This is a genomic window from Allopontixanthobacter sediminis (assembly GCF_009828115.1).
GTDB lineage: Bacteria > Pseudomonadota > Alphaproteobacteria > Sphingomonadales > Sphingomonadaceae > Allopontixanthobacter > Allopontixanthobacter sediminis.
The window spans coordinates 242732-607801 of sequence record NZ_WTYL01000003.1 but is presented as its reverse complement, the minus strand read 5'-3'; the positions used below and the strand labels follow the sequence as shown (position 1 = coordinate 607801).

353 protein-coding genes and 5 tRNA genes (1 of these 358 running past the window's edge) are annotated in these 365070 nt (G+C 60.6%); 176 read left to right on the top strand and 182 right to left on the bottom strand.

Annotated elements, in window-relative coordinates; all coding sequences use genetic code 11:
- A partial coding sequence (locus GRI65_RS13725; protein WP_160757099.1) for a hypothetical protein occupies positions 1-216 on the bottom strand: 216 nt, incomplete at its 3' end.
- 183 nt (positions 217-399) lie between these two features.
- Between GRI65_RS13725 and aroQ the strand changes: the two genes are divergently transcribed.
- The 3 genes from aroQ (at position 400) to accC (ending at position 2779) form a co-directional block, all read left to right on the top strand.
- The gene (aroQ, locus tag GRI65_RS13720) at positions 400-834 is read left to right on the top strand and encodes a type II 3-dehydroquinate dehydratase (protein WP_160757098.1); all 435 of its coding nucleotides are present in this window, start codon (positions 400-402) and stop codon (positions 832-834) included.
- A gap of 141 nt (positions 835-975) precedes the next feature.
- On the top strand, positions 976-1419 hold the full coding sequence (gene accB, locus GRI65_RS13715) for an acetyl-CoA carboxylase biotin carboxyl carrier protein (protein WP_160757097.1): 444 nt from the start codon (positions 976-978) through the stop codon (positions 1417-1419).
- Between the two features lie 10 nt (positions 1420-1429).
- A complete protein-coding gene (gene accC / locus GRI65_RS13710; RefSeq protein ID WP_160757096.1) occupies positions 1430-2779 on the top strand; it encodes an acetyl-CoA carboxylase biotin carboxylase subunit in 1350 nt (449 codons plus the stop codon).
- Between the two features lie 15 nt (positions 2780-2794).
- Here the strand turns inward: accC and GRI65_RS13705 are convergent, their stop codons facing one another.
- The 3 genes from GRI65_RS13705 to GRI65_RS13695 form a co-directional block, all read right to left on the bottom strand.
- On the bottom strand, positions 2795-3187 hold the full coding sequence (locus tag GRI65_RS13705) for a hypothetical protein (RefSeq protein ID WP_160757095.1): 393 nt from the start codon (positions 3185-3187) through the stop codon (positions 2795-2797).
- Positions 3188-3257: 70 nt separating this feature from the next.
- Complete coding sequence (locus GRI65_RS13700; protein WP_160757094.1) at positions 3258-4028, bottom strand: alpha/beta fold hydrolase; 771 nt, start codon at positions 4026-4028, stop codon at positions 3258-3260.
- Between the two features lie 60 nt (positions 4029-4088).
- Positions 4089-4553 (bottom strand): Lrp/AsnC family transcriptional regulator, encoded by a 465-nt coding sequence (locus GRI65_RS13695; protein ID WP_160757093.1) that lies wholly within the window; start codon positions 4551-4553, stop codon positions 4089-4091.
- A 172-nt stretch (positions 4554-4725) separates the two neighbouring features.
- Here GRI65_RS13695 and GRI65_RS13690 point away from each other — a divergent pair, with 172 nt between their 5' ends.
- The 4 genes from GRI65_RS13690 (at position 4726) to GRI65_RS13675 (ending at position 7907) form a co-directional block, all read left to right on the top strand.
- The gene (locus GRI65_RS13690; protein WP_160757092.1) at positions 4726-6558 is read left to right on the top strand and encodes a sensor histidine kinase; all 1833 of its coding nucleotides are present in this window, start codon (positions 4726-4728) and stop codon (positions 6556-6558) included.
- Positions 6559-6620: 62 nt separating this feature from the next.
- Positions 6621-7619, top strand: a complete 999-nt coding sequence (locus tag GRI65_RS13685) for a polysaccharide deacetylase family protein (RefSeq protein WP_160757091.1) — start codon at positions 6621-6623, stop codon at positions 7617-7619.
- A gap of 95 nt (positions 7620-7714) precedes the next feature.
- A tRNA-Ile gene (locus tag GRI65_RS13680) sits at positions 7715-7788 on the top strand.
- Between the two features lie 42 nt (positions 7789-7830).
- Positions 7831-7907 (top strand) — tRNA-Pro (locus GRI65_RS13675).
- Positions 7908-7979: 72 nt separating this feature from the next.
- Here GRI65_RS13675 and GRI65_RS13670 read toward each other — a convergent pair.
- The 3 genes from GRI65_RS13670 to GRI65_RS13660 all read right to left on the bottom strand — a co-directional run bounded on the left by GRI65_RS13670 (position 7980) and on the right by GRI65_RS13660 (position 10825).
- Entirely contained in the window at positions 7980-8783 is an 804-nt protein-coding gene (locus tag GRI65_RS13670) for an ion transporter (protein ID WP_160757090.1), read from the bottom strand.
- A gap of 198 nt (positions 8784-8981) precedes the next feature.
- Positions 8982-9338: a response regulator gene (locus tag GRI65_RS13665; protein ID WP_160757089.1), complete on the bottom strand. Its 357-nt coding sequence runs from the start codon at positions 9336-9338 to the stop codon at positions 8982-8984.
- Positions 9335-10825 (bottom strand): sensor histidine kinase, encoded by a 1491-nt coding sequence (locus GRI65_RS13660; protein WP_160757088.1) that lies wholly within the window; start codon positions 10823-10825, stop codon positions 9335-9337. Before GRI65_RS13660 ends, GRI65_RS13665 begins: the two co-directional genes overlap by 4 nt.
- A gap of 286 nt (positions 10826-11111) precedes the next feature.
- Between GRI65_RS13660 and GRI65_RS13655 the strand changes: the two genes are divergently transcribed.
- Entirely contained in the window at positions 11112-11741 is a 630-nt protein-coding gene (locus tag GRI65_RS13655) for an exopolysaccharide biosynthesis protein (RefSeq protein ID WP_202391322.1), read from the top strand.
- An 18-nt stretch (positions 11742-11759) separates the two neighbouring features.
- On the opposite strand, the gene fumC is transcribed toward GRI65_RS13655, so the two are convergent.
- From fumC to GRI65_RS13640, 3 genes are all read right to left on the bottom strand, one after another.
- On the bottom strand, positions 11760-13151 hold the full coding sequence (gene fumC / locus GRI65_RS13650; RefSeq protein WP_160757087.1) for a class II fumarate hydratase: 1392 nt from the start codon (positions 13149-13151) through the stop codon (positions 11760-11762).
- 70 nt (positions 13152-13221) lie between these two features.
- Positions 13222-14061 carry a copper resistance protein B gene (locus GRI65_RS13645; protein ID WP_160757086.1) on the bottom strand — a complete coding sequence of 280 codons (840 nt, stop codon included), beginning with the start codon at positions 14059-14061 and terminating at the stop codon, positions 13222-13224.
- Positions 14061-15872, bottom strand: a complete 1812-nt coding sequence (locus GRI65_RS13640) for a copper resistance system multicopper oxidase (protein WP_232844147.1) — start codon at positions 15870-15872, stop codon at positions 14061-14063. The genes GRI65_RS13645 and GRI65_RS13640 overlap by 1 nt, the downstream gene beginning before the upstream one ends.
- 50 nt (positions 15873-15922) lie before the next feature.
- Here GRI65_RS13640 and GRI65_RS13635 point away from each other — a divergent pair, with 50 nt between their 5' ends.
- Positions 15923-16198, top strand: coding sequence for a metal-sensitive transcriptional regulator (locus tag GRI65_RS13635; RefSeq protein WP_160757084.1), 276 nt, complete (start codon positions 15923-15925; stop codon positions 16196-16198).
- 3 nt (positions 16199-16201) lie between these two features.
- Here the strand turns inward: GRI65_RS13635 and GRI65_RS13630 are convergent, their stop codons facing one another.
- Entirely contained in the window at positions 16202-17578 is a 1377-nt protein-coding gene (locus GRI65_RS13630) for a M20/M25/M40 family metallo-hydrolase (protein WP_160757164.1), read from the bottom strand.
- A gap of 116 nt (positions 17579-17694) precedes the next feature.
- Here GRI65_RS13630 and ettA point away from each other — a divergent pair, with 116 nt between their 5' ends.
- From ettA to GRI65_RS13615, 3 genes are all read left to right on the top strand, one after another.
- Entirely contained in the window at positions 17695-19368 is a 1674-nt protein-coding gene (gene ettA, locus GRI65_RS13625) for an energy-dependent translational throttle protein EttA (RefSeq protein WP_160757083.1), read from the top strand.
- 91 nt (positions 19369-19459) lie between these two features.
- Positions 19460-19747: a hypothetical protein gene (locus GRI65_RS13620; protein WP_202391346.1), complete on the top strand. Its 288-nt coding sequence runs from the start codon at positions 19460-19462 to the stop codon at positions 19745-19747.
- 119 nt (positions 19748-19866) lie between these two features.
- Complete coding sequence (locus GRI65_RS13615) at positions 19867-20304, top strand: response regulator (RefSeq protein ID WP_160757082.1); 438 nt, start codon at positions 19867-19869, stop codon at positions 20302-20304.
- Positions 20305-20313: 9 nt separating this feature from the next.
- Here GRI65_RS13615 and GRI65_RS13610 read toward each other — a convergent pair whose 3' ends face one another.
- A complete protein-coding gene (locus tag GRI65_RS13610) occupies positions 20314-20898 on the bottom strand; it encodes a PNPOx family protein (RefSeq protein ID WP_202391321.1) in 585 nt (194 codons plus the stop codon).
- A 191-nt stretch (positions 20899-21089) separates the two neighbouring features.
- Between GRI65_RS13610 and GRI65_RS13605 the strand changes: the two genes are divergently transcribed.
- Complete coding sequence (locus GRI65_RS13605; protein ID WP_232844146.1) at positions 21090-22073, top strand: RcnB family protein; 984 nt, start codon at positions 21090-21092, stop codon at positions 22071-22073.
- Positions 22074-22138: 65 nt separating this feature from the next.
- On the opposite strand, the gene GRI65_RS13600 is transcribed toward GRI65_RS13605, so the two are convergent.
- A complete protein-coding gene (locus GRI65_RS13600) occupies positions 22139-22693 on the bottom strand; it encodes a cytochrome b (protein WP_160757081.1) in 555 nt (184 codons plus the stop codon).
- 102 nt (positions 22694-22795) lie between these two features.
- Between GRI65_RS13600 and GRI65_RS13595 the strand changes: the two genes are divergently transcribed.
- Complete coding sequence (locus GRI65_RS13595) at positions 22796-23464, top strand: 2OG-Fe(II) oxygenase (RefSeq protein ID WP_160757080.1); 669 nt, start codon at positions 22796-22798, stop codon at positions 23462-23464.
- A gap of 15 nt (positions 23465-23479) precedes the next feature.
- Here GRI65_RS13595 and GRI65_RS13590 read toward each other — a convergent pair whose 3' ends face one another.
- Both GRI65_RS13590 and GRI65_RS13585 read right to left on the bottom strand, forming a co-directional pair.
- A complete protein-coding gene (locus tag GRI65_RS13590) occupies positions 23480-25108 on the bottom strand; it encodes a lysine--tRNA ligase (RefSeq protein WP_160757079.1) in 1629 nt (542 codons plus the stop codon).
- Positions 25109-25154: 46 nt separating this feature from the next.
- Positions 25155-26234, bottom strand: coding sequence for a GGDEF domain-containing protein (locus GRI65_RS13585; RefSeq protein WP_160757078.1), 1080 nt, complete (start codon positions 26232-26234; stop codon positions 25155-25157).
- Between the two features lie 131 nt (positions 26235-26365).
- Here GRI65_RS13585 and GRI65_RS13580 point away from each other — a divergent pair, with 131 nt between their 5' ends.
- Together GRI65_RS13580 and GRI65_RS13575 are read left to right on the top strand one after the other, a co-directional pair.
- Positions 26366-29098, top strand: coding sequence for an ATP-dependent DNA helicase (locus GRI65_RS13580; protein ID WP_160757077.1), 2733 nt, complete (start codon positions 26366-26368; stop codon positions 29096-29098).
- A 17-nt stretch (positions 29099-29115) separates the two neighbouring features.
- Entirely contained in the window at positions 29116-29643 is a 528-nt protein-coding gene (locus tag GRI65_RS13575) for a SixA phosphatase family protein (protein WP_160757076.1), read from the top strand.
- A gap of 7 nt (positions 29644-29650) precedes the next feature.
- Here the strand turns inward: GRI65_RS13575 and soxR are convergent, their stop codons facing one another.
- A complete protein-coding gene (gene soxR / locus GRI65_RS13570; RefSeq protein ID WP_160757075.1) occupies positions 29651-30112 on the bottom strand; it encodes a redox-sensitive transcriptional activator SoxR in 462 nt (153 codons plus the stop codon).
- 147 nt (positions 30113-30259) lie between these two features.
- Here soxR and GRI65_RS13565 point away from each other — a divergent pair, with 147 nt between their 5' ends.
- The gene (locus GRI65_RS13565; protein WP_160757074.1) at positions 30260-30634 is read left to right on the top strand and encodes a VOC family protein; all 375 of its coding nucleotides are present in this window, start codon (positions 30260-30262) and stop codon (positions 30632-30634) included.
- Positions 30635-30638: 4 nt separating this feature from the next.
- Here the strand turns inward: GRI65_RS13565 and GRI65_RS13560 are convergent, their stop codons facing one another.
- Both GRI65_RS13560 and ubiA read right to left on the bottom strand, forming a co-directional pair.
- The gene (locus GRI65_RS13560) at positions 30639-31271 is read right to left on the bottom strand and encodes an SOS response-associated peptidase (protein ID WP_160757073.1); all 633 of its coding nucleotides are present in this window, start codon (positions 31269-31271) and stop codon (positions 30639-30641) included.
- Positions 31271-32173, bottom strand: coding sequence for a 4-hydroxybenzoate octaprenyltransferase (ubiA, locus tag GRI65_RS13555; protein WP_160757072.1), 903 nt, complete (start codon positions 32171-32173; stop codon positions 31271-31273). Before ubiA ends, GRI65_RS13560 begins: the two co-directional genes overlap by 1 nt.
- A 38-nt stretch (positions 32174-32211) precedes the next feature.
- Between ubiA and GRI65_RS13550 the strand changes: the two genes are divergently transcribed.
- Together GRI65_RS13550 and GRI65_RS13545 are read left to right on the top strand one after the other, a co-directional pair.
- Complete coding sequence (locus GRI65_RS13550) at positions 32212-32970, top strand: 16S rRNA (uracil(1498)-N(3))-methyltransferase (protein WP_160757071.1); 759 nt, start codon at positions 32212-32214, stop codon at positions 32968-32970.
- A gap of 69 nt (positions 32971-33039) precedes the next feature.
- A complete protein-coding gene (locus tag GRI65_RS13545) occupies positions 33040-34410 on the top strand; it encodes a glutamate--cysteine ligase (protein WP_160757070.1) in 1371 nt (456 codons plus the stop codon).
- Between the two features lie 6 nt (positions 34411-34416).
- Here GRI65_RS13545 and GRI65_RS13540 read toward each other — a convergent pair whose 3' ends face one another.
- The 5 genes from GRI65_RS13540 to GRI65_RS13520 all read right to left on the bottom strand — a co-directional run bounded on the left by GRI65_RS13540 (position 34417) and on the right by GRI65_RS13520 (position 40362).
- Complete coding sequence (locus GRI65_RS13540) at positions 34417-35739, bottom strand: methyltransferase family protein (protein ID WP_160757161.1); 1323 nt, start codon at positions 35737-35739, stop codon at positions 34417-34419.
- Positions 35740-35880: 141 nt separating this feature from the next.
- Positions 35881-37230, bottom strand: coding sequence for an outer membrane protein assembly factor BamB family protein (locus GRI65_RS13535; RefSeq protein WP_160757069.1), 1350 nt, complete (start codon positions 37228-37230; stop codon positions 35881-35883).
- Positions 37231-37290: 60 nt separating this feature from the next.
- Positions 37291-38091 (bottom strand): tetratricopeptide repeat protein, encoded by an 801-nt coding sequence (locus GRI65_RS13530; RefSeq protein ID WP_232844145.1) that lies wholly within the window; start codon positions 38089-38091, stop codon positions 37291-37293.
- 152 nt (positions 38092-38243) lie between these two features.
- Positions 38244-39212: a glycosyltransferase family 4 protein gene (locus GRI65_RS13525; protein ID WP_332872658.1), complete on the bottom strand. Its 969-nt coding sequence runs from the start codon at positions 39210-39212 to the stop codon at positions 38244-38246.
- A 268-nt stretch (positions 39213-39480) separates the two neighbouring features.
- Positions 39481-40362, bottom strand: a complete 882-nt coding sequence (locus GRI65_RS13520; protein WP_160757067.1) for an alpha/beta fold hydrolase — start codon at positions 40360-40362, stop codon at positions 39481-39483.
- A 106-nt stretch (positions 40363-40468) separates the two neighbouring features.
- On the opposite strand from GRI65_RS13520, the gene GRI65_RS13515 reads away from it, so the two are divergent.
- Both GRI65_RS13515 and astD read left to right on the top strand, forming a co-directional pair.
- The gene (locus tag GRI65_RS13515) at positions 40469-41890 is read left to right on the top strand and encodes a protein adenylyltransferase SelO family protein (RefSeq protein WP_160757066.1); all 1422 of its coding nucleotides are present in this window, start codon (positions 40469-40471) and stop codon (positions 41888-41890) included.
- 131 nt (positions 41891-42021) lie between these two features.
- Positions 42022-43434 (top strand): succinylglutamate-semialdehyde dehydrogenase, encoded by a 1413-nt coding sequence (astD, locus tag GRI65_RS13510; RefSeq protein ID WP_160757065.1) that lies wholly within the window; start codon positions 42022-42024, stop codon positions 43432-43434.
- A gap of 16 nt (positions 43435-43450) precedes the next feature.
- Here the strand turns inward: astD and GRI65_RS13505 are convergent, their stop codons facing one another.
- The gene (locus GRI65_RS13505) at positions 43451-44170 is read right to left on the bottom strand and encodes a hypothetical protein (RefSeq protein ID WP_160757064.1); all 720 of its coding nucleotides are present in this window, start codon (positions 44168-44170) and stop codon (positions 43451-43453) included.
- Between the two features lie 209 nt (positions 44171-44379).
- Positions 44380-44868 (bottom strand): glycine zipper 2TM domain-containing protein, encoded by a 489-nt coding sequence (locus GRI65_RS13500; protein WP_160757063.1) that lies wholly within the window; start codon positions 44866-44868, stop codon positions 44380-44382.
- A gap of 225 nt (positions 44869-45093) precedes the next feature.
- On the opposite strand from GRI65_RS13500, the gene rarD reads away from it, so the two are divergent.
- Positions 45094-46005: an EamA family transporter RarD gene (gene rarD, locus GRI65_RS13495; protein ID WP_160757062.1), complete on the top strand. Its 912-nt coding sequence runs from the start codon at positions 45094-45096 to the stop codon at positions 46003-46005.
- On the opposite strand, the gene pyrC is transcribed toward rarD, so the two are convergent.
- Positions 46006-47049 carry a dihydroorotase gene (gene pyrC / locus GRI65_RS13490; RefSeq protein ID WP_160757061.1) on the bottom strand — a complete coding sequence of 348 codons (1044 nt, stop codon included), beginning with the start codon at positions 47047-47049 and terminating at the stop codon, positions 46006-46008. It lies immediately after the preceding gene.
- 58 nt (positions 47050-47107) lie between these two features.
- On the bottom strand, positions 47108-47995 hold the full coding sequence (locus tag GRI65_RS13485; RefSeq protein ID WP_160757060.1) for a DMT family transporter: 888 nt from the start codon (positions 47993-47995) through the stop codon (positions 47108-47110).
- 76 nt (positions 47996-48071) lie between these two features.
- Here GRI65_RS13485 and ygfZ point away from each other — a divergent pair, with 76 nt between their 5' ends.
- Positions 48072-48833, top strand: a complete 762-nt coding sequence (gene ygfZ, locus GRI65_RS13480; protein WP_160757059.1) for a CAF17-like 4Fe-4S cluster assembly/insertion protein YgfZ — start codon at positions 48072-48074, stop codon at positions 48831-48833.
- Position 48834: 1 nt separating this feature from the next.
- Here ygfZ and GRI65_RS13475 read toward each other — a convergent pair whose 3' ends face one another.
- Complete coding sequence (locus GRI65_RS13475) at positions 48835-49437, bottom strand: TetR/AcrR family transcriptional regulator (RefSeq protein ID WP_160757058.1); 603 nt, start codon at positions 49435-49437, stop codon at positions 48835-48837.
- A 153-nt stretch (positions 49438-49590) separates the two neighbouring features.
- Between GRI65_RS13475 and GRI65_RS13470 the strand changes: the two genes are divergently transcribed.
- A complete protein-coding gene (locus GRI65_RS13470; RefSeq protein WP_160757057.1) occupies positions 49591-50466 on the top strand; it encodes a metal-dependent hydrolase in 876 nt (291 codons plus the stop codon).
- 15 nt (positions 50467-50481) lie between these two features.
- On the opposite strand, the gene GRI65_RS13465 is transcribed toward GRI65_RS13470, so the two are convergent.
- From GRI65_RS13465 to rplU, 3 genes are all read right to left on the bottom strand, one after another.
- Positions 50482-51018, bottom strand: coding sequence for a GNAT family N-acetyltransferase (locus GRI65_RS13465; protein WP_160757056.1), 537 nt, complete (start codon positions 51016-51018; stop codon positions 50482-50484).
- A 248-nt stretch (positions 51019-51266) separates the two neighbouring features.
- Positions 51267-51536, bottom strand: coding sequence for a 50S ribosomal protein L27 (gene rpmA, locus GRI65_RS13460; protein WP_160757055.1), 270 nt, complete (start codon positions 51534-51536; stop codon positions 51267-51269).
- Positions 51537-51562: 26 nt separating this feature from the next.
- A complete protein-coding gene (rplU, locus tag GRI65_RS13455) occupies positions 51563-52102 on the bottom strand; it encodes a 50S ribosomal protein L21 (protein WP_160757054.1) in 540 nt (179 codons plus the stop codon).
- Positions 52103-52339: 237 nt separating this feature from the next.
- Here rplU and GRI65_RS13450 point away from each other — a divergent pair, with 237 nt between their 5' ends.
- On the top strand, positions 52340-52867 hold the full coding sequence (locus GRI65_RS13450; RefSeq protein ID WP_160757053.1) for a hypothetical protein: 528 nt from the start codon (positions 52340-52342) through the stop codon (positions 52865-52867).
- 33 nt (positions 52868-52900) lie between these two features.
- On the opposite strand, the gene GRI65_RS13445 is transcribed toward GRI65_RS13450, so the two are convergent.
- The 16 genes from GRI65_RS13445 to coxB all read right to left on the bottom strand — a co-directional run bounded on the left by GRI65_RS13445 (position 52901) and on the right by coxB (position 64706).
- Positions 52901-53338, bottom strand: a complete 438-nt coding sequence (locus GRI65_RS13445; protein WP_160757052.1) for a hypothetical protein — start codon at positions 53336-53338, stop codon at positions 52901-52903.
- A gap of 81 nt (positions 53339-53419) precedes the next feature.
- Complete coding sequence (locus GRI65_RS13440) at positions 53420-53878, bottom strand: molybdenum cofactor biosynthesis protein MoaE (protein WP_160757051.1); 459 nt, start codon at positions 53876-53878, stop codon at positions 53420-53422.
- Between the two features lie 8 nt (positions 53879-53886).
- Positions 53887-54129, bottom strand: a complete 243-nt coding sequence (locus tag GRI65_RS13435) for a MoaD/ThiS family protein (RefSeq protein WP_160757050.1) — start codon at positions 54127-54129, stop codon at positions 53887-53889.
- A 1-nt stretch (position 54130) separates the two neighbouring features.
- Positions 54131-55159, bottom strand: a complete 1029-nt coding sequence (moaA, locus tag GRI65_RS13430; protein WP_160757049.1) for a GTP 3',8-cyclase MoaA — start codon at positions 55157-55159, stop codon at positions 54131-54133.
- 4 nt (positions 55160-55163) lie between these two features.
- A complete protein-coding gene (locus GRI65_RS13425) occupies positions 55164-55502 on the bottom strand; it encodes a Rossmann fold domain-containing protein (protein ID WP_160757048.1) in 339 nt (112 codons plus the stop codon).
- 4 nt (positions 55503-55506) lie between these two features.
- Complete coding sequence (locus tag GRI65_RS13420) at positions 55507-55878, bottom strand: dihydroneopterin aldolase (RefSeq protein ID WP_160757047.1); 372 nt, start codon at positions 55876-55878, stop codon at positions 55507-55509.
- 9 nt (positions 55879-55887) lie between these two features.
- On the bottom strand, positions 55888-56778 hold the full coding sequence (locus GRI65_RS13415; protein ID WP_160757046.1) for a class I SAM-dependent methyltransferase: 891 nt from the start codon (positions 56776-56778) through the stop codon (positions 55888-55890).
- Positions 56778-58178, bottom strand: coding sequence for a threonine synthase (thrC, locus tag GRI65_RS13410; protein WP_160757045.1), 1401 nt, complete (start codon positions 58176-58178; stop codon positions 56778-56780). Before thrC ends, GRI65_RS13415 begins: the two co-directional genes overlap by 1 nt.
- Before the next feature lie 83 nt (positions 58179-58261).
- Positions 58262-58831: an SURF1 family protein gene (locus tag GRI65_RS13405; protein WP_202391320.1), complete on the bottom strand. Its 570-nt coding sequence runs from the start codon at positions 58829-58831 to the stop codon at positions 58262-58264.
- Positions 58828-59214 (bottom strand): DUF983 domain-containing protein, encoded by a 387-nt coding sequence (locus GRI65_RS13400; protein ID WP_160757044.1) that lies wholly within the window; start codon positions 59212-59214, stop codon positions 58828-58830. Before GRI65_RS13400 ends, GRI65_RS13405 begins: the two co-directional genes overlap by 4 nt.
- The gene (locus GRI65_RS13395) at positions 59214-60035 is read right to left on the bottom strand and encodes a cytochrome c oxidase subunit 3 (protein ID WP_160757043.1); all 822 of its coding nucleotides are present in this window, start codon (positions 60033-60035) and stop codon (positions 59214-59216) included. The genes GRI65_RS13400 and GRI65_RS13395 overlap by 1 nt, the downstream gene beginning before the upstream one ends.
- A 103-nt stretch (positions 60036-60138) precedes the next feature.
- Positions 60139-60711: a cytochrome c oxidase assembly protein gene (locus tag GRI65_RS13390; protein ID WP_160757158.1), complete on the bottom strand. Its 573-nt coding sequence runs from the start codon at positions 60709-60711 to the stop codon at positions 60139-60141.
- A gap of 2 nt (positions 60712-60713) precedes the next feature.
- Positions 60714-60839: a hypothetical protein gene (locus GRI65_RS15415; protein ID WP_269816329.1), complete on the bottom strand. Its 126-nt coding sequence runs from the start codon at positions 60837-60839 to the stop codon at positions 60714-60716.
- Entirely contained in the window at positions 60836-61762 is a 927-nt protein-coding gene (locus GRI65_RS13385; protein ID WP_160757042.1) for a heme o synthase, read from the bottom strand. The genes GRI65_RS15415 and GRI65_RS13385 overlap by 4 nt, the downstream gene beginning before the upstream one ends.
- A gap of 132 nt (positions 61763-61894) precedes the next feature.
- Positions 61895-63601: a cytochrome c oxidase subunit I gene (gene ctaD / locus GRI65_RS13380; protein WP_160757041.1), complete on the bottom strand. Its 1707-nt coding sequence runs from the start codon at positions 63599-63601 to the stop codon at positions 61895-61897.
- A gap of 49 nt (positions 63602-63650) precedes the next feature.
- Positions 63651-64706, bottom strand: a complete 1056-nt coding sequence (coxB, locus tag GRI65_RS13375; protein WP_232844141.1) for a cytochrome c oxidase subunit II — start codon at positions 64704-64706, stop codon at positions 63651-63653.
- A 193-nt stretch (positions 64707-64899) separates the two neighbouring features.
- Here coxB and pyrE point away from each other — a divergent pair, with 193 nt between their 5' ends.
- Genes pyrE through ruvX form a run of 7 tightly spaced genes read left to right on the top strand, consistent with a single transcriptional unit; the run spans position 64900 to position 70250 of the window.
- Complete coding sequence (pyrE, locus tag GRI65_RS13370) at positions 64900-65478, top strand: orotate phosphoribosyltransferase (protein ID WP_160757040.1); 579 nt, start codon at positions 64900-64902, stop codon at positions 65476-65478.
- A complete protein-coding gene (locus GRI65_RS13365; protein WP_160757039.1) occupies positions 65478-66206 on the top strand; it encodes a pyridoxine 5'-phosphate synthase in 729 nt (242 codons plus the stop codon). Before pyrE ends, GRI65_RS13365 begins: the two co-directional genes overlap by 1 nt.
- Before the next feature lie 10 nt (positions 66207-66216).
- The gene (acpS, locus tag GRI65_RS13360; protein ID WP_160757156.1) at positions 66217-66618 is read left to right on the top strand and encodes a holo-ACP synthase; all 402 of its coding nucleotides are present in this window, start codon (positions 66217-66219) and stop codon (positions 66616-66618) included.
- Positions 66619-66631: 13 nt separating this feature from the next.
- Positions 66632-67552, top strand: a complete 921-nt coding sequence (lepB, locus tag GRI65_RS13355) for a signal peptidase I (RefSeq protein WP_160757038.1) — start codon at positions 66632-66634, stop codon at positions 67550-67552.
- A complete protein-coding gene (locus GRI65_RS13350) occupies positions 67545-68657 on the top strand; it encodes an AI-2E family transporter (protein ID WP_160757037.1) in 1113 nt (370 codons plus the stop codon). The genes lepB and GRI65_RS13350 overlap by 8 nt, the downstream gene beginning before the upstream one ends.
- Entirely contained in the window at positions 68647-69783 is a 1137-nt protein-coding gene (locus GRI65_RS13345) for a DUF3089 domain-containing protein (protein ID WP_160757036.1), read from the top strand. The genes GRI65_RS13350 and GRI65_RS13345 overlap by 11 nt, the downstream gene beginning before the upstream one ends.
- Positions 69765-70250 carry a Holliday junction resolvase RuvX gene (gene ruvX, locus GRI65_RS13340; RefSeq protein WP_160757035.1) on the top strand — a complete coding sequence of 162 codons (486 nt, stop codon included), beginning with the start codon at positions 69765-69767 and terminating at the stop codon, positions 70248-70250. Before GRI65_RS13345 ends, ruvX begins: the two co-directional genes overlap by 19 nt.
- Here the strand turns inward: ruvX and GRI65_RS13335 are convergent.
- The 3 genes from GRI65_RS13335 to GRI65_RS15155 all read right to left on the bottom strand — a co-directional run bounded on the left by GRI65_RS13335 (position 70247) and on the right by GRI65_RS15155 (position 72269).
- Positions 70247-70906 (bottom strand): helix-turn-helix transcriptional regulator, encoded by a 660-nt coding sequence (locus GRI65_RS13335; protein ID WP_232844140.1) that lies wholly within the window; start codon positions 70904-70906, stop codon positions 70247-70249. The genes ruvX and GRI65_RS13335 overlap by 4 nt on opposite strands.
- Before the next feature lie 220 nt (positions 70907-71126).
- The gene (locus tag GRI65_RS13330; protein ID WP_160757034.1) at positions 71127-72095 is read right to left on the bottom strand and encodes a hypothetical protein; all 969 of its coding nucleotides are present in this window, start codon (positions 72093-72095) and stop codon (positions 71127-71129) included.
- A 12-nt stretch (positions 72096-72107) separates the two neighbouring features.
- The gene (locus tag GRI65_RS15155) at positions 72108-72269 is read right to left on the bottom strand and encodes a hypothetical protein (RefSeq protein ID WP_202391319.1); all 162 of its coding nucleotides are present in this window, start codon (positions 72267-72269) and stop codon (positions 72108-72110) included.
- Between the two features lie 117 nt (positions 72270-72386).
- On the opposite strand from GRI65_RS15155, the gene GRI65_RS13325 reads away from it, so the two are divergent.
- The gene (locus tag GRI65_RS13325; protein WP_160757033.1) at positions 72387-72866 is read left to right on the top strand and encodes a PaaI family thioesterase; all 480 of its coding nucleotides are present in this window, start codon (positions 72387-72389) and stop codon (positions 72864-72866) included.
- Complete coding sequence (locus tag GRI65_RS13320) at positions 72859-73296, top strand: PaaI family thioesterase (protein ID WP_160757032.1); 438 nt, start codon at positions 72859-72861, stop codon at positions 73294-73296. Before GRI65_RS13325 ends, GRI65_RS13320 begins: the two co-directional genes overlap by 8 nt.
- Here the strand turns inward: GRI65_RS13320 and cobS are convergent.
- Positions 73293-74282, bottom strand: a complete 990-nt coding sequence (gene cobS, locus GRI65_RS13315; protein WP_160757031.1) for a cobaltochelatase subunit CobS — start codon at positions 74280-74282, stop codon at positions 73293-73295. The genes GRI65_RS13320 and cobS overlap by 4 nt on opposite strands.
- 105 nt (positions 74283-74387) lie before the next feature.
- Here cobS and GRI65_RS13310 point away from each other — a divergent pair, with 105 nt between their 5' ends.
- Entirely contained in the window at positions 74388-75230 is an 843-nt protein-coding gene (locus tag GRI65_RS13310; RefSeq protein ID WP_160757030.1) for an oxygenase MpaB family protein, read from the top strand.
- Between the two features lie 9 nt (positions 75231-75239).
- On the opposite strand, the gene GRI65_RS13305 is transcribed toward GRI65_RS13310, so the two are convergent.
- On the bottom strand, positions 75240-75941 hold the full coding sequence (locus GRI65_RS13305; RefSeq protein WP_160757029.1) for a winged helix-turn-helix transcriptional regulator: 702 nt from the start codon (positions 75939-75941) through the stop codon (positions 75240-75242).
- A gap of 76 nt (positions 75942-76017) precedes the next feature.
- Here GRI65_RS13305 and GRI65_RS13300 point away from each other — a divergent pair, with 76 nt between their 5' ends.
- The 5 genes from GRI65_RS13300 to GRI65_RS13280 are packed head-to-tail and all read left to right on the top strand — an operon-like array spanning position 76018 to position 78820.
- Entirely contained in the window at positions 76018-76383 is a 366-nt protein-coding gene (locus GRI65_RS13300; RefSeq protein ID WP_160757028.1) for a DUF1428 domain-containing protein, read from the top strand.
- Positions 76384-76406: 23 nt separating this feature from the next.
- On the top strand, positions 76407-77198 hold the full coding sequence (locus tag GRI65_RS13295; protein WP_160757027.1) for a VOC family protein: 792 nt from the start codon (positions 76407-76409) through the stop codon (positions 77196-77198).
- Entirely contained in the window at positions 77195-77671 is a 477-nt protein-coding gene (locus GRI65_RS13290) for a VOC family protein (protein ID WP_202391318.1), read from the top strand. The genes GRI65_RS13295 and GRI65_RS13290 overlap by 4 nt, the downstream gene beginning before the upstream one ends.
- Before the next feature lie 40 nt (positions 77672-77711).
- Complete coding sequence (locus GRI65_RS13285; protein ID WP_160757026.1) at positions 77712-78341, top strand: glutathione S-transferase family protein; 630 nt, start codon at positions 77712-77714, stop codon at positions 78339-78341.
- 26 nt (positions 78342-78367) lie between these two features.
- Positions 78368-78820, top strand: coding sequence for an SRPBCC domain-containing protein (locus tag GRI65_RS13280; RefSeq protein ID WP_160757025.1), 453 nt, complete (start codon positions 78368-78370; stop codon positions 78818-78820).
- A 1-nt stretch (position 78821) separates the two neighbouring features.
- On the opposite strand, the gene GRI65_RS13275 is transcribed toward GRI65_RS13280, so the two are convergent.
- Positions 78822-79427, bottom strand: a complete 606-nt coding sequence (locus GRI65_RS13275; RefSeq protein ID WP_160757024.1) for a J domain-containing protein — start codon at positions 79425-79427, stop codon at positions 78822-78824.
- A gap of 56 nt (positions 79428-79483) precedes the next feature.
- Here GRI65_RS13275 and GRI65_RS13270 point away from each other — a divergent pair, with 56 nt between their 5' ends.
- From GRI65_RS13270 to GRI65_RS13250, 5 genes are read left to right on the top strand one after another with little or no spacing between them, the layout of a single operon-like run.
- Positions 79484-79750, top strand: coding sequence for a BolA family protein (locus GRI65_RS13270; RefSeq protein WP_160757023.1), 267 nt, complete (start codon positions 79484-79486; stop codon positions 79748-79750).
- A gap of 45 nt (positions 79751-79795) precedes the next feature.
- Positions 79796-80635 carry a helix-turn-helix domain-containing protein gene (locus GRI65_RS13265; RefSeq protein ID WP_160757022.1) on the top strand — a complete coding sequence of 280 codons (840 nt, stop codon included), beginning with the start codon at positions 79796-79798 and terminating at the stop codon, positions 80633-80635.
- 43 nt (positions 80636-80678) lie between these two features.
- Positions 80679-81554 carry a pirin family protein gene (locus GRI65_RS13260; RefSeq protein ID WP_202391317.1) on the top strand — a complete coding sequence of 292 codons (876 nt, stop codon included), beginning with the start codon at positions 80679-80681 and terminating at the stop codon, positions 81552-81554.
- A complete protein-coding gene (locus GRI65_RS13255; protein ID WP_160757021.1) occupies positions 81551-82366 on the top strand; it encodes an SDR family NAD(P)-dependent oxidoreductase in 816 nt (271 codons plus the stop codon). The genes GRI65_RS13260 and GRI65_RS13255 overlap by 4 nt, the downstream gene beginning before the upstream one ends.
- Complete coding sequence (locus GRI65_RS13250; RefSeq protein ID WP_160757020.1) at positions 82363-83277, top strand: alpha/beta fold hydrolase; 915 nt, start codon at positions 82363-82365, stop codon at positions 83275-83277. The genes GRI65_RS13255 and GRI65_RS13250 overlap by 4 nt, the downstream gene beginning before the upstream one ends.
- On the opposite strand, the gene GRI65_RS13245 is transcribed toward GRI65_RS13250, so the two are convergent.
- Positions 83274-84335 (bottom strand): DUF2332 domain-containing protein, encoded by a 1062-nt coding sequence (locus tag GRI65_RS13245; RefSeq protein WP_232844139.1) that lies wholly within the window; start codon positions 84333-84335, stop codon positions 83274-83276. The genes GRI65_RS13250 and GRI65_RS13245 overlap by 4 nt on opposite strands.
- A gap of 61 nt (positions 84336-84396) precedes the next feature.
- On the opposite strand from GRI65_RS13245, the gene hisG reads away from it, so the two are divergent.
- The 8 genes from hisG (at position 84397) to GRI65_RS13205 (ending at position 93101) form a co-directional block, all read left to right on the top strand.
- The gene (gene hisG, locus GRI65_RS13240; protein WP_160757019.1) at positions 84397-85068 is read left to right on the top strand and encodes an ATP phosphoribosyltransferase; all 672 of its coding nucleotides are present in this window, start codon (positions 84397-84399) and stop codon (positions 85066-85068) included.
- 5 nt (positions 85069-85073) lie between these two features.
- Positions 85074-86357, top strand: coding sequence for a histidinol dehydrogenase (hisD, locus tag GRI65_RS13235; RefSeq protein ID WP_160757152.1), 1284 nt, complete (start codon positions 85074-85076; stop codon positions 86355-86357).
- Positions 86354-86815 carry a transcription antitermination factor NusB gene (gene nusB, locus GRI65_RS13230; RefSeq protein WP_160757018.1) on the top strand — a complete coding sequence of 154 codons (462 nt, stop codon included), beginning with the start codon at positions 86354-86356 and terminating at the stop codon, positions 86813-86815. The genes hisD and nusB overlap by 4 nt, the downstream gene beginning before the upstream one ends.
- Positions 86812-87705 carry a thiamine-phosphate kinase gene (gene thiL / locus GRI65_RS13225; RefSeq protein ID WP_408609052.1) on the top strand — a complete coding sequence of 298 codons (894 nt, stop codon included), beginning with the start codon at positions 86812-86814 and terminating at the stop codon, positions 87703-87705. The genes nusB and thiL overlap by 4 nt, the downstream gene beginning before the upstream one ends.
- A gap of 136 nt (positions 87706-87841) precedes the next feature.
- Positions 87842-89950, top strand: coding sequence for a sodium-translocating pyrophosphatase (locus GRI65_RS13220; RefSeq protein ID WP_160757017.1), 2109 nt, complete (start codon positions 87842-87844; stop codon positions 89948-89950).
- Between the two features lie 171 nt (positions 89951-90121).
- Positions 90122-91291, top strand: coding sequence for a GNAT family N-acetyltransferase (locus GRI65_RS13215; RefSeq protein ID WP_202391316.1), 1170 nt, complete (start codon positions 90122-90124; stop codon positions 91289-91291).
- 2 nt (positions 91292-91293) lie between these two features.
- Positions 91294-92151 carry a cupin domain-containing protein gene (locus GRI65_RS13210; RefSeq protein WP_160757016.1) on the top strand — a complete coding sequence of 286 codons (858 nt, stop codon included), beginning with the start codon at positions 91294-91296 and terminating at the stop codon, positions 92149-92151.
- Positions 92152-92195: 44 nt separating this feature from the next.
- Positions 92196-93101: an acyl-CoA thioesterase gene (locus tag GRI65_RS13205; protein ID WP_160757015.1), complete on the top strand. Its 906-nt coding sequence runs from the start codon at positions 92196-92198 to the stop codon at positions 93099-93101.
- Positions 93102-93313: 212 nt separating this feature from the next.
- On the opposite strand, the gene GRI65_RS13200 is transcribed toward GRI65_RS13205, so the two are convergent.
- Entirely contained in the window at positions 93314-95605 is a 2292-nt protein-coding gene (locus tag GRI65_RS13200) for an EAL domain-containing protein (protein ID WP_160757014.1), read from the bottom strand.
- A gap of 137 nt (positions 95606-95742) precedes the next feature.
- Positions 95743-97686, bottom strand: a complete 1944-nt coding sequence (uvrC, locus tag GRI65_RS13195) for an excinuclease ABC subunit UvrC (protein ID WP_160757013.1) — start codon at positions 97684-97686, stop codon at positions 95743-95745.
- A gap of 138 nt (positions 97687-97824) precedes the next feature.
- On the opposite strand from uvrC, the gene GRI65_RS13190 reads away from it, so the two are divergent.
- Complete coding sequence (locus GRI65_RS13190; protein WP_160757012.1) at positions 97825-99411, top strand: WS/DGAT/MGAT family O-acyltransferase; 1587 nt, start codon at positions 97825-97827, stop codon at positions 99409-99411.
- Positions 99408-100208: a lipase family alpha/beta hydrolase gene (locus GRI65_RS13185; protein ID WP_160757011.1), complete on the top strand. Its 801-nt coding sequence runs from the start codon at positions 99408-99410 to the stop codon at positions 100206-100208. The genes GRI65_RS13190 and GRI65_RS13185 overlap by 4 nt, the downstream gene beginning before the upstream one ends.
- 20 nt (positions 100209-100228) lie before the next feature.
- Here GRI65_RS13185 and GRI65_RS13180 read toward each other — a convergent pair whose 3' ends face one another.
- On the bottom strand, positions 100229-102709 hold the full coding sequence (locus tag GRI65_RS13180; RefSeq protein WP_160757010.1) for a TonB-dependent receptor: 2481 nt from the start codon (positions 102707-102709) through the stop codon (positions 100229-100231).
- Positions 102710-102926: 217 nt separating this feature from the next.
- Here GRI65_RS13180 and infA point away from each other — a divergent pair, with 217 nt between their 5' ends.
- The 13 genes from infA (at position 102927) to purQ (ending at position 117637) form a co-directional block, all read left to right on the top strand.
- Positions 102927-103172 (top strand): translation initiation factor IF-1, encoded by a 246-nt coding sequence (infA, locus tag GRI65_RS13175; protein ID WP_047806247.1) that lies wholly within the window; start codon positions 102927-102929, stop codon positions 103170-103172.
- Positions 103173-103184: 12 nt separating this feature from the next.
- Positions 103185-103772 carry a Maf family protein gene (locus tag GRI65_RS13170; RefSeq protein WP_232844138.1) on the top strand — a complete coding sequence of 196 codons (588 nt, stop codon included), beginning with the start codon at positions 103185-103187 and terminating at the stop codon, positions 103770-103772.
- 9 nt (positions 103773-103781) lie between these two features.
- A complete protein-coding gene (locus GRI65_RS13165) occupies positions 103782-104750 on the top strand; it encodes a ribonuclease E/G (protein WP_332872657.1) in 969 nt (322 codons plus the stop codon).
- Positions 104747-104929, top strand: a complete 183-nt coding sequence (gene yacG, locus GRI65_RS13160) for a DNA gyrase inhibitor YacG (RefSeq protein WP_160757009.1) — start codon at positions 104747-104749, stop codon at positions 104927-104929. Before GRI65_RS13165 ends, yacG begins: the two co-directional genes overlap by 4 nt.
- A 124-nt stretch (positions 104930-105053) precedes the next feature.
- Positions 105054-105128 (top strand) — tRNA-Phe (locus tag GRI65_RS13155).
- A 102-nt stretch (positions 105129-105230) separates the two neighbouring features.
- A complete protein-coding gene (locus GRI65_RS13150; RefSeq protein ID WP_160757008.1) occupies positions 105231-106550 on the top strand; it encodes a cation:proton antiporter in 1320 nt (439 codons plus the stop codon).
- A gap of 141 nt (positions 106551-106691) precedes the next feature.
- A complete protein-coding gene (gene purC, locus GRI65_RS13145) occupies positions 106692-107492 on the top strand; it encodes a phosphoribosylaminoimidazolesuccinocarboxamide synthase (RefSeq protein WP_160757007.1) in 801 nt (266 codons plus the stop codon).
- 80 nt (positions 107493-107572) lie between these two features.
- On the top strand, positions 107573-109621 hold the full coding sequence (locus tag GRI65_RS13140) for a DUF3857 domain-containing transglutaminase family protein (RefSeq protein WP_232844137.1): 2049 nt from the start codon (positions 107573-107575) through the stop codon (positions 109619-109621).
- A 40-nt stretch (positions 109622-109661) separates the two neighbouring features.
- Positions 109662-112553: a M16 family metallopeptidase gene (locus tag GRI65_RS13135; protein ID WP_160757006.1), complete on the top strand. Its 2892-nt coding sequence runs from the start codon at positions 109662-109664 to the stop codon at positions 112551-112553.
- 111 nt (positions 112554-112664) lie between these two features.
- Positions 112665-115511 (top strand): TonB-dependent receptor, encoded by a 2847-nt coding sequence (locus GRI65_RS13130; RefSeq protein WP_160757005.1) that lies wholly within the window; start codon positions 112665-112667, stop codon positions 115509-115511.
- The gene (locus GRI65_RS13125) at positions 115511-116545 is read left to right on the top strand and encodes a phytase (RefSeq protein WP_160757004.1); all 1035 of its coding nucleotides are present in this window, start codon (positions 115511-115513) and stop codon (positions 116543-116545) included. The genes GRI65_RS13130 and GRI65_RS13125 overlap by 1 nt, the downstream gene beginning before the upstream one ends.
- Positions 116546-116708: 163 nt before the next feature.
- Complete coding sequence (gene purS / locus GRI65_RS13120) at positions 116709-116957, top strand: phosphoribosylformylglycinamidine synthase subunit PurS (protein ID WP_160757003.1); 249 nt, start codon at positions 116709-116711, stop codon at positions 116955-116957.
- On the top strand, positions 116957-117637 hold the full coding sequence (gene purQ / locus GRI65_RS13115) for a phosphoribosylformylglycinamidine synthase subunit PurQ (protein ID WP_160757002.1): 681 nt from the start codon (positions 116957-116959) through the stop codon (positions 117635-117637). Before purS ends, purQ begins: the two co-directional genes overlap by 1 nt.
- Here the strand turns inward: purQ and GRI65_RS13110 are convergent.
- The 5 genes from GRI65_RS13110 to GRI65_RS13090 all read right to left on the bottom strand — a co-directional run bounded on the left by GRI65_RS13110 (position 117596) and on the right by GRI65_RS13090 (position 127589).
- A complete protein-coding gene (locus tag GRI65_RS13110; RefSeq protein ID WP_160757001.1) occupies positions 117596-119893 on the bottom strand; it encodes a putative bifunctional diguanylate cyclase/phosphodiesterase in 2298 nt (765 codons plus the stop codon). The two genes, purQ and GRI65_RS13110, sit on opposite strands and share 42 nt — an antisense overlap.
- 465 nt (positions 119894-120358) lie before the next feature.
- Entirely contained in the window at positions 120359-122086 is a 1728-nt protein-coding gene (locus tag GRI65_RS13105; protein ID WP_232844136.1) for a DUF885 domain-containing protein, read from the bottom strand.
- A gap of 341 nt (positions 122087-122427) precedes the next feature.
- Positions 122428-124584: a TonB-dependent receptor gene (locus tag GRI65_RS13100; RefSeq protein WP_160756999.1), complete on the bottom strand. Its 2157-nt coding sequence runs from the start codon at positions 124582-124584 to the stop codon at positions 122428-122430.
- Positions 124585-124706: 122 nt separating this feature from the next.
- Positions 124707-125390: a Fe2+-dependent dioxygenase gene (locus tag GRI65_RS13095; protein ID WP_160756998.1), complete on the bottom strand. Its 684-nt coding sequence runs from the start codon at positions 125388-125390 to the stop codon at positions 124707-124709.
- A gap of 237 nt (positions 125391-125627) precedes the next feature.
- Entirely contained in the window at positions 125628-127589 is a 1962-nt protein-coding gene (locus GRI65_RS13090; protein WP_160756997.1) for a tetratricopeptide repeat protein, read from the bottom strand.
- 610 nt (positions 127590-128199) lie between these two features.
- Here GRI65_RS13090 and GRI65_RS13085 point away from each other — a divergent pair.
- Positions 128200-129513, top strand: a complete 1314-nt coding sequence (locus GRI65_RS13085) for a diguanylate cyclase domain-containing protein (protein WP_160756996.1) — start codon at positions 128200-128202, stop codon at positions 129511-129513.
- Between the two features lie 729 nt (positions 129514-130242).
- Here the strand turns inward: GRI65_RS13085 and GRI65_RS13080 are convergent.
- Positions 130243-132654 (bottom strand): hybrid sensor histidine kinase/response regulator, encoded by a 2412-nt coding sequence (locus GRI65_RS13080; protein ID WP_232844135.1) that lies wholly within the window; start codon positions 132652-132654, stop codon positions 130243-130245.
- A 637-nt stretch (positions 132655-133291) separates the two neighbouring features.
- Between GRI65_RS13080 and GRI65_RS13075 the strand changes: the two genes are divergently transcribed.
- Positions 133292-133726, top strand: a complete 435-nt coding sequence (locus tag GRI65_RS13075; RefSeq protein WP_160756995.1) for a hypothetical protein — start codon at positions 133292-133294, stop codon at positions 133724-133726.
- 293 nt (positions 133727-134019) lie between these two features.
- On the opposite strand, the gene GRI65_RS13070 is transcribed toward GRI65_RS13075, so the two are convergent.
- The 3 genes from GRI65_RS13070 to GRI65_RS13060 all read right to left on the bottom strand — a co-directional run bounded on the left by GRI65_RS13070 (position 134020) and on the right by GRI65_RS13060 (position 135721).
- Positions 134020-134376 (bottom strand): response regulator, encoded by a 357-nt coding sequence (locus tag GRI65_RS13070; RefSeq protein WP_160756994.1) that lies wholly within the window; start codon positions 134374-134376, stop codon positions 134020-134022.
- 221 nt (positions 134377-134597) lie between these two features.
- The gene (locus GRI65_RS13065; RefSeq protein WP_160756993.1) at positions 134598-135413 is read right to left on the bottom strand and encodes a Crp/Fnr family transcriptional regulator; all 816 of its coding nucleotides are present in this window, start codon (positions 135411-135413) and stop codon (positions 134598-134600) included.
- Between the two features lie 65 nt (positions 135414-135478).
- On the bottom strand, positions 135479-135721 hold the full coding sequence (locus GRI65_RS13060) for a DUF6894 family protein (protein WP_160756992.1): 243 nt from the start codon (positions 135719-135721) through the stop codon (positions 135479-135481).
- 267 nt (positions 135722-135988) lie between these two features.
- On the opposite strand from GRI65_RS13060, the gene GRI65_RS13055 reads away from it, so the two are divergent.
- Entirely contained in the window at positions 135989-137569 is a 1581-nt protein-coding gene (locus GRI65_RS13055; RefSeq protein WP_160756991.1) for an FAD/NAD(P)-binding protein, read from the top strand.
- Between the two features lie 217 nt (positions 137570-137786).
- Positions 137787-138341, top strand: a complete 555-nt coding sequence (locus GRI65_RS15410; RefSeq protein WP_160756990.1) for a DUF421 domain-containing protein — start codon at positions 137787-137789, stop codon at positions 138339-138341.
- Positions 138342-138517: 176 nt separating this feature from the next.
- Here GRI65_RS15410 and GRI65_RS13045 read toward each other — a convergent pair whose 3' ends face one another.
- The 8 genes from GRI65_RS13045 to GRI65_RS13010 form a co-directional block, all read right to left on the bottom strand.
- Positions 138518-138913, bottom strand: a complete 396-nt coding sequence (locus GRI65_RS13045) for a response regulator (RefSeq protein WP_160756989.1) — start codon at positions 138911-138913, stop codon at positions 138518-138520.
- Between the two features lie 45 nt (positions 138914-138958).
- Positions 138959-139909: a sensor histidine kinase gene (locus tag GRI65_RS13040; RefSeq protein WP_160756988.1), complete on the bottom strand. Its 951-nt coding sequence runs from the start codon at positions 139907-139909 to the stop codon at positions 138959-138961.
- A gap of 147 nt (positions 139910-140056) precedes the next feature.
- Entirely contained in the window at positions 140057-140479 is a 423-nt protein-coding gene (locus tag GRI65_RS13035) for a hypothetical protein (RefSeq protein ID WP_160756987.1), read from the bottom strand.
- A 1031-nt stretch (positions 140480-141510) separates the two neighbouring features.
- Positions 141511-142989, bottom strand: coding sequence for a DUF4403 family protein (locus tag GRI65_RS13030; RefSeq protein WP_332872654.1), 1479 nt, complete (start codon positions 142987-142989; stop codon positions 141511-141513).
- A gap of 594 nt (positions 142990-143583) precedes the next feature.
- Entirely contained in the window at positions 143584-144981 is a 1398-nt protein-coding gene (locus tag GRI65_RS13025; protein ID WP_160756986.1) for an efflux transporter outer membrane subunit, read from the bottom strand.
- Positions 144982-144986: 5 nt separating this feature from the next.
- Positions 144987-146102 carry an HlyD family secretion protein gene (locus tag GRI65_RS13020; protein ID WP_160756985.1) on the bottom strand — a complete coding sequence of 372 codons (1116 nt, stop codon included), beginning with the start codon at positions 146100-146102 and terminating at the stop codon, positions 144987-144989.
- Complete coding sequence (locus GRI65_RS13015; RefSeq protein ID WP_160756984.1) at positions 146099-147784, bottom strand: MFS transporter; 1686 nt, start codon at positions 147782-147784, stop codon at positions 146099-146101. Before GRI65_RS13015 ends, GRI65_RS13020 begins: the two co-directional genes overlap by 4 nt.
- On the bottom strand, positions 147781-148410 hold the full coding sequence (locus tag GRI65_RS13010; protein ID WP_160756983.1) for a TetR/AcrR family transcriptional regulator: 630 nt from the start codon (positions 148408-148410) through the stop codon (positions 147781-147783). The genes GRI65_RS13015 and GRI65_RS13010 overlap by 4 nt, the downstream gene beginning before the upstream one ends.
- Positions 148411-148659: 249 nt before the next feature.
- On the opposite strand from GRI65_RS13010, the gene GRI65_RS13005 reads away from it, so the two are divergent.
- The 3 genes from GRI65_RS13005 (at position 148660) to GRI65_RS12995 (ending at position 151730) form a co-directional block, all read left to right on the top strand.
- A complete protein-coding gene (locus tag GRI65_RS13005) occupies positions 148660-149346 on the top strand; it encodes a type 1 glutamine amidotransferase domain-containing protein (protein WP_160756982.1) in 687 nt (228 codons plus the stop codon).
- A 342-nt stretch (positions 149347-149688) separates the two neighbouring features.
- On the top strand, positions 149689-151065 hold the full coding sequence (locus tag GRI65_RS13000; protein ID WP_160756981.1) for an NAD-dependent succinate-semialdehyde dehydrogenase: 1377 nt from the start codon (positions 149689-149691) through the stop codon (positions 151063-151065).
- A gap of 68 nt (positions 151066-151133) precedes the next feature.
- The gene (locus tag GRI65_RS12995; RefSeq protein ID WP_160756980.1) at positions 151134-151730 is read left to right on the top strand and encodes an SDR family oxidoreductase; all 597 of its coding nucleotides are present in this window, start codon (positions 151134-151136) and stop codon (positions 151728-151730) included.
- Between the two features lie 34 nt (positions 151731-151764).
- Here GRI65_RS12995 and GRI65_RS12990 read toward each other — a convergent pair whose 3' ends face one another.
- The 3 genes from GRI65_RS12990 to GRI65_RS15405 are packed head-to-tail and all read right to left on the bottom strand — an operon-like array spanning position 151765 to position 153175.
- Complete coding sequence (locus tag GRI65_RS12990; protein WP_160756979.1) at positions 151765-152304, bottom strand: hypothetical protein; 540 nt, start codon at positions 152302-152304, stop codon at positions 151765-151767.
- The gene (locus GRI65_RS12985) at positions 152304-152837 is read right to left on the bottom strand and encodes a hypothetical protein (protein ID WP_160756978.1); all 534 of its coding nucleotides are present in this window, start codon (positions 152835-152837) and stop codon (positions 152304-152306) included. The genes GRI65_RS12990 and GRI65_RS12985 overlap by 1 nt, the downstream gene beginning before the upstream one ends.
- A gap of 29 nt (positions 152838-152866) precedes the next feature.
- Positions 152867-153175: a PadR family transcriptional regulator gene (locus tag GRI65_RS15405; protein WP_160756977.1), complete on the bottom strand. Its 309-nt coding sequence runs from the start codon at positions 153173-153175 to the stop codon at positions 152867-152869.
- 400 nt (positions 153176-153575) lie between these two features.
- Between GRI65_RS15405 and GRI65_RS12975 the strand changes: the two genes are divergently transcribed.
- From GRI65_RS12975 to GRI65_RS12965, 3 genes are all read left to right on the top strand, one after another.
- Positions 153576-153821 carry a DUF6894 family protein gene (locus GRI65_RS12975; RefSeq protein WP_160756976.1) on the top strand — a complete coding sequence of 82 codons (246 nt, stop codon included), beginning with the start codon at positions 153576-153578 and terminating at the stop codon, positions 153819-153821.
- Positions 153822-154185: 364 nt separating this feature from the next.
- Positions 154186-155073 (top strand): hypothetical protein, encoded by an 888-nt coding sequence (locus GRI65_RS12970; RefSeq protein ID WP_160756975.1) that lies wholly within the window; start codon positions 154186-154188, stop codon positions 155071-155073.
- 769 nt (positions 155074-155842) lie between these two features.
- Entirely contained in the window at positions 155843-156406 is a 564-nt protein-coding gene (locus GRI65_RS12965; protein ID WP_160756974.1) for a DUF1993 domain-containing protein, read from the top strand.
- 424 nt (positions 156407-156830) lie between these two features.
- Here the strand turns inward: GRI65_RS12965 and GRI65_RS12960 are convergent, their stop codons facing one another.
- Positions 156831-159791: an EAL domain-containing protein gene (locus GRI65_RS12960; protein ID WP_160756973.1), complete on the bottom strand. Its 2961-nt coding sequence runs from the start codon at positions 159789-159791 to the stop codon at positions 156831-156833.
- A 514-nt stretch (positions 159792-160305) separates the two neighbouring features.
- On the opposite strand from GRI65_RS12960, the gene GRI65_RS12955 reads away from it, so the two are divergent.
- Both GRI65_RS12955 and GRI65_RS12950 read left to right on the top strand, forming a co-directional pair.
- Positions 160306-161136, top strand: a complete 831-nt coding sequence (locus GRI65_RS12955; protein ID WP_160756972.1) for a hypothetical protein — start codon at positions 160306-160308, stop codon at positions 161134-161136.
- A 355-nt stretch (positions 161137-161491) separates the two neighbouring features.
- Positions 161492-161788: a hypothetical protein gene (locus GRI65_RS12950; protein ID WP_160756971.1), complete on the top strand. Its 297-nt coding sequence runs from the start codon at positions 161492-161494 to the stop codon at positions 161786-161788.
- 245 nt (positions 161789-162033) lie between these two features.
- Here the strand turns inward: GRI65_RS12950 and GRI65_RS12945 are convergent, their stop codons facing one another.
- The 3 genes from GRI65_RS12945 to GRI65_RS12935 all read right to left on the bottom strand — a co-directional run bounded on the left by GRI65_RS12945 (position 162034) and on the right by GRI65_RS12935 (position 166667).
- Positions 162034-162912, bottom strand: a complete 879-nt coding sequence (locus GRI65_RS12945) for an ROK family protein (protein ID WP_202391314.1) — start codon at positions 162910-162912, stop codon at positions 162034-162036.
- 2 nt (positions 162913-162914) lie between these two features.
- Positions 162915-164060, bottom strand: a complete 1146-nt coding sequence (locus tag GRI65_RS12940) for a glycoside hydrolase family 68 protein (RefSeq protein ID WP_232844134.1) — start codon at positions 164058-164060, stop codon at positions 162915-162917.
- Positions 164061-164213: 153 nt separating this feature from the next.
- Positions 164214-166667 (bottom strand): TonB-dependent receptor, encoded by a 2454-nt coding sequence (locus tag GRI65_RS12935; protein WP_160756970.1) that lies wholly within the window; start codon positions 166665-166667, stop codon positions 164214-164216.
- Between the two features lie 171 nt (positions 166668-166838).
- Between GRI65_RS12935 and GRI65_RS12930 the strand changes: the two genes are divergently transcribed.
- A complete protein-coding gene (locus tag GRI65_RS12930) occupies positions 166839-168173 on the top strand; it encodes an MFS transporter (protein ID WP_160756969.1) in 1335 nt (444 codons plus the stop codon).
- 9 nt (positions 168174-168182) lie between these two features.
- Positions 168183-169220 (top strand): LacI family DNA-binding transcriptional regulator, encoded by a 1038-nt coding sequence (locus GRI65_RS12925; protein ID WP_160756968.1) that lies wholly within the window; start codon positions 168183-168185, stop codon positions 169218-169220.
- A 279-nt stretch (positions 169221-169499) separates the two neighbouring features.
- Here the strand turns inward: GRI65_RS12925 and GRI65_RS12920 are convergent, their stop codons facing one another.
- The gene (locus GRI65_RS12920; protein ID WP_160756967.1) at positions 169500-170525 is read right to left on the bottom strand and encodes an IS110 family RNA-guided transposase; all 1026 of its coding nucleotides are present in this window, start codon (positions 170523-170525) and stop codon (positions 169500-169502) included.
- Positions 170526-170936: 411 nt separating this feature from the next.
- On the opposite strand from GRI65_RS12920, the gene GRI65_RS12915 reads away from it, so the two are divergent.
- Positions 170937-171308, top strand: a complete 372-nt coding sequence (locus tag GRI65_RS12915) for a VOC family protein (protein ID WP_160756966.1) — start codon at positions 170937-170939, stop codon at positions 171306-171308.
- A 367-nt stretch (positions 171309-171675) separates the two neighbouring features.
- Here the strand turns inward: GRI65_RS12915 and GRI65_RS12910 are convergent, their stop codons facing one another.
- Positions 171676-171876, bottom strand: coding sequence for a hypothetical protein (locus tag GRI65_RS12910; RefSeq protein ID WP_160756965.1), 201 nt, complete (start codon positions 171874-171876; stop codon positions 171676-171678).
- Positions 171877-171943: 67 nt separating this feature from the next.
- Here GRI65_RS12910 and GRI65_RS12905 point away from each other — a divergent pair, with 67 nt between their 5' ends.
- A complete protein-coding gene (locus GRI65_RS12905) occupies positions 171944-172489 on the top strand; it encodes a DUF4287 domain-containing protein (protein ID WP_160756964.1) in 546 nt (181 codons plus the stop codon).
- A gap of 826 nt (positions 172490-173315) precedes the next feature.
- Here GRI65_RS12905 and GRI65_RS12900 read toward each other — a convergent pair.
- The 9 genes from GRI65_RS12900 to GRI65_RS12860 all read right to left on the bottom strand — a co-directional run bounded on the left by GRI65_RS12900 (position 173316) and on the right by GRI65_RS12860 (position 184194).
- A complete protein-coding gene (locus GRI65_RS12900) occupies positions 173316-173483 on the bottom strand; it encodes a hypothetical protein (RefSeq protein ID WP_160756963.1) in 168 nt (55 codons plus the stop codon).
- Positions 173484-173567: 84 nt separating this feature from the next.
- A complete protein-coding gene (locus tag GRI65_RS12895) occupies positions 173568-174359 on the bottom strand; it encodes a Rieske (2Fe-2S) protein (protein ID WP_160756962.1) in 792 nt (263 codons plus the stop codon).
- A gap of 255 nt (positions 174360-174614) precedes the next feature.
- Complete coding sequence (locus GRI65_RS12890) at positions 174615-176291, bottom strand: flavin-containing monooxygenase (RefSeq protein ID WP_202391313.1); 1677 nt, start codon at positions 176289-176291, stop codon at positions 174615-174617.
- Between the two features lie 282 nt (positions 176292-176573).
- A complete protein-coding gene (locus tag GRI65_RS12885; RefSeq protein WP_232844133.1) occupies positions 176574-177749 on the bottom strand; it encodes a CaiB/BaiF CoA transferase family protein in 1176 nt (391 codons plus the stop codon).
- A gap of 156 nt (positions 177750-177905) precedes the next feature.
- Positions 177906-178613 (bottom strand): TetR/AcrR family transcriptional regulator, encoded by a 708-nt coding sequence (locus GRI65_RS12880; protein ID WP_160756961.1) that lies wholly within the window; start codon positions 178611-178613, stop codon positions 177906-177908.
- Positions 178610-180223 carry a long-chain-fatty-acid--CoA ligase gene (locus tag GRI65_RS12875; protein WP_202391312.1) on the bottom strand — a complete coding sequence of 538 codons (1614 nt, stop codon included), beginning with the start codon at positions 180221-180223 and terminating at the stop codon, positions 178610-178612. The genes GRI65_RS12880 and GRI65_RS12875 overlap by 4 nt, the downstream gene beginning before the upstream one ends.
- A gap of 11 nt (positions 180224-180234) precedes the next feature.
- Positions 180235-181257, bottom strand: a complete 1023-nt coding sequence (locus GRI65_RS12870; protein WP_160756959.1) for a phosphotransferase family protein — start codon at positions 181255-181257, stop codon at positions 180235-180237.
- Positions 181254-181973, bottom strand: a complete 720-nt coding sequence (locus GRI65_RS12865; protein WP_160756958.1) for an SDR family NAD(P)-dependent oxidoreductase — start codon at positions 181971-181973, stop codon at positions 181254-181256. Before GRI65_RS12865 ends, GRI65_RS12870 begins: the two co-directional genes overlap by 4 nt.
- A 4-nt stretch (positions 181974-181977) precedes the next feature.
- Positions 181978-184194, bottom strand: coding sequence for a TonB-dependent receptor (locus GRI65_RS12860; protein WP_160756957.1), 2217 nt, complete (start codon positions 184192-184194; stop codon positions 181978-181980).
- A 309-nt stretch (positions 184195-184503) separates the two neighbouring features.
- Here GRI65_RS12860 and GRI65_RS12855 point away from each other — a divergent pair, with 309 nt between their 5' ends.
- Genes GRI65_RS12855 through GRI65_RS12830 form a run of 6 tightly spaced genes read left to right on the top strand, consistent with a single transcriptional unit; the run spans position 184504 to position 190040 of the window.
- Positions 184504-185256 (top strand): glucose 1-dehydrogenase, encoded by a 753-nt coding sequence (locus GRI65_RS12855; RefSeq protein ID WP_160756956.1) that lies wholly within the window; start codon positions 184504-184506, stop codon positions 185254-185256.
- Positions 185257-185296: 40 nt separating this feature from the next.
- Positions 185297-186589, top strand: coding sequence for an acyl-CoA dehydrogenase family protein (locus tag GRI65_RS12850; RefSeq protein WP_160756955.1), 1293 nt, complete (start codon positions 185297-185299; stop codon positions 186587-186589).
- Positions 186590-186610: 21 nt separating this feature from the next.
- Complete coding sequence (locus tag GRI65_RS12845) at positions 186611-187072, top strand: nuclear transport factor 2 family protein (protein WP_202391311.1); 462 nt, start codon at positions 186611-186613, stop codon at positions 187070-187072.
- Between the two features lie 10 nt (positions 187073-187082).
- Positions 187083-187889 (top strand): alpha/beta fold hydrolase, encoded by an 807-nt coding sequence (locus GRI65_RS12840; RefSeq protein ID WP_160756954.1) that lies wholly within the window; start codon positions 187083-187085, stop codon positions 187887-187889.
- Positions 187886-189031, top strand: coding sequence for an oxidoreductase (locus GRI65_RS12835; RefSeq protein WP_160756953.1), 1146 nt, complete (start codon positions 187886-187888; stop codon positions 189029-189031). The genes GRI65_RS12840 and GRI65_RS12835 overlap by 4 nt, the downstream gene beginning before the upstream one ends.
- On the top strand, positions 189018-190040 hold the full coding sequence (locus GRI65_RS12830; RefSeq protein WP_160756952.1) for a phosphotransferase family protein: 1023 nt from the start codon (positions 189018-189020) through the stop codon (positions 190038-190040). Before GRI65_RS12835 ends, GRI65_RS12830 begins: the two co-directional genes overlap by 14 nt.
- 309 nt (positions 190041-190349) lie before the next feature.
- On the opposite strand, the gene GRI65_RS12825 is transcribed toward GRI65_RS12830, so the two are convergent.
- The 3 genes from GRI65_RS12825 to GRI65_RS12815 all read right to left on the bottom strand — a co-directional run bounded on the left by GRI65_RS12825 (position 190350) and on the right by GRI65_RS12815 (position 193652).
- Complete coding sequence (locus GRI65_RS12825) at positions 190350-190505, bottom strand: hypothetical protein (RefSeq protein WP_202391310.1); 156 nt, start codon at positions 190503-190505, stop codon at positions 190350-190352.
- A gap of 175 nt (positions 190506-190680) precedes the next feature.
- Positions 190681-192006: a sigma-54-dependent transcriptional regulator gene (locus GRI65_RS12820; protein ID WP_160756951.1), complete on the bottom strand. Its 1326-nt coding sequence runs from the start codon at positions 192004-192006 to the stop codon at positions 190681-190683.
- The gene (locus GRI65_RS12815) at positions 192003-193652 is read right to left on the bottom strand and encodes an ATP-binding protein (protein ID WP_160756950.1); all 1650 of its coding nucleotides are present in this window, start codon (positions 193650-193652) and stop codon (positions 192003-192005) included. Before GRI65_RS12815 ends, GRI65_RS12820 begins: the two co-directional genes overlap by 4 nt.
- 240 nt (positions 193653-193892) lie before the next feature.
- On the opposite strand from GRI65_RS12815, the gene GRI65_RS12810 reads away from it, so the two are divergent.
- From GRI65_RS12810 to GRI65_RS12795, 4 genes are all read left to right on the top strand, one after another.
- The gene (locus tag GRI65_RS12810) at positions 193893-195278 is read left to right on the top strand and encodes a dicarboxylate/amino acid:cation symporter (RefSeq protein ID WP_160756949.1); all 1386 of its coding nucleotides are present in this window, start codon (positions 193893-193895) and stop codon (positions 195276-195278) included.
- Complete coding sequence (locus tag GRI65_RS12805) at positions 195275-196222, top strand: alpha/beta hydrolase (protein ID WP_160756948.1); 948 nt, start codon at positions 195275-195277, stop codon at positions 196220-196222. Before GRI65_RS12810 ends, GRI65_RS12805 begins: the two co-directional genes overlap by 4 nt.
- A gap of 17 nt (positions 196223-196239) precedes the next feature.
- The gene (locus GRI65_RS12800; RefSeq protein WP_160756947.1) at positions 196240-199293 is read left to right on the top strand and encodes a TonB-dependent receptor domain-containing protein; all 3054 of its coding nucleotides are present in this window, start codon (positions 196240-196242) and stop codon (positions 199291-199293) included.
- A gap of 127 nt (positions 199294-199420) precedes the next feature.
- On the top strand, positions 199421-200461 hold the full coding sequence (locus GRI65_RS12795) for a M14 family metallopeptidase (protein WP_160756946.1): 1041 nt from the start codon (positions 199421-199423) through the stop codon (positions 200459-200461).
- A 59-nt stretch (positions 200462-200520) separates the two neighbouring features.
- On the opposite strand, the gene GRI65_RS12790 is transcribed toward GRI65_RS12795, so the two are convergent.
- The 3 genes from GRI65_RS12790 to GRI65_RS12780 form a co-directional block, all read right to left on the bottom strand.
- Complete coding sequence (locus GRI65_RS12790) at positions 200521-200946, bottom strand: DUF1810 domain-containing protein (RefSeq protein ID WP_160756945.1); 426 nt, start codon at positions 200944-200946, stop codon at positions 200521-200523.
- A gap of 378 nt (positions 200947-201324) precedes the next feature.
- Positions 201325-201684 (bottom strand): EthD domain-containing protein, encoded by a 360-nt coding sequence (locus tag GRI65_RS12785; RefSeq protein ID WP_160756944.1) that lies wholly within the window; start codon positions 201682-201684, stop codon positions 201325-201327.
- Positions 201685-201716: 32 nt separating this feature from the next.
- Positions 201717-202550, bottom strand: coding sequence for an antibiotic biosynthesis monooxygenase (locus tag GRI65_RS12780; RefSeq protein ID WP_202391309.1), 834 nt, complete (start codon positions 202548-202550; stop codon positions 201717-201719).
- A 130-nt stretch (positions 202551-202680) separates the two neighbouring features.
- Here GRI65_RS12780 and GRI65_RS12775 point away from each other — a divergent pair, with 130 nt between their 5' ends.
- The 4 genes from GRI65_RS12775 to GRI65_RS12760 all read left to right on the top strand — a co-directional run bounded on the left by GRI65_RS12775 (position 202681) and on the right by GRI65_RS12760 (position 208054).
- Complete coding sequence (locus tag GRI65_RS12775) at positions 202681-203412, top strand: IclR family transcriptional regulator (RefSeq protein WP_160756943.1); 732 nt, start codon at positions 202681-202683, stop codon at positions 203410-203412.
- Positions 203413-203739: 327 nt separating this feature from the next.
- Positions 203740-204747 carry a sensor histidine kinase gene (locus GRI65_RS12770; RefSeq protein WP_160756942.1) on the top strand — a complete coding sequence of 336 codons (1008 nt, stop codon included), beginning with the start codon at positions 203740-203742 and terminating at the stop codon, positions 204745-204747.
- A 53-nt stretch (positions 204748-204800) separates the two neighbouring features.
- A complete protein-coding gene (locus GRI65_RS12765; RefSeq protein WP_160756941.1) occupies positions 204801-205169 on the top strand; it encodes a response regulator in 369 nt (122 codons plus the stop codon).
- Positions 205170-206929: 1760 nt separating this feature from the next.
- Positions 206930-208054 carry a hypothetical protein gene (locus GRI65_RS12760; RefSeq protein ID WP_160756940.1) on the top strand — a complete coding sequence of 375 codons (1125 nt, stop codon included), beginning with the start codon at positions 206930-206932 and terminating at the stop codon, positions 208052-208054.
- Between the two features lie 106 nt (positions 208055-208160).
- Here the strand turns inward: GRI65_RS12760 and GRI65_RS12755 are convergent, their stop codons facing one another.
- Positions 208161-208631, bottom strand: coding sequence for a hypothetical protein (locus GRI65_RS12755; RefSeq protein WP_160756939.1), 471 nt, complete (start codon positions 208629-208631; stop codon positions 208161-208163).
- A 436-nt stretch (positions 208632-209067) separates the two neighbouring features.
- Between GRI65_RS12755 and GRI65_RS12750 the strand changes: the two genes are divergently transcribed.
- The 3 genes from GRI65_RS12750 to GRI65_RS12740 all read left to right on the top strand — a co-directional run bounded on the left by GRI65_RS12750 (position 209068) and on the right by GRI65_RS12740 (position 210473).
- The gene (locus tag GRI65_RS12750) at positions 209068-209544 is read left to right on the top strand and encodes a hypothetical protein (RefSeq protein ID WP_160756938.1); all 477 of its coding nucleotides are present in this window, start codon (positions 209068-209070) and stop codon (positions 209542-209544) included.
- A gap of 123 nt (positions 209545-209667) precedes the next feature.
- Positions 209668-209904: a hypothetical protein gene (locus tag GRI65_RS12745; RefSeq protein ID WP_160756937.1), complete on the top strand. Its 237-nt coding sequence runs from the start codon at positions 209668-209670 to the stop codon at positions 209902-209904.
- A gap of 170 nt (positions 209905-210074) precedes the next feature.
- Complete coding sequence (locus tag GRI65_RS12740) at positions 210075-210473, top strand: VOC family protein (protein WP_160756936.1); 399 nt, start codon at positions 210075-210077, stop codon at positions 210471-210473.
- A gap of 300 nt (positions 210474-210773) precedes the next feature.
- Here the strand turns inward: GRI65_RS12740 and GRI65_RS12735 are convergent, their stop codons facing one another.
- Positions 210774-212981: a putative bifunctional diguanylate cyclase/phosphodiesterase gene (locus GRI65_RS12735; protein ID WP_269816331.1), complete on the bottom strand. Its 2208-nt coding sequence runs from the start codon at positions 212979-212981 to the stop codon at positions 210774-210776.
- Between the two features lie 101 nt (positions 212982-213082).
- Positions 213083-213694, bottom strand: a complete 612-nt coding sequence (locus GRI65_RS12730) for a cupredoxin domain-containing protein (RefSeq protein WP_160756934.1) — start codon at positions 213692-213694, stop codon at positions 213083-213085.
- A 99-nt stretch (positions 213695-213793) separates the two neighbouring features.
- Here GRI65_RS12730 and GRI65_RS12725 point away from each other — a divergent pair, with 99 nt between their 5' ends.
- Together GRI65_RS12725 and GRI65_RS12720 are read left to right on the top strand one after the other, a co-directional pair.
- On the top strand, positions 213794-214672 hold the full coding sequence (locus GRI65_RS12725) for a DUF3034 family protein (protein WP_160756933.1): 879 nt from the start codon (positions 213794-213796) through the stop codon (positions 214670-214672).
- Between the two features lie 38 nt (positions 214673-214710).
- Positions 214711-215211 carry a group I truncated hemoglobin gene (locus GRI65_RS12720; protein ID WP_232844130.1) on the top strand — a complete coding sequence of 167 codons (501 nt, stop codon included), beginning with the start codon at positions 214711-214713 and terminating at the stop codon, positions 215209-215211.
- A 321-nt stretch (positions 215212-215532) separates the two neighbouring features.
- Here the strand turns inward: GRI65_RS12720 and lov are convergent, their stop codons facing one another.
- On the bottom strand, positions 215533-216552 hold the full coding sequence (lov, locus tag GRI65_RS12715; protein WP_160756931.1) for a blue-light-activated histidine kinase: 1020 nt from the start codon (positions 216550-216552) through the stop codon (positions 215533-215535).
- A 193-nt stretch (positions 216553-216745) separates the two neighbouring features.
- Here lov and GRI65_RS12710 point away from each other — a divergent pair, with 193 nt between their 5' ends.
- Together GRI65_RS12710 and GRI65_RS12705 are read left to right on the top strand one after the other, a co-directional pair.
- Complete coding sequence (locus GRI65_RS12710) at positions 216746-217186, top strand: hypothetical protein (protein WP_160756930.1); 441 nt, start codon at positions 216746-216748, stop codon at positions 217184-217186.
- Complete coding sequence (locus tag GRI65_RS12705) at positions 217179-217388, top strand: helix-turn-helix transcriptional regulator (protein WP_160756929.1); 210 nt, start codon at positions 217179-217181, stop codon at positions 217386-217388. The genes GRI65_RS12710 and GRI65_RS12705 overlap by 8 nt, the downstream gene beginning before the upstream one ends.
- Here the strand turns inward: GRI65_RS12705 and GRI65_RS12700 are convergent.
- A complete protein-coding gene (locus GRI65_RS12700; RefSeq protein WP_160756928.1) occupies positions 217376-217675 on the bottom strand; it encodes a hypothetical protein in 300 nt (99 codons plus the stop codon). The genes GRI65_RS12705 and GRI65_RS12700 overlap by 13 nt on opposite strands.
- 61 nt (positions 217676-217736) lie before the next feature.
- On the opposite strand from GRI65_RS12700, the gene GRI65_RS12695 reads away from it, so the two are divergent.
- The 5 genes from GRI65_RS12695 to GRI65_RS12675 all read left to right on the top strand — a co-directional run bounded on the left by GRI65_RS12695 (position 217737) and on the right by GRI65_RS12675 (position 223898).
- Positions 217737-218570: a MerR family transcriptional regulator gene (locus GRI65_RS12695; protein WP_160756927.1), complete on the top strand. Its 834-nt coding sequence runs from the start codon at positions 217737-217739 to the stop codon at positions 218568-218570.
- Positions 218571-218621: 51 nt separating this feature from the next.
- Complete coding sequence (locus GRI65_RS12690; protein ID WP_160756926.1) at positions 218622-219575, top strand: alpha/beta hydrolase family protein; 954 nt, start codon at positions 218622-218624, stop codon at positions 219573-219575.
- On the top strand, positions 219572-219910 hold the full coding sequence (locus GRI65_RS12685; protein WP_202391308.1) for a DMT family transporter: 339 nt from the start codon (positions 219572-219574) through the stop codon (positions 219908-219910). The genes GRI65_RS12690 and GRI65_RS12685 overlap by 4 nt, the downstream gene beginning before the upstream one ends.
- Before the next feature lie 1028 nt (positions 219911-220938).
- Positions 220939-221202 carry a hypothetical protein gene (locus GRI65_RS12680; protein ID WP_160756925.1) on the top strand — a complete coding sequence of 88 codons (264 nt, stop codon included), beginning with the start codon at positions 220939-220941 and terminating at the stop codon, positions 221200-221202.
- Between the two features lie 713 nt (positions 221203-221915).
- Positions 221916-223898, top strand: coding sequence for a S46 family peptidase (locus GRI65_RS12675; RefSeq protein ID WP_232844129.1), 1983 nt, complete (start codon positions 221916-221918; stop codon positions 223896-223898).
- Between the two features lie 688 nt (positions 223899-224586).
- Here GRI65_RS12675 and glmS read toward each other — a convergent pair.
- Positions 224587-226410: a glutamine--fructose-6-phosphate transaminase (isomerizing) gene (gene glmS / locus GRI65_RS12670; RefSeq protein ID WP_160757137.1), complete on the bottom strand. Its 1824-nt coding sequence runs from the start codon at positions 226408-226410 to the stop codon at positions 224587-224589.
- 105 nt (positions 226411-226515) lie between these two features.
- Positions 226516-227403 carry a DMT family transporter gene (locus GRI65_RS12665; protein ID WP_160756923.1) on the bottom strand — a complete coding sequence of 296 codons (888 nt, stop codon included), beginning with the start codon at positions 227401-227403 and terminating at the stop codon, positions 226516-226518.
- Between the two features lie 230 nt (positions 227404-227633).
- Between GRI65_RS12665 and GRI65_RS12660 the strand changes: the two genes are divergently transcribed.
- The 4 genes from GRI65_RS12660 to GRI65_RS12645 all read left to right on the top strand — a co-directional run bounded on the left by GRI65_RS12660 (position 227634) and on the right by GRI65_RS12645 (position 233069).
- Positions 227634-228644 carry a glycosyltransferase family 2 protein gene (locus GRI65_RS12660; RefSeq protein WP_332872653.1) on the top strand — a complete coding sequence of 337 codons (1011 nt, stop codon included), beginning with the start codon at positions 227634-227636 and terminating at the stop codon, positions 228642-228644.
- Positions 228641-230299 carry an ArnT family glycosyltransferase gene (locus GRI65_RS12655; RefSeq protein ID WP_160756921.1) on the top strand — a complete coding sequence of 553 codons (1659 nt, stop codon included), beginning with the start codon at positions 228641-228643 and terminating at the stop codon, positions 230297-230299. Before GRI65_RS12660 ends, GRI65_RS12655 begins: the two co-directional genes overlap by 4 nt.
- A 56-nt stretch (positions 230300-230355) precedes the next feature.
- Positions 230356-231423 carry a glycosyltransferase family 4 protein gene (locus GRI65_RS12650; RefSeq protein WP_160756920.1) on the top strand — a complete coding sequence of 356 codons (1068 nt, stop codon included), beginning with the start codon at positions 230356-230358 and terminating at the stop codon, positions 231421-231423.
- 113 nt (positions 231424-231536) lie between these two features.
- On the top strand, positions 231537-233069 hold the full coding sequence (locus GRI65_RS12645) for a CpaF family protein (protein WP_160756919.1): 1533 nt from the start codon (positions 231537-231539) through the stop codon (positions 233067-233069).
- 22 nt (positions 233070-233091) lie between these two features.
- Here GRI65_RS12645 and GRI65_RS12640 read toward each other — a convergent pair whose 3' ends face one another.
- On the bottom strand, positions 233092-233322 hold the full coding sequence (locus GRI65_RS12640; RefSeq protein ID WP_160756918.1) for a hypothetical protein: 231 nt from the start codon (positions 233320-233322) through the stop codon (positions 233092-233094).
- 98 nt (positions 233323-233420) lie between these two features.
- On the opposite strand from GRI65_RS12640, the gene GRI65_RS12635 reads away from it, so the two are divergent.
- Together GRI65_RS12635 and GRI65_RS12630 are read left to right on the top strand one after the other, a co-directional pair.
- On the top strand, positions 233421-234341 hold the full coding sequence (locus tag GRI65_RS12635; RefSeq protein ID WP_160756917.1) for a DMT family transporter: 921 nt from the start codon (positions 233421-233423) through the stop codon (positions 234339-234341).
- Positions 234342-234412: 71 nt separating this feature from the next.
- On the top strand, positions 234413-234541 hold the full coding sequence (locus GRI65_RS12630) for an entericidin A/B family lipoprotein (protein ID WP_160756916.1): 129 nt from the start codon (positions 234413-234415) through the stop codon (positions 234539-234541).
- Between the two features lie 89 nt (positions 234542-234630).
- Here GRI65_RS12630 and GRI65_RS12625 read toward each other — a convergent pair whose 3' ends face one another.
- The 7 genes from GRI65_RS12625 to GRI65_RS12595 form a co-directional block, all read right to left on the bottom strand.
- Positions 234631-235083 (bottom strand): ABA4-like family protein, encoded by a 453-nt coding sequence (locus tag GRI65_RS12625; RefSeq protein ID WP_160756915.1) that lies wholly within the window; start codon positions 235081-235083, stop codon positions 234631-234633.
- A gap of 31 nt (positions 235084-235114) precedes the next feature.
- A complete protein-coding gene (locus tag GRI65_RS12620; RefSeq protein ID WP_160756914.1) occupies positions 235115-235831 on the bottom strand; it encodes an NAD(P)H-binding protein in 717 nt (238 codons plus the stop codon).
- Positions 235824-236984, bottom strand: coding sequence for a deoxyguanosinetriphosphate triphosphohydrolase (locus tag GRI65_RS12615; protein WP_160756913.1), 1161 nt, complete (start codon positions 236982-236984; stop codon positions 235824-235826). The genes GRI65_RS12620 and GRI65_RS12615 overlap by 8 nt, the downstream gene beginning before the upstream one ends.
- Positions 236985-237056: 72 nt before the next feature.
- Positions 237057-237752: an aspartate/glutamate racemase family protein gene (locus tag GRI65_RS12610; RefSeq protein WP_160756912.1), complete on the bottom strand. Its 696-nt coding sequence runs from the start codon at positions 237750-237752 to the stop codon at positions 237057-237059.
- A gap of 108 nt (positions 237753-237860) precedes the next feature.
- On the bottom strand, positions 237861-238826 hold the full coding sequence (locus GRI65_RS12605; protein WP_160756911.1) for an alpha/beta fold hydrolase: 966 nt from the start codon (positions 238824-238826) through the stop codon (positions 237861-237863).
- The gene (locus GRI65_RS12600) at positions 238823-239842 is read right to left on the bottom strand and encodes an SO2930 family diheme c-type cytochrome (protein WP_160756910.1); all 1020 of its coding nucleotides are present in this window, start codon (positions 239840-239842) and stop codon (positions 238823-238825) included. The genes GRI65_RS12605 and GRI65_RS12600 overlap by 4 nt, the downstream gene beginning before the upstream one ends.
- Positions 239839-241053 carry a parallel beta-helix domain-containing protein gene (locus GRI65_RS12595; protein WP_160756909.1) on the bottom strand — a complete coding sequence of 405 codons (1215 nt, stop codon included), beginning with the start codon at positions 241051-241053 and terminating at the stop codon, positions 239839-239841. Before GRI65_RS12595 ends, GRI65_RS12600 begins: the two co-directional genes overlap by 4 nt.
- Before the next feature lie 97 nt (positions 241054-241150).
- Here GRI65_RS12595 and GRI65_RS12590 point away from each other — a divergent pair, with 97 nt between their 5' ends.
- On the top strand, positions 241151-241567 hold the full coding sequence (locus GRI65_RS12590) for a DUF2147 domain-containing protein (protein ID WP_160756908.1): 417 nt from the start codon (positions 241151-241153) through the stop codon (positions 241565-241567).
- Between the two features lie 11 nt (positions 241568-241578).
- On the opposite strand, the gene GRI65_RS12585 is transcribed toward GRI65_RS12590, so the two are convergent.
- From GRI65_RS12585 to GRI65_RS15330, 5 genes are read right to left on the bottom strand one after another with little or no spacing between them, the layout of a single operon-like run.
- The gene (locus tag GRI65_RS12585; RefSeq protein ID WP_160756907.1) at positions 241579-241917 is read right to left on the bottom strand and encodes a hypothetical protein; all 339 of its coding nucleotides are present in this window, start codon (positions 241915-241917) and stop codon (positions 241579-241581) included.
- 4 nt (positions 241918-241921) lie between these two features.
- The gene (locus tag GRI65_RS12580) at positions 241922-243376 is read right to left on the bottom strand and encodes an NAD(P)(+) transhydrogenase (Re/Si-specific) subunit beta (RefSeq protein ID WP_160756906.1); all 1455 of its coding nucleotides are present in this window, start codon (positions 243374-243376) and stop codon (positions 241922-241924) included.
- Positions 243376-243660 (bottom strand): NAD(P) transhydrogenase subunit alpha, encoded by a 285-nt coding sequence (locus GRI65_RS12575; protein WP_160756905.1) that lies wholly within the window; start codon positions 243658-243660, stop codon positions 243376-243378. Before GRI65_RS12575 ends, GRI65_RS12580 begins: the two co-directional genes overlap by 1 nt.
- A 2-nt stretch (positions 243661-243662) precedes the next feature.
- Entirely contained in the window at positions 243663-244793 is a 1131-nt protein-coding gene (locus tag GRI65_RS12570) for an NAD(P) transhydrogenase subunit alpha (RefSeq protein WP_160757136.1), read from the bottom strand.
- A gap of 11 nt (positions 244794-244804) precedes the next feature.
- Entirely contained in the window at positions 244805-244930 is a 126-nt protein-coding gene (locus GRI65_RS15330) for an aa3-type cytochrome c oxidase subunit IV (RefSeq protein ID WP_232844127.1), read from the bottom strand.
- Between the two features lie 215 nt (positions 244931-245145).
- Here GRI65_RS15330 and GRI65_RS12565 point away from each other — a divergent pair, with 215 nt between their 5' ends.
- Both GRI65_RS12565 and GRI65_RS12560 read left to right on the top strand, forming a co-directional pair.
- Positions 245146-246564 (top strand): sigma-54-dependent transcriptional regulator, encoded by a 1419-nt coding sequence (locus GRI65_RS12565; protein ID WP_160756904.1) that lies wholly within the window; start codon positions 245146-245148, stop codon positions 246562-246564.
- A gap of 4 nt (positions 246565-246568) precedes the next feature.
- Positions 246569-247813, top strand: coding sequence for a carboxylate--amine ligase (locus tag GRI65_RS12560; RefSeq protein WP_160756903.1), 1245 nt, complete (start codon positions 246569-246571; stop codon positions 247811-247813).
- Here the strand turns inward: GRI65_RS12560 and GRI65_RS12555 are convergent.
- Positions 247734-248294 (bottom strand): arsenate reductase/protein-tyrosine-phosphatase family protein, encoded by a 561-nt coding sequence (locus tag GRI65_RS12555; RefSeq protein WP_160756902.1) that lies wholly within the window; start codon positions 248292-248294, stop codon positions 247734-247736. The two genes, GRI65_RS12560 and GRI65_RS12555, sit on opposite strands and share 80 nt — an antisense overlap.
- Entirely contained in the window at positions 248291-249238 is a 948-nt protein-coding gene (locus GRI65_RS12550) for a polysaccharide deacetylase family protein (RefSeq protein WP_160756901.1), read from the bottom strand. The genes GRI65_RS12555 and GRI65_RS12550 overlap by 4 nt, the downstream gene beginning before the upstream one ends.
- An 86-nt stretch (positions 249239-249324) precedes the next feature.
- Here GRI65_RS12550 and GRI65_RS12545 point away from each other — a divergent pair, with 86 nt between their 5' ends.
- Positions 249325-250095 (top strand): SDR family NAD(P)-dependent oxidoreductase, encoded by a 771-nt coding sequence (locus tag GRI65_RS12545; protein ID WP_160756900.1) that lies wholly within the window; start codon positions 249325-249327, stop codon positions 250093-250095.
- 130 nt (positions 250096-250225) lie between these two features.
- Positions 250226-250639: a hypothetical protein gene (locus GRI65_RS12540; RefSeq protein WP_160756899.1), complete on the top strand. Its 414-nt coding sequence runs from the start codon at positions 250226-250228 to the stop codon at positions 250637-250639.
- A 7-nt stretch (positions 250640-250646) separates the two neighbouring features.
- Here the strand turns inward: GRI65_RS12540 and folP are convergent, their stop codons facing one another.
- The 5 genes from folP to GRI65_RS12515 form a co-directional block, all read right to left on the bottom strand.
- Complete coding sequence (gene folP / locus GRI65_RS12535; RefSeq protein WP_160756898.1) at positions 250647-251759, bottom strand: dihydropteroate synthase; 1113 nt, start codon at positions 251757-251759, stop codon at positions 250647-250649.
- A 25-nt stretch (positions 251760-251784) separates the two neighbouring features.
- Entirely contained in the window at positions 251785-252948 is a 1164-nt protein-coding gene (locus GRI65_RS12530; protein WP_160756897.1) for a site-specific DNA-methyltransferase, read from the bottom strand.
- 208 nt (positions 252949-253156) lie between these two features.
- Positions 253157-254101, bottom strand: a complete 945-nt coding sequence (locus GRI65_RS12525) for a calcium/sodium antiporter (RefSeq protein WP_160756896.1) — start codon at positions 254099-254101, stop codon at positions 253157-253159.
- Entirely contained in the window at positions 254098-255273 is a 1176-nt protein-coding gene (gene nhaA, locus GRI65_RS12520; protein WP_160756895.1) for a Na+/H+ antiporter NhaA, read from the bottom strand. The genes GRI65_RS12525 and nhaA overlap by 4 nt, the downstream gene beginning before the upstream one ends.
- A 174-nt stretch (positions 255274-255447) precedes the next feature.
- Positions 255448-255630, bottom strand: a complete 183-nt coding sequence (locus GRI65_RS12515) for a hypothetical protein (protein WP_160756894.1) — start codon at positions 255628-255630, stop codon at positions 255448-255450.
- Between the two features lie 157 nt (positions 255631-255787).
- On the opposite strand from GRI65_RS12515, the gene GRI65_RS12510 reads away from it, so the two are divergent.
- Complete coding sequence (locus GRI65_RS12510) at positions 255788-256669, top strand: hydrogen peroxide-inducible genes activator (RefSeq protein WP_232844126.1); 882 nt, start codon at positions 255788-255790, stop codon at positions 256667-256669.
- On the opposite strand, the gene GRI65_RS12505 is transcribed toward GRI65_RS12510, so the two are convergent.
- A complete protein-coding gene (locus tag GRI65_RS12505) occupies positions 256670-257308 on the bottom strand; it encodes a ribonuclease HII (RefSeq protein WP_232844125.1) in 639 nt (212 codons plus the stop codon).
- Between GRI65_RS12505 and GRI65_RS12500 the strand changes: the two genes are divergently transcribed.
- From GRI65_RS12500 to GRI65_RS12470, 7 genes are all read left to right on the top strand, one after another.
- Positions 257298-258443: a PQQ-dependent sugar dehydrogenase gene (locus GRI65_RS12500; protein WP_160756892.1), complete on the top strand. Its 1146-nt coding sequence runs from the start codon at positions 257298-257300 to the stop codon at positions 258441-258443. The genes GRI65_RS12505 and GRI65_RS12500 overlap by 11 nt on opposite strands.
- Positions 258444-258539: 96 nt before the next feature.
- Positions 258540-259052, top strand: a complete 513-nt coding sequence (locus GRI65_RS12495) for a GNAT family N-acetyltransferase (protein WP_160756891.1) — start codon at positions 258540-258542, stop codon at positions 259050-259052.
- Positions 259053-259107: 55 nt separating this feature from the next.
- A complete protein-coding gene (locus GRI65_RS12490; RefSeq protein ID WP_160756890.1) occupies positions 259108-259656 on the top strand; it encodes a DUF1285 domain-containing protein in 549 nt (182 codons plus the stop codon).
- Complete coding sequence (locus tag GRI65_RS12485; RefSeq protein ID WP_160756889.1) at positions 259653-260258, top strand: CoA pyrophosphatase; 606 nt, start codon at positions 259653-259655, stop codon at positions 260256-260258. Before GRI65_RS12490 ends, GRI65_RS12485 begins: the two co-directional genes overlap by 4 nt.
- Positions 260251-261429 carry a CCA tRNA nucleotidyltransferase gene (locus GRI65_RS12480; RefSeq protein ID WP_160756888.1) on the top strand — a complete coding sequence of 393 codons (1179 nt, stop codon included), beginning with the start codon at positions 260251-260253 and terminating at the stop codon, positions 261427-261429. The genes GRI65_RS12485 and GRI65_RS12480 overlap by 8 nt, the downstream gene beginning before the upstream one ends.
- A gap of 258 nt (positions 261430-261687) precedes the next feature.
- Positions 261688-263193, top strand: coding sequence for a DEAD/DEAH box helicase (locus GRI65_RS12475; RefSeq protein WP_160756887.1), 1506 nt, complete (start codon positions 261688-261690; stop codon positions 263191-263193).
- A 295-nt stretch (positions 263194-263488) separates the two neighbouring features.
- Positions 263489-264010, top strand: a complete 522-nt coding sequence (locus GRI65_RS12470; protein WP_160756886.1) for a hypothetical protein — start codon at positions 263489-263491, stop codon at positions 264008-264010.
- Between the two features lie 83 nt (positions 264011-264093).
- Here GRI65_RS12470 and parC read toward each other — a convergent pair whose 3' ends face one another.
- Entirely contained in the window at positions 264094-266388 is a 2295-nt protein-coding gene (gene parC / locus GRI65_RS12465) for a DNA topoisomerase IV subunit A (protein ID WP_160756885.1), read from the bottom strand.
- A gap of 97 nt (positions 266389-266485) precedes the next feature.
- On the opposite strand from parC, the gene GRI65_RS12460 reads away from it, so the two are divergent.
- Both GRI65_RS12460 and GRI65_RS12455 read left to right on the top strand, forming a co-directional pair.
- Entirely contained in the window at positions 266486-267028 is a 543-nt protein-coding gene (locus GRI65_RS12460; protein WP_160756884.1) for a type 1 glutamine amidotransferase domain-containing protein, read from the top strand.
- A gap of 260 nt (positions 267029-267288) precedes the next feature.
- On the top strand, positions 267289-268092 hold the full coding sequence (locus tag GRI65_RS12455; protein WP_160756883.1) for a DUF4349 domain-containing protein: 804 nt from the start codon (positions 267289-267291) through the stop codon (positions 268090-268092).
- Positions 268093-268111: 19 nt separating this feature from the next.
- Here GRI65_RS12455 and GRI65_RS12450 read toward each other — a convergent pair whose 3' ends face one another.
- The 3 genes from GRI65_RS12450 to GRI65_RS12440 are packed head-to-tail and all read right to left on the bottom strand — an operon-like array spanning position 268112 to position 270545.
- Positions 268112-268444: a 2Fe-2S iron-sulfur cluster-binding protein gene (locus GRI65_RS12450; RefSeq protein WP_160756882.1), complete on the bottom strand. Its 333-nt coding sequence runs from the start codon at positions 268442-268444 to the stop codon at positions 268112-268114.
- Between the two features lie 8 nt (positions 268445-268452).
- The gene (locus tag GRI65_RS12445) at positions 268453-269550 is read right to left on the bottom strand and encodes a cysteine desulfurase family protein (protein ID WP_160756881.1); all 1098 of its coding nucleotides are present in this window, start codon (positions 269548-269550) and stop codon (positions 268453-268455) included.
- On the bottom strand, positions 269547-270545 hold the full coding sequence (locus tag GRI65_RS12440; protein WP_232844124.1) for a cysteine desulfurase family protein: 999 nt from the start codon (positions 270543-270545) through the stop codon (positions 269547-269549). The genes GRI65_RS12445 and GRI65_RS12440 overlap by 4 nt, the downstream gene beginning before the upstream one ends.
- A gap of 203 nt (positions 270546-270748) precedes the next feature.
- On the opposite strand from GRI65_RS12440, the gene GRI65_RS12435 reads away from it, so the two are divergent.
- Both GRI65_RS12435 and GRI65_RS12430 read left to right on the top strand, forming a co-directional pair.
- Positions 270749-271405, top strand: a complete 657-nt coding sequence (locus GRI65_RS12435) for an alpha/beta hydrolase (protein WP_160756880.1) — start codon at positions 270749-270751, stop codon at positions 271403-271405.
- Between the two features lie 194 nt (positions 271406-271599).
- Entirely contained in the window at positions 271600-272283 is a 684-nt protein-coding gene (locus tag GRI65_RS12430; protein ID WP_160756879.1) for a TonB family protein, read from the top strand.
- A 3-nt stretch (positions 272284-272286) separates the two neighbouring features.
- On the opposite strand, the gene GRI65_RS12425 is transcribed toward GRI65_RS12430, so the two are convergent.
- Entirely contained in the window at positions 272287-272490 is a 204-nt protein-coding gene (locus tag GRI65_RS12425) for a hypothetical protein (RefSeq protein WP_160756878.1), read from the bottom strand.
- A 100-nt stretch (positions 272491-272590) separates the two neighbouring features.
- Between GRI65_RS12425 and GRI65_RS12420 the strand changes: the two genes are divergently transcribed.
- Entirely contained in the window at positions 272591-274438 is a 1848-nt protein-coding gene (locus GRI65_RS12420; RefSeq protein ID WP_160756877.1) for a DUF885 domain-containing protein, read from the top strand.
- A gap of 48 nt (positions 274439-274486) precedes the next feature.
- Here GRI65_RS12420 and GRI65_RS12415 read toward each other — a convergent pair whose 3' ends face one another.
- Both GRI65_RS12415 and GRI65_RS12410 read right to left on the bottom strand, forming a co-directional pair.
- Entirely contained in the window at positions 274487-274846 is a 360-nt protein-coding gene (locus GRI65_RS12415) for a hypothetical protein (RefSeq protein ID WP_160756876.1), read from the bottom strand.
- Between the two features lie 126 nt (positions 274847-274972).
- A complete protein-coding gene (locus GRI65_RS12410; RefSeq protein ID WP_160756875.1) occupies positions 274973-276580 on the bottom strand; it encodes a phosphoenolpyruvate carboxykinase in 1608 nt (535 codons plus the stop codon).
- A gap of 237 nt (positions 276581-276817) precedes the next feature.
- Between GRI65_RS12410 and GRI65_RS12405 the strand changes: the two genes are divergently transcribed.
- From GRI65_RS12405 to GRI65_RS12375, 7 genes are all read left to right on the top strand, one after another.
- Positions 276818-277603 carry a response regulator transcription factor gene (locus GRI65_RS12405; protein ID WP_160756874.1) on the top strand — a complete coding sequence of 262 codons (786 nt, stop codon included), beginning with the start codon at positions 276818-276820 and terminating at the stop codon, positions 277601-277603.
- The gene (locus tag GRI65_RS12400) at positions 277596-279221 is read left to right on the top strand and encodes a stimulus-sensing domain-containing protein (RefSeq protein WP_160756873.1); all 1626 of its coding nucleotides are present in this window, start codon (positions 277596-277598) and stop codon (positions 279219-279221) included. Before GRI65_RS12405 ends, GRI65_RS12400 begins: the two co-directional genes overlap by 8 nt.
- Complete coding sequence (locus GRI65_RS12395; RefSeq protein WP_160756872.1) at positions 279221-279667, top strand: HPr kinase/phosphorylase; 447 nt, start codon at positions 279221-279223, stop codon at positions 279665-279667. Before GRI65_RS12400 ends, GRI65_RS12395 begins: the two co-directional genes overlap by 1 nt.
- 86 nt (positions 279668-279753) lie before the next feature.
- Positions 279754-280680, top strand: coding sequence for an RNase adapter RapZ (gene rapZ, locus GRI65_RS12390; protein ID WP_160756871.1), 927 nt, complete (start codon positions 279754-279756; stop codon positions 280678-280680).
- Positions 280681-280755: 75 nt separating this feature from the next.
- Positions 280756-281193, top strand: coding sequence for a PTS sugar transporter subunit IIA (locus GRI65_RS12385; RefSeq protein ID WP_160756870.1), 438 nt, complete (start codon positions 280756-280758; stop codon positions 281191-281193).
- Entirely contained in the window at positions 281190-281468 is a 279-nt protein-coding gene (locus tag GRI65_RS12380; protein WP_160756869.1) for an HPr family phosphocarrier protein, read from the top strand. The genes GRI65_RS12385 and GRI65_RS12380 overlap by 4 nt, the downstream gene beginning before the upstream one ends.
- Positions 281468-282280, top strand: coding sequence for a TrmH family RNA methyltransferase (locus GRI65_RS12375; RefSeq protein ID WP_160756868.1), 813 nt, complete (start codon positions 281468-281470; stop codon positions 282278-282280). Before GRI65_RS12380 ends, GRI65_RS12375 begins: the two co-directional genes overlap by 1 nt.
- Positions 282281-282292: 12 nt before the next feature.
- On the opposite strand, the gene GRI65_RS12370 is transcribed toward GRI65_RS12375, so the two are convergent.
- Together GRI65_RS12370 and GRI65_RS12365 are read right to left on the bottom strand one after the other, a co-directional pair.
- The gene (locus GRI65_RS12370; RefSeq protein WP_160756867.1) at positions 282293-283006 is read right to left on the bottom strand and encodes a hypothetical protein; all 714 of its coding nucleotides are present in this window, start codon (positions 283004-283006) and stop codon (positions 282293-282295) included.
- Between the two features lie 31 nt (positions 283007-283037).
- Complete coding sequence (locus tag GRI65_RS12365) at positions 283038-284426, bottom strand: DNA recombination protein RmuC (protein WP_160757133.1); 1389 nt, start codon at positions 284424-284426, stop codon at positions 283038-283040.
- Positions 284427-284551: 125 nt separating this feature from the next.
- Here GRI65_RS12365 and GRI65_RS12360 point away from each other — a divergent pair, with 125 nt between their 5' ends.
- Complete coding sequence (locus GRI65_RS12360) at positions 284552-284950, top strand: four-helix bundle copper-binding protein (RefSeq protein ID WP_160756866.1); 399 nt, start codon at positions 284552-284554, stop codon at positions 284948-284950.
- A gap of 44 nt (positions 284951-284994) precedes the next feature.
- Here GRI65_RS12360 and def read toward each other — a convergent pair whose 3' ends face one another.
- Both def and recR read right to left on the bottom strand, forming a co-directional pair.
- The gene (def, locus tag GRI65_RS12355) at positions 284995-285564 is read right to left on the bottom strand and encodes a peptide deformylase (RefSeq protein ID WP_160756865.1); all 570 of its coding nucleotides are present in this window, start codon (positions 285562-285564) and stop codon (positions 284995-284997) included.
- Between the two features lie 46 nt (positions 285565-285610).
- A complete protein-coding gene (gene recR / locus GRI65_RS12350; RefSeq protein ID WP_160756864.1) occupies positions 285611-286207 on the bottom strand; it encodes a recombination mediator RecR in 597 nt (198 codons plus the stop codon).
- A gap of 53 nt (positions 286208-286260) precedes the next feature.
- Here recR and fmt point away from each other — a divergent pair, with 53 nt between their 5' ends.
- The 3 genes from fmt to GRI65_RS12335 are packed head-to-tail and all read left to right on the top strand — an operon-like array spanning position 286261 to position 289054.
- Positions 286261-287166 carry a methionyl-tRNA formyltransferase gene (gene fmt, locus GRI65_RS12345; RefSeq protein ID WP_160756863.1) on the top strand — a complete coding sequence of 302 codons (906 nt, stop codon included), beginning with the start codon at positions 286261-286263 and terminating at the stop codon, positions 287164-287166.
- Positions 287163-287948 carry a tRNA pseudouridine(38-40) synthase TruA gene (truA, locus tag GRI65_RS12340; RefSeq protein WP_160756862.1) on the top strand — a complete coding sequence of 262 codons (786 nt, stop codon included), beginning with the start codon at positions 287163-287165 and terminating at the stop codon, positions 287946-287948. The genes fmt and truA overlap by 4 nt, the downstream gene beginning before the upstream one ends.
- The gene (locus GRI65_RS12335; protein WP_160756861.1) at positions 287948-289054 is read left to right on the top strand and encodes a zinc-binding dehydrogenase; all 1107 of its coding nucleotides are present in this window, start codon (positions 287948-287950) and stop codon (positions 289052-289054) included. The genes truA and GRI65_RS12335 overlap by 1 nt, the downstream gene beginning before the upstream one ends.
- Here GRI65_RS12335 and GRI65_RS12330 read toward each other — a convergent pair.
- Entirely contained in the window at positions 289051-290031 is a 981-nt protein-coding gene (locus tag GRI65_RS12330) for an asparaginase (RefSeq protein ID WP_160756860.1), read from the bottom strand. The genes GRI65_RS12335 and GRI65_RS12330 overlap by 4 nt on opposite strands.
- Positions 290032-290124: 93 nt before the next feature.
- Between GRI65_RS12330 and GRI65_RS12325 the strand changes: the two genes are divergently transcribed.
- Positions 290125-290200, top strand: a tRNA-Val gene (locus tag GRI65_RS12325).
- 4 nt (positions 290201-290204) lie between these two features.
- Here GRI65_RS12325 and GRI65_RS12320 read toward each other — a convergent pair.
- Complete coding sequence (locus tag GRI65_RS12320) at positions 290205-290780, bottom strand: TlpA family protein disulfide reductase (RefSeq protein ID WP_332872652.1); 576 nt, start codon at positions 290778-290780, stop codon at positions 290205-290207.
- A 16-nt stretch (positions 290781-290796) separates the two neighbouring features.
- Between GRI65_RS12320 and argH the strand changes: the two genes are divergently transcribed.
- From argH to GRI65_RS12300, 4 genes are read left to right on the top strand one after another with little or no spacing between them, the layout of a single operon-like run.
- Entirely contained in the window at positions 290797-292185 is a 1389-nt protein-coding gene (gene argH, locus GRI65_RS12315; protein WP_160756858.1) for an argininosuccinate lyase, read from the top strand.
- The gene (gene lptM, locus GRI65_RS12310) at positions 292182-292421 is read left to right on the top strand and encodes an LPS translocon maturation chaperone LptM (protein ID WP_160756857.1); all 240 of its coding nucleotides are present in this window, start codon (positions 292182-292184) and stop codon (positions 292419-292421) included. Before argH ends, lptM begins: the two co-directional genes overlap by 4 nt.
- A gap of 13 nt (positions 292422-292434) precedes the next feature.
- Complete coding sequence (gene lysA / locus GRI65_RS12305) at positions 292435-293697, top strand: diaminopimelate decarboxylase (RefSeq protein WP_160756856.1); 1263 nt, start codon at positions 292435-292437, stop codon at positions 293695-293697.
- Between the two features lie 7 nt (positions 293698-293704).
- Positions 293705-294478 (top strand): precorrin-2 dehydrogenase/sirohydrochlorin ferrochelatase family protein, encoded by a 774-nt coding sequence (locus tag GRI65_RS12300; RefSeq protein WP_332872651.1) that lies wholly within the window; start codon positions 293705-293707, stop codon positions 294476-294478.
- Here GRI65_RS12300 and GRI65_RS12295 read toward each other — a convergent pair.
- Genes GRI65_RS12295 through GRI65_RS12285 form a run of 3 tightly spaced genes read right to left on the bottom strand, consistent with a single transcriptional unit; the run spans position 294459 to position 297406 of the window.
- Positions 294459-295532 (bottom strand): winged helix DNA-binding protein, encoded by a 1074-nt coding sequence (locus GRI65_RS12295; protein ID WP_160756855.1) that lies wholly within the window; start codon positions 295530-295532, stop codon positions 294459-294461. The two genes, GRI65_RS12300 and GRI65_RS12295, sit on opposite strands and share 20 nt — an antisense overlap.
- 52 nt (positions 295533-295584) lie before the next feature.
- Positions 295585-296085, bottom strand: coding sequence for a L,D-transpeptidase family protein (locus GRI65_RS12290; protein WP_160756854.1), 501 nt, complete (start codon positions 296083-296085; stop codon positions 295585-295587).
- 31 nt (positions 296086-296116) lie between these two features.
- Positions 296117-297406, bottom strand: coding sequence for an adenylosuccinate synthase (locus tag GRI65_RS12285; protein ID WP_160756853.1), 1290 nt, complete (start codon positions 297404-297406; stop codon positions 296117-296119).
- Between the two features lie 336 nt (positions 297407-297742).
- Here GRI65_RS12285 and GRI65_RS12280 point away from each other — a divergent pair, with 336 nt between their 5' ends.
- Together GRI65_RS12280 and GRI65_RS12275 are read left to right on the top strand one after the other, a co-directional pair.
- Positions 297743-298591, top strand: a complete 849-nt coding sequence (locus GRI65_RS12280) for an outer membrane protein (RefSeq protein ID WP_160756852.1) — start codon at positions 297743-297745, stop codon at positions 298589-298591.
- Between the two features lie 181 nt (positions 298592-298772).
- On the top strand, positions 298773-299813 hold the full coding sequence (locus GRI65_RS12275; protein ID WP_232844123.1) for an alpha/beta hydrolase: 1041 nt from the start codon (positions 298773-298775) through the stop codon (positions 299811-299813).
- Here GRI65_RS12275 and GRI65_RS12270 read toward each other — a convergent pair.
- From GRI65_RS12270 to GRI65_RS12260, 3 genes are all read right to left on the bottom strand, one after another.
- Complete coding sequence (locus GRI65_RS12270; RefSeq protein ID WP_160756851.1) at positions 299807-300928, bottom strand: ATP phosphoribosyltransferase regulatory subunit; 1122 nt, start codon at positions 300926-300928, stop codon at positions 299807-299809. The two genes, GRI65_RS12275 and GRI65_RS12270, sit on opposite strands and share 7 nt — an antisense overlap.
- A gap of 25 nt (positions 300929-300953) precedes the next feature.
- Positions 300954-302537, bottom strand: a complete 1584-nt coding sequence (gene serA / locus GRI65_RS12265; RefSeq protein WP_160756850.1) for a phosphoglycerate dehydrogenase — start codon at positions 302535-302537, stop codon at positions 300954-300956.
- Between the two features lie 101 nt (positions 302538-302638).
- Positions 302639-303763 carry a phosphoserine transaminase gene (locus tag GRI65_RS12260; protein ID WP_160756849.1) on the bottom strand — a complete coding sequence of 375 codons (1125 nt, stop codon included), beginning with the start codon at positions 303761-303763 and terminating at the stop codon, positions 302639-302641.
- A 197-nt stretch (positions 303764-303960) separates the two neighbouring features.
- Here GRI65_RS12260 and GRI65_RS12255 point away from each other — a divergent pair, with 197 nt between their 5' ends.
- Positions 303961-305169 (top strand): glycosyltransferase family 4 protein, encoded by a 1209-nt coding sequence (locus GRI65_RS12255; protein ID WP_160756848.1) that lies wholly within the window; start codon positions 303961-303963, stop codon positions 305167-305169.
- On the opposite strand, the gene GRI65_RS12250 is transcribed toward GRI65_RS12255, so the two are convergent.
- Positions 305114-305545 carry a hypothetical protein gene (locus tag GRI65_RS12250; RefSeq protein WP_160756847.1) on the bottom strand — a complete coding sequence of 144 codons (432 nt, stop codon included), beginning with the start codon at positions 305543-305545 and terminating at the stop codon, positions 305114-305116. The genes GRI65_RS12255 and GRI65_RS12250 overlap by 56 nt on opposite strands.
- Before the next feature lie 79 nt (positions 305546-305624).
- Entirely contained in the window at positions 305625-306188 is a 564-nt protein-coding gene (locus GRI65_RS12245; protein WP_160756846.1) for a PadR family transcriptional regulator, read from the bottom strand.
- Positions 306189-306337: 149 nt separating this feature from the next.
- Here GRI65_RS12245 and GRI65_RS12240 point away from each other — a divergent pair, with 149 nt between their 5' ends.
- From GRI65_RS12240 to GRI65_RS12230, 3 genes are all read left to right on the top strand, one after another.
- Positions 306338-307660 carry a replication-associated recombination protein A gene (locus tag GRI65_RS12240; protein ID WP_160756845.1) on the top strand — a complete coding sequence of 441 codons (1323 nt, stop codon included), beginning with the start codon at positions 306338-306340 and terminating at the stop codon, positions 307658-307660.
- Complete coding sequence (locus GRI65_RS12235) at positions 307657-308544, top strand: hypothetical protein (RefSeq protein ID WP_160756844.1); 888 nt, start codon at positions 307657-307659, stop codon at positions 308542-308544. The genes GRI65_RS12240 and GRI65_RS12235 overlap by 4 nt, the downstream gene beginning before the upstream one ends.
- A gap of 49 nt (positions 308545-308593) precedes the next feature.
- A tRNA-Thr gene (locus GRI65_RS12230) sits at positions 308594-308669 on the top strand.
- 16 nt (positions 308670-308685) lie between these two features.
- Here the strand turns inward: GRI65_RS12230 and queF are convergent.
- Positions 308686-309144: a preQ(1) synthase gene (gene queF, locus GRI65_RS12225; RefSeq protein WP_160756843.1), complete on the bottom strand. Its 459-nt coding sequence runs from the start codon at positions 309142-309144 to the stop codon at positions 308686-308688.
- Positions 309145-309231: 87 nt separating this feature from the next.
- Here queF and GRI65_RS12220 point away from each other — a divergent pair, with 87 nt between their 5' ends.
- The 9 genes from GRI65_RS12220 to GRI65_RS12180 all read left to right on the top strand — a co-directional run bounded on the left by GRI65_RS12220 (position 309232) and on the right by GRI65_RS12180 (position 317767).
- Positions 309232-310524, top strand: a complete 1293-nt coding sequence (locus tag GRI65_RS12220) for a hypothetical protein (RefSeq protein ID WP_160756842.1) — start codon at positions 309232-309234, stop codon at positions 310522-310524.
- 54 nt (positions 310525-310578) lie between these two features.
- Positions 310579-311451 (top strand): sulfurtransferase, encoded by an 873-nt coding sequence (locus tag GRI65_RS12215; protein ID WP_160756841.1) that lies wholly within the window; start codon positions 310579-310581, stop codon positions 311449-311451.
- A complete protein-coding gene (metC, locus tag GRI65_RS12210) occupies positions 311448-312668 on the top strand; it encodes a cystathionine beta-lyase (RefSeq protein ID WP_232844173.1) in 1221 nt (406 codons plus the stop codon). Before GRI65_RS12215 ends, metC begins: the two co-directional genes overlap by 4 nt.
- The gene (locus GRI65_RS12205; protein WP_160756839.1) at positions 312665-313759 is read left to right on the top strand and encodes a mechanosensitive ion channel family protein; all 1095 of its coding nucleotides are present in this window, start codon (positions 312665-312667) and stop codon (positions 313757-313759) included. The genes metC and GRI65_RS12205 overlap by 4 nt, the downstream gene beginning before the upstream one ends.
- A gap of 96 nt (positions 313760-313855) precedes the next feature.
- Positions 313856-314614, top strand: a complete 759-nt coding sequence (gene cobA / locus GRI65_RS12200; protein ID WP_160756838.1) for a uroporphyrinogen-III C-methyltransferase — start codon at positions 313856-313858, stop codon at positions 314612-314614.
- A complete protein-coding gene (locus GRI65_RS12195) occupies positions 314611-314907 on the top strand; it encodes a DUF2849 domain-containing protein (RefSeq protein WP_160756837.1) in 297 nt (98 codons plus the stop codon). Before cobA ends, GRI65_RS12195 begins: the two co-directional genes overlap by 4 nt.
- Positions 314907-316541: a nitrite/sulfite reductase gene (locus GRI65_RS12190; protein ID WP_160756836.1), complete on the top strand. Its 1635-nt coding sequence runs from the start codon at positions 314907-314909 to the stop codon at positions 316539-316541. The genes GRI65_RS12195 and GRI65_RS12190 overlap by 1 nt, the downstream gene beginning before the upstream one ends.
- Entirely contained in the window at positions 316534-316971 is a 438-nt protein-coding gene (locus GRI65_RS12185) for a DUF934 domain-containing protein (RefSeq protein WP_160756835.1), read from the top strand. Before GRI65_RS12190 ends, GRI65_RS12185 begins: the two co-directional genes overlap by 8 nt.
- Complete coding sequence (locus GRI65_RS12180) at positions 316964-317767, top strand: phosphoadenylyl-sulfate reductase (protein WP_160756834.1); 804 nt, start codon at positions 316964-316966, stop codon at positions 317765-317767. Before GRI65_RS12185 ends, GRI65_RS12180 begins: the two co-directional genes overlap by 8 nt.
- Before the next feature lie 16 nt (positions 317768-317783).
- Here GRI65_RS12180 and GRI65_RS12175 read toward each other — a convergent pair whose 3' ends face one another.
- The 28 genes from GRI65_RS12175 to GRI65_RS12040 form a co-directional block, all read right to left on the bottom strand.
- Entirely contained in the window at positions 317784-318695 is a 912-nt protein-coding gene (locus tag GRI65_RS12175; RefSeq protein ID WP_332872650.1) for an NAD-dependent epimerase/dehydratase family protein, read from the bottom strand.
- The gene (gene proB, locus GRI65_RS12170) at positions 318692-319825 is read right to left on the bottom strand and encodes a glutamate 5-kinase (protein WP_160756832.1); all 1134 of its coding nucleotides are present in this window, start codon (positions 319823-319825) and stop codon (positions 318692-318694) included. Before proB ends, GRI65_RS12175 begins: the two co-directional genes overlap by 4 nt.
- Before the next feature lie 56 nt (positions 319826-319881).
- Complete coding sequence (gene obgE, locus GRI65_RS12165) at positions 319882-320937, bottom strand: GTPase ObgE (RefSeq protein ID WP_160756831.1); 1056 nt, start codon at positions 320935-320937, stop codon at positions 319882-319884.
- 85 nt (positions 320938-321022) lie between these two features.
- A complete protein-coding gene (locus tag GRI65_RS12160; RefSeq protein WP_160756830.1) occupies positions 321023-321883 on the bottom strand; it encodes a hypothetical protein in 861 nt (286 codons plus the stop codon).
- 401 nt (positions 321884-322284) lie between these two features.
- Positions 322285-323058 carry a Bax inhibitor-1/YccA family protein gene (locus GRI65_RS12155; protein ID WP_160756829.1) on the bottom strand — a complete coding sequence of 258 codons (774 nt, stop codon included), beginning with the start codon at positions 323056-323058 and terminating at the stop codon, positions 322285-322287.
- 134 nt (positions 323059-323192) lie between these two features.
- A complete protein-coding gene (locus GRI65_RS12150) occupies positions 323193-323999 on the bottom strand; it encodes a pyrroline-5-carboxylate reductase family protein (protein ID WP_160756828.1) in 807 nt (268 codons plus the stop codon).
- Between the two features lie 47 nt (positions 324000-324046).
- A complete protein-coding gene (locus GRI65_RS12145) occupies positions 324047-324553 on the bottom strand; it encodes a type III secretion system chaperone family protein (protein ID WP_160756827.1) in 507 nt (168 codons plus the stop codon).
- A gap of 173 nt (positions 324554-324726) precedes the next feature.
- Positions 324727-326409 (bottom strand): SPOR domain-containing protein, encoded by a 1683-nt coding sequence (locus tag GRI65_RS12140; RefSeq protein WP_332872649.1) that lies wholly within the window; start codon positions 326407-326409, stop codon positions 324727-324729.
- A 220-nt stretch (positions 326410-326629) separates the two neighbouring features.
- Positions 326630-328258 (bottom strand): cell division protein FtsZ, encoded by a 1629-nt coding sequence (gene ftsZ / locus GRI65_RS12135; protein ID WP_160756826.1) that lies wholly within the window; start codon positions 328256-328258, stop codon positions 326630-326632.
- A 134-nt stretch (positions 328259-328392) separates the two neighbouring features.
- Entirely contained in the window at positions 328393-329673 is a 1281-nt protein-coding gene (gene ftsA, locus GRI65_RS12130) for a cell division protein FtsA (protein ID WP_160756825.1), read from the bottom strand.
- Positions 329673-330578, bottom strand: a complete 906-nt coding sequence (locus tag GRI65_RS12125; RefSeq protein ID WP_160756824.1) for a cell division protein FtsQ/DivIB — start codon at positions 330576-330578, stop codon at positions 329673-329675. Before GRI65_RS12125 ends, ftsA begins: the two co-directional genes overlap by 1 nt.
- Positions 330565-331563: a D-alanine--D-alanine ligase gene (locus tag GRI65_RS12120; protein WP_160756823.1), complete on the bottom strand. Its 999-nt coding sequence runs from the start codon at positions 331561-331563 to the stop codon at positions 330565-330567. The genes GRI65_RS12125 and GRI65_RS12120 overlap by 14 nt, the downstream gene beginning before the upstream one ends.
- The gene (gene murB / locus GRI65_RS12115) at positions 331560-332537 is read right to left on the bottom strand and encodes a UDP-N-acetylmuramate dehydrogenase (protein WP_408609051.1); all 978 of its coding nucleotides are present in this window, start codon (positions 332535-332537) and stop codon (positions 331560-331562) included. The genes GRI65_RS12120 and murB overlap by 4 nt, the downstream gene beginning before the upstream one ends.
- Complete coding sequence (gene murC / locus GRI65_RS12110) at positions 332534-333979, bottom strand: UDP-N-acetylmuramate--L-alanine ligase (RefSeq protein WP_160756822.1); 1446 nt, start codon at positions 333977-333979, stop codon at positions 332534-332536. Before murC ends, murB begins: the two co-directional genes overlap by 4 nt.
- Positions 333976-335172, bottom strand: a complete 1197-nt coding sequence (gene murG / locus GRI65_RS12105; RefSeq protein ID WP_160756821.1) for an undecaprenyldiphospho-muramoylpentapeptide beta-N-acetylglucosaminyltransferase — start codon at positions 335170-335172, stop codon at positions 333976-333978. Before murG ends, murC begins: the two co-directional genes overlap by 4 nt.
- Positions 335169-336428, bottom strand: a complete 1260-nt coding sequence (locus GRI65_RS12100) for an FtsW/RodA/SpoVE family cell cycle protein (protein ID WP_332872660.1) — start codon at positions 336426-336428, stop codon at positions 335169-335171. Before GRI65_RS12100 ends, murG begins: the two co-directional genes overlap by 4 nt.
- A gap of 17 nt (positions 336429-336445) precedes the next feature.
- Positions 336446-337783: a UDP-N-acetylmuramoyl-L-alanine--D-glutamate ligase gene (murD, locus tag GRI65_RS12095; protein WP_160756820.1), complete on the bottom strand. Its 1338-nt coding sequence runs from the start codon at positions 337781-337783 to the stop codon at positions 336446-336448.
- A 7-nt stretch (positions 337784-337790) separates the two neighbouring features.
- Complete coding sequence (mraY, locus tag GRI65_RS12090; RefSeq protein ID WP_160756819.1) at positions 337791-338861, bottom strand: phospho-N-acetylmuramoyl-pentapeptide-transferase; 1071 nt, start codon at positions 338859-338861, stop codon at positions 337791-337793.
- Positions 338862-340331: a UDP-N-acetylmuramoyl-tripeptide--D-alanyl-D-alanine ligase gene (locus GRI65_RS12085; protein ID WP_408609050.1), complete on the bottom strand. Its 1470-nt coding sequence runs from the start codon at positions 340329-340331 to the stop codon at positions 338862-338864. It abuts the gene before it with no gap.
- Complete coding sequence (locus tag GRI65_RS12080; protein WP_160756818.1) at positions 340328-341821, bottom strand: UDP-N-acetylmuramoyl-L-alanyl-D-glutamate--2,6-diaminopimelate ligase; 1494 nt, start codon at positions 341819-341821, stop codon at positions 340328-340330. Before GRI65_RS12080 ends, GRI65_RS12085 begins: the two co-directional genes overlap by 4 nt.
- 10 nt (positions 341822-341831) lie before the next feature.
- Positions 341832-343556 carry a peptidoglycan D,D-transpeptidase FtsI family protein gene (locus GRI65_RS12075; RefSeq protein ID WP_160756817.1) on the bottom strand — a complete coding sequence of 575 codons (1725 nt, stop codon included), beginning with the start codon at positions 343554-343556 and terminating at the stop codon, positions 341832-341834.
- The gene (locus GRI65_RS12070; RefSeq protein ID WP_160756816.1) at positions 343553-344068 is read right to left on the bottom strand and encodes a hypothetical protein; all 516 of its coding nucleotides are present in this window, start codon (positions 344066-344068) and stop codon (positions 343553-343555) included. Before GRI65_RS12070 ends, GRI65_RS12075 begins: the two co-directional genes overlap by 4 nt.
- Complete coding sequence (gene rsmH / locus GRI65_RS12065) at positions 344065-345015, bottom strand: 16S rRNA (cytosine(1402)-N(4))-methyltransferase RsmH (protein WP_160756815.1); 951 nt, start codon at positions 345013-345015, stop codon at positions 344065-344067. Before rsmH ends, GRI65_RS12070 begins: the two co-directional genes overlap by 4 nt.
- Positions 345012-345512, bottom strand: a complete 501-nt coding sequence (locus GRI65_RS12060; RefSeq protein ID WP_332872648.1) for a division/cell wall cluster transcriptional repressor MraZ — start codon at positions 345510-345512, stop codon at positions 345012-345014. Before GRI65_RS12060 ends, rsmH begins: the two co-directional genes overlap by 4 nt.
- A 365-nt stretch (positions 345513-345877) precedes the next feature.
- A complete protein-coding gene (locus GRI65_RS12055; RefSeq protein WP_160756814.1) occupies positions 345878-346684 on the bottom strand; it encodes an ABC transporter in 807 nt (268 codons plus the stop codon).
- On the bottom strand, positions 346668-347033 hold the full coding sequence (locus GRI65_RS12050) for a hypothetical protein (protein WP_232844122.1): 366 nt from the start codon (positions 347031-347033) through the stop codon (positions 346668-346670). Before GRI65_RS12050 ends, GRI65_RS12055 begins: the two co-directional genes overlap by 17 nt.
- Positions 347034-347065: 32 nt before the next feature.
- Positions 347066-348076 (bottom strand): cysteine synthase A, encoded by a 1011-nt coding sequence (locus GRI65_RS12045; protein WP_160756813.1) that lies wholly within the window; start codon positions 348074-348076, stop codon positions 347066-347068.
- Positions 348077-348137: 61 nt separating this feature from the next.
- Positions 348138-348455: a 2Fe-2S iron-sulfur cluster-binding protein gene (locus GRI65_RS12040; RefSeq protein WP_160756812.1), complete on the bottom strand. Its 318-nt coding sequence runs from the start codon at positions 348453-348455 to the stop codon at positions 348138-348140.
- A gap of 146 nt (positions 348456-348601) precedes the next feature.
- Here GRI65_RS12040 and GRI65_RS12035 point away from each other — a divergent pair, with 146 nt between their 5' ends.
- From GRI65_RS12035 to GRI65_RS12025, 3 genes are all read left to right on the top strand, one after another.
- Complete coding sequence (locus GRI65_RS12035) at positions 348602-349219, top strand: DNA-3-methyladenine glycosylase family protein (protein ID WP_160756811.1); 618 nt, start codon at positions 348602-348604, stop codon at positions 349217-349219.
- A 76-nt stretch (positions 349220-349295) separates the two neighbouring features.
- Complete coding sequence (locus GRI65_RS12030; RefSeq protein WP_160756810.1) at positions 349296-351371, top strand: alpha/beta fold hydrolase; 2076 nt, start codon at positions 349296-349298, stop codon at positions 351369-351371.
- Positions 351372-351531: 160 nt separating this feature from the next.
- On the top strand, positions 351532-352341 hold the full coding sequence (locus tag GRI65_RS12025) for an SDR family oxidoreductase (RefSeq protein WP_160756809.1): 810 nt from the start codon (positions 351532-351534) through the stop codon (positions 352339-352341).
- 6 nt (positions 352342-352347) lie between these two features.
- Here the strand turns inward: GRI65_RS12025 and GRI65_RS12020 are convergent, their stop codons facing one another.
- Positions 352348-352638 carry a 4a-hydroxytetrahydrobiopterin dehydratase gene (locus tag GRI65_RS12020; RefSeq protein WP_160756808.1) on the bottom strand — a complete coding sequence of 97 codons (291 nt, stop codon included), beginning with the start codon at positions 352636-352638 and terminating at the stop codon, positions 352348-352350.
- 65 nt (positions 352639-352703) lie between these two features.
- Here GRI65_RS12020 and ccmA point away from each other — a divergent pair, with 65 nt between their 5' ends.
- Both ccmA and GRI65_RS12010 read left to right on the top strand, forming a co-directional pair.
- Positions 352704-353294, top strand: a complete 591-nt coding sequence (gene ccmA / locus GRI65_RS12015; RefSeq protein WP_160756807.1) for a heme ABC exporter ATP-binding protein CcmA — start codon at positions 352704-352706, stop codon at positions 353292-353294.
- Positions 353291-353944 (top strand): heme exporter protein CcmB, encoded by a 654-nt coding sequence (locus tag GRI65_RS12010; RefSeq protein WP_160756806.1) that lies wholly within the window; start codon positions 353291-353293, stop codon positions 353942-353944. Before ccmA ends, GRI65_RS12010 begins: the two co-directional genes overlap by 4 nt.
- A 4-nt stretch (positions 353945-353948) precedes the next feature.
- On the opposite strand, the gene map is transcribed toward GRI65_RS12010, so the two are convergent.
- Together map and GRI65_RS12000 are read right to left on the bottom strand one after the other, a co-directional pair.
- On the bottom strand, positions 353949-354776 hold the full coding sequence (gene map, locus GRI65_RS12005; protein WP_160756805.1) for a type I methionyl aminopeptidase: 828 nt from the start codon (positions 354774-354776) through the stop codon (positions 353949-353951).
- A 39-nt stretch (positions 354777-354815) separates the two neighbouring features.
- Positions 354816-355622, bottom strand: a complete 807-nt coding sequence (locus GRI65_RS12000) for a DUF4163 domain-containing protein (protein ID WP_160756804.1) — start codon at positions 355620-355622, stop codon at positions 354816-354818.
- 48 nt (positions 355623-355670) lie between these two features.
- On the opposite strand from GRI65_RS12000, the gene GRI65_RS11995 reads away from it, so the two are divergent.
- The 5 genes from GRI65_RS11995 to glnA all read left to right on the top strand — a co-directional run bounded on the left by GRI65_RS11995 (position 355671) and on the right by glnA (position 360644).
- A complete protein-coding gene (locus GRI65_RS11995) occupies positions 355671-357089 on the top strand; it encodes a leucyl aminopeptidase family protein (RefSeq protein ID WP_160756803.1) in 1419 nt (472 codons plus the stop codon).
- Between the two features lie 79 nt (positions 357090-357168).
- Complete coding sequence (locus GRI65_RS11990) at positions 357169-357540, top strand: hypothetical protein (RefSeq protein WP_232844121.1); 372 nt, start codon at positions 357169-357171, stop codon at positions 357538-357540.
- Positions 357537-358478, top strand: coding sequence for an N-acetyl-gamma-glutamyl-phosphate reductase (argC, locus tag GRI65_RS11985; protein WP_160756802.1), 942 nt, complete (start codon positions 357537-357539; stop codon positions 358476-358478). Before GRI65_RS11990 ends, argC begins: the two co-directional genes overlap by 4 nt.
- A 296-nt stretch (positions 358479-358774) precedes the next feature.
- Positions 358775-359113 carry a P-II family nitrogen regulator gene (locus GRI65_RS11980; protein ID WP_160756801.1) on the top strand — a complete coding sequence of 113 codons (339 nt, stop codon included), beginning with the start codon at positions 358775-358777 and terminating at the stop codon, positions 359111-359113.
- 121 nt (positions 359114-359234) lie between these two features.
- Positions 359235-360644: a type I glutamate--ammonia ligase gene (gene glnA / locus GRI65_RS11975; protein WP_160756800.1), complete on the top strand. Its 1410-nt coding sequence runs from the start codon at positions 359235-359237 to the stop codon at positions 360642-360644.
- A gap of 235 nt (positions 360645-360879) precedes the next feature.
- Here glnA and GRI65_RS11970 read toward each other — a convergent pair whose 3' ends face one another.
- Together GRI65_RS11970 and GRI65_RS11965 are read right to left on the bottom strand one after the other, a co-directional pair.
- On the bottom strand, positions 360880-361539 hold the full coding sequence (locus GRI65_RS11970; RefSeq protein WP_160756799.1) for an MFS transporter: 660 nt from the start codon (positions 361537-361539) through the stop codon (positions 360880-360882).
- Between the two features lie 2 nt (positions 361540-361541).
- Positions 361542-361751 (bottom strand): helix-turn-helix transcriptional regulator, encoded by a 210-nt coding sequence (locus GRI65_RS11965; RefSeq protein ID WP_160756798.1) that lies wholly within the window; start codon positions 361749-361751, stop codon positions 361542-361544.
- Positions 361752-361915: 164 nt separating this feature from the next.
- Between GRI65_RS11965 and GRI65_RS11960 the strand changes: the two genes are divergently transcribed.
- Positions 361916-362521: a lysozyme gene (locus GRI65_RS11960; protein ID WP_160756797.1), complete on the top strand. Its 606-nt coding sequence runs from the start codon at positions 361916-361918 to the stop codon at positions 362519-362521.
- 13 nt (positions 362522-362534) lie between these two features.
- Here GRI65_RS11960 and GRI65_RS11955 read toward each other — a convergent pair whose 3' ends face one another.
- Positions 362535-365070, bottom strand: the 3' portion of a protein-coding gene (locus GRI65_RS11955) for a translocation/assembly module TamB domain-containing protein (protein WP_160756796.1). It continues 1712 nt past the right edge of the window; 2536 of the gene's 4248 nt are visible here — the last part of the coding sequence; its start codon lies beyond the right edge, outside the window; it ends in the stop codon at positions 362535-362537.

Sequence of the window (365070 nt, the reverse complement as noted above, 5' to 3'; positions counted from 1 at the left end):
CAGACCAGCTACGCCCGGGCACACCCCCACTTCGTACCGCGCCAGGTTACCATTAGTCGCGTTGGCTATTGCGCGAACGGATTGCGTCGCATCGGGCAGCGTCGCGCGCGTTCCCTCGACGGTTATTTCCGGTATCTTTTCCTGGCCATGAAGCACAGCGGGAATGGATGACGCAGCAGCGACGAGGACGATTTTCGTCAGGATGTCCTTCGCCATTTGCGACCGTTCCCTCGAAGCATTGCGAAAAGCATCATATCAAGGAAAAGATTTCTTTACAAACAATAGCCTGGCGCACGGGGCCTTCCGATGCACCAGCGCCCGGTCAACTCGCCAAGCTCACGTACCTGCGCCAAGATTTCGGCGCTATGCCCCGCCCGCTTTGCGCGCTATTCGGGGCGTATGACTGATACCATCTACGTCCTCAACGGTCCCAACCTCAATTTGCTCGGCATGCGGGAGCCGGAGATATACGGCTCCGACACGCTCGATGATATTGCCGGGATGCTGGAGGACCGCGCGCGAGAACTGGGCGTGGAGGTGGACGTCCGCCAGACCAACCATGAGGGGCACCTGGTCGACTGGCTGCACGAAGCGCAGGCGGAAGGCGCGAAGGCGGTCCTGCTCAACGCCGGGGCCTACACCCACACCTCGATCGCGCTGCTCGATGCGATACGCGCGGTGCGCACCCCGGTGATCGAAGTGCACTTGTCCGACCCCAAGACCCGCGAGCCGTTCCGGCATCTTTCCTATGTCGGAATGGCGGCGGTGCAGACCGTCGAGGGATTGGGCGCGCGCAGCTATATCGTGGCGCTGGAAGCGGCCGCGAAATTGTAACATCAGGGGCGGTTCCGGCGGTCCAAACTTCGCCGCAGCCCCTTGCCAGTGGCGCGCCAGCATCGCATAGGCAGGCGCTTAAATCCTAACAAGAGGCATTTCATGGCCGAAAACAAAGCTGCCGCAGGTCGCAATGCTGGCATGAACATTGATACCGATCTGGTCCGCGAACTCGCCGACATGCTTGGCGAAACCGGGTTGACCGAAATTGAAGTGGAAGATGGCGAGCGCAAGATCCGCGTCGCCCGCGGTGTGCTGGCCGCGCCGATGATGTCCGCCGCGCCGGTAACCGCCGCGCCCGCTGGCGGCACGCCTGCTGCTCCGGCACCGGTCGAGACTGCTCCGGATCATGCGGGCGCGCTCAAATCCCCGATGGTCGGCACCGTCTATCTCGCCGCCGATCCCAGCGCGCCCAACTTCGTGAAGGCTGGCGACAAGGTTGCCGTCGGCGATACCCTGCTGATCGTGGAAGCGATGAAGGTGATGAACCCGATCACTTCCGACCGCGAGGGAACGGTGGTGGAAGTGCTGGTCGACAACGCGCAGCCGGTCGAATTCGACCAGCCGCTGGTTCTGATCGCGTAAGGCGAACACCATGGGAATCAGCCGGATATTAATCGCCAACCGCGGCGAAATCGCCTTGCGCATCCACCGTGCCGCGCATGAAATGGGCATCGAGACGGTCGCGGTGCATTCCACCGCCGACGCCGACGCCATGCATGTGCGGCTGGCCGACCATGCGGTATGCATCGGCCCGCCGCCCGCCAGCGAGAGCTATCTCAACATGGCGGCGATCATCTCCGCCGCCGAAATTTCCCACGCCGATGCGATCCACCCCGGCTACGGCTTCATGTCGGAAAACGCGAAATTCGCCGAGATCGTCGAAGCGCACGACATCAAGTGGATCGGCCCCAAGCCGGAACATATCCGCACGATGGGTGACAAGGTCGAGGCCAAGCGGACCGCGGGCGCGCTCGGCATTCCGCTGGTCCCCGGCTCTGACGGCGCGATCGAAGACGTTGCGGAAGCGGCGAAGATCGCGGAAGAAATCGGCTATCCGGTGATTATCAAGGCAGCCTCGGGCGGCGGCGGCCGCGGCATGAAGGTGTGCACCGGCCCGCACGAGCTTGAGACACTGATGAAGCAGGCGGGCAGCGAGGCGAAGGCCGCGTTCGGCGACGCCACCGTCTATCTCGAGAAATACCTCGGCAACCCGCGGCATATCGAATTCCAGGTGTTCGGCGACGGCGGAGGCAACGCGATCCATCTGGGCGAGCGCGACTGTTCGCTCCAGCGCCGCCATCAGAAAGTCCTCGAGGAAGCGCCCTCCCCGGTCATTTCCAAAGAGGACCGCAACCGGATGGGCGAAACCTGTTCGAAGGCGATGGCGGGAATGGGTTACCGCGGCGCGGGCACGATCGAGTTCCTGTGGGAAAACGGCGAGTTCTATTTCATCGAAATGAACACCCGCCTGCAAGTCGAACATCCGGTAACCGAAATGATTACCGGCGTTGACCTGGTGCGCGAACAGATTCGCATCGCCGACGGCAAGCCCCTGTCGATCAGGCAGGAAGACATCGAGTTCAAGGGCCACGCCATCGAATGCCGGATCAACGCGGAAGACCCGTTCACCTTCGCACCGTCACCCGGCCTGGTCACCGCCTATCACGCGGCGGGCGGGATGCATGTGCGGGTCGATAGCGGGCTGTACGCGGGCTATAAGATTCCCCCCTACTACGACAGCATGATCGCCAAGCTTATCGTCTATGGCCGCAATCGCGAAGGCTGCATCATGCGCCTGCGCCGGGCACTGGAGGAAATGGTCGTCGACGGGGTCAAGACGTCGATCCCGCTGCATCAGGAATTGCTGCGGCAGGACGACGTGCTGAACGGCGATTACAGCATCAAATGGCTGGAAGAATGGCTGGAGACGCGGGAGGGTTAACCCCCCGCCGAAGGTTCACTGGATCGGCGGGGTGAAATCCTCGCTGCGCAGCGTGATGATATACGCCGCCAGCACATCGCCGTCTTCCTCGGCCACTTCGAAGTTCATGGTCTCGGGATAATTGTGCGAATCGCGCAGATATTCCGACAGCGTCTCCCGCGTCAGCCCTGCGGAATTGGCAATCATCGCGAAGGTCGGCGACATCGGGTTGGGCGAAATCTCGCCCGCCTTGATCGCATGACACCCGGAACACAGCGCTTCCGACAGCACGAACCCCGCCTTGGCCTGGCCGGTGAGAACTGTTGGCGCCGGCGTAACCGCCGCAGCCGGTGCTGGCGGCCCCGATGACACCGACTGGCAAGCGGCGAGCGAGAATGCGGCGAACGCGATGGCTGATATGCGGTGCATGATCACATAGTGCAGCGTTTCGCGGGTGACGGCAATCGCGCAGTGCAATTACGGGCCAGGCCGATCCCTATCAGCAGGTCCGAAAAAACTCCCCAAGTGACGAATAATGCGATCGCCCCTCCAAAATCTGCAAGCTGTCGCAACACGGCAGGCGTTCTGCCAAATCCACCGCCATTGCCACCGGCGACCAGTTATCGTCACTGCCGTGGATTAGCGAGACGGGGGCCATCACGCGGTCGAGTTCGAACTGCCAGTCTTGGGTATACAGCGATATTTCCCGGCGATAGGCGGGCAATCCGACACCCAGACCTTGCCGCAATATCCTTGCCATTCGTGCCTTGAACTCGGGGTCCCTGGCCAACTCCGCGTCCGCGCCCTGAGCCGCCGCGAACAGCGCCGAGTATAGGTGGCCGGGAAAAAGCCTCGCCATGAGGCCCTGCCCGCGGCCCAAAAGGCCAAACAGCAGTGGGCTAGCGCGCGCAATTCTAAATACCGGCGCACCTGCCATCGAACCGAGGTAGTTGCCAAGATCGAGCGGCGCGGCAGCCGAGACGAGATCGATGTGTTGGACCTGTACGCCCAGAAATGGCGCAGTCCGCAAAGCGGCGGCCGCGCCGAGCGAGAAGCCGATGAAACGCAGCGGCGTACTGGGGAAAAATCTTCGAATGTCTGCAGCGATCTGTTCGAAGTGTTCGGTGGCCGAACCCGCAGAGTGCGTGTTCGCACGTTCGGCGACATGGAATCCGGCGCATCGGGCCGCTGCCTCGCGTCCGAAAAGCTCGGTTTCTGCACCACTTCCGGGAAGTCCGTGGAAATAGATAATCTGCTCTGCGCCGGTCATGCGGGGCGAGCGGCAAGCTTTTTCAAGATAGGGATAACCACGACCGGGCCGCCCAATCCATTATCCGAGCGGCACACCCGGTTCGTGTTTCGCGGTGCGGATGGTCAGCGATGTCTTCACGCTGGCCACGTTAGGTGCCGGCGTAAGTTTGCTGGTCAGGAATTCCTGGAAACTCTGCAAGTCGCGGCTGACGATCTTGAGAATGAAGTCGATCTCGCCGTTGAGCATGTGGCACTCGCGCACTTCGGGCAACTGCGCCATGTGTTCCTCGAATTCGCGGAGCGCGCTTTCGGCCTGGCTTTTCAAACTGACCATCGCGAACACGGTGATCGCAAACCCCAGTTGCGAGGCATCGAGGTCGGCATGGTACCCACGAATGACACCTTCTTCTTCCAGCGCGCGGACCCGGCGGAGGCATGGCGGCGCAGTCAGACCGACGCGGTGCGCCAATTCGACATTGGTCACGCGCCCCTCGTTCTGCAATTCGGCAAGCAACTTGCGATCGATTTGGTCAAGATTGGCCAAGGCTTGCTCCCCCTATAGCGCGACAGACGAATAATGCCGCGATCCGGTAATGAAAGCCACGTTATGTTCGGCGTGTGGCTAACTTTATTGTTCCTGCCAGCAATTGTCCCGCTTTGCAACGCACTCGCCACAGCCATGTTCGTACGCTTCGAAACTGATAGGGAAACAATAGTTGTCGATTGCGCGCACCCGGGTCTGGCGAAAGCCGCCCGCGCCGGTCAACACGCGTTTCGTTCTGGCCGACCACCCATCCGGAGACACCATGCTGTTCGACGACCGCCTTGCCACCGTGCTGCGCCACCGCGCGACGGGCGAGCGCGCCGCGCGGACGCAGTTCAGGCAGTTGCTCGATCTTCTCGGCAGCCGGTCCTCCGCAAGCACCTCCGAAGAGCCGCAGCGCCGCCGCGAACAGCAATTGCTCGCCTCGGCATGGCTGCGGCTGGGCGCGCTGGGTGAAATGTTGCCAACCAACGCTCGTGCCGCAATGATCCGCGATCCCGGCCTGCGGTTCCGCAATCCCGAATTGGCGTTGCACCTGGCGGAAGACGAACCCGAAGTGGCGGTGGCCGCCCTCGCCCGCGCCGAGTTGTCGGACGAGGATTGGCAGGAGCTGATCCCGCGGCTGCCGGTCCGCGCGCGCGGCTTCCTTCGTCTGCGCCGCGATATGCCCCCGAGTACCGCACGGCTGCTGGAACGTCTGGGAATCCACGACCGCGGCCTACCCCTGCCGGGCGAACCGGCTGCGCAGGCCGGCAAGAATGTCGCCGAACCGGTCTTCAGCCCCGGTCTGCCCGCCAACGATTTCAAGGATGAAATCGCCGGAGTCTCCGCCGCGGGGGCCAAGGACAGCGAAATCGGCGAACTGGTCAAGCGGATCGAAGCGTTCCGCGCCGCTCGCCAGAACGGCCGCGCCCTTGAACAATCCCCGGGCGGGTCCTCCGAAAATTCTAGGGACCAGGCTATGGGTGACCTGGGGCGCGACCTGCCCCGCCTGTCCGGTTTTGCCTTCACCAGTGATGCCGAAGGACGGATCGACTGGGCCGAAGCTTCCGTCGCTCCAGCGATGGTCGGCAAACGTCTCGGCGACGAGGGGATCACCCCGATTGCCTTTGCCCGGCATCAGCCCCTGCGCGATTATGCCATTATCCTGGAAGGCGCCCCGCTGATCGCCGGACGGTGGATTGTCGACGCGGCGCCGCGCTTCACAGTCCCGGGCGGGCGGTTCTACGGTTATGCCGGAAAATTCCGGCGGCCCGCCATCGTCAAATCGGAAACGCCTGCCGGCTCTGGTGCGGGCAAGGATAGCGAGGCGGACCGGCTGCGCCAATTGCTGCACGAACTGCGCACGCCGGTGAACGCGATCCAGGGCTTTTCGGAGATAATCCAGCAGCAATTGTTCGGCCCTACTCCGCACGAATACCGCGCGCTGGCTGCATCGATTGCCGGCGACAGCGCCCGTATCCTGGCCGGGTTCGAGGAACTGGACCGGCTCGCCCGGCTGGAAACCGGTGAGCTCGAACTCGAGGAAGGCAGCGCCGACCTGCGCGCCATCGTTCATCGCACCTGTGCCCAGTTGCAGGACGTCCTGCGGCCGCGGACCTCGAGTTTCGACCTCGCCGCGGACAGCCGCCCATGCCGGATCGCCATGTCCGAAGGCGAATGCGAAGCGCTCGGCTGGCGGCTGCTGGCGACGCTCGCCAGCGCCATCGGGGCGGGCGAGCTGGTCCACGTCACCCTCGACCGTGACGGGCTCATGGCAAAACTGTCATGCGAACTGCCCGTCAGCCTCGGCGAATCGGACGATATCTTTGCCGCCAGCACGCGGCCCAGCAGCGGTTCGCTCAGTGCGGGGGTGTTCGGCGCCGGGTTCGCCCTTAGGCTGGTTCGCGCCGAGGCCCGCGCGGCGGGCGGCGACCTAGTGAGAGCGGACAACTGGATCACGCTCCGGCTACCGCTAAGCAGCCGGGCAGCGGACAATTCGGCAGACACGGCGGAAACTGCCTGACACCCTCGCAATAGCGGCCCGGGGCATGTATAAGGCCGCTATTATGAGGGGGCATTACGAACTTGCAGCGGTCAGTTTCCGATCCCCCAAGGCCTGAAGGTATCGCCCGCTTTCGTGCGGGTTGGGGACAGCGCAGCCTGCTGACCGTCGATACCGAAGAGGAATTCGACTGGGACGCGCCCTTTTCGCCCAGCGAACACAGTTTGGACCACATCGGGCGGCTCGCGAAATTCCAGCAGTTCTGCGAAGGCATCGGTGTCTCGCCGGTCTACCTGATCGACTGGCCGGTCGCCGCATCGCCCCTGGCGGCGGAGATCCTCGGCGATGCAGTGAAATCCGGCAAGGCCGAGATCGGCATCCAGCTTCATCCCTGGGTCAATCCCCCGCACGAGGAAGAGGTGAACGCCTACAACAGTTATGCCGGGAACCTGCCGCTTGCACTCGAGCGCGAAAAATTCATGCGCCTCAAGGACAAGATCGAGGAAAACTTCCATGTCGAACCGATGATCTATCGCGCGGGCCGCTACGGTCTCGGGCCCAATAGCGTGGCGATGCTGCGCGAGGCCGGGATCGCGATCGACTCCTCCGTGCGGACTAAATTCGACTACCGCCCGGGCCACGGGCCGGATTACCGCGCGACACCGCTCGTGCCCTACTGGCTGGACGAACCGCAAGGCGTGCTCGAACTGCCCCTCACTTCCGTCTTCTGGGGTATCATGCGTAGGCAGGGCGACCTGCTCCAGCCGCTGGTCGACCGCTACCCCCATCTTGGCGGCATCCTGTCCAAGCTCTCCCTGCTGGAGCGAATTTCCCTGACTCCTGAAGGAATTTCGGTAGAGGAGGCGCTGCGCGGTATCGACATCGCTCTGGATGACGGCTTGCCCATACTGGTGTTGTCCTTCCACAGCCCGTCGCTGGTTCCGGGAAACACGCCTTATGTCCGCACGGAGGAGGATCTCGACCGGTTCTACGACTGGTGGAGGACGATTTACAGCTATCTCGATAAACGCGGTACGGCGCCCACCAGCGTGGCCGAAATCATCAGATCGGTGGAAATCTGACACCTTTTTTCGGTTTGCGTCCATTAAGCGGTATCTTGGTGCTTGCCACCTGCCCCAAGCCAAGCTAGGCGCGGCACCGCTGAACGAGATCCTGAGGGCCTGTAGCTCAGTTGGTTAGAGCTGGCCGCTCATAACGGCTAGGTCGGGGGTTCGAGTCCCTCCGGGCCCACCGGATGCCAACTCAGGAAGGATTTCGTACTCGAAAAAGTGTCGGGGAGTGGCGCAGCCTGGTAGCGCATCTGTTTTGGGAACAGAGGGTCGCAGGTTCGAATCCTGTCTCCCCGACCACTTTGAGTTTTAATTCTTCGCTTCAGCGATTTAAGCCAGGGATCAAGCTGTTTCGGACCGGGCTCGGCCCAGTCAGTCGTTCTTGTCCGCCGCCTTGCGAAGCGCTCTCACATTTTCTCCCAAAGTCCGTAGCTCCTGGAGTATTTCCTCGCGTTCGTTGTGCGCTTCTTCGTCCGTTGCTTCGGACATGGCGTTCACGATGACACCGATGAAAAGGTTGAGCACGATGAAGCTGGTGACCAGGATGAATGGCACGAAGAACGCCCAGGCATAGGGATATTCCTCCATCACCGGACGGACAATCCCCATTGACCAGCTTTCCAGCGTCATGATCTGGAACAACGAGTATAGCGAGGCTCCGAAACTGCCGAACCATTCAGGAAAAGCTTCGCCAAACATGCTCGTCGCCATGACCGCGCTGATATAAAACAGCAGTGCCAGCATCACGATCACCGTTCCGATGCTGGGGATCGCGCTGAACAGCCCCACGATGACCCTGCGCATGCTTGGCACGACCGAGACGAGCCGGAGCGCCCGCAATATGCGCAGTGCGCGCAAGACGGAGAATTGCTGCCCGGCGGGTACCAGCGCGACGCCGACGATGAGGAAATCGAAAACATTCCATCCGTTGCGAAAGAACCGCAGGCGATAGGCAAACAACTTGATCGCGATCTCGATTACGAAGATCGCGATGGCGGCGCGGTCGAGCGCGTGGATGATACTGCCAAACCGCGCCATGATTTCGGGCGAGGTTTCGAGGCCCAAACCGATGGCGTTGACCACGATTACCGCGGTGATCACCTGTTCGAACCGCCGGCTTTCGACAAGCAACTGGCAGCGTTGGCGCAGCGTCGAAGGTCTAGGGAGAGTGCTCATATCGGGCGGTATATAGACGTTGGTGATCGGGGGAACAGGTATCGCCGCAATCTTCCAAAGTAATGCCGAATGCAGGTGATCGACTTTCGGCGTCCTGGAGCCCTCCGCCTCGGCCGCCCCTGGACCCGAAGTCAGCCCCCACACGCGATGCCAGCGGCGCCACACCGGTCACCGTCAGTTGCTCCAGTTGAGATCAGCTTAAAGGATCTGGTGCAACAGCGCTTCGAGCTGTGCGCGGCTGTAGGGCTTTTCCAGAACTATCGCTGCCGAGAGGTCGCAATCGAAGTGGTCGGGCGCGTATCCCGTGGCGAAGGCGTAAGGCACGTTCAGCGAGGCAAGCTTTGCGGCGACTGAATAACTCCGTTCGCCGTTCAAATTGATGTCCAATATCGCAGCGTCCGGGGTTTCGCTCTCGATCAAGGCCAGGGCGCGGTCAAGCGAATGCGCTGGGCCAACCACATGACAGCCAAGATCGAGCAGCATGTCTTCCGCCGCCATTGCAACAATCGGCTCGTCTTCGACGATCAGGATGCGTTTTCCGCGTAGATCGGTCATTCTTCCCTTGGCCCGAATGGCGCATCGACCGAGCAGACCACGCCCGAGGGTTTGAACTCGATCTTCACTTCACCGTCAAGCTCGGCGGCCAAGCCGCGTTCGATCATGCGGGTTCCAAAACCGCGCCGTGCGGGTAGTTCGACCGCAGGCCCTCCATTCTCGGTCCAGAGAAATCCGAGGCGGGGTTCGCCGCCCTTGTCCGACACCTGCCAACTGATCGTTACGGTGCCGGTGTCGTTGGAGAGCGCGCCGTATTTCGCTGCATTCGTCGCAAGTTCATGCAGGGCCAGAGCCAGCGTAATGGCCGTCTTGGGCGAGATTTCCAGTTGCGGTCCGTCCATCAAAATTCGTCCGGTACCTTCACTGAACGGCTCCAGAGATGCCGAGACCACCTCGCGGATTGACACATCCGCCCAGTTCCCCCGCGTCAACAGCGTGTGCGTGGCCGCGAGTGCCCCCAACCGCTGCTCGAACGCCTGACGCGCGGCTGGCGTCGCGGCATCACCTTTCAGGGTTTGCATCGCGATCCCCTGGACGATCGCCAGCATGTTCTTCACGCGGTGATTGAGTTCGTCGATCAGCAGACGCTGATGGTCTTCCGCGCGCTTTCGCTCGGTGACGTCATAACCTTCGACAAATATCCCGGAAACATCTCCGCGCGCGTCGGTGACGGGCTGGTAGACGAAATCGAGGAAACGTTCGCCCGAAGTCCCACCCGGTCCTTGCGTCAAGGTGATCGGCATTCCGCGCGCGTTGAACGGCTCACCAGTCTCGTACACTGCGTCCAGCGCGTCGAAGAAGCCCTGGTCCTCGACCTCGGGCAGTACGCTCCGGACGGGTTTTCCCAGATATTCCCGCCGACCGATAAGATCGACATAGGCTGCATTCGCCAGTTCGAACACATGCTCGGGACCCCGCAGCATTGCCATGAAGCCCGGCGCCTGTTCGAACATCATCATCAGACGGTTGCGCTGGTCGGCAATTTCCTGCTCCGCAGTAACCTTCTTGGTCGTTTCCGTACACGTGCAGAACATCCCGGCGATGTCCCCCGTCTCGCTGTGGACCGGTGAGTAGGAAAAGGTGAAATGCGTCTGCTCGTCATAGCCATGCCGGTTCATGGTGAGCGGCAGGTCTTCCAGCCAGCTGGCCTCACCGGCTAGCGCGCGTTCGATCAGCGGAAGGATCTCTTCCCAGATTTCACCCCAGATTTCCTTGAACGGCCGGCCCATGGCCTGCGGATGTTTTGCGCCGAGGATTGGGGAATACGCATCGTTGTAGATGAAAGTAAGGTCTTCGCCCCAAGCGACGAACATGGGGAATTTCGAATTGAGCATCAGCCGCACCACGGCGAGCAACGAGTGCGGCCATTGTTCGATAGGACCGAGAGGGGTCGCGGACCAATCCAGGGACTGAACGACAGGTCCGACCTCGCTGTCGGGCGGGAATGGCATCTCGCCCGTGTGGGCGTCAGCGCCGGAATCTTGCATTCGGCTGTGGTCCTAACTTGCAGGGAAACATCAACATTCGCGGCCAGTGTAATAGATCAATTCGCGATGGGATAGATGTTGGCGAACAATACGGTGGGTTTCAATCCTCCGTAAAGCAGAGAATGACCCGAGGGTCCCGCCGCTCATGGATCTTGCCTGCAATTCCGGCGGCAACTTCGATTGGTAACGGGAACAACAAGCCTGTTAAGAAGTAATTCCAACAGGTTTGCGCACTAAAGCGCGGTACCTTCTCAACCCCGAACACGGCGCAAAAAGGAGAAACCTGTTGGCGAACACCGGTCCTGCCGTGCCAATAAAATCGGTCTGCGATATCCTCGACGAACTGCGCGATCTGGCCGGTACCGAGGACCGGGTCACCATCGGCGACGTGCTGGATGCGATCGGCGATCGCTCGTACGGACCCGCCCTGATGCTTCCCGCGCTGATCGAGATCAGCCCCATCGGCGGCATTCCCGGCGTCCCCACCTTCCTGGCGCTCATCATCGCCATCACGGCTGTTCAATTGCTGATCGGCAAGGAACATTTGTGGATGCCGCAATTCATCCAGCGGCGCTCGGTATCCGCTAAGAAGCTGCGCGCCGCAGCGGACAAGTCCAACGGCCTCGCGCACCGCCTCGACAAATGGTTTCACGGACGGCTCCCGGCGTTCGTTACCGGTGTGTGGCAGCGTATCGCCGCAGGTACCGTGATCCTTCTCTGCCTGCTGGTCCCGCCGCTCGAATTCATTCCTTTCGCGAGCACGGTACCGATGCTGGTGATCATGGGGATCGGCCTGGCCATCCTGGTACGGGACGGCCTGCTCATGTTGATCGCGATCAGTGCAGGAGCGGTGACCGTAGTCGCCGGCCTCGGGATAGCCGGATCCACCGACCTATTCGGCTCACAGGCAGAATAATCCAGCGCCTGGACCGGATTACTGCGGTCCGAGCATATCTTCGGGGCGAACTATGCGGTCGTAATCTTCCCCGCTGACCCAGCCGCTGGCGGTAGCAGCCTCGCGGAGGGATGTGCCGCCTTCGTGCGCATCCTTGGCGATCCTCGCGGCCTTGTCGTAGCCGATAGTCGGCGCGAGCGCAGTGACCAGCATCAGCGAATTTTCGACGCCCCGGGCGATGTTGTCCCGGCGCGGTTCAAGCCCCTCCAGCAGATTTCGGGTAAAGCTGTCGCAGCCATCGGATAGCAGCCGAACCGACTGGAGCAGGTTGTAAGCCACCACCGGCCGGTAGACGTTCAGTTCGAACTGCCCCTGGCTGCCCGCAAACATGATCGCGGCGTTGTTACCGAACACCTGCGCGCATATTTGCGTCAGGGCCTCGACCTGGGTCGGGTTGACCTTGCCGGGCATGATCGAACTTCCCGGCTCGTTCGCAGGCAGCGAAAGCTCCCCCAGACCGGAGCGGGGGCCTGACCCGAGTAGCCGTATATCGCTGGCTATCTTGTTGAGACCGACGGCAAGCGAGGCGAGCGATCCATGCGCAAATACCAACGCATCCTGCGCCGCCAGCGCCTCGAATTTGTTCGGCGCGGTGACGAACGGCAACCCGGTCACCCGCGCGATTTCTTCGGCCATGAAACTGCCGAAATCGGCATGGGTATTCAGCCCGGTCCCTACCGCCGTGCCGCCCTGTGCAAGTTCCAGCAGGCCCGGCAGGCTCCAGCGGATACGCGCGATGCCCGCTTCCAACTGGCGTGCGTAACCCGAAACCTCCTGCCCCAACGTCAAGGGTGTCGCGTCCTGCGCATGGGTGCGCCCGATCTTGACGATGTCCTTCCAGTCCCGCGCCTTGGCCGCCAAAGCAGCGTGCATCGTTTCCAGCGTAGGCAGCAATTTGTCCGAGATCATCCGGACCGCTGCGATGTGTATCGCGGTCGGGATGGTGTCGTTTGACGATTGCCCCATGTTGACATGGTCGTTGGGGTGCACCGGAGATTTCGCGCCCAATTCTCCGCCAAGCGCCAGGTTCGCCGCGTTCGCGATCACTTCGTTGGCGTTCATGTTGGACTGGGTGCCGGACCCGGTCTGCCACACCACCAGCGGAAATTCAGCGTCGAGTTCACCGGACGCGACCCGGTCCGCTGCCGTTCCGATCGCGTCGGCGAGTTTGCGATCCAGCAAACCGAGACGAAGATTTGTCACCGCCGCGGCATGTTTGATCAGGCCAAGCGCATGGACGATCTCGCTCGGCATACGCTCGGTTCCGATGCGGAAATTCTCAATCGACCGCTGGGTTTGCGCACCCCACAGCCGGTCCTTGGGGACGCGAATTTCGCCCAGCGAGTCGGTTTCGATCCTGTAGTCAGTCATGGTTCCGGTCATAGCCCTCTCAACGGCTGCAAAAAGGATTAGTTTCGTCCGACCTCCGCGGTCAGCGCTCCTAGAACCAAGCTTTGATTCCGATCAGGAAGGCCGCCCCGTCGGGATCCTCGCCGTCCATTCGCGCGAAATCTGCCGTTTGGCCGGTTTTGGCTTCGTATTCGATGCCCACATAAGGCGCGATCTGGCGGGTAATTTCATACCGCAGTCTTAGGCCTATTTCGGTCTTGGACAGCCCAGCTCCAATTTCCTGCTCCGGTATATCCTGCGCGGAAAGTTCCATTTCGGCCCGCGGCTGGAGGATCAGGCGCTGGGTGATCTTCTGGTCGTATTCCGCTTCGATCCGCGCGGTCAGATCACCCCGTTCGGACAGGAACAGCGCCGCATCGACTTCGAACATATAGGGCACGAGGCCCTGCACGCCGAGCACGCCATAGGCCGTGCCGTACGGCTCGAAATCATACCGCGCGCCGGCCTGAAGATCGAAGAACGGGCCGATCGCGTGGCTCCACAGCGCCTGCACTTCGGCGGATTCCACGGGGCCCGAAAAGTTGCCCTCGCCTTCGGTCTTGAGCCACAGCTTGTCGAGGTCACCGCCGTACCAGCCCTGCGCATCCCAAAGGTATATCTGGTCACCACGGGTAAAGCGGGCCTCCAGCCGGTCGATGATGACTACGCTGGTGACCATGCCACCGTTCTCGGACTTCAACGCCGCGCGGGAAGCGGCCATTTCGTCCGCTCCCCAGATTGCATCCGCCGCATGGCGCGGTCCCTCAATGGCCTGCGGCGGCGGCTCTGCCTCGCCGGACTGCGGAGCAACGTTTTCGTGATGCTGGTGCTGGGCCATAACCGGCGCAGCAGCCAGCATGGCTGGAAGTATCGATATCAGTGGATACTTCATCACGCATCCCCGCCGAGCGGGCGAACGGTGACGACCTGGAACATGCCGGAATGCATGTGATACAGCAGGTGGCAGTGAAAGGCCCAGTCGCCCGGTTCGTCCGCGGTAAGATCGAAGGTGGCGGTGCTGCCCGGCTGGACGATCACGGTGTGCTTGCGCGGCTGCTCGCCGTGTCCCGCCCCGTTCACCAGCTCGAAGAAATGGCCGTGCAGATGGATGGGATGCGCCATCATCGTGTCGTTCACCAGCTTGACGCGCACCCGTTCGTTATACGCGAAGCGGATCGGATCATCGGCCACGGCGGAAAATTTCTTCCCGTCGAACGACCACATGTAGCGCTCCATGTTGCCGGTCAGGTGTATCTGCATTTGCCGGGTAGGGGATTTTACGCCGTGATCGGCCTTCCTTGCTCGCAGGTCGGTATAGCGCAGCGTGCGGTGATCGACCTTATCGAGGCCGAGTCCCGGATAATCCATCCGGTCGACCGGCATTGGCGCGATCATGTCGACCCCGGCGCCGACTTCCACATCAGGCGGCAGATTGGAGGGGTCGCGCATCGAATGGTTCATGCCGCCGCCGGAGTGATCCATTCCAGGCATCGGCTTGGCTGCCGGCGCCGGCGGCATGGCATGTCCCATCGCCGCATGGTCGACGGCGCCGGGCGTGCTGGCAGTGTGGTCCATGCCTGCCATATCGGCCATCCCCATGTCGGCCATGGTTAGCGTCACCGGCTCGCGCAGGGCAGGGAATTGTGCCCTTGCCCCGGCCTCGGAAGTTAGCGTTGCCGCGCCCATGCCCGACCGATCCATTGCTTCGGCGACCAGCGCATGCGCACCGGCCGGCGGGGTCACGATCACATCGTAGGTTTCGGCCGTGCCGATCTGCAGTTCATCCACCTCGACATCGTGCACGTCCTGTCCATCTGCCTGGATGACCGTCATCGGCACCCCCGGGATGCGAACATTGAAGAAGGTCATCGCACTGCCGTTGATGATCCGCAGCCGCACCCGTTCGCCCGGCGTGAAAAGATATTCGAGGTTGTCCGCCGGGCCGTGACCGTTGACCAGATAGGTGTAGGTCGCCCCGGTGACATCGCTGATATCGCGCGGGTTCATCCGCATGCCGCCCCACATGCGCCGCATCGCGCCAGGCATATCGCCGTGGGTCGCCGTCTGCATCTGGTAATTGAAGTAGCCCTCGGACACCTTGAGCTTGCGCATGATAGAATGCGGGTGAAGAGACGAAAATTCGCTCAGCAGCACCACATAGTCGCGGCCATAACGTGGGTCCGGCTCCGCCGCGTCGATCACCAGCGGACCGTAGTGGCCCATCTGTTCCTGCAGGCCCGAATGGCTATGCCACCAGTAGGTGCCGTTCTGCCGGATCGGAAATTCATACAGGAACGTCTTGCCCGGCCTGATCCCAGGAAAACTGACGCCAGGCACGCCGTCGAACTGGAATGGCAGCAACAGGCCGTGCCAGTGGATCGAGCTGTCCTCATCGAGGGTGTTGGTGACGTGAAGCCGCACATTCTGGCCTTCACGCAGCCGTACCAGCGGGCCGGGGACGGTGCCATTGACCGTTACCGCGTGACCGCTGCGCCCGCCGGTGGTGAAATGCGAATTTCCGATCGACAGGCGGATATCCTCGCCCGAAAGGGTGCCGAAGCCCCTGCCGGCGTGCGTCAGGCTTTTGCCCTTCGCCCATGCAGGCATCGGAAACTGCGCCGCTCCGATCAATGCGGCGCTGCCGGTCAGGAACTTGCGGCGCGGGATCAGGGGAAGATTTGAACCACGGGTTGCACTTTTCATGGAAAGACTCATAATACCCCCTTGGGGTATTGCAAGACTAAGGAACGCCGTTGCCGACTGCAGATTCAAAAACCAAGACCAACCGCCTTCGCCGGATCGAAGGGCAGGTGCGCGGCGTCGCCCAGATGATCGACGATGGTCGCTATTGCATCGACGTCCTGACCCAGATCCAGGCGATCAAGTCGGCGCTGGCAAAGGTGGAAAGCGAGGTCCTGAAGGACCATGCCGCCAGCTGCGTCGCCGCCGCAATTGCATCCGGCGACGAAGCGGAACAGCGCACCAAGTTCAACGAATTGATTGAATTGCTGGAACGCCAGCGCCGCTAACGCTTATTCGGCAGCCCCGGCTGTGCCCAGGATCGGTCCAGCTTCGTTGGCAAGCACCTGGACTACCGCGGTCCACACCGCGACATTCTGGCGCAATTGCACCGGATCGACCTTGTCGAGCGTATCGTCGGGCGTGTGGTGCAGGTCGAAATAGCGCGTCCCATCCTGCTGCAAATCGATGATCGCGCCCTTCTGGTCACGGGAGATGTCGATGTCCGCGCCGCCGGTTGCCACCTGGGCCGATGGCGCCACCCCGAACCGCGCAACTGCCGCTGCGAGTTTGGCTGCAAGCGCGGGATTGCTTTGTCCGAAGTTGGTCTGGATCTGCCAGATCCGGTCCGCCCCGAAATCGCTTTCGAGCCCGATCCCGATTGGCTCATCGCGATGGGCCGCGCTATAGGCCTTGCTGCCCCACAGCCCGGTTTCCTCCGCCCCGGCAAACAGGACCCGGATCGTGCGCAGCGGCTGCCCCGCTGCCGAAGCATGCCGCGCTGCCGCAGCCACGATGCCGCAGCCTGCCCCGTCATCGAAAGCACCCGTGCCGTTCCACCAGCTGTCGAGGTGGCACGCAAGCAGGACCGGCGGCAGCGATGGATCGCGGCCGACGATTTCGCCCACCACGTTGCCGCTGGTCGTGGTACCCAGATCGCGCGGAGTAAGCACCAGTTTCATGGTGATCGGCCGACCATCGGCGCGCTCGAACATCCGTTCCAGATTGGCCGCATCGGGCAGCGAAAGCGCGCCCGCCGGGATCATATCATCGACAACCTTCGTGCCGCCGGCGTGCGGGTTGCGGTGGTAATCGGTTCCGACCGACTTGATGACCGTAGCAATTGCGCCCTTCTCTGCCGCGATGCTGGCACCGACCCAGCGTGCGGGTCCGGCAAAGCCGTATTGTGAACCGTCCTGGGTCGGGGTCATCGAATGGCTGATATAGGCGATCTTGCCGTTCAGGCTGCCAGCGGGTGCGGCCTGCAATTCCGCCACGGTGCGGAACATCGCCACTTCTGCGGTAATGCCCATGCCGCCCGTCGAGGCGCTCCCGCCGAGGGGAGCAATGACGAATGGCTGCGGAAACGGACTTAAAATATGAGCGCTCGGGTTTTCGCCCGGGACCCAGGTTTCCATCTCGAACGGTTCATCGGCGACATTGGCAAAACCGTTCGCCTTCAGCCATGCCACCGCCCAGTCGCGCCCGCGCTTTTCAGCTTCCGTACCGGCCTGCCGGGGACCGACTTCGGTGGTAATACCCTCGACGAAATCCCACGCAAGGGTGTCTTTTTCAAGCGCAATGTCGGCGTGATCGGACGACTGCGCCATTACGGCTGGAGCGGAAACGGAGAGCGAAAGTGCGGCCAGCGCAGAGATGGTTTTGTGCATGGCGCTTCCGGTATCGCGGCCCGCATCCCAAGTCCAGCTTGCCCCGCGCGGCATCACACCCTATTTGGCCCCCAACTCCGCAAAATCATCAGCCGACACGATCCGAAGGACCTCCGATGGCCGCCCAGTACGCATTCGTCATGAAGAACATGACCAAGACTTTCCCCGGCGCGAAAAAGCCGGTGCTGGAGAATATCAATCTCCAGTTCTACCAAGGCGCGAAGATCGGGATCGTCGGCCCCAACGGCGCCGGTAAGTCCACCCTGATCAAGATCATGGCCGGTCTCGACACCGATTTCACCGGTGAGGCATGGCCAGGCGAGAACATCACTGTCGGCTATCTCGAGCAGGAACCGCAGCTCGACGAAAGCAAGACCGTGCTTGAAAACGTCAAGGACGGCGCGCGCGAAACCGCCGATCTGGTCGAGCGTTTCAACGCGATTTCGGCGGAGATGGCCGAGCCCGATGCCGATTTCGACAAGCTCGGCGACGAGATGGCCGAACTTCAGACCAGGATCGATGCGGTGGACGGGTGGACGCTCGACAACCAGCTCGAGATCGCGATGGAAGCTCTGCGCTGCCCGCCATCGGACGCGCCGGTGAACAATTTGTCCGGCGGTGAAAAGCGCCGCGTGGCGCTGACCCGGCTGCTGATCCAGAAGCCCGGCATCCTGCTGCTCGACGAACCGACCAACCACCTTGATGCCGAAAGCGTTGAATGGCTGGAAAACCATCTCAAGGAATATGCCGGCGCGGTGCTGATGATCACCCATGACCGCTACTTCCTCGACAACGTCGTCGAATGGATTCTCGAGCTCGATCGCGGGTCCTATTACCCCTACGAGGGCAATTACTCGACGTATCTCGAGAAGAAGGCCAAGCGAATGGCGCAGGAAGACCGCGAGGATTCCGGCCGGCAGAAGGCGTTGTCCGAAGAACTGGAATGGATCCGCCAGACCCCCAAGGGACGGCAGACCAAATCGAAGGCCCGGCTGCGCAAGTTCGAGGAACTGCAGGACGCACAGGGTGATCGCAAGCCCGGCAAGGCGCAGATCGTCATTCAGGTTCCCGAACGGCTTGGCAGCAAGGTTATCGAGGCGAAGAACCTGACCAAGGCGTATGGCGACAAGCTGCTGTTCGAAGACCTGTCCTTCATGCTGCCCCCGGGCGGTATCGTCGGCATTATCGGGCCGAACGGCGCGGGTAAATCGACCCTGTTCCGGATCATCACCGGCCAGGAACAACCCGACAGCGGCGAGATCGCTATCGGGGAGACCGTCCATCTCGGATATGTCGACCAGAGCCGTGACGATCTCGACCCGAAGAAGAACGTCTGGGAAGAAGTCTCCGACGGGCTTGATTACATGAAGGTCAACGGCCACGACATGAGCACGCGGGCCTATGTCGGCGCGTTCAACTTCAAGGGTGCCGACCAGCAGAAAATCGTCGGCAAGCTGTCCGGCGGTGAGCGCAACCGCGTCCACATGGCCAAGATGCTGAAAGACGGCGGCAACGTGTTGCTGCTCGACGAACCGACCAACGATCTCGACGTGGAAACCCTTCGCGCTCTGGAAGACGCGGTGGAAAATTTCGCCGGCTGTGCGGTGGTAATCTCGCATGACCGCTTCTTCCTCGATCGGCTCGCGACACACATCCTGGCGTTCGAAGGCGATAGCCATGTGGAATGGTTCGAAGGCAATTTCGAAGCCTACGAAGAAGACAAGCGGCGCAGGCTGGGTGACGCGGCGGACCGCCCGACCCGGCTGGCTTACAAGAAGCTGACTCGATAACGGGAAGCCGGCCCAATCAGGGCCGGCTCCATTCGTAATTCATAAAGCATTTTCCCCTATCCCGGTCACTGCAAGCAAGGGATGCAGCGCAGTGATCGAAATCGAAATTCAGAACGAGACCCATCAGTCTCATGAGCGAATCAAGATGGCGGTCATGCCCCGGATCGGCGAAGGCCTGAGACTGCAGGAGCCGGATGGCTTCTGGGCGTCCTACGACATCCTCGACCTGTGGTACCAGAAGGCCGATTACGGCGACATCTGGGTGCCCTATCTCCACGTCCGGATGACTCCCGCCGAAGATGAAATCGCTCCGCAGGAGGAATTCCAGCAGGAACGCCGGTCCATGAACGGGGGAGTGCTACCATTCGCAATCTCATAAAACGGATCGACGCTCCGGCAGCCGCCAACCAGGACCGGTCGCCTGATGAAGTCACGGCACGCGCCGTGGAGGAAGTTCCGGCAAAGGCTGCCCAGCCTGCGGCAGCACCCGCCCGACCCATGGCCACCGGGCGCCGCGTTCCTCGTCCTGATGACACGTCTTCACGCGCGTCACCTGTGGCTGCGGCCAAGGCACCCTATTGCCTGCTGGTCGACGATTCGCGGATGATCCGCAAAGTCGCACGGCGGATCGTTTCCGACATCGGCTATCATGTGGACGAAGCGGAAAATGGCCAGGAAGCGCTCAAGAAGTGCAAGATCGCCATGCCCGACCTGATCATTCTCGATTGGGACATGCCGGTCATGACCGGACTGGAATTTCTCGCCGCCCTGAGGGAGGAGCCCACGGTGAAGCGGCCCAAGGTGGTGTTCTGCACCGCCAAATCGGACACGTTCGATATCCACAAGGGCATCGATCACGGCGCCGATGAATATGTCACCAAGCCGTTCGACGAAGCGAGCCTGATGGCCAAGCTGACGAAGATCGGCGCGGCCTGAAACCAGCGTTCAGGGTACCAGCCAGCGGCTCTCGACATTTCCATCCGAAAATTCGAACCGCGCACGGCGGTGGCCCGCATTGGCCAGATACAGCCAGTCAATCGCATGGATCCGGACCGTGAACACGGCAAAGTTTTTCCGTGCAGGGGCAAGCTGGGCCTCGGACGGGACAATCCCCTCGACCCAATCGGGCAAGCCGGACCTGGCTTCTTCGGTAGACGCACCCGGTGGCAGTTCGGATAGATAGCAGCGCCTCGCGAACGGAGTGCTGTCGGTCCATGCGGCATCCGCTTCCGTGCCATCCTGGTCGACCACGGCGATGCCCCGCGTCCGTATCTGCACCTTCGCTTCGGGGTTGTAGAACAGGACGGAAATAGCCGGGCCCTCGCGGATCGCCGACACTTTGGCACTGCGCGCATCGGTGTGGAACCGCATTGACATCGCATCGCGGTCGAAACCGCGCAGTACCATCACCCGCAGGTCACCGTCCGAGGTTCCCACCGCCGGCGTGTGCATCGGGGAACGGCGGTTTACGGCACCATCGTGCAGGTGATCGCGAATTTCCTTCAGGATCGGTTCAAGCTGGTCTGGCATAAGCGCTTAAGATACGCACGGCCCCGGCAAGTCAATGAGCGATTCAATGATGTTCGCGTTCATATAAACGCCTACGAAGCTGAACGGGAGGATTCGTCATTGTTCAGTTTGATGTCAGCTAAGATGAACTAAAACCTCTCTTGTAATGCCGCCAATGCTCGCAGGCCGCGGTCCGAAACAGGAGAATCGACATGACATTGAAGCGCCTCATGATGACCAGTGGTCTGTCGGCTCTCGCCGCCGCGCTGGCTCTGACCTCGCTGCCGAGCGCGGCTGCGGCCCAAGGCCGGGAACGCGCCGAGCAACGCGAAAATCGCGGCTCGGCAGCGCGTCAGAACCGGGCGGCCCGCAGCGAAGTTCGCCGCGAGGCCCGCAACGAAGTGCAGCGCGAAGCGCGCGCCCAAAGCAGGCGTCAGGCGGAGCCTGCACAGCAGCAGCAGAGGACCGTGAACCGCGAAGTCAGCCGGACGGTTGAACGTGATCGCCGCGGTGATCGCGGGAACCGCCCGACAGTCGCCAACGGCCAGGTTAACAACCGCGGCGGCGAAGCTATCCGGCGCCAGCGCGAACAAGCCGCCGTGGTGGGCGCAGAGCGTGCCCGCCAGGTGGAGCGCAACCAGAGCCGTGACCTGCGGACTTCCAACGACCGCAACCGCAGCTACGCCGACCGCAATCGCAACGGCAGCTACGCCGGCCGTGACCGCGATAACTCCCGCAATGATCGCGGGGACTATCGGAACGATCGCCGGGATTACCGCGGGGATCGCCGGGATTACCGTGATGATCGCCGCGATTACCGGAACGACCGGAGAGATTACCGTGATGATCGGCGCGACTATCGGAATGACCGCCGCGATTACCGCAACTGGGATCGCAACAGCTGGCGCAAGAACCAGCGGTACAACTGGCACAATTACCGTGCCAGCAACCGGAACATCTACCGTCTCGGCACCTATTATGCGCCGTACCGGAACTATCGCTACAGCCGGTTGAACATCGGCATCCAGCTCGGTTCGGTATTTTTCGGCAGCCGCTATTGGATCAACGATCCGTGGCAGTACCGCTTGCCGGAGGTGTACGGTCCGTACCGCTGGGTCCGCTATTATGACGACGTCCTGCTGGTGAATACCTACACCGGCGAAGTGGTCGACGTGATCTACGACTTCTTCTGGTAAACATTTACCAGGAACAAAGCCCCCCGCTGGCACTGCCGGCGGGGGGCTTTTCTATGTCCGCCTGATCAGCCCTTGACCTTGCCGAACGGCAGCATCTTGAACAGGGTTCCGTCCTTGTCCCAGAACGTGTGCTTGAGCGCGCCGAGGATATGCAGGGCGATCAGATAGATCAGGATTTCCCCGCCAGTCTTGTGAAATCCGATGATGGTCTTGCCCATTTCGGATGAACTTCCCACCGGCAATGCGGGAGCGGTGAACAGCCCCCAGATATCGACGCCTCGGTCGAAATACGACCCGGCGAGCCAGCCGCCCAGCGGCAGGCCGATCAACAGGACATAAAAAAGGATGTGGGTGGTCCTCGCGAGCACCCTTTGCCACTGCGGGACGGCGGTGGATATCGGCGGGATCGGGTGCGTCAGCCGCCACGCCAGCCGCCCGAGTGTCAGCGCCAGGATCGTGATGCCGAGCGCCTTGTGGTGGCCCATCCAATACGCCTCATCGACCTTTGAAGCGTGCTCTGCAGCTTCGACGAGCCGCCAGTTGGTGATCACCGCGGCGGCGATGACCCAATGGAAAATCATCGCTCCGGTCGAGTATTTGCTGCGTGCAGTTACGGTCATCGCAAGGCCTTTCCCTGTAGATGCCTGCAAGTGCTAGCAACATAATGCCGAACGGCAAGCATCGCCTTGCGGAGAGCGGGCGGGATGCTAGAAACCATTGCCATGACAAAAACCGATATCACTCCGGACAAGGACGCGCTCAAGCGGGTGGGTGATATCGTCCGCAAACGGCTGGGGGCCGACCCCAAAGCCTACCGGATTCCAACCGAACAAGCGGAAATGTTCGCTATCGGAAAATTCCTGAGCAGCGCGGAATGCACCCGGCTGATGCGGATGATCGATGTCGTCGCGCAGCCCAGCAAACTGTTCGACCAGGATTATTCCAACGGCGTTCGTACGTCATATTCGGGCAATTTCGACGGCCGCGATCCGTTCGTGCAAGGCATCTCTCGCCGGATCGATGACCTGCTCGGTATGAAGCCCGAATGGGGTGAGACCATACAAGGGCAGCGATATCTACCCGGCCAGGAATTCAAGCCGCACAACGACTGGTTCTATACCGACCAAGATTACTGGAAGCAGGAACGCAAGCGCGGCGGGCAACGCAGCTGGACCGCGATGGCGTTCCTAAATCCGGTCGACAAAGGCGGCGAGACTCACTTCACCGAGATCGGCATCAACATTGCGCCGCAGCCGGGCGTGCTGCTGGTGTGGAACAACGCCCTGCCCGATGGCCGGCCCAACCCCGACACCATGCACGCCGGCACGCCGGTGATCGAGGGCATCAAATATGTGATCACCAAGTGGTACCGCACCCGGCAATGGAAATAGCCGGACCGGCGGAGGTCAGGCCTTGGCCAGCGCTTCGGCGATCAGCTTGCGGGTGTTATCAATTCCGTAAAGCACGATGAAACTGCCCATCCGCGGCCCTTGGGATGACCCGAGCAGGGTTTCGTACAGCGCCCGGAACCAGTCGCGCAGGTTCTCGAACCCGTACGCCTCGTCCTTGCCGATCTCGTAAACCCGGGTCTGGAGGTCTTCCGCGGAAATACCGTCCGACAATTCGGCAAGCTCCGCATCGAGCGCCGCCAGCGCCGCGGCCTCCGTATTGGACGGCGCGCGTTTCGCCAACGTAGGCGCCACGAAATCGCGGTTGTAGGCCAAGGCACTTGTGACCAGCACGTCCAGCTCGGGATGTGCAGCCGGATCGGCGTTCGCGACATAATTGCCGAGGTAGGACCAGACCTGTTCGCGCGTCGCGTCCGCGCCCAGAACCCCGACCAGGTTGAGCAGCAGGCCGTAGGTTACCGGCAAACTGTCACCCGCACCGGGAGCCGACGCCCCTTCCCCGCCGCCATTGGCGCGGGCCAGGTGCCAGACGGGATTGCCCATCTGCTTGTCCAGCGGCTGTTCCGCCAGCCGTTCGCGGAACTGCCAATATTCATCGACCGCACGCGGGACAACGCCGACATGCAGCTGCTTGGCGCTCTTCGGGTTCGGGAAAATATAAAAGCCGAGCGATTCCTCGCTGCCGTAGCGCAGCCATTCCTCGATCGTCAGGCCGTTGCCCTTCGACTTGGAGATTTTCTCGCCATTCTCGTCGAGGAACAATTCATAGATCAGGCCCTCCGGCTTGCGTCCGCCGAGCACAGCTGCGATCTTGCCCGACTGGACGCCGCTGTCGGTCAGATCCTTGCCGTACATTTCGTAATCGACACCCAGCGCGACCCAGCGCATGGCCCAATCGACTTTCCATTGCAGCTTGGCCTGCCCGCCCAAGGCGGTCTGTTCGACCATTTCTCCGGTGACATCCTCGAACCGGATCGTGCCCGCATCGGCATCGACGATTTCCACCGGCACCTGGAGCACCGCGCCGCTGGTCGGCGAGACCGGCAAAATCGGTGAATAGGTGGCCGCACGTTCCGCCCGCAAGGTCGGCAGCATGATGTCGAGGATCGCCGCGTTGCGCCGCAGGACGCTTTTCAACGCTTCATCGAATTCGCCGGAATTGTAGCTGTCTGACGACGACACGAATTCATATTCGAACCCGAACTGGTCGAGAAATTCGCGCAGCTTCGCGTTGTTGTGCGCGGCAAAGCTGTCGAATTCGCCGAAGGGGTCGGGAATCCGGCTGAGCGGCTTGCCCAGATGCTCCGTCAGCATCGCCGGGTTGGGCACGTTGTCCGGTACCTTGCGCAACCCGTCCATATCGTCACTGAAGGCGATTAGCCGCGTCGGCGCGCCGCCGGTGAGGGTTTCATACGCGCGGCGAACCAGCGTAGTGCGCAGCACTTCCTGGAACGTGCCGATATGCGGGAGGCCGGAAGGCCCATAGCCAGTTTCGAACACCATCGGCGCACCGTCCGGCTTCCCGTCGGGATAGCGTTTGACCAGCCGCATCGCCTCCTGAAAAGGCCACGCCTTGGATTCGCGTGCAGTGTTGATCACTTCGGTGCTGTCGACGGGTTGGTTCATGGTGCTGGGCTTTTGCCCATGGGCCGCCGTTTCGCAAGCGCGAAGATCACATCCCGGCGGCAACGATCCGGTTACGGCCTTCGCGTTTGGCGCGGTAAAGTGCTTCGTCCGCTTCCCTCAGCAACTGCCCCGGATCCATCCCCGGCCGCACGAGGGTGAGCCCGCCGGATATCGTGACCTGCCCGATCAGCGCGCCCGTCGCGCGGTTTCGCAGTTCACGGCACGCCAGCGCCTCGCGCGCTTCGTCGAACAATTGGAAGGCCGCGGGCAAGGTCCGGTCCATGAACAGGATCGCGAATTCCTCGCCGCCGTGCCGCGCAACGAAGCACTGGTCCCCGGTCACGCGGGAAAGGTTCTGCGCCACCGCGCGGATGACCCGGTCGCCCGTTTCATGACCATGGGTATCGTTGACCAGCTTGAAATGGTCGATATCGCAAAAGCCGACACACAAGGGCTGACCGCTCGCCGCCGAGCGAGCTATCTCGCTGACAAAGTGGAGATCGAACGCCCGGCGGTTGGACAGACCTGTCAAATGATCCTGATCCGCTGACCGACGGGTACGATCCAGTTCGCGCCGCAATTCCTTCGACTGACGCTCGCTACGCGCCATCTGCTGTTCGATGGCCTTGGTGTGGTCGATGATCGTGCGCACCAGTTTGACGATTTCCTGCGGTGCCCCGGTGTCCGTTCCCTGTGCCGCCAGCGCTGAGCCGTGTTTGGCCAAGACACTGCTGTAGTCTCTCGATGCGGTTCGGGCGGCATGGGTGGAGTGGCTGAATTCCTCGATGTTCCGTTCCAGTTGGTTCATCACTTCGGTAAGCAATCCGATCCCCGTCTGCCGCGAATTTTCTGCCCTCGCTTCCCGCAGCCAATCGCTGGTAATCCGCCCGCCCGCGTGAACCCGTTGCTCGATTTCGCGCGCCAGCCGCGGGTCCGCGCCAGTAACGCAGTCATGCGCGGCTGTCAGAGTGAAGGCGTCTATTTCCAACGCGTGCTCCGCTTGGAAAGTGGCAATGTCGCCCAGCAGCCGGGGGATATTTGTTGCCCGCCAATATTCTCTCGGGCGCCGGAACAGGCCAAACAGGGAATTGCTTGCGGGTTTAAGGTCGGGGTCGTGCATGGTCATGACCATTCGAACGACAGGGATTTCTAAACTTTAAGAAGAACGGACAAATTAACCATCGATCGCCCGCAGATGCCTGCCTCCGGACGATATTCAACTTGATCGCCGTTCCGCTTGTGTTCTAACGCTGGCCAGTGCCGCAGCCCCTCCCCCTACCCGCACTCCATGCCAGCCACGCCGGGACTTGGCTGCGGGACGCAAATGGCAACACCCGCGGCGTGTCCAAGGGCGAAGCGATCATGGCGGCAGCCGATACGCCATTGCTGATGCTGAATGCTCCGCTGGTTGCAAGCCGGCTCGGCTACCCTGACTTGTCCGGCCTCGACCTGCTGGAACTGTTCGCCTTCATCCACCCCGCGCGGTTTGTCGTACCCACCCCCAAGGGAATTGCCCACGCGCTTGCGCTGGAAGAACCCCGAAGCGACGACGAGATCCCGGCGCTGTTGCAACTTGCCGCCGGGGCATTGCTGGATACATGCGAGCGCGAGGACTGGGCTGAACGTGACGGTGCCTGGTCATCCCTGCAATCGCTGGCGCGGATGCGGTGGCCGTGGGCGCAGATTTGCAGCCCGCACATCAGGCGTCCCGAAGTTGCGGAAAAATGGCTATTCGCCAAACTGCCCGAATGGGACGAAGCGCCCGAACGTCCGCAACCGGGCCAGATCACCCTGTCCGAAGACGCGATCGAAGCGCAGCTCGAACATCTGACCGGAAACTCTGCCGAACGCCGCGACGGTCAGCGGATGTACGCCCGCGAAGTTGGCAAGATTTTCGCCCCGAGGGCGCAGCGCAGCTTGCCGCATCTTCTGTTGGCGCAAGCCGGCACCGGCATCGGCAAGACGCTGGGTTACCTCGCCCCCGCATCCCTGTGGGCGAGCGCGGCGCAAGGCACGGTGTGGGTGTCGACCTTCACCAAGAACCTGCAGCGCCAACTGCGGTCCGAAAGCCGCCGGGGATGGCCCGAACAGCGGGCAGACGGCACCCAGCCCGTCGTGGTGCGCAAAGGACGTGAGAACTATCTGTGCCTGCTCAATCTGGAGGACGCGCTGCAAGGCGGTTTTGCCGGCCGCGCTGCGATCCTTGCGCAGCTGGTGGCGCGGTGGGCCGGATATTCGCGCGACGGTGACCTGATCGGCGGCGATCTGCCCGGCTGGCTGGGGACGCTGTTCGCGCGGCGCGGGATTGCCGCGCTCACCGACCAGCGCGGGGAATGTGTCTACGCCGGATGCCCGCATTACCGCAAATGCTTCATCGAGCGGTCCGCACGGGCCAGCGCGCAGGCCGACCTGGTAATCGCCAACCACGCGTTGGTGATGATCAACGCCGCGAGAGGCCGCGACCATGCCCAGCGCCCGACGCGGATTATATTCGATGAAGGGCATCACGTGTTCGACGCCGCCGATTCGACCTTTGCGGCGGAATTGTCCGGACAGGAAGCTATCGAACTGCGCCGCTGGATCATCGGGCCGGAACGAACCGCCCGGGGCCGCAGGCGCGGGCTTGCGGCGCGGCTGGCGGATGTCGCCAGCTACGACGAGGCGGGCGGCAAAGCGGTGGAGGATGCGATCCGCGCCGCGCAGGCACTGCCGTCCGACGGGTGGCTGCAGCGCCTGAACGATGGCGAACCCTATGGCCCGATGGAGACGCTGTTCGCCGCCGTGCGCGCGGCGACCTATGCGCGCGACGAGAGCGGCGGTCAGGAAGGCGGCTACGGCATTGAAACCGAAGCGGCGGGGCTGGACGGCAATTTCGTACAGCTTGCGGGACAGGCCCAGGCCGCGCTGGCGGCAATCCGGCATCCCCTGGTGACCTTGGGCGGAAGGCTCGAAGCGGTGGTGGAGAACGCGCCCGACTGGCTCGACGCGCAAGGCCGGGCGCGATTGGAAGGGGCGCGCCATTCGCTTGGCTGGCGGGTCGACCTGCTCGGTGCATGGGAAGCGCTGCTCGACCGGCTGGGCGGCCCGGCAGACCCGGAATTCGTCGACTGGCTGGCGGTCGAAAGATCCGAAGCGCGCGAATTCGACGTTGCCATCCATCGCCGCTGGCTCGACCCGATGAAGCCGTTTGCGCGCACCGTGCTCGAACCGGCACACGGGGTCATGCTGACATCCGCGACCCTGCGCGACGGAGAGGAATGGGAAGCGGCGATTGCCCGGTCCGGCGCGCCGCATATCGATATCCAGCCGCACCTAGCGAGCGCAGCCAGCCCGTTCGACTATGCCAACCAGGCCGAAGTGCTGATCGTGACCGACATCAAGCGCGGCGATATCCCGGCGCTGGCCGGCGCCTATGCCCGGCTGATAGAGGCTGCGGGCGGCGGTGTGCTCGGGCTGTTCACCGCGATCCGCCGGATGCGCGCGGTCCATGGCCGGATCGCCGACCGCCTCGCACGCGGCGGATTGCCGCTGTATGCCCAGCACGTCGATCCGATCGACACCGGTACGCTCGTGGATATCTTTCGCGACGATCCCCGCGCGACGCTGCTCGGCACCGACGCGCTGCGGGACGGGGTGGATGTCCCCGGGGACAGCCTGCGCTGCGTGGTGATGGAACAAGTGCCATGGCCGCGCCCGACGATCCTCCACCGCGCCCGCCGCGCCGCGAATGGCGGGAGCGCCTATGATGACCGGCTGATCCGGGCCAAGCTGGCGCAGGCGTTCGGACGGCTGATCCGCAGCAAGGACGACCGCGGCCACTTCGTGGTCCTGTCGTCCGCGTTTCCCAGCCGGCTGCTCGGTGCCTTCCCGCCCGGCACGCCTGTCACACGCCTGACACTGGACGAGGCTTTACAACGGGTCGGCAACAGTGTTTGCCAGACACCGGCTCCCCAGAATGATCGTCAGCCCGATCCGCACCAAACCGAATGAAGGCAGAAAATCCGGACATGAAAACCCTCGGTCTCCTGCGCCATGCCAAATCCGATTGGGATGATCTGGCAAAGCGCGATTTCGACCGTGGGTTGAATGACCGGGGCCGCAAGGGCGCGTCGCTGATCGGCGCGCATATCGCGCGGCACGGAACCACCTTTGATGTGCTGCTGGCCAGCCCGGCAGAGCGGGTCCGCCAGACCTTGACCGCAGCCCTGCCGGACATGGAACCGCAATTCGACCAGAGGCTGTATCTGGCGGGGACCGACACGCTGTTCGAAGTGATTCGCGAAAAGGGCGGTGACGCCGACGCGGTGCTGGTCGCAGGCCATAATCCGGGCCTGCAGGAACTGCTGTTTGCGCTGGTCCCGCCATCCGGCGAAGACGCGCTGTTCGACGACGCCGCGCATAAATATCCCACGGCGGCCTTTGCCGTGTTCCAGCTCGACATAGACGACTGGGCGGACTTGGCAGAAGATTGCGGAAAGCTGCTGCATTTCAAGCGCCCGCGCGATCTCGATCCCGCTCTCGGTCCCGAATCCTGAACTGACTTTACCTGCGTCCCGACAGGACAAAGCGGGGTCCCGGACCGGACTTTGCCGCGACATCCTGATCGTTGTAAAGCCGGCATCGCGACAAGCTGAGGCAACCGCAACCGATACACCCATCGAGCTTGTCGCGGGTGCGGGTGAGCTGCGCGATCTTGTGGTCGAGCTGCTTGCGGATTGACGCGCTGATCGCCCGCCAATCCTTCGCCGTCGGTGTCCTTCCTTGGGGAAGTTTTGCCAACTCGTCCTCGATCTCCGACAACGCCAGACCCAATTGCTGGGCGATGAGGATGAAACTCAGGCGCCGGATATCCGAACGCAGGAATCGGCGCTGGTTGCCGCCTGTACGCATCGGCTGGACCAGCCCGCGCCCTTCGTAAAAGCGGATCGCCGAAACCGATAGGCCGGTACGCCGCGCGAGATCCCCGATTGGCAGGAAATCGTCCTTGCTAAGTGTTCGCGCCATGGCTTGGCTGGCTCCTGATTTTATTCCTTGACCTAAACTTAGCTTGAGGTTGCACGATAGGCAAACGCAACGATTCGCTCACCCGGAAGATCATCGAACTCTGGGCAGGCGGACGTCGCTTTGAAACCGGAATATGGAGTATTTGCAATGAGCGTAGCCAAGCTAGAACATGTCAATCTGACCGTCACCGACCCCGCGCGCCTCGCCGCGTTGCTGACCGATCTGTGCGGCTGGCACATCCGCTGGCAGGGCCCCGCGATGAACAATGGCCATACAATCCACATCGGCAGCGACACCGGATATCTCGCGCTGTATTCAAGCGACCGCGCTTCCGGCAGCTATGCGAAGGGCCAACCGCTCAACCATGTCGGTTTGCAGGTCGACGATCTGGACGCTGCGGAGCAAACCGTGATCCAGGCGGGCCTCGAACCGTTCAGTCACTCGGCCTACGATCCCGGCCCGAACAGCTTCTACTTCTTCGACTGGGACGGAATCGAATTCGAGGTGGTGAGTTACGCCTGATCCGTCACAACAGGCTGCCCTGCGCAGCTGTCGGACTGCCCGCGAACCACGGTTGGCTCGTCCTGTCGATCGACAGCTCCCCCGACCATGGACGGCACAGGCCGAGCGCGGCCTCGGTCTCACCCGCCAGCCAAGCGGCATGATCGTCCTGATGGAGTACCACCGGCATCCGGCTGTGAACCTCCGCAGCCGGACCGGGCGCGTCCGTCATCACCATCGAATAGACGTCGCCCCATTCCGCACTGGTCCGCCAAACACCCGCCGCGGCGAACAATTCCGCCCCGGGCACCGACAACCACGTTCGGGTCATCGCGCCCTTGGGGCCCTGCGCTTCCGCCCAGCCGGTGAGCGGTATGAGGCAGCGCCGCGCCGCGAAACTCGGCCTCCAGAACCCGCTGTTCAACTTGTCCGTCCGCGCGTTGTTGACCGGCCTAGGTTTCAACAGTTGGCCCTTCGCCCCGCGCATCTGCAGCGGAAAACCCCAAATCATCTGGCGCAAGATACCGCTTTCGGCCACCAATCCGGGATAGCCGGGGTAAATCTCCGCCGCCAGGTTCGCTCCTGCCGCATTGCTGCGGACGCCAAACATCTGGGCGACCTCGTCCACAGTCTTCGTCATGCGGTAAAGATTGCACATCAGGCGTTTCCAACCACGAAACACGCTGCCGCCATCAGCAGTCCGGCAAACCGGTTGGAACGGAACCGCGCGAGGGGATTCTCCGGTGCCCCCGGGTCCAGGGTGACCACTTGCCAGGCGAGGTGGGCCGCAACCGGCACCAAGGTGAGCAGGGCCAGCAGATCCGGCCGGAGCAGCCAGAAGCCGAGCGCCCACAAAGCCATCGCAGCGCCGTAAAATAGAGTCACCCCCAGCTTGACCCGGTCGCCCAGCCGAAGGGCGCTCGAGCGGATGCCGACCAGTGCGTCGTCCTCGCGGTCCTGCAGCGCGTAGATCGTATCGTAACCGATAACCCACATGACGCTCCCGGCGTAGATCGCGGCGAGCGCATCCCAATTGTCGCTCCGCAATGCGGTCCAGCCAACCAGCAGCCCCCACGTGAACACCATTCCCAGCCACGCCTGCGGCCACCACGTGATCCGCTTCATGAAGGGATAAGCTGCGACCAGCGCGAGGCTGCCAAGCGCGACCAGCTGGGCCTGCCAGCGCAATTGCAGCAACACCGCCAGCCCGACGAGGCTGAGCGCGGCGAGCCACACCCACGCTGTCCGCCGTGAAATCCGACCGCTCGCGACCGGGCGTGCCGCGGTCCGGGCAACCTTCCGGTCCAGATCCGCATCGACAATGTCGTTATAGACGCAGCCCGCACCGCGCATCGCAATGCTGCCGAGCAGCAACCAGCCCACCAGCACCAGTTGCCAGCCCGTGCCTGACAGCCAGACACCCCATACGCAGGGCCAGAACAGCAGCCACCACCCGATCGGCCGGTCGAACCGCGCCAGCTGGGCGAGGTCGCGCGGCACTTGCGGCAGCTGCGCGATCAGGCCGCGGTGCTGGGTGTCGGGGACGATTCCTTCGTTCATGCTTGCGTCCTACCGAGCGGCGCGCGTAGTGGGAAGCCATGCCCGCGGCCCCAAACCCGAAAACCCCGGAATGGCCCCCACGCAGCGCCCCGCGACTGTTCGTCCCCGGTCCGCTCGAAGCAGGCGCGAGTATCGCCCTGTCCGGCAATCAGGCCCACTACTTGTCACGAGTGATGCGGGCGAAAGACGGCGACATCGTGATCCTGTGCGACGATATCACCGGCGAATGGGCAGCCTCGGTCATGTCGGCGGCGAAGCGCGAAATTGTGCTGCAGGTAACGCAGCACCTGCGCCCGCGCGAAGACGTGGCCGACTTCTGGCTCTGCCCCGCCCTGCTCAAGAAAGACCGGTTCGACCTGGTGCTGGAGAAAGCGACCGAACTTGGCGCAGCGAAAATCCAGCCGGTGATCATGCGGCGCTGCGTAGCGGACAAGCTCAATCTCGACCGGGCCCGGGTGATCGTGACCGAGGCCGCCGAACAATGCGCCCGCACCGCGCTACCCGAAATTGCCGAACCGGTAAGGCTCGAGGCGATGCTGGCCCAGTGGCCGGCAAACCGTACGCTGTTCTTCGCCGACGAGGACGGGGGAGAGCCGGCCGCTGCAGCTTTTTCCGCTGCGGGCGTTCCGGCCGCCCTGCTGATCGGGCCCGAGGGCGGGTTCGACCCGCTGGAAAGAGAGCTTCTTCGCGGCAGCGCGCAAGTGAAACCGATTACCCTTGGCCCGCGAATACTCCGTGGCGAAACCGCCGCCATCGCGGCGACAGCGTTATGGATGGGGGCAGCCGGTGACTGGTAAAGTGGGAGCGATGATGAAACGAATTAATATTGCTGGCGCCTGCCTATCCAGTTGCCTAACGAAACTGGCATGAGCACACGCACCGCAGACGGGCCGGAAGAACCCATTATCGAGCACCGCGACCAGCTGGTGGCGCCCATGCAATTGGGCGAGAAGCCGGAAAGCGCATGGCGGATCGGCACCGAGCACGAAAAGCTGGTCTATTGCCGCAAGGACTTCCACGCACCATCCTATGACGAAGCTGGCGGCATCCGCGACCTGCTGCTGGCACTGCGGGAATTCGGCTGGGAGCCGGTTGAAGAAGGCGGCAAGGTCATCGCGATGAGCGGGGCGGATGGGACCGTCAGTCTCGAACCCGCCGGACAGCTTGAATTATCCGGCGCGCCATTGGAAAACCTCCATGAGACTTGCGCCGAAACCGGGCGTCATCTCGAGCAGGTTAAGGCGATCGGCGAACGCTGCGGGGTCGGCTTCCTCGGCCTTGGCATGTGGCCGGACAAGACTCGCGAAGAACTGCCGATCATGCCCAAGGGCCGGTACGACATCATGCTGCGGCACATGCCCCGGGTGGGAAATCTCGGACTCGACATGATGCTGCGGACCTGCACCATCCAGGTCAATCTCGACTATTCCTCCGAAGCCGACATGGCGAAAAAATTCCGTACCGGGCTTGCGCTGCAACCGCTCGCAACTGCGCTGTTTGCCAATTCGCCGTTTACCGAGGGCAAACCCAACGGTTTCCTGAGCTATCGCAGCCATATCTGGTCGGACACCGATCCGCACCGGACCGGAATGCTGCCGTTCGTGTTCGAGGACGGGTTCGGCTACGAACGCTACGTCGACTACATGCTCGATGTGCCGATGTATTTCGTTTACCGGGACGGCAAATATCTCGACGCTTCGGGCCTTAGTTTCCGTGATTTCCTGCGCGGCGAACTTTCGATCCTGCCCGGCGAGAAGCCCCGCCAGAGCGATTGGTGGGACCATCTGTCGACCGCCTTCCCCGAAGTGCGCCTCAAGAGCTTCCTCGAAATGCGCGGTGCCGATGGCGGGCCGTGGTCGCGGATCTGCGCCCTGCCCGCGCTGTGGGTGGGCCTGCTCTATGACCAGAACGCTCTCGATGCCGCCTGGGACCTGGTCAAGGACTGGACCATGGAGGAACGCGAGAGCCTTCGAAACACGGTTCCCCGGCTGGCATTGGACACACCCGTCCCCGGCGGCGGTACGCTGCGCGATATCGGGCGGGAAGCGCTCAAGATCTGCCGCGGCGGCCTGATTGCGCGCGCGCGCCACAACACCAGCGGCGACAACGAGACCGGCTTTCTCGAAACGCTGGACGAGATCATCGCCAGCGGCAAGGTTCCGGCGCAGCGCCTGCTAGACCAGTACAACGGCGAGTGGAACGGCGACATCACGCAGGTCTACAAGCAGAGCTTCTGAGCCGGATTACTCTGCTGGGTGCACCGCGAAGCCGCGTGGCCGTAGACGGCGACTAATTGCGGTTAGCGGCCTCGTCAGCAGGCCATGGTGCTGCATCCAGGCATGGTATTGCCGGTATTTCGCATCTTCGGCGAGCAGATGCGCTTCTTCGGTTTTCGCGCGCCAGTAATAGATCGCGCTGACGCAGCCGAGGAAAAACGTGTTGCGGATCATGTCCACGGCCGATCCGCTGCTGACCAGGAACGGCAGTACCGACAGCCACCAGAACAGGTTTTTCGACACATAGGCCGGATGGCGGGTAAAGCGGTAGGGGCCGTTGGTGAGAACCCCGCGGTAAGTCAGGTTCGAAAATCTCAGGCCGAACGCCAGCGTTGCCCAGGCATAAATCGCGGTCAGAATTACCAGCGCCGCGCCCCACAACCACATCAGCGGCGCGTTCCCTGCCAACCAGTGGGTCCAGCCCGGCGTATTCACCTCGTAAGCGAATATCCCCCCGCCGCCCATGAAGGCGAACACGAATGGCGGATAACAGATGAGCGCCGCCAGCCAGCCGGCCAGCAACGGATTGCCGCTGCGGATCTGCGCATCGAGCGGGCGCATGGTCACGAGGTAGCCGACGGTACCGATCTGCACATCCGCGACGAACATCAACGCAATCAGGAAGAACGCCAGCCGGACCGGATCTACCGTAATGTCGGTGAAGTCGGCGTTCACCACCTCGGCAAAACCGCCCGGCAGGATGGAGATCATGAACGCGCCGAAGAACGCCTTGATGATCCACGCCCGCCAATGCTTCCCGACCTCGCCAACCTCCCAATCCTCTCGTCCGCTCAGCATTGCACCGAAATGCCATGCGTGGTCGCGCGGATCGACGAGCACGCGGTCGATCCACAGGACATAGGGGGCCGACAGCAGGACCAGCGGGATCGCCGCAGCGCCAATCACTTCCATCGCGAACAGATACTGCCCCTGCCAATACCAACGCGCGAGGCAGTAGAGCCCGCCGATAATCGCCCATGTCGCCCACAAACCAGCGAGTTTGACGATCGAGACACCAACGACAGACGCAACCGTACGCGGCCGCGTCCAGTCTATCCCGGTCGATGCGCGGCGGTGGACCTTGTCGACGATCAGCGACCACGCGATCATCGGGCCGGCGCTGAACAGCAACGCTGCGAGCGCGGCGTGCGGTCCGTCGAGCCTGGCCCGCGGACCGGGCAGGTCCAGGAACAGCGATATCTCTGCGAAATTCCGGCAGATCAGGATCCACGCCAGCAATCCGAGCGCGCCGACCAGCCCGACCGCCGCAGACACGTCGCTCGCCGGCAATGCGTCAGGCGCGGCTGCTGACGGCCTGGTCACGTCTGGCGTGAGGAAGGATGGCGCGATATTCACGCCCGATCCGATATCCGAAAAGGGTTAAGAGCCGGGTAAGGCCGCGTTCCGGACTGCCCTCAAATGGGCTGTCAATCAGCGATAGGCGTGGATCACGCCGTCATCGTCGAGGATGTACAGCGTGTTGTTCGCCACGATCGGCGCGACCGACACCGCGGCCTTCAGTTCCCGGTACAGCGATGCCGATCCCTCGGCGACGCTCACGCGGTAAATCTGGCCTTCCGTGCTGGCGACCCACAGGTAGTTTCCGGCCAGTACCGGTCCGGTCCAGAAAATCGGATCGGTTTTCTTCTTCTCGTTGCCGAACTGCGGCAATTGCGAAATCCACCGGACCTTGCCGGTGGTCCGCGCGATTGCGAGAAGCCGCGCGTCGTCGGTCAGGGTGAAAATCCACTCTCCGGCAATCGCCGGGGTGGAAATACCCGCGAGATTGAGTTCCCAGATACGCTGGCCGGTCACCAGTTCGTAAGCCGCCATGCGGCCGCCCTGGCCCAGCGCATAAACACGGCCCTGGTCGATGATCGGGTCGGCGTCGATATCCGTCAGCGCGCCCACTTCGGTCGAAATCGAAGTCCGCGACAGGGCGTCGGTCCATAGCGAGCGGCCGTTTTCATAACGGTATGCGGACAATTCACCGGAACTGTATCCCGCGATGACGGTGCCTTGGCCTGCGGCGGGCGATGCGACGCCAAAGACGCCGGCCTGCGCGCTGGATCCGGATTCCTGCCACTGGTTCGAACCATCTGCGGCGGAAAGGGAAATGATCTGGTTGTCCTGCGTCATCACGAAAACCGTGTTGAACGCGACCGTGGGCGATCCGCGGAGCGGGCCGGCCGGTTTGACCCGCCAGATTTCCGCGCCGGTCTGCGCGTCGAGAGCGGCGACTTCGCCGACTCCGTTGGTGGCGTAAACGCGGCCGCCGTCATAGGTGGCGCCTCCGCCGAACACCGCGCTCTGCAAATTGTTCTCGACCTTCATCTGATAGGTCCACCGCCGGGCGCCAGTGGCCGCGTCGAAGGCGCTGACGACACCGTCCGTACCGACTGCGACCATGATCCCGCCGCCAATGACCGGGGCGGAGGCAAGTCGGCGGCGATTGGTCGAACCCGCGATGCTGACCGTCCATGCCTGCTCGGGATTTTCCGCCAGCGCGACATGACCGTTCGACTTCGCAGCGTTGCCGCCGCCTTGCGACCAGTCGGTGTTCACCGTCGCAGGGGGCAGCACTACCGCTACGCCCGCCAGCGCGGGATCAACCACCGCGCCGCTTTCGATGCGGGAGAGAACCGGCATTCTTTCGCCCACCGTCGGGGTGGCTTTCTTGTCGCCGCCGCCGAAGAGGCCACCGCTGCACGCAGACAGCCCCGCAGCCAAGGACAAGACCATTGCCGCACGGGTTATTCGGGTAAAGTGATTGCCGGTCATCGGGTCAATTTTCCTCAGATTTCAAGCACGCCGATAAACTCAGGCGCGGGAATTAGCGTCTTACTGTGCGCCGGGAGCAGCGGCCTCTTGCGGCGAGCCAAGCTGTTCAAGCACCTTGTCGACATCTTCGATCGCATCCACCCCGTAAAGCCCCGCCATCTGGCGAGACCGCGAGCGAAGGCCCTCGGGAACAGTTTCATCCTTGGCGATCGAAGCGAACAACGCGCCCGCCTCTTTCTGCTTGCCCTGCTCGAGATAGGCCATTGCGACCAGTTCGCCCGCGCTGCCGAAGAAGGGGTTGCCCGGGACCGCCAGCGGTTTGAGGCGCGCGATTATATCCGCGGGCTTCATGGTGTCATACGATGTAGCAACACTGCGAATGGTCGCGATATCGCGCAGGGCCGGAGGAGCATCTTCATCGGCCGCGACCGCAGCGAACAATTCAGCCGCCTGCCGGGCGTTCCCCTGCTGCAGGGCCACACCGGCCTTGAGCAACCGCGCAGTTGCTTCCGCGCCGGGGTTTGAATCGGCAATCAGCGGGTCCAGCGCAGCCGAGCCGGAATCGAGGTTTCCTGCCTCGATCTGGTCCAACGCTGCCACCAGAGCTTCTGAATCGCGCTCCATTCCGGCTTCCTGCTGGCTTTGCCAATACAAATACCCCCCGAACGCGGCCAGGCAGAGAACGATCGCCGCAATCAGTTGCTTGCCGTAATTGGCCGCGAAATTGCTCATCTGGTCCTGCCGGACCGCTTCATCAACTTCGCGCAGCAGCACGTCTTCGGCGGCAGCTTCGCGCTTGGCCCTCTTTTCTTCTGGCGTAGCGAGTGGATTCTTGCTGTTGTTTTTCGGTATCAGGGCCAATTGTCTGGTCTCACCGCCGCGAACGGCTCTTCCGGAATGGTACAAAATCTGCGCCTCGGGTCTTTAACCGATGGCAGCAATGATGCAATTGAAGTTTGCCTAACTGTCCCCCACCGCGTGAATGGAGGGTTAAGCGGCATGGCCCCAGACTTTCAGCCGAGGGTGCTGCGGCCCATGGCGGACGAGTAGAGGCGCCGGTATGCCTCGATCATCTTCTTTTCGTCGAAGTCGGTGCGCGCCTTCGCACGGTTAGACGCTCCGATCTCGGTGCGGAGCCGTTCATGGGACGCGAGTTCCGATAACGATCCCGACAGGCTCGCCTCGTCGCCCGCGCCGGTGATGTAGGGATTGTTCAGATCCGAAACCATCTGCACGATATCGCCCACTGCCGGGGCGACGACCGGCACGCCCGCCGCCATCGCCTCGATCACCGAGATCGGGAATTGTTCGCTGTCGGAGGAAAGGGCGAAGATATCGAACAGACCCACGTAATTCGCCGGCTCCGGAACGAAGCCGGGCAGATGTACCCGGTGGCCGATATCCAGTCGGTCGGCTTCGGCCCGGATCGCCTCTTCTTCTGGCCCTTCGCCGACGATCACCAGGTGCCATTCCTCCGGCAACACCGCAAACGCCCTGACCAGTCGCGGCAGGTTCTTGATCTTGCGCAGGCCCGCCATGGTACCGACCCAGAATTCCCCCTTGCGCTTGATCACCCCGCGCAGGGCGTCGGGCCGCGGCTTCCGGGCGAAATCGCTGGTCGGGATCCCGTTGCCGATGTGTTTGACCCGGCCCATCGGCTGCGCCCACTGAACCAGCGCGATTTCCTCCAGTTTCTCCGACGGCACAACCAGTCCGGACGCTCGGCCAAGAGCAATCCTGCGGTACCAGTTCCGCCTCTTTTTCAAACGCTTGAATTCGTCTTCGTTGAAACCATCTTCATGGTGGATCAGCGGCGGAAGATCCATCGCCTGCCCGAACAACGTGTGCGCCATTACCGCATCGATTGCGCCCCAATTGTACGTCAGGACCAAATCGTAGCCCCGCATCGCGCGAGCCATTTTCTGCAGACGGCCAAGGGTCGGGCGGCCAATAAGCGATGGAAAGTTCTGTGGATAGGCCACTGGAATAGAACGAGAAATGAGCTGTGTTGCTTCCATCCGATCGGGGACGGCAGAGACGATGGAATGACCCACACCGGGTCCCCATGCGTTTATCAGCCGGACGCTGCGAAGCTCCTTGCCGCCTGCCGCGAAAGTCGAGTGGAGGTGCAGGATGTGCGGTCGCGAGTCAGGCGGCGAAGGTTTTCCCTTCGCCGCAGGCCGTGCCGCTGACTTCCTGCCCGACGCAGGTCGGGGGCGCACCTTGCCGCTACGTTTCATTCGCCCGCTCTCAGCCGATTCTTGCCAGCAACCGGTCGATCGCCGCACGTGCAGCGGGTTCCTCCAGTGTCGGGGCATGGCCGACGTCCGGCACCGTGACCATCTCCGCCGCAGGATTGCGACGCTGCATTTCCGCGAGGGTGTCTGGCGTCAGCAGGTCGGACAATTCTCCGCGCAGGACCAACAGCGGCACGTTCCGCAGCGCATCGTAGGCTGGCCATAGATCGGGCGGTGCGGCGCCGTCGTCCTGCTGGAAAGGTTCGGCGATGTTCATGTCGTAATCGAGGCCGATACGTCCGTTGGGCTGCAGCACCATTCCGCGCTTGGCCATTTCCAGCCATTGTTCGATGCCGAATTTCGGATGCGCTGCGCCGTGCACTTCCTGCAGGGCGCGGGCGGCGTGCATCCAGCTGGGATAGCTGCGCCCCTGCCCGACATATTGGCGAATCCGCTCGATTCCCGCACGGTCGATATCCGGGCCGATATCGTTGAGCACTGCGCCGGCCAGCCGGCTCTGGTCTTTCGCCGCCAGCAGCATGGTCATCAGCCCGCCCAGCGAAGTCCCCACTGCGACAAATCGTGTGATCTCCTCCTGCGCCAGCAGCGCTTCCACATCCGCGACGTAAGTCAGCGGGTTGTAGGTCATGTAATCCTTGGCGTATTCGCTTTCCCCGCGGCCGCGCATTTCCGGCACGATCAGCCGCCACTCGCCTGCCAGCCGCTGCGCCATCGGCGCGAAATCGCGGGCGTTGCGGGTTAGCCCGTGCATGCACAGCAGCGGAGGCCGGTCGGCACGCCCGGCGCCGGGGTCGGCGGGATAGTCGCGAAAATGCAGGGTCAGGCCATCGGGGCTTTCCCAAGTGCGGTCCGCCCACAGAAGATCTTCAGTCATTGTGTCCATCGGCGCTGGGTCGCTTCCTGTTGTGGCGAACTGAATCAGGTGCGCTTCCAGCACGGCCGGCCTTGCCATGCAGGGTGCGCGCCCCCACTATCCACTGATGCGAGCAGAACCGCAACCCGGCGCCTACCGCCCCGATCCCGCAATTCTCGAACTGGCAGACTGGTTGGGCAGCCCCGTGCCCGGCGCAGATTTCCCCAGCACCGTCCTGCGTTTCCGCAACGACCGGTGGGACCGGGCGATCGGGCTTTCGGACGTGTCGGACGATCAGTGGACCCAGCATTTCGGGCGATTCGCTCCGCTGCCGGACAATCTCCCGCAGCCGCTGGCCCTGAAATATCACGGCCACCAGTTCCGGGTCTACAATCCGGAGATCGGCGACGGGCGCGGCTTCCTGTTCGCGCAGATGCGCGGCGGCGACGGGCGGCTGCTAGACTGCGGGACCAAGGGATCGGGCACCACCCCTTACAGCCGTGCCGGTGACGGGCGTTTGACCCTTAAGGGTGCGGTGCGCGAAATTCTCGCCACCGAGATGCTGGAGGCGCAGGGCGTCAACACTTCAAAGACCCTGTCGGTGATCGAAACCGGCGAAGAACTGTTTCGCGGTGACGAGCCCTCGCCAACCCGCTCGGCCGTGATGGTCCGGCTTAGCCACGGTCATATCCGGATCGGCACCTTCCAGCGGCTCGCGGTGCTCGAAGAACCGGACCACATGGCCGCGCTGGTCGATTACTGCCTCGAACACTATCCCGGGCCGCCCCCACCGGCTGGCGCCCCAGGCCGCGAAGAACCGGCGGTGCAATTGCTGCACCAGGTGGTCGAACGGCTGGCCGACCTGGCGGCAAGCTGGATGGTCGCCGGCTTCGTACACGGGGTCCTCAACACCGATAACATGAACATCAGCGGGGAAAGTTTCGATTACGGACCGTGGCGCTGGTTACCCCGCTGGGACGCCGGGTTTACCGCAGCCTATTTCGACAGCCAGGGCCTGTATGCCTTTGGCCGGCAACCCGAAGCGCTGCACTGGAATTGCGGGCAGTTGGCGATTGCACTGCGCTCAATTGCCGACGCGCCGCCGCTGATTGCCGCGCTGGAACGGTTCGGTCCGCTGTATATGGCCGCCACCGCGCGCCGCTGGATCTGGCGGCTGGGCGTTACCTCGCAAGGTGCGGAGCGCGACGCTGCGCTCGTCGCGGCCTGCGAAGCCGCCATGCGCAACGAAGTTCAGGAGCCGGAGACCTTCTGGCTCCGGCACCGCGGCGGCAGGAATGCATCCGGACCGCTGGCCGAAGCCTTTTCCGGTTACGAACCGCTGGATACCGATGATGTTTACTTGGCCACGGCCAGTACCGAATCCATGCTTATCGAAGAAGTCGAGGGCATCTGGTCGGCGATCGACCAGCGCGACGACTGGGAGCCGCTCAAGGACAAGGTGGCAGCGGTTCGGAGATTAGGCGCTGCGCTTGGCGAACCACCCGCCCCCGCCGGTATTTTGCCAGGAGCCTCGCTCATTCCTTCTTAACGCAATGAATCCACCATCCGCATAGCGGAATTGACCGCAGCGCAGCGGTCGGTAGAAGCCGTGCAGCATAAAGGCCGCCTATTCTAAGAGCGATCCCGACAGGCAGGTCGCAACCGGAGAGTTTCGACACAGTGTCCCAGACCGAAATTATTTCTTACGAGCCTGCCACGGGCGAAGAATTATGGCGCGCACCGGTCGGCAATGTCGATGAGACTGTTGATCGGGCGCGGAGGGCGTGGCCCGCCTGGGCCGCCAAGCCGCTTGCGACACGGATCGAACTGTGCCGCCGCTTCGCCAACGAAGTGCGCAAGGAAGGCGAGAAACTGGCTGACCTGATCGCGCGCGAAACCGGCAAGCCGCTGTGGGAAGCGCGCACCGAAGTCGAAGCGGTGATCAACAAGGTCGATATCTCGGTCACCGCCTATGCCGACCGGACCGGGCAGAAGAAGCTCGATTCCGCGCTCCAGGGCACTGCTGCCGTGCGTCACAAACCGCACGGCGTACTGGTTGTGCTCGGCCCCTATAATTTCCCGGCGCATTTGCCCAACGGCCACATCATCCCAGCACTGATCGCGGGCAACGTGGTCATCTTCAAGCCGAGCGAGAAAACCCCTGCGGTCGGCGAATTGCTGATCCAGTGCTTCCACCGTGCCGGGATGTCGGCCGCCGTGGCGCAGCTGCTAATTGGTGGCCCCGAGGAAGGCAAGGCGCTGGTCGCGCATTCCGGCATCGACGGGGTGCTGTTCACCGGTTCGGCGCAGGCGGGCATCGCTATCAACAAGAAGCTTGCGGCCAACCCCGGCAAGATCGTCGCGCTGGAGATGGGCGGCAACAATCCGATCGTCGTGATCGACACGCCGAAAATCTCAGACGCGGCGATGCTGATCGTGCAGTCCGCCTTCACCAGCGCGGGCCAGCGTTGCACCGCCGCGCGGCGGCTGATCGTAACCGCGAAGATGTACGATCCGATCATCGAGGAAGTGCGCAACCTGACAAAGCGGATCATCGTTGGCCAACCGTTCGCCGATCCCGCGCCGTTCATGGGCCCGGTGATCGACAACGCCGCAGCGGACCAACTGGTCGAGAGCTTCCTCTACCTGCTTTCGCACGGCGGCAAGGCGATCAAGCACCTGACCCGCAAAGACGACGAACTGCCGTTTCTCTCGCCTGCGATTATCGACACGACCGCGATGACCGAGCGCCCCGATGTCGAATTGTTCGGGCCGCTGCTGCAGGTGATCAAGGTCGACGATTTCGACGAAGCCATTGCCGAGGCGAACCGCACCCGCTTCGGGTTGTCGGCATCGCTGATCGGCGGCGGACCGCAGGACTACAACCGGTTCTGGGCGAATATCCGCGCCGGGATCGTAAATTGGAACCGGCCGACCAATGGCGCATCGTCGAGCGCGCCCTTCGGCGGAATCGGCCTGTCCGGCAACCACCGCCCGGCAGCCTATTACGCCGCGGATTACTGCGCTTATCCGGTCGCCAGCAGCGAGATGGACCAGCCTCGCGCCAGCGTCGGCGTGGGTTTCACCAACTAGGCTGCGATCCGCAGCGCTACTTGCCGCTGGTGACCAGGTCCACGTCGGTCAGGCCATTCGCCTGTTTCCGCGCATAGACCACGAATGCTGCCCCGCCCTTGGTTCCGCTGAGGACATTGTCGCCCGCAACCTTCAAATGTTCGGCGGTGTAGCCCTCGTTCGTGGCCCGGCTGTAGTAAAACGACAGGACTTCATCGAGCGTTGCCGGGGTCAGGAAATTGACCACTCGGAGGGAGCACTGCCCCTTGTCGGTACCGGCGGCTTCCTGTGTCGCACCGCGCGGATAGACCGGGAAAGTGACCGGCAGGCGGGCGGCCCACGCGGCGGAATACTCGGCTGCCGCGGTGCAATCCGTGCCGTTTGGCAGCACTGCCGCCCGGCTTGCCGCGGTCAGGACGGCAGTTTCCGGCACGTCGCCTTCAACAACCGTGGCCTTGGGCGGGGCCTTCATGTTCACGCTGCCGCCGACCAGCGCCATCGCATCTTCGCGGGCTCCCTTAATCGCCGCCGGAGTGGTCGCTTCTGCCGGCAAGGAGCCATTTCCTCCGCCGGTCAGGCCCGCGTTCGCCTCGTTCTGGCCCGCGAGATCGGGATCGACCATGATCGGATCGCCAAGTGCCGCCTGCGTCGCTGGATCCATCTCGGCCGCCGTATCTGCATCGTCGGCCCCGTTGCCGCAGCCCGCGAGCAGCATGAACGGTAGGGTGGCTGCCATAAGGGCGGGACGGAACTTCATGGGCATACTCCGGAAACAACTGGCTTTGGACGTTACTTGGCGGATTACGTCCAGAAAGGCCCCGCTTCCAAGATGCTCCGCCCACCATGTCCCGTAACGGGAAGCTTATCGGGACAATCCTTAGCCGACTGTAAACGCAAAAACGCCCCGCCGCATCCGGAGATGCAGCGGGGCGCTTGATGCGTCGAGTTTTGGATCAGCTGTTCGGCTTACCTGCAGCGCGAATTGCTCCGGTCGATCGAGCGACCAAGGATCGCGCCGCCTGCTGCCCCGAGGATTGCCCCGAGCGTCTTGTCTCCGCGGCCGGCAACTTCGTTACCGAGCAGTCCGCCCACCGCGCCGCCGATCAGCAGGCCCGTGGTGCCGTCATCACGCTGGCAACGATACCGTCCGTCACGGTCGCGCCAGATGCGGGTGTCGCGGCGGACCTCGTGACCGTAATTGTCGCCGCGATATCCCTGGTTGCGGTAATCCCGGCTGTCCCGGCGATCATACCGGTCGTGGCCGCGGCCACGGTTGTAACGCCGGTCATAACGATCGCGACCGTTCTCAAAGACGGGGTCGGCATGGACCGATGCCGCGCCGTAGGAAACAGACTGCGGTGCCTGCATCGGCGCAACAGCCATCGCCGGCGCGCTCATCGCGAAAGCGGGAATTGCGAGTGCCAATGCGGCGAATGTCTTGCTCTTGATCGTCATCGTACTCATCCTTTTCTGGTGCTTCGGTTCTTTGGTCCAGCCCTCACCGGGGAGAACAAAAGCGAGTGGGTTATTCGATGTGTTCAGGAATAGGCTGACATTCCTGAACAGTTCGCAACCGGAGATGCAGGAATTAAAAATTGCGACGAAGCGAATGAAATCGGGCGGCAAGCCGATGAAAAGGCAGCCCTTGCCCGGCGCATCGGCCCAAACTAAAGGCGATCGATGGAATTGCCCCAGAACGATGCGCCGCCGTCCGGCCTGCCCGCCGCGCTCGCCGCGTATGTGATCTGGGGGTTCCTTCCGCTTTACCTGATTCTCGTGAAGACCGTACCCGCGCTCGAGTTCGTTGGCTGGCGGATTATCTGGACAGTCCCGATCTGTCTGGTGATCGTCGCACTCCGGCGGCAAGGGGCCGATCTCCGCAAGGCGCTCGGAGACCGGCGCGTCATGCTGACCCTGACCGGCAGCGCCGTACTGATTGGCGGTAACTGGCTGGTTTATGTCTGGGCGGTCAAGTCGGGCCACGTCCTCGCCGCCAGCATGGGCTATTTTATCAATCCCCTGGTCAACGTGCTGCTGGGGACGCTGCTGCTGAAGGAAAAGCTGACGCGCCGCCAATGGACCGCGGTCGCCATCGCCGCCGCCGGCGTGCTGTTACTGCTCGGCGGAGCGTACTCCACCTTGTGGATCAGCTTGTCGCTTGCCCTCAGTTTCGGAACCTACGGCCTCCTGCGTAAACAGGTCGCGGTCGGGTCCCTTCCCGGCCTGACAATCGAATCGGCGATCCTGCTGGTCCCCGCTTTGGGCGTGGCCTATTATTACAGCACCACATCGGCGGGATCGGCTTTCGGCCAGGACGCTACGCTGAGCCTGATCATCATGCTCGGCGGCGTGCTCACCGCAATCCCCCTGCTGCTGTTCGCCATTGCCGCACGGCGGATGGATTATTCAGTGCTCGGCTTTATCCAGTTCATCGCGCCGACGATCGTCTTTTTCCTGGGCCTGTTCGTATTCGGCGAGGACTTACGACTCATCCAGCTTGCCAGCTTCCTGCTGATCTGGACCGCGCTGGCAATCTTTGTCTGGGACCTGATAGCACGGCGGAACCGGGCAAAAATCGCTGCCCTGCCCTGATTATCCAGCGAACCGCCAACGGAGCGTAGCCCCAGCATGGAATGGGACGATCCCTGCACCGTTGGCATCCACCAAGTCCGGAACTACCACTTCCGCGCGTTCCAGCGTCACCGTTCCTTCGTTCAGCGGCAAACCGTAGAAGCGCGGTCCGTTTTCAGATGCGAACGCCTCCAACCGGCCCAGCGCGCCTTCTTCCTCGAACACGGTAGCGTAGCTTTCCAGCGCGAAGGGCGCGTTGAAAATTCCCGCACAGCCGCAGGAACTTTCCTTGGTGCTGACCTCGTGCGGCGCACTGTCGGTGCCGAGAAAGTATTTCGCCGAACCCGAAGTCGCCGCCTCGCGCAGGGCCAGCCGGTGTAACTCGCGTTTGGCCACAGGCAGGCAATAGGCGTGCGGGCGCATCCCGCCGACCAGCATGGCGTTGCGGTTGATTTGAAGGTGCTGAGGGGTGATCGTGGCCGCAACGTTTTCGCCGGTTTGCTCGACGAACTGGACGGCATCGCGGGTGGTAATGTGTTCGAAAACGATCTTCAGAGCGGGCAGGTCGCGCACCAGATTGGCGAGGACGCGGTCGATGAACACCGCCTCCCGGTCGAAGATGTCGACATCGTCATCGGTAACCTCACCGTGGATCAGCAGGGCCATGCCGATGTCCTGCATCTTCTCCAGCGATGGTAGAATCGCGCGGATGTCGCTAACGCCATGTGCGGAATTCGTCGTCGCGTTCGCGGGATAGAGTTTCGCCGCGGTGAACACGCCGCTGGCAAACCCGTTCGCGAGTTCGTCGGGATCGCTGGCATCGGTAAGGTACGCGGTCATCAGCGGAGTGAAATCCATCCCCTGCGGCACCGCCGACAGGATACGCGCCCGGTACGCCTCCGCCGCGGCGACCGTGGTCACCGGGGGCGACAGGTTCGGCATCACGATTGCGCGGGCGAATTGCCGCGCGGTATGTGGCGCGACGCCGCGCATGATGTCGCCATCGCGCAGGTGGACATGCCAATCGTCGGGGCGGCGCAGGGTCAGTGAGGTAGGTTCTGCCATAGGTTGCTCCCTAAGCGGGGAACACGCGACTTGTCACCACTATCCCGAATTCCCGCGATCAGATTCTCGTCCGGACCAGCAGGGGTTTGAACAGCTCGCGGCTTGGCCGGACCAGGATCACGAGCACGCCCGAGGCGGCAATGAGCGCGCCGATCAGCAATTGCGGCCCGACATCGTCACCGGTGATCGCCGCGCCCGCAGCGATGGTGAAAATCGGGGTCATCAAGGTGAGCGGAGCGATCAGGTTGGCGTCGTGATCCCGCAACAGCCGGAAATAAACGGTATGGGCAAAGACCGACACCACCAGCGCCGAGAACGCCAGCCCGGCGGCGAAGCGCCATCCGCCCGCGATAATCGATGTGGCCTGTCCGCCCTCGGTCATGGCGCTTAACGGAAACAGGACAATTGCGGACACCAGCCCGGCCCACGCTTGCAGCCGCAGAGGCGGGAGTTCGATGGTCTTGAGCCATACCGAACCGAGCGCACCGACTATTGCCGATGCGCCCACGAAGATGAGACCGACGCTGCTCGACCAGCCGCTGGGCGAGGCGATTGCCACCGCCACGCCGAGAAACGACAGCGCGATGCCAACCCCGCGCCGCCAGCGGACCTTTTCCTTGAGGATGAGGATCGCGAACACCACGGTGAGCGGCGCGCCGGACAGGCTGACCACTGCGGCGGCGGAGGGCGTCGCATCGCGCAAGCCCGCGAACAGCAACCCGAACGAACCGCCGCTGATCATGAAGGTAACCAGCGCCACCCACGGCCATCTCGGCGGAAGCGGGCGCAGGTATCTGGCAAGGACGGTTACCACTACCAGCGACCGAAGCGCGGCAAACCAGAGCGGCGGGACACCCATGCCGTCTACCACCAGCCGGCTGACCACCACGTTCAGCGCCCACAACATGCAGATGAAGGTCAGGAGTGACAGGCTGCGCGCGGACATGGTGGCGCCATAGCAGCACTTTTCGCCGCGCGGCCAGACCCGTTGCTTTTTCCGGCAGAAGGTCCACCTAAGCGCTATGAATGCAACCCGCCTGTTCGACCGCGCCGTAATCCGGCTGGCCCCAATAGACGGCGGCGAAGATGTCGCGGCGTTTTTGCAGGGCCTCGTCACCAATGATGTTACCGGCCCCCTGCCGGTCTGGACCGGCCTGCTGAGCGCCCAGGGAAAGGCGATGTTCGACTTCCTGGTATGGCCCGGCGACAAGGGCGACTTGCTGCTGGACTGCGAGGCAGCCGCGGCGGATGACCTTGTTAAGCGCCTTTCCCTGTACCGGCTGCGCCGCAAGATCACGATTTCGCGCGACCCTACGCTCGGGATTTACTGGCAGGCCGAAACGGCTGGCGACACTGGGGCGGGCACGGCCCCGGATCCCCGGCTGGCGGAGCTCGGGAGCCGCTCGATCGCTACTGTTTCGGACACGGACGAAGCAGGAGACGCCGCCTGGCGCGCGCATCGTCTAAGCCTCGGAGTTCCTGAAGGACGGGCGGATCTTGGCGATATCCTGTGGCTGGAAACCAACGCCGCGGAACTTCACGGCGTCTCCTTCACCAAGGGATGCTATGTCGGGCAGGAGAACACGGCGCGAATGAACTGGCGGCAGAAGGTCAACCGGCGGTTGATCGTGGTGCCGATGGCGCAGTCCGACGAAAAACGGCGAAAGGCTGCCTATCCCGACCTCGAACTGGCGCTGGATCACCGCCGCGTTGCGGACATACCCGCAGATCTGGCGCCGCCGTGGATGCATCTCCAACCACAGGGCGACGCTGACCCCGAATAGGTTACCCGGCGTGAGTCCCTTCCTCCACGGAAGCGGTCAGCATGCGTTCGGCCCGGTCCCGAACCGCGCTACGGGGCAGGTTCAACGATTTCGCCAGCGCCGCTCCCATCAGTGCGTCACCCAGTGCCAGCAATACCAGCGTCAGCGTTTCCTCATGCACCCGCATCTCGCTGATCCGGCCATGGCTCGCTTCCTCGGGCGCGATCTCATCGACCAGTGCGTGGATCGCCTCGACAATCGGATCGAGCGCGTCTTCGTTGCCGGTCAGCAGCATCCAGCCCGCGAGCGCCCCCGCCCCCTCCTTGTCGAACGCATCGAACGCGAGGTCGACCACTTCGCGCGGTGTTCCGAGCCCAACCCGACTGGCACGCACCGCGTCCTTGATCGTCTCGCACACGGTCCACGCCAGATGTTCCGCCAGCGCCTTCTGCAGACCCGATGCGGAGCCGAAGTGATGCAGCAGGTTCGCGTGTGTCCGCCCGATCCGCCCAGCTACGGCTTTCAGCGTCACTGATTGCGGTCCGCTCTCAATCAACAGCGCGCGCGCGGCCTGCAGCGCGGCGGAGCGGGATTCCTCGGGAGATAAACGTCTGCGGTTTGTCATTCTGGCGTAAAGTCCCCGTGGTTTCGGTAGTGCGCAATCGCTGGGGTAGAACCGACACCGACGTTCGACAAGGGCGATCCCGCGCCAAATCCTTATTGACAACAATGTAAGTAGTGAATATTCAGAGGTTGAATTCAACTACGGAATCCTGCCATGAACGCCCCCACCAGTTTCGATCTCGATCACATTTCCCGGAGCCCTGCAGACCTTGATATCGTGGTCCGCGATCGGCGGTTCGGCCGCGATATGGCGGCGAAGCGGTGGTGGCTGAACGGCGATCCCGTCGCCACCGCCTGGTTCAACGCTCTGTCCGCAACTTTCCCCCGGGGCGAGGCGTTTTTCATCGAATCGGTCAAGGCCCACCGCGACAACGCGTCACCTAAGCTGGCGGCAGAAATCCGCGCTTTCGTGAAGCAGGAAATCAACCACACCCGCGAACACATCGTGTTCAACAAGCTGGCCGAGAGTGCGGGGTACGATATCGCCTTTATCGACCGGCGGGTCGAAGAAATGCTCGCCATGACCAAGGGCCGCCCGCAAATCCTCAACCTCGCGGCGACGATGGCGCTGGAACATTTCACTGCGATGCTGGGACAGGAATTGCTGTCCAATCCCGCGCACCTCGAAGGAGCGGCAGGGGATCTCGGCGATCTGTGGCGCTGGCATTCGGCGGAAGAAGTGGAGCACAAGGGCGTCGCCTATGACACCTGGCTGCACGCCACACGGGATTGGAGCCGGTTCCGCCGGTGGAAGGTCAAATCGCTGTTGATGCTGATCGTGACCAAGCGGTTCATCGGTCACCGCGTCGCGGATATGGCCGAATTGCTGGCGCAAGACGGGCTGACAGGCTTCAAATGGAAATTGAAGATCGCCGCCTATCTGCTGTGGAAGCCCGGCTTCCTGCGCCGTATCGTTCCTCAGTGGTTTGCCTACTTCATGCCGGGCTTTCACCCTTGGAACCATGACGACCGGCCGCTGATCCGCGTTTATGAGAGCGAATTTCCCGATGCAGTCATGCCGGCGGAATAATTCCGCCAGCAATTACTATGCCGCACGTTGCGGCATTCGCGAATCTTCGTCCAGATCACAAAGGTAGACCGCAGCATCGGCATCTTCGCCGCGGGCCACGCAGCGATGCGGTTCTACACGCCCGGTCGGCCGAAAACCCGCCTTGCGCAGCACCTTGCCGGACGCCGGGTTATCGAGGAAATGGCTCGCCACGACCTGGTCGTGGCCGAGCATCCGCGCAATCTCGAGCACGGCCTTTGCCGCTTCGGTGGCGTAGCCCTGACCCCAATAAGGGCGGGCGATCCAATAGCCGAGTTCCGCCTTCCCGCCCTGATCTCCAAGACCGGCGCAGCCGATAACCGCGCCACCGTGCGAAGGCCGGGTCAGCAGGAACGACGGAAAGGCGGGATCGCGCGACAAGGACACAAAGCTGCGCGCATGGTCCCTGGTGTAGGGCCATGGTGCCGTCGCCAGATTACGGGTGATCCCCTCGTCGGCAATTCCCTGCCAGATATCCTGCCAGTCCTCGGGCCATACGGGCCGCAGGAACAGCCTGATGCTGCGATAGAACATGAAACGTCTCTCCTCCCGCCCCGCTCCGACCTAACCGTCCCGTTAGGGTCATTGCGTGACAATCCCATTGCGGCGAAAGCACTTTTCGCCAGTCCGAGACCTGTTTGCGCCCGGACCTCGCACGAGGGAGAAACGATAAAAGGGAGACCGGCCCCCTTGAAACAAGGTGGCCCATTCTCCCTCTTCGGTGCCGGCTAGAACCGGCTGGGCCATCCTGTCGGACGGCCCATGTCAGTGGCTACGTCCGTTTATTCTGCGGCTTCTGCCATCACATCGACCGACACATACTTCCGGCCTTGTTTGCCAGAATGGAATCGCACGCGGCCTTCTGCAGTCGCAAAAAGGGTGTGATCCTTGCCGAGGCCGACATTCGAGCCCGGATAGAACTTCGTCCCGCGCTGGCGCACGAGAATATTGCCGCCGATCACTTCCTGACCGCCGAACTTTTTCACACCAAGGCGGCGACCTGCCGAGTCGCGACCGTTGCGGGATGAACCGCCTGCTTTTTTATGTGCCATCTCGTATTACTCCGAAGTCTTGCGACTTATTTCTTGTCCGCGGCCTTGGCAGCCGGTGCTTTCTTGGCGGCAGGCTTCTTTTCAGCAGCCTTCTTCGCCGGCGCAGCTTTCTTTTCTGCGGCTTTCGTCTCGGCCGGAGCCTTCTCGGCAGCAGCCTTGGCGGGTGCAGCCTTCTTGGCCGGAGCCTTCTTCTCGGGCGCAGCCTTGGTTTCCGCAGCCGGAGCCGCTTCTTCCTTCGGTGCGGCAGTCTTCTTGGCCGGAGCCTTGCTGTCACCAACCGACAGGATGCGCAGCAGCGTCAGTTGCTGGCGATGCCCGGCCTTGCGGCGATAGTTATGACGGCGACGCTTCTTGAAAACGATCACCTTCTCGCTCTTGGCCTGCGCAATGATTTCTGCCGAAACAGCAACCTTCGATGCATCCGCGATCGAATCGCCTTCACCGGCGAGCAGGACATCGCCCAGCGTTACCGTGTCACCGGCTTCTCCGCTGAGTTTTTCAACTGCGATCTTGTCTCCGGCAGCAACCCGGTATTGTTTGCCGCCTGTGCGCACGACTGCGAACATGGTGATTTCACTTTCAATATAAAATGCTGTGCCGGCCCCCACGAGGGAACCGGCGCGACCAAGGAACCGCAGATTGCGGACCCCCGGAAAGATCGGAGCCGTTAAGGGATGATCACCCTCAAGTCAACGCCGAAGTCAGGTTTTGCAGGTCACCCTGCATGTATTCCCACCCAGACAATCACCCCCTGTCATTACTGACGCTGGCATCACGCGGACGCCGGGGGTAAGAACCATACGATGCTATCCATTCCCCCTTACCTCCGCTCGCCCGAAATGGCCATAGGCCTTGCCGCAATTCTGCTGTCCGGCTGTGCGAGCCAAAGTACAGCCTATCCTTCGCTGGCCGTGCGCGATGTCGAGCGGGTCGAGGGTGCGTTTCAGCCGGTCGATATCCCGGTCGAACCAATACCCGAATCGCCCCCGCCCGCCGACCTGGTGGCACGGCTGGCGCAGCTGCAAAGCACCGCGGCCAGCGCACATCGCCGCTTCATGGACGCTGCGCCGGCAACGGCGCGGCTGGTCGATGCGGCGGCGGGAACGGATGTTACCAGCGACCGCTGGGCCAGCGCCCAAGTTGCACTGGCAAGCCTCGAATCGGCGCGTAGCGAGGCAGCGGTGCCGCTCGGCGATCTCGACCTGCTGCACGCAGATGCCTCCATTGCACTCGAACAGCGGCAGGCCATCCAGGATACTCGCAACGCCGTCACAGCACTGATTGCGGAAGAAGATACGGTCCTGTCCGGATTGCGGGCCAGGATGCGCTGACGCACCCGGCCCGCAATGATCCGGCCATTGATGTCAGATCAGGGCGGCGATGGTAACTACTGCCAAGGCCCACAGAACGATGAGAACCGGCAGGATCAACATCTGCACGGTGGCTTCCCCGGCGGACAGGCGGCCCGTCAGCGTCATGATACCGCCCCGGCTGAACTGCCCCGAGGACATGGCGCGCTTCGCGCTGCCGGGGGCCATACGGGTCCATGCCGCGGGAACGCCGAAAAAACCGGCGATAAGGACTCCGATGATCGCCATCGGCAGTATCAGCCCGGGGCTGGAAAAGGATGTCACCAGAATTGCCAGGAATGCGAGGTAGCAGGCGGCAGTGGCAACATAGAGGCCGGTCGGCATCTCGAAACTGCGGTCGACCTGGACCGGCTGCAACGCTTCGACAATCGTGGGGACTGCGACGACATTTGCCTGGTCGGCAATCACTTCGCGGGTAAGATGTCTGGACATAGTCAATACTCCCTTGAGCCGGGAATATCTTTGCGCCCGCCAATCCGGCGACGCTTTGACCCAAGTCAAATCGAACCGATTTTATTCGGGGTGCGGCATTTTCCAGCGCGCCAGATCGGCATGATCCTCTGCACGCGGTTCGATCCAATGCCAGCCGTTAGCGCGCTTCTCGCGTTTCCAGAACCACGCGGCGCTCTTCAGGTGGTCCATCACGAAATCGACAGTGTCGATGGCATCGCGGCGGTGCCGGGCCGCGGCCGATACACAGACGATCGGTTCGCCCGGACGGATCATCCCGATCCGGTGAACCATCAGCAGACCCATCAGGTCGAAGCGGGCGCAGGCACGGTCCGCGAGCGCGTTCATCCCGGGCAGAGTCAGCGGTTCGTAATGAGTCAGTTCCAGCGCTTCGACGCCGCCTTCTGCGCGCACTTCGCCAACGAAGGTGCACACCCCGCCGAGACCGGGATTGGCCTGCGTGAAAGGATCGATCAGGGTGCCGGGAATGAATGGCCGGTCGATCAGGCGGATGTCGCGCATGAGCGTTCTCAGCCCCCGCTCACCGGCGGCAGCAGCGCAACTTCATCACCGTCCATCGCGCACAAGGATATCTTGTCCGCCAGCACTTGTCCCGCGCAGGCGAGTTTGACCGTTTCCGCGGGGAGCCGTTCGGCCACCGCCGCCGGGACCGAGCGCAACAAACCGTCCCAGTCCAGCGGCGCCGGCACGCTGATTTCGCCGGTCCCTGCCAGGTCGGCCAATTGCCCCAGAAATAGCACCCGCACCGGCATGTCAGCCGCCGGTCATCGACATGTGCCGCGGCTGGGCGGGTTCCGCCCCGCGTGCCTCGATCCGGAAATGATGTTTCTCCGGCTTGATCCGCATCGCCTCGTCCAGGGCTGCGTCGAGCCGCACGGCGGGATCGCCGGAACGCAGCGCCGCCCGCAAATCGACCCGCTCCCCGCCGCCGAGGCATGGATACAGCTGGCCGGTCGCGGTCACCCGCAAGCGGTTGCATCCCTCGCAGAAATTGTTTGTGAGGGGCGTGATCAGGCCCAGCCGGCCGCCAGTCTCCCCGATATCGAAATAGCGGGCCGGGCCGCCGGTCCGATGACCGGACGGGGTCAGCGTCCAGCGCGCTTCCAGACTGTCCTTCACCCCGCCAAGCGGCAGGTAATGATCGATCCGGTCGCCATCGACTTCGCCCAGCGGCATGGTTTCGATCAAGGTGACGTCATGACGCTGTCCGTGAGCCCAGGCAATCAGGTCAGGCAACTCGTCCTCGTTCAGTCCTTTGAGCGCGACTGTGTTCAGTTTGACCTGCAGTCCGGCCGACTGCGCCGCCGCGATCCCTTCCAGCACCTGCGACAACTGGTTACGCCGGGTTAGCCGCTCGAACAGGACTGGATCGCGCGTGTCGAGCGAAACATTGATCCGCCTGACCCCTGCAGAAGCGAGAGCCTCGGCGTGGTCCGCCAATCGGGTACCGTTGGTCGTCAGGGTAAGTTCGTCCAGACCGCGACCCAGTTCCTTCCCGAGGGCCTTTACCAGGTCGATCATGTCGCGCCGCACCAGCGGCTCGCCGCCGGTCAGCCGGATCCGGCGAACACCGCGGGCGATGAATGCGAGCGACAGTTGGTGCAATTCCTCCAGCGAAAGCACTTCCGCGCGGGGCAGGAATTTCATCTTCTCCGGCATGCAATAGGTGCAGCGCAGATCGCAGCGGTCAGTCACGGACAGCCGAAGATAGGTAATCCGGCGCTGGAACGTGTCGACCAGCAGGCGGGCATCGGCTGTAATCGGGGCGGAGGTACCATCCATGACGCTAATGTGCCGGATTTCCCGCGCCTTGGCCATCGGTTACCAGCAGTTGGCCGGTCACGCCCGGCGCGCGCTCGAGATATTCCAGCGTCGCGGCGATCGCGCTGGTGTCAGCGCCTGCGAGGACATTGACCCGGCACGGTGCCGCTTCGCGGGCCAGATCGCGGGCCAGCCCCAGCCGCCAGTCGCGGTGATCGTGCGGCGCGGCTGGCATCACTAAAACGAGTGAGGAAATGTTTTCCGCAACTGCCGCCCTGACCTGCGTAAGCCAGACGCGGTGAAATTCCGCCGCTGCGTCGATCGCGCTGCCCGGCAAACCATCAATCCGCAGTACTCTCTGCACCGGATCAGCGCCGGTGCCGCGTGAGGGTTATACCGATCTGCTCGTTCGCCTCGGCAATCGCCAGTTTGACAATCTTGACGGTGACCGCTTCGACCCGCTCGTCCTGTACCATCAGCGTTTCGATTATATGGTCCGCAACCGCCTCGATCAGCTTGAAATGGACGCCCGGGGGCAACCCTTCACTGGCGGCGAATTTGAGGTCCATATAGTTCTTGCTGGCGTCCAGCGGAGTCTCTGGATCGTACCGATCAGCGCATTTAAGCGTCACGGCCATACTGATCCTCAGCGGCTGCGGCTTTCCGGTTTCCTCCGAATAGATGCCGGTCAGGACGTCGTGCTCGAAATCGGCAACTTCCAGGATAAGCGAATCGGCCATGCCAGCCCCCTAGACGGTATTGCGCCAGCGCGCGAAGATTGCGGTCGGGAGCAGGCGCGCCCCCTCCCCTTCTTCCCGAACAGCGAGATCGCCGTGTTCGATTACCCCAGGCAAATCAGCGAACAATTCCGCCAGCAATCCGCCCAGCGCGAGGCTGGACATGCGCACGGCGTAAACCGTCAGGAACAGGAACCGGCTGTCCGCATCGAGCAGTTCGCGGCAATCCCCCACCAGCGGAGCGAGGCAGTCCTCGATGCGCCAGGTTTCGTTCTTCGGTCCGCGCCCGAATTTGGGCGGGTCGAGAATAATTCCGTCATATCGCTTTTCCCGCCGAACCTCGCGCGCGGTGAATTTCGCGGCATCGTCCACCAGCCAGCGGATCGGGCGCTCTTCCATGCCGGCCAGCAGCGCGTTGGCCTGCGCCTGGGCGACCGATTTCTTGGAGGCATCGACATGGGTGACCGGGCCGTGTTGGCTGAGCGCAAGGCTGCCGACACCGGTATATCCGAACAGATTGAGAGTCTGCGCATCGGTCCTGCCGTCCAGTTGCTGCCGCATCCAGTCCCAAACCGGCGCCATGTCGGGAAAGAAGCCGAGATGCCGAAAGGGAGTGCATTGCGCGGTGAAGCCCACTTCGCGCCATTTCAGCGGCCAACCGCCTTCCGGGACGGGGTTATCGTAGAGCCACCGGCCGCCGCCATCCTCGTCCGATCCGGGAACGAATTCCGCTTGAGCTTCCCACTGCGAAAAGCGCGGCTGCCACATCGCCTGCGGTTCGGGCCGGATGAAGCGGTACGGGCCATAGCGTTCAAGCTTGCGCCCGTCCCCGCTGTCGACCAGCCCGTAATCATCCCACGCCGTCCCTTCGAGAATCCGCGGTTGTTCGGCCAGCTCCGCCATCAGGAACCCGGTGTAGCGCGTTCGGCGATGAAGGCGGTGACCGCATCGTAATCGCCCGGTAGTTCGGTGTAGGCTTCCTCGCGCGCGAACAGGTCACCGACGCGGGCCGGCAAATGCGGGCGCTGGCCAGTGGCGCGTTCCACCGCGTCGGGGAACTTCGCCGGATGCGCGGTTGCAAGGGTTACGACGGGAATATCTGCCGAAAGGCCGGAATCGCGCGCTGCGTGGAGGCCAATGGCGGTATGCGGGTCGATAATCTCGCCGCACGCCTCGCTGGCCCAACGCATCGCCCGGGCCATGTCGTTCGCATCGGCACGCGCGCTGGTGAACAGGCCCGCCGCCCCCTCACGCTGGGCGTTGGTCAGCCGCATTGCCTTGTCCGCCTCGAACGTGCCCATCTGCGCCGCCATGGCCGCGCCGTCCCGCCCGCCGCAATCGAACAGTAGCCGCTCGAAATTGGAACTGACCTGGATATCCATGGACGGTGCCGCGGTGGCGGTGACCGTTCCGGCGGAGTAATCGCCCTGCGACAAGGCACGGTGAAGAATGTCGTTGATGTTCGTCGCCACGATCAGTCGCTCGATCGGCAGTCCCATCTTCGCCGCAACATAGCCCGCGAACACGTCCCCGAAATTGCCCGTGGGGACGGAAAACGCAATCTTGCGCCGGGGAGCGCCGAGCTGCAGCGCGGCGGCGAAATAATACACCACTTGCGCCATCAGCCGTGCCCAGTTGATGGAATTCACCGCGCCGATGTGGAGCCGCGAATTCATCGCCGGATCGCGGAATACCCGCTTCACCATCGCCTGCGCGTCGTCGAAGCTGCCTTCGATGGCGATATTGTGGACGTTGGGCGCGCGGACCGTGGTCATCTGGCGGCGCTGGACATCGCTGACCCGGCCTTTGGGGTGGAGCATGAAGATGTCGATCCGCTCCCGCCCGGCGACCGCGTCGATCGCGGCGGACCCGGTATCGCCGCTGGTCGCACCGACGATGGTCAGGTGATCATGGCTGCGAGTGAGGAATTTCTCGAACAGCAGACCGAGCAATTGCAGGGCCACGTCCTTGAACGCGAGTGTCGGGCCGTGGAACAGTTCCAGCAGAAATTGCTGCTCGTCGAATTGGGTTAGCGGAGTTACGGCCGCGTGGGAAAAGCGGCCATAAGCCTGATCACACAAGGCGCCCAGCTCTTCGCCGGTCAGGCTATCGCCCACGAACGGCTGCATGATGCGCGCTGCCAATTTCGCATAAGGCAGTCCGGCCATCGCGGCGATCTCGTCTTTGCTGAACTGCGGCCAGTGCGCCGGCAGATACAGCCCGCCGTCCTGCGCCAGCCCGGCCAGTGTCGCGCCTTCGAAATCAAGAGTCGGCGCAGCGCCGCGGGTCGAGATATAGTCCATAGGGAAAGGCGGTTAGCTGCGCAGCGATGCAAGGGCAAGCGAGAGGCGCTTGGGGCGGCGAAACTTGCGCTGCTGCGCCGCGCTTACGTTTCCGCGCGTCGCTTAACCGCCAGGAAGAACACCACCAGCGCCGTCAGGGCGAAGAAGAACCACTGCCCGGCATAGGCGAGATGGTTGTTGGGAATATCCGCCGGGTCGGGCTTCGCCAGCGGTTCGAGCCCGGCCAGCGGCGGATCAGCCACGATCCGGCCGCCCGGCGCGATGATCCCGGTGACCGTTCCGCCAGTGTATTCCGGTGCTGCCGGATCGCGTGACCAGCCCAGCGCAACTTCTCCGGTCGCCCCGTCCGGCAACACACATTCGGCCTTGTGTGCCCACCCGCTCTGCCCGTTGGCGGAGCTGCCTGATACGGAAAGGATATTCGTCACCCGCGCGCATTCGAAACGGCTACGGCGGTACAGTGCTGCCTGCAGCGAAGCCTTGTCGCGGGGATAGGCGATTTCGCTTACGTCGGACTGGGCGGCGGAATAAATTGCCAGCTGCGCCTCCTTTTCCTGGAGGCGGCCAAGCTGCCAGAAGCCCAACGCAATCATGGTCGCGACCGCAGCGAGGACGATGATCGTGGCGACGACCGGGAGCTCGCGTATTTTCATGGCTTGCGTCCTGCTTCGCCCGCATGATTGCGGTATTCGGCAAACACCAGCGCGGCCTTCGCGGCTCTCAGGCCGAAGATCACCAGCGCCGTAGTGAGCGGCACCCAAAGGAGGACATGCACCCAGACGGGCGGTTCGTAAGACAATTGCAGCCACATCGCGAGGCCGACGATCAATGCACCGATGATCAGGATCAGGAACGCGGCGGGTCCGTCGCCCACGTTGAATTTCGAGAAATCCAGTGAACAGGTGCGGCAATGATCCGCGAATCTGGTCAGCCCGCCAAACAGCGTCCGTCCCCCGCAGCGGGGACACAAACCCAAAAGGGCAGCCTCGCCCATGCGTGGCTGCCCTTCCGGAATTTCAGGATCACCTGAGGTCATTAATGTATTTCAGCGCCCCAACCGCCCCAGACGTAGACGACAATGAACAGGAACAACCACACCACGTCGACGAAGTGCCAGTACCACGCCGCCGCTTCGAAACCAAAATGCTGGCGCGGAGTGAAGTGGCCCTTGTAGCTGCGCACGAGGCAGACGATCAGGAAGATCGTACCGACCAATACGTGGAAGCCGTGAAACCCGGTCGCCATGTAGAATGCGGAACTGTAGGTGTTGCCGCCGAATGCAAACGGCGCGTGGCTGTATTCGTAAGCCTGGATTGCGGAGAACAGGATGCCGAGCAGGATCGTAGCCCACAGGCCCTTCTTCAGCCCGTCACGGTCACCGTGGATCAGCGAGTGGTGCGCCCAGGTTACGGTGGTGCCCGAACACAGCAGGATCAGCGTGTTGAGCAGCGGCAGGTCGAACGGATCCATCACCGCTTCGATTGCCTTGGGCGGCCATTCGCCCGCGATCACTTCGGAAATCGTGCTCGGGAACAGGGAGAAATCGAACCAGCTCCAGAACCAGCCGACGAAGAACATCACTTCGGACGCGATGAACAGGATCATCCCGTAACGAAGATGCAACTGCACCACCGGCGTATGGTGGCCTTCTTCCGCTTCCTTGACGATGTTGGAAAACCAGCTGAAGAAACTGGCGATCAAACCCGCTACCCCGATACCCAGTACCAGATGCGCGTTGGCCATTTCGTGCATGAACAGCACCATGCCGCTCGTGAACGTGAGCGCCGATACGGACAGCGCAAGCGGCCAGATATCCGGCGGCAGAATGTGGTAACTGTGGTTTACTTTGCCAGCCATGAATCTCTTATCCTGTCAGAGCGGTTTCGGTTGCCCATAATAGGCCACGTTTATCAGGTCCAGTGCCGCGCGCGGCTATCTGGCAATTTTGCCCGGCGTGTCCCTATGATGCGGGATCAATCGCCTTATGGAAGGTGTAACTCAACGTGATCTGTTCCACATCCTTGGCATTCTCGTCCGCAAGGATCGCGGGATCGACGAAATAGAGCACCGGCATACGCACTTCTTCGCCGGGCTGCAGCGTCTGTTCGGTAAAGCAGAAGCACTGGATCTTGTTGAAGTACTTGCCCGTCTGTTCCGGTTCGACGTTGAAGGTCGCAGTGCCCGTAATCGGTACGTTGCTGTTGTTGCGGGCTGTGTAGAACGCGATATCGCGGACCCCGATGCGGATGGTATCCGTCGCCAGTTCGGGCTTGAAGGTCCACGGCACATCGCTGGCGATGTTACCGTCGAACCGGATGGAAATCTGCTTGCCCCCGGCGCTGGCCGCCGCGCGCTCGGCAAGGCTGGCTTCCTCTGCGCTGGCCCGCTGCGTGGTGCCGCCAAATCCGGTCACCTGGCAGAACAACTGGTACAGCGGTACCGCCGCATACCCCATGCCGAGCATGGCCAGCGCACCCAGGAATGCAATCAGGCCGACGCGGTTATTCTTGTTGTTGATCGCGCTACTGTTCATCATCAGTCACCCATGCGGACAATCGTAATGGCGTAAAACAACACGGCAAAAAACACCAGCAAGCCACCCAATACCCAGTTGCGGCTTTTCTGCCGGCGGCGGAATTCCGCGAGTTCTTCGGGCGTCATAGCGCAAATCCTTGGTAGGCCGCCACCCGGTCGACGACCAACGCAGCGAACAGGGCGAACAGGTAGAGGATGCTGAAGGCGAACAGCCGCTTTTCCGGCTTCATCGCATCGCCATCTTCGGAAATACGCGTGGCAACCGGGACCGACAGCGCGAGGAACGCGAGCGACAAGGCGATGGAGATGATCCCGTAAATCGCCCCGGTGCCGCCGATAAACCAAGGCGCGGCGGCGATCGGCACCAGCAACACCGAATAAACCATGATCTGGCGGCGGGTCGACGCCTGCCCGCGAACGACCGGCATCATCGGAATACCGACCTTGGCATAATCACTCTTGATGAACAGTGCGAGTGCCCAGAAATGCGGCGGGGTCCACATGAAGATGATCGCAAACAGCAGCACCGGCATCAAGGTGATATCGCCGGTAACCGCGACCCAACCGATCATCGGGGGGAATGCCCCTGCCGCGCCGCCGATGACGATGTTTTGCGGGGTGCGCGGCTTCAGCCACATCGTATAGATGATCGCGTAATAGAGTATCGACACCAGCAGGATCGACGCTGCCAGCCAGCCGATCGCGATACCCATCAGGCAGACCGAGAGGACCGACAGGGCAATTCCGAAATCGCGGGCGTTCGTCGGGTCCATCCGGCCAGCCGGTATCGGGCGCTTCTGGGTCCGCTTCATCCCGGCATCGAGATCACTTTCGAGCCATTGGTTGAGCGCACCCGCCCCGCCAGCGCCAAGCGCAATGCACAGGATAGCGGTAAACCCGAGCACCGGGTTGATCGACCCGGGCGCGGCGAGCAGCCCGCACAGGCCGGTAAAGATCACCAGGCTCATCACGCGCGGCTTGGTCAGCGCGTAGAAATCACGCCAATCGGTGGGCAGCGCCTGTTTCGTGATGGGTGCAGCGGTGGTCATCTGTCTCGAAGCCTCGCGGCTTGCTCCTCGGTTGGTTGGCCCAATTCGTTGGAAAGATGGGGGCGCACCGTATCCGGCACACCCCCACCCCTTTTTTTCTGCTGCCGCCCTGTTTGCGGGGCGGCGAAACCGTCAGGCCGTTACCGGACGGTGATCGTGGTAATCGTGATGGTCCTCGATCACCGGTAGCGTTTCGAACTGGTGATAGGGCGGCGGGCTGGAAAGGGTCCATTCCAGCGTAGTCGCACCCTCGCCCCAAGGATTGTCGCCCGCCTTCTTGCCGGCGATGAACGCATAGGCGAGGTTGACGAAGAATATCCCCATCGATCCGGCCATGATGTAATAGCCGTAGGACGAAATGTTGTTCCAGTAGGCGAACGCTTCCGGATAATCCGGGATCCGGCGCGGCATGCCGTCCATTCCCAGGAAGTGTTGCGGGAAGAAGATGATATTCACCCCGATGAAGAACACCCAGAAGTGCAGATGCGCGAGGAATTCGCTGTGCATCTTGCCGCTCATCTTCGGGAACCAGTAGTAGAAGCCGGCGAACAGGCTGAACACTGCGCCCATCGACAGCACGTAGTGGAAGTGAGCAACCACGTAATAGGTGTCGTGCAGCACATCGTCCACGCCGCCATTGGCAAGGACCACGCCCGTCACACCGCCCACGGTGAACAGGAAGATAAAGCCCATCGACCATACGAGCGGCGACTTGAATTCGATCGAACCGCCCCACATCGTGGCGATCCAGCTGAAGATCTTCACGCCGGTCGGAACTGCGATAACCATGGTCGCAGCGGTGAAATACATCTTCGTATTCACGTCGAGACCGGTGGTGTACATGTGGTGCGCCCAGACTACGAACCCGACCAGGCCGATCGCGACCATGGCGTACGCCATGCCGAGATAGCCGAATACTGGCTTGCGGCTGAAAGTAGCTACGATCTGGCTGATCATGCCGAAGCCCGGCAGGATCATGATGTACACTTCGGGATGGCCGAAGAACCAGAACAGATGCTGGTACAGCACCGGATCGCCGCCGCCGGCGGGATCGAAGAAGGTAGTGCCGAAATTACGGTCGGTCAGCAGCATGGTGATCGCCGCCGCCAGAACCGGAAGCGCCAGCAGCAGCAGGAATGCGGTGACCAGCACCGACCACACGAACAGCGGCATCTTGTGCAGGGTCATCCCCGGCGCGCGCATGTTGAAGATGGTGGTGATGAAGTTGATCGCGCCCATGATCGACGCGGCGCCCGCGAGATGGAGCGAGAAAATTGCGAAATCGACCGCAGGACCGGTGCTGCCGGTGGTTGAAAGCGGTGCGTAAGCGGTCCAGCCGATGCCGGCGCCCATCCCGGTCCCGCCGGGAACGAAGGTCGAGAACATGAGGCTGGTGAAACCGGCAACGGTTAGCCAGAACGAAATGTTGTTCATCCGCGGGAACGCCATGTCCGGCGCGCCGATCATCAGCGGCACGAACCAGTTGCCGAAACCGCCGATCATGGCGGGCATGACCATGAAGAACACCATGATCAGGCCGTGTGCGGTAATCAGCACGTTCCACATGTGCAAATTGGCATCGAAGCTGGCTTCGCCGCCCATCAGGCTGACCCAATAGCCGAGATACTGGATGCCCGGATCCGCCAGTTCCATCCGCATGATGCCGGAAATGAAACCGCCGATGATGCCCGCACAGATCGCAAAGATCAGGTACAGTGTACCGATATCCTTGTGGTTGGTGGACATGAACCAGCGGGCAAAGAACGCCGGCTTGTGATCGGCGTCATGATGGCCGTGATCTTCGGTATGAGCCTGGAACGTGTCGGCGGTGGTAGCCATGGTGTGCCTCTTAACCTTCAAATAATCGTGACGAACGTTATCGTCGTAGTCAGCTTACGGCCGCTTCGGGAGCGGTATCTGCAGGCGCGGCTTCCGCAGGCGCAGCGGCAGCGGGTGCCGCGGTTTCTTCAACCGGATCGCCGGCTACCGTGCCGCCCTGTTCGCGGACCCACGCTTCCCATTCGGCCCGGGGCAAGGCTTCGACCGCAATCGGCATGTAGCCATGGCGTGCGCCGCACAGTTCCGAACATTGACCGTAATAAATGCCGGGTTCCTTGATCGTCAGCAAGCGTTCGTTGAGCCGGCCGGGTACGGCGTCGAGCTTGAACCACAGTGACGGGACGGCGAAGGCGTGAATGACGTCCGCAGCGGTTGTCTGCAAGCGGATCGGGGTGTTCGCCGGCACGACCATGCGGTTGTCGACCGCCAGCATCGCCGGTTCGCCATTGGCAATCGCGTCTTCGTTCGACAGCATGTTCGACACAATCTCGAACCCGCCGTTGTCGGGATAGGTATAGCCCCAGTACCACTGGTATCCGGTCGCCTTGATCGTGACCGCATCGGCAGGCGGCGTTTCATACTGGCGCGCCAGAAGCGTGATCGAGGGAACCGCGATGACCACCAGGATCAGCACGGGGATCACGGTCCACACCACTTCGATGAAGGTGTTGTGCGTGGTCTTCGATGCGACCTTGTTGCGGCGGCGATTGAAGCGGACGACCACCCACAGCAGCAATCCGAGAACGAACAGGCTGATCACGGTGATGACCGGCAGGAGAATCGCATCGTGCATCCACAACGCGAATTCGCCGTCATCGGTGTACTGATTCTGGAAGGTCATACCCCGTTCGACGGGCTGACCCTTGATCATGTCGGTGCCGAGCGGCTGGTAGGCGCCCGCGGCAGGAACCGCATCTGACGTCGCAGCAGCATCAGCAGGCGCGGAATCGATGACCGGTGCCGAGGCCGCCGGAGGCAAGGGTGCCGTAACGTCCGCTGCAGCGTCTTGCGCCATAGCCACCTGCGGCGACATCGCCAAAGCGGCGGCCGCAGCAAGAGTAGTAACCATTGTCAGAGCCCGCTTGGACCAAGTACCGAAATTCATCAATCCGACGCTTTCCGCTAGAATTTCAACCGACTGGAGTAGCCATTCTCGGACCCAGAGGGGACCGGTATGGTGCGCCCTATACGCATGCTTGCCCCCACCCTCAAGCGCTTCTAGGAGAAATTTCCGCAACAGGGGTTGTCGGAAACCGAACGAAGCGCAACTTCGCGCGCAACATGGCAAGACAGAAACTATGACCGAAGAAGACGTTCTCTCTGAATTCCGGGCCAGCGGAGCCCTGTTGGAGGGGCATTTCAAGCTCTCGTCCGGTCGCCACAGCGCCCATTACCTACAATGCGCGCGGGTGCTGATGGACCCCATGCGCGCAGGCCGGCTGGCGAGCGCTATCGTGGCGGCGATGCCCCGCGAACTGCGCGGAGAAATCGAAAAGGTCGTGTCTCCGGCGATGGGCGGCATCATCATCGGCCATGAAATGGGCCGCACTCTAGGCAAAGAGGCGGTGTTCCTCGAACGTCCTGGCGGCACATTCGAACTGCGCCGGGGGTTCGACCTCAAGCAGGGTGAGAAGGTGCTGCTGGTCGAAGACGTGGTCACCACCGGCCTGTCCTCGAAAGAAGCGATGGCCGCGGTCGCCGAAGCGGGCGGAGAAGTTGTCGGACTCGCCGCCCTGGTCGACCGGACCAGTGACGAGGTGCAATTCGACGTACCTTTCTATCCGCTCGTGCAGATTACTTTCCCGACGTATGCGGAAGACGAACTGCCCGCGGAATTGGCGGCAATCCCGGTGACGAAACCGGGGAGCCGCAAATAATGGTGTCCCGCCTGCGTCTCGGGGTCAATATCGATCACGTCGCCACGATCCGCAACGCACGCGGCGGAGACCATCCCGATCCAGTCCGCGCGGCGGAGATCGTCGCAGCCGTGGGCGGCGACGGGATCACCGCCCACCTCCGCGAAGACCGCCGCCATATCCGCGACGACGATCTGCAGCGGATCCAGGCCGCGACCGACTTGCCGCTCAACCTCGAAATGGCCGCGACGGAAGAAATGCTCCGTATTGCACTGCGGCACAAACCCCACGCCGCCTGCATCGTGCCGGAAAACCGCGAGGAGCGCACGACCGAAGGGGGCCTTGATGCCGCGGGTCTGCATAACCGGCTGGCGCCGCTGGTCACGCGGCTGGTAGACGAAGGCATCCGGGTCAGCCTGTTCATCGAAGCCGATCCGCGCCAGCTGGAAGCCGCGATGCGGCTGGGCGCGCAGGTCGTTGAATTCCACACCGGCGAATACGCCAACGCCGAGGGCGCGAAGCGCGAAGCAGAACTGCGCCGGATTTCCGACATGGCCGCACTGGCGGTAAAGAACGGGATCGAACCGCACGCCGGCCACGGGCTCACGTATGACAATGTCCAGCCGATTGCCGCCATTCCGCAACTGGCGGAACTCAACATCGGCCATTATCTCGTTGGCGAGGCAGTGTTCGTCGGGCTGGAAGCGGCCGTGCGCCGGATGCGCGACCTGATGGATGACGCGAGATGAGGACCCCGCGATGATTATCGGACTTGGCAGCGATTTGTGCAGTATCGAGCGGATCCAGGCTGTGCTCGACCGCCACGGCGAGCGGTTCGAGAACCGCAGCTTCACCGAGATCGAGCGTGCCAAGGCTGCAAGGCGCCCGTTCACCCGCGCCGGCACCTACGCCAAGCGGTTCGCCGCGAAGGAAGCTTTTTCCAAGGCAGTCGGCACCGGCTTTTTCCGGGGTGTATATATGAAGGACATCGGGGTGGTGAATGCCCCTTCGGGCGCCCCCACGCTGGCGTTGACCAATGGCGCCGCAAAGCGGCTTGCGGAACTGACGCCCGCGGGCCATGAGGCAGTCATTCATCTGACCCTAACGGACGACCATCCATGGGCACAGGCTTTCGTGATTATCGAAGCGGTTCCCTCTTGAATCCAGGCACCTCATGAACACCGGTAACGAAGCATTGGTAACAGAATTGAAAAACAAAGACGTGCGCAGTGGCAGCCAGGACAGCGAAAAGGTCAACTGGCTGGCCGAATTGCGCGGCCTCGCGCTGATGTTGCTGGCGGTGCTGATGTTTCACACTTTCGTGGCCAAGCCTTTCTACATCCCTTCGCCCAGCATGATGCCGAGCCTGCTGGAAGGGGACCGGTTGGTGGTCAGCAAGTATCCCTACGGCTGGTCGTGGGTATCCGCCTCGTTCCACGTGCTGCCGCGCGGCGAGACGCGGATCTGGCCGGCAACACCGGAATACGGCGATATCGTGGTCCCGGTGCCCCCGCATCACGACGTCGATTACATCAAGCGGGTGGTCGGCCTGCCCGGTGACCGGCTGGCCGTGGTCGATGGACAGATCATCCTGAACGGAGTGCCGGTACCCCAGAAGGTCGAACCGGCAATCCAGATCCCGACCGACCCGAACAACACCTGCGACGAATTCTCGTATCCCGGCATGGCGGTGACGCTGCAATCGGGCAAACAGGTTTGCGAAATGCCGACCTACCGCGAAACGCTGCCTAACGGTGCGACCTATCTGATCATCGATCACCGGAGTCAGGAACTGGATAATTATCCGGAGATCACCATTCCCGAAGGTCATGTCTTCCTGATGGGCGACAACCGCGATCATTCCTCGGACAGCCGTGCCGACGCTGCGCCCCCCGGCGCGCCGGTCCCCACCGGGCTTGGCGGCCCCGTTCCGCTGGAAAATATCGGCGGCCGTGCGGAATTCATCACTTTCTCGCTTGACGGGACCACGAGCTGGAACCCGATAAGCTGGTGGACGTCATTGCGCGGTGACCGCGCGTGGACGACACTTCGCCCGGCAAAGGTGAAGGTCGCAGGGGAACCCGGAAATGACTGATCCAGACAAATCGAGCGGCGCCGATGGAGGTTTGCCTGCCGGGCATATGAGTTCGAGTCCCACGATGATCTCCAACAGCCAGCTGCGATACGAAGCCAAGCGCGCCTTTGTCTGGACCGCTGTGGTCGGATTGGTCGTGCTGGCGGTCTACATCTCGCAGTCCCTGCTCGTCATCTTCGGCGCGATGGTGTTCGCTTCGATGATCGATGGCGGAGCCCGGCTGCTGGGCCGCGCGCTCAAGATCCGCCGGATGTGGCGCGTGGGCATCGTCCTGCTGCTGACGCTGGCATTCTTCTACTGGCTGGCCACCTACGCCGGATCGCAGATATCGCGCGAGGCGGCGCAATTCCCGCAGATCATCGAGGCGCAGGTCAGCCAGGCCATTTCCTGGCTCGAAGGACAGGGCTTCGCGATCGACCAGGGCGACATCCAGAACCTGGCGGGCAACCTGATGAGCGGCGTCGGCACCGTCACCCGGGCAATCGGCGGCATTTTCGGCGGATTCACGACCTTGCTGCTGATCGGCATCATCGGGATCTACTTCGCCATGGAGCCCGACCTGTATGAGCGTGGCGTCGCCTGGATGCTCCCCAACCACAAACGGTCCGACTTCTATATCACCGCTTCCAAGATGGGCGCCGCGATGCGCCGCCTGATGGCCGGACGGCTGGTGGGAATGGTGTTCGAAGGGCTGTTCACCTGGGCGCTGCTGTCGTTCTACGGGGTACCGATGGCCGCGCTGCTCGGGATATTGACCGGCCTGCTGGCTTTCATTCCCAATCTTGGCGCGCTCATTTCCGGGGTACTGATGGTGCTGGTCGGATTTTCGGGCGGGACCGATATGGGGCTTTACACCATCTTCGTCTATTTCCTGGTCCAGACCTTCGACGGCTATGTGATCATCCCGTTGATCGCCAAGAAAACGGTCGACCTCGCTCCGGCGCTGGTGTTGGCGGCGCAGCTGATCATGGGTATCCTGTTCGGAGTTCTCGGCCTGTTTCTGGCCGATCCGATGATGGCCATGATCAAGGTATTCCTGGAACGGCGCTCCGAACAGAACGACCAGCAACTCGATCAAGAGGCGATAGCGACCCATGGCACGTAAATTCCTGTATTTCGTCGCCGGCATCGCCATCCTGGTCATCGCTGGCGGCTTCGTGCTGAGCATCTGGTCGAACGAACTGACCCGGCTGGCGATGGTGCCGCGCGGCGAATTCGTCGAACAGCAGCCGCTCGACCAGAACGCCTATCTCGATCCGGACATGTGGTATTCCCGCCCCGGCATCGGCACCGACGACCCCTCGCGCTGGCAGCCCGCGACCGCGGGGGTCGAGCAGACCCCGCCGCCAAGCAGTGATCCGGAACAGGATTACGCGGTGTTTTTCGTCCACCCGACCAGCTTCATCGACCGGAGCCAGTGGAATGCCCCGCTGGACGACGCGGAATCGCAGCGTATTGCGCGGGTCTACCTGCGCGGCATGGCCAGCCCGTTCAACCAGGCGAGCGAGATATGGGCGCCAAAATACCGTCAGGCCACATTCGGTGCGTTCCTCACCGATTCTCCCGAAGCCCAGGCTGCACTGAAGGCTGCCTATTCCGATGTCCGGCAGGCTTTTGCGGTGTTTACCGCCAGCGTCGATCCGAACACGCCAATTGTGCTGGCCGGCCATAGCCAGGGTGCGCTTCACCTGTTGCAATTGTTGCGGGAAGAAGTTGCCGGGACACAGCTCGCCCCGCGCATCGCCGCGATTTACGCCATTGGCTGGCCGATTTCGGTGGAGCACGACCTTCCCGCGCTCGGCTTCCCGGCTTGCGCGACCTCCGCCCAGCCCGGTTGCATCATGAGCTGGTCCAGCTTTGCCGAACCTGCCGACCCGTCGCAGGTGCTTGAAAGTTACGCCGCATCAACCGGCTTTGACGGAACCCTCCGCGGCGACAGCCCGATCCTGTGCACCAACCCCCTGACCGGCGGTACCGGCGGGGTCGCGGTCGCGACAAAGAACCTCGGAACATTGGTGCCGGACGACACCATGTCGAGCGGCGAACTGGTGCCTGGCGCGGTCCCGGCCCGGTGTTCGAACAACGGGCTGCTGCTGATCGGCGATCCGCCCGAAATGGGCGGCGCAGTTTTGCCGGGCAACAATTACCATGTGTATGACATTCCGCTGTTCTGGGAGAACCTCCACCAGAACGTCGCCGGCAGGGTAGCGGCATGGAATCCGGCGCAGTAATTACCGACAGCGCGCGCGAGTTCAGCGAGGTCCTGCCCGGCGGCGGGGCGCTGCTGGCGATCGATCTCGGCACCAAGACACTCGGGGTGGCGACCTGCGATGCGGGCTGGCAATTCGCCACCGCAGGCAAGACGCTTCCGCGCGGGAAATTCGGGCGGGACCGTGATGCGCTCGCCGCGCTGCTTGCCGAACGCGGCGTAAAGGGCTTGGTGATTGGCCTGCCGCGCAACATGGACGGAAGCGAAGGACCCCGCGCACAGGCAAGCCGAGCCTACGCGCGCAATTTGTCGGAGGCCTTCGAACTCCCGGTGCTGCTGTGGGACGAGCGCTGGTCCACCGCCAGTGCGGAAAGCGCGATGATCGGGCAGGATTTCAGCCGCCGGAAGCGTGCCGAACGGATCGACAGCCACGCGGCAGCCGTGTTCCTGCAGGGTGCGATCGACGCCATGACCAGCAACGCCTTCTAAGGGTTTTCGCGCCGCCGCCGTTTGGCTTCCTCCGCCACCAGCCGATTGCCGGACAGTTCCGCTGTACGCCACAAGGCGTCGCGCCCTTCCCGGTCCAGTAGCAGCGCGCGGGCTTCGAAGCTTGCCCAGCGCATACGGTCGCTCGGGTGACTGCCGCCGAACCGCTCGGCGAGGTCCAGCGCCTCGTCCCCGCCCAGCCCGACCGCCAGCCGCAGGAAGGTCTCGGTCGAGGTCGGATTGAGCACCGCGCTGATCGTATCGCTGGCAGGATCGAAGCGGTACTGGTCATGCCACCCTTGCGCCGCGTCGATCCCCATCACGTTGAGCGAGACCGACATCGATTTCGGCGGCAGCTGGCTGTGCACGTCGAGATGCGCGCGGTAGAACATCAATTTTCCCGGTGACAGGGTGCTGCGTTCGATGAACCGCAAACCCGCATGTTCCCCACTCCAGCCAGAAACTTCCTCGTAATCATATTCGTAATAGTCGCTCACATACCCCGGACCGAAATAGCCCAAGGTCAGGAAATCGAAATTGTGGTCATGCGGCGTGCCATAAACGAAACTGCCGCCGCCGCTGGCACGGAAGGCATGGTCCTGTTCCCCGGGCCAGATGTTCGCGCGCAGGAAATAACCACCAGCGGTACCTGAAAGCATAATCGCCTGAGGGCTGTACGCGCTCTCGTCCGGCGCATCGCGGGCCGGTCGCGCAGGCGCCCCAACATGAGGTCACCGAGGAAATCGCGGTCGTTGCCCAGACGGCGCAGCCATAACGCGGCGTGATCGACGCTCGCATCGTCGCGCGCATCGAAACCTGCGCCGTCCAGCGTGGCGACTACCTCCGCCAGGCTGCAGGTTTCGTCCGAGGAGCAATCGATCACGCGGGGCATAGGGTTTCCTCGAACTCGGCAAGCTGGGGGTGCGCTTCGATCAATTGCGCGCGCAGGCTGCTGGCTCTGTCCGACAGGGTGTCTCCCGCATCACGGGCAATCACGCAAAGCGCGGAAAAACCAGTCGCTGTATCCAGCGCCAAACATTCGCACAGCGCCTGCCAGCGAAGGTGGTCACTACCGCGACGAGCCATGTCGGCCAGTACGGGGGCAGCGTCACGGCGGCCCATCCGGCCAAGCAGCGATACCATCATCTCATGACAGCTATCGCGCTTGTCACCCGCGGCCTGGTGGACCAAAATCCCGTCGTCCAAACGGAATTCGACACTCGGTTTCGGCGCAGTGGCGGTTCTCCCGAGACGCAGGATCACCAGCCGGTCCGCGACGCTTTCGACGCGCTTGGTTTCGAACATTCCCGAAAGCGAAAGGCTATGCCCGGGCCAGAATTTGATCGATGCAGTGCACAATGAAGCTTGTGGCGCATCCCTGTCTCGCCGGATAATCTGCATTGTTCCCGCTCCGGCAATGGCGATTTCGTGCCGCTCGGTGTCCGTAAAGCAGATCGTCTTGGGCGGCGGACCTGCCCCGCATCGTTCGTACATCACCAGAGACAAGACGGCGCCGCGCGACGCGGCAAGCTGGAGAACCGCCATCCCCCCGGAATGTTGGTGGCGGAACGGAACCTGGCCCAGCGGATGCGCCGCCAATTGCGGCAGGACTTCCGCAACCAGCCCTTCGACCAGTGCTAGAGGCCTTTCGCTATTCGCGAAAAGGCTGCGCAGCGCAGGACAATCGCCGAGATGGTCGCCGCGGCCATATCGGACCAGTTCGGCAAATACCGCGGCGTTGTCGCGGGACTCCCGCCAGGCGGATTTGCACCGTTCCAAAGCGGTTTGCGCGATGCGCTGCGAAGCAGGGTTGCTCCGCAGCGCACGCAAGTCGGGATCGATCCGCATTTCTGACGGACCCTAAATCAGCGCCTCGGGCGGCACGGCTTCGTAGAGGAACACCATGAGCATGATGATCCGGTCGTCGGTGGAAACCGTGGCAAGGTCCGAAAGGCTGCCGAAGGCGCCGGTCAGTTGTCCCAGGTCTGGCAGGGCCGACAGGTCGATCGATCGTAATTTCATTGGTTTCTTCCCCATTGTCGCGGACATCATTGTTCCGCCGGGGCCTGCTGCCGGTCGGAAGGCTCCAGGTGAAATTAAAACATTGAAAAGCACCGGGGCAGTCTGCAGTGCGTCCCGATGTCCGTGACCCGCACCCCCGACACCCGCATTGAGGAGCAGAGCTACGGCTTTGATCCGGGCCGCGCTGCGCCTTTGCTGCTGCAGCACGGGCATTCCGGAAGGCTGGGTCTGAAATACCGGGCGCATGGCGATAATTGGGCGGAGCTCGAACTGCCGTGGCGGGAAGATTTGTTGGGAGAAGCGGAGCGCCACGTGCTCGCCTCCGGCCCGATCATCAGCATGATGGACACTGCCTCGAGCCTGTCGATATGGACTGCCCAAGGCCGCTTTACCGCGATCGCGACGCTGGACCTGCGAGTGGATTACCAGCGTCCGGCAAGAGACCGGGCGGCGGTGATTGGCCGCGCGGAATGCTACAAGATCACCCGCTCCGCCGCATTCGTGCGGGGTATCGCGCATGACGGCGATCCGGAGGACCCGGTCGCCCACGTCGCCGGCGTGTTCATGCACATTGCCGGGGATCCCGGTAATGGCTGAGGCGGGTAGAGATGCAGCACTGACACCTTACGCCCACTCGCTCGGGATCGTGGTCCATGGTCACGATGGCGGCAGCCCGGTTCTCGCCTGCAAATTCAACACCAATGTGGAAGGGCGACCGGGAAATCTGCATGGCGGCGCGATCAGCGGCCTTCTCGAAACTGCTGGCTATGCGGTGCTCCGCAGCGAATTGTCCAAGCTGGGCCGCAGCCACCGGCTCAAGCCGATCAACATCACGGTCCAGTTCCTCGCGCCGGGCAAGCCAAAACTCACCTATGCGACGGCGCGGATTACCAAGCTGGGCCGGCGCAACGCGAACATCGCGGTCGAGGCGTGGCAGGACGATCGCAGCCGCCCGATCGCGACCGCGATCATGAATATACTGATGGCACCCGAGGACGTAACCGCCGGGACTTTGGGCTCGACTTAGGCCTTGCCGACAACGCTCTCGGGCAATTCGGTGGCAAACACCCGTTGGTAATATTCCGCTACCAGCATCCGCTCCGCTTCATCGCACTTGTTGAGGAAGCTGAGCCGGAACGCGAAACCGACATCCTTGAAGATCGCCGCATTCTGCGCCCAGGTGATGACCGTACGCGGGCTCATCACCGTCGAAATGTCACCGTTCATGAAGCCCTGGCGGGTCAGGTCGGCGACCTTGACCATGTCCGCGATCACCTTGGGATCGGTCTCGGGGTTCTTCGCCGCGACGATTTTCTGTTCGGTTTCGGCTGGCAGATAGTTCAGCCCGACAACGATGTTCCAGCGGTCCATCTGGCCCTGGTTGATCGCCTGCGTGCCGTGATAGAGCCCGCTGGTATCGCCCAGCCCGACCGTGTTGGCGGTGGCGAACAGGCGGAAATTAGGATCGGGGCGGATGACCCGGTTCTGGTCGAGCAGGGTCAGCTTGCCTTCCGCTTCCAGCACGCGCTGGATCACGAACATCACGTCCGGGCGGCCCGCGTCGTATTCGTCGAACACCAGCGCGACCGGATGCTGCAGCGCCCATGGCAGCAATCCTTCGCGGAATTCGGTCACCTGAAGTCCGTCACGCAGCACGATCGCATCGCGCCCGACCAGGTCGATCCGGCTGATGTGCGCGTCGAGGTTGATCCGGATGCACGGCCATTTAAGGCGCGCTGCAACCTGCTCGATATGCGTCGATTTTCCGGTGCCGTGATAGCCCTGCACCATGACCCGCCGATTGTGCGCAAATCCGGCCAGGATCGCCAGCGTCGTGTCCGGATCGAACACATAGCTTCCATCGAGATCGGGCACCCGCTCATCGCTCTGCGAAAAGGCGGGGACCATCATGTCGACGTCGACCCCGAATACCTCGCGAACGCTGACTTGGGTGTCAGGTGCGGACAGGGCGGTCTTGCTGGATGGGTCGAAGCTTTGTGTCGTATCGGTCATTGCGCGGCTACGCCTAGACGGGAGCGTGACGCCCTGCAAGCCGGGACATTGGTCCGTATAGGGGAAACATTTCATTCGTGTTCGGAGCTCCTATATGACCCGTATATGCTGCTTCCCCGCCCTTCCGAGAAAATCCGCGAGCAGCTGGTTGGCCGCGTCCGCGCGTTGTTCAACGATGTGGAAGGCGGGCAGAAGCCGGTGCCGCCATCGGACAACGCGCTGTTTGAACGCGATTCGCCGATCCGCCTGGTCCATGCCGACATAATCTCGATGATGGTCGGCGGGGTGCGCGGGCTACTGCTGCAGATGCTCCACCCTCATGCCCTGCAGGGTGTGCTCGACCATTCGGATTTCCGTAGCGACATGCATGGTCGGCTACGCCGGACCGCGAGGTTCATCGCGGTGACGACTTTCGGTGAGGCGAGCGAAGCGGAAAAGACCATTGCCCGGGTTAACCGGATCCACCGGCGGGTAACCGGGACCCTGCCGGACGGAACCGCCTATTCCGCCACCAACCCGCAAACCCTTGCGTGGGTCCACTTGGCGGAGGCAACCAGTTTCCTGGAGGGTTATCTACGTTATGTCCGGCCCGCGATGCCCTATGCGGAACAGGACGAATATTTTCGCCAGTTCGCCGTGATCGCCCGCAAGCTGGGTGCCGATCCGGTGCCGGAAACCCGGGCCGAGGCCGAGCGCATGCTGCGCGAAATGCGCCCGCAACTGCACTCCTCGCCCGCCGCGAAGGAAATTGCCCGGCTGGTGCTGAGCCAGCGCCCCGAGGGTACCCCGATTGCAGTACAAAAACTGCTGGGCACGGCGGCGGTCGACCTGCTGCCCCCCTACGCCCGGACTATGCTTGGCTTGCAGGCCCCGGGGTTTGGCGCCCTGCCTGCCCGCGCCGCCACGCAGTCGATGGGTTCCGCCTTGCGCTGGGCGTTCCGGCAGTAAAGCGCCCGCTCAGCCGATCTTCGGGGGAAGCTCGAGTGCATTCGCGAGATGCCGGGCCGCGTCCCTGTCGCCGGAAATCTCCAGCGAACCCTGGCTTTCTAAAAGTTCGAACGGCACATCGCCGTAAAAGGCCGCGGCCAGCGGCGGCGCTGTTTCGGCACGGAATACACAATCCGTTTGGGTGAAGTCGCTGCCACGGGATATCACCAGAGCTCCGCGCTCGAGCAGGCCGGTAAATTTTTCGCCCCCGACCGCAAATCCATAGACCGCGTCACGCTCTCCCGCGCGGACTCTGTCGATCATGGTCCGCATCGACAGCATCAGCGACACCGGCGATAGCGGCATGGTCGGATCATGCAGCGTCGAGCGCGCCGCCCATCGGCCCAGTTCCTGCAGCATCGGCTCCGCCATCGCGCCCCATTGGGTCAGTTCGTACAGCTTGGCCGTCACCGGCGGTGCACTGACCGATTTGCGGATCACTCCCGAAATTTCGAGCGATTCCAGCCGCTCAGTCAGGATTTTCGCGCTGATCCCCGGCAGGCTGCGGCGCAGGTCGGAAAACCGGCGGCCGCCGAACATCAGTTCGCGCACAATCAGCAGGGACCATCTCTCGCCGATTACTTCAAGGGCAAACGCGGTGCCGCACGCATCATCATACCAGCGGCCGTGAACGCGTCGATCGGCCGCATTGGTTTCTTTTTGTAACTTCATAGTTGCCTTTAGTAACCGATTCCGGCATGACTTGGCAAGTCAGGCGCTTCGAGTCGCCCCAACCTGGAGAGTTGAAATGGCTTATGTGGAAGGTTTTCTCATCCCCGTTCCGGCAGAAAAGAAGGACACCTATTTCAAGATGGCGCGCGATGCCTGGCCTATTTTTCGCGACCTCGGGGTCACCCGGCAGGTGGAATGCTGGGGTGACGATCTGATGAAGGGCGAGCACACCGATTTCTACCGCGCCGTCGCTGCGGAGGAGAACGAGAACGTGGTGTTTTCGTGGATGGAATATCCCGACAAGCAGACTCGAGACAAAGCCAATCAGGGGATGATGGAAGACGAGCGCTTCAAGGAACTTGGCGAAATGCCGTTCGACGGGAAGCGCATGATCTTCTCCGGCTTCACCACGGAATTCGACAGCGCGGATCAGCCCGGCTGACGCCAGAACGAGGGAGATGGATCATGGCCAACAGACACGGTGATTTCCTCTGGTACGAACTGATGACCACCGATGCCAGCGCGGCGCAGGATTTCTATGCCGCGCTGCTCGGGTGGAGTTTCGCGGACAGCGGCCAGGCTGAAATGGATTATCGCCTCGCCAGCAGGAACGGGAAGGACGTCGCGGGCTTGATGCAGATCAGCCCCGAAATGGCCACGGGCGGTGCCCGTCCCGGCTGGGTGGGTTACATTGCGGTCGACGATGTCGATGCGAGCGCCGCAGCGATCGAAGCCGCTGGCGGATCGGTTATGATGCCCCCAATGGACATTCCCGATGTCGGCCGCATGGCAATGGTCACCGATCCGCAGGGCGCGCCTTTCTACATCATGAAGGGCGCCGTTGAAGGAGGGGAAAGCACCAGTTTCGCCGCAGACCGTCCAATGGAAGGGCACTGTGCGTGGAACGAGTTGGCGACATCCGATCCGGAAGCCGCGAAGCAGTTCTACGGCGGCCTGTTCGGCTGGGTCAACGATGGCGAAATGGACATGGGCGAGTTCGGAAAATACCAATTCTGGAAGGTCGGTGACGAACGCGGCCACATGCTTGGAGCGGTGATGCCGCTGATGCCCGGAATGCCCGCCCCCGCATGGTCGTTCTATTTTCGGGTGCCGAATATCGACGCGGCAAAAACAAGGGTCGAGGAAAGTGGCGGGCAAATCCTGCAGGAGCCGATCGAAATTCCTGGAGGAGACTTTTCGCTGACGGCGATTGATCCGCAAGGCGCCGCCATCTGTCTCGTCGGGGCGCGATCATGACCGCAAAGAACACGATCTGCGTGTGGTACGACACGCAAGCTGAGGAAGCCGCGCGGTTTTACGCGAGCGTCTTCCCCGACAGTCACGTCCACCACGTTCATCGCTCGCCACTGGACAACCCGGGCAACAAGGCCGGCGATGTCCTGATGGTCGAATTTACCGTTTGCGGCGTGGCTTGCCTGGGTCTCAACGGCGGACCCAAGTTTCCACAGAGCGAGGCGTTTTCGTTCCAGATCGCCACCGACACGCAGGAGGAGACAGACCGTTACTGGAATGCGCTGGTCGGCAATGGCGGGGCAGAAAGCATGTGCGGTTGGTGCAAGGACAGGTGGGGGGTCAATTGGCAGATCACCCCGCGCGTGCTGACGGAGGCCATGGCGCAAGGCGGCGAGGAAGCGAAGCGCGCCTTCGCCGCCATGATGACCATGCAAAAAATCGACATAGCTGCTATCGAAGCCGCTCGTCGCGGCTGACTGGACACCAATCGGCAAAATCGCAATCGGGAGGCCCTGTATGGCTGATTACACCTTCTTCACCAATCCGATGAGCCGCGGACAGATCGCCCGCTGGGCGCTGCACGAAGCGGGGGCGGATTACGAAACCGAACTGGTGGACTGGACCGCCAAGCCGCAGGCGCTGCTGGATGCCAACCCGATGGGCAAGGTCCCGACGCTGATCCACCATCACGGCGGGCATGACCATGTGATCACCGAATGCGCCGCGATCTGCGCTTATCTTGCCGCCATGGCGGCGCCCGATCTCGCCCCTACGCCGGAAGAATGCGCCGATTACTACCGCGGCCTGTTCTTCGGTGCTGGTCCGCTGGAACAGGCGATTGTCGCGCATGCAATGGGCTGGGAGGTTCCCGAAGGAAAGGAAGGCATGGCCGGGTTCGGCACGTACGACCGGACCGTCGACACGTTGGAAAAACTGCTTAGCGGCCGAGACTATGTATGCGGCGAAAGGTTCACGATGGCGGACGTCTATGTCGGCAGCCAGGTTGACTGGGGGCTGCAATTCAAGAGCCTGCCCGAGCGCGACGTCTTCCAGTCCTACGCCGAGCGCCTGCGCAGCCGCGATGCCTACAAGGCGGCCAAGTCGGTCGACATGGCGCTGATCGAACAGGCCCAGGCCGCAGGCTAAGCCTGCTGCATCAGGAGACCCAGACAATGCACGAACTCGCTGTTACCCGAACGATCAACGCGCCAATCGCCCATGTCTGGCAAATCATGACGGAACGGCTGGCGGAATGGTGGTGCCCCAAGCCGTGGACCACGGAAATCGTGCGGCTGGACCGGCGCGCGGGCGGTGTATCCAATATCGTGATGCACGGCCCGAACGGAGAGGAGCACCAGACGCCCGGCCTGATCCTTGCCTGGTCGGAGGGGCACCATTTCGCCTTCACCGACGCGATTGCCCCCGGCCTGATCCCGGCAGAAGCCTTCATGATCGGCATCTGGGCGATCGAAGCCGAAGGGGACCGGACGCGCTACACCGCAGTGGCCCGTCACTGGACCGAAGAAGCCATGCAGCAGCATCTCGAAATGGGCTTTCACGACGGCTGGAGCACGGTCGCGGAACAGCTCCAAAGCCTGTGCGAACAGACTGCCGCCGAAGCGTAGTTCAGGAAAGCGCCCGGCTCTTACGGAGCAACTGATAGGCCTCGACTACCCGGCCAAGCCGCATCTCGTGCCGCCGGTCGCCGCCGTTGCGGTCCGGGTGATAGCGGCGCACCAGTTCCGAATACCGTCGGCGCAGTTTCGGGCGGTCGATGTCGGTGTCGAGACCGAGAACCTGCAACGCCAGAACCTCTTCCGCCGCAAACCGGCTGCCCCCAGGCCTGTTGGACTGCATCCCGGCCTGCCGGGCGGCGCGCGCCTTGATCCCCGCGGCGCGGGCGGAAATTGCCTCCAGCGGGTCCTCGTAATCGGCCCAGCGCGGCATGGCGTCGCCCGTTTCCGCCGCACGGAAAGCGCGCGCGGTGCTGGCCCAACCGGCAACCGGAGATTGCGCGGCGAGAATTTCATCCGCGCTCATTCCGTCGAACCAGTCGTATCCGGAATTGAATTCGCGTACATGATCGAGGCAGAACCAACGGTAATCGCCCGGCCCGTCGAAACTGGAGCCGCGTGGTCCGGGAGCACGGAATTCGCCTGCCTCTTCACAGCCGGGCGCGTCGCACCCGCGCCCTTCGGTTTCGAACCGTCCGTGGAACCTGTTACCGCGCATGGCTCTTTAGGATGGGGTGGGTTAGGGAAATTTCAAATACCAAAAAGGGAAATCGAATGAGCGTGCAGCAGGAAATGACCGAAATCCTCGACCGGGCCTTCGCGCCCACGCGGCTGGACGTGATCAACGACAGCGCCAAGCATTCGGGACATTCCGGTGATGACGGCAGCGGAGAATCGCATTTTACGATTCTGATCGAAAGCGAGGCCTTTGCGGGCCAGTCACGGCTTGAGCGTCAGCGGATGGTCAACAAATCGCTTGGTGACATCCCCGGAAATCGAGTCCATGCTCTGGCAATAAAGGCCACTGCCCCCGGGGAATGAGTGTCTGTATGGGGCGGCAGATGGAACGGGTGGGCCGTCAATTCTATGCTGCTTTCGAGAACGTATCGTCCGTCGCCTTCGCTTTCGCCGTATATCCGGCGTTATTACGTGTTCGAAGCCGACCTGCCGGACGACATGGTGATCGAAGACTTCCTGCTTGCCGAAACCGCCTTCGTTCGCAGTCTCCTCAAGGGCGAATGGCAAGGGGAGATCGCCCCGGGCGAATGGTCATGCCCCAGCAAGACCCTGTTTTTCGGTGCGAACGAAGTCCCCTTCAAGGTGCGCGTCCAAGGCAGTTTTCATGTTGTAGGCTTCGCAATCCGGCCAAGCGGGTGGCACGGCCTGTTCCGAAAGCCGCATCACGAATTCGTCGACCAATTGCTCCCGCTCCAAGACATCTGGGGTGATCTGGCCGGAAAACTGCAGGCCGCCATGGAAAGTGCGGAAACCGACGAGGCCAAGGTTGCCGCGATGGAAGCGATCATCGAAGAGCGGATCGCGTTCCTCGGTACTCCCGCGACCGACCCGGCGATTGCGAAGTTCGAAACGATTGCCCGGACCGACAGCACGATGCGGGTCGACGATGCCGCCGACGATGTCGGACTGTCAGTCCGCCAGTTCGAACGCCGTTGCCGTGCGTCCTTCGGCCTGACGCCCAAGGCCGTACTGCGCCGCAGCCGCTTTCTCGACATGGCCACTGCCATGCGCGGTTTCAGCAGCCCGACCGAGCGCGACCTGGCGGAATTGCGGTACTTCGACCAATCGCATCTCAACCGCGAATTTCGCCGGTTCACCCGCATGACCCCGCGGCAATTCGAACGTTCCGCCTCTCCGTTGCAGACGGCTGGTCTCAAATTGCGCGAGGAAAGCCGGTTCGAGGATTGAGCGAACAGGCCCGAGCGGCCATACGGTCATCAGGAGCATTCTCATGATCACCATTTCCCCCGTCACCCACGATCTCGGCGCCTTCAAGGTCCGGCGCGCACTGCCGTCGCGCCAGCGCACGATGGTCGGCCCGTTCATCTTTGTCGACCAGTTCGGACCGGCGCAGCTCGACCTCGGCAGCGGCATGGATGTCCGCCCTCACCCGCACATCAATCTCGCGACGGTGACATGGCTGTTCGAAGGGGCCATCGATCATCGGGATTCCCTCGGCAGTTTCGCGACGATCCGGCCAGGGCAGGTCAACCTGATGACTGCGGGCCGTGGCATCGTCCATTCGGAACGTAGCCCCCAGGCGGAACGCGACAGCGGACCGAAGCTCTACGGAATGCAGACCTGGCTCGCCCTGCCCGAAGCGCGTGAGGAAATGGACCCCGCGTTCGAAGCGGTGAAGGATTTGCCAGTTGTCGAAGATTGCGGCGCGACCGCGACCGTGATCATGGGCAATCTGTGGGGACAGCGTGCGCCGACCACCGTCTATGCCGAAACGATCTATGCCGAAATCCTGCTCGCCGCCGGTGGATCCTTGCCGATCGACGCCGACGCGGACGAGCGCGCGGTGATGCTGGTGGGCGGGGAAGCGAGCGTGGATGGCCAGCCGCTCGTGCTGTACGAATTGACGGTGCTCGAACCCGGCGTCGGCATGAAACTCGCCAGCCAGAGCGGCGGAAGGGTGATACTGCTTGGCGGAGAAGCGATCGCGACCAAGCGCCATGTCTGGTGGAATTTTGTCAGTTCCAGCCGGGACCGGATCAACCAGGCAAAGCAGGACTGGAACGAGGGCAATTTTCCCAAGGTCCCGGGCGATGAAAAGGAATGGATACCCATTCCCGAAAAGCCGAACACCGTGAGCTATCCATGACCGTCGGCCCGACGGTCTGGATCACCGGGGCCTCGTCAGGCATTGGCCGCGCGCTTGCGCTCGGCTGGGCCAAGGATGGCGCACGGTTGATCCTGTCTGGCCGGGACCGCGAACGGCTTGGCGACGTAGCCAAGGAAGCAGGCGGCGAAACCCTCGTCCTGCCGTTCGAGGTCACTGATCACGAAGCCATGACGTCTGCCGTCGAACGGGCGCTGGAATGGAGCGGCGGAATCGACGTGCTGGTCAACAATGCGGGCATTTCGCAGCGCAGCCTCGCAGTCGAAACCGCGCTGCAAGTGTACCGCGACATCGTCGAAATCGACCTGATGGCGCCGATTGCCCTGACCCAGGCGGTGCTGCCGCATATGGCGGCGCGGGCCAGCAGCAAGCTGGTCTTCATTTCTTCCGTCGCGGGCAAGGTCGGGGTGCCGCTGCGCACCGCCTATTGCGCCGCCAAGCACGGCTTGATCGGTTACGCCGACGCCCTGCGGGCCGAACTCTCGGCAAGCGGAGTGGAGGTCCACGTCGTCGTGCCGGGTTCCGTTGCCACCAATGTGTCGCGCAATGCGTTGGCGGCGACCGGCGCGAAGCGCGGCGTCAGCGACCGGGCAATAGACAACGGCATCCCGCCGGACGAGGCTGCCGCGGAAATCCTCGCCGGGATTGCTGCCGGCCAGCGGGAGATCATCGTCGCGCGCGGCGTGGAACGCGCGATGGGCGAAATGCGCCGGACGCCGGATCAATTGTTCGACCAGATCGCCGATATGGTTGCCAAGGGGTATATCGAGAAAATGGAACCGCAGCCGTCATGAACATCGAACAGAAGCGGGTCACGCTGGCGAACGGCATCGAGCTGGATGTGGCGGATGTCGGTCCAACGAACGGGGACAGCGACGCCCCGGTCCTGATCTTCCTGCACGGTTTTCCCGAAAGCCACCGCACCTGGCGCCATCAGATCGCGCATTTCTCGGACCGCTTCCGCTGTATCGCGCCGGACCAGCGCGGCTATCGCGGTTCTTCCGCGCCGCAGGACGTCGCCAGCTATACGCCCGACAAATTGATCGGCGACGTCTTCCAGATGGCGGATGCGCTCGGCGTGGGAAAATTCACCATCGTCGGCCACGATTGGGGTGGCGCAATTGCCTGGGGAACGGCTCTCGGCGGGCAAATGAACGGACGCGTTACCCGTGCGGTTGTCGCCAACGCTCCCCATCCCGCGATCTTCCAGAAGCTGCTCTATCTCGACCCGGCCCAGCGCGAAGCGAGCCAGTATATTCGAGCCTTCCGCGATCCGGCCAACGATGCTCTCGTGCGCGAACACGGGCTGATCGGCATACTGCTCAAAGCTGTCAGATGGGACCGCCCCTCGACCATGGAACAGGACGAACGCGATGCGCTGCTGCAGGACTGGTCCAACCGTGAAAACGCCATGGCAATGCTCAACTGGTATCGCGGCAGCCCGATCGTGGTCCCACCGATGGATGCGCCGTTCGAATTGCCCGCTGACTACCAGCCGATGACGCTGCCGAACCTGACCATCCCGACACTGGTGATCTGGGCCATGGACGACCTCGCCCTGCCCCCGTCCAACCTTGAGGGACTGGATGAAATCATCGACGACCTGACGTTGGTGCAGGTCCCAGGTTGCGGGCATTTCGTGCCATGGGAAGCGCCCCAACAGTTCAACGCCGCACTGGAAGCGTTTCTGGAGCGGACTGCTTAGTCCGCGAACCATTCGGCCCACGCCCCGTGGGGGTGCCCGCATCCAAGCAACTGCCCGGCCCCGCCGCCAGGCCAGTAGCGAACGCTCAGTTCGTGTCGGAATGTCTCGCGATTGGTTTCGAGCGAAACCCAGGCTAGCGGGCTTGATGCCGTAGCGCCGCGTGCCGCACTGGCCATCGCCTCCTCGATGTGCTGGCGCGTTGCTGGCGGAATATACTGCCAGACGATTGAATGCAGCAGCACCCGGGTGACCCCCTCCTCGGGAGCCTGCGTCAACATCTCGTCCACGAAGGGCCCCGCATCCTGATGCGCGATCAGCGGCGGGCTTTCGGCAGCCAGCGCAGCCGCTACATCGATCCGGGCGAGCCGGTGGCGGGCTTCGGGCCACACATAGCTTTTAAGTTTTAAAGCCATCGCAGGATCGCGAAGGTCGATCGGAGCCTGGTCGCAGCCCCGGATCGAGACAATCTCCACCGCTGCATCAGGGGGCGGCGCGCCGCGCCATTCGGGAACAATCCGCATGGGCGAATTTGGCGGCCCTTCCGTCACGCCGCCAAGGTCGAAATAATACCGGTCCATCATGGTGTTGACCCCGGCGCTTGCACCAAGCTCGAACAGGCTAAATTTCGGCCCCAGCCGCACCGACAGCCACTTCAGCGCCGCCATGAACGCCCACGACCGCCCGGCTTCGTTGGTCTGCGGCGGTCCGTCCAGCCACGGTAACAGGCGGGTGTCGTATTTCCGGACCAGCTCCAGGACTATGGCATCGATCTGGCCCTGATCGTTGAGGAGGCCGGCATAGACCGGTTCCAGCCGCCGATCCTCGCCGGTCAGCACCAGATTATGCAAGCCGCCCGCAAGCCGGAGCGGCAACGCATCCTCAACCACCTTGCCCTGCCAGCCCGCCATTCTTCGCCCGGTGGCGGTATCGCTGTCCAAGACCGCAACCTGCGCCCGGACAATCTTGCCGGTGCCGGGCGCGCCCGCTTCTTCGGCGTGGCGGGCCTGCCATTCGATGCCGCCGGCCACCGTGCCGATATCCATGATAGCGTCCGTCATGCGCAGGTCCTCCAACTAGTTTGCATTGCCCTTTGCCGGTTGTCGCACTATCTGCCGCCCCATGCCGCAAATGCTAACTTTCGCCGTCCCAAAGGGACGTATCCTCGACGAGGCGCTGCCGGTCATGGCGCGCGCCGGAGTGGTGCCCGATGATGCATTTCACGACAAGGCCAACCGCTCCCTGAGTTTCGCCACCACCAGCGACGATATGCGCCTGATCCGCGTCCGCGCCTTCGACGTGGCGACTTTCGTGGCGCACGGCGCGGCCCAGATCGGCATTGTCGGGTCCGACGTGATCGAGGAATTCGAATACGCCGACCTCTACGCACCGGTAGATCTCGACATCGGCCACTGCCGCCTGTCGGTAGCAGAACCGGCGGAACGTGGCACCAGCGCCGACGGAACCAGCCACCTCCGGGTCGCGACAAAATATCCCAACATCACCCGCCGCCATTTCGAGGCGCAGGGAATCCAGGCCGAGTGTGTCAAGCTCAACGGCGCGATGGAGCTCGCCCCCAGCCTTGGCTTGTCCGGCCGGATCGTCGATCTCGTTTCGACCGGGGCAACCCTGAAGCAGAACGGGCTCGTGGAAACCAGCCGGATCATGGAGATTTCCGCGCGGCTTATCGTCAACCGCGCGGCGCTTAAAACCGATGCGCGCGTCGCAGCGCTGGTCGATGCATTTCGCGGGAACGCTCGTAGCGGCAACCAGGGCGGAGCGGCGGCAGCGTGATGAAAATGCTCAGGATCACCGACGAAGGCTTTGAAAAAGCGTTCAAAAAGATCGTCAACGATCGCCGCGAGAGCGACGACAATGTTGCGCAGGACGTCACTCTGATCATCAATGAAGTGCGCCGCCGGGGTGACGCCGCGCTGGCGGAATACACTGCGCGCTTCGACAATCACCGCCTGACCGAAGACGATGACTGGCGAATTTCCGCGGAAACCTGCCGCGCCGCGTTCGAAGGGCTCGACGATGTATTGCGCGATGCCCTGGTCCTCGCCGCCGACCGGATCCGCGCCTATCACGAAGCGCAATTGCCCGAAGACCGCGATTACACCGACAGCATCGGCGTGCGGCTTGGTGCGCGGTGGCTCCCGGTTGATGCGGCGGGTCTGTATGTTCCGGGCGGCCGGGCGGCATACCCGTCCTCGCTGCTGATGAACGCCATTCCGGCCAAGGTCGCCGGCGTTGCCCGGCTGGTCGCGGTGACCCCCACACCCAAGGGCGTTACGAATCCGCTGGTGCTGGCCGCGGCGCATCTGGCCGGGGTCGATGAAGTCTGGCGCGTCGGCGGCGCGCAGGCGGTTGCCGCTCTCGCCTATGGCACGGACCGGATTGCGGCGGTCGACGTGGTGACCGGCCCGGGTAACGCATGGGTGGCGGAGGCCAAGCGCCAGCTCTTCGGCGTCGTCGGTATCGACATGGTCGCCGGACCCTCAGAAATCCTGGTTATTGCCGACAACAAGAACAATCCCGACTGGATCGCTGCCGACCTGCTTAGCCAGGCCGAACACGATCCGGACGCCCAGTCGATCCTGATTACCGACGACGAGAAGTTCGCCTGGCAGGTGGAGGACCGGGTCGACGTGCAATCTTCGATGCTGTCCACCAACAAGACGGCCAGTGCCAGTTGGGAACGCCACGGCGTGATGATCGTGGTCGAAAACCTGGACCAGGCGGCACCGCTCGCCAACCAGCTGGCGGCCGAACATGTCGAGCTGGCCCTTGACGACCCCGACGCCATGTTCGCCAAGATCCGCCATGCGGGCAGCGTATTCCTTGGCCGTCACACGCCGGAGGCGATCGGCGATTACGTCGCTGGGCCCAACCACGTGCTGCCCACTGGTCGCCGGGCGCGTTTCGCCAGCGGCCTGTCCGTGCTCGATTTCATGAAGCGCACCAGCTTCCTGTCTGCCGACGAAGACGCCCTCGCCGCAATCGGCCCTGCGGGAATTGCGCTGGCCAACGCGGAAGGCCTTCCGGCCCATGCCAAATCGATTGAAATGAGATTGAAATGAACAAGCCCGCAACGCCGCCCAAATCGCAGGCCCGATCTGCCGCGCGTCTCGCCGCGGTCCAGGCGCTGTACCAGCAGCAGATGGAAAAAACCGCGCTGGCGCGGCTGCTCAACGAATTCCACCAGCACCGGCTGGGCCAGGAAATCGAGGATGAGCAATACGCCGATGCGGAGGTCGATTTCTTCGACGACGTCGTCAGCGGAGTGGACGCCCGCCGCGAGGAAATCGACGAATTGCTGCAATCGAAACTCGCCGAGGGCTGGAAGATCGACCGGCTGGACAAGACGATGGTCCAGATCCTGCGCTGCGGCGCGTATGAATTGCTCGCCCGCGCCGACGTGTCGAAAAAGGTCGTGATCAGTGAATATATCGATGTTGCGCACGCTTTCTTCGACGAGAAGGAAGCGAAATTCGTCAACGGCGTGCTGGATTCGGTCGGCAAGGCCGTGCGTCCGTGAGCCGGCCCTCCCTTGACGGGGAGGAAGGACTGATCGCCGCCCTGCGCGCATTCGCCACCCATCCGGCGGCGCGCGGCCTGACCGATGATGCAGCGGTGCTGGAAATCGGCACCGAGACCCTCGTCCTGACGCAGGACAGCATGGTCGAGGGAATTCACTATCTCGCGGGACAGGACATGGCCGATGTCGCGTGGAAGCTCGCCGCGACCAACCTGTCGGACCTGGCGGCGAAGGGCGCGAAGCCGTCGGGCGTCCTCTACACCCATATGCTCGGCGCGGACGATGACCGGTTCATCGACGGACTGGCCGAGGTGTTGGCGGAGTATGACGTCCCCCTGCTGGGCGGCGATACCGTAGCTGCGAATGGCCCGCGTTGTTTCAGCCTCACTGCGATCGGTCGGGCCACCTTTACTCCTGTCCCTTCCCGCTCCGGTTCCTGCCCGGGCGAGGCTGTATACCTGACCGGCCCTGTAGGCGCGGCGATGATGGGTTTCGAAGCCCTGCAAGGCGGCACGGACCACGATACTACCGCCTATCGCCGGCCGCGTCCGCTGCTTGCCCAAGGGCGCGCACTCGCTCCGCTGGTCAGCGCGATGATGGATGTGTCCGACGGCGTGCTGCTCGACGCACGCCGACTTGCCGAAGCCAGCGGCGTCACGATCTCCATAGACTCCGCATCGGTTCCCATCGCCGCCCCGGAAGCCCGCCGCGCGGACGCGTTGCGCTGGGGCGATGATTACCAGTTGCTGTTCACCGGCGCGGAGGATACCGCGTGGCCGGTTCCGGTATACAAGATCGGCATGGTCGAAGCCCGCGCGCGGCACGTGCTGCTGGTCGACGGGATGCCCCCGGATCCAGACGACGCCCTCGGTTATCATCACGCTCGCTGACCGTCCGAAACCTTGCCAACAGGGCTGACACCAACGGGGCTTGCGCCCCTTCACCGCGCCCCTATACCTACCCGCCAAGCAGGACCTGAATAAAAGAGGCCGCTTTCTATCTGATCCACTGGGGAAGGATGTTCGTGTGAATCTAGTACTTATTTCAATTGGGCTGGGACTACTTGCCATTATTTATGGCATCGTCACTAGCCGCCAAGTGCTGAGCGCTGACGCCGGCAACGCAAGAATGCAGGAAATCGCCGGGGCCATCCAGGAAGGCGCGCAGGCCTATCTGAAGCGCCAATATACCACGATCGCCATGGTCGGCGTGGTGGTTGCGATCATCGTTTTCATTTTCCTCGGGGCCATCTCCGCCACCGGCTTCGTCGTCGGAGCGGTGCTTTCGGGTGTCGCGGGTTTCATCGGGATGAATATCTCGGTTCGTTCGAACGTGCGCACCGCCGCCGCGGCGCAGCGCGGATTGCAGGCCGGCCTGACCGTGGCGTTCCGCGCCGGGGCGGTTACCGGCATGCTCGTCGCGGGCCTCGCCCTGCTGGCAATCGCGGTCTTCTTCTACGTCATGACCGCGTCCATGGGTCTCGATCTCACCATCCTTGCGGAAAAGCGCGAAGTCATCGACGCACTGGTCGGCCTGGCCTTCGGTGCTTCCCTGATTTCGATTTTCGCGCGTCTCGGCGGCGGGATCTTCACCAAGGCGGCCGATGTCGGCGCCGATCTGGTTGGCAAGGTCGAAGCCGGAATTCCGGAAGACGATCCACGCAACCCTGCCACCATCGCGGATAACGTCGGTGACAATGTCGGCGACTGCGCCGGGATGGCGGCCGACCTGTTCGAAACCTACGTCGTGACCGTTGGCGCCACCATGGTGCTGACGGCGTTGCTGCTGACCAACCTCGGCGAGGAAGGGCTGCTGGCCCTGATGAGCCTGCCATTGCTTGTGGGCGGTGTCTGTATCGTCACCTCGATCATCGGAACGTACATGGTCCGCCTCGGGTCCTCCAACAACATCATGGGCGCGTTGTACAAAGGCTTCATCACCACCGCGGTACTGTCTATCCCGGCGATCTACTGGGCGACCGATTACGCCATCGGCATGGGCACGACCTACACCGTCGACGGCCAGACTTTCAGCGGCATGTCGCTGTTCTGGGCCATGATGGTCGGCCTTGCGGTTACCGGCCTGATTATCTGGATCACCGAATACTACACCGGCACCCAGTTCCGTCCGGTGCGGTCGATCGCGAAATCATCCGAAACCGGCCATGGGACCAACGTCATCCAGGGTCTTGCGATCAGCCTTGAATCGACCGCATTGCCGACGCTGGTGATCGTGGTTGCCATTGTCGTGACGTACCAATTGGCCGGCCTGATGGGCATTGCCTACGGCGCGACAGCAATGCTGGCACTCGCCGGCATGGTCGTGGCGCTGGACGCGTACGGTCCGGTTACCGACAACGCTGGCGGGATCGCCGAAATGGCCGATCTGGACGAAAGCGTGCGGGAAAAGACCGATGCGCTGGATGCCGTGGGCAACACCACCAAGGCCGTGACCAAGGGTTATGCCATCGGTTCGGCAGGTCTGGCAGCCTTGGTGCTGTTCAGCGCCTATACCGCCGATCTCAAGGAGTTTTTCCCGGACCTTGAAGTCAGCTTCAGCCTGGAAAACCCCTATGTGATCGTCGGCCTGCTGCTCGGCGCCTTGCTGCCTTACCTGTTCGGAGCGATGGGCATGACCGCCGTGGGCCGCGCTGCGGGCGACGTGGTCAAGGACGTCCGTGCGCAATTCGCTGCCGACCCGGGCATCATGGCCGGGACATCGCGTCCCGACTATGCCCGCACGGTCGACCTTGTGACCAAGGCCGCGATCAAGGAAATGGTGATCCCGTCGATGCTGCCGGTTCTGGCCCCGATCGTGGTCTATTTCGTGATCACCGCAGTGGCGGGTCAGGCGAACGGTTTTGCCGCCCTTGGGGCATTGCTGCTCGGCGTGATCGTCTCGGGGATCTTCGTGGCGCTGTCCATGACCGCCGGCGGCGGCGCGTGGGACAACGCCAAGAAGTACATCGAAGACGGCAACCACGGCGGCAAAGGTTCCGAAGCGCACAAAGCTGCGGTGACCGGCGATACCGTGGGCGATCCCTACAAGGACACTGCGGGCCCTGCCGTGAACCCGATGATCAAGATCACCAACATCGTGGCGCTGCTGCTGTTGGCGGCTCTCGCGGCGGCTTGATCGCCACCTGAAACGCTAGGCGAGCAATCGCCAGCTCAAGATAGGGCGCGGATGCCTGACGGTGTCCGCGCCCTTTCTTGTGCCGGGTGCCGCTGCATTAATTTTTCATCAGCACCACCCTGTTACGTGCATTGTGCGGCGCAATCTGCCGCGCGAAGCAAGGGTTAACGGTTGGCCAGCCTTCCGCTCCACCACGAAACGGACAAAGATTGCCTGAACACCGCGCGGCTTCTGGGCGTGCGGGACGGCATTACGCTGCTCGACTGGCAAGAGTTTGCCAGTTCCGACGCGATTGCGGAATGGGATGCGCTTGCGTTGACGGCGAGCGAACCCAATCCATTCTTCGAAAGTTGGAACCTGCTGCCCGCTCTGGCCAATCTGGACCGCGGCAGCAACGCTCGGGTCGCAATCTTTCGCTGCGACGGTAAGCTATGCGGGCTGATGCCTGTGGCACGCTCGGCCCGCTACTACGGCTATCCAGTGCCGCACTGGCACAATTGGGTCCACCACAATGCCTTCTGCGGCATTCCCTTGGTGTCTAAGGGGTACGAGTCCGCGTTCTGGACCGCACTGCTGCAGACCCTCGATTCCCGCCCGCGCAACGGCCTGTTCCTGCATCTGACGCAGTTGCCGACCGGCGGCGCCGTTCACACGGCCTTGATCCGTCTGCTCGCAGGGCAGGAGCGACCTGCCGGGGTGGTCCATTCCGAACAACGCGCCATGCTTCAATCGGCCGGGCCCCCGGAAGCGTATTTCGAAGCGTCCCTCAGCGGCAAGAAACGCAAGGAACTGCGCCGCCAGCACAGCCGCTTGTCCGAAGCCGGCGCTGTGAAATTTCGCCGGGACCTGACAGGCGAAGCCATCGATGCATGGTGCGATGATTTCCTCAAGCTCGAACAAGCTGGATGGAAAGGCCGGGGAGGTTCGGCGCTAGCTTCCGATCCCGCAACTGCATCGTACTTCCGCGCAACTCTTCGCGGCGGCGCCACCCGCGGCAGGGCGGAGCGGTTGACCCTTTCACTAAATGACCGCCCGATCGCGATGCTGGTGAACTTCCTCGCGGCGCCCGGCAGCTTTTCCTTCAAGACCGCTTTTGACGAAGATTACTCGCGGTTTTCCCCGGGGGTCCTGCTGCAGCGCGAGAACCTTGCCCTGCTGGGCCGGCCAGACATCGACTGGTGCGACAGCTGCGCGTCCGCCGACCATCCGATGATCGAGCGGATCTGGCGGGAAAAGCGGACGATCCAGCGGATCAACATCGGGATCGGCGGCACGCTGCGCCAATCGCTTTTTCGCCAATTGCTACGTGCCGAAAATGGTTTTGCGGCAGGAGGTCTGTGACCATGGGCGATACGCTAGGCGGGGAAATCTTCAACGAGACGGCGCGATTGCAGTTTGCCGCAACCTATCCGGAAATTCCTCATATCCTGGGCCACAATCTGGCGCATCATCCACTGCTGACGCTGGATGCGCTCGCCGGACTGGCCGCTGAATTGCCCGGCATCTCGATAGAATACAACCGCGGCGACCTGCCCATCGGGGTGGACGGAAAGCCGGGCGCGACCGGACTGTCGATCGAAGACACCATCCGCCGCATAGCCACTAGTAACAGCTGGGCAGTGCTGAAGAACATCGAACAGGTGCCCGCCTATAACGCGCTGCTCCTCGCGCTACTCGGCGAACTGCGCGGAGAAATCGAAGCGCGCACCGGCGCGATGCTTCGTCCCCAGGGGTTCGTGTTCATCTCCAGTCCCAACGCCGTGACCCCGTATCATTTCGACCCGGAACACAACATCCTGCTGCAACTGACCGGCAGCAAGGTCATGACCCAGTTCCCAGCCGGAGACGGCTTCTATGCGCCCGACCAGGTGCACGAGAGCTATCACGCTGGCGGAGCACGCGAACTGGTCTGGCGGGAAGAAATGGCGGACGGTGGGCGGGATTTCGCCCTGACCCCGGGTCAGGCGATTTATGTGCCGGTCATGGCACCGCACTTTGTACGCAACGGTCCGGAAAGCTCCATCTCCCTGTCGATCACATGGCGCAGTGACTGGAGTTTTGCCGAAGCGGAAGCGCGGGGCTTCAACCGTCAGTTGCGGAAACTTGGCATCGCCCCTGCGCCGCCGGGGCGGTGGCCGGCACGTAATTTCGGGAAGTCGGCAGCGTTCAGGATATTGCGAAAACTTTCCGTCACCGGGTAAGCGCAGCGTTGACGAAGTCGCTGCCGGACCGCAATGCGCAGCCCATGAGCGAAACCCCTTCCCCTGAACAATTGGTCGCCAATCTCGTCCGGCTGCTGACTGTCGAGCCCTCCGGCGCGGATAATTATGTCGGCCGTCCCCAGCCCGGCGGTGTTGGCCGCGTGTTCGGCGGGCAAGTGATCGCCCAGGCTCTCCAGGCGGCGCAACTCGCCGCGCCCGAAGGCATGACCGCGCATTCACTGCATGCCTACTTCCTGCGCGGCGGCACTGAAGGCCCCGCGATAGATTACGCCATCGCCCGCGATTTCGATGGCCGGAGTTTCGCCAATCGGCGGGTAGTCGCGAGCCAGTTGGAAGACGGTGCCAGTCGGCCCATACTGAACCTCACCGCCAGCTTTCAGCGGCCCGAGGAGGGGTTGGAGCACCAGGCCTGCACCATGCCGGACGTCACTCAGCCGGAGGATTTGAAGTCCGATATGGACCAACGACAGAAGATGGTCGCGGCAATGCCGAATCTTGATGACGACCATCGAGCCTTGATCCTGCGCCCGCGCCCGATTGAAACGCGCACGGTCGACCGGCTGCATTGGATGAATAGCGAACCCAGGGAACCGCGCGCGCACAGCTGGTTTCGCGCCGCCGCCGCGCTGCCCGACGATCCGGCGATCCACCGCGCGGTGATTGCCTATGCGAGCGATTACACCCTGCTCGGAACCGCAGCGCTGCCCCACGGCCTGAGCTGGATGCGCGGTGAAATGAACGGGGCCAGCCTCGATCATGCGATCTGGTTCCACCGCCCTGCCCGCGCCGACGAATGGCTGCTGTATGTAACCGACAGCCCGTGGAGCGGCGGCGGCCGCGGATTTAACCGGGGAAGTATCCTGACCCGCGAAGGCACTCTCGTCGCCAGCGTCGCGCAAGAAGGCGTGATCCGACGGCGGAAGCGGTGATTGGTTTAGGTAAAATGGCAGCACCGATCATACATCTGCTGCTCGGTCCTGCTGACAGACAAAAAAATGGGTCCCGAATGGAACCCATTTTTTTCTAATAAGCTGACCGACTTAGTTGTCGAAGATCCAATCCCAGATTGAACGAAACATAGTTAATCTCCTGTTGCGAGTGACACAGCAGGATTACGTTAACCTTAATTGTTTGTAAACTATTAACCAAGTTTATGGGAGAACGTTGGCATATCCATTTGTAAATCAAGGGTTTCTTTTAGTTCACTTAGTGATAATGGGCGCGCGATCAGGAAACCTTGGCCAATGTCACAGCCCATTGCCCTCAACAAATCAAATGATTCGCGGTCTTCGATTCCTTCCGCAACTACAAGGACTCCGGCATCTTTAGCTAAACGAATTATATTCGCGACGATTGCTCTTGCCCGCTTCGATGTGGTCATCCTGCTGACAAACTTCCGATCAATTTTTATTTCGTCAAATGGTAGTTCGAGCATTGCATCTAGATTAGCGCTCGCCACGCCGAAATCATCCATCGAAAATCTAACACCGCTTTGTTTGATTACTTCGAAAACGTCGCGAGCAATGGCGAAGTTCTCAATCCGGGCGGTTTCAGTTACCTCTATGGTCAATTTCGAGGGATCCATCGACGTTTGTGAGAGACTCTCGCCAATCATAACCGCCATGCGATCGTCCAAAAACTGAATCGCAGAAGCGTTCACTGAGATCGTCGGTTTGTGTCCATCAATTCCGAGCGAGTTGGCGGCGCGAAGACTCTTTAGCAATATGCGTTTAGTCAGGTCATCCAGGCGGCCAACTCGCTCACACTGCCCAATGAAACGTTCTGGCGAAATCTCGCCCCGTTCTTCATCAACCCACCGCGCGAGTGCCTCCGCACCTACAATCAAGCCGGTCGCAAAAGAGATTTGCGGTTGGAGCTTGATGGATATTCTATCTTCCGACAGCGCACTCTCCAAACGTGCCTGCAAGGAATGATCCCAAGTGTCACTGTCGACTTCAAGATCTGAAATCACAAACACTGGTTGATAAGCTTCACGCGCTTGGTCTGCAGCCGCGATGGCCGAACTCAAGCGGCTGGATACCGATTTCCCGATGCAATTTTCAGCCCCGATCGTCATGGAGACATCGATCGGACGTTCCGCAATCGTGATCGATTGCGAAACTACCGCACGCAACCCGGAGAGGTGTTCATGCAGATCGTCGGTCGACATATTCCTGAGGAAGAATCCAAAATACTTACCGCCGTCGTAGTAGATTGTCTCGCCAGTGTCCCCCAACGAGAGACGAGCGCCGATTTGCCGCAAGTAACGAGCCTGCTCGGTCAACGAAAGCGTAGCAAAAACCGCGTCCAAGCGGGCGACCTTTGCCACCACAATCGCGCAGAAATCGCTGTTCCGATCATCGTCAAGGTCACGTTGCAAGGCAGCAAAATTTGGTAATTTGCTCCTGGCATCACGATAGAGATAGCGTCTTTTGTAGTTCGCGACCCCCCTGAACAGACCATAGAAAATTGCGATCGCTGAAGGTTCCGAGAAGGTTGTCCGCACTCCCAGCCAAGCAGTCAGCATGAAACACGCTATGAGAAAAATGCTCCATACTGCGTAAAAGCGGAACCTAGTCTCTTTGTTAGCAAATAGCATCGATCCGAGTAAAAGGGCGAAACCAAATGTGCTCAGTAGAACGAGCCAATGCGGGTTCTGGCCACTGCCACGCATCAACGTTTCTGCTCCGATGATGTGGATCATCGACGAGGTTGTCTCTCCTACACGGGCCGCCTTGATTTTGCGCTGAGAACTATCTGAAACGCTCAAGAGAACGGTCTTACCCGTGAATCGTTCGTCCAACTTGCCTGCAAGCCCTTCAACCTGATCCAGGTCAAATTTGGGAACCGATGCGATGTTGATCGTATAGTCGGGGCAGATACTGGCATCTTTACCTGACTTCGCAGCAAGCGCGAAGGCAAGTGAACTCAATTGTGTCTCTGGGCCGCTATTCTGCCCCGCCAGAACCCAAACGTAGCCCATAAAGTCGGTTTGGTAGTCGCTGCTGACACGTCTTGCCCCTTCGGCAAAATAGGGGTCGCTTCTTACAATGTCCTGACCCTGACGAGGTATGCTTTGCACCGCTTCCGCCAAGATGACACGTTCGCCAAGTTGCTCCAGAGACGTCCTCAGAGAGAAATCAGCTTTCGGCTCTCCTTGTAACCGAAGTGGCATATCGATGAAAATTCGCTCAACGCCGACCTTGTCAAGATAATCCAGAGACTCAGCAAGCTGTAGGTTATCAGTGCGGCGGATTGCAGACCCTTCTCCCCCCAATTCCACGAGGACGATGTCGCCGCTGGCCTGGTGCGTGAACATCTTCGATTGGAGGGCCCATGCCGCGATATCCAGCGGGCGCAAAATTGTTGTGACGCCAACGAGTATCGCCAAAATTATGGCGATAGCCGCGTGGCGGAACCTTTCCTTGGCCAACAATTTTCGCGCGAAGTGGTAGATGGGTCGCTCCTCTTACAGAGGCAGCCGTACGGCCATATGGTAAACATCCCGTTTACAATTGCCGCCGCCGGTACCGCATCGCCTGCAAAACCGCGGTTAAACCTCGACGACCCCTAGGACCCCGCGTGGTAATAATCGTAGATAGTTTGCGCCACGGCGTCGCTGACACCCGGCGCGCGCTGCAGGTCCTCCAAGGAAGCGGCGCGAACCTTGCTGGCGGTTCCGAAGTGCATCAGCAGCGCCCGCTTGCGGGCCGGACCGATGCCGGGAATCTCGTCCAGTGGTGACGCGGTGATCGCCCGGCTGCGTTTCGCGCGGTGCGCGCCGATGGCGTAGCGGTGAACTTCGTCGCGCCACATCTGCAGCTGGAACAGCACCGGCGAGTTCGTCGGCAAGGTCTTTTCGCGCCCGTCGGGGAAATGGAACACTTCGCGGCCTTCGCGGCCATGGTCGGGGCCCTTGGCGATAGCGATCAGGGGGACATCCTCAATCCCCAGTTCCTCCAGTGTGTCGCGCACCGCGCTCATGTGGCCCTTGCCGCCGTCGATCAGCACAAGGTCCGGCCACATGCCCGCGTCGCGGTCCGGATCTTCCACCTGCACGCGGGAGAAACGGCGCTGCATGACTTCGCGCATCATGCCGAAATCGTCATTCCCTTGCGCGGTCTTAATGTTGAATTTGCGGTACTGGTTCTTGAGGAAGCCTTCCGGACCAGCGACGACCATTCCGCCAACCGCTTTCGACCCCTGGATATGGCTGTTGTCGTAGATTTCGACGCGCTGCGGGACTTCGGGCAATTCGAGGAATTCCGCCAGTTCGCGCAGGGTTTTCGCCTTGGTGCCGCTTTCGGCCAACCGCCGTTCGAGCGCTTCGACAGCGTTGCGCTGCGCTTGTTCCATCAGCCGCCTTCGGTCACCTCGCTGGGGGATCGATATCTCGACCTTGTGTTCCGCAATGGCGGCGAAGGCTTCCTCCATGACCGTCTGGTCGGGCAGTTCGCGATCGACCAGAATGGTGCGAGGCGGCGGGACTTCTTCGTAGAACTGCGCCAGCACATTGGCGAGGACGTGGCCCTCTTCGACCTCCCTGGTGTGGCTGGGAAAGAACGCACGGTGCCCCCAGTTCTGCCCGCCGCGGACGAAGAAGGCCTGGATCCCGACCTGCCCGCCTTTCTCGGCCAGCGCGAAGACATCGGCATCGCCGACGCCGCTGGCGTTGATGGCTTGGCTGCCTTGGATGAAGGTCGCCGCCCGCAGGCGGTCCCGGAGCATGGCGGCGGATTCGAAATCCAGTTTCTCCGCAGCTTCGGCCATCTGGCGCTCGATCTTAGACTGCACGGCGGAGCTCTTTCCGCCGAGGAAATCCTTCGCTTCCTGCACCAGGCCGTCATACGCCGGTTGGTCGATGCGGCCCACACACGGCGCGGAGCAGCGCTTGATCTGGTAAAGCAGGCACGGCCGGTCGCGGCGGCTGAAAAAGCTGTCGGTGCAGGACCTCAGCAGGAACAGCTTCTGCAGCGCGTTGATCGTGGTGTTGACGCTGCCCGCGCTGGCGAACGGGCCGTAATAATTACCCTTCGCGCGCCGCGCACCGCGGTGTTTCATGATCCGCGGAAAGTTGTGATCCATGCGGAGCAGGATGAAGGGAAAGCTTTTGTCGTCGCGCAGCAGCACATTGTAAGGCGGGCGAAACCGCTTGATGAACTGCGCCTCCAGCAGCAGCGCCTCAGCCTCGCTGTTGGTGGTGACGATCTCCATCTTGCGCGTCTGGCTGACCATGCGCTGCAGCCGGCTGGTCAGATTGGCCACCTGAAGGTAGTTGGCGACCCGGTTCCGCAGCGCGCGAGCCTTCCCGACATACAGCACGTCGCCGCGCGCATCGAGCATGCGGTAAACACCGGGTTTGGGCTTGAGCGTCTGGACCGTTTCCCGGATCGCGGCGATCCCCGCCTCGAGGTCCGGCTGGCCGCTACCGCGCACAGTGTAGCTGGCGCGGTCTTCGTTGAAGCGATCGGCACCGGCGGGTGACGGGGGAGTTCCTGCAGGCGTGCGGGTCATGACCGGTGAGATAGGCGCTGGCACGGGTCCATGGAAGGCCCGAGTTGACGCCAATCCCCATTGTGATACCCCGGACCTTGTGACCCTGGTGATAATCGGGGCGCTGCGGGAGATGCCAGTATGCGGCAGCTACAGGGAATGGACGCGTCGTTTGTTGCGCTGGAAACACGCAACTCCCCCATGCACATAGGCAGCCTGCTGATTTACAATCCGAAATCCGCACCGGGCGGCTTTGTCCGCTTCAAGGATGTGCTGAGCTTTTTCGAGAGCCGGATGCAATTGTCCCGCACCATGCGCCAGCGGCTGGTGAAAGTACCGTTCGACCTCGATTACCCATACTGGATCGAGGATCCCGATTTTGACCTCGAATATCACGTCCGTCACGTTGCCCTGCCAAAACCGGGGGACTGGCGGCAATTGTGCATCCAGGCTGCGCGGATATTCGCCCGCCCGCTGGACCTGACCCGGCCGCCTTGGGAATTCACCCTGATCGAAGGGCTGGAAAACATCCCCGGCGTCGATCCGGGCTGCTACGCGATGGTCACCAAGGTCCACCATTCGGCGATCGACGGTATGAGCGGGGTCGACCTGATGGAAGCACTGCACACGCTGGCCGCCGACACCCCGCCGCCGTCCGCGCCTGACACATGGAAGCCCGAGCGAGTGCCGACCGGCGCGGAGCTGCTTGGCAAAAGCTACTTCAACGCCGTTACCAACCCGGTAAAGCAGATGGAAGTCGCGGCCCGGGCCGCACCCGGCCTGGCCAAGGCGATCAAGGGCCTCGCAGCGAAGGATTTCAATGTCAGCGGCGAAATGCTCGCCCCGCGCACCCGTTTCAACAAGGTGATCTCCTCCGCGCGCGTGGTCGAAGGCCGCAGCGTCCCGCTGGCCGATATCAAGGCGATCCGCGCGCTCGCCCCGGGCTGCAAGGTGAACGACGTATTCCTGGCGATCATCGGCGGCGCGATGCGCAAATATCTGCTGGCGAAGGATGATTTGCCCGCCAAGACCCTGACCGCGATGGCGCCGATCTCCGTGCGCTCGGATACGGAAAAGGGCGACATGGGCAACCAGGTAGCCGCCATGATCGCGCCGCTCGGGACGCATCTGGAAGACCCGGCGGAGAGGCTGGCTTTCGTTCATTCACGGACCACCAACAGCAAGGCCATGACCGACGCGATCGGCGCCCGCAACATGACGGAGATGAGCAAAGTCAGCCCGGCCTTGTTCATGGCACTCGGCGCGCAGCTTTATACGCGGCTCGGTCTCGCCAATCGCGTTGGGCCGCCATTCACCACCGTGGTCACCAACGTGCCCGGCCCGCCGGTGCCGATCTATTCCTGCGGCTCCCAGCTGGAAAGCATGATGGGCCTGCTGTGCCTGAATGACGGGCTCGGCCTCGGCCATGTAGTGCAAAGCTATTGCGCGGAAGCCACGATCGCCTTCACCGCCTGCCGCAAGATCATGCCCGATCCGGAATTTTACGCACAATGTATCGAGGAAAGCTTCGAGGAATTGCGCGATGTCGCAGCCGCGTCCGTGGGAACAACGGCGAAGACTGGGAATTCTCCTAACAAGGCGAAATCTTCAGCCCGCAAATCAGCCAAAGCCGTGACCGCGAAAAACGCAAAGGCTCCGGCTGGCAAACCTGCAGCCAGGAAGACCGCAACAAAGAAATCCCCGGCGCCCGAGAAAGCACCGGCAGCCAGAAAGACCAAAGCATGACGCAAGCTGGAACTTCCGACACCGCCCGGACCGCGCGGCCGCCTAGCCGCCTGTTGACGATTGCGGAACCGTCCCGCGCGCTGGTTGAACTGGCCAGCTTCTTCGCCCTCCGCCCCGCGATGAGCCTGTTGCCGCGCGGCGACGGTCACGGGGTGCTGGTGCTGCCCGGCTTCATGGCGTCAGATGGTTCAACCAAGCCGATGCGCAGCCTGCTCACCAGTCTCAATTACGACGTTCAGGGCTGGGATCTCGGCCGCAACGTCCGGGTCGACAACGACCGGGTGGATGCGATGAAAGTGTGTGTCGAGGCCCTGTATGAACGATCGGGCGGCAAGATTTCCATTATCGGCTGGAGCCTGGGCGGAGTATTCGCGCGCGAACTGGCCAAGATGATGCCGGAAAAAGTCCGGCTGGTGATTTCACTTGGCAGCCCGATTTCGGACGACCGCGGCCATACCAACGCCGCGCGCCTGTTCGAATGGCTGAATGGCAAGACGCCGGAACCGGTCCAGCGGGGCATGTTTACCGGACTTCACGAGGCCCCTCCGGTGCCGACCACCTCGATCCTGACCAAGACGGACGGCGTCGTCGGCTGGCGCGGCTCGGTCCAGACCAGGACCGACGAGGCCGCCCAGACGGAAAACATCGAAGTCCATGCCAGCCACTGCGGACTGGGAGTCAATCCGGCCGTGATGCTGGCAATCGCCGACCGGCTTGCCCAGCCCGAAGGCGCGTGGCAGCCCTTCGAAGCCAAGGGACTGGCGCGTGCGGTCTTTCCGCGGAGCAAGCTGCACTAAGCGGGAGGGTATCCCCCGCTTCAGAACATCTTGCGCACGTCGATGCCCACATAGCGGCCAACCGGGTCGATCAGCGCGGGCTGATAGTTCAGCGGCACGTTGCCATCCTCGTCAGTGACCCGCCGTGCGCCGTCGAACACATTATCGGCCCGCAGTGAAACTCGCAGCCCCTTTAGCAGGCCATCCTCTTTCTTGAAGTAGGTGCCCAGATCGGCGAAGAATCGCAGGTCGACCTTGGCAAGGCCGCCAAACTCTAGATCGCTGCTGCCGAGTGCATCACTGCCGTCGATCCGCGTGGGACCAAGGTAACTGCCGGATAGCCGAAGGCCCAGTCCCCCGCGGAACATACCTGCTTCAAACCGCGTATTGTTACGCGATACCGCGCCCCCGCCGCCGATGAGGTCGATAACCGGTACTCCGGGGGCGATCAGGATTTCGTTTCTAAGGTCGAGCGTGAGGTTGAGGCTGACAAAAAAGCGGCCGCGGCCATCATCGCCACCGCCCGGCATTCCAGGAGGTCCGCCGCGACCGCCCCGGCCCCCGCGTCCGCCCCGTCCACCGGCGCCCGGACCACGTTCGCCTTCCGCGCCGCCTACGGGGGCACGTGGCTCGCCGAAGCTGCCGCGTAATGACAGGCCTAGCGCGAGGCGATCGAGAAACGTCTGGCTATAGGTGACGGGCCGGCGGTCCACCGCCAGCAGCGTGCCGTCCACATCGCGCGTGATACGGTCCGGGAAGGCGGCTTCGATTTCGGACGTAAGCGTGGGAAACGCGCTGGACACATCGTCAGACCGGTTCCGGCTGTAACTCGCCTCGACATTGGTATTCTCGATAAAGGGCACCTTCCAGTTGGCGGAGAAAGTCCAGTCCTTCTGCGTTTCCGCAATCAGGAACGGATTTCCGCCCGAGGTGATGGTGGCCAGTACTGTCTCGTTCTGTACGAAATCATAAGTCGAAACGTTGAAGGTCACGACTTCCGGGCTGCCAAGCTGGCTTAGCGACGGCGGACTTTCGCGGTTCACATATGTTGCTGTCAGGTCGAGCTGTTCGAACGGCGCCCAGGTCAGGCTGGCGGTCCAGTCATACAGCGTGCCGAAATCGGAAAGGCGATCGAAACCGCCAGCGAAGTTCAGGCTGACATCACCAACCGCGGCGAGAAAATCGTCGCGCGTGCTGGTGACCGGGATGGATACGTTAACCCCGCCGTTAAGGTTTCCGCGCGTCAGGTCGGTCGCGATATCGGTCCGGCTGTCGGCGCCTTGGATGTCGTTCCAATTATAGCCCAGATCGAAGGTCAGGTTCACCTCTCCCGCCGGGAGGAGCAGCGCCGCGCCCTGCAGCGTGGCCTTGCTGCTGGCACTCTTGGTGTTGGTCGTGACGAGCGCGAAGCCCGGATCGCCGAGCCCCGGCAACGGACCGTCGATGGCCAGGGAACCATCGGCGGCGTCCTGGACCAGACCGGACGTGTCGGGTCGCAAGTCGATCTGGGACGTACTGTTGGTCAAACCCGCATCGGCGGTCGCCGTGAGCTGGAACGCCCCGACCGGCCGGTTGTAGCTGATCGATGCCGACCCGGTGTCGGACGATGTTCTTTGCTCAAGCGGATTATCCGCCCCGAAAGTGCGAAGCGCGACGTTGCCGAGCGGATCGGTCAACACCACGGAATTCAGGCCCGACAGGCTGCGGCTTTCGTTACGTTCGTACGTCCCGTTAAGGCCAAGCGAAGCCCCGCTACCGGCGAAAGACCTGGCGTAGTTTGCCGTCCCCTCGAACGAGAAAGTGTCAGATACCAGGCTACGGAAATCGGCCTGCGCGGGATCACCGGCCACCAGGGAAACGCTCGACGGGGTCTGCTCGACCCCGCGCTCGCCTTCGGTCAGCAGGGACTGGTCGGATACTTCCAGGTTGACGTTGATCCGGGCTCCGTTCGCGATCTGGAGCAGCGTTACTTCCTGCTCGGTGCGCGAAAATCCGCCGCGGTCGGGCTGTTCGTATTCCGCCTCTGCCGTAACCGCGGAATAATTGTCCTTGAGGATGAAGTTGATGACCCGCCGGTCTGGCGAGAAGCCGTATTGCTGGGCGACTTCTTCCGGCAGCACTTCCACCTTGCGGATCGCTTCTGGCGGATAGGACCGGAATTCGCGGAAGCTGCCGACCCGGATTCCGTTGATCAGGAACACCGGCTGGCCGCCGCCCCGCCCGCGTGACGACTGCGTCACGGTTCCGAGGGCCTCTACCAGGTCCGCAATCGAGCTTGCCCCGTAGGCCGAGATATCCGCCTCATCGAGTTCCACGATCGGCGCCTGCGCAGTATCGACCTGCCCGCGCAGCCGGTCCGCCGTGACCACGATCTCATCGATGATCGAGCCATCGTAACCGGGCTCTTCCTCGGGCTGTTCGCCCAAGGGTTGGACACCGCCCTGCCCGTTCTGGGCCAGCACGGGCACGGAAACAGCCAGCGCAGCGCAAGCACAGGAACTCATCAAAAATCGCATGTTCATGCGGGGGGCAATCCTCTGAAGGGGAGCGAATGGCAATCCGCTTTCGAGTAACAATATGTCGCAGGCATTTGCACATGGAATGTGTGCCGGTGATGAACTGGGCGCCGCTGCTTTGCAGGCAGTGGCATCGTCCCCCTACGCACGAGGCTTCCCTTTTATCCCGGCCCCCGCTAAAGGCGCTTCGATATTGCACCTGCTTGATGGAAAATAATTACTTATGGCGAAAGAAGAACTCCTCGAAATGCGCGGCAAGGTAGTGGAATTGCTGCCTAACGCGATGTTCCGGGTGGAGCTCGAAAATGGTCATGAGGTGCTCGGCCACACCGCTGGCAAAATGCGCAAGAACCGCATTCGCGTCCTTGTTGGCGACGAAGTCCTCTGCGAATTGACCCCTTACGATCTTACCAAGGCACGCATAACCTACCGCTTCATGCCTGGTCGGGGTGGCCCCGGACCTCAATAAGGGCGGCGGGGTTTGACCGCGCCTGCAACCAATCCGACCTTGATCCTGGCATCGGCGAGCCCGCGTCGCCGTGAACTGCTTGACCGGCTGGGTATTGCGCCGGATCGCATTGCTCCGGCTGACATCGACGAAACCCCTTACAAATCGGAAGTCCCACGGGATTACGCGCAACGCATGGCGCGCGAAAAAGCTGCGGCTGCCGCATCGGATAGTGCGCATGTGCTGGCCGGAGACACGGTCGTCGCTGTCGGTCGGCGAATCCTGCCCAAGGCCGATAACGAACCGACGGCGCGTGCATGCCTCAAGCTGCTGTCCGGACGCCGCCACCGCGTGTTGTCAGCCGTTGCCTTGCGTTCGCCGGACGGGACCCTGCGTGAACGGCTGTCGGAGACTTCGGTTAAATTCAAGGTGCTGTCGGACGAGGAAATCCGCGACTATCTGGCGGGCGGCGAATGGGACGGCAAAGCCGGTGGTTACGCTATCCAAGGGGCGGCCGAGGGGCTCATAAGCTGGATACAGGGCAGCCATTCAGGCGTCGTCGGCCTGCCCCTGTTCGAAACGCGCGCCTTGCTCAAGGCCAGCGGATTCCGGATACCCTGAGGTGCCGCGGTGAAGTGGTATCTCGAGGAAGGCATCGGCGAACACCGCGCGATTGCAGTCACTGGCGGAAAAATGGTCTCGACGCGGATCCACTGGCCGGGCGAATTGCTGGCCGGCGAGGTCGCCGAGGCGGTGCTGCAGTCACGCGCGTCCGGAAGCAGCCGGGGAACCGCACAATTGCCAGGCGGCGAACAGGTACTGGTGGATCGGTTACCAAAATCCGCGAGTGAGGGGGCGTCGCTCCGCATCGAAATCACCCGGCCCGCCATGGCCGAACGCGGACGGTTGAAGTGCGCGTTGGGGCGGCCCACCGAATTGCCGACAGTTTCTCTATCCCTCGCCAAAAGCCTGGCTTCGGAAGGTAGCGAACCCGAAATCGTGCGCCGCTTTCCGGTGCCGGGTTGGGCGGATGTGATCGCCGAAGCCATCGCGGGTGAAGTAAGCTTCTCCGGCGGATCGGTGATTTTCAGCCCCACCCCCGCGATGGTGACTATCGATATCGACGGGACGCTGCCCCCGCATGAGTTGGCGCTCGCGGCCGTTGGCCCGCTCGCCGAAACGCTGCACTTGTTCGACCTTGGCGGGTCGATAGGAATCGATTTCCCGACCCTCCAGACGAAGCCGCACCGGCGGGAAGTGGACGAGGCACTGGACACCGCGCTCGCCGATTGGCCGCACGAGCGAACCTCGATGAACGGGTTCGGATTCGTCCAGCTGGTCAGCCGCCTGTCGCGCAAATCCCTCCTTCACCGCGCCGCACACTCACGAACTGGCGTCGCCGCGCGTCTCCTGTTGCGGCAGGCGGAACAGGTCCAGGAACCCGGCGCGCTGCTGCTCACCTGCAACCCCGCAGTCAGCGCCCATCTGACATCCGATTGGCAGTCCGAACTCGCCCGACGGACGGGCCGTGAAATCCGGATACGGCCGGAACCAGGCCTTGCACTGGATAGCGGCTTCGCCCAAGCAGTGCCGCTATGAGCACGATTAAAACCTGCCCGATCTGCAAGAAAGCACGGTCGGAAGAATTCTATCCGTTCTGTTCCGACCGTTGCCGCGACCGCGATTTGTCGCAATGGTTCGGCGATGGCTACTCGGTACCAGGCCGCCGCGCCGATCCGGAAGAGATTGCCCGCGAAGGCTGGGAAGACGAGAAATAATCCGGCGGGATCGAAAATTCACCCGATAGAGGTCGCGGTTACCTCTTGCCAACCGCAGTGGGCTTCGCCATAGGCCCCCTCTCCCGCAGCATTCGGCCCGATAATTGGCCCATGCTGGACCAGTGCCCGAGTAGCTCAGGGGTAGAGCACACGATTGAAAATCGTGGTGTCGGTGGTTCAAATCCACCCTCGGGCACCACTTCTCCGGTTTTTTGCCTGCCAATCCGCCGCCGCCGGGTCCTAACTTCCTAATCAAGACAACGTTTGGCAGCCAGCCGCTGCGCCGCTAGACCTCGTCGCCATGCATGAACCCACCTCTGCCGCGCTAGGCGCATTCGAGATCGCCGCCATGCTGGTCGTTGCCTCCGCCTTGTTCGGTTGGGCGAACCATCACTTCATCAAGCTGCCGCATACGATCGGTCTCACGGTCATGGGCGCGATCGCTGCGATCACACTGATGGTGGCCAATGCGTTCATCCCCGGCGTGACGCTGGACAATTGGGTGGCCGACACCCTTGAGCAACTGAATTTCACCGAGACGCTGCTGCAGGGAATGCTCAGTTTCCTGCTGTTTGCGGGTGCGTTGCATGTCGATCTCGAACGGCTCAAGAATGACTGGCTGCCAATCCTCCTGCTGTCCACGGTGGGTGTCGTCATTTCGACGATATTGGTGGGGGCTGCCATGTGGGGCCTCGGCTCGCTGCTGGATTTGGGCATTGCGCCGATCTGGTACTTCGTGTTCGGCGCGCTGATTTCGCCGACCGACCCGGTGTCGGTGCTCGGGGTGCTGAAGGAAGAAAACGTCCCGGCTTCGCTACAATCTGCGGTCGCGGGCGAAAGCCTGTTCAACGACGGGGTCGGCATTGTCGTCTTCACCATCCTGCTCGGCGCGGCGGTTACCGGCACGGACTTCTCGCTGACCGAAGGCGTACGCCTGTTCGCCATCGAGGCGGGCGGCGGTGTCCTCGTCGGCCTGATATTCGGGTGGATCGGCTTCAGGGCGCTGGCCAGCATGGACGAATATACGCTGGAAGTGCTGATCACCCTGGCGATCGTCATGGGCGGCTATGCCCTGTGCACTGCCCTGCATATCTCCGGCCCGCTGGCGATGGCGGTAGCCGGCTTACTCATCGGTAATCACGGCGTCAGCTATGCGATGAGCGATGTCACCCGCGACTATGTGATCAAGTTCTGGGAACTGGTCGACGAGTTGCTGAATTCCGTCCTCTTCCTGCTGATCGGGTTGGAACTGATCGCGCTGGTGCCGGGGGTGCCGCATCTTGTACTCGGCGTAGCGGCGATCGGCATCACGCTGGCAGCCCGCGCGGCTGCCGTGACGGTATCGACCCAAACGATCCACGCTGCCCGGCTGGACACCAAGGGCGCTGGACGGGTCCTGTGGTGGGGCGGCCTGCGCGGCGGCATCTCTATCGCGCTGGTGCTGTCGCTGCCGAGCGGTCCTACGCGCGAGTTGTTGCTGGCAGCAACCTTTGCCGCCGTGCTATTCTCGGTACTGGTCCAGCGCGCGACGCTGGGCCGGCTGATCGATTCGCTGAAGGCAAAGAACGATCCTGCGGTGGAGGGTGAGCCCCACCCACCCAAACCGGACACGGTGCATTGATTGCGTTGCCTGAACTTTGGCTGTAATGCGCTCGATCAGCGCCCCGGCAGAAACGGAGAATCGATCTCCGTCCGCCGGGGCGGCGTGTTTTTCGGCCCCAATTTCGCTTGGTAGCCCAATGTGGTTTTATAGGAAGCGCTCATGACCCGTCGCCGCCAGATTTACGAAGGCAAGGCCAAGATCCTCTACGAGGGTCCCGAACCGGGCACGATTATCCAGTATTTCAAGGACGATGCGACCGCGTTCAACGCGCAGAAGCGCGGCACGATCAACGGCAAGGGCGTGATCAACAATCGCATCAGCGAGTATGTCTTCACCCGTCTCAGCCATATCGGCATCCCGACCCACTTCATTCGCCGTCTCAACATGCGCGAACAACTGGTGCGGCAAGTTGAAATCGTCCCCATCGAAGTGGTCGTGCGCAATGTCGCCGCGGGTTCGATCTGCAAGCGGCTGGGCCTCGAGGAAGGCGAACCGCTGCCGCACACTTTGATCGAATATTGCTACAAGGACGATGCCTTGGGTGATCCACTGATCGCCGAGGAGCACATCGCCTGTTTTGGCTGGGCTTCGAACGAGGAAATGCAGGACATCGCCAGCATGGCGATCCGGGTAAACGATTTCCTGTGCGGAATGTTCGCCGCCATCAACATTCGTCTGGTCGATTTCAAGCTCGAATTCGGCCGTTTGTACGACGGCGATTACAGCCGCGTCATCCTGGCGGACGAGATCAGCCCGGACGGCTGCCGCCTGTGGGACATGACGTCAGGCGAGAAGCTCGACAAGGACCGTTTCCGCCGCGACCTCGGTGGTGAGGAAGAAGCCTATCAGGAAGTCGCACGCCGCTTGGGCCTGTTGCAGAATGACGATGCCAGCCCGGGCGAAGTGTTCGACCTGAACGCGCATCGCGGCCGTTTGCGGAATCCGTTGCCCAAGAAGTGAAAGATTCCCTGCAGCGTACATAACCGCTTGCAAATCGCGGGAAATCTGACGAAGTTCAGAGTACAGCGGGGGAATCCTAAATGCGTTTGAAACTTGCGTTCGCGGCGGCACTTGGCGCCGCCATTCCGTCGGTGGCGGCTGGTCAGGACAGCGAGTTGACGGTTGGTCCGGCACCGCAATGGGCGCAACTGTCCGAAGCGTTGCCGGTGCCTGATGGACAAACGGGGATCATGTTCGTCCGCCGGCAGGACGTCGAGGTCAATCTCGATGCTGATGGCCAGTCTACCTTCATCGCGACCCGCACGAGGATCCTGCAGCCTGCTGCCCTCGAAATCGGCAATATTCTGATTGCCTGGAATCCAGCGGCCGGCTCGCCTGTTGTGCATGCTGTCAAGGTACACCGTGATGGCGCGGAGCGGGATGTCCTGTCGGAATCCAAATTTGAAATATTGCGCCGGGAAGAGCAACTGGAGGCTTCGGTCTTGAGCGGCCAGCTGACCGCGATCCTGCGGGTGCCCGATCTGCGGGTGGGGGACGAGCTGGAGATGGCTTACACGTTGCGAGACCAAGACCCGGTGTTCGGCGCGGAAAGCTTCGGGGTACTGGCACTTGGCGAGGCTCCGCCTCCAGGCCGGATGCATATCGCCTTGAGCTGGTCAGAAGGGCAAGCCCCGCAAATCAAGATTCCGTCCGGGTTGGAGCCGTTTGCCAGCCGCAGCGCCAATCGCCTCGACATTCGTGCCGACAACGCTCCGATCCAGACTGCGCCGAAAGATTCGCCCCCGCGTTATTCCTGGCACAGGGCAGCGCAATTCTCTGATTTCAAGTCCTGGGATGCGATTTCACGCCGTATGGAGACACTTTTTACAACGGCGGCGAAGATCGATAAGGATTCCTCGGTGGTGCAGGAAGCTGCTCGAATAATGGCGGCCCACGGTGATGAACTCGCCCGGGCAAATGCTGCGCTCGACTTGGTGCAGCAACAGGTTCGCTACATCTACGTCGGCCTGGACGGCGGTAATTTTCGTCCGGCAAGTGCCGAGGAAACCTGGCAGCGACGTTACGGGGATTGCAAGGGCAAGACTGTGCTGCTGATGGCCCTCCTGGACGAGATGGGGATTTCGTCCGAGCCGGTCCTGGTGAACAACTCGGCCCTCGACGATGGGTTCGATACCCACCTGCCCAACCCCGGGGTGTTCGACCATGTGCTCGTACGGACCAGGATCGATGGCAAGAGTTACTGGCTGGACGGCACCTTGCCAGACGTTTCCGATGCGCAGAGCGACCCCGTCGTCCCCTACCGCTGGGTCCTTCCCCTGACAAAAGCGGGTGCGCCGCTTGAGAAAATCAACTTCAAGCCATTCGATCTCCCGCAGGAGATGGGCATTTACGAGATCGACGCCACCGCCGGCTTCGAGGAGCCCGCCAGATTGGTCCAGACAAGCGTTGTTCGTGGAATTCAAGCGCTCGGCCAGTATCTGCAGTTTTCTTCGACCACTCCGGAGCAGTTACTGACCGCTTATCGCAATGCCCTGGTGGGCAGTACCCAGTGGAACACCGTGGAATCGGTCGCGTATCGGTTCGACCGCGATACGCAGGCCAGCATTCTGACGATCGCCGGAACGGGAGCCGTGGAATGGGAAGACTACGGATCGGGATCACGAAGTCTATCCCTTCCCGGGGGAGGATTCAGTCCGCCGAACCGGCGCCAGAGATCCGCTGACCAGGATCAAGAGGCGCCGTTCTATGACGAACCGCGTTACAGTTGCTACGCCACTACTCTTCGCCTGCCGGAGGGTACTGACATTCAGAATTGGGGTTTCAATACGACCTTCGACACGATGATGTATGGCACCGTGTACTACCGGATGGTCGAGCGCCGGGACGACATGACCATCCGCATGGTGCGTGGATCCCGCACTGAAACGCCGGAAATTTCAGTTGCTCAGGCCAACCGCGACAACGGACGACTTGCCAAATTCGACAATTCGAAGTCAAATGTGAGCTATGATCCCAACGAGACAATGGCGCCTTGGGGAATGCTTCAAAAGGTACCTGCCACCTATGAATTCGACTGGACCAAGGCCGACGTTCCTTGTTTGCCCAAGGATGTAATCGCGGGAAAATGAGGCCTTACCCACAGCAGCCGATTTGCCCGGAGATACCGCAATGCGGGGTCGTGAACGCTTCGGCGCCTTGCCGGTGGTGACCCGATACTCGCTCCTGCCGCTTCTTTTCCTCGCGTCGCCGCTTTGCGCTCAGGAGCCGGCTCCGCCCGAAAGTCCCACGGCCGCCAAGGTTCAGTCTCCATGGCCGTTTCAGGATAGCGACATCCCGGTCGATCCCGAGTTCCGGTTCGGCCAGTTCGCTAACGGTATGCGCTACATTATTCGCCAGAACGACCGGCCCGAACAGACGGCGCTGGTGCGGATGGTCATCGGATCGGGAAGCCTTGCAGAAACCGATGCCGAGCGAGGTCTTGCGCATTTCCTCGAACACATGGCGTTCAACGGCTCGACCAATGTGCCGGAAGGCGAGATGGTCAAGCTGCTCGAACGCGAAGGGCTCGCCTTCGGGGCGGACACCAACGCCAGCACCGGTTTCGAGGAAACCGTCTACAAACTCGACCTGCCACGCAGCGACCCCGCCTTGCTGGACACTGCGCTGATGCTGATGCGGGAAACCGCAAGCGAGCTGTTGATCGCCCCCGAAGCGGTCGACCGTGAACGCGGGGTGATCCTGTCCGAACGGCGCGACCGGACGAATTTTTCCTTGAAGGATACACTCGACCAGTTCGAATTCACCACGCCGGGCGCGCGCTACGGTGACCGGCTACCGATCGGCGTGCCTGCGGTGCTGGAGACGGCGAGCGCGGATGATCTGCGAAAGTTCTACCGCCGCGAATATGTCCCGGCCAACACGGTGGTACTGGTTGTTGGCGATTTCGACGAAGACCTGATCAAGGCTGCGATCGAAAAGCATTTCTCCTCATGGCAGGCGGCACCGCTTCCGCCCGAACCAGCTGCCGGCCCGGTTGATGTGTCGCGTGCAGGCGTGACGGATATCCATCTTGACCCCGCACTCTCAGAGCGGATTACGGTAACGCGCCTGAGCAGCTGGCAGAACGAACCGGACCTGGTCGCAAATCGCCGCCAGAATCTTCTCCGCTCCATCGGTTACGGGATCGTCAACCGGCGATTGCTGGCGCAGGCGCGGTCGGCGGAGCCGCCATTCCGGGGTGCCGGCTTCGGAACTGGCGACATTTTCGAGGAAGCCCGATCGACAAATCTGGTGATCGACAGCGCTGATGGCGAATGGTCAAAGGGGCTGACAGCCGCGGCTTTCACCCTTCGCCAGGCACTCCATTTTGGCTTCACCAAGGCCGAAGTGGCGGAACAGGTCGCCGGCGCATTGACCGCGCAGGAAAACGCCGCGGCATCCGCTGGAACCCGGACCAATGCGAGTCTCATGGGCACGGCGCTGTCGTTGGTAAGCGATGAACAGATACCCTCCACGCCTGCCAGCGGACTGGAACGGCTTCGGGCATTCCTCCCCTACATCACGCCCGCTGCCGTTCTTGAAGCGGTGCGCCGGGACGCTGCCCCGCTCGATAATCCGCTCATCCGGTTTCGCGGGCGAACGATGCCGGAAGGCGGCTTTGAGGCCCTGCGCCGTACTTGGGACGCCACAGTGGCGGGGTCTGTCGAGCCGTTGGCAGAAGCCGAGCAGGTCCCGTTTGGCTATACCGATTTCGGTCCTCCAGGAGCTATCGTCTCCGATACCGTGGAACCACGTCTGGGCATTCGGCAAATTCGCTTTGAAAACGGCGTCATGCTGAATCTGAAGCGAACAGAATTGCAGGAAGACCGCATCGCGTTCGAGATCAACCTGGATGGCGGATCGCTGCTCAACACTCCGGAAAACCCGCTAGCCACCGCGATGGTCCCCGTCCTGCCGGTGGGAGGCCTGGGCAAGCATTCGCAGGATGAACTGCAATCGATATTGGCGGGTCGCAGCGTGGGTTGGTCGCTGGGAACCGAGACTGACAGCTTTACCGCAAGCGGCACGACCACTGCCCGTGACCTCGCGTTGCAGTTGCAGTTGCTCACGGCCGGGCTGACCGATCCGGGATACCGCCGCGAAGCCGAAATACAATATCGGCGCAACGTCGCGAACTTCTTCAAAAGCAAGGACGCGTCCCCCTCCGGTGCGTTGGGCAACGCGTTGGGCGGGATCATTTCCGACAACGACCCGCGCTTCACCCTGCAGCCCGAGGACGCTTACATGGCGCTCGATTTCGCGAAACTGCGCGATGTCATTGGCGGCAGGCTGGCAAGCGGTGCGCTGGAAGTGGCGCTGGTCGGCGATCTGGAGGAACAGGCCGCAATCGACCTCGTGGCGGCCAGCCTCGGCGCCCTGCCCCGGCGCGAAGCGGAATTCAGGCCCCGAACCGAAGCCCGGCAGCGCGCCTTCACCGCTGACCGGACGCCTCGTATGCTGAGACACAGCGGCGAAGCGGACCAGGCATTACTGCGCCTGACCTGGCCGACGACCGACGACAGCGACCTCGCGCTGGACGCCCGGCTGACGATTCTCGAAAGAGTGGTCCGGCTGGCGCTGCAGGAGGAACTGCGCGAGCGGCTGGGGAAGACCTATTCACCCAGTGCCAACAGCAGCACATCGCGCGATTATTCCGGATACGGCACATTCGCGATTGCGGCATCGGTCGATGTTGCGGATGTCGGCGCGACGCGGGAGGCGATCGCAGCGGCGCTTAAACGTTTGCGTGGCGAAGCTATCGACACTGACATGCTCGATCGGGCGCGGCGACCGCTGCTCGAAACTTACGACAACGCGCTGAAAAGCAACGGCGGGTGGCTGGGGCTGGTGAGCCGCGCCCAGAGTGAAAGCGAACGCATCACCCGGTTCCTCCGCGCCCGCGAAGTCATCGCGGAAGTTACAACGGAGGAAATCCGCCAGACCGCAGACCGATTCCTGCAACCTGGCGCGCTTCTGGAGGTCCTGGTGATCCCCGAACAAGGCGATCAGTCGCAAGAGTGACCGTTCAGCGTCAGTTATTTAACCAGATTCACTGAACCGTCACCGAGCTTTCAAACTGGCGTCACACAGTCAGCCTAGGCGGACCCCGACAACAAGGATCGGGGAATCACCATGAAGCTGACAAAATATCTCGCCGCCGCCGGAATTTCGGCGCTCGCCGCGTCTCTCGCTGCGCCTGCTTTTGCTGGAGAAGTCAGTGGAGTCGTCGTCGATGCCTCCGACACCATCTCGTTGCAGGCCGCCGAGGTTCGACTCGTCGAACTCAACCGGGTTGCAATCGCGGAACGTGACGGCAGCTTCTATTTCCCCGATGTTCCTGCGGGCACTTACACCCTGGTGGCCAATTATGTCGGCGCCAAACCAGTAACCCAGACCGTGACAGTACCGGAAAAGGGCACCGTCCGGAGCAATTTCCTGCTTGGCGGTGCTGGATCGGAAATCCTCGTGCTCGGCCAAAGCGCCAATCAAGCCAGTGCGCTCTCCCGCAAGCGGGCGTCCGATGTTGTCAGCGACGTGCTCACCCGCGACGCGATCGGGCAGTTTCCCGACCAGAACGTCGCCGAATCGCTTCGCCGCTTGCCCGGGGTGAATGTCCTCAACGATCAGGGCGAAGGTCGCTTCGTCTCCGTGCGCGGACTCGATCCCGACCTCAATTCCACCTCGCTCAACGGCGTGCGCCTGCCCGCCCCCGAAAGCGATGTCCGCTCGGTGGCGCTGGATGTCATTTCCAGCGACATCATCGAATCCATCGAGGTCAAGAAATCCCTGACGCCGGATATGGACGCCGACACCATCGGCGCTTCGATCGAAATCAAGACGACCAGCGCATTCGACCGCAAGAAGGACCTGCTGACCGCCAAGATCGAAGGCAGCTATAACGATTATGCCGATGCGCTGACGCCCAAGGCCAGCGTTGATTTCGCCACGCGGGTTACGGACAATTTCGGCATCGCCGGCGGGATTTCCTATTACAACCGCAAGTTCGAGACCGACAACATCGAGGCGGATGGCTGGGAAGACGCCGGCTCAGGCCCGTTTGCGACCGACTTCGAATACCGTGATTATGACGTGGAACGCGAGCGGATCAGTGCGACCCTCGGTTTCGATGCGCGCCTCGGCGAACATAGCGAGCTTTATCTCAAAGGCGTGTGGAGCCAGTTCGATGACCAGGAATACCGCCGCCGACTGATTTTCGACCTCGGTGACTTCGACGGCGGCGCAAGTTCGCAAGACGGCGCCAATGTGACCTTCTCCGATGCCGACGAAGAATTCACCGTGGAACGCGACCTCAAGGACCGGTTCGAACGTCAGCGCATTCGTTCCGTAGTGTTCGGCGGCGAAAGCCGGTTCGACGGCTGGCTTGCCGAGTATGCGATAAGCTACGCGAAATCCACCGAACGGGAGAACGGCTCGCTCGACCCTGTCTCGTTCGAGCGGGATTTCGACGGTGGCGGATTGATCGTTGGGTTCGATTATTCGAACCCGCGCATACCGCGCTATTCGGTGTCTGGTGATACGGCAGACTTCTTCGATCCCGCGGAGTTCGAACTGAACGACGTGGAATTCACCGCGTTGTCGGATTCGCAAGACACGGAATACGCGGCGCAGTTCGATCTGGGCCGCGAAATCGCCATGGATGGCGGGACCTTCACGGTACAGGCCGGCGCAAAGGGCCGGTGGCGCGAAAAGAGCTACAACAAGCAGGTCGAATTCTACGAAACGGACGATTTTCTGCTGTCCGATGTCCTCGGCACGCAGACCTACCGACTGACTGATATTTCGCCGGTCGCCGACAAGACCTCCCCGCGAGATTTCTTCCTGACCAATTTCGGCGACTTCGAATTGCAGGCAGCCGACAGCATTTTCGACAGCGCGGTAGAAGATTACAGCATCCAAGAAGACATCCTGGCTGGATACCTGCTCGGGAAATGGGAATCGACCAGCCTGCGGGTGATCGGCGGCGTGCGGTATGAAAAGACCAGCAACGATATCGTCGGCAATACCGTGACCCTGTTCGAGGAGGACTCTACTCTTCCAAACGGTGATACCGCGGGCGAGGACACGGTCGTCATCTCCCAGTCGTTCTTCACCACGGAGTATGACGACTGGCTGCCGAGCCTGAATATCCGGTGGGAAGCGCAGCCCGACCTGATCGTCCGCGTCGCGGGTTATCGCAGCCTGGTTCGCCCACGCCTCTCCCGCCTGGCGCCGCGATTTGCCGTCGAACAGAACGATGACAACGAGCGTCAGGGCGAGTTCGGCAACCCGGCACTCGACCCGTTCAAGGCGTGGAATTTCGACGCCTCGGCCGAATATTACATGTCCACCAACGGCGCCATTACCGCGGCATTTTTCTACAAGGACATCAAGGATTTCATCATCGATGCAAATATCGATACACCGGGTACCTTTGCCGGGATCGAATTCGATGAAGCGACCATCCCGATCAACGGTCCAAGCGGCGAAATATACGGTTTCGAGTTCGGCTTCGCCCAAACCTTTAGCCACTTGCAGGGTCCACTCCGCGGTCTGATCCTGCAGGCCAACTACACCTACACCAACGCGACCGGTCTGGTTGCCGACGGTGATTTCACGGATGTCGATGCGGTCGATACCTTCCGCGAGATCACTCTGCCGGCTTCGTCCCGCCACACCTTCAATGCGGTGATCGGCTACGATGCAGGCCCGATCGACCTGCGCCTGGCGGGGACCTACCGGGACAAATATCTCGACGAGCTGGGCGACGATGCCGAGACGGACCGCTTCGTGTCCGACCATTTCCAGCTCGATTTCAGCGCCAAGTACCGGATCAACGACATGGCGCAGGTCTATGTCGAAGTAATCAACATCACCGATGCCGAATATTTCGCCTACAATACGCTAGGGGGACAGGAGAATTTGTACCAGTTTGAACGCTACGGCCAGACCGTTAAATTCGGCGCACGGGTGAACTTCTGATGCGGTACACTCGGACACTTACCTCGCTTGTAGCACTCTTCGCTGTGGGCGGCTGCGCCACTGCGCCCCAATGGGGCCTTCCCGCCGTGACCGTAACGGCGTTGGCGGAAACAGAACCGGTCGGAACGGCAGAGGAAGACGCGGCCGACGATCCGGCGATCTGGCACAACGCTGCCGACCCCGCCGCCAGCCTGATCGTGGCCACCGACAAGAAGGCCGGACTGTATGTCTATGGACTGGACGGCAGCACCCGGCATTTCGCGCCCGGCGGCCTGCTCAACAACGTCGATCTGGTCGATCTTGGAACGGCGGGCATCATCGTAGTCGCGAGCGATCGCGGCAATCTCGAACAGGCGGAGCTGAAACTGTACCGGCTCGATCCGGTGTCGGCCAGGCTCATCAGTCTCGGCTCGGTTCCGGGCGGAGAGGGTGAAGCTTACGGCCTGTGCCTGTGGCAGAACGGGGTGGCCCTCCACGCGTTCTCTGTTCTGAAAAGCGGCTTGATCGAGGAATACCGTATCGAACTTGGCAGCGCCCCCAAGTCCGTCCCGGTGCTTAGCCGGCGAGTGCCGAGCCAGCCCGAAGGCTGCGTGGTCGACCCACGCAACGGCGATTTCTATGTCGGCGAAGAAAATGCCGGCATCTGGCGGTTTGCCGCAGGTTCCGCCGCGGGTATCCTGGTAGCTCCGACCGACGGCCAGCAACTGGTCGCAGATGTTGAAGGGCTCGCGCTTGCTCCCGAGGGTGCGGACGGCGGTTGGCTGATTGCATCGAGCCAGGGCGACAACGCTTATGCCCGCTACCGATTGCCCGACATGGAGCCGGCAGGACGCTTCCGTATCGCCGCCGGTGCGTTTGGTTCGACAGAGGAAACCGACGGCATCGAACTGTCGACCAAGCCTTTCGGGCCGAAGTATCCCGGCGGGCTGTTCGTAGCTCAGGACGGGGTCAACGCGCCCTCTGCGCAGAATTTCAAGCTGGTATCGTGGGCGGATATCGAGGCCGCGCTAGCGGGAACGGCGGCGCCGGAATAGCGGGATAAACGGCGGCGATCCGGCCCCCGCAGCCCCCTAAGGACGGCAGCTGATTGAACCGCGAACACGGATAATCCCCACCCGCCACCTTGCCCCAATGGCCTCGCCGCGCCATAGGATGCGGGCGATTCTCCGGTGTCCCGTCAAACCAAAGGTCCGCGCGATGAAAGTCCATATCCACGTTTCCCTCAAGCCGGGCGTACTCGACCCCCAGGGGCGGGCGATCCATCATGCGCTGGAGGGGCTCGGCTTTGACGGGGTCAACGATGTGCGCGCGGGGCGGCTGATCGAACTGGACGTGGCTGACGGCGTTACCGACGATGCGCTCGACGAGATGTGCCGTAAGCTGCTCGCGAACATGGTGATCGAGAACTATCGCATCGAAAGAATGGACCAGAAGGAGACCGCGTGATGGCTTTCCGCGCTGCGGTTATCACCTTTCCCGGCTCCAATTGCGACCGCGACATGGCCGTTGCGGTGGAACAGGCCAGCGGGACCGCGCCGATCCGGGTGTGGCACGGCGACGCGGAATTGCCCGAACGGCTCGACTTCATCGCGCTGCCCGGCGGGTTCTCCTACGGCGACTATCTCCGGTCCGGCGCAATGGCCGCAAGAAGCCCGATCATGCGCGCGGTTATCGCCGCGGCAGAACGCGGAGTGCCGGTGCTGGGCGTGTGCAACGGTTTTCAGGTCCTGACCGAAAGTGGGTTGCTGCCGGGCGCGCTGATGCGGAATGCCGCGCAAAATTTCATTTGCCGCACCGCCGCGCTCAAGGTCGAGAACAACCAGACGTTGTTCACGCGCGGTTATGACGCCGGCCAGACGATCCATATCCCGATCGCCCATCACGACGGAAATTACTTTGCGGACGAGGACACCCTCGACCGGCTGGAGGGCGATGGACGGGTTGCGTTCCGCTACGCCGAACCGTGCAATGGATCACGCCGCGACATTGCCGGAATTCTGAACCGTGCCGGCAATGTGCTCGGGATGATGCCGCATCCGGAACGGGCGATGGAAGCCGAGCAAGGCGGCAGCGACGGCCGCGCGCTATTTGCCAGTATAGTAGAGGCGGCCCTCATCACCGCCTGATCCCGGCTGGATTCGCGCTGACGGATCCAGTTTGCGCTGGCATACGATGCGGGCTTCTTCCGCCGGCATTGGCCTGCCGAAATAATAGCCCTGGATTTTCTTGCAGCCCAGTTGCCGGATCATTTCCGCTTCCTCAGCCGTTTCCACGCCTTCTGCGGTGGTCGACATCTCGAGGCTGTCCGCCATCGCGACAACGGCCCGGATGATTGCCAGGCTCTCCGGATGATGGTTCGCCGCGCCCTGGACGAAGGTTCGGTCGACCTTGATGGTAGAGAACCGCAACTTGCGCAGGTAGCCGAGCGAGGAATAGCCGGTGCCGAAATCGTCAAGCGCCACTGAACAGCCGAGCGCCATGATTTCTTCGAGCGCCTTCCTGGCGAGGTCCGCATCGCGCAGGAAAATGCTCTCGGTGACTTCGATTTCAAGCCGGTTCGCGGTCAGGCCGCTTTTCGCCAGCGAACGCACTACGGTCGAGGCGAATTCCGGTTCGATCAACTGTTCGCCCGAAACGTTAACGGCAATCCTGATGTGGGCCGGCCAGTTCACGGCTTCCAGGCATGCCTGTTCCAGGACCCATTCGCCAATCGGCACGATCAGCCGTGTATCTTCCGCCAGCGGGATGAACTTGGCCGGGCTGACGAAGCCGTGTTCCTTGCTTTGCCACCGGAGCAGCGCTTCGAAGCTGACGATGTTTTCCTTGTAGGCGTCAACCACTGGCTGGAAGTTGAGCAGCAGTTCGCCCCGTTCGATTGCGTGACGCAGCGAAAATTCCAGACGCCGGCGCTCCTCCGCCGAGGCGTGAAGCGAGGGTTCATAGCGATAATGTTCGCCGCCGCCTTCATCCTTCGCCCGGTAGAGGGCGAGGTCGGAATTGCGCATCAGGTCTTCGACCGTGGTACCGTCGGTCGGCCCCACGGCAGACCCGACGCTGGCACCGACATAGAGCGTGTGATGCGCGATCTCATACGGGCGCGAGAGACGTTCGATGACCTTGTTCGCCACCTTGTCGACATAGCCGGGTTCGGACGCATCGCGGATCACGATGGCAAATTCATCGCCCCCCAGGCGTCCTACGCGCTCGTTTTCGCTCACCACTTCCTTCAGCCGCTGGGAAACTTCGGCAAGCAACTGGTCCCCGATGAGGTGGCCGAGCGAATCGTTCACCGCCTTGAACCGGTCGAGATCGATCATCAGGAAAGCGCAGCGGGCGCGCCATTGCTGGGCATAGCGCAGCGCTTCGCCCAGCCCTTCGTTCAGCATCAGGCGGTTCGGCAAACCTGTCAGCGTGTCATAGCGGGCCAAATAGGCGATCTTCTCGCTGGACTCGCGCTGCTCGGTGACGTCGGAGCCCACGCCCCGGAAGCCAATGTGGATACCTTTTTCGTCAAGCATTGGAGTGCCTGATAATTCCCACCAGCGATGCGCGCGATTGACCGATACCTTGACCAACAGGTTGGAGAAGCTTTCCCGGCGTTTAAGCCGTTCGGCGAGGTCGTGAAGGCTGGGATGGAACTGGCCGGTTTCCCAGGTTTCACCGCTCAGCAGTTGGAGGAAAGGCTTGCCGTTGACGTCTTCGTTGGTCTTGCCCAACGCGAACGAGAAGCGAGGCGAGACCGTCCGCACCCGGCGGGCGGTGTCGATCTGCCACAGCCAGTCAGCCTGGTTTTCCTCGAATTCGCGGAGCAGCAAGGAAACAACTTCGTCCTTCTCGACGATAGCCGCTTCGGCAATGCGTGCTTCGAGAAAGGTTCGCGAGGCAACAATGGTGCCCGCGGTCATGACGAACATGAAGATCACGCAAACGGCGACCATCAGGAATTGCCCCGTCAGTGCGAAGCTGAGGATCGCGGCGAGACCGGTGATTATCGTAAACACGATGTTCGCCAACGGGGTCGTCACCACGATCAGGGCCGAACCGGCAATCAGCGCCGAAACGATCGCCCATAAAACGATCAGGTCACCGGGCGGCCCCATCAATCCGAACCACAGGAATGTTACCGTCCACACGAGGCCGATGGCCACGATCGAGATTGCGTGCTTCCGGAATTCGTCCATCGACATAGCCCGGCGATCGGCGTCCGCGAGACTGGCACTTACTTGCGCGTTGAACGCGAGCGCGAGGCCGAGTGTCACGGCCCAGGCGATCAGGCCAACCGGATGGATGACGTCGCGGTAGAGGAGCGTTGCAAGTCCAGCCGCCATCAACTGAGCAATCAGGCGGAGAATATTTCCGTTCACCAGGCGCGGATACTGCATGGACCGCAAACGTGCCCAATCATCGCGCGCCGGGTCCTGCAGACCAAGGACGGCACGGATTGGCAAACCGATCTTTCGATCGTCCTTTGGGGCGACTGGTTGTTGCACAGATAGGCGCCTAACCGACAAAGGTTGCCACCACGTAAAGTAAACACTTCAATCAGCTTTTTTCGTTCATGATTATGCCGACTTAGCCGAGCAAAAAGGTTTTCCCGTTCCGCTGATCAATTTCCGCCCGAACAATCCGCCTCGGTCCAGCTGGTGAAGTGTTTACAAGCCGCATTTACCCAGTCGGCAGGCAAGCCGGTCCTCGAATCGCAGAACCACATTTCGCCACCTGCTGGGGCCCGACTGCGCGTCACGTGCACGAGCGAAAAATCTTTTTCCTAAGGTGCCTAACGATCGCATTTCACACCAAATGCAACCAAGGATGCGGCTCCGAAAGGGAACGGCGGGTCGGGGAAATTACCTATTGCGTTCCGCCGCGATCCAAGCGTCGACGTTTTCCTCGAGGATGGACAATGGAACCGGACCGCTGCTCAGCACAACATCGTGGAATTCGCGAATGTCGAAGCGCGCACCAAGTTCGCTGCGCGCTTTTTCGCGAAGCTCCATGATCTTCAACTTGCCGATCATATAGGCAGTCGCCTGCCCCGGATAGACAACGTACCGCTCGATTGCCTTGCGGATGTCACCCTCCGGATTCGGCGTATTCTGTTTTAGGTAATCGATCGCCCGCTCTCGGCTCCACCGCTTCGAATGAATGCCGGTATCAACCACCAGCCGCGCGGCACGCCACAATTCCATTCCGAGCCTGCCGAAATCCGAATACGGGTCGGTGTAGAACCCCATATCCTTGCCCAGTTCTTCTGCGTAGAGCCCCCAACCTTCAGTGTAGGCGGTCACCCCGCCGAAGCGGCGGAAGGCAGGCATGTCATCGCCGAGCTCGGTCTGGACCGCGCGCTGGAGGTGGTGCCCCGGCAGCCCCTCGTGATAAAACAGAGCCTCCAGCTCGTTGCGGCTCATATCTTCGAGCCGGAATAGGTTTACGTAGTAAGTTCCGGGCCGCGAGCCGTCCGGTGCCGGGCTCTGGTAGAACGCCTTCCCCGCGCTTTGTTCGCGGAACGCCTCGACCGGTTTTACCACCAGCGGTGCCTTGGGAAGAGTGGAAAAATAGCGCGGTAGAACCGGCTCGATCTTGTCCTGAGCCGCCTGCACCGCCGCGAGATAGTCCTCACGCGACTCAAAATAGAACTTGGGATCGGTCCGCGCGTATTCGAAAAATTCTTGCAGCGTGCCGTCAAAGCCGACCTGTTCCATAATCCCGCGCATCTCGCCGTGGATCCGCGTTACTTCGCGCAGCCCGATATCGTGGATCTGGTCGGCAGTGAGGTCGGTGGTGGTATAGTTGGACAGCAACGCATCGTAGTAGGCCCGGCCTTCGGGAAAGCGCCAGATGCCATCGTCCGTACCAGCAATCGCCTGCTGGCGTTTCATTTCGGCAAGCAGCCGCTCGTAGGCTGGCCGCGCGGCATCGTTCCAGGCTGTCTGAGCCCGCGACTGAAGCGCGGTCTTCTCTGCTTGTGCGATGCCGAGTTTGCCGACCTTACCGGCAAAATCTTCGAGCATCGCGTTGTCATTGCCTGCCTTGAGAAGGTTTTCGATGTCCGAGATGACATACGCGTAAACCCACTTGGGCGGCATGACGCCGCGTCCAGCGCGCTCGCGGGATTCGGCGGTGAGCGTTTCTAGAACAGCGCCCAGCCCTTCGATCCGCTCGACATAGTCTTCCGCCTGGCTGGCGTCGGCCACTGAATGAATGTTGATCAGGAACGCTGGCAGGTCGCTCTGCGCGCCGTTCATCTGGTCGAAGATATAGCCATATTCGCGGAATGGGAAAGTTCGCGCGCTGCGTTTTGCCATCGCGTCGAACAGGCGGTAGCTGAGCGCTTCGTCGGCCGGAAGCGAGGCGGGGGAATAGTTCGCCCGCATTGCCGCAGCGGTTGTTTGCAACAGTTCCTGGTCCGCGATCTCGCCAGCGTCGGAGAAGTCGCCCCAATTGCCATAATCCTCGTCGCGAACCCCGCGATAGGCCTTTGACAATGGTGATAACTCTAACTGACGCTGGTCGTATCTTTCAAACAGCGCGTCGATGCCCTGTGTCTGCGGCTCAATCACGGCTTCCGAACTCATGAGGCCGCCGCGCTGTGCAGCACATGCCGAAAGCGCGAGCGTACTGATTGAAATTACGGTTAACCGAACCAAGCGACCCATCGCAAACTGCTCCTTTTGCTGACTTTAGTCGCAGGACCTTGACGCAGACAGGCACGCTTGGCCAGCCGAAAACGGATGGCTTTCGTGGGGAGCTAACATCATTTAGGATCGGTAGAGGCGATCAGCCGGGTGCTGCGGGTCATCTCTCTTGGCAACTACCGGTTCCGCAAATTTCTCCTCTTCCAGACGCTCGTCCGTCGATGCCGCCATGTGTCGATTGATCAAACCGGCTTGCTTTCATCAGTGACTGGCTATCCCCCCTAATACCGGGCGGATAGCGAGAGGATTGCCTGGCGGCCCGTCGCGGGTACGGCGAAGTGTGGATTGCGCAATTTGGAAATGTAGCGTTCGTCGCCAAGGTTCTTCACGTTTAGCTGCACCGCAAGATTCTCATTGAAATCATAGGCGGCGAATGCGTCGACCCGGACGTAGCCATCTGCAGATATCAGGTTCGCGGCATCCGCCGTGCGGCCAGATTGATGATAGACGCCGCCGCCAAGGCTGAAGCGGTCCGTCACCTCCATATTGGCCGTAAGTGACAGATTGTGCTTCGGAGTGTTCGGCAAGGCGTTGCCATCATTCGCTGTTCCATCCTTCAGCTTGCTATCGAGGTACGTGTATCCGCCGAACAGCGACAGGGGGCCGGCGCGTCCGGTTACTCCGACTTCGAAACCCTCGATGGTTGCCGCATTGATGATCTCGATGACGTCGCCAAGGGTATCCGTGCTGATGATGTTGTTCCGGTCCACCCGGAATGCAGACGCCGACAATTGCATTACCCCGTCAAACAGATCGGCCTTCGCCCCGATTTCATAGTTCTCGGTTTCCTGGGGAGAATAGGTATCGTTGGTTACCGCGATGTTGCCCGAACCCGCGCCGACATCGGTGCCGGGAGGGTTCTTAGCATTCGCATAGGAGGCGTAAATGCTCACCGAAGGGACGGGCTTGTAGATCGCGCCCGCTTGCCAGCTTACAAAACTCGTTTCCAAACTTGCGCTGAACGGCCCACCTCGGCCGCTGCCACTGCCCGATGCGCGGTAGTCTGTGTAGCGTACCCCGAGGTTCACGATAAGCTCGGGAATGAGTGTGATCGAATTGAAGATGTAGGCGCTGATATCTTCCGCTTCCGAAAGGTTCGGGGTGGTCGCCTGCGTTACTGATCCGTTCCACGCGTCCGCCGGGTTGGGGGTGAGCAGATCGGTGCAATCAAAGGCAGCAACAGCCCCGGGCGGGCATGTGCGATCGCCAGTGTCGACGATGTAAGTGAGGTTGTAGGTGTCGGCACGGCTGTACTCGGCGCCGATCGACACATTGTGCAGAATCGTCCCGGTCGCGAACTCGCCGGAAACATTGGCGTTGCCAGTCATCGCTTCGGTGTTCGAATTGCGGCTCTTTATTGCCCGCCACACCAGCCCGTCGACAACGTTGCCGGCACTGTCGTCCGGATTGGTCACGATGTAATCCATGTCGGAATCGGAGTACCGCAGCAGCGCTGATGCATTCCAGCCATTACCTAGGTCGTGGTCGAATTTGAAGGTTGTGGTGTCGACGCGCGTCTTCTGGAAATCCCGAGCCAAAAGCCCGTAGAAATGGTCGCGGTCGACGTCCGCTGCGATACGGCGATCGCCATCAAGTTGGCCCCTTGAGGTTAGCGGTACGCCGTAATCTGGCATCTGATCGCCCTCGAAGTGATAGTGCGTCAGGCTGGCAACCGTGTTCGAACCAACACCGAGCGCGATGGAAGGCGAAAGTCCCCACCGGTCATCGAAAACGGCGTCTCGCCCTGGTGTCATGGAATCGTGAAGCAGTCCGACGATACGCACGGCAACGCGGTCGCCTAACTGACGGTTCACATCTGCAGTGACCCGGTAAAGGTCCGATGTTCCGATAGCCGCGGTGGCGGAAGCGGAGTTGCCTTCGCGGGCGGTCTTGCTGACGAGATTGATGCCGCCGGCTGCCGCTCCGCGACCGCCGAGAGCACCGCTGGGCCCCTTGAACACTTCGATCCGTTCTACGGCGAAGACTTCACGCGTCTGCGTTCCGATATCCCTCGCACCATCGACGAACACGTCGCCCGTCGCGTCGACTCCGCGGATCAGGGGGATGTCGCCGGCTGCTGTGCCCCCTTCACCTGCGCCCAAGGTGATACCGGGAACAGTGCGTAACGCTTCTTCGAATGAATAGGACGCCGTCCGCTCCAACGTTTCTTCCGTTACCACGTTGATTGTCCGGGGGGTGTTAAGGATCGGGCCGGTCGCCTGATCGAGGCTCAGTTCGTCGGGCCGATCGCCGGTCACGACAATTGAACCATCAGGGTCGACTCCGGTCTCCGCTGCCGCCGGGGCGGTGGCAATGAAGCCGACACACCCCAGAGCGAGGAATGGCACGGACGTGCGGGAAAATCTGGAAATTGTCATGGCTTGTCGGCCCCTCATTTTTGGTCTCGGGATGGCCTATGAGAGACAAGACTTAGAGAGTCAATGCAAATGCGAACTATTATCATTAACGGGAACTTCTACCGCAATTCTGCGGTTTGCAGTTAGGCGTCACCCCAACGGCGCATGAGATTGTGGTAAAGGTTGGTCAACTCCAGGACCGCCCTGTCGGCTGGCCCCCGCTCCGAACTCAGCAACCTGACGGTTCGGTCCAGACGGTACAGTTGTTCACGTTCACCGTCATCGCGGACCATACTTTGCAACCAGAAGAACGACGCGGTTCTGGCGCCCGAAGTCACGGGGGTAACGCGGTGCACGCTGGAGGCGGGATAGAGGATCAAGTCGCCGGTCGGGAGTTTGACCCGGTGTTCGCCGAACAGGTCCTCGATTATCAGCTCGCCGCCTTCGTAACTGTCCGGATCAGCAAGGAAGAGAGTAGCCGACAGATCGCTGCGGATCCGGAAGTCGGTCCCGTCCAGGCGGCGAATCGAATTGTCGACATGGGCGCCGAACGCCTCCCCTCCTTCATACCGGTTAAACAGGGGCGGGAAGACCTTGAGCGGCAAGGCAGCCGCAATGAATTCCGGCGCGCGTCCGAGCGCATCCAACACGATTGCGCCCGCCGTCTTTTCGACATCACTGCCCTGACGCAACTGACGGTTCTGTTTCGCCAGACGGGATTGATGGCCTGATGTCTCGTTGCCGTCGACCCATTCGCCGGCATCGATCAGCCCGCGAAGCTCTTGCACTTTCGCTTCGTCGAGCACCCGCTCCACACGAACCATCATACATACTGCCCTTCCGCCGACAATTGCCCACTGACGTAATTGCGAATGAATGTCAATTGCATCAAGGTGAGGAAAGTCGGCGCGAGCATGGCGTCCCTTGCCCAGCTGTCTGCTGTTTTGCTTTCCAGAACAGTGTTGCCCCAACCGCTCGCGGTAAAGTTGACAACACTATTCGGCGCGCAGTTGGCCTGGGTGCTGGGCGGGGTTGGGACCGCTGTTGATGAACCGCGCGCTGCTTCAGGCAGGCGGGCCGGACATCAGGTCGGGCCAGCCGTATTTTTCCCACACCGCGACCAGTCCGATGCGCTTGGCGAAGTCCATGAATTCAGGGTGCAGCCGCGTCTGGCGAATGGGCTCTACATCAGCCCACAGCGACATCAGCCCGATCATATTGGGCGGCGTGATCTGCACGCCCAGCGTCTTGAACACCATTTCCGAATATCCCATCCAGATCGCAGGAAGCACGATGGTCGGATCATAAGGATCGAGGAATGTCGCGTGCAGGAAATCAAGCGTTCGGCAATATCTCTCGCGGTCTTCTTTCTGCCCGCTATGAATGCCTCTGGCTGCCATCAACCAATAGGCATCCATGGCCTCGGGCGACATTGGCGTGGTCCCTGCCGGCGCGAAAATGACGGTGTTCATCAACAGGCGCGTTCGCTGATATTGCGCGACCGCCAGAGCGTGATCGCCCTTTGTCCGCGTTGCCAATGCCAAATGTAGCGATGGCTGGCCAAGGTCGCACATCCGCTCTCCCGCAGCGATAGCTTCATCGAGATTACCGAGGTTGATATGGGCCTGGCACAGAACGAGGTAAATGCGGCCATCCACCGGGTCCTGATCAACCGCCGCCTCGATGTAGGGCAGACCCTGCGCGGTTCGTCCGCAATACATCAGGAAGGAACCAAGGCGCATCAGCACCGCCGGGTTCTCCGGCTCCAGTTCATAGGCCTTGAATGCCAGATCGAGCGCGCCCAGCGCATCGTTCCGGGTCCATCGATACAGTCCCAGCATGGCATAGGCATATCCCAGACCGGGGTCGAGCTCGATGGCTTTCGTTGCGCAATCGGCAAGGCGCTTCGCTTCCCCGGGCTTGTCGACGCAGGGAGTTCCGATCGCCTTGTACACATGGGCTTCTGCCAATGCGGCCCAGCATTCGGCAAATTCGGGTTCCAGTTCCAACGCTTGTTGCAGCAGCCTGATGGCAGCATCCAGCAGGCCGTCGCCTAACCAGCGGCTGGTGAGCGCACGGCCCTGCAGATACAACCCGTATGCCGCCTTGTTGCTGGTCATCTGCCGGATCTGCGGTTCGGCAATGTCCAGATCGAGCGCTTTGCCAAGCTCCGTGGTGACCGTTTGCGCCACATGCTTGCGCGAGGCGAACAGATCGTCCTCGGTGCCTTCGTAGGAGTAGCTCCAGGTTTCAAACCCGGTCTGCCCGTCGATCAGGCGCACGTTGATGCTGATGTCCGCATCGAGGCGCTGCACTGATCCCTCGATCAGGAAAGACACGCGCAGCTGGCTGGCTATTTCCGGCAGGGTCAGGTCGCTGTCCCTGAACTTGAACGACGATGTGCGCCCGGCAACCAGCAATTGCGGTACCTGCCCCATCGTGGTGATCAGTTCATCAACGATGCCATCGGCGAGGTACCTTTCTTCATTCTGGCTGTCCTGCGAGGCAAAGGGCAGCACCGCGATCCGCACCTTTCCGCCGTGCAGATCGCTCATGATAACCCGCGACGACGTGGGATGCCGCACCATCCATGCATCCAGCAATCGGCCATGGTCCGCGAGATTGCCCGATGCCTTCAATCGCGCCAGAGCCGCGCTGACCTTCGTTTGCAATTGTTGTTCGGTCGCTTGCCGCCGCTCGCTCAGCCAATTGTCAAAATCATTCCCGAACCGCATCTGGTCGAGGATGGGCTTGCCGCCGATGTCCGCAATCAGAGCGATGGCCGCGGCCCAGTCGCCATCGTCCAAAGCGCTTTCCAGATCGGCAATATCGGACCGCACCAAACCGGCATTAAGGGCGATGCGGCTGCGCGACACGTCGAGCAGATCATATCCCAGCCCATCCAGGGTTTTGCCAAACCCAAGCAGGCATTGCCGCAAACTGGCGCGCGCCTGCGCCTCGAACCGACCGGTCCAAAGGAGTTTGCAGATATGTTCACGATCCAGTGGCTGAGTGGGTTGCAGCACCAGCATGGCAAGCAATGCACGCGCACGGCGATTTGCAATTTCGATTTCTTGCCCGCTATCGGCCCTTAGCTGAAAGCCGCCAAAAAGGTGCGCCTTCAAAGGCATTTGCTGCTCTTTTCCCCCTTCGGCTTTGCATGCAAATCATCGCGTAGGACTGATCGGCATTCGCCGCCTTCACCATCTATATGACGGTTAACCGGAATTTCAAACAGGTGGGTTCGACCAGCTTCAGGGGCGGAGGCCCGCCTCCGAATGCGGGGCGTGCTTTGCAGGCACGCGGTCGCTTCAATTCGGCATCCGCTTAACGGGTTGAGTACACAAGGGGCGGCTACACTGACCTCTGCGCCAGCCTATGGACAGATTGCGGCGCCAGAAGCGACCGCGCGCCGAGCAAAAGCGAAACACCACCGGCCAAATCCGACGGCGTGAGCATCGTCCGGATTGACCCGCAAGCCCCCCTATCGGACGCCAATCTGCCGAAGCCGCCATCCGTTCATCGAAGTAGAGTCCAGTTCATGAATGACCGCTTCGTCGGACAGTCCAGACCCCAAAGCCGCCCTTCGTCCAGCGACCCTGATCTGCCGTCCTACCATGTCAAAAACCATCCGCGATGGCGACAATTTCACCGGTGGTGCGGCAGGTGCAGTTCTTTGAGCATGATCGTCGGCGGCTACCGAACGGTCAAAATTGGATGCAGCCTAAACGTTCCGTAAATGCATCGCATGGTAGCGAAGTGACCCGTGCAATAACCCTCGCAAGGCTGATGCTGCGTCAAACTGAACCGATCGATGTCTACAAGGCCTTAGTCTCGGCTTTGACCGATAACGTGCTGCCCACGGCGTCGATCTGGGCAGTCTTTTCCGTCATTGGTTTTTACGTCTACAACGAGACCGGCACCGCAATTGCCCTCGGCATCACGATCCTCGGCGGCCTTGCTTCAGCATTCAAGCTTCTTTTGATCTTCTATCATCGCCGCGGCATAGACCTTCAATCGCTCTCGCTTACAAACATCAGACGTTTCGAAGTCGGTCACGCAGTAACCACATGGTGCATGGCGGCCCCTATCGGTGCCCTCAGCGCGCTCTTGTTCTCTCTTCCCGCCCTCCACCTGCATGCAGTTGGGACCGCCCTGCTGTTTGGATACTGCGCGGGCGTTGCGACCCGCATATCGGTCCGCCCATTGATCGCGATGGGCGCGGTGACTCTCGCCGCGTTTCCTGCAATTACCTCTGCGTTGATGTTTATCGAGGACGCCCGGCCTTTTATCGGCGCTGTCTTCGCGCTGTTTTTCCTCAGCGCTCTGGAGACGATCTGGCATATCCACGGCAACGCCAGCGGCCTCATCACGATGCGTCTGCAAATGGCAAATCTGGCACGGCTCGATCCCCTGACGTCGCTCCGTAACCGTCTGGGATTGCGCGAAGCTTTTGATGCATTGCCGCGTCACAGGGACGACTTGGTAGCGGTCCACGCGTTCGATCTGGATGGCTTCAAAGCGGTCAACGACAAATTCGGCCACGCGACAGGTGATCGGCTCCTAAAGGCTCTCTCTGAAAGGCTGTATCGGCTTGCCGACCAAAACGATGCTGTTGCCCGCATCGGTGGTGACGAGTTCGTGGTCTTGCAGTCAAGGCTGGACAGTCGGTCCGACCCCGGGGTTCTGGCGAGGAACATTCATCATCAATTGACCAAGCCCTATGACGTAGGGACAGGCCAGCCGATCAGAGTGGGACTCAGCCTTGGTTTCAGTATTGCTCCCGTCAGCACTGCGTCACTGGACGCGCTCCTCAACGAGGCCGATGCGACAAGCTACGAGGTCAAGCGAAACGGCGGCGGTTTCCGATCCCACCCCTATCGTGCAAGCGCTTGCAGCGGCACTTTCAAAGCAAATGCACCGGCTGGCTTGGCGCGCCTGAACAGCTAGAGCAAGGGATACCCATACCCGAGGAACCAGCCAGCCGGTTTCCATAATTCATCTCGTCACCAGAGTTAATCCGACTGGCTTTAGTGGTTTATGCCCGTTTCCCACGGCTGTTCCGCCATCCAGACTCAGTCTTTGCAGTCCTGAAAGCGGTCTTTGGTGGGTACTCAACCAAACCTGAATGGAAGGCAGCTTTCAGGGAGGCGAATTAGCTTGGGAACGGCAGCTATGTCAGCGGAAGCCGTCGCGCTGTTTTTGGCCGCCCGTATCGGCAGCTTATCGCCATTTTCCTCTAAAACTTGCCGTTCCGGATACGACCCAGAAGCGGACTAAGGGTATCTGGGTGAAATGCTTGGAAACCCAAAGGCGGCACGCGCGTCTAGCCTTTCAATGACCCAGTATCGCTACATCGCACGGGGCCGCCGTGGGAAATGGTATCCGACACTTATCGAAGCTCAGTTCCACGCGAATAAAATCGGCGCCGGGTTTCTAGATCCCGCGGGGCAATTTGTTCCCTACCGTGGTGCCGTCTTGGAATTCCGCGATTAGGTCTTCTCGTGCACTAATTGTCTCAAATTCCCCCGGCAGCGGACAGGCAAGCCTGCACAGCGGCTCGACAAAAATCCGTCAAGCCGCTCACGGACTAGCCACAGAGGTCGCAGCTAAGGGCCAATGTGCTTTCTGATCGGGTTAGACTGGTCTGAAGAGTGGGATTGTTCGACGGCTCTGGGTCTAAAGCTTGTCCTTCATGAGGGCTTTCAGATCGTGGTCTGCAAACGGCTTGGTCAAAATCGCGATGCCTTGTGACTGCAGTTCTGCGGGCATCCCCCCGCCGGTGGCCAGAATCACTGTCACGCTTGGATGCTTAGCCCTGACGTCCAAGAGGAACTGAATTGCAGTTCCGTCAGGGAGGCCCAAGTCGGATACAATCGCATCGAACGCATTTGTTTCGAGCAGCTCACGCGCCTCTTTAAGCGTGCTCGCTTCGAAGACTTTGCAACCCATGCGATCGAGAGTGTCGGCGATGTTCATCCGTATCAAGGGTTCATCTTCAATCAAAAGGACGCCGCGCTGCCTGCCCTTCGGTAGTGGACTGCTCGGGACATCAGCATTCGATTCCAACCCATCGTTATGGGCGACATTTTTCGTTGCGCCTTTCAACACCTTTCTGATTTTTCGGCTGAGCTTCTCGGCAGAGTATGGCTTGCTCAGCAGTTCGATATCCTCGTCCAGCTTGCCGGCATGAACGATGGCGTTTTGCGTATACCCGGATGTGAATAAAACCCCGATATTGGGGATGCGCTCTTTCGCGATGCGGGCCAATTCGGGCGACCGAAGTTTGCCCGGCATCACGACATCGGTAAAGAGAAGATCGATACTAATGCCGCATTCTAGGATCGCAAGAGCGCTGTCGGCATTGGCAGCTTCAATGACCTTGTAACCTAAATTCGTGAGAAGCTCGACCACGGTCGATCGAACGTCTGCGTCGTCCTCCACGACGAGGATAACTTCGCTATTGCCCTGTTCGGCAACGCCGCCTCCTTCGGGACGGTTGGCTATCTCCGCTTTGCGCGTGCGCGGCAAGTATATCCTGACGGTAGTTCCCTCGCCCTCCTCGCTGTAGATGGTGATATGGCCGCCTGACTGCTTCACGAAGCCAAACACCATGGACAGGCCGAGACCGGTTCCTTCTCCGGGTGCTTTCGTAGTGAAGAAGGGCTCGAATACCTTCGCCAAATTTTCCTCTGCGATACCGCATCCTGTATCGGTTACGGCCAGCACGACATACTGGCCCGGAGATGCCTCTGGGTGGAGGGCAACATAGTCATCATCCAGCGATCCGTTTCCGGCTTCGACGGTCAGCTTGCCTTCGCCTTTCATCGCATCGCGGGCGTTGATGGCGAGATTGAGAAGGGCGTTTTCGAGTTGTCTCGGATCGACCAGACAGTTCCATAGGCCGGCGGCGATAACCGATTCAATTTCGACCCTCTCCCCCAGGGTGCGGCGGAACATGTCGTCGATATCGCGCAGGACCCGGCCTACGTTTATTGGCTTAGGCTTCAACGGCTGCTGTCGTCCGAATGCGAGCAGCTGAGCCGCGAGCTTCGCGCCGCGTTCCACCCCAGAGATTGCATTGTTTAGGCGGACCGAATTTCGCCCTTCGATCAGCGGTTCTTGCTTGAGCAGCTGCAGATTGCCTCCGATGACTTGAAGCAAGTTGTTGAAATCGTGAGCCACCCCGCCGGTGAGCTGCCCGATGGCCTCCATCTTCTGGGCCTGCACGAGCTGAGCTTCCAATGCCTGGCGTTCGGCGATGGTTTCATCGACGCGCTGCCGCAGCTCAGTGTTGAAGGAATTGAGCGCTTCCCTAGCTCTCAGTTCTTCGTCGATATTGTGAGCTTCGATAACGGTTCCGATGGTGACACCATCGGCGTTTTTCATTGGGGAAGCCGTGAAGCTCACATTGTAGAATGTGCCGTCCTTATGGATGAAAACCTCTTCGCCCTGCGATTGATTATTTTCAGGAAATGCTCGGTCAATGGCGCACTCTTCGATTGGAAACGGTCTCCCATCGGGGTGCGTATGATGAATTACGTCGTGAAGCGGCCGCCCTTGCACCTCTTTGAAGGCGAAGCCGGTGAGCTCTTCGGCTGCCCTGTTCATGAACGAACAGTGTTGGCGATCGTCCAACATGAACACCGCCATGGTGGTATTATTCAGAATGGCATCCAATTGCCGCGAGACATCTTCGAGCTCGCGACCCATCCACTTTTCCTCGGTGATGTCCTGGATGGCGGCATAAAATACTGGCAGATCGCCGGTCGAGATAAGTTGTAGTCGGACGCTCACCTCATAGGTAGACCCACCCTTCCTCTCATGCAGCGTTTCGAAATGAAGCTGCTTCAGCTCGCCCGTGATAAGAGGTTCCACAAACGCTTTGAACTGCTCTTCGCTGTATTCGGGTTTGATATCCCAAGGGTGAAGCTCAGCCAGCTCTTCACTCGAGTATCTGAGGTTCTGTCGGGCTCCCCGATTGACCAGAAGGAAACGGAAATCGTCCCTCCCGAAAATGAAAACCTCGGCCGCAGCTTTTTCGACGATCTCGCCAAGACGTTCGGTAGTCATCTGCATCGAATGTGACATAAAATGCGATCCCCTCATCCCGCGCAGGTTTGGTCATAATCAACGCTTGAGCCGAACGCTAGCAACAGGAATTGGTTTCGCAAGACCGCCGAAAATCATAAAAGCCGCCTCAAAGCTTTCCGCGCCAGTTTTTGCCGTTCAGCAGCGTTCTGCATATCGTAAAAACGGACTGGCAGTTAACGACAACTTAGCTGACGCTCATGCCATCTTCGGACCGGTGGCTTCGCCCGCAGTGGCCACAGGTAGATCTGGGCCAAGGCGTTGACCAAGCAAACATCCCCTTGGTGCTTCGGAAAGGCGAAAGGCCGCAGTCTGGACAACGAAATGCATACAGTGCCAACACGCCTTGGCTGAGCCAAAACGCTAAGCCAACGAACATCCCCGCCGCGCCGAGATTTTGATGCAGCAGTGGCATCCAAACAGGGAAGCTGAAGAATACGAGCAAAATCCAAGCAAAAAAGAGCCAGCATTTTCGATATAACGACATGGCCAAAGTCTGCCATTTTTAAGCTCGGCTGACAACGACTGGGAACCACCCCAGTTTTTGCCGTTGCTGCCGCCTGGATTCAATCCTAAAAGCAGACCGTCAGAAAGCGACCCACTAGCGGCCTTTCACTCGGCGTGCGATGTCGGCCTTATGCTTTTCAAGGATAGACACTCCTATCGTCCAGCGATCATTGGACTTGTTTTTGTCATCGCGGCGTGCGCCGATAGTCCAGAGCCGTTGCAAAGAGTGGTATCTCAAGACGGGGACATCATTCTCTTTGTGACAAAAACCGACCTCGGAAGCTGCTGCAGCAATCGACTAGCGATATCTGCTCAGGTGTTCGGAAAAGATGTTGAAAATCTTGCCGAAATCAAAGGCGGTTCGCAGATTGGCTACAAATGGAGTGACCCGGACACTCTCGAAATTATTGTCTGCAATGCGAACGAAGCATCGTTTCGCTCAGGGTTCACGAACGATGATTACACTCGACGATTTATCGTCGCCGTTCAAAATGAACGCCCGTCAGAGGATGGCAATCGCGTGATTTGCAACAGCTTACTTTTTCAAAGCTTCACATCTTTTTGAACCAAGGTCTGCTCACCACGACGCTTCCGCCATTAAGCACCGACTTTCGCAGTCATAAAAGCTGCCGATCTGGGGGCTCAAGGAAACCTGAACCTATGGCCGGTTTCAGGGAAAAAGAGTGAGCCTGGGTATGACTGCTTTGTGGGCGGATGCGGTCACACTACCTTTAGTCGGACCGGTAGGGTGCTTATCGCGGGATATGAAAAAGATCTGACGTTCCGGACACGTCCCAATAGCCGCCGTACTAGGGATGACAATAAGTACTATCGCCCGGGCGTATAGACATGGAGGATTTAGGACCGCCGGAACGTAGATTCTATGGCGATGAGTGCGCTAGCCAGCTCAGTTGATGTAAACGGCTTCTCAATCACAATGGCCCCAGGCGCTCGCTCGGTAACCTCCCAGCAAGTCGCCGTAATAAATACGACGGGGATCAACTCGTCGCGGCATATCTCTTGGACGGCTGATATTCCGCAGCCTTCGAGCAGCCTGACATCGGAGGTTATCAAATTCGGGCAATGATCCTTTGCAGCAGCCACCGCTTCCGCCTCGGTAGCCGCGTATTCAAAGGTCGTGTAACCATGATCCCGCAGATAATCCTCGATCAGGAGTGCCACCAGGGCTTCGTCTTCGATGATCAGAACGTGCATTTCGCTCTCCGCTGGCGGGAGCTCGCTGTCTCTCAGTCGCCGAGGCCGATTTGTACCGACGATGTAAGCTTAACTTTTGTTAAGGTGGTTGGTTCCGATTATCGCCAACGTTTTGAGGGATTAGCTCAGCCAGGCGGCGAACCGCGGGTACCTTTTGCGCCCCGTCCGCACCGCAATTTCTGGTATGGACCATGCGCTACTGACTCCAACACACCGTTTAATTACCGCCGGGGTCCCTCTGGGTGAAGGTAGGATGGATCGAAACCCGCTTGCGCTACGAGCGACGCGTAGTCTTCAATCACAACCTCGCGACCTTGCGTGCGTATGGTTCCGCTCTGGCGCAGTTGCTGAATGCTGCGGTTGGTGTGCACCGCACTTAATCCTACCGCATCTGCGAGATCGAGTTGGGTGATTGGCAAAACGAACCTCCGGCCGTCGCTCTGCCCTATTCTCTCGAGGCGAGCGTTAATCTCCAGAAGCAGGTGGGCCACGCGCGCCGCCGCTGTGCGTTGTCCTAAATTTAGTGTCCATTCACGGAACACCGACGCGTCGACCAGAGTGTCGAACCAGAACGCGCGACCCCATTCGGAATATTGCGCTGCCAGATCGAGAATATCCTCACAGTTGATCGTCACGATGGTCGTTGGCGTATGGGTCCGCATGCCGCTGTCGGCGACAGTCAGCAGGGTAGCGTGGAGATCAACCATCTCTCCCGGAAAATGGAAGGAGCTGATCTGGCGTCTGCCGTTTCTCAAAGTCTTGTAGCGGCTGACGACCCCTTCGACGATCAGGCAGGACCGCGTCGGACGTTCGCCTTCTTTTATGAAGTCTTGATAGGTTCCATAAATGTGTTGTTCGAGCGGCAACGCTAAAAATGCCTCGCGAGCAGCTGCCGAAAGCGAGCGTGTCTGCTCAATTCTTGTGAGATAAGGAAAAAGTACTGAATTATCGACCGACATAATGCCTCCCCTGCGGGGAGCGCTATCGAGTCTCTCAGCCACCAGTTCGCTGATGCTGCCTGATGATTTGCCAACCATAAACTGACGCAGATTACAATTCAACTTTTATCAATAACTTAAATTAAATCGTTACCCCATTTGGCCTATTCGAGGATCGTTACTGCGTCATCAAAATACACCTTGGTCACTTCGTCAGAATCTTCGCAGCGAATGGAAACGAAGGAGCTTCGGGAAACCGCCTTGCCTTCGTTTATTTCCCCCGAAATTACACTACGCAAGCCTTCGATGGCAGCTTGGGTTGCTGCGAGAAGACTTTCCTCCAGCTGGCCTTCTAGGTCGCGCACGAAACCAGACCCATTGCTCAGATCGAAATAATATCGTGTCATTGTTCGGCAAAACTTTTGGCACCACTTTGTTCCAGATCCGAGCGGTCAAAGTCGCATGTCGCTCATAAGTAGGCAGCTCTCTTCTTATGCAATTCGCGATGTATGCGGACCACGACAGTCCTGACTGTCTGCTCTTAGGGTCGTGACAGCGTTTAGCTGCCCTTCGTTCATCGGAAGAAATAGCGGCCGGATGAGATCAATCAGTGCTAAGGATTTCGCATCCAGTCATCCACCTCATGACCTGACTATCGCCGAAGGAAACAAATCTTGCGCCATATCGCGATAGTGGGCTCCGGACCGACGGGTATTTATCTTCTGAAACATCTTGCTTCTAGTGACGACAAGCTCGGAATTACATTCTTCGAAGCTTCCGAAACGCCGGGCGTGGGAATGCCATACGACCCAGCTCTCAATGCTGACTATATGCTCTGTAACGCTTTCAGCCGCGAGATACCGAAGCTCGATCAGTCTCTGATCAGTTGGCTAAAGGACCGTCCGTCTCGCGAGCTGAGCCACTGGGAGATCTCTGCCCATGATCTCACAGCCAGAGCGTTCTACCCGCGCGTATTGATCGGCGAATATCTAAAGTCGCAGTTTGGCGATCTATGTGAGAAGGCCAGAACAGCGGGGCACAGGGTCAAAGTTCATAGTTCCGCCCGCGTTGCCGATATCATTGTCGGCGATCAGTCTAAACCTACCGTGCACTGGAGAGCCGGAAGCTCGGCTAAAAAGGCACAGTTCGATACGGTTATAATTGCGACAGGCCATTCCTGGCCAAGCTCCCCTGAGATCGACGGTGTGAAATTGGTCCGGCCTTGGCCCTACACCAACGTCACTGACCTGGATGTGGACCAGATCGGCGTACTGGGATCATCGCTATCTGCAATCGACATTGTTCTGGCGATCGGACACACACGAGGACGTTTCGAAGAGGTCGGGGACCACATTAGCTGGCTTCCCAATGATCTGAATGACGCTCTCCGCATCACAATGGTGTCTCACATGGGCATAATGCCCGAAGGAGATTTCTATTACCCCTTCCCTTACGAGCCGCTGAAATGCTTAACTGCTGAAGCGATCAGCGACGAAATTGCGACAGGGTCGGAAGGCCTGTTAGAACGAACCTTCGAGCTCTTGTGCCAAGAACTTGACGAGTCTGCACCTGAGTATCTTGACCAGTTGCCGCAAGCCGCACGAACTTTGGAGGGGTTTGCTCCCGCATACTTTTCACGTCGCCGCGAGCTTGGCGGGTTTCGTGCTGTCAAACGCGATTTGGTTGAAGCCCGGGAGACCTTGCAGCGCAAAGAGACAATCCCGCATCGTTATACTCTTCTTCGGGGCCACGAAGCATTCGACATGGTGCTTCGTGATCTGACGGAGGCAGATTATGCACGGTTCCTTGAACACTTGATGCCGGTTTTCGCTGACTGCTATGCGGCTGTGCCGCACCTGTCACTTGCGCGAATAGCCGCCCTCTATGATGCGGGCGTTCTCGATCTTGTTGCCACTGAGGAGGGCGCTAAATTCTCGCAATCGGATAACGGGGGGATTGAGATGGATACCGAACACGGCATTTCGCATTTCGAAGTTATGATCGATGCCCGCGGTCAATCATCGGCAAGTCTAGCGGACTTGCCATTTTCGGGTCTGGTTAAATCTATGAGCGATCCACAAGCACCTGTGTTGAAGCCATTCGATCTGGATCTCGCCCACGATAACGGTTCTCAGGTTTTCTGCTTGGCTCTTCCACAAATTCTGGAGCGTTATCCATTCTCGCAAGGCTTGGCAGAAAGCTCGACCCACGCCAAATCTGTCTGCAACGAAATTTTCAGGGCCGCCAAGGTTTAGATGGCGCTTCCTCAGTTTGTAACCAGCGACGATCTGATCATAGTTTAACATGTCAGCCGTAAATGGCTGCATTGGATCTCGGCACTCGACAAGGTCTTCCGCGTCGCATGCGTGACAACAGGCTGATAAGCGCTTGCGGCCTCCCTCCATTGCTTTAACCGGGCGCGAATTCGTGAGGAACTGCTCATGCTTTTCCTCGATATGGAGCATACGCGGCGTGTTTGGACTTTCCGAGTTTCCAGAAGCGATTGTTCGAGGGGTACTCCTCGGCGTCATCGCTCTTGTCTGGATCATCGTTCTTGTGCGGCTGGTCGGTTTGCGCTCCTTCTCGAAGATGACATCCTTTGACTTCGTCGTCACCCTGGCTACCGGCTCATTGCTGGCGGCCGCCGCGACGACAACCGACTGGAGCGCGCTGGTCCAGGCCTTGTCTGCAATCGGCGGGTTGCTGGTCGCCCAATTGGTACTTGCCCGATTGCGCCGCCGATCGCGCCGGTTCCAGCTTCTAATAGAAAACGATCCCATCATGCTGATGTATGATGGAAAGATCTTGCAGGAAGCCTTGCGCAGGACGCGCGTTGCAGAAAGCGATATTCTCTACAAGCTAAGAAGCGCTGACATAAAGGACTTCACCGACGTCCGCTGCATGGTGTTGGAGAGCACTGGCGACATCTCCATTCTCTCTGGTGAAACCAGGGTCTCGGAAGAAGTCATGCGTGAGGTCGATTGCCGGGATGGTCCAGCAGAAGAGCAAGTGAAGCGACAGGTTTGAGGCGCTCAGTGGACCTCCATGAGGCAGCGGCGCCTGTCGTTCGATTTGCTTCCCTGTCACAGCCCTTCGTATTGCTTACGACATACGCAATAGCGTTCCGCTACTCGCTCTACGCAAAGAACACAGAGGCAGATGGCTTCGGAATGGCGCAGATGACGAGCACGTGACGATGTCAGTTAGGTTCCGACGCGCGTGGCCGGCGCCAGTAACATCTCGAGTCTCCTCAGTACGTCGTCAATATCATAAGGTTTAGCGATAAACTCGGCGCCGTCAGGAAGGCTCTTGGGCGTTGGTTCCCCATTACCTGAAACGACCAGAATAGCTGCATCGGGATAATGAACACGCGTGACTCGAGCCAAGGCACAACCGTCGACATCTCCGGGCATGTCGATGTCGGTAACAAGGCCCACGATAGTCTGACCTTGTCCCAAGATGTGGATACCGGCATCGCCGGTACCTACCTCAATCACCGTGTATCCTGCATCTTCGAATGTATCCACCATCAGCATTCGGATTAGCGATTCATCCTCAGCCACGAGGATCGATTGTCGGCAAACAGGCAAATCGGACATGTCGGTTCCTTGGGCCGGACCGAAGCCAGACGCTGATATAACGCCTCAACGTGGGGCGATAAGTGTGAATCTAAGTCCGCTGTGACAGTAGTCTGCCTCTACCTTGCCTCGGAACTCGCTTGCAAGATTGCGATCCAGAATTCGCGAGCCGAAGCCGGTACGGGTCGGAGCTTGAACCTCTGGACCGCCGCTTTCGTTCCAGAAGAACCTAAGTTCGCGATCAGTTACTGTCCAACGGACCTCGACTTTTCCGCAGGAATTTGACCATGCACCGTATTTTGTCGCGTTCGTGGCAAGTTCGTGAACGGCCAGCGCCAAGGCCAGTGCTTCCTTCGCAGACAATGGGACTTCAGGCCCAGAGCAGTGCGCACGTTCTTCCGGCGCGTGCGGCTTCAATGCCTTGTCGACTACGTCGTGTATCGAAGCCGATTGCCAGGCGGTTTGAACAAGCAAACCTTGGGCATTGCCTAACGCAACCAAACGTGCGGTGAACGCAGCAAGACTGCTGCGATCAAGAGCCGCAAAGGTTTGCGCCGCAATTGCTGAGACTACTGCAAGGAGGTTCCGAACACGATGGTCAAGTTCTTCGGTGAGCAACTCCCGCCGGGTTTGGGCTTCTTTTGCCTCGGTTATGTCCCGCGAAATCGAAAGAAGGTGGCTTGGGCTCGCTCCGCCTTGACCAAAGATCGGCGTAACCGTTACGTCCCACCAGCGGGGATTGCCGCGCAGGGTGTTTGCCATCCCTGTGAATTTACCGGTCTGGCCCGCTTTTGCAGCCTCAAGGGCACCAAGCGCCAACGGATGATTCTCGCCAGCCCAAAAGGATGTCCAGTCACAGCCTTGCGCGGTGTTGAAATCATCAACTTCCATAACGTTCAGCCCGCCGTTGTTCATGAACAACAACTTGCCCTGTAGTGACAGCACCTTGATACAGTCACTGCTGGCGTTCAACACACTCTCGAGGAACGCCGCCGACTCAATATCGAAATCGACCATTCTGTAGCTATGGGGACTCGCTGTGGGACCTAATTCGCTTGGCGAATCAACCACAAGGGAAGCCAGCAATCTCTGACTTCGCCAGCCTATGTCGCCTAATATTTTGGCACGTGCAGATCATGGCAACAGAACTTTCACAGAAGGCCGTTATCGCAGCGGTATGGTGTGGCCCGCAAGGAATATCGTGTGGCCATCGTCGAATCGTATCCTGCATTCGGATCGCGTTACCGTTAGCCCGGTCGCGGCTGCGAGCTGCATCGGTAGTTCTTCGGGAGGTATGAGCCGGGACGCCTGATAAACTCGAAATCCTGGCACGTCTTGGGACGGTGCGCTTTGTGAAAGGTTGCCGCCGCGCGGAATTCTTAGAAGAGCGTTGGCGGCGAGATTTCCGAGAATCTCTTCGCAGCCAGGGTCATTGCTCATCATTATCGCGACAGGTATTTGATCAAGCAGTTCCCACAGATCAGCGCGGTCAAGACTGACCAGTCCGCCTGTTTTTGCAAGTCCCTCGATAGTTTCACGAAGACCCTCATGCAGATCGGCATGGAGGGTTTGCAGCAACTGGTACAATGTGCACCCTCCCAGTCATCCGGACAAGGCGACAAGACTTATGAATTTCCGCTAAATTTCGCAAGTCCAAATAAACTACCATGTTTCAATGTGCTAAGCGAAAAATGCTCCCAAATGTTTGATCGATTTTGAATGGATTTCGTAGCACTAAGGCTCAATCAAGATCGGCAGTGTAGTAGATCATTTTTAAAGCGCACGTTCTCTAGACAGAATTGCAGCACTAACACTCAGCGAAAAACTTACGCCCACCCTCGTTCACAAAATGAAAGCAGCGAGCAGCACCAACCCTTTATTTCTGCGATCGCCACACCATGCAACTGCCTCTCCGTGAAGGGAAGCAATCTGTAACTGCCAACATTGCAGCGGTTCGGATGGGCGAGCGAATGCAGCCACACTGGCGTCGGTCGTCGATAGAGAAAGGATCGCCGCGCCCGCTACAAATCTGCAGTTCCGGGTACGCCGACATACCGAAACGTCTCCTTTTATGGAGCAGAGTGGGATAGCGGACGTTTAACACGCCAACCTGGCGTGTCTGCTTCGATCCCAAACGGTAGACGTTCCTGATGCATCAAGGCGATCGCAAAGGCAGTCATTCGACTCTCACGAGATGTGAGCATTGAGGCTGCTTGTCATGTTGAACTGAGGGTGGATATCGCGACCCCGTTCGCTGAGGCTCGGCTCAGTTGGCCGCGAGCCTAGTAGACCGCGCACTCCCATCATCGTCGGCGCACCCGCAGGTAGCGGAAGGCCAAGCGGCTGATTGATCGCTCTATATCTTACCAACATAAGTAAGTATTGTCGCGTAATTACAACGGGAATCGCTGGAACCGTGTGTATGTACGACCCGCGACCCGAAGGGCTCTGGGCAGTGATGCAAAGAGCTCCTCGACTTCAGGGGCAGCTCTTCTAGCGAGGGGCTGCCTCTTTTTTGATTGCGAGGTAGCGTTGCCGGTCGTGTCAACGGTGACGTTTAGTCGATTACCCTTGACCGGAGGAGCCAAAGGCATGGCATTTTGGTCCCTCGCTAGAATTTACTGGCGTATTTGCACCCGCGCAGTGCCGCGTATCACCACGGGAAGGTAGAGCCCAGCACCCGTTGCCTTCAGCCTCCCAGTTTGGATGTCAGTAATGTTTGCCGCAATGCTGAGATTGCCATCTTGTCTATGTGCCAATGCTACATCGATTTTGGAGCGGAGAGAGCGAAAATCATTCGCGAAATTCTGCCTCAGTTCATTGGCGATCAGCTCAGATAACCCAGGAGAATTAGCCAATTCCAAGAGAAGGTTGGCGCTTAAGGAGTCGGTGACTCCGCTGACCTGAAGATCGGTAAAACTCACCGCGGCGCTATTTGGTTTGTTGACCGGCGTTGCGGTAAACCACACGGTTCCCCTGGACCGGGTTCCTGCCGCTGTCGTGGCACTAAATTTCAGCCCGACAGCAATCTTGTCTTTGCCTGTGGCATACATGGTCACTTTATCGAATTTCGCCATAACCAGTCCGATACTTGGAAGATCGAACGGTTGCTTTTCGCGTCTGGCTAGTGCGCGTGCCAGTATCGGTTCCAATGTACGATAGTCAGCAATCACAGGAATGTTTAGTCTGAATGTATTGGCGGCGGCGTCACTTTGCACAAGCGGCGGTAGAGGCACGCGTGCGGGGTCAGATGGACGATCACCGACGAAGGTTTCTGTCTTTGCTGTGAGCCTCAATCGAAGGCTTAGCCTGCCATTTTCAATCTCATATCCACTGTAATGGACTTCTTCCGGGGTCACCCGCATCCAAACCGGCGGGTTTTTCTCGTTAAGAATTATTGACGTAAACGCAGAATTCCAAGCTGCCTCTGCCTCGCTTCGCAGCGGCAATTTGGACAGTTCGCTTGCCAAGGACTTTTCGAACTTGGCAACGACTGCTTGTAATTTGGCATCAGCAGCGTTGCTCAAATCGATACGCTGACCAAGAAAATCAAGGTGCGGAGAATCCGTCCAATTATAGTCGATGTCCACTTTGCCGCTGACGGTCCATTGTTGAGAGACATTTAAACGCAATTTAACTCGCACAACGGCTCGCGCCTGGGCTGTTTCCTGCTTTAAAATTCCCCCGATATCCTTGGCGCGGATCGTAGCGGAAACCGGCATCGTCGCAAAAATATCCTTGCCGCGTCCGGTAACGCTGATCTTGCCGCGGGTGACCTCGCCGACAATTCGACATTTAATGTTCGGGGTCTTCAATTTGACGACCAGGACTTTTACCTTCTTCGAAGGGACACAGACCTGCTCGGGTCTGTCAACGGACCAGAGCTGTGTGGGGATTTCCCGCTCGAGATTTTTCGATAGCCTTGTTAAATCAGCACCAACTGGCAGACTTATGGTCGATTGACCTACTTGGCCGACAAACTCTTCGTTGGACCGCGGAGGTGCCTCGTTCGAGATATTGCCACGATCACGAAGGAGCCCAAAGCCGACGAAAATTACAAGCAGCACGGCTGCGGTCGTCAGCGCAACTTTTCTCACATGGCGCCCCTCTCACAAGTTTGAGTGAAACTCTCTCCAGCAATCCAAATGAAAACAGACCGCAATTCCTGCGATAATCTGATGCCGATCAGGGTCAATCGCGAATGCGTAACTGACAAAAATCCTGTCTACATAATTCAGATAGTTATGATGGGATTTACGGCATTGCGGTGGGACGTAATCGATGATTCTGAACTCTACTCGGCGAAGCTCAGTATAAGCTGGACATTTGCTCCGACACGCAATGCTTGCGAGCCATTGGCCGGCTTTCTTAATACTCAGAAATCTCAGGCAAGCCCTGTGACCTTGAAGGCGTAGATCCGGTTTGGTGTGGAGCATCAGACTGATTCATTAAGGCGATAATCTACCTGCAAGCCAACATGACTGTAGGGCCGGTTTCCAATATTGGATCATGAGTTTGTTTGTCGGCTTCTTCGGGGGATGCTGATGGCGGCTTCGCGCCCCGATTTCGGACATTTGAGTCCTCCGCCGATTGCCTGAAGGCGGGCATGGTACGACGAGGTTCTGGTTTTGGCCGCGGGATGCCTGATCTGGAAAGCCTCCCGTTGCGGATTGTAAATCTGCCGGAGAGTATCATTGAGCGCCCTGGTCCGGTACGACGTTTAATTCATTGGGAGCGCCTCCCACTGCTTGGTAGAGACCTACAATTGTTGCCAATTCATCGGCTCTCACCTGAACTAGGGACAACTCCACACCCAGCAAAGCGCGCTGTGCATCGACCTGCTCGATATAGGGCGTGTACCCCGCACGGTAGCGGTTGCGCGCATGGCGAAGCGCATCCGCGACGGCGGCCTTCTGTCCTTCCAGCGCTACCTCCTGCTGCTTCAGATTGGCGAGCACCGCCATACGATCCTCTACTTCGCGGAAAGCGTCGAGGACGGTCGAGCGATAGGCCCAGGCGGCCTGGTCGCGTTGCGCCGTCGCCACGTCGAGTTGGGCCTGAAGTTTCCCGCCCTGGAAGATCGGCGCAAGAATGCTGCCTCCCAACGACCAGATACTGATCGGATCGGCCAGAGGGTCGGACACGGCAAGTCCGGCAGTCGCCCCGAGGTTGATCGAGGGCATGAAATCGGCTCGGGCCACGCGCATTTTCGCGTCGGCTGCGGCGATGCGATATTCCGCAGCCGCAACATCGGGACGGCGCCGAAGCAGCTCGGAAGGCAGGGTCGCCGGGGCAGAGGGACGGCGCAGCCTCTCCAGCGTTCCTCCTCTCTTGATCGCGCCGGGCAGTTCGCCGGTCAGGACCGATAGGGCATTTTCCTGACGCGCAATTTGCGTTTTCAATTGCGGGACAAGCTGCGCGGTGGCTTGATATTCTGCATCTGCCTGCCGCAATTCGAGCTGCGAAGTATAGCCGACTTCGGCCCGGTCGCGCGCGAATTTTCGGGCTTGGCCGCGCGCTTCCAGTGTCGCTTCGAGCACTTCCAGCCGCTTGTCGAGCGCCAGCAGGGTAATGTAGCCGCTTGCGGCCGCCGCGCTCACCGAAAGGCGCGCGGTCTCTTCGTCGGCAGCGCTCGCCGCAAGGCTTGCCTTTGCTGCACTCACGCGCGCGGCGTTCTTGCCGAACAGATCGACTTCGTATGAGGCTCGGAAAGCGGGCTGCGCGGCGACGGTAGTTCGGGCCTGGCCGAAAGGAGAGACCTCGCGCTGAACGCCGCCTTCCACGCCGACGCCCACCGAAGGAAGCAGGTAGCCGCGCGAACCCATCTCTGTCGCACGCGCTTCCTCGACGCGGGCCGCGGCAACCTGCACATCGGGATTATTGAGCCGCGACTGCCCGACGAGATACGATAGCTGTGGGTCGCCAAAGCTGTTCCACCAGTCCCTGTCGACCGTAGCAGTGACCTCAAGGCTGGTGCGCCATTCGGTCGGCGGAGAAGCCGCGGCACCGAGTGGGGCCTCCTGCAGCGCGGGCGCGCAGGCAGAGAGAGCCAATGCGGTTGCGGTTAGCAGAGCGAAAGATTTGCGCATAACCTTCAACGCTCCAAGTGGACAGTCGCGACGACAGACATGCCTGGACCCAGACGTCTGGCCGCTTGCTGTCCCTCATCGAGGACAATGCGCACTGCGATGCGCTGGGGCACCTTGACGAAATTGCCCGCCCCCGTGTCGGGCTTGACCAAGCTGAACTCGCTGCTGGCAGCAGGCGCGATGCTCTGCACGCGACCTTTGAGTTCAACGCCGCCAAGTGCATCGATTTCCAGCGTGGCGGGCTGGCCGACCGCCATTTTCGCGGTCTGCGATTCCTTGAAGTTGGCGACCACCCACAGATCATCAGGCACGACGTACATGAGCTGGGTCCCGGCAGTGACCAGCTGGCCCACGCGCGCGGTAACTTCGCTTAACCGGCCGGAACGCGGGGCGCGTATCTCGGTGCGCGACAATTCGAATTCGGCGAGGCCCTCGGTCGCTGCCGCTCCTTCAACCTGCGCTTCCAGCGCACCACGCCCGACAGTGACTGAACGCAAGTTTTCAACCGCAATGACGCGCTGTGCCTGCGCCTGTCTGACGCCAGCCTCCGCCTGTTGCAGCGCCGCGCGGGCTTGGTCACGTTCGCGCAGCGATACCGAGCCTTCATCGACCAGTTCAGCAATGCGGTTCATGTCCGCCCGCGCCTTCTGCAATCCTGCGCGCGCCGCCGCCACGGCAGCATCCTGCAGTTCGAGTTGTGCCTGAGCCGAACGCAGGCTCTGCGCGCTGTTCGCAAGCGTGGCCCGCTGGGCCGCGGTGTTGGCCGCGCCCTGCTGGACCTTTGCCTGAAAGGGCGCGCTGTCAATGCGAGCGAGCAGATCGCCCTCTTTCACCCGCTGGAAGTCCATCACCGGCACTTCGACCAGGTAGCCGCCGACCTGGGGACTGACGACCGTCGTGCGTCCCCGGACGTAAGCGTTATTGGTCGTCTCGTCCCCGCCTCCGAACGGTGGCAGGCCCCAGGAAAATAGCGCGGCGAGCACGCCGAGGAGGATAACCACAACGGCAACACCGATCCGGCGGCGCGAAGGATTGGGCGACCAACCCGTTTCGTGCTTGGTAGCAGGTGTTTCGTCCGGAACCATCTCGGCTTCTGTTTCAGCTTGGGTCGAATTTGTCATTGCCTAGTCCTTGCGAGCATGGCCTCCATGAAGGCCAGTTCCTTTGCAAGCGGGTTCCGCCCGCGGATCTTGTTGCTGAGCCACGGCACGAAGACAGCGGCGAAGGTTACCACTGACAAGGTGCCGATGAGGAAGAATACGTCGTTAAAAGCGAGCACCGCGGCTTCGCGGCCCACGTCTTGCGAGATGCTAGACGCTGCGGCTTCCCGTTGCAGAGCAGGATCGGACTGGAGCGGCGCGACGCGCTGTGCAGCATTGGTTAGGGCCTGTACGAGCTTCTGGTTGGCGAGTGTCAGCGTGCTCCCGGCATCGATGAGGTGCGTTTTCAGGCGGACAGTGTGGAAAGCAGACAGCAGCGAGATGCCTGCAAGTCCGCCCACCGATTGCGAGAGCGAAAACACGGCGATGAAGCTGATCACATAGCTCTGCCCCGCAGCCAGCGCGCGAAGCATACCTTCCATCATGATCGGCCCCATGGCGAAAACCGCGCCGAAGGCGATGGCGGCCTGAGTCAGGTAAAGATCCTGCGGCCGTGTCATCACCCCGGTCCGTGTGTCCGCGAACGCTGCAATGCCGATGACGAGGATCGCGAAGAGTACTGGACGGGTGAGGTCTTTCGGATCGAGCCGCACGACCGACAGTGCCATTCCGGCCAGGGTCGCCCCGGCGAGAATCCAGAAATAGCCGGTCAGCTGCTCGTTACCATAGCCCAGCGCGGCGAACATACCGCTGGCTCCGAAACCCTGTTCGGCGACAAGTATCCGCACGGTCGCGCCGATCAACGCCAAGGCAAGGATCGAGCGGCTCGAAAGCCAGCTAAGGTCGAGCATCGGGCTCTTGCGGTTGGCCTCGATAAGGAAGCACCCACTCAGTCCGAGGATGGCGACAACGAGCGCGTATCCGAGCCAAGGCGTGTCCCACCATTGGATACGCCCCTGGATCAGAAACGCACAAAGTGCCGCGACACCGATGATGAACAGCGCGATGCTAGGAATGTCGAGCTTCTCGAAGGTCTGCTTGCGAATGCCGGACGGCAGGCGCAGCAGGTAAACTATGCCGAAGCCAATCAGCGAAAGCGCGAACTGGAACTGAAACACATGGGTAATGTCGCCATCCACCATCAGCGCAGGCGAAATTGCACGGGTAAGCGGAAATGCCACCTGCGTGAGGCCCAGAGAAATCACCAGCCCCCCGACCCGCAAGGTCGCTGGAAGGCCCTGCATAAGGTAGTAGATGGCGAGCGCGGACAACCCGCTGGCCGTGATCCCCGCCAGCGCGCGAGCGGCAATTTCCAGGTAATAGCCGGGGCCGATCAACTGCACGAAGTTGGCCGCGACAAGCCCGCCCATGGCCCAGCGCAAGAAAGGTTGGATGCCGAACTCCTGCCGCACGCGGAAGAGCAGCATGCTCATCGTGGCATAGGTGGAGTAAAAAGCCACTGTCAGCCAGCCGGTCTCCACTGGCGTCAGCGCGAATTCGGCCTGCAAAGCTGGCGAGTTGGCGATGAGGAAGCCGTTCTGCGCTCCGCCTACCAGCCCCATGAATACGCCGATCGCCAGGTAGGCCGCACGCCGCGCCGGGGGGTGGTCCGGATTGGCCGGGGAGCCGGGGAGGATCGGCATCTCGTGCGGCTTGAAGCGGTAGCCGTCCACTTTGTCGGTCAGGTGTCCGCGTTCCGTCATAGCGCGAGCGATCCCTCGACCAGCGTGGCTTCGAGCGCCGCAGCGAAGGTCGCGTCGTCCTCGATTCCATCGACGAGCTTGCCAAGGCGTTCTCTCCGGGCGACCGTGCTGGCGGCAGAGTAGATGAAGTTCGCTACCCGGAACTGGAGATGCGCGGGTTCCTCCGAGCGCTCTTGCGCCGCGGCGCGAGCCAGTTCCATGAAGTGGCGGTGAAGCGGTAAGGAAAGCCTTTCGAGCAGCCACTGTGAACGGTCGCTATCGATCGTAATGTCGCGCAACAACAAGCGCGGGACTTCTGGGCGATCGAGGAGATAGGCCAGGAAGGTCCGAGCCGAATGTCCTAAGCGATCATGGGCCGTCCTGGTTTCCATGTCTTCCAAAGCACTCTCTAGCGCCTCGCGCAGGTGTTTGGCCGCTTGCGTGACGATGACCTTCCACAAGCCGAGCTTGCCCGCGAAACGATAGGAAATCAGGGCAACGTCCACTCCAGCGTCACCTGCGATCTCGCGCAGCGATGTCGCTTCGAAGCCCTGCGCGGCAAAGCGTTGCAGCGCGGCGCAGGCGATCGCCGTGCTCGTGTCCGTGTCTGTCTCGGTGGGGCGCCCGCGCCTCCGTCGTTCAGTCATTGCTCGTTCCTTGTGCGGCGCAACATAGGGCCGCGCGAGAGGATATTCAATACTTGTTGAATAAGCGGGCACGGACGGTCGCTATCCCCACGCGGAGCGACCAATAAATCTTTGGATAACCTCGATCCAGGAACGGCTCCGAGGCGCCGGACCAAGTTCCTTGAAACTGAAGTGCCCGCCGCTTGTTGAGATGGCGAAGCGCCGTCAAAGGACGCCGCAATCTTCATCTACGAGAAAAGGACTAGCTGCATGAAAATCCTTATGGTTCTCACCAGCCACGACAAATTGGGAAACACCGGGAAAAAGACCGGCTTCTGGCTCGAAGAATTCGCCGCGCCCTTTTATGTGCTCAAAGACGCAGGCCACGATATCACGCTGGCGAGCCCTGCAGGCGGACAGCCGCCGCTCGATCCGAAGTCCGACGAGATCGACGCGCAGACCGACGCAACCGAGCGATTCAAGCAAGACAAGGACGCGCAGGCACAGCTCGCGATCACCGAGAAGCTTGCCGAAATTGACATCGCAAAGTTCGACGGAGTGTTCTATCCGGGTGGCCACGGTCCCTTGTGGGATTTGACCGAAAGTCCGGAGTCCAAGGCCATCATCGAAGGCGCACTCGCATCGGGCAAGCCCGTTGCGCTCGTGTGCCACGCCCCTGCCGTACTAAAAAACGTGACCAACGCTGACGGAGAGCCCGTGGTGAAGGATCGCACAGTGACCGGCTTCACCAATGAGGAAGAAGATGCAGTCGGCCTGACCGATGTAGTGCCTTTCTTGCTCGAGGACGTGCTGAAGGAACAGGGCGGTAAATTTACGAAGGCAGGCGTCTTCGAGGTCCACGTTGTCGAAGACGGCTTGCTGATCACCGGTCAGAATCCGCCCTCGAGCGAGCAGGCGGCGAAAAAGCTGCTCGAAGCCCTCGCCGACACGGACTAGCGGCGCTCAGCGTTCCCAGTTTAGCCTGGTCGCTCCATCCGGTCGGGCTCGGCAAGTTCTTCCAGCTCCTACGGTCTGATTGTGCTTCTAGGGCACCTTTACACCATACTTAGGCAAATGCGGTCCGTCAGCAACCGGGCCAGATTCCCTCCCAGGTATTGCACTCAATTGGCCCCACCCGGTTTTCTCCTGTTCCGGCACCATCTCGAAAATCCAGGGTGCAAGGAACACTATCAATGCCGTGCCGTTGCATTGAGTGAACCCCTACAGAGATCGTCGAATGACGCTGTGCAGTCGCTGAAGCACTCATCAAGCTGCTTGCGAACCCTTGGAAAGCAACACATGCCCCAGATTACAACAGTCAATCCCGCTACCGATAAGGTCGTCGCTTCATACGAATTGATGGACGCTCCGCAGGCGTTCGAGAAGATCGAAGCAGCGCATGCGGCGTTCCGCGACTGGAAAAGGAAAAGTCACGAAGAACGCGCACCGTACCTGCGCAATGTCGCCAAGTTGGTGCGCGAGCGTTCTGCGGACCTTTCCGCCATCATGACCCGCGAAACTGGCAAGCTTCTTCGCGACGGCGCTGCCGAAGTTGAAATCTGTGCGCGCATTTTCGAATATACCGCAGACAACGGTCCCGATGTGCTGGCCGATGAAGAGCGCAAGCATAGCGGCGGAAAGAAGCGCGGCGTCGTGACGTTTTCACCGATCGGGGTGATTTACAGCATTCAGCCGTGGAATTTCCCGGTCTATCAGCCCGTCCGTGTCCTCGCCGCCAACCTGATGGCCGGTAACTCCGTTATTCTAAAGCACGCCTCGATCTGCACGGGCAGCGGACTGATGTTGCGCGATATCTGCCTGGAAGCCGGTCTGCCGGAAGGGCTGTTCGATGTCGTCATAGTGAACCACGATGTCTCGGACGAAATTATCGCTCACGATCTGATACGCGGCGTCACAATGACCGGTAGTGATGGCGCGGGCCGCCATATCGGTCAGGAAGCGGCGAAGCATCTCAAGAAAAGCGTCTTGGAGCTGGGATCCAACGACGCATACCTAGTGCTCGAGGATGCCGATATCGACCTTGCGGTCAAAACCTGTGTGCAGGGGCGCCTATACAACAATGGTGAAACCTGCGTCTCGGCAAAACGCTTCATTGTTACCGAAGCGGTCTATGACGCCTTTACCGATGAATTCGTCGGACAGATGAAAGCGATCAGGCTGGGCGATCCGACTGCGGAAGAAACCCAGCTTGGCCCGGTTGCCAGCCAGGAACAGTACGACACACTGTCCAGGCAGGTAAAGGAAAGTCTCGAGGGCGGCGCCGACCTGCTTTGCGGAGGCGTTCCTGACGGCGGCGTAGGAAGGTATTTTCCCGCGACCGTGCTGGCAAATTGCACGCCGGGCACGCCGGCATATGAGGACGAACTGTTCGGTCCGGTCGCCTCCGTAATCAGGGCAAAGGATGACGCGGATGCGATGCGCATCGCGAACGACAGCCGCTACGGTCTGGGTGGCGGCATCTTCACGAAGGACGAAAACAAGGCAGTCCGCCTGGCGCGTGATCATTTCGACACCGGCATGGTGCGGATCAACTCCTTCGGAACCGCCGATCCGAATATGCCGTTCGGAGGCGTCAAGAATTCGGGGTTTGGCCGCGAACATGGCGGCCTCGGCATGAAGGAGTTTGTGAACGTGAAGGCAATTTACCTGCCCTAGCGCCAGCGCTTACTGCTGGCGCAAGTACACAGCCTGCCGGCGACATCAATGGAAGTGGACAAACACTTATGAACATTCTTATCGCCGGAGCGACCGGCAAGACCGGAACACGGCTCGTTCGCGAACTAGGCTCGCGTGGACACAACCCGATCGCTTTGGTTCGTGAAGGCTCGGACACCAGTAGCCTGCCATCAGACGTCGAACTTCGCGAAGGCGATTTGACCGATTTACAGGACGGCGTTTGTGAAAACTGTGACATCGTGATTTTTGCGGCCGGTTCCGGCGGCGATACCAGCGCCGAGATGACCGACAAGGTTGATCGCGACGGAGCCAGGCGGCTGATCGATCTCGCCGTGAAAGCGGATGTACAACGCTTTGTAATGCTCAGCAGTGTCGGTGCCGACAATCCGGCCGAAGGCGGAGAAATGGAGCACTACCTGCAGGCCAAACATGACGCTGACATGTATCTCCGAGCATCGGGCCTGAAATACGCGATTGTTCGGCCCGTCGCCCTGACTGACGCGGACGGCAGCCGAGAAATACGGCTGGGTACTGAAGTCGACGAAAAAGGTGAGGCTGCTCGCGGGGATGTGGCATTCATCCTCGCCAACGCGGCCGATAGTGAAAGCTGGATGGACGTGACTGCATTGATGGAGAGCATTTAAACGGCAGGCGTTTGCTGCCCCCCCCATCGATGTTTCAATGAAATTTGGGTGCAAGGCCGGTTTCAATAAGGTGGAGCGAGCCTCGGGACGGCGGCTTTGTCGGCGGATTCAGCCACACTGCCGTCGGTCGTCGATAGACAAAGAAGCGCTGGGCCCGATACAAATCTGCAGGCCCGGGCACGTCGACAAAGCCGTCATACCAAGTGCCAATAAATGCGGACTTTAGCTCGCGACTGTTTCCACTTTCCGTGCTGGCAGCGAGCAGGCGGACAAGCATAGAAACAGTATTCCGCCGATGATGACCTGAGGTTCCGGGAGAACCAGCCAAGCGGCCGCGAAGAAGCAACTCATGGCCAGGTTGATCACAGCCACGAACATTCGGCTGCGCAGCCCCGCCCCAATCCCAACCGTCAAAATTTGCGGCGGCGGCCAAGATAATGGCAAACCCGGAACCGACGAACCAAAGCGCGTCGATCGTCCAGTTGGGATATACAAGAGGCGTAATGGCGATGTGCGCCGCACCCAACAGCCCGGCAGCAATCGCCAAGGCCCGCGCCAAGGTCTGGATACGCATCAACCAAACTCCCGCTGGGCGCCAATCAGTCGGGAAGCGGCAACCGCGACCACCAGCGCCATCATCAGGACCGCGAGATCCTCCAAAATCAGCGCAAAATAAAGATCAGCTATCGGAGTCGGAACGCTACTTAGCCTGATCGATATCGCCATAGCCGCCAGCACGGCGATCAATGGCGTGGCCAAGCTGATTGTCGCACGGTATCCGAACCTGGCCGTGGCGAGAGCGCCAACCACAAATAACAGCGCAGTCGTATAGCCCAAAGCCTCTAGGGCCAACGCATCGGTCACGGACATGCGCCCTGCGAAACGGATGTTCATCGCTGCCCACCCCATCGCTCCTCCGATCAACACGCCGCGTGCAATGCCGTGCACGAAGCGTGGCGAAGCAACGCGCGCTCTGACGGCCGCAAGAACGCAGCCTGCGGCGAAAAGCAAGCGCTCGGCTTCGGGGACGTGATCGAGTTCGGCAGCCATAGCCTCGAACCATGCCTGCCGCTCGGGTGGCGCGATCTTGATGGCAAGCGCGATCAAACCTCGCGTGCGTGATTTCCGCCTCGAAGTCATACTGCAAATCCCTTGGAATGTTGTGGAGTGGGCGCGTCGCCCGGCGCATTGTCTCGGGCAAGCGCCAGTCCGGAAGCGGTCAGGCGATACGCATGACGGGGCGGCCGCCCCTCATGTGGCGAAGGAACCCATCTTGCTTCGAGATTACCCTGATCGCAGAGTCGGATCAGCATAGGATAAAGCGTTCCCGATGCGATGCCGGTCCGCTCCATCAAGTCATAACCATAATGCCAATCGCGCGGCCGTTCGCATAGCGCCGCCAAAGCGGTACGGGTCTGTCTGGAGATGTTGGAGCGTCTAGCCATTCGACTCATCTACATATGTAGAGTTTCGATTGCAAGCATGCTGATCGGGTTTATGCCGCACAACGGGGAAATCGGATCGACGCTAGGGAATTGACGTTGATCCGCCATGCCCCTTTACATGACATTCCAGTCGTCTTTCTGGGATATTCGCAGTCCTAATGGCTGCCGGTTAAGGGCGCACAACCCTGCCTTAACGAACAGCCGGTTTCAGGCGATAACAGCGAGCTTGGGGATAACCGCTTGGTCGGCGAGTCCGGCCTGTCGGCAGCTTATCGCTCTCTTCGGAAAATATCTGCCGTTCTGGACACAACCAAATCGCGGACATTATTCAACGGAAAGCGATTTTGCGACGCGAACGGCGAAGCTTTGGAACGCCCGGGTTTGTTTAGCGTAGAAGGGTATGGAACGCTATTTCTTCAATCTTGCAGGCGCAATCGTTGACCCTGACGACAAGGGGATGGAGTTGCTGAATTTATCCGATGCACGCATTATGGCGGCCCGGCATGCTGGCGAGTATCTGCGAGACCGCCCTGAAGTCGCATGGCTTAGTAATGAGTTTCGGATCGAGGTGACCAACGCTGATGGTCTGGTTCTTTTTACCTTCATTGCGTTTGGTGTTGATGCTCCCGCGGGCCAAGGGACGTGATCACGATCCTTGATCGATAGCAAAATGCTACGACATCCCGCCGGTGAAACTCCCCCCCCCCCCGAAATTCCTGATACCCTTCAATCGTTGCCCAATGTTTTATGATGAACATACGGCCGGTTTCAGGTGAAAAGAGGGAGCTGGGGACGACCACTTCATTAGCGGATGCAGTCATACTGCCCTCAGTTGAGCCGATCGGCAGCTATTCGCTATTTGTGCAACAAATCTGCCTATCCGGAGACGACCCGTTCCCGACGTTCAATGTTGGGCGATAACGATTCAAAAGCTGACGTAGACATCGTTCACCTATTCATGTTTAAGTCGGGAACGGACCACACTCGAGCAACTTGCAATGGAGGTTTGTATGTTGCGAAATGATTGGCATTTGCTCGCGGCGACACCCTTCTTGTTCGCCAACGGCGCGCCTACTTCAACTACCGAAATCGAGGTCGACAACCCAACCGTCACCATCACTATTGATGGACGGCTGACCACGATGGAAGTAGTTCCGGATGGACCAAATAGTCCAATATTGAATGCACGGGTCGCCGATCAGTTAGGCAAAAAGGGCAGTCTCGTTAGTGGGCGACATATGGTCGGTCGCACGGCAGTTTCCGCATCGTCTAACATGGCGCGAATAGACTTTGGTGACGGCAGGAAGGTCAAACAAAGGCTCTTCTGGTTCGATCGCGACTGGACCGAGATTGCTGAAGGTCGAATGGGACCTGCGCTATTGCCCGAAGACATCGTTACCTATCGCTTGGGCGAAAGGCACGTTGGAGAGCGCCTTCTCACGATACCCTTCAGGAAACACGGCCTCGCAGGTTTCCGGTCTGAAACCGTGATAGACGGCGTCACTGTCCCAGTAATCTTCACCTTTGATCGGCCTGAAACGATGGTGACAGCCACAACAGGGGCGCTGCTGGCGACCGCATACGGAGGTCGAATGGTTGGACCTGCACAGGACCTCAAGCTTGAAATGGGTTTCTTCAGGCCAGTTCGACGGATGGAATTTCAAAAGCCTATAGCCGTAGGCGAATTGGCCTTAACTAGTGTGGTCGTCCGAACCACCGAAATGGGTTCTACCGCCAGTATTCCGGACGACAATCAGGACCCTAGTGAGATCGTCGTTTCAGCCGAGAGTAAGCGCAAGGCGTCTCACGGGATTTTCGTCGGAAGGTCCAGTTTCGCCGATTGTTCAAGCCTGACCTTCGACAAGCAGCGCGAAGAGATACGCTTCTCTTGCCTCTAAGCGACACGACCGTTCAGTTGTGATCGCGCCTAGCACGATTCAACGACTTGAGCCTAAAAAGCTGCCTCCTTTATCGTTAGCATTGTGCGTTGCGATGGCGTCAGCTTACAAACCAGTTGTCGCTCAGTCGTTCGATCTGGAGAGTGCGGCAGAGGTAACGAGCCAGCCCGGTATTGTCGTTGATCTGAGAATCGGCAGAACCAACTGTTCGGATGCCAGCGTGGAACCCACCATATCGAACGAGATCATTGTCTGCGCACCGGCAAGCGATCCGGATCGATTTCTGCTACGAAGCCGGGTGGAAGCGCAGAGCGACTATGCCGCGAGGACAATGGATGCTGGCGAGCCAAGGGCGCCAAATCTTGCGCCTCCGCCGTGTGTGCCAACCTGGCTGACATGGTGCCCGAAATTTGGTTCAGCAGTATCGGAGGTGGAGGCGACTGATGTAACAGAACTGCCCGTAGCCCCAGCGGGATCAGATGCGGATCGGATATCACGAGGACTTGCACCTCAAGACTATTGAGCGCTCACCAAGGTCTACAGCATGCCCGCTTTAAAGTAAGCTCCCGTGAAAACCCGCCAGTCGCTTTCCACCACATTTCTGACATTCGACTGTCGATAGCATTTCGCCGAAAGCGGACATGTCAGCTAAGCCAACATTTCGAATAAAAGTTGTCGTTCCGGACACGACGACTTTTCTGTCATTGTCGCCGCTTGGCCATATCGTCAAAAGCAGAAACGTATGTGGCTCCAAAGTTAGGTAATATTGATGGCGATCTCACTCTACGACCTCAGTGTGCCAACCTTTCTCCAGACAGTCAGAGCGATCGGAGCATTCCTTGATCGTACCGCTATGTATTGTGTCGAATTGAGCTATGATGCCAATGACTTCGTCAACGCGCGCCTCTTCGATGATATGGCACCTTTCCATTTCCAGATCGAAGCGGCATGGCATCATTCCGTGTGGGGTGTTGAAGCCCTCAAAACTGGTGCGTTTGCCCCTCCCGCTCTAGTCGGGTCTGTTCCTTTCGCTGATTTACGAGCGATGGTCAGCAAAGCCGAAAAGGCGCTGGAGGCTTTAACTCCTGACGAAGTCAATAGTTGGTCCACCAAAGAACTGAACATCGTGCTGCATCGACCGCGCGACAAGGAGGATGACTGGAGACCATGGGAGCCGCGGGCGATGGCCTTCACCCCTGAAGCGTTCCTCTTATCGTTCTCAATTCCGAATTTTCACTTCCACGCTGTTACCGCTTACGACATCCTGCGCTCACGGGGCGTGCCACTTGGCAAGCGCGATTACGAGGGTTGGCTGCGCATCAAATCTGATTAGGCCCATTTACTGCTGTTCGATCTTGTTTCCCAATAAGCGGACCGTCAGCTTCCCACGACATTCTTGCCATCCAACACCGATCTTCGCAGACCAAAAACAGCCATTCGGGGCGCTCAACGAGACCTGAACGTATGGCGGCTTTTAGGGAAAAAGAACGACCTGGGGACCGGCAGCTATGTCGGCGAATCCGGCAACTCAATTCACGTCAGCGCTAATATTCGGCTCATCGTTCTGTGCGTCGAATATCTGCCGTGCAAAACACGACCTAATGTCGGTGATTTGTTTGCTAATCGAGTGATATTCAAAGAGGGTATCTTTATAGTGTCCTTGCATTCACAAACTCTGGGACGCTGTAAACAAATTGAGCCAATGGCGAGGCTGATCTGGGTTCGGATAGGTTGGCATTCCGGCAGCAAGGTTAGACCTATTCGGCTGCGACAGCCAACGGGTACAAAATCAAATCTTCAATCGGCTCGGGCCGATGAAAAAGGTAGCCCTGCGCGTAATCCACTCCGAGCTCCCTAAGGCGGGAAAGGACCCCGTCGGTCTCCACACACTCCGCCACGATCTTGACACCCATAATCCGTGCCACATCAACGAAGCAGCTCATGGCAGCTGCATCCAGCGGGTCATTCACCAGATTGCGCACGAACTGTCCGTCGACCTTCAAGATATCGATCGACAAGGATTTCAGATATCCGAACGAGGCTGTACCGGATCCGAAATCGTCGAGCGCCATGCGTACGCCAAGCTGGCGCACACGTTCAATGAAGCTCTCCGCGTCGGCGATGTTGGTGATCGCGGCCGTCTCGGTGATTTCGAGGCAGATACGTCGACAAATCGATGCGTCCGCGCCGTTCAGAATGGTAATTGCTTCCTCGTGAAATGACCGATCACCGATGGACTGGCCTGAAAGGTTGATGCAAATTGTTTGGAGTGTAGAGAGGTCTGGTTGAGCCATCAGTAGGTCCATAACCTGTCTGAGCACCATCAAATCGATCCGTGAAGCAAGGTGGAATCGTTCAGCAGCAAGCAGAAACGCGCTGGGCTGGACAACGGTGCCGTCAGCTTCAATCATTCTTAGCAACACCTCTAGGTGGAGATTGTCGTCGCTTTCGTTGATAGGCACAATGCGCTGGGCAAATAAGCGGAATTGTCCTTGTTCGAAGGCATTCTCAAGGCGCGTCGCCCATTGCATTTCGGCTTGCCGCGCTAATAGGCTTTCATCCGCCTCTAACCAGGTGTGCACGCGATTTCGTCCTGCTTCCTTGGCCGCGTAGCATGACAGGTCAGCCGCCTTCATGATAGCGATTGAACTTTCCCAGCTGCGGTCAATGGGTACTAGGCCAATACTGGCGCCAATTCTGAAACGCTTTCCAGCATAATCGAAGCGGAAATTGTTCAAACAGCTACAGATCTGCTGGGCGACCCGTTCCGCGTTTTCTTGTGAGCAGTGATCCAGCAGGAGCCCAAATTCATCCCCGCCGAGACGGGCGATCGTGTCACTAGCGCGAGCCACATTCTTGAGCAGGCCCGCAACCTTTTGCAGGAGTAGATCACCAGCCAAGTGACCACAGGTATCATTCACAATCTTGAACTGATCCAAGTCGATGAACAACAGCGTATGGACGGTGTCATCGGCCAGCGCCTTGCTCAATGTGCGTTGCAAGCGAATCTGGAATTCCGTTCTGTTCAACAATCCGGTGAGGTCATCGTGCTGCGCGCGGTAATTGATTTCCTTGCTCTGGCGGAGTTGCTCGGTGACATCATGAAATACGAGAACTGCGCCCAGCATTTCGCCGGATTCGCTGCGGATGGGCGCAGCTTTGTCTTTAATGTTGAACTCCTGACCCTTGCGCGAAATTAATACTCTGTCATTTGCAACCTTTGTCACTTGACCTTGTAGAAGTGTGAGATTTATCGGATTTTCCGCTAAAAGCCGAGTTTCATCATTGATTACATGAAAGACTTCGCCGATCGGGCGACCCTTCGCATGAACCGACTCCCAACCAACCAAATTTGCTGCCACAGGGTTTAACCAAGTTACAATGCCCTGCGCATCGGTGGTAATCACTGCATCACCAATCGATTGCAGCGTGACGCGCAACAACTCGTGTTGTCCCGCAAGTTCCTCGACCATCAAGCGTTGGGTGGTGATATCCTGAATCGTACCGCGTAGTCCCGTTGTTTTATCCGTCCTGTCACGCGTTACCTCGCCGCGCGCATCGAGCCATCCGGTAGTACCGTCGGGCCTGACAAATTGCAGTTCCAGATTGTATGGGGTGCCATCGTGCAGTGCTTTTTCCACTGCGCCCTGCAGACCTGCCCAACTTTCAGTAGTGTAGAGTTCGGGATGCTGGGCCCAAGAAGGAGCCGCCAAGGCAGGATCGCGACCCATGATGCGGTAGGTTTCCGCCGACCAAGTTGTTGTGTCAGATGGTGCGCACCATTCCCAACTGCCGATACCGCCGAGACGCTGGGCTTCCTGCAACGATGCCTCGATTTTCTTCAGCGCTGAGACGTCGCTTACTTGAACTAGCAATCCGACCACTTCCCCGTCGACGATATGCGGCGCATAGAACGCAAGACTATGGCGATTTTCGCCGGCTGGACCGTGAATGATCCGCTCGAACGTCTGCTCCAGACCCATCAGAGCGCCATCGATATGGGGCTTGTTGAGCGCGAACAATTCCGGACCGAGCAGGTCGCGAATATTTGATCCAGCCAAGCCCGCTGAATCGACGCCAAACCATCTCTCGTAAGCGCGGTTGGCGAAGACACAATTTAGCTCGCGATCCCAATAAGCCATCATCGATGGCGCGTTGTCCACGATCAGACGCAGGCTGGTCTCGCTCGACTTAACACTGGCCATTTCGTGCTTCAGCCTCTGAACAGCCAGCCGACCTTCGAGTGCTTTTACCGCAGCGTCCGCAAGGCAGCACAAGGCTTCGCGCTGAAGGTCGCTGAGTTGCCGCGGATGACGATCGATCACGCATAGCGTCCCAATACAGGCACCATTGCTCAGCAGCAGCGGTGCGCCGGCGTAGAACCGAAGATTGGGAGCGCTGGTGACGAGGGGATTATCCGAAAAACGTGCGTCAACTGTCGCGTCGGGGATTTCCAGCAGTCGACTGCCAAGGATGGCGTGCGCGCAAAAAGATGCTTCCCGAGGCGTCTCGGCTACCCCTGGAAGGCCCATAGACGCCTTAAACCATTGACGTTCTTCGTCGACCAGACTGATCAAAGAAATCGGAACGTCGCAGATCAGCGCCGCAGCTTTGATCAAAGCGTCAAACTCCAGTTCCGCTGCCGTATCCAGAACGTCTAGATCCACCAGGGCCTTAATTCGCGAAATTTCGTTAGCTGGTTTTTGCGCCGCAGGCATGGTGACCTCAATCAGAAAATGAATAACTGCGGCTATGTGTTATTGGTTAATCTGTTGCTGGTGCTCGATCGGTAGTCTTACCTACGCAAAAATGAAATGTGTGTGCAGCGTCACCCAAACCCTCAGACTCGGTGACGGCCCTGCCACAATGAAAAGTTGGAAGCACGGTCAGAAAACGCGAGCCGACCGCTCTAAATTTGGCTCGGGAACCTCCGGCCTGGTCAAGGCGTCATTTAGGCATCTGAACACGCAGAAGGCCGCTAATCAGCTCTCTGCCAGTTGCCTCACTTGCTTGGGCATGAGCTTAGGGCAGGTTTCGACGGATCGATCTGCGCCCCAGAATTATTATTATTTCAGCAGAAGCTGTCGCGATGGCACAGGCCAATTATGTCGGCGGCTTATCTTCACTTCTGAACAAAACCTATCGTTCTGTTGTCGACCCAGTCGCTGCCATTGATTAGCACTTCTCAGAGGCCGTAAGCGGTAATAGAAATTCCTCGGAAGGAAGAGGTAGGTGCTCAAACGCTTTGCTGCTCTGATTTGCCTGATGGCCGCGCCTGTAACGGCACAGTCGTTGCCAAAGCCCACTGATTTCGAGAGTCGGTCGATCGACGACCACTCCCTCGGCACCATCGGTTGGCACCTTGATCAGCAAGAAGTCGAAGATGTCGGCCCATTGATCGTCTGGCTGCCCGGTTCCGGCGGAATGCCATATTTCCAGAGTTATGCCGATGGCTCAGTCGGTTTCTCCTTTCCGCCGGAGCTGCTCGCCTACCGTGATCAGGCGCATTTCCTTCTTGTCGACAAGCCCGGCATTTCCTTCCAGGCAGAAATGGAATTTGATGAGGAACGCCAGCGCCCTGTCGAGCTCGACAAGGAGATTTATCGGGACGGCTTGAGCAAGGACAACCTTGTTGCGCGCGCCGCTCTGGCAATCAAGGCCGCGCAACGGGAACTGGGTGTTAGGGCAACACGCCTTGTCCTAATTGGCGGATCGGAAGGAGCGCAATACGCATTCGCTCTCGCGCGCGAGGTCGACGCCCATCGTGTAGTTGTCTGGGGTGGGATCGCGCTGCCGCAATATTACGACCTGATCATCGACTACCGCTTGCAGGCCGAACACGGCGAGATTTCCCGAAGTGATGCCCAGTCCAAGATTGAAGACCTTTACGCAACCATCAGGTCGATAGAAGCAAACCCTTGGATACGACAAGCCGGTTCCAAGGAGAGGCATATCGTCGATGGTCGAGCTTCGGCCCTTATGCGGCGGTCGACGATATGCTTTTGCTCGATATTCCCCTGCCGCTGGTCCAAGGTGGTGCTGATCACAATGCGCCGGTTCTAAACAGCGATTTCGCTATGATTGCATTTCTGTCGGCCGGAAAGTCTAACCTTACGTATTGGGTTTACCCTGATTTGGATCACTTTTTCCAGAACGTCGATGAGAAACCTCCCTCGGACGAGGTCTCTCAAGCGAAGCAAGTTTGGGGCCGCATTTGGGAATGGGCGACCCGGTAAATACGTCGAAGCCGAGAATGCTGCGGCTATGATCTGCCGTTCCGCTATCCTCAAGGTTTTTAACGTTCCAGCTCCCTGGAGCTGGCTCTAAAAGCAGACCGACAAAAAGCGACCCCGTTGCCGACATTTGTGCTTAGGCTAAGCTGGGCGAGCTATGTCAGGGGGGGACGGAGTAGGAAGAATTGGAAAATGTCGTTCTCTACATTGCTGCACCAGCGGTCGGTATGCTTTTGGATTGGCTGTACTTTGACAGCATGATTCATATCATCCGCGGATCTTTTCCGGTCAAAGAGCAACACCCCTACCGCGACTTCCTCGATGGCAGATTGGTAGGCATCGCGGCGTCATCGCTAGTGATTGCCCATGCGTCAGTTGTCGCTAGCCTCACCGTCGCAATGTTTGGCGCTTCGCTATTCATCAGTTCACACTTCTACATTTACGCAAAAATATACTGGTTGGAGCGACAATCTGGCCGATAAGCAGCCCGCGCTAATGTTCGCTTCCCACTGCGTTTCCGCCATTAAAAATCGATTTTCGCAGTCTTAAAAGCTGCCGGTTTGGGGCGCTCAAGGAAACCTGGTTGTACGGCCGGTTTCGGTTTCGCGATCTCATCTCTTAAACGGCAGCTATGTCGGCGGATGCTGACGGCAGCTTCGCGCCGCAATGTAGGCCATCAAATAAGTCGCAGCTTCACCCGGTTTAACCCACCCCCTAAATGCGGACATTAAGCCGAAGGCGCGAGCAAAAGCGCTCCGGTGATGCCCGCTTGGTCGCCCAAGCCTGGCGCCACGATTTTGTGTTTGGTATTCCCGGGAAAATACGCGGCGCCCAATTCCGATGCTCTATGTTGCACGCGGTCTAGCAAACCAGGCGTCTTCATCACACCACCGCCCATGACGATCACTTCTACCGAAGTCAGAGCAATCAGAGTATGGGCAAGTTGTGCCAGGTAGTCGGCGATGATCTCATGCGCGATGTGATCCGATGGCAGTTCGGATAGCGACGCTCCCCAACGTGCATTGATAGCCGGGCCGCTAGCCAATCCTTCGAGGCAATCGCGGTGGTGAGGGCATATCCCAATGAACTCGAGGTCGAGCGCATGGCGACGAGGCAAAATGTGTCCCATTTCCGGATGCGCGACCCCATGAACCGGTTTGCTGCCGACTATCAGGCCTCCACCAATACCGGTGCCGACCGTAATGTAGGCAAGTGACGAAGCATCCAACCCAGCGCCAAGCTGATGTTCGGCGAGCGCTGCGCCGTTCACATCAGTATCGAAACCAATCGGCACCTTAAATCGCTCGGCGAAGAATCCGGCTATTTCGCATATCGCCCAGCCCGGTTTGGGAGTATTGGTGATGTGCCCCCACATTTGAGAAGTTCTATCGAGGTCGACGGGTCCGAAACTGCCAATGCCCAAGGCACTTATCTGGCCATGACTTTCAAGCCACGCGGCTGCTTCTTCAAGGGTTTTTGCGGGAGACCCGGTGGGGATTTCGTGCCGAGCGATAATTTCGGTTGGCGAGTGACCGACAGCAAGTGCGAACTTGGTTCCACCAGCCTCTATCCCGCCAATCAGGCCCATATTTCCCACAAGTGTCATTCTTACCCGACCAATCGCGATGTCGCGCCAACAAGTTCAAGCCGCACAAATGGAGCGAAGGTGCCACCAAAACGTGCCCTGCGTGTTTCTGCTTCGGGCCGAGTGTTGTCTTCCGGCCCCCAATAATCAACGAAGCTGGTGACGCTGAGATCAGGCAAAACCCACCAGCTATACGCCTGTGTCGGCCTTTCGACCGGATTGGCAATCACAAGTCCATGTCCGTTCAAAAAGGTCCACGGGCCATCGATCGATTCCGCCGTTGCGCCGTAGAGCCCCGTTGGAGCGACGATACCCGGCGCGAACACACCACGCTGGGTGGACCAGAACAGATAGATCCGTCCTCCATGCTCGACGACATGGGGCCGTTCGAGCTCGTTATTTACGCCGGATGCGGTTATTAGCGGAGGGAGCAACCGATACCCATCGCCGTTCGATGTCGCTGCGCCAATGACACCGTCATGCAGGCTGGGCTGCGTGCCCGATGAGCCGGTAAACAGGACGTAATCCTGACCGTCGCTGCTGCGATAATGCGAGGGATCGCGAAACGCTTTGATCTTGCCCGGCTCCCCTTCATTTTCGTTGGCTGGACGATAAAAATGTCCATCGGCTTGAACAAATTCTACCGGTTCTGACCATGCGCCGAACTCTCCGTCTGCCATCAATGGCGCACGGGTCAGGAACAGGCGCTGATAATAAGACAGAGAAGCATCGCCCTTGTGCCCGGTGGCGGTGAAGAACAGGGTAACCTCCCCGTTGTCCAGCCTGGCCGAACCTGACCATTGGCGTGCGGCTGGCGAAGTCGCTTCGGGGAGCGTCAAACCGATATGTGTGAAATCATCGCCCATGCGGTGGAAATGATGGATGCGGGCGAGATGATGGCGTTGCTCGGGGTCGTCCGCTCGCACCACTGCAAGGGCGAACCACAGTTCGCCGCCGCCCCACGGGACCGGATTGCCGGTTGGGTCGGCAAGCGGCCATGCATCCCACACATCAAGGTCGGGCGACATTGGCTTGGCACTACCCGCATCGATGATTGCTGGCTGATCAAATAGGCCACCCGCAAGTTCGGCCACAATCTCCGGCGTCCATGACGTTGCGGAGGGTTTAAGAGCTGCGAGTTTGTTGTCGATTGCAGTCATAAGTCCCATCGTAACATTTTTGATAGGCGCCAGGCACGTCGCGATACAGCGCTTGCGTCGCTATCCTGCTATAATTTCAGAAAGCTGTCTTAGCTAACCGCTCCGGGTTCGGAAGCTGGTCGAGACTGTAGGGTCTATACCAGCTTCCTCTTGTTGGGACGGTTAGAAGTCGAAGCGGATCGATGCTGCGATCGTGCGACCCGCGATGGAGCGTGCACGAACCAGGCCGTTGCCCGGGATCGAGCCTTCTTCAGCCTCAGTGTAGCCAAAGTTGTTGAACAGGTTGGTCGCATTCAGTGCAACTTCCACCCGATCGACCGGACGGATAGCGAGGAAGGCGTTCACTTGGTTGTAGCTCGGCAGTTCCAACTGGTTATTATCCTGCGTGAAGCTGTCGGTGGTACCGATGATGTTGGCACCTGCTTTGAAGAAGCCGTCATCATACTGCGCGGATGCTTGGTAGACGAAGTCTGCCTGACGGCGCGGCGTGTTGCCGATTAGGCCAGTGTTGAGCGAACGGACGATTTCGGAATCGGTCCATGTCACACCCGCAGAAAGCGAGAACGGACCAACCGAATAGGCACCTTCAAGCTCGATGCCCAAGGCCTCGTAGTCGGTATCCGTCAGCAGCAGCGGAGCGATTTCGACGTTGGTCTCGCTTGTTTCGGCATAGAAGCCGGTGGCAAAAAGCGAGAGGCCGTTTGCCTGATATTTCAAGCCCACTTCGAGTTGGTTGACGTCGGCAATCACGCCATCGTCGCCGCCCGGCAAACCGCCATCGACGGTGCTAACAGCTGGCGAGAGCAGGCTGCGGTCAGCTGTGTGACGACCACCCTGACTGTAGCGGGCAAAGACACCCAGATCATCAGTCACAAGGTAGTTCGCACCGATCGACCATGAGAAATAGTTAAAATCATAATTCACCGGAGCAGGGCTACCCAGCGGCAGGACGCTGGTTTGTGCTTCGGCCGGACTGATATTGCCGTCATTGTCGAAATCGAAGCTGGTGACCGGACCATCGCCGGTCACCGTTCCGTTGGCATCGCCATAATCGTAGCGGATGCTGGCATCCAGTGTCAGGCGATCCAATTCGACACTGAGTGAGGCAAACGGTGCATAGGTGCTGTACGCAACGTCGTAGTTACGACGGCAGCAATTGCCAAAGAAATTGGCACCGAAGCCAACAACGCCATTGTCGGTGACCGTGTTCCCGCCCGCATCAACGATGTCGACAAGGACGGCTTGCCCGTCACCCTGAACAGTCTGGACATGCGATGTCCAAAGCCAATTAGTGTCAACGTCCTGACGCGACAGATAGAAGCCCGAAGTGAAGGTTGCCGAACCGCCGCCAAAGTCGAAATCCTTGCTTATGCGGAAATCATTGGTGACGTTGTCGAGGCTGTTCAGGCGAACATTGAAGTTCACAATGTTCGCCAGCAGACCGTTGCCGCCGATAGTAGAGGCGTCTGCCACTGAACCAGCGTTCGGACCGCTGGCAAACACAAGGCTCGAGCCCGCGCCACCGATACCGTCCGCAATGGCCTGAGCCGAGTCCGCGCCCGCTGGGAATGGCGAAACGAAGCTGCCCGAATTGTTGGCGTAACGGAAACGGTTGGTCAGTGTCCAGCCAGAGCCAACATCGATCTCTGCTTCTACACCGAACGCCTGCGATTCAACCGAGAGGCCATCACGGAAATTGTAGGTGGTAGGGTTATTGCCGCCATCAAGGGTCGTGATGGTTGTGATGAACGGGCTGTACAGCGAGTCCGAGCGCGGGTCGAAACCAGCAATGGCCGTGTAGTCTGGATTGCCATCCGTACCGCCAACAGCAACTGGCTGAGGGAGAATGGTAGGAGTGCTGTCATCGAGAAATTTGGCGTGGAAGCGAATGTAACCGCCATCAAATTCCTTCGTAATATTGGCCTTGATCTGGCCGCCATCGTAGCCGTTATATCCGATATCACGCGGGCCTTCGCCGGTGCGGTAAAAGCCACCGACGTGGAAATACAGATCGTCGGCTAGCGGGGCACCATAATCGAAGGCGAGACGATAGGTCTCAAAATCGACACCGATGGTGCCTTGGATTGCGCCGCCTTCACGTTGGCCGGTCTTAGAGATGAAATTGATAACACCGCCGGGGGCGTTGGATGCGAAGGTAGACGCCGAACCACCACGAACCGCTTCGACGCGGGCGATGTTGCGGTCAGCGCGCAGGAAGTTGTCGGCGTTACCGAAGATGATGTCGCCGAACTCGAGAACTGGCAGGCCGTCTTCTTGAAGCTGGATGTAACGGGCGCCGCCAGTTGAAACGGGAATACCGCGAACAGCGATGTTCGCATTGCCTTCACCACCAGAAGCTTCGGCGCGAATACCGGGGATCTGACGGATAAGGTCGGCCGACGATGGCGGAGCAAGATCGGCGATCTGCTCCGCGCCTATGGAGCTGACCGAGACCGAGCTTTCGAGCCGGTTCTGGCCGCGTGCAACTGCAGTGACGATAATCTCGTTACCGGGTTCAACAGCCTCATGAGAGGCGACTTCCTGATCCTGCGCAAAGGCAGGGGTTGAAAAGGCACTTAGCGCGACGCCAAAGGCCAAAGCGTGACGAAACTTCATGACAATCTCTCCTGGATACCTCGCACTATATTGCGCGATTCGCAGTAAGACATAACTCGATTGCAAACGATTGCAACGATAAAGTTGCAAACGATTGCAATTATGCGCAATCTATGTAACGAAAATGCAACAAGGCCGAGAGCATAACGGCAAGTGAGAGGATACTGACCCATGCAAACCGCGGTAAAACCACGGCTTCCGCTGCTGCGAATCATCGAAATGAACATTGGCTTTTTTGGTCTGCAGTTTAGCTTCGGCCTGCAGCAAGCCAATATGGGGCCAATCTACGGCTTCCTCGGCGCCGACGAGGCGACGATGCCGCTCTTGTGGCTAGCTGGTCCAATGACCGGTCTCATCATCCAGCCAATTGTGGGCGCAATGAGCGACCGCACCAACACCCGCTTCGGGCGCCGCACACCTTACTTCCTGATCGGTGCAATCATTTGCACGATTAGCCTTTTCCTGATGCCGTATTCTTCTACGCTATGGATGGCGGCATCGCTATTGTGGATACTTGATGCTGGCAACAACATCACAATGGAGCCCTACCGCGCCTATGTTGCAGACCGCCTCGTGCCCGGCCAACGGTCAGTGGGGTTCCTGACACAGAGCGCATTTACCGGGCTGGCGCAGACTCTGTCCTATCTCGCGCCAACTTTGCTGACCGCTTTTATTGCGCAGGACGTGCTCGACGATAATGGTATCCCGGTAATCGTCCGCATCGCGTTCATCATAGGCGCTATACTTTCGATCTCGACCATTGTCTGGTCGGTATGGCGCGTACCCGAGTTGCCGATGACCGATGATGAAAAGGCCGCTCTGGAACAGAAGCCTTTGACCGTGAAAGACACGTTCGCAGAGATCGTCAAGGCGATCCGCGACATGCCAAAGCCGATGCGCCAACTCGCGCTTGCAATGCTGTGCCAATGGTATGCGATGTTCGCATACTGGCAGTACATTACTTTCGCAGTTGGCCGCTCACTCTACGTTACATCCGATCCATCTACCGCTGCGTTTCGTGAAGCCACGCTGACCACACAGCAGGCGGGTGCGCTGTACAACTTCATCGCCTTTTTGGGTGCCTTGTTGCTCATACCAATCGTGGCGCGGATCGGCGCAAGAATCGCGCACGCAATTTGTTTGTCTGCTTCGGGCACAGCAATGCTGCTCATCCCGGGTGTCGAGACACCGATGGCGTTGTTCGTCCTGATGCTGGGGATTGGCATCGGATGGGCCGGGATGATGGGCAACACATACGTGATGCTGGCAGATTCGATTCCGGCGGACCGCAACGGCATTTACATGGGCATCTTCAATATGTTCATCGTCATCCCAATGCTGTTTCAAACGCTGACTATGCCGCTGATTTACAATCCGGTGCTGGGCGGAGATCCGCGGAATGTATTGATGCTTGGCGGTGCGCTCATGTTTGTTGGTGCCATTGCAACTCTCTTTGTCGACGCAGGACACAGAGTTCCGCGTGAACAAAAGGCGCTAGCAGGCTAAGGCATCGAGATGACAGATACCGACACTCAGATTCCCGATGACTTGCCCCAACGTGTGCGCACGATAACAGATCTTGCAAAGATCGCGGGCGTATCTGCTGGAACTGTTTCCAGGGCGCTGTCGGGCAACAGCCTCGTCAATACGAAGACACGCCAAAAAATTGAAGCCATCGCGCGCGAACACGGTTTTCGCCCAAACCAGATGGCAAGCAAGCTGCGCAGGCAAAAGACAGGCGCCGTCGGCGTTGCGATTCCACTGGGTCATGACGAAAGACAGCAGATTTCTGATGCCTTTTTCATGACACTGCTTGGTCACTTGGCGGACCAGCTGACCGAGAAGGGTTATGACATCATGTTGAGGCGGGTTATCCCCTCACAGGACGAGGATTGGCTCGACCGATTCATCGGTTCAGGCATGATCGATGGCGTCATCGTGGTCGGCCAATCCGACCAGTTCGAACGGATTGAGGACGTTGCAGATGGTTATCTGCCCATGGTCGTGTGGGGCAACCATCAGGAGGGCCAGAGGCACTGCGTCGTCGGCACTGATAACCGGTTGGGCGGAAAGCTTGCAGCTGAAAAGCTGATTGCCTCAGGATGCAAGAGTCTCGCATTTCTGGGCGACACACAGCCAATCGAGTTTGCGGCCCGTTTTGCAGGCGCCAAAGACGTCGCCGAAAAGATGGGCGTGTCTATTCGCGCGCTTCCGACACACTTGTCACGGGATCAAACCGGCGAAGAGATCGCAGAGCATTTGCTCGAGATTGAAGGGAAGATCGACGGTATCTTCGCGGCAACCGACACGATCGCTGTCAGTTGCCTTAAAGAGCTTAGGGACCGCGGCATCGATGTGCCGGCTCAACTCAAGATTGTGGGTTTCGACGATTTGCCAATCTCAAGCCAGACCATCCCTCCGCTAACAACTGTTAGGCAGGATATAGCTGCAGGTGCCAGAGGGCTTGTGGACCTTTTGCTGCGGCGTCTCGCAGGAGAAGATACGGAAAGCCTGGTGCTGCCTCCGCAATTAATTGTGCGAGGCAGCACTTAGAAGAAGACTGTCCGTGTGTAGACGCCCCTTCGGATTCAAGAGGGTGTTGAGAGATTTTTTTGCGCTCAGGTTCAGGTGCTTCCGTGTGTCCGGCCTGTTGACGCAGCCCTATCACACGGCTGCTGGCCTGTATGGAGATCGTGGATCGGGTCCAAACCGCTTTTGCGCGTTTAAGACGCTTGGACATTACACTGGTTATCCCGATCCCGTCTTCTGACCGTCGCGCCATACCTCTCTGCTGACCTTCCCTTGCGTCCCTGACGCCTCAAGCCGTGGCGGTCACGCCGCCGCGGCCGGAGCTCTGTAGGTTCCTCCGTGCGCCATAAGCGCCCAGACGATCCTCGCCATCTTGTTCGCCAACGCGACGGTCACCAGCATTCGTGGCTTGCGCGCGAGCGTACCCACCAGCCAGGCACTGGCCTTTTCGGGATTGCGTGCTGCAACCTTTGTCGCCGAACTGGCACCAAGGATCAGCAACCGACGCAGGCTGCGCTCACCCATCTTGGTCGTGCGCCCGAGCCGCTCCTTGCCGCCGCTGGAGTGCTGCCTGGGCACCAAGCCGAGCCACGCGGCAAAGTCGCGCCCACGACGGAAAGTGCCAGCAGCAGGCGCCAGCGCTACCAGCACAGTCGCGATGACAGGTCCGACACCGGGGATTGTCATCAGCCGTTGAGCCACCGGATCAGCCTTTGCGCGACTGGCGATTTCCCGATCAAGCAGTGCGATCTGCGCCTGAAGCGCCTCAAGGCCTTGTGCGACGATCGCCAGCACTGGTCGAGCTTCGACGGGGATGTCGGATTGCGGATCGGCGATAATTTCAACGAGCTTACCGACGTGCCCAGCACCCTTGCGAACCACGTAACCGAACTCAGTTAGGTGACCGCGGACCGCGTTGATCAGCTGCGTGCGCTGGCGCACGAGCAGATCGCGGGTGCGAAACACAACCGCTGACGCCTGCGCCTGCGCGCTCTTGCCCTGAACGAACCGCATCGTCGGACGCTGTGCCGCCTCACAGATCGCTTCCGCGTCGGCCATGTCGTTCTTCTGCCGTTTGACGAACGGCTTCACATATGCCGTAGGGATAAGCTTCGTATCGTGCCCGACTGCGGCGATCTCGCGCGCCCAGTAATGAGCGCTCGAACAGGCCTCCATCGCGACCACGGATCGCGGCAATGTTGCCATGAACGGCAAAAGCTGATCCCGACGTAGCTTTTTGCGAATGAGAAGCGCACCGCTACAATCCGAACCGTGGATCTGGAAAACCGACTTCGCCAGATCAATACCAACTGTGCTAACTTCAGTCATGGACGCCTCCTGCTCTGGTGATTCAACACCCCCAATATGGCACATCGATGCCGTCAGGGGGCGTCCACCCCAACGCTTTTGACATAGGCCAATACGAAAACTGATGTTCCGCCCTCGGCGCAGTTGCCGTCGCAGGCAAGCGCCTGAACTTAGGGCAGCTTTCAGCGAGCTGATCCGAGGCACGGAACAACGGTTATGTTAGCGGATGCAGTCATAGTGCTAGCGCCCAGGTCTGACGGCAGCTATTCCCCACTATCGAACAACCTGCTGTTCCGGACACGACCCAGTTTTTGTCGTTCCAGCCGTTTGATGATTGCGATAAAAGCAGACCGGCTGGACGCGACACAATTGCCGACAGTCAAGCAATGAATCATCAAATATGGGAAGAGATAAGCAAAGGGAGAATACCAGATGAGACTAGGAGCCTTCTCAATCAGCCTAGCGGTCAAGGACCTTGGCGCTTCCAAAGCCTTCTATGAAAAGCTGGGTTTCGCAAGTTTCCATGGTGAAGAAAGCCAGAACTGGCTCATTATGAAAAACGGTGAAAGCGTAATCGGCCTGTTTCAGGAAATGTTTCCCTCCAATATCATGACCTTCAACCCGGGTTGGGATAGCAATGCCCAGCAGCTCGATGAGTTTGAAGACATCCGAGATATTCAGAAATCACTGAAAGCCAGTGGAGTAGAATTGACCTCTGAGGCTGATGAAACCAACAATGGACCTGCCAGCCTTATGCTGACCGATCCGGATGGAAATACGATCTTAATCGATCAACACGTTTAGGCTTTGGGGTTCGCGTAGTCCGACTCTTAAATAGACCGTGGCGGGCGGGCGTAATTGAGTTGGCTTCTTCCTAGTAGACAGTCCGCTCCCCACGACATTCTTACCATCCAGCACCGATTTGCGCAGTCCTAATAGGTGCCGGTCATGAGCGTTCGACGAAACCTGAACGTACGGCCGGTTTCAGGAGAGAAGAACGAGCTTGGGAACGGCAGCTATGTCGGCGGATGCCGCCCTCCGATGCTTGCCCGACCCTTTGGTCTTTATGCGCAGCCGGAATTTAGCCACACCGCCACAGGAGCAATGAAACTCTTAGAACGTGAAGGTCTTTCGTCCCGACGCGAGGCGCGACAAGGCCGTTGAGATGGATTCAATAGTTCGAGAGAACCGGTTGAACCTTCGCAGCCTGTGCGCGGGCATCGGCACTCTTAAGCGCAGACCGCTTTCCGGCAGTGCGGCGCGCACCACCATTACGGCAGGACTCAACCGCAAGCACCGCGCCTTCGGGTGCCAGCTTTGCCTTGCGCGCATTCACGCCTGCAAGGTAGCCGTTGAGTTCAAGCGTCTTCATGAATTCCTAGATAGCCCTAAATGCGCCGGATTACCAGAGAGCAATATGTCACACGGGAGATCGGATAATGACGAGTTCACCAGAAGACCAATTAGCCACCATGATAGCGAACATTTCTGAAAAGACTGGGAAACCGCTGCCGGAATGGATTGCGATTATTGAAAAGAGTGGTCTGGAAAAACACGGCGCTATTCTCAAGCTACTCAAGGAAGAACACGGTGTAACCCACGGCTTCGCCAACCTGATCGCGGCAAAGGCCCGTGAAACGGGCGAGGAAGTCGATCCGGTCGCCGTTCAATATTCGGGATCTAAAGAGGCGTTGCGTCCCCTATACGAAGACATTGTCAAGTTTGCTCGGACGCTCGGCTCCGATGTCGAAATCGCTCCCAAGAAGACCAGCGTCAGTCTTCGCAGAAAGAAGCAATTTGCTTTGATCACCCCAGCTACCAAGACGCGCATTGACATGGGCGTAGCGCTCAAAGGGGAAGAGCCAACCGAGAGGCTGGAAACCTATAATGCAATGTGCAGTCACAAAGTCCGTCTTGAGACCGTCGCAGATTTCGATGACGAGGCCAAAGATTGGATCAAGGAAGCTTATTCAAGGTCAGGCTAGAAGCGCTAGTCGACTGTCCGCTTTCCACCTCAGTCACGGCGTCAAGGGTACCCAAGGCCACCGCCGAAACCGGACGTTTTTGCCGCGACACCGATGACCGCTTTCGGGCAGCACAATGACTTATCCTGATGACCGAGATTAGGGCGCGAAGCTGACATCGAAGTCGCATTTCGCCCTTTCTATCGTATCGCCGAGCACAGCAACTCAGCCGGTTTTCACTCGGCTCAAAAAACGCGAAAAGTAGCGCTCTCCTGCGATCCGGATGCAGCTGCCTTCTTAATCATGCCTTCCATTCGCCGATCGGTTTCCGTGCGGCCCGTCGATCAACGTGCCTTAACGAATGACGGCCCTTGGTATCAACCTTCGACTGCTCGAAGGACCAAAATTGGGGCGAGATGCTGACGCACCGGCTAAAGTTCTCCCAACCCGATCGCGCTTCTAAAGGAAGCCGCTCGGGTTTTTCAAGGAAACCAACTACCGCCATCTAATGTCGGCTTTCGCTCGATCGAAGAATGATATCGATTGCGAGAGTCGGAGGTGCAAAACAAAAAATGTTGGGCATGCCTCTCAGGCAGCGCAGCCTTACGCGGAGCGCTCAAGATCGTCGAATTTCCGGCTTGATGGAGAGCTCGTTCGAAGCGCGCAAAAAAGGGGGTTGCGGTGATAATTTATCATAACTGATTGTAATTTGAGCAAATTTACGATTTGGAAATGGAACATTTCTATTGGTCCAAGTTCCCAAAGTGACCGTTTCTATTGTATTATGGAATTTTTCTATTGTCCGACTACAACAATGTAGTGGGACAACAAAGACTTGCCGTTTCAGTCACGGATTTGCGCCATTCCTGAAGGTTAAATGGACAAAAGAGTTTGTCCATTTTTCTGCTTTTCCAGTCATCTTGTCCATTGATCGCCTGATTTCATGCATGGTTGTGACATTAGAAACTTTCCATTCTTCGATGATCAACCAGCGTTGAATATCGTTCTTTTTCATTGTGTTACAAATTGCTGGATCTTCTCAAGAGCATAGAATCGGGGGACCCTTCCCTTCACAAGAAGGCTCAATCTAAGGGCGCGCTCAAAATGCCCTTGCAGCAACGACGCATCCGTCGATCAATCGGACTTCTGGCGGCGGCGCCAGCTTCAGCGCTGGTTGGGATTGGCATCTTCCATCGACCACATCAAAGACATAGCCATGCCAAGGGCACCGGATTGAGCCGTCAACAACCGGAGCTTCGTCCAGCGGTCCAAGCCAATGCGGACACACGGCGGAGTGCGCGACGAGGGATCCTTCATGGTCGATCAGTCGGAACATGGCTCCGCCAAATTCAAACGGCATCGGAAGCATGGCGCGCACAGCCTGCTCCGCGCCAAGGTCGAGGGCCGGTGCAGTCCGATCCGGTGTTGTCCGGCGGGCCAATGCGCGCTCACGCGCCTGCATCATGACTTCGTCTTCGTCCCACAGCTTGGCATAAGCCGCACAATAGACCTCGCCCAGCGCTTCAAGGCGGTCCGGCCGTGCTTCCGGGAGATGGAATTCGACCGTGACATCGACGAGGTTCGTGTCGATCGGTTCGAGCGCAACACGTATTTCGGTGCCCTTGGTGCTACCTTCGATTGTTGTTGATACATATCGTCCGGCCACGCGATCAGCGCGCAGCTCGATGCGCTGCGGCGTGCCGCCCCGAGGGGTCAATTCGACCCGCCAGCCCCACGGCCCGGAAGCGAGAAGCTCACACTCGGAGAAGCTGCCATCGTGGAAATGCGCGAGATGCTCCCAGTCCAAAACGTTTTCCCAGATACGTTCGAGCGACGCATTTACGCGCCGGCGATAGGTGCCCGCGAGCGACAATGTTGGAACCTCGATCATTGCCCTGGCTTTCAATCCTGTATCCTCTTCATGCACACCAGGCCTTCATTAGCCGATGGACGCATGCAGGAATACCTTGTGCTCTTTCCAGCGTTCACAAAAGGCCCGGGCACGCTCGTTGATTTCAAGCGTCGGATTCAGGATAAACAGCGGCTTCCAGCTAAAGGCGTTTGCCCGGACAGGGAGGGCTTCAGAGTCCAGTCGTCCAAGGCAATGATGACTCTCAAGGAATTCCGCATCTGCCTTCTGGTATACTCACCTTGCGAGCCTCTCAAACTCAAGTTCAGGAAAGCCCGCGTCGGCTGATTGATCCAGAATGTCGTAGTAGACATTTGCGCCGCCAAAATAGACCAACACACGCGGAGGTTTGTCTTGTCGATTTGCGCCCATCATCCAGGAATTGACCTTGTCCCCCTCGGCCATGAGGGTCTGACCGTGAATGTCTGCAGTCTGTGCGGTCCAAGCTTGCTCCGCTTCCCGACGCGGTTTGAATACGTCGAAACCTTCGCGCTCCATCTTGTCGATACATCGGGTGATCCAGATCACGTTCTGCTCAATTGAAGTGGGCAGGTTGGCAAAAGGCGCTTGAGGGCCCGTGACAACAAACATGTTCGGGAAATCTGCAACGCAAACTCCCATGATGCACTCAGACACTTTTTGCCACTTTTCTCGGAGCGTCTGGCCGCTGCTGCCGCGGATCGGGAAGGCTTCCAACGCACCCGTATAAGCTTCGAACCCGGTTGCCAGTACAATAATGTCGAATTCATAGTGTTTGTTGGTCGTACGGATGCCTGATTCCGTGATTTCAACCAGCGGCTCGCGGTCCTTAATGTCCACCAAGTGCACGTTGTCTCTATTGAAAGCTTCCATGTAACCGTGGTCCAACGGGGGACGCTTGGCAAACAGCGGATAATCTTCCGACCTCGGCGCCAGTAAATCCGCGATTTCGGGATCTTCGACCCGTTCCTTCATCTTCGATATAATGAACTCCGAAGCCAAGCGGTTGGCCTCTGGGTTGACGAGTAGATCATCGAAGGTTTCGAAAACCCAGCGGAAACTGCCAGTCCAGTTTTCTTCGAAGATACGCTGCCTCTCTTCTGGTGGGGTGTCCACGGCGTTTCGGCCTGCAGGGCTGTCGAAGGCCATCCCAAATGCGTGACCACGACACTTCGCTACAATAGCATCGTAGTTTTCTTTAATTTCCTTTGACCACTCCGGTGTCATTGGCTTTTGCATAGCGGGAAGGATGTAGTTCGGCGTGCGCTGAAAAACTGTCACATTGCCGGCGGTCTCAGCTAGGACGGGCACCATTTGCACAGTCGAAGCTCCGGCACCGATGATTCCGATACGTTTTCCAGCGTAATCAAGCTCTTCTTGAGGCCAGCGCGAGGAATGGAAGATAGGGCCCTTGAACCGATCCATACCCTTGATCTCGGGTATCATCGGCTCCGAGATCATGCCCATGCAGCTGATGAAGTACTTACAAGTAAAGGTATCGCCAGCACCGGTGGTCACACGCCAGATCCCCTGGTCGTTAAGGTACTGTGCCTCCACAATCTCTGTGTTCAATTGTATGTGGGGCCACATGTCGCATTTATCGGCGACGAAGCGCATGTAGCTTTGGGTTTCCTGCCGATCTGGATACCGTTTCGACCAAGACCAATCTTGTAATATTTCCTTAGAAAATGTGAGACAGTAGTAATAGCTCTCACTGTCTGTGGCCGCACCCGGATAGCGGTTCCATGTCCATGTGCCGCCGATATCTGATGCTTGGTCAAACACACGCACGGAAAGGCCCGCATCCCGCAGGTAATGGATCAAGGCCAGCCCTGCAAAGCCTGCACCAATACCGATCGCGTCGTAGTCGACATCGATCGACTTGGTCTTTTGCGTTGCCGGAGCCTCGCCCGCGCTAATGTTCATATTGGTCATCAGTCCTACTCTCCTCTCACCTAACGGCGCCTTTTCGGTGCCCGTATTTTTTAGCCAAAAGTCTCAATTTAACATCAATTCAGGGGCGACTAGCTTGCCCTGATCTAGAACCAAATCTGCACACCGCAGCCGCACTTTCTCCTAAACAAATGCCGGACAGCAAGGCGGCAAACGGGCCTTCTTATTTTCCATCACCAGCGAAAACCGGCCATGTAGAATATCAAATAGGCGGCTTAGTGCCGGGTGATGAATCAAAGAAACGGGGAGAATTTTCAGTCATACTCAACCAATTCCGGCCGCGGCTTGCTGCTTGCTAGGCCAGTGGTTGGCGAGCTTTCCAGTTGCGTCGACCCCCGCCTCTCTCAGGATCGCTTCTCGATCAGAGTCTCGCTTCCACATCTTAGGCGTGATTGTCTCGGTTGCTACGAAGCGCGGCGCTGGACGCGGCTGAACATAGCCATCGCCCTCCAAATAACTGTCCCTCGCTCGATTGTGATCATTGGCAAGAGCCTCGTCCATCGTCAGCACCTCGCTGAAGCAACAATCGCGTTCTAGTAATTTTTCAGTCCAGAATTCACGAGGTGCAGAGCTGAATACGTCGGAAAGGCGGGACTTCATCCCGGGCCAATTCGATTGGTCGTACTGATCGGCAAACAACTGGTCGTTACCCAAGTCCAACGCCTCCAGCAGACGCGAGAAGAACTTGTTCTCTATCGCGGCGATTGCAACAAAGGCGCCATCAGCACATGCATAGCAGGCATAGAACGGCGCCCCACCATCTAGGAGGTTCTGACCTCTTGCCGCCTCCCAGGTCCCATTATGCTTAAGCGACCACATGCCTGCCATCAGCGCCGCCGCGCCGTCGACCATACTGCAGTCAATGATCCGTCCTTCGCCGCTCTGTCGGGCCGCGAGCAAAGCCGTAACGAACCCGAAAGCGAGCATCATTCCTCCGCCACCATAATCGCCAATCAAGTTGAGCGGTGGTAATGGTGGCTGTCCTTCAGGCCCAATCGCTGCGAGGCATCCGCTCAGCGATATGTAATTGAGATCATGCCCTGCCTTGTCGGACAGCGGCCCTGCTTGGCCCCAGCCCGTCATGCGGCCATAAACCAACGCCGGATTGCGCTTCATTAGTACGTCGGGCCCGAGCCCAAGGCGTTCAGCAACGCCTGGCCTGAAGCCTTCTATCAAGCCATCGGCAGTTTCGATAAGCCTCGAGACAATCTCGATTGATTCTGGTTGCTTCAGGTCAAGCGTGATCGACCGCCGCGATCGCAGCAGAATATCGCGCCGCTGATCCTGCCCCATCGGATCGCTACCGCCAGGTCTATCAATACGGATGACGTCCGCACCGTGATCGGCGAGCATCATGCCGCAAAATGGTGCCGGACCGATCCCAGCCAATTCTATGACCCTCACCCCTTGAAGCGGGGGGCGCATATGGTCGACTTTCATACAAACCTCTCCCCTACCCGATCAGGTCACCCAAAACCGCCTGGATCTCGACTGATTACGTTATTTGCTAGCGTCTAGCAACTTAATCTGAAAAGGTGCATAGATGGCAGGTTAGATCACTGATAAAAAAGAATTAATAATAGGCCGAGCGCCGGTTCAGTCGCGCTTTCGGAATGTGCTTTCGGTCGATTCGCGATACATTTTGAACTGCATCGCGAGATCCACCTTCTCCGGGGCCACCAACCACTGGTAAATCGTCCCGAAGATAAAACTGTTGAACTGAAATGCGTAGCATTCTGGATCAACGCGGTTATCAATTTCTCCCTTTTCTATGCCCTCGCGAACCCAGAAAGCGACGTCTTTGCGATATATTTGATGATAGTCAGTCAGATGGCTGCGGACTTCGCTGTCAGTACTGATTGATTCGAACCAGAGAATGTACATCGCCTTCATGTATTCGGAGTGGTTAAGCAGAAACCCCTCGACGGCATGCAGGGCCGATAAGCATGCCTGCGCGCCGGTTTGCTGCCCAACTTTGCTGGCCAGTTCCTCGGCCCACTCATTATTGAACCGTACCACCAGCTGTCCAAACAGCGCCTGCTTCGATCCGAAGCGATTACTGGCAAGTCCGCGGCTGTAGCCGGCACGCTCCCCGACGGCCTTCAGCGTCGTCGAATGCGTCCCTTCCTCTATGATGATCTGCATCGCCGCGTCGAACATCCGTTCGTCGGATAAAGCCGTGCGTTCAGCTTGGGTGCGCCGGCCAATCTTGGCTCTACGGGGCTTCTTCGAGCGATCCAACGGCTTGCCGTTGGTTGCCTCTCGTAATGTCACCTTAGCTTTTTCGGGGGAGGAGGATTTCATGAAAAAATGTCTACTCGATGATATTGTATCGTTCCAGACGCTACCTGCTCGCGCAAGGCCAGCTTGTCGACCTTGCCAACACCAGTTAGCGGCAACTTCGTCACCAGAGCCCAGTATTCAGGCACCCAGAACCTAGCTACGCGCGCCGCCAGTTGCCCGCGCAAATGCGCCCAGTCGGGCTCTGTATCAGCCTGTGAGGTTACGATTGCCAGGGGCCGCTCGTCCCATCGCTTGTCGGGCACCGCGACGACTGCCGCGTCATCGATGCCGGGCAAATTGGCTATGTGATTTTCAAGTTCAGCCGAAGGAATCCACTCGCCGCCCGACTTGATGAGATCTTTCAGTCGATCCGTTACTTGGACATAACCTCGCTCATCGATGGTTCCAGCGTCGCCTGTGTCTAGCCAGCCGTCGTCGGTCAGGACATCACCCACACCGTAATATCCACGGGCGATCCAGGGGCCCCGCAGCTGCAACCGCCCTACCGCAACACCGTCTTCAAGTAAGCGATCACCTTCCTGATCTACTATCCGCACCTGAACCCCGGCAACAGGGCGCCCGCTTTTGGCTTGCAGTTGATGCGCCTCGGCTCCAGCCGTATCGGAAGGAGGATGAGACAGGACACAAAGTGGGCTTGTTTCAGTCATCCCCCAGCCTTGTATTAGTGGAACCCCCCAACGTTCTTCCACCTCGACTATAAGATGTTCGGCCACCGAAGATCCGCCGCATACGATGGTGCGGAACGAAGACATGTTGATCGGTGAGTGGGCGTCCGCGCGAAGGAGTTCGTTTAAGATAGTTGGAACGGTTGCTGTGAACGTCGGTTCAGTCGCGGCAATCATCCGTTGGATAGCTGGCGCCTGCAAGTGCGGGCCAGGAAGCACGAAATCGGATCCTGCGAGCCAGCCAGAAAATGGCAGCCCCCATGCGTTGGCATGAAACATAGGCGGCAGCAGCATGATCCTGTCGCGGTCGCTAAGGCTAAAGGCATTGGAGGCCATCGAGGCTAGGCTATGTAGATATATCGTTCGATGCGAATAGACTACGCCCTTGGGATTGCCGGTAGTCCCGGACGTATAGCAGCACGCAGCAGCGGCATCTTCGCGCTGCGTGGGAAACTCAAAAATTGGTTCTTGGCCAGCAATAAAATCCTCATAATTGGACCATGGCTTGGTCAATTCACAGAGTCCGTCACTCGATCCGGTCACGATAATCTGTTTGAGATGTTCGAGGCCATTTACCACTTCGACGATTTGGGACAGCAAAGTTCCATCCGCGATAAGCACCGCATCTTCTGCATCGGCGAGAATGAAGGCGAGCTGCTCGGCATGGAGGCGTAGGTTAAGTGTGTGAAGGACCGCACCCATTGAGGGTACCGCGAGATATGCTTCGAAATGCGCGAAATCGTTCCAGCTAAGCGTAGCTACCCTCGTGTTTGCGCTCACACCACTTGCCTTCAGTGCGGCAGCCAACTTGCGCGCACGACGAGCTGTTTCAGCGTAGCTCCGCCATTCAACATTTTCCCCGTCGAAAAGCCCTATCTGGCTACGGGCATGAATTCGCTCACCATGAGCGAGGATTGCTCCAGTGTTTAACTGAACATCCATCATGGTTGCTTCCATCAGGCAGTTACCCCCGTACGGGTCAGTAAGTCTGCTGCCGAAAGCAATGCGGGAACGTCCTGCTCCAGGCCGCGCTCATAGGCACCATCGACCTGCCCCTTGCGGTATAGAACAAAAGCCCCTTCGACGATCGCGGCGAGCCGCCATAAGGCGAAGACCTGGTAATACTGGAGTTGCGCTATGCTAAGTTCAGTCGTCTGCGCCCACTGCGCGGCCAATTCTGAACCAGAAACCACGCCTCCACGGTTCGATATTCGTTGCACGAAACGAAAGCCCAGGGGGCCATCTTCATCGCGGTTCCACAGCGCAGTGACGAGGCCGAGATCTACCATGGGGTCCGCCAAGGTTGCCATCTCCCAGTCCAGGATAGCATTCACCTTCAGAGCGGTCTCATCCATCAGCGTATTGTCGAGATGATAATCGCAATGAACGATACGGATTGCTTGCGGATCGGGACAGTTCGTCAATAGCCACGCAGCAATCTTGTCGATCTGCGGCAAGACCCTGACTTGGTCCTTCCTTCGCACATCGCGCCAGCGCGTGACCTGCCTTCTCACAAAACTGCGCGCCTTGTCTGGGTCGCCAAGGCCAAGTCCTTCAGGATCGATCACATGAATGCTGGCCAAAGCAGCAATCAGTGCCGCTCCAATTGAGCTACGAGTTTCGATGGAGTCTTGATAACTGACGGGCAGATCTTCGGTGATCGAGACTCCATGCACGAAGCCGGTCAAAGAGAATGGAACGCCTAGTACGGCGGAATCTCCGCACCAGGCTATAGGGTTTGCCACTGGAGCCTTGCCGCCCAGGGCTTCAAGAAATCGGTACTCGCGTTCTATCCCTGCCCCGGCAAGCGCCGATACCGTATCCGCTGGCGGATGACGCAGCACCATTTGCCCTTGAGCAGTATCAACCAGCCTGGTGACGTTGGCATTACCGCCAGTTAGGGTCTGACCAATTACGGCCTCATCAATGCCTGCCTGCTCCTGTGCCCAACGCGCGAACCGACTAGCAGTGTCGCTCAAAGCCCGCACATCAACCCTCCGTCGGTGGCAACGGTGGAGCCGGTCATGTATGTCGATTGCGCTACCCACCACACGACTTCAGCGATCTCTTCTGGTGTACCCTGACGGCCGAGTGGAATCTTTTGATCCATCTGTTCGCGCGCTTTGGCGGAAATCTCGGCGGTCATTTCGGTCGAAACGAAGCCCGGTATGACGAGATTTACACGGATTGCCCGCCTAGCCAGCTCAACCGCCAGCACTTGCGTCATTCCCGCAAGCCCCATTTTGCTAGAACCATAAGCGACATCGCCCGCAAAGCCCCTGAAGCCTACAACCGCACCGATATTGACGATTGCCCCGCCGCCCTCACCGAAGTGTGGTAACAGCGCTCGCACTGTATTGAGCGGACCGCTCAAATTGGTCCTCAACACTGCATCAAAATCTTCGAGATTGATGCGATCAACCAACCCACCGCGATGCAGGCCAGCATTGTTTACGAGCACATCAATCCCGCCCCAGGCCTTACCTACCTGCGCGGCGACGTCGCCCATCGATTGGTGATTGGTGACATCGCCGCGAAGAGAAAGGGCCCGAGGGCCATGCTCGTCGCAAGCTGATTCTGTGCGCGCAAGCATGGCGACCCGACATCCACGTGCCAACGCAGCCTCGGCAATTGCCTTGCCGATACCCCGGGATGCCCCAGTTACCAGCCAGCGTTGACTCTTTTCTTCAGCCATAGCGTTAGAACTTCTGGGTGACGACGACACCGTAAGTGCGGGGTGGACGCGCCGCACCATAGCTCCACAAACCCTGCACGTCGTAGCCAATTGTCCAACCGTCCTCGTTCGCGAGATTACGGCCGAATACGCTGATCTGAGTGTTGTTAATCTGGTAGTTCAGCGATCCGTTGATCAGGTATTGTCCATCATTGCGCAGCGACGGGTTGTTGAGGAATGAAATTTCATGAGCGCCGATGTAATGCACGTCGCCCGAGACCCAGAACTCACCAGGCCCAACAGCGATCTCGTAGGTTGCGCCGAGCGTCCAGTTCCATTCGGGAGCCCTGCGCAGTGCCAGACCCGAGTTGTCGTCGAGAATCCCGTCGTTATTCGTATCGGCGATAAATTCCTTGTACTTCGCATCGAGGTAACCAAGGTTGGCGTTAAACGTGAGGCTGTCCATCGGCCGCGCAGTCAGATCGATCTCGATACCTTTTAGTTCGGCGCTGGACGCGTTGATCGTGCGGTTTTCGCGGCCGGTACCAGTCGGTGCCGGCACATCGACATCTTCCTGCTTATCCTTGTATTTCATCAAGAAGGCCGAAGCATTTAGGCGCACCCTGCGATCCGCAAATTCGGACTTGAAGCCCAGTTCGAAGTTGTCGACGGTCTCCGGCTCGTAAGGCGTTTTCGCGGTGTTTTCAGTAGTAGGTCGGCCCGTGAAGCCACCAGAACGATAGCCGCGCGAATAGAGACCATAGATCATCACGTCTTCGGTAACATCAAACGACAGACTGGCCCTAGGCGTGAACTTCGACCAATCAGCTTCCTCAGGATTGTCTAGGTTGTCGTTCGGCCCGAAGCCGTAGTCGTTGACCCCGCTGGTCTTCTTGTCGTGGGTATAGCGTCCGCCAAGAGTGAGAGTCAGACGGTCACTGATTTTATAGTCGCCCTCGAAAAAAGCCGCGTAGGACTTGGTAGTCTGACGCACTGTTTGCGGAATTGCCAGAATAGTACCGGGGATCGCAAAGCCAATGTAACTTACGAGGTCTATCGTGTAGGCGCTGTCCCAATAGTAACCGCCGACAACAAAGGTCAGCGGCCCGTTACCGCCTTTTGATAGCCGCAGCTCATGAGTATCCTGATGATATACCGCGGGACGGTCCGTATCGTATAGCGTTAACGGGGTTCCATCGAAGTCCTGGGTAATACCTTCGTCTGTTTCCATCCGACCATAGATGTAGTTAACCTCCAAATCGCTGCCGAGATCGTAAGTCGCGCGCGCAATGCCGAGATTCATGTCGAAGAAGGCATTTTTATTGAGGGGCCCGTTGGACACCGACACGTACCGGTCCCCTGACTGCGGGGTCGTTAAATCGACCCGGCACTGCCCGTAAACCGCGCAAAAGAGATCCGATGGCTTAGCCAGATTGTGCAGTTGGGGTGGGTCCTGACGCGTGTTCTGATCATCAAAGCTGAAGCTTAATTCGAGGTTGGGAGTGGGGTTCAGCAGCAATTGGACACCCAGCGCGGTAAACTCGCTGCGCTGTCCATCTTGGTTGTAGAACTCATTGAAGATGTACCCATCGGATTGGCGATAGGCGCCCGTAAACTTCACTGCGGCCCATTCCGTGAGCGGAAAACTAACCAGCCCCTCAGCTTCCACAGTATCGTAATTAGCATAGGTTGCGCGCAACTTGCCCGTCAGTTCGTCGGTCGGACGCGAGCGCGCCAGATTAATGACGCCGCCGATAGCGTTGCGCCCAAACAGGGTGCCTTGCGGACCGCGCAACACCTCGACGCGGTCGATGTCGATCGCCTTCACCAAATTGCCTGATGATGTGCCCAGATAGATCTCGTCAAGCACAACCCCGACCGCTGGATCGACAGATTTTTCCACGTCAGCGACCCCGATGCCCCGAATTGTGGTGGCGGCTACACCGCCTGGCCCCTGCTGCGTATCGTCAATGATCACGTTGGGCGAAGCACTGGCAAAGTCTCGCACGTCCGAATCAAAGCGACGAGCGAGTTCAGCCTGGGATAGCGCGCTCACTGATGCCGAAACGTCCTGCAGGTTTTCCGTCCGCTTGCGGGCCGTAACGACGATCACATCTAGACCGCCGGAGACTTGCACTGGGTCATCGGCGGGGCGTGCATCCTGTGCGAACGCGATCTGAGCTCCAAGTGGTAGAGTGGCGGCCGAAGCCAGAAGGGTTATTGTTCGATAGCGATTGATCATATCTGCTCTTCCTCTCCCAACACCGGACATCTTTGGCCTCGGCGGTTGCCATCCGGCCGCACCTGGCGGCCGTGATTTGCTAACTTGGTGACACATGTCAAATTTGCTTGCTGTCGACAAGCAAATTTTGCTTTCACAATGGATTCCATGTGGGCTTAATCTATCAGGCTTTGCGGTTTTTGCGTTATCCCATTGTATTTCGATGTTTATTCTTCGCGCCAGTCACATCTGTGATTCTTGCTTGTTCTCATCTACTATCTGTGTAGAAGGGCAAGAACGGTTAAATAATGACCACGAGAGGATGATGGGATGGCAGGACGGTTAGCGGGCAAGACAGCGTTGATTTCAGGTGGGGCAAGTGGTCTCGGTGAGGCTCAGGCGACGCTTTTTGCCAGCGAGGGTGCTTCGGTCCTGGTTGGTGATATCCAAGAAGAAAAGGGCGCTCAGGTCGTCGCCGCCATCGAGAAGGAAGGCGGCAAGGCAGCGTTCGTGAGGCTTGACGTCACTGAGACGCAAAGCTGGGACAATGCGGTCACCGAGGCCCTGTCTCGGTTTGGAAAACTTACCACGTTAGTGAACAACGCCGGTATCTTTCATCCAGGAGGGATCGTCGATGAGACATCTGAGGGTTGGAACCGGATGATCGCCATCAATCAAACCGGCGTTTTTCTAGGCATGAAAGCGGCCGCGGCGGCCCTGCAAGAAACCGGCAACGCCTCTATCGTCAACATATCATCGCTATTTGGCCTGATCGGAAGCCCAAGTGCTATCTCCTATCATGCTTCGAAAGCAGCCGTGCGGGTGATGGGCAAGGCGGCAGCACTTGAATTCGCGAAGAAGGGCGTGCGAGTAAATACCATCTTCCCGGGTCAGATCCGCACTCCGATCCTGGGCGATATCACTCCCGAGCAGGACAAGGCAATCAAGGCCATGATCCCCATGGGCGATGCAGGGGATCCGATCGATATTGCCTATGGCAGCCTCTACTTCGCGTCTGACGAGGCGAAGTACGTGTCGGGTGCGGAACTCTGGATCGACGGTGCTTGGTACGCAGGTCAGTAATGCCCACTCAACCAGATTTCACCAAAGGGACGCAGCGTTAATGGCTTGGGATTTTTCAACCGATCCGGATTTCGAACAGCAGCTCGAATGGATGCGAAAATTTGTCGCCGAGGAAATCGAACCGCTCGACCTTGTTTTCCGGTCTCCGGCCGCGCCTTTCGATCCAGCCTCGCCCGCAGCCAAGGCGATGGCGCCTCTTAAGCAGGAAGTTAAGAGCAAGGGCCTGTGGGCCTGTCACTTAGGCCCTGAACTAGGCGGTGGGGGTTTCGGTCAGCTCAAATTGGGCCTCATGAACGAAATTCTCGGCCGCAGCCGCTTTGCGCCAACCGTCTTCGGAACCCAGGCTCCCGATACCGGCAATGCGGAAATCCTCGCGCGCTTTGGATCAGAGGAGCAGAAGCAGAAATATCTTCAGCCGCTGCTCGATGGCGAAATAGTCTCATGCTATTCGATGACCGAGCCTCAGGCCGGCTCCGACCCAGGCCAATTTACGTGCCGCGCCCGTCTCGACGGCAACGAGTGGGTCCTCGACGGCGAGAAGTGGTTTGCCAGCCACGCGTGCATTGCCGAGTTCCTGATCGTCATGGCGATCTCGGATCCGGACGTTAAAGTTCACGAGGGATCGACGATGATCATCGTGCCAAAGGGCACCCCGGGAATGGAGATCATCCGCAACACGGCAGTAGGCCCGAAGGACGAGATTGACGAGGGCGTGCACGGCTATATTCGCTTCACTAATTGCCGCGTACCCGAGAATAGCCGGCTGGGCCCCGCCGGGGAGGGTTTCAAGGTTGCTCAATCGCGCCTTGGAGGTGGGCGAATTCATCACGCGATGCGCACCGTCGGCATGCTCAACAAAGCCATGGAGTACATGAAGGAGCGTGTCGTCAGCCGCCAGACCAAGGGGGAACGACTGGCTGACAAGCAGATGGTCCAGGAAAAAATCGCGGATAGTTACACGCAAATCCTGCAGTTCAGACTGCATGTTCTCTATGCCGCTTGGCTGCTCGACCGCGACCAATCCTATACTCGCCCGGTCCGACGCGAAATTTCCGCTATCAAGGCGGCCATGCCCGGCGTGCTTCAAGACGTTGTCTATCGGGCGCTCCACCTGCACGGCTCGCTCGGCATGTCCAACGAAACGCCGCTGATGGACATGTGGCAATACGTTCCTGAAATGGGCATCGTCGATGGACCGACCGAAGTGCACAAGATCGTTGTCGCCAAGGATATCCTGCGGGACGTCAAACCATCCGATGGTGTGTTTCCTAGCTATCACACCCCCACCCAGCGGGAGGCAGCGCGCGCCAAATTCGCAGCATATCTTGACTGAAGCGATAAGAAAGAGCTGGAAATGAGTGAATCGATTGAGACCCGCCTAGATCGCATGGAAAGCCGGTTCGCGATCCATGAGCTCGTGAGCAATTATTGCCATGGTTTCGATAAACGCGACTGGGACCGGTTCATTGGCATCTGGTGGGAGAACGCGACGTGGGAAATTGGTCCGCCATTCGGCAATTTCGAGGGTCATGAAGGCATCTCCCATGTGACACGGGATATCTTGTGGGACGCATGGCTAGCATCCAGCCATTTCACCACTAATCTAGTCCTCACCTTTGACAGCGATGACAGCGCATCTGGAATCTGCGACGTGGACTGCATCGGAACCACCTCGGATGGCGTGGCCCAGACAATCAGTGCGACTTACCGGGATGATTATGAACGGCGTAGCGGGATCTGGAAAATTCTACGGCGTAGGGTGGCAATGCATCACTTCAGTCCCCTCCCCGGCGTAACCCTCAGCCCTCCGGAATAGGACTAAGCCCATGCCTTATCTAGAAACCAAAAATGGATCTCGCACCTATTTCGAGCATCACCGAGGCGAGAAATTGCCAATGGTTTTCATCCATGGCTGGGGAATGTCGGGCGAGTACTGGAACTCGGCAGCCGAGGCCCTGACCGCCTCGGGACACGGTGCTATCTTAATTGATCATCGCGCCTGTGGACGGTCAGACCGTGATTTTGATGACCTTTCAATCGACGCAATTGCGAGTGACGTCGAAGCAATCGTCAAAGGTAGCGGCCTCGATCGGGTCGCACTCAATGGCTGGTCGCTCGGCGGCGCGGTCGCAGTCGCCGCCGCTGACCTTCTTGCTGACAAAATCGCCGGCTTGGTACTCACATGTGCTGCATCTCCGCGTTATGTGCAGGGCGAAGATTTTCCTCATGGGGGCACACCGGAAGACGTTTCTGCGATCGCTGGAGCAATTACAGCTGATCGGGCGGGGTTCTTCAGAACCTTAGCGCAAGGCGCCGCAGCTGAAGGAGCCAATCCGGCCTTAATCGACTGGTTCGAACGGGGCTTCCTGGCAAGTGGGCCGCGCGCAAGCGAAACCCTTATGGGCCTCGTTACTCTCGATCAGCGAGATATGTTGGCTGGCTTCCGGTTCCCAATCTTATCGATCGGGGGCGGTAAGGACACGATCGCGGATCCCGCAATTGCCGGCTATGCCGCCCAATGCGCCGCTAATGGAACGCTTCTGACGTTCGAGGATAGCGGGCACTCCCCGCACCTGGAAGATCCTGTCCGCTATCACGAAGCCCTTCTGTCATTTCTAGGAGAGTTGAAGTGAAGAACTCGCACGCCGCCGGTCTCGCCGCGCTGCTCAAACCGCTGCACGAACCCTTCGAACTGAAATCGTTCCGACCGAAAAATCGCTTTTGCATGGCGCCGATGTCCCGCTATTTTGCACCAGGCGGCTTGCTGACTGAAGATGGTGCTAATTATTATCGCCGACGCGCTGCCGCGGAAATCGGCACGATCATCACTGAAGGCACGGGCGTCGCCATCGATCACACTGTCGCCGCCGACAACGTACCGATATTTGCCGGGCAAGAGCCCCTCGCCGCTTGGAAAGGCGCGGTCGACGCCGTCCATGCCGAAGGCGGAATGTTCGTCCCGCAACTATGGCACGTCGGCGGCTGCGAGGATTTCAACTACCCTGATTCCCCGCATGCACCGCTGGTCAGCCCATCCGGCTTTGCCGGCCCCGATGTGCCGGGCGGCCGCGCGATGACCGAGAGCGACATCGCCGACACTGCGGCGGCCTTCGCCCATTCGGCGCGGGCCGCAAAGGAAATGGGCTGCGATGCCATCGAATTGCACGGCGCCCACGGATACATCTTCGACCAGTTCTTCTGGGATAAGACTAACCTCAGGGAGGATCGCTATGGCGGACCTGACATCGCCGACCGAGCGACGTTCACCGCCGAGGTCGTCGCCGCTTGCCGCGAGGCGGTCGGGGAGGACTTCGCCATCATCTTGCGCGTTTCGCAATGGAAGACCTACGACTACGACGCGAAACTGGCGCGCGATCCTGATGAAATGCACCGCTGGCTCGAACCACTTGTGCAGGCAGGAGTGGACATCTTCCACGCTTCCCAGCGCCGCTTCTGGGAACCGGAATTCGACGGCGACCCCAAAAATCTTGGCGGATGGATCAAAGAAGTGACCGGCAAACCGGTCATCACGGTAGGCTCGATCGGCATGGACCGCGACCTTATGCAGGATTTTGTCGAAGGTGTTTCCTCGCCAATGCTCAATCGCATGGAGGAATTGGTCGCGATGTTCGAGCGCGGCGAATTCGATCTTGTCGCGCTTGGCCGGGTCCTACTCGCCGATCCTGATTGGCTGATTAAGATCGAGCAAGGGCGCATTGAAGAGTTGACTTCATACGACCGCGCCGTCGCGCTCGAGCAATATGAACACAACTGACTTTGATATTGATCGACTGGCCGGCTGGCTTCTTCTCGAAGTAGCGGGCTTCGCCGGTCCGCTTTCAGTCAAGCGCTTCGCCGGCGGTCAGTCAAATCCAACCTACTGCCTGGAGACCCCAAGCCGCAACTACGTGCTGCGCAAGAAGCCATCTGGAAAGCTGCTGAAGGGCGCCCACGCCGTCGAGCGCGAAGCATGGATTATGTCCGCACTCGCGGACACCGGTGTCCCGGTACCGGCCATCCATGCCGTATGTGAGGACGAGGCCATCATCGGCACGAGTTTCTTCGTCATGGAGCTGGTCAAGGGTCGGATCTTTTGGGACGCCACCTTCCCCGATGTGCCAAACGCCGAACGCCCGGCATATTTCGAAGCAATGAACGAGACGATCGCGCGGCTGCATACCGTAAATTACGCGGCGGCGGGACTTTCCGACTTCGGCAGACCAGGGCAATATCTCGAACGGCAAATCGCCTTGTGGAGCAGGCAATATCTCGCAGATGAGGCAGCTGGCCGCGATCCGGCCATGGACGAGTTGATCGCCTGGCTACCGAAAAATATCCCAGAGGGCCAGCGGACGACAATTTGCCACGGTGATTTCCGCTGCGACAACATGATTTTTCACCCGTCGGAGCCACGCATCCTCGCCGTGCTGGACTGGGAACTGTCGACCCTAGGCAACCCGTTTGCGGACTTTGCCTATCACGCCATGATGTATCGGATGCCGCCAGACATCGTCGCCGGCTTGGCGGGTGCGGACCGTTCCGGCCTGAATATTCCGAGCGAACAAGACTACGTATCCGCATATTGTCGGCGTTTAGGAATTTCCGAAATTCCGGGCTGGGAATACTTCATCGCATTCAACTTGTTCCGCCTCGCTGCGATTTTCCATGGCATCAAGGGGCGGGTCATCCGCGGAAACGCCGCCAGTGACGAGGCGCGTACGCGCGCCGCCAATTTACCACGCTTGATCGCCCTCGCCCACGCCACAATGATGCGATGCCGATGAGCCGCGCAACGAGGATCTTCGCAAAAAAATACAGGAGCTGTCAGCGTCGAGGCAGGTAGCCTGGCTGACGGATTGACTGGCAATCCCCCCTATCAGACGCCGCTCTGCCAAAGCCGCCCTTCGTTCATCGAACCAGAATCCAGTTCCTGAATGACCGCTTCGTCGGACACTCCGGAACGTCTCCTTTCGGACGTCAAACCGCCTAAGCTGCCGTTCGTTCATCTATCCCGATTCAAGGTTCTGAACGACCGCTTCGTCGGACGATCCGGAAAGTCCGCTCTTGGGGTGGCGCACGCGATTAGCTGCCGTTCATTCACATAGTGGAAAAACCACGGCATTGTGCCCGTTGCGAGATTCGAGATCGCTGTTGTAGGTAAGGATTACTCCGCTGCCGCGCGCCGCGCATTGTAGCGCTGCGCTCCGTCCCAGGCCGCGGCTTGCGCCGGTCATGATTGCGATGGTCATATCGTGGGTCCTTATTGTGGGACCCCTGTCTACGCCGCCACGCCCACCTCTGCGCCTCCTGTTTCTGCCCGGATATTGCCTGTTCCTGCTTTGTCATCTGGAGGATGCTGCTGATTGGGGACACCTTGCTGCCTGACTAGCGGCGGCCGCTGCGAATACGTCTTTCCGGAACCGGTTACGGGCGAAAATTGCGGGCTTGCAGGCCATATTTGGCAAGTTTGTCATACAAGGTCTTGCGGGGAATATCCAAACTGCGCTGAACTTCTGCGACACTGCCACCAGCACGTCGCATTGCATCTTCGAGCAGGGTTCGTTCGAAGTTGCCAACCAATTCCTGGAGGCTCACTGCCTTCGCGCCGGGGGTCGCAGGCTGGGCGAGCCGCGTCAGGCCGAGAACGAAATTCTGCGCGAACATCCGCAACTCCCGAAGATTGCCGGGCCAGTCGTGATTGACAAGATGTTGCCACTCGATCTCGCTGAGATCCCCAGCTGACCGCTCGAGGCTGCGTTCAAATTCAGCAACAAACATGCGGAACATCTCCGGAATATCATCTCGCCTCTCGATCAGCTTGGGTAAAATGACGGTAATTCCGCTGAGCCTGCCCTCAAGCCCGCGATCGTGTACCGGCGCCATTTCTTCGCTCGGGTTGGGCGATGTGGTGGTTCCGATTATCCTGATGTCCACATTCCGGGGACGGTCGGCACCGAGGGCCATGAAGCTTCGGTGGTCAAACAGGCTGATCAAACGGGGCTGGTCGTCTAAAGGAATACTTTCCAGCGCTTCGATGACGAGTGTCCCGCCATTTGCCCTCTCAACCATGCCGGATCTCGAGAGCGCGATGGAAGGATCGCGGCCGTAAACCAGAACATTGGCTTCCTCATTTGCGAAAACACCCGGATCGAGGATTACGAACGGTCGATTGCGACGCGGGCTGAGGTCATGGACCAAGCGTGCGATGTGGCTTTTGCCGGTGCCTTGTGCGCCGCAAATCAGCAGATCGGCATCGGTTTGCGCCACTTCATGCACGATCCGTTCCGTGCGGCTTGCCAGCGAGGACGAACCCATCCAGCCAGCCTTGGTGCGACCTTCAAGTTCGGAGCGAAGTCGGCGATTTTCCAGCACCAGCATGCGTTTGTCTGCCGCCCGTGAAACTGATCGGACCAACCGGTCGATTGAGTACGGCTTTGTGAAGAAATCCGCCGCGCCGTCCTTCATGGCATTTACGGCCATCGAAACATCCCCGTGGGCGGTGGTGAAGATTATCGGAATGTCCCTGTCGATCTCGCGAAGACGGGCAAAAAACTCAATTCCATCAAGGCCCGGCAAGCGAACGTCGCTGACGACGACTCCGCCGAATTCAGGACCGATCTCGCGCAAGGCGGCACCAGCTGCCGAAAACGGTGCGACATCGAAGCCTTCAAGTTGCAGCGCCTGAACCGTCCCTGCTCTGAGGCTTTCGTCATCTTCTACGAGGACTACCAAGACGCGATCGCCGCTCATTGTGTATGCGGAATGATCATGGTGAAGCACGTCCGCTGTTCGCCATCATTGAAGACGAGATCGCCGCCATGGTCACGCATGATATCACGCGAGATAACCAGGCCGAGGCCCAGACCATCCGGTTTGGTCGTGGCGAAGGGGTGAAACAGCTGCGCTGAATCTTCCGCTCCGATACCCGCTCCGCTATCCAGCACGCGCAGGCCGACCTTGTCATCGATCAGAGAAACCTCGATGACGATTTCTCCATTTTTGTCTACCGCATCCAGCGCATTCTGGAGGAGGTTCACGAGAACCTGTTCAAGCCTGACGTGTTCGGCGACAACAGCGATGTCGAGCATTTCTGCCGCCGGCACCCGCAGCGTCACGTTCATCGACATGATCCGGTCGCGCAGCAGCAGAAGCGCCCCGTCCACGATCTCACCAATCTGGACCAGGCGCCGGGGCCCAGGCTGCCGCTGGCTGAAACGGCGCAATTCGCCTGTTATCAGCCCGAGCCGGTCGGCAAGCCCCACGATTTCTCGGAAGTTCGCCGACGCGTCGTCAACCCGGCCGCAACCTATCAATTTCACCCCATTTTCCGCGAAGACGCGCATCGCCGCAACGGGCTGCCCGATCTCGTGCCCCACGCCGGCAGAGATCTGGCCAAGCGTTGCCAAGCGGTTCGCCTGTGACAATTGATCACGCAAGGTGCGCGTGCGTTGCGCCACCATCTCTTCCTGCAAGGATTCCCTCCTGCGGCGTACGAAAAACATGGCAAAGGCGAGCGCAACCGTCGTGGCGAGCGCAAGCGCAACTGCCAGCCTGCCACTGGCTATGGCAGCCGCGGCGCTACGTCCCGGATCGACCAGCAGGTGCAAGTCCCAACCTTCAGAAGAAATTGGCTGTAAGGTGTCAAGCAGTGGCGCTTCGACAATCTCTCGCTTCTCGCTGCCTCGAGCACTGCCGATTAGAAGTGGTTCCAGCTTGGCGAGGCCGAAGCGTTTCTTATCCTGCCCAACATTGCGAGGGCGCGACTGGCCTTCCTCGGTCAACCGAAAGCGCCAGATCGGATTGGTCGCGAGAAGAGCAACGCCGCTGGCATCTGTGACGTAAACACCGTCAGTTGCTTTTCGCCAGCTTTCCTCAAGCTTATCGAATTCGATCTTCACGGCCACAACGCCGAGTGGATCCGCGGCCGAGCCAATTCTGCGAGCGATATACAGCCCCGGTTTTCGGCTGACAGTGCCAAGCGCGAATTCGGTGGAGGTACCCTGGGTCAAAGCATGCCGAAAATATTGCCGGAACGAATAGTTGGAACCAATAAAGCTAGTCGGCTGATTCCAATTGCTTGCAGCGCGGGTCAAACCACTTTTGTCCATCACGTAGATTGCTGCGGAACCTGATTGCTTCGCCAGATTCGCGAGCCGGATGTCGAGATCTCCGGTCTGGCTTGGGTCGCCCTCTAGGAATTCTCGAACCTGAAGATCTCCCGCCAACGCGATAGGAAGCAGGCTCACCTTGTCGAGCTCACTTCTCAGTCCGGCTGCAAGGATTTCCGCATCGTCACGAGCAGCGGCTTTTTCCTGGGAGAGCGCACGCGAATACATGACCCGGTCAACGGACCAGATCAGGCCGGCTAACAATGCCAGGCCAGCGATCGCGGCCAAGCCCAGTCGCCGACGATCAAATGGGACAAAATCAAGGAGACGGAGCATGCGGGGTTTGTGCGGTAATCCGCACGATATGCAAACTATATGTGCGGAAACCCGCACAAGGTTGTGTAGTGAATCAACTCAAGCCATTGTTTTGTATAACTAAGAATATGTCAGCTCCGAAACTATGCCAAGCGGTTCAGGGCGCTTATCATCGACATCAGAAAAATATAATTTGTGGCGAGAGAGTGAGCAATGGCACTGGCAGCGACTACTGATGGAGAACGTGTGCAAGCCCCGAAGCTTCCGTTCTATCGGCATCTGTATTTTCAGGTCATAACTGCCATTATTCTCGGCGCCGCAGTCGGTCACATGTTTCCGGAATGGGGCTCCTCGCTGAAGCCGCTCGGGGATGGCTTTATCGCTTTGGTCAAAATGATCATCGCCCCGGTCATTTTCCTGACAGTCGCTACCGGAATAGCCGGGATGAAGGACATGACGGCGGTGGGAAGCGTCGCCGGCAAGGCCTTTGTCTATTTCCTGTTCTTTTCGACCATCGCGCTCATCATCGGTTTGGTTGTGGCAAACGTGGTGCAGCCAGGTGCCGGGCTCAACATCGATCCCGCGTCGCTCGATACCACCGCGGTGGCAGCCTATGCGGAGACTGCGGAAGAACAGACTATCTCTGCCTTCTTGCTGGGCATCATTCCAACCACCCTGTTCAGTGCCCTGACCAGCGGATCAATCCTCCAGGTGCTGCTGATAGCAATCCTGTCCGGTGTCGCCATCGCGACAACACGGCCGCACAGCGATCTCGTGTTTGACGTGCTCGGATCATTCAACGAAGTGATTTTCAAGCTTGTTCACATGTTGATGAAGTTCGCACCGATCGGCGCTTTCGGGGCAATCGCCTTCACCATCGGCGAATTCGGGATCGGTTCGCTCGCCAGCCTCGCCGCGTTGGTTGCCACTTTTTACCTGACTTCCTTGCTGTTTGTGCTGGTGGTCTTGGGCACTGTTGCACGCCTTGCGGGCTTCACAATCTTTGGCCTCATCAAGTACCTGCGCGAAGAGCTTCTGCTGGTTCTCGGCACATCCTCGTCAGAAGCAGCGCTGCCCAGCCTGATGGAGAAAATGGAAATAGCCGGTTGCCGCAAGACGGTGGTCGGGCTTGTCGTACCGACCGGGTACTCTTTTAATCTGGACGGCACCAACATCTACATGACCCTCGCCGCGCTATTTATCGCGCAGGCCGTGGGTATCGAACTTTCCCTTGGCGAACAGATCACCTTGGTGCTGGTGGCGATGATCAGTTCCAAAGGCGCGGCGGGTGTTACCGGAGCCGGTTTCGTGATCCTGGCTGCCACGTTGTCGGTTATTCCCTCGGTTCCAGTGGCCGGGATGGCACTGATCCTGGGCATTGACCGTTTCATGAGTGAATGCCGTGCGCTCACCAATTTCATCGGCAATGCGGTCGCTACCATCGTGGTCGCGAAGTGGGAGAACGCGCTCGACACCCAGCGCCTCGCTGCAGCCATGGCCGGCAATCCAATGCCGCTTCCCGAAGCAGATATCGAGCACCACGAGCGAACTGGTCCGTATAGCGAAGGCATGGCAGCGGTAGTCGGAGAAGTGCCATGATCTCCCGCCGTACGATTATCACCGGCGCCTCGATGCTGATTTCGGCAATAAGCTTGTCCACTGGCTCTGTGCTGAACGCCCATGATTTCGAAGAAATACCGCTTTGGCTCGGCAAGGCGCCTGGCAATGGCGAGGTCAGCGGACCCGAGAAGGTCGGGGCCGAAGGCGCCGGGTATGGGGCAGTATCGAACGTTTCGAACCCACGCATGAGGGTCTACCGCCCCAATGCACCAAACGGGACCGCAATACTGGTTATTGGCGGCGGCGGGTACTTCCGGATTCAGTTATGGAAGGAAAGCACGCCTGCAGCCAAGTGGCTGCAGCTTAGGGGCTACACTGTTTTCGAGCTGATACACCGACTTCCGGGGGACGGTTGGGACGCTGCAGTTCCATTCATGGATGCGCAGCGGGCGATGAAGATTATCCGTCATCGCGCTAATGAATTCGGCATTCGGTCCGACCGCATCGGCATCATGGGCTTTTCGGCAGGGGGCCATCTGGCGGGTTACACGGCGCTGAACCCGGGCCAGGCATTGTACGAGGGACGCGACACATTCGAAGCGGCATCGGCGCGGCCCGATTTCGCCGCGCTACTTTTCCCCGTGGTCTCGCTGCGCAAACCATTTGATACCACCCGAACCCGGCGCGAGATTGTCGGCCGCGAACCCTCACTCGCTGCGCAGGAAGCCTGGTCGCTCGACACGCATGTCTCGAAAGACGCTCCGCCGACGATCCTGTTTTCCTCGGCCGACGATCCGATCACGCCGCCCGGCCACAACATTGCACTTTTCGAAGCACTGAATGGTGCCGGCGCAAACGTCGAGATGCACATTTTTTCGGCCGGCGGCCACGGATGGGGCCTGGGTAAGCCAGAGCAGACTCTGAGCCAGTGGCCGACATTGTTCGATACCTGGCTCGCAAGCACCATGAATAAAAAGAATTGATTGGGAGGAACACAAACATGCACATCAAGAAAATCGCGAAGCTGGCGCTATTAGGCAGTACGAGCCTGCTCGCGGCGACGGCCGCTGCTGCTCAGGAACAGCCGGCCGCTGCGCCCGAAACCAGCACCACCGGCCCTGCCGAGTCGACGGTCGGAAACAATACCGAGATCGTCGTCACCGGCACCCAGATCCAGGGCGCGCAGATCAACGATATCCTGCCCGTCACCGTGGTCGACGAACAGGAAATCGAGAACTCGGGAGCCAGTTCTGGCGACGAAATCTTTCGTTCAATTCCTCAAGCCGGGACGGTCGCGTTCAACGAGCAGAACAATTCGTCACAGAACAGCGCACGCGGTGATGTCGGATCGATCAATCTGCGCGACCTTGGTACCGGCAATACGCTGTTGCTGATTAATGGCCGGCGAATGACCCTGCATCCGGGTTTCCAGACCGAACTTCTGGTTCCCGTAGTTTCGTCCGATACGAACGAGATTGCTCCAGGCAGCGTCCGGCGGATCGAGGTCCTGCGCGACGGGGCCTCGGCTATATATGGCGCCGACGCGGTTGCAGGTGTGGTCAATACTGTCCTCAAAGGCGGCTTGAAGGGAGGTTTCGTCGAAGCCGATGTCCGCTTGTCAGACGGGACCGGCCTCTACAATTATTCGATCAATGGAGGGTTGGGTTTCGATTTCGGTGGCGGCCGCGGCAACCTGACCGTTTACGGTGGCTATTTTCACGAGAACGGCCTTCTTGCCAACAAACGCGATTATGCCGGCGAAGAAAACCGGCTCCCGTTGGTCGAAGGCACCGAATTCGAGGGCGATGCGTCGTTCAACAACCGAAATACTTTCGGCCCCTTTGGTCAGTTCGACATTCAGGCACCGTCGAACCGCACACCGATTGGGGACGACGACTTCTACCTTCAGCCGGGCACATTTCCTGGTTGCCGCCTGGATTTCGGCGGCGGGATTTGCGCGCGCAACGGCACCACGCCGACGAGCGACGTGCGCTACAACACCAATTTCGGCAACCACCTGATCAGTCGCAAGAGCCGCTACAATGCGCTCGCTTTGCTGAGCTACGAAATTACCGACAGCCTGGAGGCCTATTTCGAGGGAAGCTATTACCGGTCGGAAAACCGCCGCAATATCGAGGCATCGGCGATCCTTAGCGCCGTGCCCGTCGGCATTTCGCGCACCGCCTACTGGAACCCGTTCGGCCCCGTGGGCAGCCCGAACCGCCTGCCGGGTACGACCATCGCCGCCGGTGGTGCCGACCTCATCATGGAGCGCTATCGCTTTGTGGATGTCGGCAATCGCGACGTGTCGGTCGACAAGGACAACTTCCGGCTCGTTGGCGGCCTGCGCGGCGACTTCGGCGCATGGGACTTCGATGCCGGGCTGCTGTATTCGGAATCGAAATCGCTCGATCTGGCGCGCAACCGCGTTTCCCTTACCTTGATGCAACAAGCAATCAACCGCACAACGCCCGATGCCTACAACCCGTTTAACGGCGGCTGCCTTGGGGATCCGGGGGAAGGCGATTGCACGCCCAACGCTGCGTCCGTGATAGATTCGTTCCGGATCGACGTGTTCCGCAAGGGTGGGACCAGTCTGGCGCTGGCTGATTTCAAGGTCAGCCGCAACGACCTGTTCCAGCTTCCAGGCGGCGACGTCGGTGTGGCGGCCGGGGTTGAGTGGCGGCATGAGACGTTCTTTGACGATCGCGATCCGCGTCTGGACGGCACCATTTCCTTTACCGATAGCGTCACGGGAGTCTTCAACGGCAGCGATGTCGCCGGCACCAGCGAAACGCCGGATAGCAGCGGTAACCGCGATGTTTATTCGGCGTTCGCGGAAGTGTTCGTTCCGATCGTAAGTCCCGACATGGACATTCCTTTGGTGCATGAACTCAACCTTCAGGTAGCAGGCCGTATTGAGCGTTTCAGCGATATCAAGGCCACCGCGAAAGTGCCGCGCATTGCCGCCTCGTGGACGACGGTGCCAGGGGTCACATTCCGTGGCGCGTGGTCGCAAGGCTTCCGCGCTCCCAACCTCGTCCAGGTGAACGACTCCGGGACCACCCGCTCCAACACGCGCGACGATTTCGTAGTCTGCCAGGCACAGGTCGAGAAAGGGCTACTGGACGGCCTGGACGGCTGCTTCGGCGCGGGCGTGATCAGTTTTCGTACAGGCGGCGAGAACCTCAAGCCGGAGAAAAGCGAGAGCATCAACCTCGGTATAGTTCTTGAACCGGCCTTCGTCCCCGGCCTTACGTTGACGGCGGACTATTGGCGCGTGAAACAGAAAGGTCTTGTCGGCACATTCGGAGACGACAACGCGATCGCGCTCGATTTCTTGCGCCGGCTCAATGGCGGCAGCAATCCCAACGTTATCCGCGAAGCGCCGACAGCGGAGGATATCGTACTGTTCACCGGCACTAGCCTGGACCCTGCTGGGAAGATCATCCAGGTCCTCGATCCCTATCTGAATCTCGACAGCCGAGTTTCTAAGGGTTGGGATTTCGGTCTGCATTACCGGGTACCGGATTTCGGGCTAGGCAAGTTCCGGGTACGGCTAAATGCGGCTCGCCTTCTGGGCTTCGTCCAGAGCGCCGGTCCTGACGGGCAAGAAATTCTCGATGCAATCGCTGCCGGCATCCTGCCCCTCGACGTGACCGTCGGAGGTCTTGGTGAATTGCTCGAAGTCGATGGCCGTCCAAAATGGCGGGCCAGTGGATCGATCAATTGGGAAGAAGGCCCGGTAGATATCGGGGTATTCGGAGCCTATGTCGGTTCGTTCTACGATACCAGCGTAGTCCGCGATGAGCTCATTGTGTCCGATGATCCGAACGCCAATTTCTATCCGATCGATGATCAGTTCACGATGAATGTCTCTATCGCCTATTCGATCAATAACAACACCGCTCTTGATGGAACCCGCTTGCGCTTTGCCATCAATAACTTGTTCGACAAGGATCCGCCGCTGGCTGATGAATCCTATGGCTTTTACAGCGATCTGCACAGTCCGCGCGGGCGGCAGTTTGCGGTCGAGCTCAGGAAAAAGTTCTAACCTTGTGACACGATACCGGACATGGTTGCTGCTGGGCGGTGTGTTGGTCTTCTTGGGGGCGTGTGCGGGGGCGCCTCCACTTGGCCATTTGGCTGGCTCTCAACTGCCGGGTTGCTCAACCCGGTCCGTGGGCATCAGTTTTGATTTCGAAGGTGCGCCGCCCTCGCGCTGCGTTGTCGAGGGCGAGAAGGAGTTTTCCATCCTGATCTCGCCCGAGCACGCCCCGCCGATCAATCCCAGCCCGTGGTACGCGTTCCGCTACACCGCGAGCGGAAAGGAGAACGTCACCGTCCACCTCCGCTACCTGGGGGCGAAACATCGCTACAGCCCGAAATGGCAGAGTAGCGAGCGGTTCGGAGTCGTGGACGCCCAAGTGCGCGATGATGGCAAGACGGCATCACTTACCCTGCCCCCGGGGCAAGCCATCGTCAGCGCTCAAGAATTGCTCGGGGTGAGGGAGCACGAGGCTCTCTTGACGCGTCTGGATCGCAGCGCGGCAGTCAGGCGGCTCACGCTCGGTCGCTCTCACGATGGCCGACCCATCGAGGCGCTCCGGGTCGGTAACCCGAATGCAGAAAAGCTGGTGATCCTACTTGGGCGTCAGCACCCACCCGAAGTGACCGGTGCGATCGCCATGGAGCATTTTCTCGAAACCCTAGTTTTGCTTGCCGACACGAAGCAATACGATGCAGAAGATCTGCAAATTCTTGCGGTTCCGCTGCTCAATCCGGATGGTGTCGCGCGCGGACATTGGCGGGCCAATTTGGGCGGCGTGGATCTTAATCGTGACTGGGGAACATTCAGCCAGCCAGAAACCCGCTCAATTGCGCAATGGCTGGAAAAGCTGCCGGACCACGTTCGCCCGATTGCGATGGTCGATTTTCATTCGACGTCTCGAAACCTGTTTTATGTGCAGGGCGATGAAGCCAGCGAAGGGCAGGAACAATTCCTGGCTCGTTGGCTCGTCGGCAAGGAGGGCCAGATCGCAGGCTATCACTTCGCTATTGAGCGTCGCAACGCCAACCCTGGCACAGGCACTGCAAAAAACTGGTTCTATGCCAACTACCTCATTCCATCATACACATATGAGGTAGGCGACGAGACGGAGCGGGTTGCAATCGCCACGGCTGCCAAGGAGCTTGCGAAAAGTTTTGTTGAAGCACTGTAAATGACGCGCGGATATACTCGCGGCGCAGGCGGACGGAGCAATTTGCTGACTTTGGCCGCCTATTCTCTATTGAGCAAGGCGAGTGTGGCGGTGTCTTTCTCCCCGGCAAACCAGCGTTCAAGTGCTGCAACGAATAGCGGGCCCGCGCCCGCCTCGATAAAGAGGGTCAGCGAGGAGCGCAGCTTTAAAGCGTCCACCTCCCCAAACACCGTTTGAGCCGTCAGACCGTCCAAGTCCTGCAGCAACGCCACGCATTCGCGCAGCCGAGTGCCAAGGACAGGATGCGAGAGATAGCTGCGAGCCTCATTCAGCGAACGGATGGCATAGTGCTGCGCTGTCGCGCTACGGCCAAGCCCCGCCAATTGCGGAAAAATGAACCACATCCAGTGGCTACGCTTCATGCCGCGCCGGACCTCGTTGACGGCGGTTTCATAACGGCCCGCCTGTGCTTCCAAGAACCGGCCAAGGTTGTGCGGGTCACTCATCTTCGGGAGTATAGCCATTGCTCGCGGGTGCCCAAAGCGCTGATCGATGGTTTGCCTTGCCCAAGCAAATAATTCGAGTAGCGGAATGCACACGCAACTTGTCTCTGCATGAACGTACGGTGGGTTTCGGGAGAGCGATTTGTGTAAGTAAACGTCCACTTTGTTAGCGGATGCCATCGTCAGCTTTGCGCCCCAATTCCGGTCATTAGTGCGGTCGAAAATTTTGCCCGAAAGCTGCCATCAACTCAGGCTGAGGTCTATGGCAGCTAGGCGGCCCTATGTCAGACATTCTGCTAATCTCTCGCACTTCGCGAGAGCGAACGGCGGATGGTTCGTCGTCAATCGCCTGTCGATCTCGCCCATACCGCTAAGGTGGAATTACCCCTCACGACGATCGCCGATTATTTCCACCTGCTCGCCGACCAGGATCAGTGTGTTGTCGTGGTCGAGAAAGGTTTTCTCATCCGGAAAGACGACGTTCTGGTAGGTGTCGGACGTTAGCACCACTTCCATGCCCTGCTCGCTGTCGAACCAGAGCTCTGCGGTGCCGTCGAAATCGGCATTTTTGGCCACATCGGTTTCCAGCGCGACAGGATGCGTCTGGATATAGCGCAGGCAATGCGCCTCCGCTTCCGGAATGGAGCGAAACTTGGGTCCGTGAACTTCTACATGGTGCTTCACGAAATCCTCGTGGCTCATCCCTGCCTTGCGTTTCAGGAACATGGTCATCTTGATCATTGGTATGTCTCCTCGAATCCGGGTTTTCGGCATCATGTGTTGGGCTGGGGTTTCCAACGCGGCATCGGGCAATCGGAGGGGTAGTCGATCCCATCCGGGGTCGAGATTAGTTCGATCAGCCCCCCCCATGGCGCGCGGGCATAGACGCCTGAATTGCGCTCGCCCCCCTCGACGCCGGCCAGTGTATGCGGATCGGACAGCAAGGTGCCGCCCGCCTTTGTCAACCGCTGTGCGGCAGCGTCCATGTCGTCGACATAGAGCGCGATGTGCTGCAGTCCGTAATCGACAAGCCCGGCGGCGTCGGCCTGATCGGCATTGCCGATGCAAAACATTTCGATATTCGCAGATGCGCCGATCCGCATGAGCCGCATATGTTCGATCCGCGCCCCCGCTGGAATTCCGAGCTGATGCTCCACCTCAGCTCCCTCCATTGGGTCCGCATCGGCCGGCAGCACATCGTAAAGCGTTCGCGCGCCGAACGCGCGGGAAAGGAATTCGGACGCCGCGTCTACATCGGGCACTGTAATCCCGACATGGTCAATCCCGCGCACACCAGGGGCGGCGTCGTCCGGCTGGCAGGCCGGGGCAAGTTCGGTAATATCGGAGGCCCCGCCCTCAACCAGATCTTCCAGCGCGTCATTGAACGATTTGGTGTGCGGCTGATCGAGATGCGTGTCGAAGGCTTCCCGGTCGCGATATCGTTCGATCATCGTCCAGCCGCGCTTGGTTGCGGGCTGCTGAAACACCTCGAACCCTTCGTTGCCGGCCTCCTTGCGAACCGCCTTGGCGAGGTAGGCAATGTGGCTTTCAAGCGCGTCTTCCTGACCGGGAAGCGCGGTGCATTGCGCCATCACGATATGTGGCATTTGCTGATCTCCTTGTTCGTACACATCGGCAATGGAATTTCGCGCCTTGCCGTTCCGCCGCTCTGGCCATTGGCTGCTACTTCGCCCATATTTTCAACATGATTGAAGATATACGCGAAAGTCGACGCCGATGAGCAAGCCGATCCAGTCGGTCGAACGTGCGATGCGGATGCTGGAATTTCTCGCGCAGGCGGAAGGCGCCGCGCCGCTTGGCGCGATTGCGAACGCCGCCGGAGTGCAATCGTCGACCGCTCACAACATCCTCGCGACGCTCGTCGCGCTGGGCTATGTGCGGCGTCCCGCGACAGGGTCCGACTACCGGCTGGGTGGCCGTATTCTCAACCTCGCCCGGATCGCGGGCAATGACGACGCGCTGCGGCGGCATTTCAGGCCCTTGCTGGAAGAGACGGCACGGCGGTTCGAGGAATCAACCTATCTGATCGTGCCGAGCGGCGATGAACTCTATTATCTCGACGGTCTCGAACTGCCGAACAACCCGACCGCTCACAGCCGCCTGGGCCGCCGCGAACCCTTGTCCGGTTCCGCTATCGGCCTGGTGATGGCCGCGTTCATGCCCGGTATTGCGCAATCCCTGGGGGCCATAGAGCGGCGGGCAAGCCTGACCGAAGAGCTGGATCAGGCGCGCCAGCGCGGTTTCGCTTTCGAGGAGGGTAAATACCAGTCCGGGCTCAACTGCGTGGCGATACCCCTGCGGCTGCACGGCGAGACGGTCGGGGGCCTTTGCCTGAACGGCGCGGCAAAACGGCTGCCGCGGCGGAAACTTGTGTCGATTGCCAGAGTAATGGCCGAAATCGCGCTGAAAATCCCCGCCGCAGAGCGAGGTATCCGTAGCCAGAAATAATGCGAACTCCTCGCCCGCTAATGCTGATCTCCGCTTTCGATTCGCTTGCCGCCAAGAGCGGACTGACTGCTACCGGCCCAATTTTGCCGATCAAATGCTGCCTATGAGATGGCCGATTTCCGGCTCTGTAGGTTCTTGTAGCAATGCCCGAGATGGGGTGGAAAACAGACAGTCCGTTTTTTGGTGTCTAAACGCTATTGCTCTATCGTATTTCTGGTAGCCATCAGTTTGAAATAGCATCATGCATGGCCAACTCGCTCTGGAAATCGCATGCGAAAAAGTGTTAGCGCCAGAGCTTCGGTCGCGAAGTATACGAGGTTGGAAGACATGAATATCGATCCCAACCGATTCTTTCGGAATCTTCCTGCGTCGTGCATGATGCTCGATACGGAGCTTCGCTTCGTCGATGCGACCGAAATTTACCTGGAAACGGTGAACCGTTCGATCGATGAGTTAAGGGGCGCTTATGTGTTCGACGCTTTTCCAGAGAGCGGCGAACGTCTCGCTTTGTTCCGGAAGGCGTTTCAACGTGCCTTGGACGGTGAAGCCAACGTTCTCGCCCGCCAGCGATATTCCATTCCAATACCAGTAGATGATGGCGGCGGTATGAAAGAGGTCTGGTGGGACTGCCATCAGGCCCCCGTCTATGCCGACGATGGAAGCGTCTGCGGTGTGATTCAGAAAGCGCTTGATATTACGTCTGAAGTGCAAGCTCAGGAGATGCAGCTGCTTCTCGGGCGTGAACTTCATCACCGTGTAAAGAATCTCTTCGCCCTGGTGCAGGCGCTTGTCACAATGAGCGCAAGAGGCGAGAGCGACCCCAAGGCACTAGCTGAAAAAATTCGTCACCGTGTTGCGGCCTTGGCCGCAGCTCACGCCGTGTCGACAGAAGCCGGGGAGCTTGCTGCCGTCAGCTTTTCAGACATTGTGCATAATGTGCTTTCGCCATACGAAGATGATAACCTGATATTTGACGGTGATCTTCCAGTTATCGAAATTCCGCGCAGAGCAGTGACACCTGTCGGAATGATCCTCCATGAGTTGGCAACCAACGCGGTAAAGTACGGCGCGTTGAGCAAAGATGATGGCACGGTACGCATCTCTTGGACAGTGGAGCCATCGGCGAACAATCAGAATACTGTCACCGTCAATTGGAGCGAAACAACGAATTTGTCCGGAATATCCCAGTCCGATCTCGTTCCTGGTTTTGGTTCACGGTTAATGCGCGATTCCGCCCGGCAACTATCCGGTGAATTCGAACAGAGCTGGACAGATAGAGGTCTGGAAACTTCTTTCACGTTCTACGTTGATAAAGATCAATCGGATCGAAGATAGCCGCGAGGCTCATCCGTTCGCCTGATACGGCGGCGAAACTGTAGGGCGCAACAATGGTACTGGCCGGAATTTCCGTTCTCATAATCGAGGACGAAGCTTTAATTGCTATGGAGCTTGAGATGGCAGTCGAGAATGCCGGAGCATCTATAGTTGGCCCGATCGGGAGACTTGATGAGGGGGTAAAGGCCGCACAAGAGAGGGTCGTTGATGTCGCTCTTCTCGACATCGACCTTGGTGGGCAAGAGTCATTCCCCATCGCCGATATTTTGATCGAACGCGGAGTCCCATTCGTTTTTCATACCGGGCATGGGCAACGGCATGAGATAGCAAAACTGTATCCTGAAATACTGGTATGCACAAAGCCAACCGGTCTCCCGTGCCTCATCGACGCGCTCTCGAAACTTTCGCATCCGCCAACGTGAAAATATTATTTGACTGGCGCGCGCCCAAGCGTACCCCCTTTTGCGACATGCTCCCGATACACAAGGTCCGCGGTGTCGCAGCGAGCCGAGTGTCAGCTTAGACACAAGCGACTACCAAGGCCGGACCTTCCTCTCTCGGACCAGTTCTTGCCGGCCGATAAGCGCCCCAAATTCAAACGTTCCTGATGCAGCCACGCGATTACAAAGGCAGTCATTCGATCCTCGCGAGGATGTAAGCATAGAGCCTGTTTGTCAGGTTCAACTGAGGGTGGATATCGCTACCCCGTTCGCTGAAGTTCGGCTGGGATGGCCGCTAGCCTCGCAGACCGCGCACTCCCATCATCGTCGGCGCACTCGCAGGTAGCGAAAGGCCAAACGACAGGTTGATCGCTCTTATCTAACTAACATTAGTAAGTATTGTCGCGTAATTACAACGGGCTCGCTGGACCCGTGTGTATGTACGACCCGCGACCCGAAGGGCTCTTGGCAGGTATGCAAAGAGTTCCTCGACTTCAGGGGCAGCTCTTCTAACGAGGGGCTGCCCCTTTTTTGATCGCGGAGTAGCGTTCGCGGTCGTGTCAACGGTGAAGCTTAGTCGCTTACCCCTGTTCCGCTCTGCCTTTTTTTGATGTTGCGTCTTCTATGGTGTTGAACATTGCCGCAGCCACAGCCTCGGACCGTTCAGCAGGGCTAGCTTCAGCAGCAATCAGAATCCTCACCAATCTTTTGGCGGCCAATTCTTTCACAATGGTTGCTGCAAAGGTTACCGGCGCGAGGAAGTAAGCGCCACTTCTTTCAGAGCGGCCCACTGAGCCAATCGTTACCGATCGAAGCACAACAGTGCCCTTAGCATCGGCAGATTCTGTCAGAAGCGGGCGTTTATGGCAGCTGATGCGAATGGCGCAAGGTGGTCGGAAACGAACGCGGACATTGCCATGGTCGAATGGCAGCTTAGCTCGATTCAGCGACCAAGACCGGACAGTCCGAAACCGGCCCAGCTGCCGTCGCTGGCAGCGCCTGAACGTTGGGCAGCTTTCAGCGCGCTAATCCGAAGCAGGGAACAACAGCTATGTCGGCGGATGCTGACTGGGTTTGATGCTTTGGTTAAGGCAAGCTTTCCTGATGTCGGCGCTTAGACTGATCAGGCAACACACGGCGCTCTTGCGGATATGCGCGATATCATCGAATGTCGGGCCGCGCCCATAGGATCTGTTTAGCCGGAGGTTCGATCGCGAACATGCCCAAGAAGTTAGAGATTGCAGTTATCGGTCGGACTTTGGTGCTTGTGGGAATCTTACTCACGATCGCTAAATGGTTCTGGGATATGGAAGAGATTGGTTCCTGGACGCTCCTGTTTTTGATTCCGGGTGTCGTTTTGACATTTGTGGGCGGCCAAAAAAGGAAGTCCGGGGGTGCGCGGTAAGCACGACGTATCCGCCATTTTGCCCCCATTTTCGCAGTCTTAAAAGCTGTCGGCGTAGTTGCTCTACGAAACCTGAACGTACGGCCGGTTTCGGGTGTTTGAATCGGGCTTGGCAACGACCGGTTTGTCGGCGGCTACAGCCAAGCGGCGATTAGCCGCGGTGGCTGCCAGCTAAGCGTGATACTTGATCCGGAATTTGCCAGCCCGAACACAATACGGTTACCAGTATCACTTGCGGAGGCGCGCGGCGCCTCAGGAAAACTCGTAAACTAACAAGCAATCTGTCGTAGTAATGTTTGGATATTGCTCATGGGGACCGATGAAATTGCGCAAACGGATGATCGTGATCGTATCGATTCTGGCACTATGTGGTATTGTTGCCTCCGGATGGAGCTATTTCGAAAATGAAAAAGCCGCAGCGGATGAGAGGGCGAGATTACTCCAAATCGTCAGGGATTACCGGTCCGACGATCCGGCGATGGGGCTACCTTTTGACTGGCTAAATTGCCTTAAGCGATTCCAGTCCGGGCCTGTGGCTCCGCGGGAAAAGTTTCCATGTGAGACCTGGGTAGCTCAAGGTGTGACATCCACCCTGTTCGCGTTGAGGATCGGAGACGATTCCGTACCTGTTGTCGAAAGCCGGCTTTCAGGGGCAACGGTAGATAAGCGCCTAGTGGTAGATATTGTGGGTGGCCCTGGTGGAACGCCGTTCCATAGCAATCCGGCCATGACTGACGAAGTTGTCAAGGTGCACCGGCAGAGAGGCATGTTGAAGATGCTTGGTGGAGCGATGGAAGATTCGCCGGCATATCAAGTCTTACAACGAGGCTATACGATCGCGTCAGTTGGGTATTGGGGTACAAATATTCGGACAGTACAAGAGCCTAACGAGATCAAACTCGCGATGCGCGATGTCAGACTGGCCATTGATTACTACCGCGACGAACTTGGCAGGGATCCGCCTTTGATCACGTTCAGCCTAGGCAATCATCTTGCCCTGGGAGCGATCGGCAAGGAGCGCTTGGAGGGTATGAATTTTCTTTCTCTCGTACCGGTGATGGATGGGCTTCAGCATCATTTGGCTCGCGCAAAGCTCGAGAATGCGAAGGCAAAGGCCAGCGGAGATTTCTTTGGAGAATGGAAAAGGTTCAGCATTTACAAGCGATCAGGCAGTCAGGTGACCTTTGACCATTCTCGCAATTTGGAATTGTCCAACTTTGGATCGCGGTTCTTTGGCCAAGTTGACCTGCCGTGGCACGACGTCACACCGACGTGCCGCTGTTCCAAAATAGTCTTGGGAACCAAAGATCCGCGAACTGCCGACTATTTGGCGGTGAACAATAAACTTCCATCCTTTGTGAAAGTCTGGGAGTCCGATCATGACTTGAACCAAGGTGCTCCGGACCAGACGAGAGAGCTTTTCGGCGATTATGCAGATTGTTTGATTGCCGCTGAGGGCTAAACCGGAGGCCTGCTATTTTTGTTGCCCTGCAGGCTGCGCGAGAAACTTGCCGTTCCGGAGCCGACCCTAAAAGCAGACTGGCAGCAAGCGACCCAATTGCGGTCGTTCAGCTCCCGGTCCGCTGACTCCCGAGAGTAACTTCGCCCTTGCGGCAACCAAAGCTGATCAGAGCAGATTCATATCTCTCCAACAGAGGAAGAATGTCTGCTGGAACCTTCTGGCCGTCATTAAGGGATTGGTGATTGAATACCGCAAGATCGGCATGCTCGCCCCGCACGATGACGGACACCATAGCGACATCCTCAAATGTGCTACTCACGCCCGCATTGGGCGAGTTCAGAACGAAATCGAAGCGGTCCTCTGGCGACAGGCGCCCGAAAGAAGAGAAGAGTTGATGGAGCTTGCCTTTGGGGCAAATGAAATGGCCGTTGTATGATGAGTTCTCTTCGTAGTGATCGCTGCGAGACGCCTGGTAGAAGGGGAGGAGCAACGGGAGCGCGATGAAGATCAACAACAGGCAACCGCAGCCTATCGCCCAGAGCTTCCACTTTCCCGATTTATCAGTCTCCTGCTCCATGAAAGCACGTTGGCAGGAACGCGCGATCTGGGCAATGTCCGCTCCCCACCCCAGTTTTTGCCCTTTCAGCCGTTCGCTGCTGGCCCTAAAAGCAGACTGGCAGGAAGCGACCGAATTGCGGTCATTGGCCTTTCGGGTATCGTGCTCGATTTGCGCTGGTGTCGAGGGGACGTCGATTGTTAAGAGTGAAGCTCATGAGCCGCTGGTCCGCCGGGCTTTCCTGCGGCGCGTTGGCATTCTTCATTGCGGGTATATTCAGTTTCCTAGGCGGCTATCCTTCGATAGGGTTGGCCTTCATTTTCCTAGCGCCGATCTTTATGTTCTCGGCAATGGCCCTAGCGCTTTTCTCACTATTGAGCGCCAGATGTCCTGAATGCGGCGGTCGGTTTTTCTCTGTCACCTTTCCAGTCTGGCCTTTCGAGAACGCCTGCAACAGATGCGGCGCGGCACCCAACCAGACCTGAAGTCAGCTCTCCACGACGTTTTTGCCGTTCAGCACTGTTTTGTATTTCACCAAAAGCAGACCGTCGGCTTATCGCGGGTTGTTGATAAAAGCGGACCGACAGGAAGCAACCCCATTGCTGACATTGCCCGGTTGAAATATGCCCCGCCAATGCGGTGTTACAGGTTACTTGTGCATGGGGTCTTGGACTGGTCGGCGAGGGCTGTCGAAAAATTCCAAATTCCAGTAACCCGCCCGAGCGGCTTCTATTGCCATAGACATGTTTTCGCGAGTTCGCCTGACGATGCGGCCACCAAGGTCCTCGCGGATGTGCGTTCCTATTACGAGGATACCACCGACTGGTTCGTCAGCGACCTTCTCGATCTGAGACTGGAGGTCGATGAGATAAAGACGGCACCCTTTTACAAGGGCCTATTCAAGGACAATCTAGGGGCCACATTTTACCCTTGAGAGGCTAAGTCCGCTACCCACCCCAGTTTTTGCCGTTCCAGCCGCCTGGAGCTGCACCTAAAAGCAGACCGGCAGGACACCACCCAATTGCAGAAATGGCGACTTGGTGCTTAATCTCGCACTATGACCGATTTTCCGACGAACCAGCTTCGAAGCCTAACTGAGTTGCAAGCTTTCGACGTAATGATCGCTTTCCTTGAGTCTTATTGGCAAATGCACGGAAAATCGTCGGATGACATCGCGAACTTACTTTCAGATGTGAGCCGTAACATCTGGGCGAATGGATCACCCGGTGACCCGGCATCATGGTCTGACTGGCAAAATGCTGTTTCATCCGTTCTTGATACGACAAGCAGCTAACCACCCAGGTTTTGACGTTCCAGCTGCCTACAGATGGCTCCAAAAGCAGACCGGCAGGACGCGACCCACAAGCGGACATTCCAAGGGCCGGGGGTGACTGCGGGTTACGTGCCTGTTAGGTGAGACCGATAATGGCGATCGGAAGTCGATCAGCCTTCAGGAGAGTATGCGTGCTTTTTCACACCATGGTCGGATCGAACGACATTGAACGATCCAAGCGCTTCTACGACACGGTGCTCGGCACCTTGGGTGCAGGGGAAGGGACACGGAACATCGCCGACAGCGGCCATACCCGTCTGATCTACAATAACGGCAACGGAACCAACTTCATCGTCAGCCAGCCGATCAACGACGAACCGGCAAGCGTCGCCAACGGCAGCACAGTCGCCTTTTCCTGCGACTCGTCCGAGCAGGTGAAGCAGCTTCACGATACCGCCGTTGCCGCTGGCGGAACCTCGATCGAAGCTCCGCCAGGACCGCGCGAAACTGCCTCCATGGGCACCATCGAACTGGCCTATTTTCGTGATCCCGACGGCAACAAACTGTGCGGAATTCATTTTCCTGCCTGATCCGTCCGGCACGGGTCTGCTTCTAAACCTAGCGGACCTCGATCATGCGATCCCGCGAATGTCCGCTTTCCACCTTAATTCTTGCCATCCAACACCGATTTCGCAGCCCTAAAATCTGCCGTTCGGGGCGCTCAACGAAACCTGAACGTAGGGCGGCTTTCAGGGGAGTAGAATGAGCGCGGGAATGACCGCTTTGTCAGCGGTAGCGGTCGCGCTACCAACGAGCAGTCCTGAAGGCAGTTCATCTGCACTTTTGCATAAAGTCTGCTGCCCAATTGTCGACCGAATTAAGCCCTGAGCCTAAGCCGCGCTGGCGCGAAAGTTCTTCTCTGCGTCACCGTTCATCCATTGGCGGACCATCAATGCCGACAGCGGTTTGCTGAGCAGGAAGCCCTGCACATTGCGGCAGCCTTCGCGCCGGAGAATGTCGAGCTGATCGAATTCCTCCACCCCTTCCGCCAGCGTTTCCATCCCCAGCGCATCAGCCAGCGTCGTGATCGCGCGAATAATGGCATGGCCATTGCCGCCATTGGCAAGATCGGTGACGAAGGATCTGTCTATCTTCACCTTATCGAAGGGGAAAGAACGCAGATAGCTAAGCGACGAATAGCCAGTCCCAAAATCGTCCAGAGCGATCTTAACACCCAAATCACGTAACCTGTGCAGTATCGCCATTGTCTTTTCGACGTTCGCGATGAAGATGCTTTCAGTAATCTCCAACTCGAGCCGGTTCGGGGAGATGCCCGACGCGGCGATTGCCTGAAGAATCTTGCCAGTGAGATCGGGCGAGGTGAATTGCTTGGGCGAGACATTGACCGCAACTGACAGTTTGTCGTTCCACATACTGGCCTGATGGCATGCCTCGCGGATCACCCATTCACCAATTGGAAGAATTAGTCCGGTCTCTTCCGCCAGTGGGATGAATTCCAGTGGGCTTATCTGGCCGTGCTGCGGATGCTGCCAGCGGATCAATGCTTCGAAACCTTTCAGCCTCTCCTCGGTCAGACTGTATAGCGGCTGGAAGTATAATTCGAACTCGCCCTCGCGGATTGCCTGGCGCAGGTCCAGTTCCATCTGGCGGCGGATGCGTGCCTGTTCGTCGAGCGATGGTTCGAAGAAATGATGGCCGGATTTGCCTTCGCGTTTCGCGCGGTAAAGAGCGAGGTCGGCATGCTTCATCAACGTATTGCTGTCAGCGCCGTCTCCCGGAGCCACTGCTATGCCAAGACTGGCCGAACAGTCGGCTTGTTGCCCATCGATGGAAATGGTTCGCATGAAGCATGATTGGACATCTCGCGCGATCGAAGCGAGGCTTTCGTCCGATCCCACTCCGTCGATCAAAATTGCAAACTCGTCGCCGCCTAATCGCGCGATTGTGGCATCCTTCAATTGGCACTGCAAATGGTTCGCCACATTGCGCAGCAATGCGTCGCCTGCCGGATGTCCGAGCGTGTCGTTGACTACCTTGAAATCATCCAGATCGACATAGATGACCATCAAACGGTCATCCTCCTTCTGCCGGGCAAGGGATTGCGCCAATTGTTCAACGAATAGTTTGCGATTGGGCAGGCTAGTTAGTCCATCATGCAAGCCGACGTGGATAATACGCTTCTCGCGCTCGTCGATGGCTTTGATCATCGTGTTGAAGCTGCCGGCAAGACGCCCGATTTCGTCATTTGTCTCGACCAGCACTTCCACTTGGCGACCTTCGCCAACCAGCCGCGTTGCTTCATCGAGTTTGCGAAGCGGCGCTGTGATTGTTCGCGCCACGCGCCAGCTTAATGCGATGACTAGCGCAAGTCCTGCAATCGCGAGAAGTGCCAGCAACCATTTCAACCCGTTATATTCCGCTAGCGATCCGGTCAGTGAATGGCGCAGCACGAGGAGGGGTGCCAATCCATCCTCAAGCGCTGGTAGAGTTGATATCCGGACGAGAAAGCGGTCGCCATCACTGTGTTCGAACACTTTCCCCAGAGGTGCCGATTTCAAACTGGGGGACAGGTCAGCCGTACGGATGACCTTGGCGCTCAAATTTATTGCAGCCAGCTTTACCAGCCTATCCATCTCGACTTTATCGAGCGGCTGCGTGACCACTAACCAGCCTACCAGATCTGGGACTTCGATAGGTGAAGCGGCGGCCAGAGCCATGTCATTTCCGACCCGGATGACGCCGCGCTCGGTGCCATCATCCAAAGGCGCCCACAGTTTCTCGCCATCGGGAAGGAGGTTACCGGTAGAACCAATCAATGACCCGTCATACCCCACCACAAATGCAGCGCTGCTGCGCGAACGGTTACGCAGGCTATCGAGTGCGCTGGAGATGGTTGCCCTGTCGTTAGTCGCGACTGCTGCACGAAATCCGAAGTCACGGGAAAGGACATCGGCTGCACCGCGCATCTGGCGGGCGCGCAAATCCAGAATTTCGTCGAATACGCGGGCGTTGGCAGCCAGATCGCGGGTCGCACTGTTTTCACCGAAACGGGCGATGCCCTGGCCGACAATGATCATGATCACCGCTATGACTGCAGCGAACAGGGCAGCGTACAGTACGGCAATGCGCAGCCTGAGCGAACCAAAGCGTAACGAAGCAATCCGTTGCAACGTCGGGGTCATTTCAATTTGACCGTATATTTCTTCGACAGGCTACCAGCGATTGTAATGCTGCTGCTGGACTCATTAGCCGGCGAACGAAGGCGCGGGTGCCACAAGGTGACCGTGGCGCGGCCGTTGGGTACACCCGCAACTGACATGATGCCATTGTGATCGGTCATGCCTGCATACGGAGTATCGACGACGCGAATGTATCCCCGCATCATGTCGTGAATGTTGCAGCCCAGCGAGACAGTTCCGGTTGCCGGGAAAGATTGGCTGCGTGTCTGGTCTCGTCCGTAGAGGTCGATTTCAAAGCGTGCTGCCTTTGAAAAACTGTAGATGCTGTGGCGTACGCGGTCGAGATTGGGGAACGCGACGGAACTGCCCTTTGCCACAACCAAAGTGCCGGGAGTGAAAGCCAGGTCTTTCTGTGCCATCGCTGCGCGCCACGGAAATCGGAATTCGTTGCCGCTGCTGCTGGCGGGTGTGATTTCGACCACGGCATCGCGCACCGGAACACCGTTCTCGTCCACGACCTGGATGCGCACGGCAGAGTTGCCCGCCGCCCATGACGTAGCCAATGGGAGGCCGAGGCATACCAATACGAGAGGAAAGAGAAGGAATTTCACAGTGGTGCCGGAATAGCCGGAAAGACTTAACAAAGCTCTTCGGTCCGGGCGCGAATGGTGATTAACTAGGATTTAACCATCATCCGCCAATGAACAGAGATGGCTAGGCTCCTTTCCTTCACTGCGTTCATTCTCTCAATTGTCGCATCCCCTTCGAATGTCGCTGCAAAAGACGGCGATTTTCTGGATGGCGGCAAGCTGGTGTTAACCAATGCAGCCAGCTCCATCGAGGGTGCCAGCGGCGGCGGTATTGCCACATGGGCCACGATCAGCGGGCTCGAAACCGATCGCGGTATCGGAGTTACCGGCCATGTTACGGTGATCGAACTTCCCGATTATGGATGGCAGAGCCACGGGGTGGCCATTGGGATCGCGAACCGGGTCGAGCTGTCCTATGCTCGCCAAAATTTCGATACACGCGATGTCGGAACGGCGCTGGGCCTCGGACAGGGGTACACGCTAAATCAGGATGTCTTTGCCGCAAAGCTGCGCCTAGCGGGCGACCTGGTTTATGGTGAGCCACTTGTTCCGCAAATCAGTGTCGGCGTTCAGCATAAGCGCAATCTTGACGGGGCGGTCACCACGGCTGTGGGTGCTGACAGCCCAAATGGCACCGATTTCACATTGAGCGCATCCAAACTGATCCTTTCGCGCAGTCTGCTAGTTTCCGCCACGGCGCGCTATACCGAGGCAAATCAAACTGGCTTGCTGGGTTTTGGCAGCGCTGCGGGAAAAGGTTACGATTTCCAGTTCGAAGGTTCACTGGCCTATCAGCTCTCGCGCCGCGCCATAATCGGTGCGGAAATGCGGACCAAACCCGATAATCTCGGATTGGGAGAAGACAACTGGATGGACCTGTTCGCCGCCTTTGCGGTAACGGATAATGTTACGGTAACAGCCGCTTATGCCGATTTAGGATCTATCGCCACATTTGAAAATCAGCGCGGCGCGTTCCTGTCGGCGCAGATCGCATTCTAAGGTCATTTTGCATGTTTTCAATAATACTCACACTTGTCATGCTTCAGGAAAGCCCAGCCTCGAATATCGACTGGGACAAGGAATTTGGCGTCGAGGAAAAAGTCCGCGACCCGCTTACCGGCGAATTTCCGATCGAACCATTTGCCCCTGACAATGCCAATGCAGGCGCCGAGCCTTTCGACAATGCCAAGATGGCCAGTTACTTCGGCGGCCATGAAGGCATCCGGAAAATTGCGGAACGAACCGTTGAATTATCCGAACAGGACCCGCGCATTTCAGCGATATTCGTGGCGCGCGACACGGTACGGCTAAAGCGCACGCTGTTTGAACAATTCTGTTACCTTCTGGATGCGGGCTGTGATTACTCGGGCCGGGACATGATTACTGCGCATGCTGATTTGGGTGTGAAAATGGCTGACCTGAATGCCCTGGTTGAGAACCTTCAAAAAGCCATGCGCGAAGAGAGAGTGCCGTTTGCGGTGCAAAACCGTTTTCTCGCTAAGCTGGCTCCCATGTCGAAAGACGTCGTGACCCGCTAATATGCCTAAAATCAAAGTCTCTTCCATTCGGTGGAAGCTGCAGAACTAGGATGTCTGAAACGTAAGCGGCCGAACTTTTGTCCGGTGTGGCGGTCTTTGCGAGTGAAAGACGGTCTGCAGCAACCCACTGCATTTGGTCCCTCTAGGCCTGATTATTACGACCCTAGCAGCGGTCAATCGGGATTGCTCGACGAAACCTGAATGGACGGCAGGTTTCGATGACGCAAAATGAGGCTCGGAATGGCGGCTTTGTCGGCGATACCGCCACAATGCTTGGTCAGGCCGTCTTGCCACACACGGCCTGAGTACAGCGCGATAATGCTACGAAGCTACAATTCTCACATCACCGTCGGTAGGTATGACCATCCGCGCCCGAAAGCTGTCGTTGCCCCAGTTCAATTTCGTGGTCCCCTGAAGCTGGCGGTTGACCGCTGCCTGGACAAGAGAAAGCCCAAACCCGATTTGCGGTTCGGGAACAATCGGATGGGTTCCTTGTTCCCACCACTCAATCTGCAGTTCCTCGGCCGCGACAGTCCAAGACACAGAGATCCGGCCCTTCTTCGTCAGCAACGCTCCGTGTTGCCGTGCATTGGAAGTTAACTCGTGAAGAACGACCGCGAGCGGCTGAGCAAGACGTGGAGAAATTAGCGCTCTGGGCCCATTTAGCTGCACTCGCTCATCGTGCATTTCTTCGGTGATGAGATCGGTGAGCAACGTCCCGCTCCAGCTCGACTTTGCCAGAAGCCGATGAACGCGCGCGATCGCGTCGACCCTCTGCATAACCGCCGCCGAGTAGCCCGATATATCGTTGGCTTGTGTAAGTTGGAGAATGCTTTGCACCAAGGCTAAAGCGTTCATTGACCGATGGTCGACTTCCATCAACAGCAGCCGTTCGATCACTTCGAGTTCCTCTCCCCGGCGTCTTTCAGTGACATCCTTCTGTGAGGCGAAGTGGTAAATCGTCTGGCCGGTTTGATCGTGAACGGGGCTGATCTCCAGTTGATTCCAGAACGTGGATCCATCCTTGCGGTAGTTCAGCAATTCAACAGTCACAAAGTGATCATCGGCAGCGATGCCCCGCCGGATTTCCTCGATCGCCTCCGGCGCGGTATTCGGACCTTGCAAAAATCGGCAATTGCTGCCGATCACCTCGTTGGCCGAGTATCCCGTCAATTTTAAGAAGGCCTCGTTTGCCAGCACGATCGGAGAATCGGGTTGCAGAGGGTCCGTAACGACCATTGGCATACGGGTGCGTTCGACCGCGACCAGAGCAAGCTCGCTTCGGTCCGACAGCACGCTCGCAAGAGCGGCTGCCGGTGAATCCCCTTTGAACGATTTCATGCAAACTGCCTTTAACTTAAATCAATATTGAATCGAAAACGCAGCAAACCCGATGCAGTTTCCCTACCCGAGCCCATTACGTGAGATGTGCTTGGAGAAACGAGCCTCGGCTCCAACTGCGTACACATCACTGACAATATTGACATCTGTCACCCACGGGTTACATGTAACCTACAAGTTACAGGAGTGATTGATGGTCGATGATTACGAGACAGCCGAGCAGTTTGGGAAAACGAGAGCGCTCGCCGCGCCTTTCATCGGCGCGTTCATACTGGCGCTACAGCAGGGCGTCGTGTTTGCTTGGGACTGGGGGTCAACGTCGTCTGGGGCTTTAATTCAAACCTCCGCTTGGCTCTTTTTTGCCATCGTCATGCTACTCCTGCTACTTTCTGGCGGAGGTTGGTTCTTACCCCGCAAAGCGCGGACTCTCGCGGATGACGAACCGTCGAAGGCAAACCGCGACAGGGCGATAAAAATCGGGTTCGTGGTCTCCATCTTCACTTGCTTCCTGGTGGTGGCTGTCAGCCCGTTCGACCCGCTTCCCGCGCAGCGAGCCGGCCACATTATTGCAAGCATGGGCCTGGGCACTGCCTTCGTAGCGCTGGGAATCGGTGAGCTCTATTCCAATGGTTGAGGAGCTCGCCAATGCCATCAAACGCTATCGCGAAGCTGCAGACCTGACACAAATGGAGTTGGCCGAGCGGATGGGAGTGAGCAGAAAGACGGTAAACACCGTGGAGAATGGTATTTTCGCTCCTTCAATCGTTGTTGCTTTGAAATTTGCAAACGCTCTTGAAGCTTCGGTCGAGGACCTTTTCCAGCTTCAAGAGAAATAGGCGCTGGTCAGATTATCAAAGGGGAATGTCCGGCCATTGCGCCAATAGGTGTCAATCTGGTTATAATCCATTCCGATGCCGAGCGGACCGCGCGCCCCGTAATAATTGGCTTTTTGTTGCCACAAGTTTCTGTGTGAACCTACGACTGGTTTGGGAGATCGGCCCGGGCGGATCAATGTCGGCTTTGTCAGCGGTTCAAGCCAATCGATAATTTGTTGCGCAAAATGTCCGGCAAGGCGGTTATGCTTCCCCTTGTGGCAATAGCTACAGCGAAAAACTGCAAACACTTATTGCATCCTGCATTTTACCTCTTGAACTTGACGTAGCGTCAAGTGCTATCGTGCCGGTATGGCCGAACTCTGGGACATTGCCACAGTCACCCGCCGGACCGGACTCACCAGCCGGGCATTGCGGCATTATGAAGCGCGAGGACTGCTCCAGCCGATGCGGGCGGCATCAGGGCGGCGGCTCTATGGTGCGGCCGAGCTCGAGCGTATTCACCAGATTATCACACTGAAGCGCGCGGGGTTGACGCTGGAAGCCATCGGAACTGTTCTCGACCGCGGACAACATGACCTGGCGCAGCTGATCGACGCGCAGATCGCAACGGTTGAGGCCGAGGCCGACCGGCTGGCGGACATGCGCGCGCTTTTGCTAGCGGTGAAAGCACGGTTGGGACGCAATCAATTGCTCGATCCTGCAACTTTGTGCCGACTGATCCATGACAGCCAACAGGCATCGGCCAAGGAGCGGGAGGCGTGGCAGAAACTTACGGATCGCTACATGGACGAGCGCGTGCAGAAGGAGTTCTCGCGCGCCATGCCTGCGATTGGATCCGATTTCACCAGCGCAGAATATGGCGAAAAATGGCATGATCTCGGTGAGCGCATCAGCGCCGCGTTGCCGCTCGCACCTGACTGTGCCGAAGCACTGACCTTCGTGCGCGAGTGGATGGCCCTGCTCGCCCCGTTCTCGGCCGTCGCCACGCCCGGCATGTGGAACAGTACCCGAGCGATGTATGACGATGTCGATAGCTGGCGCGGGCAAGGCGGAATCGACCCGGGATTTGACGGCGCGGTATGGCGGTTCATCCGCGAGGCGACCGAGAAGGCGCTCGCCGCTGGCGCGGACATCGGTCCAGTGCCGACATGGTTCGGCGAGCAACCTAAAAAGGGGAGCTAGGTTATGCGCAAATGGTTGAAATGGATCGGCATAATACTTGCCGTGCTGTTAGTGTTTTTGATCGTCGGCGGCGTCTGGCTTTGGACTACCAAGCCATGGATACCGGCGATTGAACTGGCAGAGCCCGGGCCAAGCGGACAGCGCATCAATCAGCCGGGACTGATCGGCAATTTCTACGCGGGCCAGGGGAGCGACCGGCGTCCGGCAATCCTCATTCTGGGCGGATCGGAAGGTGGCCTTGCCGCCGGGGTGGACAGCCAAGCCCAGTTGTTGGCGAGACGCGGGTTTGCGGTCCTTGCCATCGCCTATTATCGTTTGCCGGATCAGCCAGCGAAGTTGGAACTCGTGCCGATCGAGACCATCACCCGCGGGCTGGACTGGCTGAAGGCGCAGGACGCAGTCGATCCAGAGCGGCTGGCGATGATGGGCACCTCGAAGGGGGCCGAGGCCGCGCTGCTGGTGGCGAGCCGCCGGCCGGATGTGCGCGCCGTGGTTGCCGCTGCGCCCAGCCACGTTGTGTGGCAGGGATTCGACTGGAACCTTGCGCCCGTCGAAGGTTCAAGCTGGAGCGTGGGCGGCAAGCCAGTCCCCTTCCTGCCGATAACTGACGTGGGTTGGGACGGCGACGTCTATACCCCCGCGCTCGCCAATTTGCACAAGCATCCTGAGGCTATCATTCCGGCTGAACGCATTACTGGGCCGGTACTGCTGCTGTGCGGGGAGGCAGACAGCCTTTGGCCATCGTGCACGATGGCCCGCGCTGCCAGGGACCGCCGCAACGCCGAAGGCAGCGCGGCTGCGACAACTGTGCTCGCCTATAAGGATGCAGGGCATTTCGGCGTCGGACCACCGCTAGCAGAAGGCCGGGAGGCGCCGTGGATCATTACGCTGTTCGGCGGCACAAAAGAGGGCAACCTTGCCGCCCGCAAGGATGGCTGGCCGCGGACCATTGCATTTCTCGAGGCGGCGCTGAAGCAACCCACCACCAAGGAGACTCGCCAATGACCATCAACCCCTGGGCGCTGCTGCTTGGCGCCATCGCGCTAGAAGTTGTCTCGACCAGCCTACTCAACGCCTCGCAAGGAATGACCCGCTTGGGGTATGGCATGGCCGCGATGGCGGGTTATGGCGTATGCTTCTGGCTGTTGGCCTTCGCTATGACCCGCATTCCGATGGGGGTTGCCTATGCGATGTGGTCGGGGTTAGGGATTGTTGCCATCGCGGTGATCGGCTGGGTTGTATTTCGCCAGAGCCTGACACTGGCGCAAGTCGGGTTTATGGCGCTGATCCTGATCGGCGCCATTGGCCTCAACCTTACGACAGTGCGAACGGAAGGCTAACTTTAGTTTGTCAGCGCCAAAACTCGAAGTAAGGGCTCGATGCCCGATATCGGACCATCAAGAAACGGACATTCCGCTCCTTCAGACCTACCGCCATCGCGGCACTTTTTCTTAAATACGTAATTGGCCGAGCATGGAACGACAACGTACCTGAACGGACGGCCGCTATCAGGTCAGAACTTCGAGCCGGGAAATGACCGCGTTGTCGACGGAAGCAGCTGATGATAGACCATGCAATCGCAGCGCAGCGCAGGCAAAGATAACTCTCTTTGTCAGGTCGTAGCGATTAACCGATTTCGGTAACAGCCAAGCTTAAGTTGCCGGACCGCCTCCCGCTCCACGGATCGGCGCGTAATCTTTGCCACACACGCATTTCGAGTATAAGTGTGCTCAAACAGGACGAGGCTGTAGAAATGTCCACCGAACTGTTGGCTTGTTACTAGGGCTGGCGAATGTCGGAATTACGCGACTCGATTTATTACTCACAGCTGGCGCGGAAGGCCCGTCAGCTTGCGTCGGCGCATCCCGATCCGCTCGTTGCGCGACGCTTGCGTGAGCTGGCCCTGCAACAGGACCGGTTGTCCCGCCAGCTTGCTAGGGTTGAAACCCGAGGCGTTGCCTCAGGGGGCGTTTTAAAAAAGTTCTTCTCTCCCAGATAATGGCTCTTTCATTCGGCAATTTCGAGCGGGGTGTGGCATCAATCGGTGACTGGGACCTATAAGCCATGCAAATCGTCCCCGTGTATATTAACTTCGAAAACACAGTGATGTACTTGGTAAGCGACGTCGATAATTCTTCCGCACTGTGGTCCCGCTGCCATCAGCCGCGCCGCAAGTTGGCACTGCATACAAGGTGGCGATAAAATGACTTGAACTGTCGGCATGTAGATCGGCTATTTGTAAAAATCTGTGCATTAGAGACCAATTTGGCCGATCTGAGGATTTTTGCGCTCAAATGCAATTCATGATAAGAAAGATACTGTCAGTGGCATTTTAATCGACTGCTTAACGGCCAGTGCAAGAAGTAACATGATCATCGCAACCTATTTTTGGAGGCTGTGTAACGATATGAAATCTGCACTTCAATCAGTCGCATTTTGCCAAGGAGATATTCCAAATGGGATTATCTCGTTGCTAGAGGTTGCTCTCGAGGCCTTAGACAATGAAGGAAACCGTCTTGCAGGGGCTTGTGTCAATCAAGCGCTAATCTCCTATATAAGTTCGTTGTCAGAGGATTTAGCGAAAGATGCCGTTGGTGGTGTAGAAATCCGCAAAATAGAAGCCTTCGGCTGAGCGGCCACTGGAAGAGCTTCGACATCCGCATTTGTTGGCGAGAAAAACACTCGCACCGATCCTCGCAAGACCAACATATTCGGTGACATCGTTTCCTGTCGGCACATGTTCGGCAGATTCTACAACTACTCTTTCACCTGATGTCTGCTTTCCGCGACTTTTCGCCATCCAGCACCGATTTTCGCAGTCCTAATGACCGCCAGTCGTGGGCGCTCCACGAACCCTGAACGAATGGCAGGTTTCAGATGAGAAAAACAAACCTGCGAACGACCGCTTTGTCGGCGGAAGCCGTCGCGTTACCAGCGCCTAGGTCGAGCGGCAGCTAACCGCCTGGGGGGAGGACGTGCACTTCCGAACTAGGTGACCGAGCGGACGTTCAGGCCTCACTTTTAGGACCGTAGATGTCCATGTCGGCTAAGTCCCCCCCGAACCTAGTGCTTTGTGGTAGCGTAACAAAGCAGCTTTATTGCCAATGTCTTTCAATCTTTCTGAATGATTGGAAGACTACCGCGTTTACTGGCTGATGTTCGTTGCCATGGGGCTGGCGTTATGCCGTCAATCGAGACTAGAAGCCCGATGAACGCAGTCCGCTATCTCGTGTAGCGGCAGCAACTTATACCGATTCTTGGTTCTCGAGGAACAGTCCGATGCAATTTCGCCGAAACATACTCTTTGCCGCAACAGCTCTTTGCGCATTGGCCTCGCAGCCCGCGATGGCCGAAGAAGGTATGTGGACCTTTGACGGATTCCCTGCGGAGAGGGTCCGCGACCAATATGGCTGGGCTCCGGATCAGGCGTGGCTCGATGCAGTGCGCAATTCGGCAGTGCGGTTGACCGGAGGGTGTTCGGCAAGCTTCGTGTCCTCCGATGGTCTCATCCTTACCAATCACCACTGCATTGCAAGTTGCCTGTTCGACAATTCGACCGATGCCAGGGACTACCTCGCCGATGGTTTCACCGCAAAGGAGCGAGAGGAAGAATTGACTTGCCCGGGCCAGCAGGCGGAAGTGGTCACTTCGATCTCGGACGTCACCGGGGATGTCATGGGAGCGATCGGTGAGCTTTCCGGCGCGGCACTGACCAAGGCGCGCGACGCCAAAATTGCCGAACTGGAAAGCGCCGGCTGCCCTGACACCGAAACCACCCGCTGCCAGGTCGTGACGCTGTTCGGTGGTGGTCAGTACAAGCTGTACACCTATCGTAAATACTCGGACGTACGGCTCGCCTGGGCCCCGGAAGACCGCGCGGCTACCTTCGGCGGTGACCCCGACAACTTCAACTTCCCGCGTTATTCGCTCGATGCCAGCTTTCTGCGCGCCTACGAAAACGGCCAGCCGGTGGCGACACCCGATCACCTGAAATGGAATCCGCGCGCGCCGCAAGAAGGCGAGATCACCTTCGTGGTCGGGAACCCGGGTTCGACAAGTCGATTGTGGACGGACAGTCAGCTTGCTTTCGAGCGGGAAGTGCGCCTGCCGGTCACGGTCGCCACTCTGAGCGAACTGCGCGGGAGGCTCATCAGCGCGATGGACGAAAGCGATGAGAAGACCCGCGAAGGGCGCGACATGCTCGGCGGGGTCGAGAACAGCCTAAAGGTCTATATCGGCCGTACCGCGGCGCTCAACGATCCAGCGTTCACCGGCAAGCTGGTCGAAGCGCAAAGCGATTTGCGTGCCAAAAGTGCGGGCAACGCGGAGATCGGCGATCCCTGGAGCACAGTCGATGAGGCAATAAATTCCTACCGAACGCTATATTACCCGCTTCGCTTCACGCAACCGTCGGGCGACCTCTATGGCTACGCCCAGACGCTGGTTTTCGCCGCGCAGGAACGCTCCAAGCCCAATTCCGAACGGCTGCCCGGCTACACCGACAGCGCGCTGCCGCTGACGGAGAAGCGGCTTCTTGACGAGCGGCCGATTTATTCCTGGCTCGACACGCTGACAATGGAGTGGAGCCTGTCGAAAGCGCGCGAATATCTCGGTGTCGACGATCCCGATTCGCAATTGCTGCTTGGAAAGGAGAGCCCGGAGCAATTGGCCGAGCGTCTGGTGAACGGCACCCGGCTTGCCGATCCTGCGGTCCGCCAGGCACTGTGGGATGGCGGGCTCGAAGCGGTCGAAACCTCGGACGATCCAATGATCCAGTACGCGCTGAAACTTGCCAAACGCCAGCGCGAACTGAAGGCACTGTCCGATGCGCAGTATTCCGGCCCGCTTGCTGTTGCCGGAATCAGGCTCGCCGACGCGCGCTTTGCCGCTTATGGCGATAGCGTCTATCCCGATGCGACCTTTACGTTGCGGATCAGCTACGGCCGGGTGAAGGGCTGGACCGAGCGCGGCAACGAGGTTCCGATCCTCACCACACTGGGCGGCACGTTCGAACGCGCCACCGGCAATGCCCCGTTTGACGTTGCCTCGGCATTCGCTGCCAACGAAGCGAATATCGACAAGACCAAGACCTACGATTTTGTCACTACTAACGATATTATCGGCGGCAATTCCGGAAGTCCCGTGATTGATCGCGCCGGTACGGTGATCGGCGCGGCGTTCGATGGCAACATCCACTCCCTTGGCGGAAACTATGGCTATGACGGTACGCGCAATCGCACCGTGGCTGTTTCGACCCATGCCATCCAGGAAGCGCTCGAAACGATCTATCCCGCACCCTCGCTTGTGGCGGAACTCGCTGGTCAATGAAGCCGGTCCTTAACACCGCGCTGGCACGTTCCGATCTACCTTTGTTTGACGAAAAGCAGACCGATCATGCACGCTGTTGAAGAAGTCCACGGCGCCGTGCCCATTCATCCCAAGATCACGGAGCAGACGATCTGAAAGGTGGACCATTCACTGGGAAGGCCACGCTCGTGAGGAACGAGGTCCATGGCATCGGACTCTCGGTCCCGGCTTTCCATTGCCTATGCTGGCTCATTTGGCAGCAATATGGCAATGGCGTCTCCCCCGACACTTGCGCCGTTGCACGGGTCTATGACATTTCCTGATACCCGCCATTTGTTGAAGGATGTTTCTTCATGAACGTACGGCCGCTTTCAGGACGCGGATTTTGCCTGTCCTACGTCTGCTTTGTCGGCGAATGCGGCCCTTGCGATAGGTGCAGAGCGATCGATAGCTACCCCGTTGCAGTCCCAAAGCAAGAGACCGACCTAGTGGCGAAATTGGACACCGTGCTTCATCGAGTCCACTTCCCATCGACCTATACTTAGATAAATCGCCAATCAGTTATCAAATAAGTGCTTGAGCCAAAAGGCAATAGACAAAGAGGTCGCTCGGAAGTTTTATTTGTCATAAAGATTTTGGACGGAACTTTCTAATGTAACTCGGAAGTTTATATTGTCCGCCTACATACAAACGGGACCTGGTCCCGAGGTCACTCGACCGTGACGGACTTTGCCAGGTTGCGCGGTTGGTCCACGTCAGTGCCTTTAACGCAGGCTGTGTGATAGGCCAGCAACTGGACGGGGACCGCGTAGACCAGCGGCGCGATCAACGGGTGGACGCGGGGCATTTCGATAGTGGCGATGCAGCCGTCGCCCGCTTCGGCTAGGCCTTCCCGGTCCGATATCAGCACGATCTGGCCCCCGCGAGCACGGACTTCCTCCATGTTCGACACCGTCTTTTCGAACAACGGTCCCGAAGGTGCCAGCACAATCACCGGGACCGCTTCGTCAATCAATGCGATCGGCCCGTGCTTCATTTCGCCCGATGCGTAACCTTCCGCGTGGATGTAGCTGATTTCCTTAAGTTTGAGAGCCCCTTCGAGCGCCAGCGGATAATCCGGGCCGCGCCCCAGATACAGCACATCGCGCGCGGGTGCGATCAGCGGCGCCATCGCGGCAATATCGTCATCATGATCGAGCGCCGCGTTAAGCGCAGCCGGTGCTTCCAGCAAATGCCGGACGACTTCCTGTTCTTCCGTCCGGTCCATCCGGCCTTTCTTGACCGCAAGATGCGCGGCGAGCGCAGCGAGCACGGCCAACTGGCACGTGAACGCCTTGGTCGATGCGACGCCGATTTCCGGGCCGGCATGGGTCGGCAGCAACAGGTCCGCTTCCCGCGCCATCGAGCTGGTGGGAACATTGACGACCACGGCAATCGTCTGGCCAGCAGCCTTGCAATGGCGCAGGGCGGCAAGCGTATCGGCGGTTTCCCCGCTCTGGGAAATGAACAGCGATAATCCACCTTCCTCCAGCACCGGGTCGCGGTAGCGGAACTCGCTGGCGACATCGATGTCGACCGGCACGCGGGCAAAATGTTCGAACCAGTATTTCGCGACCATGCCGGCGTAATAGGACGTACCGCACGCCACGATGGTCACCCGCTTGATTGCGGACAGATCGAAATCCATCTGCGGCAGCGCCACCGTGTTATCGGATTGGCGAATATAGCTCTTCAGCGTTTGCGCGACGACCGTCGGCTGTTCGAAGATCTCCTTCTGCATGAAGTGGCGGTAATTGCCCTTCTCCACTGCAGCCGCCGACGCGCCGGAGGTGGTGATTTCCCGCTGCACCAATGTGTTTTCATCGTCATATACCCGTGCACCTTCGCGGGTGATGACGACCCAGTCGCCTTCTTCGAGATAGGCGATTTTCTGGGTAAGCGATGCGAGTGCCAGCGCATCGGAGCCAAGGAACATCTCCCCCTCGCCGTAGCCCACGACCAGCGGAGATCCGCGGCGCGCGCCAATGAGCATATCAGGATAATCCCGGAAGGTAATGGCCAGCGCAAAGGCGCCCCGTAGCCGGGGCAGGACCGTTCGCACTGCTTCCTCCGGCGCCGCGCCTGCTTCGATTTCGGCAGAGACCAGATGCGCGACCACTTCGCTGTCGGTTTCGCTTTCAAGGGTCCGTCCGGCTTCGAGCAATTCATCGCGCAAGGGCCGGAAATTCTCGATGATCCCGTTGTGCACCAGCGCCACCAGGGGCGTCGCATGCGGATGCGCGTTATGGGTGGTCGGGGCGCCGTGCGTCGCCCAGCGGGTATGGGCGATACCGATGGTCCCGGGAGCAGGATGCTCTGCCAGTTCCGCAACAAGGTTGTTCAGCTTGCCCTGAGCACGGCGGCGGACCAGCGTGCCGTCGTTGATCGTGCAGACTCCGGCGCTGTCGTAGCCGCGGTATTCCATCCGGCGCAGGCCATCGACCAGCCGGTCCGACACGGATTGACCACTGACAATACCGATAATTCCGCACATAGGGAGTATTCTCACATTCAAGGTTTGCCGGAAGGTCCGCAGTTCGGTCCGGTCGAGAGATCCTACCAGATAAAGATTGGCGGGGGATTTACCAGTGTACTGTGATCAGGCAACTTTTTCGCGTCCGGCGTTCCACAAATAGAGGCCCGCTCCGATGATCACGGCGGCGCCCGCAAGCGTCATGGCATCGGGCGTGTCACCGAAGATCAACCAGCCGAGCGTCACCGCGACGAGCAGTTGCACGTAGGTCATCGGCGCGATCGTTGCCGCCCCCGCCCGCGTGGTCCCGAGATAGACGAGCCAGTGGGCCGTGCTGGCAGTGACCGCGACAACCGCGCAGCGTGCGATAACGGTCCAGTCCGGCCAACCGACCGCAAGCCGTTCGCCGCCGCTGACATCGCCGATGACCGCACACAGCAACAGTACCGACGCCGCACCGGCGGCAACGAAAACCTGCATCGACAGGGAACTGCCCTGCCCCGCCACCGCCCGGTTGGCGAGCATCATCAGGCTGAACGCGAACGCCGATCCGAGCGGCAACAGCGCGACGAGGCCAAGCTCCGAGAGGTTGGGGCGCAGCACCAGCGCCACGCCTGCGAAGGCAATGAGCGAGGCGATCCACGTTGCCGGGCGGACTTTCTCCTTCAGCAGCGGCCCGCTGAGCAGTGCGGTTATAATCGGCGCGAGGAATATGAGCGCGGTCGCTTCCGCCAGTGGCATCACGAAGATTGCGGCGAAGAAACACATGGTCGCAACCGCCAGGCAGACGCCCCGCCCGGCTTGGAGCCAGGGTCGCTGCGGAAGGAAAGCGCTGCGGCCTTCCTTCAACAGCAGGATGATCGACAATCCGCCCGCACCAATCGTAAAGCGCAGCGCCGCAACCGCCAGCGGCGACCACTGGCCCGCCATCGTCTTTATCACGGCATCGCCGCTCGACAGCAGCGCGAAACCCGCGAGCGCGAGGATCAGGCCGCCTTGTTCCGTCTTCAGCACAGGTCAGTTCCAATGCAGCAGGTATGTCGGACGAATTGGTTCATTGGGCGGTGTCCATAGGGTCGCGGCGCGAGGTTACGCGGCGAAGCGTCAGAGCAGGCGGGGTCAGGGTAAGGATAAGATTTCCAAGCGTAGTTTACGCTTCCTTAAAACCTGCCCGCCATTTTGCCCATCATGAACGCCGGATTGTGCCCCGAAAGGCAAGATCGTCCGAGCGCGCCGGAGGCCGAGTGACCAAACTGATTGTCCAGATACCCTGCTACAATGAAGCGGACGATTTGCCGGCAACGCTGGCGGCGATCCCGCGCGTGATTGCCGGGATCGACACGATTGAAATCCTGGTGATCGATGATGGCAGCCACGACCGGACTTCGGAGATCGCCCGCCTGTGGGGCGTGCACCATATCGTGCGCCACCGCCGCAATCGGGGCCTCGCCGCCGCCTTTCGCTCCGGCCTGAAAACGGCCCTGGCCGAAGGCGCGGACATTATCGTCAACACCGATGCCGACGGGCAGTACGAAGGCGCGGATATCGCGCTGCTGGTCGCACCCATCGTGGCGCAGCGGGCCGACATCGTCATCGGCGACCGGGGTGTGGCAAACAACGAGCATTTCGGGCCCCTCAAGCGCCGTCTGCAACGCCTCGGGAGCGGCGTTGTCCGGCGATTGTCTTGCACCGATATCGGCGATGCAGTCAGCGGATTCCGTGCCATTTCCCGCGCTGCAGCCCAGCAGATCAACATTACGACCGACTTCAGTTACACCACGGACATGCTAATCCAGGCCGGACGCAAACGGCTGGCAATCACCAGCGTGCCGATCCGGACGCATGCGACTCCGCGTCCTTCACGGCTATTCAGTTCCATCCCCCGGTTCATTGTCAATACCGGTATTACGATTGCCCGGGCCTATACCACCTACAATCCACTGCGGGCGTTCGTTGGCGGCGGCATGTTGATCGCGCTGCTGGGCCTGATGCCGATTTTGCGTTTCCTGTGGTTTTGGGCGCTAGGCGACGGCGGCGGCCATATCCAGTCGCTGGTCATTGGCGGGTCGCTCCTGATCCTTGGTTCGCTGGTTGCAATCCTCGGCGTGCTGGCCGATCTCGTCTCCGCAAACCGCAAATTGCTGGAGACGGCGCTGACGGAAATCCGGGAACTTCACGACAAGGCTGACCGGCAATCGAGCAATCGCAGCGAGCAGGCCGGCGTCGAAATCCCTCCGCGCAAGGCCGCAGGATGACCACGGCAACACTGGGCGCAGTCAGCCGCAGATTCGCAAGCTTCGATACGCGTACTCTGCCGCTGGCCGGCAGTTTCATCGTCTTGGCGCTGCAGTTCTCGCTGGTGTTTACCCGCGCGATTAACTGGGATGAGTTCTACTATTACGCCGAAGTCGAACGGTTCGCGAACGGGCAGCTCGAACGCGGTCTGCAAACCATCCACACGCGGCTGTTCGAATGGCTGACGCTGTTGCCTGGTTCGGAAGTCGATCGGATCGTCGCTGGCCGCATAGTGATGTTCGCGTGCGAAATCATAACCGTGGCTTCGATTGCGGCAATTGCCCGACGGTTTGCGGACCAGCAAACAGCCCTTCTCTGTGCGCTGGCTTATCTGTCTGCCGGCTTTGTCCTGCAGCACGGCTTCTCCTTCCGTACCGATCCCTTGGCGGCGGCGTTGCTTACTTCTGCAATGGCGATCCTCGTCCGCAGCAGGATGAACGCTTGGTCGATCCTGGTGTTCGGACTGTTGACGGGATGGTCGCTGATGGTGACGATCAAGGTCGCCCTCTACCTGCCCGCGTTCGCTGGCCTCGCCTGGCTGCGCTGGCGGGACGCAAACGGTTCGGCGGCGATGGCGATGCGTATCGCGCTGGCCGGAACGGCTGGTTTGGCGGTGTTCGGGATCACCTATCTCCTGCATTCGTCCGGAATCACGAAGCCGGACGCGCCGCAAGCTGCAGCGATGATCGGCGCGTCCGGGTCGAAGATGTTTTCCCTCGGCGTACCTCCATATTGGTTCATCGCTGTCAAGGCAGTGCTGTTTGCGATGCCGCTGGCCCTGCTGATCCTGCTTGTCCCCGGCCGGCTGAGGGAAAAGTCCCGCCCCCTGTCGGAGCGGATCGCACTGGCCGGACTGATTGCCCCCGTCTTGACGCCGCTGTTCTATCACAACACCGCGCCCTATTATTACGCGTTCATGCTGCCCCCGGTCGCAGCCGCTTGCGCCGTATCGATCCCGTTGGTCCTGAAGCGTTATGCAGAGGCGTTTGTGGCGCTAATTCTGACGGCCAACGCGGTGTTCATATGGTCGATCGATGGAGAAAGCCGTATCGACAAGCAACGCCAGATCCTCGAGATGGCCGATACCATGTTCCCATCCGGCACGACCTACTTCGACATGTCCTACATGCTTCCCACTTTCACGAAGGGTAACGGGTTCATGACCCCGTGGGGGATGGAGATCTACCGTAATCGCGGAGTTCCGATATACGCACAGGCAATGGCGAAAGGTCCGGTCCCGCTGGTGGTGGAAAACGATCCCATGCTAACCAGCCTCCTCCGCAGCGACGCGCCGACTGGGATATTCCTACCCAAAGACGAAGCCTCCGTGCGCGGCAGTTATGTGCATTACTGGGGCCCCCTGTGGCTGGCTGGCCAGCAGCTGGAAGCTGGAGAAACCCGCCGGGTGGAACTGAGGGTGCCCGGTCCCTACACAGTGAATGGCGGGCCGGTTACGGTGAACGGCAAGATGTACAGGGACGGCCAGACGATCACGCTAGTACGGGGCGCGATAAAGCTGTCCGCTCTATCGGAAGAAAGCGAATTGCTGTGGGGAGAAGACCGCAGCCGAACCGACAAGCCCGAACTGGAGGGACTTTTCTGGACCGGCTTCTGACTCCGCAGCAATTAGGCAACGAGGAGGCGGGGCAATACCTGATATCCCGGCAATCGGTGCTGTTCGTCACCCGCAAATGGGCACCGGCAATGGGCGGGATGGAAACGTATTGCCTGCGCCTGACGGAAGAACTGGCGAAAACTCACCGTCTCGAAATCGCTGCCCTGCCAGGCAATGCTGACGGTAGCCCGCCTTCCGCTGTCGCATTGCTGTGGTTCCCGTTCAAGGTCCTTCGGCAATGGATGGCCCTCAGCGATGCTCCCGACGTGATCCATGTTGCAGACATGGCATTATGGCCGGCCGGCCTGCTAGCAAGAAAGCGGAACCGCGTCATCTTGTCCGCACATGGTACCGACGTATCTTATCCCCGTCGCGGCGGAATTAGAGGCCGGCTATACGGCGCATATCTGAAGCTTGGCAGTAAACTGCTCCCCGATGCCCGGGTGATCGCCAATTCCTCTGCCACCGAAGCGGCCTGCCATGAAAACGGCTGGCAGCGGACTGCGATTGTCGCCCTCGCTACCGATATTTCGCGCATTACCCCAAGTTCACCGCCGCGCCGGACGATCCTGTTCGCAGGCCGCTTGGTGCGCCGGAAAGGTCTCCGCTGGTTCGTCGAGAACGTATTGGACAGGTTACCGGCACACATCACGCTGGAAGTCGCGGGAACTAGGTGGGACGCGGCAGAAGAAACAGCGCTCGACCATCGACGGGTGCGCTATCTTGGCAAGCTCGACCCTGAAGGGTTGGCCGAAGCTTATGGCGCAGCGCTCTGCGTGGTTCTCCCCAACCTTGAACTGGCAAACGGCGAATTCGAAGGCTTCGGCCTCATAGCCTGCGAAGCGGCCTCTGCGGGGGGCATAGTTCTGGCAGCCGACTGCGGCGGCCTAAGCGAGGCGGTCATCGGTGGAGAGACCGGCTTCCTGCTCCCGAGCGGGGACGCCGACGCATGGGCGGACAAGATTGCCGACCTGAACGCCTGGAGCCCGGAAGCGCGGGCTGGGTTTATCGGAAGGTCGATCGCCGCAAGTGCGACCTATTACAGTTGGGGTAGAGTAGTGCGCGAGACTGCGGCGCTCTACCGGAACGAGTTTGAGCCCACCACGCAGCGAGCCGAAAATTGACACCGCCTTGCTGTCCTTTGCGACTTGTTTACCATTTTTGATTAACACCCATAAGGTATCCCCTGAGATCCAGTGAGGATGCGTGCGGACTATATAGGTGTGGGGACGATAGAATGAGTGCATTCGGACGCAAGAACGGGCCAGCGGGCATGACTGCTGGCGGACGTCCGGCATTCGGGGTCGCGAAGCCCATGAAGGGCGGCGATGGCTCGGGGCAGAACCGTTCGGCCAAAGCGTCCGGCGGTGAGCAGTTTCCGCCGCTCCCTGGTGAAGGCGTCGAAGTCGACATCGGCGAAAACGCGCAGCCAATAAAAGCCGATGCGATGACCCGCCTGGCGGACCGGGCCAACAATGTCATGGAACCAGCTGCGGGCCCGGCAGGTTTCGAAGCGAGCGTCCACAAGATCAAGGAACAGGTGCTGCCGCGCCTACTCGAACGGGTCGATCCTGAGGCGGCTGCGACGCTGACAAAGGACGAGTTGTCCGAAGAATTCCGTCCGATCATCCTCGAAGTTCTTGCCGAACTGAAGATCACGCTCAACAGGCGCGAGCAATTTGCGCTCGAAAAGGTCCTGATCGACGAGCTGCTTGGCTTCGGTCCGCTGGAAGAACTGCTCCAGGATCCGGAGATTTCCGACATCATGGTCAACGGTCCGGACCAGACCTACATCGAACGCAAGGGCAAGCTTACCCTCGCCCCGATCCAATTCCGCGACGAACAGCACCTGTTCCAGATCGCGCAGCGGATCGTGAACCAGGTCGGCCGCCGCGTCGACCAGACCACACCGCTGGCCGATGCCCGTCTCAAGGACGGTTCGCGTGTGAACGTGATTGTGCCACCGCTGTCGCTGCGCGGCACTGCCATCTCAATTCGTAAATTTTCCGAAAAGCCGATCACCATCGACATGCTCAAGGACTTCGGTTCCATGAGCGAGAAGATGGCAACCGCGCTCAAGGTCGCTGGTGCCAGCCGCATGAACATCGTGATTTCGGGCGGTACAGGCTCGGGCAAGACCACGATGCTCAACGCCCTGTCAAAGATGATCGATCCCGGCGAACGCGTGCTGACGATCGAAGATGCTGCCGAACTTCGCCTGCAGCAGCCGCACTGGCTGCCGCTGGAAACTCGCCCGCCAAACCTCGAAGGACAGGGTGCGATCACTATCGGAGACCTCGTGAAGAACGCGCTGCGTATGCGCCCGGACCGGATTATCCTGGGCGAAATTCGCGGAGCGGAATGTTTCGATCTGCTCGCCGCGATGAACACCGGCCACGACGGTTCGATGTGTACGCTCCACGCCAACAGCCCGCGCGAGTGCCTCGGCCGTATGGAAAACATGATCCTGATGGGGGACATCAAGATCCCGAAGGAAGCCATTTCGCGGCAGATCGCGGAATCGGTCGATTTGATCGTCCAGGTAAAGCGTCTGCGTGACGGTTCGCGACGCACGACCAACATCACCGAAGTCATCGGGATGGAAGGCGACGTGATTGTGACGCAGGAATTGTTCAAGTTCGAATACCTGGACGAGAGCGAAGACGGCAAGATCATCGGCGAATACCGTGCCTCCGGCCTGCGCCCCTACACTCTGGAAAAAGCCCGCCAATACGGGTTCGACCAGGCGTTTCTAGAAGCCTGCCTTTAAAAAAGGCTCCCGGGCTGGCAGCCTACCCTGCCAGTATTCCCTTGGCGGCCAGGGCCAGCAGCCCCATGCCGATAATGGCGCTGATCATGAAAATATTGGTCCACGGTACCCAGCCGATGCGGTCAATTCGGGTGCGCTTCATACGTCTGCGCTCGGCAATCAGCGATACGACGGCAAGCACCAGCATCGCGAGGCCCCAAAGGCCCACAATGTCCGCCTCGCTGGCGAATGTCAGGAATTCATGCACGCTCATCGCGCCGCGCGATATGGCGGCTGGATAGCGGTTCGGCAACCACCAGACCGGCGGCAATGGCGGCTTGAACAAATCCGGCCCTCGCCTAATGCGGACCCATGACCGACGGGCCGCAGCAGAGACCGCTATTCGCATTGGTAATCAGGCTGGGCGCGGCACTGGTGCTGTCACTGATGCTGGTGTTCGTTAAGCTGCTTGGCGAAAGCGGCGTGCACCTGCTCGAAATACTGTTCTGGCGGCAGGTCGTGACAATCCCCCTGCTGGCTGGCTGGTTTTACTTCAGCGGGCGAATGCTGTTGCTGAAAACCGACCGGATGGCGCTCCACGGCAAGCGCGCCGCTTACGGAATAGTCGGCATGGTGCTTAATTTCGGGGGGGTACTGCTACTTCCCCTCGCGGAAGCGACAACGTTCGGCTTCACCTCCGCCATCTGGGCGGTAATCCTGTCGGCGATTTTGCTGCGGGAACAGGTCGGACCGTACCGCTGGGCTGCAGTTATCCTGGGATTTGCCGGCGTCGTGATCATCGCACAGCCCGGCGGCGGCGACATTCGGCTATACGGCGCGCTGGTAGCGATCGGCGCGGCATTCATGATCGCACTGATCTCGATCCAGATCCGCGATCTCGGCAAGACCGAGCATCCGCTTACGATCGTCTTCTACTTCTCGGCCTTCACCACTCCGATCCTCGCGCTGGCGATGCCCTTCGTTGCGCAGCAGCACACGCCCTATCAGTGGAGCTTGTTGGCAGGGCTCGCGTTATTCGGCATTCTCGGACAATTCCTGCTCACAGCGGCGCTGCGGGTAGGAACAGTCTCCACGGTGATCGTGATGGATTATTCCGCAATTATCTGGGCCACATTGTTCGGCTGGGCGGTGTTCGAACATCTGCCCCCTGCTTCGACTTGGATCGGCGCGCCACTGATCATCGCCGCTGGGGTTACGATCGCCTGGCGCGAGCACTTTTTGACTAGAAAGCGGCGAACCGAGCTTGAGGCGCGCCAAATGTTGCCAGATTAGGGAACCGTCGATCTAACGGATGGTTGTATGCCTGATGGCCCAAGATCGGGCCGAGATTCGGAGAACGAACGATGACACGGAAATTTCTCATCGCAGTCGGCATTGCAGCAATGACGATCACGACTGCTGCCTGCAACACGGTCAAGGGTGTCGGTGAAGACATCGAATCGGTTGGTGAGGCTGGCGACCGCGCCATCTGATCGTTCCCCTATAATTATGGTCGCATGAGCGCCCGTCGGAAATTCCGGCGGGCGCTTGCGTTTGGGCATCTTTGATTTCGAACCTTCAACTAGGTTTTCATGCGGCCGTGCGTCCTCGCGCGCCGTTCACGAATGATGAGCCAGACGAGCAACCCGGCCGGACCCGCGACCAGCGTGGCCAGCAGCACCGGCGCCTGCACGATCCGCGAAAATCCCTTCGCATCGGCATCCCGCGCAATCCATAGCCCGGTGAAAAGATCGAACGCCAGATAGTGTGTCCAGCCGACGGTGACACCGCCATCCGAGGCGAAAATGGCGCGTACGCCTTCGATTGAAGAAAAATCGGCCTTCAATCCGCCCACTCCGGCATCGGCGATCCCGCTCATGAGCGCTATCAGACCTGCCGTGTAGACGAGGCAAAGCAGCCCCACGCCAAGATACAGGACCGCGGTCAGCGGCAGCGGCTTATGCGGGAGGAGGATCAGGAAGACCCAGCCAATCAGCGCGACTATGTTCACCGCGCCGAATAGTGTCTGCCACATATCGTAAGTTCCTATCTGGCCGCGCAACCCCTCAAGCCATCGGCCCGGTTTCGGGTTGCGGCAGCGAATTGGCAGCTCGCAAGATTGCATCGTGTTCGTGTGCAAATTTGCCGCCGGGCTTGGTCAGCGAAAGTGCCAGGGCGGCGTCCGCCACCGTATCGGTCTCCACCGCGCGGTATTTCCGGTAGCCGCCCTGCAGCATCAGATTGCCTAGTGGTGACGCTATCATTCCCAGCCTTTCGGCGAAACGCAGGTCATCTAGACGCGCACCGCGAAGCAGGCTGGGTCGGAGGATATCTAGCCGCCGGAACCCGACCTTGGCCAGATCACGCTCGACCTCGCCCTTGACCTGAAGGTAGAATGTCTTGGCCAGTATGTGCGCTCCTACCGAACTTACCGAGATGAACCGCTGCACACCCTGCCGGTGGGCCGCGCGGGCCACATCAAGCACCAGTTCCTGGTCCACCGCGCGAAAAACGTCCTCGTCGCCGCCCGATTTCTTTAGCGTCGTGCCCAGCGCGTTGATCATCACCTGGGGTTTGACGGCCTCGAGCACTTCTTCCCACTTCGCCGGATCGGCGACGAACAATTCCATTTTGGCGCCAACGGGCAGCTTCATTTCGCGGCGGGCTATGGCGACCAGCCGCACGTCCTCGCGCCCGATGCACGCTTCCACGACCGCGCGTCCGATCATCCCGGTTGCGCCGACCAGCGCAATCCGTATCGGCCCGCCCGAGGTACTAAACATTGCTCAGGCCCTCCGGCACTTCGCCGTAAATCTTCGCGCACTGGTCGATCGCGAAACGGTCGGTCATGCCTGCGATGTAATCGGCAATATGGCGGCTGCGCTGCGGCTGGGCGTCGGGCAGTGAGTGGTACCAGCGTTCTTCAAGCAGCCGGTTATCCTGCGCGAACGCGGCAAACAGCTTCGCAACGACTTCGGTTGCGCGCTGTGCTGTCGCTCTCTGTTCGGGATGATAATAGAGCCGGTCGTACATGAATTTCTTCAGCTTCCGCTCGTCTGCCTGCATCGCGGGCGAGAACGTGCCGAGCACCGTGCCGGCACCGCGGATTTCGTCGATTGAGGTATACCCTGCCACCACGGCCCGGGTGTGTTCGATTACATCATTCACCATCAGTCCGATTTGCCCCCGGACAAGTTCGCGCAACTGCCGTTCGCGCGTAGCATGTGGGAAGCGCTTTTCGACGGTCCGCCACTGGTCCGCGACGAAATCCAGAGTTAGCAGGTCATCCAGCTGCAGAAACCCGGCGCGCAGTCCATCGTCGATGTCATGATTGTCGTAAGCAATATCGTCGGAAATCGACGCGATCTGCGCTTCGAGGGATGGATAATCGCCCAGCTTGAGCGGAAATGCGGTGTCCAGCTCCGACAGTGCCCAGCCCGGCTGCGCAACCGGACCGTTGTGTTTGGCCAACCCTTCCAGCAGTTCCCAGGTCAGGTTCAGCCCCTGATGGTCGCAATAGGGGCTCTCGATCCGCATCAGGGTCCGCAGCGACTGCGCGTTGTGATTGAAGCCGCCGTGCTCCGCCATCGCCTGCGAAAGGGCATCCTCCCCTGCATGCCCGAACGGCGGATGGCCGATGTCATGTGCGAGGCACAGCGCCTCGGTCAGGTCTTCGTCGAGGCCGAGGGTGCGGGCGATCACGCGGCCGATCTGGGCAACCTCGAGACTATGGGTCAGCCGGGTACGGTAATGGTCCCCGTCGGGCGCGATGAAGACCTGTGTCTTGCTGCGGAGCCGCCGGAACGCGATCGAATGGATGATCCGGTCACGGTCGCGCTGGAATTCGCTCCGCGGTCCTCGTGCGCCTTCGCGGTTTTCGGCAAACTCGCGGCCGCGCGATCGGGTGGGGTCAGCGGCGAAGGGGGCACGGGTCATGTGCCAGCGGACTTAGGAGATGCCGGACCCGCAAACAACGGGAACAATCTGGCAACAGGTACGATTGCGGTGTCAATCCGTACCCATCATCCAATCGACCGCCGCATCGCAGTGGGTTCGCGTGGAATCGAATATCGGCAGGACGTTTGCGTCGATATCCACCACCAATTCGAGTTCGGTGCACGCCAGCACGATCGCCTTGGCGCCGGCCTGTTCTTTCTGGGTAATAATGGTTTTAAGCGCCCGCTGGGCGTCACGGCTCGCCTTGCCGACCATCAACTCCTCGTAAATGATCCGGTCGATCACTTCGACGTTATCCATCTTCGGCGGCATCAGGTCGATCCCGTGGCTGACCAGCCGTTCGCGGAAGAAGCTTTCGGTCATCACATTCCGGCGGCCGATCAGCGCTGCGTTGGTGACACCTTCACGGGCCATCCGGGCACCAAGGCAATCCGCCACGTGGATCACCGGGATACCGACAGCAGCGACCACGCGGTCATAGTATTTGTGCATTGTGTTGGCGCAGATCACCAGGCCCTCGGCGCCAGCCTGCTCCAGTCGGCCGGCTGAATCTACCACCATCCCAGCGGCGGCTTCCCAATCCTTCCCTTCGCGCAAACCCTCCAGCTGGCCAAAATCGAGACTTTCCACGACGAGGGGTGCGGTTGCGCGCGCATCCGCCCGGCGCTGCACCCGGCGGTTGATCAGCTCGATATATGTCAGGGTGGAGATCCAGTTCATCCCCCCTATCAGACCCAATTTGCGCAACGAATTACTTCCCTGAAACGACCGTTCACCCTGCTTGTGGCCCCGGCACGTGCACAAGGCTTACCACAGCAACGGCGCAGGTCCAGCGGCTTGCGGCACGCCGCGGAATCAGCGGACAGCAGTGGCTAACGCCGGTTCACCAAGCCATTCCCGGACTGCATCCGCACTCCTTACGGGAGCCTCTTCCATCGGCAGGTGCCCAATTCCAGGATAGGAAACGAGGGTCGATTCGGGCAAGTTTTTCGCAAACCATGCGGCCGAAGAAAACGGGATCAGCGCATCGTCCTCGCCCCAGATGATCAGGGTCGGCACGGTGACCCGGGCGACTTGTGCGTCCGTAAAAGCCTCGGCGGGCTTGCCAAACCGGGCCAGCGTTGCGGCGCGGTTTCCTGGATACCGCAGCAATTCCCAATATCGGTCCACCGCCTGAGGGGTCACCACCGCCTGGTTCGATACGCTTTGGGACAAGCTCTGCTCGATGATCGGTCGGGGAGTGATCTGCGTCATCAACTGGTTTACCACCGGCATCCGGGCGATAGTAAAGCCGATGTTCCCGCTACCTCCCTCGCCCGGTTGCGGCGCGCCCCCGGCATCGACCAGGATCAATGCGTCCAGTCTGTCCGGATGGGCGATGGCATAGGCCATCGCGATCTGCCCGCCCATGGAATTGCCGCCGAGAATGAAGCGTTCCAGCCCCAGCGAGGACGCCACTTGGTCGACCGTTTCAACGAATGCCGCGGTAGAATAGTCCCCGTTCGGCGCGGGTCCGGTCAGCCCGTGGCCGATCTGGTCGAAACGGATGATCCGGTAATCCTGGCCCAGCAGTCGGACCCATTCCTGCCACGTGTGCAAATCGGCGTTGGAACCGTGCAGCAGGACGATTGCCGGCGCATCGCGCGGCCCTTCGTCGCGGACATGAACCGTCAGACCGTTGTCGAGGTCGACAAACTGCGAGGGCGGGCCGCCGTATTTGGCGCGCATCTCCGCCGGATCGGTATCGGGCGTGCGGAAGAACAGGAAGGCAGCCACCAGCACCGTTACCAGCACCAGCAAACCCTTGAACAGCGCTCTCATCTCGACGGCATTTCCCGGATCCATTGCTCGACCGCTGCCACGCCGTCCTTGTCCACGGTCGACTTGCCAAGTTCGGGCATCGCGACGCCCGGTTCGAGACTTTTCATCCGGTGCGCCAAGATCGATTCCCCGGACTTACCGGGGACCACGTCAAACAGCAGTCCGCCCGAACCGCGGCCTGCGGCGACAGGACGTTTGCCGATACCGAGGGCCTGGGGATCGTCCTGCTCCCACCGCAGGTCGAGCCCGGAATTGGAAGCGGTCGCGCCCGGACGGTGGCAGTGGGCGCAGTTTACATCGAGGTAGGCCCGGGCGACGGATGCCGCCTCGGCATCGCTGCGGTGTTCCCAGACCGGCAGTTTGTCCGAGCCGGAGGGTACGCGGTCGAGATGCCCGCTAGTCACCATCCCTTGAAGCCAAGCAGTGGACAAATTTCGCGCCTTGGGCCCGATGGGGATCACTTCCCCGCCCACTCCGTGGCATTCCTTGCACTGGTTCTTGTTCGGCACCCGGTAACTGATTGCTTCTCCTTCGGGCGTTGTCAGGTTCACCCGCCCGCCGGCAATGGCCAGCGTGGCTTCGGTCTGCGCATCGTTCCACCGATATGGCAACGCCGTCCAGCCATCGGCCCGGTGGAGCAGCACCCGCGTTTCGATCAACCGGCGGTCATCGCCTTCCCCGAAGGCAAACGTCTTGATGAGCGCAGCCCCGACCGGCAGGACCAGCAGGCCCTCTCCGTCAGACCCAGCGCTGGTGCCCTCCGGCAGATAGAGGAACCGAAGTTTCTCCGCCCCGTCCGAATACAGCGGTGTGTTGAGCCGGTAGGCGGTAACGCCGGACGAGGGAAACTGGCGCAACGGATCAGCGAAAAATCCGAAGTCCGACAGCTTTCCGGGTAGCGGGGTCTGGCTGACCGCAATATCGTTCACGGCGCGGGGCGCGGCTAGCGGAGCCGCGAGCGCCGCCGCCCCGAGGCTCGCAGCCGCCAGGACCAACAGGACATTGCGCGGCCTCATGACGTCAGACGCGCCTCCAGTTCAGCGGGCGCACCGACGGAGGCAGTATCGAAGCTGTAACCGGGCTGCGGAACATCGAGCGGCGCCGGCTGGCCCGTCGCAGGGTCCTGACCCGGCTTTGCCAGATTAAGCGACCAACCGGTAACCCCTTCGCTGACGGTCAGGCCGGTATCGCCCTGCGAAACGCCGTCCCACATCACCGGGGGCAGCGCGCCGCCAAATGCTGCAACCAGCATCTCTGCTCCGCCCATCTGCGGGTCGTCGCCGCCGCGTCCGAAGGCGTTTTCACCGACCACGACATTGCGCGCGAACGGGTTGTAGCGCTCGTCCTCGTAGGGCTGCGTATAGGCGATCACCATGACATGCGCGGTCGGATTATTGCTGAGGACATTGTCTTCGATCAGGACCCCGTCATTCGCCATCACCAGGATCCCCGTCCCCCGGCGGATGCTGGCGACAATATTACCCGGCGGCGCGAAATTGGCCGTGTCGTTGTCGACCACCAGATTCCGCCGGAGGATCACGTTGCCGCCGCCCATCACCGGCAAATTGGGCAGGTCGAACACCAGGATGCCGCCGGTGTTGCGGACCGCCATGTTGTTTTCGACCAGCGCATCGCGGCTGTTCTCGATCTCGATCCCGGCGACGTTCGCCTCGGCAATCGAATTGCGGACGGTAATCTTGCTGCTTTGCCCGACATAGATGCCCGCGTCGGAGGCACCGGATACCTTGACCCCGTCGATCAGGACATTTGTGCTCTCAACCGGATAGATGCCGTACGCACCATTGCTGGCTGAAGGGCCGCCGGTCCAGGTGACGCGGACGCGGTGATAGACGATGTTGTCCGCGCCCTTGGACTTGATACCGTCCCCCTTTGGGTTTTCGAGCGCGAAGTCGCGCAGGGTGACGCCGTCGGACGTCACCAGCAGACCCTCCCCCGCGTCCATCTGACCAGTGAAATCCAGCACGGTGCGGTCCATCCCCGCCCCGCGGATGGTAACCCCGTCAACGTCGAGCGACAGCCCGTCGGAGAGCACGAATTTTCCCGCATCCAGAACCAAGGTATCGCCCGGTTCTGCCATTATCAGCGCTTCCTGGAGGCGCATCTGCGCGCCTTCCCCAGCCGCGATCGCGACGTCTTTGGCCTGAACGTAAGGCGCCCAAGCGAGCAGCATGACCGCCGTTCCACAGGCAAGGTTCAGCTTGATCATGACATTTCCTCTCCACATTGTTTCCATGATGCGCCAGAATTGCCGCGAAACCAAGGTGTGAAACGAAGCCCGTTTCCACCCGTAACGAGGATTGAAAATGCGAATTGCGACCATAACGCCGCTTGCGCTTGCTGCCGTGCTTACCGCCACCCCCGCACTCGCCGCTCCCGCATCGATACTGGGCAAATGGAAGACCGATGACGCCACTTCGGTAATTTCCTTTTACAAATGCGGCACTGCGATCTGCGGCAAGATCGACCAGTTTCTGGTGAAGGAACCTGACGGCGGGGCCCGCGACACGAAAAATCCCGACAAGGCCAAGCGCGACGAGAAACTACTCGGCAAACGGATTTTCTGGAACCTGACACCCGATGGCGACGGGTTCGAGGGCAAGGGATACAGTCCGCAGGAAGGCCGCTATTTCAGCGCCGACCTAGCCCGCGAGGGATCGAAGCTGAAGGTAAAGGGATGCGTTTCCGTGTTCTGCCGGACTGTGACTTTCACCCGGCTGTAACCCGCCGTAGCTTAACCGATCCCGACGGCGCACAGGGCTGCGGAACTACCCGTGACGGCGACCACTTCGGCGTCCCGTATCCGCCGGACCCGCTTGATGTAATCGCCGAGCCCGGTTGGCTCCACTGTCTCACCGTCCTTCGCCTGCATATTCTGCAATTTGCGCAATTGCAGGATGCCAAGCCGGTCGGTCATTCGCGCCGCCATGCAGGTCGCGCGCTTTTCCCCGATACCGGCGTCCATCAAGCCCGATTTAACGCGCCATTCCACCACAGCGTCAACCGCACCGGTACTGATCCCGAGCGCGACCACGCCCGCCACCAGCGCCACGAACAAGAGAAGTTTGCGCATCGGATCAGTCGAGGTGCTTGATGATTTCTTCGACCATTTTCTTCGCATCGGCGAGCAGCATCATCGTCTGGTCCATGTAGAACACGTCGTTGTCGACCCCGGCATAGCCCACCCCGCCCATGCTGCGCTTGATGAACATGACCGTCTTGGCTTTTTCCACGTCGAACACCGGCATACCGTAAATCGGACTTGATTTGTCGGTCTTGGCGGCCGGATTGACCACGTCGTTCGCCCCGATGATGAAGGCCACATCGGCCTGGGCAAACTCGCTGTTTATGTCCTCCAGCTCGAAAACCTCGTCATAGGGCACGTTGGATTCCGCCAGCAGGACGTTCATATGCCCCGGCATCCGGCCCGCCACCGGGTGAATTGCGTAACGGACGTTGACGCCCTTCTCCTTCAGGACATCGCCCATTTCACGCAGGGCGTGCTGCGCCTGCGCCACCGCCATGCCGTAGCCCGGGACGATGATGACGTTTTCCGCTTCCTGCAGCAGGAACGCGGCATCTTCCGCGCTGCCGCGTTTCCACGGCCGGTCACTTTTGACCCCGTCCCCTCCGGAACTCGCCTCGGCACCGAAGCCGCCTGCGATTACCGAGATGAAACTGCGGTTCATCGCCTTGCACATGATGTAACTCAGGATCGCGCCCGAACTGCCCACCAGCGCGCCGGTGATGATCATCGCGGTGTTGCCCAGCGTGAACCCCATCGCCGCCGCTGCCCAGCCGGAGTAGCTGTTCAGCATCGACACCACCACCGGCATATCCGCACCGCCGATGGGAATGATCAGCAGGAAGCCGATGATGAACGCCGCAATTACGATCGCCCAGAACATCCAGCCCTCGCCCGCGCCGCCCAAGGGGCTGACGGCATAGAGGCCTGTCAGCACGATGATTGCGATCAGCGTGCCCAGGTTGATTATGTGCCTGCCTGGAAGCATGATCGGCGAACCGGACATGTTCCCGTTCAACTTCGCAAAGGCGATCACCGAGCCAGAGAACGTAATCGCGCCTATCGCGGCACCCAGCGCCATCTCGATACGGCTGACGGTCAGGATCTGCCCTGCCGCGTCGGCAATTCCGAACGCCGTCGGGTTGAAGAACGCGGCCAGCGCCACCAGCACCGCAGCCAGGCCAACGAGGCTGTGGAACGCCGCCACCAATTGCGGCATCGCGGTCATTTCGATCCGGCGGGCGATGATCCAACCAATGCTACCGCCCAGCGCAATAGCGACAAGGATTTCCGGCAGGCTGGCAATGTCATGCGTTACCAGTGTGGTAACCACCGCGATCAGCATCCCGGCCATGCCGAAACGGTTGCCGGTCCGACTGGTGGAAGGTGAACTCAGCCCTCGCAGCGCGAGAATGAAGAAAACGCCTGCGACGAGGTAGGCAAGCGGAACCCATACGGGAACGGCGCCGATACCCTCGACACCCGACGATAAGAAGGAGAAGGGCATCACTTGCGCTCCTTCTTCTTGTACATCGCCAGCATGCGCGCGGTAACCGCGAACCCGCCGAAGATGTTCACGCTGGCAAGGACCACACCCGCAAGGCCCAGCCATTTGGCGACCGGGTTACCCGCTCCCGCTGCCGCGACCAGCGCGCCGACTATAATGACGGAAGAAATCGCATTGGTCACCGCCATCAACGGCGTGTGCAGCGCCGGGGTCACCGACCAGACGACGTAATAACCTACGAAACAGGCCATCACGAAAATCGAAAGAATTGAGATGAAATCCAAGGTTACTCTCCTGAGCCGAGCAACCGCTCATTGACCACTTTGCCGCCCTGCGTCAGCCGCACGGCGTTGCCAATTTCCTCGTCCAGCACCGGCTTGCCCGCTTCCGTGTCCCAGAAAGCGCTCAGGAAATTAAACAGGTTTCGGGAAAATAGCGCGGATGCATCGGCGGGCAGGTGAGCGGGCGTGTTGGAAAAGCCCATGATCTTCACCCCGTGGCGGGTCACCACCTGATCGGGCACGCTGCCTTCCACGTTGCCGCCCTGCGCCACTGCGAGATCGAAGATCACGCTGCCGGGCTTCATCGTGGCAATTTGCGAGTCCGAGATAAGGCGCGGCGCGGCGCGCCCGGGAATGAGCGCCGTCGTGATCACGATATCCTGCTTGGCAATGTGGCTGGATACCAGTTCGGCCTGCGCCTTCTGGTATTCTTCCGACATCTCGGTGGCGTAACCGCCGCTTCCTTCGCCTTCGATGCCTGCGACGTCCTCCACGAAGATCGGTTTTGCGCCCAGGGACTGGATTTGCTCCTTAGTAGCCGAGCGAACGTCCGTGGCAGAAACCTGCGCACCGAGCCGCCGGGCGGTCGCGATCGCCTGTAATCCGGCGACCCCTACACCCATGATAAATGCCCGAGCAGCAGTAATCGTGCCCGCTGCGGTCATCATCATTGGAAAAGCGCGGCCATATTGGTCCGCTGCGGCCAGAACCGCCTTGTATCCGGCCAGATTGGACTGGCTGGACAGGATATCCATGCTTTGCGCGCGGGTGATCCGCGGCATGAATTCCATCGCCAGCGCTTCGAACCCACCCATTGCATAGGCGTCGACACGGCCACGCGGCCCGAAAGGATCGAAGGATGCCGCGACCCATGCGCCGGGATTTGCGCCTTGCAACAACTCAACAGCGGGAGCCTGAACCGCCAGCACGATATCCGCACCGGCCACAGCCTCGGCCGCTGTACCTATCCCGGCACCTGCGTCCACATAGGCCTGATCGGAAACCGAAGCCGCTTCGCCAGCACCGGCCTCAACTGCGATGGTTGCCCCCAATGCGGTGAACTTCTTCACCGTTTCGGGAATGATCGCCACCCGTGTCTCGCCGTCGGCGCGCTCCTTCAGGACCGCAATGCGCAAGTTCTGCGCGCTCAAGACGCGATCAGAATAACAACGATCATGGTTATCAATGCGATCAGCGGCACCGACCACTTGAGCGTGCCGATAAACGAGCTGTAGGTTTTTTCCGCCGATTTGAAGTCATTTGGCGATGCCATGTCGAATCCCCGTATCTCAAGTTTCTCTCACGGTCCGTCTATCGTGCGGCACCGCTGGCATCAAGCCTCGCCCGATATCTTCCGTGTTCGCGATGCACAGGCGGCCCAATGCGTCTGCGAAACAATCGGATGAGGTGCAATGTCCTTAATCCGACCTTTACCTGATCAGGTTAGTCCATCGGATCTGTACCGCACCGGGACGGTCTTGGGATTCTATGGCTGACGATTCGACGCGATTGCTGATGCTGATTGATGATGAACCGGCCCAAAGCCGGCTCATCACGGCGCTCGCCGCGCGTGAAGGTTGGCGCGTGCTCGTGGTGGGCGACGCCGAGACAGCGATCGCTACGCTCGGCACCCGGCAGGGCATGCAATTGTCGGCGATCATCCTCGACCAGTGGGTACCCGGCGACGACGCCTGTAGCCTGATCGAGGAACTGAAGGCGCGGCGCCCGGCGATGCCGATCCTGATGCTGACGACCAGCGCCTCGCCATTGCTGGCGGTCGAAGCGATGCGCGCCGGAGCGACCGATTACCTCGTCAAGCCAGTGGCACCCGACCGGCTGATGACGGCCCTGCGCAGCGCCACGAAACACGAAGCGCCCAAGCACGAACTCCAGCCGCTGACTGAGAAGATGCCTGCGGTGCTCGATTTCGACGCCATGATCGGCACCTCGCAATCGTTTCGCGCAGCGCTCGCCAACGCTGCCAAGGCAGCTCGCGGCCACGCGTCGGTGCTGATCGAAGGCGAAACCGGGACCGGCAAGGAAATGCTGGTGCGGGCGATGCATTCCGCCAGCACCCGGTCCAAGTCATCCCTCAGGATCATCAATATTGGCGGGGTTCCGGCGAATTCCATCGAATCGGTCCTGTTCGGGCATGAACAGAACGCCTTCCCCGGCGCCTTCGACCGGCAGATCGGCGCCTTGCAGCATTGCGACGGCGGCACGCTGGTGCTGGACGAGATCGACCGGCTGGCTCCGCAATTGCAGGAAGTGCTGGCCGAAGCGCTGACCAGCGGAATCGTTCGTCCGGTCGGCGCGAAGCACGGCTTTCGGGTGGACGTGCGGCTTCTCGCAGCAAGCAACATTCCCTTGGCCGACCTCGTCGCGGCGGGGCATTTCGATCCGGGCCTTTACAAGGCGGTATCGAGCACGCGTATCGTGCTCCCCCCCTTGCGCGAACGGCAAGGCGACATTTCGGCCCTTACCCGTCATTTCCTTTCCCGCATCGGAGAGCAGCCGGGCCTCCGCGCCCTGTCGATCAGCGATGCCGCGCTCAGCCTGCTGTCCGCCTACGACTGGCCCGGCAACGTGCGCCAGTTGCAGGCGGTCCTGTTCCGCGCGGCGGTGTTCTGCGATAACGAAACGCTGACGGTCGAAAGTTTCCCGCAATTGTCCGAATTGCTGGGTGAATGCGACACGCCGCTTGATCCTTTGCACGAGGGTGTCGGGGTGATGCTTTATACGCCCGACGGCAATCTCCGACCACTGGAAGAGATCGAGGCGGATGTTATCCGCCTGGCTATCGGCCATTACCGCGGCCGGATGACCGAAGTTGCCCGCCGTCTCGGGATCGGGCGATCCACGCTATACCGCAAGCTGGGCGATCTCGGCATCGGTGACGCAGCCTAGTTCAATGCTGAAAACCGCCGTTATCGGCACCGACAGTCCGATCGGGCTCGCCGTGGTGCGGGAGCTGGGGGAGCGCGGGGTTCCAGTCTACGCCATCGGCAACCGGCCTGATTCGATTGGCGGCAAATCGCGCCATGCAGACCGCTTCTTCTTGCGGCCACGAGGTCCACTGGCCCAGTGGCTTCCGGAATTCGTGACAACTCACGAAATCGGCGCCGTCATGGCAATATCCGAACAGACCCTGGCGGAACTTTGCGCCCTGCGCGGCACCCTGCCCGGTTGCCTCGTCATCGCGCCGGAAGCAGAGAAATTTGCGCTGGTGCTCGATAAATCCGCGACGTTGGATGCAGCGCGGAGCGTTGGGATCGATGTTCCTGCCAGTTGGCAGCCCCTTGCGCCGCAGAACGAGAATACATTTCCCACCTCCCTGACCTATCCGGTCGCAGTCAAATGGTCCGACCCGGTAGCGATGATTGACAGGTTGTCCGCCGCCAGCCTGCCGCTCGAGAAAGTGGAATATGCGGACAATCCGGAAGCGCTGCAGTCCATCCTGCGCAAATATGACCGGATCGCCACATGGCCGATGGTGCAGGAATACGCGCGCGGATACGGGTTCGGCCAGATGCTGCACATGCACCGCGGCGAAGCGACGCTGAAATTCCAGCACCGCCGACTGCGGGAATGGCCGCCAACGGGAGGGATCTCGACTTGCTGCACCTCGGTACCGCTAACCGAGCATAACGAGCAGATGATGCTTTCCGAGCGACTGCTGCGCTCGATCGGGTGGGAAGGTCCCGCGATGGTCGAATACCGCCACGACCCCGCCACTGGCCGTTACGTCCTGATGGAAATCAACGGCCGTTTCTGGGGCAGCATCCCGCTGGCCTATCACTGCGACGCGAATTTCGCCTGGGAGACGTGGCGCTGCGCGGTTGGTCAGGCGAAGCTAACAGTATCTCGATCACCATCGCGGCCGCGCCACCGGATCGCCCGCTACATGGTGCCGGATACCAAGCATTTGCTGGCGCAGATGAAGAATGCGCTGCCGATGGCCGAGAAGCTGGTCCTGCTGTCCAGCTTCATCTTCCAGTTCATCGACCCGGCGGCTTGTTATTACGTCTGGTCCGTGCGGGACCCGCGGCCGTTCTTGTCCGATATCCGGTCAATAATCAGCCAAGCCGCGCGCCGGGGTAAGCCTGCGCCAGATGGATCACCCCGGATCCCACCCGCCGCAAGCACACTTCCATGAACGCGGGATCAAGCCGGTAGGGGTCGTGCAGGTGGGGCATCGGGGGGCTGGTATAACTGCCTAGCAATCCGCGGGGTAGATGCGCCAGATGCTCCAGCGCCGCCAGCTTTCGCAAGTGGCGATGCTCCATGCCGAGCAGATAATCGCCCGGCTGCGGAACGAAGTCCTGCGCCCGGGTAGTCAGATGCGCCTCGATCGGATGGCCGAGTTTTGCCGCTGCTGCTCGGGCGGGTTCATGGGCGGGCTTACCCTTGCTTGTCGACAAACCGAACGACGACGCGCGGATCCCCAGATCGCGGGCAACCCCTTCCGCAAACGCGCTGCGGCAAATGTTTCCGTGGCACACGAACACCAGCCGGCGGACCTCGTACGGCACCGGCCTGACCGCTGCCGACCATAGCGGCACGGCTTCGATATAGGACAGGCCCAGCCGCACGAGTCCCCTGCTTGTCCCGAAGTTGCGGGTCAGCTGATTGCTCATCGGAACACCGTGTTGGCGGCGAATTGCTCGGCCATCCTGAGCCCCGTGCGGGCGAAGTGATGTGGTAACAGCGACACTTCACCACCCGAAACATCGGGATCGAGGTCCCCGAAACCGGCGCCCTTAGCCTCGGTGGACACTCCAAGCCACTCGCACAGTTTTTCGAAACGGCGGCAGAGCAGCGCGTTCGGCCGACCGGTCTCGCGGTTGTAGAGTTCGAACGAGTGCGAGACGAGGCAGAACCCGGGCCAGTTTGTGCGTGCTGCATGGGAAATCGCCGCACGTAGCTCACTAAAGGACATCGCGGTCAGTTGTGCGTGCCGCCAGCCGCTTCGTCCCGCGATCGCGGAGACAGGAAATTCCCGCATTCCGCGGTGGCTGACAGGGCGGCAGTCCCCCATTGGCAGGCTGATTTCGCACAGCGACCCCGTGAGGCCCGCCGGGAAACTGCTATCCCACCGCAGGTCCAGGTCCGCGAGGGCGCACAACGTGTCGTCGTTCGCGCCGTAATTGCCCGCCCGGAAAGCGATTGGCCGCGGTGCGCCCGCTTGTTCAATCCGGTCGAGCCCCCACTCCAGCAAAACCCGCTGTTCGGGCAACGTGAAATCCTTGATGTTCAGTCCCGTCCGGCCCGGCAGCGGAGACCGGTCCGCAAAGGCGAGCCATTCGGTGTGGCAATGCAATTGCACTTCGTGTCCGCGGGCGATGATCGGCTGGACAACCGCGTCGACCGCTTGCTGTCCCCACACCAGCGCGGGCATCGGATCGACGAAGAATACGGCCTTGACGCCGCAACGGTCGAATACGTCCATCTGATAGAAAATGCCGGCTTCACCCCGGCTTGACCGGCACGCGATGGTCCGATCGAAATTGACGGCACGATCCGCCCCCGTCCCGCGGGCATAAAGCCCTGCGGAATATTCCGTATCGATTGTGATCAGCACCGGTAGCATCGCCAGCCGGCCATCGCATATTCGCTTTAAGATAGCGTTGCGTTAGGGGGGACCCGATTTCACTGGAGACCAAGATTATGACCGCGCCATCCAACCCACTCGATTTCACCGGCCGGAGCGTGCTGATAACCGGGGCCGCGTCGGGCATCGGGGCGGCGTGTTCGCACTGGCTGGCAGCACAGGGCGCGAAGCGATTGGTGCTGATCGACCGGGATCGAGACGGGCTGGATGCCCTTAAGCTGGACACTGCTACCGAACGTTTTGCTATCGACGTAGCCGATCCCGCGAAATGGTCCGAACTGGAGGCTGATCTTGGCATGCTGGATCACGTCATAGTCAACGCAGGGATCGGGGGCAGCGGCGAAATTGCCGACCTGACATTTAAGGAATGGCGCCGGGTCATGGCCGTCAATCTGGACGGCGCTTTCCTGACGCTGGCCGCGGGCATTCGCGCGATGAAGCGCAATGGAAAAGGCAGCGCGGTGGTCACCGCTTCGATCACCGGGGTGAAACCGGTGCCGGGCATTGGTCCGTACGGCGTCGCCAAGGCGGCAGTTGCGCATATGGCGCGGATCGCCGCGGCGGAAAATGCGGTGCACGGCATCCGCGTGAACGCCATCGCGCCGGGCGGTGTCGACACCGCGATCTGGGAAGGATCGCCCGATTTCCAGAACGCCGTCGCCGACCATGGCCGGGAGGCTGCGCTCAAAGGCATGGCCACCACCACTCCGCGCGGTACTTTTGCCACGTCAGAGGAAATCGCTGGCGAAATCGGCTTCCTGCTGTCCGATCTGGCAGCAAACGTCACCGGCATCGTCCATATTACCGACGGCGGTTATTCGTTCTGATCTCGTGCCGCCAAGCCTCGAAAGCATGGCGGACGGGGCAATATCTTAACCATCAAGGGGCTACGGCACACTTGCCTGTTGGCGAGAGCAACCGCTTATGGTGCAGGCGCAACCGAATGGAACAAATGCCGTGCAACAGGACCCGCTGGAACTCGAATGCGACCGCTTGTCCGAAACGGTAGACAATTTCCTGTACCAGCGCATTCGCTGGGACCGGGTCGAAGGTCCGCTGCTGACAAAACTGGTGCAATTGGCCCATGCGACCTTCGAAGGCCGGCCCGATTTCGAGCTGGCGGAAGAAGGCGCGACTGCCGAACTCAAGCGGTTCGTTCTGAAAGTGCACAGCAACCGGGTCGTGGCCATCAAGATGTGGCTCGCCAATGGCCGCGCGTTACTTGACGTCGAGCAAATCGAACGCAGCAAATACAAGGTTGCCGCGTCCGAACCGGTCTCGATCGCATTCGACGGTGTTGATGAAACCTGGATGACCCAGGCAATGCAGAGCGCGCTTGCGCGTGTGCATAATCCGGAGGCTCAGGCCTGAGTTAGGATCAGTCTTCGGGGATATCCGAAAAATCGGTCAGCGCCGCATCGCGGAGACCCCGCCATACATTCCGCGCCTGGACGCTTGCCGCAACGTCGTGCACCCGCAGCAGCTGGACGCCGGCATCCATCCCGGCAATCGCCAGCGCAACACTTCCGCCGAGCCGCTCCGCCGCTGGCGCTTCGTTCGACAGCGCGCCGATCATCCGCTTGCGGCTCGCGCCCAACAGCAGCGGCTGGCCCAAGGCGTGGAGCAGCGGCAAGGCGTTGAGCAAAGCCAGATTGTCCGACAAGCTCTTGCCGAAACCGATCCCTGGATCGAGGATGATTCGCTCGCGCGCCACGCCAGCCACCACGGCACGGTCGCGCGCGGATTTGAGCCAATCGAACACGTCCAGCACGACATTACCGTATTCGCTGTTCGCATGCAGGTCGGCGCCGGAGCCCGGTGCGTGCATCAGGATCACCATACAACCCCGAGCGGCGACCAGTTCCAGGCTGCGCGGATCATGGCGGAGCGCGGACACGTCGTTGATGATGTGCGCGCCTGCGTCGAGCGCCGCTTCCATCACTGCCGGACGGCGGGTGTCCACGCTGATCGCGGCGCCCATCGCCGAGCAGTATTTCACTGCCGGCAGGACTCGCTTCAGCTCGTCCCCTTCCCACGTCGCGGCTGCGCCGGGACGTGTGCTCTCGCCGCCGATATCGACGATCGCCGCGCCCGCTTCCAGCATCGCGGCGGCATGCGCCCGGCCAGCGTCGGGGTCATCCAGAAAGTCGCCGCCATCGGAAAAACTGTCCGGCGTTACGTTCAGCACGCCCATGATCTGCGGCTGGTCCAGACGGATCGTCCGTTCGCCTAGCTGGATTGCCGGATGCGCAAATCGGAGCGCGCCCCATTGCGCCTCCGCGTCCGCCGCCACGTCGTCCGGCAAGCAACCGAGCGCCTCGGCCATTCCGTCCGCCGAAACCAGCGTACGCGAGACTATCTCTGCGCCGCTGCGCCGGATGATCGCAAAACGGTGGGCATAGATCATCCCGCCAGCGAGCCGGACAGCACCGCCATGTTCGCTTTGCGGGCTGGCTGCAAAGCCGATCGGGCGAAGGTAGACCTGGTCCATTTCGATATGCCGCCGATTGTCCGCGTCAGTCTTCGGAACTGAGCAGGTAAAGCTGCCTGATCGCGTCGATCGGCTTCACATCGCCATTGTGTTCGACATGCCAGAATGTCCAGCCGTTGCAGCTCGGCGCGCCTTGCAGGTCCTTGCCCAGCCCGTGGATCGAACCGACCTGCTTTTCATGCACCAAGGAGCCATCGGCGCGAACCGTGGCGATCCAGCGGCGCCGTTTGTCGAATATCTGCGTACCCGGGGCGATCAGGCCGTTCTCCACCAGGACGCCGAACGCCACCTTGGGCGCGCCCTTCGCGCTGTGCATGGTGACCAGCGCGCTTTCATCCAGCGGCAGTTCCTTCTCGATCCGGCTGATCGCGATATCGCGGTAGAAATCTTCCCGTTCGCAGCCGATCCATTGGCGGCCTAGGCGCTTGGCGACCGCGCCCGTAGTGCCGGTGCCGAAAAACGGATCGAGCACGACATCGCCCTTCTCGGTTGTTGCCAGCAACACGCGGTACAGCAACGCTTCGGGCTTCTGGGTCGGGTGCGCCTTGTGGCCGTCATGCTTCAGCCGTTCGGGCCCGCCGCACAGCGGCATCGACCAGTCGGAACGCATCTGCAATTCGTCGTTGAGCGTCTTCATCGCCCGGTAATTGAAATGGTACCGCGCCTTTTCGCCTTGCGAGGCCCAGATCAGGGTCTCGTGGGCGTTCGTGAAACGGGTGCCCTTGAAATTCGGCATCGGGTTGGTCTTGCGCCAGACGACATCGTTGAGGATCCAGAAGCCGAGATCCTGCAGGATCGAGCCAACCCGGAAAATGTTGTGGTAGCTGCCGATAACCCACAGCGCGCCGTCGGGCTTCAGCACCCGGCGGGCCTCGGTCAGCCAGTCGCGAGTGAACGCGTCATAGGCGGCGAAGCTGTCGAACTGGTCCCAATGGTCGGTAACCGCATCGACCTGGCTGCCGTCGGGCCGGTTGAGATCGCCGCCGAGTTGGAGATTGTAGGGCGGGTCGGCAAAAACGCAGTCGACGCTGTTGTCCGGCAGGCTACGCATCGCCGCGACACAGTCGCCCGGCAGGATCTGGCCGATCGGCAGAGGTGCGCCCTCGTCCCGCGCTTCGCGAGCAGCCGATTTGCTCGCCGTTCTGGCGACCGTCCGGACGCGCATCTTCGTGGTCTCCATGACCCCCATCTTCAGTCCCCTGTTAAGTTATCCACAGGGTGAGTCCAAGCGGACTCCACGTCAAGCCGGAATAATCAGGAACCCGATTTGCCAGTGGTGAAGTTAAGAGAGAACAAAAAGAGCCCGCCACAATATATTGAGTCTGCTCGCATTCCCAGCATCGCCATCATGGGGTGTGGCCTTAAGGACTCGGCCTGAAACTCAATTGCACGATTGATCAGGCGGCGAGAAGAAATGCGGTGTTGGCGACGAACAGCGCGGTCAGCACGGCCCCGGCGATGCGTCCGATCTGCTTGCGATAGGCTATGAACCAGACCAGCAGCAGCGAACTGGCAACCACCAGCGGAAGTTCGATATCGATCATCTCGGCCGGGATCGCGCCCGGTGCCGCGATCATGGTGACGCCACCGATCAGCAGGATGTTGAACACGTTCGATCCCAGCACATTGCCGATCGCCAGGTCCGAATGCCCGCGCCACGCGGCAATTGCCGAGGCGGTCAGTTCAGGCAGCGATGTACCGACCGCGACAATGGTCAGGCCGATAACCGTCTCGCTCATCCCGAACAGGCGGGCCAGATCGACTGCGCCGCTCACAAGGAAGCTGGCACCGAAAACCATGACTCCCAAACCGGTCAGCAGCAGCGCGCCGGCTGCGGGCACAGAAAGGTTGGCCGGGACCGGGGCGCCCTCCTGCAGAGAAGGTTCCTCGCCGGGCTGGCGTGAATGGGTGTAGCGCCAGGCAATGTAACCCGCGATAGCCGCGAGGAGCGCAAGACCTATCCAGATGCTGCCCCATGCGAACCAGGCGACCACGAACAGCATCACCGACCCCGCCAGCGCGGTTATCGCATCGCGCATCGAATCGACCCGGTTGAGGGCAATCGGCTGGATCAAGGCGGCAATGCCAAGGATCAGCAGGGTGTTGGCAATGTTCGAACCGGCAATATTGCCCCACGCGATCCCCGGCGATCCGGCAAGTGCCGCCTCGATCGAGGTCACGAGTTCCGGCATCGAGGTGCCGATCCCGACAATTACCAGGCCGGTGAACAGGCCCGAAACCCCTAGCCTTACCGCCAGCGAGACGGCGCCGCGCACCAGCCAGTCCCCGCCCAGCACGAGCGCGACCAGTCCTCCGAGGCACATCGCAACGGCTATCATCATGCAGGCTGCCTTCCAGCGCTGCGCAATATCAGGATGCCGCCGATAGCCGACAGGATTGAACCACCGAGCACGCCAAGTTTGACGGCGGCAATCTGTTCCGGCGAAGCAAACGCCAGATTGCCGATGAACAGACTCATAGTGAAACCGATACCGGCAATCAGGGACAGTCCCCACATTTGCGCCCAATTGATCCCTGCCGGCAGGCTGGCGATGCCGGACTTGGCGGCCATCCACGCAAACCCGACAATACCCAATTGTTTGCCCAGAAGCAGGCCCAGCGCAATTCCCAGCGGCAGCGGCGCGGCCAACGCGCTGATTTCCAATCCGGCAAAGGATACGCCGGCATTGGCGAACGCGAACACCGGTACCACCAGAAACGCGACCCATGGATGAAGAGCATGCTCCATCCGTTCCAGCACTTTCCCGCCCGATCGGCTGGTCATCGGCACCGTCATCGCCAGTGCCACGCCCGCGAGAGTTGCGTGAACGCCCGATTTCAGGACGAAGAACCACAACAGGATGCCAAGCAGGATATAGGGCAGCGATGACCCGACCCGCGCCCGGCCGATCAGCGTCAGGGCTACCAGAACCGCCGCCGCGGCCCCCAGCATGGCCAGTTCGACGCCGGGCGTATAAAACAATGCGATAATGACGATCGCGCCGATATCGTCGATCACTGCAATCGCGAGCAGCAACGCCTTCAGCGCAACTGGAACACGGCTGCCGAGCAGCGCGAGGATGCCAAGGGCGAAGGCGATGTCGGTGGCGGCCGGAATGGCCCACCCCGCAAGGTTTTCCGGATTGTTCCAGTTGATGGCGGTATATGTCAGGGCCGGCACGATCATGCCCCCGAGCGCGGCAAACAGCGGCAGTGAGGATTGCTTCCAGCTGGAAAGCTGCCCGGTCAGGACTTCGCGCTTCACCTCCAGACCGATCAGCAGGAAGAACACTGCCATCAGGCCGTCGTTGATCCACAGCAGTGCCGGCTTGGCAATTCCAGCACCCTCGACTGTAACTGCAAGCTCGGTAGTCAATGCTGCCACATAGGCGCCGGAAAGCGGGCTGTTGGCCACGACCAGCGCCGCCGCGGCGGCGCACATCAGCAATATTCCGCCAGCGCTTTCCTGTTTCAGGAAGTCTCGCAGCGCTCGCGCGGCGTTTGTCGGTAACATGATCAAAACCCTTCGGCGTGACGAAAAATCAAATCGGGGCGGCAACCGATCCATTGCTGGCGCGGTTACCGCCCCGTACTTATAGCCCCCTTTGCGGCCCTGTTGCCGCACAAATGCGGCGACGCGCCCGCCCCCTGGAGGGGTAAGGGGTCAAACGCGCCGCCTGCCGAGCCGCTACTTGTTGACGCGCAAGATGGGGTTGTTGCGGCGCTGCAACTCGGCAATCCTGTCTTTCAAACGCAAGCGAACCCGTTTCAGCAGCTTCAGGTCTTCCTGCTTGCCATGCGCCTTGCTGGTGTCGATCAAGCGGTCGATCCGCCGGTGCCGCCGCAAAAGCCGTTCGAGATAGGTGTTCATTCACAACCTCCGCTGCCGGCACCGACTGCACAAGCAGCACCTGCCGGTATGGTGATGTCCCTGTCTCGAGCAAAGTGGTGGAGCGTCGTCGATAAATCCAATTGGAACTTTGACCTCATTTTGATAGACTGTATCTATCATGCCGACTCTTCGCCAAATGGAATACCTCGTCGCGCTGGAGGATACGGGGCATTTCGGAAGAGCCGCTGCGAGCATTCCCGTGACCCAGCCGACGTTGAGCCAGCAGTTGAAAGCCCTTGAAAAACGACTGCAGGTCAAGCTGGTCGAGCGCGGCAAGCCGCTCCGCCTGACCCCCATCGGGCGTGAGATCGCCGCCCGCGCGCGGCGGATGCTGATGGACGTCAGCGAGATCCGGCACCTGGCGGAGCAGAGCCGCACTGGCGCGGTAGGCACGATCCGCTTCGGTGTATCGCCGACGCTTGGACCGTACCTCATACCGCCGGCGGTGGTTCGCCTGCACCGCGAGAACCCGTTGCTGAGGATGTATATCCGCGAAGGCATCCCGGACGACCAGTTCGCGGAACTGGCCCGCGGTACGTTGGACATGGTGCTCGCCCCTTTGCCGGTTGCGGGCGGCGGCCTGCACGTCGAACCTCTGTTCCGGGAACCGCTTTCGCTGGTCGGCGCGCCGGATCATCCGCTGCACTGTATCGACGGACTGAGATCATCGGACTTTGCCGGGCAACCCGTACTGAGCCTTGACAGGCGGCATCACTTTCATCGGCAGGCGTTGGATATCTGCCGGGAACTGGGCGCGGAACTGATGCGCGATTACGAGGGTACCAGCCTCGATAGCCTGCGCCAGATGGCCGGGTCAGGGCTCGGCCTGGCGATCCTGCCCGAATTGTACCTACGATCCGAAACCGGCGGCGAGGATATGGTGCGGCGATTTGCGATCGAGGACTGGTCGGCTACCCGTTCAATCGCGGCGGTGTGGCGCGAAGGCGCGGCCTTTGCCGGAGCATACGCCGCAATCGCGGAAGTTATCGCCGCGGAAGCCCGCGAAATCCTTCGCTAGTCAGAGCAGCATCATCTGCGCGACCGGGGCGAAACTGCGGCGGTGCAATGCGCACGGTCCGTGTTCCTGCAGCGCCGCCAGATGATCCCGCGTTCCGTATCCCTTGTTCCGGTCCCAGCAATATTGTGGATGGTCCCGTGCAGCCGTCAGCATGATCCGGTCGCGCCATTCCTTGGCAACAATCGAAGCCGCCGAAATACACGGTTCGATCGCATCGCCGCCAATGATAGGCGTACCCTGCCACCGCCAGCCCTCGGCCCGCCCGGCCGGGGTAAGATTGCCATCAATCAGGATACGCGCCGGTTCGCGCCCCAGCGCCTCGCACAAACGCTGGACCGCCAGCGTCATCGCCAGCATCGTCGCGCCGAGGATATTGAGCCGATCGATAGCTTCCACATCGACCACGCCGACCGCCCATGCGCACCGGCGGCGGATCGTCAGGTCGAGTTCGCCGCGCCTAATGGCAGTTAGCTTCTTGGAATCGTCCAGCCCGCCCGGCCGCGGCTTGCATAACGCGACGGCAGAAGCCACAACCGGTCCTGCCAACGGGCCGCGGCCCGCTTCATCAACGCCGAGGATAATATCCCCGGCACCAAAGCAGCCCTCGGGTGTTCCGGAGAGTATGGACATGTCAGACATCAGATTCATCGCCCTCGCTCTAACCATGGCAAGCGTGCCTCTCGCAAGCTGCGGCGCACAGACATCAGTGGAAAGCATCTCCGAGAATTCGGGCGCCTTCGCGGTCAGTGAACATGGCACCTTTGCCGAGCCTTGGGCTGCCGCCTTCGAGCCCGGTACCGGCGTACTTTTCGTGACCGAAAAGGCAGGGACGGTAAAGTTCTATAATCCGGCGAGCGGAACCACAGGTAACGTCACGGGCGTCCCCACGGTGGATTACGGCGGCCAGGGCGGTCTCGGCGATATTGCCTTCGGTCCCGATTACGCTTCGAGCAAGGCGATTTATCTCAGCTGGGCGGAGGCGGGCGAAGGTGACACACGCGGTGCTGTGGTCGGCAAGGGAACACTGGATTGCAGCGCCGGAACGTCCTGCGCGATCAAGGGCCTCGAAGTGATCTGGCGGCAGTCCCCGAAGGTCACCGGCCGCGGCCATTATTCGCACCGGATCCTTTTTTCGCCAGACGGTCAGTATATGTATGTGGCGAGCGGTGACCGGCAGAAAATGCAGCCTGCGCAGGATTTGTCGAACAACCTCGGTTCGATCGTTCGCCTGACTCTGGACGGAGAGCCGGCACCCGGTAATCCGTTTGCCGACCGGGGCGGTGTAAGCCAGGAAATCTGGTCTTACGGCCACCGCAATATTCTCGGCATGCAGTTCGACGAACAAGGCCGGTTGTGGGATCTCGAACATGGTCCCAAGGGCGGCGACGAACTCAACCTGGTCAAGCAGGGGGCCAATTACGGGTGGCCGATTGTCTCGGACGGCATTCATTATGACAATGATCCGATCCCCGACCATTCCACGCGCCCTGAATTCGCCGCACCGGCGATCCAGTGGACCCCGGTAATCGCGCCCGGAAATTTCATTTTCTATAATGGTGACATGTTCCCGGAATGGCGCGGCGATGCGCTGATTGCGGGGCTGAAGACCGAGGCTATCATCCATGTATCGATCGACGGCGAGAAAGCGACCGAAGTTGCCCGCTATGACATGGGCGAACGCATTCGGCAGATCGTGCAAGGGCCGGACGGGGCAATCTGGGTGCTTGAAGACACCGAGAACGGTCGTCTGCTGCGGCTAGCTCCTCCGGCGTGACCAGGCTGACAATTTGCGCATGACGCACTGATAGTTCGATTGCTGTCGACACCGCGTCGGCAGCGCCCTATCGGCGCGCTCCATTCCGGAGCAAAAATGCCAACAATCGTTCCCCTCGCCAATGTCGATCCCGCGATGATCGAAGATTTGCTCGACCGCGCATTCGGGCCGGATCGGCACGCCCGCACCGCCTACCGGATGCGCGAAGGCACCGACTGGCTTCCGGCCCTCAGTTTCGCAGCGCTCGATGACGAGGACTATCTGACCGGGACGATCCAGTTGTGGCCTGTCGCCCTCACCGACCCCGAAGGGCGCGCCCATCCGATGTTGATGGTCGGTCCGGTGGCCGTGCTGCCCGAACGCCAGCAGGAAGGGTACGGAAAGGCACTGATGCTGGCCTCTCTCGGGGCGCTCGACACAGCAAATCCGCTGCCGCAGATACTGATTGGCGACGAGGAATATTACGGACGCTTCTTCGGGTTCAGCGCGGAACATACCGGCGACTGGTATTGCCCGGGCCCTTTCGACCGCGAACGGCTGCTGCTCAGGTGTGAAAATCCCGCGGTGCTGCCAAAGACCGGCATGCTCGGGCCGTGGGGTGCCCAGTAGGCTTATTCATGCGGCGGGATTGAATGGCCGCCCTCCCTCTGCCATCTGACGGTGGATGCCCTACGAAGCCCCGCCCGAACTTGCCAGCCTTACGCTCGCGCAGATTGCCGAGCAGGTGAAACAGCGCAAATTGCCCCCGGTGGAGGATTGGTCGCCGCAAAAGACCGGCGACAGCCTGATGCGCATTGCCGCTGACGGGACCTGGTTTCACGATAGCGGCGAAATCCGGCGGCCGGCAATGGTCCGGGCGTTCGCCGGCCTCCTGACTCGCGACGCAGAGGGCCGCCATTGGCTGGTCACGCCGTTCGAGAAGCTCTCCATCGAGGTCGTGGACGCCGCGTTTATCGCGGTCGACGTGTCGGAAGTCGATGGCGGCCTCGGCTTCCGTATCAACACCGACGAACTCGTAATTGCCGGGCCGGACAACCCGATCACCGCACGCGGCGATCCCGAGACACCCGGTATCTACGTGACCGTCCGGCGCGGGCTGGAGGCTCGGCTCAATCGCAGCACGTATCAGCAGCTGCTAGCTATCGCGCTGGCGCGCGGAGACGACTGGACCGTTCGCAGCCAAGGCACCAATTTCGCGTTGCAGCCGTCATGAGTGTGCTGTTCGATCACCTGAGCGCGCTGTTCGATCGCGGGCATGGCCTCGAATTGCCGGACCTGCGGGATGACGCCCATCTCGGCCCCCGCGGCACCCCCCGTCCCGCTGCGGTGCTGATCGCGGTAACCGAGCGGGAAGAGCCCGGCGTGCTGCTGATCCACCGGCCCGAGGATATGCGCGCCCACCCCGGGCAGGTCGCGTTTCCCGGCGGCAAGATCGACCCGGGCGAGAACGCTATCGAGGCTGCCTTGCGGGAAGCGCACGAGGAACTGGGCATCCGGTCCCGCGATGTCCGGGTAATCGGGGCGACGGATCGGTTTGGCACCGGTAGCGGGTATGACGTAACCCCGGTGCTCGCCACCTTGCCGCCCGACCTGCCGCTGCTGCCCAATCCGGCCGAGGTATCCGACTGGTTCGAGATACCGCTGCGGTTCATTCTCGACCCGGCCAACCATGTTCCGCAGAGCGCAATCTGGCAGGGCCAGCCGCGGGACTATCTGGAAATTCCGTGGGAAGGGCGCCGGATCTGGGGTATCACCGCTTCGATTATCGCCAATTTGTCGCGGCGCATACCCCACCACGCGGTGCTGCATGACTGAGCGTCTCCCGCCGGTGCCCTGGACCCAGCGCAGGGACCTCGCCGCGCTGGTTGCCGCACTCGGTACGGAGAACGTCCGCTGGGTCGGCGGCGCGGTGCGCGACACGCTGCTTGGCGAAGATGTCCATGATATCGACGCGGCGACCACACTGCCCCCCACCGATGTAGTCGAGCGCCTTGCAGCAGCTGGCATCCGCACCATTCCCACCGGCATCGCGCATGGCACCGTCACCGCGCTGATGGACGGCAGCAACGTGGAAGTCACCACGCTGCGCCGCGATGTATCCACCGACGGGCGGCGCGCGACGGTCAGCTTTGCACAGGATTGGCGCGACGACGCGGCGCGGCGCGATTTCACCATCAACGCGCTGTTCGCGCACCCCGTAACGCTCGAAATCGCGGACTATTTCGGCGGGAGGGAGGACCTCAAGGCTGGCCGCGTCCGCTTTATCGGCGACGCACGCCAGCGAATTCGCGAGGATCATTTGCGGATCCTGCGTTACTTTCGCTTCGAGGCCCGTTTCGGTGCCGAACTGGACAGCGAAGCCGAGGCTGCCTGCGCCGAACTGGCCGCCACCTTGAAGGGGCTGTCACGCGAGCGGGTCGGCTGGGAGTTGCAAAATTTGCTCGGCTTACCCGATCCCTCGCCTACCGTGACGCGAATGCACAGGCTGGGGGTTTTGCAAGTCGTACTTCCGGAATGCGGACGGCACGAACTGGAGGCGCTGGCTAACCTGATCGCTGCCGAACAGCGCTACGGTGTCCCGCCCGATGCCATGCGCCGGCTTGCCGCGCTGCTGCCCGCGTTGCCCCAGATTGCCGGCGCGGTGACCACGCGCCTGCGCCTCTCACGGAACCAGCGCGAACGCCTCTCATGCGTGGCAGCGCGAACTTTTGGGGACGGCGAAAATCCGCGCGCCCTTGCCTACCGCGAAGGAACCGATTGCGCGGTCGACCGGCTATTGCTTACCGGCGGTGATCCCACTCCCGTGATTGGCTGGGACGCACCTGAGCTGCCGATCAAGGGTGGGGAAATCGTCAGGCGCGGAGTGCAGGCAGGTCCTTCTGTTGCGCGCATCCTGCAGAGTGTCGAGCGCCGCTGGCTGGACGAGGATTTTCCCGACGCAGCGCGGGTTTCCGCCATTCTCGATGAGGAAATGGTGAAAGAATAAGTCCCGCATTCGTTATTTCATTGCTTATTCACACATTCAGCCCTACATGGCCTCCGACGTCCGGCGCATCATGAGGATGCGCACTCGGCTGCAAGCGTGAACTTCGCCGCACAAAATGGCAGAAGTCCCGCAGCCGACGCACGGCAAGCGTTATTCGCTAAGCTTCCCTTTTCACGCTTGGGTCGCAGACCCAAACTCTGCGCCCGGAATCCCCTTTTTTTTGGCGGGATCCGTCTGGCGCGTCCTGAAAGTATTTTTATGTCTTATTTCAAACAACTCGGCCTTGCCGAACCACTTCTTCGTGCGCTCGAAACCAAGGGCTATACGGAACCCACGCCGATCCAGAAGCAGGCGATCCCGCCGCTGATGGAAGGCCGCGACCTGCTGGGTATTGCCCAGACCGGTACCGGTAAAACCGCGGCATTCTCCCTCCCGTCGCTTCATTACCTCGCGGAAAAGCCAACCGGCCGCTTTCCGTCGGGCTGCAGGATGCTCGTGCTGTCGCCAACGCGCGAACTCGCGGCCCAGATCGCCGATAACATGGAAGGTTATGCCAAGTACCTGAACCTGTCGGTTCAGTGCATATTCGGCGGCGTTCCAGCCAGCAAGCAGGCTCGCAAGCTCGTCGGAGGGACCGACGTGCTGGTGGCCACTCCCGGCCGCCTGCTCGACCTGATCGAACAGCGGGCGTTGACACTGCGCCACGTGGAAATTTTCGTTCTCGACGAAGCCGACCAGATGATGGATCTCGGCTTCATCAAGCCTTTGGCGCGCATTGCCGCCATGTTGCCCGAAGACCGGCAGAGCCTGTTTTTCTCCGCCACCATGCCGCAGTCGATTGCCGAACTCGGCAAGCGCTTCATCAAGAACCCGGTCCGGGTGGAGGTTTCACCGCAATCGACCACCGCTGAACGGGTCGAGCAATACGGTATCTATATCAACCAGGCGGAAAAACAGGCGCTGCTCACGCTCACGCTGAAGGCCGGGTTGGATGACAAGACCATCGACAAGAGCCTGGTATTCACCCGTACCAAGCACGGCGCTGACAAGGTCGTTCGCCATCTGGTTGCCGCCGGTATCAACGCCGCCGCCATCCACGGCAACAAATCGCAGGCCCAGCGTACGCGGGCGCTGGACGGATTCCGCAACGGCTCCGTGCCGGTGCTCATTGCCACCGATATCGCAGCCCGCGGCATCGACGTGACCGGCGTGAGCCATGTGTTCAATTTCGAAATTCCCAATGTGTCGGAGCAATATGTCCACCGGATCGGCCGGACGGCCCGTGCCGGGGCGGACGGGGTCGCGATCGCCTATATCGCGGCTGACGAGAAACCCTTCATCAAGGGCATCGAGCGGCTGACCGGGGTAAAACTCACTCCGATGCCGCTGCCGGAAAACTTCCAGATGCTGGCAAAGACATTGCCGGCCCCTGCCCCCAAGCGTTCCGGCGCGGAACGGGCACCCGGCGGCCGTGCAGGCGGAGGCGGCCAGGGCCGTGGCCGCAGCCAGGGCGGCGGACACGGCGGTGGCAGTCAGGGCCGTGGCCGGAGCGATAACCGGAGCGACAACCGAGGTCCGCGGACCGGTGAACGGAGCGGGGAAGGCACTGGCGGCGGAGCTCGTGGTGGCGGCCGCAGGGACGGCGGACGCGGTCCGGTAACCAATCCGGTTGCCGCAGCGCGCCCGAATAACGGTCCTCGCCCGAGCGGGGGCGGGGCCAGTGGCGGCGGCGCACGCCGTCAATCGCGCGGTCGGCCCAACTGAACGCAGTTTAGGGCTACCGGGGAGGTTCCGTGGGAACCCTTCACCCCAGCTTCAGGTTATATTGCATACAAGGTGGCCAGTTGCTCCGCCCTATCCCGATGGATGGGGTTGAGCCACTGGGCCGGAGAAAATCTCCGGTACTGGTGAGCGTGTTTGTCCGTTCGATCCTGACGGGCTGATTTTGGGGGCAACCCCGTATCGAGAATATGCGATCCCATCCTAAGCCGGTTTCCAGTTGGAACTCTACAGTTCCAGGTTTCCGGGCAATGAATGCAAGTATCTATGGAGTGAGATGATGAAGTTCATGAAATTCGCCGCGGCCAGTCTACTGGCATTTTCTGCGGCATCCGCGCTGGCTCAGACTAGCGAGCCAACTGTCGGCGCAACAATTTACGGTCCCGAAGGCAATGTAGTTGGCACAGTGGAATCGATTGCCGGTGGTATTGTTACCGTGGATACCGGCAAGCATAAGGCACCGCTGCCAGCCGACGTTTTCGGAACCGGGGAAAAGGGCCCGAGCATTACGGCGACCCAAGCCCAGATTAACGCGATGCTGGACGAACAGATCGCCGCAGCAACGGCCCAGCGCGATGCAGCGTTGGTCCCTGGTGCGATGGTCCATTCGGTAAGTGATGTCATGGTCGGTACTGTCGAGACAGTCGAAGGCGATAACGTCGTCCTCAAGCTCGAAACCGGTCCGGTTGCCATGAAACGCGAACATTTCGCAGTCAATCCAGCGGGCACACTGATTACATTGTTTACGATGGACCAGATCCAGGCCGCTGCAGGACAGGCAGAACCAGCAGCCGCAAGCTAATCATATTTGGTTGAAACCCGAGCCAATCGGGTCGCAAGGGAGGGCCGGTATGGATGAAAATCCGTACCGGCCCTTTTCCTTTGTCAGAACTTGTTGTCGCGCGGGAAACCCTGCGGCGGCATTCGGCCAGCGGCGCCGCGCGCGACTTTCCATTGCCAGACTTCCTTTTCGGTCCGTGTCCGCCCGGTGTCGCCGCCCATGGCCCAGCTGAGTCCGTCCTCCAGCGTGAAGGTGATCGCGTCCGACATTCCCCCATCACGGTAGCGTTGCAGGGTCACCCCCTGCCCGCGCCCGAGGATCGGCAGCTCGTCCAGACTGAAAATCACCAGCTTCCGGTTGTCCCCCACGACTGCGACATGATCATGCTCGGCGGCAATTTCGGACACGACCACCAACCGGTTGGCGTCCTTCAGGTTGACGACCTGCCGGCCCTTCCGGGTTTCCGCGAGCAGTTCGTCGGTTTCCGCTGCGAAGCCCTTGCCGTTGGCGGCCGCTAACAGCAGCTGGCCTTTGGGCTTGTGGACGATGACCCCGACGATCTGCGCATCATTCTCGAAATCCAGCATGTTGCGCACCGGCTCGCCGAACCCGCGGGCACCGGGCAATTTGTCGCAACCAAGGGTGTAGAACCGGCCATTGTCGAGCGCGAGAAGCAGCTTGTCCGTGGTCTGGGCGTGCAGCGCGTACGCGGGACCGTCGCCTTCCTTGAACTTGAATTCCTTGTCGAGCGGCTCGTGCCCGCTGGCGGCCCTGATCCAGCCCTTGGCTGACAGGATCACCGTCACCGGGGCTTTTTCGATCATCGCATCAAAGGAGAATTCAACGGTCGGCGCGGCTTCCGCGATTGTCGTCCGCCGGCGGCCAAGCGGTGTGTCCTCACCATATTCCTTGCGCAGCGCGGTCAGGTCCCGCTTCAGGCGGGTCCGTTGGCGGGCCGGAGAGGCGAGGAGTGTTTCCAGATCGTCCTGTTCCTTCAGCAAGTCGTCGCGTTCGCCGCGGAGCTGCATCTCCTCCAGCTTGCGCAGGGACCGCAGCCGCATGTTGAGGATCGCTTCGGCCTGCCGGTCGTTGAGGGCGAATTCCGCCATCATTATCGGTTTGGGCTCGTCCTGCGTCCGGATAATCTCGATCACGCGGTCGAGATTGAGGAAGGCGATGATGTAGCCTTCGACCAGTTCCAGCCGCGCCGCGATCTTGTCCAGCCGGTGCTGCGTGCGCCGCTGCAGGATATCGATCTGGCTGGTGACCCAATGGCCCAGCAACTCCCTCAAGCCCATCACCATCGGCGTGCGGGTGGCATCGAGAACGTTGAGATTTAGCCCAAACCGGTTTTCCAGATCGGTCAGCTTGTAGATCGATTCCTTCAGCAATTCGGGATCGACATTGCGGCTGCGCGGAACCAGCACGATGCGGATCGCCTCGTCGCTTTCGTCGCGGACGTCTTCCAGGATCGGCAGCTTCTTGTCGGCGATCAGCTGGGCGATCTGCTCGATCAGCTTGCCCTTCTGCACCTGGTAGGGGATTTCGCTGATGACGAGCTGCCATTGACCGCCGCCCAGGCGCTCGATCCCCGCTTCACGATCTTCCTCGGTCTCCGCCTCGATCGAGCGGAAGCGCCCGCGGACCCGGAACGATCCGCGCCCGGTCTCATAAGCGTGCGAAATCGCCTGCGGACTGTCCACAATCAGGCCCCCGGTCGGCAGATCCGGCCCGCGGAACAATTCCATCAGGCGCGAATGTTCGACATGGGGATTATCGATCAGCTCCAATGTTGCGTCGATCACTTCGGCGACATTGTGGCTAGGAATGTTCGTCGCCATGCCCACCGCGATGCCGCTGGCGCCGTTTGCGAGCAAATTTGGGAACAGCCCCGGCATCAGTGCGGGCTCTTCTTCCTCGCCATTGTAGGTCGGGATGAAATCGGCCGCGCCTTCGTCCAGCCCCTGCATCAGCAGCATGGCGGTTCGCGTCAGGCGTGCTTCGGTATAGCGATAGGCCGCGGCGTTATCACCATCGATATTGCCAAAGTTGCCCTGGCCTTCGACCAGCGGATACCTGAGGGCGAAATCCTGCGCCAACCGGACCATCGCGTCATAGGCGGCGGTGTCCCCATGGGGGTGGTATTTGCCGATCACCTCACCGACCACGCGGGCGGATTTCTTGAAATTGTTGGTCGGGTCCAGCTTCAGCTGCCGCATGGTCCACAGCAACCGGCGGTGGACCGGTTTCAGCCCGTCACGCAGGTCCGGTAGCGAGCGCGCCGTGATCGTCGACATCGCATAGACGAGATAGCGTTCCGATAGCGCGGAATCGAAGCTTTCGTTGATGATCGAATCGGCAGGATCGTCGCCGGATTTTTCAATATCGATGGTGGTCATGTGGTTTGCCCTATCACCGCCACGGGCCGCCTAACAATGCGGAACATAGTGCTGTCCCCGCCCGTTGGATCAATGAACAGAAATCAAGGAGTTCACTATGACAAAACGCATTATGATCATCGCGACGGACGGCTTCGAGCAATCGGAATTGCTCGATCCGAAATCGAATCTCGAGAACGCCGGTTTTGAAACCACCGTAGTCAGCCTTGAAGAGGGCGAAATCAAGGGATGGGACCAGAAGGATTGGGGCAAATCCGTTTCAGTCGACAAGACAGTTGATGACGTTTCGGTTTCCGATTTTGACGGGCTACTGCTCCCAGGCGGACAGATGAACCCCGACATCCTTCGGATGAATAACAAGGTGATCGATCTTGTTCGGGAATTCGACCGTGCGGGGAAGCCAATCGCGGCCATTTGCCACGCACCATGGCTGCTGATCGAAGCTGGTCTCGTCAGCGGGAAGACCGTGACCTCGTGGCCATCCGTGCGAACGGACCTGAAGAACGCCGGCGGCAATGTGGTCGATCAGGAAGTTGCGGAAGACGGCAACCTGATCACGAGCCGAAATCCGGATGATATTCCGGCCTTCTCGAAGGCATTCATCAGCAAGGTAAAGGAAATGGCCAGCCAACCGGCCTGATCCTCAAATACGCGGCGTTCTATAATGTTTAGAACGTCTTGGAGGCCCTGCCACCGACGTGTGGCAGGGCCTCTTTGCATTTTGCGCTTGCCAAAACTTATCCATGGTCTCAATTGTGGCGAGATTATGGCAAAAAGGAGGCCAAAATGAGGCGCATTTTGAACAAGTCGATTCTCCTGCTCGGTGTGGTTGCCTTGACCGCATCCGGGTGTTCCGATCAAACATCTGATAATAAACAAGAAAATCTCGGTTCCGAGATCATGGCCGACGCTTCGACTGACGTCGCGAATGTTGCGGCAGCAGAGACGGAAGCGGCCGCAATTGCCAGTGCTGGCAACCCGAATGCGGCGGAAATGCCGAATCTACCCCAACTCGCCTATGTATATGGCTTCGAGTACCGCCTGCCGGCGCAGGAAATGTCCGGCCTGATGCGTCGCCATGCGAATATCTGCGAACAGCAGGGGCCCACCAGCTGCCAGATCCTCGGGATGAACCTGTCGGGCGAAATTGAGAACGGCAACCGGAGCGGGGTATTGCAACTGGCAGTCGCGACCCGCCATGCGCGAGCGGTGGGAGCCTTGCTGGAAGACGAAGCGACCGATGCCGAAGCCGAACAGGTTGCGGCCAACATCTCGACGGATGAGCTGTCCAAGCAACTCATCGATACCCAGGCCCGGATCGAGACTCGTACCGCCTTGCGCGACCGATTGATGCAGGTCCTCAAGACTCGCAAGGGCACCGTCAAGGAGCTGGTCGAAGCGGAGCGCAGTGTAGCGCAGGTCAACGAGGAAATTGACCAGGCGAGAGGTTGGCTCAATGAAATGCAGGGGCGGGTCGCCTTCAGCAAGATCGATATCAATTACCGGTCTGCGGAAACCGTCGGCGGCGATTTCCTTGGCCCGGTCAAAGGGGCGTTCAGTTCCCTCGGCTCGATCCTTGGCGTGATGATGGCGGCCCTGATCGTTCTGCTGAGCGTAACGCTACCGATTGCCGGGATCATTCTTGCGATCAAGCGCCTGACACGGCATTCGACCGCGGAGCCAGTGCTGGGAAGCGAAGGCTGAATCCTTCGGACGGACGGGTTCAGAGGCGCTGCATGTCCCGGCTTTCCGGCGGGATTTGCGCTTCGAGCCCGTCAAGTTCCGGATCGAGCAGGATCTGGCACGACAAGCGGCTGGTGCGGGTGACGCCCGCGGCGAGGTCGAGCATGTCTTCCTCCTCCTCGCTAGAGTCTTTCAACCGGTCGAACCATCCGGCGCCGATCACCACATGACAGGTGGAACAGGCCATCTGTCCTTCGCACGTCCCCTCGAGCGGCATACCGGCGGCCTGCGCCGCTTCGAGCAAGGATATGCCGGCCTCGGCCTCGGCCTCGGTGATGGTGCCATTGGCGGCGATAAATCTGACCTTGACCATCCGGCTCCTTACTTGACGACTTGCGCAGCCGCAGCCGCATTGAGCCTTTCAGCAGCATCCTCGATCTGGTCCGGCGTCGTATAGCGGCCGAATCCAAGCCTTATCGAACTCTTTGACGCTGAACTGTCAAGTCCGATCGCTTTCAGCACATGGCTTGGCCGGCCCGACCCGCTGGCGCAGGCTGACCCGGCGGAGAAGCAGATGTCGCGGCATTCCGACATCAGTCGCGCCACATCCAGCCCGGGCAGCCTCAGGTTGAGATTGCCGTGCCAGCGCGCTTCATCCGCCCCGTTGAGCGTCCAGTCGGCAAACGCGGCGCGGGCAATCGTCCACAGTGCTTCCACATGCCGGGCGTCCTCCTGCATCCGCTCCGATGCCAGCTTCGCCGCTGCACCGAACCCGGCGCAAAGGGCCGGGCTGAGGGTTCCCGACCGGAGACCGCCTTCCTGTCCCCCGCCGCTCAGCAAAGGATCGAGTTTCAGTCCGTCCCGCATCCACAGCGCGCCAATGCCCTTGGGACCGTGGATCTTGTGCGCCGAAACTGCGATAAAATCCGCCGCGCCGGGAATGGTCATGCGGCCGTATCCCTGCACCGCATCGCACAGCACCAGCGCGCCAGCCTCTCGGGCGATGGCTACAATATCGCCCATCGGATTAATTGCGCCGATCTCGTTATTGACCAGCATAGCGGCAATTATTGCGGTCCTCTTCGCGGCCGCCTTCCGCAATTCCACCAGATCGGCGCGGCCACCGGATTTGACTGGCAGGATTTCGAACTTGCGTCCTTGCGCTTCCACCGCAGGCTTGCAGTCGAGCACGGCAGCATGTTCGGCGGCGAAGGTCAGGACATCGCCTTTGGAGCCGCGCAGCACGGTGTTGATCGCCTCGGTTGCGCCGCTGGTGAAGATCACCTTTCCGCCGGGCGGCAGCAGCGCCGCCACCCGGTCGCGCGCAAGTTCCACCGCCGCCGCCGCCTGGCGTCCCATCGCATGGGCGCTGTGCGGATTGCCGAACCCGACACCGTCCGGCCCATCGAGCCAGCGCAGCATCGCATCGCGCACTTCGGGGGCGAGAGGCGTGGTTGCCTGGTAATCGAGATAGATCATGCTGCCCCCCTCGCCATATCGGACCAGACTTCGCAGAACCGTTCCACTTCTGCGCGCGAGGTGTTCCAGCCGAAACTGACCCTGATCATACGCGACGCCGCATCATCGTCGAGGCCCATTGCTTCCAGTAAATGGCTTTTCTTCAGCGTTCCGCTCGAACACGCGCTGCCTTGCGATACCGCAATCCCCGCCATGTCGAACCGCATCAACTGCGTGCTGCCGCTCATTCGCGGCATTGCGAGCGCGCGGACATAAGGCGTGGGATCGGCCAACCGGTCCGCCAACCAGATACCCCCGAGTTCCCGGCATTCCTTCGCCAGCGCATCGAGGGGTTCCATGACCTGCGGGTCTACATAGGGAGTGCTTCCGGCTTCCAACGCCTCCGCCATGCCCATGATGGCCGGCAGGTTCTCCGTTCCGCGCCGGTAGCCGCGCTCATGGCCGCCCGTGGGCGCGATAACCGAGAAATTCCTGAGCAATAGCGCCCCCACTCCGACCGGGCCGCCGAACTTGTGGGCCGAGACGATCGCCATGTCGCACGGCGGCAAAGAAATCTTGCCGGCACCCTGCGCGCAATCCGCGATGAGCAGGCCTCCCGCGCCGTTAACTAGCCGCGCTACTTCATCGAGCGGCTGCCGGTTGCCGGTTTCGGAATTGACCTGCTGCACCGCGACTACCGGACGTTCACGCTGGACGGCCTCGGCAAGTATGTCGAGATCGAGGGCGCCGCTGCTGTTTACAGGTAGCCGCTCGGCATCGGGTGCCGCTTGCAGGACTGCATCGTGTTCCACCGAACTGACTAGCCGCGCGCCGCCCGCTGCGCGGCGCAACGCCATGTCTGCAGCCTCGCTTGCGCCGCTGGTGAAGATCACCTCGCCGTCCCAGCCGAGTGCCGACTTTACGCGCGCGCGGGCATCTTCCAGCGCCGCCTTGGCCTTACGGCCCTCCGCGTGCGGGCTGGAGGGATTGGCCCACAGCGCAAAGCCTTCCAGCATCGCTGCCTCCGCTTCCGGACGGATCGGTGTGGTTGCGGCATGATCGAGATAGATGCGGGTGATCGGCTGGCTCGTCTTCTGTCGGGGTGCATTCTAATCGCACGGGAGCAATCGCGGGAATTGCGAATTGCGGGATTGTCACTATATAGCCACCAACCCGGTTCGCGCTACCCGCGCCCGCCTACTTCGGACAGGTCCAAAGAATGCCATCTGTAATTTTTCCCGGCCCCGAGGGCCGCCTTGAAGGTCGTTACTCCCCTGCCCCGCGTCCGCGCGCACCAGTGGCAATGATCCTGCACCCCCACCCCCAGGGCGGCGGGACCATGAACGAGCGGATCACCCAGCGACTGTACAAGACCTTCACAGACCGCGGGTTCGCGACCTTGCGGTTCAATTTCCGCGGTGTTGGACGCAGCCAGGGCAGCTTCGACAACGGGATTGGCGAACTCAGCGACGCCGCAGCCGCGCTGGACTGGGTGCAGTCGATCCATTCCGAAGCGCAGACCACCTGGGTCGCGGGCGTATCGTTCGGTGCGCTGATCGGGATGCAACTGCTCATGCGACGCCCCGAAGTGCGCGGATTCATTTCGATTGCCCCGCCGGCCAACATGTATGATTTCAGCTTCCTCGCCCCCTGCCCCGCGTCGGGCATTTTCATCCAGGGTGTGGCAGATACGGTCGTGCAGCCGGTAGCCGTCCAGAAGTTGGTCGATAAATTGCGCACACAGAAGCACATCACGATCCACCACGAGGAAATTCCCCGGGCCAACCACTTCTTCGAGAATGAACAGGAAGAACTGATGGCTTCGGTCGACAACTACCTCGACTTCCGGCTCTCGCCGGACTGTCCGATCAAGTAAGCCAGCTTCCGCCACCCGGTCGCTTCTCGAAGCGGTTGGGAGCAAAGCTTTTCCAGCCCAAATGCTTTCAAGATTGAGTGGCGGTTTGCCACGCGATAAAGCTTGCGCGTTAAATGTGATGTTGTAACATTGCAACTGATGGGAAGTGCCATGGTCGGAAAACCGAAGTGGCAAAGCAAAGGAGAGGTATCGCAATGGCTTATGTCGACAAAGCTCCCGCCAAGAACAGCAAAAGTGCCATCATCATGGTCGGCGCGATCCATGCAGTGATCGGTTACGGACTGATCGTGGGACTGGCGCCGGGGATATTCGATCGGCCCGAACCGGGGCCTCTGATCGGAACACAGATCCCTTTGCCTCCACCGCCGCCGCCGCCGCCGGAACCAGAGCCGCAACGGACCGAAATTACGGAGCCCACGTCGCCGCCTATCTACACTCCGCCAAGCGCAACCAACCTGAATCCCGACCCGGTGCAAATCGACACGACTACCGTCATGCTGCCGTCATTCAGCCCGATTGAACTGAAACCAGCACCGTCGGGCGCCCCCAAACCGTTCCCGTCCGCAACCGCCCCGACATTTGACCCGGTCGCGGTGAAGCCGCGCAACGATCCGGGGGCGTGGGTCACGACCAATGATTACCGGTCAAGCTGGATCAACCGGGAACTGACCGGAACGGCGGGATTCAAGGTGGAAGTCGGTGCCAACGGGCGGGCGCTATCCTGCCTGATCACCAAATCGAGCGGCCATGACGCCCTGGACCAGGCGACCTGCGAGCTGATCAGCAAACGTGCGCGCTTCGAACCGGCGCGCAACAGTAAGGGCGATAAGGTCGGCGGAACCTACTCAAGCTCGGTCCGCTGGCAATTGCCGGAATAACGGCTAGCGCGAAAGCTGGTCGACCGGGGCCGTTCCCCGCTCGTCCGGGATTATCCAGATCGCAACATTGGCCAGTGCCACCAGCGCCAGGATCACCATCAGCGTGACCTGGCGTTTCGGCCCGCCGCGCCGCCACAAAACGAAGGCCCCGATCAGCAGCGCAAACGCGGCCAGGACCAGGATCGAGAGTACGGTGTCGGTTGCCATCCGCGCGCCTTAGCCTGAAGCTGCCGTGAGGTGAAGCTACGTTCACGCAGCTGGTCATTCGCGGTTTGACTTGGAGCTGGGTCGTCGTCAGACATGGCCCATGACATTCCTGAAAACGCACAGCTTCACCCGCCGCCAGACCCTCGCCGGATTGGGGGCAGGCGTCTCCATTGCCGCCCTGCCCGGCTGCGTAACCACGGCCCGGCAAACCGCATCGTCGATGCCAGGTTCGCTTTCAGGCGCCGACCTGCTCGACGATATCGCGTACAACTTGCTGGCGCACGAACCGGAACGGGCCACGTCGCTTGGCGTGGATGTCGGCCAATACGCCCCCCTGCGCTCGCAAATGGAAGACCAGTCGCCCGCTGGGCAAAATGCTTACGCGGCGACCTTGCGCGCCGACCTCGCCCGGGTACGCGCTGCCGATACCAGCGCGCTCGATCCGGCAACGCGGACGAGTTTCGAAGTCGTCGAGAGCGCTTACGCCACTGCGCTCGACGGCTTTGCCCTTCCCTACGGCGATGTGGCGGTGGGCAGCTGGCGCAATTCGCCCTACGTAGTGATCCAGAATGTCGGGTCCTACATCGACCTGCCGCGGTTCTTCGATTCGACGCAGCCACTGAACAATGCGGGCGATGCCGAAGCTTACCTTTCGCGCCTGAGCCAGGTCCCGACGGTGCTGAATGGCGAGTTGGAACGGATGCGCGCCGCCACGGACATGGGCGTGGTACCGCCGGACTTCCTGCTGGTTAAAGCGGTTGCGCAGATGAAGACCACCTTGGCGGACGCCATGGAGGGCGGATCGCTCGTCGCTCCGCTGGCAGCATCCCAATTCGGCAAGGCGCGCGCAGACGAAGCGGCGGCGATCGTCAAGACGGCCATCGCGCCTGCGCTGGAAGCGCAACTGGCGGAACTTTACCGGCAACAAAAGTTGGCGACACCGGCGCCCGGCATTTCTGCCCGCCCCCGTGGCGAGGAATATTACGCCTGGGCCCTTCGCGCCAGTACCACCACCAACCTGACTCCGGACGAAGTGCACCAGCGAGGGCTCGACGAACTTGCTTCGCTGCACGGACGGATGGACCCCATCCTGCGCGAACTCGGATACACGTCCGGCACCGTCGGGGCGCGAATGAACGAACTGGGCAGCGACCCACGGTTCAAATTTGCCGAGGGTGACCCGGGACGCAAGGAAATCATGGCCTTTATCGAGGACCGCATCGCCTGGATCCGGTCGCAGATGCCGCGCGCATTCAACACGCTGGTCGACCCCAAGCTGGAAGTCCGCCGCATTCCCGTTGCTGAGGAACTTGGCGCGCCGGGAGCCTATGGCGGTGCAGGTTCCAAGGACGGCACCATTCCGGGCCGGATGTGGATCAATCTGCGGACCACCGAACTTCACCGGAAATACGATCTGGCCGACTTGACCTACCACGAAACCATTCCCGGGCACGTGTGGGAAGGCGAGTATTCCAACACCCTGCCGCTGATCCGTTCGATCCTGGCTTTCAACGCCTTTTCCGAAGGCTGGGCGCTGTACGGCGAACAGCTGGCGGACGAACTGGGCGCCTATGACGATTACAAGGTCGGACGGCTTGGCTATCTCCAGTCACTCGCGTTCCGGGCGTGCCGGATGGTGGTCGATACCGGGCTTCATTCCAAAGGGTGGAGCCGGCAGAAAGCGGTTGATTTCTTCGTCAGGGAAAACGGCAGCAAGCCCGATGAAGTCGCCAGCGAAGTGGACCGGTACTGCAGCTGGCCGGGCCAGGCCTGCGGTTACAAGGTCGGTCACAGCGAGATCGTGCGCCAACGCGCGATGGCGCAGTCGGCGCTGGGCGGCGACTATGATTTCAAGGCGTTCAACGACGCGGTCGTGTTGGGTGGAAACGCGCCGCTGGACGTGATGGCGAAGAATGTCTCGCGCTATATCGCCGGCGCGCGGACATAAGGGCGCACTGACGGAGAGTATCCGGCGGCCACCGGCCACCGGATACGATCATTTCTTGCCGAAGAGGCCGGACGCCATGCCGGCGATATCGTTCAACGGATTGCCATCGCCATCGCGGTCCAGCATGTCCAACATTCCCTTGGCCTGCGGGTTTTCGTTGAGGATCTGGTTGAACTTGGTCAACGATCCTTCACCGCCCAACTGTTCGACAATCGACCCGAGCATGCCGGTGTCGAGGCCAGTTTTCGCGGCAGCCAGTTCCACCGTATCGCCATCTTCGGTGTGGCTTTTGCCAAGCGCCGCGATCGCTTTTTCTGCCACCCCGGCATCAATGCCGAGCTTTTCCGCCATATTGGCAACAGTGGGGTGGCCGCCGGCCGCGCCAAGGATGGTGTCGAACAGGCTCATCGCAATATCTCCCTCGTGATTCGCGGTCCTTCATGCGCCCTCCGCAGGCAAAGAAAAAGCCCTCTTCCCGGTGACGGGAAGAGGGCTCCCCTCTCCAACCCGCTTTGCGGGCAGCTCGAACCGAGATCAGGCCGCTTGGGTATCCCCGTGCGGCGCAGCGCGGCGGACGCCTTCGTCCACATGCGCCTCGAACTCGGCAAAATTCTCGATGAACAATCCGACCAGCTTTTGCGCCGTGCGGTCGTATTCATCCTTGTCGGCCCAGGTCGACCGAGGATCGAGGATTGCGCTGTCCACGCCTTCCACTGCCACCGGCACATCGAAGCCGAAATTGGGATCTTTGCGGAATTCGGCGTCGCCCAGCGAACCGTCCAGCGCCGCGTTGAGAAGCGCGCGGGTCGCCTTGATCGGCATCCGGTTTCCGACACCGTATTTTCCGCCGGTCCAGCCAGTGTTGACCAGCCAGCATTGCGCACCGCCTTCGGCGATCCGCTTCTTCAGCAGGTTGCCGTAAACACTTGGATGGCGCGGCATGAACGGTGCGCCAAAACAGGTACTGAAGGTCGCTTCCGGCTCCGTCACGCCAATTTCCGTGCCGGCCACTTTGGCAGTGTAACCGGACAGGAAATGATACATCGCCTGATCAGGAGTCAACCGCGCGATCGGAGGCAACACGCCGAATGCATCAGCCGTCAGCATGATCACGTTCGAAGGAACCGGCCCCAGGTTTTCCTCCGAAGTGTTTGGAATTGCCGAAAGAGGGTAAGCTCCGCGAGTGTTCTCCGCGAGCGAATTATCGTCGAGATCGAGTTCGCCGTCCGCATCCATCACGACGTTTTCCAGCACCGTGCCGGGCATCCGTGTGGTAGCGAAGATTTCCGGTTCCGCTTCTTCGGAGAGGCGGATCATCTTGGCGTAACAGCCGCCTTCGAAATTGAACACCGCGGTATCCGACCAGCCATGTTCGTCGTCCCCGATCAGCGTCCGGCTGGCATCGGCGCTAAGCGTCGTCTTGCCGGTGCCGGACAGGCCGAAGAAAATCGCGGTATTGCCGTCCTGTCCGATATTGGCGGAACAATGCATCGGCATCACGCCCTTGGGCGGCAGCAGGTAGTTGAGAATGCCGAACACGCTTTTCTTCATTTCGCCGGCGTATTTCGTGCCGCCGATGAGGATCAGCTTTTCGGTGAGATTCACCGCAATCACCGTCTCGCTGCGGCATCCGTGGCGCTCAGGGTCGGCCCGGAAGCTGGGCAGGTCGATGATCGTGTATTCGGGTACGAAGCCGTCCAGTTCCTGCTCGGTCGGGCGGACCAGTAGCGTGCGGATGAATAAATTGTGCCAAGCAAGTTCGTTGATCACCCGTACATTGACGCGGTGTTCCGGTTGCGATCCGCCGAACAGATCGGCGACGAACAGTTCTTCCTTTTCCGCCAGCGCATTCATGAAGTCCTGCTTCAAGGCGGCGAAATGTTCGGATGTCATGGAAGCATTGACCTTGCCCCACCACACCGTGTCTTCGGTCGTCGCATCGCGGACAATGAACTTGTCCTTCGCGGAACGGCCGGTATGCGGCCCCGTTTCCACTACCAAAGGTCCGTGCTTCGCCAGCTTGCCCTCACCGCGCGCAACCGCCTGTTCGACCAGTGCTTCGGTCTGGAGATTGGGATGGATCGCGGCGTTCGTGGCAATGCCCTGACTGCTCAGCGAATGGGAAAGTGGCGTGCTCAACATAGTCTCCTGATCGGTCCGCAAAATGGGCTGCCGAATACCCGTAAGCCCAAATCCGAGTCGCGTGCATACGAATGCAGCGGAAGCGGGGTCCCCTTACGTCGCGAACCCGGTTGCGTCAAATCGTCCGGCGCCGGCTGCGGTTAAACTTTTCCCGAGGTCAGTCAATTCGTTGTTTCGCAGCGCCGAACGGTTTAGTCATATCGGATGATGAATTCCGAGCGATCAGGCGAAACGACAATGGTGCCATCAGAAACGCAGCCCGTCGGGGACGATACCGGCCGGCCGCATACCGATCCAGACGAAGGACAGAAGGTCATTGCGCTGGTCGATGATGACCGCAACATCCTCACCACCGTGTCCATCGCGTTGCAGGCCGAAGGTTTCGCGACACGACTGTATTCCGATGGCGAAGCGGCTCTGAAGGCGCTGCTCGAAAATCCGCCCGACCTGGCCGTGTTCGACATCAAGATGCCGCGGATGGACGGGATGCAATTGCTGCGCGAACTGCGCAAGCACAGCGCGCTTCCGGTAATTTTCCTGACCAGCAAGGATGACGAGGAAGACGAAGAAGCGGGCCTGGAGCAAGGTGCCGACGATTACATTGCAAAGCCTTTCAGCCTCAGGCTGCTGCTGGTGCGCATCCGTGCGATCCTGCGCCGAAGCGCTGCCTTGGCTGACGATGCCGACCCTAAGAAGGTCACCGACAAGGAAGATCCTGTCGGCACGCTGGCGCGCGGGAAGCTGCTGATGGACCCGGCGCGGCATCACGTAACCTGGGATGGCCGCCCGGTATCCCTGACAGTCACCGAATTCCTAATCCTGGAAGCGCTGGCCGTCCGCCCCGGCGTTATCAAATCGCGCAACCAGCTGATGGACGCAGCCTATACCGAAGACATGTTCGTGGACGATCGGACTGTAGACAGTCACATCAAGCGGATGCGGCGGAAATTCCGCAGCGTCGACCGCGAATTTTCCGCGATCGAGACACTGTACGGTGCCGGCTACAGCTTTACCGATGGCTGAGGACAGGGTCACGTCCAGTACCATCACGGAGCCCGGCGTGCGTCCTGCTGCGCGTCTGAACCTGAGCCTGAATTCGCAGATCGAACGGCTCAGCTGGTCAAACCGGCTATCGCTGACATCACGCATCCTGGCCGTGAACATCCTGCCGCTGGCGCTACTGGGCGGCGGGATTTTCTACCTCGATGGCTACCGCAAGCAGTTGCTCGATGAGCGTTACAAACTCGCGCGGATCGAAGCGCAGATCACCGCCGAAGCGCTCGCGGGGGCGAGCAAGGAGCGGCAGGAGGCGTTGCTGATCCAGATCGGCAAGGAGCAGCGGATGCGGCTGCGCATGTTCGACGCCGAAGGACGGCTGTGGGCCGACAGTTTTGCGCTCGATACACCCGCGTTTACATTTGATGATCCGGTGAAAGAGCCATGGCCGGAAGATTTCGCGCGGATGCTCGATCAGGCGGTCGACACCATCGTCGGTGCCGATCCGATCCCCGATTATGTCGAACCCGCCGAAGCACGGGCGGATTCCTGGCCGGAACTCGCCCGGGCGCGAGAACAGGGTCTGTCGCAAATCCAGCTGCGTGATGCGCCGGACGGGACCCCGGTGATCAATGCAGCCGCGCCCGTTGGCCTGAAAGGGTCGACGCTGCTAACCACGCGCAACGCGGTGGACATTACCGATTCGGTGCGGAGCGCCCGTTCCACATTGGTCAGTGCGGTATTCCTCGCGCTGCTCGTCTCGATTGCCCTCTCGCTGTTCATGGCGCGGACGATCGTGCGCCCGCTGCAACTGCTTGCGAAGGCGGCCGTCCGCGTGCGGCTTGGCCGCGACCGGCAGGTCGAGGTTCCGCGGCTGCCGCAACGGCATGACGAGATCGGTCTGCTCGCCCGCGCGATTTCCGACATGACCAACGCGCTGCGGCAGCGGATCGATGCAGTCGACCATTTCGCCGCCGACGTGGCGCATGAAATCAAGAACCCGCTTGCCAGCCTGCGCAGCGCGATTGAATCCCTGGCTCGGGTCGAAGATCCCGAACTGCGCAAGCAGTTGACCGCGATCGCTTCACACGATGTTCGCCGGATCGACCGGCTGGTCACGGAAATATCCGACGCGAGCCGGATCGACGCCGAACTCTCGCGCGCCGTGTTTGAGGAAATGGACCTCGCCCGCCTAACCTCCGCCATTATCGGCTCGCGCGATAGCAGGGGCGAAAACGAGGGCCGCGAAGTCACTCTGAATTCCCCAATGAGCGGCGCTTGGGTGCGGGGCGTGCCGGCGCGGCTAGAGCGGGTGATCGAAAACCTGCTCGACAACGCGGTGTCTTTTTCTCCGGCCGACGGGGTAATCTCGGTGAAGATCAATCATGAGGACGGCATGGTGTGCATGAGCGTCTGTGATTGCGGCCCCGGCATTCCTGAAGATTCGCGAGAAAAGGTGTTTCAGCGGTTTCACTCACTCCGACCCGATGCCGAGGCCTTCGGCGACCACAGCGGCCTTGGCCTCGCTATCGCCCGCACGATTACGGAAGCGCATGACGGCTCCCTGGACGCACAGGCACGGGACGACGGCGGCCCCGGCGCCTGCCTGGTCCTGCGATTGCCGGAACTGGGCCGCTATCGGTGATGAATACGCCGGACCTGCGGCCCAGGATCCTCCATCAGGCTGGGTGCGTCGCGGTGGCGGGACGCGGGATATTGATCGAAGGACCGCCGGGCAGCGGTAAGACTAGCCTTGCGCTTTTGTTGCTTGACCGCGGCGCCGCGCTAGTCGGCGATGACGGGGTTGAAATCTCTCTGCAGCATGGGCGTATGTGGGCCTCTCCGCCGCCACACACTGCGGGAAAGCTGGAAATTCGCAACGTCGGCATCGTTGACCTTCCCGCTTCACCGGCGCCGGTGGCGCTGCGGCTGATATTGTCCGCCGACGCGCCCCGTTTTGTCGAGGAAGCGGCGATTACCGAGATTGCGGGCGCCTCCATTCCCACGCTCGTATTCGACGGAACCGGACCGGCGGCGGCGATCCGCGCGGAATATGCCCTGACCGTGCACGGCTTAGCGCTTCAGAAATAACGCCGCCGATGGTGACGATCAATCCGACACCGCGCTGCAAGATCCGCCCTTCCCTTGCCAGGTAAATGGGACCAAACCGCACCTCCATGTCCGACGATTCGAGCCTCCAAAGCCAAGACGCCCGGCAGCATATCCTGCTTGTCACCGGATTGTCTGGTGCGGGTAAGACAACTGCCTTGCGCGTGCTGGAGGATTTGGGCTGGGAAGCGATCGACAATTTCCCCATCCGTTTGCTCGGCCGGCTGATCTTGAGGCCGGATCAGAAAGGGCCGCGTCCGCCGCTGGCAGTGGGCTTCGATTCCCGCACCCGTGGTTTCAGTCCGGCCGGCGTCATCGATCAGGTAAAGGCGCTTTCCGGGCGTGAGGATCTGCTGATCACCACCCTGTTTCTCGACTGCAACAGCGGTGAGCTGGAGCGGCGCTACAACGAGACACGGCGGCGGCACCCGATGGCGCAAGGCCGGCCCGTCCACACCGGCATCCATGCGGAACGCGAATTGCTGGAGCCCCTGCGGCGCTGGGCCGATGCCGTTATCGACACCAGCGAGTTCGCCACCAACCAGTTGCAACAGACGATCCGGGAGCGGTTCGCCGAGACTGCGCCGCAGGATATGTCGATCATCATTTCCAGCTTCGGTTTTGCGCGCGGGACACCGCCGCTGGCCGATCTTGTGTTCGACATGCGATTTCTCGACAATCCGCACTGGATCCCGGAACTGCGCGAACAGACCGGGCTCGACGAAGCGGTCGGCGCGCACATCCGGGAAGACGTGGCGTTCGAAACTGCTTTTACCCAGATTCGCGACCTGTTGCTGACCCTGCTTCCGCGTTATCAGGCGCAGGGGAAAAGCTATGTAAATATCGGTTTCGGCTGCACTGGCGGGCGCCACCGTTCGGTCTATACTGCCGAGACCATGGCGGAAGCCTTGCGCGCCGAAGGATTTTCGCCCACGGTTCTGCATCGCAATTTAGGCTCGCGCGCCGCCGACCAGATCGAAGGGCCGCCAGCATGAGGTTCCGCCAATTCCCGTCATGATGAAATGTCCCCGCACCTGCCCGCTGCCTCCCTTCAAAGGTGATCGCCAGCCATGATCGGCCTTATTTTGGTGACCCACGGCCGTCTGGCCGAGGAATTCGTGCATGCGATGGAACATGTCGTGGGCGCGCAGGAAGCGATCGCGACGATCTGTATCGGACCAAACGATGATATGGAAAAACGCCGGCTGGAAATAGCCTCGGCGATCAAGCGTGTCGATACGGGCCAGGGGGTCATCATCCTGACCGACCTGTTTGGCGGTACCCCCTCCAACCTGGCGATCTCACTGCTCGAAAGGGGGCGCGTCGAAGTCATCGCGGGGATCAATTTGCCGATGCTGATCCGCCTCGCCGGCACTCGCAAGAGTTGCCCCATTGGCGATGCGGTGGTTGCCGCGCGCGATGCCGGCCGGACTTACATTACCGTGGCGTCGGAGTTTCTCGGCCAGTCCGACGCCGGGAGCGCCGCGAAGAAGGGAGACGCCCGATGAGCGAGCATCGCCGCGAAATGCTGATCGTCAACCAGCGCGGCCTGCACGCACGGGCCAGTGCGAAATTCGTCAACGCGGTCAGCGCACTGCCCGATGGTGTCTCGGTTCGAGTGGCCAAGGACGGCCATGAAGCCGTGGGCGGCTCGATCCTCGGCTTGATGATGCTCGGCGCGGCGAAGGGCGATACGGTCGAACTGATCGTCGAGGGCACGGGCGCCGAAGATGTGCTCGAAGAACTCTGCAACCTCGTCGGCGGCGGATTCGGCGAGGAGTGATGGCCAGCGATTTCCGACGCGAGATTACCGGCTATTCCAATCCCACCGTCAAATATCTGCGCGGCTTGCGCGACAAGAAAAACCGCCGGCGGGAAGGTAAATTCCTGGTCGAAGGTCTGCGCCTTCTGACAGACGCACGCGAGACCGGCCGGTTGCCAGAAATGCTGGTGATGGCGACCGGCCGCGACCCACACCCCCTGCTGGACGAGCTGGAGCGGGCGGTGATCGATGGGGGCGGCGAGGTCATCGAGACCAGCGCCGATATCCTCAGCAAGATAACCGGCAAGGACAATCCGCAGGCGGTTGCGGGAATGTTCGCCGAATTCGATACTTCGCTGGACTCGCTGGACCGGACCGCCGGATCGATCTGGATGGTGGCGCAGGCGCTGCGCGATCCAGGCAATCTGGGCACCATGCTGCGCACCTGCGACGCCGTGGGTGCCGGAGGACTGATCCTGGTCGACGATTGCGCCGATCCCTTTTCGGTGGAAGCGGTCCGAGCCAGCATGGGCGCGGTCTTCACCCAGCAGATCGCCCAGGCCGGTTGGGGCGATTTCCTGGTCTGGTTGCGCGCGGGCCCCGGCCAGTTGGTCGCTGCCAGCCTGCGCGATGCGGTGCCGTATCGCGGTGCCCCGTATGAAGCCCCATGTTTCCTGCTCGTCGGCAACGAATCGCGCGGGCTGCCCGAGGGGTACGAGGACGCCTGTGACCTGCGGGTGACGATGCCGATGCGCGGCCGTGCGGACAGCCTGAACGCCGCCGTGGCAGCCGCGGTGCTGGCTTACGAGGTCCTCGACGCGCTCGAGAGTTGAGCCATAGTTAGCCTAGTCCCCTGCAATAAGGGCCGTGATCCGCCATTTTCCATTCTGCTCCGACGCGAGCAACCGGTAGTCGACCAAGCTACGGAGCGTGTCCGTCGCAACGAATCCCGACGCTCCACCGGGCAGTCTAACGTGCTGATACTCGGCCCCGGTCGCCAATCCGTCGAGCAATTCGACGGCATCCCAAGACAGTGAGCGGACCGTCTCGGCACCCGCTTCCGGCGCGCTCAACATCGGAACATCCGCGCCGGTCACCAGCATTCCCATCATCGCGTCGACACTGGGCGTTGCCTGCGTGAAATACCATGGCAAGGTGATCCCGCCGGCTTCGTTGGATCCGCAACCAAGTGCGATCAAATCTTCCAGTTCCTGCCAGAGATTCCGTTCCGACAAGCGGCGCCGTAATTCGGCAGAGCCCGCACCGCCGCCAAAATCGAGTTTCACGTTGGGGTCCGCCAACGCGATCAGCGCGTCCGCATCGCGTGCCTCGACCGCCGCTGCCAACGCGGTGCGAAACTCCTCAGCGCCGGCGATGTCGCGGCAGGCGTTTCGCGGCTCCAGCGGCGCGAGCTCGGCGCGCTCACCTATATCCGCCGGAACGGTTGCCGGTTCAGCCACGGCATCCAGCACGTTCTCCGCATCATCCGCCGGTGTCGGGTCGCTGCTACATCCCCCTGCGCCGAAGGCCAGCGCTGCTGCAAGAATTGAATATCGCATGGGTTTTCCTCCGCAGGGGCCAGTTAATCGATCATTCCGCGGGTGGTAGCGCACCGGCCTCGGTGTCGTCCACATCGGCCTGGGTATAGCGGGGTGCGCTTTCCACCAACGGCACTTCCTCGATCTCCCGCTTACCGATCTCGATGCCCTTTTCCGCCAGCCGCTTGCCCGACGACAGGACATTACGCTCGAAACTGCCGACAAACTTGTTGTAATTGGTGACTGCCGTCTCCAGCCCGGAACCGACGCGCTTCAAATGCTGCGAAGCGGTCGCAAGCCGTTCGTACAATTCCGCCCCGGCCTTGCCGATTTCACGAGCCTCGGTCGCCAGCTGGTCCTGGCGCCAGACCTGTGCAATCGTGCGGGCAATTGCTACCAGGTTAGTTGGCGTGGCGAGCAATACTCCGTTCTGGAACGCGAAGTCCCACAAGTCCGGATCGGTTTCCAGCGCGGCGGCGACGAAATGTTCGCCCGGCACGAACATCACCACATAATCAGGCGCTTCGTCGAACTGGCTCTGATAACTTTTCGCGCCGAGTTGCTGCACATGGTTGCGCATCGATTTCGCATGGGCGCCGAGCGCCCGCTTGCGAACCTCGTCATCATCCGCCTCGAACGCTTCCTGATAGGCGTTCAGCGATACTTTCGCATCGATGATCAGCTTCTTCTGACCCGGCACATTGACTATCGCGTCGGGACGTAGGCGTCCGTCCGTGGTGTCGATCGAATGCTCGAGAATGAAGTCGGTATGCTGCGACAACCCGCATTGTTCGAGCACATTCTGCAGCGCGCGTTCACCCCAGCGGCCCCGCGCTTTGGGCGCGTTGGTCAGCGAGTTGCCCAGCCGCTGCGCCTCGCGGCGAACTTCTTCCTGGCCCTTCTGCATATTGTCGATCAGGCCGGTCAGCTGCCCGAACGCATCGACCCGCTTCGCTTCGAGCGCGATCACCTGGTCTTCGTAATTCTTGAGTTTTAGGCCCACCGGCTCGAGCAGCGCCTTGATCTTCTGCTCGCCCGCTTCCTCCGACTGCTTGAACCGCTCGTTGGCGCGGTTGAGGAAGGCTTCCTGTGCCTTCCCCAATACCGCTGCGCCAGTGTTCTCGAATTCCTTGAGCAGTTTCTCGCGGCTTTCCTCGAGCAAGCGTTTCTGTTCTTCGAAGCCCGCAGCCTGCGCCTTGAGGCCAGTCAATTCCTCGCGGGTCGTATCCAGCTTCGCCGCCAGATCGTCTGCCCGCGCGGCGCGGTCGCTCATGGTTGCCAGTTCGGGCGCCATGCGGCTCACCATCTCTACCGCCGCCTTGGCCTCCGCATCCCGCTCCTCGAAACGGGCGCGCCAATCTGCCACGGGGCGGGATCCCATGAACCAGCCAAGGGCCGCTCCTGCGAGCAGGGCAACAAATACGAGAATAATCGAAAGCATTTCCATGTCCGGAACATAGCTGGAACGAAGTCACTCGGAAAGGGAGGAAAGCCAATTCCTGTGGAACTACGCTCGATACCGCTCGCTATGTGCATGGAAGCAGACGAAACGAGGAGCTTGAAGCCATGTCGATCAAGGAAATGATCCGCGAACACCCACAGGTCGGGGCCGATTACAACGAAGAACTCGGCGAGGCCGTGAAGCACGCGATGTACTGTGCGGCGATCTGCAACAGCTGCGCCGACGCCTGTTCTGCCGAGGAAATGGCGATGCAGAAATGCATCCGGCTATGCCTCGATTGCTCCGATATCTGCACCGCGACCTACCGGGTTGCTACCCGCCGCACCGCGGGCAATGTGCCGGTCCTGAAGGCTATGCTGCAGACATGTATCGACGCCTGCGAAGCGTGCGAGGCGGAATGCTCGAAACATGACAATGCGCATTGCAAGCGCTGTGCGCAGATGTGCCGGGAATGCGCCGATGACTGCCGCAAGGCGCTCGAGACAATGAAAGACCACGCCTGATATGAAAAACCCCCGGAGCGATCCGGGGGCTCTCGATATTCCGGTCAGGCGGCCTTGCGGAGCTTGTCGAGTTTCTTGAGCGCCATGTTGCGCTTCAGCTTGCTCAGGTGGTCGATGAACAGGATCCCTTCGAGGTGGTCCATTTCATGCTGGATGCAGGTCGCCATCAGCCCGTCCAGATCTTCTTCGTGAACCGTGCCGTCCAGGTCTTGATAACGGACCCGGCAGGTCGCCGGACGATCGACGTCGGCGTAGATATCGGGGACCGACAGGCAGCCTTCCGAATAGGTCGCCAGTTCTTCGGCCGGTTCGAGGATTTCCGGATTGATGAACACTCGCGGCTGCTTCAACGTTGGCTGGTGCGTGTGGTGATGACCGCCGTGCGCGGTGCACACTTCCGGTTCCGCGTCGGGGTCATCGGGCTGCAGATCGATCACGAGCACCCGTAGGGGCACGCCGACCTGGATCGCTGCCAAACCGATACCGGGCGCGTCGTACATCGTTTCGAACATGTCCTCGACCAGCACTTTCAGCTCGTCATCGAACTTTTCGACCGGAGTCGACACGGTTTTGAGCCGGGGGTCCGGCACTTCTAGAATCTCACGTATAGCCATGCGCACTATTTAGTGCGGGTGGTATCCCACTGCAAGCGTTGGAACGCTATCCTACCGGCCTTCTGGCCCGAAGCGCCTGTGCCAGCGTTCCTTCGTCAAGGTAGTCAAGTTCGCCGCCGACCGGCAAGCCGTGCGCCAATTGGGTGATCCGCAGCGGGTATTCCTCAAGTCGCTCGGCCAGATAATGCGCAGTCGTCTGCCCTTCCAGCGTGGCGTTCATGGCCAGCACGACTTCGTCGATCCCGCCCGATGCCACCCGTTCGAGCAGCGAACCGATATTGAGGTCTTCCGGCCGAACTCCGTCCATTGCCGACAGTTTGCCGCCCAGCACATGGTAGCGCCCGGTATATAGCTTCGCCCGGTCCAGCGCCCACAGATCGGCGACATCCTCCACCACGCAGACCGAGGTTTGGTCGCGCCGCGGGTCGGCGCAAATCCCGCACGGATTCTGCGTATCGACATTGCCACAAATCCGGCATTCCACCAGCCGGTCACGCACCTGTTCCAACGCGGCGAGCAATTGCAGTAATGCGGTTTCCCGCCGTTTTACCAGCCACAGGACCACCCGCCGGGCGGAACGCGGGCCGAGGCCGGGCAGCCGTGCCAGCGCCGAAGCCAATGTCTCGATCTCTTGCGATGCCATGTTCCCGAGGATAGGGGTTGCGCCCCGCAATAGGAAGGCCGACGTACCCAGTCATGCGCATCATTTTCATGGGAACGCCCGACTTCGCCGTGCCGACGCTGGCCGCGCTGCACGAAGCGGGCCACACACTTGTCGCCGCCTATACCCAGCCGCCGCGTCCGGCGGGCCGGGGCAAGAAGCTGCAGCCCTCACCGGTGCAAGTCGAGGCGGAGATTCGCGGGATCGAGGTTCGAAGCCCGGTTTCGCTACGGGAACCGAAGGTCCAGGCAGAATTTGCCGCGCTGGAACCGGATATCGCGGTGGTGGCCGCTTATGGCTTGATCCTGCCGCAGGCGGTCCTCGACATTCCGAAACATGGCTGCCTGAACGTCCACGCGTCGCTGCTGCCGCATTGGCGCGGCGCGGCTCCGATCCAGCGCTCGATCCTGGCGGGCGACCCCGTGACCGGGATAACCATCATGCAGATGGAAGCGGGTCTCGACACCGGTCCGATGCTGGCGACAGCGCGCACGCCGGTGGAGGACAAGACGGCGGGCGAACTGACTGCGGAGCTGGCAGAAATCGGTGCGCAATTGATGGTCGGCACGCTGATCGACCTGGCCATGGTGCACCCTGTTGCGCAGGAGGACGCCGAAGCCAGTTACGCTCCCAAGGTCGACAAGGCGGAAGCGAAGATCGACTTCTCGCTATCCGCCGAAGCAATCGAACGCCAGGTGCGCGCCTTTGCTCCCTTCCCCGGCGCATGGTTCGAACTGGACGGCGAACGGATCAAGGTGCTGAAATCCGAAGTGTCTGACAGTCATGGCGCACCCGGAACTACAGTCGACGGTGCGCTGACTATCGCCTGCGGGACGGGCACCCTGCGTCCCCTGCGCCTCCAGCGGGCGGGTAAGCCGGTGATGGACGCCGCCGATTTCCTTCGCGGTAAGTCGGTGCCGGAGGGGACCGAACTGGCGTGACCCGCTACGCGCTTACCCTCGAATTCCACGGCACCCCCTTCCAGGGTCTGCAGCGGCAGAAACACGGGCCGAGCGTCCAGCGGTCGGTCGAGCGGGCGATCAATTCGGTCACCGGCGAGGAGGTAACGCTCCATGCTGCCGGAAGGACCGATTCCGGCGTCCACGCCCTCGCGATGCGGTGTCACGTCGATATTGCGAAGGACTTTGCGCCGTTCAGGCTGATGGAGGCAATCAACGCCAAGGTCCGACCGGATCCGATCGCGGTAATTGCCTGCGAGGCCAAACCCGACGATTGGCATGCACGCTTTTCGTGCGTCCGGCGCAGCTACCAGTACCGTATTCGCAACCGGCGCGCGCCGCTGACCATCGACCTCGACCGGGCGTGGCACATCCGCCCGGACCTCGATCATAAGGCAATGCACCGCGCCGCGCAGACCCTGGTCGGGCATCATGATTTCACCACCTTCCGTTCTGCGCATTGCCAGTCCGAAAGCGCCATAAAGACGCTCGACCGGCTCGATGTACACCGCGCGGGCGAATGGGTAATTGTCGATACATCGGCGCGCAGTTTCCTGCATCATCAGGTGCGATCCATGGTAGGGTGCCTGGCACTCGTCGGCATGGGCCGATGGTCTGAATCGCAGATTGCACACGCCCTCGCAGCCGCAGACCGGCACGAACTCGGCCTAAACGCACCGCCGCACGGACTTTATTTCGTTGAGGCCACCTATCCCGAAGAACAGGGCCCCGAAGAACAACACGCAAATCAGGAGAGAAATTGATGAGCACGACCGGAAAACAGATTTTCACTACCCTCGAAGCGGACGGCACGCTGACCGTGGAAGTTGCGGAAAGCGCCTTTCTCCAGCCAAAGGGTTCGCAGGTTCTGGTGCGGATGGAAGCCGCGCCGATCAACCCTTCCGACCTCGCGCTGCTGTTCAGCGCCGCTGACCTCGAAAATGCGGAATATTCGCCCGGCAAGATCGTGGCCAAAATGCCCGAGCCGTTTCTCAGCGGTTCCAAGGGCCGCCACGGCCAGCGGATGCCAGTCGGCAACGAAGGCGCGGGCACGGTAATAGAAGCAGGGGAAAATCCCGCTGCGCAGGCCCTGATCGGCCAGCGGGTCGCTTGCGTTCCCGGCAGCGCGTTCAGCCAGTATGCGATTGCCGAAGCGGCAATGTGCCTGCCGCTGGGCGACGTTTCATCCGAAGACGGGGCATCGGCTTTCGTCAATCCGATGACCGCTCTGGGCTTTGTCGAAACTGCCCGGATGGAAGGCCACACGGCCATCGTCCACTCCGCCGCCGCGTCCAACCTCGGCCAGATGCTCAACAAGATCTGTCAGGAAGACGGGATCGACCTGGTCAACATCGTCCGCAAGCAGGAACAGGTGGATATCCTCAAGGGTATCGGCGCGAAGCATATCGTCAATTCGTCCGACGATGATTACATGCACCAACTGCGCACCGCCATCGACACCACCGACGCCTATTTCGGCTTCGATCCGATCGGCGGCGGCAAGACAGTCGACACCATTTTCAAGGCAATGGAACAGGTTGCCGTCAGCAAGATGAGCGAATTCAGCCGCTACGGCTCGGACCAGCAGAAGAAGATGTATATCTACGGCCGACTCGACCTCGGCCCGACCATCCTGACGCCGTCCTACGGCTTCGGTTTCACCCTGTCGGGCTGGCTGCTGACGCCGTTCCTGCAGAAGGCGGGAATGGAAACCGTGGTCCGGATGCGCAAGCGGGTGCTGGACAATCTGACCACTACCTTCGCCAGTAGCTACAAGAGCAAGGTCACGCTCGAACAGATGCTCGAGAAGGAAGCGGCGCTGGATTACCGCGGCATGCGCACCGGCGAGAAATATCTCGTCACGCCTTAGCGCCGGTCAAACGCCGCCTGCATGCGAACGGGGTCGCTGATCCCGTTCGCAAGCAGCAGTTGCAGCAGAACCCGCGCTTTCGGCGGACCGAGAGCCCGGGCCGCGATGAAGCCGTTCGCGTCATCGTCCAATTCGCGGTCCACCAGCCCCTGATCTACTCGCGAGGCGCGCACCACCGGCACACCGGTCCGGGCCGCCTGCGCCAGCGCACTGCGAACCTCTGCGGGCGCATTGCCCTGTCCAAAACCGGCAAGTACCAGCCCCTTCGCGCCGCTGCGCACGGCGGCGGCGACATCTTCGCCCGGCATCCCGGCATAGGCGTAGAGAATGATAACCTTGGGCATATTCTGATGGAATTCGAGCCGCAGCGCTTCGCCGGTACGCCACGGCGCGCCGAACCATTCGAGCGACGTCGGGGTGACATGGCCAACCGGGCCGCGGGGAAAGCCGCGGAACGCGTCCACGCCTTCAGTTCGCGCCTTGCGTACATCGCGGGCGGCGAAGATGTGGTCGCTCATCACCAGCAGCACGCCGCGTCCGGCCGCTTCAGCATCGGCAGCAACCCGAACGGCGTTGGCAAAATTGCGCATTCCGTCGCTGCCCACCGCATCGGCGGGACGCATTGCGCCAACCAGGATCACGGGCTTGGCAGTCGGCAAGGTCTGATCGAGCAGGAACGCGGTTTCCTCCGCAGTGTCCGTCCCGTGGGTGATGATAATCCCAAGGCAGTCGTCCTCCGCCGATGCAGACACGCAGGCGCGGTGGAGCTGGTGCCATAAGGCGGGACCGATATCCTCCGACCCTATGCTGGCGAACTGCGTCCCGAAAAGGCGCGCCGGCAAATCCAGCCGCGCAACCTCGGCGAGCAATTCCTCCACCCCGATCTGACCCGGAGTGTATTCCCGGCCAGTCGCCGAACCTGCTTTGCCGGCGATCGTACCGCCGGTTGCGAAAATCTTGATATGCCTGCCCGTCATGCCAGCCGCATTAACGATCCGCGCATCATTTCACCATTGGCAATTGATTTTGAAACTTTCGCCGCTATTAGCGCTGTTCCGAACGCAAAGTTTGGGCGCTTAGCTCAGTTGGTAGAGCATCTCGTTTACACCGAGAGGGTCGGCGGTTCGAGCCCGTCAGCGCCCACCATGCCTCAAGCACCATCCTCACCGATCGCGTCGTTTATCGCCTCGCGCGCCTCTGCGCCCGACCAGTCATATTCGCCAATGACTCGCCACACCTCGCGGCCGGCCGAATCGTACAGGACCGTCGTCGGCAAGACCCCGCCTTCAATCGCGAAGCCGAGGGCATTTTCCGGATCGAGCCAGGGCTGCAGGTTTTCGAATGTGTTGGCAGCAAAGAATTGCTCGACTTTTTCCGCGCCCTGCATGTCCTGGCTGACGGTCATGACCCGCAGCGCACCTGCGTATTCGCCGGCAAGCTCGTCCAGCATCGGCATTTCCACCACGCAAGGTGCGCACCACGTGGCCCACAGGTTGAGCAGGACCGGCCCGCCCTGAAGCGCCCCGGTGTTGATCTGCCGGCCCGCAGGATCGTCCAGCAGGATGGCCGGCATCAATTCGCCGGCGTGGCTGGTGTCGATGGTGGCGGCCAAGCCGACCTTTGCTCCCTCCAACTCGCCCTGTTCTTGCGCGTCCGGCGCGGGTTCCCTATCGCAGGCGGCCAGCGGAAGGGCCAATAGCAGCGTGAGCGAAAATCTTAAGGACACTAAAGGCTCCAACCAGATGTGGGGCGGACGCTTTGCCGAGGGGCCCAGCGCGATCATGCGCGAAATAAATGCCTCGATCCCGTTCGACAAGGCGTTGTGGCGTCAGGACATAGCGGCAAGCAAAGCGCATGTCGCCATGCTCGGCAACCAGGGTATCGTCACTGCAGCCGACGCAGCGACGATCACCAGCGGGCTCGACAGGATCGCCGCGGAATACGAGCAGGACGGGGTGCCGGAAGATTGGGACCTTGAAGACATCCACATGACCACCGAAAGCCGGCTCGCCGAATTGATCGGCCCGGTCGCCGGGCGGCTTCACACCGCGCGCAGCCGCAACGACCAGGTGGCAACCGATTTCCGCCTGTGGGTTCGGGAAGCGATGGAGCAGGTGGACGCCGGGCTGGAGTTGCTGCAGCGCGCCCTCGTCAACCGGGCGGGCGAACATGCCGCCAGTATCATGCCCGGCTTCACCCACCTGCAGACGGCGCAGCCGGTCACCCTGGGCCACCATTTGCTGGCCTATTACGAAATGATCCGGCGCGACCGCAGCCGCTTCGCCGACGCGCGGGCGCGGCTGAACGAATGCCCGCTCGGGTCGGCTGCCTTGGCCGGGACCGGCTTTCCGATCGACCGCGACGCGACTGCCAAGGCTCTCGGCTTCGATGGACCGACCGGCAACAGCCTTGATGCGGTTTCGGACCGCGATTTCGCGCTCGATTACCTGATGGCGGCAGCGCAATGCTCGCTCCACCTGTCGCGGCTGGCGGAAGAATTCATCATCTGGGCTAGCCAGCCGTTTGGATTTGTCCGGTTGCCCGATGCGCTCAGCACCGGCAGTTCGATCATGCCGCAGAAGAAAAACCCCGACGCCGCCGAATTGGTACGAGGGCACGCTGGGCGGATCATCGGTTGCGCCACCGCGCTGATGGTCACGATGAAGGGCCTGCCGCTGGCCTATTCAAAGGACATGCAGGACGACAAGCCGCCGGTCTTCGAAGCCGCTAGTTTGCTCGCATTATCCATCGCCGCGATGACCGGAATGGTGGCCGACTCGACCTTCCGGACCGAACGGATGCGGCAGGCGGCGGAGCTTGGCTACGCCACCGCCACGGATTTGGCGGACTGGCTGGTGCGCGAGGCGGACGTGCCCTTCCGGGAAGCGCATCACATTACCGGCGCGGCGGTAAAGCTGGCGGAATCGAAGGGTGCGGCGCTTGATGCGTTGTCGCTCGAGGAACTTCGGGCCATCGATCCGCGGATTGATGAGCGGGTGTTCGCCGCCCTGTCGGTCGATGCGTCGGTAGCGTCGCGGGCGTCCTATGGCGGAACCGCACCGGAGCGGGTAAGGGAACAAGTGGCGCAGGCGCGCCGGACTTTAGGCTTGGCTTCGGGAAGTGACGCATGAACCGCCGAATTATCGCAATTGTCAGCGTATGCCTGCTCGCAGGTTGCGGACAGAAGGCCGACCTCAAACCGTTGGCTGGCCAAACGCTGCCGCCCGCGCCGCTCGGTTCCGATGTCCAGCCGAGCTCGGCCGACCTGCTTGAACTCGATACGCAGGCCGAGCCGGAACGTAACGTCGAACTGCGCCGCCGGTCGGAATCACGCGAAGACGACCCTTTCGACCTTCCTCCCGAATAACACGGCACTTTAAATGAACCATTTCGAACTCCGTGAAGGCGTGCTGCATGCCGAAGGTGTCCCCCTGCCCTGGATCGCGGCAGAGGTAGGCACGCCGGTCTATGTCTATTCGCAGGCCACGCTGGTGCGCCATGCCCGCGTATTTCGCGACGCGCTTTCCGCGCTGGATAACCCGCACATCGCTTTCGCGGTGAAGTCCAACCCGAACCTCGCGGTGCTGAAGGTGCTCCAGCGCGAAGGCTACGGTGCCGACGTGGTTTCGGGCGGCGAGCTATCCCGGGCGTTGGCGGCCGACATGGCCCCGGCGGACATCGTCTTTTCGGGCGTCGGAAAAACGCGTGACGAGATGATCTATGGCCTCCAGACCGAAATCGGCCAGTTCAACGTCGAATCCGAAGAAGAGGGCATCGAGTTATCCGCCATAGCCGAGGCACAGGGGAAGATCGCCCGCTGCGCCCTGCGGGTGAATCCCGACGTCGATGCGGGAACACATGAGAAAATCTCCACCGGAAAGGCGGAAAACAAATTCGGCGTACCGATCCACCGTGCGGGCGAAATTTATGCCGCGCTGGCAGTCCTGCCGGGGCTCGAAATGCGCGGGATCGCCGTGCACATTGGCAGCCAGCTTTCCAGTCTGGTGCCCCTCGAAACCGCGTTCGGGAAAGTCGGTGCACTGATCGCCGACTTGCGCGCGCAGGGACAGAATGTAACCCATGCCGATCTTGGCGGCGGGCTCGGCGTTCCTTACAAAGCGGATGATGTGATGCCCAGCCCGGCCGAATACGGCGCGATGGTGGCACGCGTGACAGCGGGCTGGAATGTCGCGCTGTCGTTCGAGCCGGGACGCATAATTGCGGGCAATGCAGGCGTTTTGCTGACCCGGGTGATCCGGGTGAAACGCAGTTCCAACGCTAGCCCGTTCGTGGTGGTGGATGCCGCGATGAACGACCTTGCGCGCCCCGCGATGTACGGGGCGTGGCACGATATCGACGCGGTGGTGCCGTCCGGAGCGACCAGCGAGTCCCACGTTGTCGGGCCGATCTGCGAAACCGGGGACACCTTCGCGATGAACCGCCTGATGGCCACGCTGGAGACGGGCGATCTGGCCGTATTCCGGACCGCCGGCGCTTACGGCGCCACGATGGCGAGCAGTTACAACAGTCGTGGTTTCGTGGCCGAAGTGCTGGTCGACGGAGACCGCTATGCGGTGGTGGCAGACCGCTTGCCGCCCGCCGATATTATGGCCGCCGAGCGCGTGCCGGCATGGCTGAAATAGTGCGTCCGTGATCCGCTCCCTGCCCCTGCTCCACCGCATTGCCGGGACCCGCGTCGTAGTGATCGGAACCGGTGACATGGGCGAGGCAAAGACGCGGCTGGTGAAACGTGCGGGCGGCATTCCTTGCGGCGAGCCAGAGGCGCATCACGCGAGGTTGGCGTTTATTGCTCTGGAGGACGGCAGGGCCGCGGAAGCCGCAGCGATGCGGTTGCGCGCCAAGGGCTTGCTGGTCAATGTCGCGGACCGGCCCGACCTGTGCGATTTCACCACTCCCAGTATTGTCGACCGGGACCCGGTCCTGGTCGCGATCGGCACTTCCGGTGCGTCGGCAGGGCTGGCCAAGCAATTGCGGCTGCGTCTTGAACGGATATTACCTCCGGGCCTGGGTCTGCTGGCGGCCCGGCTGGAAGACATGCGCGACGCCATACGACTGCGCTACCCCGCAGGCCCCGATCGCCGGCGCGCCCTCGACATAGCGCTGGGTGAAAGCGGGATCCTCGACCCGCTCGATCCGGCATCGGCAGCGCGGATCGAGGATTGGCTGGCCGAAAAGGAAATTCCTGGCACTACCGGGTCGGTAGAAATCGCCCTTGTCAGCGGCGATCCCGAGGACCTGACACTGCGCCAGTGCCGGCTGCTTGGGACAGCCGACACGATCCTGCATGACGCAGCAGTGCCCGCTGCGATCCTCGACCGCGCCCGGGCCGATGCCCTGCGGCGGGAGTTGCCGTTCGATGGGGAGCCAAGCGAAGGGCTGACGGTTATCTTGCGCCTGGACTAGCCGGACGGTATCCCCATAAGATCGCCCGTTTGGCATCCTTGCCCAGCTCCGCAAAGAATCGTGCCATCGCATCGGCAGCCTTGTCTGTCAGGGTAATGAACGCGCGGCGCTTGTCGGTCTCGTCCTCTACACGCTCCATCAAGCCGGCATCCTTCATCTGGGCAATCCAGCGCAGCGCGGTGGTGGGCGGTACCCCGCTGGCGAAGCACAACGACGTAACCGAAACACGCGTGTGCTCGACCCGCGCCGCGGTCAGGTCCAGCAGCATGTCCCATGCTGGATCGGCAAACAGTTCGCCGTCGAAGAACCGGGCGCGCAATTGCCGTTGGCGGATTATCCTCCGTACGAGCCGCGGATCGGGCAACGGCGGCCGGGCCGAACGTACCAGCCGGTCCGAGGAATCCTCCGGGCCGAGACCATTGAAACCAGGATCGGGAGATTCGAACCGGAACGCGCCGCCATCGGAACCCTTGCCCGGCGTCAATCCCGAATCGGACAGGCGTTCCAAGCGCGCCGCGATCTGACCGACCTGCTCCGTTAGCCGAAGCAGGGTAGTTCGATCATCGGGTGATAATTCGCGAACCCCCATGCCGGGCATCTTCGCTAATATGCTCCCGAGCGCAATTACGCGTTCTGACCTAGTCGGATCGACAAGGATCTGCGCACCGGACTGATCGAGACAGCCGAATACCTCGTCCAGCGCATCCAGACTGGTCGACACCACCAGTTGCGCACCCAGGCGCGCCGCGCGCATATCGAGCCGCGTCAGTGCGGCGAGGGTCGCGCCGTCCACCGTCGGACAGTCGAGCAGAACAATCTCGCCGAGCGAACGTGCTTCGCTGCCGAGCAAGTCGGCCAAATCCCCGATCGTGCCCGGCCGGAAGCCCGCCGCCTCGACATCGTCCCGCATTGTCTCGCGCAGATGGGCGCGGTCGGCGAAGATCGAGACCGCGAGAGGAACACCGGCGGGATCCATGGCCGCATCACGTACGGTATCAGCAAGCGTGGCCGTGCCCGCATCGCCGCTTTCGTAGTAAAAATCCGCTTGCCCCATGCCGCGACTCCGTTCTGGCTTCCGAACAGACGTAGAACATAACGGGATCAGGTCAAGGCCGTATTTCGATCGGGGTGCCGTCGCCGACGGCGCTCCACAATTCCTCGATCTCTGCGTTGGAAAGTGCGATGCAGCCGTCGGTCCAGTCCCCCGGCACCCTTCCCTCAGCGAAGCCGTTTGGCTGGCCATGCAGGAAAATGTCGCCGCCGGGCGATCGCCCCATCGCCTCAGCGTAGGCCCGGTCATCCGCGTTCGGATAGGAAACCCGGAGCGACAAGTGATAGGCGCTGTTCGGATTGCGGGCATCGATCCAGTACCGGCCTTCAGGTGTCCGCTCGTCGCCTTCGAATTGTTTGTGACCGGTCGGTTCATCGCCGAATTGCAGGTCGGTGTAGGTTTTGATCACGGCATCGCCGTCATACAGCGTCAACGTACGTTCCGACTTATCAACCAGGATGTAGGTCGCGCGCGCATCTTCCGGCATGCCCCACGAAACCATCGCCGGAACGCACGCCGCCAAGCCAAGAACGAGTAGGGCCGTGGTTGCTCTCATGCGGGAAAGATACGCCGTTCTGGCGCGCATCTCAATCGATGAAGGGGTCCCGCACGAGGATCGTATCTTCACGTTCGGGGCTCGTCGAAACGAGAGCGACAGGCGTTTCGATAAGTTCCTGGATACGCTGGATGTACTTGATGGCGTTGGCGGGCAGATCGGCCCAACTGCGCGCGCCGGCGGTGGTTTCGCTCCAGCCGTCCATTTCCTCGTAGATCGGTTCGACTTCGGCCTGATCTGCCGAATGCGCGGGGAAATAGTCCATGATCTTGCCGCGCAACCGGTAACCGGTGCAGATTTTCACCGTGTCGAACCCGTCGAGGACATCGACCTTGGTCAGCGCGATCCCGGTCACGCCGCTAATGGCGCAGCTTTGCCGCACTAGTACCGCATCGAACCAGCCGCAGCGGCGCTGGCGGCCGGTGACGGTGCCGAATTCATGGCCTCTCTCGCCAAGCCGCTGGCCGTCCGCGTCGCCGAGTTCGGTTGGAAACGGTCCGCTGCCGACCCGGGTGGTGTAGGCCTTGACGATCCCCAGGACGAAGCCGGTCGAATTGGGCCCGAGGCCCGATCCGCTGGCAGCCGTACCGCTGACCGTGTTGGAACTGGTGACAAAGGGATAAGTGCCGTGATCGACGTCCAGCAGCACGCCTTGGGCGCCTTCGAACAGGATACGGGCACCCGCCTTGCGGACTTTCTTGAGGCGTTTCCACACGGGCTGCGCGAATTGCAGCACAAATGGCGCAATTTCGCGTAATTCTTCGAGTAGCTTGGCGCGGTCGACCGGAGGCTGGTCGAAACCGGCCAGCAAGGCGTCGTGATGCGCGCACAGCCGGTCGAGCTGGGGGTCCATCTTGTCGAGATGCGCGAGGTCGCACACACGGATCGCCCGGCGGCCAACCTTGTCTTCATAGGCGGGACCGATCCCGCGGCCGGTGGTACCGATCTTGCCTGAACCCGCAGCTGTTTCGCGCAGTCCGTCCAGATCGCGGTGCATAGGCAGGATCAGCGCGCAATTGTCCGCGAGCGCGAAATTGTCGGGGGTGATGGTCACGCCCTGACTTTCCAGTTTCGCGACTTCGGTCTGCAGCGCCCACGGGTCGAGGACAACGCCGTTGCCGATAATCGACAACGTTCCGGTTACGATTCCTGAAGGCAGCAGGCTGAGCTTGTAGACCTGATCCCTGACCACCAGCGTGTGACCAGCGTTGTGACCGCCTTGGAACCGGACCACCGCATCGGCGCGGCTGGCCAGCCAATCGACGATCTTTCCCTTGCCTTCATCGCCCCACTGGGCACCGATCACGGTAACATTGGCCATTGCAAAAACTTTCTCTGGAAAATTGGGCGTGCGGCAAACGGCGCGGGCCTAGGCTTTTGGGCTTGTCACGGCAAGCATCTCCGAATGACATTCCGCGAGTTTCTGTTTCACGACCCATAGGCGCGCGGAAATGACTGTGCCAGCGAACCTTGCACCTACCGGTTCTTGAGCAAGAAGGCGGTCTACCTGACACGCTGACCCGCAGGTGCCACGCCCCAGCGCAAACTGCGGCTAGATGCCGAAAAATTTAATGTAAATTAGAAAAAGGAAGCGGGAACAAAAGCCTCTCACGGCACGTTTGCGCGGAGTATCCCATCACTAAATGAAGGATTTCCCTTGAAAAAAGTTCTTATAATCACCGGCGCGGTGAGTGCACTGGCCGTGGGCGCGATGCCTGCAGCAGCGCAAGACACCAGCCCCGTATATTTCGACGGCATCTACATTGGCGGAGCCGGCGGCTACGACATCCAGTCGAACGACGGCGGCGATACCCTGGTATTCGATACCGATCAGAACGGCGTTTATGGCGACAGCGTTAACACGACTACGGGTGCGAACGCGTTCAGCCCCGGGTTCTGTAATGGCCGCGCAATTGGCAGCACAGCCGCAGCTGGCTGTACCTCGGACGAAGATGATTGGGCATACGCCGCCCGCATCGGCGCCGACACGCGCATGGGCGGTGGTCCAGTGGTCGTTGGCGTGTTGCTGGAAGGCAGCCGGTCGAACGCGGTCGATTACTCCACCGGGTTCAGCACAACCCCCGCCAGCTACACGACAATTCGTGAACTCGATTATGCCATCTCCGCGCGTGGCCGTCTCGGCTTCTCGCCCGGTGATGGACGCGGTCTGTTCTACCTGACTGGCGGCGCTAGCTATGCCAAGATAGACCACGAATTCGAAACCACCAACGGTGCCAACTCGTTCACGCTGAACGACGACAATGACATGGTCTGGGGCTGGCAAGCTGGTGCGGGCGCAGAACTGATGCTGACCCAGAACATCGGTATCGGCCTCGAATATCTCTATTCGCGGTATGACGACGACAAGAGTTCCGTTGCTGTCGGCCCCGGTTCGGCTGGTCCGACCAACCCATTCCTGATCGTCTCGGGCGGCACAAACCTGCGGCCGTCCGACACCGATTTCGAGATGCAATCGCTTCGCGGTACGGTGAGCTTTCACTTCTGATCAGACACGTGTGCCGGCGGTAAGTTCTCCGGCACACAGGCGATGAAACGAATAACGAAAGGGCGGCCCGCAATGGCCGCCCTTTTGTGCTGCGACAAACGAATACAATCCGTGACTGGATTATCCCGGCCAACATGTGGCAGCCCCTTGCTACGTAGTTTGGCCCATGAGGGGAAATTCGATGCGTGGATTTTGGATTACGGGAATTACTGCCATAAGTCTTGTCGTCATCAGCAGTGCGCAGGCGCAGCAGCGGACGCCGCGCGAATGCCGGCAGGAAGTGGTCAAATTGTGCGGTAGGGACCGGGAGGCGATCCGCGAATGCCTGCGAGAAAAAGCGTCCGAGCTAAGCGCCACTTGCCGCAGCGAACTGATGGAGCGAATCCAGGCTCCGGGCGCTACCGACCGTAGGTCGGACCGAACTTCTGCCGAGCGACCCGATGCAGCCCGGCAGGAATTATCCTACGGCAGCGAACCACTTCAGAAGGCCGATTTCTGGGCCGCATCCTCGGGCAACGCACCGCTGGTGCTATTCGTCCATGGCGGGGGCTGGAAACGCGGCGACAAAGCAATGATGACCGGTTCGGCCAAGCTGAACCACTGGCAGCAACAGGGCTACGCTGTCGCATCGGTAAACTACCGGCTGGTGCCCGGTGCAACCGTTGAGGAGCAGGCGGCGGACATTGCTGCGGCTACCGCCTATTTCCGCCGCAACGCGGCCCGTCTCGGGATCGACCCGGACCGGATCGTGCTGGTCGGACACAGCGCTGGGGCGCACCTCGTCAGCTTCGTGGGCACTGATCCGCAATGGTTCGCGGGCGCGGGCCTGTCGATGGACGATGTTTCGGGCATAATTGCGCTCGACGGCGCGGGCTACGATGTGCCCGACCAGATGGACGAGAACGCTCGGCTGATGGGCGATACCTACCAGCAAGCCTTCGGTACCGATCCGGCGCGGCAGAAAGCGCTGTCACCCACCTTGCACGCAGGCGGGCCTAACGCTCCGGCGTTTCTGATCCTGCATGTGCAGCGGGATGATGCAGAGCGCCAGAGCAAGGCGCTTAATGCAGCGCTGATCGCCGCGGGTACGGATTCGAAAGTCGCCGGCATTCAAGGCCGCGGGCTGAAAGGCCACCGGGAGATAAACCAGAAACTTGGTGAGCCGGGCTATGCGGCATCCCCTCTGGTCGACGCATTTCTGGCGAAGCGTTTCGCTCAGTAAGCGACGGGATCAATCCCTACGAGATGGTGGGTGCAGCCAAGCGCCTGCGCGTCGTCGCTATCCGATAGGGCCTCGATCGTGCGCCATCCAACCGCGCGCAGCCGTGCCGCGATATCGCGGTCGTGCCCCAGCGGCAGGAACAGCGTGTCGCCGGCGGGTGAGGCTTGCAGTGCATCGATCAGGGCGTCGATGTACAGCGAAAAGCCTGTCGCAGGCTCGCCAGTGCCGCCAATGGCGTAGGTGCCGCCCCGGCCCACAGCGCCGCGTACTCCGTCAGCGTATATCGTGAACCCGAACCAGCTCTGATATTCAAATCCGTGCCGCTCGGTCGGGTCGAGGGTTAGCCGCGCACGGTCCGCCACCCGCTCGGCTATCTGCCTGAGCCCGGCAATCCGGCTCGCCAGCGCGCCGCCCGCATCGACATCCCGCAACCGCGCAATTGCGTGCTCGAACGGGCCGGTGGCGTAAAGCAGGGGCATATACGCCTCTCCGCCCGGTACCTGCGCAAGGCCGCCCGCATCCTTGGTGTCGAGTTCACGGCGGACATCTGCGATACGTTCTGGTGCCAGCGGCATGGCCTTGGACGCGAGGATATCGACAAGGTCGGGCAAGGTGAAATCAACCGAAATTCCCTTTGCCCCCGCGCCTTCCAGCGCCTCGATCGCAAGCGCGACCATTTCGGCAGCGGCGGTGACGGTGTCGTTGCCGATCAGTTCCGCACCCAATTGCAAGCGTTGCCGCGCCGGGTCGAGCTGGTCGGCGCGGATCAGCGCGACTTCCCCGCCGTAGCATAGACGCAGCGGGCGGGCCGCCGCGGCCATTCCGGTCGCCGCGATACGGCCGACCTGCGGAGTGATATCGGAACGGACCGCGAGCATCCGCAGCGAGACCGGATCGACAAAACGGAACATCCGGCGCGCGGTGGCGCCGTCGTTGCCGCCAGCCATCCGGCCCGCAAGCGACTTCTCGAATTCCACCAACGGCGGGCTGACCCGATCATAGCCATGCGCGTCCATCACATCGAGGATTTGGCGCATGGCCGTACTCACTGCCTTCGCTTCACGCGGCAGCCGGTCTTCGAGGCCTTCGGGCAGGAGATCGTCCGGGTTGGTCATTTCGCGGCCCCTATTGAACCTGCGCCTAAAATACCAGCGCGGTTACCGTCTTCACCCCTTCAAGAGCGCTGGCCGCGGCGACGACATCCTGCGGGATCGGCTGATCGACCGACAGCAGCAACACCGCTTCCCCGCCCGCATCGCGGCGGCCAAGGTGGAAAGTGCCGATGTTGATGCCGTTCTCGCCCAGCAGCGAACCGATCCGGCCGATGAAGCCGGGCGCATCTTCGTTGACGATATACAGCATGTTGCCCTTCAGGTCGGCCTCGATCCCGACACCGAAGATTTCCACCAGCCGGGGTGCCGCGCTGCCGAACAGCGTGCCGGCTACCGACCGGTCACCCTGCGTGGTGGCAACCGTCACGCGGACCAGCGTGTGGTAGATGCCTTCCTTCTCGTTGCGGATCTCGCGCACTTCCATGCCGCGTTCGCGGGCCAGATAGGGCGCGTTGACCATGTTCACCGTGTCCGAATAGCGCCGCATCAGACCCGCCAGAACCGCTGCCGTGATCGGCTTCTGGTTTAGCTGTGCCGCCGCGCCCTCCACTTCGATGCTGATCTTCGGCAGATTGCCATGCGCCAACTGCCCGACCAGCGAACCGAGGTTTTCCGCCAGTTCCATATATGGGCGCAGCTTCGGTGCTTCTTCGGCGCTCAGGCTCGGCATGTTGAGGGCGTTGGTGACCCCGCCGTTGACGAGGTAATCGGACAATTGCTCCGCCACCTGCAGCGCGACATTGACCTGGGCTTCGTCCGTCGAGGCACCCAGATGCGGGGTGCAGATGAAGTTGGGTGTCCCGAACAGCGGGCTTTCCTTTGCCGGTTCCTTGGCGAACACGTCCAGCGCAGCACCGGCGATATGGCCGCTTTCGAGGCCTTCCTTCAGCGCCGCTTCGTCGATCAGCCCCCCGCGCGCGCAATTGACGATGCGCACGCCCGATTTGGTCTTGGCGAGGTTTTCTGCAGAGAGGATGTTGCGGGTCTGGTCGGTCAGCGGGGTGTGGAGGCTGATGAAGTCCGCCCGCGCCAGCAATCCGTCCAGATCGACCTTCTCGATCCCCAGTTCGATGGCGCGGTCTTCGGTCAGGAATGGATCATAGGCGATCACCTTCATCCGGACCCCTTGGGCGCGGCTGGCGACGATCGAACCGATATTGCCCGCGCCGATCAGCCCGAGGATCTTGCCGGTAACTTCCACGCCCATGAAGCGGCTTTTTTCCCATTTGCCAGCCTGGGTCGAGGCGTCCGCTTCGGGAATTTGCCGCGCGAGTGCGAAGATCATCGCAATGGCATGTTCCGCGGTCGTGATCGAATTGCCGAACGGGGTGTTCATCACCACCACGCCCTTGGACGAGGCATAAGGGATATCGACATTGTCGACCCCGATGCCGGCGCGGCCAATGACCTTCAGGTTGGTCGCCGCGTCGAGGATTTCCTTGGTCACCGTGGTGGAGGACCGGATCGCGAGTCCATCATACTGGCCGATGATCTTGAGCAATTCTTCGGGTGTCTGGCCGGTGATTACGTCGACATCGCAGCCGCGTTCTTCGAAAATGCGCGCGGCGTTGGGGTCCATCTTGTCGGAAATGAGCACTTTGGGTTTGGTCATCTGTCTATTCCTTCGTCATCCCGGCATCGGCCGGGATCGCTGTCCGCAAAAGCGGGCGTCTGTTCGGGGAAGTCCCGGCCACCGCCGGAACCCTGGTCTGATCAGGAAAGCTGCGCGTACGCCCAGTCGAGCCACGGGCCGAGCGCTTCGACATCCGCCGTGTCCACCGTCGCGCCGCACCATATCCGCAGGCCGGGAGGCGCATCACGGTAGCCCGCAATGTCATAGGCCGCATCATGCTCTTCGAGCAGTTTGGCGAACGCCTTGATGAAATCGACATCGGCACCCGCCACCGTCAGGCAGACGCTGGTGTTCGACCGGGTTGCCGGATCGGGCGCGAGATGGCCGAGCCAATCGCGCGACTGGACAATCGCATCCAGCGCCGCAGCGTTGGCATCGGCGCGGGCTTTCATGCCAGCAAGGCCGCCGACCGATTTGCCCCACTCAAGCGCGAAGATCGCATCCTCGACCGCAAGCATGGACGGCGTGTTGATCGTTTCGCCGGTGAAGATGCCTTCGATCAGCTTGCCGCCCTTGGTCATGCGGAAGAGCTTCGGCAGCGGCCATGCGGGGGTATAGCTTTCGAGCCGTTCGACGGCGCGCGGCCCGAGGATCAGCACGCCATGCGCGCCCTCCCCGCCGAGAACCTTCTGCCAGCTGAACGTCAGCACGTCGACCTTGTCCCAAGCGATATCCTGCGCGAACACCGCGCTGGTCGCATCGGCAATCGACAGGCCTTCGCGGTCCGCGGCAATCCAGTCGCTATCCGGGACTTTCGCGCCGGAGGTGGTGCCGTTCCAGGTGAAGACGACATCGTTCGACCAATCGACCTGCGCGAGGTCGGGCACATGGCCATAATCAGCGCGGATGACGGTGGGGTCGATCTTCAACTGCTTGACCGCATCGGTCACCCAGCCTTCGCCAAAGCTTTCCCATGCCAGCGTGGTCACCGGGCGCTGGCCCAGCATGGTCCACATGGCCATCTCCACTGCGCCAGTGTCGGAGCCGGGTACGATACCGATGCGGTAATCGTCCGGCACTTCCAAGACTTCGCGAATCAGGTCGATGCATAGCTTGAGCCTCGCCTTCCCCACTTTGGAGCGGTGCGAGCGGCCGAGCGATTCGAGCTTCAGTTTTTCGGGAGTCCAGCCCGGCGGCTTCGCGCAGGGTCCGGATGAGAAATGCGGACGCGCTGGTTTGCGGCCGGGAGGCGTAAGGTCAGTCATGTATTCTCTCCTTGCAGAGAGCTCGCGCGGCGTTGGGACCGCGTGGCCCGCAGGCCGAATGGATGGTGCGGGCAGGCAAGTCAAGCAGCGATGCTGCGGCTGCGGTGGAGAGGCTGGTATTACCGGCTCTCTCCGGCAGCCAATCTCGCCGACACCCTCTCGCCAAGCGGGCGATTGGACAGTAAGGCTCGGCTGCAATGAAAACGTCCGACCTTCGCATCGCCATGTTCAGCGGCAATTACAACATCACGCTCGATGGTGCCAACAAGGCGCTCAATCGACTGGTCGAGTATCTACTGCGCCAAGGGGCTGCGGTTCGGGTCTACTCTCCGACGGCTGCGAACCCGGCGTTCGAACCCAAGGGCGACCTGGTCAGCGTTCCGTCCTTCGCGATTCCAGGGCGCAGCGAATACCGGATGCCGGTCGGGATTAGCGCCGAAAACCGCGCAGACCTCGAAAAATTCGGCCCCAACCTGCTCCATATCGCATCCCCCGATTTCAGCGCTCGGGCTGCGGTGCGCTGGGCGAAGGCGAGGGGGACCCCGGTGCTGGCGTCGGTCCACACCCGTTTCGAAACCTATCCGCGCTATTACAACATGGGCTTTCTCGAGCCGGTTCTGGAGACCTGGATCCGCGGATTATATCGCCGCTGCGACGCGCTGGTTACACCTTCGGAAAGCATGGTCGACGTCTTGCGGCAGCAGGGGATGAACGACGACATCTCGATCTGGTCACGAGGCGTCGACCGGACGCTGTTCGGCCCCGAGAAGCGCGACGTTGCATGGCGGCGTAATTTCGGGATCGCGGACAGCGACGTCGCTATCGCGTTCCTCGGCCGGCTGGTGATGGAAAAAGGCCTCGACACTTTTGCCGAAACGATCGTCGAACTGCGCAAGCGGAATGTTGCCCACAAGGTGCTGGTGATCGGCGACGGCCCGGCGCGCAAATGGTTCGAGCAGGCACTGCCCGGCGGGATATTCGCGGGTTTCCAGACCGGCCCCGATCTTGGGCGGGCACTGGCAAGTTCGGATATCTTCTTCAACCCGTCAATCACCGAAACTTTCGGCAACGTGACTTTGGAAGCAATGGCCAGCGGCCTGCCGGTGGTTGCTTCGGCCGCCACGGGCAGCAAGAGCCTGGTGCAGGACGGCGTCTCCGGAACCTTGGTGCCGCCCGGAAACCCTGGTGCCTTTGCTGATGCGTTAACACCGTACCTGACCGACGGCGCACTACGCAACGCCCACGGGGCCGCCGGGGAGAACCGCAGTCTAGAGTTCAGCTGGGACGCAATTAACCAGACGGTGGCGGACGCCTATCTTCGTCTGATCGACGGCTCCCCGATCTGTGAAGTCAGTGCAGGACGCCCGCGGCAATCATCCGCCGCGAGTAAATTGCCAGCAGGATAACGCTTAGCACGATCGCCGTGGTAAAGGCCCACATCCCCGCACTGTTGAGGCTTTCCGGCATCGGGTTGGTCACCGTCCAGAACGTCGTTCCGATAATCCCGATCAGCGATACCGCGAAGGCGTAGAACGCAAACCGGCTGCGGAACAGAAGCAGGATCGACCCTGCGAACGCTCCCCATACGCCAAATGCCCAGAACGCTTCGAACCATGCTGGCCAGCTGGTAAAGTAGGCGAGTTGTTCGGCGGTGAATTGACCAAGATACGCAGCGTTCCGTGTCTGGGTCATGGTGTAATCGACTACTCCGCCGAGGTTCCACAGGATTGCCAGGACACCCACCACCCACAGGTGCCACGGCGCTTTTCTTGTCAGAGTCATTTGCCTATCCCTCCATGCAAATTTCCTGGGTCGGAAAATAGCACGGAGGGAAACTGACGCAAGGACCGGAGCGGTGGCGCTAGAGCCGCTCGATCCTCTTGGCGGCATCGTCAATGATGTCGACGATTTCCTCGATGGTCTGATTGTCGAATCGGCCGTCGCGGTAACGATGCTTGAGCACACCGGCGAGATTGCCCATCGCGCGAAACAATTCGGGAGCGCGTCCGCGCTCCTCCTTGCCCGACATCGCGGTCAGGCGGGCCATGAGCGCCTCGGCCTCGTCCGATCGTTCGGCCAGTTCGCTGCGGCCCGCTTCGGTTACTTCGAAGGCCTTGCGAGCGGTATCGTCAACTCCGGCGGTTTCGGCGATCACCCCTTCGTCGGCGAGCAGCGAAAGGGTCGGATAGACCGCCCCCGGGCTCGGCTCGTAAGTGCCGCCGGTCAGTTCGCCGATGGCCTTGATCAGTTCATAGCCGTGGCGCGGTTCGTCGGCGATCATCCTGAGCAGCAGCAGGCGCAGTTCTCCGGAGGCAAACATCCGGCGGCGATTGCCGGACCGGCCGCGCGGGCCGCCGCCGAAATTGCCGTTGTCCCAGCTGAACCGGCCGTCCCACCCGCGTCCCGCGGCCATCATGGCGGCCATCGGAAAACCTCCGGGCCACCCCTTCCTATGTCCATGCATTCCCATCATCATTCCTTTCGATATTCTCGTGATAGGTCTAAGATATATCTTAAGAGAAGTTTTGCAAGTGGGTGCTGCAAATTCCCCGCGCGCCCTCTATCTCCCTATCAATGGCCGACCTATTTGCTGACGATCCCCTGCCCGATGCAGCCCGCGAACAACTGCGCGCCGATGCCCCGCTCGCCGACCGGCTGCGCCCCCGCGCGCTGGACGAGGTAGTCGGGCAAGAGCATTTGACCGGCGCCGAAGGTGCCATCGGCCGAATGGTCGCGGCTGGAAAATTGTCCTCGATGATCCTGTGGGGCCCGCCCGGGACCGGCAAGACCACCATCGCCCGGCTGCTGGCCGACGCGGTGGGAATGCGGTTTGCCGCAGTAAGTGCGGTGTTTTCCGGCGTCGCCGATCTCAAGAAGGAATTCGCCGCGGCCGACAAGGCGGCGCAAGCAGGGCAGCGCACGTTGCTGTTTGTGGACGAAATCCACCGTTTTAACCGCGCGCAGCAGGACGGGTTTCTGCCCTTTGTCGAACGCGGAACTGTGACGCTGGTCGGGGCGACGACCGAAAATCCGAGCTTCGCGCTCAACGCAGCGCTACTCAGCCGGGCGCAGGTACTGATCCTGCGAAGGCTCGACCAACCCGCATTGGTGACCTTGCTCGATCGCGCTGAAGAACTGGAAGGCCCCTTACCGCTGACAGACGACGCTCGCGAGGCACTCGTCGCCTCCGCCGATGGCGATGGCCGTTTCCTGCTCAACCAGGCCGAAACGCTATATTCCGCGCGGATTTCCGAGCCGCTCGATCCGTCCGCACTGGGCACGTTCCTCCAGCGCCGCGTGGCCGTCTATGACAAGGACCGTGACGGGCACTACAACCTCATTTCCGCCCTGCACAAAAGCCTCCGCGGATCCGACCCGCAGGCGGCGCTCTATTACATGGCGCGGATGCTGACCGCGGGGGAGGAACCGCTTTACGTGCTGCGGCGGTTGGTCCGGTTCGCATCCGAGGATATAGGCCTCGCCGATCCGCAGGCGCTGATCCAGTGCCTCGCCGCCAAGGACGCATACGAATTTCTCGGCAGTCCGGAAGGTGAGCTCGCGATCGTGCAGGCCTGCCTATATTGCGCGACCGCTCCCAAATCGAATGCTGCCTATGCGGCGCAGAAATCCGCGTGGAAAAGCGCGCGCGAAACAGGTTCGCTGGCCCCGCCCCCGCATATCCTCAACGCCCCGACGAAGTTGATGAAGGATATCGGCTACGGTGCCGGCTATGCCTATGACCACAATTCGGACGACGGGTTCTCCGGTGCCGATTACTGGCCCGAGGAGATGGACGCGCAAGACTATTACCAGCCGGTCGAACGCGGATTCGAACGCAAGATCCGCGAACGGCTCGAATATTGGGAGCGGAGGCGGCGCGAATCGCGGGAAGCATGACGCCGCAGCGTTTCCGGCATTTCGTTGCTATCGACTGGTCGGGCGCGGCCGGCGAGCGCCACAAGGGAATTGCCGTGGCCCTGTGCGACGCTGGCGGCGAGGCTCCGCAACTGGTCCGGCCCGATCATGTCTGGTCCCGAACGGATGTGCTGGACTATCTCGGCTGGGACCTTCCCCCCGACAGCCTCGTCGGGATGGACCTCGGCATCGCCCTGCCTTTCGCCGATTGCAGCGCGTTCTTCCCGGGATGGGGCGATTCCCCGCCAACCGCGCGGGCACTTTGGGCCATGGTCGACCGGATATGCGAAGACGATGCCCATCTCGGCGCGTCCAGCTTCGTGGATCACCCCGTCGCCAGCCGCTATTTCCGGCGCCATGGGGGGCGAGAAGGCGACCTCTTCCAGCAACCGGGAGCGCTTCACCGACGTGGGCGGTTGCGAGTGACGGAGGGCAGGCAAGCGGCTCTCGGCTGCACGCCTTACAGCAATTTCAACCTTGTCGGCGCGGCGCAGGTCGGCAAGTCTAGCCTAACCGGAATGCGGTTGCTCCACCATTTGCGCGGCACCGTGCCGGTCTGGCCGGTTGAGCCGCTGCCTACATCCGGCAGCGCGATCGTGGAAATCTACACCACCATCGCAGCAATTGCGGCGGGCCGGAGGGCCGGACGCAGCAAGATGCGCGAGGCCGGCGAACTGAACGCCGCGCTCGCCAAGCTCGGAAGCCATCCAATCGACTCGGTAAAGCCGCTCGACGATCACCGCTGCGATGCGCTGCTGACGTCGGCCTGGCTGCGGAAAGTATCGGACAGGCCGGAATTATGGCGGCCGGGCGGACTGACCGATGAAATTGCCCGCACGGAGGGCTGGACCTTCGGCGCAGTTTGACGCATGGGGCGCGAACAGCGACACATCCTGCGGGATTGCGTTCGCAAGGGCCGGCTTAGCTCAGTTGGTAGAGCACCTGATTTGTAATCAGGGGGCCGGGGGTTCGAATCCTCCAGCCGGCACCATCTAATCCGCCCAGACCTAACCCCGCCCCCGGTATCCCTGCACGCCCTGATCCGGCACCCATAGCCCTTCCGGCGGGGCGGCGCTCTGCCAGAATACGTCGATCGGAATGCCGCCGCGGGGGTACCAATAACCGCCGATGCGCAGCCAGCGCGGCTTCATCTCGCTTACCAACCGCTCGCCGATCCCGACGGTCACATCTTCGTGGAAACCGGCGTGGTTGCGAAACGATCCGAGAAACAGTTTCAGTGACTTCGATTCGACAATCGTCCGGTCCGGCGCATAATCGATCACCAGGTGGGCAAAGTCAGGTTGGCCGGTAACCGGGCAAAGCGAGGTAAACTCGGGCGCGGCAAAGCGCACCATATAAACTGAGTTCAGGCGTGGATTCGGCACGTAATCAAGGGTGGCTTCTTCCGGCGACGCAGGAAGCGGTGTTGATTTACCGAGGAAGGCAGGGGAAGGTGTGTCACTCATGCCGCGCTGATGCCGCGAACGTGCACGCGATACAAGTCACCTGTGGCATGTTGCCAATTCAATCCCTATTCAGCGCGGCCTGACTACGTGCCGATTCCCCCCGGGACCCAAACCCTGACCATGCGCCCTAGACTGACATCATCCCTGCTCGCGATTGCAATTGCGCACGGCAGCCTGACGCTGGCGGGCGCTGCTGTCGCGGCGACTCCCGCAGCAACCGCAACCCCGCCCGGCGGGTTCCGCCTGCCGCCTGCGCCAAGCCCGACCGCGACCCCCGATGTCCAGGGTCCGGTGGATATCGAGGGGCCGGTCCCGATCGAACCGCGAGTGATTCGCACGCCTCGCCCGTCCCCTGCTCCTTCGCCGACTCCTACGGCGACACAGCGCCAGTTGCCCACAATCCTGGCGGAACCCTCGCCCGCACAGCCACTGGAGACCCGCCGGTTCACCCCGGCCGCGCGGGCAACCCCGGGGCAGCTAACGCCGGGTGACGAGACGCCCGCGCCCGGTCAATCCGCATCGGACTCGCTCGACCTGACGCCAGCAGAGCCGGTGACGGGAAGCCTGCCGACCGCAGCGCCGCTGCCGGGCCTGGGCGAAGACCTCGCGACTTCTGCAACTCCGGGGCTCTCCGAGGACCAAGGCGGAACCGCTAACTGGTCGCTGTGGTTCGCGCTGGCGACTGCCCTCGCGGTAGCAGCGGGCGCCGCGTATCTGTGGCGAGTTCGTCGCCAGACGGCCCTGGTCGGGTTTGCGCCGATCGAACCGCCACTCGTCCGGCGGCCCGAGCCTGCGCCGTCCCCGAGTGCTCCACGCGCGCCGCAGCCAGCAGCGCAACCTTTGCCCGGCGCCTCTCCCGTTCCGTCGAAGGTTCCTGCCGCCGCCGCGCCCGCGGCAGCCACCAAGGCGCGCCCGTTCTCGATTCAGGTGGTCCCCGGGAAACTAAGCCGCAGCATGATGAACGCGACGCTGTCCTGTGCGATCACTATCCATAACCATTCGGCGCTGGCTTTCGAAAATCTGCAGATTTCCGGCGATCTGGTGACGGCACACGGCAAAGTCCCCGCAAGCGAGCAATTGGCCGACGGGGCTACCGTACTGGCGCCACTGGATACGATGCCTGCGCTTGCTGCCGGCGAGAAAGCCCAACTGACCGCAAGTCTCAATCTGCCGGTCAATCAGATACGCACAATCGCGCAGGGCCGCGCCATGCTCTATGTGCCGTTGCTGCGGCTGCGAGTAACCAGCGACGGCCTTGATCCGGTCACCCAAACCTTCGTGATCGGGATGAAGCCGCCAGGCAGCGGAAAGGTCCAGCCTTTCCGTCTCGACGAGATGCCCCAGACCTACAACCAGATCGGCAGCCGCGCGCTGGATTAGATGCTCAGCAGCAGCCCCCTCGACTGACCGCGCTATGCCCGCTACTCCGGGCCGATGAACCATCCAGCGAATACCGGGATACTCGTAAGCACGGAACAACTTGCCGAAACGCTTGGCGAGGATAGATTGATCATTCTCGACGCGTCGGCCCATTTGCCCGACGCTGGCCGCAATCCGGCAGCGGAATTCGCCGCCAGCCATATCTCGGGTGCCCGTTTCCTCGACCTGCCGGATCTTATCGACAAGGTCTCGCCCGTGCCCGCCGCCCTTCCCCGCGCTGACCAGTTCGAGCAGCGGATGCGCAACCTCGGGGTGACGTCGGACAGCCGGATCGTCCTGTATGATGACAGCAAATTGCGCAGCAGCGCCCGCGCGTGGTTCATCTGCAGGATGTTCGGTCTTCAAAACGTCGCCGTGCTCGATGGCGGTCTTGCAAAATGGAAAGCGGAAGGACGGCCGGTCGAAAGCGGCCAGCCAAGCATCACCGCGACGGACTTTACGGCCACGGCGGATGACCGCGAGTGGGTGCGGAGCAAGGCGGATATGCTTGCCAACATCGACAACCGATCGGAACAGGTGCTCGACGCCCGCGACGCGCAGCGCTTCACTGGAGAAATCGGCGATCAGGTTCACGATCTGCCGGGCGGCCATATCCCCGGCGCGCTCAACCTCCCGTTTCCCAATGTCCTGAACGAAGACGGCACCTTCAAACGTGGCGACAGCTTGCGGGCTGCGTTCGAGAAGGCCGGTGTCGACCTGTCTGCACCGGTGACCGGCACCTGCGGCAGCGGAATGACGGCATCGGTGCTGCTGTTTGCGCTGAAATTGCTCGGGAAAGAGAATATCGCGTTGTACGACGGCAGCTGGAGCGAATGGGGCGCCGACCCCGCTACGCCAAAGGAAATCGGGGCACCAAGCGGATCATGAGCGGCAAGGAATTCGAGGGCAAACCGGCCCATGGTAACGGGACCAGGCTCGCCTCCGCCGGGCGAAAGCCCGAATGGACCGGCGCCGTGGTCAATCCGCCAGTTTGGCGCGGCAGCACCCACCTTTATCCGGATGTCGCTTCGCTGAAGGACCGGACGAAGCGTAATCAGGACGGCGACTTTTTCTATGGTCGCCGCGGATCGCCCACCCAGTGGGCGCTGTGCGATGCACTCACCGGGATCGAACCGAGCGCTGCGGGTACCGTGCTCTATCCCAGCGGCGTGGCCGCGATTGCAGGGGCGCTGATGGCCGTGCTGAGGCCGGGTGATGTCCTGCTGGTAACCGACAACGCCTACGAACCCAGCCGCGCGATGGCGACCGGCCTGCTCGGGCAGCTTGGCGTCGAGGCGCGCTTCTTCGATCCGCTGGATGTCGCCGGTTTTGCGGACCATTTCTGTGAACGGACCCGGGCAGTGCTGCTGGAAAGTCCCGGCAGCTTGACGATGGAAGTGCAGGATGTCCCGGCCTTGACCGACATCGCTCGCAGCAAAGGCGCGGTCAGCCTGATCGACAACACCTGGGCCACTCCGCTCGGCTTCCCCGCGCTGGAGCATGGCTGCGACATCGCGATCATGTCCCTCACCAAGCATGTCGGCGGGCATTCCGACCTGATGATGGGCAGCGCCGCGGCCAAAGGGCCGCTGTATCGTAAATTGCGCCAGACGGCGCAGTCGCTGGGCCAGGTTGTTTCCCCCGATGACGCGGCGCTGGCTCTGCGCGGGCTGCGGACCATGGGGTTGCGTCTGGAACGTTCGACCGCCACCGCGTTGGAAGTGGTGCGTTGGCTGGAGAGCCGAAGCGAGGTCGCCCATGTTCTCTGCCCATTCCTGCCCGGAGCGCCCGGATATGATTTATGGCGACGCGACTTTTCCGGCGGCTGCGGGCTGTTCAGCTTTGTCCTGAAGGGGCACAGCGACACGGCTCGGGCCCGGCTGATCGATGCGCTTGACCTGTTCGGCATCGGCTACAGTTGGGGCGGGTTCGAGAGCCTTGCGATTCCGATCGATCCTGCGAGCATTCGGACCGGCAGCGCTTGGCCGCCCGAACATTGGGACAGCGGCGACCAATACGGAATTCGCTTGTCCATCGGGCTGGAGGACGCGGCCGATCTCATAGCCGACCTTGAACAGGGCTTTGCCGCGATGGAGCAGAAATGACTGTAACGGCTGAAACGGTGTCCGCTGAACTTCCCGCAGAAGCTGCGCCCGGCGCAGCGCTGACGCCGAGCCCGACGCCAAGTTTGACGCCCACCGTGGACCCGGTACCGGTCGCTACTCCGACAGAGTCAATCTCGGCGGCGGAAGAAATCAAGGACGCGGTAACCGACCGGAGCAATTTCGTCGGCGATATGGCCAACACCCTCGACAGCATGGCACTCAGCGTCGGCGAAATGCGGGTGTCCGTGTGGGACGCCTTCGTGGTGATCCTGGTTATTGTCGGCGTCGTCACCGCGGCATTTTTTCTCAGCAAGCTGCTTCACAGTACGCTGAAACGGATAACCAAGCTTGATGTGACCCAGCGTTTGCTCGCGGAAAAGCTGATCAGTGTCGGCGTCTGGGTGATGGCCGTATTGGTGGGGATCGACCTTCTCGGCATCGACCTTACGGCGCTCGCGGTGTTTTCTGGCGCCTTCGGCCTTGCTGTCGGTTTTGGCTTGCAGAAAACCTTCGGCAACCTGATCGCCGGAATCATCCTGCTGATGGACCGTTCGATCAAACCGGGCGATGTCATCGCGGTTGCCGATCAGGGCGGCCTCGCGACCTTCGGGCAGATCCGCAAAATCGGTATTCGTGCCGTGTCCATCACGACCCGCGATCAGAAGGAATATCTGATTCCGAACGAAAACCTGATGATCAACCAGGTGGAAAACTGGTCCTACTCCTCCAAACAGGTGCGGATGCAGATCCCCGTCGGGGTGTCCTATAATTGCGACATCAAGCAGGCCGAAAAACTGATGCTGGAGGCTGCTGCAAGTTGCGAACGGGTACTGAAAAGTCCGCCTCCGACAGTGTGGCTCGACCTGTACGGCGACAGTTCGGTGAACTTCATCATCCATTGCTGGATTACTGATCCGGAAGCCGGGATCGGCAATGTGAAGTCGGAAGTTCTCAAGAAGCTGTGGGACCTGTTCCAGGAACAGGGCATCGAAATCCCCTTCCCGCAGCGGGATATCAACCTGCGCAACAACGAACAATTCGAACAGCTTATCGCCGCAATCGGACAGCGGCTCGAAGACCGGAAGGCTTAGATCAAGATGAGGTCCGGCCGCCCCTGATACGTTTTCTAGCCGGTCGGAAATCCATTCTCGCTGGCGGCTCGCGCGATCCGCAGCCATCTTCCCAGCATGGAAAAAGTTGGAACTGTCTATCTCGTCGGCGCGGGGCCGGGTGATCCCGACCTGCTGACGCTACGCGCGGCGAGGCTGCTGCAATCTGCGCGGTTGATCGTGCATGATGGATTGGTCGACCCCGCAATCCTCGCCATGGCGCGCGATGACGCAGTGCTGGTTTCGGTGGCCAAGCAGCGTTCCAGACACACCGTTCCGCAAGACCAGATTAACGCCCTGCTCGTCCGCGAAGCGCTCGCCGGTAACGATGTCGTTCGCCTCAAAGGCGGCGATCCGTTCATTTTCGGGCGCGGCGGCGAAGAGGCAGAGGATTGCCGCGCAGCCGGTGTTCCGGTGGTCGTGGTGCCGGGGATCAGCGCCGCCAATGGCGCAGCAGCAGCAGCCCAGATCGCCCTTACCCACCGCGACGCGGCGAGCATTGTCAGCTTCGTGGCAGGCCAGTGCAAGGGGCTGTCGGAACAGGATTGGGCAGGCTTGGCCGGTAAGGGCCGCACGCTGGTGATCTATATGGGTGTAAAAACCGCACCGCAAATCGCCGAGAAGCTGATGGCGGACGGGCTTGCTCCGGATATGCCTCTGGCGATCATCGAAAACGCCGCGCGTCCTGAGATGCGGGTGCTGCGCGGCGTTCTGGCGGGGCTGCCCGACCTGGTGACGGAAGCCAGGGTGATCAGCCCGGCACTCATCGTCATCGGCGAAGTAACCGCCCGCACCAACACCCAACTGGCCCACATCGCGCAGGAAGCTACGGCATGAAAATTCTGACCGGAAACGACCTCAAGACCGGTGCGGTAACCTGGTGGGACGGCACCGGCTGGTCGCTCCATGTCGCGGATGCGGCGGATGTCGGGGACGACGCTGACGCCATTCTTGCCCGCGAAGAAGCGGCTCGCCGTGTCAACGCGGCCTATGCAATCGAAGCGGAACTGACCGCCAGCGGTGTCCGTCCAGCCCATATCAAGGACCGTATTCGCGGCCTCGGCCCGACGGTTCGCCCTGACCTTACCCTCAAACCCGAAGACCCCGATGCGGTCCGTGAGGTAATCTGATGTATCAATACGACCATTACGACCAGGCGATGGTCGACGCGCGGGTGGCGGAATTTCGCGACCAGTGCCAGCGGCGGCTCGAAGGCAAGCTGACCGAAGACCAGTTCAAGCCGCTCCGGCTCATGAACGGCTTGTATCTCCAACTGCACGCCTACATGCTGCGCGTCGCGATCCCCTACGGCACGCTCAGCGGGGCGCAGATGCGTGCGCTGGGCAACATTGCCGACAAGTTCGACCGCAAATACGGCCATTTCACCACCCGCCAGAATATCCAGTACAACTGGATCAAGCTTGAGGATGCGCCCGACATCCTGGCCGATCTCGCCAAGGTGGAAATGCACGCGATCCAGACCAGCGGCAATTGCATCCGCAACATCAGTTCGGATCATTTTGCGGGCGCGGCGGCGGATGAAATCATCGACCCCCGGCCTTACGCCGAACTGCTTCGCCAATGGTCCAGCTTCCACCCGGAATTCAGCTATTTGCCGCGCAAGTTCAAGATCGCGGTAATTGCTAGCGAGACCGACCGCGCGGCCATGCGGCTGCACGATATCGGTATCAATATCGTGCGCAACGATGCCGGCGAACTGGGCGCGGCGTTCTATGTCGGCGGCGGGATGGGCCGCACCCCGATGATCGCCCCGCTGATCAACGGCTTCGTCCCGCTGGACCAGCTGATCACCTACTCCGAGGCCTGTCTGCGGGTCTACAACCGATACGGCCGTCGCGACAACAAGTACAAGGCGCGGGTCAAGATCCTGGTGCATGAACTGGGGGCGGAAGAATACACGCGCCAGGTCGAGGAAGAATTCGCGTTGCTCATAGCCCAGAGTATCGAACCGCCCTTTGCCGAACTGGAGCGCATTCGTACCTATTTCGATGAACCCGCGTTCGACGCCGACGCTTCGGATGAACTTGACCGGACAGACCCGGATTTCGCGGTTTGGAGCGACCGGAACACGCATCCCCACAAGACGCCGGGCTATGTCAGCGCGGTCATCAGCCTGAAGCCGGTTGGCGGCATTCCCGGCGATGCCACAGCCGACCAGATGCGGCTCATGGCCGAGCTCGCCGAGCAGTACAGCTTCGATGAATGCCGGGTCACGCATACCCAGAACATCGTGTTGCCCCACGTTCGAAAAGCCGACCTCTTCGCGCTGTGGCAGAAACTGGACGCTGCCGGTCTGGGGACGCCCAATCTCGACCAGGTTGGCGATATCATCGCCTGCCCCGGCCTTGATTACTGCAGTCTCGCCAACGCCCGTTCGATCCCGATCGCGCAGCAGATCTCGCAGCGTTTCCACGCGAACGGCAAGGGCGAAATCCTGGGCGAACTGAAGCTGAAGATCTCTGGCTGCATCAACGCTTGCGGTCATCACCATGCGGGCCATATCGGCATCCTCGGCGTCGACAAGAAGGGCGTCGAAAACTACCAATTGTCGCTCGGCGGAAGCGAGGCGGAGGACACTTCGCTGGGCAAGATTACGGGCCGCGGTTTCGACGAGGCCGGCATTGTCGATGCCGTCGAAACCTCCGTCGATGTCTATCTGGCCCAGCGCCAGGATGGCGAGCGTTTTCTGGACACTTACCGCCGTATCGGCATGGAACCCTTCAAGGAAGCGCTGTATGGTTGATCCGGCCCAGAATGGACTTCGCTTCCGCACGGATGCACCGGTTTCCGATCCGGCGGTGACCGTCGAAGCCTTCGCCGAACAGACCAACGCCCTGGCGGTCCGGATCGAACCGGGCGAGGACGTGCGCCTGTTGCTGCCGTTCCTCGACCGGCTACGCCTGGTCGAAGTGAACTTCCCGTCGTTCGGCGACGGACGCGGCTATTCTGCCGCACGGATCCTGCGCGAGGCGGGTTACACGGGCGAACTGCGCGCCGTCGGCGACGTGTTGGTTGACCAGATTGCCTATATGAAGCGCTGCGGTTTCGACGCCTTCCAGCCCGACGAATTGCTCGATCGGGGCGATGTCGAGAACGCCCTTTCCCGCTGGCCGGATGTTTACCAGCCCACCGCCGATGGACGCGTGCCGATCTGGAACCTTCGCCATGGCTGAAGCCGACCCAAGCCGCGTAACGGCCCGCATCCGCGACCGCATCGACGTTTCCCCGCGCTTCAGCGAGGCCGATGCCATTCGCCTCAACCGCATGTTCCGCGGCCGGGATACGCAAGAGATGATGCGCAGCGTGATCGAGGACGGGCTGGTCGGCGAACTTGCGACAGTGTCCAGCTGTGGTGCGGAAAGCGCTGTTTTGCTACATCTTATTTCACAGATCGATCCGTCGTTGCCGGTCTTGTTCCTGGAAACCGGAAAGCACTTCCCCGAAACGCTCGCCTATCGCGACCTGCTGGTCGAACGACTTGGTCTGACGGGCCTGCGCAATCTAACGCCTGACCCCGCCACATTGGTCGCGAAGGACGAGACCGGACTCCGCTGGTCCTACGATCCCGACGGTTGCTGCGAAATACGCAAGGTCCTGCCGCTTGCCAGCGCGCTATCGGGCTTCGACGCCACGATTACCGGGCGTAAGGCATTCCAGTCCTCCACCCGCGCCAATCTGCCGCGGTTCGAAGTGGATACAGCGGATGCGCAAGGCCGGCTCAAGATCAACCCGCTGATCGACTGGAGCGGCGACGATATCCAGGCCTATATCGAGGAACACCAACTGCCACGCCACCCGTTGGTCGAGGCCGGTTATCCCTCGATCGGCTGCGCACCGTGCACCAGCAAGGTGGCGCCGGGCGAAGACCCGCGCTCCGGCCGTTGGAAGGGTTGGGAAAAAACCGAATGCGGAATTCACACGCCATCCGATGAAGATGATCTGCCGCCGGGCTACGAACCGGCGTTCTAGGCGAATTGGGTCTCGGTCAAAGCCAACCCTGCTGCCGGTACCATTCCGCGGTCGATCTGAGCCCTTCCCGCGTCTCGACTGAGGGGGTCCAGATATCCGTCGGAACGGCCCTGTCCGACCGTGCCACCCAATTGGGATGGCACATATAGCCCACCCGGTCTGCGGTCAGTTTCGCTCTGTTGCCCCGCAAGATCCGGTCGAGACCTGCCGCCCCGCGCAGCAGCGGGGCCGGCATGTTGGGGGCGAACACCCGGCGCCCCACGGCTTCGCCAATCGCAGCGGCCATCTCACCATACGACCAGCCACCCGTGCGGCCGTCATCCGGCTCGAACAGCTTGCGGTGAACCCGGGGCGAGGAAGGCAGCAGGGCCATCAGCAATCGGGCAAGGTCGTCCACGTGGATCATGGAGGTTGCCCCGCTGGGCGGCAAGGGCACGAAACCAAGGCGCGCGCTCTTGAACAGTTCGAACATGTCCCGGTCACGCGGGCCATAAACCGCGGGCGGCCGCACGATGGTCCAGTCGAGCCCGCTGCCGGATACCAGTTGCTCCGCCTGTGCCTTGGACTCGCCGTAGGCAGACAGGGCCGGTTCGCGCGCGGACAGTGACGATACGAAAACGAAACGCTTCACGCCCGCCCGCTTTGCTGCATCAAGCAGCGAAGCAGTGCCGCTGACGTTAGCAACGGTGAAGTCTGCCGGATCGGGCGTGTTGGTGAGGCCGGCAATGTGCAGCACAGCGTCCACGCCCTCAACCAGCCGCCCCAGCGCCGCGGCATCGCCGAGACTGCCCGCCACCCATTCGATAGCGTCTCGGTCAGAGGGCACTGACCGTGCGAGGGCGCGCACCGCCATTCCGCGCTCGTCCAGCACATCCAGAACCGTCTGCCCGACAAAGCCTGTGCCGCCGGTCACGGCAATCGCTTTCACAGCAGCACCATATGGTCGCGGTGGATGACCGCCGGGCGCGGTGCATAACCGAGCTTTTCCGCCTGCCCGTTTTCCCGGATGCCCATGATCGCGCGGCATTCGTCGGCGGAATATTCGCTCAGACCCTGCGCAAGGATGCGTCCTCCGGCACCTGCGACACTGACCACATCACCGCGGGCAAATTCGCCTTGCACGGCGGTTATTCCGGCGGCGAGCAGGCTGGAGCCCCTCGCCAGCGCATCGCCGCAACCGCTATCCACCACCAGCGTCCCGCGCAGGTCGATACGGCCGCCAAGCCAGGCTTTGCGGCCTCCGTCGCACCGCTGGGGAACGAAAAGGGTGCCGCGGCCCGAACCCAGCGCGGTGCGAACCGGCTTGTCCCGCGTTCCGTTGACGATGGCGAGCGCGATGCCCGCACGCTCGGCAATTTCGGCGGCCTGCAATTTCGAAATCATCCCGCCCGAACCAAGCCCGGATGCCGATCCGCTGTCGGCCATGGCCCGGATTTCGTCGGTCACGCCGTCCACTCGGTCCAGCAATACCGCAGCGGGATCGGAAGGATTACGGTCGTAAAGACCGTCCACATCGGACAGCAGCAACACTGCGTCGGCGCTGGCGGCCTGCGCCACGCGGGCAGCCAGCCGGTCGTTATCCCCGAAGCGGATTTCTTCGGTTGCCACACTGTCGTTCTCGTTCACCACGGGGACGATTCCCGCCGCGAGCAGGCGCGCCAGAGTGGAGGATGCGTTGAGATAGCGCCGCCGGTCTTCAAGATCGCCCAGCGTGACGAGCATCTGCGCCGCCCCGAGGCCATGGTGTTCAAGCAGCCGCGACCACAAACCAGCCAGGGCGATCTGGCCTACCGAAGCCGCCGCCTGCGCGTCAGCGAGACTGCCGCGCCCTCCCTTGGCAAGACCCATTCGTGCCGCGCCCAGTGCAATCGCACCGGAACTGACCACCACCACTTGCTGACCAGCGGCCCGCATGTCGGCAATTTCGGATATAAGTCCGGCCAGCCATTCTTGCCGAGGCTGGCCGTCCGGCCCGACGAGCAGCGCCGATCCAACCTTGATTACCACCCGGTTGGCGGCGGCCGGGTTGGACAGGTCGCGAAGATGATCGATAGCCATACGCAGCGGGTTAGCGCCAAGCCCACAGGAAATGAAGTCGGCTCAAAGCCGGAACATCACACAGGCGACCATGGCGCGGCTTCGGAAGTGCTTTCCTCCGCCGGTCCCTTGGTTTCCGTCGAAGTCCGGTCCGGGAGATGCTGCAATATGGCATTGAGCAAATCTTCCACCCCTTGTCCGGTCGCGCCAGATAGGGCGAACACCTTTTCGGCCCCCGCTTCCCGCAATTCCTCGGCAAAGCCCTCGACCAGCTCGTCATCGGCCAAATCGACCTTGTTCAACGCGATCAGTTGAACCTTGTCCTCCAGCCCGGCCCCATAGGCTTCCAATTCCGCATCGACGATCTGCATCGCTTCGGCGGGATCGTCACCGGTTATGTCGACCAGGTGGATCAGCACGCGGCACCGTTCGATGTGACCGAGGAAACGGTCGCCAATCCCGGCACCATCCGCCGCGCCTTCGATCAGGCCGGGGATGTCCGCGATGACTAATTCACGGTTCTTGTGGCGAACCACGCCCAGTTTCGGGACCAGCGTGGTGAAGGCGTAAGCGCCGACCTTTGCCTGTGCGTTGGACACCGCGTTGATGAAGGTCGATTTGCCAGCGTTGGGAAGGCCGAGCAGTCCGACATCCGCAAGCAGCTTCAGACGAAGCCAAACCCACATTTCCTGGCCCGCTTCGCCGGGTTGGTGCTGGCGCGGCGCACGGTTGGTGGAGCTTTTGAAGCTGGCGTTGCCGCGGCCGCCCATCCCGCCTTCGAGGAAGGTGATTTCCTGGCCGATCTCGGTGAAATCGGCGAGCACTTCTTCCTTGTCTTCGGACAACACCTGCGTGCCGACTGGCACTTCGATCACCAGCGGATCTGCGCCCGCACCGGTCCGGTCGCGGCCCATGCCGTGGGTGCCGCGCTTGGCCTTGAAATGCTGCGAATACCGGAAGTCGATGAGCGTGTTGAGGCCCTGAACGGCGCGGAACACGATGTCCCCGCCCTTGCCGCCGCTGCCCCCATCGGGGCCGCCGTATTCGATATATTTTTCACGCCGGAAGCTGACGGCACCGGGGCCGCCCGCTCCGGATCGGAGGAAAATCTTGGCTTGATCGAGAAAATGCATGGTCGCCCCTTAGAGGTTCCCGCCCGATCGCACGAGTCCTGATATTGCCTCGGGTCTTATTGTCCCAGGGGACCGCAACGCATCCTCAGTCACCCTCCTCGGGTATCGGAGCGACGACCGGATTGGACACGAAAACCGTTTCCGATGCTGGAACCCCGTCTGCTGGCGCCTCGGTAACCGGGGTGTCGACGGACGGCATGTCTGCGGAAGGGGACGGGCTCGTTGCAGGTTCGGCAAATATCGACGGGGTAATCGTCGAACCGGTTTCGACGGTCGGGGGCGCGGCAATTAGTGCCGTTTCGGGTGAAACACCGGGTGAAGCGGTCAGAGCGGTATCCGGACGTTCAACGACCGGCTCCGAAATGAACACCGGTTCGCCGCGTACTTCGGGGCCGAACCCCTGGTCCGCCGGAGTATAATATGCCGCGCCGGTATAGGATGCCGGATTGACAGCCTGCGGCGGACCATAGCGCGCATCCCACATGGCGACATTGACCCGGTATTGCTCATAGGAACGGTAGAAGTCCTCGAACACAGCTTCCAGTGACTGAAGCCCGCGAGCGGCGAAAGTTTCGAGGTCCGCCGGGGCAACCGCCAGCGATTCGTCGGCCACCCGTGTCGCGACATTGCAGAATTCATCGATCGCCGGGGGCAGCGCGAAATAATTATAGACCTGCGTCATATAGTCATCCTGCGCATTTTGGCCCTGCGATCCGTAACGATCGCGAAATTGCTTGGTCACTTCCCGGTTTACCGAGGTCAATTCGCGTTTGTTGCGAGTGAGCAGCGAGGCATACGCTGGAAGGATGGTGGCATGCTGGGGGTCTTGGCAATTCAGCGCCGCGACATTCAGGGCAGACCGCAAGTTCCATACAGTCTGCTCGGGGGTAATGTTGTAATTGACCGTCTGACGAATACCATCGGCGCCGACAGCCGGGATTGCCATCAATGAAACGGCCCCACTGGGAGGAATCGGCCGCGCAGGAATTACTACCTGAACAGGCGGCGGCGGCGGAGGCGGCGGGGGCGGCGGCGGAGGCGTAGCGCACGCTGCCAAAGCGGCCAGTCCGCAAGCCACTAAGATAATGCGAATTGGTGGCTGGCTCGATTCGGACATTAAACGCGGCTCTCCTGTTCGTCCGGCATCACGGCCGGACCCCTTGTTGTCAGAACGGTAACGGGCGAAGCCTTTCGCTGCGCTGAATCCGCTAATCGTTGCGCGACATTATCTAACGCCATGCGCGGACAAAGAAAATGCCCGGAATGCATTGAGCACTCCGGGCATCGTCAGGACGAGTCCTGTATGCGGTCAGTTGAATCCGCCGGCACGCGGCCAGCGGTCGGAGATCACTCGCGTGAACCCATGAACCGCAGCAGGAACAGGAACATGTTGATGAAATCGAGGTACAGGCTGAGTGCACCCATAATCACCATCTTGCCGACGGGGAATGCCTGCGCCATTGCCGGGTTGGTTACCTTGGCGTTCTGGATGGCCAGATATTCGCGCTTGAGGCGCTGCGTATCGTAGGCGGTGAGGCCCGCGAAAATCAGCACACCGAGGAAGCTCACGGCAAGTTCCAGCACGCTGGACTGCATGAAGATATTCACGACGCTGGCGATGATGAGGCCGATCACGCCCATGATCAGGAAGCTGCCCCAACCGGACAAATCCTTCTTGGTGGTGTAACCGAACAGGCTAAGGCCGGCAAACGCGCCCGCCGTAGCGAAGAACGTCGCTGCGATCGAACCGCCGGTGTAGACCAGGAAGATGGTCGACAGCGACAAGCCCATCAGCACCGCGAAGCCCCAGAACATGGCCTGCAGAGTTGCGGTGGAGAATTTGTTCTGGCCGAAGCTCATCGCGAACACGATTGCGAGCGGCGACAGGGCTACCAGCCACATCATCGGACCGCTTGCGAAAGTCAGCGCCAAGCCGGACTGTGCCGTCAAAAGCGCGACGATACCGGTCAGCAGGACGCCCGACGCCATGTAATTGTAGATCGACAGCATGTGCTTGCGCAGGCCCGCGTCAAAAATCTCGCGGCCGGCAACTTCACCCGTCAGGTTTGGAGACGTTCCGAAACCCGTACGTGCGGTGCGGGGATCTTTCCAATCTGCCATTGTGATCATTACTCCTTTTCCGGCGCCGTACCGGCACCGGTTCTGGAAACAATATCGGGGTAAGCGGGGTATTTTTCAAGTAAAACCGGACAAATTCGGTCCACCTGCCGTGTGTGCGAAAAGTTAGCGGGATTTTAACCCTTGTCCCCGGCCATTTCCGCCATTTCGGCACCTCGGTCGCGCGCGGCGCGCAAGCATTCCCGAAGCAGTTCTTGCAATGCTGCACCGTCATCGAGCACATCAAGGCCCTTCTGGGTCATCCCGCCCTTGCTCGCAACACGGGCCGCTAGCTCGGCCGCAGAATGTTCCGAGGCCCCCGCCAAGGCGCTGGCTCCTTCCACCATCGCGGTCGCGAGGCGGTCGGCCTGCGCCCGGTCCAGCCCCATGTCCGCTGCACCGCCGGCAAGCGCGTCGATGAACCGGAAAACGAAGCCTGGCCCCGAACCGGCCAGCGCGGTCACGAGATTGAACTGACTTTCATCGTCAAGCCACTCGGCGCTGCCGACCGCTTCCGCAAGCCGGGTAAGTTCTTCCCGCTGCGCATCGTCCAGACCCGTGGCCGCCAAGGCATTGGGTGATTTCCGCAAGGCAACCGCAAGATTGGGCATGAACCGCGCAATGCCGCCCGCACGAGGGAATACTCTCCGCAGTCCGGCCAGATCGATGCCCGCAAGTACGGAAACAAGCACCGTATCGGGACCGATCAAAGGCTCAAGTTGAGGCGCGAGCTCGCCCAGCATCTGCGGCTTCACCGCCAGCAGAACGGCATCGAAATGCTCGTCCGGCCATTCGTTGTGAAGCGCTATTCCGGCAGGCGCTTCGGACCGGCGCGGATGGTAGATGGCGAACCGGTCAGGTGATATCCCCGAGGCAAGCCAGCCTTCGACCATGGCCTGCGCCATTTTCCCAAAGCCCACGATCAGGATCTTGTCCAACGCCATAATTCTACTTCCCAACGCACCGGAACCGTCCCGGCGCGTGCGGGGTATCAAGCCTCGCCCGCTGCGTCCACCAGCGCGTTTTCCAGGGCGTCCCTGGGGGATTTATCGCCCCACAGCACGAACTGGAACGCAGGATAGAACCGGTCGCATTCCTCGACCGCAGTTTCGACGAGCGCCTGCGCCTGGTCGAGACTAAGGAGCCCGTCATCGCCCAGCATTGCGCCGTTACGGTACAGCAGCATCCCGCCATTGGACCAGACGTCGAAATGCCCCAGCCACATCTGTTCGTTGACCATCGCTACCAGTTCGAACGCCTGGCTGCGCTTGTCTTCGGCGACGCGAATATCGGGCAGGCACAGGAGCTGCAGCACGTTATCTTCCGACCGCCAAATGCACCGTAGCTGGTATTTGGCCCAGCTGCCCTGGATTTCGCCCGACATCTCATCGTCCGAAACCGCCTGGAAGGGCCAGCCGCGCGCTTCGAACAGCGCGGCAAGCATATCGACCGGAGGCGCATCATCATTCGCTACTAATTCGGTCTGACCGGCTCTCATTACGCGTCCCATTTGCGGGCCAGGGTGCTGGCCATCGATCGGGGAGATGCCTTGCCTTGGCCTGATTCCGCAATGGACATCCGTCGGGCAGTTGGGGAGAAATAAACTTGCCTGTTCAAAGCCTGTGCAAAAGACTTTGCAAATCCGCCGCTTGGCCCTGGATTACTTCAACTTTAGCGAGGCAGATCATCCACTTCCTCGCCAGTTGAACTGGTGAAGGTGAAGCTGTCGATCCCGTCCGCCTTCAGCGCCGCGACGGCAGACTGGGCCGCCTTCTCGGACGCATATGGGCCTGCGAGCAATCGGTTTGTCTGCCCCCAATCCGCCAGATAAGGTTTGACCGCCGGCTTGGCCTTGTCGCCCAGCACCGTTGGAGCCTTCCGGCTTATCCGCCGCCAGTCGAACGCCAGTGCGTCGCGGTCCCTGCCGGTGGCAACCTGCACCCAGATGCGGCTCGGATGCTTCTGCGGCTCAGGCTTCGCTGCCGGTTTCGGTTCCGGTTTCGGCGCAGGCTTCACTGCGATTTCGCGCTTCGGCTTGATCGCGGTGATATCTACCGCCCCCGCGGTGGTGGGAACCACCGATTGCAACGTCAATCCGGCGAAAGCGTCCGCGACGCTCAGCGAAGGGGTGACGGGTACCGGCGCGGTTTGCGGACTTGCTGCGGGAATTTGCTGAACTACCGCCACATTCTCCGACGCCAGCTGGACCGTAGGCGGATTTGCAGAAGTCGAGCCCGCCCGCGCCAAATCGAAACCGGGGCGGACGCCCCCGGTCACCGGCGGCAATTCACTGCTGGCAGGCTGCGGACCTACAATCGCGCTATCGGCCGCGAGTTGGACTGTCTGGACGGTTGCCTGACCGGAACCCGGAACCTGCGCTGGCACGGCTACGGCGCTGGTGCCGCGATCGGGGCGGCGGCGGGTGCTGGAACTATCGGCGTTCGCCGGCCCGAGCGGCGGGCCTTGCGGCGTCAACCCCGCGTCTGCATTGCGGACAGGCGGCGAGGAGCTTGTACCTGGCCCCGAATATTGGGCAATTCGCGTGTCATCCCGTCCAATCTGGGCTGCCCGGGGAAAGATCCCGAGGTTACCGGCGGCGGCCTGCTGAGCCTTTGTCAGCCGGTTCATATAGTTTAGATAAGGGGTCATCCGAGCGGATAGCTCCGGCGGCATGACCGCCTTCACAATCGCGACCGCTTCGTCTTCTTCGCCGAGGATTGCCAAGGCAAACGCCCGCGTCCTGTAGGCTGCGAGATCGCGCCTTTCGAGCAGGGGGTAAAGGGTTTTTTCAAATGCCACACGGTTACCGGAAATGGCCTGGCTCAGAGCCATGCGGCGGGTCAGTTCGTCGTTCGGGCTAAGGGACATCGCCCGGGCATACTGGGCCTGCGCCGACACCGGATCGCCCACCAGGTCGAATGCCAGCCCGCGTTCTTCAGCGAGCGCGGCGGTGGAGGCACCCGCCCGTTCCGCTTCGTCGAACAGCCGTAGCGCCTCGATCGGACGCTCGGACCGTACGAACGCCCCCGCTAGTCCGACCTTCACCAAGGGATTTCCGGGCGACAGTTCATCCGCACGTCCGAAAAATCCGATCGCCGCATCGATATCGTTCAACTTCAGCGAGGCATTTCCTGCATCGATCAGCGCATTGAGGTCACGCGAATTGCGGGCCAGTCGCGACAGTGCAATGTTGAGATCCTCAACCCCTGCGGGAGGAAGGGCCTGAACGACCGCGCGCGACTGCGCTGCCTCACCGTTCTGCGCCGCCAAGGGAAGGGCAAATGCCGCCGCTCCGCCGAGGCACAGGAACCTGACAGCTGCGGAAATGCGGTTTCGCGCTTCGAATTTGGACACGATACATATCCTTTCAGCCGGTATCGGCGGGAACGGGCGCGTCACACGCCGCTATCCTCCAGCCTACGCCGGGCCTTTAGCCAATGATCGCTGAATAGCGCCGTAACGACTTGCGGCAACCGCAGTGAGGCAGCCGGACACGGCGGCGCGGTGATCGGCAGGCAACCAGTCGCCCGCGCTGCGAAAAACGCACTGCGGGGCGACTGGCTAAATGGCTCAATTACTGGTTGTTCTGACGCCCGAGAAAACGGGGAATGCTGAGTGAGGCGCTATCGCCAGAATCGTCGTCGCCTTCATCCTCTTCCTCTTCGCGGCTGGCCGAGGCCCCCCGCGACAGGTTGGCCATACGTTCGAACAAAGTGCTGCCCGCGCTGGAAGTGCCGCCTGCTACCAGCCCGCGGCGGCGCGCGGAATCGTCTTCCGAACCGGTCCCGTCCGGCTTGGCTGAACTGTTCGTTTGTCCGCCTCCAAGCAGCAGTTCGTCCTGGGACCGCTTTGAATCGTTCTCTTCGGACTCGGCGAGAAGGTCCAGGGGTTCGTCGTCCTTGCTGTCTTCTTCTGCGGTGGAGGATCCGAAACCGCGATGTCCGTCAAAATCCGAAGCGCTCCGGTCGTCGGCGGGATCTGACAAGGGGCCGTTATCGTCGGCTTCGTAGCTACGGATGCCTGCCAGCGGATCGACGATGCCGTCAACGTCGCCATCCTCGTCGAACTCGCCTTCCTCGTCCGTTTCGAAGGAGCCCAGATTGGCGAAACTTTCCGCCGTTTCGGGCGTCACTTCGTCGGTAAATTCATCTTCACCCGGCAGTTCCAGCACCGGACGCTTGGGCGCCCGCGAACTGCCGAGAGACAGCGAAGACCGGTCCATCGGCGCGGTGTCTAGGTTGGCTTCGATACCGGTGGCGACAACCGAAACGCGGATTTTCCCGTCGAGGTCGGGATTGAACGCCGAGCCCCAGATGATGTTTGCATCTTCGTCGACCAGCTCGCGAATATGGTTCGCGGCTTCGTCCACTTCGAGCAGCTTCATGTCTTCGCCGCCGATGATCGAGATGATCACGCCCTTGGCGCCCTGCATGGAAACGCCATCGAGCAGCGGGTTGGCAATCGCGCGTTCTGCTGCGTCGAGTGCGCGGTTCTCTCCCTCGCCCTCGCCCGTACCCATCATCGCTTTGCCCATTTCGCTCATGACCGAGCGGACGTCGGCGAAATCGAGGTTGATCAGGCCCGGCATGACCATCAAGTCGGTGATCGAGCGGACGCCCTGCTGCAGGACTTCATCGGCGAGGATGAAGGCTTCCTTGAAGGTCGTGTCCGCTTTCGCGATCAGGAACAGGTTCTGGTTGGGAATTACGATCAGGGTGTCGACATGCTTCTGCAGTTCGACAATCCCGGCTTCCGCGGCGCGCATCCGCCGGGTGCCCTCGAACAGGAACGGCTTGGTCACAACACCGACTGTCAGCACGCCTTTGCGCCGGGCCGCTTCCGCAATCACGGGAGCCGCGCCGGTACCGGTGCCGCCGCCCATGCCTGCGGCGATGAAGCACATATTGACGCCTTCCAACGCGTCTTCGATTTCTGCAACGGTTTCTTCCGCTGCCGCTTTGCCGACTTCCGGCCGTGCGCCGGCGCCCAGTCCGCCAGTGATGTCCGGTCCAAGCTGAATCCGCTTTTCGGCGACCGCGTTGGACAGCGCCTGCGCATCGGTGTTGGTGACGATGAATTCGACACCTTCGATGTTGGAATGGATCATGTTGGCGATAGCGTTCCCGCCTGCGCCGCCGACACCGATAACGGTAATGCGCGGACGCATGTCATCCGTTGCCGCGGGACCGATATTGATACTCATTTAACTTCCCTCCAGGAGGCGTAAGGCTTGTAGAAACTTCGCGGAATAGCTTGGCACAAAGCGAGGCGTGCTTGCATAGCACGCATCCGCTTATCCACAGTGGTTAATTCGGTGGGTATCACCTGTGCCTCGCGTTAAAAATACTCTTTTGCTGCCCGCAAAACGCGGCTGAAAATCCTGATACCGGAATATCGTGTCGTCGCTTGGTGTTTCGGACCGATGGAACGGATATCCACCGGATCGTTTGCTGCATAGATACACAGGCCGGCCAGCGTCGCGAAACCGGGCGTCGCATGGGCTTCAGGCAATCCGCGCAGGGCCGGCGGTTTGCCGATCCGGACTGTGCGGCCCAGCGCGCTCTGGGCGAACTCTGCGAAACCGGCGAGTTCTGCTCCGCCGCCGGTCAGAACCACCTGATTGCCCGCTGCACCGGAAAAACCCAGCTCCTTGAGCGATCGGCCGACTTCATCGGTCAACCGCGACAATTGCTGCGTGACAACGGACACCAGTTCGGCGCGGGGGATACGATTCTGTTCGTCCGCACCGCGTGCGACCGGGCCGGAGCTTTCTTCGCCCGGGCCGTTGACCGGGATCATCTCGCGATGATCCGTCGGGCTGGCAATGGCAGAACCGGCAACGCATTTGAGCCGCTCGGCCTGGAAGCGCCGGATACCGAAGGCGGAAGCAACCGCGTCGGTAATATCCGCCGAACCCAGCGGAATCGCGCTGAGGCCTAGCAACATGCCCTTGCGATAGACCGAGACGTTGGTGACTTCCCCGCCAATCTCGATCAGCGCGGTGCCGAGTTCGCGTTCTTCCGGCGTCAGACAAGCATAGCCCGCCGCAATGGGTGCGGCGACCACGGATTCGACGTCCAGATGCGCGTTCTGCACCGCCTCGATCAGGTTACGCACCGGTGCACCGTCGGCAAGCATGACGTGGACGTCGACCCGCAGTCGTTCCGCATGGAGGCCCTTGGGGTTGGCGACATCGTTGGCGCCGTCGAGCGTGTAATGCGCAGGCTGTGCGTGGAGCACCATGCGGCCATCGGGCTGGATGTTGTCGCGCGCCGCGATCAGCAGATGTTCGATGTCCTCTTCTTCGATCCGGCGTCCTCCGATCTCGATTTCGACTTCGGCGATGCGGCTCTTGAGGCCCGCACCGGCGCATCCGATCCAGACACTGGAGATGCTGGTACCGGCGTTCTTTTCGGCCCGCTCCACTGCATCGCGGATGGCGTAGGTTGCCGCGGCCATATCGGTGACATACCCGCGCTTGATGCCCTGGCTGGCACGGTGCCCCGATCCCAGGACTACCATCTCCCCGGTTTCCGAAACCCCCATGATCATCGCCGAAATTCGGAATGATCCCACGTTCACTGCGCCGAAAACCCGGCTGATCCGCGGCATCGCCATCAACTGCCCCCACTCATCTTGAGTTCTTCCTGCGCCCGGCCCGGAACGCGCATGTAAATCCGTCCGGGCGCGCGCATATCGAACGTCGCCACCTTGCCGCCCAGCATCCGGCTACCCCCGTCAAGCTTGGCAAAGGAGATCAGCGCCGCGGCGGATTCGGTGCCTCCCTCGGGTAGCGCAAGCACTTGGCGCGTATCGAAGGTCAGGTCCCAGCGCCGGTTACCAACCCATTCGGCGGCGGTGACGCGTGGCTTCAGGGCGGGCGCGGCGTCCAACAGCTTTCCGAGTTCTTCGACCTGCAACTTTGCGCCCGGCCCCGAAACGACCAGCATACCCTTGGCATTTGCTTTCGATACCGGCTCCAGTTCGGCCCCCGTCGCATCGATCAACACCAGCCGGTCGGGCTTCGCCAGTACGGCGTGGGGTTTGCGTTCGACGATGTCGATCAGGAGCGTGTCGGGCAGTTGCCGCGCAACGCGCGCATCCTTTACCCAGCTGAGCTGGAGCAAATCGCTGCGGACTTCCTGGAGGTCAACCAGCGGCATGGGCTGGTCCTGCTTTCGTAGCACGCTGTTATAGACCCGGGCGTCGTTCATCCGCTCGACACCGGTCACAGTGACCCGGCGAACCACGAAGCCGGCATCGGCTGCGAGCCCGGCAATCTGCTGCTGCGCCATCGCCGGCACTCCCGCCAGGCTGGCGATGAACCACGCCAGCGCCGCCGCGCCGCCAAGGATGACCGCCAGGAAAACGCGGTGAAGCTGCTCCTCGGTGAACGGCAGGATCGATATTACCGCGTCCATGAATGAACTGGTCTTGGCCTTCGCCCGGCGTGCGCTGTTGGCCCGCTGGGTTGACGCGGCCGATCGGCGCACGCCCTTGCCGCCGCGCTTAATCGTCGCCATCGCCGCCCCCGCCGCGAGCTGCTGCGCGCTGGTTCAACACATCATAGGTGCGCAGCGCCTCCGCCACTATGGCTTCGACCAAGTCGGCGTAATCCATTCCGCAATGGCGCGCCTGTTCAGGCACCAGGCTAAGCGGGGTCATGCCGGGTTGGGTGTTGGTTTCGAGCACGAACAGCCCGGCCTCGCCGCGTTCATCATCCCACCGGAAATCGGTCCGGCTAGTGCCGCGGCACCCGAGAACGCGGTGCGCCTCGACCGCATATTTGCAGCACAATTGGGCGATGTTCTCGGGAATGTCGGCCGGGCAGATATGATCGGTCATACCCTCGGTGTATTTCGCGTCGAAATCGTAGAAGCCCGATTTCGGTTTCAGTTCGGTAACGCCCAGGGCCCGCGGTCCGTCCGCGCTGTCGATCACTGCGGTGGTGAGTTCCAGCCCCCTAATGAATGGTTCGGCGAGCAAGTGCTCGAAATCCTGCCATGGTCCAGCAGAATCCTGGCGGATCGGGTTGCCGTAATTGCTTTCGTCCGTGACGATGGCGACGCCGACCGACGAACCCTCGTTCACCGGCTTAAGCACATATGGCCGCGCCAGCGGATCGGCCCGGTAGAGTTCTTCGCTCGCGACAATCCGGCCGCCCGGCATCGGGATGCCGCGGGGCACCAGCGCCAGCTTGGTCAATTCCTTGTCGATCGCGATGACCGAGGTTGCGAGGCCGGAATGGGTATAGGGAATGCCCATCAGGTCGAGCATGCCCTGCACCGTCCCGTCTTCACCCGGTACGCCGTGGAGCGCGTTGAACACCACGTCGGGCGCAGCCTCCGCGATGCGCGCGGCAACTCGCCTGTCCATGTCGATCCTGGTGACGCGGTGGCCTCGCGATTCCAGCGCGTCGGCAACGCCCTTGCCGGACATCAACGAGACGGAGCGTTCGTTGGCCCAGCCGCCCATCAGGACTGCAATGTGGAGTTTCTGCAAAGTCATGTCGGCCGGCCCACCCGCTTGATTTCCCATTCCAGCGCAACGCCCGAATGCGCACGGACCCGGTCTCGAACCAGTTCGCCCAAGCCTTCGATATCGGCGCTGGTCGCATCGCCGGTATTGATCAGGAAATTGGTGTGCTTCTCGCTCACTTGGGCCCCACCTAGCGTAAGCCCCCTGCAGCCAGCCTCGTCTACGAGAGCCCAGGCCTTGCGACCTTCGGGGTTCTTGAAGGTGGAACCGCCGGTCTTGCTGCGCAGCGGCTGCGAATCTTCGCGGGCCTGCGCGATCCGGTCCATTTCCGCGCCGATCACCGCCGGGTCTCCGGCTTCGCCCTGGAACCGGGCCGACACCACCACCGCGCCGTCGGGCAAGGCCGAATGGCGGTAGCGGTAGTCGAGATCGGTCACCGGCAACCGGATGCAAGATCCGTTCGGCATGACCACGTCGCAATCGATCAGTACGTCCGCGACTTCGCGCCCGTATGCGCCGCCGTTCATACGCACGAACCCGCCGACCGTGCCGGGAATACCGCGGAGGAACTCGAGCCCGGCAATACCGGCATCGCGCGCCGAGGACGACACCAGGATGCCGCTCGCCCCGCCGCCGCATTCGAGGACATGATCACCGAGGTCGGTTACGCCGGCGAAAGCCTTGCCGAGACGGATCACTACGCCTGGAATACCGCCGTCCCTGATAATCAGGTTGGAACCAAGGCCGAGCGCCATGACTGGCAGTTCCCCGTCAAGCCGTTCGAGAAATTCGCGCAAGTCCGCCGCGTCGGCGGGTTCGAACAGCCAGTCCGCTGGTCCGCCCGCCTTGAACCATACGAGCTTTGCCAGCGGCGCCTGTGAGGTCAGTCGCCCGCGAATTCCCTGGATCGGCACTGGAGAAGCCGCGGCGCCTTCGACTTCGCAGTTCGGTGCGGAGCCATCGTCGAGCATATTCCAGTCGTCCGGTTGATGCGGCATGGTCATTCCGCCGCCGCCATCATCCGCGCCTGTACCGCTTCGCCAAGCCCCGCGGCCCACCGGGTTATGTCGCCCGCACCGAGGCACACCACCATGTCGCCCGGCTGGAGCATTCCGGCGAGTTCGCCGGCAAGTTCTTCCGGCCCCGAAATGGTAGAGGCGGAGCGATGCCCGCGTTCTTTAAGGCCTGACACCAGCGCTGCGGCATCCGCGCCTTCGATCGGATCTTCTCCAGCAGCGTAAACCGGCGCGACGAACACCACGTCGGCGTCGTTGAACGCGGTCTGGAAATCGCCCAGCAAATCGCGAAGCCTTGTGTAACGGTGCGGCTGTGCAACCGCGATCACGCGCCCTGCGCCCTTGGAAGAACTGGTCGTCTCCCGCGCCGCCGACAGTACTGCGGTAATTTCCACCGGGTGATGCGCATAGTCGTCAATGATGACCGCCTTGCCCCTTTCAAGCGCCACTTCGCCTACCTTGGTAAAGCGCCGCTTGACCCCGTCGAACGCGGCAAAACCGTTACAGATGACTTCGGCCGGACAGCCCATTTCGAGCGCGACCGCCACCGCCGCCAGCGCGTTCTGGACATTGTGCCGGCCGGGCATCGGCAAGTGGATATTCTCGATTCGGCGCGTCGATCCGTCGCGTTCGCGCAAGACCACATCGAAAGTGTTGCCGCCTTCTTCGGACCGCACATTCTCGCCGCGAAGATCGGCCTGCGCGGAGAACCCATAGGTCAAGACGCGGCGGTCGCGGACCTTCGCTATCACGGTCTGCACTTCGGGATGGTCGATGCACAACACTGCCACACCGTAGAACGGCACGTTCTCGATAAATTCGACGAAGGCATCCTTCACCGTTTCGAAACTGCCATAATGGTCGAGATGTTCGGGGTCGATATTGGTAACCACCGCGATGGTTCCGTCGAGTCGGAGGAAGCTGCCGTCGCTTTCGTCCGCTTCGACTACCATCCAGTCGCTATCACCCATGCGGGCGTTGGACCCGTATTGATTGATGATCCCGCCGTTGATCACGGTCGGATCGATCCCGCCCGCGTCGAGCAACGCCGCGATCATCGACGTGGTGGTGGTCTTGCCATGCGTCCCAGCAACCGCGACGGTGCTTTTCAGCCGCATCAATTCGGCTAGCATTTCCGCGCGGCGGACCACGGGAATACGGCCTTCCAGCGCGGCGGCGACTTCGGGGTTGGTGCGCCTTACTGCGGTGGAAGTGACCACCACCGCGGCATCACCCAGATTTTCCGCGGCATGGCCGATCGATATCGCGATGCCGCGCGAACGGAGGCGCTCGACACTCGGTCCTTCGGCAATATCGCTGCCCTGCACCTTGTAGCCGAGATTGTGCATCACTTCGGCAATGCCGGACATCCCGATACCGCCGATGCCGACGAAATGGATCGTCCCGATCTCGATCCCGACGCCCCTCACGCGGCTTCATCCCGCGCGGAGCCTTGCGCTACACGTTCGCCCTGCGATGCGGCGCGGGCGTTGTTACCGCCGACCCGGATCACATCCATCAACTCGCTGCCGCCGAAACTTTCCACCAAATCGGCCAGGTCTGACGCGGCCTTGGGGCGTCCGCAATTCCACGCCGCATGGGCTGCGGTGGCGAGGGTTTCGGGCCGCTGCGCCATCGCCTGGATTTGCTTGGCCACTTGGCCCGGAGTAAAATCGCCCTGCCGGATCGCGCGCGCGCCGCCTGCCTTGACCATTTCGCGGGTGTTGAAATTCTGGTGATCGTCCGTCGCGATCGGCAGCGGGATTAGGATTGCCGGACGGCCCACCGCGGTCAATTCGGCAATGGTCGATGCCCCGGCGCGGCCAATGAACAGATGCGCATCGGCGAGCCGGCTTTCCATATTTTCGAAATAGGTGCCGAGTTCGGCGGGAATGTCGTGACTGCGATAACGCTCCCGTACGGCGTCGATATCTTCCGGGCGGCACTGCTGCGTGACTTGCAAGCGCGACCGCAAAGCAGGTGGCAGCATGGCGAGCCCGTCCGGAACCACTTCGGACAGGATGCGCGCACCTTGGCTTCCGCCGGTCACCAGCACCCGCAGCAGACCGTCTTCACTGAAAGCCGGAAAGGGTTCGTCACGCAGCGCCAGAACGCTGCCGCGCACCGGATTGCCGACCAGATGGACCTTGCCAGCGTGCTTTGGCTTCAGCCGCTTCACATCGGGATAGGCGGTGGCGATCGCCTGAACCCGGCCCGCGAGCAACCGGTTCACCCGGCCGAGCACGGCGTTCTGTTCGTGGACGATGCTTGGTATATTCGCCGATGTCGCCGCCAGCAGGGCGGGCAGCGCCGGGTAACCGCCAAAGCCGATGACGGCGCTGGGCTCGAACGTTTCGAATAGGCGCAGCGCCATGCTGCGGCCCTCCAACACGGCGCGGACGCCCTTGAACCAGCTGAGCGGGTTCTTGCCGAACCGGCCCGCTGGCAGGACGTGGGCTGGCAGGAAATCCGGTTTGCCCGGTATTTCCGCGCCGCGCGCGTCGGTGATTAACGCCACGTGATGACCGCGCCGCTCAAGCTCGCTCGCAAGAGCGAATGCCGGGATAAGATGTCCGCCCGTCCCGCCCGCGGCGAGTACGTAATGGCGGTTCGCATCGCTCATGCGCGATCTCCTTGACCGGAGCCGCCTGCCGAACGCCCCGCAATATCTGCTTTGGCTTCCGACAGAAGCTGCCGCAAACCCGGTGTTTCCCGCGAAAGGAACGGATTGCGGCGCGTAATCGCCAATAGCAAGCCGGCCCCGAGGCATACAGCGATCGTGGACGATCCGCCATAGGAGACCAGCGGCAATGTCATGCCTTTTGAGGGGAAAAGCTGCAGGTTGACCAGAATATTGATGAAAGCCTGCCCGCCGATCTGGGTGGCGAGGCCTGCCGCCGCCATTACGGTGAACAGGTCCTCCTCGTTAACCAGCCGGACGAGTACACGCACCATGATCGCCAGATACAGGATCACGATGATCGCGCATGCGATCAGCCCGAATTCCTCGCCGATGACGGAGAAGATGTAGTCGGTATGCGCTTCGGGCAGCTTCATCTTCCGCAGGCCGAGCCAGAACCCGGTGCCGGTCCAGCCGCCCGCCAGCAATGTTCTCTGCCCGAGGTCGACCTGGTCGAAAGCCGTGCCGCCGCCAAAAAAGGCGTCGATCCGGTGGCGCGCGTTATCGTACAGGAAGTATGTCGCGACGACCAAGGCCATGCCGCCTGCGAACACGGCGCCAATCCGCTGCACCGAAACACCTGATAGCACCAGCAGCACGAACCAGACACCGCAGAACAGGATGGTGTCGCCGAAATTCGGTTGCAGCATAAGTAACGCGGCAACCAGCACCATGAACCCGGTGGCAATCCACATTACCGGCATGCCCGGGTCGCGCAGCCGCCACGACCATATCCAGGCGAGGGCGATGGCGAAGCCGGGCTTGAGAAATTCGGACGGCTGGAAACTCATGCCCAGGTTGATCCAGCGCCGCGCGCCGTTGACCTCGTTGCCGACAATCGGGACGAGGAACAGCAGCAGCACCATCGCACCGGCCAGCATCACGCCCAAACGCCGGGCATTTTCCCGCGCCAGCATCGACACCCCGACGAGAGTGACCAGTCCGAGGAGTTGCCAGCGGATATGCGCGCTAAAGAAATATAGGTCTGGCAGCGTCACATCGGTCGTCGAAAGCCGGGACGCGCTGGCGGGCGACGCCGCGGCGACCGCAGCCGTACCGATAACCATCAGCGCCAGGATCAGACTGAGCAGGACCCGGTCGATCTCGCGCCACCAGATCCGCAATTCCGCGCGCTTGGATTTGCGGAACTGGTCAGGCGATTGGGGCCGCTCGACGGTCCGTTTCCCGGCTTGCGGAATATAGGGACGGGATGAATTCACGCCTCACCGCCGCCGGTCAGGGCAAGCACCATGCTGCGGAAATGCTCGCCGCGCTTCTCGTAATCCAGGAACTGGTCGAAACTCGCGCAGGCCGGTGACAGCAGCACGACATCGCCGGGCTTCGCAGCCGCCATCGCTCGCTGGACCGCTTCACATAGGAGTTCGCACCGCTCGACCCGAACGGCGGGCTCCAGCAACTCGGCGAAACGCGGTCCGGCCTCGCCAATTGTGTAGGCGGCAGCGACATTACCCAGGTGCTGGGCGCAATCGCCGAGACCATCTTCCTTTGCCAGTCCGCCGACAATCCAGTGGATACGCGGGTCCGGATCGGGAGCAAACGCGGCGAGAGCCGGGGCGGTAGAGGCCTGGTTCGTGGCCTTGCTGTCGTTGATGAACAAGACACCGCCGAATTCGCCCACCCGCTCCATCCGGTGCGGCAAGCCGGTGAAGCTTGTTAGCGCCTTGCGCCAGATGTCCGCACCCACGCCCAATCGCGCTGCAATAGCGACGGCAGCAGCAGCATTTTCGAGATTGTGCGGACCCTGCAACGAAGGCCAGTCGCCCTGCATCGAAGCGATCGCATCAGGGTCGATCGCGATAGCGCAGCCTTGGGGCCGCCGTGCCCGTTCCGCTGCCATTACCGCGCGAGTCGGCGCATCGTCCACGCCGAACACGGCAAACTGTTCACTGCCCTGCATCGCGAACAGGCGGCTCTTGGAAAACGCGTAATGGTCGAAGCTCTCATACCGGTCGAGATGATCGGGCGTGATGTTGAGCAGCGCCGCCGCCTCGCACGCCAGCGATCGGGTCAGGTCGATCTGGTAGCTCGATAATTCGAGCACATAGACGCCCGGTCCCGCATCATTGGGCTCTAGCGGATCGCGGCCCATGATCGGCAGGCCGATGTTGCCTGCCATCCGCGCCGGCAGCCCGGCAGTTTCGAGGATATGATGGACCAACGCGGTAGTCGTCGATTTTCCGTTGGTTCCGGTGATCCCGACGACCTTATGCGGCGGCAATTCGCTGCGGGCGAGCGCGAACAATTCAACATCGCCGATCAGCGGAACCCCGAAACGGGCAGCCCGGGCGGTAATCGGATGGGAATTGATCGGGACGCCGGGCGAGACCACCAGTCCGTCAAATCCGGTGAGGTCGATCTCCAGCGGGTCGGCCAGTATGGCGCGCCCTGCCAACCGGTCCCGCGCAACATCCTGCCGGTCCCATGCGGTTACATTCGCGCCACTCGCCAGCAGGGCTTCCGCGGCAGCCAGCCCCGACCGGGCCAACCCCAGAACAGCGTAATTTTTTCCGGAAAAGGCCGAGGAGGTGATCATGAAGCGGTCATCTGAGTTTCAGCGTCGCCAGCCCCATCAAGGAAAGCACGATCGATATGATCCAGAACCGGATCACCACGGTCGATTCCTTCCATCCCAATTGTTCGAAATGGTGATGGATCGGAGCCATGCGGAAGATGCGTTTGCCGGTGCGTTTGAACCAGAATACCTGAATGATCACTGACGCCACTTCGACGACGAACAACCCGCCGACAATCAGCAGCACGATCTCGTGGTGGGTGGCGACGGCAATGGCGCCGAGGGCACCGCCCAGCGCCAGGCTGCCGGTATCCCCCATGAACACCGCTGCTGGCGGCGCGTTGAACCACAGGAAGGCAAGACCCGCCCCCATGATCGCCGCACAGAAAATCGCCATCTCCCCGGCCCCTGGCACATGGGGAATGCCGAGATAGGCCGAATAATCCGCTCGCCCCACCAGATAGGCGATGATCGCGAAGGTTCCCGACGCGATGATCACCGGCATCGTTGCCAGCCCGTCCAGCCCGTCGGTCAGGTTCACGGCATTGCCGAACCCGACCATCACGGTGGCGGCGAAGATATAATAGAACGGCCCCAGCGGGATCACCCGATCGGAGAAGAACGGCACATACAGATCGGTGTTGATCTGGCTGACGATCAGCCACGAGGCCACACCCGCCACGCCGAATTCCATCAGCAAGCGTACCCGGCCAGAAACGCCCTTGTGGCTGTTTTTGGTGACCTTATCGTAATCATCGAGGAAACCGACAATCCCGAAACCGGCGGTCACCGCCATGCAGGCCCAGACAAACGGATTGGTCAAATCCATCCACAGCAACATGGCGAGCAGCACCGCAATCAGGATCATCAGGCCGCCCATTGTCGGCGTACCGACCTTTATCTGGTGCGTCTGCGGCCCGTCGGCACGGATCGGCTGCCCCTTGCCCTGCCGGACGCGAAGCATGGAAATCATCCGTGGTCCGATAATTAGTCCAATGACCAGCGCGGTCATTAGCGTCGCGCCGGCACGGAAGGTCTGATAGCGGACCAGGTTTGCTATCCCTTCGAACCCCATCCATTCGGCGATCAGGTAGAGCATTCAGCTTTCCCGGTTAGTGAAACGGGTTACGAGCCTGCCGAGACCAATTGAATTGGAACCCTTGACGAGAATGGCGTCACCGGCGGTGATCCCGAACTCTTCCAGCGCTGCAATCGCTTCGGCAGGACCATCGCAATGCGCGAAGGACAGCCCCTTGCCAAGCGCGTGACCGCCGCCTTTCCCCAAGTGAAGCGCAAGCGCCCGCATTTCCTCGCCGACGAGGATCGCGAAATCGACATCGGCTCCGGCCAAGGGTTCAGCCAGCTGTTCATGGAATTTCGGTGCGAAATCGCCCAGTTCCTTCATCGATCCAAGCACGGCGACCCGCCGGGTGGCAGGGGTTTGTCCGAGCGCGCGCAGGGTCGCCCGCATTGATGCGGGATTGGCGTTGTAACTTTCGTCGATGAGCAGCGCCTTGCCGCCCGGTGCCTTGATCTGGTGACGCGCCCCCCGGCCTTTCAGCCCGCCCATTTCCGCCAGCGCCAGGCCGGCCGCGCCCAGATCCCCGCCAGCCGCGCGGACTGCGGCCATTACCGCCAGCGAGTTGGCGATCCAGTGCTCGCCCGGTTCGGCCACGGAATAACACATCCGCGTGGTTCCGAGATCGGCAGTGACCAGCGAACCGCCATTAGCGGACGGGATCGCATCGAGCAGCCGGACATCGGCGTGGGCGGCAGTGCCGAAAGAAATGACCTTGGCCCCGGCGCGAATTGCGTGATCGCGCAGTCGCTCGAAATACGGAGTGTCGGCTGGGATTACCGCGGTGCCGCCCTGCTCGATTCCGGCGAATACCTCCGCCTTGGCATCCACGATGGCCTCCAGGCTGCCGAGGTTTTCGATATGGGCCGGTGCGATTGTCGTGATCAGCGCGATATTCGGGCGCACTTGGCCCGTCAAATGAGCGATCTCGCCTGCATGGTTCATGCCCATCTCGAACACGCCGAATTCACTGCGGGCCGGCATCCGGCTGAGGCTGAGCGGGACGCCGACATGGTTGTTGTAACTGCGAACCGAGCGGTGCGCCTGCCCGCGGCAGGTCCGGTCGAGCGCCGCGAATATTGCCTCCTTCACCCCGGTCTTCCCGACCGATCCGGTAACCCCGATCCGCACGGCGGAACAGCGTACCGCCGCCGCCTGGCCGAGTGCTTCGAGTGCGCGGTTCGTATCGGCGACGAGGATGTGCGGAAAGTCGATCGGCCGGTCGACCACCGCTGCCGCGGCGCCGTTCGCAAATGCCTTGTCGAGAAATTTGTGTCCGTCCGTACTTTCCCCGCTCAGGGCGAAGAACAGGTCACCGCTACGAATGTCGCGGGAATCGATTTCAACGCCGGAAACCTGAAAACTGCCGCTTGCCGTGCCGCCCATCGCAGCGACGAGAGACTGAGCATCCCACAGCGCCATCGGCAACCGGTCGCGGGTTGTCACCGGCCAATGGCGCAGGGCGCTCATCCGGCTTTGCGGCGCGATCATGACAATTTCCCCTTGGCCGCGGCGGCTTCCCGGGCAATCGTTACGTCGTCGAACGGCAATATCCGCATGGTTTCTCCCGAGCCGGTAACCTGGCCCTGTTCATGTCCCTTGCCCGCGATCAGAACGATGTCGTCCGGTCCCGCCTGGGCTATTGCGGCAAAAATTGCTTCCCGCCGATCGCCGATTTCCACAGCACCGGCAGCATCGCGCAGGATTTCCGCGCGTATCGCCGCGGGATCTTCGCTGCGGGGGTTGTCATCGGTCACGATAACCGCGTCGGATTTCTCCGCGGCCACCCACCCCATTTCGGACCGCTTACCTTGATCGCGGTCTCCTCCGGCACCAAAAACTGTGACCAGCCGGCCTTTGACGTGCTGCCGGAGTGCCGCGATCGCGGCGTCGAGCGCATCCGCGGTATGGGCGTAATCGACATAGACCGGCGCGCCGGTGTGCGTGATTGCCGCACGCTCCAGGCGCCCGCGCACCGGCTGGAGCCTGGACAGGCCGTCGAACACTGCCCCGGGATCGCCGCCTGTTGCGAGCACGAGGGCAGCGGAAACGAGTGCATTCTGCGCCTGGTAAGCACCGATCAGCGGCAGGTTCACCCGACGTGCTTTTCCGGCATGGATGATTTCGAGGCTTTGCCCCAATTGAGTCGGCGTGCGGGATAGCAGCTGGATGGAATCGGCATCGCCGGCTTCCCGTTCGCCCACCGCGAATGTCCGCAGGCCCCGCTTGCGGGCATGTTCCCTCGCCTTTGCGCTCCATGGGTCGCTTTTCTCACCCCCACCGGTCCAGATTACCGCGGTAGCTTCGTCCGCAACGACTTCATCGAACAGGCGCATCTTGGCGGCGAAATACTCTTCCATTGTCGCATGATAATCGAGATGGTCGCGGCTAAAGTTGGTGAACGCCGCCGCAGCAACCTTGAGCCCTTCATTGCGGAACTGGGACAGACCGTGGCTCGATGCCTCGTAAGCGACATGGGTCACGCCCTCACGAGCAAGTCCGGACATGTTCGCAAGAAAGGTCACGATGTCGGGCGTGGTCAATCCGGTCGAGACGCTTTCGTCGGGCGTCGTCACCCCGAGCGTTCCGATCGACGCCGCCCGGTGGCCCGACACGCGCCACAATTGGCGGGTCATTTCGACGCAGGACGTCTTGCCGTTGGTACCGGTTACCGCGACGATCGTGGCGGGAACGGGGCGAAAATACCGGGCGGCCAGCGCAGCAAATGTCCGCCGAGGAACTTCGGAAGCAATGTGGACCGCGCCGTCCACACTTGCATCCGGCCGCGCCACGATAGCCGCTGCGCCCGCAGCGATCGCTGCCGGAATGAAGTCTTCGCCGTTGACGATTGCGCCTTGGAATGCACCGAAGACCGTGCCCGGCGCGACTTTGCGGTGGTCGATTGCAAAGCCCGTCACGTCAAGATCCGCACCTTCGGAAAGGGTGAGGCCCGCACCGCTGGCAAGCTGGCCCAGCTTCATCGGGCCATGCTCATTTGATCGCGCTCTGGATCAAGGGACGCAGGTCGCTGATATCGACATCCGCTTGATCGTCCGGGCGGACACCCAGCACCGGGCCGATGCGCGGCACCAGACGGCCAACAACAGGCGCTGCATTCCATGCCGCAGTGCGCTGGAACGAGCTCGCGGTCGTGCCCTTGGGTTCGTCGAGCATCGCGATGATCACATAGCGCGGGTTGTCCATCGGGAAGGCGGCGGCAAAGGTCGAGACAAGCGAGGATTCGCGGTAACCGCCCTTGCCAGGCTTTTCCGCGCTGCCGGTCTTGCCGCCGACGCGGAACCCGGGCGCGTCGGCGTTCTTGCCCGTCCCGTAGACCGCGATCATCCGGAGAAGCTGGCGCATCCGGTAGCTGGTCGAAGCCTTGAATACGCGGCGGCCCTTGGGCGCTTCGCCCGCTTCGAGTTTACGCAAGGTCGCGGGACGCCAGATGCCTCCGTTGACCATCGCGGCGTAAGCGCTGGCGAGATGGAGCGGGGTCACGGCGATACCGTGCCCGTAGCTGACGGTCATGTTGCGCAGGCGCGGCCAATTGTCGCCCGGCCAGATCGGAAATCCCTTGGCCGGCAGTTCGATATAGGGCCGCTCGTTCATGCCGAGGTCGATCATCGTCTGGCGTAAGCGCTTAGCGCCCAGTTCGTCGGCGATTTCTGCGGTCACGATATTGGAAGAATGGATCAAGGCTTCCGGGACGTTCAGCGATGCTCCAAGTGGATGGCTGTCCTTGATCGAGAAACGCCCGACCTTGATCGGTTGGTTTGCCTGATAGCGCTTGCCGAAATCGCGGACCACGCCCGCATCGATTGCCGACGCAATAGTAATCGGCTTGAAGGTCGAGCCGAGTTCATAAACCTGGTTGGTTACCCGATTGAACATCAGATTGACGCCCGCGGCATCGATCTTGTTCGGATCGAATTCCGGCAACGATGCCAGTGCCATAACTTCGCCGGTGTCGACATCGAGCACGATGCCGGCCGCGCCCATCGCGTTGGTGGACAACATTCCGCGGCGGAGTTCATCTTCCAGCGCGCCCTGAACTCGCAAGTCGATCGACAGTGCCACCGGATCGCCCCGCGTGAGGGGATTGTTGAGATGGTCGTTTAGGACCTGCTCCATTCCGACCTTGCCGTTACCGGCGGAATCGACATAGCCCAGAACATGCGCCCCCATCGAGCCCTGCGGATAGATACGGTCGCTCTCGGGCGGCATTTCCAGTGCCAGCTCGCCAATTCGCTGCACGAGGTCCGCGTCTTCGCCCAGAATTCGGCGCCGCAGGTACCCGGCCTTGCCCGATGCCAGCTTGTCAGCGACATCCGCCTGGTTCAGATCCGGAAAGATCGCTTTCAGCCGTGCCGCGACATCCACAGGCGAGCGGACCAGCGGATTGGCCGGATCGCCCAAGGCCTTGGGGTTGAACCACAGCGCAAAGCCCGATGATGCCCGGGCGAGCGGAGCGCCATTGCGGTCGGTGATTTCACCGCGGTCAGGTAGCAAGGCTTCGGACAGGGTTGTCATCCGCGGCCCGCTGCCGCCCATTCCGACCTGGACAATCCGGACGATCGCCGCCGCTGCGACCAGCGCAAACAGCATGGCCAGCCATAGTACCCGGAGCCGCGCGACATCGAGTGAATGCTGGCGAAGGCTTACGAAACGGACGCGGCCCGACGATACGGCGGTGCTGGCTAGCATTGTGGTCATTCGGTCACCTGTGCGATTTGGCCGCTGAAACCCGAACTGCGTGATAATCGGTCGGCGAGTGACTGGCCGGAAGACCGGTTGCTGCGGTCCGATCTGGAGCTCTGCTCCTGATCGTCCGACGTCCCGGTCAGCGGTGAAACCATCGAGATCAGCGTCGTTTCGTCTTCAGTCTCGGCCCGCGCTACACGGATGGGTTCCGGTGCGCCCGGACCGCGCGCAAGCCCCAGTGCCGCGAGTTGACGCGGACTGTCGAGATACTGGTTGGCCTTCGGCGCATCGTAACCGAAATCGATCTTGTTCCAATTGGCCAATTGCTGCTGGTTTGCGCGCGCTTCGAACTCGATTTCGAGCGTTTGCTTCTCAAGCTCGAGCGCAATGATCGTGCGCTCTGCCAGATGCACCTTGTTCTTTACCGAATTGACATGGAAGGTCAGCACCAGGAACACTGCTGCACACAGGGCGAGCAATACGATCCAGCCGGTCTGACGAAGGCGGCTACCATAGGGCATCATGCGGCCTCCCTCGCCGGCGCTGCTGTGCGGACGGCATGACGCAATGTTGCCGAACGAGCGCGCGGATTATCATTAACTTCCCGTGCGGACGGGCGAATTGCCTTCGAAACTTCCGTGAAGATCGCGGGTTTCGGTTCTGCTTCGGGCATGTGCCGTGAACCGCCGCCGGTGGCGGACGCATCGCGCAGGTAACGTTTCACGATACGGTCTTCCAGGCTGTGAAAGCTGACGACAGCTAGTCTGCCACCTTCGCGCAAAACCTTTTCGGCCGCGGAAAGACCGCCGGTCAATTCGTCGAGTTCCGCATTCACATGGATGCGAATGGCCTGAAAACTGCGCGTAGCGGGATCCTTCGGCGCACCGGGGTGATAGCCGAGCGCGCTACGTACCACTCGGGCGAGTTCACCGGTCGTCGCCAGCGGGCGCGCTGCCACGATGGCCCGGGCAACGCGGCGGGACTGGCGCTCTTCGCCATAGAGATAAAGGACGTTGGCAATTGCTTCGTCGCTGGCGGTGTTGAGGAAATCGGCGGCACTCATGCCGTCCTGCGACATGCGCATGTCGAGCGGCCCATCCTGCGAAAAGGCAAAACCCCGCTCCGCCTGGTCGAGCTGCATGGAAGATACGCCGATATCCATCGCGACACCGTCAACCTGCTCGACGCCAACTTCGGCCAGCGCTTCGGCCATTTCGGAAAAACGGCGTTCGTGCAGTACCAGCCGCGGCGGGTCTTCCCGGGTTTCGGGCCATTTGCTGCCAGCGGAAATTGCATCCGGATCGCGGTCGAACGCGTGCACCGTCGCGCCCGCATCCAGCAGCATCCGGCTGTATCCGCCCGCGCCGAAGGTCGCATCGACAATCACGTCACCGGGCGCCGGGGCCAAGGCCGCAACGCATTCCTGCATCAACACGGGGACATGGGGTGAAGTGGGGCCAGCGCCGCTCATTTGCCGCGTCCCTTGGTCTGCGCTTCGGCGATCAGGCTGTCGCAGGCGGCTTTAGCGCCAATCCATTCATCGTCCATCCGGGCGAGTTCCGCAGGGTTCCAGATGGTGAAGAAACGGCCGGCACCGTTGAAGAACAAACCGTCCTCGATGTTCGCCAGCGTGCGAATGTGATCGGGCATCACGAAGCGGCCGCTGTCGTCGAACGGGATCGTGACATAGCCGAACAATTGCGATGCACGGGTATCACGGTCGAAATCGCGGCCAACTCGGATGGCGACTTCTTCTTCGCGGTCGAGTTGTGCTTCCAGTTCCGCGTGGCGGGACTGCCCGAAGCCGACGAGACATTTGAGCTTCTGGTGCTTGACCAGGCAGAGCATCCGACCGTTGGAAGATTCCTTGACGGCGTTGCGGAATTGCGGAGGCAGCACGAACCGGTCCTTATCGCCTACTGGCGAATAAGCCTGTCCATTATACCCTCCGAAATCCGCGCCTGACACTTCCCCATTTCCCCGCTCTGGGAGCCCTCTTCGCGCCGAGGACCCCATTTGCAGACACGCCTTCTCCGCTCCCACCCGCACGCAATTACGGGTGGCCACCCTGCAATTGCACGGCGCGCACGAGACGATTTGTCCGATGAGCAATGGTATTAACGCGGGCGCGAGGTCGATGGAAGGGAAAATTAGGGTTTTTTACGGGATAACACGGTATCTATCTGAATTTATGATCTTAATTTCGACAATTTTTCTGGTTAAGGGCATTGGATCGGCCCCGAAATACCGTGAGTTTTCCGACATTTCAGGTGGCGTGCGAGAGAGACTCGGAGGATGGAGGATTCGTTTCCCGTATTATCCCCGATCCGGAATCAGCGGTCGGGAAATGCGCGACCGGTCAGCGATTCTAAAGCGGATTCGCGTACGGCTTGGTCACCGTCCTGCTCCAGAACCGCGGCGTCGGCGACAATCAGTGCGCGCCCTTCTCCAATGACGCAATCCGCGACCAAGCCGCCAGCTTCCAGGGTGCAATCGGCAGGTGCTCCGGGCGAGGTTGCGGCAATCCGGAAGCTGCCTGCGAGGCGCGTCGGCAACGGTATGTCACCGAACTGCACCGTCCGTTCACTCTCGTCCTGCTGGTCATCGAACTGCAATTCCAAACCCCAGCGCGAAAGGATCGGGGAAAGCAGGATAACATCCTGAGGCCTGCGGCGGTCTCCGACTGAAAATCGCGAGTGGCCGGTCAGCATAGGATCGGCAAACAGCAAAAGCTGGCCGCCGTCCCGTACCCAGCCATCCAGCGCGACATTCTCCGCGCCGGACAAGGGGCGCGGCTGGGCAAGCATCATGCGCTCTGGTGCTCCGGGAGAGGCAAGCCCCTGGAGTCCGGCCAAGGTATCGAGCGGAACGAGTTCGTATTCCTTTTCCAACGCACCGCGGGCCCAATGCGGCGGGGCATCACCAGCGATCAGTTCTTCGACCCCGGCTGCCTCGCCCCAATAGATCGGCAGGGTGCCCATCAAGGCGAGCGAGCGGCGTTCGGTCGGCGAAGATAAAGCCCGTGCGCCCAGCCCTGCGACAAGGAATGTCAGGGCGATAGCCGCGGCGAAGCGGCGCTGGACAGTCAGGCGCGTGCCGTCAGTCTTGCCCGAAGGCGGGCTGTCAGGGTCGCTGGGCATTGCCCTGCTCCGGCATGATCGCCGGTTCCTGGGTGGGTTGGCTGACCGGTTCGCTCGGGAGGTCGGGTACTACCCCGGCTTCGGCCAGGGGATCGCTTTGGACCGGCTCGGCTTCTTTTGGTGCGACTGTCGCCGCAGCGGCGGGAACCGTTTCCGCCTCGGACATCTGGGCGCGGTCATAGACCACCTGCGCCAGACCGATCAGCAGGACCATCATGCCGAGGCCGGCCAGGCCGATCTGCAATCTCTGGACCGATTCTGCACGGGCGTTGTCGCCCGGCATTGGGAAAACGTCCGAGGCATTGTCCGGTTTGGGTTCCGCCTTGGGGAATATCGAAATCAGCGCCATGGCAGGGTTATAACCCGGGCACGCCGAGACAATCAATCACGCAGCCACGGAAAGGGCTTCAGTCCTTTGCTTTCCAGCCAATCCGCATTGTACAGGCTGGACAGGTAACGGAACCCAGTATCGCACAGGATGGTTGCGACGCGGGGATCCTCCCGCCCGTCGGCAATCAGCTGGCGGCCAAGTTCAATTGCCCCGGCGACATTGATCCCGGAAGAAAGGCCAAGGCACAGACCTTCGTCCTGCAGCAAGCGTTCGACCCAGTGCATCCCTTCCTCGTCCGAGATACGGAACTGGGTGTCGATCGGTGCACCTTCGAGATTGGCGGTGATCCGGCCCTGCCCAATCCCCTCCGCCACCGAACTGCCCTCGGCCTTGAGCTCGCCGTGGGCGTAGTAGTTGTACAGCGCCGCGCCGTGTGGGTCGGTCAGCGCGATGAGGACGTTCTCGTCATGGCTTTTCAGCCCCATGCCGACGCCCGCAATGGTGCCCCCGGTTCCGGCAGCGCAGGTAAAGCCGTCGATCCGGCCGTCCATCTGTGCCCATATCTCCTCCGCCGTACCGTCGATGTGCGCCTTGCGATTGGCGGTGTTGTCGAACTGGTTCGCCCAGACCGCGCCTTCGGTTTCTTCTGCCAGCCGGCGCGAGGTGTGGACGAAATGGCCGGGGTTGGAAAACGGAGCGGCAGGCACCAGCACCAGTTCCGCGCCAAGCGCACGCAAGGTATCCATCTTTTCGCGGCTTTGTGTTTCGGGCATCACGATGATCGTGCGGTAACCCAGCGCGTTGGCGACCAACGCAATGCCGATCCCGGTATTTCCGGCGGTGCCTTCGACAATGGTCCCGCCCGGCTGCAGCGCGCCGCGCGCTTCCGCGTCGCGCACGATATAAAGGGCCGCGCGGTCCTTGACCGACGCACCCGGATTGGCAAATTCGCACTTGCCCCAAATCTCGCAGCCCGCAGCTTCGCTTGGCCCTTGCAGCAGTACGATCGGCGTGTTGCCGATCAGTTCGAGGGAGTCCGATTTTACCGAGGAAAATGTCATCACCACGAGTTAGGCCGCGCCTGCCCCGCCTTCAATGCAATTCCACTTCGGCACCGAGAATTCAATCTTCCGGCGCAATCGTAACCCTCAAACCGTCGAGGTCGGCAGTGAACGGGACCTGGCACGAGAGGCGTGAATTTTCCGTGCGATAGTCGGAACTCTCAAGGAGGTCGTCCTCGTCCTCCGACAATGCCGGCAGCTTGCCGACGAATTCGGGATCGACATGGACGTGACAGGTCGCGCAGGAACAACATCCACCGCAAAGCGCGAGCAATTCGTCGAACCCGTTGTCGCGAATTGCCTCCATCACGGTCAGGCCGTTTTCGACTTCGATGGCGGTTTCTTCTCCAGCACGATTGACGACGATCAGCTTCGGCATGATGGGTGGTTCCTGTTGTTCTGGTCCGTTGGTTTTCGGCTTCCGGGCGGGAGCTAAGGACTGGACGCCGCTTTGGCAATACTGACTTTGTCCGGGCGTGGGACGCAAATGTGGCCGATATCCGGAACCGACGGAGGATTGAAAACGTGGGATTGAGTGCAGAACAGATCCGTCACGGAATCGACCATGTGGCGGCTATCGAACCGGCGTTCGGACGTGCCCTTGCCGCTGCGGATTATCCCGAACCGCGGATCCGGCCAACCGGGTACCAGACCTTGCTCCGCACCATCGTTGGCCAGCAGGTCAGCGTTGCAGCCGCTGCCTCAGTGTGGCGCAAGCTGGAAGCGGAACTGGGGGAAGACATGGATCCGAAGGTGTTGCTGGACAAGGATTTCGATACCTTGCGCGCCTGCGGCCTGTCGCGGCAAAAGCAGGGCTATGCCCGCTCGCTGTGTGAATTGGTGGTCAGCGGCGAGTTGCCGCTCGACAACCTACCGGAGGATGACGAGGAAGCAATCGCGGAACTGGTCAGGATCAAAGGCATCGGCCGCTGGTCCGCAGAAATTTATCTGCTGTTCGCCGAAGGTCGCCCCGATATCTGGCCCGCCGGTGACCTCGCGGTCATGGCCGGGCTGCACAAGATTCTCGGCCTTCCCGAACGACCGAGCGAAAAACAGGCCCGCGCCATTTCCGAAGCCTGGCGCCCACACCGCGGCGCGGTCGCCATTTTCACTTGGCATTGCTACAATAACCCGGCTCTGTAGGTCGTTCGCAGAAAATCTCCCAAATGCCGAAAAATTCTGCTTAAGTGCCGGCAATAACAACTGGGAGTATTTAAACATGAGACCCGCAATTAAGATTTCGCGCCTTCTGGGCGGATGCGCCGTGGCCGCGGTGGCCCTTACCATTACCGCCGCCGCACGCGCTGACCATCACGCAGGAACCCACACCGCCATGACCGACAAGACCGCCGCCGCACCGCTGATCCCGCGCGAGGACCTGTTCGGCAATCCGACCCGGTCGTCGGGTCAGCTCAGCCCCGATGGGCAGTGGCTCAGCTGGCTAGCCCCCAAGGACGGGGTGATGAACGTCTGGATTGCTCCGGCGAACGATCCGTCGACGGCCCGGCCCATGACCGGTTCGACCGACCGGCCGATCCGCCAGTATTTCTGGGCGGGCGATTCCAAGAGCCTGATGTATATCCAGGACAAGGGCGGTGACGAGAATTTCCTGCTGTACGGGATCGACCTTGCGACCGGCAAGGAAACCACGCTGACGCCGTTCGAAAAAACGCGTGTCCAGGTCGTCGGCACATCCTTTGCAAAACCGGACAAGATGCTGGTCGGGGTCAACAACCGCGATGCGCGCTTTCATGACGTCCACCTGCTTGACCTCTCCACCGGCGAATTATCATTGGTGATGGAGAACAACAGCTTTGCCGGCTTCCTCGCCGACGATGAATTGAACCTGCGCATGGCACTGCGCCCGAACGCGTCGGGCGGAATGGATTTCTTCCCGATCTCCGACGGACAGGTGGCGGCCGAGCCAAGCGATTCCACCGCGCTCGCGGATTCGCTGACCACCCAGCCCGCCGGCTTCACCAACGACGGCAAGACGCTGTACTGGATCGACAGCCGAGGACGGAACACCGCGGCACTCATCGCGCAGGACACCGCAACGGGCGAGAAGCGCCTGATCGCGGAGAATGACAAGGCCGACATCGGCGGTGCCATGTCCGACCCGAAGACCGGCGAGTTGGAAGCCTACAGCTTCACTTATCTTACCACCGAATGGACCGCCACCGATCCGGACGTAAAGGCCAGCCTTGAATTCCTCGACAGCAAGCTGGACGGTGAATTCGGGGTCCAGTCCCGGACCAAGGCGGACGACAAATGGATCGTCTGGAACGACCCGCTGACTTCTCCGAGCAAGACCTATCTGTATGACCGGACGGCGGGCACGCTGAACGAATTCTATACCACCCGACCCGAACTGGTCGGCGCTCCGCTGCAGCCGATGCACACGCTGGAGATCACCTCGCGCGATGGCCTTACCCTGCCCAGCTACCTGACCTTGCCGCCCGGCAGCGACAGCAACGCCGACGGTGTCCCCGATGCCCCGGTGCCGATGGTCATGCTGGTCCATGGCGGGCCGTGGGCGCGCGATGGTTTCGGGTTCAATTCCTATCACCAATGGCTCGCCAACCGCGGCTATGCGGTGATGAGCGTCAACTTCCGCGGCTCGACCGGGTTCGGCAAGGAGTTCATCTCTGCCGGCGACCTGGAATGGGGCAAGAAGATGCATGACGATTTGATCGATGCCACCGACTGGGCAGTCAAACAGGGGATTACCCCGGAAGACAAGGTTGCGATCATGGGCGGCTCTTACGGCGGCTACGCGACCCTGGCCGGCCTCGCCTTCACTCCCGAAGAATTCGCGTGCGGAGTGGACATTGTCGGGCCGTCGAACCTCGAAACCCTGCTCAAGACCATCCCTCCGTATTGGGAGCCGCTAATTGCGCAGTTCCACGAACGCATGGGCAACCCCAACACTCCCGAAGGTCTCGCGATGCTGAAGGAACGTTCCCCCCTTTACAGCGCGGACAAGATCACCAAGCCGCTGCTGATCGGCCAAGGCGCAAACGATCCGCGCGTCAACCAGGCAGAAAGTGACCAGATCGTTGCTGCGATGAAGGAAAAGGGCATTCCGGTCACCTACGTTCTCTACCCCGACGAAGGGCACGGCTTTGCCAAACCATCGAACAACATCGCCTTCAGCGCGATCACCGAGAATTTCCTCGCAACATGCCTCGGCGGACGTGCGGAACCGATCGGTGACACGGTCAAGGAATCGACAGCGAAAATTGTTGAAGGCGCCGATTTCGTGCAAGGCCTCGAGGACGCACTCGGGGGCTAGTTGCCACGGGCGAGAGCGGGATATGGGCGCGGCGATTCGGGGAACAAGCAAGTTCTCCGGATCGCCGCGCTACCTTGCATCGGCGAACATCTTGTGTGCTGACAAACGTGTCAGTAGCGGCTACCCGCGGCCACTATAAGTATTACGGGAGCGGGACGGCATGACACAGAAAAAAGCAATTTTCATCACCGGCGGCGGATCCGGCATCGGACGCGCCATCGCGCTGTATTTTGCCGAACGCGGCTGGTTCGTCGGTCTCGGCGATGTCGATGCAGCCGGAATGAAAGAAACCGAGCGGCTGATCGGCAACGGTTTCTGCTACTCCCACAAATTCGACGTCCGCGAGCGCGCGGCATGGGATGAGGCGCTAGGTGCCTTCGCCACCGCTGCGGGCGGGCGGATCGACGTGATGGTCAACAACGCCGGTATCCCGCTGGGCGGTGTGCTGGCGGACAACACCGTCGGCGAGATCGAGCGCTGTCTCGACATCAACCTGAAGGGTGTTCTGTTCGGCGCGCAGGCGGTCTATCCTCATCTCCAGAAGACCGCGCCGGGCAGCTGCCTGCTCAACACATCGAGCGCGGCGGGAATTTACGGCACAGCGGGCAGTTCGGTCTATTCCGCGACCAAGTTCGGGGTGCGGGCAATCACCGAGGCGCTCGACGGCGAATGGGCAGAGGACGGAATCAAGTCACGGTCCCTGATGCCCAGCTTTATCGACACACCGCTGTTGAAACATGCACCCAACGCCGCGACCAACCAGGCAATCGAAACCATCGTGCGGGATGCCGGTCTCGAAATCACCCCAGTGCTGGAAGTGGCGCAGGCGGCGTGGGACGCGGTGCACGGCGAGAAACTGCACACCACCGTGGGCAAGACCGCCAAGCAATTGGCGTTCGGATCACGCTGGATGCCCGAACGCCTGCGCCGACAGATGAAGAACTCCCGCCGTCCTCTGGTGGCCCGATAAAGCGGCCTAAACCAGCTCGTCGATCTGCTTGGCCAGCGCGACATCGCGCTTGGATAGCCCGCCGGCGTCGTGCGTCGTGAGGGTGATTTCGACCTTGTTATAGACGTTGAACCATTCCGGATGGTGGTCCGCCTTTTCCGCCAGGATCGCCGTGCGGGTCATGAACCCGAAGGCTTCGACGAAATCGCCGAACTCGAACTTGCGCTCGATTGCCAGGCCTTCGCGGGAGACCGACCAGTGCGGCAAGGCTTCCATCGCTGCGGCGCGTTCGTCTGCGGTTAGTTGGGCAATTGCCATGGATGTTTTCCCGGTAAAGTTCGTGTGCTTGTTACGCCCGCAGGTTTCACCTATCGCGGCGGAGCATGCAAGCCTGTCATCTTAGCGCGAGCAATCTCGCCTGTCGCCGCGGTGAGCGCTTGCTGTTTCGCGGAGTTGACCTAGCGTTGGAGCCCGGCGAGGCGTGCCATGTTGCGGGGCCCAACGGCATCGGCAAGACGAGCCTGATGCGTATCCTAGCTGGGCTGCTGCGTCCTTTCTCAGGTGAGGTCAACCGGACGGGCAGCGTGGCGCTGCTCGATGAAAGGCCCGCTCTCGATCCCCAGCTTTCGCTCGGAAGCGCGCTCGCGTTCTGGGCTGACCTTGACGGTGTCGCGACGCAGGAACGTGCTGCCTGCACCGGTCATGTCGGCCTGTCCGACTTGCTAGAAGTGCCCGTCCGGTTCCTGTCGACCGGCCAACGGAAGCGGGCGGCACTCGCCCGGATGAAAGGCCAGCAGGCCCCGATCTGGCTGCTCGACGAACCCCTCAACGGTCTCGACACCGCTGGCGTTGCCCTGACGGAGATAATGGTCGCAAATCACTGCGCGGCGGGCGGAATCGCGGTGGTCGCATCGCACCAGCCGATGGCGCTCCCGATGGCAAGTACGCTGCAACTGGCGGAGTTCGTGCCGTGATCGGGCGGCTATTCCTGCGCGATCTCGCGCTGCTGATGCCGGGCGGGAAACGCGGCGGATCGATCCTCCCGCTCCTGTTTTTCCTGGCGGTGGCGATGCTGTATCCTTTTGCCGTCGGGCCGGACGCGCAATTGCTGGCACGGACAGGCGGCGGCGTGATCTGGGTGGCGGCGTTGCTGGCGGCGATCTTGCCGCTCGACCGGCTGGTGGCGCCCGACCTGGAACAGGGCGTGTTCGACCAATTGGCGCTGCGCGGTATTTCGGAAGAGCTGGCGCTGGCGGTTCGGATGGCGGCGCACTGGCTCAGCTTCGCGCCGCTGCTGCTGCTGGCCGCAATTCCCGCCGCGGCGCTGCTTTCGCTGGACGGTGAAACCCTGCGCAAAGTCCTGCTCGGCCTGCTGGCCGGCACTCCGGGACTGGCGGCAATCGGAGTGATGATCGCGGCCCTTACCGCCGGTCTCCGCGGCGGAGCGGCGCTCTCAGGCCTGTTGCTAATCCCGCTAGCTGTCCCGATCCTGATCTTTGGAGCGGGCAGCCTGTCGCGGCCGGATGGCGCCGGGATTGCGCTGGCAGCCGCGATCAGCCTAGTCCTGGTAGCAATGACACCCTTCGCTGCCGGAGCAGCAATCCGCGCCGCGCGCGAAGGATAACGCCTCAGCTATACGGCGGCTTGTCGAGGCCCCGCCGGCTCTTGGTGAAAATTTCCACGCCGGTTTCGGTCACGCCAAGCGAATGCTCGAACTGCGCGGACAGCGACTTGTCCCGGCTTACCGCCGTCCAGCCGTCCTTCAGCACCTTGGCCCACGGCTTGCCCGCGTTGATCATCGGTTCGATGGTGAAGAACATTCCCGGCTTCAGTTCCGGGCCGGTTCCAGCCTTCGCCGCATGGATTACTTCAGGCGCATCATGGAACAACCGGCCAAGACCATGTCCGCAGAATTCGCGCACCGTAGAATAACGATGTTCCCGCGCATGCGCCTCGATCACCGCGCCGATATCGCCTAGCCGCGCGCCAGGTTTGACCTGTTCGATCCCCAGCATCAGGCATTCGTGGGTCACGTCGACCAGCTTTCGCGCTTTCAGAGGGACATCGCCGACAAGGTACATCCGGCTGGTATCGCCGTGCCATCCGTCCAGCAGCGGGGTCACGTCGATGTTGACGATATCGCCGTCCTTCAATGCCTTCTCAGACGGGATGCCGTGGCAGATCACGTGGTTGATCGAAATGCAGCAGCTATGAGTGTAGCCGCGATATCCGAGCGTTGCCGGTACCGCGCCGCCCGCCAGCGTCATTTCGCGCACCGCATCGTCGAGTTCCGCTGTTGTCACGCCCGGCACGACCAGCGGCACCATTGCGTCGAGGATGTCCGCCGCCAGCGCCCCCGCGCGGCGCATTCCCTCGAAACCCTCGGGTCCGTGGAGCTTGATAGTGCCGTCTCGCAGGACGGTGTCGGAACTTTCAATCACTTGATATTCGGTCATCAGGTCCATGTAGCGATGGTTGCCGGAAATTGCGAGAGCCTACCGTGCCGACGAAAAGGCATCGCGAAATTCGGGCTTCACGGCGGCGAATATCTTGGCATCAACCGGCAGGGTCACTTCGTAGCTTCCTTCCGCATAGGAGCCTGCGACGTAAGGGCCGGCGTAGAACCCGACCCGGTCGAACGTGCGGCCGTTCGACGATCCGGGAATGATCGTCAGTTCAGACACGCCGGGGCATTGGCCGAAAGTGCCGGTCGGATCCGGTGCCATGCCGTTCTTCTGCTGCCGCTGGCGGTCGAGTGCTGGGCAATAGGTCTCCGCGACCGCTTCCGTAAGCGCTCCCGGTGAAGTGAACATCTCCACCCCCTCCATGGTCTGGCCTGCCGGCTTGTCCCACACCAGCGATGTGACCCCGTAATTTCCGTGCGCCCCGCCGGTGTAGGTCGCGAATTCATTGGTCAGGCTGAGCCAGTCGGGCAAGTCGGCCACCACTTTCCATTCCGCAGAAAGGCTATGCTGCCGAAAAGGAAAGCCTCCGTCAGCCGCTGCGGTCCGGTCGCTCCGGGCATCGGACTGCATTTCCAATTTGATCTTGTCTGCCCGGCTTTCGATTTCGCGTGCCAGCGTCGGGATCGCGCTGACCTCCGCCGGATAGGCAAACTTGTAGGAAAAAAGGTCCGTCTCCTCCTCGACCGAGACGCCTTCGACAGTTGAGGCGCGGGCTGTGGCAGTTGTGTTCCCCTCGCCTGATTGGCTTGGCTCAACCGGCTCCGCCACGGGAGAACAGGCCGCAAGCGCAACCAAGGCGGCCCCCGCAGAAGCAAGAACAGTCAACTGTCGACTCATGGAAATTCTCCTCGCCCAATTCAGCGCTTGGTGTGTAAAGGCGTTCCCATGAGCAATAAACCCGATTTGATCCAAGCCGACCGCGAACAGGACGCTATCCGCATCCACCTAGTCAACAAAGAGGCCTTTGACAGCTGGGCGAGGACACTGTCCGGCGGACAGCGCGCAGCACTGGCGGCACAGAAGTTCGATGGAAGCGGCTATCAGGTCGGGATCATTCCCGACGGTGACGATTGGTTCGCGGTTGGCGGCGTTGCCAATCCCGATACCCTCTCCAGCTGGTGCCTGGGCAAACTGGCGGAAGAATTGCCGCCGGGCACTTACCGGCTGGCGGATCGGGACCCCGGGCCAGCGATTTTCGGGTGGCAGACCGCTCAATACAGTTTCACCCGCTACAAGTCGGACGCCGAGGAATCCGGCCCGCGTATCCTGCTGTCGAAGCAGGTCGGCGCTATCGACCCTGCCCTTGCCGAAGCCAGGGCCGTCAACATGGTCTGCGATCTGGTCAACACCCCGGCCGAAGATATGGGCCCGGCTGCGCTTGAAGACATAGCCGCCGGTTTGGCCAAGAAATATAGCGCAGAACTGACCGTCACCAAAGGCGACGCACTCGAACGCGAACATCCGATGATCCATGCCGTTGGACGCGCTGCCGCGCGCAGCCACGCGCCCCGGCTGATCGAACTGGTGTGGGGCAAACCCGAGTCTCCGCGGCTGGCGATCGTCGGCAAGGGAGTGTGCTTCGATTCCGGCGGGCTGGACGTCAAATCGTCCGCCGGCATGCTGCTGATGAAGAAGGATATGGGCGGCGCGGCCCATGCGTTGGCTTTGGCCGACCTGATCATGGGCAGCGGCCTGCCGGTCAGGCTTCACCTGCTGGTCCCGGCGGTCGAAAATGCGATTTCCGGCAACGCTTTCCGCCCCGGCGACGTCCTCAGGAGCCGCAAGGGACTGACGGTCGAGATCGGCAACACTGACGCGGAAGGCCGCCTGGTCCTTGGCGATGCCCTGGCCAAGGCGAGCGAGGAATATCCGGAACTGATTATCGATTTCGCGACCTTGACCGGCGCGGCACGGGTTGCCTTGGGTCCGGACTATCCCGCTCTGATGACCCGGCGGGATAATACCGCTAAGGAACTGCTGGATGCAGGCGCCGAATGCGACGATCCGCCGTGGCGGATGCCCCTGCCCGAAGCTTACGCCGAATGGCTGAAATCGGACATTGCCGACATCAACAACTCGCACACCAATTCCTTCGCCGGGGCGAGTGTCGCGGGCCTGTTTCTCGACAAGTTCGTCGGCGACCAGAAAGACGGCACGCCGATTGACTGGGCCCATTTCGACACCTTCGCATGGCGCCCCTTCGCTAAGCCCGGGCGGCCGAAAGGCGGCGCGGCCTATGGGCTTCGCGCGGCCTTCCGCATGCTCCAGCGCCGGTATGGCCGCAACGGTTCCGCACCGGCGTGAAACGGCCCCACGCTTGCCCGCAGCCGTGCAAGGGGCTAAGCGCGCGCAACTCCTCTCGCGGGGCAACGACAGCAATCGAATGGCGGGGCAGATCGATCCGGTGAATATGGTTGGCGATTATGAACTGCCCGAGGGCTTGCTCACCCTTGATGGCCCGGTCGTGCGCCCGGCCCCGGGAACGCTCCCGCTGCGAGGCGACCTGGCCCATATCGCGCTGGCCGACCGCTACCTGGTGGCGCATTACGTCGTCCCGCAATTGTACCGGATCGGCGCTGCGGATGCGGCGCTCAAACTGACTGCAAGCGCAGATGCCAGGACCGTTGCCACATTACCTGCCGGCAGTTCGTTCGAAGTGCTCGACCATGCGGGCGCGTGGTCGTGGGGCTGCGTTGGTCCGGACGGTCCGACGGGCTATGTCCCGACCGCCCAACTCGCCGAACCGGGTTTATGACAACCAGCGTTTTTATCGACGGCGCCGCAGGGACGACCGGCCTTGAAATCCGCCAGCGGCTGGCTGGCCGCGAGGAATTTTCCCTCCTCACCCTGCCCGGCGAACTGCGCAAGGACGCGTCGGCCCGGCGGGAAGCGATCAACGACTGCGACGTTGCGATCTTGTGCCTCCCCGATGACGCCGCGCGCGAAGCGGTGGCGCTGATCGACAACCCCCGCACCAAGGTGATCGACGCCTCCACCGCGCACCGTGTGGCCGAGGGGTGGACCTACGGTTTCCAGGAACTGATCGGGCGTGAACAGATCGCGGCGGCCAAACGTGTTTCCAACCCTGGCTGCTATCCCACCGGGTTCCTCGCGCTGGTCGCACCTCTGATCCGCGCGGGTTTGCTCCCCGCCGACTGGGCGTTCAGCGTTAACGCAGTGTCCGGCTATTCCGGCGGCGGCAACGCGCTCATCGACCGGTTCGCGGCTGACCCGGGCATAGCCTGGCGCGGTTATGGCCTTGGTCTGGGTCACAAGCATTTGGCCGAGATGCAGCGTTATGCCGACCTGGCTCATGAACCGCTGTTCTCGCCCGCAGTGATTGATGCGCACCGCGGTATGGCGGTCGATGTTCCGCTGGCCCTTGGCGCCATGTGCGGAGCCGGTACGGCTGCCGAGATGCACCGCGCACTGAGCGAATTCTATACCGGATCGGCGATCGTCCGCGTGTCACCGCTTGGAAATGCTCCGGATGAATTGTTGCTCCGCAAGGATGCCGCCCCTTCGGACGGGATGGACCTGCACGTTTTCGGCAGTGCGGACGGAACGCAGGCACGGTTGATCGCGAAATTGGACAACCTCGGCAAAGGCGCCAGCGGCGCCGCGGTTCAGTCACTCAACCTGATGTCCGGCCTTCCGGAAGAAACCGGTCTCTCCCTTACAACATCCACCTGATAAACCGAGTGCGACGCGCGCTGCCTCAAAATTAGGCAGAACCCGCCCTTATTTTGGGCAATCTCGAGCGATCCCGCCCCAGCGTGTCTCTGCGCAGACCGCACTTATCCTGTGTGGACCACTGGCAATACGGGCTTTGGCAATCGCGCAGTTTGCGTTACCCCTGAGCTTCCATGCCTTGGCACGATTCTTGGATTACTTTTCTGAATTAGAGAAGGATTGGCACTCGCGAGGCGAAACGTTGGGATACCGGCCCGCCGTGACAGAGCCGGTTTGATGCTTAGGAACTACTTTCAGTGAAAAAAATCGAAGCGATCATCAAGCCGTTCAAACTCGACGAAGTGAAAGAAGCCCTGCACGAGATTGGCGTGTCCGGCATCACCGTCACGGAAGCCAAGGGCTTTGGCCGGCAGAAAGGCCATACCGAACTTTACCGCGGTGCCGAATACGTTGTCGATTTCCTGCCCAAGGTGAAACTGGAGGTCATGGTTTCCGACGATATCGCGGAACGCGTTGTCGAGGCCATCGCCGCAGCGGCCCAAACCGGCCGGATCGGTGACGGCAAGGTATTCGTGTCGAACATCGAAAGCGCGCTGCGTATCCGCACCGGCGAAACAAACGATGATGCGATTTGAGGGGGTGAAGATCCGTTCCGGCGGGTCCGGCACCCCAGCTATCTAGTCAAACCGCGCGGCCCTAAGGGGCGGGCCGAGGCCGGTAACCCATCAAGCCCTGGACGTTCAAGAGGGAATACAAATGGCGACTGCGAAAGAAGTCCTGAAGCAAATCAAGGACGAAGAAATCGAATGGGTGGACCTGCGCTTCACCGACCCCAAGGGCAAATGGCAGCACCTCACGATGGTCGCCGGCGTCCTGGGGGAGGATGAACTCGATGACGGTTTGATGTTCGATGGCTCTTCCATCGAAGGCTGGAAGGTCATCAACGAATCCGACATGATCCTGCGCCCCGACCTCGACCGCGTGTACATTGACCCGTTCAGCGCGACGCCGATGATGATCCTGTTCTGCGATATCGTCGAACCCTCGACCGGCGAACTCTACGGCCGCGATCCGCGCTCGACCGCAAAGCGCGCACAGGCCTATGTAAAGACGACTGGCCTCGGCGATACGATCTATGTCGGCGCGGAAGCCGAGTTCTTCATGTTCGACGATGTCCGCTTTGAAGACGGCTATGCCGCGTCGGGCTTCGCGATCGACGATATCGAGTTGCCGACCAATTCCGGCAAGGAATACGAAAGCGGCAACATGGGCCACCGCCCGCGCGCGAAGGGCGGCTACTTCCCCGTCGCTCCGGTCGATAGCGCCGTCGACATCCGCGGCGAAATGGTCAGCACGATGCTGGAAATGGGCCTGCCCTGCGACAAGCATCACCACGAAGTGGCATCGGCACAGCACGAACTGGGGGTTACCTTCGGAACCTTGCTGGAAACCGCCGACAACATGCAGATTTACAAATATGTGGTCCAGCAGGTTGCGCACGCTTACGGCAAGACGGCCACTTTCATGCCCAAGCCGATCAAGGAAGATAACGGATCGGGCATGCACACCCACATGTCGATCTGGAACGAAGGCAAGAACACCTTCGCCGGTAACGGTTATGCGGGACTGTCGGACACCTGCCTTTATTACATCGGCGGCGTGATCAAGCACGCCAAGGCGCTCAACGCGTTCACCAATCCGACCACCAACAGCTACAAGCGCCTGGTGCCCGGGTTCGAAGCCCCGGTGCTGCTGGCGTATTCGGCCCGCAACCGTTCCGCATCGTGCCGCATTCCTTACGGTGCAGGCGAAAAGGCGAAGCGCGTGGAATTCCGCTTCCCCGATCCGCTCGCCAACCCCTACCTGTCCTCGGCAGCGCTGCTGATGGCCGGGCTCGACGGGATCGCGAACAAGATCCACCCCGGCGAAGCGATGGACAAGAACCTGTACGACTTGCCACCAGCCGAACTGGCCGAAGTGCCGACCGTCTGCGGTTCGCTCCGGGAAGCCCTGGAATCACTTGAAGCCGATCACGACTTCCTGCTCAAGGGTGACGTTTTCTCGAAAGACCAGATCGAAGCCTATATGGAGCTCAAATGGTCGGAAGTGCTGCGCATGGAAACCACCCCGTGCCCGGTCGAATACGACATGTACTATAGCGCCTGAGCAACAGTCTCGGACGAATGCTGCGAAATCGGAGAAAAGTGGCGGCCGGGTACCCCCGGTCGCCACTCTTCGTTTCAAGATCAATGACCGCTCCTGTGCTGCCTTCAGGTTTCTGTACCGCAGGCGAGGAGCTATCGAGCGACACGCTTTTGCAGGATATCACTGTTACAGGCTCGAGGCCTGTGAAAATCACGGCGTGCACAAATCCGTCAGGACCGCTCCGATCCGGACGTTCTCAGCGCGGCATCAGCATCCCGCGGCGGCCGCATACCCAGAATGCCGAAATGAGCATCAGGGCCGCGAACATCGTGATCCAGTCGAGCATGGCAGGACCTGCCGCATAGCCCAGATGGGCCAAAGCCGCCCATCCCCCGCCGAACAGGAACAGCAGGTAAAAGGCCAACGAGGTCGATTCTCGGGAGACCGCCTTCATCAACTCATCCGTCAACCGGGTCTGACGCGCACCGGTAATGAACGAGAACACCATCAGTGCAATTACCCCTGCCAAGGCAAACCCTGGCGGGATCGGACCAATTGGCGCCGCCAAGGCAAGGATCACCAGCACCGCGCCGAATGCGATCATCCCGAGCGCGCTTAGCCCCAACACCTTGCGCTGTTCGCGAAGTTCGTCGGCATCCTCCACATTGAGGAAGCGTGCACCGACGCCGGGATTGATCGCGCCAATTCCTACAAATGCTCCGGTCATCAGATAGAGAATGCCGACCAAACCAGCGATTTCGCGCGAGGCGTTCAGCCTACCGAGCGCTTCGCTATCAACCAGTTGCATGAACCCGGACGCCGCCAGAAAACCGGCAACGCCGCCAATCAGCACCGACGTAATGAGTTTCCGCCACTTGAACGGCGCCTTTGCAATATCTCCGTGTTCCCTGGTCATCATCATTCCCCTTGTGGCTCCCACTCATCGATAAACAAATCTGGCACAGCAGCGCCGAACAGCTTGGCCATTCGCAGCGCGAGCGGCAGGCTGGGATCGTATTTGTCAGTCTCGACCGCGTTGATGGTCTGCCGCGAAACTCCCAGCCGGCGCGCCAGTTCGCCCTGGCTCCAGCCGCTTCCTTCGCGAAATTCCTTGACCCGGTTGAGCATCCAAATTCCCGTTGCAGCTTGTAAAGAGCTCTTTACTGTAAAGAGCTCTTGTCAGTCAAGAGTTCTTTACAAGCTCATGGGGCTACTGCGATGAAATGGTTTTCCTACAGAACACTAACGTGCCTATTGCTCTGACCCTTCCAGTAGATGAGAGGGCAAGCTCCATGGACCGCAAGGTAATTTTCGATTCGGTTCGCGGCATCCTTGGCCGCAAGCTGGTACAAGCGGACGTGGCCAAGCTGGATCAGGCCATCGACCGGGTAGCATCCGTGGAGGCAGACTGCGGCGTCTCTCGGCAAAAGCCTGGAGCCCGGCTAATTTCGCCCGCGGGCGTGGCACTTATCAAGACATTTGAAGGCTGCGCACGGATCCGCCGTGATGGCATGTTCGAGGCCTATCCCGATCCGGGAACTGGCGGCGCGCCTTGGACAATCGGTTGGGGTGCGACCGGCGCGGGCGTCGCTCAAGACACTGTCTGGTCCCAACAAGAATGCGATGACCGCCTCGTCGCCGACCTCCTCCGCTATGCGGCCGATGTCAGTGACGCCTTGGTCGGCGCGCCCACCTCGCAACCACAATTCGATGCGCTGGTATGCTTGCATTACAATACTGGCGCAATCCGCCGGGCCACCCTGGCACGACTACACCGCGCGCAGGATTACCGCGGCGCGCTGGCGGAATTCTCTCGGCGGAACCGTGCTGGCGGACGGGTGATGAAGGGCCTGGTCCGCCGCCGCGCGGAAGAAGCGAAGCTGTACTCCGGAAGCTGAAGCCAGGCTTTCGTCAGTAGTCCTTGCTGATCTCCGCCGACACGCTCTCGCGCCCGATTGTGGAAATGCTCGCAAGCAACGACAGCCAGCTGGTCACCCGGAATTCCGCTTCCGTGGCGCTGTAACCGCCGCCGTCGGTTATAATCTCGACGTAGAAACGTCGGCCGATGTTCTTGCCGACTGCCACGGCGGTTCCCCGTCCGAGCGCCGGATCGGCGCTGACGATCCTCAACCGGTCGAGACCGATCGCGGTCCGCAACTGGTTTATCGGATCCATGCCCCCGCCGCCGCGCAAGCTCGCCAAGGCGGCCCCCAACTGGAGCGCGTCCGTGGCGGACAATTCGGTAATCGAACCGCCAAACAGCAGCCGCGACAGGATTTCTTCCTCCGGAAGAGGCGGCGTGGAAGTGAAGGTGATCTCGGGCTGCAGGGCGTTGCCCTCGACGCTCACGGTGACATCGATCCCGTCGGCCGAAGTCTCGGCCTCGATATCTACTCGAGGGTCGATCGGCACGTTTGCATCGAAATCGATCTCCCCCCTGGTCAGTTCGAACCGCGTGCCGGCAAAGCTGTAACTGCCGCGGATGACATTCGCTTCTCCGCCAATTCTCGGGTCGCTGGTCGTTCCGCGCAGGATGATATCGGCGGACCATTCACTGTCGAGGCCCATCCCGTCGACGTCCACCCGGCTCGGCGCGCGGGCATCGATCAGGTACCGCCACGGATTCGAACGCACCCGCGACGGGGCGATATCGGCTGCGGTGTTGATCTGGGTGGTCTTGATTTGCGGCAGATCTTCCGCCGAGGCTGCGCTGCCCAGCGTCCAGGCCGCACGATTTATCAAGAGCCGGCCGGCGATGGTTCCACCCGAACCGCTGGAAATGATCCGCAGCGGTCCGGTCACGGTCGCACTGAGCCCGGCGGCGTCGAGCAAGCGCGCGTTTTTGGCGGCAATCTTGATGTCGATCTTCGGGCCGGACGTCGTCAGTTCTCCGAGATCGACCGTTCCGCTGCCGCTGACGCTTCCCCCGTTTACCGCTGTACCGCTGAACCGGTTAAGGCGGAGCAGCGAACCGGCAAAGCTACCGCGCAACGTGATATTGTTCACGTCAGTCCCCGACAGCGCGCTCTGCATCCGCAAATTGTCACTGGATACCGATCCGCGGACCCGCGGATTGTTAAGCGATCCGGTCACGTCGGCCGCTACGGACACCGGACCGGTCAGGTCGAAAGTCTCGATTGCCGAAAGCCGCCACAAAGCATCCGCCGGTCCGGCGAAGCGCAACTGCGCGAAAAGGTCGCCCGCTTCGAGCCGGCTGAGAAGATCGCCCGACGCGGGCATATCGGTAATGCGCGCCTGCATCCGCCCACGGCGCTCTCCGCCCTCGTCGATCACTGCCCGCGTCTCGAGTTGCTGTCCGGTCAGGCGGGAAACCAGCAGGACATCGATTGGCCGGGAGGTGAGCACCAGGCCGGAGCGGCTGAGATTATCGATCTTCAGCCGGGCGCTACCCGCCGGAAGTTGCCCTGCCTGACCGCGATAATCGATGATCCCGGAAATGGTCCCACCAAGACCGAAATCCGCGACGGCGATGTCCACCAGCGACAGCGGCATGTTTGCCAGCTTCAATTCTAGCTCCGTCGGGCCGCGGCCACCGAAACGTCCCTCCGCGATCGCAAACCCGCGTCCGAACGAAATCTGCGACGGAGCCAGTCTCCATCCGCCATCGTCGAGCTTGGTCAGGACCGCACGGCGCGGCATCCCGATCCGGCGTCCGGCGAAATCTCCCCGGGCGACCAGATCGATCCGGTCACTTGCGACGTTGGCGTTGAGCTGCAGGTTGAACCGCCCACCCCTTCGCCCGGACAGCGATGCGGTAATCGGCCCTTGCCCATTGGTCAGGTCCGCCCTGGCTGCCAACCGTCCGATGAACAGGTTTCCGTAGCTGATGCCCTCGGCGAAAATATTGCCGGTGATGGTGCTGCGCGTTTCCAGCGCGTTATCGCTCGATCGAAACAACCCGCTCGCTTCGATGTCAGCCCGGGCGATGGAGATTGGAGTCTCGCCGCCAAAGGACGCGCGTCTGGCTCGAATGTCGACATCGAACGCCTGCCCGCCGCTGCGCGGTGACAGTGCTATAGTGCCGTCCAGTCCGCCGCCGGATAGAGCCAGCGCACCCGACGCGCCAGCGTCCGACAAGGTAATGTCACCGGTGATCGCAGTTTTCCAGACTGTCAGCGTCTCTACCGCGATCCGGGTCGGGCCGCCTTCGGGCGCATAAAGTCCCAGTTGCCCGGCGAACGGCCCGAGCAGCGATCCGCCTTCCGTATCGATAGCGAAGCCTTCTTCGGTCGGCGCTATCGCGACGCGCACGTCCGTCAAGCCTGCGGCCGGCAAGGGGTTGGCGAACACCAGCACAGCTTCGGGTCCGGCGTCAGTCACCGCCGCCTCGACGGTGAAGTCGCCGTATTGCGTGTGGTTGCCCGAACCGGCGAGCGTGGTCGTCCCGCCTGCCACGCGGCCATTCATTCGAAGTGACAACTTGCTC

Coding starts and splice junctions, on each gene's coding strand:
- aroQ (WP_160757098.1), top strand. CDS start 400: ATGACTGATACCATCTACGTCCTCAACGGTCCCAACCTCAATTTGCTC.
- accB (WP_160757097.1), top strand. CDS start 976: ATGAACATTGATACCGATCTGGTCCGCGAACTCGCCGACATGCTTGGC.
- accC (WP_160757096.1), top strand. CDS start 1,430: ATGGGAATCAGCCGGATATTAATCGCCAACCGCGGCGAAATCGCCTTG.
- GRI65_RS13705 (WP_160757095.1), bottom strand. CDS start 3,187: ATGCACCGCATATCAGCCATCGCGTTCGCCGCATTCTCGCTCGCCGCT.
- GRI65_RS13700 (WP_160757094.1), bottom strand. CDS start 4,028: ATGACCGGCGCAGAGCAGATTATCTATTTCCACGGACTTCCCGGAAGT.
- GRI65_RS13670 (WP_160757090.1), bottom strand. CDS start 8,783: ATGAGCACTCTCCCTAGACCTTCGACGCTGCGCCAACGCTGCCAGTTG.
- GRI65_RS13665 (WP_160757089.1), bottom strand. CDS start 9,338: ATGACCGATCTACGCGGAAAACGCATCCTGATCGTCGAAGACGAGCCG.
- GRI65_RS13660 (WP_160757088.1), bottom strand. CDS start 10,825: ATGCAAGATTCCGGCGCTGACGCCCACACGGGCGAGATGCCATTCCCG.
- fumC (WP_160757087.1), bottom strand. CDS start 13,151: ATGACTGACTACAGGATCGAAACCGACTCGCTGGGCGAAATTCGCGTC.
- GRI65_RS13645 (WP_160757086.1), bottom strand. CDS start 14,061: ATGAAGTATCCACTGATATCGATACTTCCAGCCATGCTGGCTGCTGCG.
- GRI65_RS13640 (WP_232844147.1), bottom strand. CDS start 15,872: ATGAAAAGTGCAACCCGTGGTTCAAATCTTCCCCTGATCCCGCGCCGC.
- GRI65_RS13630 (WP_160757164.1), bottom strand. CDS start 17,578: ATGCACAAAACCATCTCTGCGCTGGCCGCACTTTCGCTCTCCGTTTCC.
- ettA (WP_160757083.1), top strand. CDS start 17,695: ATGGCCGCCCAGTACGCATTCGTCATGAAGAACATGACCAAGACTTTC.
- GRI65_RS13615 (WP_160757082.1), top strand. CDS start 19,867: ATGGCCACCGGGCGCCGCGTTCCTCGTCCTGATGACACGTCTTCACGC.
- GRI65_RS13610 (WP_202391321.1), bottom strand. CDS start 20,898: ATGCCAGACCAGCTTGAACCGATCCTGAAGGAAATTCGCGATCACCTG.
- GRI65_RS13605 (WP_232844146.1), top strand. CDS start 21,090: ATGACATTGAAGCGCCTCATGATGACCAGTGGTCTGTCGGCTCTCGCC.
- GRI65_RS13600 (WP_160757081.1), bottom strand. CDS start 22,693: ATGACCGTAACTGCACGCAGCAAATACTCGACCGGAGCGATGATTTTC.
- GRI65_RS13595 (WP_160757080.1), top strand. CDS start 22,796: ATGACAAAAACCGATATCACTCCGGACAAGGACGCGCTCAAGCGGGTG.
- GRI65_RS13590 (WP_160757079.1), bottom strand. CDS start 25,108: ATGAACCAACCCGTCGACAGCACCGAAGTGATCAACACTGCACGCGAA.
- GRI65_RS13585 (WP_160757078.1), bottom strand. CDS start 26,234: ATGACCATGCACGACCCCGACCTTAAACCCGCAAGCAATTCCCTGTTT.
- GRI65_RS13575 (WP_160757076.1), top strand. CDS start 29,116: ATGAAAACCCTCGGTCTCCTGCGCCATGCCAAATCCGATTGGGATGAT.
- soxR (WP_160757075.1), bottom strand. CDS start 30,112: ATGGCGCGAACACTTAGCAAGGACGATTTCCTGCCAATCGGGGATCTC.
- GRI65_RS13565 (WP_160757074.1), top strand. CDS start 30,260: ATGAGCGTAGCCAAGCTAGAACATGTCAATCTGACCGTCACCGACCCC.
- GRI65_RS13560 (WP_160757073.1), bottom strand. CDS start 31,271: ATGTGCAATCTTTACCGCATGACGAAGACTGTGGACGAGGTCGCCCAG.
- ubiA (WP_160757072.1), bottom strand. CDS start 32,173: ATGAACGAAGGAATCGTCCCCGACACCCAGCACCGCGGCCTGATCGCG.
- GRI65_RS13550 (WP_160757071.1), top strand. CDS start 32,212: ATGCCCGCGGCCCCAAACCCGAAAACCCCGGAATGGCCCCCACGCAGC.
- GRI65_RS13545 (WP_160757070.1), top strand. CDS start 33,040: ATGAGCACACGCACCGCAGACGGGCCGGAAGAACCCATTATCGAGCAC.
- GRI65_RS13535 (WP_160757069.1), bottom strand. CDS start 37,230: ATGACCGGCAATCACTTTACCCGAATAACCCGTGCGGCAATGGTCTTG.
- GRI65_RS13520 (WP_160757067.1), bottom strand. CDS start 40,362: ATGACTGAAGATCTTCTGTGGGCGGACCGCACTTGGGAAAGCCCCGAT.
- GRI65_RS13515 (WP_160757066.1), top strand. CDS start 40,469: ATGCGAGCAGAACCGCAACCCGGCGCCTACCGCCCCGATCCCGCAATT.
- GRI65_RS13505 (WP_160757064.1), bottom strand. CDS start 44,170: ATGAAGTTCCGTCCCGCCCTTATGGCAGCCACCCTACCGTTCATGCTG.
- GRI65_RS13500 (WP_160757063.1), bottom strand. CDS start 44,868: ATGACGATCAAGAGCAAGACATTCGCCGCATTGGCACTCGCAATTCCC.
- rarD (WP_160757062.1), top strand. CDS start 45,094: ATGGAATTGCCCCAGAACGATGCGCCGCCGTCCGGCCTGCCCGCCGCG.
- pyrC (WP_160757061.1), bottom strand. CDS start 47,049: ATGGCAGAACCTACCTCACTGACCCTGCGCCGCCCCGACGATTGGCAT.
- GRI65_RS13485 (WP_160757060.1), bottom strand. CDS start 47,995: ATGTCCGCGCGCAGCCTGTCACTCCTGACCTTCATCTGCATGTTGTGG.
- ygfZ (WP_160757059.1), top strand. CDS start 48,072: ATGAATGCAACCCGCCTGTTCGACCGCGCCGTAATCCGGCTGGCCCCA.
- GRI65_RS13475 (WP_160757058.1), bottom strand. CDS start 49,437: ATGACAAACCGCAGACGTTTATCTCCCGAGGAATCCCGCTCCGCCGCG.
- GRI65_RS13470 (WP_160757057.1), top strand. CDS start 49,591: ATGAACGCCCCCACCAGTTTCGATCTCGATCACATTTCCCGGAGCCCT.
- GRI65_RS13465 (WP_160757056.1), bottom strand. CDS start 51,018: ATGTTCTATCGCAGCATCAGGCTGTTCCTGCGGCCCGTATGGCCCGAG.
- rpmA (WP_160757055.1), bottom strand. CDS start 51,536: ATGGCACATAAAAAAGCAGGCGGTTCATCCCGCAACGGTCGCGACTCG.
- rplU (WP_160757054.1), bottom strand. CDS start 52,102: ATGTTCGCAGTCGTGCGCACAGGCGGCAAACAATACCGGGTTGCTGCC.
- GRI65_RS13450 (WP_160757053.1), top strand. CDS start 52,340: ATGCTATCCATTCCCCCTTACCTCCGCTCGCCCGAAATGGCCATAGGC.
- GRI65_RS13445 (WP_160757052.1), bottom strand. CDS start 53,338: ATGTCCAGACATCTTACCCGCGAAGTGATTGCCGACCAGGCAAATGTC.
- GRI65_RS13440 (WP_160757051.1), bottom strand. CDS start 53,878: ATGCGCGACATCCGCCTGATCGACCGGCCATTCATTCCCGGCACCCTG.
- GRI65_RS13435 (WP_160757050.1), bottom strand. CDS start 54,129: ATGCCGGTGCGGGTGCTATTTCTGGGGCAATTGGCCGACCTGGCAGGG.
- moaA (WP_160757049.1), bottom strand. CDS start 55,159: ATGGATGGTACCTCCGCCCCGATTACAGCCGATGCCCGCCTGCTGGTC.
- GRI65_RS13420 (WP_160757047.1), bottom strand. CDS start 55,878: ATGGCCGATTCGCTTATCCTGGAAGTTGCCGATTTCGAGCACGACGTC.
- GRI65_RS13415 (WP_160757046.1), bottom strand. CDS start 56,778: ATGGCGGAGCTGGCCGAACAACCGCGGATTCTCGAAGGGACGGCGTGG.
- thrC (WP_160757045.1), bottom strand. CDS start 58,178: ATGGACTATATCTCGACCCGCGGCGCTGCGCCGACTCTTGATTTCGAA.
- GRI65_RS13405 (WP_202391320.1), bottom strand. CDS start 58,831: ATGAAAATACGCGAGCTCCCGGTCGTCGCCACGATCATCGTCCTCGCT.
- GRI65_RS13400 (WP_160757044.1), bottom strand. CDS start 59,214: ATGACCTCAGGTGATCCTGAAATTCCGGAAGGGCAGCCACGCATGGGC.
- GRI65_RS13395 (WP_160757043.1), bottom strand. CDS start 60,035: ATGGCTGGCAAAGTAAACCACAGTTACCACATTCTGCCGCCGGATATC.
- GRI65_RS13390 (WP_160757158.1), bottom strand. CDS start 60,711: ATGAACAGTAGCGCGATCAACAACAAGAATAACCGCGTCGGCCTGATT.
- GRI65_RS15415 (WP_269816329.1), bottom strand. CDS start 60,839: ATGACGCCCGAAGAACTCGCGGAATTCCGCCGCCGGCAGAAAAGCCGC.
- GRI65_RS13385 (WP_160757042.1), bottom strand. CDS start 61,762: ATGACCACCGCTGCACCCATCACGAAACAGGCGCTGCCCACCGATTGG.
- ctaD (WP_160757041.1), bottom strand. CDS start 63,601: ATGGCTACCACCGCCGACACGTTCCAGGCTCATACCGAAGATCACGGC.
- coxB (WP_232844141.1), bottom strand. CDS start 64,706: ATGAATTTCGGTACTTGGTCCAAGCGGGCTCTGACAATGGTTACTACT.
- pyrE (WP_160757040.1), top strand. CDS start 64,900: ATGACCGAAGAAGACGTTCTCTCTGAATTCCGGGCCAGCGGAGCCCTG.
- GRI65_RS13365 (WP_160757039.1), top strand. CDS start 65,478: ATGGTGTCCCGCCTGCGTCTCGGGGTCAATATCGATCACGTCGCCACG.
- acpS (WP_160757156.1), top strand. CDS start 66,217: ATGATTATCGGACTTGGCAGCGATTTGTGCAGTATCGAGCGGATCCAG.
- lepB (WP_160757038.1), top strand. CDS start 66,632: ATGAACACCGGTAACGAAGCATTGGTAACAGAATTGAAAAACAAAGAC.
- GRI65_RS13350 (WP_160757037.1), top strand. CDS start 67,545: ATGACTGATCCAGACAAATCGAGCGGCGCCGATGGAGGTTTGCCTGCC.
- GRI65_RS13345 (WP_160757036.1), top strand. CDS start 68,647: ATGGCACGTAAATTCCTGTATTTCGTCGCCGGCATCGCCATCCTGGTC.
- ruvX (WP_160757035.1), top strand. CDS start 69,765: ATGGAATCCGGCGCAGTAATTACCGACAGCGCGCGCGAGTTCAGCGAG.
- GRI65_RS13335 (WP_232844140.1), bottom strand. CDS start 70,906: ATGCTTTCAGGTACCGCTGGTGGTTATTTCCTGCGCGCGAACATCTGG.
- GRI65_RS13330 (WP_160757034.1), bottom strand. CDS start 72,095: ATGCGGATCGATCCCGACTTGCGTGCGCTGCGGAGCAACCCTGCTTCG.
- GRI65_RS15155 (WP_202391319.1), bottom strand. CDS start 72,269: ATGAAATTACGATCGATCGACCTGTCGGCCCTGCCAGACCTGGGACAA.
- GRI65_RS13325 (WP_160757033.1), top strand. CDS start 72,387: ATGTCCGTGACCCGCACCCCCGACACCCGCATTGAGGAGCAGAGCTAC.
- GRI65_RS13320 (WP_160757032.1), top strand. CDS start 72,859: ATGGCTGAGGCGGGTAGAGATGCAGCACTGACACCTTACGCCCACTCG.
- cobS (WP_160757031.1), bottom strand. CDS start 74,282: ATGACCGATACGACACAAAGCTTCGACCCATCCAGCAAGACCGCCCTG.
- GRI65_RS13310 (WP_160757030.1), top strand. CDS start 74,388: ATGCTGCTTCCCCGCCCTTCCGAGAAAATCCGCGAGCAGCTGGTTGGC.
- GRI65_RS13305 (WP_160757029.1), bottom strand. CDS start 75,941: ATGAAGTTACAAAAAGAAACCAATGCGGCCGATCGACGCGTTCACGGC.
- GRI65_RS13300 (WP_160757028.1), top strand. CDS start 76,018: ATGGCTTATGTGGAAGGTTTTCTCATCCCCGTTCCGGCAGAAAAGAAG.
- GRI65_RS13295 (WP_160757027.1), top strand. CDS start 76,407: ATGGCCAACAGACACGGTGATTTCCTCTGGTACGAACTGATGACCACC.
- GRI65_RS13290 (WP_202391318.1), top strand. CDS start 77,195: ATGACCGCAAAGAACACGATCTGCGTGTGGTACGACACGCAAGCTGAG.
- GRI65_RS13285 (WP_160757026.1), top strand. CDS start 77,712: ATGGCTGATTACACCTTCTTCACCAATCCGATGAGCCGCGGACAGATC.
- GRI65_RS13280 (WP_160757025.1), top strand. CDS start 78,368: ATGCACGAACTCGCTGTTACCCGAACGATCAACGCGCCAATCGCCCAT.
- GRI65_RS13275 (WP_160757024.1), bottom strand. CDS start 79,427: ATGCGCGGTAACAGGTTCCACGGACGGTTCGAAACCGAAGGGCGCGGG.
- GRI65_RS13270 (WP_160757023.1), top strand. CDS start 79,484: ATGAGCGTGCAGCAGGAAATGACCGAAATCCTCGACCGGGCCTTCGCG.
- GRI65_RS13265 (WP_160757022.1), top strand. CDS start 79,796: ATGCTGCTTTCGAGAACGTATCGTCCGTCGCCTTCGCTTTCGCCGTAT.
- GRI65_RS13260 (WP_202391317.1), top strand. CDS start 80,679: ATGATCACCATTTCCCCCGTCACCCACGATCTCGGCGCCTTCAAGGTC.
- GRI65_RS13255 (WP_160757021.1), top strand. CDS start 81,551: ATGACCGTCGGCCCGACGGTCTGGATCACCGGGGCCTCGTCAGGCATT.
- GRI65_RS13250 (WP_160757020.1), top strand. CDS start 82,363: ATGAACATCGAACAGAAGCGGGTCACGCTGGCGAACGGCATCGAGCTG.
- GRI65_RS13245 (WP_232844139.1), bottom strand. CDS start 84,335: ATGACGGACGCTATCATGGATATCGGCACGGTGGCCGGCGGCATCGAA.
- hisG (WP_160757019.1), top strand. CDS start 84,397: ATGCCGCAAATGCTAACTTTCGCCGTCCCAAAGGGACGTATCCTCGAC.
- hisD (WP_160757152.1), top strand. CDS start 85,074: ATGCTCAGGATCACCGACGAAGGCTTTGAAAAAGCGTTCAAAAAGATC.
- nusB (WP_160757018.1), top strand. CDS start 86,354: ATGAACAAGCCCGCAACGCCGCCCAAATCGCAGGCCCGATCTGCCGCG.
- GRI65_RS13210 (WP_160757016.1), top strand. CDS start 91,294: ATGGGCGATACGCTAGGCGGGGAAATCTTCAACGAGACGGCGCGATTG.
- GRI65_RS13205 (WP_160757015.1), top strand. CDS start 92,196: ATGAGCGAAACCCCTTCCCCTGAACAATTGGTCGCCAATCTCGTCCGG.
- uvrC (WP_160757013.1), bottom strand. CDS start 97,686: ATGACCCGCACGCCTGCAGGAACTCCCCCGTCACCCGCCGGTGCCGAT.
- GRI65_RS13190 (WP_160757012.1), top strand. CDS start 97,825: ATGGACGCGTCGTTTGTTGCGCTGGAAACACGCAACTCCCCCATGCAC.
- GRI65_RS13185 (WP_160757011.1), top strand. CDS start 99,408: ATGACGCAAGCTGGAACTTCCGACACCGCCCGGACCGCGCGGCCGCCT.
- GRI65_RS13180 (WP_160757010.1), bottom strand. CDS start 102,709: ATGAACATGCGATTTTTGATGAGTTCCTGTGCTTGCGCTGCGCTGGCT.
- infA (WP_047806247.1), top strand. CDS start 102,927: ATGGCGAAAGAAGAACTCCTCGAAATGCGCGGCAAGGTAGTGGAATTG.
- yacG (WP_160757009.1), top strand. CDS start 104,747: ATGAGCACGATTAAAACCTGCCCGATCTGCAAGAAAGCACGGTCGGAA.
- GRI65_RS13150 (WP_160757008.1), top strand. CDS start 105,231: ATGCATGAACCCACCTCTGCCGCGCTAGGCGCATTCGAGATCGCCGCC.
- purC (WP_160757007.1), top strand. CDS start 106,692: ATGACCCGTCGCCGCCAGATTTACGAAGGCAAGGCCAAGATCCTCTAC.
- GRI65_RS13140 (WP_232844137.1), top strand. CDS start 107,573: ATGCGTTTGAAACTTGCGTTCGCGGCGGCACTTGGCGCCGCCATTCCG.
- GRI65_RS13135 (WP_160757006.1), top strand. CDS start 109,662: ATGCGGGGTCGTGAACGCTTCGGCGCCTTGCCGGTGGTGACCCGATAC.
- GRI65_RS13130 (WP_160757005.1), top strand. CDS start 112,665: ATGAAGCTGACAAAATATCTCGCCGCCGCCGGAATTTCGGCGCTCGCC.
- GRI65_RS13125 (WP_160757004.1), top strand. CDS start 115,511: ATGCGGTACACTCGGACACTTACCTCGCTTGTAGCACTCTTCGCTGTG.
- purS (WP_160757003.1), top strand. CDS start 116,709: ATGAAAGTCCATATCCACGTTTCCCTCAAGCCGGGCGTACTCGACCCC.
- purQ (WP_160757002.1), top strand. CDS start 116,957: ATGGCTTTCCGCGCTGCGGTTATCACCTTTCCCGGCTCCAATTGCGAC.
- GRI65_RS13110 (WP_160757001.1), bottom strand. CDS start 119,893: ATGCAGTATCCGCGCCTGGTGAACGGAAATATTCTCCGCCTGATTGCT.
- GRI65_RS13105 (WP_232844136.1), bottom strand. CDS start 122,086: ATGAGTTCGGAAGCCGTGATTGAGCCGCAGACACAGGGCATCGACGCG.
- GRI65_RS13100 (WP_160756999.1), bottom strand. CDS start 124,584: ATGACAATTTCCAGATTTTCCCGCACGTCCGTGCCATTCCTCGCTCTG.
- GRI65_RS13095 (WP_160756998.1), bottom strand. CDS start 125,390: ATGATGGTTCGTGTGGAGCGGGTGCTCGACGAAGCGAAAGTGCAAGAG.
- GRI65_RS13085 (WP_160756996.1), top strand. CDS start 128,200: ATGGCGACAATTTCACCGGTGGTGCGGCAGGTGCAGTTCTTTGAGCAT.
- GRI65_RS13080 (WP_232844135.1), bottom strand. CDS start 132,654: ATGTCACATTCGATGCAGATGACTACCGAACGTCTTGGCGAGATCGTC.
- GRI65_RS13075 (WP_160756995.1), top strand. CDS start 133,292: ATGCTTTTCAAGGATAGACACTCCTATCGTCCAGCGATCATTGGACTT.
- GRI65_RS13070 (WP_160756994.1), bottom strand. CDS start 134,376: ATGCACGTTCTGATCATCGAAGACGAAGCCCTGGTGGCACTCCTGATC.
- GRI65_RS13065 (WP_160756993.1), bottom strand. CDS start 135,413: ATGGTTGGCAAATCATCAGGCAGCATCAGCGAACTGGTGGCTGAGAGA.
- GRI65_RS13060 (WP_160756992.1), bottom strand. CDS start 135,721: ATGACACGATATTATTTCGATCTGAGCAATGGGTCTGGTTTCGTGCGC.
- GRI65_RS13045 (WP_160756989.1), bottom strand. CDS start 138,913: ATGTCCGATTTGCCTGTTTGCCGACAATCGATCCTCGTGGCTGAGGAT.
- GRI65_RS13040 (WP_160756988.1), bottom strand. CDS start 139,909: ATGGTCGATTTCGATATTGAGTCGGCGGCGTTCCTCGAGAGTGTGTTG.
- GRI65_RS13025 (WP_160756986.1), bottom strand. CDS start 144,981: ATGCGCAAATCTTTCGCTCTGCTAACCGCAACCGCATTGGCTCTCTCT.
- GRI65_RS13020 (WP_160756985.1), bottom strand. CDS start 146,102: ATGACAAATTCGACCCAAGCTGAAACAGAAGCCGAGATGGTTCCGGAC.
- GRI65_RS13015 (WP_160756984.1), bottom strand. CDS start 147,784: ATGACGGAACGCGGACACCTGACCGACAAAGTGGACGGCTACCGCTTC.
- GRI65_RS13010 (WP_160756983.1), bottom strand. CDS start 148,410: ATGACTGAACGACGGAGGCGCGGGCGCCCCACCGAGACAGACACGGAC.
- GRI65_RS13005 (WP_160756982.1), top strand. CDS start 148,660: ATGAAAATCCTTATGGTTCTCACCAGCCACGACAAATTGGGAAACACC.
- GRI65_RS13000 (WP_160756981.1), top strand. CDS start 149,689: ATGCCCCAGATTACAACAGTCAATCCCGCTACCGATAAGGTCGTCGCT.
- GRI65_RS12995 (WP_160756980.1), top strand. CDS start 151,134: ATGAACATTCTTATCGCCGGAGCGACCGGCAAGACCGGAACACGGCTC.
- GRI65_RS12990 (WP_160756979.1), bottom strand. CDS start 152,304: ATGCGTATCCAGACCTTGGCGCGGGCCTTGGCGATTGCTGCCGGGCTG.
- GRI65_RS15405 (WP_160756977.1), bottom strand. CDS start 153,175: ATGGCTAGACGCTCCAACATCTCCAGACAGACCCGTACCGCTTTGGCG.
- GRI65_RS12975 (WP_160756976.1), top strand. CDS start 153,576: ATGGAACGCTATTTCTTCAATCTTGCAGGCGCAATCGTTGACCCTGAC.
- GRI65_RS12970 (WP_160756975.1), top strand. CDS start 154,186: ATGTTGCGAAATGATTGGCATTTGCTCGCGGCGACACCCTTCTTGTTC.
- GRI65_RS12965 (WP_160756974.1), top strand. CDS start 155,843: ATGGCGATCTCACTCTACGACCTCAGTGTGCCAACCTTTCTCCAGACA.
- GRI65_RS12960 (WP_160756973.1), bottom strand. CDS start 159,791: ATGCCTGCGGCGCAAAAACCAGCTAACGAAATTTCGCGAATTAAGGCC.
- GRI65_RS12945 (WP_202391314.1), bottom strand. CDS start 162,912: ATGACACTTGTGGGAAATATGGGCCTGATTGGCGGGATAGAGGCTGGT.
- GRI65_RS12940 (WP_232844134.1), bottom strand. CDS start 164,060: ATGGGACTTATGACTGCAATCGACAACAAACTCGCAGCTCTTAAACCC.
- GRI65_RS12935 (WP_160756970.1), bottom strand. CDS start 166,667: ATGAAGTTTCGTCACGCTTTGGCCTTTGGCGTCGCGCTAAGTGCCTTT.
- GRI65_RS12930 (WP_160756969.1), top strand. CDS start 166,839: ATGCAAACCGCGGTAAAACCACGGCTTCCGCTGCTGCGAATCATCGAA.
- GRI65_RS12925 (WP_160756968.1), top strand. CDS start 168,183: ATGACAGATACCGACACTCAGATTCCCGATGACTTGCCCCAACGTGTG.
- GRI65_RS12920 (WP_160756967.1), bottom strand. CDS start 170,525: ATGACTGAAGTTAGCACAGTTGGTATTGATCTGGCGAAGTCGGTTTTC.
- GRI65_RS12915 (WP_160756966.1), top strand. CDS start 170,937: ATGAGACTAGGAGCCTTCTCAATCAGCCTAGCGGTCAAGGACCTTGGC.
- GRI65_RS12910 (WP_160756965.1), bottom strand. CDS start 171,876: ATGAAGACGCTTGAACTCAACGGCTACCTTGCAGGCGTGAATGCGCGC.
- GRI65_RS12905 (WP_160756964.1), top strand. CDS start 171,944: ATGACGAGTTCACCAGAAGACCAATTAGCCACCATGATAGCGAACATT.
- GRI65_RS12900 (WP_160756963.1), bottom strand. CDS start 173,483: ATGAAAAAGAACGATATTCAACGCTGGTTGATCATCGAAGAATGGAAA.
- GRI65_RS12895 (WP_160756962.1), bottom strand. CDS start 174,359: ATGATCGAGGTTCCAACATTGTCGCTCGCGGGCACCTATCGCCGGCGC.
- GRI65_RS12890 (WP_202391313.1), bottom strand. CDS start 176,291: ATGACCAATATGAACATTAGCGCGGGCGAGGCTCCGGCAACGCAAAAG.
- GRI65_RS12885 (WP_232844133.1), bottom strand. CDS start 177,749: ATGAAAGTCGACCATATGCGCCCCCCGCTTCAAGGGGTGAGGGTCATA.
- GRI65_RS12880 (WP_160756961.1), bottom strand. CDS start 178,613: ATGAAATCCTCCTCCCCCGAAAAAGCTAAGGTGACATTACGAGAGGCA.
- GRI65_RS12875 (WP_202391312.1), bottom strand. CDS start 180,223: ATGATGGATGTTCAGTTAAACACTGGAGCAATCCTCGCTCATGGTGAG.
- GRI65_RS12865 (WP_160756958.1), bottom strand. CDS start 181,973: ATGGCTGAAGAAAAGAGTCAACGCTGGCTGGTAACTGGGGCATCCCGG.
- GRI65_RS12860 (WP_160756957.1), bottom strand. CDS start 184,194: ATGATCAATCGCTATCGAACAATAACCCTTCTGGCTTCGGCCGCCACT.
- GRI65_RS12855 (WP_160756956.1), top strand. CDS start 184,504: ATGGCAGGACGGTTAGCGGGCAAGACAGCGTTGATTTCAGGTGGGGCA.
- GRI65_RS12850 (WP_160756955.1), top strand. CDS start 185,297: ATGGCTTGGGATTTTTCAACCGATCCGGATTTCGAACAGCAGCTCGAA.
- GRI65_RS12845 (WP_202391311.1), top strand. CDS start 186,611: ATGAGTGAATCGATTGAGACCCGCCTAGATCGCATGGAAAGCCGGTTC.
- GRI65_RS12840 (WP_160756954.1), top strand. CDS start 187,083: ATGCCTTATCTAGAAACCAAAAATGGATCTCGCACCTATTTCGAGCAT.
- GRI65_RS12830 (WP_160756952.1), top strand. CDS start 189,018: ATGAACACAACTGACTTTGATATTGATCGACTGGCCGGCTGGCTTCTT.
- GRI65_RS12825 (WP_202391310.1), bottom strand. CDS start 190,505: ATGACCATCGCAATCATGACCGGCGCAAGCCGCGGCCTGGGACGGAGC.
- GRI65_RS12820 (WP_160756951.1), bottom strand. CDS start 192,006: ATGAGCGGCGATCGCGTCTTGGTAGTCCTCGTAGAAGATGACGAAAGC.
- GRI65_RS12810 (WP_160756949.1), top strand. CDS start 193,893: ATGGCACTGGCAGCGACTACTGATGGAGAACGTGTGCAAGCCCCGAAG.
- GRI65_RS12805 (WP_160756948.1), top strand. CDS start 195,275: ATGATCTCCCGCCGTACGATTATCACCGGCGCCTCGATGCTGATTTCG.
- GRI65_RS12800 (WP_160756947.1), top strand. CDS start 196,240: ATGCACATCAAGAAAATCGCGAAGCTGGCGCTATTAGGCAGTACGAGC.
- GRI65_RS12790 (WP_160756945.1), bottom strand. CDS start 200,946: ATGAGTGACCCGCACAACCTTGGCCGGTTCTTGGAAGCACAGGCGGGC.
- GRI65_RS12785 (WP_160756944.1), bottom strand. CDS start 201,684: ATGATCAAGATGACCATGTTCCTGAAACGCAAGGCAGGGATGAGCCAC.
- GRI65_RS12780 (WP_202391309.1), bottom strand. CDS start 202,550: ATGCCACATATCGTGATGGCGCAATGCACCGCGCTTCCCGGTCAGGAA.
- GRI65_RS12775 (WP_160756943.1), top strand. CDS start 202,681: ATGAGCAAGCCGATCCAGTCGGTCGAACGTGCGATGCGGATGCTGGAA.
- GRI65_RS12770 (WP_160756942.1), top strand. CDS start 203,740: ATGAATATCGATCCCAACCGATTCTTTCGGAATCTTCCTGCGTCGTGC.
- GRI65_RS12765 (WP_160756941.1), top strand. CDS start 204,801: ATGGTACTGGCCGGAATTTCCGTTCTCATAATCGAGGACGAAGCTTTA.
- GRI65_RS12760 (WP_160756940.1), top strand. CDS start 206,930: ATGATCGTGATCGTATCGATTCTGGCACTATGTGGTATTGTTGCCTCC.
- GRI65_RS12755 (WP_160756939.1), bottom strand. CDS start 208,631: ATGGAGCAGGAGACTGATAAATCGGGAAAGTGGAAGCTCTGGGCGATA.
- GRI65_RS12750 (WP_160756938.1), top strand. CDS start 209,068: ATGCGGCGCGGCACCCAACCAGACCTGAAGTCAGCTCTCCACGACGTT.
- GRI65_RS12745 (WP_160756937.1), top strand. CDS start 209,668: ATGACCGATTTTCCGACGAACCAGCTTCGAAGCCTAACTGAGTTGCAA.
- GRI65_RS12735 (WP_269816331.1), bottom strand. CDS start 212,981: ATGATCATTGTCGGCCAGGGCATCGCCCGTTTCGGTGAAAACAGTGCG.
- GRI65_RS12725 (WP_160756933.1), top strand. CDS start 213,794: ATGGCTAGGCTCCTTTCCTTCACTGCGTTCATTCTCTCAATTGTCGCA.
- GRI65_RS12720 (WP_232844130.1), top strand. CDS start 214,711: ATGCTTCAGGAAAGCCCAGCCTCGAATATCGACTGGGACAAGGAATTT.
- lov (WP_160756931.1), bottom strand. CDS start 216,552: ATGAAATCGTTCAAAGGGGATTCACCGGCAGCCGCTCTTGCGAGCGTG.
- GRI65_RS12710 (WP_160756930.1), top strand. CDS start 216,746: ATGGTCGATGATTACGAGACAGCCGAGCAGTTTGGGAAAACGAGAGCG.
- GRI65_RS12705 (WP_160756929.1), top strand. CDS start 217,179: ATGGTTGAGGAGCTCGCCAATGCCATCAAACGCTATCGCGAAGCTGCA.
- GRI65_RS12695 (WP_160756927.1), top strand. CDS start 217,737: ATGGCCGAACTCTGGGACATTGCCACAGTCACCCGCCGGACCGGACTC.
- GRI65_RS12685 (WP_202391308.1), top strand. CDS start 219,572: ATGACCATCAACCCCTGGGCGCTGCTGCTTGGCGCCATCGCGCTAGAA.
- GRI65_RS12680 (WP_160756925.1), top strand. CDS start 220,939: ATGATCATCGCAACCTATTTTTGGAGGCTGTGTAACGATATGAAATCT.
- GRI65_RS12675 (WP_232844129.1), top strand. CDS start 221,916: ATGGCCGAAGAAGGTATGTGGACCTTTGACGGATTCCCTGCGGAGAGG.
- glmS (WP_160757137.1), bottom strand. CDS start 226,410: ATGTGCGGAATTATCGGTATTGTCAGTGGTCAATCCGTGTCGGACCGG.
- GRI65_RS12655 (WP_160756921.1), top strand. CDS start 228,641: ATGACCACGGCAACACTGGGCGCAGTCAGCCGCAGATTCGCAAGCTTC.
- GRI65_RS12645 (WP_160756919.1), top strand. CDS start 231,537: ATGAGTGCATTCGGACGCAAGAACGGGCCAGCGGGCATGACTGCTGGC.
- GRI65_RS12640 (WP_160756918.1), bottom strand. CDS start 233,322: ATGAGCGTGCATGAATTCCTGACATTCGCCAGCGAGGCGGACATTGTG.
- GRI65_RS12635 (WP_160756917.1), top strand. CDS start 233,421: ATGACCGACGGGCCGCAGCAGAGACCGCTATTCGCATTGGTAATCAGG.
- GRI65_RS12630 (WP_160756916.1), top strand. CDS start 234,413: ATGACACGGAAATTTCTCATCGCAGTCGGCATTGCAGCAATGACGATC.
- GRI65_RS12625 (WP_160756915.1), bottom strand. CDS start 235,083: ATGTGGCAGACACTATTCGGCGCGGTGAACATAGTCGCGCTGATTGGC.
- GRI65_RS12620 (WP_160756914.1), bottom strand. CDS start 235,831: ATGTTTAGTACCTCGGGCGGGCCGATACGGATTGCGCTGGTCGGCGCA.
- GRI65_RS12615 (WP_160756913.1), bottom strand. CDS start 236,984: ATGACCCGTGCCCCCTTCGCCGCTGACCCCACCCGATCGCGCGGCCGC.
- GRI65_RS12605 (WP_160756911.1), bottom strand. CDS start 238,826: ATGAGAGCGCTGTTCAAGGGTTTGCTGGTGCTGGTAACGGTGCTGGTG.
- GRI65_RS12600 (WP_160756910.1), bottom strand. CDS start 239,842: ATGAGGCCGCGCAATGTCCTGTTGGTCCTGGCGGCTGCGAGCCTCGGG.
- GRI65_RS12595 (WP_160756909.1), bottom strand. CDS start 241,053: ATGATCAAGCTGAACCTTGCCTGTGGAACGGCGGTCATGCTGCTCGCT.
- GRI65_RS12590 (WP_160756908.1), top strand. CDS start 241,151: ATGCGAATTGCGACCATAACGCCGCTTGCGCTTGCTGCCGTGCTTACC.
- GRI65_RS12585 (WP_160756907.1), bottom strand. CDS start 241,917: ATGCGCAAACTTCTCTTGTTCGTGGCGCTGGTGGCGGGCGTGGTCGCG.
- GRI65_RS12580 (WP_160756906.1), bottom strand. CDS start 243,376: ATGCCCTTCTCCTTCTTATCGTCGGGTGTCGAGGGTATCGGCGCCGTT.
- GRI65_RS15330 (WP_232844127.1), bottom strand. CDS start 244,930: ATGGCATCGCCAAATGACTTCAAATCGGCGGAAAAAACCTACAGCTCG.
- GRI65_RS12565 (WP_160756904.1), top strand. CDS start 245,146: ATGGCTGACGATTCGACGCGATTGCTGATGCTGATTGATGATGAACCG.
- GRI65_RS12560 (WP_160756903.1), top strand. CDS start 246,569: ATGCTGAAAACCGCCGTTATCGGCACCGACAGTCCGATCGGGCTCGCC.
- GRI65_RS12555 (WP_160756902.1), bottom strand. CDS start 248,294: ATGAGCAATCAGCTGACCCGCAACTTCGGGACAAGCAGGGGACTCGTG.
- GRI65_RS12545 (WP_160756900.1), top strand. CDS start 249,325: ATGACCGCGCCATCCAACCCACTCGATTTCACCGGCCGGAGCGTGCTG.
- folP (WP_160756898.1), bottom strand. CDS start 251,759: ATGGACCAGGTCTACCTTCGCCCGATCGGCTTTGCAGCCAGCCCGCAA.
- GRI65_RS12530 (WP_160756897.1), bottom strand. CDS start 252,948: ATGGGGGTCATGGAGACCACGAAGATGCGCGTCCGGACGGTCGCCAGA.
- GRI65_RS12525 (WP_160756896.1), bottom strand. CDS start 254,101: ATGATGATAGCCGTTGCGATGTGCCTCGGAGGACTGGTCGCGCTCGTG.
- nhaA (WP_160756895.1), bottom strand. CDS start 255,273: ATGTTACCGACAAACGCCGCGCGAGCGCTGCGAGACTTCCTGAAACAG.
- GRI65_RS12515 (WP_160756894.1), bottom strand. CDS start 255,630: ATGAACACCTATCTCGAACGGCTTTTGCGGCGGCACCGGCGGATCGAC.
- GRI65_RS12510 (WP_232844126.1), top strand. CDS start 255,788: ATGGAATACCTCGTCGCGCTGGAGGATACGGGGCATTTCGGAAGAGCC.
- GRI65_RS12500 (WP_160756892.1), top strand. CDS start 257,298: ATGTCAGACATCAGATTCATCGCCCTCGCTCTAACCATGGCAAGCGTG.
- GRI65_RS12505 (WP_232844125.1), bottom strand. CDS start 257,308: ATGTCTGACATGTCCATACTCTCCGGAACACCCGAGGGCTGCTTTGGT.
- GRI65_RS12495 (WP_160756891.1), top strand. CDS start 258,540: ATGCCAACAATCGTTCCCCTCGCCAATGTCGATCCCGCGATGATCGAA.
- GRI65_RS12490 (WP_160756890.1), top strand. CDS start 259,108: ATGCCCTACGAAGCCCCGCCCGAACTTGCCAGCCTTACGCTCGCGCAG.
- GRI65_RS12485 (WP_160756889.1), top strand. CDS start 259,653: ATGAGTGTGCTGTTCGATCACCTGAGCGCGCTGTTCGATCGCGGGCAT.
- GRI65_RS12480 (WP_160756888.1), top strand. CDS start 260,251: ATGACTGAGCGTCTCCCGCCGGTGCCCTGGACCCAGCGCAGGGACCTC.
- GRI65_RS12475 (WP_160756887.1), top strand. CDS start 261,688: ATGTCTTATTTCAAACAACTCGGCCTTGCCGAACCACTTCTTCGTGCG.
- GRI65_RS12470 (WP_160756886.1), top strand. CDS start 263,489: ATGAAGTTCATGAAATTCGCCGCGGCCAGTCTACTGGCATTTTCTGCG.
- parC (WP_160756885.1), bottom strand. CDS start 266,388: ATGACCACCATCGATATTGAAAAATCCGGCGACGATCCTGCCGATTCG.
- GRI65_RS12460 (WP_160756884.1), top strand. CDS start 266,486: ATGACAAAACGCATTATGATCATCGCGACGGACGGCTTCGAGCAATCG.
- GRI65_RS12455 (WP_160756883.1), top strand. CDS start 267,289: ATGGCCGACGCTTCGACTGACGTCGCGAATGTTGCGGCAGCAGAGACG.
- GRI65_RS12450 (WP_160756882.1), bottom strand. CDS start 268,444: ATGGTCAAGGTCAGATTTATCGCCGCCAATGGCACCATCACCGAGGCC.
- GRI65_RS12445 (WP_160756881.1), bottom strand. CDS start 269,550: ATGATCTATCTCGATTACCAGGCAACCACGCCTCTCGCCCCCGAAGTG.
- GRI65_RS12440 (WP_232844124.1), bottom strand. CDS start 270,545: ATGCTGGAAGGCTTTGCGCTGTGGGCCAATCCCTCCAGCCCGCACGCG.
- GRI65_RS12435 (WP_160756880.1), top strand. CDS start 270,749: ATGCCATCTGTAATTTTTCCCGGCCCCGAGGGCCGCCTTGAAGGTCGT.
- GRI65_RS12430 (WP_160756879.1), top strand. CDS start 271,600: ATGGCTTATGTCGACAAAGCTCCCGCCAAGAACAGCAAAAGTGCCATC.
- GRI65_RS12425 (WP_160756878.1), bottom strand. CDS start 272,490: ATGGCAACCGACACCGTACTCTCGATCCTGGTCCTGGCCGCGTTTGCG.
- GRI65_RS12420 (WP_160756877.1), top strand. CDS start 272,591: ATGACATTCCTGAAAACGCACAGCTTCACCCGCCGCCAGACCCTCGCC.
- GRI65_RS12415 (WP_160756876.1), bottom strand. CDS start 274,846: ATGAGCCTGTTCGACACCATCCTTGGCGCGGCCGGCGGCCACCCCACT.
- GRI65_RS12410 (WP_160756875.1), bottom strand. CDS start 276,580: ATGTTGAGCACGCCACTTTCCCATTCGCTGAGCAGTCAGGGCATTGCC.
- GRI65_RS12405 (WP_160756874.1), top strand. CDS start 276,818: ATGGTGCCATCAGAAACGCAGCCCGTCGGGGACGATACCGGCCGGCCG.
- GRI65_RS12400 (WP_160756873.1), top strand. CDS start 277,596: ATGGCTGAGGACAGGGTCACGTCCAGTACCATCACGGAGCCCGGCGTG.
- GRI65_RS12395 (WP_160756872.1), top strand. CDS start 279,221: ATGAATACGCCGGACCTGCGGCCCAGGATCCTCCATCAGGCTGGGTGC.
- rapZ (WP_160756871.1), top strand. CDS start 279,754: ATGTCCGACGATTCGAGCCTCCAAAGCCAAGACGCCCGGCAGCATATC.
- GRI65_RS12385 (WP_160756870.1), top strand. CDS start 280,756: ATGATCGGCCTTATTTTGGTGACCCACGGCCGTCTGGCCGAGGAATTC.
- GRI65_RS12380 (WP_160756869.1), top strand. CDS start 281,190: ATGAGCGAGCATCGCCGCGAAATGCTGATCGTCAACCAGCGCGGCCTG.
- GRI65_RS12375 (WP_160756868.1), top strand. CDS start 281,468: ATGGCCAGCGATTTCCGACGCGAGATTACCGGCTATTCCAATCCCACC.
- GRI65_RS12370 (WP_160756867.1), bottom strand. CDS start 283,006: ATGCGATATTCAATTCTTGCAGCAGCGCTGGCCTTCGGCGCAGGGGGA.
- GRI65_RS12365 (WP_160757133.1), bottom strand. CDS start 284,426: ATGCTTTCGATTATTCTCGTATTTGTTGCCCTGCTCGCAGGAGCGGCC.
- GRI65_RS12360 (WP_160756866.1), top strand. CDS start 284,552: ATGTCGATCAAGGAAATGATCCGCGAACACCCACAGGTCGGGGCCGAT.
- def (WP_160756865.1), bottom strand. CDS start 285,564: ATGGCTATACGTGAGATTCTAGAAGTGCCGGACCCCCGGCTCAAAACC.
- recR (WP_160756864.1), bottom strand. CDS start 286,207: ATGGCATCGCAAGAGATCGAGACATTGGCTTCGGCGCTGGCACGGCTG.
- fmt (WP_160756863.1), top strand. CDS start 286,261: ATGCGCATCATTTTCATGGGAACGCCCGACTTCGCCGTGCCGACGCTG.
- GRI65_RS12335 (WP_160756861.1), top strand. CDS start 287,948: ATGAGCACGACCGGAAAACAGATTTTCACTACCCTCGAAGCGGACGGC.
- GRI65_RS12330 (WP_160756860.1), bottom strand. CDS start 290,031: ATGACGGGCAGGCATATCAAGATTTTCGCAACCGGCGGTACGATCGCC.
- argH (WP_160756858.1), top strand. CDS start 290,797: ATGTGGGGCGGACGCTTTGCCGAGGGGCCCAGCGCGATCATGCGCGAA.
- lptM (WP_160756857.1), top strand. CDS start 292,182: ATGAACCGCCGAATTATCGCAATTGTCAGCGTATGCCTGCTCGCAGGT.
- lysA (WP_160756856.1), top strand. CDS start 292,435: ATGAACCATTTCGAACTCCGTGAAGGCGTGCTGCATGCCGAAGGTGTC.
- GRI65_RS12295 (WP_160756855.1), bottom strand. CDS start 295,532: ATGGGGCAAGCGGATTTTTACTACGAAAGCGGCGATGCGGGCACGGCC.
- GRI65_RS12290 (WP_160756854.1), bottom strand. CDS start 296,085: ATGAGAGCAACCACGGCCCTACTCGTTCTTGGCTTGGCGGCGTGCGTT.
- GRI65_RS12285 (WP_160756853.1), bottom strand. CDS start 297,406: ATGGCCAATGTTACCGTGATCGGTGCCCAGTGGGGCGATGAAGGCAAG.
- GRI65_RS12275 (WP_232844123.1), top strand. CDS start 298,773: ATGCGTGGATTTTGGATTACGGGAATTACTGCCATAAGTCTTGTCGTC.
- GRI65_RS12270 (WP_160756851.1), bottom strand. CDS start 300,928: ATGACCAACCCGGACGATCTCCTGCCCGAAGGCCTCGAAGACCGGCTG.
- serA (WP_160756850.1), bottom strand. CDS start 302,537: ATGACCAAACCCAAAGTGCTCATTTCCGACAAGATGGACCCCAACGCC.
- GRI65_RS12260 (WP_160756849.1), bottom strand. CDS start 303,763: ATGACTGACCTTACGCCTCCCGGCCGCAAACCAGCGCGTCCGCATTTC.
- GRI65_RS12255 (WP_160756848.1), top strand. CDS start 303,961: ATGAAAACGTCCGACCTTCGCATCGCCATGTTCAGCGGCAATTACAAC.
- GRI65_RS12250 (WP_160756847.1), bottom strand. CDS start 305,545: ATGACTCTGACAAGAAAAGCGCCGTGGCACCTGTGGGTGGTGGGTGTC.
- GRI65_RS12245 (WP_160756846.1), bottom strand. CDS start 306,188: ATGGCCGCCATGATGGCCGCGGGACGCGGGTGGGACGGCCGGTTCAGC.
- GRI65_RS12240 (WP_160756845.1), top strand. CDS start 306,338: ATGGCCGACCTATTTGCTGACGATCCCCTGCCCGATGCAGCCCGCGAA.
- GRI65_RS12235 (WP_160756844.1), top strand. CDS start 307,657: ATGACGCCGCAGCGTTTCCGGCATTTCGTTGCTATCGACTGGTCGGGC.
- queF (WP_160756843.1), bottom strand. CDS start 309,144: ATGAGTGACACACCTTCCCCTGCCTTCCTCGGTAAATCAACACCGCTT.
- GRI65_RS12215 (WP_160756841.1), top strand. CDS start 310,579: ATGAACCATCCAGCGAATACCGGGATACTCGTAAGCACGGAACAACTT.
- metC (WP_232844173.1), top strand. CDS start 311,448: ATGAGCGGCAAGGAATTCGAGGGCAAACCGGCCCATGGTAACGGGACC.
- GRI65_RS12205 (WP_160756839.1), top strand. CDS start 312,665: ATGACTGTAACGGCTGAAACGGTGTCCGCTGAACTTCCCGCAGAAGCT.
- cobA (WP_160756838.1), top strand. CDS start 313,856: ATGGAAAAAGTTGGAACTGTCTATCTCGTCGGCGCGGGGCCGGGTGAT.
- GRI65_RS12195 (WP_160756837.1), top strand. CDS start 314,611: ATGAAAATTCTGACCGGAAACGACCTCAAGACCGGTGCGGTAACCTGG.
- GRI65_RS12190 (WP_160756836.1), top strand. CDS start 314,907: ATGTATCAATACGACCATTACGACCAGGCGATGGTCGACGCGCGGGTG.
- GRI65_RS12185 (WP_160756835.1), top strand. CDS start 316,534: ATGGTTGATCCGGCCCAGAATGGACTTCGCTTCCGCACGGATGCACCG.
- GRI65_RS12180 (WP_160756834.1), top strand. CDS start 316,964: ATGGCTGAAGCCGACCCAAGCCGCGTAACGGCCCGCATCCGCGACCGC.
- proB (WP_160756832.1), bottom strand. CDS start 319,825: ATGGCTATCGATCATCTTCGCGACCTGTCCAACCCGGCCGCCGCCAAC.
- obgE (WP_160756831.1), bottom strand. CDS start 320,937: ATGCATTTTCTCGATCAAGCCAAGATTTTCCTCCGATCCGGAGCGGGC.
- GRI65_RS12160 (WP_160756830.1), bottom strand. CDS start 321,883: ATGGCAATCCCGGCTGTCGGCGCCGATGGTATTCGTCAGACGGTCAAT.
- GRI65_RS12155 (WP_160756829.1), bottom strand. CDS start 323,058: ATGGCAGATTGGAAAGATCCCCGCACCGCACGTACGGGTTTCGGAACG.
- GRI65_RS12150 (WP_160756828.1), bottom strand. CDS start 323,999: ATGGCGTTGGACAAGATCCTGATCGTGGGCTTTGGGAAAATGGCGCAG.
- GRI65_RS12145 (WP_160756827.1), bottom strand. CDS start 324,553: ATGAGAGCCGGTCAGACCGAATTAGTAGCGAATGATGATGCGCCTCCG.
- ftsZ (WP_160756826.1), bottom strand. CDS start 328,258: ATGAGTATCAATATCGGTCCCGCGGCAACGGATGACATGCGTCCGCGC.
- ftsA (WP_160756825.1), bottom strand. CDS start 329,673: ATGGCGATGCCGCGGATCAGCCGGGTTTTCGGCGCAGTGAACGTGGGA.
- GRI65_RS12125 (WP_160756824.1), bottom strand. CDS start 330,578: ATGGCGACGATTAAGCGCGGCGGCAAGGGCGTGCGCCGATCGGCCGCG.
- GRI65_RS12120 (WP_160756823.1), bottom strand. CDS start 331,563: ATGACTTTGCAGAAACTCCACATTGCAGTCCTGATGGGCGGCTGGGCC.
- murB (WP_408609051.1), bottom strand. CDS start 332,537: ATGACCATGCCGCATCAACCGGACGACTGGAATATGCTCGACGATGGC.
- murG (WP_160756821.1), bottom strand. CDS start 335,172: ATGAGCGATGCGAACCGCCATTACGTACTCGCCGCGGGCGGGACGGGC.
- murD (WP_160756820.1), bottom strand. CDS start 337,783: ATGATCACCTCCTCGGCCTTTTCCGGAAAAAATTACGCTGTTCTGGGG.
- mraY (WP_160756819.1), bottom strand. CDS start 338,861: ATGCTCTACCTGATCGCCGAATGGATGGGGTTCGAAGGGATAGCAAAC.
- GRI65_RS12085 (WP_408609050.1), bottom strand. CDS start 340,331: ATGATCGCGCCGCAAAGCCGGATGAGCGCCCTGCGCCATTGGCCGGTG.
- GRI65_RS12080 (WP_160756818.1), bottom strand. CDS start 341,821: ATGAAGCTGGGCCAGCTTGCCAGCGGTGCGGGCCTCACCCTTTCCGAA.
- GRI65_RS12075 (WP_160756817.1), bottom strand. CDS start 343,556: ATGACCACAATGCTAGCCAGCACCGCCGTATCGTCGGGCCGCGTCCGT.
- GRI65_RS12070 (WP_160756816.1), bottom strand. CDS start 344,068: ATGATGCCCTATGGTAGCCGCCTTCGTCAGACCGGCTGGATCGTATTG.
- rsmH (WP_160756815.1), bottom strand. CDS start 345,015: ATGAGCGGCGCTGGCCCCACTTCACCCCATGTCCCCGTGTTGATGCAG.
- GRI65_RS12055 (WP_160756814.1), bottom strand. CDS start 346,684: ATGCCCAGCGACCCTGACAGCCCGCCTTCGGGCAAGACTGACGGCACG.
- GRI65_RS12050 (WP_232844122.1), bottom strand. CDS start 347,033: ATGGCGCTGATTTCGATATTCCCCAAGGCGGAACCCAAACCGGACAAT.
- GRI65_RS12045 (WP_160756813.1), bottom strand. CDS start 348,076: ATGACATTTTCCTCGGTAAAATCGGACTCCCTCGAACTGATCGGCAAC.
- GRI65_RS12040 (WP_160756812.1), bottom strand. CDS start 348,455: ATGCCGAAGCTGATCGTCGTCAATCGTGCTGGAGAAGAAACCGCCATC.
- GRI65_RS12030 (WP_160756810.1), top strand. CDS start 349,296: ATGAGACCCGCAATTAAGATTTCGCGCCTTCTGGGCGGATGCGCCGTG.
- GRI65_RS12025 (WP_160756809.1), top strand. CDS start 351,532: ATGACACAGAAAAAAGCAATTTTCATCACCGGCGGCGGATCCGGCATC.
- GRI65_RS12020 (WP_160756808.1), bottom strand. CDS start 352,638: ATGGCAATTGCCCAACTAACCGCAGACGAACGCGCCGCAGCGATGGAA.
- ccmA (WP_160756807.1), top strand. CDS start 352,704: ATGCAAGCCTGTCATCTTAGCGCGAGCAATCTCGCCTGTCGCCGCGGT.
- map (WP_160756805.1), bottom strand. CDS start 354,776: ATGACCGAATATCAAGTGATTGAAAGTTCCGACACCGTCCTGCGAGAC.
- GRI65_RS12000 (WP_160756804.1), bottom strand. CDS start 355,622: ATGAGTCGACAGTTGACTGTTCTTGCTTCTGCGGGGGCCGCCTTGGTT.
- GRI65_RS11995 (WP_160756803.1), top strand. CDS start 355,671: ATGAGCAATAAACCCGATTTGATCCAAGCCGACCGCGAACAGGACGCT.
- GRI65_RS11990 (WP_232844121.1), top strand. CDS start 357,169: ATGGCGGGGCAGATCGATCCGGTGAATATGGTTGGCGATTATGAACTG.
- argC (WP_160756802.1), top strand. CDS start 357,537: ATGACAACCAGCGTTTTTATCGACGGCGCCGCAGGGACGACCGGCCTT.
- glnA (WP_160756800.1), top strand. CDS start 359,235: ATGGCGACTGCGAAAGAAGTCCTGAAGCAAATCAAGGACGAAGAAATC.
- GRI65_RS11970 (WP_160756799.1), bottom strand. CDS start 361,539: ATGACCAGGGAACACGGAGATATTGCAAAGGCGCCGTTCAAGTGGCGG.
- GRI65_RS11965 (WP_160756798.1), bottom strand. CDS start 361,751: ATGCTCAACCGGGTCAAGGAATTTCGCGAAGGAAGCGGCTGGAGCCAG.
- GRI65_RS11960 (WP_160756797.1), top strand. CDS start 361,916: ATGGACCGCAAGGTAATTTTCGATTCGGTTCGCGGCATCCTTGGCCGC.